Raw genomic sequence first — 448,342 nt, forward strand, 5'->3', positions numbered from 1 at the left:
AGCGGTATCGAACACACCTTCACAGTCAAGTCGAGTGAATCGGACTTCAGATGCTCGAGCAGTATCACGGTCGCCGAACTCCCCGTGCTGGCTAACAGGTTCTGTGGTCTTGCTAAGGAATTGGCAGGCCCGCTCGGCCCTGGCTCGCGCGTTTCAATCACGGGGCGGGGCTGGCGATGGGGCGTGTTTGCGGGCAATGTCAGACGGATCGATTGAGCCTCGGCCGCCTTCATGAAAAATTGAAGCAATCAGGCGTTGATCCGCACGCCGCCGCCAGATGGAGAGAGAACGTCCATGCGACATTTGACTTACGCGACCGCGTCACTTCTCGCTCTCCTCAGCCTGTCGGCCTGCTCCCAGTCATCCTCGTCGTCGCCTCCACGTCCCTCGACATCGGAGGCGACCGCAGCGGCGCTTCGCGGCGGAAACCCGACCGACGAGCGCGCCTGCGAACAGGCCGTCGTCAAGCAGACCAACAACCCCGACATTGCGACGCTGAGCTCAGAGATGTCGCAGGCCAACACGCAAGTCATCATCGGCGTCGGCCCCGAGCGCGCCAAGTGGCGCTGCCTCGTCTCCCGCGGCAAGGTCGCCGAGGTGATGTCGTTGACCGACGAAGGTGCGATGTAGGTAGGCGATCCGTGGACGGAAGCCACATCGCGCCCGGCGGGCAGTTCGCCCTGCCTCGCTCGGTCGCGCTTCCCCGGATCGACAATAACCGAACGTTGCGACGATATTGATGCACAATCGAAAACAGCTTATGTCTTGAGATGCCGGATGGTGAGGGACGTCTTGGTCCGCAATCGCACGGTTGCCGCCCACCGACCTGCCCCATATCCGGAACATCCCATGGACGCACCTGAGCCTGCGAAAGAGCCACTCTTCACCAAGCTTCTGCGTTATGTCGTCGTAACCTGCTTCTTGCTCTTTGCACTCCCTATGCTTGGCGCGTTTGTCGGATACCTCTATATCCCCTCACCTGAATGGATGGAGTTGACCCGGACAGCCGCTCTGATCGGCGGCGCCTGTGGCTCCGCGCTGATCCTGTTGGCGGTCGCGACCAGCCCGGACTCCATGAATTATGCCTACGCCGATCCAAAGACAGCCTTGTTTGTCGCCATAGTGCCGTTCCTCGGCTTCGCGATGGGGTACATCATCGTAACGATGGGCGTTCCGATGGCCGGCGCATTGGTCGCGGGCAACCACGTCGAGCGCATCTACACCGTCGCCTCGATGGCCCGTTCCAAAAAATGCTGGAACTCCATCGAACTCATCGAGCCGCCGTTTCAGGCAGATCAACTCTGCGGGTACTCGTCCGAACTTCGAGACAGTCTTTGGCCCCGTGATCGGGTGGCGATCAGCGGACGCGGCTGGAAATGGGGCCTCATCGCCAGCGACGTCAGGAAGATCAAATGAGCCTCAGCTCTGCTTTGCGATGACCCGCGCCGCGACCGGCTGATCGATGCCCTTTAGCGTCAGCAGCCGCGTCGCCGCTCCTGACGCCAGCTCCCCGGCCTGGCCCGCCGTTTCGGTCGAGACGATAATCTCGCCCGCCTCGGCCTGGGATTCGAGCCTAGAGGCCAGGTTGACCGTGCCGCCGATCGCGGTGAAATCGCTGCGGAATGTCGAGAACTCGCCGATCTCGACCTCGCCCGAATGAATGCCGACGCCGACCCCGAGCGGCCGTTCGCCGAGGTCGTCGAGGTCGAGGCGGCCGAGTGCATCGGCGCAGAGACGCTGGATATCGCGTGCTGCCATGATCGCCGCTTGCGCATGGTCTTTCCGGATGATCGGAAAGTTGAAGATCGCCATCAGCCCGTCGCCCATCTGCTTGTTGACGATGCCGTCATGCGCCCAGATCGCCTGGGCGCAGCGATCCTGGAACAGGCTGACGATCTGGCTCAAGCGCACCCGCTCGATCCGCTCCGAAAGATGTGTGAACCCGCGGATGTCGGCAAACAGGATTGTGGCACTTGCCGCAACGTGACTCTGCTTCTTTACGTAACGGAAGGAGCGCTCGCAGATCGTACAGATGTTCGGGTTCATCTTGCTGCGGGTAATACCGAAGGCACGGAACGGCAGCGCCAAGGGCCCGCGGATCGGGATCGGCACATGCATCTGGTCCCAGCATCCCCGGCAGATGCGGGCATCATGGCTGGCGGCAGGCTGAATGGAAGAGGCGTCTGTCATGGTGCGCATCTGCTCCGGCTCGCATGACCCGATGGCGTCAGCGAAGCTTCGGACATTTGCAGCACTTTAGCAACGGCTGGATCGACGCCGGGGGAACGTTCCGTGCCGCCCGGCCGTCACGCGGCAAACAGGTTCTCCGCCATGAAATCGACGAAGGCACGCACCTTTGGCGAAAGATAGCGATTGGTCGGCCAAAGCACGCGGAACGTGCCGGTTTCGCGAAGGTAATCTTCCAGCAGCGAGACCAGCTTGCCTTCCGCCAGTTCAGGCGACACGGCAAAGGGCGGCAGGCAGGTGATGCCGAAGGAGCGCTCCGCAAGAAAGATCAAGGGGTCGAGCGTACTCGCCACCGTGGTCACAGGCAGGTCCAGCTTCACCTCACGCCCGTCACGAACGATCGGCCAGGGTTCAAGGCGGCCGGAATTGGCGTAGCGGTGATGAAGGCAGCGGTGCCCAAGCAGGTCCTCCGGCACCTCCGGCCGCCCATGAGCCGCGAGATATTCCGGCGAAGCGACGATCCGGTGCCGGAACGTCCCGAGCTTGCGGCTCATCAGGCGTGTATCCTTCACGTCGCCGGTGCGGATGACCGCATCGAAGCCCTCCTCGATCACATCGACCAGCCGATCGGTGAAATCGAGATCAAGATTGATCAGCGGATAGGCGCGCATGAAGTCCGATATGGTCGGCATCAGCAGCATGCCGGCGAGCGGCAGGCTGACGCGCAATTGCCCGCGCGGCGTCGCATGCGAGCGTGACAGTTGCGCCTGGGCCGTTTCGAATTCGGACTGGATGCGGCGGCAGGTGTCGAGAAAGAAGCTGCCGTCCTCGGTCAGCGCCATGCTTCTCGTCGACCGGTTGAAGAGGCGCACGCCCATCTCGTCTTCGAGCCGCGCGATCGCCTTGCCGACGGCCGAACCTGAAAGCCCTAGGCGATGCCCGGCGGCCACGAAGCTGCCCGCCTCTGCCACCTGAATGAAAATGCTGAGCGTTCCGAGCTTGTCCATCGCGCCCCGATTACGGAATTATTTTCCGAAGTGATGAGAATACGCGCTCGTTTATCCGCTATTTCTCTCCCGATATCCAGATGCCGTCGCGGTCGATACGCCGCGGCGTTTAAATGGAGAGAAGCATGACAACGATCCCTACCCCCACTTTCTCGGCGTCCCCCGTTCCGACGACCTTCGTCGTCAACGTCATCCACGCCCATCCCGGCAAGCAGGAAGAAGCCTTCGCCGTCATCCAGGACGTCGTGCACTACGTTGCCGAACGGAAGGAAGGTTTTCTGTGGAGCACGCTGTCGAAGAGCACCGACGGCGAGACCGTCGTCAATGTCGAGGCGATCCAGGGCACCGGAAATGTCGATGAGTTCTTCTCCGATCCGGTGTTCGCGGAGAAGTTCCGCAAGCTGGACGAAGTCTCCCGCAGCGAGTTTCACATCTATACGGTCGGCGATCTCGTGCTGCCGAAGCGCTGAGCCGCAGCCTGATCGCCACGCCCTGCGCCTTCACGCGAAGACGCAGGGACTCTTTCGCCCCTGTCATCCCGCCTTCTTCACCGGCGGGATGAGCCACGACCCGTCGAGAATGGAAGGCGGGCTGTCGTCGGGCCAATAGAGCCGCATCATCAGGATGAACTTGCCCTTCGGTGCCGGCAACCAGTTGTTTTCCTTGTCCTTGCCGGGTGATTCATTCTGGATGTAGATCTGCGTCGAACCGTCGGCATTGGCCTTGGGGCTGACGCGGGCGCTGATCGAATAGCGGTTGAGCGGATTGTCGACGAAGAAATAGTTCTCGTCGTACATGGTGATCGACCAGAAGCCGCGCACCGGCGGCAATTGCCCCTTGGGGAAGGTGACGACGTATTTGTTGGAGCCGTGATAGGCGCGGGAAACCAGGCCGTCCCTGGACTTCAGCGACGTCGGATAGATCGCATCCTGCGGACGATTGGCGCCAAGCCCGATCGCCGTGATCAGCGCCCGCTGCAGATAGTTGGTGCCGTAGATGCCGGTCTTGGTGGTGAAGCCCCAGCCGTTGACGTTCTGGATGTCACCATCGCTGAACTTGAAGTGCAGCATGATGCGATGGAACGCCATGACGGGGATGCGCGAGACGAAGGCGGCATCGAGCTTGCTCTTGTCGAAGTCCTGGCCCGGCACGATGCCGATTTCGGCAAATTTGGCGATCGCCTCGCCATCCGCCGCCGTCGGCGGGTTGGTCTTCATCAACTCGCAAAGAAGCGTGAAATATTCGACCGCATCCATGCGATTGACCTGCTCGCGCACCGCCGTCTTCATGTCGATCGACGGATCGACCTTGCCGACCGGCGGCGTCCAGTCCTTGCCATAGGCGCTGAGCGGACAAAGCTTGCACTCGTCCTGAAGTGCATGCACCGCCGCATAGTCCTCCAGCGTGCCATCGCAATAGATGCGCCCGAGGATCCAGACGATGCCGGTTGACGATTTGTATTCGGTCACGCCGTCGGGAAGGCTTCCCTGCCAGCCCGGCCCGGTAATGGCATAGGCCTGCGCCCCGCCGCCGGTCGTGCGCTTGCCTGGCACCTGAAACACCGTCGTCCAGCCGTCGAGCATCGGAAACAGGAAGAAGCGATCCTTCATGTCGGGGATCGACAGCACCCACGGCTCCTTGCCCACATCGACGAAGGCTGTCGTGTACAGCGTATCGGCATTCGGCGCGGTGACATCCTTGAAGGATGCGTTCGGATATTCACGCAGCTTGATGACGTGGCCCATCGGCCCCTTGCTGCCTTCGGGCTTGGCCACATTGGTCACCACCCGGCGGGTCATTTCCGTCGTCACCAGTGGGTAGCCGTAGATATAGGCTTCCACCGCCAGCCAGAAATCATCGGCAGCCTCGACCGGATCGAAAAGCGGCGATTCCAGCGCGTTCGCAGGTAAGAACGATGCTGATGCAAGCAGGCCGGCGCCGCCCAAAGCGACGGCGCGACGGGTCATGTCCATGTTTGCCTCCCCCTTTTTCTTTGGCGGGAGGAAGTTAGCATATACTAATAAGTACGACCAGACATTGTGTTCGGCCTGTCCTCGCGTGACCGCCCGAAGCGGGAGCATCGCCATTTTTCGGTGGCCCCGGCCACACCAGCAAATCTGCAACACCGCGTCGGAGTTGTCAGGCGGCGCTTGACGCCCTTCCTGTGGCGTCCTTAGATTTCACGAGCACCCTCGCCTGCCGTGGGTTGCGCGATCCGCAAGAAGCTCAAGTCTGGAGGCCCCGATGCGCCGAGTCACTTCTCAAGAAACCCAGATCCGAATTTTTGAGAAGCTGATGGGATATGCGCACATTGAATCTGGGCATCCTCGCCCACGTGGATGCAGGCAAGACTAGCCTTACGGAAAGACTCCTTTTTGACACCGGCGCGATCGACAGGCTCGGCAGCGTCGATAGCGGCAATACCCAGACCGACAGCCTTGAACTCGAACGGCAGCGTGGCATCACCATTGCCGCCTCCGTCGTGTCGTTCAGGCTTGGCGATCTGGTCGTAAACCTCATCGACACCCCCGGGCATCCGGACTTCATCGCCGAGGTCGAGCGCGTGCTGCAAGCGCTCGATGCCGCCGTCGTGGTCGTCTCGGCGGTGGAAGGCGTGCAGGCGCAGACCCGCGTGCTGGTGCGCGCCCTGCGCCGCCTCGGCGTCCCCTTCCTGTTCTTCGTCAACAAGATCGATCGCCTGGGGGCGCGTCCCGCCGAAGTGGTCGAAGAGATCGCCAGCCAACTCTCGGTCCGCCCCGTCATCATGTCGGCGGCGGTCGAGGCCGGCAGCCGACACGCGAGAGCCGAGCCGATCGACTTTGCGCAGGAACCGCATTTTTCGGCACTTTCGGAGGCGCTTGCCGCCAATGATGAAGCCTTGCTCGACGATTATGTGCTGGCACCGCAGCGTCTGACTGTCGAGCGGCTGCGGAAGGCCTTGGCGACGCAGCTTGCCGAAGGCCTTCTGCACCCGGTCTATTGCGGCATCGCCATGACCGGCGTCGGCGTGCCGGGCCTGATCACCGCGATCGAGACGCTGTTGCCGGCGAAGGCACCCGCCCCGGATGCGCCGGTCGAAGGCCGGATCTTCAAGATCGAGCGCGGCTGGGGCGGTGAAAAGCTCGCCTTTCTCAACCTGACGTCCGGCACCGTCGCCACGCGCGACTATCTCGTCCTTTCCGGCGGCGCGGCGAAGGTGACCAGCATCCAGCTCTTCGACCAGGGTCGGCTGGAAAAGGTGGACCAGGTGACAGCCGGCCGCATCGCCAAGGTGGGCGGGCTTGCCCATGCCCGCATCGGTGATTGGGTCGGCGTCGACGGAAGGCGTGCCGCGACGTTTCACTTCGCCCCGCCGACGCTCGAAACCCTCGTGCGGCCGAGGCGCCCTTCGGACAACACGGCGCTGTGGCTTGCCCTTCAGCAACTGGCCGAACAGGACCCGTTCATCAACCTGCGCACCAGCGACGATGCCAGCGAGATGTTCGTTTCGCTCTATGGCGAGGTGCAGAAGGAGGTGATCGAGGCCACCCTGTCGGCCGATTTCGGGCTGGAGGCGCATTTCGAGGAAAGCACGGTCATCTGCGTCGAACGGCCCCTTGGCAACGGAACCGGCATCGAGATCATCTTCCGCGAGCCGAACCCCTTCCTTGCGACCGTCGGCCTCAGGATCGAACCGCGGCCGGCGGCAGCGGGCAACAGTTTTGCCCTGGAGGTTGATGTCGGCCAGATGCCCGCAAGCTTCTACCGGGCGGTCGAAGAGGCCGTCGCCGAGACGCTGAAGGCCGGGCTCTTCGGCTGGCAGGTGATCGATTGCCACGTCGCCATGACAGCGGCGCGCCAGACCTCGCCGGCCAGCACCGCCGTCGATTTTCGCCGGCTGACGCCGCTGGTGCTCGCCGAGGCGTTGTCTTCGGCCGGCACGGTCGTCTGCGAGCCGATCGACAGCTTCCGCCTTGAAGCGCCCGCGTCCGTCCTGACGGCCATCCACACGCTGCTCGCCAGGTCAGGCGCGTCGACGACGGATTCGATCATCGAAGGCGGCGTCGCCCGGCTTGCCGGAACGATCGCATCGGCCAACGTCCAGGGCGTCCAGCGGCAGTTGCCGGGGCTCACCAGCGGCGCGGGCGTGCTCGAAAACAGTTTCGATCACTACGCGCCAATCGCAGGCACGCAGCCTTCCCGGCCCCGGTTGGGCGCGAACCCGTTCGATCGGGCCAATTATCTCCGGAGCCTGCGATAACATAAGAACACCGCGCGCCTCTTCAGACGCGCGGTGCCACCATGCTCTTGCTTGATGATTGTACCTGGCTGGCAGCGGCGCAAAATGCTGCCGCCTGCCAAGCCGATTAGAACGCCAGGCGATTGCTCGACCAGACCGGGCCGAGGCGCTCTTCTTCCTTGAGCGTCGTCGAACCGTAGGAGAAGCGCAGGCCACCGAAAAGGGTGCTGGTGTCGCCGGAAACCGAAGCGCTCAGCCCTGAAAGCTCTTCGTTGGTGTATTTGTAGCCGGCAAAGAACGTGACGGGGAAAGCGTCCAGCCGGTAGTTGGCCGTCAGCTTGACGCTGCGCAGGTCGTAATCCAGGTCGTTTTCGCTCATGCGATGCAGCGAGCCGTCGACGTCGAAGCGCAGGTTGTCGGTCGCGTAGATGCGCGCGCCGAGCGAGCCCATGTAATGATCGGCATCGATGTCGTCGAAGTCTTCCACACTCGCCTGGCCGTAGCCGATCGCGCCATGCAGCGTCCAGGTATCAAGGAAGTAGGCCGCTTCGACGCCACCCATGTAATCGTTGAGGTCGAGGCCGATGCCCGGGTCGAGGCGTGCGCCTTGCACGAAGACGCCTGCCGCAAAGAGATCATTGCGGTAGTAGCCGTGCAGCGCGCCGTCATAGCTGTTCGTGTCGATATCCTCAAAGGAGGCACGCGTGTAGCCGAGATCGACCTGCAGGTTGAAGCCGGCGCCGGCGTCGAAGTTCACCGCACCGCGCAAGTCCCATGCATCCGCATCGATGTCGCCGGGCGAGTCCACGGCCGCGCCGTAGGACGTCTCGACGTAGCCGACGATGCCGCCCGACGCCTGCTCCACCGGCACCTCATAGGCGTCCTGCGGCCCCACCAACGGACCATCGATATCGGCAGCCGCCGCGATCGAAACACTTGAAAGAAGAAAAATGACGAAACTGCTCGTCCTGACCATTGCCCCACTCCGGTTCAAACCCCGGAAATAAGGTAAACGAACACGGTTAATACAATCTCTACGAGAAATATTTAACGCGATCGACGTATGCGAATAGCCGGTGATCGCCATATTACTGTGCATAATCGGCGCGATTGCAGATACAGCCGCACGCTTCCCTCTCTCAGAGCGGGAAAGAGAAGTATGAGAGGCTTAACCAGTCCTCCAATGGCGAGCGTCAAAGAGAGCGGTCGCTTATCGGGTAGCTTGGCAAGACACAACAAAGACCCCATAATTTTGCTCTACAGCGGTCGCTGCCACATCACAGTTTCGGCCTTCGCCAGTTACAATAGTGGCACTACCATGCGCACCCGGCGTCACCTGAAAGGTCTTATCACGATATCCAACGGTCGCTTTTAGCTCGTCGCCCGATCCCGATATCATGTCCAGTGTGAGGTGCAGGTCAGTTCCCGCAAACAAGTGGCTTCCGCCCTGCGATATCCTCACCACTTGGGGCGAACGGTTATTCTCTTCAATGATGCGATTAACGTTGTCGAGCTCGGATTGAAGGCGGGCGATAGTGTCGTTCGCCTCCGCGAATTTTTTATCCGCTATCGCTAGCGCGGCCTTCGAAGCGGCGTTGGCTTTATCCGCTGCGGTAGTTGCATCCGCCACATTCTTGCGTGCGGTTTCAAGCCGCTTTTCGACTTCCTCAAGTTTCGTTGCAGGAACCGTCTTCCCAGTAACTAGCTCAATAAGCGGCAGCGCGGCATTTCCGGCGAAAAACCCACCCACCGCCGCAATGATCGCCAGGATAATCTGTAAGCTCTTCGTCGAATTGTTTTCAGTCGTCATTGCGGAACCCTGCGTAGCAAATATTGACGAGACTCACTTCATAACCCGCCATTCTTGCTAAATCGTAAGTCTTCACAATCCTTTAGCATCTACGGAAGCATCCTAGGGCGGAGTCCTACTCCCGCCCTAGCGCCACAAGGTAATTGGTGCCGTTTGCCCTCACCCCTTGGCGATCTTCTCGCGCAGGCGCTCGTCCTGGGCGGCGATCTCCGGCGTCACCAAGTCGCCGAAATCTTCCATCTCGAAGACCGGGCGGATTTCGATTTCGCTCGGGCCCGGCATCGGGTTCGGGCAGCGCTTCACCCAGGCGATTGCCTCGGCCATGTCCTTGACGGTCCAGATCCAGAAGCCGGCGACCAGTTCCTTGGTCTCGGCAAAGGGGCCATCGATGACCATGCGGTCGGCGCCGTCGAAGGCGACGCGGGCGCCACGCGACGAGGGATGCAGCCCCTCGCCCGCCTGCATGATGCCGGCATTGACCAGTTCCTCGTTGTACTTGCCCATGGCTTCCAGCAGCTCGGTCGAGGGCATGTTGCCCGCTTCGCTGTCCTTGGTCGCCTTTACAAAAACCACTACGCGCATTGTCCATTCTCCTCTGTCACGCCAGTCCCGGTCCTCGTGACCTCTGGGGGTGCCGGCGTGGTGAAACCCAAATAGTGAGAGCAAGCTGCGGGCGAAAGACCCGCGCGGATTTTTTTCCTATCCCGCTCCGGTGGAGGAAGCCAGATTGCCTCCCTGCCTAAATGACGAACGGGAAATGGCGGCGCCGACAGCGGTGTCGAATTTTTTCCGAAAAAAGATTGGCGCGGGGAAATGAAGAGAGAAAAGCGCTGTTCGACAAGACCATCGCCGCAGATCCGAATGTGCGCCGTTGGCTCAAGAACCCCCAAGCCACTCCCCTCATCTGGCGGCTTGGCACGAGGCCGGCCCCCACCCACCCTCATCTCTGTGCTCGTCACAGGAATCCAGCAGCCGTGCGTCGGCACGGCGGGAAGTACGGTCCAGGAATGAAGGACGCACTGCCCAAGAACCGTAAAAAAGAGGGCCACACCGCACCGGCATGGCCCTGGAGAATTCAATGCGGCTCAGGCGGGCCGGCGCGTCTTACTGCGCCTGCATATGCAGATCCGCCATCGCCTGCCTCAGATCATCGATCGGCGTCTGATTGGCCATCTTCTTGCCCTCCAGTTCCGGCGGCATCTTCCAGCCTGGATCGATGCCTTCCATGTTGGGCAGCTCGTGGGCGATGCCCTTATGGCAATCGATGCAGGTGGCCTTGCCCGAGAGCAGATAGCGGGTGTGGATCTCGGCCGCCCGCTGCGTCTGCTTCTGCAGGTCCATGGCGACGGAGGAATGGCAGTTGCGGCATTCCAGGCTGTCATTGGCCTTCATGCGCGCCCATTCGTGCTGCGCCAGTTCCAGCCGCTTCTCGAGGAATTTCGGCCTGGTATTGATCGTGCCGAAGATCTTGCCCCAGACTTCCTTCGAAGCCTGCATCTTGCGGGCGATCTTGTCGGTCCATTCATGCGGCACGTGGCAGTCCGGGCAACTGGCGCGCACGCCCGAGCGGTTGGAGAAGTGGATGGTGCGCGTCAGCTCCTGATAGACGTTGTCGTGCATCTCATGGCACGAGGTGCAGAACTTTTCGGTGTTGGTGAGTTCCAGCGCCGTGTTGAATGCACCCCAGAACATGACGCCGCCGATGAAGCCGCCGAGCGTGAGGAAGCCAAGGCCGAGCGTGCCGGCCGGCGTCTTCATGATGCCCCAGGCCCAAAGGATGATTTTCCTGATCCATGCGATCATGTCGTCACTCGCTTCCGGCCGGCTTGAAGCCCAGTTCGCTCATGTCCTTGAAATTGCTCGGCACCAGCGGGCTGGTATCGGCCTGCGGCACGTGGCAGGCGGTGCAGAAGTAACGCCGGGGCGAAACGTCGGCGATCATCTGCCCGTCGCGCGTCATGTAGTGGGTGACGCTGATCATCGGCGCACCCGAATCCTGCGTGAACTCGCGCTTGTGACAGGACAGGCACCGGTTGGCATTGACCGAAAGCTCGTAGCCCTCGATCGAATGCGGAATGACCGGCGGCTGATCGGGATAGGCGCGCATCTTGCGCTTGTCGTCGACCACCCATTTCGGCAGCGGTGCCGCCGCTTCCGTCGCCATCTGCGGCGTCGGCCCTTCGAGCTGCGGCACCAGTTTTTCCGCCACTTGGGCGACGGCCGCCGTCGTGACGAACATCAGAAGGCCAGCCGCAAGGGCCATCCATGCGGGCCGTTTGGCAACGGCCCGAACCAGCCGTGACCACCCTAGAGGGTGACGGGAAGAATCTTGACCGCGCATTTTTTGAAATCCGTCTGTTTGGAGATGGGATCGGTGGCGTCGAGCGTAACCTTGTTGATCAGCTGGCTGGCGTCGAACCAGGGAACGAAGACGACGCCGGGCGGCATGCGGTTGCGGCCGCGGATGTCGACGCGCGAGCGGATCTCGCCGCGGCGCGAGACGATGCGCACTTCCATGCCCTGGTTGATGCCGCGCTTGCGGGCATCCTCCGCGTTCATGAAGACGCGCGCGCCCGGAAACGCCTTGTAGAGTTCCGGCACCCGCATGGTCATCGAGCCCGAGTGCCAGTGTTCCAGCACGCGGCCGGTCACCAGCCAGGTATCGTATTCGTCGTCGGGGGATTCGGCCGGCGGCTCGTAGGGCACCGCAAGGATGATCGCCTTGCCGTCCTTGTTGCCATAGAACTTCACGCCCTCGCCCGGCTTCACATAGGGGTCGAAGCCCTCGCGGTAGCGCCAGCGCGTCTCCTGGCCGTTGACCACAGGCCAGCGCAGCCCGCGCACCTCGTGATAGGTGTCGTAGGGCGCCAGATCATGACCATGGCCGCGTCCGAAAGTGGCATATTCCTCGAACAGCCCCTTCTGGATGTAGAAGCCGAAATCCTTGGCTTCGTTGTTGTCGTATTCGGCGCTGACATCGGTCAGCGGGAAACGATCGACTTCCCCGTTCTTGAACAGAACCTCGAACAGCGTCTTGCCGCGATATTCGGGGCTGGCGTCGAGGATCTCCTTCGGCCACACCTCGTCGGTGGTGAAGCGCTTGGAAAACTCCACCATCTGCCAGAGGTCCGAGCGCGCCTCGCCGCCCGCTTGCACCAGCTGGTGCCAGACATGGGTGCGACGCTCGGCATTGCCGTAGGCCCCTTCCTTCTCCACCCACATGGCGGCGGGCAGGATCAGGTCGGCGCTCATCGCCGTGATTGTCGGATAGGCATCGGAAACGACGATGAAATTGTCCGGGTTGCGATAACCCTGCCAGGTCTCGTTGGCGGTGTTCGGCCCCGCCTGGACGTTGTTGTTGACCTGCACCCAGTAGAAATTGAGCTTGCCGTCCTTCAGCATCCGGTCCTGCTGCACGGCGTGGTAGCCGGGCTTTTCCGGAATGATACCGTGCGGAATGCGCCAGATTTCTTCGGCGTGCTTGCGGTGCTCGGGATTGGTCACCACCATGTCGGCAGGCAGGCGATGGGCGAAGGTGCCGACCTCGCGCGCCGTGCCGCAGGCAGACGGCTGCCCGGTCAGCGAGAACGGGCTGTTGCCGGGCTCGGAGATCTTTCCGGTCAGAAGATGCAGATTGTAGACCATCTGGTTGGCCCACACACCGCGCACATGCTGGTTGAAGCCCATGGTCCAGAGCGACATGACCTTGCGGCTCGGGTCGGCATAAAGCTCGGCCAGCTGCTCCAGGAACTCCGGATCGACGCCGGTCATCTCGGCGGTCTTCTTCAGCGTATATTCGGAAACGAACTCCTTGAACGCCTCGAAATCCATCGGCTCGGTCTTGCCGGGGTCCTTGGAGTTGGCGGCATTCACCTCGACCGGGTTGTCGGGACGGAGACCATAGCCGATGTCGGTGACCCCGCGAGCAAACTTCGTGTGCTTGTTGACGAAGTCCTCGTTGACCTTGCCGGTCGTGATGATGTGGTTGGCGATGTAGTTGAGGATGACGAGGTCGGTGCCTGGCTTGAAGACGATCGGGATATCGGCCAGGTCCATGCTGCGATGGGTGAAGGTCGAAAGTACCGCGACGCGCACATGCGGCTGGCCGAGACGCCGGTCGGCGACTCGGGTCCAGAGGATCGGGTGCATCTCCGCCATGTTCGAGCCCCAGAGCACGAAGGCATCGGCGTTCTCGAAGTCGTCGTAGCAGCCCATCGGCTCGTCCATGCCGAAGGTGCGCATGAAGGCGACGGCGGCGGACGCCATGCAGTGGCGGGCATTGGGATCGAGATTGTTGGAGCGGAAACCCGCCCGCATCAGCTTGGTCGCCGCATAGCCCTCGAAGATCGTCCATTGACCGGAGCCGAACATGCCGACGGCCGTCGGGCCTTTCTCCTTCAGCACCTTCTTTGCCTGCTCGGCCATGACGTTGAAGGCCTCGTCCCAGCTGACGGGCTCGAACTCGCCGTCCTTGGCGTAAGTGCCGCCGCGCTTCCTCAAGAGCGGCGTCGTCAGGCGGTCGTTGCCGTACATGATCTTGGAAAGGAAATAGCCCTTGATGCAGTTGAGACCGCGGTTGACCTCGGCCTGCATGTCGCCGTGGGTGGCGACAACCTGGCCTTCCTTCACGCCCACCATCACGCCGCAGCCCGTGCCGCAGAAGCGACACGGCGCCTTGGACCACTTGATTTCCAGCGCGTTGACGCCGCCCGGCACCGGCTGTGCGGCGGCAGGCAGCGCAATGCCGGCCGTGGCGGCGGCGATGCCGGCCGCATGGGCCTTCAGAATGTCACGCCGCGTCAGTTCTCCGCTCATGGCTCCTGCCCTTCCTCTTCCATTTCCACATGCTCGAAAACCATGTTGGCCGAGATCACCCCGTCGAGCAGCGAGATCTGAGTCAGCCGCTCGCCGAGCGCGCCCGTGCTTCTGCCTTCGATGACGACGACGATCTTGCCGCCGCCATGGCCATGGATTTCGACGTTTTCCATTCCCGCGAGCGTCGCCAGGATCGCTTCGGTGCTCTGCGGCATCGTGGCGACCACGGCGCTCGAAATGTGATAGGGCGTACCCGCCTTTGCCGCTGCGGCCTCAGACATGCGCCACCTCCACTTCCAATGCCTTCACTGCAATCGCCCTCACCGGGCAGCCACTGAGGCAGGCGCCGCAGCCGGTGCATCGGTCTTCGTTGATCTCAGGCAGAAACGGCCCGCCGATACGCGGGCGAAAACGGATCGCCTGCTCCGGACAGCTTTCGCCGCAGGACTGGCAGGCAATGTATCGGCGCGCGAGACAGGTATCGGTGACCGCGGCGACATGCGGGAAACGGCGCACGGCCTTCTCGGTGAATACCGGCTCGGGACAGGCTTCCTCGCAGGCACCACAGAAGGTGCATTCGCCGCCCGAAAGGTCGACGAAGGGAAGACCGTCAGAAAGACGGATTATGGCGGTGGGACATCGCTCCGCACAGGCGCCGCAACCGGTGCAGGCGGCAAGGCTGAGTTCCGAAACGCCCGGCGGGCGGATGCGGACGGGCTTTGCGGCAGCGCGGCCGGTAAAAAGTTCACGGCGTGAGAGAGGTTCGACCTTCATGGCTCGACCTCAATGCCCGGGCGGGCCCGGCGGGCCAAAGATGATCTGCAGCATCCAGACAAGGAAACCATAGCCGCCGACGATACCAACGGCGACGATCGGCCAGATGCCGAAGGCGAGCACGAAGAAGGTAATCAGCTCCGCGCGTCGCGAGCGCGGCGGCTTTTCGATCGGCTGTGCCTGAACGACTTCCGGCATTCCTGCGTCCCCCAACACAATCCAAGGTAAGATGCGCCACCGGAAATAAAAATCAATCCCGTGACCGTCCGATGACAGCTTTTCACCGAGCCTCAGAGTAAATGCCGAACAGAAGGGGTCATTGATCTGTGTCAAATTGACAGAAAACTGGTACCGGAATTCCCGAGAAATTCTCACGCGTCGTTCCGGCATAACTTGCGGACGCCAATCAGTTTTTGCGAATATCGATATATTTCTAGAAATACATCGCCTCATGCCCGCTCGGCCGAACCGGCCGGACATGCGGATACGGGACCAATCCTGCCGGCGGCGAGCGCAACCTGCCCCGACGGCAGAACCCGAGGCAACAGCCTTGCAACCCTGGGCTTTGCAGCCTACTTCTTGGCGCATGACACAGCTGATCGAAATCGGAACCGCGCGCGTGCTGCAATGCGCTGTCGATGGCCCCCTGCTTGCGGCACCGGGCGACGCCAATGATTTTCTTGGCGACGGCTGGGCGCATGAGGCCGACTTGCTGGCAGTCCCGGTCGAACGGCTGGGTCCCCATTTCCTCGATCTTTCGACCCGCGTCGCCGGCGAGGTGTTCCAGAAATTCGTCAACTACCGCATGCGGCTCGCCATCGTCGGCGATATCAGCACCAGGCTCGAAGCCAGCAAGGCGCTGACCGATTTCGTGCGCGAAACGAACAAGGGTGATTCGATCTGGTTCGTGCCGGATTTCGAAACGCTTCGCGCCCGGCTCGAGCGTTTGCCGACCGCCTGAACGCGGTAGTGTCTGACGATCAGTGCGGATCGATGGGGAGACCTCTCACAATGCGCCCATCCGCAGCGAGCACTGGAAATCGCCCCGCGGTCACGCTGACGACCGATCGACTCGCGCTGCGCCCGACAACGCCCGCCGATGCGCAGCGCGCCTTTGAGATCCAGTCGGATTGGGACGTCACGCGCATGCTACGCATGGCGCAGTTTCCACCCGATCCCGACGACATGACCGGCTGGTTCGGTGAGCACCGGCAGGAATGGATCGCCGGCACGGCCTTTCGATTTGCCATCGAGCGCAGAGGCCGCATGATCGGCCTGGTCGATCTCGACGAGATCGACGGCGAAGAAGGCGAACTCGGCTACTGGCTGGAGAAGCCAAGCTGGGGCCAGGGCTATGCCTTCGAGGCCGCGCAGGCGGTGGTGTCCTTCGCCTTCGAGCAGCTCGGGCTCGCGAGGCTGAAAACAGGCCACGCGGCCGACAATCCGGCCTCCGGCAAGGTGCTGCTCAAGCTCGGCTTTCGCCCGCAACAGGCCATGCGGAAGGCCTCCCGCTCGAGGGGCGAAGAGATCCTCCACCAGAGCTACAGCCTCGCGTCCGAGGCGTGGCGCAATCGGTCGGGTGCCGATCGCTGAGCGGCGCCGCGTCGGCCCCGCCCGTCTCTTGCGGGATCATCACTCTCCCGCTGGCTCCGCGGCGACGGCCCGTTGTGCGCGCCTGAACGCCCTGCCCGCAACGGCGATCGCCAGCGCGGTCACGGTCAACAGCCCAGCCACAGCAAAGGTCACCTGCATGCCCCTGGCGACCAAGGCTGGCGCCGCCCCGGCCATGTCGCTTGCCGCCACGGCTGAGGCAAAGACCGCGCCCATGACCGATGCGCCGGTGACGAGGCCGAGATTGCGCGAAAGGTTGAGCAGGCCGGAAACGACGCCGCGCCGGTCCGCGCTCACATCCGCCATGACCGCCGTGTTGTTGGCCGCCTGGAACAGCTGGTAGCCGGGCGTCAAAAGCGCGATCGCCGCGACATAACCGGCAACGCCAAAAAGCCCCGGCAGCAGCACAAGCGCCGCGCAGCCCGCAACCATCGCGGCAAGACCGATCGTGACTACGAAGCCCGCGCCCAGGCGATCGACGATACGGCCGGCGACCACGCCACCGAAGGCCGAGATGACGGGACCGACCGACAGGACGAGCCCGACCATCGCCGCATCGAGCCCCAGCCCGCGCGACAGATAGAACGGCCCGACCACCAGCGTCGCCATCATCACGGTCGAGACCAGCGCATTGGTCGAAAGCCCGCGGCTGAAAACCGGATCACGCAACATCGCCGGCCGGATCAGCGGCGAGGCTACCTTGGTCTCGACCCGCAGGAACAGTGCAAGACCTAAAACGGCGGCCGAAAGCAGCGCGACATTGAGCATGCCAAAACTGCCGCGTCCCACCGTCATCGCCAATGCATAGGCGCCCAGCGAAAGCGCAAGCAGCAAGGTGCCGGCGACATCGAATCGTGAGCGCTCCCTGCCCTCAAGGCCTCGGTCTACCGGCAGATGCCGACGGGCGAGAAGGAAAGCGACGAGCCCCAACGGCACGTTGACGAGAAAGATCGCCCGCCAACCGGGCCCGGCAATCAGCGCGCCGCCAAGCGACGGCCCGAGCGCTGTGCCGATGGCCGACATGGTGCCGAGCAAGCCCATGGCGCTGCCGGTCTTCTCCTTCGCCACCGTCTCGCCGACAAACGCCATGGTCAGCGCCATCATGATCGCAGCCCCGATGCCCTGCATCGCTCGCGCCGCGACGAGCAGCGGGAAAGCGGGCGTCAGGCCGCAAAGCACCGAGGCTGCGATAAAGAGCGCGATGCCGGCAAGCAGAAGCCGCCGCCGTCCGACGATATCGCCAAGCCGCCCGACGCTGACGATCAGCGTGGTGATGGCAAGCAGATAGGCAAGCACCACCCATTGCACCGCCTGGAACGAGACACCAAAAGCGTCCGCCAGCGCCGGAAGCGCCACATTGGCGCTGCTGGTGCCAAGCGAGGAGAGCAGCATCGACAGCGACAGGCTGGTGAGCACGCAGCGAACCGAGGCGGTGGCGGGAGCGTTTGCAGTCTTCGTCGCGCTCATCGACCACCTCCCGCGCGCGAGGTTTCGCGCCGATCTTTTGCAGCACGGGAAATCGCGGGGAAACAAGGCGATAGCGCGCTTTCATGATTCAAGATATGCGGCAACGACTTCCGATCAGACAGGGAAATCGGGGCGGGCATCAGTGGGCATGGGATCATCGAAAAACCCTCCAAGGTCAGTTCTCCGAAAAATTAGACCTCGGCTTCATGTGGCGGAAGACGCAGCATTTGCACTTCATTCGTGCGTTTGACGCCACATCATGAGCCAACTGTGTTATGGATGGGCATGACCAGACCGGATCTCAACCTGCTCGTGACCCTCGACGTGCTGCTTGCGGAAGGCAGCGTCGCCCGCGCCGCCAGGCGCCTGCGGCTCAGCCCCTCGGCCATGAGCCGGGCGCTGGCAAGGCTGCGCGAGGCGACCGGCGATCCGCTGCTGGTGCGCGCCGGCCGCGGCCTCGTTCCGACGCCGAGGGCGCTGGAGCTGCGCACGCTCACCGGCCCGATCGTCGAAGCGGCCGAAGCCTGCCTTCGCCCGGCCGAGAGCCTGGACCTGAAGACGCTTTCCCGCACCTTCACGCTCAGGAACCGCGAGGGTTTCGTCGAGAATTTCGGCGCCGCGCTGATTGCCCGTGTGGCAAGCGAAGCACCTAGTGTACGCCTGCGCTTCGTGCAGAAGCTCGACCGGGAAAGCAGCCCGCTTCGCGAAGGAACCGTCGATCTCGAAACTGCCGTTGTCGGCGACATGACGGGCCCGGAGCTTCGCGCCCAGGCCCTCTTCCACGACCGTTTCGTCGCCGTGGTCCGCCCGGGCCATCCGCTGACATCCGGCGAAGTGACGCCCGCCCGCTACGCCGAAGGCCACCACATCCATGTCTCGCGCCGCGGCAACGACGTCGGCCCGATCGACACTGCCCTCGAGGCCCTCGGCCTTAGCCGCAAGATCACCGCTTCCGTCGGCAGCTTCTCCGAGGCCCTGGTGCTTGTCCGCGCCACCGACCTCGTCGCCAGCGTGCCCGAGCGCTACACCGGAAGCCTGCGCGAAAACCTCGTCAGCTTCCCTTTGCCCGTCGCCCTGCCCGAAATCACCATCTCGTTGCTCTGGCACCCCCGCCTCGACGCCGACCCGGCGCACCGCTGGTTGCGGGCCTGCGTGCGGGAGGTCTGCACCGTGTGACGCGCCGCGCGGCAAGAGGCTAGGCCCCGAGCGCATACCGATGCGCCCCCAAGGACCTACGGTTGCCTGCAACAGGCCATCGGGGTATCAGCCCAATCCCGGCCGCAAATGCGCCGCCTCGCCAGCGCACCTCAAACCCGCACACAGGAGAACGCGATGTTCGACCACGTCAAATTCGGTGTCCGCGACTATGCGGCAAGCCTCGACTTCTACCTGAAGACGCTCGAACCGCTCGGCGTTTCGGTGGTCGATCATGGCGCGCATGGCGTGGAGATGAGTACGGACGGCAAGTCGTCGCTGTGCCTCTACCAGACCGAGGAAACGCCGGCGCACCTTCACCTCGCCTTCATGGCCACGACCCGTGAGCAGGTCGACGCCTTCTACAGCGCAGCCCTTGCGGCCGGCGGCAGGGACAACGGCGCGCCGGGCCTGCGCCCGCGCTACCACGCCAACTATTACGCCGCCTTCGTTTTCGATCCGGATGGCCACAACATCGAGGCTGTCTGCCACGAGCCTGAGGCCTGATCCGACCAAGATCGCGGCAAGGAGCCGCCATCGATGCCCGGCAAACGAGCTGGGCCTTGATGGCGACAGGCTGAAGCCTACGTGGCGTTGCGCCCCCGCTTCAGGGCGGACGGCGCGACGCTCAAAACCAATAGCGTCTCATCCGCGCCAGGAATTCGACCGTCGTCACGGGAAAGCCTGAGTCACTGCCGATGACGGAATCGATGCCGCAACGGGGACAGATCGCCGTTGTGTCATCGTCGATCCATTCGTTGATCTCGGCCGCCGGAAAGATCTCGCAACAATAGAAGCATCCGCAGGACGGGCTCGCTTCGATTTCGGCTCGATGGTTGGCGCAATGCTTGTGCGCCTGGATGACGATTTCGTCCATCCGTCATCATTGGCGCATGTATCAAGGGTTGTCCAGCGAGCGCGACACGCGCCTCCATCGCTCATGCGCCTTTCGAGACGGAATTCCGGGCCACCGCCGGCGCTGCCTCGTACCAGTCCCTGGACCTGTTCACGATCCAGACGACCGACAGCATCACCGGCACCTCGATGAGCACCCCGACGACGGTCGCGAGCGCGGCGCCCGACTGGATGCCGAACAGGCTGATGGCGGCGGCAACGGGCGGAAGAGCCAGCCGATGAACAACCATGCCAGCAGGGCCATCGAGAATGGCTTGATCGCCCAGTTGATGAAGAGCGTCACGCCGATGCCGCGCCAGTGGCGCCCCAGCTCGCACAGCGACCGGAAGTCGATCTTCATCAGCATCGGGCCACGGTGGCAATGGATCGCGGACATCCCTGCCCGAACTACTTGCCGACCTCGATCACGAGCGGGTAGCCCTCGTCATCCCACTCCAGAAATCCGCCGGCGAAATAGTAGACGCGGGTGTAGCCCCAGGCGATCGCCTTGGCGGACGCATAGGCGGCATGGGTGCAGTTTCGGCCCTGACAATAGAAGGCGACCTCGTCTGCCTTTCCCACCACCTTGGCGAGGCTTTCCTTCGATAGCGCGGTCAGCAGCGACAGATTGACGGCCTTGGGGAGATGGCCAATGTCATAGGTGAGCGGCGCCCGCACATCGATGAAGGTGACGCCGCGCGCAAGCAGCGCTTTCACTTCCGCAACGTCGACCTTTATCGTTCGCTCGACGCTGAGCTCGCCCTTCGTCAGCGTCATGAACTTGGCATAGTCGTCGAAGGCAAGGTCCGTGCCGGCCCCTTCCGGCAATCCGGCCTTGCGAAGTCCCTCCTGCAACCGCGCGATATAGGGCCGGTGGTAGCTGAAGGCGCTGCCATACCAGTCATAGGCGCTTTCCTGGACGGTGAGCGGATCTCCCAGCGAGGACGTCGCCAGTTTGTTGTACTGGTCGACCAGCCTCTGAATGTCGCCCGTGCGGCCGAGATGTCCATAGCTCGAAGTCAGCGTGGCGTAATCCCCCAAGAGTTCGGAGCTTTTCTCGAGCACCCGCTCGTAAGTGGCGGCGGCCTCGTCGTATTTGCCTTGAGAAAACAGCGAGACGGCGAGCATGCGCAGCGTTGCCCGCGTCGGGTGAGGATCGAACCGCATCGCCAGGCGCGCCTCCTGTTCCGCCTCCGTCGCGCGTCCTGTCGCGTTGAGGATCCGCGCCATGCCGACATGGTTGTCGGGATCGTTGGGTGCTAGCGTCATCGCTCGGTCGATGGCGGCGAAGGCTTCGTCGTAACGCCCCTGCTGCGCAAGCACCTGCGCCGAGACGGCATAGGCAAGCGGCGTCGGCCTCTCCATCGCCTTTGCGAGATTTCTGGCGAGGTTCCTGGACGCGGCCTCCCTGCGGGAATAATCCCAGGAGAGGGTGCTCGCCCGCCAGTTTGCCGCCGCCAGCGACGCGTAGGCGCGGCTATAGTGCGGGTCGAGCACGATCGCCTTCTGGAAAAATGCGGAAGCTGCGACCGTTTCCGCTTCGCTGTCGCGGCGAAGATGCTCCCAGCCGCGCAACAGGGTATCGTAGGCCTTCGGGTTCGTCGTTTCCGGCACCGCCGCCACGTTCTTTTCGGCACTCGTCAGCTTCACGGAGAGCGTCGAGACGATCTGTCCGATCACCTTGTCCTGCAGCCCGAACACGCCGCTCATTTCCCCATCATAGCGCTCGGCCCACAGGTGGTGCCCGTCGATCGCGTCGATCAATTGGGCATTGACCCGAACCTGGTTTCCCTCCCGACGGACGCTCCCTTCGAGGATATAGTGGACGCCCAGTTCCGCCCCCACCTGCTGCGCCTTGGTGGGCTTGCCCTTGTAGGCAAAGGTCGAGTTGCGCGCGATGACGAAGATGCCCGACAGTTTCGACAGTTCGGTGATCAGGTCGTCGGTCATGCCGTCGGCGAAGTAGCTTTGCGCTGAATCGGAGCTGAGATTTTCGAAAGGCAGCACCGCGATCGAGGGCGTCTGCGGCAGCGGCAAGGCGCTCCGCGCAACGGACGCGGGCTCGACGCTCTCGCGCCTCTGCACCAGCCACGTCGCCGCAAGGCCGGTCGCAACGATCACGGCCAGCGCAGCCGCAATGCGCCAGCCGCGAAGGGTCTCGAAGGTGAAGCGCCGATTTTTGAGATCTCCGTCGAACTGCACCCGGTAGACGCGGACGGGCCGCTGGATGTTCTTCACGTGATGCTCGCCAATGAACTCCAGCGGCAGTTCGAACTTGCCCTGCAGGTGGTCGAAGGCGGTGCCGGAGACGAACAGGCCCCCTGGCTCGCACATCTGCTCGAGGCGGGCTGCGACGTTGACGCCGTCGCCGAGCAGATCATCCCCCTCGACGACGACATCGCCGAGGTTGATGCCCATGCGCAGCAGCAGCCGATGCTCGCGCGGGATATCCGCCTGGCGCGCCGCAACCCTGTTTTGCGACGCGACCGCACAGGCGACGGCATCGACGACGGAGCCGAACTCGACGATCGCACCGTCGCCCATCAGTTTGACGATGCGGCCGTGGTAGTCCTGCATGAGGGGATCGAAGATGTCGCAACGCCACGCCTTGATGGCTGCGAGCGTACGGGCCTCGTCGGCCTCCATCAGCCGCGAGTAGCCGACAACGTCGACGGCAAGAATGGCCACCAGCCGCCGTTCTGCGCGAACTGCTTCCATAGCCACCTCTCCCGACGGTGCAGCAGGCTCCGCAATTGCGTTGTCAGGGGCGGAAACGCATCCTCCTCGCCTCCGGATCCGTGCTTGCGTCCACGCGCAGGCCTTGAGCGCGCGGGCCCGCTTTTCACCCCGCCCCCGCCTTCACCAGCCCCTCGCGCAGATGCTGCAGGTCCTCCTCCTGCGCATAGTGCATGGTCGCCAGAAAGGTCTCGATCTCGAAGCTCGGCGCCAGCGCCTTGACCTTGCCGATATGCGCGCCCGCCGCAATCGCATCACCGCGCCAGCCGTGGCAGGCGGCGACGAAGGCGTGCTGGGTCTCGTCCATCGAGGTCAGGTGCATGAAGGCCTCGATCGCCTCGCCATATCGGCGCGCGGCGAAATGCGCCTTGCCGAGGTGGCTCCAGAAGCGTTCCGGGTGGTGCGGGTTGAGGCGCATCGCCTTCAGGATCCATTCCGCTCCCTCCTCCGGCCGGCCGAGCCAGGTCAAGAGTTCGCCCTGCTGCACCACGACGAGGTCGTAATTGGGGTTGAGGAACAGCGCCCGCTCCTGGTGATAGCGCGCCGTCGTCAGTTCGTTGGTGTTGACGTTGACGGCGGCAAGGATGCGATGCACGTCGGCGTCGTTGTCGTCGAGCGCAAGCGCCCGTTCGAGCTCGGCGTTGACCTCGGCCCAGGTCGCCTCCTTGTCGGCACACCAGCCGTAGACCCAGGATTGCCCGAGGATGCAGGCCCGCCAGGCATGCGCGTGGGCATAGCCGGGATCGAGCGAAACGGCACGGTCGATCAACGCCTGCGCCTGCCTGTTGTCGTCGGCACTGCTGCGGTGATGCAGCACCTTGGCGGCAAGCGCACATTCATAGGCGGCCATGTTGGCCGGCTTGGTGCGCGAAAGCTGGTCGCGCTGGGCGGCCTCCAGCCGACCGGGCACGGTCGCGGCGATCGCCGCCGTCACCTCGTCCTGAATGGCGAAGATGTCGTCGAGCTGCCGGTCGTATTTGTCGGCCCAGATGTGTGCGTCGTTGACCGCGTCGATCAACTGGACGGTGACGCGCACCCGCTCGCCGATCTTGCGCACGCTGCCTTCCACCAGATATTGCGCCCCGAGGCTGGCGGCCACCTCGCGCACGTTGACCGACTGGTTCTTGTAGACGAAGGAGGAGTTGCGCGAGATGACGAAGAGCTCATGCCTTCGCGAAAGCTCGGTGATGATGTCCTCGGTCAGCCCGTCGGCGAAGAACTCCTGGTCGGGATCGCCGCTCATATTGTCGAAGGGCAAGACGACGATCGTCGGTTTGCAGACGCCCTTTTTCGCTTCGCTCCCCCCCGTCGAGGCCGGAAGGTCCAGCCCCTCGAGACCGACGCGGTAGAGGCGCACCGGCCGGCTGATGTTCTTCAGCGTCTTCTCTCCGAGATCTTCGATCGGCAATTCCAGCCGGTCGGCCACTTGTGTTGCCACTGCTGCCGTCACGCAGATGCCACCGACCTCGGCCAGCTGCTCGGCGCGCGCGGCGATGTTGACGCCGTCGCCGAAGATGTCGTCGTCCTCGAAGATGATGTCGCCGAGATTGATGCCGATGCGGAATTCGATCCGCCGGTCCTCCGGCACATCGGAGTTCCGCCTCTTCATGCGCTGCTGGATCTCGACCGCGCATTTGACCGCATCGGTCACGCTCTGGAATTCCACCAGCAGCCCGTCGCCGGTGGTCTTGATCAGCCGCCCCTTGTTTTTGGCGATCGCGGGATCGATGAGCTCGATGCGGTGGGTGCGGAGCCGCGCAAGCGTGCCCGCTTCGTCGGCCTCCATCAGCCTGGAGTAGCCGGCCATATCGGCCGCCAGCACTGCGGCTAATCTCTGCTCCATGGGCTTGCCAAACACGTTGAAAAGCGGCCCGTTCCGGATTTCCGGACCTAAGAGATATCCGATCCGATATTATCGCAGCCTGAAACGATCTCCTACCTAAATTAGCAAATGCAAAAAACCAAAAGGGGGCGCACATGCGCCGGCGCTCGGCAGCGGGCGGTCCCGCAGGCCTTGGCGCATTCCTGCTTGACAATACTTGCCTTAGGCAACTAATTATCTGATCAAGGCAAACTCATGAAGGCATCCCATGTCTCCGCAGCAAATCGATGACCGCGCCCAGACGGTGCGGCACTTCAACCGCTTTTACACCCGACTGATGGGCCTGCTGCACGAGCATCTGCTCGCCAGCGCCTTCTCGCTGACCGAAGTCCGCATTCTCTATGAGTTGGCGCATCGCTCCGGTCTGACGGCGAGCGACCTCTGCCGCGAACTCGGCCTCGATGCGGGATATCTCAGCCGCGTCATTACCGGCTTCGAGAAGAAGGGGCTGATCGAAAAGACCCGTTCGCCGGCCGACGGCCGGGTCACGCAACTCGAGCTGACGGACGCGGGGCGCGTGATCTTCCAGCCCCTGGAGGATGCATCACAGCGCGAAGTCGTCGCCATGCTGGAGAAGCTTTCGGTGCCGGAACAGAAGCAGCTGGTGGGCGCCATGGGCGAGATCGAAAGCCTGCTTGCCGAGGAGCGTACGCCGGGCTTCATCCTGCGCGATCCGCAGCCGGGCGACATGGGCTGGGTGATCCACCGGCAGGGCGCGCTCTATGCGCAGGAATATGGCTGGACCACCGCGTTCGAAGCGCTAGTCGCCGAGATCGTCGTCAAATACATGCACGACTACGATCCGAAGTCGGATCGATGCTGGATCGCCGAAAAAGGCGGCAAGGTCGTCGGCTCGGTATTTCTCGTCCGCCACGATGAAACGACGGCGAAGCTGCGCATGCTCTATGTCGAGCCCACCGCCCGGGGCCTCGGCATCGGCCGTCGGCTGGTCGAGGAATGCATGCGCCACGCCCGCCTTCTGGGCTACCACCGCATGATCCTGTGGACCAATGCCGGCCTCGACGCCGCCCGCCACATCTACGAGAAGGCCGGCTTCGCGCTGATCGAGGAAGAACAACACCACAGCTTCGGCAAGGATCTCACCGGCCAGATTTTCGCGCGGGACCTGTAGGAACGGTCCGCCGGTCACGCCCCCCGACCAGGTCGGGTTTCGGCACCAGGCTTATCGAATTCTCCGTGAGAAGCGAATTGGGCGCGCGCGTGGAACTGAACTATGCACCAAAGGGTTTGGCAGTAGAGATCGCTACGCCCCTGTCACCGGTCTCCAAAGACAGAGACTGGTTTCATGTCCAAGTCCGTGCTTCTCGTCGAGGATGAGTTCCTGATCGCCATGGACCTCGAGCTGCTGCTGGAAAGGCACGGCTGGCATGTCTTGGGACCCGCCGCGACGGTAAAGCAGGCCCTGCAGCTCTTGCGAAGCGCCGAGCCGGCGGTGGCCATTCTGGACGTTACCCTGAAAGACGGCACCGTGACGCCGGTGGCGGAGGCGCTTCGGGCGCAGAGCGTGCCCTTCGTGCTTGCCAGCGCCTATGAAAAGCCGGAGCAGGTCGGCGGAGAGGTTCTGGCGGGGGCAGTCAATGTCGGCAAGCCGGCGGATACGCGGGCGTTGCTGAGCGCTCTGGAGCAGGCGATGCAAACGTGATGCTTGCGCAGTCCGCGCCTGCCTTTGGCCGATAGCCCTCCAACCGCGAAGAAACGTCGATCCACCGCGGCGGCCACTGGAAAGGCCCGGGAGCCGACACGAGGTGCCGCGCTAGTGTTTTCACTCGGTAGCGGACGCCAGTTGCCGGCCGGTCGATACGCCGGTGACGAGGCTGAACGCCCCATCGCCGAGACGATAAAATCCATCCTGCGGCACCGGCAACTCCAGCATTTCCCGCCTGGAGAGGCCGGCATAGACGCCGCGCAGCAACCGGCCGAACAGCCCATGGGAAATCGCGACCGTCGGCCGCCGGATATCCGCAAGCCAGCTTTCCGCCCGCGCACAGGCGGCATCGAAACTCTCCCCATCCGGCGAACGGAAATACCAGTCGAAGACATCGGAACCATCGAGTTTGCCCGGATACTCCATGTCGATCTCGAACTTGGTCATGCCATCCCAGCAGCCGACCGAAACCTCCATCAACCGCGCATCCTCGCGGCTCGCAAGCGGCAGCACCCGCTGCACCCTTTCGGCGGTTTCGCGGGTCCGTCCGAGCGGGCTGACATGCATCTCGAACGACGGCACCTCATCACCAATCTCGGCGCGAAGGAGGTTGGCGACAGCATCTGCCTGCTCGGCGCCAAGCCTCGTCAGCGGCGAATCCAGCTGTCCCTGGAACCGACCGAGCGTGTTCCAGACGGTTTCGCCATGGCGGAGAAGATAGATCAAGAGCTGGCCTTCCTTCGAAATTTGTGGCTATCGGTCGCTGACGTTCGAACCGGTGTTCGGACCTGCCTTGCGCCGCAAGACCAGGGTCTCACCGCAGCGCTTACCGTCATCTTCAGCGCGACAGGTCCCAAAACTCCACCTGATCGCGTTGGCCGAAGGCCACTTCGATGGCAACTGCCCCCGCAGACTTAGGCTGCTCGATCACACACAGCACATAGTAGGACACATTCGGAAGCGGATTGTGCTCCGGTTCATCGTGTCGGGAGCAAGTCACGTAGCGCATCCGGTCGACTTCCCCACGTTCCGCGAGGTGCTTTCTCAAACGAGCCTTGGCCTGATCTTCCGGACTTTCGTGTGATTGCAGCGTTTCGCCGTAGATGTACACGGCAGCGATCAGGACTGCGAATGTGGCTGCGAAGGCCTTCAACATCGCTTTGCCGGATGGATTTGTCATGTCCTGGCATCAACCAAAACCCGAACTCCCTGCCATTCGCTCTGTCTGGAACCCAGGCATCTAGATCAGGTCGCGGAGAGGTTGTCGAGATTTGAGCTTGCTTACTCATCGGGCGATCCGGCTCGTTCGGGGGCCACACCTCTCGCATCATGCGAAGGATCGCCTTCAATTGGCGCCACAATCAAGGGATTGGTGTCGCCACAGCAAAGCTGCAGGGCAGCGGTTCGAGACATCAGAATTTGCCTTCGTTTTTCAGCATGCTTCCCCTTCAATCCACCGGATCCAAGATATCCGGCGTATCGTTCTTCGGCGAGCCGACCTTGCTGCCGATCTTCCACATCGTCATGAGCTCAGGCGGAAACGGCTTCATCAGGTCAGGGGCTTCCGGCTCCGGCGAAAGCCAGCGCTCGTAGTCGTCGGGATGCAGGATGACAGGCATGCGGTCGTGGATGTCGGCCATCATCGCGTTGGCGTCGGTGGTGACGATCGCAAACGTGCGGATATCCTCGTCGGTATCGGGGTTCCGCCAGCTCTCCCAGATGCCGGCAAGGCAGAACGGCTCGCCCGTTTTCATGGCGATTGCATAGGGCTGCTTGTCCTTGCCGGTCCCATGAATGTCCTTCCATTCGAAGAAGCCGTCGATCGGCACCAGGCAGCGCCGGCGCTGGTAGGACGAGCGGAACTTGCTGGCGATCGTGTCGGAACGCACGTTGACGAGCGGCCTGCCCGCTTTCGGGTCCTTGGTCCAGCTCGGGATCAGGCCCCAGCGGGCCGAGACGAAGACCGGACCGAAGAGATCGGGATCGCGGATCACGTCGCGGATGATGATCGGATAGGTGAGCGTCGGCGCTCCGTTATAGCGCGGAAACTGGTTGGCGATCGTCTCGACGCCGCCACGCTCGGCAAAGCCGAAGGCGCGCAGCAACCCCTCCAGATTGGTCTTCAGATAGACGCGTCCGCACATGGTGGCTCCTTCCGCCCGCGGCTGCATGCATAGCTATGGCTCCGCCGGAATGCGTCAACACCGTCACTTTGCAAGTACGGCATTTGCAAGCGCTACGGCATCTTCTCCACGTCGGGCAGCTTCCAGCTTTTCTCGAACAGCGGCTTTTCCGGGCCGTAGAGCCTGAAAAGCAGTTCGAACTTGCGGGCGGGGTCGACGGGCACGAAGTTCGCCTCCTTGCCCGCAGGCGCCTTGGCGCCGAAATAGACGTCGACCGAGCCGTCGGCATTTTTCTTCACCCCCTCGCCGATCGAGGCGACGCTCGCCTTGTCCATGTTGCGGATCAGCGCATGGGTCTCGCGGTCGTAGGCGGTCACCGACCAGTACTGCTCGACCGGCGCATCCTTCGGCACGACGAGGCGGTAGTTAGCGCCGCCGTCGAACGGATTGCCGTCCTTGTCCTTGTTGGCCATCAGGTAGAACTGCGCCGTGCCCAGCCGCTTGATGCCGGTGAAGCCGAGCGTATAGGTCACGCCTCGGGCATCGACCGGATAGAGACCGGGATCGGCATAGGCCTCCGAGGCGGCCTTCACCATGTCCGGCAGCCCGGCGGGGAACCAGCGGATGCCCTCGTTGATGACAGGAAAGCCGGCGTCATACCGCGCCGAAAGCTCGGCTCTGGCTTCGGCCGCCGCCTTGTCGAGCAGCGCCTTGGTTTCGGCGCTTGGCTGGAAGGGCTTGCCCTTCTCGATGCCGAGCGTCTTCAGCTGGTCGATCATCGCCCGGTCGCGCTCGAGCCACGGCTCGGTCTGGACGACCCGGTTCAGATTGTCGAAGAAGCTGGCGTCGAAGCGGATGGTGCTGTCGAACAGCACGTCATAGGCGTCGATAAAGACCGTTTCCGGCGGCTTGTCGGTCACCGGCATCGGGTAGATCTTGATCTTCTTGCCATAGGCGACCGACTTTTCGATATCGGCGTCGGCATGGCTCTTCAGGTTGGAACGCAGCAGAGCAAATCCGGTGAAGGTGTCCGAGCGAAGCGGAATGAAGCCCTCCGGCACCTCGCCCATGTAATCCGGCGGCAGGATCAGGTACTTGCCGCCCTTGCCCTCGTCGGCGCCATGCGGGCCGGCATCTTCGAGCGGCATCTGCCAGGCGTTGACGATGTTGCCGGCGATCGATCCGCCCTCGGCCGGTGGGATCTCGATGACGATGGGCCTGTCCTTCACGTTCCAGAAGGACATGAAATAGATCGAATCCGGGTTCGGCGTCAGCGTCTGGTTCTTCCAGTTGACCGGGCGAGACCAGTAGACGACTTCGTTGACCCTGGCCTTCGTCGTCGAAAGCATCGTCTGCAGCATCAGGTCGGCATTGACCGCCGGCATGCCCCAGATCACCGCCTCCGTCGCCCGGCGGGCGATCGCGCGGTCCCGGAGTTCGGCCGGCAACATATCCTGCGCCGCGACGTTCGTCGCGCCGGCCAGAAGCACCACGCCTGTGAGTATAAATCGCAGCATGCCGAATCTCCCTCATACGCCGCGGCCGGCGGCCTTGAAATCTCTCGACCGCCGCTGCCTCGCAAACTCCATTGCGGGCCACCAATGCGAAATTTAGTGCGAATGCATGCCGAGCAGTAGACCCGTTGCGTGCGACGCGCGGAAGTACGTTACGGTTACAGCCGCAAACACAGACGGCGACGATCGGCCGGCGCATCACCGCATCCTCATCTCCCCTTGAAAAGCACCGCGTCACTTGACATCGAGCCGAAATAGGTAGATCGGTCTACCTAATAGATTGGAGAAGGCGATGAGCGACAAGGCACCGGCACGCGAGCGGCTTTTGAAGGCGGCAGCCGAACTGTTCTACCGGGATGGGGTCGGTGCCACGGGCATCGATGCGATCACCGCGCATGCGGGCGTCGCCAAGATGAGCCTCTACAACAACTTCTCGTCCAAGACCGATCTGGTGAACGCCTATATCGAGGCGCGCCACCGGGAATGGCAGGAGCTTTACCGCGAGCGCCTGGCCCATGCGGCAACGCCGAGAGACCGTGTGCTGGCGATCTTCGACAGCTATGTCGACCACGCTGAAATGGCCTATTCCTGGGGCTTCCGCGGCTGCGGCCTCCTGAATGCCGCAGCCGAGCTTTCGGTCGGCGATCCCGCCCGCAGCATCGTCGCCTCGCAGAAGGACGAGGTGGAAACGCTCTTCAAGCAATATCTCGCCGAGATGAAGCCCGACGCGGGTGCCGCCATCGACGAGACGGCGGAGCACCTCTCCTTCCTGCTCGAAGGCGCGATGTCGCGTGCCGGGCTCGACGGACATGACGCCCGGCTGAAGACCGCGCGCCGGATCGCCATCTCGATCATGGACCAGCTATGACCTCCCGAAATTCCGCTTCTCTCGTCGGCTTTGCCTGCGTGCTCACCGCCTCCGCGCTCTGGGGCACGACCGGCACCACCGCCACCTTTGCTTCAGGGGTCAGCCCGCTTGGCATCGGCGCCGTCGCCATGGGTCTTGGCGGCCTGCTCTTGGCGCTGACGGCGCTGCATTCGATCGTCAAAAGCAGGGCGAAGATCGCCGCGCAGTGGCCGATGCTGATCCTCGGCTCGCTCTCGGTCGCGATCTATCCGCTCGCCTTCTACTCTTCCATGCATCTCGCCGGCGTCGCCATCGGCACCGTCATCTCCATCGGCTCGGCGCCGCTCGCCGCTTCGCTGATCGAGCGCATCTTCGACGGTCAGAAGCTCACCACTCGCTGGTTGCTCGGTGCCGCCGCCGGCCTTGGCGGCGCCGTGCTTCTCACCTTTTCGGAAAGCCACGGCAGCGCCGGTGCTGCCGACGCGACGGCCGTCCTCTACGGCATCCTGCTCGGCCTCGTCTCCGGCCTGCTCTACGCGCTCTATTCCTGGGTAGCGCGGCGGCTGATGCAGGCGGGCATTCCGCCGCGTGCCGCCATGGGCTCGATCTTCGGTGTCGGCGGCACTCTGCTGTTGCCGGTGCTCGCCTTCACCGGCGCGCCGCTTTTAGCGTCGTGGACCAATGTCGCCGTCGGTATCTACATGGCGCTCGTGCCGGTGCTGGTCGCTTACGTGCTTTTCGCCTATGGCCTCGCCCGCGTGTCGGCCACCATGGCGACCACGCTGTCGCTGCTTGAACCGGTCATCGCCGCCGTGCTGGCCGTCGTCATCGTCGGCGAGCGCCTGCCGGCCGAGGGCTGGGCGGGCATCGGGCTGATCGTCGGCTCGCTCTTCATCCTCACCCTGCCGATGCCGGGCCGGCGCCGCCGCGCCGAACGCCCGCGATCCGCCGCCGCCATCGACGCGGCCCTCCCCAGCCGCTAGAGCCGGAACCCTTGATATGAGCGACGTCGCTGCGCTGCCTTCCCGCCGGCCAAACCGGATGTGGGCCGTCGTCATCCTGATCCTGCTCGAGGCCGCGCTGGTGATCTCCTGGAGCGCCGGCTTCGTCGGCATCCGCTTCGCCATTGATCACGCGCCGCTCTTCCTGATCCTCTTCTGGCGCAGCCTCGTCTCCGGTCTCATACTGCTGCCCTTCGCCCTGACGGTCGGGCCAAAGATCCGGTTGCAGGACGCCGTGCCGCAGATGCTCTTCGGCGCGCTTGCCATGTCCGGCTATCTCGCGGGCTTTGCGCTGGCGATCTCCTATGGCGTGCCCACTGGCCTCGTGGCGCTGATCACCGACATGCTGCCGCTTGCCGTCGCCATCCTCTCCTGGCCGGTCCTCGGCCAGGCCTTGACCGCCCGCCAATGGCTCGGCTCCTTCATCGGGCTGACCGGTGTCTTGATCGCCTCCGGCTGGTCGCTCGATATCGGCAACGTTCCGCTCTGGGCCTATGGCCTGCCCATTCTCGGCACCCTGTCGCTGGCGCTGGCGACCCTGCTGCAGAAGCGCAGCCCGGCGGGCGCCATGCCGGTGCATCAAAGCCTCTCGATCCAGTGCCTGTCGGCGGCAGCGATCTTCGCGCTCTTTGCCTGGCATGAGGGCAGCGTTCTGCCGGTGCTCGATCCGGGCTTTGTCGGCGGTATCCTCTGGCTGGTCTTCGTCGCCACCTTCGGCGCCTGGAGCCTCTATTATCTGGCGCTGAAAAAATCCTCGCCCGCCCGCGTCACCGCCATCCTCTATTTGAGCCCGCCCGTGACGATGATCTGGGCCTTTATCATGTTCGGCGAGCCCCTCTCCTGGGCCATGGCGGCCGGCCTAGTCGTCTCGCTCATCGGCATCGTCATCGTCGCGAGGGCAAGGCAGCCGGCCCGGGGGCAAAGTCCGGAGCACGTGTAGGAAAGCCATCCACTGACCGCTTGCATCTTGTGGTGGTGTCTGCGACAGCTTCGCCCAAACCACCGGGAGACAGCGGCCATGAGCTTTTCCGAAGTCAAACCACGTCACGTGCTCTGCCTGCTCGGCGGAGAACGCCCCTTCTCCGACCTTTGCGAGATGATCCAGTCGGCGATCGAGAGTCTCGCGCCAGGCTTCGAGATCGACGACACCTTTTCCGAGGACGCCCCGGACGACCGAATGCCGATGTCCTTCGAGGTCTGCCGGGATCGCGTCAAGAAGGGTGCCTGGACCGAAGCGGACGAAGAGGCCGTCAGCGACCATCGCTCGGTCATCTATGTGCTCGGCCCGCCGATGACGGCAGACGATGCGGTCAAACATTCAGCCATCGCACTTCGGCTGGTCGCCCACACCCTCGATAACGGCATCGTCGCCGCCAAGGGCGAGAGCGCCGGCGTCGCCCACGGCGTTGAGAGGTGGAAAGAGCTTGCTCGCGACGCCGAAGGCCAAACAGGCGCTGCACTTGCCCGCCCCTGCCGCCTCGCCTTTGCCAAGCGGCCGATCGGCACCGACGAACATCTCTACAGCATCGGCTTCCATCTGGTCGGGATACCCGAAGTCTACGCGCCGAAAACCCTCTCCGACGACGAACTGGCCTTGAGCGCGTTGATCGACACCGTTGCCGACGAAGTCTTCAGCGACGGCGTCGAGACGGTGCTGAAGCACCGCGGCGCCCAATTGCTGCCCGTCGACGCCTATGACGAGGACGAGTTCAAGTACAATCCCTTTGGGGCCATCCATCTGGCGTCATAGATTCGAACCGCCCCAGCAATGAAGGTACTTATGCCAGCGTCAGATCGCGAGAAACGACTGCTCCTCAGCGTGCAACGCGCCTTGCTCGGAACAGTCCCGCCGACGATATCGGCCGTAACGTGCGGCTGGAACAACGACAATATCGTCCTCGAGTTCTTAGTAGACTCAGCTTTTGACGATGAAGATCGAGAACGTTGTGAAGTTGTTGCAACTGAGGTGGTCGCGGATTTCAGCTATGAAACGATAACGTCTGTCTTCACGGTACAAGCTTCCGGCGGACCGAAGACCCCAGTCGAAGAGCGGTGGTGGGCATACCGGCGATCTTAGCCGAATGCGCTGACAACAGGAGTGGCACCTCGTCAGGCAAGCCTCTGTCGCTTGGCACTTTTAGGCGTGAGCTAGAGGTACCGCTTGCATCGTACTTCGATTCGTAATAATTGAAGTTACATGAAAAAAGACAGCCGCCTTTCCTCCGTCCTGCACGCGCTCCTGCACATGGCCGAGCGCGGCGAGCCCTTGACCTCGGACGAGCTTGCCATGTGCATGCGCACCAATCCGGTGGTCGTACGCCGCACCATGGGTTTCCTGCGCGATGCCGGCATCGTTTCCTCCGCCCGCGGCCATGCGGGCGGCTGGGCGATCACTGCCGATCTCAAGACCGTGACGCTCAGGCAGTTGCACGAAACACTCGGCGAACCCGCGATCTTTGCCATCGGCAACCGGCAGGAAATGCCGGAATGCCTCGTCGAACAGGCGGTCAACGCCGCCCTCGATACCGCCTTTGCGGAGGCCGAGGCGCTGCTGCTCGACCGGTTCGCCCACGTGACCCTTGCCGACCTCGCCGAGGACTTTGCCCGGCGGCACCGGCTCCGATCGCACTGACAGCAGCCGATCGATCCGTCCTGACGTGATCGATCCCGACACATCCGATTACACCGGGACCGCATAAGCGGTTTCCGGCCGGAATCCTATTGCCCAAAGCCCGGGTCGAGACACTGGTTCAAGAAACCGGTGGGCTGGCCTGCGCCCAACCGAAAGGAAGACCCATGCAACAGGACGTCATCATCATCGGCGGCAGTTATGCCGGCATGGCCGCCGCCCTCCAGCTTCTGCGCGCCCGCCGGCGCGTGACGATCATCGACGAGGGCATTCGCCGCAACCGTTTCGCCAGCCATTCCCATGGCTTCCTCGGCCAGGACGGCATCGACCCGTCAGAGATTGCCGCAACCGCGCGGGCGCAGCTCTCCAAATACCCCACGCTCACCTGGATCGACGGCCGTGCCGAGAAAGCCAGCGGCAAGCAGGATGCCTTCTTCGTTACCACCGCTGACGGCGCCTCCTTCGAAGGCCGGCGCCTGCTCTTTGCAACCGGCGTCAAGGACGGCCTGCCGCAGATCGAGGGGCTGACCGAGCGCTGGGGCAAGAGCGCCTTCCATTGCCCCTATTGCCACGGCTACGAGCTGAACCAGGGCGAGATCGCCGTCATCGCGGCAAGCCCCATGTCGATCCACCAGGCGCAGCTCATTCCGGAATGGGGCAAGGTGACCTTCTTCACCAATGGCGCCATCACTCTCGACGCCGAAGGCCGTGCCGATCTCGTCAGGCGCGGCGTAACCATCGACGAAACCCCGGTCGCGCGGCTCGAAGGCCATGCCGACGTGGTGCTGACGGATGGCCGCCGCCTGCCCTTCGCAGGCCTTTTCGTCGCCACCCGCACCACGCCCTCATGCGACATCGCCGAGCGCTTCGGCTGCGAGATCGAGGAGACCCCGATGGGCCTGCAGATCCGGGCGACGGCCGCCAAGGAAACCACCATTCCCGGCGCCTATGCCTGCGGCGACGTCGGCCGCGTTCCCCACTCCGTCTCGCTTGCCGTCGGCGACGGCGCCTGGGCCGGCGCGCAACTGCACCGCTCGCTGGTGTTCGGATAGAAGGCACACCGAGCAAGGACGCTGGCATGAAGGAATACCGGACGGACGCAACCGCTTTGCGCCGTTCGGCTTCCAGCCTTGCCAAATCGACGGCCTCTGTGCTTCGTTCGCTGCAAACGCGAGTTGGAGCCGCCATCGATGCCCATTGCCCTCACCTGCTTTCAGGGTCGCGCCGGCGATCACAACGACCTCGGCATTCCCGGCGCGAAGTCCGTTGCCGCCCATCTAGCCCGAAAACTCGGCCTCGAAACGGTCACGGTCGGAGATCCGGAACCAGCGCTGAACGGCCACTGGGCGGTCGAGCTCGAAGCCGCGATGCCGGCTCTGAAGCGCATGCGAGATCGCTTCGATGTGATCTACGCCGAGGGATCGTTTTCGCTGGCAGCGACCAGCCGCTGTGCCGTCTCGCTCGCAACCCTGCCTGCCCTTGCGAGGCACCACGGCAATGCGGTCGTCGTCTGGTTCGACGCCCATGGCGACCTCAATACGCCCGAGGCCAGCAGCACCGGCTATCTCGGCGGGCTGGCGCTGTCCGGGCCCTGCGGCCTCTGGCAGTCCGGTCTGGGCGGCGGGCTTTCCATCGAAAATATCGTGCTCGTCGGCCAGCGCGACCTCGATCCCTTCGAGGCCGAACTCATCGAGGCGAAGCGCATTCCGCATATTCGTCCCGGTGCCAATCTCCCGCAAAGGCTGGCCGAAGCCGTCGCCGGCCGACCGGTCTATATCCACCTCGACTGCGACGTGCTGAACCCCGGTATCGTGCCCACCGACTACCAGCATGAAAACGGGCTGTCGCTCGATGACCTGCGTGCAGCCTGTGCGGTCCTTGCCAGGAGCGAAGTCGTCGGGCTTGAAATCGCCGAGTTTCAGAATGTTTGGGAGGAAGGCGGCGATCCGGTTTCGCCGGAACCTCTGATCGAGGCGCTGGAACCGCTTTTGCAGAAGCTGCGCCGCTGACCCGACCAGAGCCTGCCGGCAGGTTTGCCTAACCGCAGGGGGCTCAGCCGACCAATCCATCGCCGGACCCCGCATTGCGCTAGGTCGGTTTGGGCGTAGCATGGATATCCCGCTCGCCTTCGGTATCGGCTACCATGAAGCTCGGATCGATCCTTCTTGCCTACGTCTGCCTTTTCTGCGGGAGTGCTTCCGCCGAACCGCTCCGGGTCGATCTCGAGCTGGTGCTCGCCGTCGACGTTTCCTATTCCATGGAACTCGACGAGCAGCGGCTGCAGCGGCAGGGCTATGTCGCGGCCTTCCTGGAGCCCGCCCTCATCGAGGCGATCGAGAATGGTCCCGTCGGCCGCATCGCCGTCACCTATGTCGAATGGGGCGGCTCGGCGGTGCAGGTCACGCCCTGGACGCTGATCGACGGCCGCGGCACGGCCTCGCAATATTCCGAGCTGCTGCGGCGGCAGCCGATCCGGCGGATCGCCTTCACCTCGATCTCCAACACGCTGGTCTTCACCCGACGGCTGTTCGACTACAGCCCCTTTGAGGGCAGCCGCCGCGTCATCGACATCTCGGGCGACGGTCCCAACAATTCCGGCGTCCCCGCCCCTGTCGCCCGCAATTCCACCGTTGCCCGCGGCATCACCATCGACGGCCTGCCGATCATGCTGAAGACGCACGCCGCCTCGGACTCCGCCGCGATCCCCGATCTCGACGCCTATTACCGCGAATGCGTGATCGGCGGCGACGGCGCCTTTCTGGTGGAGGTGACGGACAGCGGCGAGTTCGCCCGCGCCATCCTGCGCAAGCTGATCATCGAAATCTCCGGCCTGGAGATAAGCCGCCTGTCGCCCGAAACGGTGCGCGCAGCCCGGTTCGGTGAGGGCTACAATTGCTTCATCGGCGAAGAAATGCAGGAGCGGATGATCGGGCGGTAGGGCAGGTCTGCCGCCCCATCCACAGCCGACAACGAAGAAGCCGTTGACTCTAATTAGGCGCCTTATTATCTGTCGCCTTATGACAATGCTGGAACAAAAACACCGGGCCATGTTGCAGGAAGCCGAGCGTCGTGCGGTCGCCGAGACCGGCAACATGCGCGCCTGCTTCGAACTGCTGGCGCTGTCAGGCGCGATCGACCGGGATTGCGCCACAAGACTGGCGCCCCACCGGCTTTCGGAAGGCAAGTTCGTTATCCTCTTCCTGCTCAACGATCAACCCGAGGGCCTGTCACCGCATGAGCTTGCCGATCGCGCCGGCGTGACGCGCGCCACCATCACCGGGCTCCTCGACGGCCTGGAGCGCGATCGCTTCGTCGAGCGCCGCTCGGGCCTTAATGACCGGCGCAAGATCGCGGTAATGCTCACCGAAACCGGCCGCAGGACTGCCCGCGATCTGCTGGGCGAACACAGCGCCTGGATCGCCTCGCTGTTTGCCGGTTTCAGCGCCGATGAACACCAGACGTTCCACCGGCTGCTCAAGCGCATCTGGCAAAATCTGGAGACCGGCGCCACGCCCAAGAACACGCCGGAAACACAGACGTGAGCGAGAGCAAGACCAAGAAACGCGGCGCCAGCGGCATTGGCGCCGAGCGCCTGGCGCAGCTGAACGCCGGAGCGCAAGCCACCACCTTGACCGAATGCCTCGCGGTCGACTTCGCAGCGCTGATGGGCAACATCGTGCCCGGCATCGACGACGATGCTCTTGCCGAGATGACATCGGCCACCGCGACCGGCATCTCCCGGCGCATGCCGCTTGCCGCCCGGCTGATCGGAGAGCGCCTCGGCCCCTCGACTTTCGAGACGCTCAAGCAGCATTCCTCGGACACGGTGCGCGGCTGGGCCTGTTTCATGGTGGCGGCCGGAGAAAACATGACCCTCGCCGAGCGGCTGGCCGCGATCCGGCCGCTGGCCGACGATAGCCATTTTGGTGTTCGCGAATGGGCCTGGATCGCCGTTCGCCCGCATCTCGCGGCCGATCTGGATCAAGCGATCGCCCTGCTGGCGGCAGAGTGGACATCAGATCCATCCGAGCGCATCCGCCGTTTCGCCTCGGAATCCATCCGCCCGCGCGGCGTCTGGTGCGCCCATCTCTCAGTGCTCAAGAAAGAACCCGAACGCGCGCTGCCCGTGCTCGAGCCGTTGCGCGCCGATCCCTCGCCTTACGTGCAGGATTCGGTCGGCAACTGGCTGAACGATGCGGCCAAGGATCGGCCCGAGTGGGTCCAGGCGCTGGCGGCACGCTGGTCCGCCGAAAGCTCAGGACCCGCGACATCGCGCATCTGTCGCCGCGCGCTTCGATCCATCCCCACCAGATCCAGTTCCGGAAACGCTTGAGAGCGCCCGGAATGGCATAACCTCAGACTGACAACAAGAAAGCAGACTATGCCTCACTACCTGACCGAACTTTACAGCGCCAAGCCGGCGTGGCTCGCCCTTCCCCGTCAGGGGCGCCAGCAGTTCCTTGCCGCGATCGGCTCCGCCATGCCGGGCCTGTCGGCGCTCGGCGTCGAGCTCATCACCTTCGGCAAGGTCGACCAGTCGAAGCTGCATGCGGCATCGCAGACCTTCTTCGCCGTCTGGCGCTGCCCGGACGCGACAGCACTCGAAGCCCTCGTCGCCGGCATCGCCCAATCCGGCTGGCACGAATATTTCGACACGATCAACGCCGCCGGCCGCGGCACCGACCTTGCCGGCCACCTCGCCGAGCTCGGCGCGGCCGCCTGAGCCCCCACGCTATCCAGCCCCTCAGGTCACGATCGGCTTGGGGGGCTGTAGAAAACGATCTCCGGATCGTTCTCGTCGAGATTGTCGATGTAGCCGCTCGGCCGGAACCCGGCCTTGACCAACAGGTCCTGCATCGGACGGTTCGACATGTTGGTCGAGCTGAAGAGTTTCGCGCCCGACAACATGGATTGAAAGTGGGCGATCAGCTTCCCAGCCAGACCACGCCGGCGCCAGGACGTCCCCACCATCAGCATTTCGATGAAGGCCTGGCCAAAGAAGTGGTGGGTCAGCACGCCATAGGCGGCAGCCTCCCCCTCGATCTCGATGAGATGGCAGCAGCCCTGCTGGATCCAGTCGGCAATGTCGGCGCGTCGCTTCAGATCGTCGGCCGCAACGCTGTCGATCGCGCAAAGCGCCGGATGGTCGTCCTTGACCGCAGGTCGAATTCGCATGGTTCAGCTCCCGGCAGATTTGGCGGGAAACTAGGATGTGGTGTGGCTGGGCGCAATCGCGAAAGCGCTATCTCAACTGCCCCTCTCACGGCGGCAAGACGAAGTCGCGATCGGACCTCACGGCGACGGCGCGGCGCCTGAAAGTCCCCGCCGCGTCCACTGAAAATCCACGACGTCTGCCGTTATGTACCGGATCGCTCACTGCCCGAGCCCGATGTTCTTCGCCGGGTATTTCTTGAAGGTGGCGGCATGCGCCTTCATCTCGGCCAGCATCGAGGCGAGGAAGGCGTTCATTCGGTGGCCGACGGGATATTCCTCCTTTGGATCGATGTAGAGATTGAACAGCCAGGGCGCGAGGCCGACGTCGCTCACCGTCGTCATGTCGATGTTCAGCCACTGGGCCTTGGTTTCCACCACCTTCACGTGGATCTTGTACTCGTACATGCGCATCGCCATCAGGTTCTGCTCGTTCCAGACGAACACCTTCTCGCGGTTCGAACGGCCGTCATTGGCAAGCAGGAACGAGGTCTGGTCGATGCCGTCGATGTAGCGGTCGACCGGCACCTTGTCTCTGATGCCGCCAAGGCTCAGCGACGTGTTGAAGAGGTCCATCAGGTCGAAGAGCTCGTCGCTTTCGCGGCCGGGCTTGATCATGCCCTTCCAGTAGGCGATCGCCGGGATGCGGATGCCGCCCTCCCAGGCCGATCCCTTGGCGCCGCGAAACGGCGTATAGCCGCTGTCCGGCCAGCTATCGAGCTGCGGGCCGTTGTCGGAGGTGACGAAGATGAAGGTATTGTCGAGGACGCCGGCCTGATCGAGCGCATCGACGATCTCGCCGATATAGGCATCCACCTCCACCACGTCGTCCTTGTAGGGGTACTTGCTGCCGCTCTTGCCTTCGAAGGCCTTGGAGGCGAAATTGTCGGCGTGCACTTTCATGAAGCAGTGTTCGAGGAAGAACGGCGCCGTTCCCGACGCAAGCTCCTTGATCTTCTTCACCGTGAATTCCTTGAGCATCCGATCGCCTTCGGCCATCTTCTCGATGCTGTCGATCTCTTCGACCTTCTTGACTGGCCCGCCCTTTACCGCCTGTACCAGCGCCGTGCTCGATCCGGTCTTCCTCAGCATCGCCAGCCGCTCGGGGTTCAGCACCAGATCGGGGTAACGCCGCTTGTCGACCCCTTGGGTGATTTCCTTCTCGGCCTCGTAGAAGCCATAGAACTCGTCAAACCCGACCTCGTGCGGCCGCATGCCTTCGCTTTCGCCCACATGCCACTTGCCCGAGAGCACGGTCTTGTACCCTGCCCCACCAAGCAGCGTCGGCAGGGAAATCTCGTCGGCCCACGGGTTCTTGGTGATCTTGTCGCCGGCAAGGATCGGCCGCGTCAGGCCGGTGCGAACCGGCAACCGGCCCGTCAGGATCGCCGAGCGCGTCGGGGTGCAGGTGGGTTGCGAATAGGCCGAAGTGAGCCTCAGGCCCTCGCGCGCCAACCTGTCCATGTTGGGTGTCGCAGCGCCGATCGCCGCTCCACCGCCATAGGCGCCGGGGTCGCCATAGCCCATGTCATCAACCACGAGCCAGACGATGTTCGGCCTCTTGCCCAGCCTGGCATAAAGCGTATCGAGCTTCTGTTGCGCCGCGGACTGCTGGTCGGCATGGATCAGCGCTGGCTCCTGCGCCTCGCTCGTGCGTATGGCCTGAGTCATCACCGATTGTGCCGGCGCCACTGTCGGCAACGCCACCAGGATCGCCGTGTGTAGGGCAAGGGCACGCAGACTCCGCAGGCACATCGCACGCTCCTTTTTTGCGATCGAACGCAAGGAATTACGCAAGGGATGCCGCCGGACCTTGACCCGCGACAAGAGGTGGCGGCCTTTTTACAAGCCGCCGGCGCTTTGCGTCCCGCCGCCAGCGGTCGCCGGCGGCGGAGTCTTTCCGCTCTTTACCGCGGCGCCAGGCTTTCCAGTTCGCCCAGCCGCTTCATCGCTGCCTGCTGCGCCAGCCAGCCATAGTTGATGCCGCTGGCGTTCAGCGTGCTGCCGGCCTGGTACGGATAATCGTTGAAGTCGGCGAAGAACTCCTTGATCTTGCCCTGGATCGGCACCAGCAGCCACATGTTGCGGGCGAGGAACTCGATCGCCCCGCCGCCGTCTTCCATGCCGCGCTCGTAGGGGTCCATGCGCAGGTTGGCGATGACGGCCCAGCTCGGCACCTCACGGGTGGCGGTGGCGATGTTGCCGTGGCTCGCCTGGGCGAAGCTCAGCTTCCAGTCGTTCCAGCGGATAGCGTTGAGGTTGCCGCCCTGGTCGAAGTAGTAGACCGAGTCACGCGGCGGCTCCTTCGCCTCGCCCTTCAACAGCCCCGTCAGGTCGTAGCCGTCGAGATGCACCTTGAAGGTCTTCGACGTGCCCTTGAAGCCCTTCTTCATCTCTTCCTTGACGTCGGCGATGCCGGCGGCGGTCGCAAAGGTCGGCAGCCAGTCCATCAGCGTCACCGGGTCGTTGATCTGCGTGCCCGGCTTTACCACGCCCGGCCAACGCACCATCATCGGAATGCGGAAGCCGCCTTCCCAGGTCGTGCCTTTCTCGCCGTGGAACATCGTCTGCGCGCCGTCCGGCCACAGCGCCAGTTCCGCGCCGTTGTCGGTGGTGTAGAGCACGATGGTGTTCTCGGCGATGCCGAGATCGTCGAGCTGTTTCAGGAGCTGGCCGACGTGACCGTCATGCTCCACCATGCCGTCGGCATGGATGCCCTTGCCGGTCTTGCCGAGCGAGTCCGGCTTCAGGTGGGTGAAGACATGCATGCGGGTCGAGTTGAACCAGCAGAAGAACGGTTTGTCGGCCTTCACCTGCCGGTCGATGTAATCCTTGGCAGCCGTCAGGAATTCCTCGTCGATCGTTTCCATGCGCTTCGTGTTGAGCGCGCCGGTGTCCTCGATCTTGCCGTCGGCGCTCGACTTGATGACGCCGCGCGGGCCGAACTTCTTCTTGAACTCCGGATCCTTGGGATAGAAATAGCCTTCCGGCTCTTCCTCGGCGTTGAGGTGGTAGAGGTTGCCGAAGAACTCGTCGAAGCCGTGTGCGGTCGGCAGATGCTCGTCGCGGTCGCCGAGGTGGTTCTTGCCGAACTGGCCGGTCGAATAGCCCTTGGTCTTCAACACGTCGGCGATTGTCGGCATCCAGTCCTGGATGCCGTGCGGGTCGCCCGGCATGCCGATCGTCAAGAGCCCGGTGCGGAAAGGCTCCTGGCCGAGGATGAAGGAGGCGCGGCCCGCCGTACAACTGTTCTGGCCGTAGCTGTCGGTAAAGATCGCGCCTTCGGCGGCGATACGGTCGATGTTGGGCGTGCGATAGCCCATCAGCCCCATCGTGTAGGCGCTGATCTGCGGAATGCCGATATCGTCGCCGAAGATGACGAGGATGTTTGGCGGCTTGCCGCTCGCCGAAGAAGAGGATTGCGCCTTGGCCGGGCTTACCGAAGCAGCGCCTGCCACCAGCGACGCGGCTGCAAAAATTGTTCCACTGAGAAGGAGGTCGCGGCGGCTGACATCCGTTACCCCATTCTCGGCCATCGCTGGCGCAGCCTTGTTATCGTCATGCATGCTCATCGTACTCTCCTAGTTAAGGCGATCGGAAATGCACTGCTGTCGAGGACCGGGCGGATGATGCGCGTGCGGGGGTGGGTGTCCAAGTACGTAACAGTTACGACGTGCCGGCTCGCAACCGTTACTGAGACGCGCGACGCGGGCAATCCGTTGCAAGGCCGGGTAGAACAGCACTGGCAAAACTCACCCAGCGTAACCTCTGACAGATTGACGCAATCGCCCCTTTGGCCTCTGGCGCGACGCCCCCGCATGCCTATATGCAAGACGCCAAAGATAAGGGCCTGGGCCTGAGACATGGGCATTGAGACAGGGACATCGGGATGGACGACAACGACTTGCAGGGCCGCGCCGCTCATGTCGCAGCAATCCGCGAACGAGCGGAAGCCGAGATGAAGGCGATCGGCATCGATGCGGCCTTCATCGATCGTCTCGTCGAGACCTTCTACGCCCGCGTGCTCGCCCATCCCGATCTCGGCCCCGTCTTCGACGCCAGGCTTTCCGGCCGCTGGCCGGAGCACATGGACAAGATGAAGAGCTTCTGGTCGGCCGTCGCCTTCCGCAACGGCGCCTATGGCGGCAAGCCGGTGCAGGCGCATGTCGGCGTCGCCAACATGACGCCGGATCTCTTTCCGAAATGGCTTGATCTCTTTTCCACGACGCTCGACGACATCGCCCCGAACGGCGAGGCCAAGGCCTGGTTCATGGCCACGGCCGAACGCATCGCCCGCAGCCTGACGCTTTCGCTGTTCTACAATCCGGCGATGGACGATCCGGCGCTGAAGCGCGGGTAATTGCCGCGGCCTTTACGCCCGATGCCGAAGACGGGCGTCAGGGTCAGGAACAGCGCAGCCGTGCTCGCCGGCAGGCGCTTGAGGCCGATCAGGTAGAGCCAGAAGGCAAGCGCGTACTGGACGATGCCGGAGATCAGGGCGAGCGTCAGCATGCCCGCCTCCGCGGCGGCAAGGTCCTTGCCGATCGCCTGAGGCCTGACCCAGGCGAACAGGAAGAGCAATCAGACAACACGACCTGCCCCCTTGGGTCAGAGCGAGCGGCCTGCAAACAAAATGTCCTCGGCCTCGTCGACCGACATCGCAAAGACCCGCTTGCCCAGTTCGAAGCTGAAGCCGCCCCGGGCAAAGGCGGAGAGCTCCTTGGCCGTACGCTTCTCGTCGAGCGCCGCCTTGCGGAACGGCCCGAAGGCGCGCTTTCGCGCCAAGACGACGGCCGCATAGAGATCGTCGGCTTCCGCCACCGCCGCAGCGACGGCGTCCCGCGCGACGCCCTTTTCCGACAGCTTCTGGGCGATCGCCCGCTTCGACTTGCCACCGCGCATGGCCGAGCGGGTCTTGATCTCGGCATAAGCTTTGTCGTTGAGCGCGCCATTGTCATAGGCAAAGGTCACGGCCGCAGCCGCCAGCAGCTCCACCTGGTTCACGCTGATATCCTCGAACTTCTCCCGCGCCTTGCGCGAGATGGCGTCGAAGAGCTGCTTTTCCGTCAGCATCTGCCGCGCCAGCCGATAGGCCGCTGAATTGCGCGCCCAGGCATACATGCGCGCCGTCGGTTGATCGGATTGCGCTTGATCGTCGATGAGGTCCAAGCCTGCCCTGCCCTCGAAGTGAACCATTGATGGCACCAGTCGATCCGCGTGATCGGATAGACGTCGCCCCAAGATGCGAAATGACCTGACTCTCCGCGACAAGGCAATTGCGCACCCGAGCCCACGACATGTTTTCCCGGCCTTGTTCCGCCGGCATGAGGGCGGCAGGCGCCCATCAAGAGAGGCGCGCCGGAGGTAACCGCAGCAGGGCCTGCGCGGATCTTTTGATCCGCCGGCCGAGCGTTCCCGTCGTGATGCCCGAGCAAAGGCACCGGAAAGCGTGATGTCTATTCGAACTTCTCGGTGCTGTCGGCCTTGCCCTTCACCCAGTAGCCGGAGGCTTTCAGCCAGCTGAGCGGCAAGCCGCGCTCCTCGACGAGATGGGTGCGGATCGCCCGGGTGACTGCGGCTTCGGCCGCGATCCAGACGAAGGTGCCGGGCTCGAGCGCCACTTGACGCACGACGGCAAGCAGCGCTGCCGGATCGTGCGCTTGATCGAGCGGGCGATAGGCCCAATGGGTGGTGAGCGCCGCCTTGGTGCGGAATTTCTGCCGCTCGTCCAGCCCGGTGACCGCGACGACGCTAGTGATCTGATGCCCCGCCGGCGTCTCCTCGATCCGCCGCCCGATCGCCGGCAGCGCCGTCTCGTCGCCGATCAGCAGCCATCGCGTGAAATCTCCAGACACGACCGCCGAACCACGCGGCCCGCCGATCTCGAGCTTGTCACCCACGGAGGCCGCCATTGCCCAGGCGGTCACGGGGCCCGCCTCGTGCAACGCGAAATCGAGCGCCAGAACGCGCGCGTCTGTGTCGTAGCGCCGTGGCGTATAGTCCCGGCGCTCTTCGGTGCCGTTTGCGCCGGGCACGGAGATCTTGATGTGGTCATCCGCCCCGAGGCTGACGAAGTCGGCGAGATCCTCACCGGAAAGCGTGATCCGGAGCATGCCCGGCGTCACCCGCTCGATGCCGGAAACGACGAGCGAGCGGCGCTTCAGCTCATGGCGAACACGCTCGATGCGCGGCGTCGGGAGATGGGAATAGTTGGGAGAATTGTCCATTTGCATCCTTTGGAGGGCCTCGAAAAGCTCGATCCGCAGGACACAGTCGCGCAGATCGAAGCCGCTTCTGGCCGTTCGATCATACGCGTTGAGTGACGTTAACGCTTACGTGGCCGGGGGTGCCCGGTCATGTCACGTTCTAACTATCGGAAGGCCCCGCTTCGATCAATGCGTCATCTTGACTAAAACACGAAGGTTTTACCAGCCAAAAGAAAAACGCGCCCGCAGGAGCAAGCGCGTTTCTCAAAATGAGGAAGGTCTGACGAAGCCTTAAGCTGCCAGAGCCGCAACTTCGCCACGGATGAGGTCGCCGAGCCGGCGGATGCCCTCGTCGATCATCTGATCGTTGGCGCAGGAGAAGGAAACGCGCAGGGTGTTTTCGCCCGAGCCATCGGCAAAGAAGGCGCGACCGGGAACGAAGGCGACCTTGGCGGTCTCGATCGATTTTGCAAGCAGTGCGGCGCCGTCCATGCCCTTTGGCAGCGTCACCCAGACGAACATCCCGCCTTCCGGCTTCGTCCAGGACACGCCCTCGGGCATGTACTTTTCAAGCGCTGCGAGCATGGCGTTGCGGCGCTGCTTGTAGACCCGGTGGATCTTCGCCACCTGCTCATCGAAGCCGCGCTCGGCAACGGTGCAGATCGCCATCTGGTTGATTGTCGAGGAATGCAGATCGGCTGCCTGCTTCAAGAGCACGAGCTTGCGGATCACCTTTTCCGAGGCGCAGACCCAGCCGACGCGAAGGCCGGGAGCGAGCGTCTTCGAGAACGAGCCGCAATAGATCGTGCGGGTGTTGTTGATGTCGCCCTTCTTGGCGATTTCGAGCGCCAGGATCGGCGGCACCGGCTCGCCGTCATAGCGCAGCGACTGGTAGGCCGCGTCTTCGATGACGGCAATGTCGAGCTCTTCGGCGAGCGTCAGCACGCGCTCGCGGCCGGCCCGGTCGACGGTCTCGCCGGTTGGGTTGGCGAAGTCGGCCGAGAGATAGGCAAACTTGACGCGGCCGCCCGCCTCGCCCGCCGCCTGACGGTAGGCTTCCGGCGTGCGGTTGCCGTTGGGGTTCAGCTGGTCGTAGGTCGGCTCATAGGCGTTGAAGGCCTGCAGCGCGCCGAGATAGGTCGGCCAGGTGACAAGTGCGGTATCGTTCGGCGACAGGAACAGCTTGCCGAGATAGTCGAGGCCCTGCTGCGAACCGGACGTGATGAAGATGTTGTCGGCGCCGGCGGGAATGCCGAGATCGGCCATCTGCTTGGCAAGCCATTCGCGCAGCGGCTTGTAGCCTTCGCTGACCGAATACTGCAGGGCGGCACTCACGGCCGGGCCGGAAAAGATCTCCGCATAGGCGTCCTTGAATTCCGCATCCGGAAACAGCGCGGGATCGGGAATGCCGCCGGCAAACGAGATGATGTCGGGGCGATCGAGCAGCTTCAACAGTTCGCGGATTTCCGAAGCGCGCATCCGGTTCGAGCGCGTCGCGAAGATATGTTCCCAATCCAGCATGGGGTGTTTCCTCAGAGATTATAAGCGGAAAGCGGTTCTCCGCTTCCTCCCGCGTCATTCTAGAGCGCCGTGCGTTCGCATGAACGCTCAAAGCACGCTCTGGTTTTTTGTTTAGAGCATCTTTCCGCTTCGGGCGATCCCCCTGGAAGGAAGGATGCTCTGGACGGTGAAGCGACAGGACCATGACGACCAATTTATGTCAATATTATTGACCTAATTCCGAGCGCTTTTCGGGCTTTTGGGGCTCCGCGCACGCTACGTCCAGGACCTGACGTTACGTCAGCTTGAGCCGAATGCCACGCGCCATGAGGTAAAGCAAGCCATCTGCTCAACCGCTACGCTCGCGCCGCTTGGCCCCAATCGCACAGACGCCCGTCGTCCGCTTGTCCTTGCGCCGGCAGCGGCACCCGGCGCCTGATAACCCAAAGTGGCAAATTGCCGGAGAAGGAGGCGAAGCGTAAAATTTCTCCCCTCAATTCGACCGGAGGGACTAGGCCATGAGCAGACTGTTTATCCTGTCGGCTGGCGCCGCCCTGGCGCTGGCACAAGCGGCGTCGGCGGCACCCGCAGCGCCGGAGACGCAACCCCTCAAGATCGCCAAGGAGTGCAGCCAGTTCACCGGCGACACCCCGAGCTTCTGCACCATTACGGAATCGAACCTCGAAGCGATCCCGGCTGGCAGCAAAATCCTCTACTATGGACCGGTGGTTGCCAATCCCCTCTTCTCCAGCAGCACCGCCGTCATCGCTGTCGGAAACGGCGACTCGGCGCTCGGATACTGCGTCGTCTACGATACGGCCAAGCCGCCGCTCGGCACCTGTGCGTTCCACGCCGGCAGCGGCACGCTCGCTGGCTTCCAGGCGATCGTGAAGGTCACGGTTGACGACAAGCAGATCTGGCACTGGGACGGAGACTACGTGCTCGGCACGACCCAGGCGGCCAAGTGAGACGGTAGGCATTGCCGGCTCCAGACCCGGCCAATCGACACGACGCGGCAGAAGACCTAGGCACTCTGCCATCAAGCAACGTCTTTCAAGTGCTGTCCCCGCCCAGCGGGGACAGCACCGCCTTACGTTTTGACCGCCGGCGCGCCGGCGTTGCCTGCAAACAGGAGGCGGAAGCCGAGCCCCAGCATGACGGCGCCGGTAAAACGCTGCTGCCAGACGAGCAGCCGCGGAAAACGATAAAGCGCCTGCCCGACCGTTCCCGAAGCAAGCGCTACCGAACCGAGCGAAAGGATGCCGGCAAGCTTCTGCACGATGCCGAGCACGGCAAGCTGCAGCCAAACGGGGCCGGCGGTCGGGTCCACGAACTGCGGCAGGAAGGCGAACATGAAGAGCAGCGACTTCGGGTTCGTCAGGCTGTTGATCGTTCCCTCGCGGACCGCGCGCCAGTCCGACACCTCGGTCGCCGCCAGCCGCTTGCTTTCGGCCGCATCGCCGAAACTCGACCAGACCATGCGCGCGCCGAGATAGAGCATGTAGGCGGCCCCCACCCACTGCAGAAGCATGAGCCCGGCGGGATAGGCCTTCAGCAGCGAGGCGACGCCGAGGACCAGCAGGCCTACCTGCACGACGCCGGCGACGAAGATCATGCCGACCACCGTCAGCAGCGCCACCCGGCGCCCCTGCCCGATCCCGCGGGCGAGCGCCAGCATCATGTCCGGACCGGGCGTGATCTCCAGAACGAAGAGTGCAGCAACGAAGGTCAGGAGAATGGGGAGATCGGCCATTGAAGGTTCCGGCTGAGGACAACTGCCACATGCTTATCCGGAAGCGTCAGGCCTGTCGATCAGCCCGCTTTAACCGCAGCATGCCGATATTTTTTGCTCCGCCTGCCGCCATCTTCGTCTAATCTGCTCTCGGGCTTCGAACGGAGAAAAACGACCCATGGCGAAACGCTGACGGAACGGATTTCGCAGCCCAAGGCAATCGCCCTTCCCACGCCGGCGCCAACGCCCAGAAAGCATCGATGACAAAACCCGACGACGACACCCTCGCCTTCTATCGCGACAATGCCGCCACCTATGCGGCGCGCGAACGCAAGCCGCCGGCAGCCCGTCTCGCGGCCTTCATGGCCCGTCTCGCCCCCGGCGCCTCCGTGCTCGATCTCGGCTGCGGCGGCGGGCATGACAGCCTTGTTCTGCTGGACCATGGCTTCGACGTCAGCGCCTGCGACGGTTCGGCGGAACTGGCGCGGGAAGCCGAAGTGCGCATCGGCCGCAAGGTCGAGGTCATCACGTTTCAGGAGATCGTTTGGGAAGGACGGTTTGACGGCATCTGGGCCGAGGCCTCGCTCCTGCATGTGCCGCGCACGGAGCTTGCCGACGTGCTCACACGCATTCGCCGGACGCTGAAGCCGGGCGGTCTTCTGCAGGCGAGTTTCAAGGCCGGCGAGACGGAAGGCCACGACCGCTTCGGCCGCTACTTCAACTACCCCTCAGCCGACTGGCTGCGCGCCTGCTTCGAAGACGCCGGCTGGCCCGAGCCTGACATCAGCGAGGCCGATGGAAGCGGCTATGACGGCGAACCGACCCGCTGGTTGCATGTCTCGGCAAGGCGCACGGCTTGAGCCGGTTCAGCGCTACGACCGTAAAGCCATGCAGATCGAAGTGCACGACGCCACGTGTTGTCGCGGTTCAGCGACGGCAAGCTTGAAGCGCCCGCGCGCCATTGCGGAACCCCTCCGGGTCGTCCACGGACCCCGTTTTGCTTCCCCGCGCCCTCAGGCCTCGCGGCTGAAGTAACTCAGGATCAGAAGCGTGCAGATCGCCGCAACGATCAAGGCGTCGAAAAGTGCAAAGTGCTCGAAGAACGAGAGCATGGCATGTCCTCCTTCCAACTAAACCTATGAGAGCACATATTTTCCAAACTTGGAAGAAGTTCTGGAAAATATACTGACCAAACAACGCAATTCTCCAAAATACTATTTGCACTGCAGCATTATTTATTTGCACCGCACAAAGCTTAATCCCATGAAAATTATCGGTGACAGTGCCGCGATAGCTCATCGATACAGCCGTCGATAGGCCGTCAACGACGCGCCATTTCGCCCCTTTGCCACCACGACAATGTTAATTGACGGCGCTACCGGAAGGTGCAGATATTAGAAATATCGAATAAAAGATCCGCCGTCCGGTCGGGTCGCATTTCCAGGGGGTGCGCATGTCTGAACTGCAAGCGAACAACGCCCGTGCAAACGCATGCGGCGGCAAGACGGCTGAGGCGGATCCGGAAGCCGGCCTGACCCGGCGCGACATTCTCATGAGCAGTGCGGCGATCGCCGTTGCCGCCGGGCTGCCGGCGAGCCTTGCGGCTCTTGCCCCGAATGCGGCACAAGCAGCCGGCGCGACGGCGCCGAACATCGTCTACATCATCGCCGACGATCTCGGCTGGGGCGATGTCGGCTTCCGCGGCTCGGACATCAGCACACCCAATCTCGACAGGCTGGCGGCGAGCGGCGTAACCTTCGACCAGTTCTACACCCAGCCGATGTGCACGCCGACGCGCGCAGCCTTCCTCACCGGCCGCTACCCGCTGCGCTATGGCCTGCAGACGGGCGTGATCCCCTCGCCCGGCTCCTACGGGCTGGCGCTCGACGAATACCTGCTTTCCCAGGTCATGAAGGATGCCGGCTACAGAACCGCGCTGGTCGGCAAGTGGCATCTCGGCCATGCCAAGCCGGAATATTGGCCCAAGCAGCGCGGCTTCGACACCTTCTATGGCGCGCTGGTCGGCGAGATCGACCACTTCAAGCACGCCTCCCATGGGGTGAAGGACTGGTATCGTGGCAACAGGCCGCTCGAGGAGACCGGCTTCGACAACACGCTGATCGGCGACGAGGCAGCCCGGGTGGTCGAAAGCCACGATCCCGCAAGCCCGCTCTTCCTCTACCTCGCCTTCACGGCGCCGCACACGCCCTTCCAGGCGCCCGATGACTATCTCGAGCGCTACAAGCACATCGCCGACAAGAACCGCCGTGCCTATGCGGCGATGATCTCCGTGCTCGACGACGGTATCGGCAAGCTGCTGGCGTCGCTCGAAAAACGCGGCATGCGCGACAACACGATGATCGTCTTTCACAGCGACAATGGCGGTGTGACGAGTTCGCTCTTTGCCGGCGACAGCAAGGTGAGCGGCGGGCTGCCGGCCGACAACGGCCCCTATCGCGACGGCAAGGGCACACTCTACGAGGGCGGCACCCGCGTGGTCGCGCTTGCCAACTGGCCGAAGAAGATCAAGCCCGGCAGGGTCGCAGGCATGGTCCATGTGGTCGACATGTATCCGACGCTGGCAGCGATCGTCGGCGCGACGCTCGACAAGAACCAGCCGCTCGACGGCATCAACCTCTGGCCCTCTTTGAGCGAGGGCAAGCCGACGCCGCGCACCGAGGTCGTCTACAACGTCGACCCCATGGGCGGCGCCGTGCGCCGGGACAACTGGAAGCTCGTCTGGAAGGCGACGTTGCCGCAAAAGGTCGAACTCTTCGATCTTGGCGCCGACCCGTCCGAGGCACACGATGTTTCGGCCGATTACGCCGACCGCGTGCGCGACTTCCAGGACTGGATCACCAGTCTCTCGGTCGAGATGGACCAGCCGCTGCTGCTGATGGACGCGGCGCGCCTGACCTTCTACGCAGCGCCCGTCGTTGCCGATCCTTCGACGCTGTTCAATATTGGTGATTGACGGCCGGCAGCATGGCCGCGGCCGGGTTGTCTGCTAGACCGGCGTGACCGACTTCACGCTGCCGGCGGTGTCGACGATGCAGGTGAACTTGCGGCCGGCGGCGTCGAGGTCGACGCTGTAGGAGGCGGCATCGAGCGCCCGTGAACTGGTCGGCAAGACCTTGGCGCTGTCGACCTGGGCAGCACCGGCGGCCGCATGGGCACACAGAAGCTGCAGATCAGCCGGCGCCGTCTGCAGGCTGGTGCGCGCCATATCCTCGGGCTTGGGCGCGGACTGGCAACCGCTGATCGCGGCCGTGGCCGCCAGCGCCAGAACAAGGCCTTTCATACGCAATATCCCCTCGCTCACCACGTATCCTCCCCTTCGCATCTTCTGTCCCTGTTCCTTCGCGCGATCGGCCACGCGTGTCCCCGGCGGCCGATCGGTTCTTTCCTGGCGCCCGCAAGGTGCCTGCGCCGACGCGCCGCTCTCAAGCGACCCGTCTTGCCTATACTGCCTCAAACGCCCTTGTAGAGCGCTGCCCCCTGCATCAGCACGATCACCTTGGCGCCGATCTCGATGCGCGAATGCAGATCGATGACGTCGTCATTGTTCATGCGGATGCAGCCGGAGGAAACGTCGAGCCCGATCGTCCAGGGCTCCACCGTGCCGTGGATGCGGTAGATCGTGTCCTGGTCGCCCTCGTAGAGATAGAGCGCGCGGGCGCCGAGCGGATTGTCCGGCCCGCCGGGCATGCCGGCCGCCCATTTCGCCGCATTCGGGTCGCGCGCCACCATCTCGGCCGGCGGCGTCCAGGTCGGCCATTCGGCCGTGCGCCCGACGCGCACGATGCCGGCCCAGCCGAAGCCCTCCCGCCCGACGCCGATGCCGTAGCGGATCGCCTGGCCGCCGGGTTGCACCAGGTAGAGGAAGTGCTGATTGCCGTCGATGATGATCGTGCCCGGCTGTTCCGCCGTTCGGAAGGTCACCACCTGGCGGCGGAACGCCTCTGGCAGCTGATTGTTGCGGGCGAAATACTGCCGCGCTTTCTTCTTGTCGTAGTTCACCCACTTCTTGGTGCGGGCGTCGTAGATCTGGGTCTGCGCCCAGGCGGCGAGCGGCCCGAGCGTAAGGGCGGCGGCAAGCACCGCGACACCGAGCCTGCGCCGCGTCCACAGGGGCCGGTCCGTGCCGGCAAGGCGATTGTCGTCAGAACGTCCGCTCATGGCTTGGCCCACCCGTCGATGCGCGCCGCATTGTCTTCGGCCCATTTCTTCGCGTAGTCGGCCGGCGCCTGCCGCTCGACCTCCAGCGCGTAGCTCATCTTCGTCACTTCCTCCGGCGAGAAATCCACCTTCTCCAGGAACTTCGCGACATCGGGGTGTTTCTTGCCGAAGGCAGTGGCATAGGCAATCTGGAAATGTGCCGCTTGCCAGGCGGTCGAGGCACTGGATTTCGACACCCAGAGCGGGTCGCTCGGCGGCAAGATCTTCCACTTGGCGGCATCGTGCGGCGGCTCTTCGAGCCGTGCGATCGGGTGCAGCTCGAACACGTGATGCGGCGCGTAGCAGTAGAACACCATCGGCCTCTCCGTCGCGACGGCCGCATCGACGGCAGCCATCGCCACCTCCTCTTCCGCCTCGAACAGCGTCAGCGTCTTGTCGTAGCCGTAGCCGGCCGCCCGCGCCCGCTCGATGCCGGTCGAAAGCCAGGTGGCGGCGCCGATCCACATCTCGCCCTTGCCGTCGCCGTCGGTGTCGAGGACCTTGGTCTTTTCGGGGTCGCTGAGATCGGCGGCCGACTTGATCGTCTTGGCCGCTTCCGGCGTGGCGCAAAGGCCCTGCCAGGCCGGCACGCTGCGTTCGGTCAGCTGGCCGACCCCCTTTTCGGTCACGTATTTGCGCACGACGTCTTCGAAGTTCGGTCGCCAGACCTCAGGCTGAATGTCGACCGTGCCCGCCTCGAAACCGACGAAGGCATTGAGCGTGCCGAGTTCCTTGACCTCGGCATCGAGCCCGAATTTCTTGGCGATGCCCACTTTCAGGATATTGGCCGTCGCCTGGCCCGACGGCCAGTTCGGCATGGCGATCACCAGATCGGCGGCAGTGGCAGGCAGCGCCACGGATGCGGCCAGCATGGCAGCCAGCACCGCTGGCAGAAACCTCGACTTTTCCTTCACAATCCCCTCCGGCCTCGAGCAATCGATGCGAATGACGTCGTGAATGCGTATGTCGTGCTCAAGCGACGCTGAAACGCGTCGCAACTCTGCAGGTTTCCCTTGATCGCGAGCCCCTGCAGCTCTTCAGAATGCCATGGCGACCTGGCGAGACGCACGGGCGCCGTTGGCGAATGCGAAGCTTATCAATGCCTTGGGCCTTTGGCCCTGCTCTTCCCGTGCCGTATCCGGCATCTTCGTTCGTTGGCCGGCAGGATGCATAGAACCGTGGGCTTCGTCAACGTATCAGCGATACCACACGTTGCACGAACACGTCTGCCGATCGTCTATCACGCGCCAATGCCACGGGAGACCTCGGAGACAGTGCGGTCACAATTTCGTTGCTGCGGTAGGGCTCTCCAACGCACGAAGGTTGCCTTGGAGGGGATGAGGCGGGCCGCACCCCCGGCCCGCCCGCCCGCGAACGGCAGGGCATGATCGCCCCGCACGTCCCGCTTTATTCCCTCAGGCGGCCCGCGCGTCGGTCGCGCGGCGACGGTCACCCATGCCGCCCGTTGCCGCTGCCGTGCCCGCCTCGCGCCGCTCGGCACGGCGGTTGAGCTGGAAGCGGTTGACCAGTTCCGTCAGCCGCTGCGCGCCTTCGGCCAGCCGGACGCTGACGTCGGCGGTGCGCTCCACCATGCCCGCATTCTTCTGCGTCATGACGTCGATGTCGTTGACCGCAGCGTTGATTTCGCCGAGGCCCGCCGTCTGCTCGGTCGCAGCCGTCGCGATCGCTGCGATCCGCGTGTCGATCGCCGCGACGAAGTCCTCGATTTCCTTCAGCGCGCTGCCGGTATCGCCGACGAGGCGCACGCCTTCGGCGACTTCGGCGACCGAATTCTGGATCAGCGCCTTGATCTCTTTGGCGGCCTTGGCCGAGCGCTGGGCGAGCTCGCGCACCTCCGAGGCAACGACCGCGAAGCCCTTGCCGGCATCGCCGGCGCGCGCCGCCTCGACACCGGCGTTGAGCGCCAAAAGGTTGGTCTGGAAAGCGATCTCGTCGATCACGCCGATGATCTGGCTGATCTCCTCGGAGGCCGCCTTGATGCGTTGCATCGCCGTCACCGCATCGCGCACGACGCCGGAAGAGCTGTGCGCCGATTGCCGCGCATTCTGCACCAGTGCGCGGGTCTGCTGGGTATTCTCGGTCGAGGTGCGCACCGTCGCCGTCGCCTGTTCCAGCGCCGCCGAGGTCTGCTCCAAGGCTGCCGCCTGCTGGCGCGTGCGGTCGGCAAGATGCTCGGCGGCATCCTTCATCTCGTGGCTGTTGCTGTTGAGGTCACGGGTCTGGCTGAGCACGGCCGACAGCGTTTCCTGGAACATGCCGATCGAGGTGTTGAAGTCGCGCCGAAGGATTTCGAGCTCACCGACGAAGGGCTCGTCCAGCGTCATGCGGATGTTGCACTCGGCTAGGCGGCCGAGCCCGGCGCCGATCTCCTGGACCGCAAGCACGCGGTCGGAAACGTCGACGGCGAATTTCACCACCTTCGACACGCGACCGGCATCGTCGAGGATCGGATTGTAGGACGCCTGGATGAAGACCGTCTTGCCACCCTTGCCGATACGCTTGAACTGGTCGGTGACGAAGCGCCCGGCCGCAAGATCGCGCCAGAAGTCGGCATAGGCGGGCGAATGGACATCGTCCGGCTCGCAGAACATGGAATGGTGCCGGCCGACGATCTCGGGAAGCGCGTAGCCCATGGCCGAAAGGAAGTTTTCGTTGGCGGTGATGATCTCGCCCGAAGGCGTGAATTCGATGATCGCCTGGGCCCGCGACAGGGCGTCGATCTTGCCCTGATCGTCGGTGCTCTTTGCCTTCGACGCGGTGATGTCCGTCGCGAACTTCACCACCTTGTAGGGCTTGCGGCCGCGAAACACCGGATTATAGGAGGCCTCGATCCAGATCTCCCGCCCGCCCTTACCGATGCGCCGGTACTGCTGGCTGTCATATTCGCCGCGGGCAAGGCGTGCCCAAAAGTCGGCATAGGCAGCGGACGCCGCCTCCTCCGGCTGCACGAACATGCGGTGATGCCGGCCGACAATCTCGTGGAGATCGTAACCCATCGCGCGGCAGAAATTCCCGTTGGCGGTCAGGATCGTGCCGGAAAGATCGAATTCGATGATCGCCTGCGACCGGTTGATCGCATCGAGCATGGCTTTGGCATCGGACGAAAAAAGAAACGGCAGGCCAGTCATGAGGGCGGGACCTATAGCTAACAAATCGAAAAGGGATACATGCGAATTGTAGCTATTCGTATGATAAATTTCTTAAGCGATTCTTTTCGCGCCCCCTAGAATTGCCCTGCTTTTGCTCTCATGCGGCCTCGGTCCCGATCGTGCGCCGCGCTCTCAAATCGTGCAAAGCGAAATGGCCGGCCAGCAGCCAGATCAAAACTTCCAGCGCAAAGGTCCAGTGCAAGAGGAAGTTCAGGTACCAGGGTTTGTAGACCGCCTGCACATGCACAAGGTTCACCCTGAGATCCACAAAAGGAAAGAACCAGCGGATATCAGCCGCGACAGAATCCATCACCAGATGCAGGAGCACGCTCGAAAGCCCGACACCGACAAGGACGAGCTGTTTGCGCCGCCCGGTGGCGATGAGAACAAGCGCAACCGTCGCCGCCAGCACCAGCCAGAAGATCGGCGTGTGCACCCAGTAGTCGTGATGCGGCGTGCGGCGCTGGTCGATCAGGTAGAAATAGGCGAGATCGAAATCCGGCAGGACGGAACAGACAAGCCCGACCCCGAAGATGGCGCGGGCCTGCGACGGGTTGCGGCGCGCAAACGGGCGGCACAGCAGATACCCGGCCGGCAGATGTGCAATGAACAAGCAGGTTTCCTCCCGAAGCGCGGCGATACCCGCGCCCAACCGGCGCAGTCTTGACGCGAACGCCGGAGAATTGCAACCGAACTTGTCGCTTTGATGGCTTCCACCCACAGGCATCGCTGCCAGCGGACGTTACCAGTTGCCCGGATCTGCCGTGTGGTCGACGCTCGCGAATTCGTCCGCCTTGTCGCGCTCGAGCGTCAGCCTGGTGATGTTCTTCGCCTCGTCGGTGATGGCGTAGGAAAGCGGCGCCGGCTCGCGGGTCAGATACTGGTACATCAAAAGGGCCGCCTCCTCGGCGCTATCGGCCTCGAATTCCTTGGCGACGCTGACGAAGAACCTTTGCATGGCCTGCCCCTGCCCGTTTGACTGCGCTGAACGCCTGGATATGACATCTGGATATGACATGGAGCGCTCGCGCCGGGCGTCAATGCGTCGCCCGCCTGTCGGCCGTATTCCAGGCGGCAGGCCGGACGTTCGGCGTCCCTCAAAAACTTCCGGCGAGAGCGGCGGCAGCCAGCAGCCCGCCGGTCAGGATATTCGCCAGAAACAGTCGATAGCTGATTTCGGGGCGATCGAGGTCGAAGCGCCAGGCCTGCCACGCCAGATGGGCCGCGATCACCACCATGCCGATGGCATACAGGCTCGACATGCCGAGCATCCAGCCGCCAACAGACCAGGCGGCCAGCGTCAGGCCGTAGAACAGGGCGATACAGGCCTTGCCGCGAGAGCCGAACAGGATCGCCGTCGACTTGAGACCGAGACGCGTGTCGTCTCGCACATCGACATAGGCGTAGGCCGTATCATAGCCGATCTGCCACGCAACGGCGCCGGCCCACATCAGCACAGCGCCCGCCGGAACATGGCCGGCAACCTGCGACCAGGCCATCAGCATGCCCCAGTTGAAGGCAGCACCCAAGACCGCTTGCGGCCAATGGGTGAACCTCTTGCAGAAGGGGTAGAGGAACACGAGCGGCACGACGCACACCGCAAGCACACGGGTCGCGGGGCTCAAGAAGACAAGGAGCGAAGCGGCGAGCGCAAGTTGCGCAATCAGGAAGACAACGGCCCGGGACATACCGATCTCACCATTTGCAAGCGGACGAAACCGCGTGCGCTCGACATGCCCGTCGAAATTGCGGTCGGCCATGTCATTGATGGTGGAGCCGGCACTGCGCATCAGAAATGCGCCGAGCGTGAAAACCAGAATATCCCGGATCTCGGGAAGGCCATGCGCCGCCTGGAAAAGCGCCGCCCAACAGGGAAAGAGCGTCAGCCAGATACCGACCGGCCTGTCGAGCCGCGCAAGACGGGTATAGGGCCGCACCGCCCGCGGCAACCGGCGATCCACCCAGTCGCCGCGGTGAATGTCTGTCAGGTCGGGGCGGCTTGCTGCGGTCATGGGGCGGGTCATCCAGTCAGCGTGCGGCGCGCTCCGGCGGCGGCCGCAAACAGCGGCACTATAGGCGCGGGCGTGCTCAGATAAAGGAGGGATTCTGTCGCAGAGGAAGCAGGCTTCCGGCGCGGGGTTCGCCGCTCCGGCAACCACGGGTCGTGGGAATGGAAGCTAAACGGCCTATCCGCCGCCCCCCCAGAGGCGGGGAAAAGGAAACGCGGAAGGCACGCCAACGTCGCTTCTCCCCGCATGCGGGGAGAAGGCGCCGGCAGGCGGGTGAGGGTCAGCTCCCTCACCGCGAGATGAGGGGCAGCCCCCTCGTCGCGGAATGCGGATAAACCCTCACCCCCAGCAACGAAGGACGAACCCTTAACGCGGGCGCTTCCGCGCCCTGACGAAACGTCAGCCCCGCCTCAGCCCTTCGGCTGCGGCACGATGCGGATATAGGGCTTCGGCGCGCGCCAGCCCTCCGGATAGACCTTGCGGGCATCCTCATCCGTGACGGAGCCGGCGATGATCACGTCGTCGCCCTGCTGCCAGTTCACCGGCGTTGCCACCTTGTGCTTGGCCGTCAGCTGCAGCGAGTCGATGACACGCAGCACCTCGTCGAAGTTGCGGCCTGTCGTCATCGGATAGATGAGGATCAACTTGATCTTCTTGTCCGGGCCGACGACGAAGACGTTGCGCACCGTCTGGTTGTCAGCGGGCGTGCGCTTGGTCGGATCGCCGGAAACCGGCGCCGGCAGCATGCCGTAGAGCTTCGAGACGGTGTAGTCGACATCGGCGATCATCGGGAAGTTCGGCGCATGGCCCTGTGTCTCCTCGATATCGGCGGCCCAGCCGGCATGGCGGTCGAGCGGATCGACCGAAAGGCCGATGATCTTGACGCCGCGCCGGTCGAATTCCGGCTTGATGCGCGCCATGTAGCCGAGCTCGGTGGTGCAGACGGGCGTAAAGTCCTTCGGGTGCGAAAACAGCACCGCCCAGGAGTCGCCGATCCAGTCGTGAAACCGGATCGTGCCGTCGGTTGTCCCGACCTCGAAGTCCGGTGCGAGGTCATTGATTGCAAGCGTCACGATACCCTCCAGTTGTGTATGCACCGCGCCCATCCGGAGCGGTGGCAGCGCTTAGATTTTTGGCAACGCGGCGTCCGAAAAGGCGCTCAAAAAGCCCGCTGTATTCCTCTGGCTTTTTCCAACACGTGTTTTCCGACGGAAATCGGCCGGAGAGAAATCCATTTAGAAAAACAAAATATTACAGTGGCCTCCGCCCTGGCATTCAGACGCTTGGCGCCGTCGCGCGAGGCTCAGTGTGCCACTTTTGCCGGTTAAGGCAACTGGAAAGACGGGCGTCGCCAACGGCCCGGTCGAGCCCCGGGAAAATGCCCGCAACGGGGGCCCGGCCGCTGCCCGCCGGAAGCGTCCCTTGCAACCTTCGTCAGGCGAGCAACTTCGCCGCCCAGGCCGAAACATCATCGCCGCTGCTCACGTCCGGCCGCACGATCCCGTCGATCATGAAGGTCGGGGAGACGTGGATGCCGTTCTGGCGGGCGTACCGGCAATGCCATTTGATCTCCCGATCGAGATCGGGGATCGCAAAGGCCGCCTTCAGTTGCACGCCGCTATAACCTTCCAGTCGCTCGATGATCGTGTTGGGGGTCACGTCCATGTTGGGCCCGCCGGCGTGGTGGGTGAACTCGAACTCCTCCCGATGCGCAGCGACGGCCGCGATGACGGTCTTTGCGGTCTCCTTGCCGCCCGCCAGCGTCGAGGCCGCAAGAATACAGCGAACGACGACGCCGGAATACATGTGCCAGGGCTGCGACTGCAGCCGGATCTTGATGGTGATCCTGTCCGCGCCGGCGCGGGCGAGAAGGGCATCGAGCTTGCCGAATGCCTTGGCCGAGTAAGGATCCGTCGGTTCCAGAAAGACCTCGAAGAGGTGCCGACCGGTGCCCCAGGTGAGTGGATCGGCGTGCCAAGGTGCGTCTGTCATGTGATGTCCCCTTCTTCAAGCCGACTGGTCTGTTCGATGAACGTCGAGAGCCATGCGTGCGGTCTGCAAGGCTTCGACGAAATGGCGGGCACCAGGACGGCGGTCCGGGTAAAGCTCACGTCGCCTGCAGCAGCGCGCCGTAGGTCGCCAGATCGACATTGCCGCCGCTCAGGACGATGCCGACGCGCTTGCCGGCGCAGGCAAGCACCCCCTCGAGCACGGCGGCCGCCGCAAGGCAGCCGGTCGGCTCGACCACGATCTTCATGCGCTCGCCGAAGAAACGCATGGTTTCGACCAGCTGTGCGTCGCTCACCGTGACGATGTCGGCGACCGCGCGCTGGATGATCGGAAAATTGTGGGCGCCGATGCTGGGGGTGAGCGCGCCGTCGGCGATCGACTTCGGGATGGCGATTTCGACGATCCGGCCCTGGCGCAGCGACTGCTGGCCGTCATTGCCGGCCTCGGGCTCGACGCCGACGATGGTCGCGCCGGGCGAGCGCTCCCTGGCGGCGAGCGCGGTGCCGCCAAGCAGCCCGCCGCCGCCGAGCGGCGTGACGATCAGGTCGAGCTCACCCACCTCCTCGATCAGTTCGAGAATTGCCGTCCCCTGGCCCGCGATCACGTCCGCATGGTCGAAGGGAGGGATCAGCACGGCGCCGCGCTCGGCCGCCAACCGGGCGCTGATGGCCGAGCGGTCTTCCTTGTAGCGGTCGTAGAACACGACGTCGGCGCCATAGCCGCGCGTTGCCGCCACCTTCATGTCGGGCGCATCGGCGGGCATGACGATCGTCGCTGCGACGCCCTGCAGGCGCGCGGCATAGGCGATCGCCTGGGCATGATTGCCGGAGGAAAAGGCGACGACGCCCTGCCTCGATCCCTTTTCCCTGAGCGCGGCGATGGCGTTATAGGCGCCGCGGAACTTGAAGGCGCCGCCGCGCTGGAAGTTTTCCGCCTTGAAGAACAGCCGGGCGCCGGTGGCGGCATCGGCCGTGCGCGAGGTCAGGACCGGCGTTCGGTGCGCGATCCCGGCGATCCGGTTTCGGGCCATCTGCACGTCGTCGAATGTCGGAATGCGCAATGCCTCGTCCGCCGCTGAAACTGCCATCGAGTCTCTCCCCTGAGCCTGCTTTCCGGAGGCTAGTAAAGACCGCCATGCAAGGCAAGGACGTCAGCCGTGTCCCCCATTTTTGGACGCCTGCCCATCTTGGTGCGGGACCGTGCGGTAATGGTCGACAGCGAAGCTGAAGAGCACTTTGAGCATGAAGAGGCCTGACACCGCCATCATCGCCGGCGTCAGACCGGGCAGAAGCGGCAGGCCGGCAAGGCCAATCGCAGTGAGCAGCCCGCCGACGAAGGTCTGCGCCTCCCGCCCCGCCAGCCGGTTGACGAGCGCGGCCGCTGCGATCGTATAGGCCCAGACGACAACCGCGGCCGCGATCCCGCTGCCAAGAAGCAGCGCGACGAGGACGATGTGGAAATGGATGGCGATGAAGATCCAGCGGTTGCGCGGCCGGGCTGCGTAGAAATCATTGGTCGACGGCGTGAAATTGGCGACGCAGCCCGCGGCGATGTCGAGCACGAGAACAAGCGCCAGCGCCGCCCGCCACCAGGCAAGATCGGCAAGCATCGACCCCGCAGACAGCGCGAAGACGACGGCAACGCCGGCTCCGAACAGGAGTATGGCGGCGAGATAGGCGAGTGGTTGCTCTTCACCGAAAACGTCGTGCAGGTGGGGATGGATGCGAAGAGATCTCATGGAGGTCGCCTGGGCAAACGCGGAATGGCCGCCACTATGAAGGGACGTTGGCCGGGCGCAAGCGGCTAACCGTAACGTGCCGCCGGGATGCCCAGCCGCGCACGGGCTCCGCTCCGCCCGCTCCCGACCTAAGACGGCTTCGCCTCCGCCTTCTCGTCGCCCCAGGACCGCAACACCTGCGCAAGTGCTGCCACGCCCTTGCCGATCTCGGCCGCCTCGAGGCTCGCATAGCCCATGACGATGCCGGCCCGGTCCGGCCGATGGCCGGCATCACCTGCCGCATAGAGCGGCGAAACCGGATAGAGGCCGACGCCAGCCGCCCGCGCTCGCGCGATCAGCGCGTCTTCCTGCGCCTTTTCCAACTGCTCGAACCAGACGACCACGTGCAGGCCGGCATCGGCGCCGGATATGGTCACCGCGTCGCCGAGCTCCGCCTTGAGCGCCGTCAACAGGGCCTCCCGCCGGCGGCCATTGTTGCGCCGGCTGCGGCGGATGTGGCGCTCATAGGCGCCGCTTGCAATCATCGCCGCCAGTGCTTCCTGCTCGAGGCTTGGCGAATGGCGGTCGATCAGTTGTTTGGCGGCGGCAAAGGCCGGGACAAGCGGCGGCGGCACGACGAGATAGCCGAGCCGGAGCATCGGCGAGAGGCTCTTGGAAATCGTGCCGAGATAAAGCACGTTTTCCGCCTGCCCCATGGTCTGGAGCGGCGGGATCGGCCGGATGTCGTATCGATATTCGCCGTCGTAATCATCTTCGAGCACATAGGCCCCGGTTCGCCTGGACCAGGCCAGAAGCGCCTGCCGCCGCCGGGCCGAAAGCACGCTGCCGAGCGGGAACTGATGCGAGGGCGTGACATAGGCGAGCCTGGCATCCTCCAATTGTTCGAGGATGTCGGTCCTCAGCCCTTCCGCGTCGACGGCGACGGGAACCACCGCGGCGCCGGCGGCAGCAAAGACCCGGCGCGCCATCACATAGCCCGGATCCTCCATCGCCACCCGGTCGCCAGCATCGACGAGCACGCGCGCCGCAAGGTCCAGCCCCTGCTGCGAGCCGTTGACGACGACGATCTGATCCGGATCGCAACTGAGCCCTCGCGCGCGCCAGAGATAGGCCTGCAGGGCCATGCGCAGGGCAGACGAGCCGGCGGGGTGATCATAGGCAAGCCGCAGCCTTCGCCGGCGGAGCGCCGCGTTGACCGACTGCCGCCACGCCTCCTCCGGAAAATCCGCGGCCGACAGGTCGCCGTAACGAAAGTCGGCAATCAGCCGAGCAGAAACCGGCGGCATCCAGATCGGCCCGTCGCAAAGGGCAGCCCCCAGGCGTGACAGGCGAACCGCCGCCGCACCCTTGTCCCGATGCTTCTGGCTCGCTGGACGCCCGGGCGCGGCCACCGAGCCGGGACCCTGCCGGGCCGCAAGCAACGCGACCCGCGAGCGCGCGCCCTGCCGGCTTTCCAGATACCCCTCGGACAGAAGCTGCTCATAGGCGGCCGTCACCGTCGTGCGCGAAACGCCAAGCTCGGCGGCGAGCGCCCGCGTCGACGGCAGCAGCGCCTCGGCGCCATAGGTGCCGTCAAGGACCTGTGCCTTCAGCGCCTCATAGATCCGCCGGGCGGTCCCGACCGTCGCCTCTTCTTTCATCGTCACAAACTGGCCCACGTATTTATACGGAAACTGGATATTCTTGGCCGTCCAGTTTGCCTCTATGACGGGACGAGCACAAGGAGCGAGATCATGTACACACCGCCTGCCTTCAAGGAAGAAACGCTGAGCGTGTTGCACGACATCATCGAGGCGGCTTCGCTTTCGACCCTCGTCACCGCCACGGCCGATGGTCTGCTTGCGACCCCGCTGCCGCTGCTGCTTGATCGCAACGAGGGGCCGAACGGCACGCTCTACGGCCACGTCGCCCGCGCCAACCCGCAAGGAACGACACCGGTCATCGGCGCGGCTATGGCGACCTTCATGGGGCCGGACGCCTATGTCACGCCCTCCTGGTATGCCTCCAAGCGCGAACACGGCAAGGTCGTGCCGACCTGGAACTATGTCGCCGTGCACGCCTATGGCGCGGCCGAATTCTTCACCGACGAGGACCGGCTGCTCGACATCGTCACGCGGCTGACCAACCGGCATGAGGCCGGACGAGCCGAGCCCTGGCAGGTCAGCGACGCGCCCGCCGCCTTCGTCAAGGCGCAGCTTCGCGGCATCATCGGCCTCAGGCTGCCGATCGAGCGTCTCGACGGCAAGCGCAAGATGAGCCAGAACCGCAGTGCCGAGGACCGCACCGGCGTCGCGGCAGGACTTGCCGCCAGCGCCCGCCGCGAGGATCGCCTTGTCGCTGAGGAAATACCGGTCTGACCACGGACGAACGGACCGCCGGCGGCTGACCCGCCGGCCCGAGCACTTGTGATTTTCCTTCAACTTTCCCGCGCAAGCCCTTACAACGACTCCCGCAAGAGGCCACGCAGCAGCAGACGAGGTATAACCGCATGCCATCGCTCGACATTCTCCTTACCTTCTTCGTCACCACGGCGATCTTCGCCTATATCCCGGGCCCGGCCATGCTCTACGCCGCCGCGCAAACCGTGGCGCGCGGCCGCTCTGCCGGAATGATGGCCTCGCTCGGCATTCATCTCGGCTGTTACGTGCACGTCATTGCCGCAGCTGCCGGCCTTTCGATCCTGTTTCATGCGGTGCCGACGCTGTATCTGGCAGTGAAGCTTGCCGGGGCCGCCTATCTCGTCTGGCTCGGCTTCACGCTGATGCGTACCAAGGCGACGGGCGACGGCAGCCTGCCCCTGACCGAGGCGAAATCGGCGCGCCGCGCCTTCTTCGAGAGCATCACTGTCGAAGTACTGAACCCGAAGACCGCGATCTTCTTCGTCGCCTTCCTGCCGCAGTTCACCGATGCGTCTGCCGCCTTCCCGATCTGGGTGCAGTTCCTGCTGCTCGGTGCCCTCGCCAATCTGATGTTCTCCTCGGCCGATATTGTGTGCGTGTTCCTCGCCGGCGCCGTCGTCTCACGGATGCGCCGCTCCGGCAGGGCGCAGCGCCTGATGCAGCGCGCCGGCGGCACAGTGCTGATCGGGCTTGGCGCCCACCTCGCCTGGCAGCGGACCTGATGCCCGTCCGTTGAGCCGGCGCAGCGCCAGCCGATTGGCGCTGGCCGACTGGTGCTGCGCCGAGCGGCTCGCCGGTTGCACCGGCGCAAGTTGCCGCTATCATGCCCTTGAGGGCCATCGAGGGATACGCGCATGGGAGAAGGCGGCCAGGGAATTCGCACCACCGGCGCGGATGTGCTTGTCGATACGCTGCTTGCAAACGGCGTCGACGTCTGCTTCGCCAATCCCGGCACCTCGGAAATGCACTTCGTCGCGGCACTCGACCGCAAGCCGGAGCTGCGCTGCATCCTCGGCCTCAGCGAAGGCCTCGTGACCGGCGCCGCCGATGGCTATGCGCGCATGGCCGGGCGCCCGGCAGCGACCCTTCTGCACACCGGCCCTGGCCTTTCCAACGGCCTTGCCAACCTGCACAACGCCCGCCGCGCCCGGGCGGCTGTCGTCAACATCGTTGGCGACCACGCCTCCCATCACCTCCCGCTCGACGCACCGCTGACGACCGACATCGAGAGCTTGGCCGCGCCGATGTCGAACTGGGTCCGGCGCGTGAAGGATCCGGCTGATGTCGGCCCCACCGTTGCCGCCGCCGTTCAGGCCGCGCTGACGCCGCCGGGTGTCGCCACCATGATCCTGCCCGCCGACGCCGCCTGGGGAACGCTTGACCTTGCCACCGCGCCACAAAAGGCGCCCATCGAAGCGCCGCGGCCGGCCAGCGCCGAGACGGTGCGCGAAGTGGCCCGCCTGATACGTTCGAATCCTCAAGGGGTCGCCATGGTCGTCAGCGGCGCTGCGGCGCAGGCCGATGGCCTTGCCGTTGCCGGGCGGATCGCGGCTGCGTGCGGCATCCAGCTTTTCAACGAGGTTCTGGTCGCCCACACCCAGCGCGGCCGCGGACGGGTCGCGCCGGCGCGCATCCCCTACCCGATCGACATGGCGCTCGCCACGCTCAAGGACGTCCGCGTTCTCATCCTTGTCGGCGCGCCGGAGCCAGTCGCCTTCTTCGCCTATCCCGGCATGCCGGGCCGGCTGGTGCCGGAGGGCTGCACGGTCGCAACCCTTGCCCGCCATGGCGAAGACCTGAAGGCGACGCTGGAGGCGCTTGGTGACGAACTCGGCGTCAGCCCGACCGGGCCGCTGCCGACGGCAGGCACCCCCACCGACACCGGCGAGCCCTCGGGCCCGCTCACCGAAGACGCGATCGCCGTCATCGTCGCGCACAAGGTGCCGGAGGACGCAATCGTCTGCGACGAAGGGGTCACCTCGGCGCGGCGCTTCTTCGCCCTGTCCGCCTTCTCCGCGCCGCACGACCTCATCATGCAGACCGGCGGCGCGATCGGCGACGGTATCCCGCTTGCGACCGGCGCGGCCATCGCCTGCCCCGATCGGAAAGTGATCTGCCTGCAGGCCGACGGCAGCGCCATGTACAACATTCAAGGCTTGTGGACCCAGGCGCGCGAAAACCTCGACATCGTCACCGTCATCTTCTCCAACCGCACCTATGCCATCCTGCATGCCGAGATGCGCAATGTCGGCGTCGGGGAGATCGGCATCAATGCGCGGCAGATGCTGAACCTCGACAACCCCGCGCTCGACTGGGTGTCGCTTGCCCGCGGCCTTGGCGTCGAAGCTGCCGTTGCCACTTCCTGCGAGGCCTTCGCCGCGCTCTTTTCCGCAGCGCTGTCGCGGCGCGGACCGTTCCTGATCGCGGCGCGCCTGGCGTGAGTTTCGGCGCCGTTTTCGCAGTCCTTGGGACGGCGATTGGCGAGCAGCCGCGGTACCCCGGATCGCCCGGAAAAGGGCCGCCCAGCACCCGATAATCACAGGGTAACATATTGATATAAATAGTCTTTTTACAAAGATTCGGGCGCAAACTTGCGCCTGCGGACTTCTCGCTTATATTAGCGACGCCCTAGGTTCGCACTCATCTGCCTTGAGTCGCATTTCAGTTTTGGGCCCCCTTCAACCGGCAGCGTTCTTTGCCGGTGGACCAACGAAGGAGACACTTCATGTCCTTTAAGAAAGACCTAACCAAGGCTCCAGGCGCATCTCTGTCCCGCGTCAAAATCGGAGCCGCCATCAAGCGTTCGCGTGAAACCGCCGGTTATTCGGTTGACGATCTGTCGGTCACGACAGGCCTGACGGAAATTGAAATATCCAAGATCGAGCTCGGCGCCGATACCGATCCCGCCAAGCTGCAGCGCATCGCCGCCGCACTGCAGGTCTCGCCGCAGACCTTCACCTGAAAAGCGGGGGCGGTGCGCGACAGATACGCGTACCGCCGCCTGACCTCCCCTGCCACGGCTGTCTGGCGTGTTTCCTTTACCCCGTAGCCGATTAAAGGACAAAAGCATGCAGGATTTCAAAGTTCTGCAGCGACCTTCGCCCGTCTGACAAGACGCCCGGCGCTGTCGGGCGCGATGCGGAAGGCCAAGCCAGACTTCTCCCGACAGCAATCACGCAAATGCACCGCCTCCAAAGCGGTCGCGCTGTCGGCTGACCCATGCGCCATATTCAGTCTCCATCGGCAGGGACCGAGCGTTCAATAGAAAGAAAAATAGCGGCACGAAAACCCGCATTTTCAGGCCTTTGACAAGGCTTATACAAGGACGGGAAAATAGATAATTTAATATTTTCATTGAGTTTCAAAAAGTATCGTCTATATATCAACTCATCGAATATTGCTTGTGACCTTTGACACAGCGCTTATGCGCGGCCAGATCTCCTCTCAAATATCGATCACCGCCAGAGAAATATTTTCTGGCAAACTCCACGATTGAAAGGAAATCGTCATGGCTTCGGGCACTGTAAAGTGGTTCAACAGCACCAAGGGCTTCGGCTTTATTCAACCGGATGACGGCAGCACCGACGTGTTTGTCCATATCTCCGCAGTAGAACGCGCTGGTCTGCGCTCGCTCGCCGACGGTCAGAAGGTGACCTTCGACGTCGTCGCCGACCGCAAGTCGGGCAAGAGCTCGGCCGACAATCTGCGCGCCGAATAATTTGTCATTCGCCCTTCTCTGACCACGGATGTACTGGCAGGAAAGGCTTGAATGACGGGAAGAGGTCGGGGAACAACCCGGCCTTTTTGCATCTTTGGCCCCTTCACTTCCGATATGGAGCTCGTCATGAGCCGCACGGCCTGCGAGATCGGCGACAGGGTCAAACTGAGGGCATCCGCCACACAGTCGGCCTTGGTCAGCCCCTTCGGCGTCATCGTCGGCCTTTTGCCCACGGAAGATCGCGGCGAGCCCCGCTTTCGCGTACGGGTCGACGGTGAGACATTTGAACGCTCGGTCCTTGCGACCGACATCGAACACGCCGAGACCGCCACACCGGACCCCGCTCAGGCGGAAGCTACCGGCCCCTGGCTCAAGAAACTGAGCGCCAAGCGCGGCAGATAGGCGCATGCGCCTCGCCCGCGCTGCAATCGACAACAGGAGAACATGTTTTGCAGGTACTCGTTAGAGACAACAACATCGACCAGGCTTTGCGCATTCTGAAGAAGAAGATGCAGCGCGAAGGGCTTTTCCGCGAGTTCAAGGCCCGCAGCAGCTATGAAAAGCCGTCGGAAAAGCGCGTGCGGGAAAAGGCGGAAGCCGTCCGACGCCAGCGCAAGCTGGCGCGCAAGAAGCTGCAGCGCGAAGGCCTGCTGCCCAGCCCCAAGAAGGCGGCGCGCACGCGCTGACCCCTCTGGGTCGGCAGCACCCGCCCGTTTCAGGAGACAGGTCATGACGCCCAACGCTAACGCAGCATTCAAGCCGGCCAAGACCTCCGCGAGCGACAAGGCGGCCGCAACCGATCATACGGCGAGAGCCATCGTTGCGGCTGAAAAGATCGCCCGCGACAAGAAGACCGAAAAGCTCAAGGCGCAACGCCTTGAGCGCGCCGCCGCCGAACCGGCCGCGGAGGTGTCCGCAAGCAAGCCGACCCGGAAATCGCGCCGGTCCTGACTGACACAGAAACACACACCCTCCTGGCCGCCGGCAACGGGCGTCACCCTGAGGTCATCCCAGCACGGTCCACCCGAGACGGAAAGACGCTCCGGGGGTAGAATTCCTGGAAGAGCGCCTTGCGCGCTCGCACGCATGCGCCACGCAAACGACAGTTCCCATCAACAGGAGGGGCCTATGTCATCCGCAGAGCAGCATCCACTGATTCCCTCGGACCTTGCCATGCTCGACGGCGTGCTGCGGCGCGCGGGCTTTCGCCAACATGTCGACCTTGATGACCAGGAAAGCCTCCGTCTTGCCGCCGTCTTTCTGATCGGCAGGTTCCAGGCGGGCGTTATCACCGCCGATGCCCTGCTTTGCGAGCTTCAGGGCCGGAGCGGGCAGCGCACTCCGCGTCAGATTGAAACCGCAAATCTCGAACAGTGGGAGAACGATGGCGGCGCGCCGCAAAGGCGCAGCGCCGTTACCCGCTACACCGGCGCCCGACGCCTCCCCTGGCCGGAGGCCATGCCGCCCCGGGACCTTGCCTCGTTTGCTCGCAAAGGCCCCAAATCGGGATGAGGCTTGTGTGCTGGAACGCAAAAGGGTGCCGCCAAGGGGATCTTCCTTGTGCCGGACACTTTTGAGGCGCATGGTTTGACGATCGACACGGGCCGACTTGGCTTATCGCGGTGTGAGGGGCTCTCGAGCCGCCATATCCTCCTTTATCGACAGCAGCGCATGCGCGCGTTCGCGCCAAGGCGAGCCGCCGTCTGGCCAATTTCGCGGGCTGGGTAGCCATTGTCGTCACTGCCGAATTGCGGGCACCGCATTTCGCTCGAACGAACGGCGACGAGCCGCCGCTTACTCACGATTGGACGAACCCATGTTCCACACGCTGACACACAGACTTCGCCGATACGACTATACCCTGGCGGCAATCAAGGCGTCACTCGTCCTGTCCCTGCTCTTCGTCGCGTTCGTGACGCTAAGCGGCCTCTTGTGGTGACGTCCGCCGCAAATCCATGATGTTCCGTGAGATGACACGCAGCCATCCGCGACGGAGTGCTTCCCCATATTGCGCCGACGTGGCGATCGGGGGCAAATTGCCTCACGATTCTCCCTGAGCTCCGTCACACCGGGGCACCCATCGGCATCGCGCCCGCAACGGAACATCTCATGCCACTTCACCTCGAAACTCCGCTGATCGAATCCCTGCCGCTGGGGCTTGCCTCGGGCCGCTCAATCTTTCTGAAGATGGACGCGCTGCAGCCACCGGGTTCGTTCAAGATCCGCGGCGTCGGCGCTGCCTGCGAGCACCACGCGCGCGCCGGCAAGCGGCGCTTCGTCTCCTCCTCCGGCGGCAATGCCGGCATGGCGGTCGCCTATGCCGGGCGCATGCTTTCGATCCCTGTATCCGTCTTCGTTCCCGAAACGACGACCGAGCGCGCGAAGGGCCTGATCCGCCAGCAGGGCGCCGACGTCATCGTGCACGGCGCCGCCTGGGATGAGGCGAATGCCGCCGCCCTCGCCTCCCTCGATGCCGACACCGCCTTCATCCATCCCTTCGACGACCCGCTGCTGTGGACCGGTCACGCGACGATGATCGACGAGGTCGCGCGATCCGGCCTCGCCTTCGATGCCGTGGTGCTGTCGGTCGGCGGCGGCGGACTGTTTGCCGGCGTTGCCGAGGGGCTCGCGCGCAACGGGCTTGACCACGTGCCGATCCTTGCCGTCGAGACCGAAGGCACCGCTTCGCTGGCCGCCTCGATGGACGCGGGCACGCTGACGGAACTCCCCTCCGTCAGCGGCATCGCAACGTCGCTCGCCGCCCGCAAGGTCAGCGAGCGCGCCTTCGAGCTGAGCCAGACGCGCCCGGTCGAGAGCGTCGTCGTCAGCGACACGGACGCCGCGCAAGCCTGCATCCGCTTCCTCGACGACCACCGCGTGCTGGTCGAGCCCGCCTGCGGCGCCGCCCTCGCCGTCGCCTACGCCCACGCCGACCGGCTGGCGCGCTTCGAGCGCATCCTGATGATCGTCTGCGGCGGTGCGACGACGACGGTCGAAAGGCTGCAGGCCTGGCAGGAGTTTTGAACCAAGCGCCCGGCCTCCCGGCCATTGATATCAGGTTGATCTGGAAATCACCTCTGCGCGAACTTATGTCCTGTACGAAACCACAGCGTGTTCCGGCTCGCGGCAGGGAAGGCAGATGCTTGATACGTTCATTCGCCATGCGACGACCACCCTCCGGGTTCTCTGGTGGATGACGATCGTCGGCACGGCGACCACTTTCGGCACCCTTTACGGCTGGCAGGGTTACGGCTTGGACGGCGCAATCGGCTTCGGTCTGGTTGGTTTCACCGCTGGCGCGGCCTTTGCCGCCCTGTTCCCCGAAATCTGTCTTGAGCTGTTCGGAAGGGTCTTTCTGGGCGTCTTTCGGCTTCTCTGGGATTAGTCTGACCCAATTCCAGGAAAAGCGTGAAGCTATCCGGGAGATGTATGCCAAACGAAAAAAGCCGGAGCATGCGCCCCGGCTTTCTCATTCAACCGTTCGATAAGGCTTAGTTCTTCGCCTTGTCGACCAGCTTGTTCTTGCCGATCCAGGGCATCATGCCGCGAAGCTTGGCGCCGACTTCTTCGATCTGGTGGCTGTCGTTGACGCGGCGGATGCCCTTGAAGCGAGCCGCACCCGACTTGTATTCCTGCATCCACTCGGAGGTGAACTTGCCGGTCTGGATGTCCTTGAGGACGCGCTTCATTTCGGCCTTGGTTTCTTCGGTGATAATGCGCGGACCCGTGACGTATTCGCCCCACTCGGCCGTGTTCGAGATCGAGTAGTTCATGTTGGCGATGCCGCCTTCATAGATCAGGTCGACGATCAGCTTTACTTCGTGCAGGCACTCGAAATAGGCCATTTCCGGGGCGTAGCCGCCTTCGACCAGCGTTTCGAAGCCGGCGCGGATGAGCTCGACGAGACCACCGCACAGAACGACCTGTTCGCCGAAGAGGTCGGTTTCGCACTCTTCCTTGAAGTTGGTCTCGATGATGCCCGAACGGCCGCCGCCGACGCCGCAGGCGTAGGAGAGAGCGAGGTCAAGGGCGTTGCCCGAAGCGTCCTGGTGAACGGCAACGAGGCAGGGAACGCCGCCGCCCTTCTGGTATTCGCCGCGAACCGTGTGGCCCGGGCCCTTCGGCGCGATCATGACGACGTCGAGCGAAGCCTTCGGCTCGATCAGGCCGAAGTGAACGTTGAGGCCGTGGGCGAAAGCGATCGCAGCGCCGTCACGGATGTTGCCGGCGATTTCGGCCTTGTAGATTTCGGCCTGGAGTTCGTCCGGGGTCGCCATCATGATGAGGTCGGCCCACTTGGCGGCTTCTGCTACCGAGAGAACCTGGAGACCGTCGGCCTCGACCTTGGCAGCCGTTGCCGAACCCGGCTTCAGAGCGATGCGGATTTCCTTGGCGCCGGAATCCTTGAGGTTCAGCGCATGGGCGCGGCCCTGGCTGCCGTAGCCGACGATGGCGACCTTCTTCGACTTGATCAGGTTGATATCGGCATCACGATCGTAATAGACGCGCATTGTTGTGGTCCTTCCCGTTGTTTGTCAGTTGCTTCCGCTGCATTACCCGGGAGCTCCGGGCCCTGCAGCAATTCCTGGTGTCGCAGCGACCTTTACGCTTCTTTCGAAGCGCGACGCTGTGACTTTTCTTTGCCGCAGCGACCTTTACGCTTCTTTCGAAGCGCGGCGCTGCGGGCCGTTACCTTTTCGTGCCGTAAAGCGAAAGGAAGGCGGATACCGCCTGCTCCGCCTTGCGGCCAAAACTTTGTCTCATCTCGCCGGCCTCTTCGCCGAGCAGCATCTTCAGATGCCAGTCGGAGACGATCAGCCCATAAAGCGCGCCATAGGCCTCGTCGGCATCGTCGAACGTCAAGAGGCCTGCCTTGCGGCCGGCTTCGAGCAGCGCTGCGGCCCGGCGGCCGATCTGCCGACGCCCGCGTTCCTGCAGCATGTGGCCGAGCTTGGAGCCGTCGCGGCTCGCCTGGCCGATCGCCAGACGGTTGAGCGCCAGCGACACGTCACCGGCGAGAACCTCAAGCAGATCCTTGGCAAAAACGATCAGATGCCGCTGCAGGCTCTCGGCATCGAGCGCGCGGGCGGCAACGTCCTGCGTGCGCACCTTGCTCGCCTGGAAGCCGATCATCGCCGAAATCAGCCCGTCACGATCGCCGAACCACTTGTAGAGGCTTTCCTTGGAGCAATTGGCAGCACGCGCGATTCCGGCCGTCGTCAGCGCCTTTTCGCCGCCGTCGACGAGAAGTCGCAATGCCTGCTCGAGAACGGCGCCCTGACGTTCCGTCAGCCCCTCCCCGGCATTCGCCTCCCTCATCGCCACAGTCATCTGTACGCTGCCTCGCCCTCGATCAGTACCGTACGGTACGGTTCGCAGTGTTCTAGTGAAGCCTCTCCAGAGCGTCAAGACGATTCTTGCAAAGGGGCGAAATTTCGACGGTGACGGCGCAGAAGCAGCGCCATAGGGTGCGAACCGACGGAATGGAGGTCGACCTGCCCTCGTCAGACGCAGGTGTTTGATCGTGGCGCGGTCGACCACGCGATCGATGGAATGGAGTCCAACGCATGCAGCAGCCGGCCCTCGGTATCCTGATTGGAGGAAGCTCGCATGTCGGGAAGTCGACACTCGCCAGGGCTCTCGCAAGTTCGCTCGGGCGGGAGCTGATCTCGACGGACGATCTGGGGCGCCATCCCGGCAGGCCCTGGCCGTCGGTCCGTCCTCAGGTCGCCGAGTATTATGCAAGCCTGACCGACGAGACCATCCATTGGTTCCTGAAAGTGCACCACGAAAACATGTGGCCGCGCATCCGCCAGATCATCGAAAGCCGCCTGGAACACGCTCAACCCTTCGTGCTTGAAGGTGCCGCGCTCCGGCCGGAATATATGGCTCAATTCGAACAAGAGGACATCCTCCCCCTGTTTCTCTACGCGGATGACGCTTTCCTGCGCCGGCGCATGCTGGAAGAATCTCGGCGCGCAGATGTGGACGGGACGAAGGCCGCGATCATCGACAAGTTCATCGAGCGCTCGATCCGCGAAAACAGAGAGATGCTGGAGGCTGCCGGAGCCGTCGACATCCGGTGTATCGATGGCGCGGCGCCCGGCGCGCTCGACGCCTTGGTGAAAGAGTTTTCGGCGGCCTGATCACCGAGGTCGGCCAACCGAACGTTACATGCGCCGCACCGGCTCCATTCCAAGAAGCTCCAGACATTTCCCGATGACCCTTGCGACCAGCCTGCATGTGGCAAGCCGACCCAACGGATCGTCTGCCTTCAGCACCGGGCAATCCGCGTAGAAGCGGCTGAACGCATCTGCCACCTGGTAGGCCCGGTCGGCGATCTCGAAGGATTCGAGCTGTTGCGCCGCCTGCGAAAGCGCATGCGGATACCAGAGACATTCCATCAGCACGGCCCGCTCGGACGGATGGCTGATCGAGACCATCTCGGCTGGAACCATGCCCGCCTCCTCGGCCTTGTCCAGGATCGATGAGATCCGGGCGTAGGCATATTGAAGATACGGACCCGTCCGCCCCTCGAAGGAGGTCATCCTGTCGATGTCAAAAACATAACCTGTGTTTCGCGGCGTGGAGAGGTCGGTAAACTTCAGGGCGCCGAGACCGACGGCCGTGGCCGCCTCGCCTTCAGTCACCTTTTCCGACGACTTGGCAAGCGCCAGATCGATCATGTCGCCGAGCGAGGCGGCCGACCCGTCGCGGGTCTTGAAGGGCTTGCCGTCGCTGCCACGAACGGTGCCGAAGGTCGCGTGCCGCAGTTCGACGCCATCGGCATAACCTGCCGTCCGCGCCGCCGAAAACACGCTGGCAATATGCAGCGCCTGCCGGTCGTCGGTGCAATAGACGATCTGCTCTGCACCGAGATCGCGCACCCGCTGGCGCAGCGTCGCGAGATCCGTCGTGCCGTAAAGCGCAGCGCCGTCGCTCTTCTGAAGAAGCAGAGGTGGTGCATTGTCTGGAAGTCCGTCACCGGCGACATCGATGACAAGAGCACCGTCGCTCTCCCGAGCGAGCTTGCGGGCAACGAGGTCGGCAAGCATGGGCACGACTTCTGCATGCGCATCGCTTTCCCCTTTGAACAGGTCGAAATGCGCCCCTAGCACTTGTGCTGTAGCCGAGATCGCGACCAGGGAAATGGCCCGCATGCGCCCCCAGGCCGCGGTCAGGAGTGGATCTCCGTCCTGCAGTCTCGTGGTCAGCATCCGCGCCCGCGCAAGCGACGTCTCGTCCTGGCAGGCCGCATTGCCCGACCTGTAGAGAATGCCAAGTTCATCGACGGTCATGGCATCGAATGCGCGGGGATCGATGAAGGGCGCGGGGTCGCCGGCTTTCCATCCGGCGGCCAGGGCCGCACCTAACAGAAGCTTGCCCATCTGCAGGCCCCAGTCGCCGAGATGGATATCGGACAGCACGTCGTGGCCGATCTCAAGCAGGATGCGCCGCAGGCTTTCGCCGATGACGAAGGAACGCAGGTGCCCGACATGCAACGCCTTGGCGACGTTGGGTCCGCCGAAATCGATGATGGTGCGCAGCGGCTGCACCTTCTCGGCGGCAAGCGACCCATCGGCCAGCATCGCCGTCGCCTCCGCGGCAACCGCCGCATCCGTCAGCCGGACGTTGATGAAACCCGGCCCGGCGACGGACACCTCCGCGAATTCTTCGCCGCGCGCCGTCTCGGCAACCTCAGCGGCAAGTTCGCGCGGATTCCGGCCGGCGGATTTTGCCAACCGCATCATGTCGTTGCATTGGAGATCGCCGAACTCGGGCCGTGTCGACCGGGCGATGGAGGGTTCGGCGTTAAGGCCGTTCAGTTCATAGGCGCGAGCAAGGGCTGCGAGTGCTGCCGATTTGACGGACATGGATCATTTCCTGAAATTGCATGAAAAGGAGCGCAAAAGCGTTGAGAGCTTCAGCGTCGTCGTTCTGCAATTTTCGGAACCATGTTCATGGCAAACCTCGAGATTGGAGCCCTTCAATAGTCCGTTCGGTGACCGCTGGCAATGTTATGATCGGCTGCGCCGTCACTACGTTGGTGTGGCTCAGAAGGCCCCCTCTTCCGCCTGACGGCACCCACTCGCCCGACAAGGCCCGCCCGATTTCCCGCTAATCGCGGACTTCGTTCGCAGTGCCGGCAGCATGGCACGTCACCTATATCCCCGCCCGCGGGGAGAGCGTTATTCCTCGGGTTAAACCCGATGAGCGGGGCAATGCCTCTGGACACGCGAACACCGCGCCTCAACCAACACCTACTTCCACCCCCGAACCGCCTCTTCGATGAAAGCCGCGACCGCCGCCACGCTCGGCACGCGCGCCCGTTCCGGGTGCATCATCAGATAGACCGGGCGCTCGGCGGCCGCCCCCGGTTCGTCCACCGCCTCGAAACGCGGATCGCGTGAGGCCGAAACCTCCGGCAGCATCAGTTCGGCACCGAGCGAAAGGGCCGCCTCCATCAGGATCTCCAGCTTGTCGGCCGTCAGCGCCACGCGGGCATACGGCCTCAGCCGGTCAAGCGCCTGCATCTCCGGCACATGGGCGAGTGCCGGGCCGTAGCGCACGACCGGGCATGGGCCTTCGCCCTGCCCCCTCGGCCGGAACAGGCGGAAACGCAGCGTGCCGAGGCTCTTCACCCGCACGCTGTCTTCGCCGGTGCTCGCCATGCGGATGGCGATGTCGGCCTCGCGCCGCTCGATGCTCAGCATCTGGTTGTCGGCAACGAGATCGAGGGTGAGGCCCGGATGGCGCTGTTCGAGGCGGGCAAGCGCCGGCGCCAGGATGGCGCTCAAGACGAAGCCGATGCTGGTCACCCGTACCTGGCCCTGCAGTTCCGCCGTGCGCCGCAGCAGCGTCGCCAGCGACAGCGACGCCTCCTCCGAGATCGTCCGAAGCCGCTCGACGACGGGGGAAAGCACCGGCGTCGGCGTCAGCCGGCCGTCGATGCGGTCGAAGAGCGCCGCCCCCACCCGCCGCTCCAGCGCCGCAAGCCGGCGCGACACCGTGGTCTGGTCGACACCAAGCGAGCGCGCCGCCTGGCTGAGCGTCGCACCGCGCACCAGATGATCGAGCAGTTCGAGATCCGCCCATCCCCCTGCATTCATGCAGATAGTCCTCCGAAAAATTCGGATCACTCTGCGCCAACGCAGCCGCTAAGATCAAGCCCATAGACCGACCGCTTCGACGAACCAACGCCAGGGCTACGGCCCCGAAACCACCGCCCGGCCAGGGCTGCCTTCCACCGCCCCCCCTGCGCCGTCCGCACAAACAAGGAGCCTTCCCATGTCCGATTCCGCGCCCGCAGCAACCCTTTTCACACTTGCCGGCGTCACGCTCGCCCCGCCGCCGCTTGGCGAAGCGACGCTGGTGCTGATCGACTACCAGAACGAATATCTGGCCGGCCCCGTGCGCCTGGTCGAGCCGGAAGCGGCGATCGAAAAGGCGCGGCAGTTGCTGGTCGCCGCTCGCGCCGCCGGCGCGAAGATCATCCACGTCGCTCATAAGGGGGCCGCCGGCGGCATGTTCGACCGGGGGGCGCACCGCGGCGCGATCGTCGATGCGCTGACGCCAATCGCCGGCGAAGCGGTGGTCGAGAAGATCCGGCCCAACGGCTTTTCGGACACCAACCTTGCCGAAATCATTGGCCCGGCCGGCACGCCGGTGATCTTCGCCGGCTTCATGACCCACAATTGCGTGTCGTCGACGGCCCGCGCCGCCAAGGATCTCGGCTACGGCATCACCATCGCAGCCGATGCCTGCACCACACGCGACCTGCCATCGGCAAGCGGCACCATCTCCGCCCGTGCCCTGCATGAGGCCGAACTTGCCGGCCTTGCCGACCACCACGGCGCGGTCGTCAATGTCGCCGCGCTGATTGCGGCACGCAGCTGAGAGACCCGTCGTTCCCTTCGAAAACGGGCGTCCGCAGCTGCGGGCGCCTTTCTCTTGCCATGCAGATGGCGAAGATTACGAAAATATAATGATCTCAATGCTTTTCGCCGGGTCCATTCGCTTCTATTTTTGAACCTATCCATTTTGGCATCGGCGATGCCGGTTAGGCGCAAGCGATGAACAAGACAGCCAAGACGGCGCGAGCCGACACCACGCCCCGAGACGATGCGGCGCCCAACGTCACCTTCATTCCCGGTGCGGTGAAGACGGTGAAGCGCAGGCGCCGCTCGCGAGCCTGGCTGTGGCTGCCCGTCATCCTCGCCGTCGCCGGCGCCGGCTATTACGGCTGGACGCGCTATGGAGAGAACCCGGCCTCGACCGCAATGGTGACCGAGGTGGTTGCGCGCGGCGACATCGAAAACAGCGTCACCGCTGTCGGTACGCTCGACGCGGTCAATTCCGTCGATGCCGGCGCCCAGGTCTCCGGCCAGTTGAAGGCGCTGCATGTGGCGATCGGCGACACGGTCACGCAAGACCAGCTCGTCGCCGAGATCGATCCGGCCACCATCGAGAACCGCATCGAGATCGACCAGGCGGAGCTCGCCAACCTTCAGGCCCAGCTCATTTCCAAGAGGGCGCAGCTCGTCCTCAAGCAGGCCAATATCGATCGCCAGCGCAATCTCGTCGAAACCAGGAGCGTGGCGCAATCGACGCTCGACCAGGCGATTGCCGATCTCGCCGCCGCCGAGGCCGACGTCAACGCCATCGAGGCGCAGATCCGCAAGCAACAGGCGACCCTTGCCGGCGACAAGGTCGATCTCGGCTACACCAAGATCTACGCGCCGATCTCGGGCACCATCGTCGCCAACCCGGCCAAGGCCGGCCAGACGCTGAACGCCAACCAGACGACGCCGACCATCGTCACCATCGCTGACCTCTCGACCATGACCGTCAAGGCGCAGGTGTCGGAAGCAGACGTCACCCGGCTGAAGGTCGGCATGGATGCCTATTTCACCCTGCTCGGCCAGCCCGGCAAACATTTTGCCGGCAAGCTTCGCCAGATCCAGCCGATGCCGGACACGGCCAACAACGTCGTGCTCTATTACGCACTGTTCGACGTGCCCAATCCCGAAGGCGAACTGATGATGTCGATGAGCGCCCAGGTGTTCTTCGTGCAAGCCGCCGCCAAGGACGTATTGATCGTGCCGAGCGGCGCCTTGAGCCATCCGGCCAAGGGTACGGGAGATGCAACGGGTGAGAGCAACGGCCGACGCGACGGCCAGAGAAACGGAACCGGAAGCGGGCCCCGCAAGGCGCAGGTGACCGTGGTTACGGCTTCCGGCGCGCTCGAAACCCGCGACGTCGAAATCGGCATTCGCAACCGCGTCAGCGCCGAGATCAGAAGCGGCCTCCAGGAGGGCGAGAAGGTGGTCGTCAGCACCGGATCGACAGGGAGCGGCAACGCCCGCGACAACCGAAACCAGCGTGGCATGCGCATGCCGCCGATGTTCTGATCCAAGCTCGATAGTGGCCATGACCCCGCTTCTCTCACTCAGGCACGTCAGCAAGACCTATTTCAACGGCGACCTCGCCGTCGAGGTTCTGCACGGCCTGTCGCTCGATATCGAGGCGGGCGAGTTCGTGGCGATCGTCGGCCAGTCGGGTTCCGGCAAGTCGACGCTGATGAACATACTCGGCTGCCTCGACCAGCCGACCGGCGGCGACTACCTGATCGATGGCGAGAGCGTCGCTACCCTCGACAGTGACGAGCTCGCGGCCCTTCGCCGCCGCACCTTCGGCTTCGTCTTCCAAAGCTACAACCTCATCCCGACAGCAAGCGCCAAGGAAAATGTCGAGGTACCGGCCGTCTACGCCGGCATGTCCGCCCGCGACCGGCACGACCGCGCCGAGGCGCTGCTTGAAGCGCTGAAGCTCGGCGAGCGCCTCGACCACCGGCCGGGCCAGCTGTCGGGCGGCCAGCAGCAACGCGTCTCCATCGCCCGCGCGCTGATGAACGGCGGCCGGGTGATCCTGGCCGACGAGCCGACCGGCGCGCTCGACAGCCAGAGCGGCTCCGACGTGATGGCGCTGTTGCGCGACATGAACGAGCAGGGCCACACGGTCATCGTCATCACCCACTCGCGCGAGGTCGCCGAACAGGCCGACCGGCTGATCGAGATCCATGACGGCCGCATCGTCGCCGACCGCGCCAAGAAAGCCCGCGTCAACGCCGAAGGGGCGGCCGCCCTCGCCCGCCATGTCAGCGAAGGCTCGGCCGCGATCGCCGACGTCACCGAAGCGGTGAAGATGGCGTTCCGGGCGCTGAAGGCCAATCTGTTCCGCACCATCCTGACCCTGCTCGGCATCGTCATCGGCGTCGGCTCGGTGGTCGCGATGCTCGCGATCGGTACCGGCGCGCAGGATTCCGTTTTGAGCCGCATCTCGTCGATGGGCTCGGATCTGCTGGTGGTGCGGCCGAGCATGGCGAATTTCCGCGGCAGCGCGGGCGGCAGCAACGTGACGCTGGTGCCCGCGGACGCGGACGCGATCCTGGAGGTGCCGAATGTCGCCTTCGCCGTGCCGGAGATGACGAGCTCCGTCACGCTTCGCCGCGGCAATGTCGACTATCAGACCACCGCCAACGGCACCGTACCGCAGTTTACCACCGCCAAATCCTGGAAGATGGCCAAGGGCGAGTTCATCAACCAGAATGACATGGACACCTACGCACCTGTGGCCGTACTCGGCCAGACGGTCGTGAAAACGCTTTTCCCCGACGGCGACAACCCGATCGGGCAATATGTGCTGGTCAACAAGATCCCCTTCCAGGTGATCGGCGTGATGGCGGAAATGGGCGCCACCTCCTTCGGCAACGACCAGGACGACGTGGTGCTGGTGCCGCTTTCGACCGGCAGCATCCGCCTCTTCGGCCAGCGCAACATCCGCACCATCACCGTTCAGGTGAAGGACGGTTCGGCGATCGACATCACGCAGCAGACGATCCAGGCGCTGCTCGACCAGCGCCACAAGCGCCAGGACACGCAGATCACCAACATGTCCTCCGTGCGCGAGGCCTTCACCGAGACCTCGAACACGCTGAAACTGTTCCTCGCCTCGGTCGCCGCGATCTCGCTGCTCGTTGGCGGCATCGGGGTCATGAACATCATGCTCGTCTCGGTCAGCGAGCGCACGCGAGAGATCGGCGTGCGCATGGCGACCGGCGCCCGCCAGCGCGATATCCTGCTGCAGTTCATCATCGAGGCGCTGGTCGTCTCGGCGATCGGCGGCACGCTCGGTGTGGCGCTCGGGCTCGGCACCGGCGCGCTTGCCGGCCAGTTCGGCATGCCCGTTTCCTTCACCTTCGGCCCGGTCGCGCTCGCCTTTGCCTGCGCCTTCCTGACCGGCCTCGTCTTCGGCTTCCTGCCCGCCCGCAACGCCTCGCGCCTGCAGCCGGCGGTGGCGCTGAGCGCGGATTAGGCAAAAGCCACGCTCCTGCCCGCCAGACGATAGACAAGTGTCGCGACACGACCCAAGATGGCAGGCATTGCATGCTTGGGGGATGATTCGCGATGTGGACGGCGTTTGCTGTTTTTTACTGCCTGTTGGCGACGTTCGGCGTCCTGCTTGGCGGCTACATCATGGCGGGCCGGTCAGTGCCGATGTCGACTATCGGCCTTGGCCTGGCTTCCGTGGCCTTCGTGATGGCGTTCGCCACCATCCCGGCCGGAAGCGACGTGGGCGTCACGAACCTCATCTGGCTGGTGCTCGGCCTGGCTCTCAACTATTTCAGCTGGCTCGGCGTCTGGCGCTATGGACGGCGCATGGCGCAGCAACCGGCGCAAGCGCGGTAGAGGCAAGCGTTGCGGGATCTATTCCAGGCTGGTGCGGATCCTGCGGCAAAACCCCGTTCCTTCTGAGGACGGACGAAGCATGCTGGTTGGGAGATAGGCGTCGCGATGTGGAAGGCGTTTGCAGTTCTCTATGGGCTGCTTTTCATTTTCATGCTGTCATCGGCTTTCGTCACGCTACCCCCTGAAATCGCGGTGCAGCTGTCGTCCGCCGACCGAGCCCTGTTCTATGCGGGCCTGGCCGTGGAATTTGCTGCCATGATAGGCGTCTTTGCCTATGCCTTCGGCCTGAGGGTCCCGCCCTTGTCATTTTGGCGGCCATTCAGCTGGGTTCTCGCCTGCTGGTGTCTCTACACGTTGATGGCCGATGCCTGGGATCTCGTCACGCTCATTTCCAGCCCCCAGCCCGGAGACGAAGGCCTGCTGTCGGCCTCCCTCGGTTTGCTGTTCCTGCTCCTTCTCAGCTATTTCGGCTGGCTCGGCGTCTGGCGCTATGGCCGCCGCATAGAGCAGCAGCCGGCCGCCATGGGCTGACAGCGGAACGTCAGCGCGCCAAGCACTCCGGTGAAAGAATGAGAGAGCGGGCGGCATGCAGGCCGTTTGAGGCGTAAGGCCTTGCGACAACCTCGCCCGCCGAACGATAGACAAGGCGCCCATCACCGCCGAAGCTGCCACCAACGCAGATACAGGATGATTCGCGATGTGGAAGGCATTTGCAATTTTCTACGTGCTCAGCCTTGCTTTCGGCCTGGTCATAGGCGCGACGCTGCTCCTGAGCTTTTGGGACGAGATGGCATACGGGATCAAGATCCTCGGCGGCGTCAGCCTGGTCATGGCGCTGGCAACGGCGATCGGTCTCGTCGCTTACGCCTTTAATCTGCAGGTCCCGCCGTTCGGGTTCTGGCGGCCCTACAGCTGGCTGCTCGGCATCCTTCTCGGCGGCCTGTCGCTGATCAGCGTCGTGCGATTTGCCGGTCAGTTCGAAGGCGGTGACGACCTCACCACTCTGCTCTGGCTTTGCCTGTCGCTTCTCGTCAACTATTTCAGCTGGCTCGGGATCTGGCGTTACGGCCGCCGGGTGAAGGCGATCGCGGGCTAGCCCGAGCGAACCGGGCTATAGCCCTTCGTCACGACAGGAAAGACATGCTCAACCTCGTCCTCTACAGCGACCAGATCGTCCCCGCCTGCTCGGCGATCGACCTCAGGCTTGTGGAGATGATGGCGGCAGGCGGCGCTGGAAAACGCATCGCCTATGTCGCCTCCGGTCCGGAACCGGACCGCGGCTTCTTCCTTGCCGGGCAGGGCTATTACGGCAGGCTGGGTCTCGATCTCGCGCTGTTCTTCGATCTCGACGAACCGCATTCGGCAGACGACATTGCAGGGCTCTTCGCCTCAGACGCCATTCACCTTGCAGGCGGTCACACCGGCGGCTTTCTCGAACGGCTGAAGCGAAGCGGCATGCTCGGGCCGCTTCGCGACTGGGCACAGTCCGGCGGCATCCTCATCGGCGTCAGCGCCGGCGCCATTCTCATGGCGCCGACGATCGCGACCGATGCGCTCTTCATCGGTGAACGGCCCGAGGACATCGAGGACGGCGCTGCACTCGATCTCACGCCCTTCGAGTTCTTCCCGCACCTGAGCGACGACAAGAGCTACCTGCCCGCTCTCTTGCGCTACAGCCTGTCGACGCCGCGACCGATCCTTGCCTGCAACGACGGCGACGGCATCGTCGTTGCAGACGGGCGGATCGAGTGTCTTGGAGATCCTCTATGGATCTCGGCGGGAGCCGCGCGAGCACCGGCGGAAAGCATGCTTCAAGGCTTCATGCCGATGCAGATTTGATGACGGACCTGCAGACTATCATCCTGAAGAGCCCGCTCTTGGCTCCGATCCTCGATCGCTGGGACCGGATTGCCCTGCCCGATGGCTGGCTGGCGGCCGGCGCGATAGCGCAGACCGTCTGGAACCATGCCTTCGACCTGCCGCCGACGCACGGCATCAGCGATATCGACATCGTCTATTTCGACGGTGACGACCTCTCGCAAGAGGCGGAGGCCACGCATGCGAAGCGGATCGAAGGCCTGTTTGCGGATCTACCCGTGCGGATCGACGTCAAGAACGAGGCACGCGTTCACCTCTGGTACGAGGACAAGTTCGGCACGCCGATCAGGCCCTATCTATCGACGCGAGACGCGATCGCTACATTTCCGACGACTGCAACCGCCGTCGGACTTCGCCCGTCCCGGGGCGGACTGGAGACCTGCGCCCCTTTCGGCCTTGAGGACCTGCTCGCACCGATCGTGCGCGCCAACAAGAGCCAGATCACCCGCGCCATCTACGAGCGCAAAGTGGAACGGTGGCGCGCCCTTTGGCCGGGCCTTGCGATCGAAAGGTGGGACGTGAGGCCGGCTTGAGACGAGACGCTCCTGTCACTGGCGCCCCACCAGTTGTGGTCGGGAACAGTGCGCGGGCCGAAACCGCTACATCGCGCCCGCCCGTGCGGAGTCCGCATGCGGAACGACGACGGCCCCTTCGCGCGCCGGAACCGGCGCAACCTTGCGCCTTCCAAGCTGAGCTTCCGCCTCCGTCAGGCCGATATCGGCCAGATGCTCAGCATCCAGTTCGCGCAGTTGCTGCAATTGCCAGTACCGCGAGCGCGGCGAAGCAACGAGATAAAAACCGAGTTCCCGAATCATGTCGAACATCCATGTTTCTTTTCCAACCATGGAAACAGTCTGCGCCTCGACATCTCCTAAAAGAAGCTTAGCATTCCTATTCCACGCATAAGAGAAACTTTGACAATAAGAGAAACCTGGGCATGAGTGCTCTCAACCTCGATTATCTCAAAACCTTCGCGCTGGTCGCCGAACTCGGCAGCTTCTCGGCCGCCGCCGAGCGCTTGGGCCTGACCCAGCCGGCGGTCAGCCTGCAGGTGCGGGTGCTGGAGAAGCAGCTCGGCGTGCGCCTGGTCGAGCGGGTCGGCCGCAGGGCGCGGCCGAGTGCGGCCGGCGAGGAGCTGCTGGCCCATGCCGGCAGCATCGAGGCTGCCACCAGCCGGGCGATCGAGGCCGTCGCCCGCCACGCCAAAGGCGTTCTCGGGCGCGTCCGGCTCGGCACCGGCGCCACCCCGTGCGCCTTCCTGCTGCCGCCGCTTCTGGCCGACCTCAAGCGCCGCTTTCCCGATCTCGACATCACCGTGACAACCGGCAACAGCGCCGACATCGTGCGCGCTGTCGACGAGAACCTCATCGACATCGGCCTCGTCAGCCTGCCCGTTTCAGGCCGCATCTTCGACATTACGCCGCTCTTCGACGAGCGCTTCGTGGCGATTGCGCCGCTCGGAACTGCCCTGCCCGATACCGTCACGCCCGCGATCCTGGCTGAACGGCCGCTGATCCTCTACGAGCCCGGCGCCAACACGCGAAGGATCACCGACGAATGGCTGGCCACCACAGGCACGACCGTCAAGCCGGTGATGGCGCTCGGCAGCGTCGACGCGATCAAGGAGATGGTCGCCGTCGGCCTCGGCTCAGCCCTCGTTCCGGAAATCGCCCTTCGCCCCGGCGACCGGGAACGGCTGGTGGTGCGGCCCGTCACCCCAACGCTCTTCCGCCGCTTCGCCCTGGTGCTTCGAAGCGACAAGCGGCTGGACCGGGCGCTGCGCGAAACGCTGGCCGCGCTGAAGACAACGGCGACTGGACTAGATACGCCCGAGGGCCGGACGCAGGGCCGCCAAAGGCGCCGCAGCGACGACGGGCGGGCTGTCGAAGCATGCCAGAGCCTTTACGATGTAGGTCTTGACCTCATCGCTTAGTTTTGGTTTGGCCATTGATCTGTCAAAGTGCAGTCAAAGGAGCAAGCAGTGACGAAGTACGATCCCGACAGATTGAAACTCCGCATCCAGGGACGCGGCCTGAACACATGGAACTGGCAGCTACTGCTTGATGGCAAGCAGCTCATAAAATCCGGAACCATCTCGGGCTCAAGACGCAATGCCGAAGTCGCGGCTGAGGCAGTCATGCGCGATATGTCAACTGCGCCGGATAAAGACTAAGCGAATAGAAGCTGGCAGGTGCCGCAGGCATGGGCGATCTGCACTCTGGCGATCTCGGGTTTCTGGTTGGCTGTATCGACCATGGCCCGGACGCCGGCAGCATCTGCACCATTATGTCTGACCACGCCGGCGAACGCCTCGGACGTCGTGTGCACGGATGACGAAGACTGGGCGGCCGGGTTGTGGCCGCGATAGTCGGTCAGTGCCGCCTCCGCGGCGATCAGCCGGAAGGCGTCAGGCTTCGCCACCATCGACCAGAGCCGCCTCTTCATGCAGGCCGTGCCGTTGCATTCTCCGTGCCGACGCTGAAGTCGAGGTCCGTCTCGATCCGCGCCGCGCTGCAATGGCGGCTGCCGCCATAGGTCCTCAGCATCCCTTCTTCGCTGCCCTCGTTGTCGGCCCGGACTATGCCACCGGGGCGATTGAGAATCTGCGCCGTCACAATCACCGATCGGAAATCGGGTGGGCGCTGATGCCCGCCGGCAGTAGTCAGGGCGCATCAATCAAGAGAAGGGAAAAGTCCATGACCATGCTGCAAGACAAGATCGTGATCGTCACCGGCGCCTCCTCCGGCATCGGCCGTGCGGTCGCCAGGCTCTTTGCCGCCGAGGGTGCGAAGATCGTCGCCAACGCCCGCGGCGAAGAGCAGCTTGACGCCGTCGTCGAAGCGATCCGCGAGGACGGCGGCGAAGCGATCGCGGTTGGCGGCGACGTCACCGCGGAAGAAACCCATATCCGGCTGGTGGAAGCGGCGCTCAAGCATTTCGGCGGCCTCGACATCGCCGTCAACAATGCCGGCGCGGTCAACGTCATGAAGCCGGTCGCCGAGATCACGTTCAAGGAATGGCAGCAATCGCTTGCCACCAACCTCACCTCCGCCTTCCTCGGCGCCCGCCACCAGATCCCGGCAATGCTCGCGCGTGACGGCGGCTCGCTGGTCTTCACCTCCACCTTCGTCGGCACCAGCGTCGGTATTCCCGGCATGGCCGCCTATGGCGCGGCAAAGGCCGGCCTGATGGGCCTCGTCAAGGGCATCACTGCCGACTATGGCGCAAAGGGCATCCGCGCCAATGCGCTCCTGCCCGGCGGCGTCGACACGCCGGCGGCCGGCAGCAAGGAAAACAAGGAATGGGCGGCCGGCCTGCACGCGATGAAGCGCATCGCCCAGCCGGAAGAAATCGCCCAGGCCGCCCTCTTCCTCTCAGGCCCGATGGCAAGTTTCGTCTCCGGTGCGGCGCTCTTTGCCGATGGAGGGAACGCTGCAGTGAAGTAACGGCAGCTCAAGCGCCGGGGGCAGATTTCTAGTCATGCTCCCGGTCAACCGGCTTTTCCGGTCCAGATAAGACGACGCCTGTCAGGATGGTATAGCCGGAAAACGCCGGGTTGTGTCACACCAGAAACAATCATTGCGAGCGTTGCCAAATTGCAAGATCTTCGGCTTTGCAAAAAATCGGGATTCATCGAAGACGAGAGTTGAGCTTCGCTCAGCAAGCGCAGGGTTTCGCAAATGGCCTTCATCCCCTTCAAGGGTGCAAAAATCGCATTGCTCTTTCAGGGGCTTTTGATTGCCTACCAGCGTGATCAGAAGCCGGAAATCCCCTTCCCCGGCATGTGGGATCTTCCGGGGGCGGACGAGAAGATGATGAGAGCCCGGTCGAGTGCGCAATCAGGGAGACCCGCGAGGAGTTCGATATCGCGGTCGATCCGGCGTGGATCGTGTGGACGCGGTATTATCCGGCGCAGAATACGATCGCCCCTGGAAGTTACTTCCTTGTTGGCAAGCTCGAAGAGGGTTTCGGGCCTGTAAGGTTTGGCGACGAGGGCCAGCAGTGGGCAATGATGTCGATCGCTGACTTCCTGAAACACCCTGAAGTCGTCGAGAGTTTGAAGAGTAGATTGCGCGATTATCTCGTCGAAAACACTTGATCGGGATCCCGTCGGGACCGCCGGCCCGCCAGCGCCTGTCGTTTCGGGTCGTCCCCCGTGGTTCGGTGTCTTCTCACACCGGTATCTCCGTCGTCTCCTTGCCGGTACGGATCACGAAGGCGGTGTAGTAGCGCGCGACATTGGTTTCCTCGCGAAACAGCCGCTCGGTCAGCGCGTCGAGCTCGTCCATGTCTTTCAGCCGCAGCATCAAAATGGCGTCGGTCTCGCCGCTGACGCTGTAGGCCTGGATCACTGCCGGCTCCTTTTCCGCCATGTCGAGGAAGCGGCGGATATATTGCTCGCCGTGGCGCTCGAGCTCGACTGTGATGATCGCCTTCATGGTGCGACCAGCCTTTGCCGGATTAAGCACCGCGACGATCCGGTCGATGACGCCGGTCTCGTGTAGCCGCCTGATGCGACGCAGGCAACTCGATGGCGAAAGGCCAACCTCTTCCGCAAGCTCGGCATTGGTGCGAGAGGCATCCACCTGCAAGAGCCTCAAGAGCTTGCTGTCGATCTTGTCCATCCCCGTCCGTCCCCCTGTTGCGGTCATTTGCAATTTTATTGCACAAAGGTGCATATTTTGACCACAACTGCGAACGGCCTGGCGTTAGTCCTTGGACAACATCCCAAGGAGAGACCGCCATGACCGTCCTGATCATCCTCTACCGCAAGACACTTGCCACCCTCGAAGTCTACTTCGATCTGGTGCGCATCATCGTGCCCGTCACCATCGTCACCCATGTGCTGCAGGAACTCGGCGTGATCCGCGCGGTCGCACCCGCCTTTGAGCCGGTCATGACGGTGATCGGCCTGCCGCCCGAGTTTGCCTTCGCGTGGCTCACCGGCCTGCTCGTCGGCATCTGGGGCGCCGTCGTCGTGGTCTTCGCGCTGGTGCCGGTCTCGGAGCTGACGACTGCCGACATGACGGTGTTTTCAGCGCTGATGCTGGTGGCGCATGCCATCCCGATCGAACAGCGCATCATCCAGAAGGCGGGCCCAAGCTTCCTCGTCACCGCCGCGATAAGGATCGGCGGCGGCCTCATCTTCGCAGCCCTCCTGCATCAGCTCTTCGCCGTCACCGGATGGCTTGCAACCCCGCTCGCCCCCACCTGGATCCCGGCCAACGAGGGCTCCGGCTGGGTCGCCTTCGCCTTCGGCACGCTGAAGACGCTTCTGACCATGCTCGTCGTGCTGCTCGCGCTCAGTTGGACGATCGAGATCCTCAAGCTCGTCGGCATCCTCGCATGGCTGAACCGGGGCATGGCGCCGCTCTTTCGCCTTGCGGGCGTCAAGACCGAGACCGTGCCCTTTGCCGCCGTCGGCGTCCTGCTTGGCATTTCCTATGGTGGCGCGCTTCTGATCCGCGAGGCGCGCGAGGCCAAGGTCGAGCCGCGCCAGGTGTTCCTCGCCTGCGTCTTCATGGGCTTTGGCCATAGCCTCATCGAGGACACGCTGGTGGTCGTGGCGCTGGGGGCGGATTTCACCAGCGTCTTCTTCGGCCGGCTGGTCTTTGCCATCGTCGCCACGGCCATCGTCGCCAGGGCGATCGCCGCAGCACCCGACGCCGTGTTCTTCGGGTCGTTCTTCCGCAAGGACGGCGGCGAGCCTGCCTTGTCGGAGGCTTGAAGCCTGCTATCGAGGCGCGGCGGACCTACTCCGCCGCGATTTCTGCCACTGATGCCGGCCCCGCCATCCGCCCGAAGGCGGCACGGTAGGCGGCGGGTGTCGTCGAAAGCTGCTGGCGGAAGTGATGACGCAGCGTCTGGGTGGAGCCGAAGCCGGAGGCTTCCGCCACCTGCTCCATGCCGAGCGCGGTCTCCTCCAGCAATTGCCGGGCGCGCGACAGCCGCTCGGACAAAAGCCAGCGCGCCGGCGTCGTGCCGGTCGCCGCCTCGAAGCGGCGCAGGAAGGTGCGCTCGCTCATGCCCGCAGCCTTTGCCAGCGCCGCAATCGAAAAGTCCTCACCGAGCCGTTCGCGCATACGGTCAAGCAGCGGCCCGAGCCGGGCGCTCTCATGAACGTCGGGCACCGCCCGCTCGATGAACTGCGCCTGGCCGCCGTCGCGATGCGGCGGCACGACGAGACGGCGGGCGACGCGGTTGGCCGCCTCGCTGCCGAAATCGCGGCGGATCAGGTGCAGGCAGAGATCGATGCCGGCCGCACTGCCAGCCGAGGTCAGAACCTCGCCGCCATCGACATAGAGCACATCCGGCACCACCTCGATGTCTGGATAAAGCGCTTTCAGCTTGTCGGTATAGCGCCAGTGGGTCGTCGCCCGCCGGCTCGATAGCAGCCCGGCAGCCGCCAGCACGAAGACGCCGGAGCAGATGGAAAGCACGCGCGCGCCCCGCGCGCAAGCGTCCCTCAGCGCCTGGCACACCACCTCGGGCACGGGCTGATCGGCGCCGCGCCAGCCGGGCACGATGATCGTGCCGGCCTGGCCCAAAAGCTCGATGCCGCCGTCGGCGACAAAGCGAACGCCGCCGGTCGCCCTAAGCTCACCCGGATCGACCGAGGCGACGGCAAAACGGTACCAGCCCTGGCCCATTTCCGGCCGCGGCAGGCCGAACATCTCGACGGCGACGCCGAACTCGAAGGTACAGAGCCCGTCATAGGCGAGCGCCACGACGAGCGGGTTTGTGAGTGGTGCGGCAACGGAAAACGACTTTGGCATGATCTTGAGCATATATGGCAATGTTGCCAACTGCCAGCCCTGATCCAGTGCTGCTACACATATCCTCGTCAACGCGCACCGAGCCAAGGAGAACCCCGATGAGCACCGTCACCGAAATTCCCGCCGCATCGCCTGAGATCGCCATTGCCCATTTTGCCGGGCGGCTCAGTGTCGAGACCGATTGCTCCGACGTCGCCCAGGCGCTGAAGAGCGGCGAGCAGGACTTCGTGCTGCTGCACGTCGTCGGCTCGGATGCGGCCTATGCGCGCCGCCACGTGCCGGGCGCGATCCACCTGCCCCACCGGCAGATCACTGCGGAGCGTTTGGCCGAATGGCCGGCCGATACCCTCTTCGTCGCCTATTGCGCCGGCCCCCATTGCAACGGCGCCGACCAGGCCGCACTCAAGCTCGCCAGGCTCGGCCGGCCGGTGAAGATCATGATCGGCGGCATCACCGGCTGGGAAGACGAAGGCCTCGCCTTTGCGACCGGCGCGACCCCCGGCGAAGCGCAGGCTCTGCTCGCCGCTTAAGCCGGCGCCAAACGCCCTTTGCAGCGCCGCACGCCTTGCCGGATGCGCGGCACTGCAGCATTTTGGATCGCGATCGATTTCAGCCTGAAATCGATCGCGATTGCGGCAAATGATGCGGTAAGTTCGGCCTTCCACCGGCCCTCGGTAACCCGCCCCGGCCAGCTAACCCCTTTGCACGAGATATCGCGATGCCCGCGTCACCCGTTATCGTCCGCCCATTTGAACGAGATGACGTCGCCTGCGTGCTGCGGCTGATGCGCGGCCTTGCAGTCTTCGAAGCTTATATTGACGCGTTCCGCGTGACCGAGATCGATCTGATCGAGCATGGGCTTGGCGACAACCCACGCTTTGGCGTGCTGGTCGCGGAGTTTGGCAGCCGTGTCATTGGCATCGCTGTGCATTACGTCATCCCCTGGACCTACGATCTGAAGCCGACGCTGGTGCTGAAGGAACTTTTCGTCGATGAAACAGCACGTTCCCTGGGAGCCGGCGCGGCGCTGATCGACGCCTTGAAACGTCATGCCGCAGCGATCGGCGCACCGCGCATCGAATGGTCGGTGCTTGCGAGCAACGAAAATGCCAAGCGCTTCTACCTGCGCCAGGGCGCGATACACGATGCGATATGGGAGCCCTGGACGCTGCCGATCGGGACCGACGAGACCTAAAAGGGAGTGTGGGGGATTTGTCTTTGTCCATGCGGGCTACCGTCAGGAAAATCCTGACCCGATTGGGTGAAAAAGCTGGGGATTTTCCCGTAACCCAAATTGACTATTAAAATCCCCTTAAAATCCATTGCTTTCAGATCACGCTTTTGCCACACTGTACTTGCGATTGCGCCCCAGAAGTATGCAATCCCCGGAAGAGTATGCATGCTTGTGGTTATATTGCAGTGCAGTTGCTTTATTAATTTTATTGCGCGCTTGAGCCTCCGTCCCCACGGGGGCTCAATCATTTTTGGACACCCCTTTTCCCTCCGTGACGGCCCGGCGCTCTCGGGGCCTTCCAGAGAAGGAGGCAAGGCATAGACGCAACGGAAGATAGCGCCGCATAGATCGCTCCCGCAAACATTGCGGCCTTTCAGGTGGGAAGCTGTCCGTTGAATTCCACGCCCTTGAAACCATCGATCCCGGCAAGATCGACGATGCAGCCGAGGCGATCTTGCCGGGCGAAGATGCGCTGTCTCGCATCGCAATTCGACGGCACACGCGACCGCTTCAACCGCGAGGACCCCGCGCGGGCTTTGGCGCTGGAGGATTGGCCCCGTTGGCAAGGACGGGGTTCAACGTTTGCAGGCCGATCGGACGAGGCTGAAGGAAGCGGTGGCCCGCCTGCAGGGGAATGTCTGCAGGCGGCAGGCGCCGGCCGGGATCGGAAACCCCGGCCGCGTGTCTTCGTGCTTAATGCCCGCCGAGCACCAGCGTCTGCACCGGCAGCATCAGCGCCTGAATGCGCAGGATCGCCGCATGCACGAGGCCAACGGCATCGACACCGTGCAGATAGGCCCACTGCAGCGTGCTGATCCCCGGCTTGTCCAGTTCGTCGTGGTTGCTGGTGTAGGCATTGGCGATGCAACTGCTGCCGGGCGGAACGTCGTCGAGCACGCCGGGATAAAGCGGCTCCATGACCACGGTCAGCGTGCCGGGTTGCGAGATCTGCGTAACGTCGATCAGCTGGTCGCTGGCGCGCACCTGGCCGGAGGCAATCACGTCCTGCACCTCTGTGACGACGAGCGGAATGATGGTGAACGGCTTGCCGACGCAGGTCGCCTCGCCGATCATGCCGGGCTTCATCACCTGAGCCTCGATCTGCCCGAAGCCGGCCACCAGCCGGGCCCGGCCCGCGTCTTCCGGCACGAGCACGCCCGCTGGCCTCAGCAGCGGGTTGACGATTTCGCCGACCCGAAGCGTGAACTGCTGCAGCGTGCCGGACACGCCGGCGCGCACGGTGGTCTTGGTAATATCGACCTCCGCCTGCTTCAGCGCCGCTTCGGCGCTGGCCTTCTGCGACGGCAGCAGCGATTGCAGCTTCGTCTCCAGCGTCTGCTTGTTGGAAAGCACAGCGGTCAGCGCGCCCTTGCGCCCTTCGAGAAGCACCTGCTTGCGCTCGATTTCGCGGCGGGCAACGACGTTCGGGTTGAGCCGGTTAAGCTCCACCTGTGTGTTGTATTCGTCCTCGGCCTGCTTCACGTCGGCCTGTGCCTGGACGATCGCGCCATCAGCGGCAACAAGCTCGGTGCGACCGACAGCCAATTCGGCGTCAACCTCGGCGATCTGGCGGCGGGCGACTTCGGCGGCCGCTTCCTCCTCCGAACTGTCGAGCTTGAACAGCGGCTGGCCGGCCTTCACCTTCTCAAAGCGCGTGGCATAGATCTCGGTGACGCGCCCGTTGGTCTCCGGCAGCACGGCGACCGTACGGAAAGCCGCGGTTACGTTCTTCGTCGACGGGTGGAAGTAGAAAATCAGCGTGATCAGGGAGATGGTCAGAACGATGCAGGCGGTAATACCCCAGCGCAGCTCGAACCAGACCGAATAGATAGTGATCTCGCGCCCGATGCGTTTTCCCTGGCCGTAACGGCGGAAGAGATAGTCGGGCAGGATGGTCAGCATCGAGCAAAGGATAAACTCGAACATGGCTTATGCCTTCCCTTCCGTCGATGGCTGAGCGGGCGATGCGTGGCCGTGGCCGGGCAACGCGTGCGGCTGTGGGTGGCTTGCTGCAGGCTCGGCCTCCACGTCCCTCGCCTCCGGCACGGTCGGCTGGTCCACCTTGCCGGCAATCCGCTCCAGCGAACCGGCGATCGATGAAAGCGGCGAGGAGAAATCGGGAAGGTCGATCAAGGCCAAAAGCAGAGCTGCGCCCCACAGGAGGTTGTTATGGGTGAGCAGCGACAGGAGCGCCAGGACCGCCACCAGCTCCAGCTGGATCTTGTTGGTCTTGTGCGCCATGACCTCCGGCAGCGAATGCAGCCTGAGATAGAGTGTTCCGAGCGCGAAAATCGCCACGATCAGAAAAACGGCAACCGCGTTCAAAAGCCAGTCGGACTGGCCCGGGGCTGTAATAAAGCCCGGCAGGTGATGGATGGCTGCAGGATGGATGGCTTCGGACATTACGCCTCCGCAAATCGGACTGGACCACGAGAATCGAACATTAGCACCCCTCAAAAAAAACGAAATAGAAGCTTGCACTTCAGCCGCAACTTGACCTTGCGGCAACACGCGCCCTATCAATCGACGCGCCGGCACTTCGAAGCGCCGCCGGTTTCGAGCAGGATCGAAAGGCACATGCTGTTCCCGCGGTAACGGCACCGGATGCCCACTCGCCCTAACGCGCGCAGACGCCCGCGCCCCTTTCGCGGCGCGTGCCGGCACAAGTACAGCCAGAAGGAGAGACCGCCATGGCCCAGAACATCTATGATCGTCAGGAGTTTTTCGAGGGCTACAGCCAGCTCGGGCGCTCGGTGCATGGTCTTGCCGGGGCCGCGGAATGGCCGGCGATTCGCGCGCTCCTACCGGATCTTTCCGGAAGCCGCGTCGTCGATCTCGGCTGCGGCTATGGCTGGTTTTCGCGCCACGCCCGCGAGGCCGGTGCCGCCCATGTGCTCGGGCTCGATCTCTCCGAGAAGATGATCGCCCGCGCCAAGGCCGACACATCAGATCCAGCAATCGACTACAAGATTGCCGATCTCGACCAGCTCGACCTGCCCGAAACGAGCTTCGACTTCGCCTACAGCTCGCTGGCCTTCCACTATATCGAGGATTTCGGCCGGCTGGTCGCGACCATCCACAAGGCGCTGGTACCCGGCGCCCATTTCGTGTTCACCATCGAGCACCCGATCTACATGGCCCCGCACAATCCCGGCTGGCGCATCACCGATGGCGAGCGCACCTGGCCCGTTGATCACTACTCAGCCGAAGGCCCGCGCACGACGAACTGGCTGGCCAAGGGCGTGATCAAGCACCACCGCACCATCGGCACGACGCTGAACACGCTGATTGGCGCAGGCTTCGCCATCCGCCACGTCGAGGAATGGCGGCCGACGCAAGAGCAGATCGCCGAGATCCCGGCTCTGGCCGAAGAGATGGACCGGCCGATGATCCTGATCGTGAAGGTGCAGAAGTAAGCGACGACGACGGCCGTTACATTGGCCGCCTCTCGCCATTACCCCTTCTCCTTCAGCGTCTCCTTCTGGGTGATCAGCCGGGCACTGTGCTGTCCGCTCAGATACGTCCAGAACCAGCTCCAGGCGACGGCGAAGCGGCTGCGCGTGCCGATCAGGAAGTAGATGTGGGCGATGCCCCAGATCCACCAGGCAAGCGCGCCCTTGAGCTTGAAGCGGCCGAAATCGATGATCGCCGCGCGCCGACCGATGGTGGCAAGGCTGCCCTGGTGGCGATAGCGGAAGTCTCCGGGCGGCTTGTCGCCTGAAAGCCGCGCGCGGATGACGTCGGCCACATAGGCGCCCTGCTGCTTGGCGGCCGGCGCAATGCCCGGCACCGGCTTGCCGCCGTCATAGGTGACGGCAGCCGTGTCGCCGATGACGAAAACGTCGGGATGGCCGGGAGCCGTGAGGTCAGCACCGACGATCGCCCGGCCGGCGCGGTCGGCCGGGATATCCAGCCAGCGGGCAGCGGGCGAGGCCTGCACACCGGCGGCCCAGACGAGCGTACGGCTGCCGACGAACTGGTCGCCGATGACAACGCCCTCTTCCGTGCAGGATGTCACGGGTGTACCGGTGCGAACCTCGACGCCGAGCCGCTCCAGCTCCTTGACCGCATAGGCCGAAAGATCCTCGCTGAAGGCGGCGAGAATGCGCGGCCCCGCTTCCACCAGGATCACACGGGCCTGCCGCGTGTCGATGCGGCGAAATTCGTCGGGAAGCGTGCGGTGCGCCATCTCGGCGATGATGCCGGCAAGCTCGACGCCGGTCGGGCCGGCACCGATGACGGTGAAGGTCAGGAGGGCGGCACGGAGATCAGGATCCTCTTCGAGCTCGGCGCGCTCGAAGGCGAGCAGCACCCGCCGCCGGATCGTCGTCGCGTCTTCCAGCGTCTTCAAGCCGGGGGCAAAGGGCTCCCATTCGTCATGGCCGAAATAGGCATGCGTCGCCCCGGTCGCCAGCACCAGCGTGTCGTAGCCGATCCGCTTGCCGTCCCTGAGCACCACGGCCTTTCCGGCTTCGTCGACATCGCTCACCTCGCCAAGCAGCGTCGTCACCTCCGGCCGGTCGCGCCAGAGGCTGCGGATCGGCCAGGCGATTTCAGAGGTCGCGATCAGCGTTGTTGCCACCTGGTAGAGCAAGGGCTGGAAGAGATGATGGTTGCGCCGGTCGATGAGGGTGATCCTCACCGGCGCGCCGGCAAGCCCCTTGACGAGTTGCAATCCGCCAAACCCGCCGCCGACAACGACCACGTGATGCCTGTCCTGCATGTTCTTTCCAGTCGGCTTTGCGACCGGCCTTCCGTTGGACATGCCACAACATTGGGGTTGTGACCGCCAAGGACAAGCGCAACCACCTCATGTCACCCTTGCAAAAAGTCAAGAACAGCCCGCAACCGTCAGCGCTCGTTCGGCGCGAGATGCCGGATCCGCGCTACATGCGCCGCAATATCCTTAGCCGTAAACGGTGAATGGCGACGTACGTCGCTGGCGGGATCAAAGCCGAGACCCAACCGCTTTTCCGGGCGAAAGGACTGCTGGGGCCGGATCGGCCTTGGCGCAAATCCGCCGCCGCAGGTCGGGCAGACATTGTGAAGCACCGTTTCCACGCAGCTTGCGCAATAGGTGCATTCGTAAGAGCAGATGCGCGCGTCCGCGGACGCCGGCGGCAGGTCGCGGTCGCACAGTTCGCAGTTCGGTCTGAGTTCAAGCATGGTCGGCTCCATCGGTTGCGGATGATGTCCCCGCTTGCTCCCATGAAAAGCCTTTGGCATAAATGACAATATGCCCTCGTTTTATGCCAACCCCGAGAATGCCGCGCGGACCGTCGCGATCGTGCTCTTCGATCGCACCAAGCTGATCGATGTGACCGGCCCGCTGCAGGTCTTCAACGACACCCGCACCGCGTCGGGCTCCCGGGCCTATTCCATCGCGCTGGTCTCTGAGTTCGGCGGCCCGGTCGCAACGGACACAGGCGTTGCGCTCGATACCCGTCCGTTCTCCGATTGCACCGCGCCCGACACCCTGCTCGTCTCGGGCGGGCAAAGCGCGCTCGAAGCGGCGAATTCGGAAGGGCTGCAAGCATTCCTGGCGGCCATGGCCGGCCGATGTCGGCGCCTCGGCTCCATCTGCCTCGGCGCCTTCATTCTCGCGCGCGGCGGCCATCTTGATGGGCGGCGCGCAACGACCCATTGGGAAGATTGCGCCCAGCTGCAGCAGGATTTCCCAGATATCGACGTGCGCGAGGATTCGATCTACGAGCAGGATCGCGGCATCTGGACCTCCGCCGGCGTGACCGCCGGCATCGACATGGCGCTTGCGATGGTCGAAGAGGACCTCGGCCGCAGCGAGGCCCTGCGGCTCGCGCGCTCCCTGGTGCTCTACGTCAAGCGCACGGGCGGCCAGCGCCAGTTCAGCGCCGCCCTGCACCAGCAGATGACGAGCCGAGGCGACCGCTTCGATGCGCTGGTGGCCGAGATCCGCTCCGATCTTGCAGCCGACCTCTCCGTGCCGCGGCTTGCGGACATGGCGCGCATGAGCGAACGGAGTTTCTCCCGCCTGTTCACGCAGGAGGTCGGGACAAGCCCGGCGCAGTTCGTCGAGGAATTGCGGGTCGATGCGGCCTGCGAGGCGCTCCAGCGCGGGGACGTGCCCGTCTCGCAAGCGTCGTTTCTCTTCGGCTTCGGAAACGCCGAGCGCATGCGCCGCGCCTTTCAGCGCCGCAAGGGCATCGCGCCCTCGGACTATGCGGCCCGCTTCGGCCCGCCCTGACGGACGAAACCCGGAGGGGAAGCTTAAGAGGACGGAGACGCGACGGCGAAGGTGATGTCTTCCACCGCATCCGTGAGCACGATCTCGTCACCGAGCGACCATTCGGCCGCGCGTGCGGCGAGACGCGCAGGCACCATCGGCGAGCGGCCAGGCCCGGGCGGCACGTCATAGGTGGCGTGTGCGTCATTGGCGAGGATCACGGTGAAGTCCTTAGCCATGGCCGTGCGGGCTGTCGCCGCCAGGCACATTTCCGAAAGCATGCCGCAGATCGCGATCGTCTCGACCTTGCGCGCCCGGAGCTGGTCTTCGAGATCGGTGCCGTCGAAGCCGTCGTCGTTCCGTTTGCGCACCACCACCTCGCCTGACTTGGCGGCAAAGAACAACTGCCAGCCATCGGTCTCCGGTTCGTCGACGGCGCCCTTGGGCCCATCGTTCTGCAGGAAGATCACCGGCACGCCGGCCGAACGCGCCTTCTGCAGAAGCAGGCCAACTGCCCGTTGCAGATCGACATGGCCGGGCACGGCTTCAGGCCCGGAAATAAAGGCCCGCTGCACATCGACAATCACCAGCGCATCGGCAACGTCGCCACCGACCGCCTTGCTCACAGCGTCATTCGTCATTTCGCCTCACACCGCATAATCGACCGGCACCGCCGTGCCGCTCTTCAGGATTTCCATCGAGATCGAGGCGGAGACGTCGAAGAGTTCGACCTTGCGCACGATCTGCTTGTAGACCACGTCGTAGTGCTCGACACGCGGCAGCACGACCTTGACGATATAGTCATGATTTCCCGTCAAACGATGGGCCTCGACGATTTCGGGGATATCGCTGATCGCCCGGCGGAAGGTTTCGATCCATTCGTCCGAGTGGTGCGCCGTCTTGATCAGGGCAAACACGGTCGTCGGCACGCCCATGCGCTCGCGGTCGAGCACGACGATGCGCCTGGCGATGTAACCCGCCTCCTCCAGCCGCTGGATGCGGCGCGAACAGGCTGAAAGCGACAGGTTCACCCGCTCCGCCAATTCGCCGACGGCCACACTCGCATCCTGCTGCAGCAGCGCCAGCAGCTTCCTGTCTCTATCGTCGAGCACGCCGATCCCTCCCATGATCAGAAATTCATACGCTACATAATTGCACATTCACTCCAACATGCGCAAACCATTCGCGCGCATGGCCGCTTTTGCTCCCATCAAAGCGAACCATTGCCGCCGACCCTGCGGCATAGTTCAGCCCATCAAACGACGGTCACCACGGACGGCGGCGGTAGCGGACAGAGAGGAATGGTTATGCGCAAGATCGGTCTTATCGGCGGCATGAGCTTCGAAAGCTCGGCGGTCTACTATCGCATGGTCAACGAGGCCGTTCGCGACCACCTGGGCGGGCTGCATTCGGCCGAGGTGCTTTTGCATTCCGTCGACTTCCAGTCGATCGTCGACCTGCAGAAGGCCGGCCGCTGGGAAGACGCTGCCAAGCGGCTTGCCGATGTCGCCCAGGGCCTCGAAGCGGCCGGTGCGGACTGCGTGCTGATCTGCACCAACACCATGCACCTGATCGCCGATCAGGTTCAGGCAGCAATCGACATCCCCCTCATCAACATCATCGACGAGACGGCAGCGCGCCTGAAGGCCGCAGGCAGCCGCCGGCCGCTGCTGCTTGCCACCCGCTACACCATGGAGCACGGCTTTTATGCCGAGCGCATGAGAAGCCACGGCATCGACATCCTGGTGCCGGATGCGGACGGCCGCACCCTCGTGCACGATGTCATCTTCGACGAACTTTGCGCCGGCAAGGTGCTGCGCTCGTCCCGCCGGGCGCTGATCGAATTGATCGACAAGGCCGAAGCGGAAGGCGCGGACGCCGTCATCCTCGGCTGCACCGAAATCTGTCTGACCCTCGACCCGAGAGCCTTGCCGCTGCCGGGCTTCGATTCCACCGCGATCCACGCGGAAGCTGCCGTCGAATTCGCACTGGATGGGGTTTGCCTCAAGCGGGCCGCGTAGCTAGCCGAGGGCTAGGCTAGGCTGCCCAATCGCGCCACATCGATCAGCCGCCACAAAGACGGCTATCGGCGGCGCGCAAGCGGCTGCAGGAAGACGCGCTCATAGCTCACGAACGGCGGATCGTCGGCGTAAAGCGCGTTCGCTGCCATCCCATCGGGATCCGCGGCCACATCGCTGCGATAGCGCAGATACGCCGCCTCGTCCGCAAAGGTGAAGAGCGCGACGGCGATGTCGCCGGCTCCATCTTCGCCCACCCCCGGAAAACTGGCGCCAACGCCCTCAGGTTTTTCGCGCGGCACGAAATAGCCGTGATGCGTCCCGCCATGCCGCTCGATCAGCGTCATCCAGGTTTGCGCATAGGCCTCGAATTCCGCCAGGCGGCCCGGTTTCAGCCGGTAGCGGATCTCGCAAGTGACTGTTGCTTGCACCATGGCGGACCGATCTCCTGTCATCCGGTCTTCGCGGTCGACGATCGCGTCGACGAAGCGCGTCTTCTCAGCGGTGTAGCGATCGCCGTCATATCGATAGGCCTCGGCGAGGCGTGCCTTCAGCTCCGCGTAGGCCAAGGCGGTGTCCGCATGGCTGCGCAGATGGTCGCGGAAGACAAGACGCCGTCGATGGGTCTCGTTGTCCGGCGGGCAGAGATAGACGCGCCGCTTCGGCTCGACCCCCTGCAGCATAAAGGCCCAGACATCGTCGTCGTACCGGTTGCCGCGTGCCTGATAGCCGGCCGCAACGAGAAGCGCGCTGGCAGCCGCAATGTCGGGCAGCCCCCTCAAGGTCACATCGATATCGATGACGGCCTTTGCCGCCATGCCGGGAACGGCCGTGCTGCCGATATGATCGACGGCGATGACCAGCGCATCCAGGATGCGCCTGAGATCCTGCGCGATCTCCAGGTAGCGCTGCGGCCAGTTGGGATCATAGGCAACGATTTCCACCCGCGTCGCCATTCAAAGCCCCGCCTCGTTGTCGATGCCGCCCTCTCCCGGACGCGGCCCGCGAAGGCCGATACAATTGCCCCAGGGGTCGCGCACCTGGCACATCCACAGCCCCTCCTGGATCGCCATCGGCCCGCGATAGAGATGCGCGCCGAGCGCCTCGAAATGGGCGAGCGCCCGATCGAGGTCCGCGACCGCCCAGTAGACGACGGAACCGGCAGCACCGCTCGCCACCTTCTCGTCGGCCTGGACGATCTCGAGATCGATGGTGCCGATCCGCAGATAGGAAAAATCAAAGGCGGCAAGAAACCGATGTTCAGCGTCAGGAAATGCGCGCTGATACCAGGCAAGACCCGCCTGCGTATCGGCCACATGCACCAGAATGGCCGCCACGCCGTCCGCCATCACCCCCTCCATCCGCCATCCGGATCGCCTTGATACAGGATTCGCGGCCGTCTCAGGTGGAAATCGCCGGAGCGGCCGCTTGGCCGCGCTCGTCCGCGCCGCCCCGCACCGCCTGCCAATCGCATTCGGCAAGCCCCGCCGGCTTGAACGGGTCGATCAGCGTGCCCGAGACGATCGAGGCGAGCAGCCCCTGCATCGGCGGGGTGCGCGCAACTGTGGCTACCAGCCTGTCGCGCAGCCAGGCGAGAGCCGTCGAGTCCGACTGGTAGAAGGGCGTGAAGAGAAGCGACAGCAGCTGGAACAGCGCGACGTGGTTGCGGCGTGCGGCGGCATAGGCAGCAAGTGCGGCATCGAGATCGCCAGCCGTCTCCAGCGCATGCGAAAGTGCTGCGACGTCGAGCAGCGCCATATTCGCCCCCTGCCCGAGCTGCGGGCTCGTCGAATGGGCGCTGTCGCCGACAAAGGCGATGCGGCCGGAGACCGGCGGGCGCATGGTGCGGTGCGCATAGCGCGCCAGCGTCAGTTGCTCCCAGTCACTGATCTGATCCAGCAACGGCGCACAATCCGGCCAGTAATCGAGAATGCGCGCCTTCCAGCGATCGAGCCCGGCCTGCCGTATCACGTCTGCGTCCGATACCTTGAGGCTCCAGAAGAAGGCGACGCGGTCGCGCTCGCCCATCCGCGCGCGGCCCGCCGGCAGGATGCCGATCATCACCTTCGCCCGGTCGTAGCGCTGCACCAAAGCGTGCGCATCATGATTGAGGCCGTCGCTGTCGAGCGTCGCCCAGAAGGCGCCATAGGCAAGCTCGCGCACCTTGGGCGCGGCGGTCGAACCGGCTGCCAGCGTCGAGCGTGCGCCGCTTGCATCGATCACCAGATCATAGGCGCCCGCCTCATGGCCTTGCGCATCCAGCAACACGGCCTTGCCGCCAGCCATGCGAACCTTGGTCAGCGTGACGCCGGTCTTGACCGGCAGCCCGGCCGCGGCCACGGCATCGTGAAGCGTATTGAAGAGGGCCGCGCGCTGCACCGCCAGCCCGAAGCGCCCACCGGCGAGCGCATCATAGCGCACGTCGAGCACGGTGCGCCCGGATTTGGCATCGGCGCCATAGAGCCGGTCGATCCGGCTGCCGAGGACCAGCATCGGCTGCAACAGGCCGAGTGTGTTCAGGACCGTCAGCCCCGTCGGCTGCAGCATCAGCCCGGAACCGACAGGTGAAGCTGCGTCGAACCGCTCGCGGATCTCCACCCGATGACCGCGCCGCGACAGCATCAGTGCCGCTGCCAGCCCCGCCGGGCCGGCGCCCGCTATGCCGATATGAAGTGTCTTCATGGTTCCCCGAGGTGACGCAGATGATCGGCGAAACTATAGGGAAAATCAAAGTGCTAGGGCAAGGTCACGCCACCGGGACACGACGTCGCGCGTGGCGCTTGACGTTGCGTCATGCTGCAAAGAAGTGGCCGCCCCTCATCCGGCCTGCCGGCCATGCTCTCCCCGCAGGCGGGCGAAGTGGCACCCGCTCGTTTCATCGTCGCTCCCGCCAGTTGTGTCACCGTGGCAACGATCGGCGCGCCTTCGGTCTCATCTGACGGCTGCCCCACTCGGCAACGCTCCGACCGGGCGCGTCCCCTCTCCCCGTCTGCGGGGAGAGGGTTAGGGTGAGGGGCAAGCCCCACGAAACGATCACCGGACACGAAAATAGCAGGCGCGCCACAGCGCAACCAACCCGCGACTAAGGGGCATCATCGCCGCTACGAAACGCCCTACCCCTGCGCGTCATACACCTCGCGCGCGGCCCGAATGGCGCCGTGGTTTTCCACAGACCAGTCGACGAAGTGCTTGAGCAGGCCGAGCAGCGAGCGCCCGAGATCGGTCAGCGCATATTCGACGCTCGGCGGCTGTGTGGGGTAGACGGTGCGGTGGATGTAGCCGTCGCGCTGCAGGTCCCGCAGCGTCTGGGTCAACATGCGCTGGGAGATGTCGGGGATCAGCCGGCGGAGCTGCGAGAAGCGCAAGGGGCCGTCGGCGAGCGACAGGATCATCAGCGAGTTCCACTTGCCGCCGATATTGTCCATGACGTCGCGGACCGGGCAGTTTTCCATATCCATCGGCACGCCGCAGACGATCGCCACGCGCTTGCCCTTCATGTCCCCGGTCGGCTTGTTCATCGGCGGTACCCTTTTTGTAACCACAGCAGAAAAAACTGCCTCCTTTACAGCCCTACTGCGATTACGCGATAAGAGCAAGTCTCAAAAAGAGACCATGTGCCGAAGCGTCTCCCAGGCAACGGCAGGAAGAGCCGGCGAGGCCTGCGCCGCGGCGTTCTGCGCGCGTTTCCGTCTCGGCCAAAACAGAAAAGGTAAAGACCATGTCCGATACATTGCTCGTCACCGGCGCAACCGGCCAACTCGGCAAGCTCGTGCTCGACCAGTTGCTTGCGTCCGGCATCGCACCGGCCCGGATCATCGCCACCAGCCGCGATACGGCGAAGCTCGCCGATTATATCGCCGGGGGTGTTCAGGCCCGCGTCGCCGATTTCGACGATCCCGCTTCGCTCGACCAGGCCTTTGCCGGCGCCGACCGGATCCTGATTATCTCGACCGACGCGCTGGACCAGCCCGGCAAGCGGCTGAAGCAGCATCTGGCCGCCGTTGCGGCTGCGGAGAAGGCCGGCGCCAAGCACATCGTCTACACCTCGATGCCGAGCCCGGAAACCTCGGTCATTCCCTTCGCACCCGATCATCTCGGCACTGAAAACGCCATCAAGGCGACCGGCATTCCCTATACGATCCTGCGCAACGGCTGGTACATGGAGAACCTGTTCATGGCCCTGCCGCATGCCCTTGAGACCGGGCAATGGTATTCTTCTTCGGGCGAAGGCCGCCTCGCCCACATCGCCCGCGGTGATGCCGCCAAGGCCGCAGCCGCAGCCCTTGCCGCCTCCACAAGCGAGAGCCACACCTATACGCTGACGGGCGGCGAGCTGCGCTCGACGGACGAGATCGCAGCCCTCGTCGCCAAGGCGACCGGCAAGTCCCTCAACGTCGTGCACATCTCCGACGAGGCGCTCGCAGGCGGCCTGAAGAGCGCCGGCCTGCCGGACTTCCTGATCCCGATCGTCGTTTCCTTCGACGCCAACACCCGCGGGGGTCACATCGACATGGTGACGGGCGATGTCACCGCGCTGACCGGCGCGACGCCGGTGACGCTCGCCGCCTTTCTCGAAGCGAGCAAGGCGCGACTTGCCAGCTAAGCGGTAAGCCAGGCAGCGGGAGCCCGGCCGTTTGCGTCGGGCTCTCGAAACGACCTTTGCCATGCTGTCGGCACCGGGAGGGCACGTGCTGCCCGCCCTGCCGGCCAGACAATCTTCGCCATGGTCGTCACCGCCATTTGTTCTTGCTTTGTTCACTTTTTCGCTCTATGAATTCTCCTGGCTTCACCGCTTAAAAAAGGGGAAATCATGAGCGTTTATCTGACCGTCGGTGCATTGGATTCCGCCAGATCCAATGCCTTCTACGATGCCACCCTGGCGACGATCGGCTGGAAGGCGCACACGGACTTTCCGGACTGGCGCGCCTATTCCGAAGGCGGAACCGGCAATGGTCCCGTGCTGTGGGTCTGCAAGCCCTTCAACAATGAACCGGCAAGCGCTGGAAATGGTTCGATGGTCGGCTTCATGGTCCAGTCCCGTCAGGACGTCGATGCCTTCTACCAGGCAGGCATGGCCAATGGCGGAACGGATGAGGGCGCCCCCAACCCGCGGCCGCATTATGGGCCGCACTGGTACGCGGCCTACATGCGCGATCCCTCCGGAAACAAGATTTCCGTCGTCTATAACGGTTAGCCCATCGCTGCCTTGGCCGGGCACGATAACCGGGCATCCGAAGCACCGCGCTCGCCGGCATGGGAAGGCTGATGCCTGGCACGCGGGCTTGGCAGCTTTTGCCGTCGCCTACCGGAAGGCCTCCACCGGCGAAGCATCGGCCCTCAGCGCAAGCTCGGCCAGAACGAGCGCACCGACGCCGGCGAGAAAGAAGCCGGCCGAAAGGTTAAGTGTCGTGCCATCGTAGAAGGCGCCCACCGCGATCGAAAACACCGTCGCCACGAGGCTGGAGCCGGAGGCGATCAGCGATGCACCGAGCCCGGCCACCTGCCCGAGCGAACGCATGGCCATGGCGTTGAGATTGCCGAACAGCACGCCGACCGCAAAGAAGGCGGCAAAGCCGAGCACCAGCAGCATCGCAAGCGGCGGCCGCCCGCCCCAATAGAGCGATGCCGCAAGCATCGCCAGCCCTGCCGTGGCCAGGCCCACAAAACCCCGGCGCGCCATCGCCTCCGCGCCGAAGCGCTGCACGAGCTTGGCATTGAGGAACGAGGCAAGCCCGATGCCGGTCGCCAGCATGGCAAAATAGAGCGGGAAGGTCTCACCGATCCCGTAGGCGTCGAAGAAGAGGTCGGCGGCCGTGCTCAGATAGAGAAGCTGCGCGCCGAAGACGAGCCCGGTCGCGACGATCAGCAACGTCACCCGCCGATGCGACAGGATGCGCCGCCCGTTCGATACGAGCAGCCCCAGGCGAAAGGGAATGCGTTTGTCGGCCGGCAGTGTTTCCGGCTGCCGCATCACCAGCCACAGGCCGAGAACGCCAGCCGCCGCGAGATAGACGGCAAATATGCTGCGCCAGCCGGCTACAGTGATGATCCCCTGCGCCAGTGTCGGCGCAAGCATCGGCACCAGAATGAACAGCGTGAACATGAACGACATGACGCGGGCCATCGCGTCACCCTCGAACTGGTCGCGGATCATCGCCCTCGTCGCGATCTTCGGCCCGGAGACGCCGACACCCTGAAGAAACCGGCCGAGGATGACCATTTCGAGCGAGTTCGCCACCATGGCGATGACCGTTCCGAGCGCATAGACGCCAAGGCCCAGGACCAGCGCCCTCTTCCGCCCCATCGCATCGGAAAGCGGCCCGAGCAGCAGTTCGCCGAACGCCATGCCGAGAATGAACAGCGAAATCACATGCTGGGTGGAAAGCGGCGGCGCGACGCCGACGTCGGCGCCGATCTGGCGCAGACCCGGCAACAGTGCGTCGATGCTGATCGAGGTCAGCGATGTCAGAAGCGCATAGAGAACGATGCGCTCGCGAAAACTGGTCTGAATGATCATGGGCCGGAGATGGGCGAGAGGACGGGCTTACTCTATAGCAGCCCCCGTTGCAGATTGCATTGCGTTCGCGCCTGCGTAGCCCTGAGTATTTTCAGGATGTTACGGCGTCTCATTTGCCAGATGCGCGGCATCCGCCAAGCGGACGACGGCGCGATTCCTGAAAAAATCATCCTCGCGCAGATGAGTGATGCTTCCGGATTTCGCCGGGAAGCTCAAGAAACCGGCGGCCTCGATCGGAACCTTCATCCAGGCCGCCATCACCAGCGTCAGCGTGAAGCCGTGGGTGACGATGATCTGCGTCGGACAGGGCCTGGCGACGATCGCCTCGACGCAAGGGTAGACCCGAAGCGCCACGTCGCGGCGGGTTTCCGCGCCGTCGATACCGCAATCATGATCCAGCCGATTGTCGTCCGGCGCCGCGGTATAGCGCGCGTCGAGCCAGGCCTGCGGCCTGCCGCCGGCCACGCCATAGCTGATTTCGCGAAGAGCGGCGGTTTCCGTCACGGGCGCGGCAAGGCGCGCGGCGATCGCCGCCGCCGTTTCAGCAGTGCGCAAAAGGTCGGAGCTGAAGATCTCGACCTGCCTCCCGCCGACAAGGGTCGCAAGACGCTCGGCCGTGGCCGCCGCATCCTTTCGGCCGCGCTCGCTCAGGCCGGTATCGTACCAGCCGCCCACCCTGCCCTCGGCATGGTGGACGGATTGCGTGTGGGTGACGACGAAGAGTTCCTTCATGGCGAAGGCGCCTCAGACCTCCTGCCCGCAGGCGCGACGGAAACGGCGCACGGTCTCGGCCATGCCGTATTCCAGCGCATCGGCGGTCAGGCCGTGGCCGATCGACACTTCGGCAAGGTTCGGAATGTGCCTGGCAAGCAGTGGCAGGTTGGCGACCGTCAGGTCGTGGCCGGCATTGACGTCGAGACCGAGCTCGGCCGCCAGCGCCGCCGTGCGGCCAAGCTCGCCGGCGATCTTCTCGGCCTTTTCCGGATCGTCATAGCAGCCGCCATAGGGGCCGGTGTAGAGTTCGATGCGGTCCGCACCCGTTTCCTTGGCGATGCGCAGCGCCTCCATGTCCTCGTCGCCATCGGCAAACAGCGAAACGCGAAAACCCTTCTTCTTCAGCCGGCCGACCACATGGCCGAGCAGATTGTGGTTCTTGCGGAAATCCCAGCCGTGGTCGGAGGTCGCCTGCGCCGGATCGTCGGGCACCAGCGTCACCTGTTCCGGCCGGTGCGCTTCGACGAGACCGAGGAACTCCTCGTTCGGGTAGCCTTCCATGTTGAATTCCGTCTCCGGGAATGCGCCGTCGATCAGGTCGCGGATCGGCTGCAGGTCGGAAAAGCGGACATGGCGCTGATCCGGCCGGGGATGCACCGTCAGGCCGGCGGCGCCGGCTTCGAGCGCAATGCGCCCGAGTGCGGTGACGGAGGGCCAGGGTAGATCGCGCCGGTTGCGAAGCATTGCGACGGCATTCAGATTCACGGACAGTTTTGCAGGCATGTCTGAACTTTCCAGAGGCGGGGCCGCTCACGGCCCGATGCGGGCAATGTGGATGCAATGTTCTACTGCATATTTAACGAAAGCAGAAACGGTTTGAGGTCGGGATTATGCAGCAATTCCAAGGAGTACCAATGCAATATCCGCGTCAATGGCGCGCAGTGCGTTTGCCCGCCTTGTCTTGATCAAATCTTGACAATCGATCTCTCTAATATGCAGGAAAGCTCAACCACCGGAACGAAACCTTCGGGCCGCCGGCACGCCGGCACCGGGCGAGCGAGCAACGCTACGATCTGTCACAGGGATTGAGGACGCAATTTTTACGTTTATTTCAGAAAAAACTCAAATTTGGCGTCTATCACCCCTGACAACCACTTCTTTTGGCCTTAAATTTCCGAATCAGATCGAATGGCCCTGGCCTACGCCGCGATCGCCTTCATAGATTTTTAGATCACATGACCCTGGAGCAAGCACCGATGACGACGGTCGAAAGACCCTGCGATGAGACGATACGGCGGACGCTCCGTCGCATCCTCGAAAGCAAGGCTTTCGCGCGCTCCGAGCGCTTGCGGGCGTTCCTCGCCTATGTCGTCGAAAAGGAGATGATCGGCGAGGGCCATCAGCTCAAGGGGTACTCGATCGCCATCGACGTCTTCGACCGGCCACAGGCCTTCAACGCCGACAGCGACCCGCTGGTGCGCGTGCATGCCGGCAAGCTGCGCAAGCTGCTCAAGGCCTTCTACGAGGGCGACGGCGCCGACGAGGAATGGCGCATTGCCATTCCCAAGGGAACCTACGTTCCGGAATACCGCCACGCGCGGACGGAAGTCGCCGAAACTGCCGCCCCCGCGCCGCGTCAGCCGAAGCCGGCCAAGCGGCGCTTTGCCGGGCATCGCCCCGCCTGGCCGCCGGCCCCGCTCTCCTCGCCGCTCTCCGTTCTGAGCGTCCTGCCGCTGTTGCTCTTTGCACCGATGCCGTCGCAGGAAATGACGCTGGACCTCGACGCCCAGGCCAAGCTCTTCAACGCCCGCCACGCAACCGAGCGGGTGCTGCCCGCCGTTACCGTGAAGCTCAGCGGCGCCGAAAACAGCGATGCGAAGGCCTTCGCCACGGCGCTGCGGCTTGCCGCCCAGCGCCACAAGACGCTGGCGCGCGCCACCGATGGCGACACCGGCCGCCCCGTTTCGCGCAACTCCGCCCTCTCCTTCACCGTGCAGGTGACCTGGTACGACGCACCGGCCCAGGGCATTCGCGTCACCCTCTCCCATGACGGCGAGAACGTGCCGATGCGCCAGGACTTCATCACCTGGAAGCGGCTCGAGACCGAGCCTGACCTGCTTTTCGAGAGCATGTCGCTCGCCGCCGAACTGTTTTCGCTCGATGGCGAGATCTATAATCACGCCCGCGAAGAGCAGATCGAAAGCCCGCTGATGGGCTGCATGGCCGCCACCCAGCGCTATCGCAAGCACCTCACCCGCGACACCTTCGAGACCGCCTGGTCCTGCCAGCAGAAACTCTCGCCGCTGCGCGGCGACGAGCCGCTGTTCATCCTCAGCGCCAACAGCCCGCTCAAGGTCATCGGACACTGAGCCTGCCCGGCGGGGCGGGCAAAGTCCGGTCCGCATGAAGCGGCTGCGACCCCCGGTCCGCCACATTCGCCTGCCATACTGGGACTGGTCATATTAGCGATTCGCGTATACGGTACACGCATGCGTTGGGAATGGGTGCCTGGGTGCTCGTCAGGCAAGCATCGATGTCCTGAGTAAACCGTGCCTGGTGCGCGGAGGTGCCCCAACCGAGCAGCAGGTATTGTCGTTGACGATCAACGAGTGCCTCACCGCGCGGATCCGTCCGCACCTTTGAGACCCGACGATCGCCACCGCTTCCGGACGCGGATTGCGCGCGCCCCTGGGTCGGTCTCGATTCAGGAAATTGCAGAAACAGCGCGTCGAAAGACGCGCAGGCTGTAGACCGGGGACCTTCGACATGCCGCGAGACCACTGGAAATTCGAGGGCGTGCTGGCCGCGCCCGATCGTGTCGGCTTTCTGCCCGACCTGCCGCTTCCCCACCACGACCCCACGACGCCTCTGGCGATCGCCGACATGGCCGACGCTTTCGGCGTCACCCATCGCACGCTGCACTTCTACGAGGAAAAGGGGCTCCTGACCGCCGCCCGCATGGGGCCGATGCGGGTCTACAACGAAGATCACATTCGCCGCATGGCCGTCATCAACGCCTGCCGCGAGATCGACATGCCGATCTCGACCATCCTGGAACTGCTGACCGGACTTGCGGGCACCGAGGAGCAGGCCGAAGCCGACAAGCTGTTTCGCGACGCCCTGCTTGCCCGACGGCGTGAGCTTGCCGCCCAGCAGGCAAACCTGCGCCGGCAGATGCAGCGCATCACCGAGCTGCTCGAAACCACCGACGGAGGCGAAGCCACCGATGAGGACGGCCATGTCCATCTCTCGCCGATCGAAAGCGAGTGCCTGACCTTCATGGCCGACGGCTATCCGGCGGCGCGCATCGCCGGCCTGATGGACATGGACGTGGCAGCAGCGCTTACCCTTGAAGCCGGCATCATCCGCAAGTTCGGCGCTAACAACCGCTTCCAGGCGATCGCCAAGGCGGTGCTTTCAGGCATGATCTCGCCGGAATAGCGAGGACACGGCAGCCTCCCCCGATGCCTTGCCGTCCGCATCCTCGTGCGTGAAGAGGACGAGGTCGCGTTGCGCCTCGCCTCGGTCACGACGCTCTGCTGCAGCCCCTGCCCGCAGGCCTGCCACAGTAATACGCGCCGAACAGTTTGCAGGTCCACGCGGCACAATTCTCTTGAACGGCAGACATTGCGGTGTCGCCATTATCCCGCACGTGTTACGAGGGCGCCTGAACAAATACGGACGAGAGACCCCGATGCTTCCCTGGATAGAGCTGGACCGCGCAACCATTCCCGGTGACGGCGACGAGCTGCGCCTGAAGCAGCGCGGGCAGGAATTCTCGATCATGCTCGGCTCGAACGAGCTGATGAACAGCCGGTTGAGCGGCTCGGAGGAAGCGCTGGCGACACTCGCCCATGAGCGCATCGCCGGCGGCAAGAACCTGAGCATGCTGATCGGCGGCCTGGGCATGGGCTTTACCTTGCGCGCGGCCCTTGCCGTGCTGCCAGGCGATGCCCGCGTGACCGTCGCCGAACTGGTTCCGGCCGTCGTCGACTGGGCGCGCGGCCCCATGGCCGAGCTGCACAAGGGCACGCTCGACGATCCCCGCGTCGATATCCATGTCGGCGATGTCGGCGCACTGATCCGCTCGAAGAAGGCCGCCTACGACGCCATCCTGCTCGATGTCGACAATGGCCCGGATGGCCTGACGCGCCCCTCCAACGACAGCCTCTACAGCCACACCGGCCTTCGCGCCGCTCAAGCCGCCCTTCGGGCTGGCGGCGTGCTTTCCGTCTGGTCGTCAGCACCCGACAGCGCCTTCACCCGCCGCCTGCGCGAAGTCGGCTTTGCGGCCGACGAGGTGAACGTGCGCGCCAACGGCAAACGCGGCGGCGCCCGCCATATGATCTGGATGGCAACGAAGCGGTAACAGCTCAAGACGGGCTGCACCTCAGATCTTGCGGAAGGCGCGGCTCGATATCGAGATCGGATTGCCTGATGGGTCCTTCGCATTGGCGAACTGATAGCCATCGGCCTGATGGATGGCCCCGAATACCAGCCCTTCCTGAGCGCACCCTCCGCTGAAGGCTTCGACATCCCTGACATCGAATACCAGCTTGATGAGGGATTGGCCTTTCCGCTGCCCCTTGGCCGCCGGATGGACCATCAGGCTGGCGCCACCGTCTTGCGGGATCAGCTCGACGATACGGTCGCCCGCCTCGCGCGATGTCTGGAAGCCGAAGTGTTTTTCGTAGAAGCGAACCGTCGCTTCCACGTCATGGGCGTAGAGAATGATCCTGTTGATCGGCAACGGCGTCCCTTCCCTCAGGTCGCGCCCGGCTCAATCACTCAACGAACGATGGTCAGCCGCTCCGCAGCGCGAGTAATCGCGGTATAGAGCCAGCGCTCGCGGGTATCGCGGAAGGCCCAGCTTTCGTCGAACAGCACGACATTGTTCCACTGCGAGCCCTGCGCCTTGTGCACCGTCAGCGCGTAGCCGTAGTCGAACTCGTCGTAGCGCTTGCGCGTCGTCCAGGGGATCTCGCCCTCGACATCCTCGAAGGCCGCCTTCAACAGCTTGATCTTGGCGGCACCCCGATCCATGTCGTCGTCTTCGGGACGGATCATCAGGTTGATGCCCGGCTTCACCGTCTCCTTCGAAGAGCTCATCACCTGCCACAGCGAGCCGTTGAGCAGGCCCTTGGCCGGGTCGTTCCGGAGGCACACGAGCTTGTCGCCGGATTGCGGATACTCGCTGGTGAAGCCTTTCAGTTCGCGCAGGCGCTGGTTGTAGCGCCGGCGGGTCTTGTTGGTGCCGACCAGCACCTGGTCGGCTTCGAGCACCAGTTCCTGGTTCACCTGAGAGCGACCGATCACATGCGTGGTGCCATAGTCGCCATGCATGATCTCCTTGCCTTCGCGCACCTGCATGGCGAGCTGGATGATCGGATTGTCGCGCGCCTGGCGGTGAATGTCCGTCAGCAGGTAGTCCGGCTCCTGATTGGTGAAATAGCCGCCGCCCGTAACCGGCGGCAGCTGGCCGGGGTCGCCAAGCACCAGGATCGGCGTGCCGAAGCTCATCAGGTCCTTGCCGAGTGCCTCGTCCACCATCGAGCATTCGTCGACGATGATCAGCGCCGCCTTGGCGACCGGGCTCTGGCGGTTGATCGCAAACATCGGCGCGATCGAGGTCTTGCCGGTTTCCTCGTCGGAAACCTCCTCTTCGCCGCGCGGCCGGTAGATCAGCGAGTGAATGGTCTTGGCGTTGCTCGCGCCCTTGGAGCGCAGCACCTGCGCCGCCTTGCCGGTAAAGGCGGCAAACAGCACGTCGCCATCGACATGCTCGGCAAAATGCCGGGCCAGCGTCGTCTTGCCGGTACCGGCATAGCCGAACAGCCTAAAGAGCGGCGAGCGGCCCTCTTTCAGCCATTGCGAAACGGCCTTCAGGGCCTCGTCCTGTTGCGGTGCGAATTGCATGAGGCTGAGTGTCAGGATTCGGGCCGCACACGCAAGCCCGGAATTGCGGCCCCACCGGAGGACCAGGAGCCGCCAGCTTCGCGAGCGTCACCGCCGCGCGCAAAATTACCTCGTAAAATCAAGGCCGCGCCTCGTCACCGCTCTTTCCGGCGCGGCTTACGCCCGGCCGAATCTGTTCACGTTTTTTTCTCATTTCGCCTCCTGCCCGCACGGTGCTCGCATTGCCCGCTGGCAATCCTGTGGCACTTTCTTGCTCTGCCCCTTGAACGCAACGCCGCATTGTTGCTAACGAGCGTGACGTGATGGCGCCCGCGCTTCTGCTGGCGAAGACCATCGCTCAAAGCCCGTCAAGGCCGGCCCCGGTGGCCGTTCCCGCCTTTCCGGGCCATGCCGGAGAGTGCCCGTGAAAACCGACAAGCCAGCTGCGCCGCCCACCCCGGACAAGGTCGGCATCGGACGGTTCGCGCCCTGGCTGCAATGGAGCCTGCTGCTTGCGGTCTCCATCGTCCTTGCCTCGTTTTTCGAATTCATCGGCCTTCCGGCCGGGCTGCTCATGGGCCCGATGCTGGCCGCCGTGCTCGTCGGCATGAATGGTGGCACGATACGCCTGCCGCGCCAGCTGTTCTTCTGCGTGCAGTTCATCCTGGCAATGATGATTGCCGGTGCCATGACGCCGGGCATGCTCGCCACCTTCTCCGGCAACTGGCCGCTGTTTCTCGCCGTCATCCTCTCGGTCATCGCCGTCAGCACGCTCTGCGGCTGGGTCATCACCCGCATGCGCATCCTGCCGGGCACAACCGCGATCTGGGGATCGTCGGCAGGCGCCGCCTCGACCATGCTGCTGATGGCTGACGCCTATGGGGCCGATGCACGCCTCGTCGCCTTCATGCAGTATCTGCGCGTGATCTTCGTCGCCAGCACCGCGACCGTGGTCGCGCATATGTGGGTCACCGGCGCCGAAGCCGAGCAGACCACCCACTGGTTCGCACCGATCGACGGCCTGCTTTTCCTCGAGACAATCGCGGTCGGGCTTGGCGCAGCGCTCGCCGGCCGCTTCCTGCGCGTGCCCGCCGGTGCCTTCCTGCTGCCCTTCCTTCTCGGCGCCGTGCTGAACGTCTCAGGCGTCATGACCACCGCGCTGCCGCAATGGCTGCTGGCGATCTGTTTTGCCATGCTCGGCTGGAACATCGGCCTCGGCTTCACCCGCCAGATCCTCATCCATGCCCGCCGCGCGCTGGTGCCGACGATCATCTCGATCGTCGTGCTGATCTCGTTCTCCGGCCTGCTTGCCCTGCTTTTGATCAAGGTGGTCGGCATCGATCCGCTGACCGCCTATCTCGCCACCAGCCCCGGCGGCCTCGACTCGATCGCCGTCATTGCCGCCTCGAGCAATGTCGACCTCTCCTTCGTCATGGCCCTGCAGACCGCCCGCCTGCTGATCATCACCATGATCGGGCCGGCGCTCGCCCGCTTCGTCGCCGACCGGGCTTGACGATGTTGGCCCGGCACGTTTCCAATGCGCTGCCGGGAGAACGCTCGTGAAGACGCTCAGAATCTATGGACCTCCGGAAGCCGCGCTTCCCTTCGACCTGCGCGACATCCTGCAGCGCCTCGCACCCCGCACACTGAGAGCGTCGTGGAGAGTTTCCGCCGTCGACGCAGGTTATCAATGGTTCGATGCCACCGGCCCCGGCGGCGACGTTCTGGAGAGTTGGGCCCAGTCCGGGAGCATGATCGAGGGCCGGCACCTGGCCGCCGCTGTGCAAGACGTTCTCCAGATCATCTGGGGAGAGTTTACCGGTTTCCTGCCCGGCACCCCGAACAGCCCCTGGATCGTCATTCGCGCCATCGACAGCACGTTTTACGAAATCACCACGGACGACGAGACGGTTCTCCAACGGGTGGAGACCGGTTTCCAGGGCGCTCGCCGTTCTGATGCCCCGTGGAAACCGGCCGACTAGCACCATCGGCCGCTCCCTCACGAAAGCGTCTGCAATCCTCAGGCGCTTTCCGCCGATCGCGCAGCGAAGCGCGCCATCACGGTGGAGACCGCCTCCTTGGTGAGCCGCACGCGCGGCAGTTCGGCCGATTGTTCATGGACCAGCAACCAGAGATCCGGGGCCAATGGCGGCGCCTCCGGCAGCAGCGGCGTGAATCCTGCCGCCTCGGCCGCAAAGGCAGGAAGCACGGCAAAGCCGAGCCCGTTTTTCACCGCCGCCATCTGCGCGCCGAGCGAGGAGAAGCGCATCGCCGGCTGCAGGCCGGGGCATAGGGTTTCCAGCCAGGCGACCATAATCAGGTAGCTCAGCTCCTCGCTCCAGCCGACCAGCCGGTGGCGGTAGAGGTCGGCAGGTGCGCTCGGCATGCCGTGACGCGCGATGTAGCCAGGCATCGCATAAAGGCCGAAGGCGAGTTGGCCGAGCCTGCGCTGGCGATAGTTGCCCTGCTGCGGCCGCACCAGGCGCAGAACGATGTCGGCCTCTTCGCCGGCAAGCCGCACCGGGCGCACGCTCGAATGCATCTCCAGGCGGATTTCCGGATGCTCCAGCAGGAAACCGACGAGGCCCGGCAACAGGACCTCCTGTCCCAACAGTTCAGGCACGTCGATGCGCACCGGGCCGGCAAGGTCGTTGTCCTTCTCCCGCGCCGTCCGCTCGAAGACCCGCATCTGCGCCTCGGCCCGCTCGGCCGGCGCCAAAAGCGCCTCGCCCGCCGGCGTCAGGTCGTAACCGTCGCGGTGCGGCCGGAAAAGCCTGACCTGCAACGCCGCCTCCAGCACCTCGATCCGGCGTGACACGGTCGATGCGCTGACACCAAGCCTGACGGAGGCCGCAGTCAGCGAGCGCGCATTGGCAACGGCCAGAAAGAATTTGAGATCGTTCCAGTCCATATTGTTTTCCATTTTTGGAAATCAGAATTGCGGAATGGTTTCTCGACCGAAGCCAGGAAATCAAGCAGTTTCTTCTGAAACCCGGAGAGAAACCAGCATGACGCCCAACATCGATACCGTTCGATTTTCCGAATTTGGCGAGCCGTCGGTGCTCGCCTTCAAGGCCGAGACGCTGGGCGAGCCCGGGCGCGGCGAAATCCAGATCCGCCATCTCGCCATCGGCGTGAACTACATCGACATTTATCACCGCCGGGGTTCGGCACCCCTGCCCCTGCCGAGCGGGATCGGCGTCGAAGGCGTCGGCGTGATCACCGCGCTTGGCGAAGGCGTCGAAGGCTTTTCGATTGGCGCACGCGTCGCCTATGTGGGCGGCCCGCCCGGCGCTTATGCCACCCACCGCAACCTGCCCGCCGCCCGGGCGCTGGCGCTGCCGGAGGAACTGGACAGCCGAGAGGTCGCAGCCCTCGTCTTCAAGGGACTGACCGTCGAATACCTGATCCGTCGCTGCATCGAGGTGAAGCCCGGCGACACGGTGCTCTTCCATGCGGCGGCCGGCGGTGTCGGCTCGATTGCCTGCCAGTGGCTGAGCCACATCGGCGCGACTGTCATCGGCACCGTCAGCTCCACAGAGAAAGCCGAAATCGCCCGGGCCAATGGCTGCCATCATGTCATCCTCTACAGCCAGGAGGATTTCCGGGTCCGCGTCGGCGAAATCACCGGCGGCAAGGGTGTCGGCGTCGTCTATGATTCCGTTGGCGCCGACACCTTCGCCAGGTCGCTCGACTGCCTGCGCCCGCGCGGCACGCTGGTTTCCTTCGGCGCCTCCTCCGGTCCGGTTCCCCCGCTCGACGTCGCCTCGCTCTCGGCCAAGGGCTCGCTCTATGTCACTCGTCCCTCGATCGCCCACTACACTGCCGAGCGAGGCGAGTACGAAGCGGCGGCGCGAGAGTTGTTCGGCGCCATGCAGGCAGGTGTCGTTCGTGCCCCAGCCATCACCACCTATCCGCTTCACGACGCCCGCAGGGCTCACGAAGACCTGGAGGCCCGGCGGACGACCGGATCCGTGGTCCTGCTGCCCTGAACGGCTGTCGCCTCCAACTGGTCAGCGCCCTATTCCCCCTTTCGTCGGCCGCGCGATGAACGTCGCGTGGCCGGATGCGTCCTGTGGCCGACCTGCAAGAACCGAACCGAAACTTCCGCCAGTTCTCCGGGAATAAATCCTGTGCTTGCCGTGTCTTACGGTTGGATCTGCACCATGCGGCTCCCGCGGAAACGGGACGAGGAGGCTTTTCGCCCGTTTCCGGACAGGAAAACCATCTTGAGGAAGGACAACTGCCATGAGAACGTTTCCACTGACGATCGCCATGCTGCTTGCGGCCAGCGTTACGGCTTTCGCCGCGCCGCCGGTCAAGGAAGTCGAGACCGCCAAGGGCAAGGTGCTGGCCGGAGAAAACGGCATGACGCTCTACACCTACAAGGACGATCATGGCGGCGTGTCCATGTGCTACGATGATTGCGCCAAGAACTGGCCGCCCTTCTTCGCGGAAGCCAGCGCCAAGGCAGATGGTGCCTATACGGTCGTCGAGCGCAAGGACGGCAAGAAGCAATGGGCCAAGGACGGTATGCCGCTCTACTTCTTCATCAAGGACAAGAAGATGGGTGACATGACCGGCGACGGCATGAAGAAGGGCGAATGGAATGTCGCCAAGCCGTAACGGCGGCAACGAGGATGCGGGGGCACCCCCCGCCTCCGACCGGTTCGAAGAGGATGTGCTGGCCCTGGTGCCGGCACTGCGGCGCTATGCCCGCAGCCTGGTGCGCTCGGACCCGGATAGCGAGGACCTGTTGCAGGATTGCGTGGAGAAGGTGCTTTCGCGCCGCGCGCAGTGGCGCGGCGTGAACCTGCGCGCCTGGGCCTTCACCATCATGACCAATCTCGGCCGCAACCGGCACCGCTATGTGGCGATGCACCCGCAGGTGGCGCTGGACGAGGACCTGGGCCTTGAGGCCGAGACCCACGAGAGCGACCCGCTGGAGCGCTCGCGGCTCGAACGGGCGCTGAACGGGCTTTCCACGGAGAACCGCTCGGTGCTGATGCTCGTGGTGATCGAAGGATACCGCTACCAGGACGTGGCCGAGATGATGGCCATACCGATCGGCACCGTGATGTCGCGCCTGTCGCGCGCGCGGCGCCAGCTTGCAGAAGCCATGAAGGACGACAATGTGATCAGCATGCGGAGACCGAAATGACGGAAGGCCACAACACCGTCTCCGAAGACGACCTGCACGCCTATGTCGACGGCGCCCTTGGCCCGCGCGAGCGGTTGCGGATCGAGCAATGGCTCGAGCAAAACCCCACGCAGGCCGAAGAGGTCCGGCAATGGCGGGCGCAGGCGGTCGAGTTGCGCGCGCTCTTTGCCGGCTATGCCCGCAGCGACGCCGATGACCGGGCTCTGCTTCTGAGCAACGGCAGCGAACGCCCGCAACCGGATCCCGGCAAGGACACCCGATCGTTTGCCAGCATCGCCCGCGCCGTCGCCGCCGGCCTGGTGCTCTTTGCGGCCGGCGGCCTCACCGGCCTTTACGCGCCCTCCTTGCTCGCACCCGAGCAAAGCCCCCGGCCGACGCAGACGGCCGACAGCCTGCCGCGCCAAGCGCAATCGGCCTTCCTGGTCTATGCCAGCGAAGTGCGCCATGCCGTCGAGGTCGGCGCCGACGACCAGACCCATCTCGCGACCTGGCTTGGCAAGCGCCTCGATCATCCGCTCTCGATCCCTGATCTCTCCTCGCTCGGCTTCTCGCTGGTCGGCGGCCGGCTGCTGCCGGTCAACGGCAAGGCAGGCGCGATGTTCATGTATGAGGATGGCACCGGCCGACGGCTGACGGTGCTGCTCGGCCGCAACGACGACAACCGCGAAACCAGCTTCCGCATCGACGAGAACGACGGCGTCGAGACCTTCTACTGGATCGACGGCCCGCTCGGCTACGCCGTCACCGGCGAGGTGCCGCGCGATCTGCTGCAGCAGGTGGCGGATGAATGCTACCGGCAGTTCGAAAAGAGCGAGGCGACGAAGAGCTGAGGGGGAACCCGGCCAACGCCGATCAGGCTTTGTCGGCAAGGTATTTCAAAGAGTTACAGTCGAGCCCGCACATTCGTCTCACCCTGCGTGACCCGAGACGCCCTGCGCTCAAAATCGCCGGGACGCTCACAATTTTCGGGATGCATCAGGTGCCGGCGCCCTTCGCCACGAGATAGGCCGAGAACATGTCGGCCATCGCATCCGCATAGGCCTCGATCTCCGCATCGCTGCGCGCCGTTCCCGAAAAATCCTTCCCCACCGTCGTCATCGTCGTCATGATCAGGTCACCGGCAAGTTCCCTGAGGTCGGTGGGTGCGTTCGGAAGAAGCTCGATCATGAACTGGTCGATGAGCGGATCGTTGGCCTCCTTGGCTTCCCGGGCTTCGGGCGCATCGCGATAAAGGGGTGCCGCGTCGCCCAGGGCAACCCGAACGGCCGCTTCCTCGCATTCCGAGCGCAGGAAGGCGTGAACCAGCGACCGCAGCCGATCGAGCGGCGACCGCGACCCGTCACTGAGGATCGTCGCCAGCAGCCCCGACGTCTGCCGCCATTCGTCGCTTTGCAGGCGGAACAGGATCGCGCCCTTGTTGGGAAAATACTGGTACAGCGACCCGACGCTGACGCCCGCCCGTTCCGCGACGCGGGCAGTGGTAAATCGCTGCGCTCCCTCCTCCTCCAAAACCTGAACAGCAGCCTGGAGAATGGCCTTCACCAGCTCGTTCGAACGCGCCTGCTTGGGCGCTTTTCGTGAAGAAATACGGGCACTTGATCTGTTGGCCATTGGCACCGTCCGCAATGCGATTAGCGAATGCGACGAATTATTCGTATTTTCCTCGTGAACGCAAGCCCATCGAAAACGAAGGAACATCCGATGACCACGCTCACCAGCCAGCCTCTCAAGGGCCTTCTCGACCGCCTGTTCGACGAGGCCGATGCCGCGACCAGCCCCGCAGTCGCGCAACTGCCCGCAAGCGAACGCGAACGATTGCTGCACAGCAAGACCGAATATCTGCAGCTCTACGGGCTCTTGAAGGATCTGTGGCTTCCGGTTTCGCGTGAGACCGGCAACCTCCTCTACATGCTCGCCTGCGCGAGCCGCGCCCGCCGGATCATCGAGTTCGGAACGTCCTTCGGCATTTCGACGCTCTTTCTCGCAGCGGCGCTGCGCGACAACGGCGGCGGCGAGCTGATCACCAGCGAATTCGAACCGGCGAAGGTGGCGCGGGCCGGACAGAACCTCACCGCAGCCGGTCTCGAGGATCTCGTCGAGATCCGGCAGGGTGACGCGCTGACGACTTTCACCGACCTTCCCGACGCGATCGATCTGGTGCTGCTCGACGGGGCAAAACCGATCTATCTCGACGTCTTCAAGCTGATCGAGCCTCGCCTGCGTCCAGGCGCCCTGATCATCGCCGACGACGCCGACAGTTGCCCGGAATATCTCGACTACATCCGTTCGGCCCCCGGCACCTACCTGTCGACACCGTTTGCCGAGGACATCGAAGTGACGATGCGCCTCGCCTGATCGGCGCCATCGTTTCGGTTGAGCGCCGGCGCTTACGCCCACGCAAGGGCACCACATCAAGGAGAACTGCAATGCATGTATTCGTAACGGGCGCGACCGGCTGGGTCGGGTCGGCCGTGGTCAAGGACCTGATCGCGGCGGGGCACAGGGTGTCCGGCCTGGCACGCTCCAGGGAAAAGGCCGCAACCCTCGCCGCAACCGGGGCTTCGGTCGTCGAAGGCGGGCTTGAGTCCGCGGCGGTCCTGCAGCGGGCCGCAGGGCAAGCCGATGCCGTCATTCACACGGCCTTCAGGCATGACTTCGTCCATGGCCCGCTCGACCAGGACTTTTCCAGTTTCCTGGAAAGTGCGGCCGAGGATCAGCGCGTCATCGCGCTTCTGGGTGAGGGTCTCGCCGGATCGGATCGGCCGCTACTCGTAACCTCGGGTCTCGCCGGGCTGCCGCTCGGTGCCACGGAAACCGATCGGCCCAATGCCGCCGTGCCGCGCAAATCCGAAGCCGCTGCCCGTGCCCTTGCCGAGCGCGGCGTTCGGGCGGCAACGGTCCGGCTCGCGCCTTCGGTTCACGGCCTGGGTGACTATGGCTTCGTCCCGATCCTCGTGCGTCTTGCGCGCCAGACGGGCGTTTCGGCGTATCTGGATGATGGCGCCAATTGCTGGTCGGGCGTCTACCGGGATGATGCAGCACGGGTCTATCGGCTTGCGCTCGAAAGCGGCTCGAGCGAGAGCGTCTACCACGCTGTGGCGGACGAAAAGATCCCGTTCCGACAGATCGCCGAGATCATCGGCCGAAATCTCGGCCTGCCGGTCGAAGCCCGCCCGCGCGCGCATTTCGGCTGGTTTGCCGGCATGGCCGGCGGCAACATGGCCGCGTCCAGCGCCCGGACGCGAGCCTTGCTCGGGTGGAAACCTGTTGGGCCTGACCTGCTCACCGATCTGGATCAGGCAACCTACTACGGCACCAGACAAACACGTCCCTGCCGATGACATCTCGGCAGTTCCCGCGCCTCGACAGTGTCCGTGCACCACTGCAGCCACCGAATGCCACATATTCCAAACTGCTTGTTTACGGTTGCAGGGAGCGTAATCTCAATCCATCCAGTCTGGGCCAGAGCGTGGCAACTTTGGCCCTGTGGCCGGCTAGAGAGCAACTATGGGGGTCTGGGCAATGTTCACGCTTCTCGCTGTCGTCGCGCGGGTAGAATTGGCACGCGCCTTTTTTATCCTTTCCGCCCTAGGCCTTGCAGGCCTTTCGCCCGGCAACTCTCGGGCCCAGGAGCAGACACCCGGCTACCGCGCCTGGACTGGCGATTTCGACGGCATGCAGCAACGCCGCCTGATCCGCATTCTCGTTCCCTTCAGCAAGACGATCTACTTCATCGACCGCGGCGAGCAATTGGGCACAGCGGTGGAGACCGGCAATGCGCTCGCAGAGGAACTCAACAAGGACCAGAAAAAGGAGATCGACAGGATCAAGGTCGTCTATGTGCCAACCAGCCGGGATCTGTTGCTTCCGGCCCTTGTCGAGGGTCGCGGCGACATCGTTGCCGCCAACCTGACGATCACGCCCTCGCGCAAGGAGGTCGTCGACTTTACCGATCCGCTGGCAACGGGCGTCAACGAAATACTAGTGACGGGTCCGTCGGCCCAGTCGATCGCAACGCTTGACGACCTCGGCGGAAAGACGGTGTTCGCGCGGCAGAGCAGCAGCTACTTCGAACACCTCGGCGCGCTGAACGCCCGCCTGAAGGCATCCGGCAATACCGGGATCGATATCCGGCCGATCGACGAAAACCTGGAAGACGAGGACCTGATGGAGATGGTCAATGCTGGCCTTCTTCCCTGGTGCGTCGTCGATGATCACAAGGCGCGCATATGGGCAACCGTGTTCGATCGCGTCGTTCTGCATGAGGATATCGCCATTGCTGCGGAAGGCGAGATCGCTTGGGCCATCCGCAGGGACAGCCCGAAGCTCGCGGCCACCTTGAATGCCTTCATCAAGACCCACAAGGTCGGTACCGCCTTCGGCAACGTTCTGAAGAAGCGCTATTACCAGAGCGAGAAGATGGTGCGTGCCGCCTACGAGCGCTCCGAGCTTGAAAAGTATCGCACCCTGCGTGGCTTCTTCGAGACACACGCCACCACCTACGACTTCAACATGCTGCTGCTTGCCGCGCAGGGCTATCAGGAATCGCAACTCGACCAGAGCAAGCGCAGCCCGCGCGGCGCCGTTGGCATCATGCAATTGCTGCCGACAACGGCCGCCGACAAGTCGGTCGGCATTAACGGCGTAGAAAAGGATCCGAACCGCAACATCGAAGCCGGCGCCAAATACATGCGCTATCTGATCACCACCTATCTCAATGAGCCGGGCCTCGATCCCGTCAACCGGACATTGCTTGCTTTCGCCGCCTACAATGCCGGCCCCGGAAACCTGCGCAAGATCCGCCGTATCACCAATGAAATGGGGCTCGATCCGAACATCTGGTTCGGCAATGTCGAGAACGGGGCGGCGAAGGTGATCGGCCGCGAGACCGTGCAGTATGTCGGCAACATCTACAAATATTATGTCGCCTACTCACTCTTCACCGATCTGGAAGCTCGCAGGGCCGAGAGCGCCGCACAGTCACCGCAATGATGCGATGCCTTTGCAGCGCACCGAGTTGCCATATGATGGAACCGGCAGGCCGCCTCACCGCAGCGGATCGTTCTCGATCACGATCGGTTGCCCATGCGGCGTTGCCTCCGCCGCGCGCTGCCAGCTCAGCGTCAGGTCTTCCAGTTCTCGACCGGAGGCGAGCGAAAGCTCCGTGACGAGGCGCGAGAGTGCGGCCACCCAGCAGTCGTAGTAGTCGCTGGCATCGGCCTTGCGGCCGGGTTTGTAAAGTTCGGCCGAAAGCGCTTCTGCCCATTCGGGCCAGGAGAACACACCCTTTTCGTGCAGGCGCACGGTCATGGCGAAGGCGTTCGCCTGCCAGGGCTCGGCAAAGACCGGATCGCCCTCCGGTGACTTCGGCAGTTCGGCCGAGGCAATCAGCGGCGATGTCACCTTACACGTGCTCAAGATAGCTCTCCCAGGCATCGATCGAGACGGTCAGCGTCGGGTCGGCGCCCTCGCCCCAGATCTCCGGCCCATCGAAAACGACCGTGTAGACCCATTGTGGATTTTCGCCGCGGCCATGGGCGTTGTCGTCAGGAAAGACGAAAGAGCCCTGCACCGCCTCGACCCGGCCGAGCTTGGCACGGGCATAGCGTGGCAGGCGCGTATGGGTCTCCGGATTGAAGTTTTTCGTGCGCACACGGTCGCCGGCGGCAAAGCGTGGGCGCGCCTCGACCGGACGATCGCAGGGGCCGCCTTTGGCGAGCACTCCCGCCACCATGTCGGCCTTCAGCACCCGTTTCGGCGCCGCACCCTGTTCCAGCCTGTGGCCGCCATCGAGTTCGGCCTGGGTCACGAATCCGTGGCGCTTCAACAGCGTTTCGAGCGCCCGCGTCCAGATCTCGTAATAGCTCGCCGAGAGATAGGTCGCCGGGGCCAAGTTTTCGCGCGCATGCCGGCTTTCGTCGATCGTCCAGGCGCCAAAGGCGCCGCAGGAAAGCGTGACGCCGAGCGCCCGCTTTTCCCACTCCGCATGGAAGTAGGGCTCGTCCTTTTCAGGCGCCACCGGGCCCAGGCCGTGGGCGCCGCCGAGATCGTGTGGACCGTTCATCGAAGCGCCTCCGCAGAAAGTGCCAGGCCCGTGCCGATCATCGCGTCGCGGGTGACGAGGGCAGCAAGCTCGTCCTCGCTGAACCCTTCCGTCCCTGCCGGGCGCTCGGGGATCACGAGATAACGCAGTTCCGCCGTCGAGTCCCAAACGCGAATGCGCGTCGTCTCGGGAAGCGTCAGGCCGAATTCCTGGAGCACACCGCGCGGATCGATGACGGCGCGCGAACGATAGGGCGGCGCCTTGTACCAGACCGGCGGCAGACCGAGCACCGACCACGGGTAACAGGAACAGAGCGTGCAGACGACGAGGTTATGGGTTTCGGGCGTGTTGAACACGGCGCGCATATGCTCGCCCTGCCGGCCGGTATAACTGAGGCTGGCGATCGCTTCCGTCGCATCGCTCTTCAGCCACTCGGCAAATTCCGGATCCACCCAGGCCTTGGCGACCACACGCGCGCCGTTGCGCGGACCGATCTTCGTCTCATAGGTCTCGACGATCGCATCGATCGCCGCCGGGTCGATCAACCCCTTCTCTGTCAGCACCGTCTCCAGCGCCTTCACCCGCGCTTCCATGTCGGTGAAATGGTTGTCGTGGTGATGGTCGTGATCGTGATGATCGTGGCCATGATGGTGTTCGGACATTGCCTGGCTCCTCGCAACGCCGTGCCATCACAGGCACAAAGATGGCGCTGCCTCCTCATAAAGTCGTAGCGCATAAACCCCGGATTCGAAATCGATTTCAACGCCCGCGGGTACCCGCAATTGTCACCATAACAAGTCTGGTCCGATGCGGTTCGGACCAGGCCACCGAGCAAGCCGGCTGTCGCTGCCGGCGATCATTTGCCACGCAGCTCCGAATGTATCATGTCCGCCATCTAGGCATGCTCGCACTGTCGGTCGCCTATCTCGCCTCCGCTACCCTCATCGAACCCCAACTTTGGGCCGATCCGCTCGGGCCGCTCGTCAAGGTGCTGCCGTCGCTGCTTCTCACGCTGGCGACGCTGACCATACTGGATGAACGCTGATGATGCTCGAAGTTCTGCTGCGCCTTGCCCATGTTATCGGTGCCGCGGTGCTCTTCGGCACCGGCGCTGGTATCGCCTTCTTCATGCTGATGGCCAGGCGCACGCGCGATGCCCGGCTGATCGCGCACGTCGCCGCAACGGTGGTCGTCGCCGACACGGTCTTCACCGCGACAGCGGTGCTGCTCCAGCCGATCACCGGCTACCTGCTCGCGACGAGCATCGGCTGGTCGCTGACGGAAGGATGGATCGCGCTGTCGCTGATCCTCTATGTCGTCACCGGCGTCTTCTGGCTGCCGGTCGTTTGGATCCAGTTGCGGCTGCGCGATCTCGCCCGGCTTGCAACGGCCAACGGTGCGCCGCTACCGCCGGAGTTCGACCGGCTCTATGCGATCTGGTTTGCCTGCGGCTTCCCGGCCTTCTTCGCCGTCACCGGCATCTTCTGGCTGATGCTGATGAAACCACAATTCGCACTATTTTAGCATCGGCCAGAGGCTGATGACGAGAAGCACCGCCATGGTGATGTTGAACCATTTCAGCCGCGAGGGTTCCGAGAGCCATTGGCGCAGCGCCGAACCGAAGCCCGCCCAGGTGGAAACGCTCGGCACATTGACGAGCGCAAAGACGACGCCGACGACGAGCACGCTGAAGAGGTAGCTTTCGCTGCTGGTATAGGTCGCCATCGCTGACACCGCCATGACCCACGCCTTGGGATTGACCCATTGGAAGGCGGCAGCCCCGATGAAGGTCATCGGCTGTGCGCTGGCCTTGCCTTCGGACAGCGAACGCGAGGTGCCGATCTTCCAGGCGATCCAGATGAGATAGGCACCGCCTGCGAACTTCAGCGCCGTGTAAACGACCGGCACGGAATGGAGCAGCGCACCGAGGCCGAAACCGACGGCGATGAGCAGCAGGAAGAAGCCGGCGCCGATGCCCAGCATATGCGGGATGGTGCGCACGAAACCGAAATTCACGCCCGACGCGAACAGCATCATGTTGTTCGGCCCCGGCGTGATCGAAGTGGTGAATGCGAACAAAAACAGCGCCAGCAGCGTATCGGCCTGCATGGTTTCCTCCCGGTCAATTGGGTCAGCATAATTGACCTATTAGCCGGCATCAGCCGCGAACTTGTCATGGTGACAAGTTTCCCCTCGCCGATAAATCGCCAAAAAACCGTTATAATACAGCAATTTGGCTACAACGTTCGTACGACTTTGGACCTAGGGCAGCGCTAGGGTATCCGCCTGGGCCCTGCGTCCCTCAGACCCCGTTATGTCGTGCCGGGCCCCGGTGGGATGGGCCTCGCGGAATCTTACTTGAGGCCATCAGGGTCCCTACACGCCTCTCGGGCTCCGGCTCAACGGTAGATGGTCGGAGCAAGGAAGCGACCAGTCGGGTCGATTGAGCGGCCTGCCGAGAGGCCTCGGTTGATGGGGGGCATGCGATGACAACGCCCCCAAGCCCGTCGTTGTCCAGCCTCAGCCGTGTGTGTACTCTCGCTGTCATACACGTGGGTAGGAGGCCACAATGAGGAGGACGATTATTGCCGCTCTCGCCACTTTCGTGTTCACGGCCCCAGCCATGGCGCGATCAGAGGAGAGGCAGTCTATGACAACGCCATCCTTCACCGAATGTCAGAAGGTGCAGCAGGAGGTCATGCGTCTCGTCACAGGTGGAAGGGACTGGAAGCTGGTGCCGTGGGACGGTGGCGCAGTCGCTCTATTTCTCCAAATCGACGGCACAATCGCCATCACATGCAGCAGCGACGGCACAGCCGAAATCTACGCGACGGGCGTCGCTACCAATGCGTTTCCGGGATTTGTTCGCGCCTTTGAACTCCTAAAGTAACAGTGTCCTTGGTCTTGGTGCGCACCGCTTTCAGCATCCGTACATTCATGTGACCGGTCGCCGCCTCGCCTGTGCAAGAACGGTGGTCGGCCTCAGCCCCACTTCATCTCGCCCTTGGCGACCTTGGCGCCGAGCTCGAGCGTCGAGACGCCGGGTAGATCCGGATAGCGCTTTGTCATCGCTGCGATCAGCTCGCCGCTGTCCTTGGCGGCGGCCGCCGCTTCGTTGAAGGCTGCGAGATAATCGCGGGTGAAGCGGATGGCCTCGACGCCCTCCGGCCCGCCCGCGCTCTTGTGCGCCGGCACGACGATCGCGGGCTTGCGCGCCGCCATGGCATCGAGCGCCTCGATCCATTTCTGCCGCCCTTCCGCCGTCGCCTCGTCGGCCACCCAGACATGCGAGCCGGAATAGACGAGCACGCCACCGAAAATCGCCTGCAGTTCCGGCACGAAGAGATAGCGCCGGTCCATCATCCCCTCGATCGTGACGATCTCGATCGTGCTGCCTTCGAGCGTCAACGCGGTGCGGTCGTCAGGCGTCGGCATCACCACATCGGCGAGCGTCTGCGGGCCATTGTCCTTCAACTGCGGCCCCCAGGTTTCAAGCTTTCCTTCAACATTGGCCTTGATCGCCTCGACGGTTGCCGAAGCGGCGATGACCTTCGCATCCGGAAAGGCTTCGACGATCGGCTTGAGGCTGAAATAGAAATCCGGGTCGTTGCAGCTGACATAGATGGTCGTCAGCCGCTTGCCCGTTGCCTTGATCGCCTCGGCCACCGCCCGGCCGTCGGAAAACGTGAAGCCGCCATCGATCAGGATCGCCTCGCTCTTTCCGGTCAGCAGCACCGGTGTACGGTTGAAGCCGGCATCATCCGCCTGGAAATAGCGCCATTCGAGCGCTGCGGCCGCATTGGCAAAGCGGCCACCGACCGGCTGAATGAGGATGGCGGCGCCGGCCGCCGCTGCCGTCTTGAGTGCGGTCCGCCGGGTCAACTGGATCTGCATGGGGTCTCCTTGGGCTTTTGTCGTGCCCGGCAGGATGACGGCACGGGCGCTCTTGAAAAAGCCCGGCAGTCCGAACAGACTGTCTGACAACTTCAGACAATCGCGAAGAATTTCGAATGACTGTAAACTTAAATCGCCTCTCGCATTTTGTTGCCGTAGTCGAGTGCGGCTCTTTCACCGCGGCTGCCGAGCGGCTCGGGCTTGCCAAAGCCGCCGTCAGCCATCAGGTCGCCCAGCTCGAAAAGGAGCTGGGCACCACCCTGCTCGTGCGCACCACACGGCGGCTAAGCCCGACCGCTACCGGCCAGCGCTTCTACGAGCGCTGCGCGCTGATCCTGCGCGATGCCGATGAGGCCGTCGGCGCGGTCTCGGCTGAAACCGAGATCCCGAGCGGCACGCTGACGCTGACGGCGCCGCTCGACTATGGCGCCAAGGTCGTAACCAACGCCGTCGCCGCCTATCTCGCGGCCTATCCCGCCATGCGGGTGGAGCTGAGCTTCAACGACACGGTTCTCGACATGATCGAGAACCGCCTCGATCTCGCCATTCGCGCCGGCTGGCTGGTGGATTCCAGCGAACGGGCAAAACGCATCGGCACGTTTCAGCAGCACCTCATCGCTGCGCCCGCCTATGCCGCAAAGCTCGGGGACATCACGCGCCCCAATCAATTGATGGAGGCAGACTGGATCGCCAACGGCGCGCTGAAGGCGCCGCTGGAATGGACCTTCACGCATGCTTCCGGCAACGGGGCGGCAATCCACGGCAAGGCGCTGGTGACCGCCGACAGCACCGATTCCGCCCACTGCTGCGCTGTCGCCGGCATCGGGCTTGCCGTGCTGCCGGACTATCAGGTGCGAACCGACATCGCCGAAGGCCGGCTGGTGCGGTTGCTTTCCGACTGGTCGCTGCCCTCGGGCGGTATCCATGTCGTCTATCCACCCTCCCATTTCCGCCCGGCGCGCGTGCGCGCCTTCGTCGAGATCCTGCAGCGCATGGAAAAAGAGCGCGGGCGGCTTGCCGGATGAAGGCTCGAAAGACCGGCGGGATGCGCTAGATTGCCCGCTACCCGCCGATTTCCTGAAAGCGTTTCCGCTTTTACGGATAGCAACAGGGCGCACGTCAAAGTGCTACAGCGTGAGAGGCGCATCTTGAAAGCTGCGGCCGCTGTGGGCAATTTCGGCCGCGAGGAGAACAGCATGCATGATCCGATCCCGACGACGACACTTCCCGACGGCCGCTCGATCCCGGTTCTCGGCCAAGGCACCTGGCGCATGGGCGACAGCGCAGCACGCAAGACCGATGAGGTGAAGAGCCTGCAACTCGGCCTCGATCTCGGCCTGACGCTGATCGACACGGCCGAAATGTATGGCAACGGCGCCTCGGAGCGCGTGGTCGGCGAAGCGGTGCGCGGGCGCCGCGACAAGGCCTTCATCGTCAGCAAGGTGCTGCCGTCCAACGCCAGCCGCATTGGCACCGAGGCCGCCTGCGCGCGCAGCCTGAAGCATCTCGGCGTCGACCATATCGATCTCTACCTCCTGCACTGGCGCGGCGGCTACCCGCTGGCGGAAACGGTTGCCGCCTTCGAGGCGTTGAAGAAATCAGGCAAGATCGGCGCCTGGGGCGTCTCGAACTTCGATGTCGACGACATGGAGGAGCTGCTGGACGTGCCGGATGGCAAAAACGTCGCCGTCAACCAGGTGCTCTACAACCTGTCACGCCGCGGCATCGAATACGACCTTTTGCCCTGGTGCCAGAGCCAAGGCATCGCCATCATGGCCTATTCTCCGCTCGACGAAGGTCGGCTCTTGCGCCACCCCGATCTCATTCACATCGCCAAGGCGCATCAGGCGACGCCCTCCCAGATCGCCCTTGCCTTCCTCAAGACCCGCCCCGGCGTCATCTCGATCCCCAAGACCGGTTCGGCCGACCGCCTCCGCGAAAACCGCGACGCAATGGACATCCACCTGACCGCCGAAGACCTCGCCGCCCTCGACCACGCCTTCCCGCCGCCGAAGCGCAAGCGGTCGCTGGAGATGATTTGAGAGAAGCGTCGCGATAACGTTGACCGCGCCCTCAGCCGCTCGGCCCGACTGCGCGCCGGACGCGCAGTCGGTGCAACATCGATGACGGTTCAATCAAACGCCCTCGCTGCTGTTCGGCGACATCCGCTATCGGTCAGACAAGCAACATTCCGCCGTCGACGTGGAGTTCGATGCCGTTGACGAAGCGACCGGCATCCGAAGCGAGGAAGAGTGCCGCACTGGCAAGCTCCCCGGACGTGCCCAGCCGTCCGGCCGGGATCGTCTCGGCCATGTGCTCGAGAAAGGGTCCGCGTTCAGCCTCGGAGATTCCGAGCTTTCCAAGGATTTCCGTGTCCGTCGGCCCCGGGCTGAGAACATTCACGCGAATGCGGCGCGACTTGAACTCGATCGCCCAGTTGCGCGCGAACGCCGCTGCGGCAGCTTTGGAACCGGCATAGACGCTATGGTTCGGGAGAACCTTGGTCGCCGCCAGCGAACTGGTGATGATGATGCTCCCGCCCTCGTTCATGATGGGAGCGATGGCTTGAACGCCGAAGAAGACACCCTTTGTGTTGATGGAAAAATGCCGGTCATAGGCTTCTTCGGAGATTGCCTCGGTCGGTTTGAGGTCGATCACGCCCGCGTTGGCAAGGTAGATATCGACCGCGCCAAATCGTTCCGCAACTGTGCCCGCGACCGCCCGATGATGGGCGAGATCAGCCACGTCACCCTGGATGCCGATCGCGCCGAAGCCGATTTCCTGAACGGCTTGGTCTAGAAGGTCCTGGCGTCGAGCCGTGATGATGACCTGGGCGCCTTCTTCGGCAAAGAGCTTGGCGGTCGCCTTTCCGATGCCGCTGTTGCCGCCAGTAATGACGGCGACCTTTCCTTGAAGTGTTTTCATTTTCGTCTCCATGTTAGGTGTCATGGAGATAGAGATGCCTTGGACGGCGCATTAGCGGGTTCATGAGCACATGACATGTGCCTGCGAGGTGTAGATGCCTAATCTGCTGAACGAGACGCCTGGCTTGATCGCGTTCGTCAGGACCGTGGAGAGCGGTTCGTTCAGCGCTGCGGCCAAGATCCTGAGGACATCGCCGTCTGCCGTCTCGAGGAGCGTCGGAAGGTTGGAGACCTTGGTCAGGGCCCGCCTGTTCCTGAGGTCAACGCGAGCATTGGTTCTAACCTTCGAAGGGCAATCCTTGTTCGACAAGGTTGCTCCTCTCCTGCGCCAGCTTGATACGTCGGACGAGGTCGCCAGCCGTGAGGACACGCTCGCCGGCAGAATTCGGTTCAGCATGCCAAGCGATCTTGCCCGCTACTTCTTGACCCCGATATTTCGAGATTTCGCATCGGCCTTCCCCGCCATCAAGCTGGAGGTGGGGCTCGCAGACCGGCAAGTTGATTTGATCCGGGAGGATTACGACGTGGCCTTCCGCGTGGGCGGCACTGGCCAAGGCGAACTGCGCGTACGAAAGCTAGCGAATGTCAACATGGTGATCGTCGCGTCTCCGGCTTACCTCGAAAAACACGGCAAGCCGCGTTCAGTAGACGAGGCCTCGGCTCTTCCCTTCGCCCGGTACATCGTGCGTGGTCATCCGAGCCCGATGGTCTTTGCGGGCGGCAAGCAGTTTTCACCGCAGGGCCGCGTGGATTGCGATACCGGGCAGGCACTGCGGGCAGCGGCACTCCACGGTCTGGGGGCGGCACTGCTCATGAAGTGTGTGGTTCAGGACGAGTTGAACGACGGCCGGCTGATCGATATCTCCACTGAACTGGACCTGCCGCCGCAGCCTCTCAACGTGGTGCACGCCTTCGGCTCGATGATACCGCTTCGCGTTCGGCGATTTTGCGATTTCATCGCCGACCAAACCAAGAGCATTCCGGGTCTGTGACAGCCTAAGACCAGTGGACTTGCGGTGAAATGGAAATACGCATTCACTCGCTCCGATAGGCCGTTGGCAACCTGCCCGTCCCTGAGAGAAAGGGAGCGAGGGACCATCCTCACGAAACGTCGGCCTCCTGCGCGCTGCGGTTTATCGCAAAGAACCGCCACTGCAAGCGTCGATTACGCAGTGACGCCCGCAATCTCCACCACCACCTTGCCCTTGGCGCGGCCGGATTCCAGATAGGCGAAGGCTTCGGCGACATCGTTCAGTGCAAACACGCGGTCGATCACCGGCCTGACCGTCCCGGCGTCGATGAGGCCTGCGAGTTCGGCAAGCTCGGCACCATCAGGATGCATGAAGAGGTAGCGGTAGGAGACTCCGTGTTTCCGGGCGACGGCGCGTATCTTATAGGACGCAAGCCAGAACAGCGCCCTGAGGAACAGACCGCGGCCGAGATCCTTTCGCGCGGTTTCGGGCTCGGGCATGCCGGCGATGGAAACCACCTTGCCGCCGCGCTTGACGACGCCGAAGGATTTCAGGAGCGTCTCGCCGCCCAGCAGATCGAAGGCGCCGTCCATGTCGCGCAAGCGCTCCTCGAAGCGCTCCTTCGTGTAGTCGATCACCACGTCGGCGCCGAGCGCTTCGACCAGCGCGCGGCCGCGGGGCGATGCGGTCGTCGTGACCTCCGCGCCCAGCCATTTCGCCAGCTGAATGGCGAAGGTACCGACACCGCCGGCGCCACCGGGGATGAAGATCCGGCTGCCCCGCCCCACATGAAGCTCGTCGCGCAGCGCCTGCAAGGCGGTAAGGCCGGCAAGCGGCACGCCGGCTGCCGTGTTGAAGTCGATCGATGCAGGCATCTTCGCCAGGAATTGTTCGGGCACGACGGCATACTCAGCAAGGCCCCCCATGGTGTCTTTGGGCATGCGCGCAAAGACCCGGTCGCCCGGCGCAAACGACGCGACGCCTTCTCCCAGTTCCTCGACGACGCCTGAGAGTTCGTTGCCCATGACGACAGGCAAGGGATAGCGCTGGACGACTTTCAGCATGCCGTCGCGCGTCTTGTAGTCGACCGGATTGAGGCCGGCGGCATGCACTCGGACAAGCACCTCGCCGCGCGCTGCGCGTGGGCGCCGCACGTCGCGCAACTCCGCGGCATCGGAACCACGATATCTCGTAAGGACCAAGGCCTTCATCTTGGTAGAATTCATCGGGCACCTGCGATCGTGAGAAATCTTCTGAGGGAATACTCGGCGAGAAATGCCGTGCGAAGTCAACCACGCGCGTGACGTCTGGCGGCTTCGGTCGCAAGCGCGTGCACGGATCATCCGGCCGGCCGGGAGGTTTCGGCTGCAACTGCGGCGGCCCCTCATCCTGCCTGCCGGCCACCTTCTCCCCGCAAGCAGGGAGAAGGAAACGTGCAGCGGGCGCCCGGTTCCCTTGAACCGCGAGCGCTTAGCATCTTCAGCAGAAGCGTGCCTTTGATGGACGGTCATCATGAAGGAGGAAAGAAGCGGCTCGCTCGGTGCGAGCGCCCCTCTCCCCGCCTGCGGGGAGAGGGGCAGCCTCCGCACAAAGTGCGAGGGGCAATCCCGCTCGGAAAATCTCGCGCGCAAGAATGCACGCGAGCCCCTCACCTCGGCAAAATCACATGCCCTGCGGGCCGCGGTTCATCGCTGCGATGCCGGTGCGGCAGACCTCGATGAGGCCGAGCGGCTTCATGATGGCGATGAACTGCTCGATCTTCGACGGCTTACCGGTGATTTCGAAGACGAAGTGATCGATGTTGGCGTCGATGACCGAGGCGCGGAAGGCGTCGGCAAGGCGCAGAGCCTCGACGCGGTGGTCGCCCGAGCCGTGTACCTTGACGAGCGCCAGTTCGCGCTCGATCGGCCGGTCGTGGCCCAGGCTGGCGGCGCGCACGGTCAGGTCGACGACGCGGTGGACCGGAACCAGCCGTTCCAGCTGGTTCTTGATCTGGTCGAGCACGTGCGGCGTGCCGCGCGTCACGATGGTGATGCGCGACAGGTGCGCCTCGTGTTCCGTTTCCGAAACCGTGAGGCTCTCGATGTTGTAGCCGCGGCCGGAGAACAGGCCGATGACGCGGGCAAGGACGCCCGGTTCGTTGTCGACGAGAACCGAAAGCGTGTGGGTTTCGGCGACTTCGGTCTCCTTGGCGATGAAGTAGGCGGAGCCGGTCGGTTGAAGGTGTGCGTTCATGTGAGTGGTTCCTCTACCTATCTCAGACCAGCTGACGGCCCTTGGCGTCGATCGCGTTGGCGACCGCTTCGTCCGTGGCTTCGTCGGGCAACAGCATCTCGTTGTGGGCCTTGCCCGAGGGGATCATCGGGAAGCAGTTGGCGAGGTTGGCGACGCGGCAATCGAAGATAACCGGCGCCGGCGTGTCGATCATCTTGCGGATCGCTGCGTCGAGCTCGCTCGGCTTGTCGCAACGGATGCCGACGCCGCCATAGGCTTCCGCCAGCTTGACGAAGTCAGGCATCGCTTCGGTGTAGGAATGCGACAGGCGGTTGCCGTGAAGCAGCTGCTGCCACTGGCGCACCATGCCCATGTACTGGTTGTTGAGGATGAAGATCTTGACCGGCAGCCCGTACTGGACCGCGCAGGACATTTCCTGGATGCACATCTGGATCGAGGCGTCACCGGCGATGTCGACGACGAGGCTATTCGGATGCGCGACCTGCACGCCGATCGCCGCGGGGAAGCCGTAGCCCATGGTGCCGAGGCCGCCCGAGGTCATCCAGCGGTTCGGCTGTTCGAAGCCGAAGAACTGGGCTGCCCACATCTGATGCTGGCCGACTTCCGTGGTGATGTAGGTGTCGCGGTCCTTGCTCAGCTCATAGAGCCGCTGAATCGCATATTGCGGCATGATGACGTCGTCGTTCGGCGCATAGGCGAGCGAATTGCGGGCGCGCCACTTGGTGATCATCTCCCACCAGTCCGAGAGACGTGCCTTGTCGGTCGACTTGGAAGCGGCGCGCCAGAGGCGAACCATGTCTTCCAGAACCGTGCCGACATCGCCGAGGATCGGCACGTCGACGCGGACGTTCTTGTTGATCGACGACGGGTCGATGTCGATGTGGATCTTCTTGGAGTTCGGCGAGAACGCGTTGAGGCGGCCGGTGATGCGGTCGTCGAAGCGGGCGCCGATGCAGATCATGACGTCGCAGTCATGCATCGCCATGTTGGCCTCATAGGTGCCGTGCATGCCGAGCATGCCGAGCCAGGCCTTGCCGGAGGCCGGATAGGCGCCAAGCCCCATCAGCGTCGAGGTGATCGGGAAACCGGTGAGCTCGACCAATTCGCGCAGCAGATGCGAGGCTTCGGGGCCGGAGTTGATGACGCCGCCGCCGGAATAGATGATCGGCTGGCGCGCATTGCGCATCAGTTCGACCGCTTCCTCGATCTTCTTCAGATCGCCCTGCTTCTTCGGCTGGTAGCTCTTCTGGGTCGGGACGGCAGACGGCGGCGTGTAGGTGCCGGTCGCAAACTGGACGTCCTTCGGGATATCGACAACGACCGGGCCCGGACGGCCGGACTGGGCGACGCGGAAGGCCTCATGGATGATGCGGGCGAGATCGTTGACGTCGCGAACCAGCCAGTTGTGCTTGGTGCAAGGCCGGGTGATGCCGATCGTGTCGCATTCCTGGAAGGCGTCCGAGCCGATCAGCGAGGTCGGAACCTGGCCGGAGATGCAGACGAGCGGGATCGAATCCATCAGCGCGTCCTGCAGCGGCGTCACCGCATTGGTAGCACCTGGGCCGGAGGTGACCAGCATGACGCCGACCTTGCCGGTGGAGCGGGCATAGCCTTCGGCCATGTGGCCGGCGCCCTGCTCGTGGCGAACGAGGATGTGCTGGATATCGTCCTGCTGGTGGATTTCGTCGTAGATCGGAAGCACGGCGCCACCGGGATAGCCGAAGATATGCTCGACGCCATTGTCCTTCAGTGCCTGGAGAACGATCTCCGCGCCTGTCATCTGGTTTTCTGTACCGCTCATTGACTTGCTTCCGTCCCTTTTCCCAGTTGGGTGCTTAGCTTGTTTGAAGGCATAAAAAAAGGCCCCGTCAGGAGCCTCGTTCAGCGCATGGGTGGCTACCGCCGGATGGTTACACCATCCTGCCCATGCGCCGTCCCACCACAAGAATAACCGCAAAATTTTTCATGGGCCGAGTTGATAAACACAAATGCCTGAGGCGTCAACGGCTTTTCATTACACGATCCGGCGCTTTCTCGGAACATTGTTGCGCAAACCGTCCGAGAAAGCTGCGCGAACAGGCCCATAGCGACCACGGCAAGGCACCGCTTGTCTCATGACGCGCAAGGGTCATCGGCCCCTGGCTTGACGGCGATGCGGCTTGGCGCTACCTCCCTTTCCGGGCTTCAGATCCCCGCCGCTCGCAGGCTTCCAGTCTCGGTGAAATCTGACTTCTGACGATACCTCTCGCCCCGATCGCATTTCGTGTGGCAGGCAATGCGAGCCCCTCCTCTTCCCAATCGAAATGCGAGAACAGGAGCGCGGGATGTCCAAGGACAACTCCAAGCCGAATGCCTACTTGACCGCGCCGCTCGGCGCGACCTTCTTGAAAACGGCGCTGCCGATCATCTTCGTCATGAGCATGAACGGGCTGTTGACGGTGGCCGATGCCATCATGCTCGGCATCTATGTCGGCGCCGAAGCCGTCGGCGCCGTGACCACGGTGTTTCCGATCTTCATTCTCACCGTGGCGCTGGCCACCCTCGTCGTCAGCGGCATGGCGAGCCTGCTTGCCCGCCATCTCGGCGCCGGCCGCTTTGCTGAAGCCCGCGGCGTCTTCGCCGGCGCCCACATGCTGGCGCTGATGATCGCTGTTGCACTGATCGCGCTGTTCGCAGCCGTTGGCGACCGCCTGGTGCTGACGCTCACCAATGGTCCGGGGCCGCTCGCCGGCATGGCCGAGCGCTATATCGCGATCATCATCTTTGGCGCGCCCGTCCAGTTCCTGCTGGCAGTGCAATCGGATGCGCTCCGATGCGAGGGACGCGCCGGGCTGATGGCCGGCCTCAGCCTGCTGGTCTCGGTCGCAAACCTTGCCCTCAACTATGTGCTGATCGCGCTGCTGGACATGGGTGTCGCGGGGTCCGCGACCGGCACCGTGCTGGCGCAGCTCCTCGCGCTCGGCCTCATCGCCCTCTTCCGCCTGTTCGGACGCACGGAACTGCGGCTCTCCGCCCTCCTCCGGCATAATCCGCTGACGGGATGGAGCCGCATGATCGCGCTGGGCAGCCCCCAGAGCCTCGGCTTCATCGGCATGGCGCTGGTGTCGGTGACGATCATGGCGGCGCTGCAGAAGACGGCGGCCGAAAACTACGCCACCACGGTCGCCGCCTACGGCATCCTTCGCGCTGCTGCCGCTCTTGGGCCTGAGCCAGGCGATGCAGGCGATCGTCGGCAACAATGTCGGCGCCGGCCTCGCGGACCGGGCAGAAAGGATGCTGCGGCTTGGCATGCTTGTGGCGTTCTTCTACTGCCTCGCCGTCGAGGTGCTGCTCCTCGGCTTTGCCAGGCCGATTGGCGCGACCTTCGTCGACAACGATGCGGTCATCGCCGACGTCGCGCGCATCATGCCGGTGATGGTCGCGATGTACGTCTTCTCCGGACCGCTGATCATGCTCGGCAGCTATTTCCAGGCGATCGGCGATGCGCGCCGGGCGGCGATCCTGGGGCTTGCCAGGCCCTATCTCTTCACCATGCCGCTGGTCGCACTCTTCGCGTCGAGCTTTGGCGAACCCGGCATCTGGTTCGCCATGCCGACTGCAGACGCGCTGCTTCTCGCGGTCGCGCTGCTGGTGTTGTGGCAGGCCTCGCGCCAACGACCCGCAACGGCTCCGTCAGGCTGATCTGCGCGCGACGCGCCGGCTCTCCGGCGCGTCGCAGTCCCTATCGCTAGAACCGCGAGAACCCGACAAGCGACGGCATGATGGAACCGCGGCCATCGTTGATGAACGGCGCCAGCCCCGCGGCCACCTCTTTGCTCGGATTGCCATAGACCTCGAGCCGCTCCACCGAGCAGTGCGCGGAGACGTCGTTGATGTGTGCATCCGACATTTGCCAGTGCCGGAGCACGTCCTCAGAATTGCGGTAGAGCTGGATGCTCACCGCCTGCATCTCTTTCTCGTCGATGAACGTCTGCACCATCAACTGCGGCGCATGCTCTTCGACGAAGGCGATCGCGCTGCGCACCGCCTCGCGGAACGGTTCGAGATGGCCGGGAGTAATCCTCATCAGATTTCGGAAAAGCAGTTGCTCGGTCATGCATCCTCCATGTCGCGTATTGTTGGCTCCTCGGGCCGGATCCGAGCCGGAGATGGCGTTCGGGCGAACGCCGATGGAGAGGTTTGTAAGAGCTCAAGCATGATTGAGGTCAAGCGGCAGATACCAGAGCAATTTTGGAGGTCGGCCGCGTCCGCATGCACCGGCCATTAACATTTGCCGTGGCAAATTAGCTTGGCTGCATGATGCAGCTTAAAAACAAAGGCAATGAGATGCTTGACCTTTCCGTGCTCACACCTCTCCTCCTCAGTTTCGGCGCGATCTACCTGTTCTTCCGCTGGGTCGTGTTCGATATGAACGCCCCGAAATAGACCCCCGCGCTCCAAGCCTGCCTCCGTGAGAGGCCTGCGATCCCTGCCGGAGCGCACGGAGGCACCCCCTATTCATCGACAAGCCTGGCGACGAGATCACCGAGCAGGCGCTCGAGCTCGGCGTCATGCCCCTTGTTCAGCGCTTCCAGCCCCACCACCTGGCGCATGATCTGCACGCCGGCGACGAGCGACATCAGCAGCGCCGCGCGCTGACCTGCATCCGGGCCTGAAAGCGCCTCAGTGACGTTCTTCTGGTGGTGGCTTTCGACCACCTGTCGCGCGATATCGACCGCACGCTCGTTGGAGATCGAGCGGAGCATGATGAGGAAGCCGTCGAGCGCGGTTGCCTCCGGCTCCGTCACCTTCAAAAGCGCGCTTGCGATGCGCGCTGCCCGGTCCGGTGCGCTGAGCGTCTCCGGCGTGGCGATGATCGGCCGTTGGTTGGCGGTCGAAAGCACTTCGGCAAAGAGCCCCTCCTTTGAACCGAAATAGCGGTTGATCAGCATCGCCGTAACCCCGGCCCCTTCAGCGATCTCGCGCACACCGGCGCCTTCATATCCCGAGGCGATGAAGGCGGAGCGTGCGGACTCAAGAATTGCGGCGCGCGTGGCGTTCGCGTCGCGGCGGCGCCCGTCCTTTTCGGCAGGCCGCTTTTCTGCGCCCCCTTTTTCAGCAGCCCCCTTTTTGGCAGGCATGGCCCCTCCTTAGTATACACCTGTAGACATGATCATGAATCGGAAGTATACAGACGTAGACTTGCCGCTGCAACGCGCCTTGCAAGACAGCCTTCATTCCATCCACGGAGCCTCACGTGACCAGCATTTGCGCCTATGGCGACAGCCTGCATTTCTTCCGCTCCTGGCTCGCAGATCCACTGCGCGTCGCCTCGGTCACGCCGTCCTCCCGGTCGCTTGCCCGGTTGATCACGCGCGAGATCGACCCTCGCTATGGCCCGGTGCTCGAACTCGGTCCCGGCACCGGTGTCTTCACGCGCGCGTTGATCGAGCGGGGCGTGCGCGAGGAAGACCTTGTGCTAGTCGAATCCGGCCCTGACTTTGCTGCCGTCCTGAAGGCGCGTTTCCCGGCCTCCACCATTCTTTCGATCGACGCGGCGCGGCTTGCCGATGGTCATTCCGAAATTCCCGCAGGCATCGGCGCTGCGGTCAGCGGCCTGCCGTTGCTCTCCATGCCCACCCGCAAGGTTATGGCAATCCTTTCCGGTATTTTCCTGCACATGCGGCCGGGTGGCCACCTCTACCAGTTCACCTACGGTCCGCGTTGCCCCATCCCGCGGCCGCTGCTCGACCGGCTCGGCCTTCGCGCCCGGCGCATCGGCGGCACCATCAGAAACTTCCCGCCCGCCTCCGTCTACCGGATCAGCCGGCGCAAGCCCTTCGCGGCCATGCACAGGACCTGCGACTGACGCAACGAAAGAAGATGAAAACCGATGAATGAATGTGTTCTTGTCACCGGCGGCACCGGCTTCGTCGCCCGCTGGTGCATCGTCTCTCTGCTCGAAGCCGGATACCACGTTCGCGCCACCTTGCGCGATCTCGCAACGGCAGAGTCCGTCAGGCGCTCGATCGCCGCCGTCAGCGACGCGACAGACCAACTGTCCTTCGCCAGGGCCGATCTGACCGGAGATGACGGCTGGGCCGAGGCGATGGAGGGCTGCACCTATGTCCTGCACGTCGCTTCGCCGCTCGGCGGCATTCCCGGCGGCGGTCGCGACGCCTATGTTATGCCGGCCCGCGAAGGCACGCTGCGGGTGCTTTCCGCCGCCGTCGATGCCGGCGTCCGGCGTGTGGTGATGACTTCGGCGGCCGCCACGACCCGGCCGCCGCTGGACTCAGGCCTTGCCAGCGACGAGACGCGCTGGGCCGACCCCGACGACCCGCAATTCGACAATTACCGGGTCTCCAAGATCCTCGCCGAACGTGCCGCCTGGAAGTTCATGGAGGGCAAGGCGACGGAGTTCGCCACGGTGCTGCCCGGCGCCGTCTTCGGTCCGGTGCTTTCGAGCGAAAATCTCGGCTCGGTGAAGATCATCGGGGGCCTCGTTGGCGGCCGGCCGCGGTTCCTGCCGCGCCTCGGTTTCTGGGTGGTGGACGTACGCGATCTCGCCGACCTGCACGTCACCGCCATGACCGCGCCTGAGGCCGCAGGCGAACGCTTTCTCGCCGCCGGCGACTTCCAATGGATGGAGGAGATCGCCGCCACGCTGCGCCTGGGCCTCGGCGTCGATGGCCGCAAGGTGCCGACGCGACGGCTGCCGACCGCGCTCGTGCGGCTGCTGGCCCCGCTCAGCGCCGATTTGAAGCCGCTGGCCCCGCTGCTCGGTCGCAAGTTTGCGCTGTCATCCGACAAAGCCCGGCGCCTGCTTGGCTTTGCGCCGAGGCCCGTGAACGCCACCATCCTCGACTGCGCCCGCAGCCTGATTGCGGCCGGCGGGCGCTGATTTCAGCCGACCGCAGGGCTACACCTGCGGCGGCAGCAGGAACAGCGTCATGGCGAAGATCACGTAGACGGTGAGCGCCAGCACGCCCATGTACCAGGCAGACCGCCCGCCGTTGGAAAGCAGCGTCGCGGCCATGGTCGCGACCAGCATCATCACGATCGCCCCCGGCCAGAACTGCAGGTCCATCGGCTGCGGCCCGAGCACGTAGCTCAGAAGCACCAGCAGCGGCGCGACGAAGAGCGCAATCTGCACGGCGCTGCCGAGCGCTATGCCGACGCTCAGGTCCAGCCGATCCTTGCGCGCAGCGGAGAAAGCCGTCGCCATCTCGGCCGCAGCACCGACGAGCGCGACGACGACGAAGCCGACGAAGGCCGGCGTCATGCCAAGCTCTTCGGCCGCGACCTGCACCGAGCCGACGAAAACTTCGCTGACGAGCGCCACAAGAACGGTCACCACCAGCAGCACGATGATGCCCGTCGCCAGCGGCCAGTGCGGTTCATCACCGCCATGCTCAGAGGTGGCCGAGACGAACAGCTCGCGATGGGTCTTCAGCGAAAACAGCATCCAGAGCCCATAGGTGATGATGAGAAGGACGGAGAGGCCGGCGCTCAGCTGTTGGGTGAAAGCCGTCTGCGGCTGGCCGTCGGCAGCACCGATCAGCGAAGGCACGAGTACGGCGATCGTCGCCATGAACAGGAGGCTCGCCAGAAAGCGCGCATTCACCCGGTTGAACTCCTGCAGGTGAAACTTGAGCCCGCCGAGCAGAAACGAACCACCCAGCATGAACAGCGTGTTGGTGACGATCGCGCCGGCGATCGAGGCCTTGACCAGCAGATACTGGCCGGCAGCAAGCGCCATCAGGGCGATGACGAGCTCGGTCAGGTTGCCGAGCGTTGCATTCAAGAGCGCGCCGACCGTGTCGCCGGTGCGGGCCGCAACCGCCTCCGTCGCCTGGCTCAGGAGCGCCGCCAGCGGCACGATCGCCGCCACCGACAGCAGGAAGAGCAGCGTATGGGCGTCCGGCCAGATGTGCTCGCCGGCGATCGCGATCGGCACGAAGACGATCAGCCAGAGTATGGGTGTCCGACGAAAATAGGCAATTGCATCGCTCATGGCTTCCCCTCGCCCGCTTCCCGCTCGCCCTTCGAGCGTCCGTGGCCGGCAACGCCCCTGACGGTCACCCGAACGGACGTGCCTGGCCTATGGTTGAATTATCCCGCGTCCTCTCGCGTTCTGCATTGACTTTCATCAAGTCGAAGCGTGCCCAGCCCAGTCTCAGACCCGCTGGATCAGCGCCCGCCCGATCGGCTTTTCCGGCTCGCCGCTCAAGACAAGCGACGTCGTCACGGCGCCATAGCGCGCGATCGTGTCGACGATCGTTTCAAGCTCGCCCGGCGTCGGCACCAGCACCTTGAGAAGGAAACAGTCCTCGCCGGTCAGCCGCAGCACCTCGATCACCTGCGGCATCTCGGAAAACTGCTTGAGGCAGGCACGGATATGTTCGTGCGTCGTCTTCAGGCGGATCACCGCCATCATGCCAAGCCCGAGGCGTGCCGCATCGATGCGTGCGCCATAACCGGAAATGATGCCGCGCTCCTCCAGCCGCTTGACCCGCTCCGAGGTCGCCGGCTGCGACAGACCGATACGCCGCCCGAGCTCCGAGATCGCGATGCGTCCGTCTTCCTGCAATACCTCGATGATCGCGATATCGGTCGGGTCGAGGACAGAACGGTCAACCGCCATGTTTCACCTTTAATCCATCGGCAAACGGCCGCACTTTCCGATGATTGCGCATTCAGATGGTCAAGGGAAGCTGGCAGTCTCCCCCATATTCAAGATGAGAGGACGACATGAACGATATCATCATCCTGCCCGGCATCGGCGGTTCCGGCGAAGCGCACTGGCAAACCCGATGGGAGTATGCAGACCCTCACATGCGCCGTTTCCAACCCGGCGATTGGGATCGTCCGCAGCTTGCCGACTGGATCCAGGCGCTCGACAGCGCCATTGCCTCAGCAAGCGAGCCACCGCTTCTCGTCGCCCACAGCCTTGCCTGTCTGCTCGTCGCCCATTGGCATGCGGTCCGCACCCGTCCGATCGCCGGCGCTTTTCTCGTGGCGCTTCCCGATCCGACGTCTGCGGCCTTCCCGGCGGAGGCTGCCAGCTTCGCCAAGGTCCCGACGGAACGCTTCCGTTTTCCCTCCCTTATCGTCGCGAGTTCCAACGACCCCTTCGGCACCATCGGCTACGCGCAGATGCGGGCGGCGCAATGGGGCAGCCGGTTCGCCGAAGCCGGCGCCGTCGGCCATATCGACGGCAAGAGCGGGTTGAGCGACTGGCCGGAAGGTCGGGCGCTGTTCCGGTCGTTTGCTCAGGGCATCAAACCATCGGAGGGCTGAGGCGTCACACAGTCCGGCCAACGTCGGCGAGCTTTCCCGACAGTTTGCTCAGGGAGAGCGCACAATCTTGCACGTTATGCGCTAATCACGCCAAGTGGCGCCACAACCGCGCGCCAGGAACCACGCATGAAGCCGACCGTGTCACTGACGCCATATTATCGCTACTTCGCCCTCGTTTGCCTGGCGTTGACAGGAGTCTGCGTGACCGGGATGTTCGCCTACGAGACCCTTGTTGGCCCGATACCGAAGGGAACTGCATTCGGCGTCTGGTTTGCGCAGACATTGTCATCGGCTACCGCCACAGCCAGCCGTTTCGTGCAAAGGCATCGCCGATGCCCGACGGAAGAAGAGAAAGCGAAACTGGCCCGCGTCTCCTTGGGCTTAGCCACGGCAATTAGCATTCTGCCGGGTGTTGCAATTGCTGCTTGGGTCTACGTCATAGCGTTTGTATTCGGCGACCCAGGCTATGAGATCGCCTACTACGTCAACCGGCAGCAGTTCGTCTCCCTGCTGATGTCTCTGGACATGGTTCTCTGTCTCGTGATCGCAGGCGGTATGGCCCTTCTCCTGACCGTCTCGTACTTCATGATGCGCTGGCAGTACGGTAGCTCGGCGAGGAGGATGGCCGGCCGGCTATCGCTCTGACAGGGAACTAAATCGGAGTGCGCAAGTCGCCATGCCGCTGCCCGTGCCCCGCGTGCTCGAGCGTGCAACATCTCGAAACCACTTATTAAATCCCCTTGGCTAACATGAAGCGCCGTATTGCCGGGGTTTCTCGCGTTGCTGAACAATGAACTTCATTCCTCGATCCGTGCCGGAGAGCAGGATCGCCGTGACGGCCTGAAGCCCGGCAACCGGTTCCTCGGACGGGTGGTTGCCTGCAACGGCGCGCGCGCGACGATCGCTGCGATCGCAGAGAGCGGCGAGACGTCGCTGACCGAACTCTGGTCCGTCGGCCGGCTGATTTCCATTTCCGTCGGCAGGAACCGCGTGGTGGCGCTGGTCTATTCGATGCAGACCACCTCCAGCGAATGGGGCGAAGAGACCAACAACACCTTCCGCATCGAAGTCGAACTGATGGGCGAGGTCCATAGGGGGCCCGACGGTCGTGAAGAGTTTTCCGCCGGTATCAGCCAATATCCCTATCTCGGCGCCATCGCCCACCGCATCCGCGCCGCCGACCTTGCGCGCATCTACGATTCCGGCCGCAACGACAGCTGCATCATCGGCAAGCTGACCCAGGACGAGAGCCTCGACGCAACCATTCACGTGCCCTCGATGCTCGCCAAGCATTTCGCCATCGTCGGCACGACCGGCGTCGGCAAGTCGACCGCGGTCACGCTGCTGCTCAACAAGGCGATCATTGCCGATCCGAAGCTGCGCGTGCTGATCCTCGACCCGCACAACGAATTTGCCGCCGCCTTCCCCGACCTTGCCGTCGTCATCGACACCGATACGCTCGACTTGCCCTTCTGGTTCTTCCGACTGGAGGAGTTCGCAGAGGTGATCTTCCGCGGCCGCCCGGCGCCGCCGGACGAGCTCGACATGCTGCGCGACATCATCCCCGAGGCGAAGAAGGCCTTCCGCGGCGGCGGCGACGCCGGCATCGTGCGGCGCCAGACGGAAAAGAGCTCGATCACCGCCGACACGCCGGTGCCTTACCGCATCGCCGACCTCTTGGCGCTGATCGACGAGCGCATCGGCCGGCTCGAAGGGCGCAACGACAAGCCGCATCTGCGCTCGCTCAAGGTCAAGATCGTCTCGGCGATCAACGATCCGCGCTATCATTTCATGTTCTCGTCGAACACGATCACCGACACGATCCAGGATACGATCGCCCGGGTTTTCCGCATTCCAGGCGACGGCCGGCCGATCGCCACCTTCCAGCTGGCCGGCATCCCCTCGGAAGTCGTTAATTCCGTCGCCTCGGTGCTTTGCCGCATGGCGTTTGAAATCGGGCTCTGGAGCAATGGCGGCATCCATATGCTGGTCGTCTGCGAAGAGGCGCACCGCTATGTGCCCGCCGATCCGTCGCTCGGCTTCCTTCCGACGCGGCAGGCGATCGCCCGCATCGCCAAGGAAGGCCGCAAATACGGCGTCTCGCTCGGCATCATCACCCAGCGCCCCGGCGAACTCGATCCGACGATCCTGTCGCAGTGCTCGACGGTCTTTGCCATGCGGCTTGCCAACGACCGTGACCAGGACATCATCCGCTCGGCCATTCCGAACTCGTCGACATCGACGACCAGCTTCATTTCCTCGATCGGCAATGGCGAGGCAATCGCATTCGGCGAGGCGGTGGCCGTGCCGATGCGCATGCGCTTTTCTCGCATCGCCGAGGAGCGCCTGCCTCGCGCCCACGGGATCATCGACCGGATCGACGAGGACCATCCGCCGACCGTTGACCTGCGCGCGATCGTCAGCCGCATGCGCGCCATCAACGGGCCGGATATTTCGAACTTCCAGCAGAGCTACATGGCGGCGCAGACCGTGAGCGAAGAGCAGCGCTGGGAGACCGAACTGGGCGCCACGGCAGAAGCCGAGCCGCAACCGGGCCTCAGCGAGCCGCAGGTCGAGATCGAGCCCTATCGTCCGGACATGCTTCCGCGCGCGCCTGCCCCCGTCAATCCGGAGCTGGAGCGCTTCAATCAGATCCGCCAGCAGCTCTTGAACGAGCCATCCCCGGCCGATCAGGCCCAACGCCGTTCGCAACCGGCTGACCCGGCGTCGGGCGAGCGGCCGCGCCAGGGGTCGCTGCGCGAAAGCCTGTTGAAGCGGCCCCTCGGCAGCATCATCCGCAAGACCTAGGCAGCGAACGCGTAAAACTGCGGGCGCCCCATTTGACAACCAGAGATGTAAAAGCGTTTCGTCCAGACATGCGCTGCGGGCGGCAGTGCGTGAACAACTCTGGAGGGGAATAGCGGCTCGCTGGGTGGTCGCACGCGTCCTCGCGACCGAAGGTCCTCCAGGGGCCGCTCCATATTAATGCGATTGCCATGCGTTGGCCCGCCCCAATGCGGCCGTGGCTCCTGGCACCCGAACAGAACGGTACAAGCGGCGTTGCCCGATGGCGTCGCAGACCGATAGAATAGAAGTTTCAAGCGCTTCGACATCTGATCGCGCACGCCTTTCGGTGGCAGCGGAGAAAAGACCTTGCCAGAGAACGACTACGATGCCTTTGCGGCAGCCTATGATGCCGACAACGAGAACAACGCCTGGAACGCCTATTACGAGCGGCCGGCGACTTTGGCACTCGCCGGCGACGTCGCCGGGCTTCGGGTGCTCGACGCCGGTTGCGGCGGCGGAGCGCACGCGGCAGCGCTCATCGAGCGCGGCGCCACGGTGACCGGCATTGATCGCAGCGCCGGTCTTCTGGACATCGCCCGTCGACGCCTCGACGGGCGTGCGCAATTGCTGATGGCCGATCTGGGCGAACCCTTGCCGTTCGACGACGGTGCCTTCGACCTCATCGTGGCATCCCTCGTCATGCACTATCTGGAGGACTGGTCGCTCCCGCTTTCCGAATTCAACCGGGTTCTGCAGAAGGGCGGCCGCCTGGTTTTCTCAACGCACCATCCGTTCATGGATCATTCCCTTTCCGGTCACGACAACTATTTCGAGACCTATCGCTTCGACGATACCTGGGAACGGGGCGGCAGGACCATCCACATGCGCTTCTGGCACCGCCCGCTGCACGCCATGTTCGATGCGCTCAAATCAGCCGGATTTGCCACCGAGACGGTGAGCGAACCGGAGCCCGATCCGCGTGCCAGCACGCTCTTTCCGGACGCCTACAGGAGCCTGACGACCAAACCGCGCTTCCTCTTCTTCTCGGCCGTGAAAGCGTGAGCGCGACAGCCTTCTCGACGTTTTGAAGGGCCGAGCAGGAGGCAGGAGGAAGTCATATCCCGAGGATTTGCTCGTGCGCGCCCGTTGCGCCCCAGCGGACGATTTCGGCGAGGATCGGCAACAGCGCCCGCCCATGTTCGGTCAGGCTGTACTCCACCTTGCGCGGCACCACGGGATAGTCCCGGCGACTGATCAGGCCCCGTTCTTCCAGTTCCCGCAGTTCGCGGCTGAGAATACGCGGGGTGATCGGCTTACCGAGCCCGCCACGAAGCAGCGACCGTCCGATTTCGCCATAGCGGTGCGTCCCGCCTTCGAGCACGCAGAGGATGTGCAGCTTGTAGCGCCCGCCGACGATCTGGTTGAAGGCGATGGCGGGGCAGAGCCGGATATGGCTCATGTCGAGACCGGTCAGGCTGGACACTTTCGGCCCGACACCTCGGTCCGATGCCGCGCTTGTTCCGTCATGTCGGCGCCCCCCCGTACTATCCTTTTTGTCCGTATTTACGATATCGTACCAGAGAGTTAGCGTGCTTTCAGCAAACAATGCGGGAGGAAAGCACGATGGCTGACATGGCGCAGGCACACGCGACAGTAAAGTTCGAGACGGCTTTCGGAGCGCGACCATGAGCATGGAGATGACCGTGCTGGCGCTCGGCTGCATCTTCGGCATCATCCAGGTTTTTGTCGCGGCGCAACTCCAGACGCGCCAGAACGGACTGGCCTGGTCGCTCTCTTCGCGCGAAGCGGCCGGGCCGCCGCCAACGCCCCTCGTCGGACGGCTGAAACGCGCGCAGGCAAACTTCCTCGAGACTTTTCCCTTCGCCGCGTCCGCGCTGCTTGCGGTCGAAGTCACCGGCGCAAACAACACGACGACGGAACTCGGTGCGATCGTCTGGCTTTCGGCACGGCTCGCCTTTTGGCTCGCCTATGCGATCGGCATTCCCGTGCTGCGCTCGGCCCTGTTTGCGACCAGCATCATCGGGATCGGACTGGCGCTGTGGCCGCTGCTGGCGTGACTGGTGTGAGCCGATCAAGCGTAGGCACAAGCAAGCAAATCACCCCCTGAGGTCAGGGTAATCCCACGATGGCGCCAGACGGCGGCGTGCCGCTTTCACCGCTTCGGCGTAGTCTTCGCGAAAGGGTGCGACCAACTGCTTTTGAAGGTCTGCCAGCACTGCGAGCAGCACCGCGCATTCGGCCGTGCTTTCGAAACAGGAGGCGTCCGGCGTTGGAACTGTGTTCTCCTCGCTCCAACGCGACAGAAGTTCAAAGAGCACCAGGGCTTCATCGGGAGACAGACGGATTTCCGCGCTGTCAGGAGACGTTTTCTGCTCGTCTGTCATGATCGGGACATGGCATGCGCCGCCCGAACCTGCGGGGCCGCCCCGCTCACAGCAAGGCATCAGCGCCTATCCTGCAAGGGAACTTTGCCGCGGGCCGACCGTTGTCGTGGCGACATCCTGGGGTAGGATCAGTCAGCCGGTTTTGTTGACACCGACGACAACGGGAGCGCGCCATGGTTACAAGCATCACGCCCTTTCTGATGTTCCAGGATGGCGTCGCCGACGACGCCATGGCCTTCTACGTCTCACTGTTCCCGAATGCCGAGGTGCTGGAAGTCGAGCGCTATGGACCGGATGAGCAAGGTCCCGAAGGCAGCGTCAAGGTGGCGCTTTTCCGGCTCGGCGCGCAGCGGGTCAAGTGCATCGACAGCCCGGTCCGGCACGCCTTCGATTTCACCCCGTCGTTCTCCTTCTTCGTGGAATGCCAGAGCGAGGATGAGATCATCACGCTTTATGGCATGCTCGCCGAAGGCGGGGCAGTGCTGATGCCACTCGACAATTACGGCTTCAGCCAGCGCTTCAGCTGGGTCACCGACCGCTTCGGCGTGTCCTGGCAGCTGAACCTCGCCGCCTGATCCGCAGCAACGGCGCTCGTCAAAGCACCTCCTCGGCGCTCGAAATGCGCTGCCAGCTGTCGTCGAGCTGGTTACGGAACCAGGTCATCTGCCGCTTGGCATATTGTCGCGTCGCCGCAGCGCCCATCTCGATCACTTCGGCCTCATCGAGTTCGCCCTTCAGAAGGGCTGCGATCTGGCTGACGCCGATCGCCTTCATGATGGGCATTTCCGACGGCAGCTCGAGCGCAAGCAGCGCCCGCGCTTCGTCGATCGCGCCGCCGGCAAGCATCAACTGGAAGCGACGGTTGATGCGGTCGTGCAGGAGCTTTCGCTCCGGCAGCACGACATATTTTGTAGCCCGGTCCGGGTCGACGATCATGGGTCCGGTCTGCTGTTGGAAGAAGCGGATCGGCTTGCCGGTGGCCTCCACCACTTCGAGCGCCCGCACGATCCGCTGGCCGTCACCGGGCTTCAGTGTCACCGCCGTTTCCGGATCCCTGGCTTCGAGGTCGCGATGCAGCGCCTCCGCCCCTTCCGCCTTCAGCCGCTCGCGCAGCCTTTCCCGGATCGCCGCCGGGATCTCCGGCATGTCCGAGAGACCACCGGTCAGCGCCTTGAAATAGAGCCCGGTGCCGCCGACAAAAACCGGCAAGCGTCCCTCGCCCTTTAGCTGAGCGACCAATGCCTGCGCTTCGCGCGCCCAGGCACCGGTGGAATAGGCGAATGCCGCCGGCACATGGCCGTAAAGACAGTGCCCGATGCCGCCCATGTCGGCCTCGTCCGGCCGCGCCGTCAACAGCCGCAGCGTGTCATAGACCTGCATGCTGTCGGCATTGACGACCACGCCGCCGTGTCGGCGCGCCAGTTCGACGGCAAGCGCGGACTTGCCGCTGGCGGTCGGCCCGGTTATCAGGATCGCGTCGCTCTCGGTATCAAGGTTGTTGTCCATGGCTCTCGTTGCCACGCTTATCGCCAATCCGTCAAATCCTGTTCTGACGCCAGCACTGGCGGAAGCAGCCGCTGACGCCGTCAAGGCATCCGGCCTCTATTGGCTCGCCGATGGCATCGCCTGCGATATCGCGCTGACCGACGGCACCGATCCGGATGCCGCCGAAACCCTGCTGCGCGGCGCGATCGGCGATGCACCGGTCGATGTCGCCGTGCAAGACGCCGAGAGCCGCCGCAAGAAGCTGCTCATCGCCGACATGGACTCGACCATGATCGGCCAGGAATGCATCGACGAACTCGCCGCCGAAGTCGGCCTGAAAGACAAGGTGGCGGCGATCACCGCCCGCGCCATGAACGGCGAGATCGCCTTCGAGCCGGCGCTGATCGAACGCGTAGGACTTCTGAAGGGCCTGCCACTTGGCGTCGTCGACGAGGTCATCGCCAAGCGCATCACGCTGACGCCGGGCGGAAAACAACTGATCGCGACGATGAAGAGCAAGGGTCACTATACCGCGCTCGTCTCCGGGGGGTTCACCGTCTTTACCGGCCCGATCGCCGAGATGCTCGGCTTTGACGAGAACCGCGCCAATACGCTGCTCGCCGAAGACGGCATCCTGACCGGCGAAGTCGCCAATCCCATCCTCGGCAAGCAGGCCAAGGTCGATTCGCTGATCGAGATCGCCGACCGCCTCGGCATCTCGACGGACGATGCCCTTGCCGTCGGCGACGGCGCCAACGATCTCGGCATGATCCAGCTTGCCGGCACCGGCGTGGCGCTGCATGCCAAGCCCGTCGTTGCCGAGCAGGCCAAGGTCCGCATCGACCACGGCGACCTCACCGCCCTTCTCTATCTGCAGGGCTATCGCAAGACGGATTTCGCCGGATGATCATTGCCGAGACTGAGCGGCTGCGCATCCGCGCCTGGAAGGAAAGCGATCGCGATCTCTTCTTCGCGATCAACAGCGATCCCAAGGTGATGGAATTCTTTCCCTTCCGCCGCAGCCGCGCGGAATCAGACGCGCTGTTCGATCGCGTCGGCAAGGGCATCGCCGAAACCGGCTTCGGCTTCTTCGCCGTGGCGCTCAAGGCCGACGACAAGCCAATCGGCTTCTGCGGCCTCGCGCTCACGGATTTGGAGCCGCACCTGCCCAAAGGAACGGTCGAAATCGGCTGGCGACTGGCCCCGCCCTGCTGGGGCAAGGGCTACGTCACCGAAGCGGCCAACGCCCTGCTGCGCTACGGCTTCGAGGAAAAGGGCTTGAGCGAGGTCGTCTCCTTCGCGGTTCCCGCCAACACCCGCTCGACCGCTGTCATGCAACGGATCGGCATGCACCGCGACCCAAGCCGCGACTTCGACCACCCCCGCGTCCCAATCGATCAGCCGACCCTGGTTCGGCATGTGCTCTATGCGATCAGCGCCGAGGAATGGCGCGTGCATCGTTCAAAGGCCGGGAAATAAGCTGCCGCTTCGTGGGTTGCCCTCTCTGTCTGCCGGACATCTCTCTCCGCAGACGGGAAGAGAGACGCCAGCCGCACTGGCACTACCCAACCACCTCTGAAGAATGGCGGGCGTTCGCCATATCTTTCCTTCTCCCCGCGTGCGGAGAGACGGTGCCGGCAGGCGGATGAGGGGCAAGCGCTCGCCCTGAGGATAAGGGCCGCCTCACCGCTTTCGCCCCGCCCCCGGGTAGCTCCGTTCGATCCAGTCGACAAAGGCCCTGGCCGCCTCCGACAGCGCCTCGAAGCGCCGCGCCACAATAAAGAACGCGCCATAGGGCACAGAGGCGTCGAACGGCTGGATCAGCCGGCCGGCGGCGATGTCGTCGCGGGCATGGTCGCGGTCGATGAGGCCGACGCCGCTGCCGCGCAGCGTCGCCTGCAGCACCATCGAGCCATCGGCGAAGATCGCGCCGCGTGCAAGCTTCACCGGCGCGGTGCCGGCCGCCGCAAACCATTGTTCCCAGAGTTGCCGGTTATCCTCATGCAACAATGGATGCTGCAACAGGTCTTCGGGTCGGTCGAGCGGTCGCCCGGCGCCGGCAAGCGCAGGCGTGATCACCGGGACCATCTCCACCTCGGCAAGGGGCCGCGCCTCCACCCGCGACCAGGCGCGGGCGGTCAAGCTGTGGCGGATGGCGATATCGGCCTCGCCGCTTCGAAACTCGGCGAGCCGCGACTCCGCATCGATCACCAGATCGATCTCCGGATGCGCCTCCTGAAATTCCTGCAAATGCGGCACCAGCCAGCAGCCGGCAAAGGATGGTTCGGCGCTGACCTTCAGCGTCTGCGACAACCGCCGCCCCGAGAGCGCGTCGAGGCTTTCGCCCACCATGTCGAAGGCAGATGTCAGCGTGCCGAGCAGCGCCTGACCATCGGCCGTCAACCGCACACCGCGGTGGAGCCTCTCAAACAGCGGCCGGCCGATCAGCTCTTCGAGCTCGCGCACCTGCCGGCTGATGGCCGCCTGCGAGACGAAAAGCTCCGATGCAGCCAGTGTGAAACTCTCCAGTCGCCCGGCCGCCTCGAAACTCCGCAACGCTGTCAGGGGCAGTCGGCCGCGCTTCATGCATAACCTCAAGTTATCCGAAGGCGACTGTAAACTCGTTTGAGGGGTGCCGGCAAGTGGAGTGAAATGCTTGCAAGAAAGGAGGTGCGGCAATGCATACGATTATCGAAATTCTGTTCGAAGCCCTCAGGCTGATGACCTTCCAGCCGGCGCGCAAGCCGTCCCCGCACCCCAGGCAAGCGAGCGAGGACTGCTGAAAGAAGGGCACCTCACCACTTCTCGAATGCCCTTCACCCTAACCCTTCCCCCGCAAGCGGGGAGAAGGTCGCGGCAGCGGGATGAAGGGCCGTGTCTGTGCCCATCATGAGCACGCTGCGGCCCGTCGGCCGGACCGCAGCCTTGAATCAAAACCTGAGCATGTGGATTCAGCCTCTCAGCTCCAGGGGCGATAGCACTGAAAAGATTCAGACAATCGGCGTCGACCGAAAGCGGCGCTGCGGCATCGATCCGATGCCGCAGCCGCAACTGCCGAAAGGCGCGATGCGCCCTACTCCACCCGAACGGTGACGAAGCGCAATTCGCCGGACTTGTTGGAGATCAGAAGGGCGGCGTGGCGACGGCCGCTGGATTTCAGCTCCTCGACCCGGTCGGCCACGTCGGCGGGCGTCTCCATCGCCTCCTGACCGACCTCGACGATGACGTCGCCCGCCTCTACGCGCCGCTCTGCCGCGACCGAATTCGGCGCGACCTCGGTGATGACAACGCCGTCCACGTCTTCGGCAATGCCGTATTTCTTGCGCGCCTCTTCGTTGAGCGTCGCAAGCTTCATGCCGAGCACGACGTCGGTCGCTGGAAGCGGCGCAGCCTCCGGCTTGTCAGCCTTCGACCCCTCGTCGCCGGTTGCCGCGTCGGCACTTGCAAGCGCGCCATCCTCGAGGCGTCCGAGCGTCACCTTGACTGTCTGTTCCTTGCCGTCGCGGATCACCACGACATCGACCGCCTTACCGACGGGGCTTTCGGCGACCACGCGCTTCAGGTCGCGCACCTCGCCGACATCATGGCCGTCGAATTTGACGATGACGTCGCCGGCCTTGATCTCGCCGTGCGTGATCGGCCCGCCTTCGATGATGCCAGAGACGAGCGCGCCGCGCGGCGCGTCCATCTTCAGGCTCTCGGCGATATCGTCGTTCACAGGCTGGACGCGCACGCCGAGCCAGCCGCGACGCGTCTCGCCGAAGTCCTTGAGCTGAAGTACCACATTGGCGGCAAGTTCGGTCGGCACGGAGAAGCCGATGCCGATCGAGCCGCCCGTTGGCGAGATGATCGCCGTGTTGATGCCGATCACTTCGCCGGCCATATTGAACAGCGGCCCGCCGGAATTGCCGCGGTTGATCGCAGCGTCCGTCTGGATGAAATTGTCATAGGGGCCGGCGTTGATGTTTCGGCCGCGCGCCGAGATGATGCCGACCGAAACGGAACCGCCAAGGCCGAACGGGTTGCCGATCGCCATCACCCAGTCGCCGATGCGCATCTTGCGCGAATCCCCGAAAGGCACGGCCTTCAGCGGCGCCTTCGGCTCGACCTTCAGCAGCGCGAGATCGGTCTGTGTGTCTTTGCCGACGAGCTTCGCCTTCAGCTTGCTGCCATTGGCGAAGTTGATCTCGATGTCGTCGGCGCCCTCGATCACGTGGTTGTTGGTGACGATGTAGCCAGAGGGATCGATGACGAAGCCGGAGCCGAGCGATTCGACCGTGCGCTGGCGGTTACCGCCCTGATTGCCCTGGCCCTTGAAGAATTCGTCGAAATAGCGCTGGTAGGGCGAGCCCTCCGGCACCTGCGGCGCCGGCGCATCATCGTCGTTCTTGACCTTCTGCGAAGTCGCGATGTTGACGACGGCATCCAGCAGTCCGGCGGCCAGATCGGCGACGGAGGCCGGGCCATTGCTCGGCGGCCGGATCGCCGTGTTCTGGGCGAGTGCGGTGCTGCTGAAGGCAAGCGCGCCTGCGAGCGCCAGAACGCCGAGGGAGGCGCCAAGCGAGTGTACTCGGGATTTTGATCGCGTGGACAATTCGCTTCAGCTCCTCTGGCTGTGTGCGGTGACACCGGCACACCATAGCACTTTGATTCTTCGCATAATTCCGCCTCGACCGAAACCGTCGGCCGGGCTTATGCGGCAGATTTGACAAACGCAAGCCGCAAGACCGCGACGTCCGACTTTCCTCTGAAGATAAGGCGGAATTCGGAAGGGTCCAAACACGATTTCCTGATCCTTGCGCGCACGGGTGCGAAAGGACGGGCGTTCCCGGCCGAGCCTTTAGGTCGAGGCCGGGCGTGGCTGATCAGGTGGTGAGCTCGTGGCCGTGGTCTTTCAGCGCCTGGACCGCCTTGTCGAGATCGGAGCCGGCAACGAAGATGTAGTCGGTGCTGAAGGTCGAATTGGCAAAGACGCCGACGCCGGCATCCGAAAGCGGCCGGAGCACCGAGGCGAGCACGCCAGGCACGTCAAAGGCAAAATGCTGCTCGACGCGGAAGCAGCGCCAGCCGAGCGAACTCTGGACGCTGGACGGCACGCGGGCGGCCCGGCAGACCAGTGTCATCTCCTCGCGCGAGCTCGACACGGTCCAGAAGCCCGGCCCCGGCAGCCATTCCGGCATGCTGGAGCCGATATTAAGGCGGGTGATGGCGTATTCGGCATCGACCAGCCGGATCAGCAGTTTATGTGGCATTTCGCATTATCCTCGAAGCAACCATACAAGTCCGACCCCGGCAGCCACGCAAACGAGCCCCGCCAGTCGAAGCTGATGTTCGGGGACATACGGCAAACGCTTCGCCATTTCCACCAAAACCAAAGGGGCCAGTGCGTACACCAGCCCCTCGATGATCAGGAAAAAAGCGAATCCTGTCAGAAAGTCTGACATCGCCCGCCTAGTTTCCGGTCGCTGCTTGAGGTGCCGCGGCCGGCGGAGTGCCTTCCGAGTTATTGAAGTAACGGAAGAATTCCGAATGCGGCGAAAGCACCAGCGTCGTGTCCGGGCTACCGATCGACTGCGTGTAAGCGGTCATGGAGCGATAGAACTCGAAGAACTTCGGATCGCGCGCAAAGGCGTCGGCAAAGGTCCTTGTGCGTTCGGCTTCGCCTTCACCGCGCAGGATTTCCGAATCGCGCTGGGCCTCGGCCACGATTTCGACGACCTGACGGTCGGCAATCGCGCGGCGGCGCTGGCCTTCTTCGTTACCGCGGGCGCGGATCAGTTCCGCTTCCGCCAGACGCTCGGCCTTCATGCGGTCGTAGGTCTGTTGCGAGACCTCCTGCGTCAGGTCGGTGCGACGGATACGGACGTCCTCGATGTTGAGGCCGAGCGACTCCGCGTCGGTTTTGAGGTCGGCGCGCACTTCGCGCATCATCGACGCACGCTCGTCCGAAAGGGCAGCCTCGAAGCCACGCAGACCGTAGACACGGCGCAGCGACGCGTCGAGACGGGTCCTGAGACGCGATTCCGCCGAGTCGCGATCGCCCGAGACCGTCTCGCGGAAGCGGCGGGGATCGGAGATCTTGTAGACGACGAAGGCATCAACTTCATAGAACTTGCCGCCCGAGACCTGGACACGGATGTTGTCGAGGTCGAAGCGCAGTGCCTGGTCTTCGACGTACTGGACGCGGTCGGCATCCATGAAGGCGAAGGGCAGCTTGAAGTAGAGGCCCGGCTGGCTCTTGACGTCCTTGATCTGACCGAAGCGAACGACGATCGCCTGCTGGCGCTCGTTGACGACGAAGACCGAGGAATAGATGCCGACGAAGACGACGGCGAGCAGGATCAGGATAACGGAGGTACGATTGTTGATCACTGGCCTGCTCCCGAAACTGCTGCGGCGCCCGACGTCGTCGGACGACCGATTTCATTCAGCGGCAGATATGGCAGTACGCCCTGCCCGTTCTTCTCGTCGATGATGACCTTCTTCGACTTGCCGAGAACGCCCTGCATGGTTTCGAGATAGAGACGCTTGCGGGTAACGTCAGGCGCCTTGGAGTACTCGTCATAGACGGAGATGAAGCGCTGCGCCTCACCCTGTGCTTCCTTGACGACACGGTCCTTGTAGGCGGCCGCCTCTTCGCGGATCTGCGCACCCTGACCGCGTGCCTTACCGAGCACCTGGTTGGCATACTGGTTGGCTTCTTCGACGAAGCGGTCCTCGTCCTGTTCGGCGCGCTGCACTTCGTCGAACGCATCGGCCACTTCGCGCGGCGGTGCGGCGTCCTCGATGGCGACCGTGTTGACGGAAACGCCGGTGCCGTAGGTGTCCATCGTTGCCTGAATCGTGCTCTTCACGTCCGCGGCGATCGCCTGACGGTTGTCACGGAAGATGTCCTGCGCCGGACGGCGACCGACGACTTCGCGCATCGCGCTTTCGGCCACCTGCTGCAGCGTGTCGGACGGGTTCTCGACGTTGAAGAGGTAAGCCTTCGGATCGGTGACCGAGTAAAGAACCGAGAACTGGACGTTGACGATGTTCTGGTCGCCGGTGAGCATCAGGCCGGAATTCGACTGGCCGCTCGAGCGCCCGCCGATGTTCTGCTGCTGCTCGGTGATCTTGACGAATTCGACGGTCTCGAATGGCCAGAAATGATAGTGCAGGCCAGGCATCGAGATCTCGTCCTTCGGCTTGCCGAAGCGCATCTCGACGCCGCGCTCGTCCGGCTGCACCGTGTAGATCGAATTGATCAGGACAAAACCGACGATCAGCAGGCCGATAATGGCGAAGACGCCACCATTGAAGCCGCCGGGAACGACGTTCTTGAGCTGGTCCTGGCCACGGCGAATGATCTCTTCCAGATCCGGAGGGCCGCCCTTGCCGCCACGCGGCCGGTTTGGCCCCTGGCCCCAGGGACCCCCCTGATTGCCGCCGCCACCGCCGCCGCCCCATGGGCCACCGCCGCCGCCATTCTGATTGCTCCAGGGCATCAAAACCTCTCTTTTGAATACTTCCCACGCTGAACGGCCGCGCCACCGCACGGTCGTTCATGATGTGAAACCGTTATAGGTATCACCCGCACCGCTTTCAACGCGATAGACCCGAGTTCACCGTAAATGGTTCAAAATAGTTGACGATCCGCCGCGTCAGGCTGTCGCACGCCGCTTAAAGGTGACGAAATGCATGGCGTGGCTGTCCTTTTCACCCTGCGGCAGGTCCTCTTCGAAGACCTTCTCGAAAATGCCGGGATCGATGTCGGGGAAGCGCGTGTCGCCATCCACGGTCGCCTGCACCTCGGTCACATGCAAGATATCGGCACGCACGATCGACTGGCGGTAGATCTCGCCGCCACCGATCACGCAGATCTCGTCCACGCCCGCGGCCTCCGCCTCTCGGCCGGCAAGCGCTATGGCCGCATCGAGCGACGGGACGACGCTTGCCCCTTCCGCCACAAAATCCGCGTTGCGGGTGATGACGATGTTGGCGCGGCCGGGAAGCGGACGCCCGAGCGACGCCCAGGTCTTGCGCCCCATGATCACGGGCTTGCCGATCGTCAGCGCCTTGAAGCGCTTGAGATCGGTCGAAAGCCGCCAGGGCAGATCGCCGTCACGGCCGATGACGCCGTTTGCGGCAACGGCGACGACGATCGATATCTTCGGGTGGGTGGTCTTCGTTTCAGTCATGGAACCCGTTCGGTTTGCTGTCGATTTCTCTGGCGCGGTCATAGGCTGCCCGGTCCGTTACCACGCGGATGTAGCGATCGACGACCGTGCTTTCCGGCAGGATCTTGCGCATCCACTGCAGCGCGCTTGCCAAAAGCAGATCGGCGGCACTCATCGTTTCGCCGAGCAGATAGGTCCGTCGGGTGAGCACGTCGATCACATGGGCGCACATTTCGCTGTAGAGCCGCGCCTGCGCCGGGTTGTTGATGGTCGCGCCGGAAATGTGGGCAAGCGCCGTCGGCTCGATCACCCCCGCGTAATAGGCAAGCCAGGAGAGATAGGCGCCACGCTCCTTGTGGCCGGGCGGCCGGCCGAGGCTGCAATCGGGATAAAGGTCGGTGAGATACTGCACGACGGCAGCCGACTCCCAGATCACCGCGCCATTATGGATGAGCGCCGGCACCTGCTTGTGCGGATGCGGGTTGTTGTCGTCGGGCTCGCCCGAGCCGTCCCAGCGGCGGATCGAGACGTAGCGGATCTCGTATTCCGCGCCCAGCTCCTCAAGCAGCCAGACGATGCGCGAGGATCGCGACAGCGGCGCATGAACGAGTGTGAGCATCGATACCTCCCTTGGACGACAGCCCTCCCCGGCCGCCCCTCACCTTGGATTGCCGGCCCCTGCGCGTGCGAGCGACGGAAGCTCCTGCCCTGCCCGAAGGGTGGCGCGGCATCGGCATCGAGAAGAATTCAGAATGCGGACCGGCCACCCGCAGCATCAGGATATGTCAGACGGCGATCGGCGCCTTGATGGATGAATTGGCTTCGTAGCCGACGAGCGTAAAGTCTTCGAAACGGAAGGAAAAGAGATCTTTCACGTCTGGATTGATTTCCATCCGCGGCAGCGCCTTCGGCGTGCGGGTGAGCTGCAGCCGGGCCTGTTCGAAATGGTTGTGGTAGATGTGCGCGTCGCCAAGCGTGTGCACGAAATCACCCGGCTTCAGGCCCGTCACCTGCGCCACCATCATCGTCAAGAGCGCATAGGAAGCGATGTTGAAGGGCACGCCGAGGAAGATGTCGGCCGAGCGCTGGTAGAGCTGGCAGGAGAGCTTGCCGTCGGAGACGTAGAACTGGAAAAGGCAATGGCAGGGCGGCAGCGCCATCTCGTCGACGAGCGCCGGGTTCCAGGCCGAGACGATATGGCGGCGGGAATTCGGGTTGGTCTTCAGGCTTTCGACGAGGCCGGCAATCTGGTCGATATGGCGCCCGTCCGGCGCCGGCCAGGAGCGCCACTGGTAGCCATAGACCGGGCCGAGGTCGCCGTTCTCGTCTGCCCATTCGTCCCAGATGGTGACGCCGTTTTCCTTGAGATAGCGGATATTGGTGTCGCCCTTCAAAAACCACAGCAGTTCATGGATGATGGAGCGCAGGTGCAGCTTCTTGGTCGTCAGCACCGGGAAGCCCTCGGAGAGGTCGAACCGCATCTGGTGGCCGAAGACTGAGCGCGTGCCCGTTCCCGTCCGGTCGCCGCGGTCGGATCCGTTGGTCATCACATGGTCGAGAAGGTCGAGATATTGCTGCATGGTCTGGCGCCGCCGATTCGTACTTTCGCTAAATTTAGGACGAAGCCGGCGGCGAACCAATGACCACGGGACGATTATCCCGGATAATTCGGCGGGGAGCTACAAGGTCTGTAGCTTGCCGAGGTTCTTGGCCACCAGATAATAGAAGGTGACGCGCGATTTCGACCGGTCCGCCGACATCGCCTTGACGGTGGCGTCGATCGCGCCGTCCGCATCGGCGCCGCTGATGCCGAGCTTCTTCTCGCACCATTTCTCCTTGACCCGCTCGAGCTCCTTCGGATCCGACGCCGAAACGAGCGAGGAATCCCGGTTGCGAAGCGCAATGCCAAGGTGACGCACGATCTTGTTCACGATCGCTTCGTCGGCGCCGCTGTCGTATTTCTGCACATCTGCGAGGTAGTCCGTCATGAGGCCTCCAGCTTGCTTTGCTTTTCGAAACTGCGGCCGGAGATTGCCGGCCGCATGGCAGCAGCGGGAGTTTTTCATGGATGCCGGTCAAGTCAAGGCGGTTCGGCACCGGGCAGTCCGGGAGAAAGTCATATATCCGACACATCCCCCTTTTCTTGGGGCCCGGAAAGACCTATATGAACTCTGCCGTCTTCGGGCGGCTATGGCAATAAACGGGCGATGAAATAAACCCATTGGACCCGGGGGCGGTACCCGGCGCCTCCACCAAAAACCGATCAGAATCGATCGGCTTTTGATGGGGGCGAAATAGGATCGACAAGGGCGTAAAGATCGACTTTTTGCTCGGCATTGTACCACCGTTATCGGGCTAAACTTATAGTTGCAAACGACAACTATGCTGAAGCACGTCTCGCTGCTTAATCGCGGTGCGACACTTCAAATCAAGTCCTTCCGGGTAGCACCGTAAGGCGGGGTCCGAAGGCACCTGGCAACAGAAGCCTTCACCTTCTCCCCCGCTTCGAAATGGTCTATAGATGCTTGAATAATTGACTCGTCTGCTTCAGACGGGCAATGAAAAGCCGACGGCTTGACCTCCAAGCCGACAGCAGACAGTAGATTGAGTTCGAGGAAAGACGGGACGCTCATGGGCCAGGACCACATCCGCTACGACATTCTGGCACAGGACGCACTGCGCAGCGTCATCCGAAAGGTCCTGACGGAGGTTGCCACCACCGGTCACTTGCCGGGAGAGCATCACTTCTTCATCACCTTTCTGACCGGCGCGCCGGGCGTGCGCATCTCGCAGCACCTGAAAGCCAAGTATCCCGAACAGATGACCATCGTGGTCCAGCACCAGTTCTGGGAGCTGAAAGTCACCGAAATCGGCTTCGAAATCGGCCTCTCCTTCTCCGACACGCCCGAACGGCTGGTGATCCCGTTCAACGCCATCCGTGGCTTCTACGACCCGTCGGTCAATTTCGAACTGGAGTTCGACGTGGCGGCCGGCGAGGAAGAAGAACAGGAATCGGCGGAGATCACCGCCTATCCCGTTCCGGAAGACAATGCCGAGACCTCGGCCAAGGACGACAAGCCCACCGAGCCGAAGAATGGCGGCGGCTCCGTCGTCTCGCTCGATTCCTTCCGCAAGAAGAACTGATCCGAGGAGCCGCGGCTCATGACCGGAGACGTCGTCAATCTGCGCCAGTTCCGCAAGCGTCGCGAGCGCACGGAAAAGGACAAGCAGGCCGAGCAGAACCGCATCTCCTTCGGCCGCACCAAGGCCGAGAAATCCCTGACGAAAGCGCTGAACGACAAGGCGGAGACCCGCCTTGACCAGGGCCGCATCGAGCGCCCTGCCGAAGGCGACGTCGACAAGGACTGAGCCCGCAAAAGCGATTCCGGAGCAAGGACTTGCGGCAGCTTCCGGACTCGAAATGCCAATTCCTTGAATCAGTCTCTAAGGCCGGGCGATGATCCGTAAGCATTCCGCAACGCTCCACGGCCACCGCACCAGCTTCTCGCTCGAAGACGCCTTCTGGCAGGAGCTGAAGACGATCGCCGAAACGCGGGCGGTGCCGCTTGCCCAGCTGATCGCCGAAATCGACGACCAGCGCACGCCCGACAGCAACCTCTCCTCGGCACTGCGCGTCCATGTGCTCGAATGGCTGAAATCGCAACGCTCGACGCACTTGCCCGACGAGACCTGAGCTCCCGCCGTCGATGGCCAGCACGGCCAGAATTCGCGGCCAGAATTCGCCCAAGGCCTGTCACGTCAAAGGGCTAGTCGCGAGACATTGAGCCCTTGTTCTCACGCGCCGTTGCCGCACGAGCGCTGTACAGTGTCGGGCGACAGGCATTGGCGGATCCAAGACAACTGTGTGGCCGATGCAACAGCGCGCGGCATTTGACATGCCCCGCTTCGCCGTTTCCGGCCAAAACAGTTGTATTCGAATAAACTTATATAACAATACCCACATCGGGAGGCGGCGACTTTCCGCTGCCCTTGTGTTCGAGAGTCTGTAGTGCGCAATTCCAGACGGGCCCGTCTCTCGTTTCAGGGATTGTCTCAAGCGGGAGGCGTTTCATGAGTATCCCTACACGACTGGGCCTAACGGCCTGCCTTGGCCTTTTCTTCGCCCTGCCGACCCACGCGGCCGACATCACGCCGCTGATGGCGCCCGCGGCCCCCGTGGAAGAAACCGAGAGCGGCTGGCAATTCACCTTCGCGCCTTATTTCTGGATGGCGGGCCTCTCGGGCGACACGGCGCAATTCGGGCTCCCGACCGTTCACATCGACTCCAGCTTCAGCGACATCTGGAGCAATCTCGACTTCGCCGCCATGGCCACCGTCGAAGCGCGCAAGGACCGCTTCAGCGTCTTTGGTGACTTGATCTATACGAAGCTCTCCGGCGACGGCAAAGCGCGCGGCGTCTTCACCGATACGGTCGATGTGGAATCGGAGACCTTCGCCGGCCTCATCGGCGTCGGTTACACCGTCTTTGAGGATCAGAACTCGCATCTCGACGTGGTCGGCGGCGCCAGGATCTGGTCGGTCAACACCACCATATCCTTTCAGGGCGGCCCGCTCGACGGTATCAGCCGCGATGACCGCAAGACTTGGGTCGACGGCATGGTGGGCGTGCGCGGCAACTACTTCTTCACCCCGGAGATCTACCTGACCGGCTGGGGCCTGGTCGGCGCCGGCGGCGCCGACATCGACTGGGACGTCGGCCTTGGCCTCGGCTACCGTTTCAACGACACGATCTCGGCGATCGCCGGTTATCGTGCGCTGGGCGTCAACTACGACAATGACGGCTTCATCTTCGACGTGGTCCAGCAAGGTCCAATCCTCGGACTGTCCATCCGCTTCTGAAGGCAAGGCGCGCCTGGACACCGGCAAGCGATCCGCCGCCGGCCCAACGGCCGGTGGCAAGACGCGTCCGTCGTTATCGCACCAGCCGGATCGCGCCGGGGTTGTTGATCGTGGTGTTGGCCAGCACCGCCTTGCAATCCAGCTTGAAGCTGCTGTTGCCGATCATGGTGATTTCCTGGGCGACGATGCGCACGCATTCACCGCCGGTCGATCCGTTGCCGGCATACTGGATCTCGCGCGACGCCGGCATGTAGATGATGCCGGCGAGCGACGAGGCGCTGTTGCCGTTGATGGTGGCGCTGGCCGTGTTGTTGCGCCCGGCGACGATCGAGAAGCCGGCCCAGTCGCCGGTCGTCGGCGCGCTGACCTGGAAGGTCGCCCCGCCGTGAATGTCGAGCTGGGCGCCGTTCAGGAGGAAGAAGGTTACCCCTTCGGCGCTCACCACCGACTGGCTGGTGAACTTCAGGCTACCGCCGTCGATGATGTAGTTGCCGGGTCTCAGAAGAACCTTGCCCTTGATTTCGAGATCGCCATAGGTGCCAGGCTTCAGCTCGACGCGGTAGGTGTCGGGCGCGTTGTTCGGCGTCTTGCCGGTGCCGTTGCAGTCGCCGTTGCCGCCACCGCCGCCGACGAAATTCTGCCCGCAGCCAGCAAGGCTCACCCAGCCTGCCGTGGTCGGCATTTTCTTCGACCGGAAGGGGTCGGCAATTGGCGTCACCTCCTCTACCGCCTTGCCACAGGCAAGCTGCAAGTTGGCGAGCGTCGCGGACACCTTGCCGGCGGCGTAGAGACACTCGGCCTTGAGCGTGGCCGAGCCGCTGAGGTAGATCGACTGCGCGTCGGTCGAGTTCGACGTGATCGTACAGCCGGATGTGTCGACGCTCGCCCCGCCGCTGACCTCGAAGGCCCGGCTCGCCGTCGGGTGCAGCGCCAGAATGCAGGCCTCTCTCCCGGGCATGCGCGCGGCAACACTTTCCCGGTCGATCGTATAGGGCTGCAGCCCGAAGAAGAGCGGATTGTATTTCAACGCGTAGGCCGCGGTCGCCGTGGTCTCGACGCCGGCGGCGCCGAAGGCGATCTGCACCGGCGTGGCCGCCACCGCCACACCGCTCTCCGGGCCGAGCTGATCGACGATCTCCGGCTGGCCGAAATTCGCAAAGAAGACGTTGTTGGCGAGATCCCTGGCACTGGCCTCGGTCTCGCCCTCGCCGTAGGATTTGACCGCCGAGAAGGCAGCGGCATCGAGCGCCGTCTGCATCTTCGCGGCCTCGAGATTGATCCGCGCCAGGTTGATGGCGATCGACGCGGCACTCAACAACGGCACCGCTATCAGCGCGGTCAGAACGGTAAAGTTGCCGCGTTCGTCCGCAAAGATACGGGCGGCTCTCTTCCTCAAATTGTAGCGCATCTCTGATCGTTGCCCCCTCAGCAGACGGCGACGCGCCGCTCGGGTCAATCCGGAGCGATCGACGTCGTCCTTCCCATGCGCCGATTAAAGACGCGGCCCGCAAGCCGCACCCCCTGCCCCATCCAACGCAAATTGCTAATTTAGTGATCAATAGTGGAGGATGTGCTTCAGAATTCGTTAAAACTCTGCCGATCCCGTTCGCGCGCCACGATGCGCCGGAAACCAAGAGAATGCCCACCCGATAAAGGCATGTTCAAAATCTGAAGCCAGAGCATGTCGCGCAAAAGCGCGCAGCGGTCTTGGGATAACGACATGCGAAAAATCAAAAGCGCAGAGAGCGAAGCTGAAAGATCGCGACGCGCTTCAGGGCGCACAAGCCAAGGATGGGATCATGGCCGGATGCGAAGCACATCTCCGGCCCAGAAAGCCAGGGAGCGTCGTGCTCCGGCATAGTCACCGGCTACTGTACGGTAACGTCGGGCAGGACGTCGAAGTTGAGCCTCTGTCCGGGAGGGGTGCCGGTGGCACCGTCCGGTACGGTCTGGGGGGTCGGTCCCGTCTGCGGGATCGGCTGGCCCTGTCCGGCGCTGCGCGCTGCCTCTGCCGCCCGACGCGCGGCTTCCGCCTGTCGTTCCGCTTCGGCCTTGCGTTCGGCCTCTGCTCGCGCATCTGCTTCCGCCTTGAGGCGGGCGGCCTCGGCAGCGCCGGCTGCGCGCCGGCGTTCCTCGGCAACGGCGCGTTTGCGCTCCAGTTCTCTTGCCTCCGCCCGCGCCTTGTAAAGCGCAAGTTCGCGGCGCAGACGCTGCTTCTCCAGCACGTTCGCCTGCAGGATCTCGACCCGCCGGCGCTCGCGCTCGAAGGCGCGAAGCGACAGGAAGTTCGCGAGATCGGCAACGTTGAGATCGACGCCCGGTGCTTCCAGCAGGCCGGCATAGCCGATGCGCACACGCGGCTCGGCACCGGCAAGCGCCTCGTCACCCGGCCGGAAGGTCAGATCGATGCCGGCGTCGATCCGGCCCGCCGCAAGGTCCAGCGAAGCCTCGCCGGTCATCGCGGCATTGCCGTCGCCAGCCGTCACGTTCTGCGCCCGGAGCACCCCGCCGGCGATGCTGAAGGGTGCCTTGACGACGCCGACCAGCGATTGACCCGAGAAGATTGTCGCCTCCGCCGCACTTCTGATCGCGTCCGCCGAGATCTGCGTCTTCAGCGCATCGGCTGCCGCGATCAGCTGCGGCAGAGCTGCGCTGTTGATGCCGGCGAGCGTCATGCCGTTGAAGGTTGTGGTACCCGAACCGCTTGCCGAATGCGCCATCGCCTCGGGCGTCGCACCCGATGCCTCAAGTGCTACCGAAAGATCGAAAGTCCCGGTCGCGACCGGCGTGCCCGCATGGGCCCAGCCCGCCTGGGCCAGGTCGCCGCCCTTGACGTCCAGGCGCGAGCGCAGGAAGCCCGAGCCGTTGGCATTGCCGATCTGCACCCGCCCGGCGAGCTTGCCGCCCAGCCAGTCGCCGGCCGCATCGGTCAGCGCGACCTCGTCGCCCTTCCATTCCATCTTGCCGGCAAAGCTCGTGACCGCGCCATAGACGCCCGGCCAGAATTTCTGCGCCTGCACGTCCAGCGCCACGTTGAGCCCGGTCCAGGCAGGCTGCGCCAGAGCCCCCTTCGAGAAGGCCCCGTTCGTATCCTCGATCGGTCCGAGGACGCCCTCGCCGAGCCAGGCGAGATCGAGCGTGTCGAGCGTCAGCTGTCCGCTGGCCGCCCCCGGTGCCTTGCGGTCGATCGTCAGATTGCCGGTAAAGCCGTTGTGGTCGGCCTTGCCCTCGACAGTGGTCAGCGCAATTGTTTCGGGCGTTGTCGCGATATCGGCAGAGACGGTCAGCGGCAGGCCGCTGCCCATCTGCGGCAAGGCCACGCCCTGGAGCAGAAGATAGGGCTCCAGGTCCTGGGTCTGCAGCGTCACCTTCGCCTGACCTTCGAGGAAATGATCGCGGGAAAGATCGACGCTGCCCTTGGCGGCGAGCGACGTCTTCTCGGTCGTAAAGGTCACCGTGCCGTTCGCCGTCGGTCCGTCGGTGCTTTGCAGCTTGACGGAGAGAATGCCGTTGGCATCCGCATCGAAGGGCAAGGGATCGAAACCCGTCTGGCCGAGCAGAAGCCGCGTCTCCGGATTTTCGAGCGTCGCTTCCAAAAGCATGGCCTTGCCGGTCAGCGCCTGCGCCATGTCGGGCGCCTGGTAGCTGGCGGCGATCTTGGTACCGTTCGCGGTCCCGAAGATGCCGAAGGTCGCGGGCGCGTTGCCTTCCTTGTTGCCGGCCGTCAGCGTCACGTCGAAGGCCGTGTCGCTGTAATAGGGACCGGCCTTGATCAACTGCCGGAGCGCTGGATGATTGACCGCGTGGCGGCCGATCATTTCCAGAAACGGCGTCAGGTTCTTGGCGGCAAGCTTCATCTTGGCCGAGACGACGGGCTTTTCGAGGTCGCCGCTGGCCCGGCCGGAAAAGGCGAGCTGTGCGCCGGCGAGCGAGCCGATCGCCACGCGTTCGGCCTGGAGCTGGCCGTTCTTCAGCGTCAGCACCGCCTGCACGTCCTGCGCTTGCTCGCCGAAGGCGGAAAACTCGTCAGCCGAAAGATCGGCGGCAATCGCATGCTGCAGCAAGGTATCGGTGGAAGCGTCGCCCGCCACGAGCCCGGTCAGCGCCTGCAAGGCTTCGAAGTCGATGCGGTTACCCTTCAGCTGCAGCGAGAGGTTCGGTTGCTGGTCGGCGAAGGACTGTCGCTCCAGCCGCCCCTTGAGGCTCGCCTCGTCGGCCGCCACTTCGAGGTTCTCGAACTGCTGCAATGTATCGGTGAGGTTCACCTTGGCGGAAAAGCCGGCGGTCCTCAGCTTGCGGATCGCCGGATCGACCGAGCCCGCCAGCCAGTTGGCAAGGCCGGAAGGCTGGTTGGAGGCCAGCAGAAGGTCGCCGCGGAAAGTGCGCTGTCCCTTGAGGTTCAGCCGCCCCTTGGCTTCGAGCTGCGTGCGCCCCGGCAGCAGCGCCACGACATTGTCGATCACCCAGCCGGCGCCATCGGGCTGTACGTCGATCCGCACGTCGCGGACCGTCGTATCGCCGACGACGATCGCCGGCAGCTTCAGGCTGGCGCGGCCGGGCACCTGCGGGATGGGAATTTCGGCGGCGATCGCCAGCATGGCTTCGAGCCGCTGGCGCATCGAGATCGCCGGATCGCGGCCGGTCTTGTTGTTGCGGCTCGGGCCGATGCGGCTGACGTCGATCTGCTGGCCGTCGGCGATCAGCAGGAACTTCTGGTCCTTGCCGGTATCGAGCGTTGCCTCGCCGGTGACCACATAGGGATCATCCGACGGGCCGATTTCGAAGCGATATTCCGGGACGCGGATGCTCTCGTTGGTCAGCTGGAAGTTGCCGTTTATGCGCAGCGGCGCCCGCCCATCCGCATCCTTCGTCTCGGCCTGCGGGCGGTTCTCCGTCAGCGTGAAGCGGCCGCTATAGACCGGCCTGAAATCGACGATGCGCAGCGAACCGTCGGTCTCGACGCCGAAGGGACGCTTGTCGGGCGTTACCCGCGCCTTCAGGCTGAGCGTACCCGCCTCGTCCACTTCGTTGCTGGTAAAGGAGAAACTGCCGGCTTCGCCATCGAGCGCGGCGCGCCCCTCAACCTTCCAGGGCCCGGCGAGCGTGCGGGCCGAAATGTCTGCGGCAAGTCCGCTCACGCGGCGGGTGCGGCCGGTCTGCTCGTCGACGAATTCGACCTGGCCATTGGTGATCTCGACGTTTTCAAGCACGACGGTCTTGGCCGGGATCGAGGCCCGGCGGCCCCTCGCCCAGTCGAGCGTACCGTCGGGCAACAGGCGCACCTTGGCCCGCGGACGATCGAGCTTCATGTCGAAGATCAATGCCTCGCCGCTCAGGAACGGCGCAAGCTCGGCGCTCATCGAGAACTGCGCCACCTGGATCAGCGGGTCGCCGTCCTCGGCGGCGCCGACGCGCACGTCGTTGAGCGTCACGGTTGGGAATGGGATCAGCCGCGCATCGACGCTGCCATGTACGACGACGGGCTTGCCCATGATGCGGCTTGCCTCGCGCTCGAACTCCTTGCGGAAACCCGTCCAGTCGATGAACCACGGGGCGATCAGCGCCGCAAAGAGCGCAACGACCACAAGTCCACCGACGGCAAGAAGAATTCGCGAAAGCACCGTGCCTATATTCCCATTCCGTTCATCGGCGCATCCGCGCCGCAAATCGATTTAAGCGCCAGAAACCGGCGCCCGGCTGCAGCGGCGCTGATGGCGCCGTAGCATCCTTGATTTGCCGCATAATTCCCTAGGGGTCGATTCCGACTTTGAGAATTATGCAGTATCACACTTTGTCGCCGGCGCATTGTCCCAAAAAACGGCCCGTCGCGCGTCTCACCTCAAGCGAAAATCTTGCCCGGGTTGAAGATATTGTCCGGATCAAGCGAGCGCTTGATCTGGCGCATCAGATCGAGCGCGTCGCCGAGTTCGGCCTCAAGGAACGGCATCTTGCCCTGGCCGATGCCGTGCTCGCCGGTGCAGGTGCCGTCCATGGCGAGCGCCCGCGCGTTCAGCCGCTCGACAAAGGCCTCGGCGCGCACAACGTCAGCCGGATCCTTGTCGTCAAACAGCAAGCCGACATGAAAGTTTCCGTCGCCGGCATGGCCGACGATCGGCGCCGTCAGCCCGTGGGCGGCGCTATCTTCCTGCGTTGCCGCCACGCATTCCGCCAGCCGCGAGATCGGGACGCAGACATCGGTCGACAGGATCGCCGCGCCCGGGATCAGGCTTTTTTGCGCCCAATAGGCATTGTGCCGCGCCTTCCAGAGCCGCGCCCGCTCCTCCGGATTGGTGGTCCAGAGGAAGTCGCTGGCGCCGAACTCCGAAGCGATCTCGCCAAACTGGCGCGCCTGTAATTCGACACTCTCGGGGCTGCCGTGGAATTCGACGAAGAGCGTCGGCGTCTCCTGATAGGAAAGGCCGGAATAGCCGTTGCAGGCCTTCATCTGCAGCGCATCGAGCAGTTCGATGCGCGCGACCGGAATGCCCGACTGGATGGTGAGGATCACCGCATTGCAGGCGTCCTCGATCGTCGGGAACGGGCAGACGCCGCCGGAAATGACCTCCGGAATACCCTGCAGCCTGAGCGTGATCGAGGTGATGATGCCGAGCGTGCCTTCGGCGCCAACGAAAAGCCGCGTCAGGTCGTAGCCGGCAGAGGACTTGCGCGCCCGATGCGCCGTGCGGATCTCGCGCCCGTCAGCGGTCACCACCGTCAGCGCCAGCACATTGTCTTTCATCGTGCCGTAGCGCACCGCATTGGTGCCCGACGCCCGCGTCGAGGCCATGCCGCCGATCGAGGCGTTGGCGCCGGGATCAATCGGGAAGAACAGGCCGGTGTCGCGCAGGTAGGTGTTGAGCTCCTCGCGGGTGATGCCCGGCTCGACGCGGCAGTCGAGGTCCTCGGCATTGACCTCGAGCACCTTGTTCATACGCGAGAGATCGACCGAGATGCCGCCATGGGGGGCGTTGATATGCCCTTCGAGCGAGGAGCCGGTGCCGAACGGGATCAGCGGCACCTTGTGTCGCGCGGCGATCTGGACGATCGCGCGCACGTCCCCGGCGCTTTCGGCAAACAGCACGCCGTCGGGAAGCTGTGCCGGAATATAGGTGGTGGTGTGAGCATGCTGGGCGCGGATCGCCTCGCCCGTCTGGAACCGGTCGCCGAAGCGGGCGGAAAGGTCCGCCTTCGCCGCCGCAATCCCCGCCTCGTTTCTCGCGCCAGCCCTGATCGCCTTCAATGCCACGGAAAACGCCCTTCCTCTTGCATTCGCCACGCTGCCTTTTCGATGTTCGGGAAGCGCAGTCATTTCAAGGCGCTACTGTGCAAATCGGAATCACTTTGTCCAGACGCTCGCGCACTTCCCGGTCACAGTAGCGCAGGAAAACGCCTGACGTGAGACCGGAGTGTCACAAGACTGTATGACAGCGTGGAAAACACCAACGCTGAAAAGCCGACACGATATGTCCCCGTTTGCCGAAATGTCATCTCCACACCGCGCCGCGCGGTGATCCGCTCGGGAAGTCCTTGCGTATAAATGCCGAGCGGAAGGACGTGTGACGTGCTTGGAGAGATCGGCAGAAAGCGACTGATGATGCGGTTGCCGCACTTGAGGGGCAGCATCGCGTCGGCATCGTCAGATTGCATGATTGAGCTGTTCTGCAGTTATGAACTCGCGGTCAACATGCGGGACGCACTCGTGTTGGGCGGCGGCCGCCCGGATCTCGCTGACGAGTACCGGCAGATCTGCCTCGAACTCGAAGAAGAGGTGGAGGTCGTGCTCTGCGCGACGGCGCTGGCCGTGCGGCGTGACGGCACATAGGGCGGGCCGGTAGACAGAGGGCCTTGCAAACGGCAAGCCGCGTCGCACCACATTTGCTGCTGGCAAAAGTCACGCCTCAGACCGACCAAACTCCGGTACTGCTACGTATGAGAGCGAAACGGCAGAAAACACCTGCCGTTTCGTGAGCCTTGGATTATGATGGAGGCGTGAAGGAAGGAGAGGCAAATGCTGGGTCTAACCGCTTTGCTCACCGCGTCGGTTTTCTTCGGCGCCGCCATCTACATCACCTGGGCAGAACAGCCCGCACGGTTGCATCTCGATGATCGCGCCGCACTCGTGCAGTGGGTGCCGTCCTATCGGCGCGGCTTCGAGATGCAGGCGACGCTCGCGCTCGTCTCGGGCCTGTTCGGCGCCGGTGCCTGGGGACAGACCGGCCATGTGCTGTGGGGGCTGGGGGCCGCGATCATCATCCTGAACTGGCCCTATACGCTGCTCTTCGTGATGCCGGTCAACCGCCAGCTGGAGGCAGTCCGGCCGGACGACGCCGGCCCGGAAAGCCGAGATCTCCTCGGTCTCTGGGGCAGGCTTCACGCCGGGCGCAGCGCGCTCGGCGGGCTGGCGGCAGCGATCTTTCTCGTTGCCGCCGGGCTAGAATAATAAGCCGTCGCGCGACGGCCGTTCCGGCTAGCGCACCTCCAGCGCTGCCGCCGCGTCCATTTCCTCGTGCAGCTTGCGCTCCTCGTCCGCATGCGGCTTGGTGAAGCGCGCGATCACCAGATAGGCGACCGGCGTCAGGTAGAGGGTGACGATCACCGCAAGACCAAGACCGCCGACGAGCACCCAGCCCAGCGCGATGCGCGCCTCGGCGCCCGCGCCGCTGGCAAGCACCAGCGGCACCGCGCCGACGATGGTGGCGATCATCGTCATCATGACAGGGCGCAGGCGGATGTTGGCGGCATTCTCAATCGCCGAGCGCACGTCCTGGCCGCGGTCGCGCAGCTGGTTGGCGAATTCGACGATGAGGATGCCGTTCTTCGCCATGATACCGACAAGCATCACGAGGCCGATCTGGCTGTAGATGTTGAGCGTGTTGCCGGTCATGATCATCGCAAAGACCGCGCAGGCAAGCCCCAGCGGCACCGTCGACATGATGATCAGGCCGCTGACGAAGCTTTCGAACTGGGCCGCCAGCACCAGGAAGATGATGACGAGCGCGAAGCCGAAGGTGACGAAGAGGCCGTTGGCGTTTTCGTTGAGCGTTGCGGCTTCGGCAAGCGGCATGATCCGTGAGCCCGGCGGCAGAAGCGGCTCTGCCATCTGCTCGACCATGGTCAGTGCCTCGCCGAGCGCCAGATCGGACTTGAGGCCGGCCGAAAGCGAAACGGCGCGAAGCTGCGATTCCCGCGACAGCTGCGGCGCCACCGCCATCTCCTCGACGCTGGCGATCGTCGACATCGGCACGATCTTGCCGTCACCGGCCTTGAGGAAAATGTTCTGCAGATCGGTCGGGTCGTTGACCGGGTTGGTCGAGGACAGAAGCTTCACCGGATAGGATTCGCCGTCGACATAGACGTCGACGACGCTGTTGCCGTCGAGCATGGCCTGCAGCGCCCAGGCAAGGCCGCCGATATCGACACCCATGTCGGAGGCGCGCTCGCGGTCGATGGTGATCGAAAGCTGCGCCTGGTTGGCCTCGTAGTTGAGGCGGACGTTTTCGAAGCGGCCGGTGTCTTCCATCTGGCGCACCAGCTTTGCCGCCGCATCACCGAGCTTGTTGTAGTCGTTGCCGACGAGCGCCACCTGCAGGCCGCTGCCGGCGCCGCGAATGCCGAGACTGTTCGGCTGCATCGCAAAGACGCGAACCGAAGGAATGCGCCCGGTCACCTTGTTGATGTCGGTGACGATCTCCTGCTGGGTGCGGTCACGCTTGTCCCAGGGAGCGAGCGTCAGCACCATGAAGCCGCTGTTGACCGAACCGCCCTGCCCGGAGATCGAGAAGATGTTGTCGATCTCGCCGGATTTCACCAACGGCTGCAAACCGTCCTCGATGCGGCGCATCTGTGCCTGGGCGTATTCGAGCGAAACGCCCTGCGGCGCGTTGATGCGCATCATGATCTGCGAGCGGTCCTCCGTCGGCGTCAGCTCCGATTTCAGCGTCAGGAAGCCGGCAGCCCCCATGGCGGTGAAGAAGCCCGCGACGACGAAGACGATCAGCGGCGAGTTGAGGCAGGCGCGCAGCGTCACCCGGTAGAACCCGGCCGCCCGCGCACCGAACCGCGCCATCGGCCCCGGCACCGTATGCGTATCCTTCGTCAGCATGCGCGAGGCGAGCATCGGGCAAAGCGTCAGCGACACGAAGGAGGACAGGAGGATCGCGAAGGCAAGCACGAAGCCGAACTCGCGGAAGAGACCGCCGGTCTGGCCCGGAAGGAACGAGAGCGGCACAAAGACGGCGGCAAGCGTCGCGGTCGTCGCCAGCACCGCGAAGAACACTTCGAGCGTGCCGTGAACGGCCGCCGCGCGTGGTCCAAGCCCCTCGGCGCGCCTTCGCACGATGTTTTCGAGCACCACGATGGCGTCGTCGACGACAAGCCCGGTCGCAAGCACGATCGCGAGCAGCGTCAGGATGTTGATCGAGAAGCCCGCGAGATAGATCGCCGCCACCGTGCCGATCAGCGCGATCGGCATCGAGATCGTCGGGATCAGCGTCGCCCGCCAGTCGAGCAGGAACATGTAGATGACCAGCGTCACAATGAAGACCGCAACGATCAGCGCGATTTCCACCTCGTGGATAGCGCCGTTGATGAAGACGGCGTCATCGCTGGTAATGCGGAGCTGCGTACCCTCGGGCAGGATCTGCGTCTGGATCGTCTCGACGACCTTGCGCACGCCCTCGGAGATATCGACGGTGTTGGACTGCGCCTGGCGCACGATGCCAAGGCCGATGCCCTGGCGGCCGTTGGAGCGCAGCGCCGTCGTGCCGGTGTCGGGACCGAGCGTGACGGTCGCCACATCGCGCAGGCGCACATTGTTGACGAGGATCAGGTTTTCGAACTGCTCCGGCGTCTGCAGGTCGGCGGTGGCGCGTACCGAGATGTCCTGGCTGGCGCTCGTCAGCTTGCCGGCTGGCACGTCATAGGAGGCATTGGCAAGCGCAGTGCGCAGGTTTGCGACCGTCACGCCGCGCCCGGCGAGCTTCGCCTGGTCGAGGTCGATGCGGAAGATCTTCTCCTGGTCGCCATAGACGGCAACGTCGGCCACGCCTTCAACGGCGGCGAGCCGGTCGCTGATCTCGTTTTCGACGAGCAGCGTCATGTCTTCCATCGACATCGTATCGGAGGTCAGCGCCAGCCGCATGATCGGCTGGCTGTCGGCATCGGCTTTCACGATGCTCGGCTCGTCGACATTGTCGGGAAGCTGGTTGCGCACCCGGCCGAGCGCGTCGCGAATGTCGTTGGAAGCCTGGCCGATATCGGTCGTGTCGGAGAACTGCAGCGTCACGCGGCTGCGGCCGAAGGACGAGGTCGAGGAAATGTCGCGGATGCCCTGCACGCGCGACACGGCCCCTTCGACCACCGAGGTCACCTCGCGGTCCATGGTCTCGGGTGCGGCGCCATCGAGCGTTGTCGTCACCGAGATGACCGGCTGGTCGACCTGCGGCAGCTCGCGGATCTCGATGCCGTTCCAGGCCGCAAGGCCGGCAACGACGATCAGCGTATTGACCACCAGCGCGAAGATCGGCCGGCGGATGAAGAGCGCGGTAAAGCCGGTCTTGCCGCGTTCGCGGGCCGACATCTGGCCGCCGGCGCTGCCTTGGCCGGCACCATGGCCGCTTGCCTGACTGTCGCCGCCGCTCACTTGGTTTCCTCCGCAACCTTCTGCGGTTCCTGCTTGTTCTCGCGGCCGGCGATGCGCACGGCGCCGCCGTCGCGCAGGCGCTGCACGCCTTCGGTGACGATCTCGTCGCCTTGCGACAGTGCGGCGTCCACCAGCACCTTGTCCGGGTTGCGCTGAATGATCTTCACCGGCACCTTCTCGCTCTTGTCGCTGGAGACGCGCCAGATATAGGAGCCTTCCGAACTCCACTGGATCGCCAGCGGATCGACCGTCGGATAGGTGTCGCCGTCAAAGGCCACGGTGACCGAGAAGGACATGCCCGCCCTCAGCTTGTCGTCGGGGTTTTCAAGCCGTGCGCGCACGCGCAGCGTCCGGCTCGCCTGATCGAGGCGGTTGTCGATCGCGTGGATCGCACCGTCGAGCTGGTTGCCCGGCTGGGCGATGGCGAAGGCGGTGACGGGCTGGCCGACGAAGATCTTGTTGGCGAAGCGCTCGGGCACCCAGAAATCGACGAGGATTTCCGAGCGGTCGTCGACGACGGCAATCGGCGTCGTGGTCGTGACGTAGTCGCCGACATTGACGGTGATGATGCCGACGACGCCCTTCGACGGCGCCACGATGTCGCGGCGCTTGAGGTCGAGCTCTGCGGTCTTCAGCGCCAGTTCGGCGGTCTGCATGGCGATTTCGGCGTCACGCACGTCCACGGCTGTTACCGCGCGGGCGGTGCTCAGGTTGCGGTAACGCTCGACCTTTTCGCGTGCGCTGTCACGTGTCAGCCTCGCCTGGTCGGCAGCAATCTTCTGGTCGTCGCTGTCGAGCTTGGCAATGACCTGACCCTGCGACACCTTTTCGCCGGAGCGCACGAGGATTTCGGTGAGGTTGCCGGTTGCCGTCGGCGTCACGGTGACGGAATGGATCGCCTCGCCGTTGCCGATCGCGTTCAGCCGGTCGTTGACAACAGACGTGCCCGAAGGCCGGACCATGACGAGAATGGCGTTGTTGCCGCCCTGCCCGCGGCCATTGCCGCGTTCGCCGCCCTCGCCGCCACCGGCGCCGGGCTTGGACAAGGCATCAATCAGCGGATGCGAAACACCAATCGCCGCCAGCGTTTCACCAGCACCAGGCACAAAACGCACCCAGACGGCTGCGCCCACGAGAAGCACAGCGGCGCTCACCGCAAGCTGTTTCCAAACCCGCATTCAAGTCTCCGAATTAAACATAAAACACGCCCCAGCGCGGCGCGGCCGGCGGTTCGTTCCGATTGTGCGCGGAGTATCCCTGTTCGCGCGTGTCGGGGCAACGACAGAATACCATCATTACGCAATTGTAATAAAAGCGAATTTGTTGGCGGGATGATGACGCACGGGGGCTTCGCTCGACGCCTCGCAGCTTTGTCCAGAAATTCACTAGAGAATTACCGTTTACAGCCGCCGACACTGCGCTATCCTGCAACCGCCGGCAGCGTGTTTCGGCCGGCTTTGCGCCTGTCTTCAGGCCTCTTGGGGGAGAGAAGTCGATGTGCGATGCCTGTGTCATGGAAACGGTGAAAGAGCGCATGCTCTCGCGCCGCAGCTTCTTCAAAGCCGCCGCGGTCGGAACCGCGGGTCTTGCCGCCGCAAGCGTGGGCGCGGCCCCGCCGGCGCTGGCGCAGGGGCATTCAAGCGTCACCGACCTGACCCACGAGTTGCACGAAGATTTCCCGACCTTCTTCGGCCAGCAGCAGTTCTTCCGCGAGGAGAAGTTCAACTACGCCAAAGACAAGTTCAACATGTTCGAGCTCCGGGTGAACGAACACACCGGCACCCATGTCGACGCGCCCCTGCACTTCTCCGCCGATGGCCTCTCGGTCGCCGAACTGCCCGTCGACAAGCTGGTGGTGCCGCTGGTGATTGTCGATATCAGAAAGAAGGCTGAGGCCGATGCCGATGCGCAGGTGACGCCCGACGACCTCAAGGCCTGGGTCGCCGCCAATGGCGAGATCCCGGAAAACGCCTGCGTCGCCATGCTGTCGGGCTGGGGCGCGCATCTGGGCACGGACAAGTTCCGCAATGCCGATGGCGGCGGCAAGCTGCATTTCCCCGGCTTCCACGTCGAGGCGGCCAAATATCTGATCGAGGAAAGCAAGGCGGCTGGTATCGCCGTCGATACGCTGTCGCTCGACCATGGCCCCTCGCCCGATTTCGCCACGCATTATGCCTGGCTGCCGGAGGGTCGCTGGGGGCTGGAGGCAGCAGCCAATCTCGACAAGCTGCCGGTCAAGGGCGCAACCCTCATCCTCGGCGCACCGAAGCACCGCGGCGGCACCGGCGGCCCGGCCCGCGTCTTCGCGCTGGCCTAGGCCCCCGGCCTATAGAGCACAACCAGGTTTTGGCTGAAGCGAGCCTGACGAGAGCAAGGTCGTTTACGCTTCGACGGCAACCACATGTTCCCGATCGTCGACCAGTTCCGCACTGGCTGCGTCACCATGGATCATGGTGCGCCAACGCTACGCCGATTGCGGGAAGGTCAACGGCTACGCCTGACGCGCCAAAGCACCCTACCCTCCAACGACTTCGCTGATCTGCACGATGGGCGCGATGTCCGTATAGTTGGCGACGTCCGCGGCAATCTCGGCGCGGTGGGGACCTAACGCCTCCTGGAATGTCTCGAGGCTCGGCGAGTAGACGTGGCACGCCGCGACGAACCCCGGCGCGCTTCCAGGCTCGCGACCCGCAAGGCCCTTATCGATCTCGTAGCGCAGGCAGGCATCGCCGAGCCGTTCCTGGATCAGTGGCATGTGGCGGGTGCGGTAGTAGTCGTGATCGAACTTCGAGCCGCCATCGGCCGGATAGTAGACGCTCATCTTGATCATGGTCGGGCTCCTGCCTGAACGCCGCTCCGAGCGTTCGAAGCTTCTTCTAGGTCACCGACCTGTAGAGCACAACCAGGTTTTGGCTGAAGCGAGTTTGACGAGAGCAAGGTCGTTTTCGCTGTGCTTGTCGAAGCCGGTGACGACGGCACGGAAGTGCCTGAGTGCTGACGAAGCGTTCGACGAGGTTGCGATAGCGACAGAGGAAGGTGCTGACGGACGGGCATCGTTTGTGGGCGGCAACGATGCCGCGGGGTTGATCGAGCGCGGCAAAGGAAGGCGCTTGTTTGCGGGCAAAAGTCTTCGGGAGTATCTTGGGCAGCGGTACGGACAATGGCGGGGGTCGTCATGGGGCCGCATGCATTTTGCCTGACATTCGCACTCGTCTCCATGGGCCTGCTTCTTGCGGGGTGTCAGACCGTGACTGTCCAGGCGGACGACAAGACCGGCCCGACCACGAAACTCGAAATCACCGGCATCCTGGATGACCATGGCAATCCCGACCCGGTCTTCAACGACAGCAGCTGCTGCAACCGCCGCCGAAGTGTTCCCGATCTGGCGCCCCTGACGATTGCAGCTTCGGCCGAGGACCCCGAAAGCGGTGTGCGCGACATTGCCGTCTGGATCTGGGCCATCAAGCGGTGCCGCTACGACGACAGCACGGCAGATTTTCAGATCACGCAATCGACCGTGGCCGCTGCAGGCACGGCTTCGGGGACGTACCCACCCGGCAGTTCCGCGCCGCTCAGCCGCAGCTCGACGGCAACCGTTCGCATGGCCGACACGCCCTATGGCGCCTGCAACCCCAAGACCGTCACTGACGCCAGTGGCCAGACGCGCGTGGTTGCCGCGCAGCCGACGGGCTTTTGCGGCCGCAGGGTCTTCATCGTCACGCAGAACGGCAACGCCTATCAGGGCTCGAGCAAGGGCGTGCTGTTTACGACCGGGCCCTTCGGCACGAACAATCAGCCCTGCAGCGAAATCCCCAACTGAACGCATCGGCGACGGCTTCCCCAAAACGCAGCGCTGGCAATCGCCGCGACGTCGGCTATCGTCACCGCTTCAGGCGACCGGCCGGCCCGCACACAACCGCCGAGAACAACAGCGAAGGAGCCCCATGAGCACCGTATCCCCGCCTCAGAACCCGGAAGCCGATCCGCGTGTCAAAGCCGTGTTCGACGACATTCGCACCACCCGAAAATCCGACTTCATCAACAATATGTGGCTGTGGCTCGCCTTCGATCCGGAGCTCCTGGAACAGACCTGGCGCGACGTGAAGACGGTGATGGCAACGCCCTCGGCGCTCGATCCGCTGGTCAAGGAGATGCTCTATATCGCCGTCTCCGTCACCAATGGCTGCGGCTACTGCGCCCATTCCCATACGGCGGCGGCAAGGGCGAAAGGCATGACCGACGCCGAGCATGCGGACCTGCTCAGGGTAATCTCGCTTGCCGCCCGCACCAACCAGTTGGCGACGGCGCTGCAGGTGCCTGTGGATACCGCCTTCGACAAGACAAAAGATTAGTCCGCGCGACCAAGAATAAGCGGTCTCGAAATCGCCTGTCTTTCCACAGGCTTGGTGCGGCTGGCGCAGAAAACGGAATAAAAGAAGAACATCCTTTCTGGCCTTTCCCCACCGAATCACTACATTGAGCCGCATGATGAGTGGTTTCGACGATATTCCCTTCTTCGACGAGGAGCCGGCGCCGCGCAAGCAGCAGCCCGCCCCCGCAGGTATTCCGGCAACGGGCGGCATCGCCGCGCGCGCCATGGCGGCGCGCGATCGCGCCCAGCCGCGCCCGGACTATCTCTCCGGCCTCAACCCGGAACAGTCCGAAGCGGTCGAGACGCTCGATGGCCCCGTGCTCGTGCTTGCCGGCGCCGGCACCGGCAAGACCCGGGTGCTGACGACCCGCATCGCCCATATCCTTTCGACCAACCGCGCCTTTCCCTCGCAGATCCTGGCGGTGACCTTCACCAACAAGGCGGCGCGCGAGATGAAGGAGCGCATCGGCGTGCTCGTCGGCCATGCGGTCGAAGGCATGCCCTGGCTCGGCACCTTCCACTCGATCGGCGTCAAGCTTTTGCGCCGCCACGCCGAGCTCGTCGGCCTGCGTTCCGATTTCACCATTCTCGACACCGATGACGTGGTGCGGCTGATCAAGCAGCTCATCCAGGCCGAAGGCATCGACGACAAGCGCTGGCCGGCCAAGCAGTTTGCCGGCATGATCGACGGCTGGAAGAACAAGGGCCTCGATCCCGCCCAGATCCCCGAGGGAGACGCCCGCGCCTTTGCCAACGGCAAGGGTCGCGAACTCTATGCTGCCTACCAGAACCGGCTGTTGACGCTGAACGCCTGCGACTTCGGCGATCTTCTTTTGCACCCGATCCGCATCTTCCGCATGCATGCGGATGTGCTGAAGGACTATCACGACAAGTTCCGCTACATTCTCGTCGACGAGTACCAGGACACCAACACGGCGCAGTACATGTGGCTGCGGCTGCTTGCCCAGCGCCCCAAGGGCGTACCGCAGAACGTCTGCTGCGTGGGCGACGACGACCAGTCGATCTATGGCTGGCGCGGCGCGGAAGTGGACAATATCCTGCGCTTCGAAAAGGATTTCCCGGGCGCCAAGGTGATCAAGCTTGAGCGCAACTACCGCTCGACCGAGCACATTCTGGGCGCTGCCGGTCACCTGATCGCCCACAACGAGGGCCGCCTCGGCAAGACACTCTTTACCGACCGCACCGATCCGGATGATGAGAAGGTGCAGGTGCACGCCGCCTGGGATTCCGAAGAGGAAGCCCGCGCCGTCGGCGAAGAGATCGAGCAGTTGCAGCGCAAGAGCCACAAGCTCAACGACATGGCGATCCTTGTGCGCGCCTCGTTCCAGATGCGCGAGTTCGAAGACCGCTTCGTCACGCTCGGCCTCAACTACCGCGTCATCGGCGGCCCGCGCTTCTACGAGCGCCTCGAAATCCGCGATGCCATGGCCTATTTCCGCCTCGTCTGCCAGCCGGCCGACGATCTGGCCTTCGAGCGCATCGTCAACACGCCGAAGCGCGGTCTTGGCGACACCACCGTGCGCACGCTGCACGACTATGCCCGCGCCCGCGACATCCCGATGCTGGCGGCTGCCTCCGAGATCATCGAGACCGACGAGCTGAAGCCGAAGGCGCGCAAGGCACTGTTCGACGTCGTCACCGATTTCCGCCGCTGGCAGAGCCTGCTTGAAACGACCGTACACACCGAGCTTGCCGAGCAGATCCTCGACGAGAGCGGCTATACGGCCATGTGGCAGAACGACAAGACGGCGGAAGCCCCCGGACGGTTGGAAAACCTGAAGGAACTCATCCGCTCGATGGAAGCCTTCGAGAGCCTGCGCGGCTTCCTCGAACACGTCGCTCTGGTCATGGATGCCGAGCAGAACGAGAACCTCGATGCCGTCTCGATCATGACGCTGCACTCGGCCAAGGGCCTGGAGTTCGATACTGTCTTCCTGCCCGGCTGGGAGGAAGGCCTGTTCCCGCACCAGCGCGCGCTTGATGAAGGCGGCCGCTCCGGCCTTGAGGAAGAACGGCGCCTCGCCTATGTCGGCATCACCCGCGCCAAGCATCGCTGCCACATCTGGTTCGTCTCCAACCGCCGCATCCACGGCCTCTGGCAGTCGACCATGCCGTCACGCTTCCTCGAAGAGCTGCCGCTCGCCCATGTGGACGTGGCCGAGAATGAACAATCCTATGGCGGCTATGGTCGCGGCGGCTACGGCCAGTCGCGCTTCGACAAGGCTGATCCCTTCCAGAACAACTACTCCACGCCCGGCTGGAAGCGCGCCCAGCAGCACCGCTCCGACGCCACCCGCGACAACTGGGGCACCCGCTCCGGCCACGCGGTCGAGCGCATCGGCTACGGCGAAAGCGGCCCGCGCGGCCGCACGATCGACGGCGAGCTGGTGGCGAAATCGACGGCCACCGAACCCTCGCGTTTCTCGGTCGGCGACCGCGTCTTCCACATGAAGTTCGGCAACGGCAACATCGCCGCCATCGAAGGCAACAAGCTCACCATCGACTTCGACCGCGCCGGCCAGAAGCGGGTGCTGGATGGATTTGTGGAGAAGGCGTGAGGAGGTCGAAGCCCTCCTCACGTGCACTCCCTATGGACTGCACAACCATCGATCTCATGGCGCCAACCGGCGAAGTGCAATAATATTGCGGGCACAATTCTCGCGTTTGAACGAAACCATGTACCGATCTCCCTCGACGCAAAGTGGGTGGAGACATGTCCTGGACGAGCGCTGTTCGCAGCCTGCTGGAGCTGGGCGCCGCAAATGTTGCGGAGGGTGACCGTGAAGGCATCCTCGTCGCGAATGTCGCGGCCTCTGTGATCGTCGTCACCACCACGAGCTTTGCCCTCATCTACGCACTCTATGGCGAGCCGAGCCTCATTCCCCTCGTCTATGCCAATCTCGCGCTAGCCGTCGCGGCAGCCATGACGCCGCTTTTTCATCGCTTCGGCCGCGTCGCGTCAGGGCTTTGGGAATTCGGTATCTGCGTGGTGGTCCTCGTCTGGATCGCCTCCTATGTCGGTCGGGACTCCGGCGTCCTGCTGACGCTGCTCGGCGTGACGCCGGTCGCCTTCGCGATCCTCGGGTTTCAAAACATCGCGCTGGTCACGGTCCTCAGCGCCATGGCTGCGATCACGGTCATCGCCGCATCCATCGCGTTTCCTCAGGCGCGGGCGGGTGTCTATGACGACACCCGTTTCCTGCAACTCCTCCATTCGTCGTCGATCATCACCCTCACCCTCATGTGCTTCGCAACGATCTACTATGCCTTCCAGATGGCGAGAGAGGCGCAGGGGCGGCTCGCCCGCCTGATGACGTCGATCATGCCGGACGAGATCGTGGCGCGCCTGCTGAGGAACGAGCGTGAAACGATCATCGACGAATTCGAGCATGCGACTGTTGTCCTGATCGACATCGTCCAGTTCGTGGCCCTGTCAAACGGCCTGGGGCCGGAACGGACGGTCAACCTGCTCAACGAGCTCTTCAGCGAGTTCGATCGCCTGGCCGCAGCAACCGGTGTCGAAAAGATCAAGACCATCGGCGATGCCTATCTTGCGGTGGCGGGCGTGCCCGCCCGGCACCCCACGCCCGAGAAGGCGGCGGCAGTGTTCGGCTTCGGCGCCATCGCCGCGGCCCGCGAGATCGGCGAACGCCATGGCGTCGTCCTCAAGCTGCGCGCTGGCATGGCCTCGGGATCGGTAACGGCTGGCGTGCTTGGGCGAGCGAAATACGCCTATGATATCTGGGGTGCACCCGTGAACCTTGCCGCGCGCCTGGAAGCGATCGGCAAGCCCGGCTGCATCACCACCACCGCAGAAATCAGGCAGCGACTAGGCGAGTCTTTCTTGTTCATTTGCTCCGGCCGCGAGGACATCAAGGGCTTCGGCCCGACTGAGATCTGGACCACGCGGATGCTGGATCCCGATGCATGTGCCCCTGGCATCCGCGCACACACGGCGACGTGAGCAGCCGAAAGGAGAGCCCTCAGACCGCCTTGCGATAAACGAGAAACCCCGACTTCTCCGCCACCTTGTCGTAAAGCGTCATCGCCGTCTCATTGGTCTCGTGCGTCATCCAGTAGACGCGTGGCGCGCCGACGGCACGTGCCGCCTCATAGACGCCCTCAATCAACGCTCGTCCAACGCCCTTGCCGCGGGCTTCCGCATTGGTGAACAGGTCCTGTAGGTAGCAGTTCGGCTGGATCATCGTCGTGCTGCGGTGGAAGAGGTAGTGCGTAAGCGCGATCAGCCGCCCTTCGCTCTCCGCCACCAGCGCATGCACCGGCTCGTAGGCGTCGAAGAAGCGCGACCAGGTCATGGCGGTGATCGCCGGGTCCAGCGCGGTTTCGCCCGAGCGACCGTAGAAGGCGTTGTAGCCGTCCCAGAGCGGCAGCCATTGTTCGTAGTCGGTCCGGGCTATCGGGCGGATGTGAAGCTTGTCGGTCATTTGTCGGTCCTGTGATCGATTGGATGGAGCGGCACTGCGGCCCCTAGCGTTTGGTCATCGCGGCGGTGATTGCCTGAACGTCGGTCATGATCGCATCGCCCATGAAGGCGATGTTTTCCATCGCGCGCTCGCCGGCCTCGTGGTGGCCTGCCCCGCAGGCGTCGCGCACGACGACGGGCACCAGGCCGAGATCGGTCGCATGACGCACGGTCGGGTCGATGCCGATTTCCGTGGCGATACCGCAGATGGCGAAGGAAGTAAGCCCGAGGTCGCGCAGGATCATGGCGAGCGGCGTGCCCTCGAAGGCGGAAAACGTGATCTTGTCGAGGATCGCCTCGTCGTCACGGGGCGCAAGTTCGGGCACCAGCTCGAAGCCCGGCGTGCCGCGCAGAAACCAGGGGTGAACCGCATCCGGATCGTCTGTCCGCTGCCAGGCCATCGCCTGGCGTAGCTGGAAGGCGCCCATCAGCGGCCTCGGCATCGACAGATGCCGGAGAAATATCACCGGAAACCCGCCGGCCCGCGCAGCGTCCAGCACCTTCAGCACCTTGGAAAGCACCGCCGGGCCGTTCTTGACCTGATTGGTAATCCCCACCTGCATGTCGTAGACGATGAGCGCCATCCGCTCCGGTCGGCAGAAATCCTCAAGCGTCTTTCCGATTTCCAGTTTCGCGGCCATGACATCTCCTCCGGGCGCCTCCTCCGGCGCCCTCTCCCGGCAACATCGCGCGCCGGGAATGTGGCGCGGGAGAAGGAGGCTTGCAAGACGGTTTCGGCCGCCTCGCACAACTATTCGGATGCCTGGCGGAAATCGCGGCAACCGGAGCCGAGCTTGCCCGGAACATGAATCAATCGCGCTCGTTGCGCAGCCGCGCCTTCTCCATCAGCGCCAGCACCTCTTCGTCCGCCGTCTGTTCGAAATTGCGGTAGTACAGGCCGACGGCACGGAACGCGAAAGGCGTGGCGAGGCAGACGATGCGATCGACCTGGCTGCGCAGTTCGGTAAGTTCGCTTTTCGGCGCCACCGGAACGGCAAGCACGAGGCGCCCCGCCCCCATTCGCCGCAGCGCCTTGATCGCCGCCCGCACGGTGCCGCCGGTGGCGATGCCGTCATCGACGAGGATTACATCACGGCCCCGGGGCGACGCCGGCGCGCGGTCGCCGAAATAGAGCGTGCGGCGGCGCAGGATCTCGGCGCGCTGGCGCTCCGTTTCGGCCTCCAGATAGCCTTTCGGCGGACGGACCAGCCGGATCGCCCGACGGTTGAGCACCAGTTCCGGCTCCTCGCCATCGACCAGAGCGCCCAGACCGAATTCCTCATGCCCAGGCGCGCCGATCTTGCGCACGATCAGGATTTCCAGCGGCGCCGCAATATGGACGGCGATTTCATAGGCGACCGGAACGCCTCCGCGCGGCAGCGCCATGACGAGCGGATCGTCAAGCCCCTCGTCTTCGACCGCGCGCGCCAGCTGGCGCCCGGCATCCGCCCTGTCCTCGAAGAGCCACGTTGCCGTGAACATGTCGCCTCTCCCGGTTCGTCCTCCTGCGTGAGTATCGGGCCCTGAAAACAAGGGGCGCGCATGCCTGGCCCGAGGCTCGGATCGCCCCGCCCGAAGGGCCTCACCCCGGGGCTGCGGGCGGTACCGTTCATGCACGCCTCTTCGCCTGCCGGCGTGCCGCCCCACGGTTGATCGGGCGCCGCTGTGAACAACCGTGCCAATCCCGACCAATCGCTAAAATTGCAATGGATTTCGCCGGGTTTCGTTAAGGCGCCATCGCTACCAATTGGCGTCACATATCTGGCTGAGACGCAAGCCGCCTTTGTTGATTTTAGCACGACAGGCCGTTTCGAAATGAGCTTTCTCCCTGCCATATCGATCATCGCTCTTCTGGCGATGCTCCCGGTGCTGATTTCCCTGCGGGCCTCCATGGTCGAGGGGGGCACAGATTTTGCAGCCGCCTGCGCCATCGCAGCGGCGGCAACGCTGCTTCTGATGCTATCCGAGATCCCGGCGCTGCGGCCGTTGTCGCTGATCGGCATCGTCTTTCTCATTGGCGCCTGTCTTTTCGTGCTCTCGGGCTTTCACCGGGCGCTAGGTGTCCTCCGGCCGATGTCGACGCCGCTGGTCGCTGCCGCCTCGATTTCGGCCGTGGTGGTGCTGATTGCCGCCTTCGGCCCGCACAGCGCGACATTGCACGCACTGTCGGCCGTCGGCATCGCCGCCGCCTTCGTGCTGATCATCGCCGTCTGTTCGCAGCACCGGCGCGCAGCGCCCGGGCCGATCGAGCGCCTCTGCGTCATCGGCTGCGCCGCCATCGGCTGTTCCGCCCTGATTGCGGTCACGATTTTCTCGCCGATCGCCCACGGGACCGCCGAAACCCCGCTTGCGTCAGCCAGCTGGGACTTCGCCTGCGTCGTGCTTAGATATTTCTACCTGCCTGTGCTGTTCCTTGGCGTGATCCTGATGATCCAGAACCGAGTGATCACGGACCTCAAGAGCGCCATTGCCCGCGACGAGCTGACGGGCGCCCTGTCGCGCCGCGCGCTGCTCGACCTCGGACAGCGGGCGCTGGCAGTGGGTTTTGCGCGCCAGAGACCCGTCACCTTCCTGCTGCTCGATCTCGATTATTTCAAGCAGATCAACGACCGCTACGGCCATGCGGTCGGCGACACGGCGCTCGGCCACTTCGCCGGCACGGTCGCCGCCTGTCTCGGCGGGCGCGGCACACTCGGGCGCATCGGCGGCGAAGAGTTCGGCATCGTCCTGCCCAATCACTCGGAAGATGCCGCCTTTGCGGTGGCCGAGGAGATCGGCCGCACGGTGCGCGATACGCCGATCGGCCGCTTCGACCGCCCGATCCGGCTGACAGTGAGCATTGGCCTTGCCGAGGCCGAGTCCGGCGATACGATCAGCGACATCATGATCCGCGCCGACATGGCGCTCTACGACGCCAAAGCCGACGGCCGCGACCGCTGCACCATCGCCGGCCGCTTCCAGCCCGAGGCCAGCGCACGGGCTCTTGCCGCCGCCGCCGCGCAAATGCGCGCTGCCGACCACCGAAACCTCGAGCCGCAGCTTCTTCGCGGCACCGGTTGAGCCGGCACGCCTTGTAAAGCCAATTCCCGAACCTATGTGAACCTGGCTGCCCGAGCGCATGCCTTCCCGGGGATTGCCTCGGCAAAAACATGCGTCAATTCAAAATGCTACGGCGACCTTGCGTGAGACGTCAGGCGCTGCAGGAGGACATCCATGTCGCGTTCGCTTCGTGCGCTCTTTTTTGCCGGCCTTGCCATAGCCGCCACAGCCCTGCCCGCTCGCGCCGAAACAGTCGGCGAAGTCGGGGTCGACTGGCTCGGCAACGACATCATGATCGATGCCGTGAGCGACCCGAAGATCAAGGGTGTGACCTGCCACGTGACCTATTTCGACCGCAGCGTCATCGACCGGCTGAAGAACGGTAACTGGTTCGAGGATCCGTCGAACAATTCGATCGCCTGCCGGCAGACCGGCCCGATCGAAATCGGCGACATCGATCTTTCCAAGGAAGGCGAGGAAGTGTTTCGCGCCGGCTTGTCGCTCGTCTGGAAGAACCTGCTCGTCACACGGATCTACGACAGAAGGAACGATACGCTGATCTATCTGGCGCATTCGCGCGAATTGACGGATGGCTCTGCCAAGATGTCGATCACCACCATTCCGCTCTACGGCCAGACGGTCAATTGGCAGAACGGCAAGCCGCAGTAGGAGCGGTCCCTGCCGCCGGCATCGGCGTGCAAGGCGATCGGTCAAAGGTTGAAAGCGCCCGCCGCTTTGCGGGCGCTTCCGAAACCTCTTCGGTGCGAAACAGGGAGAAGTCTGGGAGCAACCCGTTCCGCTTTTGTAAGCACCTGACGTTCCGTGCGTTCACACGAACCTACGTGAACTCCCTGGCGCATTCATGCCAAATCGAATTTCCGCTTTCAACGTTTCCACTTCAACGCGGGATGATCTAGTAGGCCGTCGGCGGAACGATGCCCTGGTAGTAGTCGCCATCACCGCCCTGGTATCCGCCATAGGGGTTGCGATCACGGTAGACCGGCGTCGGCGCCGGCGCCGACATTCTGTTGATGCTGCCCGTCGACATCGTGTCAACCGAAGCGCTCGGCCGCTTCATTGGCGTCATCATCTTGTGTGTGTTCTGCGTTCCGGGAGGATTGTTGACGTCGATGCCCTGGTAATAGCTGTCGGCCAAGGCCGGTCCGGCGATGACCATCGTAACGGAGAGCACGGCGGCGAGTTTCCTGAGAGAGATTGTCATAGGTTCAACTCCTGTTGACGGGACCAGGCACCCGGCCTCCGTTCGGGCACCCGGCAACACCGGTAAAGTAGTACAAGTAACCCGCCCAGCCACTTGACGTTTTGTCACAATGGCATCGCCCAAGCGTGAAGTTCATTGCCGAAGTTTAACTTGACCGTATCGTTCCAGTACGTGCGGAAACGGTCTGAAAACACGCCGAAACGCAAGAAAGCCCCGGCGCCGATGCACCGGGGCTTTCTCAGATAAGGAACAAGCTTGCGTCAGGCGGCCTGGGCCAACTCGTCGGCAATGACGGTATCGAGGTTGAGGAAGCAGACCATGGTCTTTTCCAAAGCGACGATGCCGCGGCAGAAGGCGCGCTGCGCTTCCGGGATGATCTCCGGCGCCGGCTGCAGCGCCTCGCTCTTGATCGTCATCATGTCCGAGACCTGCTCGACCAAGAGGCCAACGAGCTTGCCGGCGATGTCGGTGACGATGATCGCCGAGCGCTCGGACGGCTCGGTCATCTTCATGCCGAGGCGGGCCGCCATGTCGATGACCGGGATCACCGCGCCGCGCAGGTTGATGAGGCCGAGCACGTAGGGCGGCGTATGCGGCATCGGCGTTACCGGCGCCCAGCCGCGGATTTCGCGGATCGCCATGATATCGATGCAGAATTCCTGGTCGCCGAGGTGGAACGACACGATTTCGAGATAGGCGCCGGACTGCTTGATTGCATTGCTCATGTTCAGAATTCTTCCCAGTTTTCACCGGAGGCCGTCGTCGACGGCACCGAGCCCGGTTTGTTGCCGAATGCGCCCGCAAGCTTGCCCATCAGGGCCTTGGCGGGAGATGGAGTTGGAAACGAGGCCATTTTGGCAGCGCCGATCTTGCGCAGCGGCACCGCTTCGCTGGTGCCCTTGGCTGCCGGCCGCTGAACGGCTGAAACCGAAGGTGTTTTCGTCTGCACCGGCGCAGCGGTCCTCGCCGCGGGCGTCACAGGCGCCGGCGCCGCCGTCGGCATGGCGCGCTGCATCGTGTGCCCTTCGCGGAACTGGCCGACGAGGTCCGTCAGGCGTTCGGCGTCCTGCGCCAGCGTGTGGCTGGAGGCATTGGTCTGCTCGACCATGGCGGCGTTCTGCTGCGTCATCTGGTCGAGTTGGCCGACGGCCGTGCTGATCTCGTTAAGACCCGTCGACTGTTCGCGCGCCGCCATCACGATCGCGGTCATCAGTTCGTTGATGCGCGCGACATCGGTGCCGATCCGCCCGAGCGCCTCGCCGGTCGCCTGCACCAGCTTGACACCGGTGCCGACCTCGCTGCCGGAGCGGCTGACGAGCGCCTTGATGTCCTTGGCGGCACCGGCGGCGCGCTGCGCCAGCTCGCGCACTTCCTGCGCCACGACCGCAAAGCCCTTGCCGGCTTCGCCCGCGCGCGCCGCCTCGACGCCGGCATTGAGCGCCAGAAGGTTGGTCTGGAAGGCGATCTCGTCGATGACGTTGATGATCTTGCCGATTTCGTTCGAGGCACCCTCGATGCGGGCCATGGCGGCGATCGCCTGGCCGACGATGCGGCCGGACTCCTCGGCATTGGTGCGGGTCTGGTCGACCATCTGGCTCGCCTCTTCGGCGCGCTGGGTCGCGGTGCGGACCGTCACGGTGATTTCGTCGAGGGCTGCCGAGGTCTGCTCCAGCGAAGCGGCTTGCCGCTCGGTGCGGCGCGCCAGGTCGTCGGCCGCCGTGCGCATTTGCCGCCCGTTGGATTCGATCGAAAGCGCATTGTCCTTGACGCTCGAAAGCACCACGCGCAGCCGCTCGACCGTCTGGTTGAAGTTCTGCCGGAGCTGGTCGAGATTGCCGTCGAACGGTCGGTCGATGGCAACGGCAAGGTCACCCTCGGCAAGCTGGGTCAGCGCGCGGCCGAGATTGTCGATCGCCGCCTGGATGCGGCGCACCGCCTCCTCGCGTTCCTGCTGCTGCTGTTCGCGTTCCTTCTCGATCTCGCGGCGGCTGTGGGCAGCACTCTGTTCGAGAGACTGCTTTTCGATTGCCGACAGGCGGAAGAGGTCGACGGAGCGCGCCATGGCGCCGATTTCGTCGCCGCGGTCGAGCGCTTCCAGCTTGGTCGAAAGTTCGCCCTTCTGGATCCGCTGCATGCCATCGCGCAGGGAGAGAATGCCGCGCCTGAGCGTGCTGCCATGGAACCAGAGCAGATAAAGCAGCGTCGCCATGGCGATGAGGCCGGAGGCGAGCTGAAGCTGGAACGCCTCGTCGGAGGTGGCGCGCGCCTCGGCAACGCGCGTCTGAACCAGCGTCGCTGCCGCTTCGGAGAGGCTGGCGAGCGCCGTGGCGACCCGTTCGCCGGCGCCATCGATGGCATCGTCGATCTTGCCGAAGTCGTCGGCCGAAGCCTTGCCTTCGATCAGTGCCTTCAGGTCCGTTCCTATTGCCTGGCGCAGTTCCGCCACATCGGCGTCAAAGGTCGAAAGCGCATCGCTGCGGCCGATGAGGCCGGCAAGCGCCTTGATATCGGTCGATTTCGTCTCAAGCAGTTTCAGGATCTCGGCGATGCTGGCGGCGCGCGCCGGCTGGATCGCGCCCTCCTCGCGGTCGATGATGCTGTCCATCGCATTGAGCACGAGATTGGTGGTCGCAAGCCGGACCTCCTCGACCGTGGTCAGCCCGTTCTGCGCGGCGAGCGCGCCCTGCAGGGCATCGTTCGCCTGCCGGCCCTCGTACCAGGCGACCCCGAGCACGGAGCCAAAACCGACGAAAGCGGCACCGGCAAGCGTTGCCAGCCGCTGGCTTACGGAAAGATTGCGCTTCAATGGGGAAGATGCGGCGGTCATAGACATTCCATGCTCACGGACCCGGCGCGGGCCGGATCCTCCGTTAGGATCGATGCGGAAAACCGGGCTCGATCAAACCGGATGACCTCATGTCATGTCGGAGCACAACGCTCCCCCGCGCTGGAAAAACACTGTCAAACAGACCTTAAACATTCGCTAAGGCGCCCCGCCGATCCCCAGGGAAAACGCCTTATTTTCGAGATCGCGCATATTTACTGCAAGCGCCGGTTTTCCCGGCATTTGAGGGCACAATCCATCAGCACGCCGGGTGCCGGTTTTGACACCGATCTCGTGACAGGCCCAGACACCCACGGTCGGCCGGCAGCGCGCCCGCTTCCCCTTGCCGCCCGAACTGTTATGATGACGCCATGAACACGAAGACCGAGCGCTCGATCCGCCTTCCTCTCGTCGCAACCCTTGCGGCCGCGATCGCCGTCGTGCTGCTGCTTGCCTTCCGCGGCTGGATGGAAAACGGCGCCGAGATGTTCCTGGCACTCGCCCAGTCCGGCCTTTCCTGGTGTTTTTAGCGCGGCCACGCTTCTAAGTTTTGCCCCTTACCCTAGCCCTCTCCCTGCTTGCGGGAAGAAGGGACGAGAGCGAGCGAAACGTCGCCGTGCGGTTCTTCTGCGGTGGGTGTTGGCGCACTGAGGCTCATTGTCGAAGCGGGAGGTGGCCGTGCGGTCCCTTCTCCCCGTCACGACGGAAGGTCGCGGCAGCGGGATGAGTGGCAGCCGCCCGACAAAATGCTCACCCCGCTGTCACAACCTGCGGCAATTGTCCCATTTGCGCGGGGTCCGTGAAGGCGGTATCAAGGGCCGATCAACCGGACACGGCCGTCCTCGGCCCCAACAAATCGGTAGCACGCATGAAAACCATCCGCATCGTCCTTTGGGCCGCCGTCGTCGTCATGGCGGGTATCCTGGGCTGGCTGACCTATGAAATGACCCAGTCGAAACAGCAGGCCGCCTCCGGCCCCTTCGGCGTTCCCTTCACGCTGGTTGCCCAGGACGGCAAGGAAATCACCGAGAAGGCCTTCACCGGCAAGCCGACCGCGCTCTTCTTCGGCTTTACCCATTGCCCCGAGGTCTGCCCGACGACACTGTTCGAACTGAACGGCTGGCTGGAAAAGGTCGACCCCGACGGCAACAAGCTGCAGGCCTATTTCATCACCGTCGATCCCGAGCGCGACACGCCGGAAATCCTCGGCCAGTACGTCTCCAACGTCTCCAAGCGCATCACCGGCATTTCCGGCCCGGCCGACAAGGTCATGGAGATGGTCAAGGGCTTCCGCGTCTACGCCAAGAAGGTTCCGGTCGATGCCGCAAAGCCCGACGGCGACTACACCATGGACCACACCGCATCGGTGTTCCTGCTCGACGCCAACGGCAAGTTCTCCGGCACCATCGCCTACGAGGAAAACCCGGAGACGGCGGTAAAGAAGCTGGAAAACCTCACCAAGGGCTGAGCCCTCGATCGTGACCGCGAAGATGCAAGCGCCGGCCCCGTCCGGCGCTTTGCCTTTGTGGGGCAATCGTGATAGCGCACAGCACACGATTGCCGACGCTTGGCGCACCCTTCCACGGTTTGATGCGGGCGGCGGATTTCCCAGCCGAAGGACGGACCCTTGAGCGAGATCAGACTTTTCGTCACCACCACCGAAAAGCAGGCGGAAGCCGTGCTCGACCGCATGAGCGAGGTCTTCGGCGAAGAAGACTATGCCATCGGCACGACTGAGGTCGACGAGAAGCGCGACATCTGGGAAGCCTCGATCTACATGATGACCGTCGACGAGGAGAGCGTGAACGAACGCCTCACTGAAGCGCTCACGCAAGACTTCGGCCATCTTCCGATCGAGCGCGAAGTGCTGCCCGATATCGACTGGATCGCCAAGTCGCTTGAGGGTCTGGCGCCGGTTCGCGCCGGCCGCTTCGTCGTTCACGGCTCGCATGACCGCGACAAGGTCAAGACCGGCGAGATCGCGATTGAGATCGATGCCGGCCAGGCCTTCGGCACCGGCCACCACGGCACCACAGCCGGCTGCCTCGAAGTGCTCGCCTCGGTCGCTCGCACCCGCACCGTGCGCAACGTGCTCGATCTCGGCACCGGCAGCGGCGTGCTGGCGATCGCCGCCTGGAAACTGATGCACGTACCGGTCCTTGCCACCGACATCGACCCGATCGCCACCCGCGTCGCCGAAGAAAACGCCCGGGTCAACGGCGTCGTTACCGGCATGACCTTTGCGACCGCCCCTGGCTTTCATTCGACGGCCTTCAGCACCAACGGCCCCTTCGATCTGATCATCGCCAACATCCTCGCCCGCCCCTTGATGAAGATGGCGCCGCAGCTCGTCGCCAACCTCGCCCCCGGCGGCTCGGTCATTCTCTCGGGCATTCTCGCCGAACAGCGCTGGAAAGTGCTCGCCCATTACAACGGCCAGCACCTGCGCCACGTGCGCACCATCTGGCGCAACGGCTGGGTGACGATTCATCTGGAGAAGTAAGCCGCTTCACACGGAGGTGACACATCGACGGCAGACTTCAATGAGAAGCTGCCGACACCGAGGTGCGCGGCCTACCCCCTTGCCGGACCGGAGGACGGAGCGATAAGCGCTCCTGCTTTGCGGAAGCCACTCAGCCAAAGTTCCGCATCTTCAGGCAAGGCGCACATCTTCGCCGTGTTTCGCGCATAGACTTCCGTGTCAAACGCTTGCGGCATTGCGTGCATTATGGCTGCCGCCTCCTCGGCTCGGCCAAGCTGGGCCAGACACGCCGCCTGGTTCAGCCTGAAGAAGATCGGCGGATCGATAAGGCTTCCGTAGGCTGCCAGCGCCGCATCGAACCGGCGCACCAGATAGTGGCAATCGCCCAGACTGGAGAGGAACGCCGGCGGCAGGAGCGGCTCGAACTTGCAGCCCCGTTCGACAAGAGCCAACCCTTCTTCGTGTAGCCCCGCATAGGAAACGATCATGCCTCGGGCAACGAGACCGTTGATATCGCGCGGGCTCATCGAGATCGCGATGCCCGAGTAGCGCATGGCGTCGTCAACTCTCCCGACCAACAGCAAGCAGGCGGCAACGGTGGAAAGCACGAATGGATCGTTCTTGTCGGCAGCGATTGCTCGCGCTGCGAACTCCTGGCACTCGGCCTCAAGCTTGGCATCCGTCGCCGCGTTCGGCTCGCTGAACCGCCAATAGGCATAAAGCAGCGCCAGCGAGGCGAGTGCGGGCGCATAGGCCGGGTCGAGGACAATCGCCTGCTGCATGTGTTCGCGCGCACCCGGTTCGTCTCCATTGCGCCAGGCGACCCCTGCCCGCAGCCACGATGTATAGGCAGAGATGTTCGTCTTGGCGCTCCTGGCACGAACGACACCCGCAACCTCTTGCAGATTGAAGAACAGCCGCGCGACGATCGCCTCCACGATTTCATCCTGAACCGCAAAGATGTCGGCCATTTCGCGATCGAACCGCTCGGCAAAGACGTGTGCACCGGTCTGTGCTTCGATCAATTGCACCGAGGCGCGCAGGCGCTGGCCGGCCAGCCGGACACTGCCTTCAAGCACGAAGTCTGCGCCGAGTTCTTGCCCCACGTTCGCCGCGTTTACCGATTGCCCCCTGTAACTCGAGGTGGTGTTTCTGGCGACGACAGAGAGATTTCGGAATCGGCTCAACTCGGTGATCATGTCCTCGGTAATGCCGTCGGCGAAGTAGTCCTGGTCCGCATTACCCGACATGTTTGTGAAGGGAAGAACCGCGATGGTGGTAAATTCCTTGCCGCGGGAAGGCGGCACCCCCGCGAGCGGACGTGCCGTTTCCATCCCGAAGGTCCGGACGGGTGCCGCAATGTTCTTGAGCTGCACCAGTCCGAGATCCTTCATCACGACGGGGATCTTGCCTTGAATCTCATTGTGAACCTTTTCCGACATGCAGAGGCCACCGGGCTCGGCCAACGCCTCCAGCCGGGCGGCGATGTTGACGCCTTCGCCATAGATGTCGGAGCCCTCGCCGATCACATCGCCCATGTTGATGCCGATGCGGAGCAAGATCTGGCGAGATTCGGAAACGCCGGCATTCGCCTCCTTCATCTTTCGCTGGAGTTCAATGGCCGCCTCAGCGGCGTCCACCGCGCTGGCGAACTCAACCAGTACACCGTCACCCATCAATTTGACGATGCGTCCTCCGTGCGCCTTAACAACGGGATCGAGCACGTGGTTTCGTCGTTGCTTCAACGTTTCGTACGTTCCGGCCTCGTCGGCTTCCATCAGGCGGGAGTAGCCGACCACGTCGGCAACGAGGATCGCAACCAAGCGACGGTGGATGGGCTTCTCGACCACGCTCCCAGCTCTCCTCCGAGTGATGCACCCCGTTCGGAAATCGAACGTCTCCCACAATATCGGATTATGACGTACAGCTAAATCACCCCGCCGCACGCACGCGAATGCGGCGCGTCAGCCGCAAGGCAAAGTGGGAAAAACGAAAAGGCCGCCTCGTCCATCATGACGGGCGGCCTTTCGAAACTAAGGCGATGCCAGAGGCATCGCCTGCTGGTTGGCTTGTGGCCAACCATGCCCGCGAGCCTGAGGAGGAGGAGTGCTCGAGCGGGCGTCTACCGTTCCGAAGCTGACCACCCTTGAGGGAGGAGGAGAACAGAGTGACCAACTATTCTCGGAACCGCAGCTTTTTGAACCACCGGATGTTCGTCCGTGTTCGTTGAGGCGGCTTATAAACTATTATTCCGATAGAGAAAGAGTTTTCTGAGCATGGGTGCCATGCGCTGAGCGCATATGTATGGTAAATGAGCAATTGCCCTCCTATCAGGGTGCAACCGCAGCGTTGCGCGGGCCGGGGATCAGGCCACCCTGCAGGATATCGCCTCTTTCCCGGCAAGGGCGATTTCCGCTAACATAGCCCATCTTTTCCCGCGGTTTGCCGCTCAATCTACCGGAATTCCCTCATGTTTCAGTCATTTGAAGTCACCTCCACGCCGCAGTTCGGCAAGGAGCGCACCGAAGCCCTGCGCGCGTCCTTCGCAGCCCTCGGCATCGACGGCTTTCTCGTGCCGCGCGCCGACGAGTTCCAGGGCGAGTATGTGCCGGCCTCCTCCGAGCGCCTGTCCTGGCTCACCGGCTTTACCGGCTCGGCCGGCGTCGCCCTCATCACGCAGCGTGAAGCGGTCGTCTTCGTCGATGGCCGCTACGTCACGCAATTGAAGGAGCAGGTCGACGGCTCCGTCTTTACCGGCGGCGACCTCATCGGCGAGCCGCCGCATCTCTGGTTGGAAAACCATGGAGCCAAGGGCTTCAAGCTCGGCATCGATCCCTGGGTCCACACCGGCGCCGAAGTGCGCCGGCTGGAAAAGGCGCTCGCCGCCCTCGGCGGTTCGCTCGTCTTCCTCGATCACAACCCGCTCGACAGGATCTGGACGAACCGTCCGGCTGCCCCGCTCGGCAAGGTGACGATTCAGCCGATCGAACATGCGGGCACGCTTGCCAAGGACAAGATCGCGACGATCGCAGCCGGCCTTTCCAAGACGGGCGCCGAAGCCGTCGTGCTGACCGACCCCTCCTCCGTCGCCTGGACATTCAACATCCGCGGGTCCGACGTGCCTCACACGCCGCATCCGCTGGCCCGCGCCATCATCCATGCCGACGGCCGCGCCGAACTTTTCCTCGACAAGCGCAAGACCGGCATCGAGCAGGAGGCCTACCTCACCCAGATCGCCGACATCGTCGCACCGTCAACCTTCGACGACCGTCTGCGGGCTCTCGGCACCGCCGGCGCCTCCGTCATGATCGATCCCGATCTCGCCTCCTTCGCCATTTCCGAACTGATCCGCGCCAAGGGCGGCAAGGTCGTCGAAGCGGTCGATCCCGCCCGCCTGCCCCGCGCCCAGAAGAACACGGCCGAGATCGAAGGCTCGAGCCGCGCCCATCTGCAGGATGGTGCGGCCATGGTCGAGTTCCTCGCCTGGCTCGACAGCCAACAGCCCGGCACAGTCACCGAGATCGGTGCCACCAACCAGCTAGAAGCTGCCCGCGCCACCGTCGGCGAGCGCATGCAGAACCCGCTGAAGGACATCTCCTTCGACACGATCTCCGGCGCCGGCGCGCACGCGGCGATCATGCACTACCGCGTCACCACGGCCACCGACCAGGCAATCGAAGCGGGCACCATGTTCCTGATCGATTCCGGCGCGCAGTATATCAACGGCACCACCGACATCACCCGCACGGTCGCCGTCGGCGCCGTGCCTGAAGAGCAGAAACGCTTCTTCACCCTGGTGCTAAAGGGCATGATTGCGATAAGCACGGCGCGCTTCCCCAAGGGCTCGCGCGGCGTGGATCTCGACCCCTTGGCGCGCATCGCGCTCTGGAAGGCGGGCGCCGACTATGCCCACGGCACCGGCCACGGCGTCGGCTCCTATCTCTCGGTGCATGAAGGCCCGCAGCGCATCGCCCGTCTTTCGACGCAGGAACTGCTGGCCGGCATGATCCTTTCCAACGAGCCCGGCTACTACCGCCCCGGCGCCTTCGGCATCCGCATCGAGAACCTCATCGTGGTGCAGCCGGCAACGATGGTTGATGGCGGCGACCTGCCGATGCTCGGCTTCGACACGATCACCTACTGCCCGATCGATCGCCGCCTGGTGCTGCCGGCGCTTCTGACCGACGAGGAACTCGCCTGGCTCAACGCCTATCACGCCGAGACGCGCGAAAAGCTGATGCCGCTGCTGGCCAGCGACGAGACGCGCGCCTGGCTGAAGGCCGCAACGGAAGCGCTGTCACGCTGAGTCATGCTCTCTGCTGGGCTCCTGCTGTCGCGGGAGCCCATAAAACGAGCCGTCGCGCAGCCGATAGCGTGCTGCGCCCTCACCCGCCGGACCTTGGTCTCCGGACGTCCTGGTCTCTCGTTCAGATGCCGAGAAGCTTCTTCGCTTCGCCAAGCGTTGCCTCCGAGGCGGCGTGGTCGCCAGCCTGGTGCTGTGCCTCACCCTTGGTGCGCAATTCCTTGACCTTGGCCATGTCGGCATCGGACAAGGAAGCGGTCTGCATGGCCGCATCGATCGCCTTCATCATGGTCGGGCATTGATTGGCAAAGGCCGTTGCCGGCGCAAGCGCCAGCAAAAGGGCAATAGAGATCCTGGTCAACATGGTCGCTCCTCCACTGCCGGGAGGCTTCATGCTGCGGTGACGTCGTACGCCACCTAACGAGGGGGGATATGTCCTGCCTCTCCGGCAACGGCAGAGATGATAGTCCAGGATGCGCGCGCCGCCAATCGAAACGGCGCAACACATCCGTCCACGGCTTCGCACACCACCGCGGACGGGCGTCCTACATCACCAGATGCCGGATCACCATGACCACCACCCAGCCGATGACGAGCATGCGCAGTGTTGAGAGATTCAGCCCAAGCGCGATGGCAAAGGCGACGAACATGGCGATCGTCACGTCGAGCCCGCCATAGACGAAGGCCGGCGCCACCAGCGTCGTCAGAACGGCTGCGGGAACGGCGTTGAGCGCCGCCTCCAGCCGCGGCGGGATCTCTTTCATCTGGGTGATCAGGATATAGCCGCCGACACGCGTCAGGAAGGTCGCAACGGCCGCCGCGATGATCAGGTAGATGAGGTTCAGGTGTTGCGGATCCATGTTCACGCCTCCTTCTCGACACCCGTCGGTGCCACTGCCCGCTCGCTTGGCGGCAGACAGGCGGCAAGAATGATGCCGGCTAGTGCTCCGATGCTGACATGCCATGGTGAGCCGACGAAATGCATGCCGGCGACGGATGCAAGCCCCGAGACGATGACGATCGGCAGGAACCGGTCACGCTTGCGGAAGCCCATGACGAGACCCATGAAATAGACCGGCAGCAGGACATCAAGGCCGATCGCCTTGGGGTCACCGATCATCTGTCCGAAGATCGCGCCGACCAGCGTGTTGATGATCCACGGGATGTAGATCACGAGACCGAAGCCGAGATACCAGGCAAAGGTGATCGGCAAGCCGCGCTCGCCACGCTTTTCGGTCTCGGCATATTGCGGATCGACCAGCAGGAAGAAGGCGAGGAACTTCTGCCCGAAGGTGAAGTGCCGGACATATTTGGCAATCGAGGCCGAATAGAGCACGTGGCGGAAGTTGACCGCAAAGACGGAGAGCACCACCAGCCAGGGCTGGACGTGGTTGCCGAAGAGCTCGATGCCGACCATCTGGCTGGCGCCGGCATAGACGGTCGCGCTCATGAACACCGCATCGGCAATGGTGAAGCCATTGTCGACCGCAAGCGCCCCGAACAGCGCACCGAAGGGCGATGCTGCCAGCATGATGGGAAAGCCGCCGCGGACCCCTTCCCAGAATTCATCTTTTTTCATGGAAACCTCCGCCGGCCGAGGCGATGACGCGCCACGCGGCCGGTGCCGGACTGATAGGCGCTTGCGCCCCCGGCAACAATTCAAATGCGCTGATACAATGATTGAATTTTATGATGCCTCGGCGAACGAGGCTTGAACAAAAGGCGCACCGATCAGGAAAACGATGCGCTTTATCGCTTGGAATAAGCTCCGGCGCGGGCCAGCCGCCCCTTACTTCTTGACCTGGAACGTATGCTCGATGCCGGGGAACGTGCGCGCCTTCACCTCGTTCGCATACTCCTCGGCCGCCTTCGAGATCGCCGGCGCCAACTCGGCGAAATGCTTGACGAAGCGCGGCTTGAAGTCGTTGAAGAGGCCGAGCATGTCGTCGGAGACGAGGATCTGGCCGTCGCAGGCAGGCGATGCGCCGATGCCGATCGTCGGCGAGCGCAACTCGGCCGCGAGCTCGCGGGCCACCGGCTCGACCGTGCCCTCGATGACGATGCCAAACGCTCCGGCATCGTCGATCGCCTTGGCGTCGCGGCGGATCTTTGCCACTTCCTTGTCGTTGCGGCCAACCGAGCGGTAGCCGCCGGTCGTGTTGACGAGCTGCGGCATCAGGCCGACATGGCCGAGCACCGGAATGCCGCGGCTGACGAGAAACTCGACCGTCTCGGCCATCTCCGCCCCGCCCTCGAGCTTCACTGCGCTGCAGCCGGTTTCCTTGAGGATACGCGCCGCACTGCGGAACGCCTGCTCCTTCGATTCCTGGTAGGAGCCGAAGGGCATGTCGATGACGACGCAGGCCTGCTGCGAGCCGCGCATGACCGCCTGGCCATGGGCGATCATCATTTCCAGCGTCACGCCGACGGTCGTGTCGAGGCCATAGAGCACCATGCCGACGGAATCGCCGACCAGCAGAAAGTCCACATGCGGATCGAGCAGCCGCGCAATCGGCGTCGTATAGGCCGTGAGGCTGACGATCGGGCGCTCGCCCTTCAGCGCTTCGATGTTGGCGGGACTGAGCCGGCGCTTGGCGGTCTGCACGCTCATGTCAGGCAACCTTTGCAAATGATGCGGATTTCGGGGCGATCACGCGATTGTCGAGCAGCTTCGTTGTGCCGAAGCGGACGAAGAGCAGAAGCAGCACCGGCCGGTCGCCGATCGTTTCGATCGTCTCCAGCGTTTCGGGATCGCGCACCGCCACGACCTCAGGCTTCGCCAAGGGCTCGCTCGCCAGAAACTCGGTCACGGCCTTTTCGAGTGCGGCGACATCGCTGACGCCGGAGGCGACGAGGTGCTGCGCCTCATCCAACGCCTTCGGCACGATCGCCGCGGCACGCCGCTCTTCGGCCGTCAGGTAGACATTGCGCGACGAGCAGGCGAGCCCGTCGGCCTCGCGCACCGTCGGCACGCCGATGACGGTCACCGGCTGGGCGAGATCGTCCACCATGCGGCGGATGATCTGCAGCTGCTGGAAATCCTTCTCGCCGAAATAGGCGCGATCGGGCCCAACGATGTTGAAGAGCTTGGTGACGACGGTGGCAACACCGGCGAAATGACCGGGGCGCACGGCGCCCTCGAGCTCGCTGCCAAGCGTCGGCACGTCAACCACCGTTTCCATCGGTCGCGGATACATGTCGGCAACACCCGGCGCAAACAGATAGTCGACGCTGCCCGCTTCGAGCATCGCCTGGTCGCGGGCGAGATCGCGCGGATACTTGGAAAGATCCTCGTTGGCGCCGAACTGCAGCGGATTGACGAAGATGCTGGCGACGACGACGTCGTTTTCCTCGCGGGCCCGGCGCATCAGCTCCATATGGCCGACATGCAGGTAGCCCATGGTCGGCACGAAGCCGACCGTCTTGCCTGCGCGTCTATGCTCGGCAAGCGCTGCACGCAGCTCGGCGATGGTGGTGAAAGTCTTCATCTCCGGACCCTCCAATCCGCGCCGGCGCCCTGCCCTTTGGGATGCTGGCGCGCTGCCTTCGCAGATGGCCGCGACCTGCTCCGCGAAAAGGCATTTGCATAAAATTCGGCTGCAATCCTCTATCTTGTGCAGCGCAAAAAAACAATCGGATTGATGACAGCTTGGTGACGCTCAGCCGCGCTTGACTTCCACCGGCAGCCTGTCACGGTTGGCGATCGATGCCACCTGCAACCCACGCTGGAGAGCAAGATGAAACCCTGCCTGCGCCTTCTCGGCGTTCTCGTCCCGACGCTTGCCTTCGCCGCTGCGGCCGAAGCAAAAATCCCGCTGGTCAACGCCACCTGCCCCGGCAAGATCGAGGTCCATGCCGACGAAGGCGGCCCGATCTACATCAACGGCAAGGAAGCCAAGCTCAAGGTGTTCAACGAGAACTACTACGAAGCGCACGGCGCCGGCGTCACCATCTCGCTCAGCATCAATCCCGACGGCTCGCCGAGCGTGTCCTACACCGGCAAGGGCGGCGCCAACGGCGTGTGCACGGTGAAGTGACAATAACATCGAGCAGCGGCGCGCGCCCTTGGGGCCGCTCGCAGCCGCTAGCACCGTCGATCCTATTTGCAGCATCGAAGCAGGTCTCGCTCCGCTTGAAGACCTGTAGTTGCACCCCACATCAGCCCGGCTCAAAAAATCTTTGAGCCGGTGTCGGGATCGTCGACCGGCATTCGTCCTTAGAGCAACTCCAGGAAAAGTGCGCCGCGGTTTTCCGTCCGGAGTTGCGTCAATCAAAGAGTTGGATCGCTTCGCGGTTTCGCCGAAACAACGAAGTGATCAGATCCGTAAAACACGAAATCCATTCCAAGGAGCATTTCATGCGCATGATTTTCGTAAACCTGCCGGTCAAGGATCTGAAGGCCTCGCGCGCGTTCTTCGCCGCCCTCGGCTTCACCTTCAACGAGCAGTTCTCCGACGACACCGCCGCCTGCACGGTGATCTCGGACAATATTTTCGTCATGCTTCTGACCGAGCCGAAGTTCCGCGACTTCATCACCGGCGAGATCAGCGACGCCCGGAAAGGAACCGAGGTCATTACCGCCCTTTCCGCGTCCAGCCGCGCTGAATGCGACGACATGCTCGCCAAGGCGCTCGCTGCCGGCGCCAAGCCCTGGAAGCCGGCTCTCGACTACGGCTTCATGTACGGCATTTCCTTCCAGGACCTCGACGGTCACGTCTGGGAATTCATGTGGATGGACCAGGAAGCCGCCCAGCAGCAGGCCTCCTGATCTCGCGCAGTGCCCCGAACTTTGCGCCTGCCGCCAAAAGCGGCGGGCGTTTTTGTGTGATGGAATGATCGCAGTGCCTGCCAAAGCTTTCGGTCGGCGCCCGATTTGAGAAGAAAGCGACCGGTGAATCCGATAGTTGGGACGGGATACGAATGGCGAGCGACGCGCAGCTTCGCTTGCAAGCATTGAGAATGAGGAACCCCATGTCCACGATGGTCGAAGCCAAGCATTGGTCCAAGGTCGAGCTCTTGCATGAGACAGTGCGCAACCCGAACATTCACGTGCGCGGCAGCAACAGCTACCACAGCAACGCCTGGACCGGATCCTTCGAGGAAAGTGTCGTTCGCTACCTCTATGGCGACGACTACAGCCTCAGGGCCTGGGAACCGCAATGGCCAATCGATCAACTGCTGATCGGCGACTATGTCGCGATTGGCGCCGAGGCGGTGATCCTCATGGGCGGCAACCACACCCATCGCACCGATTGGGTGAGCCTCTATCCCTTCCTCGATGTGATCGGCGAAGCCTATGTCGGCAAGGGCGACACCGTCATCGGCGACGGCGCCTGGATCGGCATGCGCGCCATGATCATGCCGGGTGTGACGCTCGGCGAAGGCGCCGTCGTCGCATCGGGCGCCATCGTGACGAAGGACGTTGCGCCCTACACCATCGTTGCGGGGAACCCTGCCCGCCCCGTGGGCCAGCGTTTCCCCGCGACCGATGTCGCGACGCTGATTGCGCTCGGCATCTACCAGTGGGAACGATCGAAGTTCGACGCGTTGCGCCGTTTCATCTGCGCCGACGATATTGCCGCCCTGAAAGCCGCCTCCGAAGAGTACGACAGCAGGCAGGCGTAACGACGCTCTGCCGATTGCATGCAACCGGCGGGGATTACCCGCCGATCAGCGCCAGCCACTCGTCCTCGTCCATGGTCGCGACGCCGAGTTCGCGGGCCTTGTCGAGCTTGGAGCCGGCACCCGGTCCGGCAACGACGATGTCGGTCTTCTTCGACACGGAACCTGCCACCTTGGCGCCGAGGCTTTCGGCCTTGGCCTTGGCTTCATCGCGCGTCATCTTTTCGAGCGAACCGGTGAAGACGACAGTCTTGCCGGCGACCGGGCTGTTTGAGGCAACCGGTGCTTCCGCTGCCTCCGGCGTCACCTCCAACAACAGCCGGGTGACGACTTCGAGGTTGCGCGGCTCCTTGTAGAACTCGACGATGGCACGGGCGACCACCTCGCCGATGCCGTCGATGCTGTTGAGTTCATTCCAGGCGTCGCCCGTAAACGTCGACGCGTCGCGCATCGCCTCGCCGAAGTGCTCGTAGGTGCCATAGGAACGCGCCAACAGCTTTGCCGTCGTCTCGCCCACATGGCGAATGCCGAGCGCATAGATGAAACGCTGCAGCGCGATCGAACGGCGCGTATTGATGGCGTCGTAAAGCTTGCGCACGCTGACGCGGCCGAAGCCGTCGATGTTTTCGAGCTTGGTGAGCGACGCCTCCTGGCGTTTCTCCAGCGTGAAGATATCCGGCGCCGTGCGGATCATCAGCGTCGGGTCTTCGCTTTCGAAGAAGAACTCGATCTGCTTCGAACCGAGGCCCTCGATGTCGTAGGCGTTGCGCGAGACGAAGTGCTTCAGGTGCTCGACGGCCTGCGCGCGGCAGACGAAACCGCCGGTGCAGCGGCGCACCGCATCTACTTTGCCGGTCTTCTCGTTGATGTCGCGCACCGCATGGCTGCCGCAGACCGGGCATGTGGTCGGGAAGCGATAGGGCTCGCTCCCCGCCTTGCGCTCGTCCATGACCACGTCGACGATCTGTGGAATGACGTCGCCGGCGCGCTGGACGATCACCATGTCGCCGATGCGGATGTCGCGGCCCTCGCGGATCGCCTCGCCCGAATTACCGAGACCCTTGATGTAATCCTCGTTGTGCAGCGTCGCGTTGGTGACGACGACGCCACCGACCGTGATCGGCTCAAGGCGTGCCACCGGCGTCAGCGCGCCGGTACGGCCGACCTGGATGTCGATCGCCGTCAGCCGGGTGAAGGCCTGCTCGGCAGGAAACTTGTGCGCGGTTGCCCAGCGCGGCGAGCGCGAACGGAAGCCGAGGCGGGCCTGCAGGTCGAGCCGGTCGACCTTGTAGACGACGCCGTCGATATCGTAGTCGAGATCCGGCCGTTCGCGCTCGATGTGGTGGTAATGCTCCAGCAGCGCGTCGGCCGAGGAGAGCCGCTGCATCAGCGGGTTAACCGGGAAGCCCCAGCTCTTGAACACCTCGACCATGCCCATCTGCGTGTCGGCGGGCATTTCAGAGATCTCGCCCCAGGCATAGGCAAAGAAACGCAGCTTGCGGCTCGCCGTCACCTTGGCGTCGAGCTGGCGCAGCGAGCCCGAAGCGGTGTTGCGCGGGTTGACATAGAGCGGCTTGCCGAGCGCCGCCATCTCGGCGTTGAGCGCGGCAAAGTCCGATTTCGCCATATAGATTTCGCCGCGCACCTCGACGACATCGGGCGCACCTGCCGGCAGCGTCTGCGGGATCATGCCGATGGTGCGGATATTGGCGGTGACGTTTTCGCCAGTCGTGCCGTCGCCGCGGGTCGCGGCCGTTACCAGCCGGCGGTTCTCATAGCGCAGCGACATGGAGAGCCCGTCGATCTTCGGCTCGGCGGTAAAGGCGATGGAGTTGTCCGGCAGTTGGCCGAGGAAACGATAGACCGAGGCGACGAAATCGCGCGCGTCCTCGTCGGAAAACGTGTTGTCAAGCGACAGCATCGGCCGGGCGTGCACGACCGGCTGGAAGGTGACGGAGGGTGCAGCACCCACCTTCTTCGAGGGGCTGTCGTCGCGGATGAGTACCGGAAAGCGCTGCTCGATCGCGTCGTTGCGCCGCTTCAGCGCGTCATAGTCCGCATCCGAAATCTCCGGCGCGTCCTGGCCATGATAAAGCGCGTCATGGCGCGCAAGCTCGGCCGCGAGAAAGGCAAGCTCTTCGGCCGCTTCCGTTTCGTTGAGATTCTCGACGGGTTTCAATTCTTGGGACATGCGCGACGACTCCGGATTCGAAGTCGTTTTGTAGAGCAACTGATGGGAAAGAAAAGACCGTCCGGCGCCGTCGGCTCACGCGCCAGTGGCATTGACGGCCCCCGGCGCGAGCCCGACAAGCGGCCTGACATCCAGTTCGCACCAGCGTTCATAGCGCCTCTGATAACGGCAGCGGATGGCCTCGAGATCCTTTTTCTGGACACCACGCTTGCAGTAGATCCATTTGCCTTCCGCCTGGCCACGCATCACCCGGCTCACCGGCTGCAGACCGAACATCTTCAGGATCGCGGCCCCGCCCTTGTCCCAGCCGATGCTGTAGATGTCGATGCCGTCGGGCGGGAACGTGTGGTGTTCGAGGATCGCCGAAACCGTCGCCCAGACGAGAATGCCGTTCTGCCTGCGGCGCTCGGCGCGCATGGAATCGAGCAGGAAGCTCATATTGAGGATGGTCGCGAGATAGACCACCTTCGCCTTTCGCGCCTGCGGATGGGCAAGCAGCCCGCTCGCCAGCAGGTTGCCAAAGGCATAATGCCCCTGCAGGAACAGTTTGAAGTGGTTCTTCTCGAAGGCGTAGTAGTCGATGAAGCCGAAGATGTTGCCGTCGAGGTCCTGCAGGCAGATCAGGCTGTAGGGGTCGGAATGGAACGCTCTCATATCCTCTTCGGGATCGATCGCGCCGCTGCGAAACACATCCTGTGCCTTGCGGACCACCTCATAGGCAACCGCCGTCGGCGCCGGGACGCGGACAAGATAGGAACGGTCCCCGTGCGCACAGGGCGCCACAAGCGCCAACGGCGTGACTTCGTCCGCGTTCGGCGGCTGAGGATCGGCCTCCTCCTCCGCCAGCCCGACCTGCGAGGCGTGTCGCAGCCTTGCGACGAGAGTTGCTGCAGTCACGGCGATGGCAACGCACGCGAACACCCCGAAGCCGCCCAGTTCCTGGTTCGCTTCCTTTATCGTCAGGATAAGGCCGGCATAGGCGAGCGCGATGAGCAGGATCAGTTCCGGATGCGCACGCATCTGCGCAAACCGGATCTCCAGTCTATGCTCGAGTTTCTCCCACATGCCCGAAGTGCCCCAACCGCAGAGGAAATAGAACACGGGTGCAGCGGCGCAACAATTCAACCAAAAGGCTTAGGAAGCCCAAGGCCGTGGGTTCAGATGAACACTCTGAGGACATCGCATCCCTCAGCCGCCAATGTTCCACTTGGCGCCAGGATGATCTAGCCGTTGCCGGAAAGCAGGCGAGCGGCAGCCGCCCTCGCCTCTTCGGTGATCGAGGCGCCGGCAAGCATGCGGGCGATTTCCTCGGTGCGCGCCTTGTCGTCCATGCGGGCGACACGGGTGGAAATCATCTCGGCCTTCTCGGTCGAAGGACCCTTGGAGATCAGAAGATGCGTTGCCGCACGGGCTGCGACCTGCGGCGCGTGGGTGACGGAGAGCACCTGCACCGTTGCCGAAAGGCGCTTCAGCCGCTGGCCGATGGCATCGGCCACCGCACCGCCGACACCGGTGTCGATTTCATCAAAGACGAGCGTCGGCGCCGAGCCGCGATCGGCAAGCGCCACCTTCAACGCCAGCAGGAAGCGCGAAAGTTCGCCGCCGGAAGCCACCTTCATGATCGGGCCCGGCCGCGTGCCGGGGTTGGTCTGGACGTGGAACTCGACGAGGTCGATACCGTCGACCGTCGGCAGCGACGGATCGCTTTGCACCTCGACCATGAAGCGTGCCCGCTCGAGCTTCAACGCCGGCAGCTCGGCCATGACAGCGTCGGAAAGGGCGGTCGCGGTATGGCGACGCTTTTCGGAGAGCGAGCGCGCCGAAGCGTCGAACGCCACCCGCGCCACGCCGACTTGTGCATCGAGCTGCTTCAGCTTTTCCTCGCCGGCATCGAGATCGGCGAGATCGGAAATCATGCGAACGGCGAGTGCCGGCAGTTCCGTGACCGGAACCGAATATTTGCGGCTGGCGGCGCGCAGCGCGAACAGCCGCTCCTCCACCCGCTCCAGTTCCTTCGGATCGAACTCCGTGTTGCGCAACGCCCGCTCGACCGACATCTGCGCGTCCGAAAGCTGGTTGAGCGCACCGTCGAGCAACTCGACCGTTTCTTCAAGCAGGCCCGGCGCCTCCTGGCTCTTGCGCTCGAGACGGCGCACGAGCGAGGCGATCAGCGGAACCGGCGAAGCGTTGCCGTTCAGGAACTCCGAGGCCTCGTTGATGTCGCCGGCGATGCGCTCGGCCTTCATCATCCGCGCCCGGTTCTCGGCAAGCTCCTCCTCTTCGCCGTCGCGGGGGCTGAGCTTCTCCAGTTCTTCGACCGAAGACCGAAGATAGTCCACCTCGCGCGCGGCCGCCTCGACCCGCTCGCGGTGCTTCTTCAGGCCGCGCTCGGCATCCTTCCAGGCGCGATAGAGTTCGCTCACATGTGCCGCTTCTTCGGCGGTGCCACCGAAGGCGTCGAGAAGCGTGCGATGCGCATCGATATCGACGAGCGCGCGGTCGTCGTGCTGTCCGTGAATTTCGACCAGCGTCTGGCCAAGCTGGCGCATCAGCTGGACGCTGATCGGCTGGTCGTTGACATAGGCCTTGGTGCGGCCGTCGGCCGACTGCACGCGACGAAAGATCAGGTCGCCGTCGTCGTCGATGCCGTTTTCCCTGAGCATCAGCCGCGCCGAATGCCCCATCGGCACGTCGAAGACCGCCGTCACCTGCCCCTTGTCGGAACCGTGGCGAACGAGCGAGCCATCGCCGCGCCCGCCAAGGGCGAGCGACAGGCTGTCGAGAAGGATGGACTTGCCGGCCCCGGTTTCACCGGTCAGCACCGAGAGCCCGGCGTCGAAATTGAGATCGAGCCGTTCAATCAGGACGATATCGCGGATCGAAAGCTGGGCAAGCATCCGGGGTTATATCTTCCTTGAAGGGCGCCGATAGATATCAGGCGCCGACGAGTTTCTTGGCGGCGCGCGAAATCCAGGAGTTGCCGCTTTCACGCGGCTCAAGGCCACCCGACTGCAGCAGCTTGAAGCTATCGTTGTACCACTGGCTGTCCGGGTAGTTGTGACCGAGAACGGCGGCAGCGGTCTGCGCCTCTTGGGTCACGCCCATCGCGAAATAGGCTTCCGTCAGGCGCGCCAGCGCTTCTTCAACCTGGTTGGTGTTCGGATACTGCTCGACGACGACGCGGAAACGCGACACGGCGGCAAGGTATTCCTTGCGCTCGAGATAGTAGCGGCCGACCTGCATCTCCTTGCCGGCCAGCTGGTCGCGGGCAAAGCGGATCTTCGACTTGGCGTCGTCGACATATTCGGAGTCCGGGTAGCGGTCTACGACCGCCTGCATGGCTTCGATCGCCTTGAAGGCCGGCTTCTGGTCCTGCGTCACCGCCGGGATCTGCTTGGTATAGGCGAGACCCTGGATGTACTGCGCATAGGCCGCGTCTTCCGACTGCGGATAAAGATTGAGGTAGCGGCCGGTGGCGTTGATCGCCTCCTGGTACTGACCGTTACGGTAAGAAACGAAGGCGTTCATGACCAGCGCCTTGCGGGCATATTCCGAGAACGGATGCTGGCGGTCGAGCGCTTCGAACTTGCGCGCCGCCTCCGTCGTCTTGCCGGCATTGAGGTTGGCGAGGCCCTGATTGTAGAGCACTTCCGGCGGATCGGTTTCGGCCGTCAGCTTGGTGATGTCGATATCGGGATCGTTCTGGCAGGCGGTAATCAGGGCGCTGCCGGCAACGGCCGCGACAATGACGGCGGCGACGCGCGCTGACTTTTTCAAATCCACAGAAACTGCAAGAACCATCGGATATTCCCGTTCCATTCTGCGGGCATGGACCCCGCCAGACATGCGCTTTTAGAGCAAGTTACCTTGAGACCGCAACGTCATGATCGGTGATTCATGCAAATTTGTGGCAGCTCTATCATGAAAATGCCGGCCTTTCGGCCGGCGACTGGAGGAGATGATGACTTTTCTTGTTATGCGGACCAGGGCGCGAAGCCCGGAGCTGCCACTGCAACCATATCGCGCGCGCGGGTACGCTGGCGCGGGGTTGCCGTTTCGACGACTTCGTAGGCCGTCGGGTCGCTGAGAAGTGCCTTCAGCGCGTTGGCGTTCATCTTGTGGCCGCCGCGGTACGAGCGGTAGCAGCCGATGAACGGCGCGCCGGCGAGCGAGAGGTCGCCAACCGCATCGAGCGTCTTGTGGCGCACGAATTCGTCGGTGTAGCGCAGGCCCTCGACGTTGATCACCGTGTTGTCGTCGGAAATGACGACGGAGTTTTCGAGCGAGGAGCCGAGCGCAAAGCCAGCCGCCCAGAGGCGTTCGACATCGCGCATGAAGCCGAAGGTGCGGGCACGCGACAGCTCGCGCTTGAAGACCGAAGGCGTCATGTCGCCCTTCCAGGCCTGGCGGCCGATCAGCGGGCAATCGAAATCGATCTCGACCTCGAAGCGCATGCCGTCATAGGGCGTGAACTCCGACCAGGAGGCACCCGATTCGATGCGCACCGGCTTGACGATGCGGATGTAGCGACGCTTGACCGCAAGGGCGCGAACGCCCACCTGCTCGATCGCGTCGATGAAGGGTTCGGAGCTGCCGTCCATGATCGGCATTTCGGCGCCGTGCACTTCGACCGTGAGGTTGTCTAGGCCGAGCGCGTAGATCGCCGCCATCACATGCTCGATCGTGGCGATCGAAGTCGCCGGCGACATGCCGAGAACGGTGCAGAGATCGGTGTTGCCGACCTGCGAGGAAACCGCCTTGTATTCGCTGACCCGGCCGTTGGAGAGAACGCGCTGGAAAACGATGCCCGCATCGGCTTCGGCCGGATGGAAGGTGATCGACACTTCCGCACCGGAGTGAACGCCAATTCCCTTGAGCGTTACCGGGCTTGCAATCGTCGTCTGAAACCCGAGCAATTCGATTCCCATTCTCGTCACTTTCAATACCTGTGGCCAATGGCCAAAACCTGCTGGTGGACGCAACGATCTTCAGGGCACAAGAAAGATGCCCGAGAGTCCCGGCTCAACGACCGGTCCTCTGCGTTTCGAACAGACAGCGCTTGATCGAATCGCATGCGTCCCCAATTCCGAGTCTGAAAATAGGAGTTTGGAGGCACCATTCCAAATCACTGTTCGTTTCGCTTTGTTACGCATTTGCGACGGTCCGTAACATCGAATCAAACACCTGAAATAATGAACAAAATGCAAAAATGCCCGGGCAGTTGCCCGGGCATTCGGCAAGGTGAAGGAACGGGCCTTCCAATCAGTTCGATTGACGGCGCAGGAACGCCGGGATTTCGAGCTGATCATCTTCTTGCGGGCGCGCCTGCGGCGAAGCGCGACCGTGATCGTCAAGCTGGCCGCGGCGCGGCGCATAGAGGCTCGCTTCCGGCGAGAGCGGCCGGCGCTGCTGGGAAGCAGCGGTCGGGGCGGAAGCCGTCATGTCGGCGGCTGCCGGGGTCTGTTCGCGGTCACGCAGGCCGAGCGAGCTGGTGATGCGGTTGAGCAGACCCATCGGGCCGCGCTCTTCCTGCATCGGGGCAGCCGGCTGTGCGCGGCGGTCCATCTCTGCCTTTACGACCGGCGGAAAGTCTTCGACCTTCGGCATGCGAACCTGTTCCGGCTGCTGGCGCATGACCGGAGCGACGGGCTCCTGGCGCATGATCGGCTGCGGCTGGGGCTGAACCGGCTGCATCTGCGGCTGCGGCTGGCGCATGACCGGAGCGGCCTCTACCGGTGCAGCACCGGCGAAGAGCTTGCTCTGGGGACGAAAGTTGTCGTCGTGCATCGGCTGCTGAACCGGGGCCTGGGCCTGCACCTGGGCAGCCCGGGTCGCGATGTCGAGCTCGCGCTCCATTTCGGCTTCGCGGATGGCGGCTGCGATCTGGTCGGCGGTTGCCTGCTGCTGCATCGGCTGCTGAACCGGCTGGGCGACCGGCTGCTGCATCACCGGCTGGTGAACCGGGGCCGGCTGGTGCTGGGCAACCGGCTGCGGCTGCTGGGCCGGAACGGCGGCGGACGGGCGGACGACCGGCTTTGCTGCTACCGGACGAAAGTCGGCGGAACGACCCGCCACCTCCGCGGCCGTGCGGTCGATGCCGGTGGCAACGACCGAGACGCGGATGAGGCCTTCGAGGTCTTCGTCGAACGTCGCGCCGAGGATGATGTTGGCATCCGGGTCGACTTCTTCGCGAATACGGGTAGCCGCTTCGTCGAGTTCGAACAGGGTGAGGTCGCGGCCGCCGGTGATCGAGATCAGGAGGCCCTGGGCGCCCTTCATCGAGGTTTCGTCGAGCAGCGGGTTGGCGATCGCGGCTTCGGCGGCGGCCAGTGCGCGGCCTTCGCCCGAAGCTTCGCCGGTGCCCATCATGGCGCGGCCCATTTCGCGCATCACCGAGCGGACGTCGGCGAAGTCGAGGTTGATGAGGCCTTCCTTGACCATGAGGTCGGTGATGCAGGCAACGCCCGAATAGAGAACCTGGTCGGCCATAGCAAACGCGTCCGCAAAGGTCGTGCGGTCGTTGGCGATGCGGAAGAGGTTCTGGTTCGGGATGACGATCAGGGTGTCGACCGACTTCTGCAGTTCGGCGATGCCCTGGTCGGCGAGCCGCATGCGGCGCGCGCCTTCGAAATGGAACGGCTTGGTGACGACGCCGACCGTCAGGATGCCCTTGTTGCGGGCGGCCTGTGCGACGATCGGGGCTGCACCGGTGCCGGTGCCGCCGCCCATGCCGGCGGTGACGAAGCACATGTGGGTGCCGTTGAGGTGATCGATGATCTCATCGATGCACTCTTCGGCGGCCGCGCGGCCGACTTCCGGCTGCGAACCGGCGCCGAGACCTTCGGTGACGGCGACGCCCATCTGGATGATGCGCTCGGCCTTGGTCATGGTGAGTGCCTGGGCATCCGTGTTGGCCACGACGAAATCGACGCCCTGGAGGCCTGCGGTGATCATGTTGTTGACAGCATTGCCGCCGCCGCCACCTACACCAAAGACGGTGATGCGGGGCTTCAGCTCCGTGATATCCGGCTTCTGCAAGTTGATAGTCATAGTCCCGTTCCTTCTGGTTTCTGGCCGCCTTGCCGAGCCGGCCAAATCTTTCAAAGTCCTAGTTTGTCTTCACCCGGCCCCGTCCCTGTCGGAGCCGGCCGTCACTCAAAAGCTCTCTTTCAGCCACTGGCCCATGCGGGCGATGCGGCCGTTGCCGGCGCCGAGCGCCGAGAACATGCCGCCGTGGGAGGCATGGGTCTCGAGGTCGGCGACCTGCGGATAGATCATCAGGCCGACCGCCGTGGAGAAGGCCGGGCCCTTGGCAGCGGCCGGCAGCCCGGAAACTCCGAGCGGACGGCCAATGCGAACATTGCGGGCGAGGATGCGGCGAGCCGCTTCCGGCAGGCCAGTCAGCTGGCTGGCGCCGCCCGTCAGAACGATTCGCTTGCCGACGATCGGGCTGAAGCCCGAGCGCTGGATGCGATCGCGGATGAGTTCCAGCGTCTCTTCGATGCGCGCGCGCACGATGCGCGACACAAGTGCGCGCGGCACATGCGTCGGCTGATCGCGGTCGTCCTCGCCGATCGGCGGAACCGATACGATGTCGCGTTCGTCGGCGCTGTTGGGCAGAGCCGACCCGTGCACGACCTTCAGCCGTTCGGCATCCTCGATGCGGGTCGAAAGACCGCGCGCCAGATCCGTCGTCACGTGATGGCCGCCGAGGCTGACAGCGTCAGCGTGAACCAGCTTGCCTTCGGCAAAGACCGAGATCGTCGTCGTGCCGCCACCCATGTCGATCGCCGCACAGCCGAGCTCGACCTCGTCGTCGACGAGAGCGGCAAGACCGCTGGCATAGGGGGTCGCCACCATGCCCTCGACCGAAAGGTGGGCGCGGTTGACGCAGAGTTCGAGGTTCTTGAGCGCTGCCCGTTCGGCCGTCAGCACATGCATGTCGACGCCGAGAACGTCGCCGAACATGGCGAGCGGATCGCGGATGCCGCGCTCGCCGTCGAGCGAGAAGCCCGTCGGCAGCGAGTGCAGGATGGCGCGATCGGAGCGCAGCGACTGCTGGCCGGCGGCGGAGAGAACCTTGCGCAGATCATTGGCGTCGACTTCCTGGCCGCCGAGATCGATCGTCGCCGTATAGACGTCGCTCTGCAGCCGGCCGGCCGAAACGTTGACAATCAGGCTGTCTATGGTGAGGCCGGCCATGCGCTCGGCCGCATCCACGGCGAGCCGGACGACGCTCTCGACGGCATCGAGGTCGGCGACGACGCCGTTCTTGACGCCGCGGGACTTCTGGTGGCCGATGCCGATGATTTCGACGCTATGCGTACGGTTGGGCAGGATCTGGCTTTCGGCGCGCGGCGTCAGCCGGCCGATCATGCAGACCACCTTGGTCGAACCGATATCCAGCACCGAGACGACATGAGACCGCTTCGAGGAAAGCGGCTTCAGGCGCGGCAGGCCAAAGCTGGAGGAACCGAATAGACTCATATGCGGCCTTCTTTCTTCTTTTCGGTCTCCTGCGCCTTCAGCATCTTGTCCCTCGCCTTCAAGGCAACTTCGCGCCGGGTCACTGCGTCCGGCGTCAACTGAACTGTTGTTCTGTCTTCGAGCCTCAGATCCACGGCAGCGATATCGCGCTCGAGGAGCTGGTGCTGGCTTTCCATGTCGGAGAGCACCTTCATCGCCCGGGCGACGTCGTGCTCCGGCAGCTTGACGACGATGCCGTTGTCGAGGCGCAGGTCCCAGCGGCGGCCGGCCACGCGCACGAAGGCCTTCACGCGCGAGCGGATCTCCGGCCAGCGGGAGAACTCGTCGTAGAAATCGGCAGCCGCCGTTTCGGCGTCACGGCCGACGAAGAGCGGCAGAGCGGCAAACTTGTTGTCGCGCAAGGGCGCGATCACGCTGCCGCTGCGCTCGATCAGCGAAAGGTCCGATCCGTGCTGCCAGATGCCGAAGGCCTTGCGCTCGGTGAGGCTAACCTCGATCGTGCCGGGATAGATCTTGCGAACGGTGACGCCCTGCACCCAGGGCATTTCCGCAATCAGCTTGCGCGCTTCGGCGATATCGAGCGCCACCAGCGACGTCGTGCCGTCGAGGCCAAGCTGCTGGAGAATGTCGATTTCCGAGGTCTGGTCGTTGCCGGAAACCTTGACGTCTTCGATCGCGAAGCCTGCGGCCGTGGTCGAGGCCTGCGCGAAATTCTGCGTATGGCCGCCGAGCGACATGCCGTAAAAGCCGGTGGCGGCGAAAAAGGCGATCGCCGACAGCGTGCCGGTATAGGCGGGAAAGCGGATGCGGCCAGCGCCGAGGCTGACGAAGAAACGCACAACGCGACGAAGCGGACGCGGCAGTACGCGCGCGCCATCCACATCGACGGCGGCGGCGCCATCGAGGTGACGAACCCTCTTGCCCCTTTTGCCCCTCAACGCAAACACGACGCGTCCTCCACCATCCAACTCAAAAACTCACCGAAGCTGTAGCCGGCATGCGCGGCCATCTCGGGCACCAGGGAGGTCGGTGTCATGCCGGGCTGGGTGTTGATCTCCAGCCAGATCAGCTCGCCCTCGGCGGAGGAACTGTCATCGAAACGAAAGTCGGATCGGCTGACGCCCCGGCAACCGATTGCCTGATGCGCCTTCAGAGCGAGTGTTTGTATTTTTTGGTAAATATTTGGTGAAATCTGTGCCGGAATGACGTGACGCGAACCACCTTTTACGTATTTGGAATCATAATCGTAGAAGGCATGGCCCTGCGGGATGATTTCGGTGACGCCGAGCGCCTTGTCGCCCATGACACCACAGGTCAGTTCGCGGCCGGCGACATAACGCTCGACCATGATTCGGTCGCCGTAACGCCATTCGCTCGATGTCACCACCTGCGGCGGATGCGACTGATCTTCCTTGACGATGACGACACCGAAGCTGGAGCCTTCGGAAACCGGCTTGACCACGTAAGGCGGCTTCATCGGGTGCTTCGGACCAAAGGCATGGCGATCCATGACCTGCGCATCGGCAACTGGAATGCCCGAAGCAGCCGCAACGTGCTTGGCCTGCGCCTTGTCCATGGCGAGCGCCGAGGCAAGTACGCCGGAATGGGTGTAGGGGATCTCAAGATATTCGAGGATGCCCTGGATCGTGCCGTCCTCGCCGAACGGTCCATGAAGGGCGTTGAAGGCAACGTCGGGTCGCAGCGCGGCCAGCGTCTCTGCGACATTGCGATCGACGTCGATCCGGGTGACGCGATAGCCGGCAGCCTCCAGGGCATCCGCACAGGCAGCCCCGGACGACAGGCTAACCGGTCGCTCCGAAGAAAATCCGCCCATCAGGACAGCCACATGCTTGCCGTTCATTCAAACCCCCAGACAATACGCCACTATCGCAAGGTTTCCTTGCGTCTGGCTGGCTCCCGCCCTCGCGAGTCAGCTGCGCCATTGGGGTCACTAGAACGTCATTAAGGTTAACGAACCGTTTACTTTCGTTAACCCCGGTCAGGAAATGAAACGCCGCCTGCAGGCGCAAGCGCATGTGGAACAAGGCATTTTAGCGAGAGATCAAAGGGTTGCGGAGTAATCTTGAATCTAATGCATAAACAGAAGAAAAAATGAAAAAACCCGCCGCATCCAGGGCGGCGGGTCTATGCGTGACGGCATCCGAATTGGATCAGTCGTCATCACCGACGATCTTCCAGACGATGCCGGCGATCACCGCGCCGACGATCGGCGCCACCCAGAACAGCCACAATTGCGCGATCGCCCAATCGCCGACGAAGAGCGCCTGCCCCGTCGAGCGGGCCGGATTGACCGACGTGTTCGTCACCGGGATCGAGACCAAATGGATCAAGGTCAGCGCCAGGCCGATGGCGATCGGCGCAAAGCCCGCGGGCACTCGGCCATGGGTGGAGCCGAGAATGATGAACAGGAAGAAGGCGGTCAGCACCACCTCGGCAGCCAGCGCCGCCGTCAGCGAGTAGCCGCCCGGCGAATGCGCGCCGTAACCGTTGGCAGCGAAGCCACCGAGCTGGAAATCCCCCTTGCCGCTGGCGATCAGATAGATAACCGCCGCCGCGGCGATGGCACCCAGCACCTGGGCGATGACATAGCCGACAAGTTTGTGCGCGGGGAACTTGCCCGCAACCAGCAACCCCACCGAGACGGCCGGATTGAAATGCCCGCCGGAAATGCCGCCGACCGCATAGGCCATGGTCAGCACCGTCAGACCAAAAGCAAAGGAGACGCCGAGATAACCAATACCGACCTCAGGAAGGGCAGCCGCCAGCACGGCGCTGCCGCAACCGCCGAAAACGAGCCAGAATGTACCGAGAAATTCCGCAGAAAGCCTTTTGAACATGCATTCGCTCCTGAAAAACGAAGCCGATCGCTTCGCCGTCGAGAGTTTGCCACAATTTGATTCTCGTCAATCCGGGTTGTCCAGCCAAGCGAAGCTCCCGCAAAACGTGAAAATCTGCCTACGGCAAAGCAGTTGAGGCGCAAGCGAAAAGGCCGTCCCGCGCCGCGACCCCAGGGCGGAGCGCCGACAGAATATTGATGCGTATGACGCCGATATCGTTCGCACTTCTTACGATATCAGGGTTTCGTCATGTCGAAACTTGCGTTAAGACGCCCGCACCCGCCTCCCAAGACGGTCTTACATCCATAGGAACAATGATAATGACAGACGCGACAACCTCCCTGTCGCCGAAGGACAATGCGTCAAAGCACGCGGCAGTGAACTCCCCTGCCCGGGTGCTGTTCGCGAGCCTCGTCGGCACGACCATCGAATTCTTCGACTTCTACGTTTACGCCACCGCCGCCGTTCTGGTGTTCCCGCACCTGTTCTTCCCGGGCTCGGACCCGACCTCGGCAATGCTGCAATCCTTCGCGACCTTCTCGATCGCTTTTTTCGCCCGCCCCTTCGGGGCCGTGATCTTCGGCCATTTCGGCGACAAGGTCGGCCGCAAGGCGACGCTGGTGGCGGCGCTGATGACCATGGGCATCTCCACGGTCGTCATCGGCCTTCTGCCGACCTATGCCACGATCGGCGTCGCAGCTCCGCTGCTGCTCGCACTTTGCCGTTTCGGCCAGGGTCTCGGCCTTGGCGGCGAATGGGGTGGCGCAGTGCTGCTTGCCACCGAGAATGCGCCTGAGGGCAAGCGCAGCTGGTACGCCATGTTCCCGCAGCTCGGCGCGCCGATCGGCTTCATCCTGTCGGCCGGCACCTTCCTGATCCTCGGCGAAGTGATGAGCAACGAAGCCTTCCTCGCCTGGGGCTGGCGCGTGCCGTTCATCGCCAGCATCCTGCTCGTCGCCGTCGGCCTTTATGTCCGCCTGAAGATCACCGAAACGCCAGAGTTCCAGAAGGCCGTCGACAAGCACGAGCGCGTGCAGGTGCCGATCGCCGAGATCTTCCGTTTCCACAAGCGCAGCCTGGTGCTCGGCACTTTCGTGGCGCTTGCGACCTTCGTGCTGTTCTACCTGATGACCGTCTTCTCGCTCTCCTGGGGCACGGCGAAGCTCGGCTATTCGCGTGAGCAGTTCCTGGTTGTGCAGATGACCGGCGTCGTCTTCTTCGGCCTGATGATCCCGGTTGCCGGTATCCTCTCGGACCGCTACGGCCGTCGCCTGATCTTGATCATCACCACCATCGGCATCGGCGTCTTCGGCCTGTTCATGGCCCCGCTTCTTGCCGGCGGCCTTGGCGGCGCCTTCCTGTTCTCGATCATCGGCCTCGGCCTCATGGGCCTCACCTACGGCCCGATCGGCGCAGCGCTGGCAGCCCCCTTCCCGACCTCGGTGCGCTACACCGGCGCGTCCATGACCTTCAACCTCGCCGGCATCTTCGGCGCGTCGCTGGCGCCGTACATCGCCACCTGGCTCGCCACCAACTACAGCCTCGATTACGTCGGCTACTACCTGCTGGCCGCCGCCGCCATCACGCTTCTGTGCCTGGTGCTGTCGACGGAAGACGAGGTTTCGGCCTGATCACGACTGGCCGCGCCTAGCGCGGCCGATCACAACGAAGAAGGGCCGCAGCGGCAACGCAGCGGCCCTTTCGCTTAGCGGGTGCTGTTTGCGAAGCCTCCGAAGCCAAACCGATGACGATCGCAGCAGGCAATGGCCCGGCGCCAGCAAAGCGCGGGTGGCTCGGTTCACTCCATGAGGTCCGGATCGTCGGCGCAGTCGCCGGTCATGGCGCAGCTAGAGCCGACCTGCCGCGTGGACTTGGGAAGACGCGCAATCAACTCGCAGCGATGCATCGATTCCGCGAAAATATTGTCGACCTCCGTGCCGTCGATCATGACAACGCCGTTTCGGATGGCTGGGTGAGTGCCGTTCGCGATCGTCATCGCGACGATGCGGATGGCAGCGTTGGCGTAGTGGCACGGCCCCATTGAGAGTGCGATCTGCTGCCAACCGGGCGTCGCGTTCGCCTGCTCCGGCTGCTCATAGAACTTTGCCAGGATGTCGAGGAAATCGCCGTCTTTCATCCGGATCTTTTCGGCCAGCTTCGCAAGCTCGATCTGGTCGCCTGATTTTACGAGATCGGCAACCCTGGCTTCGAGACGCTGGGCGTCAGCACCGTCACCGAGCGAGGCGACGGCAGCTTGCAGACGCACCTCATCCATAGCCTTGACGGGCGCAAAGAACGCAAGATTGGCCAATAGGGCTGAAACGGCGAGCAACCTCGCATACGACAGTCTTTGCAAGCAACGCACTCGAGCTTTCTCCTCGACCGTGATTGAATCCGCGACCCGGCACTCTGCAAAGGCGCTGGCAGCCGCTTGCCACCCGCCGGAAAAACAAGAGGCCGCAGCGCTTCCGCCACGGCCTTTCAGATCACGTCTCGCAACCGAGCCTTACGCGATGCCGCGGCCGAGGAACTCCTTGATCTCGTAGCCCGGCATGAAGTTGCCGATGCGCTTGATCTCCCATTCGAGCCGGACGCCGGAATGTTCGAGCACGCGCTGGCGCACGGTTTCGCCGAGATATTCGAGCTCGTAGCCGGTCGCCTGGCCGGTGTTGATCATGAAGTTGCAGTGCAGCGGCGACATCTGCGCGCTGCCGATCATCATGCCGCGGCAGCCGGCCTCGTCGATCAGCTTCCAGGCCGAGTGGCCCTCCGGGTTCTTGAAGGTCGAGCCACCGGTCTTTTCGCGGATCGGCTGCACCGTTTCGCGATGCTGGCGCACGGCATCCATGTCGGTGCGGATCTTGTTCTTGTCCTCGGCGTAGCCTTCGAACACCGCGTGGGTGAAGATGAGGTCCTTCGCCGCCGCCGAATGGCGGTAGGCATAGCCCATGTCGGCATTCGACAGCACATGCTGGTTGCCCTGACGGTCGACCGCGTGCACCTCGACGACCCGCTCGCGGGTCTCGGCACCATTGGCGCCGGCGTTCATGCGCAGCGCGCCGCCGAGCGAGCCGGGAATGCCGTAGTAGAAGTAGAAGCCGCCAATGCCGTGATCGAGCGCCATGGCCGCGATGTTCTTGTCCGGGCAGATCGCGCCGGCCTTGATGCGGTTTTCGCCGACCAGCTCCAGATCGCCAAAACCCTTGGCCGACAGCCGGATGACGACGCCGGGAATGCCGCCGTCGCGCACCAGCAGGTTCGAGCCGACGCCGACAACCATGACCGGCACTTCAGCCGGGACCAGCTTCAGGAAGGTGATGAGATCGTCGGTGTCGTGCGGCTGGAACATCAGCTCGGCAAGACCGCCGGCGCGGAACCAGGTGACACGATCCATCGGCGCATCCGGCGTGATACGGCCGCGCACAGCGCTGACGCCACTTCCGAGCGATTCCAGTAGTTTCTGACCGTTGACCTGTTTCATGCTCAATTTCCTGAAATATCCGCGAGTTCCTTAGGCAGGGCAGCCGCCCAGTAGGTGATGCTGCCAGCCCCCAAGAGAACCACAAAATCGCCGGGCTGTGCAATCTTGCTGACAACCGGCGCGATTGCCTCCGGACCGGAGACGTAACGGGCGTCGCGATGGCCACCCGCCTTGATGCGATCGACCAGTTCCTCGGCCGTTGCGCCCGGAATGAGGTCTTCGCCGGCCGCATAGACAGGCGCGATCAGGATCGTGTCGGCATCGTTGAAGCAGGCCGAGAAATCTTCAAACAGGCTCGAAAGGCGCGAGTAGCGGTGCGGCTGGTGCACGGCGATGATTCGGCCCTGGCAGGCCTCGCGTGCGGCGCGCAACACCGCCTTGATCTCGACCGGATGGTGGCCGTAGTCGTCATAGACGCGCACGCCGTTCGTCTCGCCGGTCAGCGTGAAACGGCGCTTGACGCCGCTGAAGGAGGCAAGCCCCTTGGCGATCGCTTCCGGGCTGACGCCGAGGCGCTGCGCAACGGCGATCGCCGCGGTCGCATTGGACACGTTGTGGCGGCCGGGCATCGGCAGGCGCAGGTCCTTCATCGGGATCACCTGGCCGGTGCGCCGGCGGCGGATCTCGATGTCGAAGACGGAGGTGGCGCCGTCCATGCGGATGTTGTGGAAGCGCACGTCGGCCTGCGGGTTCTCGCCGTAGGTCACGACCTTGCGGTCCTCGATCTTGCCGACCATGGTCTGCACTTCCGGATGGTCGAGGCAGAGCACGCCGAAACCGTAGAAGGGCACGTTCTCGACGAACTGGCGGAACGCGGCGCGCACGGCATCGAAATTGCCGTAGTGGTCGAGATGTTCCGGGTCGATATTGGTGACGATGGCAACGTCAGCCGGCAGCTTCAGGAAGGTGCCGTCGGATTCGTCGGCCTCAACCACCATCCACTCGCCCTCGCCCATTCGGGCGTTGGTGCCATAGGCATTGATGATGCCGCCGTTGATGACGGTCGGGTCGAGCCCGCCGGCCTCGAGCAGCGCTGCGACCATCGAGGTCGTGGTCGTCTTGCCATGCGTGCCGCCGATCGCGATCGCATTGCGGAAGCGCATGAGCTCGGCCAGCATCTCGGCGCGGCGCACGACGGGAAGGAACTTCTCGCGCGCGGCGATCAGTTCCGGATTGTCCTTCTTGATCGCGGTCGAAACGACGATCACCTCGGCTTCGCCAAGGTTTTCCGCCTTGTGGCCGACGAAGACCTCGATGCCCTTGGCGCGCAGGCGCTGCACATTGGCACTGTCGGACTGGTCGGAACCCTGGACCTTGTGTCCGAGATTGTGCAGCACCTCGGCGATGCCGCTCATGCCGATGCCGCCGATACCGATGAAATGGACCAGCCCGATGGTTTTCGGCATTTTCATGAGCGTGTTTCCCTGAATTTCTCGACTGTCAAACCGCTGGCAATAGCCTCTACGAGGGATGCAAGCAAGCTTGCTGCGTCCGGCTTGCCGGTTTCCCGGGCATTTGCCGCCATCTCCGCGAGCGATTGCGGCTTGCCGATCGCATCATTGAGGATGCCGGCGAGACGGTCGGCGGTGAGTTCGGCCTGCGCGATCACGCGTGCGCCACCCTTGGCGGCAAGGGCGGCCGCATTGGCCGCCTGGTCGTGATCGAGCGCATAGGGATAGGGCACGAGGATCGCCGGCCGGCCGATGACCGCAAGCTCCGATACCGTCGAGGCGCCGGAGCGGCAAATGACGAGCTGAGCGCCGGCGATGCGCTCGGCCATATCGGTGAAGAACGGCGAGACCTCGGCGGGCACACCGAGCTTCTCATAGGTGGCGATCACGCCGTCCCTGTCTTCCGGCCGGGCCTGCTGCGTGACCTTGAATCGCTGGCGAACCTCGTCGTCGAGACGGCAGATCGCCTGCGGTACTGCCTTGGAAAAATACTGTGCGCCCTGGCTGCCGCCGAAGACGACGAGATGGAATGGCGCGTCGCCGACAGCCGACGCATAGGGCGTGTTGGCGGCGGCTAGCACCGCCGGGCGAACAGGGTTGCCCGTCGTCACGGTTTTCGCGGCAAAGGCGCCCGTGCCCTCCGGAAGGAAGCCACCGGCGATCGCCTTGACGCGCGAGGCCAGCGCCTTGTTGGCGCGTCCCATGACCGCGTTCTGCTCGTGGATGATCGACGGCACACCCATGCCGGTTGCCGCCAAGAGCGGCGGCACGGTCGGGTAGCCACCGAAGCCGACGACGGCCTTGGGCTTCAGCCGGGCAATCAGCTTTCGCGCCGCGCGCATGCCGCTCCACAGCGTCCAGAGCGATTTGACGACGCTGACCGGGTTCTTCGAGCCGATTGTCGCCGAAGGCACGACATGAACCTCGTCGGCCGGGAACTTGCCGGCATAACGTTCGGCGCGGCTATCGGTGACCAGATGCACCGAATAGCCCATGGCCTTCAGCTCGTGGGCCAGCGCTTCTGCCGGAAAGAGATGGCCGCCGGTACCGCCGGCGGCAAGCAGGATGATGCCTTTAGTCATATTTTACTCCGCCGGCACGCCAATGCCGGACCGAAACAGGCTGCGCTCCACGGCGCGCTTCTCCGGGCGGTGACGGGTCAAGGCCAGGATGAAGCCGGCAGTGACGCAGATCGCCACCATGGACGAGCCACCATAGGAGATCAGCGGCAGGGTCATGCCCTTGGCCGGAAGCAGTTCGAGGTTCACGCCGATGTTGATCATCGACTGGATGCCGATCTGAAGCACCAGGCCGGCAACGGCGAACCGGTTGAAGTCGTTGCGTTCGCGGAAGGCATGGTTGAGGCCGCGCATCACCAGGAAGGCGAAGATCAGCACGATGACCATGCAGAAGACGATGCCGAATTCCTCGGCGGCAACGGAAAAGACGAAGTCGGTATGGCTGTCCGGGATGATGCGCTTGACGATGCCTTCGCCCGGGCCCCGGCCGAACCAGTCGCCGCGGATGATCGCCTCGCGGGCGGTATCCATCTGGAAGGTGTCGCCTTCGCCCGTCAGGAACTTGTCGATACGCGCGGCCACGTGCGGCAGCAACGTATAGGCGACGAAGAAGCCGCCGAGGGCCGCACCGCCGAGCAGGATGATCCAGAGCCAGGGCATGCCGGCCATGAAGAACATGCCGCCCCAGACGGCGGTGGTCAGGATCGTCTGGCCGAGGTCGGGCTGGGCGACCAGCAGGGCCGCGACGATGCCGAAGAGCAGGATGGCAAAGAGATTACCGGGGATTTCCGGCTGGCGCGCATGTTCGGAAAACAGCCAGGCACAGACGACGACGAAGGCCGGTTTCATGAACTCCGACGGCTGGATCGAAATCCCACCGAGCGAAATCCAGCGCATCGAGCCCTTCACCTCTTCGCCGATGAAGAGTACCAGCACCATCATGCCGAGCGAACCGGCAAGAAGCAGAATCGCCGCGCGCCGGACCTGGCGCGGCGAGAGGAAGGAAATCCCCACCATCACCACCAGCGACGGCAGAAGGAAGAGTGCGTGGCGCCGGACGAAGTGGAAGCTGTCGAGGCCGATGCGCTCGGCGACGGCAGGGCTTGCGGCGAAGGACAGCATGAAGCCGACGCCCATCAACAGGATGAAGGTCGCCAGAAAGAACCTGTCGATCGTCCAGAACCAGTCGGCCACGGGGCCACGTTCGGCTCGGCTTACCATCTTGTCAGTCCCCTTCTCCGGCGCCCACCGCGCCCACGTCCGAAATCCCGCACCACCTTCCGCATCGACCGGCACGCATGCGCGCCGGCCGAGGGATCAAATCAGCATCGTCACGCCTTCGATCGCGCGCACATGTCCGACGAAGGCATCACCGCGTACCTCGAAGTTCTTATACTGGTCGAAGCTTGCGCAAGCCGGTGAGAGCATCACCGCCGAGCCGCCCGTCTCGTCCCTGCCGGCATCGGCCGCGGCATGCGCTACCGCCTGCTCCAGCGTGCCCGAGATCTCATAGGGTACGGCTTCGCCGAGCGTCGCGGCGAAAGCCGGTGCGGCCTCGCCGATCAGATAGGCCTTGGCGATCTTCGGGAAGAAGGGTGCAAGCGTCGTGATGCCCCCTTCCTTCGGCAGACCGCCGGCGATCCAGTAGATGCGGTCATAGCTCGAAAGCGCCGGCGCCGCCGCATCCGCATTGGTCGCCTTGCTGTCGTTGACGAAGACCACCGTACCCTTGCGGCCGACCGGCTGCATGCGGTGCTTGAGACCGGGGAAGCTCTTCAGGCCTGCGTGGATTTCCGCCGCGCTGACGCCGACCGCAAGGCAGGCCGCGATGGCCGCGGCTGCGTTCTGGGCGTTGTGACCGCCGCGCAGCGTCTGGATGCCGTCGAGATCGACGAACAGGCCGGAAGTGCCACCTTCAGCCTTCAGGATGCGCGAGCCCTCGGCATAGAGGCCGCTTGCCAGCACATGGCGACGGGAAATCCGCACGGTCCTGGTGCCGGCGCGCTCGACGCGATCGGCGATCAGCGCCGAGAAGCTGTCGTCGACACCGACGATTGCCGTGCCGCTACCGGCGACCAGCCGTTCCTTGATGTCGGCGTAATGCTGCATCGTGCCGTGGCGATCGAGATGATCGGGCGTCAGGTTGAGCAGAATGCCTGCCGTCGGGTTCAGCGTCGGCGCCAGATCGATCTGGTAGGACGAGCACTCGACCACGTAGAAGCGCCCGGCCTTCGGAGGATCAAGCGTCAGCACCGCGGTGCCGATATTGCCGCCGAGCTGCGTGTCTCGGCCGCTTTCTTTGAGGATATGTGCGATCAGCGCCGTCGTCGTCGATTTGCCGTTGGTGCCGGTTATCGCGATGAAGGCGCAATCGGGCGCATGCGCCCGGCGTTCGCGCACGAAAAGTTCGACGTCGCCGATGATCTCGACACCAGCCGCATGGGCAAGATCCACGGTCCAGTGCGGCTTGGGATGCGTAAGCGGCACGCCGGGCGAAAGCACGAAGGCGGCAAAGGCCGCCCAGTCGACGGTGCGCAGGTCCGCCGTCGGCACGCCTGCGGCCGAAGCCTTGGCGACGCTATCCGGGTTGTCGTCCCATGCGGTAACCTCGGCACCACCGGCGACGAGCGCCTGCGCGGTCGCAAGGCCCGAACCGCCGAGGCCGAAGAGAGCGACTTTCCTGCCCTTGAAGGAAGTGACCGGGATCATCGTCCGCTCACCGCAGCTTGAGGGTGGAGAGGCCAACCATCGCCAGGATGACGGCGATGATCCAGAATCGGATCACGACCTGGCTCTCGGTCCAGCCCTTCTTTTCGAAGTGGTGGTGGATCGGCGCCATCAGGAAGACGCGGCGGCCGGTGCGCTTGAACCAGAAGACCTGGATGATGACCGACAGCGTCTCCATGACGAAGAGGCCGCCGATGATGATCATGACGATCTCGTGCTTGACGGCAACGGCTACGGTGCCAATCAGGCCGCCAAGCGCCAGCGACCCGGTGTCGCCCATGAAGATTGCGGCCGGCGGTGCGTTGAACCAGAGGAAGCCGAGGCCGGCGCCGATGACAGCGCCGAGGATGACGGCAAGCTCGCCTGTACCGGGCACGAAATGGATCTGCAGATAGTTGGCGAAGACGGCGTTACCAGCGAGATAGGCAATCAGGCCGAAGGCGGCAGCGGCGATCATCACAGGCACGATCGCAAGACCGTCGAGACCGTCGGTCAGATTCACGGCATTGCCGGCGCCGACGATGACGAAGCCACCGAACAGCACGAAGAAATAGCCGAGATTGACGATCAGGTCCTTGAAGAAGGGGAAAGTGACGGAGGAGCCGAAAGTGGAGCCGGACGGACCGCCCGAAAGCGAGGCCTGCATCATGAAGAACACGGCGATCGCCGCGATGACGAACTCGATGCCGAGGCGTGCCTTGCCGGAAAAACCCTTGTCCGACTGCTTCGTAACCTTGAGGTAATCATCGTAGAAGCCAATGGCGCCGAAGCCGAGCGTGACGAGCAGCGTCGAGACCACGTAGACGCTCGACAGATCGGCCCACAGCAGCGACGAGACGACGATGCCGGCCAGGATCATCAGGCCGCCCATGGTCGGCGTGCCGGCCTTCTTGAAATGCGTCTGCGGTCCGTCGGCGCGGATCGGCTGGCCCTTGCCCTGGCGGATGCGCAGGGAGGCGATCATCGCGGGCCCGAAGAGGAAGACGATCATGGCCGACGTGAAGAGCGCCGCGCCGGTGCGGAACGTGATGTAGCGAAAAAGATTGAAAAACTGAAAGTGGTCCGCCAGTTCCACAAGCCAAATGAGCATAAGGGACCTTTCCCCAAAGGTTTCCTGCACAATGATGCAGCAGTTTAAAGTGTTACAGCGAAGCTTTCCCGCCCCGGGAGACGCGGCGCCGTAGTATTTCGAAACACGTCCAACAGAATCATCTGAAAAACGATACGCGCTTGCATGCGAAAGTGTTAGGGCGCGCCGCCTAACCTCAAACTGTATCCACCGCGCCATCATGGGCGGTTCCGCCGGCTTTTATTACGCCGGCTACCCCTCGGCTTCGGTTCCCTCGGCCCCGTATTCCTCGGCTTGCGTCTCCGGATAGCTCTCGATCAGCGCCTGCACGATCTTGGCGCAACCGGTCCCCTTGGACGACTTGACCATGACAACGTCGCCCGGCGCGACAGCGGCCAGCGCATAGGCTTTGAGGTCCTCAACGCTCTCGCGATAGATCACCGAAACTTCGGGCGGAAGCGCGTCGCGCAGGTGCGCCATCAGCGGTCCGGCGAGCCAGACATCGGTAATACCGGCTTCGATGAGCGGACGGGCAAGGGCCGCATGCACCTCGGCCGCGTGTTCGCCCATTTCGAGCATGTCGCCGAGCACGGCGACACGACGGCCGCCGACCGGCGGCTCGCTGTCGCGCAGCAGCGAAATTGCCGCCCGCATCGAGCTCGGATTGGCGTTGTAACTCTCGTCGATCAGCTTCAGCGTACCGCCGCCGATCGAAAGCGTGTGGCGCCGGCCCCTGCCCGTTTCGGCCTGCATGGTTGCGAGCGCCGAAGCCGCATAGTCGAGATCGCCGCCAGCAAGCTTCACCGCTGCGAGAACCGCAACGGCATTCTCGGCGATGTGGCGCCCGGGAGCACCGATCGCGACTTCCAACGTGCGACCGCCGATGCCGGCCCAGAGAATGGAACCCTCCGCACCGCCGCTGAATTCAACCAGCCGGAATTCGGCCTTCGGGTTGGCGCCGAAGGAATGGATGTGGCTGACGCCGGCAACTGCCGCGGCGTCTTCGAGCAGCTTGTACTGCGGGCTGTCGTGAATGATCAGCGCGTGGCCGCCATTGACGACGCCTTCGAAGATCTCGGCCTTGGCTTCGGCGATCTGGTCGAGGCTCTCGAAATTGCCAAGATGGGCGGCAGCGATGCTAGTGACGATGGCCACATGCGGGCGCACCATGGCGGTCAGCGGCCGGATCTCGCCCGGATGGTTCATGCCGATTTCGAAGACGCCGAAATCGGTTGCCTCGGGCATGCGCGCAAGCGTCAGCGGCACACCCCAGTGATTGTTGAAGGAGGCGACCGACGCATGTACGCGGCCCTGCGGCTGAAGCACGTGGCGCAGCATCTCCTTGGTGGTCGTCTTGCCGACCGAACCGGTGACGGCGATGATCTTGGCGGCACTGCGGTCGCGCGCCGCACAGCCGAGCCGGATCATCGCTTCGAGCACGTCGTCGACGACGATCATCGGCGCATTCAGCCGTCCGAGCGCCGGCAGCTTGCCTTCGCTGACGACCAGCACCGCGGCGCCATTGGCGAGCGCGATACCCGCATAGTCGTGGCCATCCACGCGATCACCCTTGATCGCGAAGAAGGCTTCGCCCTTGCCGATCGAGCGGCTGTCGATGGAGATCCCCGAGATGCCTTCAGGCAGATTGCCGACCGGCCGGCCATTCATGGCGGCCAGGAGATCGCTGCTTGTCCAGAGCCAGTTCAAATCACAAGCCTCCCAATGCCTTGCGGACCTCCGCGTGATCCGAGAAGGGCAACGTGACGGAGCCGATCGTCTGCCCCTCCTCGTGCCCCTTGCCGGCGACGATCAGCGTGTCGCCGGTCTTCAGCATGCCGACCGCCGTGCGGATCGCCGTGGCGCGGTCGCCGATTTCGATGGCGCCCCTGGCCGCCGCCATGATTTCGGCGCGGATCACATCGGGCACTTCCGAGCGCGGATTGTCGTCGGTCACGATCGTCACGTCGGCAAGCCGGGTGGCGATCTCGCCCATGATCGGGCGCTTACCCTTGTCGCGGTCGCCGCCGCAGCCGAACACCACGACGACGCGGCCGGTCGTGAACGGCCGCACCGAGGCGAGCACGTTTTCCAGCGCATCCGGCTTGTGGGCGTAATCGACATAGGCGAGCGCGCCGTCCCTGGTCTGGCCGACCAGTTCAAGACGACCGGAGGCCCCCTGCAGCTTTTCAAGCGCGGAGAAGGCAGCCTTGGCGCTGATGCCGGTGGACATGGCAAGGCCGGCCGCCACGAGCGCATTGGCCACCTGGAAGTCGCCGGCAAGCGGAATGTGGATTTCGAAGATGTCGTCGCCGACATGCACTTCGGCCGACTGCTTGTGGCGGAAGTGCTCGACCCGCTTCAGCGAAATGTAATCGCCCTTGCGGCCGACCGTTCGCACGTCGAGCTTGGCCTTGCGGGCAGCGGCGATGGCCTGGTCCGACCACTGGTCGTCGGCAAAAATCACCGCGGGCGCGCCCTTCGGCAACAGCGCCTGGAACAGCCGCATCTTGGAGGCCATGTAGTGCTCCACCGTCGGGTGGTAGTCCATGTGATCGCGGCCGAGATTGGTGAAGGCGGCAGCCGACAGGCGCACGCCGTCGAGCCGGCTCTGGTCGAGGCCGTGGCTGGAGGCCTCCATCGCCGCATGGGTGACGCCGGCATCGGCAAGTTCGGCGAGCAGCTTGTGCAGCGACACCGGATCGGGCGTCGTCAGCGAGCCGTAATCGTTACGCCCGGGTGCGACGACGCCGGTCGTGCCGATCATCGCGGCTGCAAGACCGGAATGCGCCCAGACCTGGCGGGTGAAGGAGGCGACCGAGGTCTTGCCGGCGGTACCGGTGACGGCGACCATGGTTTCCGGCTGGCGGCCATAGAAGGCAGCGGCAGCGCGGGCGAGAAAGGCGCGAGGTTCGGAAAGCTTCAGGACCGGCGCTGCCGAAGTGTCCACATCTGAACCAGCTTCGGTGACGACGGCGACCGCGCCGCGCTTCAGGGCATCGGCGACATAGGCGCTGCCATTGGCCTTGCTGCCGGAAACGGCGACGAAGAGATCCCCTGGCTGAACCTGCCGGCTATCGGCCGTCAGTCCGGCAACGTCGATATCGGCGGCAGCGCCGCTCAGTTGCGCCGAAAGTTCCGGGAAGCTCGATCCCGCCAGGTCTTTGATCTTCATGAACGCACGTCTCGCATCGATTTCGATCCGCAAGAATCGCGAATCGTCCGCTTTCTCATTTCATGTCTAATAAGACACAAGCAAGGCAGAACCGTCTTCTCCAAACTTTGGTTCGACACCGAGCAGCGGCGCAGAGCGGCTGATGATGTCGCGAACCATGGGAGCCGCGTTCGAGCCTGCGGTGCGCCCGCCACCCTCGCCGGTCTTCGGCGCGTCGATGAAGGTCAGCACGATGTATTTCGGGTTATCGATCGGGAAGGCCGCGAGGAAGGCGTTGAAGTTCTGGTCGCTGGCATAGCGGCCGTTGACCACCTTGTCGGCCGTGCCGGTCTTGCCGCCGACGTTGAAGCCCGGCACCAGTGCGCGCTTGCCGGAGCCTGCAATGCCGTTCCAGCGAAGCAGGAAGCGCATGTCGTCGCTGGTGCTCTTCTTGACCACCGGTGTGGAGACGGCGTCGGCCTGCTCCTCGGTGCGCGGCAGGAAGGTCGGTTCGATCAGCTTGCCGCCGTTGACGAGTGCAGCACCCGCGACCGCCGTCTGCAGCGGCGTCGTCGAGACGCCGTGACCGAAGGAGATGGTGACCGAGTTGATCTTCTTCCATTCGCGCGGCTGCGTCGGGGATTTCACTTCCGGCAGTTCGGTCGGCAGCTTCGAAAGCAGGCCGAGGCGCGTCAGGAATTCCTTGTGGCCGGGAATGCCGACGAGATCGGCAATCTTCGCGGTGCCGATGTTCGACGAATACTGGAAGATTTCCGGGACAGTCAGCACGCGGCGCTTGCCGTGGAAGTCCTTGATGGTGAAGCCGCCGATACGGATCGGCGCCGAGGCGTCAAAGCTGTCGTTGAGCGTCACCTTGCCGGAATCGAGGCCCATGGCGATGGTGAAGGTCTTGAAGGTGGAGCCCATTTCGAACGTGCCGTTCGACATGCGGTTCATCCAGCCCTCTTCCGCCCCTTCGGCCGGTTTGTTCGGGTCGTAGTCGGGAACGGACGCCATTGCCAGCACTTCGCCAGTATGCACGTCGAGCACGACGGCGCCGGCGGCGAGCGCCTGGTAGTTCTTCATGCCGGCGTCGATGACGTCGCGCACGATGTTCTGCACGCGCACGTCGATCGAAAGCTTCACCGGCTCGAGCTTGGCGTCGCTGGTCATGCCGATCGCGGCAAGGTCGGCCAGCCCCTGGCTGTCGATGTAGCGCTCCATGCCGGCAACGCCGCGGTTGTCGATGTTGACGTGGCCGAGGATGTGTGCGGCGGTGTGGCCGCCGGGATAGAAGCGGCGCTTTTCCGGGCGGAAGCCGACGCCGGGAATGCCGAGCGCCAGGATCTCCGACTGCTGCTTCGGGGTCAGCTGCCGGCGCAGCCACTGGAAGCGCGATTTCGACTTCAGCTTGTTGTAGATTTCGCGGGCGTTGATGTCGGGCAGCACCGTCGACAGCCGCTCGACCGCTTCGTCGGCATCGACGATCTTGTGCGGCTCGGCATAGAGCGAGACGGTGCGGATGTCGGTCGCGAGGATCTCGCCGTTGCGGTCGAGAATGTCGGGGCGCGACGCCATCAGGTTGTCGGCCCGGCCGATGCTGGAAACGGTTTCGGGTGCCGCCATGCCGTATTGCACCAGGCGGCCGCCGATGACGGCATAGACGATGCCGAAGCTGGCGATCACGATGGCGACGCGGTTCTTCGCCTGGTTCGTGGTCTTCTTGCGCGTCCCCTGGAAGGTGACGTTGACGCCGCTTTCAGCCGGTCGGTTGTTGCCGCCCGCCGAGAAGTGCGCCTTGCTTTTCAACACCATGATGCGGGAGAGAAACGACATCAGCGCGCCACCGAGCCAGTTGCGATCTTATCGGTCTTTTCGATGATGGCAGCGATGCCATCCTTGGCCGACTTGTCCTCGGGCACGGGCAGATCGGCCTTCAGCATCGGCAGTTCCTGCGGCTGGGCGAGCTGTGTCGAGGGGGTCGGCACGAGTTGCAGGTCGGCTCCGAAGGCACCGACGAGGCGCTCCAGGCGGTTCGGTTGGGTCAGAAGCGCCCAGTCGGCCCGCAGCAGATCGATCGTGTCTTCCTCGAGCTTGATCGCCACGTCGAGCTTGCGGACTTCCTCAAGCTTGTTTTCAGCGCGGTGCTTGATCGTATAGGTCACCGTGGCCGCGGCCGTCATGACGACGATCAGAACGATATCGAACGTTCGAAGCATGTCTTGTCAGCCCCCCAGCCGTGCAAGGCTTGCCAGTTCCGGCAGATTGAAAATGGACAGATCGTTTCCCGGCGACGCAGCTTGCGTGCGGATACCGGCGCGAAGCTTGGCAGAGCGGGCGCGCGGATTGAGGGACGCTTCTTCCTCGCTGGCTGCCACCATAGGCTTGCCAACTGGCGTGAAGGTTGCGGCACGCGCGGACACCATCGGCAGGTGACGCGAGCCGCTGGCCTTGCCGGAGCGGTCCTGGAAGAAGGCCTTGACGATGCGGTCTTCGAGCGAATGGAAGGTGACGACGACAAGACGGCCGCCGGGCTTCAGCGCTCGCTCGGCCGCAAACAGCGCCTCTGCCAGTTCGCCGAGCTCGTCGTTGACGAAGATGCGCAGCGCCTGGAAGACGCGGGTGGCGGGATGGATCTTGTCCTTGGCCTTGCGCGGCGTCACCACCTCGATCAGACCGGCAAGATCGCGGGTCGTTTCGAAGGGCTGCTCGGCCCGGCGCTTCTCGATCGCACGCGCGATGCGGCCGGCCTGCTTCTCTTCACCGAGAAAGCCGAAGATGCGGATGAGATCAGAGACCTTGGCGCGATTGACGACATCGGCCGCCGAAACGCCCGAAGCCGACATGCGCATGTCGAGCGGCCCCTTCTTCTGGAAGGAGAAGCCTCGCTCGGCCTCGTCGATCTGCATGGAGGAAACGCCGATATCGAGCACGACGCCATCGAGCCCGCCTTCGGGCGCATGGGCAGCAAGATCGGAGAACTGTGCATGAACGAGCTTCAGCCGACCGCCCCACTCGGCGACCTGCGCCTGCCCTGCGGCAATCGCCGTCGGGTCGCGATCGAGCGCGATCACGTCGGCACCGGCCTTGAGGATTGCGGAGCTGTAGCCACCGGCACCGAAGGTGCCATCGAGGATGACCTTGCCGGGCGCAGGCTCGAGAGCAGCAAGCACCTCGGGCAAGAGAACGGGAATGTGACGAACCGGTCCGCCTTCGGCTTCAGAAACACCTCCGCCTTGATCCGTCACCATTCCCTCTCTCCATTCTATTCTGGACGCAACCCCCGTGACTTGCGCCCTTCCCGGGCCGCCGCCTGCGCCTTTTGAAAGGCCTGCGGCTCCCAGAGCTGAAAATAATCGCCCCGCCCGACGAACATCACGTCGGTCGAGATGCCGGTGAAGTCGCGGATAAAATCCGTCATCATCAACCGGCCTTCCGGATCGAGCTTCACAAAGACGCCACCCCCGTGAACCAGCAGCGACATCTCGTTGGCTTCCGGAGAAAATGGATCCTCGGCCGCCATCTGCCTCTCGAACCGATCCAGGAGCTCCGGCCCGCCGACGCTGATCGCCGGAAAGACGAAATCCTGAAAACAGTATAGCTCCCGAACGCCCCCATCCGACAGCACGGAGCGAAACGCCGAGGGAACAGAGACCCGCCCCTTCGCATCGATCCGATTGGTGGCATGTGACAAGAAGCGGTTCATAACGCGAAACGGCCGCCCAAGACTGACGGGCCACGATCATCGACCCGCGAGAACACGTCACTCCGCACGCAAGACAGCCCCGCCGAACAGTGGAATGTCCGACCACCCTCCGAAGCCGGAAGGCATTGGAATCTTGCGATATTGGGCCGCGAAGCAGCCCCTGCGCAGTGCCATTATGGGATATCATGGGACCATATGGGCGTCAATGGGAATGGATCACAAACAGCCGTCGGGCTGATCAAATATTGATAGGTTGTTAAGTTTAACGAAGGGTTACGAAGAGACCCCCACCGTGCGGGAATGCGACGGTCGAACGGCTTCAAATCGTTGAAAAATCAGAATGTGAGAAAAAGCGCAGACACACCGTTGTGCAGAGGCCCTTGCGCGTCATCGCAAGAGAAGAATGCACGGCGGCAACGACAAAACCGCCTAAACCTGCACCGCTGCCAGCCGCAAAAATGGCATGCGGATCAGCCCGATTTGCAAGGCGCGATCCGCGCGCGCTGAACCGTTCGGCCCGCATTGAGAGAGAGAGAGAGAGAGAAAATCGCCAGTTGGCCTGTAAGCCGGGTTCTGTATGGCCCCGCCACCCGAAGGCAACGGAACGTGGCAGCCATTCATCTGGGACTACGTTTGCACGCAGCCTCTTGCAACCCACCCGGATGACTGGCCCGGAAACAGGCTGGGCGCTTGCGCGTCCGCGTCATCCCTATTCGGTCTTGCTCCCGGTGGGGTTTGCCGTGCCGTCCATGTCGCCATGTCCGCGGTGGGCTCTTACCCCACCCTTTCACCCTTACTCCGCAAGCGGAGCGGTTTGCTTTCTGTGGCACTTTCCCTGAGGTCACCCTCGCCGGACGTTATCCGGCACCGTGCTTCCGTGGAGCCCGGACTTTCCTCCCCCCGCGGCCTTTCGGCACTTGCGGAGAGCGGCTGCCCGGCCAACTGGCAGGCGCTCCTTAACGCAAGCCCCCGCCCGGCGCCAGAAAAAACGGCAGTGTTTTTCAAGCTGCCAACAGGGCAGATCGGTCGAGACCGGGTGGATGCCGCCGCACCTAGCGAAAGGCGACCGCGAAGTCGGCGTCGTATTCGGGCTCATCGATCCGGCCATTTTGCACAAGGACAGCGCCGAGCCTGCCGATCTCGTCGGAGCTTTTTGCCGCCTGGCCGTTGCCGCCGGTGACGATGGCGATGCGGTCGCCCTCGGCAAAGCCGATATAGGGCAGCCCGTCGCGGGTAAACGAGGTGACACAGGGTGAAAAGCGGGTGGAGACCGGCCGGAAATCAGGCATCACCTCGGCCAGCAGCCGACGCAGATGCTCGGCCGCTGCCGCACCGCCCGGTCCGCGGAACCAGTGCCGTATCGCCGGCTCGTCACCCAGGATCCTGTCGGTCGGATCGCCGCCGATCTTGATGTAGGTCCTGCCGTCGGCATAGCCGACCGGCGGCAGCAGGTAGTAGCTCTTCTCCTGCTCGGGTGCTGCACCGATCAGCGAGGGCATGCCCTCGAAGTCAGGCAGCTCGCTCGCCGCCACCTCCGCGAACAGCACCGTGCGAGCCTTGACCGTCAAGTCGATCGGCCGCGGCAGCAGTTTGTCGGACAGGGAAAATCCGCCGGCCGCAACGATGACCCGGCCCGCTTCCAGGCGCATGCCCGAGACCGTCGTGACGACAACGCGATCGTCCGCTTCGGAGACGGCGCCGACCTCGTCGCGCACGATCCGTGCGCCGGCCTTCTCGGCACAGATGACCTGCGCCGCAACGAGCGCGCGTGGATTGATGTAGCCGGCGCCAAGTCGCTCATAAACGCCGGCCGTGCCCTCGGGAAAACGGAACCAGGGAAAGCGCCGCGACAGCGCCTCGCTGTCATAGAGCGGCGCTTCGACGCCGAGCGCATCCCGCGCCTTTTCCACCTGCTCGATATAGTCGTAGCTCGAGCCCGGCGCTGGCCCCGCCATCAGGCAGCCGACCTCGTGATAAAACCGGATGCCGCTTTCGCGTTCGATCTCGTCGTAGCGCTCGATCGAGCGACGGGCGAGACGCGCCCAGACGGGGTCGTCGTCGATCGTGCGGGTGATGCGGGCATTGTCGTAGTGGCTGGAAAAGACGCCGGAATGACTGGCCCAGTCGGTCGGCTCGTCAGGACCGACGAGCGCGACGCCAGCACCCGAGAGCGCAAGGTGCCGGGCAGCCGCAGCGCCCATCATGCCCTTGCCGACGACAATGAAATCAAAGCTTTCCGACATGCTCATCCCCGCTCCGCTGACACGGAAGGAGGTAGCATATCGGTGCTGATAGGGCACCACCACTCAAGGATTTAATTGGTGCGCCGGAACGCGAGACCTGTCCGGCTGGAGCATCCGCCATTGCCGCATGGCCGGCGGACGATGCTCTCTCGTCGCGTGGGCAAATGGATCACCCACGCCTGTCAGGCACTAGAGCATTCCGCCCTCAGGTGGAAACACCGAGGCGGCCAGATGCTCTAGAATAGGGATGCCAAGGCGCCCCTCGTGCGTTCGCTGGAACCCACTGCGTTCTAGTCGATGATGTCCTGGACCTTGCCGCAATAGCGCTTGGAAACCGGGTTCATGCGCTTGGCGCCATGGCCGGCATTGTACTTGAGGATCGTGCCGCAGGTGGTGCCGCCCGAAAGCTCATGCGCCATGGCGAGATACTTCATGCCGAACTTGATGTTGGTTTCCGGGTCGTAGAGACCCTTGGAGGAGCCCGAATAGCCCATCATGCGCGCCGTGGCGGGCTTGATCTGCATCAGGCCGATCTCGCCGGCGCTGCCGCGTGCCTTCGGATTGAAGTTGCTTTCGACCTTGACGACCGCATGCGCCAGATCGACGGGAACGCCGTACTGCTTCGCATAGCTCTTGATCAGGGCCGTATACTGAACGTTCTGCGGAAGGTCCGGTTTCGGGAAGCCTGTGGTCCGGGTGACGGTCGGGATGGAAGAGGTCTTGATGGTCTTGTCGACATTCCCCGCATACGACGTACCCATCCCGGCGAAGAACATGCCAAGGCATGCCGCCACCGCAGCAACAGACGATATTCTCATGTAGTTTGAATTCTCCGGTCTGGGGATTGGACCGAAGCGCACCCCGCTTCGAGCCTCACGTCCCGATCGTTTCATTCACAGGACGTGAGCGTTGCGCCCCGAAGTTCCTGCAGTTTCAATGAGCGGGAAATGAACGGCGCATCATGGTAAACATGTGGCAAAGCTAAAAAAACATGCCACGAACATCCGGAAAACAGGCTTCGGGACGAAAAATTCTTCCGCGTCAGGCGACAAATTGCGGCAGCCCGGAAAGCAGGCGATGGAGCGTATCGAGGGTTGAGATGTCGGCGATGCCGTCTACCCTCTGTTGCCGGAAATGCCTTTGGAACGCGGCGACGGCGCCCTCGGTTTTTTCGCAGAAATCACCAGTCACTTCAATGCCGTAGCCATAGAGCGACAGCATCGACTGGATGGCCTCTACCGGCTGACCGCGGTCGCCGCGCTGAAAGAAGCGCCCGCCGCCGATCGGAGCCGGCTCAACCCAGTGCCCGACCCCTTCGCGGTGAAGAACATGCCAGGGAAATTTTTCTCCCGGATCAACCTTGCGAATGGGGGCGATATCGCTGTGCGCCAGCACCCTTTCCGGGGCGATCGACCACCGCTGGCCACAGTCCCGACACAATTCGACGACCGCATCGATCTGCTTCTTCGGGAAATCCGGCAACCCGCCGGGGTGGCCCGGGTTGGCGATCTCGATACCGATCGAACAGGAGTTGATGTCGGTCTCGCCCTTCCAGTAGCTCTTGCCCGCGTGCCAGGCACGCAGCGTCTCAGGCACGAGCTGGTCGACGCGTCCGTCCTCATGAACGAAATAATGGCTGGAAACCTGGCTCTCTTCGCGACAAAGCCATTCGAGCGCCGAAGCGCCCGTTGCCATGCCGGTGTAGTGCAGCACGATCATATCCGGTGCCCGCCTGTCGGCGCGGTCGCCAAAATTGGGCGACGGCATGAAGCGAGCCCCCGGATAGTCGCAGTATTTCGAAGTCATGCAGCTCGGCGTTCTTTCTCGATCGCCTCATAGGCGGCGTTCAGCGCCGCCATGCGATCATTGGCGATCGCGTGGAATTCTTGCGGTACGCCGCGCGCCACCAGCATATCCGGGTGGTTCTCGGAAACCAGTACACGGTAGCGCTTGCGGATGTCGGCGAAATCATCCTTACGCGAAACGCCGAGCACCTGATAGGGGTCGCGACCGTCTCCGTGCACATGGCGGGCCATGATGAGCTCGAAATGCGCCTCGTCCATGCCGAAGATCTCGGCGACCCGCACCAGGAACGCCAGTTCGCGCTCATGAACTGCACCGTCGGACTTGGCGATGTGGAACAGGCCGTCGACGATATCCTCGAGGATCGGGCAGTTTTCTTCGCAGGACGAACACAGCGACGCCATCTTCTCCGCATAGGCCTCGTAGCCGGCGACGTCCTGGCGCGCCAGATTATAGAGACGCGCGACGTTCTGCGCCTGGTCGGGCGGGAACTGGAAGATGTCGCGGAAGGCGGCGACCTCGGCCTCGCTGACGATGCCGTCGGCCTTGGCCATCTTGGCCGAAAGCGCGATCATCGCGACGGAGAAGGCAACCTTGCGCCGTGTCTCCGGGTCGCCCTCAAACAGGGTACGCACGGCCTCGACCACACCGGCAAGCGCATTGCCGGTGGCGGTAACGATTTTGAGGAGGCTGTCCCAGAATGACATGCGAGAATCCCTGTCTCTCCAGCGTATAGCATGGACTTGTGTGGTGGCAAATTGCAAGCGGTGGGATGGTCCGAACCACGAGGATGACGAATTTGTGATGGCACCTCACTATTGTCAATCCATCGATTGGAACTTGCGACAGCTGGTAGACGGAAAGCTGTTCCCTTGGGAACAACCTAGCGATCCGAAGCGGCGAATTTATGCCGAAAAACACGCCAAATGCACCGGCCGCGAAGGCCGCGCCGCCCGATTGCGCTCCTCCGGCTGCGACAATCGGCGCGACACCGAGCCCGCCCCGCGTTTCCGACGGCGCCCGGCGGCCGTTCTCGCGCAGCCTCGACACAACATCCACAGGCCCGTCATTTAAATTCCATCTGATTTGCGCTATGGAGGCCGCACCCATCGCATGCCAAAGTCCCGAGGAGGAAACATGGCCAAGAAAAAAGTCGCAATGCTGACGGCCGGCGGGCTCGCGCCCTGTCTGTCATCGGCCGTTGGAGGACTGATCGAGCGCTATACGGACGTAGCACCCGAATATGAGCTGGTCGCATATCGCTCGGGCTACCAGGGCGTACTCCTTGGAGACCAGATCGAAATTACGCGCGACATGCGCGAAAAGGCCCATATCCTGCATCGCCATGGCGGCTCGCCGATCGGCAACAGCCGCGTCAAGCTCACCAACGCCGCCGACTGCGTCAAGCGCGGCCTGGTCAAGGAAGGCGAAAACCCGCTGCGTGTCGCAGCCGAGCGCCTTGCCAAGGACGGCATTTCGATCCTGCACACCATCGGCGGCGACGACACCAACACGACCGCTGCCGACCTTGCCGCCTATCTCGGCGCCAACGGCTACGACCTGACCGTGGTCGGCCTGCCGAAGACCGTCGACAACGACGTCGTTCCGATCCGCCAGACGCTCGGCGCCTGGACGGCTGCCGAATACGGCGCCCGCTTCTTCGACAATGTCAGCAACGAACAGAGTGCCGCCCCGCGCACGCTCGTCGTCCATGAAGTCATGGGCCGCCATAGCGGCTGGCTGACGGCAGCCACCGCCCGCTCCTATATCCAGATGACCGACGACAAGGAATTCGTCGACGGCTTCATGATGAACCGCCAGATGAAGAACATCGACGGCCTCTATCTGCCTGAGATGAAGTTCGACCTGCAGGGCGAAGCCGATCGCCTGCGCAAGGTTATGGACCGCACCGGCTTCGTGACGCTGTTCGTCAGCGAAGGCGCCTGCCTCGACGCCATCGTCGCCGAGCGGGAAGCAGCCGGCGAGACCATCAAGCGCGATGCCTTCGGCCACGTGAAGATCGACACGATCAATGTCGGCAACTGGTTCTCCAAGCAGTTCGCAGCCCTTCTCGGCGCCGAACGCTCGATGGTGCAGAAATCTGGCTACTACGCCCGCTCGGCCCCGGCCAACGGCGACGACCTGCGCCTGATCCAGGGCATGGTCGACCTTGCCGTCGAAAGCGCCCTCAACAAAGTCTCGGGCGTCACCGGTCACGACGAAGACCTGGGCGGCAAGCTGCGCACCATCGAATTCCCGCGCATCAAGGGCGGCAAGCAGTTCGATACCTCCACCAGGTGGTTCGGCGAGGTGATGGATGTCATCGGCCAGAAGTGGAAGGCCCAGAAGCACTGACCGACACTTGCCGGCGGGTGGGTATGCCACCCGCCGACAACGCTTGATTAGACGTTGACGGCTCCGCGTTTCCGTGGCTGGCTCGGCGAATTGATTGCCGAACACCACCTTTAGCGCGGAGCTTTTTCATGTCGTTCGAACACTGGTTTGCCTTTGCCGCGGCCTCGGCCGTGCTGCTCGCCATCCCCGGCCCCACCATTCTCCTCGTCATTTCCTACGCGCTCGGCCATGGCCGCAAGACGGCGGGCGCGACGGTCGCCGGCGTGGCGCTCGGCGATTTCACCGCCATGACCGCCTCCATGCTCGGCCTCGGCGCCCTGCTTGCCACCTCTGCCGCCATCTTCACCGTCTTGAAATGGGTGGGCGCTGCCTATCTTATCTGGCTCGGCATCAAGCTCTGGCGCGCGCCGGTGGCCGCCGGCGGCGACGCCGACCTCGATACCACGTCGACGGAACGCCCGCTTCGCATCTTCTTTCATACCTATGCGGTGACTGCGCTCAACCCGAAGAGCATCGTCTTCTTCGTCGCCTTCCTGCCGCAGTTCCTCGATCTCAGTCAGCCGCTCTTTACCCAGATGGCGATTTTCGAGCTGACGTTCCTCACGCTCGCGATCCTCAATGCCAGCCTCTATGCAGCCCTTGCGACCGCCGCCCGCAGCACGATTTCCAAGCCGAATGTGCGGCGGATCGTCAACCGCGCCGGCGGCTCCATGCTGATCGGCGCCGGGCTTTTGACGGCCACGATGAAGCGGGCCACGGCCTGAAATTCGACCCCACGCTTGCCGCCGCCAGCCTCATAGGTTAATGGAGATTCACGCTTGGCGGCTGGCAACCGCTGATTTGCAGGGGCTACGGGGCCCAGAAGCACGAAAGTGACAGAATGGCGAATTACCGTATTTCCCTTTCCAAACAGACGTTTGGCGTGGCAGCTTTGTTGTCGGCGACCATCGTCTCGGGATGCTCAACGGTAGAGCACACGTCGCTGGCAGACCTCACGGCCGTGCAGACGGTTACGCCCCTCGCAAAGCCCGGCACCGAAATGACCGCCTATGCACTGCCGACGCCCGACGGCGCCGCCACCGCAACGAGCGCGGCCTTGACAGCTCAGACCGCTGGCGTCGCCGCCACCTATCCGGTCGCGACCGATCTGGCACAGGGTGCAGAAGCAGCACCCGCACTGGTCGCGGTCCCCGCGGCCAAGCCGGGCGACACCATGGCGCTTGCCATGGTTGCCCCGACGACGCAGACCGGCGCCAGCGCGGCGATTGCCGCTGCGGAAGCCCCCTCGCCCGCCGACTCCACTCAGGTGGCATCCGCCGCCCTCTCGCCGGCGGCAACCAAGACCGCTCGCGTCCAGGACCTGCCGGTCTCGACGCTCGCAGTTGCAGCCGCGATGGAATCGGACTTCGACACCGGCGAACCGGTCGGCCTCGAAACGCTGGTCGCCAACCGCATGATCGTTCCGACCGAGCGCCCGAAGACCGGCGTCATCGGCTCGACGGTGGCCGCAGTCGCCAACGTCATCCCGGATTCGATGAAGTTCACCAAGACGCCGACGAGCTCGCGTCCCGAACTCGACAAGATGATCAAGTACTATGCCGATCTCAACGGCATTCCGGTGGAACTGGTGCACCGCGTCGTCAAGCGCGAGAGCAACTACAATCCGCGCGCCTACAGCAAGGGCAATTACGGCCTGATGCAGATCCGCTACAACACCGCCAAGGGTCTCGGCTATGACGGTCCGGCGGAAGGTCTGTTCGACGCCGAAACCAACCTCAAATACGCGACCAAGTATCTGCATGGCGCCTGGATGGTGGCCGACAACCAGCATGACAGCGCAGTAAAGCTCTATGCCAGCGGCTATTACTATCACGCCAAGCGCAAGGGCCTGCTCGAAGAACTCGGCATGAAGTAAGCCGGCCACCCGGCTGGCCCGAAGCGAAGCTGCTTCTCGATGGTTCAGGAATCCCCTTACGAGGCGCTCAATCGAGCGCCTCTATTATTTTGGCGTTGAGCTTCTGCACGTCATAGCCGAGCCGCGAAGGCGTAAGCCCCAGTCGCACGACCGCCAGCTTCAGCGAAGGCACCAGCATGATCGCCTGGCCGTCATGCCCGAGCATCCAGAAGGCATCTGCCGGGAAACTGCCCGTTCCCGCCCGCGCGCCGTTTTCCTCCAGCCATACCTGGCCCTGGCCGTATTTGCCGCCCGATGCCTTGGTCGGCGTGCGCATGAAGGCGACATAGTCCTTCGGTAGCATCGCCCTCCCCTTCCAGACACCGTCCTGCAGCAGGAGCTGCGCGAACCGCGCCCAGTCCTGCGTCGTCGCATACATGTAGGAGGAACCGACGAAGGTGCCGCTCTCGTCCGTCTCCAGGACGGCGCTTGTCATGCCGAGCGGCGCAAACAAAGCGTCATAGGGAAAGGCAAGCGCTGTCGCCGGATCGTCGAAGGTGCGCATCCAGATCCGCGACAGCAGCGTGCTGGTGCCGCTGGAATAGCTGAAGTTTGTGCCGGGCTTTGCACCCAACGTCCGCGTCGCGGCAAAACCCGCCATGTCCCTTTCCAGATAGAGCATGCGCGTCACGTCGGTGACGGCGCCATAATTCTCGTTGAAGGCAAGCCCGCTCTGCATCCCCATCAGGTCCGCAAGCGTGATGCCCGCCCGCTCGTCCCCGGCCCATTCCGGCAGCAGGTCGCCCTGCGACACGTCCATGCGCCCTTCTGCAATCCTGAGGCCAATCAGCGCCGCCGTCACCGACTTGGTCATCGACCAGCCGAGCAACGGCGTCGAACGGTCGAAACCCTGGCCATAGGTTTCCGCCACCAGTTGGCCGTCGTGGATCACGGCGATCGCCCGCATGCCCGGCCCGGCGAGGTCAGCGTCCTCGACGAGCTTCTGCAAGGACGGCTCGATCACGGCCCCCTCGCCTTCGGGCCAGGCCACACCCGGCACGGGCGCTGAAGCGGCGGTTTTCGTTTCGATCGGTGCCAGAGCCGCGGCATCGCCGTCCGGCAGGCTGGCGCAGCCGGCACCCGGACGATAGGCCGCGTAACCCGGTGCGGCAAAACCGAGGATGCGCGCCGTCACCAGCTGTTTCTCTTTGTCGACACCGACGCGCACCAGCTTGAGCAAGGGATGGCCGGGGGCCTGCACGTCGTCGGCGAGCACAGCCTGGGCATCGCGCTCGGCGATGAAGACGTTGGAACAGACGATTTTCGCCGCATAGCCGTCGCCGACCTTCAGCAGTTCCGGCGGCGCCAGCGCAAGCCAACCGAACAGACCGACGACGATGAGCGCCAGCACGGCACCCGAAATCTTCAACAAACGTCCCATGCGATCCTCCGGCCTGATGCGCAAAGAGAACCAGCATTTTGCTGCAAGGGAAAGCCCGGCCGCCTCAACTTTTCATATTGGAAAAACGCACAAGCAGTCGAAAAAAGTGCAGCGCTTCGAGCTCTCGCTCACGCACTCGCAGAGAGGCGCGCCTCTCCCGCTTCGCCGTCGCCGACGAGCACCGACACGTCGGCCATAACAGGCGAAACCCAGGGACCGCGGATCTCGGCAGCGCCACAGGCCCGCGCGCAATCCGCCTCGCTCTCCTTCTCGACACCGCTGACGGCGATCGAAAGCCGCAGCACCTGTCCGGTCTTGATCAGGCAGGCGAGCAACGCCACGCTGCGTTCGCTGCCATGTGCGGCCCGCACGGCGGCGAGATCGACGGTCACCTGGTCGGGCTGCACGTCGGAGATCTGGTTCAGGGGCAGCGACGAAGCGGAGCCGCCGCCAAGCGCGACGCGAACGCCGAGCGCGCGCAGCCCCCGCAAGTTTTCGGTGACGATGACGAGATCGTCCGTCGAGACGCCCTCGGCGACCTCGATCGTCAGGCGTTCCGGCGAAAGGCCAGCATCCGAAAGGCACCGCTCCACCTGCGTGACGAAATCGCGGTCGCGCAGTTGCGAGACGAAGGGCGCAATCGTCAGCCCTTTCGGGAAAGACCAGCCGGCCGCCTGCCTGCAGGCGGACTGAAGCGCCCAGGCGGCAAGCGCCAGCGTAGTCGCGCTCTGCTCCGGCGGCTCGAACGTTTCCGCGCCGATGACGCCGAGATGCGGATGCCGCCAGCGCAGCAGCGCCTGGAACCCACCGATGGAGCCGCTTTCGATGCCGAGGATCGGCAGGAATGCGAGAAAGAACTCCTCTGCCTCGAAACCACGCGTAAGATCGCGCTCGGCTTCCGCCCGCTGCCGCACGGCATGGCTCAGGGTTTCCGAGTGGAAGGCATGACTGTTGCCGCTGATCGCCTTGGCTTCGTAAAGCGCCAGGTCCGCCCTTTTCAACACGTCGGATGTCGATTTGTCCGACCGCTCGATGAAGGCGATGCCGATGCTGCAGCCTGAAGCGATGCGCGTTTCCCCGAGATCGAACGGCGCTTCGAACAGCTTTTCCACCCGCGTTGCGAGCATTTCCGCATCGGCCTGAGACGGCGCGCACGCGGCCGCAAGCACGAACTCGTCACCGCCGAGGCGGTAGACCGTCGCCTCGCCGGCAAAGGCACGCCTGAGCCGGGCGCCGAACAGAGCCAGCAACCGGTCGCCGGCGTCATGTCCCAGCGTGTCGTTGATCACCTTGAAGCGATCGAGATCGAGAAGAAGCAAGGCGTTGCGCGCAAACGCGGCACCTTCTGCGCTGAGTGCCTGGCTGATATCGGCCTCGAGCGCAGCGCGGTTTGCAAGCCCAGTCAGCTTGTCGCGATGGACTTCGTTGCGCAGGCGACGCTCGGCGCGCCGCGCGGCACGCAGCTCCAGCTCAAGCCGGCGCGAGTAGCGCCAGCGATAGAAGGAGCCGCCGAGGATGAAAGGCATGGCGCCGGCCGCCATAACGGCAGGGACGTCCCAATGCGGCGCCATCTGGTCGGGAAGAGCGGTTCCGCTGGCAAGCCACGCCACAGAAACCAGAGCCCCCAATGCCGCGCCGGCAGCCGCAAATCGCTGCTCGGGCTTCGGCAGAAACGTACCTAACATCATGTCGACGCCCCCCGTATGTAAGGCGGTGCTAGCACGTCAGGGTTTAATGAATTCTTATGGGTGAAAAATTGTAGATTTGCATTCCGGAGACCGCCCCGGCCCTGTGAGAAAGCCCGTCATCAAAGTGTAGCCGAGTCACTTTAGAAGCGCCTAAGTTTCAACTGGATGACCGTCTGAGATGAATGAAATCGCTTCCGACGTTGGCTTTGGCAGAAAAAATCCGAAGCTGAAAAACGCCCTGCTCCAGCACAAGACCCTCTCCCTCGCAGGCTTCTCGGAACGTCTGTTCGGCCTGCTCTTTTCGGGCCTCGTCTATCCGCAGATCTGGGAAGATCCGATCGTCGACATGGAGGCGATGCAACTGACCCCGGAAAGCCGGATCGTCACCATCGGCTCCGGCGGCTGCAACATGCTGACCTATCTGTCGGCCGGCCCACGGAAAATAGACGTCGTCGACCTCAACCCGCACCATATCGCGCTCAACCGCCTGAAGCTCGCAGCCTTCCGCCATCTGCCGAGCCACAAGGATGTCACGCGCTTCCTGGCGATCCAGGGCACGACGACCAACGTCCAGGCTTTCGATCTTTTCCTCGCGCCGAAGCTTGATACAGCGACGCGCAGCTACTGGACCCGCCGCGACATGACCGGTCGCCGGCGTATCGGCGTCTTTGGCCGCAATATCTACCGCACCGGTCTGCTCGGCCGCTTCATTGCCGCCAGCCACCTGCTTGCCCGCCTGCACGGCGTCAATCCGGAGGACTTCGTCCAGGCGCGCTCCATGCGCGAACAGCGGCAGTTCTTCGACGAGCGCCTGGCGCCTCTCTTCGATCGTCCCGTCATCCGCTGGATCACCGGGCGCAAGAGCTCCCTCTTCGGCCTCGGCATTCCGCCGCAGCAGTTCGACGAGCTCGCAAGCCTGAGTGCCGAAAAGTCGCTCGCCGCCGTTCTGCGCCATCGCCTGGAAAAGCTCACCTGTCACTTCCCGCTGCGCGAAAACTACTTCGCCTGGCAGGCCTTCGGCCGCCGCTACCCGCTGCCGCATGAAGGCGACCTGCCGCCCTATCTCGACGCCGGCGCCTATGAGGCGATCCGCAACAATGCCGAGCGCGTCGAGGTACATCACGCAAGCTTCACCGAGCTTCTCGCCGGCAAATCCGCCGGCTCGGTCGACCGCTATATCCTGCTCGACGCGCAGGACTGGATGACCGACCAGCAGCTGAACGACCTCTGGACCGAGATCACCCGCACGGCGGATGAGGGCGCAGTCGTGATCTTCCGCACTGCGGCGGAAGACAGCATCCTGCCCGGCCGTGTCTCCTCGGCCCTGCTCGACCAGTGGCACTACGATGCCGAAACCTCACTACGGCTCGGCGCCGAAGACCGCTCCGCCATCTATGGCGGCTTCCACATCTACCGCAGGAAGGGCTGAGACGTGCAACAGGCCGGGATCTCCCACGCGCGGCGCATGGACCATATGTACCGCTATCAGCGGCACTTCTACGATCTCACGCGGAAGTACTACCTCTTCGGCCGCGACACGCTGATCCGCGACATGAACCCGGCCTCCGGTGCCTCGGTGCTTGAGGTCGGCTGCGGCACCGGCCGCAATCTGGCGCTGATCGGCCGCTGTTTCCCGTCGGCCCGCCTGTTCGGGCTCGACATATCCCAGGAAATGCTGATCTCGGCCGGCGCGAAGCTCAACCGTGGCGGCAACAGGCGCGCCACGCTGCATGTCGCTGACGCAACGGACTTCGACCCGGCGATCTTCGGCGAAAGGGGTTTCGATCACATCGTCATCTCCTACTCGCTGTCGATGATCCCCGACTGGCAGAAGGCGATCGACGCGGCGATCGCAGCGCTTAATCCGGGCGGCTCGCTGCACATTGCCGATTTCGGCCAGCAGGAACGCCTGCCGACGAGCTTCCGCCGGGCGCTGCACGGCTGGCTCAACCGCTTCCACGTGACGCCGCGCGAGCGGCTGTTCGACGTGTTACGCGAGAAAGCCCGCGAAAATGGCGCCGATCTCGAGCGGCGCACGATCGGCCGCGGCTATGCCTGGCTCGCCGTCTATCACCGCCCTTCCGTGGCGATCGCCGCCTGAGCGGCAGGCGGTTTACACAAAGGTTTTGCATCCCGCCTGAGGGCAGCCATTCCGGCAAGCGCCGAAACCGCCTGGTTTTCGGCGCTTTTGCGCTTTTCTGCCGTCCGCAATTCCCGCTTGAGCTAACTCAATTTTTACGATGATATGGTGAAAATGGGGTTCACGCCTCACTGGGGAAATCACCGACAGGAAGCCATCGTGTGAGGCAGGATCATCGATCGTCTCTAGACAGGAAAATCATGCGCCGGCTTCTCCTGGCTCTCTTGCCGCTTGCCACCCTTCTTTCCGGCTGCTCGTCGACGGACTATGACCTGATGCAGACGGCATCGATCCCGCCGCGCTTCCACGATACGGACCCGCAGAACTTCGGCGACCGGACCCCGCAGCACCACAATATCCACGGCATCGACGTTTCGAAATGGAATGGCGATATCGACTGGATGAAGGTGAAGAACTCGGGCGTCTCCTTCGCCTTCATCAAGGCGACGGAAGGCAAGGACCGGGTCGATACCCGCTTTCCCGAATACTGGCAGAAGGCACGGGCCGCCGGCATCCCTTATGCGCCCTATCACTTCTACTATTTCTGCTCGACCGCCGACGACCAGGCCGATTGGTTCATCGCCAACGTGCCGAAGAGCGCGGTCTATCTGCCGCCGGTTCTCGACGTCGAGTGGAACGGCGAATCGAAGACCTGCCGCCATCGCCCGACGCCGGACGAAGTGCGCGTCGAGATGAAGCGCTTCATGGACCGGCTCGAAGCCCATTACGGCAAGCGCCCGATCATCTACACCTCGGTCGACTTCCACCGCGACAATCTCGTCGACCAGTTCAAGGAACATCACTTCTGGGTGCGCTCGGTCGCCAAGCATCCGGGTGAGGTCTACGTCGAGCGCCGCTGGGCGTTCTGGCAATATACCAGCACCGGGGTCATCCCCGGCATCGACGGCGCCACCGATATCAATGTCTTCGCCGGCTCGGCGAAAAACTGGAAGAACTGGGTCGCCGCGGTCTCGCAGCCGAAGCAGAACTGACATTCCTGCCGACAGGTGCGGCAGGAAGACCCATTTTCTTCTTTCGGTCATAATGCTCTGAGAGAGCAACGACAGATTTCGCAGCGATTTGATTGCCCGTGGTGGTGCAAGGCGCCCCACGGCAAAGAAAGGAATTTCATGATGACCCGCACAGCCCGGCGCGCGCTTGCCTCCGTCGCTCTTCTGGCGCTGACCGCCTCGGCCGCCGCCGCCCAGACCGCAGCCTCGACAGGCGCGAAGACGGCATCCCCGGCCGTTGCCTGCGGTGGCGATCTCGCAACCTTCCTTCAGGGCGTGAAGGCCGAAGCGGTCGCCAAGGGCGTTCCGGCCGATGTCGCTGACCGGGCGCTCGCCGGTGCCGCCATCAATGAAAAGGTGCTCAGCCGCGACCGCACCCAGGGCGTCTTCAAGCAGACCTTCACCGAATTCTCCAAACGCACCGTCAGCAAGTCGCGCCTCGATATCGGCCAGCAGAAGATGAAGGAATATGCTGACGTCTTTGCTCGCGCAGAGAACGAATTCGGCGTGCCGGCCCCGGTCATCACCGCCTTCTGGGCGATGGAGACCGACTTCGGCGCCGTCCAGGGCGACTTCAACACCCGCGACGCGCTGGTGACGCTGTCCCACGACTGCCGCCGTCCAGAGATGTTCCGCCCGCAGCTGATCGCGGCGATCGAGATGGTCCAGCACGGCGACCTCGACCCGGCGACGACGACAGGCGCCTGGGCCGGCGAGATCGGCCAGGTGCAGATGCTGCCGGAAGACATCATCGCCTATGGCGTCGATGGCGACGGCGACGGCCACGTCAACCTGAAGAAGAGCTCGCCCGACGCGATCCTGACCGCCGCCAAGTTCATCCAGAGCCTCGGCTACAAGGCTGGCCAGCCGGTAATCCAGGAAGTCAGCGTTCCCGAGCAACTCCCCTGGGAAAAGACCGGCCTGCAGCCGGGCATGAAGGCCAGCGACTGGTTCGCGCTCGGCGTCAAGCCGCGCAACGGCGACACCGCCTTCGGCAACCTCGAAGCCTCGCTGGTGCTGCCGCAGGGCCGCAAGGGCGTGGCCTTCCTCACCTACCCCAACTTCAACGTCTATCTCGAATGGAACCAGTCGTTCATCTACACAACGTCTGCCGCCTATTTCGCGACCCGTCTCGGCGGCGCGCCGACCTATGAAGGCGGCAATCCGGAACCGGGCCTCGACGACACCGGCATGAAGGCACTGCAGAGCAAGCTGCAGACGCTCGGCCACGATGTCGGCAAGATCGACGGCATCCTCGGCTCCGGCACCCGCGCGGCACTCCAGAAGGAGCAGCTCCGCCTCGGCCGTCCGGCCGACGGCTGGGCGACGCTCGAACTCCTGAACGCGCTTTAAGCCCGAACCGCCGTTTCAAAACCATGACCCCGGAGATCGGATCGATCTCCGGGGTTTTTTCATGCCACAACGGCCGACCGGATCCCGGTTGATGAGAGCCCACCGGCTCGCCCCCACGCATGCCGCCCTCATCATCGCCGCAAGAACCGGGTGGTTCCGCCGGGCGTGCCGGGTTATGTATCCTGTGTCGGAGCACAACCGATCCGGGAGCGGTAACCAGGCGCTTGCGCCATGGCGTCCACCCGGCGGAGGGAGACTGACGCCACCACGCAATCAGCACGGATAGGCATCACCATGAATGCGCGAAGCACCGTCGATGGCAATCAGATGAGCGCCGGGACCTGGGCGCTGCTTGCCCTGCTCGGCCTGATCTGGGGCGGATCGTTCTTCTTCGCCCGCGTTGCCGTCGCCCATGTGCCGCCCTTCACGCTGGTGTTCCTGCGTTTGGGCCTGGCAGCCCTGGCGCTGCATATCTACATCCGCGGCCGCTTCGGCATGTACGAGGCGCTTGCCGGCCGCTGGCGCGAATTCGCGCTGATGGGGCTGATCAACAACGCCATTCCACACGCCTTCATCTTCCTTGGACAAACCCACATCGGCGCCGGACTGGCGGCGATCCTCAACGCCACGACCCCGGTCTGGACCGTGATCATCGCCAACATGGCGACCGAGGACGAGAAGCTGAGTTCCGCCAAGATCGCCGGCTGTCTGCTCGGGCTCGCCGGCACCGTCGTCCTGATCGGGCCGAGCGCCGTTGCCGGTCTCTTCGGCACCACAAGCAGCGTGCCGCTCTGGGCGCTGCTGCTGCCGGTGCTTGCCGCCATCAGCTATGGTTTTGCGGCGACCTACGGCAAACGCTTCCGCGATCTCGCGCCTCCCGTGACGGCCGCAGGCCAGCTGACCGCCTCGACGCTGATCGCGCTGCCGGTGGCCGCCTTTACCGACACGCCCTGGCTGCTGCCGATGCCGCCCGTCGAGGTGATCCTGTCGATCCTCGGCCTGGCGCTGGTTTCGACGGCCTATGCCTACATCCTTTTTTTCCGCATCATGCGCGCGGCCGGCGCCACCAATGCCTCACTGGTCACCCTGCTGGTGCCGCCAAGCGCGATCCTGCTCGGCTACCTCTTTCTCGGCGAGACGCTGCAGGCGGCCGATTTTGCCGGCATGGTGCTGATCGCCCTTGGCCTCGCCGTGCTCGACGGTCGAATCCTGCGTTTCAGGCGGGTCGCCTGACATCTGATCGTGGTCGGTTACAGGAAAAGCCCACACACCTTGAGTGCTTCGCACCGCGTGAAAAAGACATGGTTTGCGGGGGAATCGACGGCCGATTTTCGTCCCGCTCCGGGCCACTCACGCACGGTAACAAACGTTTATATTAACCTTGCTGAAGCGATTGTGAAAAAAATGTGGCAGCCTGGAAACTTAAATAAAATCAGAACTATAGGCCTGTGAATAAGGCAGCGCCGGCTCACGCATTTCGCACTGCAGCACAAGTTTCCCTTTAACGTGTCGTGATTTCGCCCTATGTTTTAACGCGTTAACGCAGGGAGGGTCTTCCATGGGCCTTACACATTCGCTGAATGTCATCATGATCAGTGCAGCGTTCGTATTCGTGGCCACGATGCTCTTCATCTGAGGAGCGGCCGCTGAGAGTCCAAACCGAATAGGGACTTAAATTTCCGGGAAACCATTTTGCAGCACCAAGCCAGTTAGACCGCCAAGAGAGCATAAGGTCTAGACGCTGCGACAAACGAGAAAGCGCCTGAAGATCGATCTTCGGGCGCTTTCCTTTTTGGTGGATGCTGTAGCGATCGGGACGCTTGCTGCGACCGCAGCCGAAGAGACCCCAAACGGCATGGAGCCATACCAAAGCGCGGCGGCGACCTCTGTCTGCCAGGACACGCGGCGCGTTCGCAGCCATTCGGAAGTTCAACATGGCGAAGCGCACCTTGCCCGTCGCAAGGTGCGAGCGAAGGTCAGGCGGCCGCGCCGGCCGCCACCATCCGCGGTGCATCGATCGCGCCCACCGCTTCCACAGAGACCCGCTCGAAACCGACGAGATCCAGCACGGCTGTCACCAGCGGCGTGCGGTTCATCGAATAGATATGGAAATCGCGTACGCCGCGCCGGGCGAGATCGACGATCTGCTCGGCGGCGATGTGGGTCGCCTCCTTGAAGCGCTCGACCGGCTGGTCCTCGAGATGCACGAGCCGCGTGACGATCGCCTCCGGCACGGTGGCGCCACAGAGGCCAGCGAATTTCTGCACCTGCGCCAGATTGTTGATCGGCAGGATGCCCGGCACGATCGGGATGTTGACGCCAGCGCGCCGCACTCGTTCCAGGTAGCGCTCGAAATCATTGTTGTCGAAGAAGAATTGGGTCAGGGCCCGGGTTGCGCCCGCATCGACCTTGCGCTTCAGCATGTCGATGTCAGCGGCGACGTCAGGGCTTTCCGGGTGCTTCTCCGGATAGGAGGAGACGGAAATCTCGATGTCGTCCCCGCGCGCACGGATCGCCCGCACGAGGTCGGTGCTGCTGGCGTAACCCTCGGGATGTGGCTGGTAAGTGCTGCCGATGCCGCCCTGGGGATCGCCGCGCAGCGCCACGAAGTGGCGGACGCCAAAGCTGAGATACTCGTCGATCACGGCATCGACCTCCGCCTTCGGCGCGCCGACGCAGGTCAGGTGCGCAGCGGTATTTGCAAAGCCGCTTTCCGCGATCAAGCGCCTGACCGTCGTCAGCGAACGCGCCTTGGTCGAGCCGCCGGCGCCGTAGGTGACGGTGATGAAGGCCGGACCGAAGACCGAAAGGTCGTCTGCCGTCTGGAAGAGCTGCGCTTCCATCTCGTCGGTCTTGGGCGGGAAATATTCGAAGGAGAGCCGGAGATTGCCGCGTTCGGCCGGGTAAAGCGTCTGTGCCGTCATTATTATACTCCCCCCGCCTGGACACGCGGCCGCGGCGTTTCATTCTCGTTCACGGCCCGCCGATCACGCGCGAGCCAGATCGTCACCGTCAATTTTCCATCATTCGCCCCCTCAGGCGAAAGATCCGTGGTCTTCTCGAGCACAAGGCCAGCCTTCGCCAGCCAATCGGCCATCGCCTGGTGCGAGAAGCCGAGGCGCGCATGGGCGTGCTCGTCGCGCAGATGCTCAAGTCCGTGCGGCGCGAAGTCGATGATGACCAGCCGTCCACCCGGCATCAGCATGCGCGCGGCTTCCGCGATCGCGGCTTCTGGCTCTTCGAGGAAATGCAGCACCTGGTGAATGGTGACGAGGTCGAAGGTCTGGCCGTCGAGCGGCAGGTTGAAGATGTCCCCATGGCGGATCGACGCCTTGGTGATGCCGGCGCGATCGAGATTGGAGCGCGCCACCGCAAGCATGTCGCGGCTGGCGTCGACACCGATACCGCGCCGATAGAGGCCCTCGAACAGCTGCAGGATGCGGCCTGTGCCGGTGCCGAGATCGAGCAGGCTTTCGACCGGCTCGTCGCCCACCATTTCGCGCAGCTTCGCCTCGACGTCACGCTCGCTGACATGCAGGCGGCGAAGCTCGTCCCAGCCGGCGGCGTTGCGGCTGAAATAGGCCTGCGCCTTCTCCGAGCGCGCCTTCTTCAAGGTGGTGAGCCGGGCTGCATCCCGCGCCAACACCGCGTCGTCGACGGAGGCGGAAGCCAGCATCGCCCGCACGAGCCCGACCCGGGCACCGTCCTGACGGAGGCGGAAATAGGCCCAGGCGCCCTCCTGGTAGCGGTCGATCAGCTCGACCTCCGCCAGCAGCTTCAGATGCCTGGAAATGCGTGGCTGCGATTGACCGAGAATTTCGGTAAGATCGGTGACGGTCAGATCGCCGGCGGCGAGAAGCGCAACGAGGCGCATGCGGGTCGGCTCGCCCGCTGCCTTCAGCACGTCCACCAACGCATCCAGACCCAGTTCTCTCTGCAGAGCCATAGCGATCCCCATCAACACATAAAGATATGTTTATGTGATTTGCGGTGGTGACGCAAGCGGATTTGCGCGGAGGGGCCAAACAATGGCGCCGGCGGAACAGATGCTTGTGTATGGACGCCATGCGCCACAAACGACACCTCGGGCGGCACGTCTGAAGGCCTGCACAGGCCGTCTAATAGGCCGGCTTCACGACCCGAATGAGGGCAGCCCCACCCAACCGTGACAAACCCGGCGCCCTTCCCGGTGTTGGGACGCCAACCTATCCGCGTCTCTGCCGCCCGAGGTACGCGTCATCCGCCAGCCCATCTCGCCGCAGCGATGGACAAACCTGCAAACGCCCGTTCGCGCCCGCCATCGGGACGGCAACCGCAGAGCTGATCGCTACGCCGACCCCTGGAGCGTCCCGCACGTTCATCCCCCGCGCGGGCACAGCGATAAACAGACCCTGGCGCGCAACCGAGCGACAGCTGGGGTTCGCCTCAGGTCAGGAGACAAAGGAAAACGGGCGAAGCCTGCGCCTCGCCCGTTCCTAGAACAAATGTTGCAGCGCCCGCTTCAACGGACGCAGCAAGGTCCAGCGCCACGATATGGCGGCGGCTGAAATCAGCGCGTCAGGCGCTTGTAGGTGACGCGCTTCGGGTTGACCGAGTCCGGGCCGAGGCGGCGGATCTTGTCCTTCTCGTAGTCTTCGAAGTTGCCTTCGAACCACTCGACCTGGCTGTCGCCTTCAAAAGCGAGGATGTGCGTTGCCAGGCGGTCGAGGAACATGCGGTCGTGGCTGATGATAACGGCGCAACCGGCGAAGTTTTCGAGCGCGATTTCGAGCGCTGCCAGCGTCTCGGTGTCGAGGTCGTTGGTCGGTTCGTCGAGCAGCAGCACGTTGCCGCCGTTCTTCAGCATCTTGGCGAGGTGAACGCGGTTGCGCTGACCGCCCGAGAGGTTGCCGACCTTCTGCTGCTGGTCGCCGCCCTTGAAGTTGAAGGTCGAGCAATAGGCGCGCGAGTTCATCTCGTGCTTGCCGAGCTTGATGACTTCAGCACCGCCGGAGATTTCTTCCCAGACGGTCTTGTTGCCGTCGAGCGCGTCGCGGCTCTGGTCGACATAGCCGAGGTGCACGGTATCACCGATGCGGATCGAGCCGCTGTCGGGCTGTTCCTGGCCGGTGATCATACGGAAGAGCGTCGTCTTACCGGCGCCGTTCGGGCCGATGATGCCAACGATGCCGCCCGGCGGCAGCTTCAGCGACAGGCCGTCGATCAGAAGGCGATCGCCATAGCCCTTGGTGACGCCTTCCATCTCGATGACCACCTGGCCGAGACGTTCGCCGACCGGGATGATGATCTGCGCGTCGCCGGGACGCTGGTTTTCCGCCGCGTTGACCAGTTCGTCATAGGAGCGGATACGCGCCTTAGACTTGGCCTGACGAGCCTTGGGGCTGGATGCGATCCATTCCTGTTCGCGAGCGATCGCCTTCTGGCGGGACGCCTCTTCGCGACCTTCCTGCTGCATGCGCTTGGCCTTCGCAACCAGGTAGGCCGAGTAGTTGCCCTCGTAGGGGATGCTGCGGCCGCGGTCGAGCTCGAGGATCCAGCCGGTGACGTTGTCGAGGAAGTAACGGTCGTGGGTGATCATCAGCACGGCGCCCGGATACTCGCGCAGGTGCTTTTCGAGCCAGGCGATCGTCTCGGCGTCGAGGTGGTTGGTCGGTTCGTCGAGGAGCAGCAGGTCCGGCTGCGAGAGCAGCAGCTTGCAGAGCGCGACACGACGCTTTTCACCGCCCGACAGGTTGGTGACTTCCGCGTCGCCCGGCGGGCAGCGCAGCGCTTCCATGGCCATTTCGACCTGACTTTCCAGATCCCAGAGGTTCTGGCTGTCGATGATATCCTGGAGCTTGGCGCCCTCTTCCGCCGTCTCGTCGGAATAGTTCATCATCAGTTCGTTGTAGCGGTCGACGATCGCCTTCTTCTTGGCGACGCCTTCCATGGCGTTTTCAAGCACCGTCTTCGTCGGATCGAGCTGCGGCTCCTGCGGCAGGTATCCGACGGTCGCACCTTCGGCCACCCAGGCCTCGCCGGTGAATTCCTTGTCGAGGCCGGCCATGATGCGCAGAACCGTCGACTTACCGGCACCGTTCGGGCCGAGGATACCGATCTTGGCATCCGGGTAGAACGACAGATGAACGTTCTCGAGAACCTTCTTCGCGCCGTAGGACTTATTAAGTCCGGCCATATGGTAGATGAACTGACGTGCCATGAGGGAATGCTCCGCAGGGATAAGGAAATTTGCCCGCTATGTAGGCGAATTATAGGAAGGGGGCAATGATCAAAGGCATCCGCCCCCGCCCTATCCCAAAACGAACATCCCCATCGGAACGCCCGGCAGGCTCTCCCGGAAGGCGCCTAAAGCCGGCGCGGTCAAGGCCGCACCATAAGGCGCTGCCATGGCCGACCGGGCGAAACGCCCTACCCGCGACCGGCAGTATCGGCGATACCCTTGGCGCATTTGAACTCGGTCGTGCCTGCGGCCTGGATCAGCGGCCCGAGGCTCGCAGCCTTCATGACATCGCCCGTGAGCCCGATCGTCAGCCCGGTGATGATGCTGCGGCCCTGCACGTTCTGGCAGCGCATGCGCACCCGGTCGCCGGCTCCAGCGCCAAAACTCTGGTCGAAGGCCTGCTTGATCGCCGCCTCATCGAGTTCCGCACCCACACGCTGGCGGAAAAGTGCCCCGACCGCCGAGCGGTTGAGCTCTTCCAGCATGCGTAGCTGCACCGAGAAATAGTCGTCGACCGAGCCGCTCTGGCAGGTGCCGCTTCGCAGCCACTGGTGCCGGTCGAGACCGGACTGCACGCCGGGCATGGCGATAAGCAGCCGCGCCGCGGTGTCGTCGGCCATGGCAAGCTTCGGCAGCTCCAGCCAGCTGCCCTTGCGGTCGGTTGCCCGCGCTTCTGCCGCGACCCCGCAATAGCTCTTGCGCAGCGGCCACAGGCCATGCAGCGAGAGGTTGGTGGCATCGAAGCGTTCCGCCGTCTGGCTCTCGCATTCCTTGCGTTGCGGCCGCGTCTCGCAGAAACCGGGCTGCCAGCTGACCGCCAGTACGTAGTCGGTGCGGCTGGTTGAACTCGCCGGCGGAGCACCCTTGGATGCGTCTTCACCGGCAGCAAAGGCGCCGGAACCAAGCAACAGCGTCAGCGCTGCCAGGATGCCCGCCACAGAACCTGATATCGCTTTACAAAAACGGACCATGATATCCTCCCGCAAAAACAAAACGGGAACAAATATCGCCCAAAACGGGAAAATTGCAACCCCTAATGTAATGCACCGTCAAATCGCTTGTGACCTCATGTGCAACGATCAACAAGCGGCGATTGCCTTTGCCACGCAAATCGATTTGAAATCTCAAAGGTCTGTCGATTGCTTCCGGGAGTAGAGATGTTCGGGCAGGTGAAGACGCATCAGAGCCCGACCGGTGCCAGCTTGAGCTGGCGGCATTTTCCGGCAACCACAGAAGCCCGCGGCATCCTTCTCGTCAGCCATGGCCTTGCCGAGCATTCCGGCCGATATGCCCGCTTTGCCGAGGCGATGGCCGGCCACGGCTTCCATGTCTATGCCCACGACCATCGCGGCCACGGCGCGACGCAGGCGCCTGACGCCCAGCTTGGGATGTTCGCAAGCCGCGACGGCCTCGACAAGATATTCGCGGACATCCGGGCAGTGCGGGAGATTGCGACCACCGCCCATCCGGGCTTGCCGGTCATCCTCTTCGGCCATTCCATGGGTGGACTGATCGCGCTCAATGCCGCCGAAACCGATCCCGGCCTCTACGATGCGCTTGCCGTCTGGAACTCCAACTTCCGGCCGGGCCTTGCCGGCCGTGGCGGACAGGTGATCCTGAAGATCGAAAAGGCGCTCAAAGGGTCTGACGTGCCGAGCCCGCTTCTGACCAAGCTCACCTTCGGCATGTGGGGCGGCGCCATCAAGGATCGCAAGACCGATCTCGACTGGCTGTCGCGCGACGATGCCGAGGTCGCCAAATACGCCGCCGACCCGCTCTGCGGCTTCGATGCGACGGTCTCGCTCTGGCTCGATCTTTTCCGCCTGTCCTTCGATGGCGCCCGGCCCGACCGGCTGGCGCGGCTCCGGAAAAACCTGCCCATTCATCTCGTCGGCGGCAGCGCTGACCCGTCGACCGAGATGGGCAACGCCGTCCGCTGGCTTGGCACGAAGATGAAAGCCGCCGGTCTCAGCGACGTTAGCGTCACCGTCTATGACGGCATGCGCCACGAAACACTGAACGAACTCGGCCGGGACGAGGCGACGGCCGACTTTGCCGCCTGGTGCCTGCGCGCCGTCGCAGGGCGGCGCTGACCGGAAATATCATGGCCGACATGTCGCTTCCCAAGATCGCCGCCGACCACAACCGCATCTCCTTCGGGCTGACGCTGATGGTGATCTCGGTGCTTCTGTCGCCGCTGATCGACATCTTCGCCAAGCTCGCGATCGCCACCGTTCCCTCGGCCGAAATCACCGCCGTGCGCTTTCTGCTGCAGGTCGTCTTCATCCTGCCGATCGTGCTCTTCCGCGGCAGCCTGTTTGATCTCACCTGGAAGAAGACCGGGCTGCACGCATTGCGCGGCGGTCTGCTGGTTGTGACCATGCTCTCCTTCATTACCACGCTGAAGGTTATGGAAGTCGCCGACGCGATCGCGATCTTCTTCGTCGAGCCGATCATCCTCACGATCCTCGGCAGCATCTTCCTGAAGGAGACGATCGGCTGGCGGCGCTACACCGCCTGCGGTGTCGGCTTCTTCGGCGCGCTACTCGTCATCCAGCCGAGCATGCAGGAGGTCGGCTGGATCGCCCTTCTGCCTGTTGTGGCCGCCTTCGGTCTTGCCGTTTTCCTGCTCGTCACCCGCATGGTCGCGCAAAATGAGGACCCCTGGTCGATGCAGTTTCACGCCGGCGTCTGGGGCGCGCTCTTCTGTCTCGTGCTGCTTTATTTCGGCGAAGGCACCGGTTCCGGCATCTTCGATCCGGTCTGGCCGGAAGGGTACACCTGGTATTACCTGCTCGGCGTCGGCATCACCGCCACCATTTCAGGCGTGCTCGGGGTCTATGCCTATCGCGCCGCCCCGGCCTCGGTGCTGGCGCCGCTGCAATATCTCGAAATCGTTTCGGCCACGATCTTCGGCTGGCTCGTCTTCGGCGACCTGCCCGACGCGCTGAAGTGGCTCGGAATCGCCATCATCATCGGCTCCGGCCTCTACATCATCTGGCGCGAGCGCCGCGTGCACAAGGACACGAGCGTCGCTCCGGTGTCGCCAGCCATCTGACAACAAAGCCATCTGAAAACAAAAGAAAGACCATCGGGAGGAATATCATGAAAACTGGAGGTCAGCTCATCGTTGACGCGCTCGTCGCCAACGGGGTGAAGCGCATCGCCTGCGTGCCGGGTGAAAGCTATCTCGCCGTGCTCGACGCGCTTTACGACACCAACATCGACGTGCTCGTCTGCCGCCAGGAAGGCGGGGCCGCGATGATGGCGGATGCCTGGGGGCGGCTGACCGGCGAGCCCGGCATCTGCATGGTGACCCGCGGCCCTGGCGCGACCAACGCTTCCGCCGGCCTCCATGTCGCCAAGCAGGATTCGATCCCGATGATCCTCTTCATCGGCCAGGTGCAGAGCGAAGCGCGCGAGCGCGAGGCCTTCCAGGAGATCGAATACCGCCGCGCCTTCACCGAGGTCGCCAAATGGGTGGGCGAGATCGACGATCCCGCCCGCATTCCGGAATTCGTCACCCGCGCCTTCGCGGTCGCCACGTCCGGCCGCCCCGGCCCTGTCGTGCTGACGCTCCCCGAGGACATGCTGACCCGCAGCGCCGAGGCGCCCGCCGCCAAACCCTACCAGCCGGTCGAGGGTCATCCAGGTCCGGCGCAGATGAAGCGGCTCGGCGAAATGCTGAGCAACGCCAAGCGCCCGATCGCCGTCCTCGGCGGCACTCGCTGGACAGCGGAAAGCGTTGCTGAATTCCAGCGCTTTGCTGAACGCTGGAAGCTGCCGGTCGGCTGCTCCTTCCGTCGCCAGATGCTGTTTGATCACCTGCACCCGATGTACGCCGGCGACGTCGGCATCGGCATCAACCCCGCTCTGGCAAAAGAGGTCAAGGAAGCGGATCTCATCCTGCTTATCGGCGGCCGCTTCTCGGAAATGCCCTCGTCCGGCTACACGCTGATGGACAGCCCCTACCCGCACCAGACGCTGGTGCATGTGCATCCTGACAGTTCCGAGCTCGGCCGTGTTTACAGGCCGGAGCTGGCAATTGCCGCCAGCCCGCGCGACTTCGTCGCCGCGCTCGAAAGCCTTGCACCGCCGAGCGAACCGAGCTGGTCCGCACGCACCGAGACCATGCACGCCGCCTATCTCAAGTGGTCGACCCCGCCGGAAACCGGCCCGGGCGCGGTGCAGATGGGCCCGATCATGAACTGGATCGAGGCGAACGTGCCGGAGGATACGATCTTCACCAACGGCGCCGGCAACTACGCCACCTGGGTGCATCGCTTCCACCGCTTCCGCCGCTACGCCACCCAGGCAGCCCCGGCTTCGGGCTCAATGGGTTACGGCCTGCCGGCGGCGGTCGCCGCCAAGCAGCTGCATCCGGATCGCGAAGTCATCTGCTTTGCCGGGGATGGCTGCTTCCTGATGCACGGCCAGGAATTCGCAACCGCCGTGCGCTACCGCCTGCCGATCATCACCGTCGTCGTCAACAACGGTATCTACGGCACGATCCGCATGCACCAGGAGCGCGACTATCCCGGCCGCGTCAGCGCCACCGATCTCACCAACCCGGATTTCGCAGCCCTTGCCCGCGCCTATGGCGGCCACGGCGAGACGGTGGAGCGGACGGAAGAGTTTGCCGACGCCTTCCTCAGGGCGCGCGCCAGCGGCAAGCCGGCGATCATCGAGATCAAGCTCGATCCCGAAGCGATCACCCCGACGCGCACGCTAAGCGAGATCAGGGCGGGCTGAGCAAGTCTTGTTCGTGAAGGGTTCAATCACGGCGCAGACGCGCCGTGGCTGGATTCCTGTGACAAGCACAGGAATGAGGGCGATGGAGCATTTGCGATGGGGGCCTTCTTCCCACGCGCCCGCGCTTCTGTGCCTGCGAGCGCGCGGGCGAAGCGACGCTTCTCAGGGCGTCGTGCGCCAATTGAACGCCGATCGGCCACCATTATACCTCCTTCATTCCTGTGCTTGTCACAGGAATCCAGCAGCGCCGCCTCGGCGGCGCGGGGAACGATCACGCCCGCTAACTGCCTGCGAGATACGTCCAGCCGCTTACTCCAGCCATTCCGTCGAAAACGCACCGGCTTCATGCAGGTCGGTTGTCTCCAGGCGCCCCGGCCCGAGGTTCTCGAACTTGTGCGGCACATTGGCCGGCGCCACGACGATCTGACCGGCCTCGGCATCGATGATGCGGTCGCCGACGGTGAAGCGGGCGCGGCCGACGCGGACGATGAAGGTTTCCGGATAGGGATGGCGGTGCAATTTCGGCCCGTACCCGATCTCGTCGGTGGAAACGAAGATCACCGAAAGGCCTGCGCCATAGGCGCCGCCCTCGAATTCGCCCTTCCAGGCGTCGGGCTCATCCGCCCATTGCTCCCGCGAAATGAGATGCGCTTCGGCCATGCCGATCCTCCACTGTCAGATGGAACGATGCGGCCGAGCGCGAGAGTTTGGATTTTGCGTGGCTCAGCCGCGGATATGCTGGGTCTGCTGGTAGACGGCCGTCGAGCGCGCGCCGGAACGGCAATAGCCGAGCATCGGCCGCTGGAACTCGTCGAGCGCGTCGACCATGCTCTTCACGGCGTCGGCGGTCACGCCCATCGGGCCGACGGGAATGTGCTTGGTTTCGATGCCGAGTTCTTCGGCACGGGCAGCGATGGAATCAAAGGTCGGCTGGTCCGGCGCCTCGAAGTCCGGGCGGTGGCAGACGATGGACTTGAAGCCGAGCGCCTTGATCTGGTCGAGGTCCTCGACCGCGATCTGGCCGGTAACCGAGTATTCGTCGTTGATCTGGCGGATGTCCATGGTCGTCTTCCTTGAGGCAAATTTCCCGGCCTCTGATGTAGGCGCAGCCTTATCTCCCGTCAATTCAAAAGCCGCATCGTCAAGGCGCAGGATCAGACGACCGAAAAGGCGATGGCGTAGCTGCGCGCCTCGCCCGGCTGAAGCGGTGTCAGTTCCCCGGCCGCAGCCAACTCCGGCCGTTTGGCGATCCGGTGCGATACCGGCTCGATGCTGATCACGTTGGCCTCGCCGCGCTGGCAGCGCCACATCTGCAGGAAGGGCAAAGTATCGGCCCGGAACCGCACTTTCAGATTTCGGCCGCCGAGCCCCGCGAGATCCGCAAGCGTGACCTCCGACCAGCCATCGGAACCGACGGCCGCCGGCAGGCAGAAATGTGCGCTCTCGCCGGTGCCGAAGCGCCAGGCGCTCTCCCCGCCTGCAAGCGAAGCGCTGACGATGCGGGTCTCGTCCCCAAGCAACCGGCCGCCAATGTTGAGGTGATACATCATGACAGGCGGAAAGGCGGTGACGCCGGAATTGACGACGCGATCTTCGAGCACCACTTCGTGCCGCGCGGCATCGATTCGCCAGCGCCGCTCGACCCGCGCCCGCCCGCCATCGGCGAGCGCCACCTCGATCGTCGCCGTGCACTCGGCCCCGTCGCTCGCCATCTCCGTGTGGCTGACGGCTGTTCCGGCCAGTGACCCGTGCAGCGGATAGCATGCGCCTTCCGCGCCACCTTCGATCGCCTCGGGATGGCGGATATGGTCTGGACCGCAGGTAAAGAGAAAACCGGCCAGCGCCCGGTCGATCCTCGGGTCCCCATCCGACGGGATCGCAGCACCCGGCGACAGGTCGACGCCGTCGACGACGAAGGCGGCGATATCGAGCGCGGAGAGCCGGTCGAACAGCACATGATTCTCTTGAAAATCCTGAGGTTCTTCGAGCGTCTTCAGCATGTTCTCTTCCTCAAATCGGCCGCAGAATCACTGCAATCACAAAGAGATGATAGCTGAGGAGAGACGCATTTCAGCGGTTGAAGGCCGGGATTGCGCCGCCTAGATAGAATTTAACTGCTTGTTCATGATGAATTCATTTTTTTCACATTAACGTCGAAATCGAAATGTATCGCGCCACATTCACCACAATGAAAACAGGTTCTCTCGTGACGTCAGCGACCCGCACAGGCCTCTCGCTCCTCGCCGCAGTCGGCTTTCTTGCCGTGGATCTGACGGCCGCCTTCGCGCAGGACTATCGCGGCTACAATCGCTATGGCGACGATGTCATGCTGGTCACGCCCGACGGCGAAATCCTCGATTATGTACCCCGCTCCGACGAAGTGCAGACCATGCGCGACAGCCGTGGCCGCACGCTTCTGATCGACAGCTGGGGCAATGTGGTCGCAACCGTGGTGCCCAATAATCGCGGCCGCCAACGCGACTACGGCGGCAACCGCCAGGGCGATTACGGCGGCTATCGCCGTCAGGGTGACGTGGATATCTATTCCAACCGACGCTACCGGGAAACCGAGCGCGGCTACGGCTATTCCGAGCCCGGCGACGTCACCGGCTCCGTTCCCGACTACCGCGACGTCGTTCCGCCGTCGACCGACGGCAACGAACTGCCAAACAGCCTGCCCGGCCTGATCGACGGCACCCAGGAGGCTTCCGTCGATCCGAACGACGGCAACCCAATGCGCCAGTCGATGCCGCCGGCGATCTCGGTCAAGTCGAAGTCGCGCGCCGAGATCACAGCACTTCAGGTCTTCCTCGACCGCGAAGGTTTTTCACCAGGCGTGATCGACGGCAAGATGGGCTCGAACGTCACCAAGGCGATCGAAGCCTTTCAGCAGTCGACCGGCGAAACGCTCGATCCCAACAACACCGACGACATTCTCGAGCGGCTGCGGATGAACGGCGGCATGCCGATCACCAGCTACACGATCACGGCCGCCGACGCCGCCGGCCCCTATGTCGCGTCGATCCCCGAGGATTACGCGCACAAAGCGATGCTGCCGCACATGTCCTTCACCTCGACGACGGAAATGCTCGGCGAGAAGTTCCACATGGACGAGGCCTATCTGCGCGAGTTGAACCCGGGCGTCGATTTCACCATTCCAGGCACGATCATCAAGGTGATCAACCCCGGTGCCAACAAGACCGGCAAGGTCGCCCGCATCCTCGCCGACAAGGCGCGCAAGCAGGTGCTCGCCTATGACGACGCCGGCAAGCTGATTGCCGCCTATCCGGCAACGATCGGCTCGTCCGACACGCCGTCTCCGTCAGGCACGGTCAATGTCGAGCGCATCGCGCTCAATCCGGGCTACACATACAATCCGAAGATCAACTTCAAGCAGGGCAACAACGACAAGATTTTGACCCTGCAGCCGGGCCCGAACGGTCCCGTCGGCACGGTCTGGATCGCGCTCTCGAAGCCCACCTACGGCATTCACGGCACGCCGGAACCCTCGAAGATCGGCAAGACCCAGAGCCATGGCTGCGTGCGCCTGACCAACTGGGACGCGACCGAGCTTGCCAAGATGGTGAGCACGGGCGTCACGGTCGAGTTCGTCGACTGAGCGAAGCCGGCCGCCCGTTAACCGAACCGTTGTTTTTTTGGCATTTTTCTTGAGGCTTCCCCCAATTGGGTGAGTGACTTCGCGCCTGCAGCATAGATGATGGAGTTGCCTGGCCGACCATCCACGACGAGGCACTCTTTTTTAAATTTCTTTGCGCCGACCCGTCGGCTAAATCGTTTCAGACCTATCCATTTACGAAGACCGCAGCTGCCGACGACCCAGCTGCGGTTTTTTTTCGAGCGCCGGGTGCAAAAGCCCTCCCGCCGCTCTCCCCGTCCATCATGACTTCATGAAACATTGTCATGAGAATTTTTCCGGCAATCGGCTATCACCGGATATCTCAACGACAATGGCCGACCTGCGGCCGCACTTGAAGGATGGCCTGAATGGCGACGGAGCGCACCCTGCCCAACCTCTGGCATGCGACGGCACCGGCCGCCCCTGAGACCAGGCCGCTCAGCCAGGACCTGACGACCGATGTGGCGATCATAGGCGGCGGCTTTACCGGCCTCTCGGCAGCGCTGCACCTGGCCGAAAAAGGCGTGAAGGCAACGGTCATCGAAGCCAAGATGATCGGCTTTGGCGGCTCCGGCCGCAATGTCGGCCTCGTCAATGCCGGCATGTGGGTGAAGCCCGACGACCTGATCTCTACCCTCGGCCCCGAGGCCGGCAACCGGCTGCTGACCGAACTCGGCGACGGCCCGTCACAGGTCTATGCGCTCGTCGAGAAGCACGGCATGCCTTGCGAGGCGGTGCGCAACGGTACGCTGCACATGGCCGTCGGCAGCGAGGGCGTCACCGAGATCAAGGACCGCGAAGCGCAGTGGCAGAAGCGCGGCGCGCCGGTCGAGGCGCTTTCGGCCGAGCGGGCGCACGCGCTCACCGGCGCTGAAGGTTTTTCCGGCGCCCTGCTCGACCGCCGCGCCGGCACCATCCAGCCGCTCGCCTATGCCCGCGGGCTCGCCCGCGCTGCCCTTGCCGCCGGTGCCGAGATCTACACCGACACGCCGCTGACCGGTGCGGAGCACCAGGGCGACAGCTGGGTATTGAAGGCCGGCAACAACACGGTCCGCGCGAAACAGGTGATCCTCGCCACCAATGCCTATGGCGGCCTCTTCGCCGAGAGCCCCTGGCAGGCCCATACGCAGGAACTGACGATCCTGCCCTATTTCCAGTTCGCCACCAATCCGCTGCCGGACGCCGTCGCCAAGCGCATCCTGCCGGAGCGCCAGGGCACTTGGGACACCGGCCTCGTCATGACCTCCTTCCGCATGGACCAGCAGAACCGGCTGATCTTCGGCTCGATCGGCCGGCTCGACGCGATCGCTGAAGGCACGCACCGCGCCTTTGCCGCCCGCTCGCTGCGCAAGCTCTTCCCCTTCATCGGCGATTTCCGGTTTGAGTACTGGTGGGACGGCCGCATCGGCATGACCACCAACAACCTGCCGGCCATGCACACGCTCGCCCCCAACGTCGTTTCCGTCAGCGGCTACAACGGCCGCGGCATCGCGCCGGGCACCGTCTTCGGCCGCGCACTCGCCAGCCACGTCACCGGCGAAACCTCGGCGATCCCGCTCGCCGAAACGCCCGTGACCCCGGACACCTGGCGCGGCGTGAAGTCCGCCTTCTACCACGCAGGCGCCCAGGCCAAGCACTTCATCGACCGTCGGTTCTGAGGTAGCGCACGGTGCGGACCGTTCATTTCGGTTCGCGACCATGCCATGCGGTTTCGCCACGGGGTGAAATGCGCGCCAGCCGGACTGCGCCGGCCCATGCTGACCTATCTTGAATGTTGAAACCCTGAGGTGTAGCGTCCGCCGCGGGTGCCCCTCCAAACCTGCTGCCGGGTTGAAGGGCCGCGGAACTTTACTCGACGACCATGTTCATCAACGTCGAAGCGTAATCGGCAGACTTCGACCAGGAGCATCGGATCGTCTCATGCTGCACCCGCAGGTCAGGTTCTCGCCGTCCAATATCGCCGCCCTGAAGAAGTCCCTCCGGGATCGTTACCCGCACATCAAGTCATCCCACCTGGACGAGGCAATCGCCGCGTCGTTCGGCTTCAAATCCCATGCGGCATTGCGCCCGGCGCTGCTTCAGGTCGGCAACCACGCCCGGCTGATCGTCATCACCGATCATATGTTGCTTCTGCTTCGGCTGGAGGAACTGGGATACCGAGATATCGACGCCGGAGACTTGCGCCACCTGATGTGGGACATAAAATTCCCCGACCACTGGTACGATCAGCACCTTGAAAAGGCCGTGACGAAACGCAGACGGCCGACAGCGGCCAATTCGCAATAGCGCAGCCAGCGACCATCGGTGGCCCGTGCACGGTAGAGACCGTCGATGGCAAAGCCCAAAAACCGCTTGCGATTTGAAATCAGTCGGCTTAGCGTTGACCGATTGCACGTCGCAAGCAGACCCGTGCGAACGGGCCATTCGAGACAAGGAACTGGCCATGGCTAAGCTCGTGTTCGGAATGAACCAGTCGCTGGACGGCTACGTCGACCACATGGAGTTTGCGCCAAGTCCCACGCTCTTCCGCCATTTCATCAAGGAGGCCGAACAGCAGACGGGCAGCCTGTACGGTCGCCGGATCTATGAGATCATGCGCTACTGGGACGACGAGCATCCGGAATGGGATGCGGACAGACAGGCCTTCGCAGCCGCGTGGCGAAAGCAGCCGAAATGGGTCGTCTCGCGCTCCTCGGCGTCCGTCGGCCCCAATGCCCGGCTCGTCGACGGTGATATTGCGGGCGCCGTGCGCAAGCTGAAGGCCGAGCACGACGGCGAGATCGAAGTGGCAGGCCCCGTCCTCGCGCACAGCCTCACCGAACTGGGCTTGATCGACGAGTACCGGATCTACCTGCACCCGGTCGTCCTTGGTCACGGCAACCCCTATTTCGCCGGCCCCCGCCCGCGGCTCCGCCTGATCGCTCATGATCGGATCGGCGAGGACGTGGTGCGGCTGGTCTACGTTCCCGCTTAGTCGCCGGACTTGCCGGTCCCGTCAGCGAGCGGCTCTGTGCTTCGCGCTAACGGCGTGAAATCCGCATTCGACCCGGTTCGTTTCAGCTGCGACCTTGGCTTTCAAGCCAGATGAGCGCTCCGCGAACTGCGGCTCCGGCAAGTTGGTGCTGCCTTTGCTCTCACTCGGAGCGTCTCCAGCGATACGACCAACCGTCGATCCTCTCCTCGGTGGCCTTCAGCAACAAGGCGTCAGGCAGGAACTGGCCACGCACCAGGCCAATCTTTTCGAGAACACGGCAGCTGGTCTCATGTGCAGCCGCGCATATGGTATGAACCTCGGATAGGGGTGACTGCTGCTTGACCCAATGCATAATCGCAAGACCGGCTTCCGTCGCCAGCCCCCGTCCCCAATAGGCCGGACCGATGCCATAGTGAATTTCCGCACGGTCCCCATCCACAAACATGAGGAAGAGGCCCATCGGCCGCTGGTCGCTGCGGTCGATGATGCTCCAGATGAAGCGGTCACCATCCGCCCAGTTGCTTTCTCCCCACGCATGGATGACCGCCTCGGTGCTGGATTGCGCGGGATGAGCGCCGCGCGGCAAAAATCGTGCTGCCATGTTGTTGCCGGTGTATTCCGTAAACACGGACGCTGCGTGTTCAGAGCGGGCTGCACGCAGGTGAAGGCGGCTTGTCGTTAGTTCAACGGGCGGCGTGATCAACTTCAGGTGTCCGGGCGGGGCAGAGCGCGCGGACATCTTAATTCCATCGGGACAAAGAGCGAAAGCCACCATCGATCGCTTCCGGCGTAGAAAGTCCCTGGCCGCGCGGTGAAGCTGCCCCCAACTTCACTGCGCCGCGATCAGCAAAGCAAAACGTCTCGGATCATCCCTGACCCGAGGCGTTGTCTCTCGAACGGAAGGCGCGATTACGCCGCTGCGCGGTAACCCGAGCCGGCGCTGACCTGCACCTGACCCGACGTGCGGAACGCCCGCAGACGCGTGGCGATGTGCTCGGCCTCTCCCGTCAATGCCTGGCTTGCGGCGTTCGCCTGCTCGACCATGGCGGCGTTCTGCTGCGTGATCTGGTCCATCTGGGTAATCGCGGTGTTGACCTCCTGCAGGCCGGTTGCCTGTTCGGCGGTGCTGGCGCGGATGGCGCCGAAGACGGAGCTGACTTCGACGACCTGGGCGACGATCTGCTGCAGCGACTGCGCCACCTGATTGACCGAATTGACGCCGTCGTCCACCTGGCCGCGCGACTTGGCGATCAGGCCCTGGATGTCCTTGGCCGCTTCGGCGCAACGCTGGGCCAGCGCCCGGACTTCGGAGGCGACAACCGCAAAGCCCCTGCCCGCCTCGCCGGCTCGGGCCGCTTCGATGCCGGCGTTCAGCGCCAGGAGGTTGGTCTGGAAGGCGATCTCGTCGATGACGTCGACGATCCGCGCGATGCTGGCGGAAGACGTCTGGATCTCCTGCATCACCTCGATCGCGTGGCTGACGATCTCGCCGCTCTGTTCGGCATTGGCGCGGGCGGCAATCACGGTCGAATTCGCCTGGTTGGCGCCTTCGGCCGTCTGCTTGACCGTGCGCGTCACCTGCTCGACGGCAGCGGCCGTCTCTTCAAGGTTGGCCGCCTGCCGTTCCGTGCGCCGGGCCAGATCGTCGGCAGCCGCCGCAATCTCCTTGGCGCTCGTGTGGATCTGGCTGGCGCCGGCCTCGATTCCGCCGATGGCGCGCGCAAGCTCGCCGATCGCGTGGTTGAAATTTTCCCCAAGCTCCTGATAGGCAACCGGCAGGTCCGCACCGATGCGCGCCGTCAAGTCGCCATCGGCGATCTTCTTCAGCGCCGCGCCGAAGGTCTTGCTGATCAGCGCGCGTTCGGCAGCCAGCACTTCTTCCTGCACCGCACGTTGCTTGGTGACGTCGGAGGCGTCCATGTAGACGGAGATCGACAGATCCATGTCGAGGAAGACGCCCTTGATCAGGCTCGACAGCATCGCGCCCATGTCCTCGGCCGAGGTCCCCTTGCGCGAGAACAGGCCGGCCTTCGGCCAGTGCGCCTTGACGATTTCGGTGATCAGATGCTCGGCGATCAGCGCGTAGCCGCCGATGTACCAGCGCGGCTCGAGCCCGATGCGGGCGTGCACCAGGCCGATGGTGCGAACCTTGGCGCTGTAATCCTCGTTGAAATTGGCATCGACGATATTGGCCCAGTGGCCGACCTGAGCGCCCTTGGCGCGGTCGATATGAGCGTCGGAGGAGAAGAAGCGCTTGGTCTCGGGCGTCGTCTTGACCTTGACGTAGAACTTGTCGAGCGCGGGTTTAAGTTCCTTCTCGAGGATCGGCTTCAGCGCCTTCAGGCTCGTCTTGGCGGCGTCATCGAGCGCCATGAAATTCAGACGACCGGCAACGTCTTGCGTGCCGGCAGCGGCGTGTTCCGTTTTCATGCGCGAACTTCCCTGCATGCTCATTTCTGGATCATGGAGACAGGATCTGGGGCGCTGCAGCGTCTGAGATCATGGCCGCAATCATGGCGGCTGGTTGCCCTGTTCAGTCGATCGCAGGGGCAAGCTGTGTCCTGGGCCACTGATAGAAGCGCAGGGTAAAGGAAGCCTTACGCGAAACAGCTATTTCGCGAGGCCTGAAATACAACTCAACCGGAACTGACGAATATCAATTCCGGTTGATACGCAATAAACGGCGGAACGGCAAAGGATCAGGCGGCGTTTCGCGAAGCCCAGGACGGCATGCGCGCAGCCCAGGAGCGGCGCGTCTTGACCGGCATCAGCGCCTGCACTTCCTTGGCGAGGGCTGCTGCGTTTTCGCGCGCCTTGTCGAGATTGCTGACGCGGTTCGGATCCATCGTCTGCAGCGTGCCGCCAAAATCGAAGATCTCGCGATAGGCGGCGCGCTCGACGATCGGCGTGTCGAGAACCGAGACGCCGCGCTCGGCGAGCATCGCCTTGATCGTCTGCAGCGCACGCGTGGTGACCAGCGAATTGACGCGGGTGAGCACCACAGAATGGTTGATGCGCAGGCCCGAACGGTCCTGGATCTGGCGGATCAGCTCAAGAATTTGAGCCGCACCCTTGGCATCCATGGCGCAGCCCTGCACCGGGATCAGCACCTGGTCAGAGATGGCGAGTGCAAGTGCTACGATCTGGTCCTTGGCGCCCGCGAGATCGATGACGATATAATCCGCTTCGTCCTTCGCCTCGCGGATATGACATTCGAGCGAGCCGGGCGTGATGTGCGAAATGACGGTGAGGTTGGCGATATGGCCGGAAGCCTCCGCCCAGCTGGTGATCCAGCGCTGCGGATCGGCATCGAGGACGACTACCCGGTGCCCCTGCCGCGCCAGTTCCGTCGACAGGATCAGCGCCGCGGTCGTCTTGCCCGCACCACCCTTTGCATTGGCGAAAGTGATGACCGCCATGATATTCCCCATTCTATGCCTGTATCGCGCTGAACCGGACGGCCACAGCCGGTGGTTCGCTTCTTAACGAAACCTTACAGAATTTGGTTAACGAAACGGTAACGCCGGCACGTCAAACCTGACAGTCGGCCTTAAGGCTGCGTGCCAGAGACACTGCTATGGTGATGAAAATGCTGGAGTTCTGGCCTCAGACCGGCAAAACTGCCGGTTCGCTCACGTGCTGTGATCGATAGCACATCGACGAGAACGGCCCGTGCCGCACCGCCTCGCCTGTCGGGCTGAGCAGGGTCAGCACGTCATTCGCAAACGCCTGGGCGTTGGCCTGCGCCTTGGCAAGGTTGCTGACCTTCGCGGGGTCGAGAGAGGAAAGCGTGTCGCCCCGCTCAAAGAGCTCGCGGAAGGCCGTACGCTCCACCAGCGGGGTATCGACGAGCCGGATCCGGTTCTCCGAAAGCAGCAGCTTGACCCGGCGCATCGCCCGCGTCGTCACGATCGGGTTGACCCGGGTCAGCAGAACCGCGTGGTTGATGTTGGCGCGCGCGTTGTTCTCGATGTGGCGGATCAGGTCCAGCACCTGGATGGCGCCGCGCGCATCCATCACACAGCCCTGCACCGGGATCAGCGTCAGGTCCGAAAGACCGATCGCCAGCGCCACCAGCACGTCGGCCGCCCCGGAGAGATCGATGATCACATGCTCGACCTGACCGCGCAGCCGCCGGAGATGATCGCTGAGCGTGGTTGTCGCTACACCTGAGAGAACGAAGAGATTGCCATCGTTGCGGCCGTGGCGGAACCAGTCGGTCATGCAGGCGAGTGGATCGCAATCAAGAACCGCAACGCGATCGCCGCGCCGGGCGAATTCGCAGGCAAGCAGCAAGGCTGCCGTTGTCTTGCCGGCTCCCCCCTTCGCATTCGCGAGGGATACAATCGCCATCGGTCGACCCTAACTCAACGCAGGCCCGGATTTTCGCGGGCCGATACATACGCACACCCTAATGCAAGCGTTCCAGACCGCGGTAAACAAAGCGTAAAGAAAACGCTCCGCGAGCCCGAAACGTGACAGTTCGATGACGATTAGGTGACAGATCCGCCGCAATGGCAAGTGGTATTTTTGGGCTAACTAAACCGATAGGCCCGACGCCTTCGCCTGGGGGCAAACGCGTCGGGAATTGGTCAGATGCACTCGCGGAAGAGCTTCTTCGCGGCGTCGAGCGTCAACTCGACCGGGTTGCCGCCGGCCGTCGGGTCGACGATCGCCATCTCCGACATTTCGTCGATCCGGTCGGTGCCAACGCCGAGGGCTGCGAGCTTGTCCGGAACGCCGAGTTCCTCGCGCAACTTCAGCACGTAGTCGTAGAAGCCGTCGAAGCCCCCGGAAATGCCGAGATAGGCGGCAGCGCGCACTATTCTGTCCTCGATCGCCGGACGGTTGAAACGCAGCACCGGCGGCATCACGACCGCATTGGTCATGCCGTGGTGGGTGTTGTAGATCGCGCCCACCGGATGCGACAGCGAGTGGATGGCGCCAAGGCCCTTCTGGAACGCGACGGCACCCATGGCGGCCGCACTCATCATGTTGGCGCGCGCCTCGATGTCGGTGCCGTCCTTGTAGGCGCGCGGCAGGTATTCCTTCACCAGCCGCATGCCTTCAAGCGCAATGCCCGCAGACATCGGGTGATAGAAGGGCGAGGAATAGGCTTCCAGGCAATGGGCAAAGGCGTCCATGCCGGTGCCCGCCGTGATCACCTTGGGCATGCCGACCGTCAGTTCCGGGTCGCAGATCGTGACTGCCGGTAGGAACTTCGGATGGAAGATCACCTTTTTCACATGGCTTGCCGAATTGGTGATTACGCTGGCTCGGCCGACTTCAGAGCCGGTGCCGGCGGTGGTGGGCACTGCAATGATCGGTGCAATGCCTTCGACACTCGCCCGCGTCCACCAGTCACCGATATCCTCGAAGTCCCAGACCGGGCGGCTCTGCCCGGCCATGAAGGCGACGCACTTGCCGAGGTCGAGGCCAGAGCCGCCGCCGAAGGCGACGACGCCGTCATGGCCTCCATCCTTGAACGCCTTCACGCCGGCGGCGAGATTGATGTCGTTCGGGTTCGGATCGACGTCGGCAAAGATCGCGCGGCCGAGGCCGGCGGCCTCGAGGATATCGAGCGCATTTTGCGTAATCGCCATCGGCGCGAGGCCCCGATCGGTAATCAGCAGCGGCTTCTTCATGCCGACCGCCTTGCAATGGTCGGCAAGCTCCTTGATCCGGCCGGCACCGAACTTGATGGACGTCGGATAGCTCCAGTTGGCGGTGATGGTCATGCGGTGACTTTCTTCAGATGATAGGATTTCGGACGGGTGAGGTTCTGGAAGCCGATGACCGAAAGCGAGCCGCCGCGGCCGGTTTCCTTGACGCCGGTCCAGCAGAGCGCCGGGTCGAGATAGTCGGCGCGGTTCATGAACACCGTGCCAGTCTCGATGTCGGCGCCGATGCGCGCGGCACGCTCGGCATCCCCGGTCCAGAGCGATGCGGTAAGGCCATACTGGCTATCGTTCATCAACTCGATCGCCTGGCTGTCGCTCTTCACCTTCATGATGCCGACGGCAGGGCCGAAGGTCTCTTCGCGCATGAAGGCCATGGAGTGGTCGACATTTACGAGGATCTGCGGCGCGAGATAGGCGCCGCCGTCGTCGGCAGGGAAAAGCTTCGGGTCGATCAGAGCCTTGGCGCCCTTGGCAACGGCGTCGGCGATCTGCTCGCGCACGGTGGCGGCAAAACGCTTGTTGGCCATCGGCCCCAGCGTCGTTTCCGGATCGAGCGGATTGCCGAGCTTGTAGTTGGAAACCCAGGCGACCGACTTCTCGACGAAGGCGTCGTAGAGCTTTTCGTGCACGTAGATGCGCTCGATGCCGCAGCAGCATTGGCCGGAATTGTAGGTGGCGCCGTCCATCAGCGTATCGACGGCCGCGTCGAGATCCGCGTCTTCCATGACGTAGCCCGGATCCTTGCCGCCGAGTTCGAGACCGAGACCGGTAAAGGTACCGGCCGCCGCCCGTTCGATCGAACGCCCGCCTTCGACCGAACCGGTGAAGTTGACGAAGTCGAAGCTCCTGGCCGCAATCAGCGCCGCGGTTGTTTCGTGGTCGAGGAAGATGTTCTGGAAGACGTCGGCGGGAACGCCAGCCTCGACGAAGGCGCGCACCATGCGCTCGCCGACGAGGATCGTCTGGCTCGCATGTTTGATGATGACCGTGTTGCCGGCCATCAGCGCCGGCGCGACCGTGTTGATCGCGGTCATGTACGGGTAATTCCAGGGCGCCACGACGAAGACGACACCGTGCGGCTCGCGGGCGATGCGGCGCTCGAAGCGGTCGCTCTCCTCGATCACCAGCGGCTTCAGCGCATCGGCGGCGATGGTCGCGACATAGTTCGAGCGCTCGTTGAAGCCCTTGAATTCGCCGCCATAGCGCACCGGCCGGCCCATCTGCCAGGCAAGCTCCGGCACCACTTCGTCGACCATCTCGTTGAGGCGCGCGACACCGGCCAGAACCAGATTGACGCGCTCGTCGAGCGGACGGCGCGCCCAGGCCTTCTGCGCCTGGCGGGCGCGGGAAACCACCTGCTTTGCCATGTCCAGCGGCATCGCCGGGCGTTCTGCGTAGACCTCGCCGTTCACCGGCGAAATGCACTTGATCATGCTCATGATCGTCTTCCTGCTTTCATTGCGAATGATGCGATGGCCGCTCCGGTCAGGAACGGCCATCCTTGTGAATGAATATGTCGCGGGTCAGGCCCGTTCGAAACCGCGCGCGACCTCCCAGTCGGTGACGCGGCGATCATATTCTTCCTGCTCCCAGCGCCCTGCCCGCGCATAGTGCTCGATGACCTCGTCGCCGAAGGCGGCGCGCAGCATCTTCGATTCCGTCAGCGCGGCCGTCGCATCGCGAAGCGTGCGCGGGATCTCGCGCACGTCCTTGCCGCCATAGGCATCGCCAACGAAGGGCGCTTCCAGTTCCATCTTGTTTTCGATACCGGAAATGCCCGCCGCGATCAAAGCGGCGAAAGCGAGATAGGGATTGAGATCGGAGCCGCCGACGCGGCATTCGATACGGATCGCCTTGGTGTCTTCGCCGCAGAGACGATAGCCGGCCGTGCGATTGTCCTTGCTCCAGACCGCCTTGGTCGGCGCGAAGGTACCGGCCATGAAGCGCTTGTATGAGTTGATGTAGGGGGCGAGGAAATAGGTGATCTCGCTCGCATGGGTGAGAAGCCCGGCCACGTAATGGCGCATCATCTCGGACATGCCGTATTTGCCGCTCTCGTCGTAGAACTTCGACGACTTGCCGTCCGCGCTCCAGAGCGACTGGTGGATATGCGAGGACGAACCGGCGGCCGCATAGTTCCACTTGGCGAGGAAGGTGATGGCCTTGCCGCGCGACCAGGCGATTTCCTTGCAACCGTTCTTGATGATCGCATGCCGGTCGGCCATCGTCAGCGCGTCGGCATAGCGTACGTTGATCTCTTCCTGGCCGGCCGACGCCTCACCCTTGGAATTCTCGACCGGAATGTCTGCACCCTGGAGACCGTTGCGGATCGCCCGCATCACGTCCTCTTCCTTGGTCGTCTGGAAGATGTGGTAGTCCTCGTTGTAGCCGCTGACGAGCTGCAGGTCGCGATAGCCGGACTGGCGGGCGTCGTCATAGGACTGGTCGAAGAGGAAGAATTCGAGCTCGCTCGCCATATAGGCCTTGAGGCCCATCTTCTCGAGACGCGCCACCTGCTTCTTCAGGATCGCCCGCGGCGAATGCGGCACTTCCTCATGGGTGTGATGGTCGAGCATGTCGCAGAGAACCAGCGCCGTGCCTTCGAGCCAGGGGATGCGGCGAAGCGTCGAAAGGTCCGGCTTCATCGTATAGTCGCCGTAGCCTTTTTCCCAGCTTGTCGCCTTGTAGCCGGGAACGGTCTCCATCTCCATGTCGGTCGCCAGCAGGTAGTTGCAGCTATGCGTTTCCTTCCAGGCGCCATCGACGAAGAACTGCGCGTGGAAGCGCTTGCCCATCAGCCGGCCTTGCATGTCGACCTGGCAGGCGAGCACCGTATCGATGCGGCCGGCGGCGACGTCTTCCTTCAACTCGTCAAACGTATAGCTCATCAACTTCCATCCCATGTTTTGTCACGCGGCCGTTCCCTTGAGGTCACGATATTTTTTGGCCGCGTGAACGTGATCAGCTCGAATTTTCTGGCGCGGAGTGCGGGCCGGAAGCCGCGCACATTGTTTTCGATTTCGTCCGGCCCCAAAGAAAAGGCGGAAGTCGCGGTCGCGCTTCCGCCCTTTTGTCGTTGATCAGATCTGGCCGACGGCCTTCTCTGCAGCGGCGATCTCTGCCTGACGGCGTGCCACTTCGTCACCGATCGGCGGGCCGCGGAAGCGGCGGCTCTCGAAGCCGAACCAGACAGCGCCGGTCAGCACCAGGAAGCCCACGGTGATGTAGAGTGCCCAGTCGTTCGGCGGCTGCACGCCGAGGATGAAGATCAGCACCATGGCGATGATCGAGAGCACCGCGAACAGCTTGAACATGCTCTCACCGAGGTTCCACGGACCCATCTTGTCCCACTTCGAGGTTCCCCAGGCGAAGAGGCCGAGGGTGATCGGGATCGCGAAGGAGAAGAACAGGAAGATGACCGTGCACGAAACGACGATGGTGTAGACCGGCGTCTCGCCGATCGAGACCAGCGACGAGCCCCAGACGAACAGGACCGACAGGATCGAGCCGATCCAGATCGCGGCAACCGGCGTGCGGTAGGTCGGGCTCACCTTGGCAAGCGCCTTGGAGGCCGGCAGGCCGCCGTCACGCGAAAACGCGAAGATCATGCGCGACACCGAGGTCACCGTTGCCAGGCCGCACAGCCACTGGCTGACGAGGATGGCGAGATAGAGGATGTCCTTGATGATTGGGTGCACCTGCGCATCCATCGCCCAGAAGAACACGTTCCAGCCCTGCTTGGCGGCTTCGTCCATGTTCGGGATCATCAGCACGAACGAGCACAGCATGATGTAGCCGAAAAGCGCCGACCAGAGCACCGACGAGACCATGCCACGCGGCACCGAATGGGCGGCTTTGACCGTCTCTTCGGAGGTGTGCGCCGAAGCGTCATAGCCGGTGATCGTGTAGATCGGCAGGAGCAGGCCGAGCAGGAACACCCAGGTGCCCGAGGTCTGGGGCCACACGTTGCCGCCGGCTTCACCGGAGTAGTTGGAGAAGGTGAAGAGACGGGCGATGTCGTAGCTGTCGGCTGCGACCAGGCACACGAGCGCCAGCAGGATCGATGTCGCGAAGATCAGGTAGCCCGAAAAGTCGGTGAGCTTGGCTGTCAGCCCGATGCCCATGTGGTTTACCAGCGCCTGCCCGCCGGTGATGATGGCGAGGAAGACGATGCGCGTCAGAGTCGTATCGGCGAGGCCGAAATAGGGCGTGCCGAAGGAACCCATGAAGAAATAATAGGTGCCGACGTTGATCGCACCGAGAACGGTGACGAGACCGAGCAGGTTGAACCATGCTGTCAGCCAGCCGGTGAAGCGGTTGCCGAGGATCGAACCCCAGTGATAGAGGCCACCCGCAGTCGGATAGGCCGAGCTGATCTGTGCCATGGCAACGGCGAAAACCAAGGAGATGAAGCAGCCAAGCGGCCAACCGATGCCGATCGCGGCGCCCCCCGCGCCGGCGGTCGCCTGGGCGAGCGAGTTGATGCCGCCCGAAAGAATGCAGATGATCGAGAACGACACCGCGAAGTTCGAGAACTGGCTCATGCGCCGCTCGAGCTCCTGGGCATAGCCCATCGAGTGCAGGACGCTCATGTCCTGCTTTTTGTCTGAATCACTGTAGTCCGACATTTTTCTTCCCCTGATTTCTTCAGACCACACCGCCCCATTGCGGCAGGGTCCCATCAACCACCTGCCCCGGCTGGCCGGAACAGGACCGCGGCAACGCCGCTCCCCAGGGTCTTTTATTGTGCTGAAACAGCCGCAGCGCCTTTGCGCAGCAGCCCTTCCAGGTAATCGGCCATGACCCTTTGGCCGATGTCATTGCGAATGAGATCGTTGCGGATCTCGATCATCACATTCGGCAGCCCGTTGTGGACGCCATATTCGATCAGGCTATGGGTAACGCCGTCGGCCGGCCCATAGGGCTCGTTGCGCCGGATGTCGTAGGCAACCTGCCCCTTGGTGGCGGTCGCGAGCATATGGTCGGCAAGCCGGCTGTCGGCATCGTGAAGAACGCCGACTTCGACGGCGCGCGGCTTGCCGAAATAGACGGGCGTGAAACTGTGCATCGTCACGAGAACAGGCGGGCGTCCCGCTGCCTTGCGATCGGATACCAACCGGGCGACGGCATCGTGGAACGGCCGATAGATCTCGTCGACCCGCGCCTGGCGCTCGTCGGCCGACATCGTCCGGTTTCCCGGGATCTCGTAGACCTCGCTGACAGCAGGCATCGCCGCGTCCGCTTCCGGCGGGCGGTTGCAGTCATAGGCAAGGCGGGAGAAGCGCTGGTAGATCAGGGACCCGTCGAGCTTTGTTGCGAGCAGCTTGGCAACCGCAAGCGCACCCGGGTCCCAGGCAATATGACTTTCGAGCGCCTGCTCGCTGAGGCCAAGCGTGCCCAGCCGTTCGGGAACGAGGCGCGAGGCATGCTCGCAGACGAGCACAATATCGCCTTTGCCTGCGGCGTTCTCGATCGCAACCGGATCGCCATCTGCTTCGGTCAAAAGTCGCGTCAACACCGGCATCCCCTCTTGCCCCGTTAGACGTTCGTTAATGAAAAGAATTCTTCAGAGGATGACGCATGTCAATCAAAATCTGAAACGATCTCTTCAAAATTGCGATTGACTCCAATTGTGACAGCGATGTTTAATCTGTCACAAACCGGCTTAAGATCGGTTCAGGGGAGACAATTTGAGCAGCAAGGCGACGTCCACCACCGTGTCGGATGTGATCAACGCCCACTTCACCGTGCTGACCCGCGCGGAGAAGCAATTGGCAGAGACGCTTCTCGACAATTATCCCGTTTCGGGACTCGGTTCGATCACCACGGTTGCCGAGAACGCCGGCGTTTCGACACCGACGGTCGCCCGCATGGTGCAGAAGCTCGGTTTCCGCGGTTTTCCGGATTTCCAGGCAAGGCTGCATCAGGAATTGGAAGCGACGATTTCCAATCCGATCACCAAGCACGACCGCTGGGCTGCCAATGCGCCCGGCACCCACACGCTCAACCGCTTTGCCGACGCGATCACCAGCAATCTGCGCGAGACGCTGACCCAGATCGAGCCGCAGGAGTTCGATCAGGCGGCTGCGCTGATCGCTGACCGCAAGCGCAGCATCTATCTGCTCGGCGGCCGCATCACCCGCTCGCTCGCCGATTATCTCTTCACCCACCTTCAGGTCATTCGGCCGGGGGTCACCGAAATCGCCACCAATGCCAGCGCCTGGCCGCACTATGTGCTCGACATGCGCCAGGGCGACGTACTGATTCTCTTCGACATTCGCCGCTACGAGCAGGAGATGGTGACGCTTGCCAAATCCGCCAGCGAGCGGGGTGTCGAGATCATCCTTTTTACCGATCGCTGGAGTTCACCGGTCGCCAAGTCCGCCTCAAGGGTGTTTCGCTCGCAGATCGAGGTGCCGTCCGCCTGGGACAGCTCCGTCGTCATCCTGTTCTTGATCGAGGCTCTGATCGAGGCCGTTCAGAGTTCGAACTGGGACGAAACCCGGGATCGGATGAAGACGCTTGAGGGCCTGTTCGATTCCACCCGCATCTTTCGCAAACCGGTCTAGGAGAATTCGCCGACACGTTCACAGGATTTCATGCAGTTATGCGACAGTGGCCCGCCGAAGCCAAAAAAGAAATGTTCTTCCAACGACATACGCGGCGCTAACGGATAAACCCCCTGTCACATTACTTTCATCGCATCTCTTTAACAGCTTCGCCGAAATCGACTGAAACCCCACGAATTTGACTAAACCCATAAGGAGAACTCCAGTGATTTCAAAAACCCAACGCCTGCTTTCGCTCTCCACCGCCATTTTCCTGGCGACGACGGCAATCGCCGCTGCCGAACCGAGCGCCGAGCTCATCGAAGCCGCCAAGAAGGAAGGCATGCTGACGACCGTCGCCCTGCCCCACGACTGGTGCGGCTACGGCGACGTCATCGCTTCCTTCAAGGCCAAGTATCCGGAAATCCAGGTCAACGAACTGAACCCGGACGCAGGCTCGGCCGACGAAGTCGAAGCCGTCAAGGCCAACAAGGACAACAAGGGCCCGCAGGCTCCTGACGTCGTCGACGTCGGTCTCGCCTTCGGCCCGCAGATGAAGGCCGAAGGCCTGCTGCAGCCCTACAAGGTCTCCACCTGGGACGAGATCCCGGACAGCGTCAAGGACGCCGAAGGCTACTGGTACGGCGACTACTACGGCGTCATGTCCTTCCTCGTGAACAAGGACCTCGTCCAGAACGCACCGAAGGACTGGGCTGATCTGCTGAAGCCGGAATATGCCGGCCAGGTTGCTCTCGCCGGTGACCCCCGCGCCTCGAACCAGGCGATCCTCGGCGTTCTCGCCGCTGGCCTCGCCAAGGGTGCAAAGTCCGGCAAGGAAGCTGGTGAAGCTGGTCTCGGCTACTTCGCCGAACTGAACAAGGCCGGCAACTTCGTTCCGGTTATCGGCAAGTCGGGCACGCTCGCACAGGGCTCGACCCCGATCGTCGTTGCCTGGGACTACAACGCGCTCGGCTGGGCAAAGACGCTCAACGGCAATCCGCCGACCGAAGTCGTCGTTCCGGCCAGCGGCGTTCTCGCCGGCGTCTACGTTCAGGGCATCTCCGCCTACGCGCCGCACCCGAACGCAGCGAAGCTGTGGATGGAGCACCTCTACTCCGACGAAGGTCAGCTCGGCTGGCTCAAGGGCTTCTGCCACCCGACCCGCTTCAACGCCATGGTCAAGGCCGGCAAGGTTCCGCAGGAGCTGATCGACGCCCTGCCGCCGGCAGCCGCTTACGAGAAGGCCTACTTCCCGACGCTCGAAGAAGTCGACGCCAACAAGGCTGCCGTCACCGGCGGCTGGGATTCCGTCGTCGGCGCGAACGTTCAGTAAGCCTTTCCACAGACATGTCGCCCCGACCGGTTTTCCGGTCGGGGCGCATAGGTTATTCGTAAGAAATTCAAGTCCTTGGAGCGAGATCCGGTAGCCGTGCGCGGCTTCCTCGGTTTCCCGCTTCTTGCTTGCAACAATCGATAACGCCCGCGTGGAAAACGCGGCTTCAGGGGCGCGAACGGAATGTCATCTGCTAAACCCGACGCCAGCCCGCCGGCGCGTCGCCTACCGCTTCACTGGCTGGGCATTCTTCCCTTTGCCGCCTTCGTGACGCTGTTCCTGCTTTTGCCGACGATGAAGATCGTGGTCGGCGCGTTTCAGACGCCCGATGGCAGCTTCACGCTCGACAACATCCGCGGCCTGTTCACGCCCTCGATTCTGGCTGCCTACTGGATCTCCATCAAGATCAGCATCGCCTCGGCGCTTCTCGGCTGCCTGATCGGCTTTGCCATGGCGTCCGCCATCGTCTTCGGCGGCTTGCCGAAGGGGATCCGCGGACCGCTTCTGACCTTCTCGGGCGTCGCCTCCAACTTCGCCGGCGTGCCGCTCGCCTTTGCCTTTCTCGCGACGCTTGGACCTGTCGGCATCGTCACCGTCTTCCTGCGCTCGAACTTCGGGCTCGACCTCCGGATGCTCGGCTTCAACCTGCTGTCCTTCTGGGGGCTGACGGTCACCTATCTGTTCTTCCAGATCCCGCTGATGATCCTGATCATCACGCCGGCACTCGACGGCCTGAAGCGCGAATGGCGCGAGGCCGCCGAGATCCTCGGCGCCACCGGCCTGCAATACTGGCGCATGGTCGCCTTCCCGATCCTGCTTCCGTCGCTGCTCGGCACGCTGGCGCTGCTTTTCGCCAATGCCTTCGGCGCCGTTGCGACCGCGATCGCACTCACCGGCTCGTCGCTCTCGATCGTGCCGATCCTGCTCTTTGCTCAGATCCGCGGCGACGTGCTCGGCAACCCGCATCTCGGTTACGCGCTCGCCTTCGGCATGATCGTCGTCACCGGTATCGCCAACGCGATCTACATCTGGCTGCGCAGCCGCAGCGAAAGGTGGCTGAAATGAAGAAGATCTGGGCCTGGGGAGCCCTCGTTTTCGGCCTCCTCTATTTCACCCTGCCGCTCATCGGCATGACCAACTTCTCCTTGAAGATGCGCCGCGGCGAATACTCCTTCGACGCTTACCAGAAGGTCTTCGCCGACCCACGCTTCCAGGAGACCTTCACCTATTCGGTGCTACAGGCCTTGTTCACGATCCTCTTCGGTGTTCTGCTCGTCGTGCCGACAGCCTACTGGGTCCGCCTCAAGCTGCCGCGGCTGCGCCCCGTCATCGAGTTCATCACGCTGCTGCCGCTGGTCATCCCAGCGATCGTCATCGTCTTCGGGTACATCCGGCTCTACAACACCTCGAGCTGGCTGCCGTTGACGGGCTCGCTCACCGGCACCAACATCCTCCTGATGTTCGGCTATGCGACGCTTGCGCTACCCTACATGTACCGCGCAGTCGACACGGGCCTTCGCACCATCGACGTCGCCACCTTGACCGAGGCCGCCCAAAGCCTCGGCGCCGGATGGACGACGATCCTTGCCAAGATCATTCTGCCGAACGTGCTCGTCGCCGTGCTCTCGGGCGCCTTCCTGACCTTTGCCATCGTCATCGGCGAGTTCACCATGGCGGCCTTGCTCAATCGCCCGGCTTTCGGCCCCTACATGCAGCTCCTGGGCGCCAACCGCGCCTATGAACCGGCCGCACTCGCCGTCATTGCATTCGGCATCACCTGGGGCTGCCTCGGCCTCATCCAGCTCGTCTCGCGCTTTCAAAAAAGCGCGCCTCCTAAGGCCTGAGGACCGCACCCATGAGTTTCCTGTCACTCACCAGCATCAAGAAGTCCTTCGGCCCGGTTCACGTCGTGCACGATTTCAACATGGACATCGAAAAGGGCGAGTTCGTCTCGTTCCTCGGGCCATCGGGCTGCGGCAAGACCACGGTCCTGCGCATGATCGCCGGCTTCGAAAGCCCGACCAGCGGCAAGATCGTCATCAACGGCCGCGACCAGAACTCGCTGAAGCCCAACCAGCGCAACATCGGCATGGTGTTCCAGGCCTATGCGCTGTTTCCCAACATGAACGTGCATGACAACGTCGCCTTCGGCCTCAAGGTCGCAGGTACAGACAAGTCGGAGATCGACGCGAGGGTGAAGCAGATGCTCGGGCTGATCAAGCTCGAGCACCTGGCGGACCGCTTCCCCTACCAGCTCTCCGGTGGTCAGCAGCAGCGCGTTGCGCTTGCCCGCGCCATTGCGGTCAAGCCGCAGGTGCTGCTGCTCGACGAGCCGCTGTCGGCGCTCGACGCCAAGATCCGCGTGTCGCTGCGCGAGGAAATCCGGCAGATCCAGCAACAGCTCGGCATCACCACCGTGTTCGTGACCCATGACCAGGAAGAAGCGCTGTCGATCTCCGATCGCATCGTCGTCATGAATGCCGGCCGCGCCGACCAGATCGGCACCCCCTTCGAGATCTACAACACGCCGTCAACGCGTTTCGTCGCCTCCTTCGTCGGCACGCTCAGCATCATCGAAGGCAAGGTCGCGGACCCGGCCGCGGGTGCCGTCACGATCGGCAACCAGCAGATCGCGCTGAAGGATCCGATTGCCGGCATGAAGGGCGGCGACAGCATTTCGCTGGCGCTTCGTCCCGAAGCGGGCTCGATCGCCGAGGGCGCCACGGGCGACACGTCGCTTGCGGGCGAGGTCGTCTCGACGAGCTTCCTCGGCTCGGTCATCCGCACGCGCCTTCGCGTCGGCGGCGACGTCATCTCCTTCGACATGTTCAACAATCCGGGTGTGGCCCCGCCGGTTTCCGGCGACAACGTCACGCTGCGCTTTGCCGCCAAGGACCTGCTAGTCATTCGCGAATAGTGCTAGCTAAGATGGCGCAGCGTAGTGCTGCGCCATCCGTCGGCCACGAACGAGGATGTGATTATGGCCAAGGCCGAGCCGAGTGCCTTCGTCAGGCATATCCAGGATGAACTCTCCGATCTCGGGCCCGTCCAGATCGACTGCTTCTTCGGCGGCTGGGCCTACCTCGTCGCCGACAAGCGTTTTGCCGTCAGCATCAAGGACCGCCTCTATTTTCGCGTCGACCAGGCGCTGAAGCAGGCACTGGTGGCCGAGAGCTGCCAGCCCTTCACCTATCAGAAAGCCGGAAAGACGGTCGTCGTGCACCGCTTCTACGAAGCCCCGATCGACTGCCTCGACGATCGCGATGCCCTCCTCCATTGGGCCAGACGGGCACTTTCTGCCGAAGACGACGAACTGCGCGCATAACGCCTCACCAAATCCCGAACGCCTTGCCACACATAAACAGTAATGCGATGACGAAGACACACGTGATGGGATACCGGCCAATCGCGGATGCCTCAACAACCCAAAGCTTTAGCTTGAGATGCTCATTGTCGGGTTTCTTCGGGAGTTTTGCCAATCGGAGCGCCTTTGCTGTCACCAAAAGAAAAATTGATGAAGGCTGCTTCTGCTTCGCAGTAACTATGAATCGTCTTGGGTGCGCAAGAGGTTTCTGGCTCGTCATCCCCAGATGAGGGAGCGTTGAAATCTCACGCCTGTTATTCAAGCTTTCCACAGGTGATGCAGCCACCACCGACAGTCAAACAACCCTGCAGATCACCTCGGCTTAGCTAGTACGAAACTGCCGGAAGGAGAATGAGTTTTTCGAGCACCCACCGGACAAGCAAAATTCTGTCGTGATTTCCGGCATTTTCGTCGCACCGTGCGTTTGACCGCGCGCGGTCGCGCTATATAGTCGCGTTGTTCTCAGGGCGGGGCGAAATTCCCCACCGGCGGTAGCGGCCGAAAGGCCGAAGCCCGCGAGCGCCTCAGGGTTTTACCCTGGGGGTCAGCAGATCCGGTCAGATTCCGGAGCCGACGGTCACAGTCCGGATGGAAGAGAGCAAGCAGCAACGTGGGTCCCCGCGACGGGACCTCGCGCGCATGCATGTTCGCCCGACGGGATCATTGGAAAACGCCAAACCCTGAAAGGCTTGAGACCATGACCATTCTTTCCCACCCCGCCGCCAAGATCGCGATCGTTCGTGCCCGCTGGCATGCCGATATCGTCGACCGCTGCGTCGATGCCTTCGTCACGCAATGGACGAAGCTTGGCGGCTCGGCAGCCGACGTCGAGATCTTCGACGTACCCGGCGCGCTCGAAATCCCGCTGCATGCGCAGACGCTGGCCAAGACCGGCCGCTATGCCGCGATCCTCGGCACCGCCTTCGTCGTCGACGGCGGCATCTACCGCCACGATTTCGTCGCCGGCACCGTGCTCGACGGCATGATGCGCGTGCAACTCGACACCAATGTGCCGGTGCTTTCCGCCGTACTGACGCCGCACAATTTCCAGGAAAGCGAACCGCTGATCGCCTTCTTCCGCGAGCACTTCGTTATCAAGGGTACGGAGGCGGCCAACGCCTGCGCCCAGATCCTCGACGCCCGCGCCAAGCTGGCGCTCGTCAACGCCTGATCCGCGAGATGCGGTTGAGGTAGGCTCGCCCCTCATCCGCCCGGTGAGGGGAATGCCCCTCATCCGGCCTGCCGGCCACCTTCTCCCCGCGGGCGGGGAGAAGGACACAAGCGGCACCCTTGTCGCGCAAACTCTTTCCCCGGGGCTACCGAGAACGGCCTTCCACCCGGGTCCATCACAAACTCCGAGGCGGTTCTCGTTCCCTCTCCCCGCCTGCGGGGAGAAGGCTCGCGTGAGGGGGCAGCGGCAGGGGCGAACAGCGCCGAACGCTGCGCTTGAATCAACCTCTGAACCACCTGAATCGGCTCACCAGCTTGAGCCGGCAACGCACTGTTTCGACTCGCAAAATCAATGCGCGGCCTCGTTCTTGCGCAGGCTGCGATCCAGTGCCGCCACGCGGTGCCGGTGCCCCGCCACCTCGTAGCCGACGATGGTGACGACGGGCGCGAGCATCAGGATGATCAGGCACTTGGCCATGTCGAGCCCGGCCATGGCCGCGACCACTGACGCGGCCAGCACCACTGCCGTGCCCGCGAGCAGCCAGAGATGCAACCGCTCCACCTGCTGCATAAGATAGGCGTACATCGCATAGAGCAGCCCGATGTAGCACGCGACGGGCACCGCAACGGTCAGCACCGTTGCGACCGAGCCGATATGCGCCTTGTGCTCGATGTAATAGGCCGCCACATGCAGGCCGGCGCCAGTCGCGACAATCGAGGCGAAGATCGGCATGTGGCCGTAGCCCCAGACGAAGGAGCGTTTTTGACGGTGCCGGTGCAGGATCTCGGCGCTCGGCAGCAGAAAATAGATCCACCACATGCCGAAGGTGAGCCCCGTACCGGCGAGGCAGACGAGCGCGACATCGAGGTTCCAGCCCTGCCCTTCGACCACGGCGGAGATTGAGGCGACCGTGCCGACCACCCCTTCCCCAAGCGCGATGATCGCGAGCAGCCCGTAGCGCTCGGCGATGTGATGGGCATGCCAGGGCGTTCCGCCGTAGCGCATCTCGGCGACATAGGGGCCGACCATCTCGATCGCCGTCAGCCCCACGACCATGACGAAGGTCACCAGCAGCGAGAAATCGAAGAAGATCAGAACGACCCAGCCGAGCTGGGCGAGGCTGATTGCTTTGACATAGGCCATGCAGGCATCCCGTCGTGCCGGGTTCTGCCGGCTGGCGCGCAGCCATTGGAAGAGCATTGCCACCCGCATGACGACATAGCCGAGCACCATGATGCCGTTGTCGAGATGCTCACCCTTGTCGATCGATTCGAACATCGGCGGCAGGCCGATCGCAAGGATCAGCACGCCGAGCATCTGCACCATGGTGACGATGCGGAAGACCCAGTCGTCCGTGTCGTAGGCGGAGGCAAACCAGCTGAAATTGATCCAGGCCCAGCAGATGGAGAAGGTCGCAAGCGCGAAGCCGAAGAGGCCGGAAAAGAAGTGCCCTTCGGCCAGGAAATGAGCAAGCTGCGAAGCCGCCAGGCTAAAGGCGATGACGAAGGTCAGGTCGAACAAGAGTTCGAGCGTCGTCGCCGTCCTGTGATGTTCATGCGTGTCGCGACCGCTCATGCGCGCCACATGGTGGTGCGCGCTTTGATGCGGCTCGGTCGGGGTGGTTTCACTCATGCGGCTACGCCCTTCAATTGACGATCCGCAAGAATATTCAAATATTTGCAGAAGCTTCGTCAAGGCGAAGCGGGAGACCGGACATGAAAACGCCCGGCATCGCTGCCGGGCGCGTCGTCACGATGCCTGAGGGAGGATCAACGGCATCGCGAGATAAGGTAGGCCTTGAACCGGGAACCGGATGCAGACGGCAAGCCGCCCGCCCCTTTCCTCAACCGGCTCTTGCGGCATCCAGGCGATTGATCGCCTCGACATTGCCGGCCGAAGAGCCGTTCGGGTCGAACTCGGACGCGAGCCAGGTGTCGACGATCGACTTTGCAAGCTCCGGACCGATGACGCGGGCGCCCATGGTGATGATCTGGGCGTTGTTCGACTTGGCGGCCCGCTCGGCCGAATAGGTGTCGTGCGTCAGCGCCGCGCGGATGCCCGGCACCTTGTTGGCCGAGATGCATACACCGATGCCGGTACCGCAGAACAGGATGCCGCGGTCATGCTTGCCCTCGACAACCTGCTGCGCCAGGTTCTGTGCGAGGTCCGCATAGAAGCCGGACTGGCTGAGATCCACGACTTCCACGTCGCTGCGGCCACCGAGATGGGCGGCAATGACATCCAGCAGGGGCTTGCCGGCGCTGTCGGCTCCGATTGCAATCTTCATGATTGTTCCTTTCCTTCTTCTTGAGCTGCAACGGCTGGGGGCTCAGATCGCCTTGGCGACACGCTGCAGAATGTCGAGATAGCCAGTGACGTCCCAGGCGGAGCGGCCGATGAAGAGGCCGTCGATATGCGCCTGGGTGATCAGTTCTTCGCAATTGCCGGGATTGACGCTGCCGCCGTAGAGCACCGGCACGCGACGGCCGAGGGCGGCTTCCGCCACCTCTGCGATGCGCTTGTGGCGCTCGTCGGCATAGTCAGCCGTCGCCGGAATGCCGTTGACGCCGATTGCCCAGACCGGCTCGTAGGCCAGCAGGATCGTCGCCTTCTTCGCCGCGCCTTCGAGAAGTGCCAGCGCGCCTTCGACCTGGCGCTTCAGCACCTGATCCGCCTCGCCCGCTTCGCGCTCGGAAAGCGTCTCGCCGATGCAGATCAGCGGCGCCAGACCATGGCGCACGGCGGCTGCCGTCTTCAGGCCGAGGGTGCGGTCAGTCTCGCCGAAATGCTCGCGCCGCTCGCTGTGGCCGAGCTCGACCACATCGAGGTTGCAATCCGCAAGCATCGGCGGCGACACCTCGCCGGTCCAGGCGCCGGCATCGTCCCAATGCATGTTCTGCGCGCCGACCTTGACGCTGGTGCCGGAAAGTCGCGCCTTGACCTCACGCACCGCCGTGAACGGCGGAATGACAAAGCGCTGGATCCGCTCGTCCCGTGATGCGTCGGCAGCCGCCAGGCCGTCGGCAAAGACCATCGCCTCGGCAAGCGTCTTGTTCATCTTCCAGCTGGTGCCGACCCAAAGGCCTGACTTGCTCATGCTTTCTCCTTGAGATTGTCGATCCTGACCAGCCGGATGCCTGCCTCTTCGAGCGGTGCAGCATGTTCGGCCGAAACTTCAGCGCCGGTCAGCACCGCGTCGAAAGAATCGAGCCCGGTCAGGAAATGGAGCGCAGAGCGCCCGAATTTGTCGTGGTCCACTAAGAGGTATTTGCGCTTGGCCGCCTTCACCATCAGGCGCTTGGCCTGCACCACCTCCTGGTCCTGGTGGAAGGCCGTGGTGCCTTCGATGGCAGAACTGGAAAGAAAGGCGATATCGACGCGCAGCGACCGCAGCGCCTCGTCGGTGACGATGCCGAAGAAGCCGTTGAACTTCTTGTTGTATTGGCCGCCGAGCGCGATGACGGTGATGCCCGCAGCACCCGAGAGGCTGGTGATCACGCCGAGATTGTTGGTGATGACCGTCAGCGGCCGGATGTCGCGGATGCAATCGGCGATCGCGCCGGTGGTCGAACTGTCGTCGATGAGGATGCTCTGCCCCGGCTCGATCAGGCTCGCCGCATGTTCGGCGATCCGCCGCTTTTCGGAGATGGCGATCTTCTCGCGGTAGCGGAAATCGCTTTCGAATTGCGGGCTCGACTGGATCGAGGCGCCGCCATGGACCTTGCGCAAGAGGCCCGCCTGCTCGAGGTCGTCGAGGTCGCGATGCACTGTCATCTTGCTGACGCCGAAGCGCAATGAGAGGTCTTCGACGGAGGCCGTTCCGGCCTCCATCAGCACATCCATGATCGCCTGTCGCCTGTCTTCCGGCTTCATCGTCTCGGTCCCGATCACGCGCAGCCTCGACCACGCTCACCGTGAGAAGATAACACCTATTTGTGATATTTCAATTTGCACAACGTGATTTTGTGATCTTTCAGTGTGATTTTCCTGTGCGATTGAAGCCCGTATCGATATGCGGCTCCCAGAATTCGACCGACTCCCGGATCATCTCGACGACGTTGTGGTCCGTCGGCTCGCGTTCGCGGAAGGAAAGCTCCAGGCAGATCTCGTTGTCGGTGCCGCCACCGGCCTTGACTGCGCCGATCAGCTTCTCCGGCGTGATGCGGCCGTCGCGGTTGTAGGCGGCGGTGAACGGCCAATGGCCGCCCTTGTTCATCGAGGATTGCTTGATGTGGATGATCGGCGAGCGCTCAGGGAAAGCCGCCGCCCAGGCATAGGGATCGATGTCGTCGGGGTTGTCGGAGGTGACGTCGCCGTGGTCGATATCGACCATCATCTTCATCGGGATCGGCAAATGGGCTTCGGCGAGCCGCCGGTCGAGCGCACGGCATTCCTCGATCGTGTGGCCGAACTCGCGCCCGACCGACATCGGCTCCCAGAAGACATAGGAGAGCCCCGCCGCCTTGCCGTGCTCGGCAACTTCGCGCCAGCAGTCGATGGCGATCCGCATCATCGCCTCGCGCCGCGACGGGTCGTCGTAATCGCGAAGCGTGAAGATCGCGAACTGCGTGCCCATGCCCGAGGCGCCAAGTTCGGCGGAGATATCGGCGAAGGTCTTGAACCAGTCGACATAGTAGCGCCTGACATCCGGGTCCGGATGGCCGAAATGATTGAGCCGACCATAGGGGCCGGTCATGCCGGAGGTGATCTTCACGCCGGTACGGTCGAGCGCCCGACGAAACTGCCTGACGGTCTTGGCGATCGTTGCCGCCGGCCAGCCGGGATTGACGAACTCGTGGGTGAGCTGGACGTAGCCGATGCGGATCTTCTCGGCGATCGTGTCGATCAGGTCGTCAGGCTCGGCGAAGCGGTTGACCAGCGGATTGGTGTTGAGCGACAGCGTGAAGGCCACGACCTTACTCCCGGCTACCAGAGAAATTTCGGAAGGATGAAATCGGGGTTGGCGCCGTGTTCGGCAAAGAGCTTGCGGCGCTCCGCGTCCGAGGCGCGCTCCAGGATCCCCGTCGTCACCAGTATCGAGTGAAGTCCCGCGCTCGCGGCACCGGCAATGTCATGCTCGATGCTGTCGCCGATCGCGCAGACACGCGCCGGATTCGGATGGCCGAGGAATTCCAGCGCGGCTGCATAGATGTCGGCAAAGGGCTTGCCGATCCAGCGCACACCGCCGCCAAGCTCTTCGTAGAGCTCGGCGATACGCCCGGCGCCGAAGGCGGTACCTTCCTTGGTCAGCATCACCTTGTCCGGATTGGTGCACAGGCAGGGCACGCCGCGTCTGGCGGCCGGCGCCAAAAGCGCCTCGTAGTGGGAAAGCGGATGGACATCGCCCTCGCTCGCGGCGAGCAGCACGAAATCGGCATCGGCACCACTGGTCGTGCGTTCGAGGTCTAACCCCGTCAGCGGCGAGAGGTCACCGTCGCGACTGATCACCAGGCACTTGCGCCGCCCACCGGTGGCACCCTCGCCCTCCCGCCTGAGAATCTGCCAGGCGACCTCGCCCGAGGTCAGGAACCAATCCCAGCTCCCCGCGACGAAACCGAGATCGACGAGGCGACGGTCGTTTTCCGCCGAGCGCTTGCCGGAATTCGAGAGGATGATGATGCGCTTTCCCGCATCCTTCAGCTTGACCAGCGTTTCGGCCGCACCCGGATAGGGCCCGCGGCCATCGCGCAGCACGCCGAACTGATCGATCAGGAAGGCGTCGTAGCGATCGGCAATCTCGCCAAGTCTCGCTATCGCAGTCGTTTGAGCAAACGTCACAGCACACCAGCCTTTCTGGCACCGGCCAGCGCCAGCCGTGCCGTGCCGGCCGCCGCCTCCTCGGACAGGACGGGCAGGAACGGCACGCCGAGCTTGCGCGCCCGGATCGCGCTCCAGGCCGCGTTCTTGGCGCCGCCGCCGACACTGCGAAGCGATCGGAGCCCCGGTCCGCCAAGCGACGCCAGCCGCTGATAGGCGAGGCTCTCGACGCCGGCGATGCCCTCGAAGATTGCCTTGAGGAAGGTCGCGTCATCGGCCGGCCGCGGGCTCATGCGCGGGGCGAAATCCGGATCGGCGATTGGGAAGCGCTCGCCGGGCTTCACCAGCGGATAATAGTCGAGCCCGGTGTCGACGGCCGGATCGATCCCGGCCGAAAGTGCAACGATCCGCTCCGGCGAGAAATGCTCGGCCAGCACCACCCCGCCCGTATTGGACGCCCCGCCGGCGAGCCACATCTCGCCGATGCGGTGACTGTAGAGCCCGTATTCCGGCGCAAAAAGCGGACGGTCGGACAGCATCTTCACCGTCAGCGTCGTGCCGAGCGCGCTGACGCCGTCGCCCGGTCGATCGGCGCCAGTGGCGAGAAACGAGGCGCATCCGTCCGTGGTACCGGCAACGACCACCACCTCACTTGAAAGCCCGAAGGCTTCGGCCGCTTCCGGCGAGATCGTCGCGATCGGCGCACCAGCCGGCAGCACATCCGGCAGCAGTTCGACGCGGGCGCCGGTCTTTTCCATCCAATCGGGCCAGGACCGCGACACGGGATCGTAGCCGGTCTTCAGCGCATTGTTCTCGTCGGAGACATCGTAGAGCCCGGTGAAATGCCCGGCCAGCCAATCGGCCTGATGGATCACCCGGAACACGTCCGGCATAGTCTGGAAAGCGAGAAGCTTGGCAAGGCCGGATGTCGCGCCATGGGCCGCACTTTCGCGCGGCGCATGGGCAGAGACCGCATCGAGCGGTGCGCGGTCGGCAACCGGGTCGTTGTACATCATAGGCGTTGCCAACGGCGCGCCCGCATGATCGACCGGCAGCATCGTGCCCGATGTACCGTCGATCGAAAGTGCAACGACCTTCTGCCTGTCGGTACCCCCAAGCGCTTCTTCGAGCGCCGCCTGCACGGCCTTCCACCAGCCGATCGGATCGCGGTGATCCGCAGAAAAAACCGAGAGCTTCGCTGCACCCGATGCCACGATCGTGCCATCCGCCACCATCGCGACCGCACGGGCGCCCGAGGTGCCAAGGTCGATGCCGACGACCAGCTTGCGATTGTCGCCGCTCATTGCAGCACCTGTCCGGCGCGATTGAGCTGCTGGCGGTATTTCTCGGCGTCCCAGCCGAGAAGCTCGGCGTTCTCCGCCTCGGTCAGGTAGCGAAGCCGTGCGTCCGCCGGAATGCGTGCCGTCACGTCGGCAAGGCACCGCGCCATGGCGAAGGCACCGGCAGAAATCTCCTTCTGCACGAGCACGCCCTTGCCCGGGAAGAGCAGCAAGGGTGGCAGGCTGTCGCCGCTCGCACGCCGCTTCGTCTCGATCGAAAGCGCGGTCTCGCCGGGCGCGGCGACCGCCACCCCCTTGCCGAGGAAGATGACGTGATCCGGATAAAGGCTGCCGCCGGCAGCAAGCCGGCAACTGTCGAGATCGGCGGCGACCGAATGCAAGGCAATGTCCTCCGGCAGCCGGTAATCGCTGTCGACCGCAAGCCGACCGAGCGACGCGAGATCGGCGGCCAGCGCCTGCCGACGCGTGTCGGTCAGGCGGCGGGTAATGTCGGTGAGCAGGATCGCCGCGTCGACCACGGTTTCAGCGGCGACGACCAGGCCGTGATTGCCGAGGATCAGAACCGACGTGTTGTCCTGCATGCGCTCAGCGATCGCTCTTGCAAGCGGCAGGCCCGGGCGGGCATAGGGCACGAAAACATGGGGGTAGCCGGCAAGCCGCTCAGCAGTGATCGCCGCACCGTTGGTCTGCACCGCCGTCGCGATCGTCTCGACGCAGTGCACATGCACCACCACCTTCTGCGGCATCAGCGCATGCACGGTGGTTTCGATCGAGGGGCGCAGGCCCGAAGGGTTGCGCTCGGTTATCACGAAATCCTGCGCCTTCTCGGTTGCCGGGTCGTTCGCTTCCAACGCATTGAGCAAGGGCTCGAGCGCCACCGGCACCATGACGTCGCGCTGGCGCGCATGCGCCAGCCACAGGCCCGAGGCCTTGATCCAGAGCGTACCGCCCTCCTTGATCGAGGTATTGCCGCCCGCCCCCTGCACCAGCAGCGGATCCGCCCCGACGCGGGCCGAAAGATCGAGAAGCGCTTCGAATTCCAGACTTCGCATCCGTTCTCCTTCAGGCCGCGGCCTGCTGGCGGTCCAGCCAATGAGTAAAGGCCTGCCGCTCGGCCGGCGTCATGTGCAGGCCATGCTTGGTGCGCCGGTCGAGAATGTCGTCCGCCGTCAGCGCCCATTCGTTTTCGATGAGGAAACGCGCCTCGCGCTCGCGAAAGAGCGAACCGAAAGCCGGGCCGAGATCATCAAGCGATGTAGCGCCGGCAAGCAGCGCATGCGTGCGGGTGCCATAGAGCCGCGCATAGTGTTTGGCGAGATCCGATGGCAACCAGCGATAGCGCGCCTTCAACTCACCCAGGAACAGATCGAAATCGGCCGCCGCCATGTCGCCGCCCGGCAGATGCGCCTTCGCCGTCCAGGCCGGCCCCATCTTGGGGAAAAACGGCTTCAGCCGCTCCAGCGCATGTTCGGAAAGCTTGCGGAAAGTGGTGATCTTGCCACCGAAGACCGAGAGCAACGGCGCCTGGTTGTCAGTCGCATCGACCTCGAAAATATAGTCACGGGTGACGGCCGAGGGGTTTTCGGCATTGTCGTCATAGAGCGGTCGTACGCCGGAGAAGCTGTAGACGATATCGTCCGACGTCAGCTGCTGCTTGAAGTAGCGGTTCACCGATTTCAAGAGATAGGCGATCTCGTTGCCGTCGGCGGTCACGTCCTCCGGACGGCCTTCGTAGGGGATATCCGTCGTGCCGATCAGCGCCAGGTCGTCCTGGTAGGGATTGATGAAGATGACCCGCTTGTCCGGGTTCTGCACCAGATAGGCCTGCCGCCCCTCCCAGAATTTCGGCACGACGATGTGGCTGCCCTTGACGAGGCGCACGCTGCGGGTGGAGTTAAGGCCCCCGATCCGGCCGATGACGTCGTTGACCCACGGACCGGCGGTGTTGACGACACAGCGCGCCCTCGCCTCGGTCTTGGCGCCGGTGCGCGTGTCGGTCATCTCGATAAACCAGAGCCCGTCCCGCCTTCGGATCGCGCTGCAGGCGGTCCGGGTCAACACCCGGGCGCCACGAGCGGTGGCATCGAGAGCGTTGAGCACCACGAGGCGCGCGTCATCGACCCAACAGTCGGAATATTCGAACGCTTTGCGATAATCGCGCTTGATCGGCGCGCCCTCGGGCGCCGTCGCAAGGTTGAGGCTGCGGGTGCCCGGCAGGCGTTTGCGCCCGCCGAGATGGTCGTAGAGGAACAGCCCGAGCCGGACGAGCCAGGCCGGGCGGTCCTGAGGGTTATGCGGCAGCACGAAGCGCATCGGCCAGATGATGTGCGGCGCAGACTCCAAAAGCACCTCGCGCTCGATCAGCGCCTCGCGCACCAGCCGGAACTCGTAATATTCGAGATAACGCAGGCCGCCATGCACCAGCTTGCCGGAGCGCGAGCTGGTGCCCTGCGCCAGGTCGTCCTTTTCGCACAACAGCACCGAGAGCCCGCGCCCGGCCGCATCGCGCGCGATGCCCGCACCATTGACGCCGCCGCCGACGACGAACAGATCGTATATTCCGGTCTCGGAACTCACTATCGTTGCTCCTGTCATCAGCACGGATTGACCGGCGGCAGACCGGCGATGTAGCGGCGGACTTCCTCGGCCGCCATTTCGGCGGCGAAGGTGACGGTGCGTACCGAGGCGCCGGCAATATGCGGCGTCAGCGTCACATTCGCCAGTTGCAGCAGTGGCCAGTCTTTCGGCACCGGCTCGATCGCGAAGGTTTCGAGCATCGCCGCCGACAGATGGCCGCTCACCAGGTTCTCATAAAGGGCGTCGTAGTCGCAGAGCGGACCGCGCGCCGTGTTCACGAAGATCGCGCCCGGCCTCATCCTGGCGAAGGTCTCGGCGTTCATCATGTTGCGTGTCTCCTCCGTGACGCGCGGATGCAAGGTCACGACATCGGAACGGGAGAGAAGCGTGTCGAGCGACACCTGCTCGACGCCGGCGTTCAGATCATCGGCCGAGAGCTGTACATAGGGATCGTGCACCAGCACCTTGGTGCCGAAGGCGCGCAAAAGGCGCACCACCTTGGTGCCGATATTGCCGTAGCCGATGACGCCGACGGTCATTTCGCAGAGCTCGCGACCGGTGCGATCGGCGCGGTAGAGATCGCCCCGCCACTCGCCCTTGCGCAAGGCTTCGTGGCCGGTGCGGATCAGCCGCGTTTCGGCGAGAATGGCACCAAGCGTGAACTCGGCAACGGCGTTGGCATTGCGGCCGGGCGTGTTGACGACGCGAACGCCGGCATCGCGTGCGGCCCCCATGTCGATGTTGACAGGACCGCCGCGCGAGACGGCAACGAGCCTCAAGCCGGGCAGTGCCTGAAGCATTCCGCGCGACAGCGGCGCCAGCTGCGTCACCAGGATCTCGGCGTCACCGATGAAGTCGATAATGTCCTCCGGCTTGCCTAGATATTCCTTGAGCCCGTCCATGCCCTCGACGGCATAGCCGTGCTCCATCGGCACATCCGGCCAGGGCAGTTCGAGCGTGCGGATGTCATGGCCGTTGCCGGTCGCCTCGACGATCTTGTCGCGAAACACGTCCGGCAGCATGAACCGGTCGCCGATAATGGCTATCTTCTTCATTTCGATGTTTCCTGTTGAGTTCCCGCGGCCGCACCTTGGGAGAGTGCGTGCCAGACGGGCCTGAGCGCTGTGCGCGACTGCTGGTAGGTGGGAAAGAGTTCGTTGTAGCGGCGGGCAAGCGCCGGATCGGCGGCCTCCGCGGGGCGCTGATAGGGCGTCACCCAATCGCCGAGGCAATCGGCCATCGAGGGATAGATGCCGAGCGAGACGGCGGCGATCATCGCGGCACCGGCAGCACCGGCCTCTTCCCGCTCGCTCGTCTGGACGCTGGCGCCAAGGGCAGCACCGAGGATGCGGCGGAGCGAGGCGCTGCGGGCAGCTCCCCCCGTCAGCCGGATGCGGCCTGGAAGCGGCCCCATCTCGGCGTAGCAATCGCGCGCCGCCATGGCGAGCCCGTCGAACACCGCCTTTACCATGTCGGGAAAGCCGTGGGTGATCGACAGCCCGACGAAGGACGCCCGCGCCGTTGCGTCGACGAAGGGGCCACGCTCGCCGGCTTCCGAGATATAGGGCTGGAAGATCAATGGCGTGTCCTTGGCATCGGCCAGCCAGCCGTCGACAAGAGCGAGCAACTCGCTCTTGGATTTCTCGACCCCCATGCCCTTCAAGAGGCCTGAGGCCAGCGAGAGGATCCAGTCGATATTGAGCGTCGCGGCCATGTTCGACTGCATCTGCGCATAGGCGCCGGGGATCGGCATGCACATGGTGTAGCCGGTCAAGTCCCGGTTCAGCCGCACATCGTCGGCGCCATTGGCGAGCCGCATGTGCATGCCGGTCGAGCCGATGATCGAGCAGCCGGTATCAGTGCCCGGATCGTAGAGCCCGGCGCCAAGGGCTGTGCAGACGACATCGACGTAGCCGAGCACGATGGGCGTGCCCTCGGTGAGCCCGGTGATCCCGGCCGCTTCCGCCGAAAGCGGATGATGGGTCGCCGCTCCGTCGACGATCTCGGGCAGCACATGCTTCAGCTTTTCAAGGCCGAGAAAGCGGATGACATCGTCGCTGTAGCTGCGGCTGCGGAAATTGCCGAAACTGAAATTCGCCTCGGAGGGATCGGTGGCGCGTTTGCCCGTCAGCTTGAAATAGAGCCAGTCCTTGCAATGAAAGGTGGTGGCGACGCCTGAGAGCATCTCGGGCGCATGGTCGCGCATCCAGCGAAGCTGCGGCCCCTGCTGGCAGGCGGCAAGGCCAGAGCCGGTGCTTTCGAAGCGGGCGATATCGCCGCTGTCGGCGCGCAGCCGCTCGACGGTCTCGCCGGCGCGCGCGTCGAGCCACAGCCAGCCCTTGCCGACCGGCACGCCGGCCTTGTCGATCATCCATGTGCCGTCGCCCTGACCGGTCACTGCGATCGCGGCGACACGGCCGGCGAGGTTCTCGATCTTGTCGGAGAGCTGCTTCAGCGTCGTTGCCGCGTCGGCCCAGGTGCGGTCGAGATCCTGCACGCTGCCGGCGCGGCCGACCGGCTCATAGGCGTTCGGCAAGGCGGCCATGGCCAGCTGCCGGCCGGCGAGATCGAAGGCCACCGACTTGATGACCGACGTTCCCGCATCGATGCCGATGAGGATGTCCCGCATCAGGCGAGCTCCTGTCCATGGCTGATCGCCCGGCCGCTTTCCCCGTCGAAGACATGCAGGCTCGACGGATCGAGATGAATGCCGATCGGCTGACCGACATCGAGTTGCGTGCGGTCGTGCTCGACCAGCACCATGGTGCCGCCGGCAAAATCCGCGGCAATATGGGTCTGGTCGCCGAGCCACTGGTTGACGGCAACGCGGCCGGTGACGCCGTCGGCGCTGCGGCGCACCGAATAGGGTCGGATGCCGAGCACCACCTTCTGCCGCTTGATGAGTTCGTCGCGCACCGCATGCGAAAAGTCCGAGGCCGCATATTCGAGCCGGACGCCGTCCTTGAGGCCGAAGGCCATCCTGCTTTCGGAACCGGTGACGCTCGCCTCAAACACGTTCATCGGCGGCTCGCCGACGAAAGTGCCGGTGAAGAGATTGGCCGGCCGTTCCTTGATCTTCTGCGGCGTGTCGAACTGCTGCAGCACGCCGCCTTCCATCACGGCGATGCGGTCAGCAAGCGCGTTCGCCTCGGTCTGGTCGTGGGTGACGAGGATCGCCGTCAGACCGCGCTCCTTGATGAAATGCTTGATGCGGCCGCGCAAAAGCGCCCGCAGCTGCGGCTCCAATTGCCCCATCGGCTCGTCGAGCAGATGCAGGCTGGCATCGCGGATCAGCGCCCGGCCGAGCGAGGCGCGCTGTTGCTGGCCGCCGGAAATCGAGCTCGGGTAGCGGCCGAGAATGTCCTCGATCTCAAGCAGCTTGGCGATGCCAGCCACCTTCTCGTCGACAACAGCTTGCGAGAGCTTCGAGGCTTTCAGCGCGAAGGCGATGTTTTCGCGCACCGTCAGCGGCGGGTAGAGCGAATAGCCTTCGAACGCCATGGCGACGTTGCGGCGGACCGGCGGCAGGGTCTGGACCTCTTTGCCTGCAAGCGAGATCGTTCCGCGCGAGACCGCCTCGAAGCCGGCGATCATGCGCAAGGTCGAAGTCTTGCCGCATCCGGAGGAGCCGAGCAAAGCGATGATCTCGCCCTTTCGCACATCCATGTTCAGCTTCTTCACGGCATGCACGCCGAAGTCGACGGGGCCGTAGAACTTGTCGACGTCCTTGATCAAAAGAGCGGTGTCGGTCATGCCGCTTCTCCATTGCGCTTGGCTGCAAGGTCGGCGCGCGGCAAAAGAGCGCCGCTCGTCTTGTCGAAGAGAAAGGCCTGCGCGCCATTGACGGCAATATGGGCAGGTCCGGCGGTCGGACCAGGCGTGCCGGCCGGACGCGACACCAGGATTTCGCGGCCGCGTGCCGTCAGCGCCAGCGTCACGGTCTTTTCGTTGAGCGGCGTTTCCGCCTCGACCGTCACAGGAATGGCGCCAGGTGCTGCCGCATCGACGAAACTGATCGCCTCCGGCCTGAGCCCGATAACGCACGGACTGCCGACGACATCGGCGCCATAGTCGCCGAGCCGCACCCGTACATTCGAGAGCTCGACGAAGACGTCTCCGCCGCTGCGCTGCGGCGTGACATCCAGCAGGTTGATCGTCGGATCGCCGAAGAGCCGTGCGATCTCGATGTCGGCGGGCGCGTTGTAGATCTCTTGCGGCGTGCCGATCTGGCGGATTCGGCCTGAGGCCATGACCGCGATCCGGTCGCCGAGCGCCATCGCCTCCTTGTAGTCTTGGGTGACGTAGACGACGGTGGCGCCTTGCGCTGCGAGCAGTCGCGGCAGTTCCAGCCGCATCTCGAAGCGGAGCTTCGCGTCGACGTTGCGCAAGGGATCATCGAGGAGAAGCAGCGGCGGCGAGCCGACAAGCGCACGGGCAAGTGCCGTGCGCTGCTTCTGACCGTTCGACAGTGCCTTCGGGTGATGCGTCAGCACATGGTCGATCTTTAAGAGCTTGGCGACCTTCTGCACGCCTGCCGCTATTTTCTCCTTCGACGATCGCGTCGCCGTCAGCGGGCTTGCAATGTTGTCGAAGGCACTCATGTGCGGGAAGAGCGCGAAGTTCTGGAAGGCCATGCCGACGCCGCGATGTTCGGCATCGACATCGGTCATGTCCTCGCCGCCGATCAGCACCCTGCCCTCGTCCGGCTCAATAACGCCGGCCACCAGGCGGAGCAGCACGGTCTTGCCGGCGCCGGAGGGGCCGAAGAGCACCAGCCGCTCGCCATCGGCGACATCGAGCGTAAGATCGTCGAGAACCGTGTGGCTCTTGTAGCGCTTGACGATGTTTTGCAGTTGCAACGTGGTCATGAGTTACCCTTTCACCGCGCCGAGCGACAGGCCTTCGACAAGGTAGCGCTGGGCGTAGAGTGCAAGTGCGAGCGTCGGCGTGACGGAAAGCACGATGGCCGCCGCGATCTGCCCGTATTGGATGCCCGATGAGGTGATGAAGGCAAGGGCACCGACCGTCACCGGCTGCTTGTCGGCGGACGCCAGCACCAGCGCGAAGACGAAGTTGTTCCAGGCGAAGATGAAGGCGAGCAGGCCGGCAGCGGCAATGCCGGGACCGGCAAGCGGCAACGCGATCTTGCGGAAGGTCGCAAACCAGGAATGGCCGGCGATGCGATAGGCATATTCGACGTCGGCCGAAATGTCCTCGAAGTAGCCGCGCACGATCCAGAGAATCAGCGGCAGGCAGATCAGCTGGTAGACCCAGATCAGGCCGAAGTAAGTGTTGGAGAGCCCGAGCCACTGGAAGTACTGCGTCAGCGGCAGAAGCACCAGCAGCGGCGGCGCGAAGCGGAAAGACAGCAGCGTGAACGCGATGTCTTCCGATCCTTTGAACTTGTGGCGGGCAAAGGCATAGGCCGCGGGCACGCCGAGCACCAGCGCCACGGCGACGGAGGCGACCGACAGGAAGATCGAGTTGCCGAGATTGCGCATGAAGGCGATGTCGAGCGTTCCGGCCGCCGTCTGCAGCTTGCCGGTGATCAGCGCCGCATAGTTGGAAAGCGTCGGCGAAAACACGACCGATGGCGGGATCGCGAGGATCGTCTCGTTCGTCTGGAACGACATCAGGAAGATCCAGAAGATCGGGAACATGAAGAAGACGACGACGAGCGTGAGGGCGAGACCGCGCAAGGTCCGTTCGAGCGGAGACATGGTTTCCATTGGTCCCTCCTTTACGCTTCGCCGCGTGCGCGTTCGCGCAGCCGCAGCCAGTTCTTGATGAAGACGTTGGACAGCGTGTAGGTGATCGCCCACAGGATGATCAGCAGTGCCGCCGACCGGCCGACATTGGTCGACTGGAAGAAGTTGAGATAGGCCTCGACCTGGAAGACGGTGAGCGTGTTGCCGGGCCCGCCCTGGGTCATCGCATAGATGATGTCGAACTGCTGGATACTGTCGAGCAACCGGAACAGCGTTGCCGTCAGGATGTAAGGTGTGAGCATCGGAAGCGTGATGCGGAAGAAGACGAAGCTGCGCGGCACGCCATCAAGGGCCGCCGCCTCGAAGGGCTGCGTCGGCAGCGAGCGCAGGCCCGCAAGCAGCAGGATCATGATGAAGGGCGTATAGACCCAGATGTCGACGAGCACGACGGTGAGCAGCGCTGTGTCCGGCGAGGACGCCCAGCGGAAATCATGCAGTCCGATCAGGCTTGCGAGATAGCTGAGGATACCGAAGCTCGGATTGGTCATCAGCTTCCACATCAAGGCGGCCAGCGCCGGCGCGATCATCAGCGGCAAAAGCAGCATGATCGAGATGAAGTTGTTGACCGCGGAGCGCCGCTGCAGAAGCAGCGCGATGCCGAGACCGAGCAGCAGTTCCAGCGTCACGGTGAGGCCGGCATAGAGCAGCGACACTTTCAGCGTGTTCCAGAAGGCCGGGTCGGTGAAGAAGTTGAGGTAGTTTTCGCCCCAGTTGAACTGGCGCGCCCAGGGCTGGCTCAACCGGTAGCGCTGGAAGGAGTAGATGACCGCCGTGAAGAACGGGATGAGGATGCCGATGCAGACCAGCAGCGCCGGCAGGCTCAGCACATAGGGAAGCATCTTCCTGCTGATCCTGAAACCGGAGGCTGGTCTCTTGAGGGTTTCTGTTGAAGCCATGTCGAGCTCCGTTCCTGACGTCTTTAAAGAGCACGCGGCACGCGGCAGCCTTCAGGCGCCGCGCCAGTTCCTCGGCATCTCAGGTTGATTTCGGCGCGACCTCAAACCGGTCGCAACAGGCCGGTCGAGCCGGCATCTCGGGATCCCCGGCGCGTGCTGGCGCCGGGGATCGCTTGGGAGGCCTATCAGCCGAGACCCGCCTCTTGGAGCTGGCGGTTGATGCTTTCCACGAGCTGGTCGAGACCTTCATCGACCGGCACCTGCTTGGCGACCATCTTCTGCAGCGTCGACGCCCATTCGGTGGTCACGTCGAAGAACAGCGGCTGCGGCGTGAACTTGATGGAGGCGCCGGCGGCCGAGGCGTCGAACATTTCGACATAACCCGGATACTTGCCGTTCAGCTTTTCGCGGAAGATCTCGTCCTTCCAGATCGACTGGCGAACCGGATCGACGAAGTCCATCTTGGTGGCGCCGAACAGCGCATGCTCCGGACCGGAAGCCCATTGCAGGAAGTACCAGGTGGCGTCCTTGTCCTTAGAGAAGTTGGACATGGCAAGCGACCAGATCCAGATGTTCGGCGTCGAGGCGGTCGCTTCGGGGTTGGCGGCAAAGGCGGCATAGCCGAGCTTGCCGGCCATCTTGTTGTCGCCACCGTTCATGAAGTAGCCGAGGCAATCGGCGTCAAAGATCATCGCCGAAGCGCCGGCGCCAAGGTCGGTGCCGACCTGATACCAGGTGTAAGTCGACCAGTCCTTCGGACCACTTTCCTGGATCATCTGCACGAACTTGGCGTGGTAGGCCTTGGATTCCGCCGTGCCCATCGCCGCTGACAGCTTGCCGTCGGCCGAGACGTTCAGGTCCTTCTGGTTGAAGTTGGCATAACCCGACAGGAAGCCCGGATGGATCGTCGCCCAGGAGCGCGAACCGCGAACGCCGATGCCGTAGATGCCACCGATGTCCTTCTGCAGCTTGGCCGCAACCGTGATCATGTCGTCGAGGTTCTTCGGCAGCTCGACGCCGGCCTTGTCGAACATCTCGCGGTTATAGGTGATGTTGTTCTGCTCGAACGCCCACGGAATGCACCACTGCTTGGCGTCTTCCGAGCCGAGCGCCCCGCCCGGCTGGCCGTTCCAGGCGCAGGAATTCTTCACGCCTGCGAGGAAATCGTCCCAGTTGTAGTTGGGGTTGGTCTTGGCCGGATCCTTGATCCATTCGTTGAGGTCGGCGATCCAGCCGGCCGGTCCATAGGTCCAGGTCATGTAGGCGCCGGTCATGAAGGCATCGTATTCTGCCGAGCCCGAAGACAACGCCGCCGTCACCTTGTCGAAATAGACGTCTTCCGGAAACACGTCATAGGTAACGTCGATGCCGGTCAGGTCCTTGAAGGCCTGCAGGTTGGCGATCATCGCATCGGCGTAAGGGTGCTTGTTCAAAAGCAGCTTCAGCTTCTTGCCCGAATGCGCCTTCCAGTCGAAATCGGCGGCGAGCGCCTGCGTCGACATCATGTTGAACAACGTGCCGGCCGTGCCGGCTGCCAGGCCTGCAGCCCCCAATCCCTTGAGCATGCCGCGGCGGTCCACCTCCCCACGCAGGAATGCGCTGATGAGGTCCTTCTCCTTCTCGTACATTCGTCTTCTCCTCCGTTGCGGGTATGATTGCGACTGCCGGCTACCCCACCGGTATTCCTCCCGTTAAGGCCCGGATGGCAGATCCTCCCTGCCCTCCGCATGCCTCGAATGTGTCAGCGCCTCATGCGCCGTCGGCGGCCAGCGCCCTCGCAGTCCTCTCGTCGGTAATGAGACCGCTCAATTGCCCGCTGGCGAGCACCGCCCGGATGGCCGGAACCTTGATCTTGCCGCCGGCAACAGCGACCGTGCGGCGGTTCTTCAGGTCCTCGCGGCTGAGCGTAAACGTGCGGTCGGAAAGCGTCGTCTCGACCGGCTTGCCGTCGCGGTCGAAGAAGTGGCCGAGCAACTCTCCCATCGCCCCGCCCTTCTGGATGTCCTCGATCTCGCTGGTCTCGATCATGCCGGTCGAAACCAGCGACGCCTCGCGCTCGACGGTGCCAATGCCGACCATCAGGAGATCGGCTGTCTTGGCGAGATCGAAGACTTCGCGCACGCCGCGCTGGCTGAAGAGCACGTCGCGATCCTCGACCGTGTTGGCGAAGAACGGCACTGGCATGACATAGGCCTCTGCCCCCGTGCGCTCGGCGAGCCGGTGGATCACGTCATGCGGGTTGGCGGAGAACTTGCGGGTAAGCCCGCCGAGCAGCGACACAAAGCGGGTGTTGCCGCTGGCGATCCGCGGCAGATACTCGACGCAAGCGGCAAGCGTGCGGCCATGGCCGACTCCGACCAGCGCCGTCTCGCCACGCTCGATCTCACGCTTCAGGAACTGTGCGCCGGAAATGCCAAGCGCCTTCAGCGGCAGGTCATCGGCGTCGAAGTCCGGCACCACTTCGCAATAGTCGAGGCCGTAGCGCGCCGAAAGCGCCTGTTCGAGCTCCACGCATTCGGAGACTTCGCCGTCGATATAGACCTTCACCAGGCCCTCCTGGTTGGCCTTCATGATCAGCCGGTGGGCCTTGAGCGAGGTGAGCCCCAGGCGCTTGGCGACCTCCGCCTGGGTCAGGCCGCCGGCATAGTGCAGCCACGCCGCCCGTGTCGCCATGCTGGTTTCGTCATCACGAATGCCCGTCCCGCCAATCGTCATTGTCTCCACCCGGCTCTTGTTGCGTTGCATGATATTTTTTGCACCGCGTGATATTTTTATCCGTTAATGAAAGAAATTTCATGGCGTGAAATTTTTGTCAATAGCGTTTGACAAATGAGCGATCACGTTTGCGAAGAGACGGTTGAGCAGTTGCGGCGGCTGCACGCAAGGGCAGCGGTCGCAGGCAAGCGCCAGACGGCGTAGGCTCGTCAAAAGCGGAAAAGGGGCAACGCAGGCGGAAGATCTAACCGCCGATCAGCGGTGCAAGGATCGCAGGATTATTGCCCGAGATTTCTCAGATAAAGCGACAGAAGCTGTGTCTGCGAGGAGATGCCGAGCTTGCGATAGACGTTGCGGCGATGAACCTTCACCGTGCCGGTGGAGATGCCGAGCCTGAGGCCGATCGATTCTGACGAATGGCCCTGCAGCACCAGTTCGATGATCGAGGCTTCGCGGTCCGTCAGATTGAGATGCTGCCAGACGCCGTCGGCCGGCGGGTGCGTCGCCTTGCGCCTGCTGCGCCCGGTTTTCGCCAGCGCCGCATCGAACCGGCGGCCGAGATCGGCCCAGTGATGGCGCACCAGGCCGGAGACCAGCGGCTCCACCTTTTTCAACAGCGCGAACTCCGTCGCGCTGAAAGTCCCCGTCGCCTCGCGCCGCATCAGCGAAAGCACGACGGTGATCTGCTCGTCGATCGGCACGAAGAAGCCGACCTCTTCGGCAAGCCCCGTCTGCACATAATAGGTGCGATAATATTCCGAGGAGAAGAACCGGTCGGGCGCCAGCTCCCGCATCCGCCAGACGCCGGGCTCACTCTTGATCGCCGCGTGGTAGAACGGGTCGAGCAGGTACGGTCCAGCCTGATAGAGGCTGACGAAGAGCACGTGATCCTTGGCGTTGAAGGTGCTGTAGAGGTCGATCGGCCGTTCCTTGCCGCGATAGGCAAAGACAACCACGTAGTCGAAGGTCATCAGCGTCGACATCAGCCTCCGATAGGTAGAGCCGACGGCATCGTCGTCCATCGCGGCACCCGCCACCAGCGGCGCCATGACCTGGAAAAGTCCTTCGAGATCGACGCTCAAACCGCCCTCCCGGCCGGTGTTTCCTGCTCTGGGGTATACTCCTCACACAGAGCAATCTGCGTTGAAATACCTCTCTCGGGGTATATACCGGCAGGGCACGCGGTGACTAGGCTGTGTGTCAATGACGGTGGAGTGCCAGGATGCAAGATCCTGGCGACATCCGATAACAACCGCAGGGAACAGACGTGACATCCGCTTCGACGAACGACATCGAGTTCCGTTCGGTCGCCAAACGTTATGGCGCCGTGACGGCCGTTTCCGACATCAATCTTCAGGTGCCGCGCGGCGCCTTCATGGCGCTTCTCGGACCATCGGGTTGCGGCAAGACCACGTGTCTGCGCATGATCGGCGGCTTCGAGCAGCCGAGCGAAGGCACGGTCTTCATCAGCGGCGAGCCGATGAACGGCGTTGCCGCCTATCGCCGCCCGGTCAACATGGTGTTCCAGCACTATGCGCTGTTCCCCCATCTCGACGTCGAGCAGAACGTCTCCTACGGGCTGAAGCAGATGCGGCCGCGCATCGCCGGCGCCGAGATTTCTCGCCGCGCCCAGGAGGCGCTGGAGATGGTACGGCTCGGCGGTTTCGGCAAGCGCCGCATCCACGAAATGTCCGGCGGCCAGCAGCAGCGCGTGGCGCTCGCCCGCGCCATCGTCAACAAGCCGAAGGTGCTGCTGCTCGACGAGCCCCTCGCCGCCCTCGACAAGAAGCTGCGCACCGCCATGCAGATCGAGCTGCAGACGCTGCAGCGCGAGCTTGGCATCACCTTCGTGCTCGTCACCCACGACCAGGAGGAAGCGCTGTCGATGAGCGATTTCGTCTGCGTCATGAATGCCGGCCGCATCGTCCAGGTCGGCCCGCCGCAGGAAATCTACGACAGACCCGCGAGCCTCTTCGTCGCCGATTTCGTCGGCAAGACCAACCGCATCTCGGCGACCGTCGACGGCAACGCCTCGATCGAGCTCGCCAACGGCACGCGTTTTGCCGCCCCCGCAGTCAACGGCACACGGGGGGCGGCCATGGTGGCACTCCGGCCCGAGGCGATCCGCCTGACGCGCAACGGCGCGGCGACCGCCGAGACATTGGCCGGCACCGTCACCCACCGGATCTTCCTGGGGTCAGCGGTCGAATATTCCGTCGCGGTCGACGGTCTCGGCGACTTCCTCGTGACGGCCGACCGCCGCACGCTCGGCGACAGCGAACTGGTCGAGCCCGGCGAAAAGGTCGGCCTCGCCTTCGATCCGAACGCGCTTCACGTCTTTCCAGCCTGACATCGCCCGGCTTCCGAAGCCGGTTCTGCCGCCTACGCATGAACGTCAAACGATAAAGGGAACAGCGTCATGAGCAAATGGTACAGAGAAAATGCCCCTATCACCGCCGACCAGCTCGCGGACGAACTGATGCGCCTGAAGCGCGGCTCGGTCACGCGCCGCCACTTCCTCGGCGTCACCGGCCTCGGTCTTGCGACCGCCGTGCTGGCGCGCCAGCCCGGCCTCTTCAATTCCACCGCCTTTGCCGGCGACCTCGGCACACAGATGTCGATCGCCACCTGGCCGAACTACCATGATCCGGCGACCTTCGAAGCCTTCCAGGCGGCCACCGGCGTTGCCGTCGAGGTCAACGTCTTCGGCTCCAACGAAGAGATGCTGGCGAAACTCCAGGCCGGCGGCACCGGCTGGGACCTCTTCGTTCCCACCAACTACACGATCTCGACCTATGTGAAGCTTGGCCTCATCGACGAACTCGATCTTTCCAAGCTTGCGAACTACGACGCGTCGACCGAGACGGCGCGCTTCACCAACGAAGGCATCGTCGACGGCAAGACCTATGCCGTGCCGAAGAACTGGGGCACGACCGGCATCGCGGTCAACTCGGCGAAGATCAAGAAGCCGGTGACGAGCTGGAAGGAATTCTTCGAGATCGCCATGACCGAAGGCGACGGCCGCGCCATGGTGCACGATTACCAGCTCACCACCATCGGCAACGCGCTGGTGTCGCTCGGCTATTCCTTCAACTCGATCAAGCCGGACGAACTCGCCAAGGCCGAGGAACTGCTGATCAAGGTGAAGCCGCACCTCTACGCCATCAACAGCGACTACCAGCCGTCGATGCGCGCGACCGATGCCTGGATGACCATGTGCTGGACCAATGACGGCGCCCAGCTCAACCGCGACATGCCGGAAATCCTGTTCACGCTCGGCAAGGACGGCGGCGAGATCTGGTCGGACTTCTACGCGATCCCGAAGAGTGCCGCCAACAAGGCCGCCGGCTACGCGCTGCTCAACTATCTGATGGCGCCGGAAAACGCCATGAAGGAGCACATCGCCAACGGCGCACCGACCACCGACAGCCGCGTCATGAAGCTGCTGCCGGTCGACGTCACCTCCAACAAGATCGTCTATCCGGACGAGGCCGCGCTGACGCCGCTCGAATTCGGCGCCGCCGTGACCCTCACCGACCCCGGCCGCGCCGAGCTGATGGCGCGTTTCAAGTCGGCTTGATCTGGCATGTGACTGCCCCTCATCCGCCTGCCGGCACCTTCTCCCCGCAAGCGGGGAGAAGGAACAAGCGGCAAGCTCCCTGCCCTCCTGCTTCTGCCGGAAGAAAGGGACCGGGCGGGTACCACGAATCCCCTTCCCCCCACCTGCGGGGAGAAGGTGCCGGCAGGCGGATGAGGGGCCTTTCCCTCCCGCTCGCATCGAAGTGCTGATGAAACGCGAACGGAAGAATTTATGACCGCGGCAACGAACACGAAGAGAAACCTGGTGACGGCGGCGCTGGTGGCGCCGGCGGCGGCCTGGCTGATGATCTTCCTCGTGCTGCCCTTCATCGCCATGCTGGTCTTCGCCTTCGGCGAACGCGCACCGGAAGGCGGCTATCAGGCAGCCTTCACCTTTGCCCAATTCGCCAACCTGCCGACACGGGCGGCCGCCTTCTGGAACACGCTGATCCTCGCGCCGGTCGGCGCGCTCGCCTGCCTGCTGATCGCCTATCCGGTCGCCTATTATCTGGCGGTCAAGGCGAACCCGCGCTACCGGCTGATCCTCGTGTCGCTCGTCGTCGTGCCCTTCTGGACGAGCCTGCTCGTGCGCACCTATGCCTGGATGTACATTCTTGGCTCGCGCGGGATCCCCAATCTGCTCTCGATGATCGGCATCGAGGACGTGAGGATGTTGAACACGCCGGGCGCCGTGCTTCTCGGCATCGTCTACGGCTACCTGCCGCTGATGATCATGCCCATTTACGTGAGCCTCGAAAAACTCGATCGCCGCCTGCTCGAGGCCTCCGCCGACCTCGGCGGGAGGCCGGTGTCGACCTTCTTCGGTGTCACCCTGCCGCTCTCCTTGCCCGGTGTCATGACCGGAGTCGCGCTGGTGACGATCCTGCTGCTCGGCGAGTACCTGATCCCGCAGCTGCTCGGCGGCGGCAAAGTGTTCTTCATCGGCAATGCGCTAGTCGATCTCTTCCTTCAATCGCGAAACTGGCCGTTCGGCTCCGCGATCGCCGTCACGCTGGTTGCCGTCGTCGTCGTGATCCTGATGGTGGCAATGCGCATTGCCTTCCGCGTCGCCGGCACAAGACAGGTGGATCTCGTCTGATGCGCGCCTTCATCTCCTCCGTCTACCTCTTCCTCTACGCCCCGATCGCGCTCGTCGTCCTGTTCTCCTTCAATGCCGGGCGCAATGCGAGCGAGTTCACCGGGTTTTCGACCGCCTGGTACGGCAAGGCGCTTGGAAATACCTTCCTGGTTTCGGCGCTGCAGAACAGCCTGCTGATCGCCTTTACCAGCGCCACGCTCGCCGCAATCTTCGGCACCATGGCAGCCCTTGGCATGGAGCGGATGGCGCCGCGCAACCGGGCGATCTTCGATGCGCTGTTTGCAGCGGCCATCGTCGTTCCCGGCGTCGTCATCGGTATTGCGACGCTGGTCGCCCTCGTTGCCGTCTTCTCCTTCGTCAACCCGGCGCTGGCGACGATCTGGCCCGGCGACCAGCCGCCGCAGCTCGGCCTTGGCTACGGCTCGATCATCGCCGCTCACGGCCTGTTTTCCATGGCGCTGGTGACGATGATCGTTAAGGCCCGCATCGCGAGCCTCGGCCGCGATATCGTCGAGGCATCGAGCGACCTTTACGCGACGCCGCTCACCACCTTCCGGCTGATCGTGCTGCCGCAAATCCTGCCCTCGATCCTCGCGGGCTTTCTTCTGGCCTTCACCTTCTCCTTCGACGATTTCATCATCGCCTTCTTCGTCGCGGGCTCGAAGACCACGCTGCCGATCTACGTCTTCGCCTCGATCCGCCGCGGCGTGACGCCCGAGATCAACGCGATCGCGACGCTGGTGCTCGTCGCCTCGCTGCTTCTGATCCTGACCGCCCGCATCCTGATGCGGGAAAAGAAAACGAAATCCGGGGAGTGAAACCATGATCCTGAAAGACCGGGTCGCGATCGTGACCGGAGCGGGCTCCGGGATCGGTCAGGCGGGTGCGGCCATCATGGCGCGCGAAGGCGCCCATGTCGTCGTCATCGACCGCAGCCTTTCGGCCGCGGCAACCGCCGTCGAGGCAATCGCCGCCAAAGGCGGCAGCGCCGAGGCGCTCGCCATCGACGTGACGGATGACGCGGCCCTTTCTGACGGCATCGCCGATATCCTCTATCGCCACGGCCGCATCGACATTCTGCACAACCACGCCGGCGCCCAGGTCGCGGGGGACCTGGAAGAGGTCGAGGTCGCCGGCTTCGATCGCTCCTGGAACCTCAATGTCCGCGCCCATTTCATGGCAGCGCGGCTGGTCATGCCGTCGATGCGCGCCGCCGGCCGCGGCGTCATCCTCAACACCTCCTCATCCTCGGGCGTGCTCTACGACCGCGAGATGATCGCCTACACGACCACCAAACACGCCGTCATCGCCATGACCAAACAGATGGCCGGCGACTACGCCCGCCACGGCATTCGCGTCAACGCGCTCTGCCCCGGCTGGGTCGACACCCCCTTCAACGAACCGTTCATCGCGCAAATGGGCGGCCGCGGCGCAATCGAATCCTATATCCGCGAAAAGGTTCCGCTCGGCCGCTGGGCCAGCGTCGAGGAGATCGCCGAGTCGATCCTCTTCCTCGTTTCCGACCGCTCCTCCTACATGACCGGCCAGATCCTCGTTGTGGATGGCGGCGAGACGGTGGTGTGATGAACAGAGAGTGCGGTAACATCCCGTCATGGTGAAGTGCCGCGGCGGAAAATCCGACACTGAAGACGTGAGCGCCGGAAGGCCCACGCCGTGAGGCGGTCCCAATGCTCGCAATCACGAGGAAGCTATGATGGCAAGGCATGAGCCGGTTCAAGAATGGGCGCAGATGTGCCGCGTGTTGCATCACTTCGGCGTCATGAAGGATTACAGCGCAGCGGAATGCTACCGCATCGCCAAGGAACTGAAAAAGCTGGTCGCTGAAGGCAAGGTGGTGAAGATCAGTCGCGGGCGCTATCGCTTCCTGCCACCAGTCGACGACAGAAATGGTGAGGAATGACGGCGGCAAGTGAGGAGCCCGCTACGCCCCAGGAACAATCCCCCGGCAGGCCCAGGCAACCGCCGCAAAGGACCGCGGCCCATCGGGCTGGCCAGCCTGGTAGGCGGCCCTGACCGCCGCATCGATCTTCGCCCGCTGACCAGAATCCAGCGCACCGATGTATTTGCCGAGCGGTCCTTCGCCCGCCGCGATCGGCTGCCAGAAATCCTCGAACGACTGATAGTCCATGCGGATCATCAGTGACGTCTGCTCGACCCTTTCAAGACCGTGCGCCGCAAAGTTCTGCATCATTTCCCCGGGCCGCATCATCGGCTGGAAGCAGTAGCGGCTGCGCACCTGATCGGCTTTTTCATCGAGCATCGCCGCCACATCGAGCACCATGCGCATGCCCGGCATGCCGCCGTAATGATCCCAGACGACCGCGGAAACCACGCCGCCCGGCCGGGTCACCCGGCGCATCTCGGCGACCGCCTTTCCCGATTCCGGCACGAAATGCAGCACCAGCAGCGCCATCGCCCGGTCGAAGGATGCATCGGCAAAGGGCAGCGCGCAGGCGTCGGCCTGCTGGACTTTGATCCGCGGATCTGAACTCGCCCGGATCGTCGCTTCGACGAAAACAGGCGAAAAGTCGATTGCAACGATCTCGCTGACATCGGCCGCGCGCGGTAAGGCAAAGGTAAGGCTACCCGTGCCGCAACCGACATCCAGCACCCGCTCACCGTCGGCAACACCCGCAAAGTCGATGAACGGCGGCGCAAGCTGCCGGCTCCACCGGCCCATCAACTGTTCGTAGCCGGCAGCACTCTGCACATTGAAGCTCGATGTCATGATCGCCTCCGGGCAGTGAGGCGTGCATTGTAACGTGCGGCAGGCGCGACACCAAGAGACCGGCTCACCGCTCGACCGCCGTCAGCAGCAACGGTGGGAGTAACGGTCGTCAGATCGCCTGCAAAGTCAGGAACGTTGAGGCGTCTGAAGCGGGTTGCTCGGGATTTGCTGCAACAATTCCGCCAATCGTTCCTGCCAATGTGGGTTGCGCTGTCTTAGCGGCTCTAGAGCATCGCCTGACGCGTTCTCCATTTCGCTCATCAACGCGCGCGATGATCGAGCCTCTGCAAGACGCCCAGTAGCCGCATAACAGCAGGCCAGCGTTTCTTGGACCGGCCGCCATGCAGGGCGCACTTTTTGGGCCTTCACGGCAGCAGCGAGCGCGTTCGTTCCGTCGCCTGCAAACAGGTGGGCGAGCGCCAGAAAATTCAGCCAGACGAAGTTCTGCGGGTCATTGGCGTTCAACATGAGACCGTGTTCCAGTGACGCTATGGCACCGGACACGTTCCCCCTGAACAGCTCCGCCATCCCCAGGACAAGGTGGCCAAGGGCGAAACTCGGGCTGATCTCGATCGCCCTTTCGGCGGCAAGGACCGCCTGCTCGGGCGCATTCGCGTACGCGCTGCAGATCGCCAGCGCATAGTGTGTGTACGGGTTCTTTTCGTCGAGCCGAACGGCTGCCAAGGCGGCGTCCAAACCCTCTCTGATGTCATCGGAAGGAAGCTCGCTCCATCCATAGGCGACGATGCCTGCGCTCACGCGACCAAGCCAGAGATGCGCTTCGGCAAGCTCGGGATCAAGCCGACACGCCTCCCTGAATAGCTCTCGCGCCATCAAGTGGGTCTGCTGGCCAACCTGGTGAAAGTACCAGGTCCCCTGCCGCACGATCTCCCACGCCGACAAATTTCCCGTGTGCCGCGCCGGCGAGGGGAATGATGCCGTCTTCAACAGTTCTGGTTCAATCGCACCTGCAACTCTCTCTGCGATGGCGTCTTGAACTGCGAATGCCTCTTCCATTTCCAGGTCATACCGTTCGGCCCAGACCTGGCTGGCCGAGGTGGTCTCGACCAGTTGCGTGGAGACCCGAAGACGGCCGCCGGAGCGGCGCACGCTTCCTTCGAGCACGTAATCGACATCCAGGTCTCGGCCCACCTGCTTGGCGCTCACCGACTTGTGCTTGTAGACGAAACTTGAATTGCGCCCGATGACCCGAAACCACCGAAATCTCGTAAGCGCGGTGATCACATCTTCGGTGATGCCATCGACCAGATACGACTGTTGCTTGTCACTGCTCAGATTTGCAAACGGTAGGACCACGATCGATGGTCTGCCCGGGTTCGCGGGCGAACCTGGCAATTCCGGCGACGCATCAGCGGCAGCCGGATGCAGGCTATTCACCCGGGCGGCAAAACGATAGCCCGCACGCGGCACGGTGGCGATCCATTCGTTCCCCTCCGGTTGAGGGCCCAGCATCTTGCGCAAGGCAGCGATCTGAACCGAGAGATTGCTCTCCTCGACGACAGCCGCGGGCCAGGCTGCCTCCATCAGCGCGGACTTGCTCACGACCTGCATCGACGCTCGCACCAGCGCGTGCAGCAGCAACAAGCCCTTATGGCCAATTGCGACCCGCCGCCCTTCACGCGTCAGTGCGCCGCGCTCCATGTCGAGGATGAATGTCCCGAACGCGAAAAGTTGCGGCTCGACACTATCGGCCACGACGTCTTCGGAAGAATTCGGAACTTTTCGCCCTCCCATTCAGGACTCCAGCCGGTCTTCTTGCGATCCTTTGCGCAGGTCGACCAGACTATCACAGAGGAGACCGAAAAATGACGATTTCAGAAGAACGAACCGACGCGCGTCCCGGCTTCTCGCGGGGCAAGGCCCTCGTATCCAAAGGGGACGCAGGTTACCGGGCTGAACAGGGGCCCGATTACCTGCCCGGCGTTAGTGCAGAGTCGGTTGGCTCCACCGCACTGTGGCTCGGTATCGCTACGATACCGCCTGGAAAGCGTACCAAGGCGCATGTGCATGAGCGCCACGAAACTGCCTTCTACATGTTGAGCGGCGAAGAGCTGGAACTATGGAGTGGCGATGAACTCCAGCACCGGGATGTGATGCACCCAGGAGACTATCTGTACATCCCCGCCAACGTGTTGCACGTGGCCGTTAATCGAGCTGCCCAACCAGCCGTATTTATCGGGGCGCGCAACGAGCCAACCGCGCAGGAGAGCGTTGTTCTTTATCCTGAAATGGATTCCAGAGTGCCGTGACAGGTGCAAAACTGCTTATGGCAAAGCCGCCGCCAGGTCCTTACACCTTCACAGGTCCTTACACCTTCACATGCCCGATGCCCTTGGCGGCGATCTCCTCAAGGCTCTCGTCATAGCCGGCATCCGCATAGCGGATGACGCCAAGCGAGGTGTCGTTGGTGAGGGCATAGTCGAGGCGCTCGTCGGCCTCGACCGTGCCGTCGGCAACAACGGTCACGCCGCAGCTCGTCATGTAGCCGGCATAACCGCCACCACCGGAATGGACGACCACGAGATCGGCCATGGAGGAGCAGAGCAGCATGGCGTCGAGTAGCGGCCAGTCGGCGATCGCGTCCGAGCCGTCCTTCATCCGCTCGGTCATGATGTTCGGATGCGCCATGGCGCCGGCATCGAGATGGTCGCGGGAAAACGCGATCGGGCCTTTGAGTTCGCCAGATGCCACCAGTTCGTTGACGCGCCGCGCCAGCGCCGTGCGTTCGCCGTGGCCGAGCCAGGCGATGCGGGCCGGCAGGCCCTCGAAGGGAATATGCTGGCGCGCCAGCCTGATCCAGTTGGTGACGATGCGGTTGTGCGGAAACATGTCGAGCAGCAGATCGTCGATCCGGGCGATGTCGCTCTCCTCGCCGGAAAGCGCCATCCAGCGGAAGGGGCCGATGGCGCGGGCAAAGAGCGGACGCAGATAGGCCTCGGTGAAGATCGGGATGTCGAAGGCATTGGCAACGCCGCCCTCGCGCGCCTGGGTGCGGATGAGGTTGCCGTTGTCGAAGACTTCCGCGCCCTTCTGCTGGAAGTCGAGCATCGCCTTGACGTGCTCGACGATCGAGGCGCGGCTCGCCGCCATCAATTGCCCCTGGCCGTCGTCGCGCAGCGATTTCACCTGGTCGAGGCTCATGCCCTTCGGCACATAGCCGTAGACGAGATCATGCGCTGACGTCTGGTCGGTGACGACGTCGGGCACGATGCCACGCCGGGCGATCTCCGGATAGATCTCAGCCGCATTGCCGACGAGGCCGACGGAGAGCGCCCGCTTGTCCTTCACTGCCGCGTCGATCATCGAGAGCGCCGTATCGAGATCGGGCGCGATCTCCTGCAGATAGCCGATCTCCCGGCGCTTCTTCGCCCGCTCCGCGTCGATATCGACACAGAGGATCGCCGCCCCCGCCATCCGGCCGGCAAGCGGCTGGGCGCCGCCCATGCCGCCAAGCCCCGCCGTCAGCACGAAACGCCCGGAGAGATCGCCGCCGAAACGGCGTTCGGCGATGCGCATGAAGATCTCGTAGGTGCCCTGGATCACGCCCTGGCTGCCGATATATTGCCAGGCGCCGGCCGTCAGCCCGCCCCAGCAGATCAACCCTTTTCGCTGCAAATCATAGAACACCTCGGCCTTCGCCCATTGGCCGACAATGTTGCAATTGGCCATGATGACGAGCGGCGCCTTGGCGTGGGTCTTCAAGAGCCCCACCGGCTTGCCGGACTGGATGACGAGCGTCTGGTCCTCGTCCATTTCGATGAGCGTCTTGACGATAGCCCGGTGCGCCGGCCAGTTGCGCGCCGCCTTGCCAAGTGCTGCATAGACGACCAGATTGTCAGGATCCTCGCCGACCGAAAGCACGTTTTCCAGGAGCCGCAGCAGCGCTTCCTGCCGCCAGCCCTTGGCGCGCAGCTCCGGTCCACCGGGGATGGGAAAACCAGGATGACGGGGATTGGCCTTGGGCATCGTCTCGTTCCTCTTTGTCTTGTCGGCGGGGTGGTTGCCCCACGCATTCATGGCGACGGGAGGTCGCTGCCTCTCGTTTATGGCGGGGGCAGATCCCTGCTCCCTTGCATTCGTGGCACGCGCAAGTCGCCGCCTCTCATGCTTGTGGCGACGGGTGGTGACGGCCCGACACGCACTGGCGAGAGCGGCCAATGAGGCTCGCCGCCGAGGCAGCGAACCTCATTCACTTCGGCGGCAGCGTCTCGACGAACGCGATCGCCCCATCCAGCAACCGCCGGCGCAGCGCATCATCGCCATAGGCATCCGCCCCTGCGCGCACCCAGCCATGCATCGCCCGTCCGTTCATCACCATCAGCTCGATATCGGGCAGATCAAGCGCCCAGCCGTCATTGCCCTTGCCGAGGCGCACGAGCAGAGAGCCCTCGCGCGCGCCAAGAAGCAGGTTGCCTTGAAGCAGATAGGCCCAGCCGCCGAACATGGCCTTTTCCGAAAGCCCGGCGCGGTCACCGAGCTCTTCGCGGATTAGTTCCTCTAGCCCTGCATCGCGCGCCATCACCCTGCTCCCGTCAGCTACGGCCGGAAAGCGCGTAGCGGGCAAGCTCGATGCCCATTGCCTTCTCGACCGACGGATAGACAGTCGGGTCGAGCACGCTGGAGGACAGCGGGATCACCGTCTTCGGCACATGCAGCACGAAGATCCTCATGCCCACCTGCAGCTGGCCGACACTCAAAGGCTCGCCCTCCCGCGACAGCGTGGTGATGACGTCGGGGAAGGTCGCAAGCCGCGTGCCTTCCGCAGAGTCAACCGCCATATACTCGTTCATCACGTGCAATACCGTTGAGTCAGCGCCCTTCCCCAGCGTCACCGTGCCGATGTCGAAGGCTTCCTTGGTATAGACGACCGATTTGTCGGTGATCGTGCCCTCGGCGAGGATCGCGCCATTGGTCGTCTTGACGATCGCGTCGATCACTGCGCTGCCGCCCTTGGCTTCCGCCGCGATGATCGCCTCGCCGAGCGCCAGCGCCAGCGAGATGCCGCCCAGCGCCGCATTGGCTTTCACATAGGATGCCCTGACCGGATTGCGGCAGGAGGCAATGAAGCCGCCGGACATGTCGGAGGCGGTGCGCAAGACCGGCGAGACCTTGGCCGTGGCGCCGCGCACGACCAGCTCGATATAGCGGTTCTCGTCGCGATTGCCGCCGACCGCCGTCTGGATCATCGGCTCGGGCGAACCGGCAAGGCCGATCGAGCCCATGTCACCGGTCGGATGCGCGCGGATGTCGCCGACCGCGTCCACCACCTTGGTGCCGAGGATCGCCGACGGCAGCCAGCCGTTCAGCGTCGAGGACTTGCCGTTCTGGCCGATGATGAGCCCCGAGAGCTTCTCGCCGAGCGCCTCCTGCAACAGCTCCACGGCCTTGACGTAATCGACCCCACGCATCTCCCAGGGCGTGGTCGAGGCCGGTGCACCGATCGCGGCGGCCGTAGCCACCCAGTCCTGTGCCTCGAGTTCGTCGATCGAGACGAGCTCGGGTTTGCCGATCGAGACCGCTGCATAGCCGAGCATACGACCATGATCCGCCCAGCCGCCGCCCCCGGCGGCATAGACGGAACCGCCCTTGACCGCTGCCTCGACATCCTTTTCCTTCAGTATCCGGCCCATCTCACACCTTCTCCTGCAATTTCTTGTCGAGTCGCTTCACCGCATCGAAGAGAACGGCCGCGCCGAGCGCGATATCGTCGTTTTCGGCCCATTCCTCCGGCGCATGCGAGCGCCCGCCGAGGCAGGGAATGAAGATCATCGCCGAACGGGTGATGCGTCCCATCCAGGCGGTGTCGTGACCGGCGCCGGAGGCCATGCGCCGATGCTTGGCGCCGATCGCATCGCAGCTTTCTTCGAGCGTTGAAAGCAGGAGCGGATCGCCCGGCGTCGGGTGGTTGTCCGAGATCACATTGGCGGGCGGGATCGTCACGGCCGACGCCTCGGCGACACCCTGGCAAAGGGAGCCGAGCGTTGCCAGGAACCGCTCCATTTGCGGCCGCAGCTCGGCACGCGCATCGATCAGCAGCCGGACGCGAGACGGCACCACATTGGCTGCATTCGGCTCGATCGAGAATTCACCGACCGTCGCGGTGAAATGCCCGTCGCCGTGAGAAAATTCCGTCGCCAGCCGCTCGATCTCCAGCACCAGATGCGAGGCGGCAACCAGCGCATCGCGCCGGTGCCCCATCGGAGTCGTACCGGCATGGTCCGCCTGGCCCTCGACGATGATCTCGATGCGGGTGATGCCCGAGATGGCGGTAACCACCCCGACATCGAGCCGCCCAGTCTCCAGTATGGGCCCCTGTTCAATGTGCAGTTCGAGGAAGGCCTTGATGTCGGAGCGTTTCGAGCCGGAAAGCCTGGAGGGGTCACCGCCCACCTCGACGATACCCTGCCTGAGGCTCAGATCCCCTTGCGTGCGGCTGAGCCACCCATCGGGCAGCACGCCCGCCATGCCGCGGCTGCCGACGCAGGAAACGCCGAAGATCGACACTTCCTCGGCCAGGAAATCAACGATCTCCAGATCGTGGTCGAGGTCGATGCCGTTGTCGGAAAGCGCGCGCGCCACTTCGAGCGCCGCCGCCACGCCGGCGATGCCATCGAAGCGGCCGCCATCCGGCACCGTGTCGGAATGGGAGCCGAGCAGGATGGTGCCGAGCGCCGACTTTTTCCCCTTGCGCCGGCCGATCAGGTTGCCGGCGGCGTCGATGCGGGTTTCAAGCCCGGCCGCGCGAAAACGCCGGTCGAGAAAGGCCCGGCCCTCGAGGAACAGCGGCGTGAAGGCGCGGCGTGTGTAGGGCCGGTCCGGCTCGGTGATACCTGCCAGGCCGTTGATGATGCCGGCAATGCGGCTGGCATTGACGGGCAGATTGGCCGGAACTTTGTGGGCGGTCTTGCTCATCACATTTCCTAAATCTCGATGCGGGATGCGGGCGGAAAACCGCACGCACTTTTCCGCATCCCGCTTTACAGAGCCAAAGTGGCGAGCGGCCGGACAAACTGTCCCGCGCCTGGCTCGGCCAAAACCTGGCGACCATCGAAGGCAAGCCTGCCCCGCAGATAGGTCGCTGAAACGCGCCAGGGCAGTCGAATGCCATTATAGGGCGACCAGCCGACGACGTTGTGACCGCTCTCGGCCGCATCATAGACATAGGGCTCCGGCGTCATGACGATGATGTCGGCATCCTTTCCAGGTTCCAGCGCACCCTTCTGATGATCAAGACGGAAATGCCTGGCCGGGTTCAGCGTCATCAGCTCGGCTGCGCGCGTCAAGGGAATGCCGCGCTCCAGCGCGCCCTTGACGAAGAGCGGCACCATGACTTCGAGCCCCGGCACGCCGGATGCGTTCGCCAGCATGTCCGGATTGGTCTTGCGATCCTCAGACCAGCTGACGTGATCGGTCGAGACCATCGTCACCGTGCCGTCGGCCACGTGCCGCCAGAGCTTTTCCACCTCGGCGCGCGGCCGGATCGGCGGGTTGATCTTGGCCTTGCCGCCGAGACGGCGAACATCGTTTTCTTCGTCGAGCGTCAGGTAGTGGATGCAGCACTCGATCGTCGCTTTGTAGCCCTGGGCGCGATAGGCGGCGGCAATCTCATAGCCGCGCCCGAGCGAGCAGTGCACCACATGCGCCGGGCAGCCGGTGGCGGCACCCGTCTCGTAGATCTGGTTGGTGGCGAGCAGTTCCGTCAGCGGCGGGCGCGACAGCCCATGGGCGCGGTAGTCGGTGATGCCAGCCGCCTTGACCTTGTCGATCGCGGCACGCACCGCCTCGTCATCCTCGTTGTGGACGCCGGCTGAAAGCCCGGTCGGCGCGATCGCCCGGAAGCAGTCTTCGAGAAGGGCTGCCGGAATGCGGGGAAAGCGCTTTGGATCGGTGCCGAAGGTCGAGAACTTGAAGGCGGCGACACCCGCCTCCACCATCTCGCCGATGCGCGCCGGTCCCTCCTCCGGGTCCACGGTGCCATAGAGCGCGAAGTCGACGCGCGCCTGCGGTCCCGCATGGTCGATCTTGCGGCGAAGGGCTTCGGCAGAGCAGACGAGATTGCCCTCGTCATAGGGCATGTCGACAATGGTGGTCACACCTCCGGCCGCCGCCGAACGGGTCGACCAGATGAAATCTTCCTGGTTCTTCTGCGACAGCGAATGCACCTGCGCGTCGACGGCTCCGGGCAGGATCAGCGCGTTGCCGAGATCATGCCGCTCCCGCGCGGCCGGTGCAGCCCCTTGCCCGACATGCACCACCTTGCCGTCGCGCACCGCCACGTGGCCGCCCTCGACGATCCTTTCGGGGAGAACAACGGTGCCTTTCAGAACGAGATCGAAATCGGACATGCTGCTCTCCCAATCGGATTATTTGTCGAGCGCGAAGAAGTCATCGAATTCCGGCATCGGCGCCAGAGCGACGAAGGAGCGCAACAGGTCGTGGCAGGTGAACGCATCCTGCAGCGCCTCGATCTCCTTCGAGAGCGGCCGGTCTTTGAGATACATGGGGCTGACCGAACGGGTCTGGTCATAGGCGCGCTTGACGATCCCCTGCGGCTGGTCGCCGACGAGATCGATCGCCTGGGCCGAAAGCATCGCCTCGATCGCGGCGAGCTGGCGCAGATCGCGCACCTGGGTTTCCATGCGCTCGACGATCAGCGGCAGGAAGGTCGCCTCTTCTTCGAGACCGCCGGCAACCACGATCGACTGCGCCGAAAGCGGCACGGCGAGCGACTGCACGCGCATATAGAGTTCGACCGCAAGCTTCATCAGCGGCCCGAGCCCGGTCGCGACTTCCCCCGGCGCCACCAGATTGACCGAGAGATTGCGGCGTCCGCCGTTCGACAGCAGGATACAGCGGTTCAAAACGTTGCGCGCCGCATGGGAAAAGGCGATCTGCGCCGCCTCGATATAGAGCGTCGTCGTCAGCGGCAGCGATGCGCCGGAGGAATGGACCTGGCCGCCGATGACAACAGGGTTGTCGTCGGAGAGATAGGTCTGCTCCACCAGCCGGCCGGCGGCGACCAGCAGCGTATCGACGACCGCGCCGAAGACCTGGGCGGTCATGCGCAGGCTCAAGGGATCGTGGATCGCCGTCGGTAACGGCCAGTCGGAAATGCCGGACTGGCCATAGAGCCAGGAGCCGACCAGCGCCTCGCCGCGGGTCGAGAGCGTCGCGGCCACCCGCCACGGGTCGGCGGAGGCACCAAGCGCCTGAGACGACATGACGCCGGTGACGAGCAACACGCGGATCGCGGCCGCCGCCTCGCGCAGCACGTTTACGGCCGCTGAAAAGGAAATGGCGTTGACGCTGAGAGCCGCCAGTGCATCGCGCGGCTGCATGACGAACGGCTTGAGACCCGCCTCGGCAAGCGCCGTATCGGCCGAAACGAGGCGCCCCTGGTAATAGGCCTCGCCGACACCGGTCAGCACCGAGGCGATCTGGCCCATCAGCCCGATATCGGCGCAGCCCATGGAGCCGTGGCGGCGCACCGCCGGAATGATGTCGTGCTCGCTGAGTGCCAGAAACGCCCGGATCAAGTCCGGGCTGCAGCCGGTGTGGCCCCGCATCGCGGTGTTCACGCGGATGGCGATCGCCATGCGTACGATTGCCGGCGCAAAGAATTCGCCGGTGCCGAAATGGTGGGCTCTGACCAGCGCATTGTTGAATTCGGCGAGATCGTCGGCGGTCCAGAGCCGGTCCTTCATCGAGCCGACGCCGGTGTTGGAGCCGTAGACGGGAAGCCCCATCGCGACACGTTCGGCAACCACCTTGTGGGCGGCGGCCACCCGTTCCATGCCGCCGTCGTCGGCCACCGGTCGCGCCCTTCCCGCCCCGATATCCTCGAGCGTCGCGAAGTCCAGCGGTTTCCCGCAGAGAACGGTGGTTTTGACCTGATACAGCATGCCGATAAATATCCTTCCGCGCCGAGCGCGCTTCGGTCTCGAAACGGTGCGCGGATGCTCTGATGTCTCGCACCCGACGCTCGAAAACGCCGGGGTGCTTCATGCATGCTATGCGCTTATCGCGCATCCATGCTATATCCCAAATCCGGAACGGGTGATGCATATTTCAGAACGCACCTGGTGAAGGTGCCACGTCCGGGGTCATTGGAATGGATATGGCGACGATCGCTTTGGTCGATGCGGTGCTTCGCGAAGGTGGCGTTCGCCGCGCCGCAACTCTCTGCGGCCGGGCGCCGTCGAGCGTGAGCGCCGCGGTCAAGCGCTTCGAGCAGGCGATCTCCATGCCGCTTTTCCGTCGGGAAGAAACAGCGCTGGTGGTGACGCTCGAAGCGCGCGCGCGCGCCGTCGACGTCGAAGAGGCAACCGGCAAGATCACCGCCATCCTGGAAGGCGTCGGACGGGAGACGACCGCCCCCGTGCCGCCGATCGGCCTCGTCGCGCTCGACCGCTTCGTGCGCATCGCCCGCTCCGGCAGCATCCGTGCCACGGCAAAGGCGCTCGGCCTCGGCCAGCCGCAACTGACGCGGCAGATGGCGGATCTCGAACGCCATCTCGGCACCAGGCTGTTCGAACGCTCCCATGGCGGGGTCCTCTGTACGCCAACCGCGGAGCGGATCATTCCGCTCGGCGAGGCCCTGCTCGATATCTGGGCGCGGCTGACGCACGCCTCTGCCGACCGCTTTCGCCGCGACGTCGCCACCTGGCGGCTCGGCGCCGTCATGCCGCTTGGTCCGGAAAGCGAGATCGCCCGCATGCTGGCGGCCCTGACGGCGAACTGGCACCGCGCCCGCCCGCGCCAACCACTATTCATTTCCAGCACCACGGCCGACGAACTGCTCGTCGGCCTTCGCAGCCGACGGTTCGATGCCGCGCTGCTCGATGTCGCCGAGATCCCGGCCGACTGCGACGGCCGGCTGGTGTCGCAGACGCCGCTGGTGCTGGCGGGGCCAGCCTCCGCCCTTTCGGAACTGGGCGGCAACCTGCCCCGGCTGCTCGCCGCCTGCCCGATCGCGGTGCCGAGCGTCCGGAGCGGCCTTCGCCGCGAGGCCGCGCGCTTCCTCGACGACACGCTTGATGAAGCCGAACGGCGGCGCATCACCCTCGTCGAGGTCGATTCCATCCCCGTCATCATCAACCTCGTTCGCCAGCACGGCTATCTCTCGGTGCTGCCGCAATCCTCGCTCGCCCGCGTGCATCGCCCGCCAGCCATGATCCGGCTCGGCCCCGCCTATCGGCAGTCGCTGACACTCGTCTGGCCGCGCGGCGCCTTCGCCGCCGAGATCGGCGAGTTGATGATTTCGATGATGAAGATGAGCACCGAGACGAGATCGCCGGCGGAATCAGTTCCTGATCATCGGCCGCCAAACGCCTGAAACGACTCTGAAATTCCCGCTTGAATCGATACTTGAAGCGCGCGCTCAGCTCTTCAGCTTCAGCCGCCTGCGCGTTTCGCTCGGGCTTTCGCGGTAGTGCGCCCTGTAGCTGCGCGAGAAGGAAGACGACGAGTTGAAGCCGGAGATCGCGGCAATGTCGGCAAATTCCATCCGCGTCTCGATCACCTTGCGCCGCGCCGCATTGAGACGAAGCGCCAGGTAGTGCTCGTGCGGCGCAACGCCCATCGTGTCGCGAAAGAGATCTTGCAGATGCCGGGTGCTGACGCCGATGCGGCGGGCGAGCCTGGCGAGCGTCAAGGGCGCTTCCACCGTTTCCTCCATCAGCTTGACGGCGGCACCGACGCGTGGATCGAGGATGCGCATGTTGCCGATCGTCGGCATCTGCAGGAGATCGCCCCGGGTGCGCTCCTGCTCGTAGATGAAGAGGCGGGAGACTTCGAGTGCCAGCGAATAGCCATGCGCCCGGCGGATCAGCTCCAGCATCAGGTCGAGCGTCGGCAGCGAGCCACCGGTCGTGATGCGCTTGCCGTCGATGACGAAGCGCTCGCGCACCATCGTCACCTGCGGGTAGGCGGCGGTGAAATCCTCGAAATCCTCCCAGTGGGTCGTCGCCTTGAAATTGTCGAGCAGGCTGGTCTCGGCAAGCAGCCAGGAGCCGGATTCGATGCCGGCCATCAGCTCGCGGTGCCGCGCGGTCTGCGAGAGCAGCATCTTTAGCTGCGAAGTGGCGCTGCGCTGCCAGTTGTAGCTCGAGAGGATGAAAAGCGGCGACGTCTCGCGCTGCGGCCGGAAGATACCGGAGACCGGAATGGGGATGCCGCTCTTCGTTTCGATCGGCGCACCGTCGGGGCTGTAGATCGTCCAGTCGTAGAGCGGGCGGCCAGCAATGCGGTTGGCGGCACGCATCGGCTCGATGACCGAGGCAACGAGGATCAGATTGGTCTCCGGCAGCACCAGGACATCGACGTGCTGCACCTGCGAAACGTTCTGATCCATGCCCAAACTTCTCCACTCTGTCGCCGATAATGTATAGAATGAAGCCGATAATGAAAAGCAACGCGGTCTTTCTTGGCTCGTAATGGGCGCAATAAAAGGGAGACAGCAATGCCGCTCAGCATGAACCGCGAGGTATTCATCACCTGTGCCGTCACCGGCTCGGGAGACACCGTTTCAAAGTCCAGCCACGTGCCGATCACGCCGAAACAAATCGCCGAAGCGGCGGTCGAGGCGGCCAAGGCCGGCGCTGCCGTGGTCCACTGCCACGTCCGCGATCCGGAGACCGGCGCGCCGGCCCGCAGGCTCGATCTCTACAGGGAAGTGACTGACCGTATCCGCTCTGCCGATGTCGACATGGTGCTGAACCTGACCGCCGGCATGGGCGGGGACCTGATCTTCGGCAACGTCGAAAGCCCGCTCCCGCTTAGCGAGAAAGGCACCGACATGGCCGGTGCCACCGAGCGCGTCGCCCACGTGGCCGAATGTCTGCCGGAAATCTGCACGCTCGACTGTGGCACCATGAACTTTTCGCTCGGCGACTACGTCATGACCAACACGCCGTCGATGCTGCGCGAAATGGCCCGCCAGATGACCGCCCTTGGCGTGCGTCCGGAGATCGAAGCCTTCGACACCGGCCACCTCTGGTTTGCCAAGCAGCTGGTCGAGGAAGGCCTGATCGAGGATCCGGTGCTGATCCAGCTCTGCATGGGCATTCCGTGGGGCGCGCCCGACGACCTCAACACCTTCATGGCCATGGTCAACAACGTGCCCGCCAACTGGACCTTCTCGGCCTTCTCCATCGGCCGCAACGCGCTCGCTTATCCGGCCGCAGCCATCCTTGCAGGCGGCAACGTCCGCGTCGGCCTCGAAGACAACCTCTATATCGGCAAGGGCCAGCTCGCGACCAACGGCCAGCTCGTCGAAAAGGCGGTCGGCGTCATCGAGGGCATGGGCGCCAAGATCATCGGACCGAAAGAGGTCCGCGAGAAACTGAAGCTGACGAAGCGCTGAGCAAGGACTGGACACCATGAGCTTTATCACCAAAGCAGCCTGTGTCGGCGGCGGCGTCATCGGCGGCGCCTGGGTGGCGCGCTTTGCGCTTGCCGGCATCGACGTCAAAATCTTCGACCCGCATCCGGAAGCCGAGCGCATCATCGGCGAAGTCATGGCCAATGCCGAGCGCGCCTATGCCATGCTCACCATGGCGCCGTTGCCGCCGAAGGGAAAACTCACCTTCTGCAAGAGCATCGAGGAAGCGGTCGAAGGTGCTGACTGGATTCAGGAAAGCGTGCCGGAGCGGCTGGAACTGAAGCGCGGCGTGATCACCAAGATCGATGCCGCCGCAAGGCCCGATGCGCTGATCGGGTCCTCCACCTCAGGCCTTTTGCCCTCCGACCTGCAGTCCGAGATGCACCACCCCGAGCGCATGTTCGTGGCGCATCCCTACAACCCCGTCTACCTCTTGCCGCTCGTCGAGCTCGTCGGCGGCAAGAAGACGTCGAAGGCGACGATCGAGCGCGCCATGCAGGGCGTCGAGCAGATCGGCATGAAGGGCGTCGTCATCGCCAAGGAGATCGAGGCCTTCGTCGGCGACCGCCTGCTCGAGGCGCTCTGGCGCGAGGCGCTCTGGCTGATCCAGGACGACATCTGCGATACCGAAACGCTCGACAACGTCATGCGTTATTCCTTCGGCATGCGCTGGGCGCAAATGGGCCTGTTCGAGACCTACCGCATCGCCGGCGGCGAGGCCGGCATGCGCCACTTCCTCGCCCAGTTCGGCCCCTGCCTGAAATGGCCCTGGACGAAGTTCACCGACGTCGTCGACCTCGACGATGCGTTGGTCGAAAAGATCGGCGCCCAGTCGGACGCGCAGGCCGCCGGTCGCTCGATCCGCGAGCTCGAACGCATCCGCGACGAAAACCTCGTCGGCATCATGCATGCGCTGAAATCCGGTAACGGCGGCGAAGGCTGGGGTGCGGGCAAGCTGCTTGCCGATTTCGAGGCCAAGCTCTGGGCCAACGCCCGGAAGCCGGAAGCCGACCTCGGCGACGTCAAGCCGCTGCGCATCCTCGACACCAAGGTCAGCGCCGCCTGGGTCGATTACAACGGCCACATGACCGAGCACCGTTATCTCCAGGTCTTCGGCGACACCTCCGACGGCGTGCTGCGCCTGATCGGCGTCGACCTCGACTATGTCCGCGACGGTCACAGCTACTACACGGTCGAGACCCATATCCGAAACCTTGGCGAAGCCAAGCTCGGCGAGGCGCTCTACTCGACCTGCCAGGTCCTGTCGTCGGACGAAAAGCGTCTTCACATCTTTTCGACGATCTACAACGCCGCAACCAACGAGGCCGTCGCCACCGCCGAACAGATGATGCTGCATGTCGACAGCAAGGCCGGCAAGGCGGTCGCGGCACCCGAAGCGGTGCTGAGCAAGCTCCGCGCGATCACTGAAGCCCATGCGCAACTGCCGACGCCCGTTGGTGCCGGACGCTTCGTCGGCCAGAAGCGCGCCTGACCGCAACAGCGGCAGGCCAGCAACAACAGGCAGCTTCGCCTTCCGGCGGAGCCGCAAACCGCAGCCGAAGGACGCTTGAGGAGGCGGCCATCGTTTGCGGCACCGACGTCAGCGGCGCGAAAACGAGGGGAACAACACAATGAATTTCGCACTGACCGAAGAACAGCAGATGATCGTCGATACGGTCAGGAGCTTCGTCGAAACGGAAATCTATCCGCATGAGGACGAGGTCGAGCGCACCGGCGTAGTGCCGCGCGAACTCGGTCAGGAGATCGCCCGCAAATGCAAGGAGATCGGCTTCTTCGGCTGTAATTTCCCGGAGGAAGTCGGCGGCGCCGGTCTCGATCACACCTCCTTCACCCTGGTCGAGCGCGAGCTTGGCCGCGGCTCCATGGGCCTGACCGTCTTCTTCGGTCGCCCCTCTGGCATCCTGATGGCCTGCAACGCCGAGCAGCGCGAAAAGTACCTGCTGCCGGCCGTCAAAGGTGACAAGTTCGATGCGCTTGCGATGACCGAGCCGGACGCCGGCTCGGACGTGCGCGGCATGAAGTGCTTTGCCCGCAAGGACGGCGACGACTGGATCGTCAACGGCACGAAGCATTTCATCAGCCACGCCGACATCGCCGATTTCGTCATCGTCTTCATCGCGACCGGCGAAGAGGATACGCCGCGCGGCCCGAAGAAGAAGATCACCTGCTTTCTCGTCGATCGCGGCACGCCCGGCTTCGAGATCCGCAAGGGCTACAATTCCGTGTCGCACCGCGGCTACAACAACTGTGTCCTGACCTTCGACGATTGCCGCCTGCCCTCTGCCCAGATCCTCGGCGAGGTGCACAAGGGTTTCGACGTCGCCAACGACTGGCTGTTCGCCACCCGCCTGACGGTGGCGGCGACTTCGGTCGGCCGTGCCCGTCGCGCCTTCGACTATGCGCTGAATTACGCCGCCGAACGCAAGCAGTTCGGCAAGCCGATCGGTGCCAACCAGGGCGTCTCCTTCAAGCTCGCCGACATGATCACCGAGATCGACGCCGCCGACCTCCTGACCCTTTCGGCCGCCTGGCGGCTCGATAACGGCCTGCCCTCGAACCGCGAGATTGCGTCCGCCAAGGTTTTTGCCACCGAGATGCTCGCCCGCGTCACCGACGAGGCGATCCAGATCTTCGGCGGCATGGGCCTGATGGACGACCTGCCGCTCGCCCGCTTCTGGCGCGACGCTCGCGTCGAACGCATCTGGGACGGCACGTCTGAAATCCAGCGCCACATCATCAGCCGCGACCTGCTGCGGCCGCTGGGAGCGTGATCGGCCGATGATACGCTCCCTCGACCGCCTCATCCGCCCGCGCACCATCGCCGTCTTCGGCGGCAAGGAAGCCCGGCGTGTCATCGAGCAATGCGACAAGATGGGCTTTACCGGTGAGATCTGGCCGGTGCACCCGCGCGAAGCCGAAATCCTCGGCCGCAAGTGCTATCGCTCGGTGGCAGAACTGCCAGGCGCACCGGATGCCTCCTTCGTCGGCGTCAACCGGCAGCTGACGATCGATATCATCCGCGATCTTGCGAGCCGCGGCGCCGGCGGCGCCGTCTGCTACGCCTCCGGCTTTCGCGAGGCGGCAAGCGAGCTTGACGACGGCAACGACATGCAGGAGGCGCTGGTGGCGGCTGCCGGCGACATGCCGATCGTCGGGCCGAATTGCTACGGCTTCATCAACATGCTCGATGGCGCCCTGCTCTGGCCGGACCAGCACGGCATGCAACGCGTCGAAAAGGGCGTCGCGATCCTGACGCAGTCCTCCAACATCGCCTGCAACATTTCGATGCAGACGCGCGGCCTGCCGCTTGCCTATGTGATGACCGCCGGCAACCAGGCGCAGACGGGTCTGTCCGACATCGCCTGCGCCGTGCTCGAAGACCCGCGCGTCACCGCCGTCGGCCTGCATATCGAGGGTTTCGACAGCGTTGCTGCCCTCGAGCGGCTGGCGACGCGCGCGCGCGAACTCGGCAAACCGGTCGTGACGCTGAAGGTCGGCAAGTCGGAAGCGGCCCAGCTTGCGACGGTGTCGCACACCGCATCGCTTGCCGGCAACGACCGCGTCTCCTCGGCGCTTCTTGCCCGCCTCGGCATCGGCCGCGTCGACACGTTGCCGGCGCTCTTGGAAACGCTGAAGCTGCTGCATGTGGCAGGCCCACTTGAGAGCAACGACATCTCCTCGATGAGCTGCTCCGGCGGCGAGGCCTCGCTGATGGCAGATGCCGGCGAGCGCTACCGGGTCAATTACCGGCCCTTGCGCGACGAACAGAAGAAGCCGCTGAAGGATGCGCTCGGCGAGATGGTGACGATCGCCAACCCGCTCGACTACCACACCTTCGTCTGGGGCAACCGCAAGAAGCAGACCACCGCCTTTACCGCCATGATGAAGGGCGGCTACGCGATCAATCTGCTCGTGCTCGACTTCCCGCGCCTTGACCGCTGCGATCCCGCCGACTGGGAAACCACCTGCCATGCGGTGATCGACGCGGCCCGGGCAACGGGTGCCCGCGCCGGCATCGTCGCCAGCCTTGGCGAAAACATGCCGGAAGCCACCGCCCTCTTCCTGATGAAGGCGGGCGTCGTACCCTTCTTCGGCATCGAGGAGGCACTGGCAGCCATCGAGACGGCCGCCGACATCGGAGCCGCCTGGGCCAAACCCGCCCCGCCCCGCCTGCACGATGGCGGTGTCGCCGCTGCCGGTGAAGCCATCACGCTCAGCGAACACGAGGCCAAGGTGGAGCTTGCTGCCGCCGGCCTGACCGTGCCGAAGGGCAAGACCGCAGCAACCGCCGAAGAAGCTGCAGACGCTGCCGAAGCGCTCGGTTTCCCGGTCGTGCTGAAAGGCCTCGGCGTCGCCCACAAGACCGAAGCGGGTGCCGTGAAGCTCAACCTTGCGAGCCGCGCGGACGTCCTTTCGGCGGCCAAGGCCATGGCCGCCGTCACCTCCAGGTACCTTGTCGAGAAGATGGTGGCGAAACCGGTCGCCGAGCTCATCATCGGCGCTATGCGCGACCCCGTCGCCGGCCCGGTTTTGACGATCGGTGCCGGCGGCATCCTCGTGGAACTGCTCGATGATTCCGCCATCCTGACGCTGCCGACGACGCCGGAAGCGATCAGGGAAGCAATCGGCGGGCTGAAGATCTGCAAGCTGCTCGACGGCTATCGCGGCGCGCCTGCCGCCGATTACGCCGCTTTAACCGCGGCTGTCGCGGCAGCGGCATCCTATGTCGTTGCAAACGCTTCGAAACTCGAAGAACTGGATATCAATCCATTGATGGTGTTGCCGAACGGTCAGGGTGCCGTTGCCGCCGACGCTCTCATTCGCCGGAGGAACTGACCCTCATGACCGGACCTATCCTCACACGCCGCGAAGGCGGTATTCTGGAAGTCACGATCGACCGGCCGAAGGCGAACGCCATCGACCTGAAAACCAGCCGGGTCATGGGCGAGATCTTCCGCGACTTCCGCGACGACGACAGCTTACGTGTCGCGATCATCACCGGCGCCGGTGAAAAATTCTTCTGTCCGGGATGGGACCTGAAGGCTGCTGCCGACGGTGACGCGGTCGATGGTGACTATGGCGTCGGCGGCTTCGGCGGCATGCAGGAACTGCGCGATCTCAACAAGCCGATCATCGCCGCGATCAACGGCATCTGCTGCGGCGGTGGCCTCGAGATCGCGCTTTCGACCGACCTGATCCTTGCCGCCGAACACGCGACCTTCGCGTTGCCCGAAATCCGCTCCGGCACCGTTGCCGATGCTGCCTCGATCAAGCTGCCGAAGCGCATCCCCTATCACATCGCCATGGACATGCTTCTGACCGGCCGCTGGCTCGACGTGCAGGAAGCCCACCGCTGGGGCTTCGTCAACGAGATCCTGCCGGCGGGCAAACTGATGGAGCGCGCCTGGGAGCTCGCCCGCCTGCTCGAAAGCGGCCCGCCGCTGGTCTATGCGGCGATCAAGGAAGTGGTCCGCGCCGCCGAGGGCGAAGCCTTCCAGACGACCATGAACAAGATCACCCAGCGGCAGTTCAAAACCGTCGATATTCTCTATTCGAGCGAAGACCAGCTGGAGGGTGCGCGCGCCTTCGCGGAGAAGCGCGACCCCGTGTGGAAGGGTCGCTGAGACCGAACGAGAGCGCGTGCGGTTTCCGCCCGCAACCCGCTTCGAACAGCACCGCCAACCCTTGGCGGCGTAGGCAACAGAGCCGGATGACCGGCACCGGAACGTGACGAGACGCGCGGGCAACATCGCGTGCCATTAAACACGTGTCCATAAGCCAGGCTTATGGAAATAAATTGTAATTTAGGGCGTTACAACAAGAGTTCCAGCGATTACGCTTATCGATCTGAACGAAGGACGCCCGGCCAGAAGGAAGGAGAGATAAGAACCCGGAAGAAAACAAGCGGCCCTCCGGCCCAGTCCGAAGCCATCGATACAATGGCTGTACGCAGCAATCTCTACCAACCACAACGAACGGCGAATGCCGACGAGAAAAGGGAACAGGGGAATGAGCGATTACAAGGATTACCTCACACGACAGGTCATGCTCGGCAAGATGAACCGGCGCGAGTTTTTGGGCCGCGCGGCAGCAGCCGGCATTCTCGCCTCGACGGCCGGCACTTTGTTTGCCACCAGCGCTGCAGCGCAGGAGCCGAAGCGCGGCGGTCACCTGAAACTCGGTCTCGAAGGCGCTGCCGCCACCGACTCGAAGGACCCGGCCAAGGCGCTGTCGCAATTCATGTTCGTCGTCGGCCGCAACTGGGGCGACATGCTCGTCGAAAGCCACCCAACGACCGGCGCGCCGGTGCCGGCACTCGCCGAATCCTGGGAGCCCTCGACCGACGCGTCGACCTGGACCTTTACCATCCGCAAGGGCGTAAAATTCCACGACGGCAAGGAGCTGACGCTCGACGACGTCATCAAGACGCTGCAGCGCCACACCGACGAAAAGTCTGAATCCGGCGCGCTCGGCGTGATGAAGTCGATCAAGGAAATCAAGGCCGACGGCGACAAGCTGGTGCTCGTGCTGACCGAAGGCAATGCCGACCTGCCGCTGCTTCTGACCGACTATCACCTCATCATCCAGCCGGGCGGCGGCATCGACAAGCCGGACGCAATGATCGGCACCGGCCCCTTCAAGGTGACGAGCTTCGAAGCCGGCGTTCGTGCCACCTTCGAGAAGAATGCCGACGACTGGCGCACCGACCGCGGCTATGTGGACTCGGTCGAGCTGATCGCCATGAACGACGCCACGGCCCGCATCGCCGCGCTTTCCTCCGGCCAGGTGCACTACATCAACCGCGTCGATCCGAAGACGGTCAACCTTCTGAAGAAGGCGCCGACGGTCGAGATCCTGAACACGTCCGGCCGCGGCCATTACGTGTTCATCATGCATTGCAACACAGCACCCTTCGACAACAACGACCTGCGCATGGCGCTGAAGTATTCGATGGACCGCGAGACCATGGTCCAGCGCATCCTCGGCGGTTACGGCAAGGTCGGCAACGACTTCCCGATCAACGACACCTACGCCCTCTTCCCCGAAGGCATCGAGCAGCGTGCCTATGATCCGGACAAGGCGGCCTTCCACTACAAGAAATCCGGCCACAGCGGTCCGGTACTGCTGCGCACCTCCGACGTCGCCTTCCCGGGTGCTGTCGATGCAGCGGTGCTCTACCAGGAAAGCGCCAAGAAGGCGGGCATCGAGATCGAGGTCAAGCGCGAGCCGGGCGACGGCTACTGGACCAACGTCTGGAACGTGCAGCCCTTCTCCACCTCCTACTGGGGCGGCCGTCCGACCCAGGACCAGATGTACTCCACCGCCTATCTTTCGACCGCCGACTGGAACGACACCCGCTTCAAGCGTCCGGATTTCGACAAGATCCTGCTCGAGGCCCGCTCGGAACTCGACGAGGCCAAGCGCAAGGACATGTACCGCACCATGGCCATGATGGTGCGTGACGAAGGCGGCCTGATCCTGCCGATGTTCAACGACTTCGTGAACGCCTCCACCAAGCAGGTGAAAGGCTACGTGCATGACATCGGCAACGACATGTCGAACGGCTATGTCGCAACCCGGGTATGGCTGGACGCATGATGATGGAAAGCGGACCGCTCACTGGTCCGGTTCCGACGGATGGAACCGCGGGTGCAACACACCCGCGGTCTGCCGAACTTTCCGGAGTACCAGCAAAACCCAACCCTGCCGCCAATCCCTCGAATGGTGAAATCGGCGGCACCTTCTGGCGGCGCTTCACCTTCCGCCGCCCGCTCGCGGCGCTGATCCTGCAGCGCCTCGGCTTGAGCGTCGGCCTTCTGTTCGCCGTATCGCTGATGATCTTCGGCGGCATCGAGGCGCTTCCCGGCGACTTCGCCACCACCTATCTCGGCCAGTCGGCAACGCCGCAGGCGGTCGAAAACATCCGCAAGGATCTCGGCCTCGACCGGCCCTGGACCGAACGCTACGTCTCCTGGCTCGGCGGCGCTGTCCAAGGCGATTTCGGCACCTCCTGGGCGAGCAAGAACTCGGTCGGCGAGCAGATTTCCAAGCGCCTCGGCAACTCGCTGTTCCTTGCCTTCTTCGCAGCCCTCGTCTCCGTACCGCTCGCCGTCGGCCTCGGCATGCTGGCGGTGCAGTTCCGCAACCGGCTGCCCGACAAGATCATCAACGTCGTCTCGCTCGCGGCGATCTCGCTGCCCGAGTTCTTCGTCGGCTATCTCCTGATCATGTTCTTCGCCGTCAAATACGGCGTCGCGACCTTCCCCGCGACCGTCTATGACAGCATGAGCTTCACCGAACGTCTCTCGGCGATCGCGCTTCCCGTCGCGACCCTCGTTCTCGTCGTTCTCGCCCACATGATGCGCATGACCCGCGCGGCGATCCTCAACGTCATGTCGTCGGCCTATGTCGAGACGGCGGAACTGAAGGGCCTCGGCATGTTCCGCATCATCGCGCGTCACGCCGCCCCCAATGCGGTGGCGCCGGTCATCAACGTCATTGCGCTCAACCTGGCCTATCTCGTGGTCGGCGTCGTCGTGGTCGAAGTGGTCTTCGTCTATCCGGGCATGGGCCAATATATGGTGGATGCGGTGACCGTGCGCGACATGCCGGTCGTTCAGGCCTGCGGTCTGATCTTTGCCGCCTTCTACATCTTCCTGAACATGGCGGCCGATATTCTCGCGATCATCGCCAACCCGAGACTGAGGCATCCGCGATGAACCTGAGATCCATCCCCTTCAGCGCCTGGATCGGCATCGCCGGCATCGCGATTGCGATCTTCTGCGCCCTCTTTGCGCCTGTCATCGCCCCCTTCGGTGAACGCGACGTAGTCGGCGACGTCTGGCTTCCGGCCGGCGGCGACTTCCTGCTCGGCACCGACAATCTCGGCCGCGACCTGCTGTCGCGTCTGATCTATGGCGCCCGCACCACCATCTTCGTGGCATTTGCGGCAACCGTGCTTTCCTTCTCGCTCGGCATGATCCTGAGCTTCACCGCCGCTGTTGTCGGTGGTTTCACGGACCAGCTGTTTTCCCGCTTCAACGACCTGATGATGGCGATTCCGACGCTCATTTTCGCCCTCGTCGTTCTCGCCGTCCTGCCGCAGCATCTGTGGATCCTGATCCTGGTGATGGCGGTGCTCGACAGTACCCGCGTCTTCCGCATCGGCCGTGCCGTGGCGCTCGATGTCGCCGTCATGGAGTTCGTCGAGGCGGCAAGGCTGCGTGGCGAAGGTTCGCTCTGGATCATCTTCCGCGAGATCCTGCCGAACACGCTGTCGCCGCTCTTGGCCGAATTCGGCCTGCGCTTCGCCTTCTCGATCCTGTTCCTCTCCACCCTCTCCTTCCTCGGCCTCGGCATCCAGCCGCCGGCAGCCGACTGGGGCGGCATGGTCAAGGACAACAAGGACGGCATCATCTTCGGCATTTCGGCAGCGCTCATCCCCGGTGCTGCGATCGCGACGCTCGCGATCTGCGTCAACCTCGTGGTCGACTGGCTGATGAAGAGAACCTCGAGCCTCAAGGGAGGACGCGGCGATGCCTGAGATGCTCTCCGTCAAGAACTTGAAGATCGAAGCGACCAGCTACCCGCCGGGCGAACCGCCGAAGGTCGTCACCCTCGTCGAGGGCGTCTCCTTCGACGTTCAGAAGGGCAAGGTGCTCGGCCTCATCGGCGAGTCCGGCGCCGGCAAGTCGACCATCGGCCTCTCGGCGCTCGCCTATGGCCGCGGCGGCGTGCGCATCACCGGCGGTCAGGTCCTGCTCGACGGCAAGGACATCCTGACGCTCGACAAGAACGGCATCCGCTCGATCCGCGGTGCCCGCGTCTGCTACGTCGCGCAATCGGCAGCGGCCGCCTTCAATCCGGCGCATCGGCTTGGCGACCAGGTGATCGAGGCGTCGCTCCGCCACGGCATCATGAGCCGCGAGGAGGCTAAGAAGCGGGCGCTCTATCTCTTCCGCGTGCTGGGCCTGCCCAATCCGGAAACCTTTGGCGAGCGTTATCCGCACCAGGTCTCCGGCGGCCAGTTGCAGCGCGCGATGACCGCCATGGCGCTCTGCCCCAACCCGGAACTGATCGTCTTCGACGAGCCGACGACCGCGCTCGACGTCACCACCCAGATCGACGTGCTCGCCGCGATCAAGCATGCGATCGAGGAGACGCACACGGCAGCCCTCTACATCACCCACGACCTCGCCGTCGTCGCCCAGATCTCCGACGACATCATGGTGCTGCGCCATGGCAAGACGGTGGAATACGGCTCGACGAAGCAGATCATCGAAGAGCCGCGCGAGGATTACACCCGGGCACTCGTCAGCGTCCGCCAGACGAAACGCGAGGAAGCCGCCGACCAGACCGGGACGCAGTTGAAGATCGAGCATATCAGCGCCGGCTATGCCAACGGCTTCAAGGTGCTGCATGATGTCTCGATGCATCTGCCGAAAGGCCAGACACTGGCGATCGTCGGCGAAAGCGGCTCGGGCAAGTCCACCCTTGCCCGCGTCATCACCGGGCTTTTGCCGCCGACCGAGGGGCGCATCACCTTCGAGGGCAAGGAGCTGCCGCGGGCGCTGAAAGGCCGCAGCAACGACGAGCTCCGCCGCATCCAGATGATCTACCAGATGGCCGATACGGCGATGAACCCGCGCCAGACGGTGCGAGACATCGTCGGTCGACCGCTCTCCTTCTACTTCGGCATGCACGGCCAGAAGAAGACGGAGCGGGTCAAGGAACTGCTCGACCAGATCGAAATGGGAACGCGTTTCCTCGATCGTTATCCGGCCGAACTTTCGGGCGGCCAGAAGCAGCGCGTGGCGATCGCAAGGGCGCTCGCCGCCAAGCCGGAGCTGATCCTCTGCGACGAGCCCACCTCGGCACTCGATCCGCTTGTGGCCGAAGGCATCCTGAATCTGCTTCTGAAGCTTCAGGAGGAAACCGCTGTTTCCTATGTCTTTATCACCCACGACATCGCCATCGTGCGGGCGATCGCCGACAGCGTCGCGGTCATGCATCGCGGCCGCCTCGTGCGCTTCGGGCCGAAGTCGAAGGTGCTGTCGCCACCCTTCGACGACTACACGGACCTGCTGTTGAAGTCGGTTCCGGAGATGGAAATCGGCTGGCTGGAGCGGGTGCTGAAGACACGCCGCATGGAAAGCGCCGGCAACTGAAAAACGAGACGGCGGCACGATCGCGTGCCGCCGCCTCATGCCTTCGTCAGGCAAGCTCAGCGTTGCCAGAAGGCCTTGCTCGTCTCTGCGCGAACCTCAGCCCTCGTCATCCCGATATCCTTGAGCCGCTCCGGATATTGATCCGCCATGAGCTGAAGTTGCTCGCGGACGCGAACGCGGTCCTCCCAGACGACAAGGATCCGGAAGGGATCGTGGCGGCCGAGGCTGTCGGCCAGATGCTTGGCCGGCTGGTTGAGATCAAGCCGGACGGCGTGATAGAAATCGGACATTCCCGAAAGCAGGCTGCTCATCGCCGTTCCCACCTCTTCTTGCCCCTCAGGGCGTTGAAACACTGTCGGAACTCTAGGCCCGTGGAACGCGTCCCACATCGCGCAGCTGCTGTGTTTTCCTCTCCTGCATTTGTAGTATTTTGACTGCAGCACCGCGCGCCCCGTTGGACGCGCAAGAGGCACTGTGGCACCTTGCCGTATGTCGCCATTGAAAACGGCCCGGTCAGATGGCAGGAAGCAGCCATGAACCGTATCCCGACACCACAGGCCGCCACCGAAGCCTTGTCAGACCGCGAGCGCGCCGTGGCCGAGCGTTTTGCCGCCGGCCTGACCTATCGCGAAATCGGCGAGGCGCTGTTTATCGCGCCGTCGACGGTGCGCACGCATCTGGCGACGATCTACGGCAAGCTCGGCGTTCGCAACAAGATCGAGCTTGCCGCCTCGGTCGCGCAGATGGTGGCCGGCAGGACGGCGAGCGAGGCGGTCGCGCCATTGCGCGACGCCGAGCCCGCCTCGCCGACGCTCGCGGTCTTTCCCATTGAAAGCCTCAATCCAGAGGAGCGCTGGCGCCGTTTCGCCGACGGGCTGTCATCCGACATCTGCGTCGATCTCGCGCGCTTCGCCGATCTGCCCGTGATCGCCTTCCACACAATGAAGCTGCTCGGCAACCGGCCGGAAAGCTTCGAAGACCACGTCCAGGCGGTCGGCGCGACCTATGCCATCACCGGGCAGCTGCGCGCGGACGACCGGCGGGTCCGCCTGACGATCCAGCTTTCCGATACCCGCACCGGCATGACGCTCTGGAGCGAGCGCTACGAGCGCTCGATGGAAGACGTGCTGACGCTGCAGGACAGCCTCACCGAAAGCGTCATCAACGTGCTCGCCGGCTGCTTCGGCACGCTGGCCGCCATCGGCCGCAAGGCGAGCCGGCAAAAGCCGCCGGGCAGCCTGCAAGCCTATGACTACTTCCTGCTGGGCGTCGAACAGCACAATCGCTTCAGCCCGGATGGCAACGCCGCCGCCATGCAATTGCTGACGCGCTCGATCGAGCTCGATCCGGGGCGGGCGCGCGCCTGGACCGAACTTGCCTATGCCCATTCCATCCAGGCGGCGAACGGCTTCGGCGACGACCTCGAAAGCGCAAGAAAGAACTGGCGCAGCGCCGCCGAGGAGGCGCTGCGGCTCGATCCGACGGATCCGGCCGGCCATACCTGTATCGGCGATTTCAAAGCCTGCATCGGTGATCTGGCGGGTGCCGCCGAGGCCCATGCCCGGGCGCTCGAATATGGCAGAAACAACGCCGATACGCTGGCGCTGCTCGCGGGAGCCAAGGCCCTGATCGTCGGCGATCCCGCCGACGGGATTCCCTTCATCGAGCGCGCCCTCTCGCTCAACCCGCTCGGCCCGCCCTGGTACCACGGCATGTTCGCGCGCGTTCTCTTCGTCGTCGGGCGCTATCGCGCGTGCTTGTCCGCGCTTGAAAAGAGTTCGCAGGAATCGCCGAACACACTGATGTTCCAGGCGATGGCACACGCGTACCTTGGCGAGATGGAGGAAGCGGCAGAGGTCGTATCGCGGCTGCAAGCCCAGTTCCCGTCGTTCACGGTCGAGGGCTTCATTGCCGGCTATCCCATCTCCAATCCGCCGGCGCTTTCGGCCGTTCGGGAGGGTGCCCGGTTGGCCAGGCTCGTCTGACGATAGCTGTCACTTCTGCCGGCAATCGACGTAGCCCACCCTCTGCGCCGCCTCGCCTTCGAAGGTCACCGTCGCTTCGCCCTTGGCCGAGCAGTCGCCCTTTTCGCCGCTGCCGGCGCGGAAGTGCACCACCGGCTGGCCTTCGACCATGATGCTCGGCACCACCTCGTAGAGTTCCGGCGGGCAATTGGCGACATCGGAAAGCCTGAGCGCCGGCTGCCCGCCGATCATCACGCTGGACGCCCCCGAAAGCGCACAGGACGGGATCGGCGCCCGTGCCTCCTCGGCCTTTGCCGGTGACATCGGCAATGCGAAGCAAAGGCAGGCGATAGCGGCCAAAGCAGATTTCATGATCCCCTCCTCGATCGGTGCGTTCGGCGAAACCTACCACATGGCGACGCCGCCTCAATATTCGGTCGGCACGGTCAAGAGCTCGGCATCGGGCGTATCGAGGAAGGCTCGCACCGTCTGCGGCAGGTGCCGCGAGCCGAAGGACAGCACGCCGCAGCGTGAGAGCATCTGCCGCAGATCCGGCTGCGCCCCGAGCGAGCGCCAGATCATCCGGGACGCGTAAGGCAGGTTTTCCTTGCGCCAGGAGACCCCCATGGTGGTGCCGCGCAGATAGACCCGCTGATGCACTTCGAACGGCAGAAGGATGGTCTGCGCCAGCATCGGCTCGCGCCCGATGCTGCGCTCGGCGATGAAGATGCGGTTTCGCCAGAGAGTGACGAGGCCGACATATTTTGAGAACTGCTGGATCTCGTTTGCGGGATCGCGGATGCGCTCGATCGATTTCACCCGGATCGAGCCTGCCTCCTCGTAGATCCGCGCGCAGGAGCAGACGACCAGCCCCGGCCAGGAGAGCGACACGTGATAGGTCTGGTAGTAGCCGACATGGCGCCGGAGGCCCGCGATGTCGCCCGGGAAACCCTCAAGCAGCAGGCCGGCATCCGAGCGGTCCCGATCGGGGCGCGTCATGCGCGCCTCGAACTGTTTGGCCGGCAACGCGAAGTCTTCGGCCGAAAGCCCGAAGAAGCGGGCAATGCGCGCCACATTGTGCGCCGATGGCCGCGCCTCGCCACCGATGTAGCGGTTGAACTGCTGGCGGTTAATGCCGATTTCGCGGCAGATCTGCGAGATCGACCGTCGCGTCGCACAGGCAAACTTGAGATTGGCGGCGAAGATGTCGATGTCCTGCACGGTGCTTTTCGAACCCCATTCAACGCGCTTCCAATCCCTGTCGAACAGGAAGCATTCAGGTAGCGTAAAAGAGCGTAAAGAAGCGTCAAGTCGCGAAATTGTGTGCCGGTCGGCAAACGCTAGGTTTTCCCTAACAAGCATCACTCCAAAGGGAACCCTAGAATGACCGAATTCACGAAGCGTCCTGACGGCCTCCTTATCCCCGCGAGCCTTGCCTCGACCGGCCTCAGCCGGCGCGGCTTCCTGGCCGGCACGGCAGCATTGGGCCTTGCGGCCGGTTTCGGCGGCGCGCTCGCCGCCACGGACGCAAGGGCTCAGGAGCCGAAGCGTGGCGGCCATCTGAAGCTCGGTCTCAAGGGCGGCGCCACGACGGACTCGCTCGACCCGGCCGCCTATAGCGGTTCCGTTTCCTTCGTCATCGGTCACCTCTGGGGTGATACGCTGGTCGAATCCGACCCGAAGACCGGCGCGCCCCTGCCGGCGCTTGCCGAATCTTGGGAACCCTCGGCCGATGCGTCCGAGTGGACCTTCAAGATCCGCGGCGACGTGAGCTTCCACGACGGCAGCAAGCTGACCGTTGCCGACGTCGTCGCCACGCTGAAGCGCCATGCGGACGAAGGCTCGAAGTCCGGCGCGCTCGGGCTGATGCGCTCGATCAAGACGATCGAGGAGAAGGCAGGCAGCCTGGTGCTGACGCTCACCGAAGGCAATGCCGACCTGCCGCTGCTTCTGACCGACTATCACCTGATCATCCAGCCGAAGGGCGGCGTCGACAATCCGGCCTCGCCTGTTGGTACCGGCCCCTACAAGCTTGCAAGCTACGAGGCAGGCCTGCGCGCCACCTTCGAGAAGAACGCCGATGACTGGCGCTCGGACCGCGGCTTCGTCGACAGTGTCGAGATCATCGTGATGAACGACACGACGGCGCGCATCGCAGCACTTTCTTCCGGCCAGGTCCACTTCATCAACAACATCGACCCGAAGACCGTGCCGCTCCTGAAGCGCGCCCCGCGCGTCGAGATCCTCAGGACCTCCGGCAAGGGCTTCTACAGCTTCCTGATGCATTGCGACACCGCGCCCTTCGACAACAACGATCTGAGGCTGGCGCTGAAATATGCGGTCGATCGACAGGCGATCCTCGACCGGGTGCTCGGCGGCTTCGGCACGCTCGGCAACGACTATCCCGTCAACGGCAACTATGCGCTGGCACCCGAAGGCATCGAGCAGCGCGCCTATGACCCGGACAAGGCGGCCTTCCACTTCAAGAAGTCCGGCCATGACCGGCCGATCCTGCTGCGCACCTCCGACGCCGCCTTCCCGGGTGCTGCCGACGCCGCGGTGCTCTTCCAGGAAAGCGCCAAGAAGGCGGGCATCGAGATCGAAGTGCGCCGCGAGCCGGAAGACGGCTACTGGACCAATGTCTGGAACGTGCAGCCCTTCTGCGCCTCCTATTGGGGCGGCCGGCCGACGCAGGATTCGCGCTACTCGACCTCCTATCTCTCGACCGCCGAATGGAACGACACCCGCTTCAAGCGCGAGGATTTCGACAAGCTCCTGCTGCAGGCCCGCTCCGAGCTCGACGAGGCCAAGCGCAAGGAAATGTACCGCACCATGGCGATGACGGTGCGCGACGAAGGCGGCCTGATCCTGCCCGTCTTCAACGATTACGTGAACGCCGCCTCGGCTTCGCTCAAGGGCTTCGTCGACGACATCGGCAACGATCTCTCGAACGGCTACGTCGGCAGCCGCGTCTGGTTCGACAGCTGAGCCATTGCGACGAATGCCGGACGCGGGCTCGCGTCCGGCATTTCCCGAGAAAACAAAGAGATCGTTAGAACCACATGTCAGAGCGCGAATTCACAGTCATCGAAAACGAATGGATCCGGCTGAAGGACGGCACCGAGCTTGCCGCCCGCATCTGGATGCCGGCCGGCACGGAGGCCGATCCGGTTCCGGCCGTGCTCGAATACCTGCCCTACCGCAAGCAGGGCGGCACGAGCCTGCGTGACGAATCCACCTATCCCGTGTTTGCCGCCGCCGGCATTGCCGGCGTGCGCGTCGACATCAGAGGCTCCGGCGAAAGCGAAGGCGTGATCGACGGCGAATATACGCCGCGCGAGCTTTCCGACGGTTGCGAGATCGTCGAATGGATCGCCGCCCAGCCCTGGTCAAACGGCAAGGTCGGCATGATGGGCATCTCCTGGGGCGGCTTCAACTGCCTGCAGGTCGCGGCCTTGAAGCCGCCGGCGCTGAAAGCCGTCATCTCCATCGCCTCGACCGTCGACCGCTACAACGACGACATCCACTACAAGAACGGCTGCCACCTCTCCGCCCAGCTGTCCTGGGCGGCGACCATGCTCGGCTACCAGTCGCGCTCGCCGGATCCCGCCATCGTCGGCGACCGTTGGAAGCAGATGTGGATGGAGCGGCTGGAGAAGGAGCCCTTCTTCATGGAGGAATGGCTGGAGCACCAGCGTCGCGACGAATTCTGGCAGCACGGATCGATCTGCGAAGATTTCGACAGGGTTGGGATCCCCGCGCTGGTCATCGCCGGCTGGGCCGACGGCTACCGCAACACGCCCTTGAAGGCGGTCGAAGGCCTTGGGGACAAGGCCAAGGCGCTGATCGGCCCCTGGGTGCACAAGTACCCGCATTTCGCCTTTCCGAAGCCGCGCGCCGATTTCCACGGCGAGGCGATCCGCTGGTGGAACCGCTGGCTGCGCGACGAGGAAAACGGCGCCGAGAACGGGCCACAGGTGCGCGCCTATATTCTCGACGGGCCCCGCCCGTCGCTCCGGCGTGACAGCGATCCCGGCCGCTGGGTGGCGAAGGACGCCTGGGCAACGCCGGAAATGCATCTCTTCGGCATCTCCCATGACGGCCGGCTGACGCCGTCGGCCGGCGGCACCGGCATCGGCGAGGTCTACCTGAAATCGCCGCTCGATACCGGCACGGCATCCGGCGAGTATTTCACGCTGAAGCCCGATGCCGAAATGGCCGGCGACCAGCGCATCGACGATGCCGGCTCGCTCACCTTCGAGACGGCACCGCTACTGGAAGCCGCCGACTATCTCGGCCAGCCAACGCTGACCGTCGACGTCACCTGCCAGGAGCCGACCGCCAATCTCGCCGTGCGCCTCGTCGACGTGCATCCTGACGGTACCGCCACCCGCGTCGCCTTCGGCGTGCTCAACCTTTCGCATCGCGACGGCAACGCCCAGCCGCGCGCCATGGAGCCCGGGCGCAAGACGCGCATCACGCTTACGCTCGATGCCTGCGGCTACCGCTTCCGCGCGGGAAATCGCATCCGGGTGTCGCTCTCGACCTCCTATTGGCCGCTGATCCTTCCCACCCCGACCGATCCGGGCCTTTCGATCGACACAGCAAGCCTCTCGCTCGCCCTTCCCCTGCTCGGCGCCCACAGGGAGATCAACGTGCCCGAGCCGGAGAACCCCGACCCGCTGCCAAAGTATCGCGAGCTGACGCGCGGTATTTCGAGCCGCACCGTCGAGCGCGACATGACCCACGGCATGACCCATTACCGTATCTACGAGGACACCGGGCTTTCAGAACATCCGGATACGGGCCTTGCCACCCAGGATATCCGCGACGAGACCTGGTCGATCGCACCGGACGACCCCTCGTCGATGATCGGAACCTCGACCTGGACCTGTGTTGCCAAGCGCGAGGGCTGGTCTGTGCGTACCGTCTCGACCTCGACGCTCCACTGCACGAAAAGCGAGTGGATCACCGAGGCGGAGGTCGTCGCCTATGAGGGCGAGACACGGATTTTCGAGAAGCATTTCAAGAAGCGCATCCCCCGCGACTTCATGTGAAGGGCACGGGCGGCCGGTTCCAACGCGCTGCCCCGCCCCCGCATTGACATCTCACACAAGTCATTGTACCAATCGGTAAAGAGTTTACTGATTGGTACAACCATGCGCCATTTCTTCTCGCGTCATCAGCCTCCCGTTCATATCAACCGCGGCTTGATTGCCGGCATCGGCGGCCTCGTCGCCATCGCCGCCGTCGGCGCCCTCACAGGCCTTGTCGGCCACCCCATGTTGATGGCGCCCTTCGGCGCCAGCTGCGTGCTGATCTTTTCCGTCACGGCGAGCCCGCTGTCGCAGCCGGCCAACGTCGTCGGCGGCCACTTCGTTGCCACCCTCGTCGGCCTGATCCTCAGAACCGTCTTTCCGAATGAATGGTGGGCGGTCGCCATCGCCGTCGGCGCGGCGATCGCGCTGATGGCGGCATTGCGCATCACCCATCCGCCGGCAGGCGCCAACCCGCTCGTCGTCTTCGCCGCCGATCCCGGCTTCGAATTCCTGCTCTTCCCGGTGCTGACCGGCTCGCTTATTCTCGTCGCCGTTGGCGCGCTGTTCCACCGTTTCGCCAAGGTCGAGTATCCGCTGGTGAGGAAGCCCGCATGAGCCGCGTCGTCGCTGAGCGAAAGGACGTGATCGCCATGCTTGCGGAAATCTTCCGCGAGCACGGTTATGACGGCACCAGCCTCAGCCTGATCACCGAGAAGACCGGGCTTGGCAAAGGCAGCCTCTACCACTTCTTCCCCGGCGGGAAGGAGGAGATGGCAGAGGCCGTGCTTGGCGATATCGCCGCCTGGTTCCGCACGCACATCTTCGAGCCACTACGCAATGCGGAAGACCCGGCCGCAGCGCTGGACGCGATGTTTGCCGCCGTCGACGGCTACTTCCGCCAAGGCAGACGCCTCTGCCTGATGGGGGTGATCGCCACGAGCGGCGCACACGACCGCTTCGCCCGCGAACTCAACCGCTATTTCTCCGATTGGCGTGCCGGTCTATCCGCAACGCTTGAACGCGCCGGCACACCGGCCGCCGAGTGCGACGGCGTTGCCGAGGAAATCGTCGGCGGCATCCAGGGCGCGCTGATCCTTGCCCGAAGCCTCGAGGACCCCGGCGCCTTCGTCCGGGTGCTGGCCCGCCTCAAGGCGCGCCTGCCCGTATCATCGTAAAAGCAAGCGACCACCCTTCCTCCCCCGCCCAAATTGACAAAAATCAGATCGCGGCTTGAGCCTGCCTTGACAATTGCCTTTTCGCACGGATATTAACCGCGAAGTTAAATAACTCTACGGTTAAAGACTGGGCGTATGGGGCGCCCAGAGGAGGAGGATTCATGACAGCGGCGACCGCAAACGCAGCACGCAAGGATATCAGCCTGGAAATCGTGCGCGACTTCGAGGCGCCGATAAACCTCGTCTTCAAGGTCTGGTCGACGCCGGAGCACCTGTTGCGCTGGTGGGGACCGCAGGACTTCACGCCGCATTCGATCAACATGGACTTCCGTCCGGGCGGGGCCTGGCGCGCCTGCATCCGCTCGCCCGAAGGCCAGGACTATTGGATGAGCGGCATCTTTCGCGAAGTGCGCGAGCCCGAGAAGCTGGTCTTCACCTTCGCCTGGGACGAAGACGGCGAGCCCGGCAGCGACACGCTGATCACCGTTTCCTTCGCCGATATCGGCGCCAAGACGCGGCTCACCTTCCAGCAAACACCATTCGAGACCGTCGAAGAGCGCGACTCGCACCAGGATGGCTGGGGCGAGTGCCTCGAGCGGCTCAGGGATTACGTCGACCATGTCTGAGATTTCGAACCTTGAAACCGAAAACGCACCCGGTCCGAAGGCGACCCGGCGCGAATGGATCGGGCTCGCCGTGCTGGCGCTGCCCTGCATGCTCTATTCCATGGACCTGACGGTGCTGAACCTCGCGGTCCCGCAGCTTGCCGAACAGCTCAAGCCCTCGGCCGCCCAGCTTCTCTGGATCATCGATATCTACGGCTTCATGGTCGCAGGCTCGCTGATCACCATGGGCACGCTCGGCGACCGCATCGGCCGCCGGCGCCTGCTGATGATCGGCTCGGTCGCCTTTGGCCTGGCGTCGATCTTCGCCGCCTTTGCCTGGAATGCCGAGACGCTGATCATCGCGCGCGCGGTGCTTGGTGTCGCGGCAGCAACGCTTGCGCCCTCCACGCTCTCGCTCATCCGCAACATGTTCCTCGACGACCGCCAGCGCACGTTTGCGATCGGGGTGTGGATCGCCAGCTTCTCGGCCGGCGGCGCCATCGGCCCCGTGGTCGGCGGGCTGATGCTGTCGCAGTTCTGGTGGGGCTCGGTCTTCCTGCTCGCCGTGCCGGTCATGGTGCTGATCCTCATCCTCGGGCCGATCCTCCTGCCGGAATTCCGCGATCCCGAGGCCGGCCGGATCGATCTCGTCAGCGCCGCCCAGTCGCTCGTCGCCGTGCTTTCGGTGATCTACGGCATGAAGCACATCGCCGAGGCCGGGTTCGATACGATCGCAGTCTTCTTGATCCTGCTCGGCATCGTCGTCGCGATCCTGTTTGCGCGGCGCCAGCTTCGTCTCGCCGATCCGCTGATCGACCTCGCGCTGTTCAGGACGCCGGCCTTCAGCGCCGCCCTTGGTGTCAATATCCTCGGTCTCTTCGTCGGCTTCGGCGCTTTCCTGTTCGTGGCGCAGTACCTGCAGCTGGTGCTCGGGCTCACGCCCTTCGTCGCCGGTCTCTGGTCGGTGCCGACGGGTGTGGCGATGATCGTCGCCTCGATGACCGTGCCGATGCTTGCCACCCGTTTTGCCGCCTCCAACCTGATTGCAGCGGGCTTCGTGCTGACGGCGATCGGCTTTGCCATCTGCACCCAGGTCGGCACCACAAGCAGCCCGCTTCTCGTCACCACAGGCCTCGTTGTGCTCTGCCTCGGTTTTGCCCCGGTCGGCACGCTGACGACGGATATGATCGTTGGCTCTGCCCCGCCGGAGCGCGCCGGCGCCGCCTCGGCGATCTCGGAGACCAGCTTCGAGTTCGGCGGCGCGCTCGGCATTGCCGTGCTCGGCAGCCTGCTGACCTCCGCCTATCGCGGCCGCATGGACCAGCTGGTGGTCACCGGCCTGCCGGAGGAAACCGTTGCCGCCGCCCGGCAGACGCTCGGCGGAGCGGTCGCGGTGGCTGCCGACCTGCCACCTGCAGAAGCCGAACGGCTGCTGACGGCGGCGCGCGACGTCTTCACTCAGTCCTTCGCCTTCACCGCCTCGATCTGCGTGCTGCTATCGCTCGGCACCGCACTCATCGCCTTCCTGCTCCTGCGCAAGGCCAGCGATGACGGTGACGGCAAGGCGCAGGTGGCCGCCGATCAGCCGGCGCCTTCGGGCAACGCCGGTTAACGGTGCCCGGCGCCAGGCGCCGGGCCGGAAACGCAAAGTGGCGCAAATCTCAAGCGGCGCCGGCCATATGGCCGGCGGGCGATGATCTGCGTCCAATCCCAGGGAGGAAACCGATGAAGAAGCTCTATCGCGGCAGCTGCCATTGCGGCGCCATCGCCTTCGAATGCCAGCTTGATCTCGCCGAGGGCATCCGCCGCTGCAACTGCTCCTTCTGCGCCAAGACACGGATGCAGAAGGCATTTGCGCTGCGCGAAGAATTCGAGATCACGTCAAGCAAGGACCGGCTGACGAGCTACCGGGCCGACAATTCGAGCTGGATCGAAGGCGACGTCGATCATTATTTTTGCAGCCGCTGCGGTGTCCGGCCCTTCTCGCGCGGCTACCACAAGGATTTCATCGGCCATTTCTACGCGGTCAATGTCGCCTGCCTCGATGGCGTCAGCGACGTGGAACTCGCCGAGGCGCCGATCATCTACGAAAACGGCCGCGATGACGACCACTTCAACGCGCCCGCCGACACACGCTTCATGTGAGCGCACACGGCCAGTCAGGCGACGGTCAGCGCCCGGAGCGCATCGAGCGCTCGCTCGGCATCCGCTTCCGGCACGAAGATGTGGTCATGGTAATAGGCGGCAATCACATTGGCGCTGATGCCCTCGCGCGTCAGCGCTGCCGAAACGGCCGCCGTCAGCCCCACGGCCTCGAGCGCCGAATGCACGTTGAGCGTGATGCGGCGAAGCAGCGGACCATAGGCGAGCCCGGCCTCGTCAGCGGCCGCGCGGGTAACGACCAGGGTCAGCCCCTCGTCCTCGCGATAGGTGGCAAGCGCCTCCAGCGCCTGGTAGCGCGCCTGATCCTGATAGGCGACGGTACAATAGACGTAGGTCTGCGGAAACAGCACCGGGTTCATCGTCGAAAGCAGTTTCGCGAGATCCGTTTCTCCGGCCATGTCATCGTCCCTCGTTCTCGGCGCCTCGTGCTTGCCCACTGGTATCGGATCGTCACGTTGGCGTGAAGCACGCGATCGCGATTTGACCGTTGCCAATCCCATGAAAACATGAGGTCATCGAACGCCGGCGCTGGAGCCGGGCGACGGGAGGACGCGATGGCGCGCAGCAAGTCGGTACAAACCTCTGACAGATCCCTCACAAGACTGACCGCGGTCTTCGCCGCGTTGCTGGCGTTTTCGCCCATCGCCGCCGCCCAGGAGCCGGCCGTCGTCATCCCGCCGCCGTCACTCGACGAGAAGTCATCCGCTTCGACCGAAATCGCCGTCTTTGCCGGCGGCTGTTTCTGGGGCGTGCAGGGCGTCTTCCAGCACCTTAAGGGCGTGAAGAAAGCGGTCTCCGGCTATTCCGGCGGCACCGCGGCAACCGCCGACTACGAAACCGTGAGCGGCGGCAAGACCGGCCATGCGGAGGCGGTGGAAGTGACCTTCGATCCGCGCGACGTCACCTATGGCCGGCTGCTGCAGGTGTTCTTCTCCGTCGCCCACAATCCGACCCAACTCAACTATCAGGGGCCGGATCACGGCCCACAGTATCGATCGGCGCTCTTTACCATCACCGATGAACAGAAGCGGATCGCCGATGCCTATATAGCCCAGCTCGGCAAATCAGCCGCCTTCCCGGCAAGGATCGTCACGCAGGTTTCGCCCTTCAAGGGCTTCTACGCTGCCGAGGACTATCATCAGGATTTCCTGACGCGAAACCCGACGCACCCCTATATCGTCTACAACGACCTGCCGAAGATCGAGAACTTGAGAACCCTGTTCCCCGAGGCCTTCCAGGCAAATCCGGTGCTGGTGTTCAAGCCGAAGAGCTAGGCCCGCTTCACAAACGGACACAGCAGGTCGTCAACGCGTTCCGACAAGGACCGCCACGCCTTCCGCCAGCCGGCGAAAGCCTTCGCGCGCGCCCTCGCTCATGTGCCGCGCCCTCAGCCACGCATGGATCATCTGCGGCTCCTCGCGGAAGGTGACGTTCACGCCCGCCATGGCAAGCCGCGCCGCATAAATGCGGGCATCGTCGCGCAAGGGGTCAAAGAAGGCGCCGGTTACATAGCTCGGCGGCAGGCCCGAGAGATCCGTTTCCGCCAGCGGTGCGGCGAAGGGATTGCCCATCGGCGCTTTCAGGATGTCCCGATAATAGCCGACATCGGCCGTCGTCAGTCCCGGCGCCTCGGCCATCTCCTCATAGGAACCCGACACGAGATCGCCGCCAAGGCCGGGATAGATCAGCACCTGGCCAACGATGCCGGAAAGCCTTTCCGCCCGTGCCTTGAGAACGATGCCAGCCGTGAGATTGCCGCCGGCGCTGTCGCCGGCCACGACGACCGGGCGGCCGTCGGACAGGAGGTGTTGCAGCACGGCGTAGCTGTCGTCGAAAGCAGCCGGCCAGACATGCTCCGGCGCGAGCCGATAATCGACCGAGACCAGCTCGGCCTGAGCGAAATCCGCAAGCTCGGCGCAGATCGCATCATGGCTGTCGAGTGAACCGACGACGAAGCCGCCGCCATGGATGTAATAGATGCGCGTTTCGCTCGAGACCTTGGCCGGCCGGTAGCGCCGGGTCGGGATACGGCCGTCGACGAGTTCATCCATGCGCGTCAGCCCGGCCGGGCTCGGCGCATCGAATTCGGCGCAGAGCGCGTCATACCATTTGCGCTGCTGTTCGATCGAGGCATCGACCGCGTCGGCGGGATAGAAGTCCTCGCAGCGGCGATGAAAGGCGAGGATCCCCTCCTCCGTCGGCATCGGCCGCTTGGTCACCTGATCCACGTCGTCCTCCCTGCAATCCCGAAGTCGCCTGCAGCTTAGCACCGGCGTTCCGGCTCTCTGTCCGAAAACCGACATGACGGGAAAAAATCGGCGGTCGATCCGGTTGCATCGGCCACCCGCTTGCCAGCCCTGCCTCGCACCTATTAACTCTCGCCATGGCCTTCACTTTCAGACAGTTGCAATATTTCGTCGCCGTTGCCGAACAGGGGTCGATCACCCGTGCGGCGCAGAACCTGTCGATCTCGCAATCCTCGATCACCGAGGCGATCAAGGAGCTGGAAGGCGATCTCGGCGTCGAGCTCTTCGACCGGCATCCGCGCGGCCTGTCGATCACCCACAACGGCCACCAGTTCCTGCGCCACGCCACCAAGATCCTCTCCAATGTCTCCGACGCCCGGCGCAGCTTTTCCGACAGCCGCGAGGAAACCGGCGGCAAGCTCAATCTCGGCGTCACTTCGCTGGTTGCCGGCTACGTGCTTTCCGATCTGCTCGCCCGCTATCGCCGCGCCTGCCCCGGCGTGGAAGTCAGTGCCATCGAGGACAACGGCTCCTATCTCGAACATCTGCTGATCGGCGGCGAGCTCGATGTCGCCGTCATGGTCATATCCAACCTGCGCGACCGCATGGCGCTGCAGGCGGAGATTTTGGAGACCTCGCCCTATCGCCTGTGGCTGCCGATCGGACATCCCTTGGTCAGCGCCGACATCATCTCCGTCAGCGATATCGCCAAGGAACCGCTGATCATGCTGACAGTGGACGAAATCGAGGAGAACACCGGCAAGCTTTTGTCCGCACTTGGCGCCCGCCCCCATGTCGCCTTCCGCACCCGCTCGGTCGAAGCGGTGCGCAGCCTGGTGGCGACAGGCGCCGGCATCGCGCTTTTGCCTGACCTCGTCTACCGCCCCTGGTCGCTGGAAGGCGACCGCATCGAGAGCCGCGACGTGTCGGGCGCGCTTCCCGTCGTGCAGGTCGGCATGGTCTGGCGCAAGGGCTCCGGCCTGCCACAATCGGCGCGCGATTTCGTCGGTATCGCCGAAGCGCTGAGAAGCGCCAGACCGCGCTAATTCACTAAATTTATTAGTCTTCTCCCGACACTGGCCACACCTTTGGCGTGCCGGCGGGTGATCGATATCGGAAAAGCCGAAAGCGACATTCTGTTTAATGAATTTGCGAATACGGTGAAATGAAGGCACGCTTCATCCTGGGAACGAAGCCGCAAAACGCGGCTCAAAACTGGGAGAATTCAGATGAAGCAGATGCTCAAATCCTGCACGGCATTGACCCTGTCGCTCGGCCTTGTCGCCCCGGCCTTCGCGCAGGAGCCGCTGAAGGAACTCGGCAAGGGCGAAGGCGAACTCTCCATCGTCGCCTGGGCCGGCTACATCGAGCGCGGCGAGACCGACAAGGCCTATGACTGGGTCACGGATTTCGAAAAGCAGACCGGCTGCAAGGTCTCGGTCAAGACCGCCGCCACCTCGGACGAAATGGTGGCGCTGATGAACGAAGGCGGCTTCGACCTTGTCACCGCCTCGGGCGACGCCTCGCTGCGCCTCGTCGCCGGCAAGCGCGTCCAGCCGATCAACACCGATCTCATCCCGAGCTGGAAGACCATCGACGAGCGCATGCAGAACGCGCCCTGGTACACAGTCAATGGCGTCCACTACGGCACGCCCTACGTCTGGGGCCCGAACGTGCTGATGTACAACAAGGACGCCTTCAAGGGCGAAGCGCCGAAGAGCTGGAACGTCGTCTTCGAGGAAATGAACCTGCCCGACGGCAAGTCCAACAAGGGCCGCGTCCAGGCCTATGACGGCCCGATCCATGTGGCCGACGCTGCCAACTACCTGATGAAGCACAAGCCGGAACTCGGCATCAAGGACCCCTACGAACTCAATGAAGACCAGTACAAGGCAGCGCTCGAGCTGCTGCGCGGCCAGCGCAAGATCGTCGGCCGCTACTGGCACGACGCGATGATCCAGATCGACGACTTCAAGAACGAAGGCGTCGTCGCCTCCGGCTCCTGGCCGTTCCAGGTCAACCTGATGGAAGCCGAGAAGCTGCCGATCGCCTCGACCATTCCGGAAGAAGGCGTGACCGGATGGGCCGACACCACCATGCTGCACGCCGACAGCCAGCATCCGAACTGCGCCTATATGTGGATGGAGCACTCGCTGTCGCCGAAGGTCCAGGGCGACGTCTCCGCCTGGTTCGGCGCCAACCCGTCTGTCGGTGCGGCCTGCAAGGGCAACGAACTCTTGACCGACGCCGGCTGCAAGACCAACGGCTACGAGGACTTCGACAAGGTCAAGTTCTGGAAGACGCCGGTGACGAAGTGTGAAAGCCAGGGCGAATGCGTGCCCTATCACCGCTGGGTCTCCGACTATATCGGCGTGATCGGCGGCCGCTAAGCCGTCAGACCTATCGCAAGCATTTGCCCCTCACCCTGACCCTCTCCCCTCACGCGGGGAGAGGGAACGCCCTCGGCCAAACCGTAGGGCGTGAACTTGAGGCAAGACGCCCGCCGCACGTCCCCTTCGCCCCGCCTGCGGGGAGAAGACGCCGGCAGGGCGGATGAGGGGCCACATTTCCCGGAGCCATACAATGACCACCGCCGTTCTCTTCGACAATGTTTCCCGCCACTTCGGCGCCGTGCGCGCCGTTGATGGCGTGAACCTCGAGATTGCCGAGGGCGAGTTCTTCGCCATGCTCGGCCCCTCAGGCTCCGGCAAGACCACCTGCCTGCGCCTGATGGCCGGCTTCGAGCAGCCGACCGGCGGCCATATCGAGATCTTCGGCGAAACGGCGGAGGGCGTGCCGCCCTATCGCCGCAGCGTCAACACCGTCTTCCAGGACTACGCGCTCTTCCCGCACCTCTCGATCCTCGACAACGTCGCCTATGGGCTGATGGTCAAGGGTGTCGGCCGCGAGGAGCGGCGCAAGGCGGCCGAGGACGCACTCGCCATGGTCAAGCTGCCGGGCTATGGCACCCGCCGTCCCGGGCAACTCTCCGGCGGCCAGCGCCAGCGCGTGGCGCTCGCCCGGGCACTTGTCAACAAGCCCAAGGTGTTGCTCCTCGACGAGCCGCTCGGCGCGCTCGATCTGAAGCTGCGCGAGCAGATGCAGGAGGAACTGAAGAGCCTGCAGAAGTCGCTCGGCATCACCTTCGTCTTCGTCACCCACGACCAGGGCGAGGCGCTGTCGATGGCCGACCGCATCGCCGTCTTCAACGATGGCCGCATCCAGCAGCTTGGCAGCCCGGAAGACGTCTACAAGCAGCCGAAGACGCGGTTTGTCGCAGATTTCGTCGGCTCGTCCAACGTGCTGCCGCAAAAGCTCTGCCAGCGGCTCGGGCTGAAGGCACCCTTTGCGAGCCTACGTCCCGAAGCGATCGTCCTCGCCCAGCCGGTAGATGGCGCGCTCAGCCTCTCGGGCACCGTCTCGGCCCATAGCTTCCTCGGTGCCGTCAACCGTGTCGTCGTCGATGTCGATGGCGCCCGCGTCGCGGTCGCCAGCCCCGCAGCGCTCGCCGTGCCCGCGCTCGGCAGCCCCGTCACCATCAGCTTTGCCGCAAACGAGCTGCACCCGATGGAGGACGCATGACCGCCTTTGCCGAACCCCTCGTTCTGCCTGAACGCCGAGGCCCCGCCGGCCGCCTGTCGGACTTCTTCTGGAAGCACCCGCATCTGCTTCTGTTGATCATGCTCGCCCCGCCGCTGCTCTGGCTCGGCGTCGTTTATCTCGGCTCGCTGTTTGCGCTTCTGCTCCAGAGCTTCTTCTCGATCGACGATTTCTCGGGCCTGATCAACTACGAGTTCACGCTCGCGACCTATCGCCAACTGCTCAGCGAAACCAATCTCGACATTATCCTGCGCACCGTGCTGATGGCGGCGACCGTCACCGTCGCTTCCGCCGTCATCGCCTTCCCGATCGCCTATTACGCCGCGCGCTACGCACAGGGGAAATGGAAGGTGCTCTTCTATCTCGGCGTGATGCTGCCGCTCTGGTCGAGCTATCTGGTCAAGATCTATGCCTGGAAGCTGATTTTGGCCAAGGAGGGCATCCTCACCTGGTTCTTCGAAAAGCTGCATCTCATGTGGCTGCTCGACGGCTGGCTGTCGCTACCCGTGGTCGGCGGCAACTCGCTCTCGGTCAGCTACACCGGCACCTTCATCGTCTTCGTCTATGTCTGGCTGCCCTTCATGATCCTGCCGATCCAGGCAGCGCTGGAGCGCGTGCCCGGCAACCTGATCGAGGCCTCCTCCGATCTCGGCGGCACGCCGGCCCAGACCTTCCGCTACGTGCTCTTTCCGCTGGCCCTTCCCGGCATCGTCGCCGGCTCGATCTTCACCTTCTCGCTGACGCTCGGCGACTACATCATCCCGCAGATCGTCGGCTCGTCGCGCCTCTTCATTGGCCAGGCCGTCTATGCCCAGCAGGGCACGGCCGGCAACATCCCGCTGGCCGCCGCATTCACGGTCGTCCCGATCGTCATCATGGGCGCGTACCTCTTCGTCGCCAAACGCATGGGAGCCTTCGATGCGCTCTGAACGAAACCGCTCACCGATGGGCCTGAAGATTGCGGCCGCCGCCGGCCTCGCCTTCCTGCACCTGCCGATCCTCCTGATCTTCCTCTATGCCTTCACGACGGAGGAAAAGAGCTATCAGTTCCCGCCGCCGGGGCTGACGACGCAGTGGTTCGCCGTTGCCTGGAACCGGCCCGACGTCTGGGCGGCGCTGACGCTTTCGGTCAAGGTCGCCTCAATCGCAACCGCGGTCGCGCTGGTGCTCGGCACGCTCTGCGCCGCAGCCGTCAGCCAGACGCGCTTCTTCGGCCGCGAGACGGTCTCGCTGCTCGTCATCCTGCCGATCGCGTTGCCCGGCATCATCACCGGCATTGCGCTGCGCTCCGCCTTCTCGATGGCCGATATTCCGTTTTCCTTCTGGACCATCGTGCTCGGCCACGCGACCTTCTGCATCGTCGTCGTATACAACAATGCGGTCGCGCGCTTCCGGCGGATTTCCGGCTCGCTGATCGAGGCCTCGATGGACCTTGGCGCCGACGGCTTCCAGACCTTCCGCTACATCATCCTGCCCAACATCGGCACGGCTTTGCTTGCCGGCGGCATGCTCGCCTTCGCGCTCTCCTTCGACGAGGTGATCGTCACCACCTTCACTGCCGGCCAGCAGTCCACGCTGCCGATCTGGATGCTCGAAGAGCTGATCCGCCCGCGCCAGCGCCCGGTGACCAATGTGGTTGCCATGGTCGTGGTGCTCGTCACCTTCCTGCCGATCCTCGGCGCCTACTACCTCACCCGCGACGGCGACCAGATCGCCGGCGCCGGCAAATAACTCGACTATCAAGGGAGAACAGACATGGACACCCAACTGCTGATCGGATCGCGCTTCGAGGCCGGCACCGAGGCCGACGAACACATCCTGAACCCGCGGACGGGCGGCAAGATCGTCGATCTGCCGGAAGCCTCGCATGCCCAGGTCGAGGCGGCCGTCGACGCCGCTGAAAGCGCCTTCACCAGCTGGTCGCAGACGACACCGGCCGAACGCTCCAACTATCTCTTGAAGATCGCCGATGCGATCGAGAAGGATGCGGACGGCTTTGCAGCCCTCGAGGCGCTCAACTGCGGCAAGCCGATCAATGCGGTCAAGAACGACGAACTGCCCGCTATCGTCGACTGCTGGCGTTTCTTTGCCGGCGCCGTGCGCAACCTGCACGCCCCGACCGCAGGCGAGTACCTGCCCGGCCACACCTCGATGATCCGCCGCGATCCGATCGGCATCGTCGGCTCGATCGCGCCGTGGAACTATCCGCTGATGATGATGGCCTGGAAGCTGGCGCCGGCGATCGCCGGCGGCAACACCGTCGTCTTCAAGCCATCCGAACAGACGCCGCTGACGGCGCTGAAGCTGGCCCGCGTGCTCGCCGACATCCTGCCGGAAGGCGTGGTCAATGTTGTCAGCGGCCGCGGGGAAACCGTCGGCAACGCGCTGATCAACCACCCGAAGATCTCGATGGTCTCGATCACCGGCGATATCGCTACCGGCAAGAAAGTGCTGGCGGCGGCCGCCAAGACCGTGAAACGCACCCATCTGGAGCTCGGCGGCAAGGCCCCGGTCATCGTCTATGACGACGCCGACCTCGAAGCGGTCGTCAACGGCATCCGCACCTTCGGCTATTACAATGCCGGCCAGGACTGCACCGCCGCCTGCCGCATCTATGCCGAAGCCGGTATCTACGAGAAGCTGGTCGCCGACCTCACCTCGGCGGTCTCGACCATCCGCTACAACCTCGCCGACGACACCGAAAACGAGATCGGCCCGCTGATCTCGCGCCGCCAGCGCGATCGCGTTGCGAGCTTCGTCGAGCGCGCCGCCGACCAGAAGCACATCGAGATCACCACCGGCGGTGCCGCCGGCAGCTCGGACGGCTTCTTCTTCCAGCCGACGGTTGTGGCCGGCGCCACGCAGGAAGACGAGATCGTGCGCCGCGAAGTCTTCGGCCCCGTCGTCTCCGTCACCCGCTTCACCGGCAAGGACGATGCCGTCGCCTGGGCCAACGACAGCGACTATGGCCTCGCCTCCTCCGTCTGGACCAAGGACATTTCCCGGGCGATGAAGGCCGCCTCCCGCCTGCAATACGGCTGCACCTGGATCAACACCCACTTCATGCTGACCAACGAGATGCCGCATGGCGGCGTCAAGCAGTCGGGCTACGGCAAGGACATGTCGGTCTACGCGCTCGAGGACTACACCGCCGTTCGCCACATCATGATCAACCACGGCTGAGGCTCACCGCCCGGGCGCGGAGAATGCATGCAAACGAAATAAACGGGAGGAGTTTGCGATGTACCGTCGTCAATTGCTTGTTGCCGCTGGAGCCCTCGGCCTCAGCGCCCTCGTGCTCACGCCGGCGGCGTTTGCCGCCGACGCGGCGCCGGATGTGGTCGCGGCCTATGTCGCGGCCTGGAATGCCCATGACTCGAGCAAGGCCGCATCCTACTTCGCCGATGACGTCACCTATTACGACGCGTCGGTCGGCAAGCCGGTCACCGGCAAGGATGCCGCCAAGACCGGCGTCATCGACAATTTCCTGAACGCGGTGCCTGATGCCGTCTGGACCATGAAGGGTGATCCGATCGCTAGCGGCGACAAGGTCTCCTTCGAATGGGAGTTCTCCGGCACCAATTCGGGCGCCTGGGCCGACGGCACGGCCGCGACCAACAAGAGCTTCAAGTTCACCGGCGCCTCGGTCTTCACCGTCAAGGATGGCAAGATCGCCGCCCAGAACGACTATTACGACGCGCTCGGCTTTTACAAGCAGCTCGGTCTGATGCAGTAGACGAGCCGAGCGGCGGTTTCGCCGCTTCGATGGCCGCAGGCTTCGGCTTCCGGCCGTCGTCTCTTGGCTTCAAATCATGAATACAAAACTCATAAATGACTTGCACCGGAAAAAATCTTGAGTAACACGATCACCTTATGAGTTTCTGACCACGCTCAGAAGGTATCGCATGCTTGCAGGACGGCGTTCTTCCAAGGCTCCATTCCCGATCGGGCTTACCCGCGCGCGGGTGACGTCTTGACGGCGGCCGTGTCCGAACCGGTCGTCGCGACAGGCGGCCCCAAGGCGCTGTCGGCCGCCTTTGCCGGCACCCATGCCTGGTGCAATGAGAAGATGGTGCTCTCGGACGAGCTTTCCGACGGCATGGCGCTGCCGGACTTCTTTGCCTCCGGCGCCTTCGACCGCGCGCTCGATATCTACACGGAGAAATCCGGCGCCAGCGACCGCCGTGCCGTCGCCTCCATGTGGTCGCTCTACTATTTTTCGAGCCTCACCATTCCCTATCTCGTCGCGCGCGTGCTTGACGATCAGGTGCTGCCCGTCGCCTTCGATCAGATGAAGGTGGCGCTCGCCGAGGATGGCCTGCCGCGAACCTTCGGTGTCGCCACACCGGGCGACTGGCAGAAAGCGGACGATAGCGACGTTTTCGCCACGCTTGCCCCCCTGATGCAGGGGCATCTGCGTGAGGTCGTCAGCTATCTCAAGTCCGTCGGCGGCATCGCCCCGAAGCTCGCCTGGAACAATGCGCTCGTCTATATCGACTATGCGCTGCGCGCCTCCGGCATCGAGCCGCTGAACGCGCAGGCCGACGCGCTGATCGGCAGCAAGTCCCTGCCGGACGGCACACCCAATCCCTTCTTCGATTGCCTGCGGCACGAGGAGGAAGATGGCGCCCGTGTCTGCCGGCGCAAGATCTGCTGCCTGCGCTATCTGCTGCCCGGCGTCCCGAGCTGCGGCAGCCTCTGCGCCCTCCCAAGCCAAAGGAACCAATAGGTTTTGTCTTCCCGCTTCCTCTTCCCGGCCGCCCTGCGGCTGACGCTCGTTTTCATCACCGCCCTGCTCTTTGCTGTCTCCGCCCGCGCCGAAAGCAACTGGCCGATGACCGTCACCGATGCGGTCGGCCGCGAGGTGACGATACCGGCAAAGCCGAAGGCGATCCTGCTTGGAAGCGGCTTCAATCTCGTCGCCCTGTCGCTCATCCATCCCGATCCCGTCAGCCTGCTTGCGGCCTGGTCCGGCGACATGAAGACCGACAACCCCGAGATCTACGAGAGCTTCCGGCGTAAGTTTCCTGATATCGCCGACGTGCCGCAGATCGACGATGGCACCGGCCCGGGCCTCTCCTTCGAGACGCTGCTGACGGTGAAGGCCGATCTCGCGCTGCTCAATAACTGGCAATCCGACACCGAGTCCGGCAGGCGCGCCATCGAGTATCTGACCGGCATCGGCGTGCCCGTGTTGGTGGTCGATTTCAACAACGACGCGCTGACCGGCACGCCGCGCATGATGCGTCTGCTCGGCCGCATCCTCGAACGGGACGAACAGGCAGAAGCTTTCGCCCGGTTCTACGAGGACAAGCTCAAGCTGATCCGCGACCGCATCGCCGCCAAGCCGGAACCGCGCCCGCTGGTGCTGATGGACGCCTTCCCCCAACCCGACCGCTGTTGCTGGGCCTATGGCACCGGCGGTCTCGGCGAATTCCTGACGGTGGCCGGCGGCCGCAACTTTGCCGAAGGCGTGCTGCCGCGGCCGGGCGGGACCGTCAACGCCGAGGCGATCATGGCCGCCAATCCGGAAATCTATATCGCCACCTCCTCGCCCGGCGGCAAATACGGCACGCTCTCGATCGGCCCCGGCGTCAGCGAAGATGAAGCGCGCGAGACGCTGGCCCGCACCATCGAGGCGCCGGCGCTGAAGACCATCCGCGCCGTCGAGGAAAAGCGCGTGCACGGTCTCTGGAACTTCTTCAATGCGATCCCGCTCAACATCGTCGCCGCCGAAGCCTTCGCCACCTGGATCCGGCCGGATCTGTTCGGCGATCTCGACCCCCAGAAGAGCCTTGCCGAGATCAACGCCCGCTTCGCCGCGGTGCCCTTCGAGGGCACCTACTGGGTGGACCTGACACCCGCCAGATAGGGCGACGTCCTGCACACGCGAGCGCGGACCCACACGGTATCGTCACGCGTGTTCACCAATTCGTCAGGGTGCTTCCTTTCGTCCGACGCCCCGGCGTGTTGCCAGTCGGCGCCCACCCTATATAAAGGCCAGGCGGTGTAGCGCGCCGTTCCAAAAGGCGAGCGTCGCTGTAACACGTTGATCGGCTGCACGATTTCTCTGTTGCGTCGATTCCGGACCAAGGAATGATGCGGGGTTGAGGAGGATCTTGATGCTATGGTTGATCGCGTTACCGCTGGGTCTTGTCGTCGTGTATCTGGCAGCGCGCTTCAGCCGCTTTCGTCATTGGGCCGAACCGATCCTCTCCGTCGCCGTGGCGCTCGGCCTGCTCGTCGCCTTCATCATCTGGTTTGCCGACCGCGACGGTCGCACGCCGGCCGCGCCGCCGCCCGTTGAGACGACCCAACCGGCCGGCCTCACGGCCGCCGACGTTGCCCTCGAAGGCCTGACCTTCGAACAGAGCCAGCCGGAGAGAAGCTTCCGGCTGCGCGGCACGGTGACGAACAAAGGGCCGCAACTGCTCGAATATTTCCGCCTCGCGGTAACGCTCGAAAACTGCCCTGACGGCAATTGCGAGACGATCGGCAACGACACCGCACTCATCCTCGCCCGCGTGCCGGCGGGCCAGAGCCGTTCGTTCGAAACCTTCCTCACCTTCCCCAACCGCGAGGGCGAAAGCCTGACGGCGCCGAAATGGACGACCGAGATCCAGGAAGTCCGCGGCGCCAACCGGTAGTCGGCGGCGCGGGAGCGGAAGCACCTGAACGGTAGCCCCGTCTGCCCGCGCCCGACCGTCAAGCCGCTGCCGGTCGCTGCAACGCCTCGACGAGCTTCGCCGTCGACAACACCTCGGCAAATTCCGCCCGCAAGGTCGCCACGTGGGCGCGGTGGATTTCCCGCGCCGAGATCACTCCGCCTTCGCCGTCCGGCTGGTCGAAACAATCGCAGGCATCCTCGACGAGGATCATGCGGTAGCCGAGATTGGCGCCGACGCGCACCGAGGTCGAGACGCACATGTCGGTAGAAATGCCGAAGGCGACGACCGTCTCGACGCCGAGACGACGCAGGCGCAAGTCGAGGTCGGTACCGATAAAGGCGGCGTTGACGCCCTTGGTGACGAGTGCCTCGTCTCCCATCGGTCCGAAGCCCGGCCGGAAGCCGTTGCCGGGCGCGCCGAGGGAAAGCGTCGAGCCGGGCATGACGCTGTCGTGGCGCACGTGAATGACTGGTCGACCGCTTGCCCGCCAGGCGGCAAGAAGCGCAAGGCCGTTGCTGTCGACCGCCTCATTCCAGCGACGCGGCCAGGGGGCGCTGTCAAAGGCCTGCTGCATGTCGATCGGCAGCAGCACGGCGTTGTCGGGGACACTCATTTTGGGCATGGCAAGGCTCCTTGGTTGTAGGGAGACGCTATCTTGCCTATCGTCCGATTTCACTGGACATGATGACGCCTGACCGGACATATGTCCGGAAATGGCGACAAGGAGGCGACGTTTTGACGGAAATCGATGAAAAGGATCGCCTGCTCTTGGCGGCTCTCAGACAGGATTCGCGCCAGAGCCTGGTGGCACTGGCCCGCCACAGCGGCCTTTCGCGCAGCGCGGCCCATGACCGGCTGCGACGGCTGGAATCCAAGGGCGTGATTGCCGGCTACACCATCCGCCTCGGCATCGAAGACCAGAGCCCGACCGTCAAATCGCTGATCGCGATCACTTTCCAGCCCGGCAAGAACTGCGACCATATCGTGCCGCATCTCTCGGCCATGCCGCCCATCGTCACCTGCTGGTCGCTCGCCGGCGCCACCGACCTGATGGTGCTGGTCGAGTGCGCCTCCAACGGCGATCTCGACACCATCCGCCGCCAGATATCGATCATCCCGGGCGTCGCGACGGTGCAGACGCATGTGGCGCTGAGGACGCATTTCAACCGGCGGGACTAGGCAAACGAAATGCGTCGCCGGCACACTTGCACCGGCGACGCGATTTGCCTGCAGCTTGCCGCTCAGGCCGGCCGGCTGATCTCGTCGAGATACCAGTTGATGTAGCGCAGCTCGTTCTGCTCCATCGGCGCGATTGGGCCTGGCACGAAGTAGTGCGAACGCACGCCGCGCGACGTGTGCTCGATGATCGCCTTGTCCTCGTCGGTCGTCACCTTCCAGAGCCAGGTGAGCTTTTCCAGATCGTAGTCGCGCCCCTCCTCGGCCTTGCCGTCGACGAGCCAGATCAGCTCCATCTCCGAGGTTTCGGCCGTCTTCGGGATGAAGCGGTAGATCATGCCGTGGTCCGGATAGCAGACGAGGAAGGTGGTGCCACCCAGATGGATCGAGGTGACGCCGCCGTCGAAATCGGTGAAGCGGCCCATCAGCGTGCTCAGCGCCTGCCCGTCCTTGCTGCCGGTCTGGACGCCATCATAGAGCGCGTAGCGGAAGGCATGAATGGTCTCCTTGCCGCCGGTGGAATTCTGCCAGTGATTGCCGGAGGCGACCTCGATGCCGAGCGCGCAGGTGCGCGCCTCCATCCTGGCGTTCAGTTCCTCGATCAGGTGCAGCGGCTGTTCCAGCGCATGGGTTTCGGAATATTCCGGATGCGCCGGCCCGCAATGGTAGCACTCGACATAGTTTTCGACCGCAAGCTTCCAGTTGGCGTCGATCGCATAGCTCTGACGATGGGCGATCTTCGCCGATCCCCAGCCATACTGCCCGCAGGTCGCATGCAGCAGGCGCTCGACCTCGGAGAAATCAAGCGGCTCGGCGGCAAAGGAGATGAAGATCAGTCCTTCGACGACACGCACGTTGAGCTTCTTCAGGCCGTGGTCCTCGCGTTTGAAGTCCTTGGGCATCAGCCGCGCCGCCTTCAGCGCGCCATCATTGCCATAGGTCCAGGCATGGTAGGGACAGACGAAGGCACGGGCATTGCCCTTGTCCTTGGTGCAGACCTCGGCCCCGCGATGACGGCAGACATTGAGCATCGCATGGATCTCGCCGCTTGCCGTACGGGTGACGATCACCTGCTCGGAGGCCATGCGGAAGACCTCGAAATCATTGGCGTTGGGGATCGCGCTTTCATGGGCGACGCAATGCCAGTGACGCCGAAAAACCCGCTCTAGGTCCCGTTCATAGATCTCCGGGTCGAGGTAGAAGGCGCGGGCAAGCCCATGGCCCGGACGATGGCCGGCGACCAGCTGATCGATGCGGTCGCCCGCAACTGTCGTATCCTTAAGCTCCGATGCGAGCATGGACTGAACTCCAGAAAGAAGACCGGAAACCCGCGATCCGGCACGCGTATTTTCGTTGTGCCTCGAAGGGCCCCTCATCCGCGCGGTGAGGGGCTGTCTCAAGCGCCAGGCACGCCACCCAACGCCTGCCTACATCCGCACCCGCTCCGCCCGCGGGTCGTACATCGGCTTCAACGACGCCTCCGCCTTCACCCGCGTTCCGGCGATCTCGATCTCGAAGCTTGATCCGAGCACGTCCTCTGCGCTCTCGCCTTCCGAGGGCACGTAGCCGAGGCCGATGGCGCCGCCGAGGTGGTGGCCGTAATTGCCTGACGTGATCGTGCCGACGATCTTGCCGTCGCGAACGATCGCCTCGTTGTGGAAGAGCAGCGGCTCGGGATCTGCGAGCCGAAACTGCACCAGCCGGCGCGAAAGCCCGCGATTGTGCTTGGCAAGCACCGCCTCGCGGCCGATGAAATCGCCCTTGTCGGCCTTGACCGCAAAGCCGAGCCCGGCTTCGAGCACATGATCTTCGTCGGTGATGTCGTGGCCGAAATGGCGGAAGGCCTTTTCGATGCGGCAGCTATCCAGTGTGTGGATGCCGCAGAGCTTGAGGCCCAGGTCCTGCCCCGCCGCCTCCAGCGCCTCGAACACATGCGCCGTCTGGTCGGTCGAGACATAGAGCTCCCAGCCGAGCTCGCCGACATAGGTGACGCGGTGGGCGCGGGCGAGGCCCATGCCGACCTCGATCTCGCGCGCCGTGCCGAACGGATGCCCCGCGTTGGAAAAATCGTTCGGGCTCACCTTCTGCATGAGCTCACGCGCCTTCGGCCCCATGACGCAGAGCACGCTTTCGCCAGCGCCGACATCAGTGATCACCACGAACTCGTCCGTCAGATGCTTGCGCAGCCAGGCGAGGTCGCGCTGGAGCGTGGCACCGGGCACGACCAGCAGGAAGGCGGTTTCCGACAGCCGCGTCACCGTCAGGTCGCTCTCGATGCCGCCGCGGGCGTTGAGCATCTGGGTATAGACGATCCGGCCGGGCTCGACGTTCATCTCGTTGGCGCAGAGCCGCTGCAGGAAGGAAAGCGCATCGCGCCCTTCGACCCGGATCTTGCCGAAGGAGGTCATGTCGAACAGGCCGACGCCGTTTCGCACCGCAAGATGCTCGTCCCTCTGGTTCTCGAACCAGTTCTGCCGCTTCCATGAATAGCGGTACTCGCGCTCCTGGCCTTCCTTCGCAAACCAGTTGGCGCGTTCCCATCCGGCGACTTCACCGAAGACAGCGCCGCGGGCTTTCAGATGCTCGTGCAGCGGCGAACGGCGCACCCCGCGCGCGGTCGCCATCTGGCGATAGGGGAAATGGTCGGCGTAGAGCAGGCCGAGCGTTTCCGAGACGCGGTCTTTCAAATACGCGCGGTTCTTCTGGAACGGCTGCGCCCGGCGGATGTCCACCTCCCAGAGATCGAAGGGCGGCTCGCCGTCGTTCATCCATTGGGCGAGCGCCATGCCGGCGCCGCCCGAGGAAACGATGCCGATCGAATTGTAGCCGGCCGCGACCCAGTATCCCTTCACCTCAGGCGCTTCGCCGAGATAGTAGCGGTCGTCGGGCGTAAAGCTTTCCGGGCCGTTGAAGAAGGTATGGATCCCAGCCGTTTCCAGCATCGGCATGCGGTTGACCGCCATTTCGAGGATCGGCGCGAAGTGATCGAAATCGTCCGGCAACTGGTCGAAGCAGAAATCCTCGCGGATGCCGTCCATTCCCCAGGGCTTGGCCTTGAGCTCGAAGGCCCCGATCAGCATCTTGCCGGCATCTTCCTTGTAGTAGGTGCACTCGTCCGGCACGCGCAGAACCGGCAGGCGCTTCAGCTCCGGGATCGCCTCGGTGACGATGTAGAAATGCTCGCAGGCGTGCAGCGGCACCGTGACGCCGGATTGCCGCGCAAACTCCCTGCCCCACATGCCAGCGCAGTTGACGACATGATCGGTCTCGATCGTGTAGCTCTCGCCGTTCTGCTCGCAGGTGACGCCGGTGACCCGGCCGTCCTTCATCAGGACGGAGGTCACCTTGACACCCTCGATGATCGTCGCGCCGTTCTGGCGGGCACCCTTGGCGAGCGCCATGGCGATATTGGCCGGGTCGCACTGGCCATCGAGCGGCAGATGCACCGCCGCCTTCACATCCGAGGTGTTGAGGTGCGGATACATCGCCTTCACTTCGTCAGGCGTGATCTCGCGCACGTCGACATTGAAGGCACGCGCCAGCGACGCCTGGCGATAGATCTCCTCCTTGCGCTCCTCCGTCAGTGCCACGGTGATCGAGCCGTTCTGGCGCATGCCGGTGGAAATGCCGGTTTCGGCCTCGAGCTTGACGTAGAGGTCGGCCGAGTATTTCGCGAGCCGCGTCATGTTCTGCGAGGCGCGAAGCTGACCGATCAGACCGGCCGCATGCCAAGTGGTACCGGAGGTCAGCTGCTTGCGCTCAAGCAGCACCACATCTGTCCAGCCGAGCTTGGCGAGGTGATAGGCGACGGAACAGCCGGAGACGCCGCCACCGATGATGACTGCGCGGGCTTTCGAGGGAATGGGCTTACTCATGCGCGCAGTCTTTCATTGGAGGGATCCCAGAGCGGTTGGTCCGCCTCGACCGTCGCCTTGAAGCGATCGCCGAAGATCTCGACCTCGATTTCCTTGCCGGGCACGGCAAGGTCGGCGCGCAGCATGCCGAGCGCGATCGACTTGCCGACGCGGTAGCCCCAGTTGCCCGAGGTCGTCTCGCCGACAACCTGGCCGTCGGACCAGAGCGTCGACATGTAAGGCGCGTCGCAGCCGTCGGCGGCGACGGTCAGCGTCACGAAGCGTTTGGAAACGCCCTGCTGCTTCTCCCGCTCCAGCGCCGCCTTGCCATTGAAGCCGGGCTTGCCCCAGTCGACGAAGCGCTCCAGCCCACCCTGCAGGATGGTGTAGTCGGTCGACAGATCGCCCTTCCAGGCGCGGTAGCCCTTCTCGATGCGCAGACTGTCGAGCGCTTCCATGCCGAAGGGTTTGAGGCCATGCTTCTGACCGGCCGCCCAGACGGCGTCGAAGATGGCGGCCGTATCCTCGACCTTGGTATGGATCTCCCAACCGAGTTCGCCGGCGAAGGAGACGCGCACGAGCTGGCAATAGCGCCCGGCGATCTGCGCCGTCTGGTGCGTGAGCCAGCCCTTGGCGAGATCCGCTTCGCTGACCTCGGCGAGGATCGCGCGCGACTTCGGCCCGGTCAGGATCTGGCAGGAGAAGGACTTGGTGACGTCGTCGATGGTGAAGGCGGCGTCGGCCGGCCGGTGCTTCATCAGCCATTCGAAATCGTGCCACTGCGCGGTTGCGGCGGTGATGAGGAAGAAGAAGTCTTCGTCGAGCATCATCACCGACATCTCGGTAACGATCCGGCCCTTGTCGTCGGCGAAATAGGCCAGGCCGATGCGCCCAGGCTTCGGCACGCGGCCTGTGATGAGGCCGGAGAGCCATGCGGTCGCGCCCTCACCCTTTACCCGGAAGCGCGAGAAGCCCGGCAGGTCGAGAATGCCGGCGGCATCGCGCACGGCCAGGCACTCTTCTTCGATGCGCTTGGCCCAAGGCCCTTCGCGGCCCCAGGTCTGCGTCGCCTCTTCCGAGGTGTCATCGCCTGGTTTGGCGTACCACATCGCACGCTCCCAGCCGTTATAGGGCTTGAACTGGGCGCCGAGTGCGGCGATGCGATCGTGGATCGGCGATAACTTCTTGCCGCGCCCGGCTGGCCAGTAATGCTTCGGAAAGTGCATCGCGTATTCGTGGCCGTAGATCTCCATGCCCTTGGCGATACAATAATCCTGGTCGGTGTAGTCGGTGTAGCGGCGCGGATCGCAGGACCACATGTCCCACTCGGTCTGGCCCTCGGTGATCCATTCGGCGAGCACCTTGCCGGCGCCACCCGCCTGGCAGATACCGAAAGTGAAGACGCAGGCTTCGAAGGCGTTCGGCACGCCCGGCATCGGGCCGATCAGCGGATTACCGTCGGGTGCATAGGGGATCGGGCCGTTTATGATGCGCGAAAGACCGGCCGTGCCGAGGATCGGCACGCGCTCCACGGCGTCGTTCAGGTACCATTCCAGCCGGTCGAGATCGTCCGGGAAGAGCTGGAACGAAAAGTCTTCCGGCATGGGGTCGTCGGGCGTTACCCAGTGGGCGCGACAGTTGCGCTCGTAGGGGCCGAGGTTCATGCCGTTCTTCTCCTGGCGGAGATAGTAGGAGCTGTCGACGTCACGAAGCAGCGGCAGCTTGTGGCCCGCCTCCTTCGACCAGGCGGCAAGCTCCGGGATCTCGTCGAACAGGATATACTGATGGCTCATCACCATCATCGGCACGTCACGGCCGAACATTTTGCCGACTTCGCGGGCATAATAGCCGGCGGCGTTGACGACGTATTCGCAGCGGATCTCGCCCTGCGGCGTCGAGATGACCCATTCGTCGTTTTCGCGGCGCGCGCCCGTGACCGGACAGAAGCGGATGATCTTGGCGCCCATGTCGCGCGCACCCTTGGCGAGCGCCTGGGTCAGCTGCGCCGGGTCGATGTCGCCGTCATAGGGATCGTAGAGCGCGCCGGTCAGCTCGTGGGTTTGGAGGAAGGGATAGCGGGCGCGCATCTCGTCGGGCGACAGGATATCGAGATCCATGCCCTGGTAGCGCCCCATGCCGACGACGCGTTTGAACTCCTGCAGCCGCTCCTTGGAGTGGCCGAGCCGGATCGAGCCGGTGACGTGATAGTTCATCGGATAGTCGACGAGCGCGCCGAGGTCACGATAGAGCGACGCCGAATAGCGCTGCATGTTCATGATCGACCAGGAGGACGAGAAAGTCGGCACGTTGCCGGCGGCATGCCAGGTGGAGCCCGCCGTCAGCTCGTTCTTTTCCAGAAGCACGCAGTCGGTCCAGCCGGCCTTGGCAAGGTGGTAAAGCGAGGAAGCCCCAATCGCTCCCCCACCGATGATCACGACGCGTGCGTGCGACGGCAAATTCGACATTAACTGTTCCCTCGTTTTGGCGAATTCTTGCCGGTGAAGCCGGGCGCCATCAAGCAACGGAAACAGGCTTTATTGATCGATGTTTTCGATTAGATTGGAGCGATTGCAGCGGGAGAGAACGGCATGCAGGTGGAGCTGATCGAAACCTTCCTGGACCTGATGGAGAGCCGCTCCTTCAACCGCACCGCCGAGCGCCTGAATCTTACCCAGTCGACCGTCTCACATCGGGTGAAGGCACTGGAGGCGCAGTTCAACCGCAAGCTCTTTACCCGCAACAAGGGCGGCACCGTGCCGACGGCCGCCGGCCTGCGCTTTCTAGATTACGCAAAAGCCCTGCAAAACCAATGGCATGAGGCCACACGCGCGGTCACCAACGCCGGCGCGCTGGAGCGCTCCATGCGGCTTGGTGTCCAGCATGATCTGGCGGAAGCCTTTGCCGGGGAATGGATGGCGACGATCCGCCGGGAGCTGCCCGGCATCGAGATCTATATGGAGGCGGACTACTCCAACCAGATGAACCGCGATCTCGGCGCTGGCGACCTGGATCTGGCGATCCTCTACACGCCCCACTACCTGCCCGATCTTTATTACGAAAGGATCGGCGATCTGCATTACGTGATGGTGAGCACGGAGGCGCAGATGCTCGCCGAGATCCGCTCCGAGAGCTACATCCGCTCAAGCTATTCGCCAGGCTTCGATCGCGCCCACCGGCTGGCGCTGCCGCATCTCTCCGCAGCGCTGCTTGCTGCCGGCCAGAACATGGCGATCACCCGGCTGCTTCGCACACTCGGCGGATCGGCCTACGTGACGGCAGCGACGGCCGAGCGGCTGGCGGACGATGGATTTGCCGCGCGCGTTCAGGACGCGCCCGTCATCCCGCAAACGGTCTATGCCGCCACCAGCCTGCGTACCCGCCACGCCCACCAGCACCGCAAGATCATCGCCGCCATGGCCGATCTGCTCGCGACGCTGCCGGTGCCGAATTCGGAAGCGGGCTAGGCCATGCGCCGCTGGATCAGCCGCTGGAGAAACATCAGGATCGAAACGATCGCGAGATAGTAGACCAGCGCTGCCGAATACCACTCGACGAAGCGGAAGCTGGAGGCGATCGCGTCGTTGACGACCGCCATGATCTCGCGCATCGAGATTACATAGGCGAGCGAGGTCAGCTTGATCAGGTTGATGAATTCGTTGACCAGCACCGGCATGACGATCCTGAGCGCCTGCGGGAGGACCACCAGAAAGAAGGTCTGCCAGCGATTGAGCCCAAGCGCGCGGGCGGCGTCCGTCTGCCCCTGGCCGATCGCCGCAAGCGCCCCGCGCATCGCCTCCGCCATGTAGGCGGCCGTCACCAGCGTAAACGCGATGAAGGCGGCGACGAAGGGCGTGTACCAGGGCGCCCGCGTCAGCCCCGGAAAAAGCTGCGGTGCGCCGTTCCAGACGATCAGGAGCACGAGGATCAGCGGCGCCGAGCGAAACAACCAGACATAGACCTGCGCCGCTGTGCGCCTGACCGCCGCCATCGAATTGAGCGCGACGGCCAGCGGCAGGCAGAGCAGGAACGACGCCGCCTGCACCAGGATCGACAGCAGGATGGCGATGCCCGCCCCCTGCAACATGACGGGCATGGTCAGGGCATCGAAAAACAGTTTCGTATCGAAGTTCATGCCCCGCCTCCTTTCGCTCAGGAGTCGTAGTCGACGTCGAACAGAGCCGGATCGAGCCCGTACTTCCTGGCGAGATCGCCGAAGAAGCCCTTCGCCTTCAAGGCCCTCAACCCTGCCTTCACCGCGGCTGCATCGCCACCGTCACGGCGGCTGTAGATGCCGTATTTGAAATCCGAGGCCCAGATATAGGGGAGCGTGAGCGCGCCGTCGGAACGCGACGCGCGATAGGCGCCCTCCGCCTCTTCCGTCACGGTCGCATCGACGCGGCCGACGAGCACCTGCTGGTAGGCGGCCTGCTGGGTCGGGTATTCCTGCACATCGACCGGCGGCAGCCCCTTGGCCGCGAGCGCCTCGTTTAAGGGCCCGATCCGCTCTTCCTTGTAGTAGGCGCCGGCTTCGAGCGCGATGACCTTGCCGCTGAGATCCTCCGGCGCCTTGATCGTATCGCTGCCCGCTTTGGTGACCATGGCGGTCGCCGATTTCATGTAGGGCACGCCGTCATAGGTTTCGCGCCGCTTGGCGTTGATGTAGATGCCGCTGACGATGACGTCGCAGCGCCCTGCCCCGAGCGTCGGCAAGAGGCCGGCGAATTCGGTGACAGTGTAGTTCACCTTCGCATTCCATTGCGCGGCCAACGCTTCGGCGATCTCGATGTCGATGCCGGTCGGCTTCGCATCGGCCGGATGTTCCTTGAAGGAAAGCGGCGGAAAGGCCGCGGTGGTGCACACGCCAACCTCTCCATCGGCGGCGAAAGCCGGCGGCTCGGCCTGTGCGGCGCCGGCCGTAAGCACGGCGGCTGCAAGAAGGGTTGCGCAGGATGCCAGTCTGATCATCTTCATTCCCCTCATTGTGCTGGTGAAACGCGGCCGACGATGTCGCCATAGGTCTGGCTGTCGAAGGCAGGAAGGATGAGCGGATCCACAAAGCCGTCGCGCCGCGCCGTCAGCACGTATTGCATCATCGACGCATTGTCCGGCATCTCGAAAACCTGGACGAAGTCATAGGTCCCGAGCGTGGCATAGAAGGCGACCGAGCGGCCGCCGAGCGCTGCGACCCGATCCTCGCTCACCTTGCGCCGGCTGCCACTATCGGCAAGCTCGGCCAGTCCCTTCGAGGTCAGTCGCATCAGCGAGATGTATCTTTGCATGGGGCATCATTCCGTTGAACGGTTGGCAAAAGGCTTTGGAAATGTGAGGACCGCGCCTGGAGCAATTCCAGGAGAAGCGTGAAGCGGCTTTTCGTCCGGAATTACGCGGTGCCAGAGGGCTAGCGGGCGGCGGCCTTGGCCAGTCCGGCAATTACGGCATCACTGGTCGAGACCGTCCCGAAGATGCCGTTCTCGATCGAGATCATGTTGATCGCCGCCTCATGCGCCCACTGCTCGCCGCTGGCGCAGCAGTCCGAAATCGTCAGGCACTGGAAATTGCGGTCGCAGGCTTCGCGCAGCGTCGTATGCACGCAAACGTCAGTGGTGCAGCCGGTAAAGAGCATGTGGGTGATGCCCTGGGATCTCAAGACATGCTCGAGATCCGTATAGGTGAAGGAACTGTTGCAGGTCTTGTCGATGATGACGTCGGTGTCGGCGACATCGAGTTCCGGGAGCAACTGGAAGCCGGGGCTGGAACGCAAAAGCACCTGCGTGTTCTCAAGTCCGGAGCGCTTGCGCCGCCATTTCTCGTAAGGCGTCATGTCGGCGAGATCGGCGCGGTAGCCCTGGCGCGTGTGGATGATCAGGCAGCCGGCTTGCCGTGCCGCCGCAATCACCCGGTTGACCGCGGGCACGATCGCGGCCAGCGGCGCCGGATCGTAGCCCATCGAGGCGAAGTAACCGTTGGGCGAGCAGAAGTCGATCTGCAGATCGATCACCATCAGCGCCGTCTGCGCCGGAACCAGCTTTCCATCATAAGGAAAATCAAACGGTTGTGCCTCGATCATCGTAGTCCTCCCTCTCTCCGGTCAGATTCATAGGAGCAAAAATCGATTGGGAATAGCGATTTTTTATGCTTGATATTGTGCAGTCTGGCTAAACGATTTCACGCCGTGAGGGGCGCGATCAGAGCGGGAGGGCTCACGTGAAGGCGTTGCATTTCCTGCCCTATATCCGGGCGTTCGAGGCGGTCGCGCGCATCGGTTCCGTGCGCCAGGCGGCGGATGAGCTGGGCTTGAGTCCCGGCGCCGTGTCGCTGCAGCTGCGCCGGCTTTCGGAGACGACCGGCCTGACGCTGCTTGAAAAATCCGGCCGTAACATCAAGCTCACGGCCGCCGGCCGCGAGTTCGCGCAGACGGTTTCCCACGCGATCGGCAACCTTGCCGCCGCCGTCGAGGACGGCACCGACCGACGGCTCGAAAGCCACCAGCGCAAGCTGACGGTCGGCCTGCCCCCGGCGCTCGCGATTGCATGGATGGCCGGCCTCCTCGTACAGTTCGCGGGTGCGCGCGGCGTCACCGATCTTTCGATGCGCAATTGCATCCGCGCCAGCGACGTCGTCTGGGACGATGTCGATCTCGCCGTCGTCTACGACAATCCGCCCTTCGACGGCCTGTGGTGGCAGGCAGTCAGCGACGTGAAGCTCAGGACGGTCTGCTCGCCGCTCCTCTTCCCCCGGCTCGAAGGCCCGCTGCGCGAGCGGAAGCTGCGCGACGTCACGCTGCTGCATGAGGATGACGGCCGGGAATGGACGCGCTGGTCGGCCGCATCGCGCATTTCGCTCGAAGGCAGCCGGAGCGTGCGGGTGCAATCGGTCGCGATCGCCGTCGCCTCGGCGCTACAGGGCCAGGGCATCGCGCTCGTCTCCGACGTGCTGACACGCTCCTATCTCTACGAAGGACGCCTGATCCAGCCCTTCCCGACGGCGATACCGGCCTCGGCCGGCTACTATCTGCTCTGCCCGACGGAAAAGGCGGAGGAGCCGCTGATCCAGGCCTTCGCCAACCAGATCGCCGCGCACCTGCGTGGCGAGCGGTCCGGCGACAAGCAGGCTCAGTAGCGACCCTTGAGCAGCGCCTTCAGCCGCTCGGCATCCGCCTCGCTGACATCAGCCGGTGCCATCACCTGCATCCACGCGTCGATATAGTGCTCCGGCGCATAGACATGGCCGTAGCCGATCGGCGAGGTCGTCGCGAGCGCCATGTCGGCAAGCAACTGGAACATGGTGACGACGGGGAACCATCTGAGCGCAGGAGAGACGTCGGCACCGCGCGGCGCCTTCATCCAGTCGGGCTCGCGGTAGAAGGAATATGGATCGAAGAAGGTGATCGGGTCACTGGCATATTGCAGATAGACGATGCGGACATTGCCCCAGGTCGCGCCCGGGATGTTCAGCGCATTCTCCTGATTGGTGAAACGGATCACCGAGCCGTCGCGATAAAGCGGCCGCCACTCCGGCGAGCCCGGATTGCGGTTTCGGGTGATCTGCAGCCAGGTCTTGGTCGGGAACGGCGAGCCGACCCAGAGCGCGCCCTGGAACGGATCGCTGATGATATCGAAGGGATCGACCGAGCCTTGCGAGTTCATCGAGCCGAGGCTGAGGCCATATAGATAGAGCTTCGGCCTTCTGTCCTTCGGCAACGTCGTCCAGTAGCCATAGACCGCATCGAAGAGCGCATCGGCCGTCTCCGCGCCATATTCCGGCTCGACCAGCAGCGACAGCCAGCTCGTGAGATAGGAATACTGCACAGCGACGCTGGCGACATCGCCCTTCATCAGATATTCGAGCGAATCGAGGCCGGGCGGATCGATCCAGCCGGTGCCGGTCGGCACCACGATCAGAAGGTTCGTGCGCTCGAAGCCGCCGACGCGCTTCAATTCCTCCAGCGCGAGCTTCGCCCGCTCCTTGGCGGTCTCGGCCGAATTGAGGCCGGCATAGACGCGCAATGGCTCTTTTGCCTCTCCGCCGAAGAAGCCGCCGATGTCCTTCGCCGCCGGACCGGAAGCGATGAACTGGCGCCCCTGGCGGCCGAGTTCGTCCCACGTCATCAGCGACGCGTTGCTGCCGGTCTTCAACGGATCGGTCGGCGGCGCGACATCCGGATCGATCAGCGCGTCCAACCGCTGGAACGAGCTGTCGGCCGCATGCAGCGCGAAGCGGAAGATGACGCCGTCAACGGCGGACCAGAACAGCGCAACGGCGGCAACGACGGCCGCGACCTTTGCCAGCGGCCGGGTCAACACATGCTCGAAGCGGCGGGTCAGAAACCGGAAGGTCAAGCGGAACAGGCGCGCGATGAGCACGATGGCGACAAACACGAGTGCCGCGATCAGCCCGAGCTTGAACGGCTCAGCACTTTCGACCGGGTCGAGCCCCATGATCTGCCGCACCGTGTTCTGCCAGTAGGCGGCGCGCCAGAGGAAGGCGAGCGCAACCGCGGTGCAGCCGAGCGCCGCTAGCACCTTCACCGTAAGGCCTGTGCGGCCGTGGATCTCCGGCAGGTCGAGCAAGGACCACAGCCAACGCAACAGTACGCCGATCGCATAGCCGGCGGAAAGCGACAGGCCCGAAATCACCGCCTGCACCACATAGGGCCGCGGGATGAGGCTCGGCGTCAGCGACATGGCAAAGAAGAAGACGCCGACGATGAGCCCCGTGGTCGAGAACGATGCCAGCAGCGTCGAGAGAAAACGCGGCATCGGCAACCTCGACAGCGGCGTCTGTTGAAGATGGTCCATGGCGTCGGGTCCCCACTGATGCTGGCACGGTCACCGGAACAACTGCGGGCTGTTCCGGCGCCGGCAATGTCGCTTCCCCGGCGTGTCCAGTCAATCGCCACAACCGCAAGACACCCTGACGCGAACCGGTCGACGGGCACTTCGGCCCCTAAACCCGGGTGACCTCGACCGGCGTCTTCATGATGATTTCACGGTGCGGGAACGGGATCGAGATACCCGCCGCCTTGAACGCATCCCAGAGCGCCATCAGCACCTGCCCGCGAATGTTGGTGAGCCCGTTGCTCGGATCGGAAATCCAGAACCTCAGCTTGAAATCGAGCGACGAGGCGCCGAAACCCGTCATCCAGCACACCGGCTGCGCGTAGCTGCTCGCCACCCGCGGAAGCGATGCGGCGGTCTCGATGGCGATGCGCGCCACCTCGTGCGGGTCGCTGTCATAGGAGGTGCCGAAATCGACCTCGATGCGGACGAAGTCGCTGGAGAACGACCAGTTCACCACCTGCTGCGAAATGAAGTCCTCATTTGGAATGAGGTATTCCTTGCCGTCCCGGGTGATGACGGAGACGAAGCGGGAGCGCAGGTCGCGCACGGACCCGAAGGTATCGCCGAGCGTGATCGTGTCGCCCGGCTTGATGGATTTGTCGAGCAGGATGATGATACCGGAGATGAAGTTGGAAACCACCTTCTGCAGACCGAAACCGATGCCGACACCGACCGCCCCGGAAAAAACCGTCAGCGCCGTCAGGTCGATGCCGGTGGCCGATAGCGCGATTGCGCCGGCAAAGCCAATCAGCGCAATCTTGACCAGCTTGCTGATCAGCACCTTGAAGGAGGGTGTCAGGTCCGCTGACCGCTGGATCCAGTGCGACGAGACATTGCCGATCAAAACGGCAAGCCAGATCAGCGCGGCGGAGAGCACGATGGCTTTCAGGACGAGCAGCAGCGACAGGCGAACCGCACCGAGATTGATGGCAACGCCATCAAGTGTCGTCAGGATCACCCGGTCGAGCCCGACCGCATAGAGCGCAAAATAGATCCAGCCGACGACGGCGGTGACGCGCGCCAGCATCTGGTTGCGTATGATGCGTGTGAGCACCGAGATGACGAACCACGCCGCCGTCAGCGTCAGCGCGGTCGCCACCAGCCAGCGATAGGACGGCCAGCCAAAGCGCAGGATCATGCCGTCGGCGATCCAGAGCCAGACGATCAGAAACAGCCACCGCAGCCGCCGCATGAAGGCGATGATGACCCGCAAGAGATCCGGATTGCCCTTGATCAGACGGGCTCGGGCTTCGACCCGCGGCTCTATTCGCTTCGCCAGTGCGCCGCAGACCAGGTAGCCGGCGACGATGATGGCGAGCTGATAATAGGTCCACTCGTTCAAAAAGACCGTCTGCAGCCAGGAAGCGGCGGCATCGAGCGCTGTTGCGAAATCCATCGTCTCTCTCCGAGAGAGCAAGGCGCCCGCCGAGCGTGTGGGACGCCCTCCTAACTCGAATCTAGGGCATCCCTGATGGTTTCAAAGCCGGATGGACGATTATCGAACCGCTTCAGAGGCTTATGGAGGGGTTGGCGCTAGACTCGCCGCTCCTTGATCGTGTTCATCACGAAACTCGTCTCGATCGAGGCGACGCATTTGAGCCTTGCGATCTTCTCCTTGATGAAACGCTCGTACTGATCGAGGCCGGCGCTCATCACCTTCAGCACGTAGTCGCGCGAGCCGGTCACCAGATGGCATTCGAGCACCTCGTCCCAGCCGCGCACCGCCTCTTCGAACATGACGATCTCGTCTTCGTGCTGGCGGCTGAGCGTGACGGTCGCAATCGCCGTCATCGTCCAGCCGTCGACTGCGGGATCGACCAAAGCCGTATAGCCGCGGATGACCCCGGTCTCCTCCAGCCGCCGTAGCCGACGCAGACAGGGCGACGCCGAGAGCCCCACCCGCTCGGCGAGCTCGTTGTTGGTCAGGCGGGCATCCGCCACCAGTTCCTTCAAAATCCTGCGATCCGTCTCGTCGGCAATTTTCTGCGCCATATCTTCTCAACTCAGCCAAATCTTTGCGCAACTCAAGGCGATCCCGCCGGAAATAGCAAGGATCGGTCCAAGCATCTGATATAATTTGCCTGTCAGTCGAGTCCGCTTCGCTTGAGGAGACAAGCCATGACCGCACCGCATCCCTCCAAAACCCACATCGGAAACCACAAGCTGCATCCTGAAACGCAGATGCTGAACTATGGCTACGATCCGGAACTGTCGGAGGGCGCGGTCAAACCTCCGGTCTTTCTGACCTCCACCTTCGTCTTCCGCTCCGCCGAAGAGGGCCGCGACTTCTTCGACTTTGTCTCCGGCCGGAAGGAACCGCCGGCGGGTGTCGGCGCCGGCCTCGTCTATTCGCGCTTCAACCACCCGAACAGCGAGATCGTCGAAGACCGTCTCGCCGTCTACGAGCGCACCGAAAGCTGCGCACTGTTCTCGTCGGGCATGTCGGCGATCGCCACGACGCTGCTCGCCTTCGTCAAGCCGGGCGACGCGGTGCTGCACAGCCAGCCGCTCTATGGCGGCACCGAGACGCTGCTTGCCCGCACCTTCCTCAATCTCGGCGTTTCCGCCGTCGGTTTTGCCGATGGCGTGAACGAGGCGGCCGTCAGCGCCGCCGCAGAAGAGGCGATGGCCAAGGGCCGGGTCTCGGTGATCCTGATCGAGACGCCGGCGAACCCGACCAATAGTCTCGTCGACGTCGCCATGATCCGCCGCGTTGCCGATGCGATCGGCAGGAAGCAGGGCCATACCCCGATCGTCGCCTGCGACAACACGCTGCTTGGGCCCGTCTTCCAGCGGCCGATCGAGCACGGCGCCGACATCTCGCTCTATTCGCTGACCAAGTATGTCGGTGGTCACTCCGACCTGATCGCCGGCGCCGCGCTCGGCTCCAAGGCGGTGATGAAGCAGGTGAAGGCGCTACGCGGTGCGATCGGCACGCAGCTCGATCCGCATTCCTGCTGGATGCTCGGCCGTTCGCTCGAAACGCTGGCGGTGCGCATGCAGAAGGCCGACGACAATGCCCGCATCGTCGCCGAATTCCTGCACGACCACCCGAAGGTCGAGCGTATCCACTACCTGCCCTTCCACGGCGAGGACACGCCGGTCGGCCGCACTTTCAAGACGCAGTGCACCGGCGCTGGCTCGACCTTCTCCTTCGATATCGCTGGCGGCCAGGAGGCGGCCTTCCGCTTCCTCAATGCGCTGCAGATCTTCAAGCTCGCCGTCAGCCTCGGCGGCACGGAATCGCTCGCCAGCCACCCGGCAGCGATGACCCATTCCGGCGTGCCGATCGAGGTGCGCCACCGCATCGGCGTGCTGGAATCGACCATCCGCCTGTCGATCGGTATCGAGCATCCCGACGACCTCGTGGCCGATCTTTCAAACGCGCTGTCGCTCGCCTGATGCAAGAGGCCGCCGGTCCAACCGGCGGCGTCCTTCGCGAGTTTGCAAGGACGCAATTCCGGACGGAAAACCGCTGCGCACTTTTCCTGGAATTCGCTCGCTTGGCTGGCGCAATTCCGGACGGAAAACCGCTGCGCACTTTTCCTGGAATTGCTCAGTGCGCCAGGATGTTGACGATATTGCCGAACGGGTCGCGCATGTAGAAACGGCGCACGCCCCAGGGCTCGTTGGTGATGTCGTAGACGATCTCGACACCGGCGGCCTTGGCTCGCTGATAGGCCCGGTCGACATCGTCCACCTCGATCGAAAGCACCGGCACCGGCGTATCGTTGCCGCCCTCGCTGGCGATGCTCACCTGTGGCATCGCGGCCTTGCCCTCGGCGGCAAAGGTCAGGATCCAGCCGTGATCCATCACCACGTCGAGTTCCAGCAGGTCGCCGTAGAAGGCGCGCGCCACTTGCGGGTCCGGGGCGTAGAGGTTTGAGACGATACGCTTGACTGTCATGGAATTCTGCTCCCTTCGACGCGCCGCAACGCGGCAGCATCGACGCCTACTGGTTGTTCGGCTGATAACGATACAGCCCATACTGCCCGCCAACGGCAGCCGATTGAAAGCGGAAATCGCCTCGCTTCAGAATGAAGCCGCCGCATGTTCCGATGGCGCCTTCGGGTTTGCTCCGGCAAGCGCCACCCGCACAAGCGTCGCCGCAGCCTTGCCCGCCACCTCCATGTAGTTTGGATCCCGGTGCAGCAGCACGACCGCGAAACTGCCGTCGAGCAGCAGCAGGATCTGCTTTGCCAGCACGGCCGGCTCGGCGACACCGGCTTCGGTAAAGGTCTCGGCAATCCAGTCCTCGAACTTCTTCTTGTGGGCGGCACCGATGCGGATCGCCGGATGACCGGGCATGTTGGCAAGCTCGGCGGAGGTGCGCAGGAAGCCACAGCCCTTCCATTTCGGATGGCGCGCCGCCCGCGCCAGGTTGACGAAGATCGCCTCGACCTTGTCGGCAATGTCCCCGTCGCCCGCGTCGAACCACTTGCGGAAGAGTTTCAGATTGGGCTGGTCGCGGCCTTCGAGATAGGCGGCGATCAGCTCGTCCTTGCTGTCGAAATGATAGTAGAGCGTGCGTTTGGTCACGCCCGCGGCTTCCGCCACCGCATCGACGCTGACGGCGCGGATGCCCTCGGCATAAAACAGCTTTTCCGCCGCTGCGACGATCAGGTCCCGGGTCGATTTCTCTGCTTTCGCCATCTCTCGTGTATACCGACTAGTGAATATACATGGCATCTTCCCTCACCTAGCCTCTCCCCGTCAACACCTGCCGGAGAGCAACCATGTCGAACACCGTGCTGATGCAGATTTCCGAGGGCATCGCCCTCCTCACTCTCAACCGCCCAGAGAAACTCAACGCGCTGAACTACGAGCTGATCGACCGGCTCATGAGCCTTCTCGACCAGATCGAAGCGAACGACGCGGTCGGCGCCGTGATCATCACCGGCGCCGGCGACCGCGCCTTTTCCGCCGGCGGCGACATTCATGAGTTCTCGGAAAGCGTGGCCAAGGGCGTAAACCCGGCCGTGCGCGATTTCGTCCGTCGCGGCCAGGGCCTGACGGCCCGGCTCGAAGCCTTCCCGAAACCGGTCATCGCCGCCGTCAACGGGCTTGCCTATGGCGGCGGCTGCGAGATCACCGAAGCGGTGCATCTCGCTGTTGCCAGCGACCGGGCGCGTTTTGCCAAACCGGAAATCAAGCTCGGCATGCCGCCGACCTTCGGCGGCACCCAGCGCCTGCCGCGGCTCGCCGGCCGCAAGCGCGCTCTTGAACTGCTGCTGACAGGTGAGGATTTCTTGGCCGATCGCGCGCTGGAGCTGGGGCTCGTCAACCACGTCGTCGCTCATGAGGAACTGATGTCGGCCGCCCGTGACCTGGCAAAACGCATCATGGGCCACTCCCCGCTTGCAGTGCGCTCGATCATCACCGCCGTCACCCGCGGCCTCAACATGTCGATCGCCGAGGGGCTGCTGGTCGAAAGCGAACAGTTTGCCCAGATGGTGCCGACCGACGATCTTGCCGATGCGCTTGCCGCCTGGAAGGGGCGGCGCCTCCACGACGACCCACCGCGGCCTGGTCTCTTTTCGCGATTCTTTTAAATTCAACCGAACGGTTGACAATTAGGTCGAGCGAGAGGATATTCAACAATATGGTTGAATATCAGAACGCACATCTCGATGCCGTGTTTCACGCGCTTTCGGACCCGACGCGGCGCGCCATGCTCCAGGACCTTTCGCAGGGCGAAAGACTGGTGGGCGAGCTTGCGGCGCCGTTCTCGATCTCGCTGGCCGCGGCATCGAAGCACATCAAGGTGCTGGAAGGAGCAGGTCTGGTGCGCCGCGAAGTGAAAGGTCGCACGCATGTGTGCCGGCTCGATGCCGCGCCGATGCATGCAGGCATGGAATGGATGCGCCACTACGAAGCCTTCTGGCGCACCCGCATCGACGCACTCGAGGCGCTGCTTCTCGCCGAAGACGCCACAATCCAAACTGATCCGGAGGAAAAGCCATGACTTCGTCTGCCACAGCCTTTGCCGGCGCCGACTACGGCCGTGTCGTCGCACCGGACGCGGTGCGCATCGAGCGCCTGCTTCCCGGCCCGATCGAGCGGGTCTGGTCCTATCTGACGGAGGAAAGCAAGCGCCGGCTCTGGATGGCGTCCGGAACGATCGGATCGAAGGAAGGGGCCGAGGTCGAGCACGTCTTCCGCCATTCGGAACTGACGACGGAGGACGATCGGCCACCGCAGAAATACGCCGAGCACGCCGGCGAGGTGCGCAATTACGGCCACGTGCTCGCCTGGGAGCCGCCACGACTACTGGCCTATACCTGGAACGAAGAGACCGGCACCCCGTCGGAGGTCCGCTTCGAGCTCAGCCCCCGCGGGGACAAGGTGCTGCTCGTCGTCACCCATAAGCGCATCGCCGACCGCGCGGTCATGACCAGCTTCTCCGCCGGCTGGCACGTGCACCTCGACATTTTGCGCGCTCTGCTCGAAGGCGAAAAGCCGGCAGCCTTCTGGAGCAAGTTTGCCGACCTTGAAGCGCAATACGACGCGCGTATTCCGAAGCCCTGACGGCGGGATGGGCTTGAAGGTCAGGACGCGTGCAGGCGCCGGCAAGGATCGACTTGCCGGCGCTTTTCGTCAGGCTCGGGCGAAACCGAGAACGAAAAACGCCAGCGCGCCGATCGAGGCCCATGTGCGCACGTGGTTCCACCAGACCCAATCGGTCAGATAGCGCTCACGCCAGAGATCGGTCGCCGCCTGACCGGGGGCTGCCGCGGCGAGTGCGTCATTCATCGGCACGTTGAAGACAATGGTCACCAGCAGCACGCCAACGACATAGGCAATGCCACCGGCGGCAAGCCACCACCTGCCCTCGCCCCCCGAGATGAAGGCGACGACGACGAGCGCCAGGGCGAGCAGCGCCGTGCCCATGAAGGCGCTGAGGAAGATCGGGTTCTGGATCACGACATTGATGGCGTTCATCGCGGCGATCCCCTGCTCCGGCGGCAGCCGCGACAGGGCCTGCATGATGCAAACCGAGAAGATGAAGAACAGCCCGGCCATCAGGCCGGAACCGATCGCGGCGGCAAACGCCAGAGCGGGGATCAGCGGGATCATGCGGCAAGACTCCAAACACCAGTTGCTGCGGTTTCCCGGGCGTAATCGGCAAAGTCGCGCGGACGCCGCCCAAGCACGCGCTCGACATCGGACGTCATGCTGGAATTGCGTCCGTCGAGCACCGAGGTGAAGAGATAGCGGATGAGTTCGACATAGTCATCCGGCACGCCGTCCGCCTTGAGATGCGCTGCGAAGTCGGAAACCGGAATGGCCTGATAAGAGATCCGACGGTTGGCGGCCGCGGCGATCTCGGCGACGGCCTGGGCAAAGGTCATCAGGCGCGGGCCGGTCAAGGCATAGACCTTGCCGATATGCGCATCGTCCAGAAGGGCCTCAACCGCCACGTCGGCAATGTCGTCGCAACTGACGAAGGGCTCGGTGACCTCGTCCACCGGCAGGAAGACCGAACCACTCACCACGCCGTCGGCCAGGAAACCTTCGTCGAAATTCTCGAAGAACCAGCTGCCCCGGATGACCGTCCAGTCGGCGCCGGAGGCCTGCAGCGCACGCTCGGAGGCTTCCGCCTCGTCCTCGCCGCGGCCCGACAGGAGCACCAACCGTTTGATGCCGGAGCGAACGGCAAGGCTCGAAAACTTGGCGATGACGTCGGCGGCGCCCGGCACCGCCAGATCGGGCTGGTAGCAGACATAGATGCGATCGACATTTTCAAGGGCGGGCGTCCAGGTCGCCTCATCCGTCCAATCGAAGGAAGGCGACGCCGAACGGGCGCCGATGCGGACCGCTATGCCCCGCTCCCGAAGGCGATCGGCCACCCGCCGCCCCGTCTTGCCGGTACCGCCCAAAACCAGTGTGACTTTCTGAGACATCGTTTCCTCCTGAGGTTCCACCAACAAACATGAGCATCTCTCACATTTGCAAATGTGATAAATCCTCGTATTTTAGGAGTCAAGTCAAAATGTGAGCATTACTCATGATTCCCGATGCAAGTCCCGCCACGCTTCCCGCTGACGACGAGCCTGCGCTGCGCCGGACGCCGAGCCAGAAGCGCAGCCGCGAGCGCGTCGAGCAGATCCTTGCCTGCGCGACGGCGCTCATCCAGGAGAAGGGCAGCGACGCCATGCGCATGAGCGAAGTCGCTGAAAAGGCGGGGATTTCGATCGGCTCGCTGTATCAGTACTTTCCCGACAAGGCGGCAATCGTGCGCACGCTGGCCGAGCGCTACAATGCGGTCTGCAACGAGTGCATCGCGGCCGAACTGGCCAAGGTCACGTCGATAGCCGAACTGCGCGACGCCTTCTCGCTGCTGTTCGACATCTACTACGACATGTTCCTCGCCGAGCCGGTCATGCGCGACATCTGGTCGGCGATGCAGGCCGACAAGGCGCTGCGCGAGATCGATCTTGCGCAAAGCCGCGCCGGCGGAAAGCTGCTTGCCGATGTCTGGGCCCGGCTTGTGCCGGAGACACCGCGCGAAGAGATCGACAGCGCCGCCTTCCTGATCATGCATCTCGGCGACTGCACCATGCGACTTGCAGTCTCGGTCGACCGGGCCGAGGGTGACCAGATCGTCGAAGCCTACAAACGCATGACCATCAAGGATTTTGTCGCGGATGGACCGCGCGGCGGCGCGCACTCAATTGACAACTCCATGACACAATCCTAATCATCTGGGATCGATTGGTTCCCGGGACGCGAACGTGTTTCGGGAGTAAACGGGAATGTGACGGATGGACCCAAGCTGGGCATTCAAATCACGGCCGACCCCGCGACTGTAGAGCGACGTCGATCCACCGTTCCGGAGCGATCCGGAAGAAGCCACTGGCAAGACCGCGAGAGGGCGGCCGAGCTGGGAAGGCGAGGCAGATCGAGGGCATCGAGCCCAACGCCGTGAGCCAGGAAACCTGCCACTCGATACGGGCATAGGGCCCAACCGGGAATTTCCCGATGCCATCACGGAGGTTGTCATGGCTACGTCTACCATTTCGAGCACCCCGCTCTCCCTCAGCGATCGTCTGACCGCTGGCGTCATCGCGCTCTTCATCGGCGCATTCCTCGTCTTTGGCGCCGGCCTTGCCAACTCGGCAGTGCTGCACGACACGGCGCACGACACCCGCCACTCCTACGGCTTCCCCTGCCACTGACCGATGCGCCGGAACGTGAACAACGTTCCGCATCGAACAATCTGCGGACCTGAACGCATCCGGCCCGAGCCGGATGGAGGCCTGCGCGCATCCCGGTTTTTCCGGCGCGCGAAGGCCATCCGCAGCATAGGGAAAATGGGAAGGCTCAAGGACCACGCCACAGGGCGTGGCTTTTGTCGTTATCGAGGGATTTCAAGATGATTGTCAGAACGCTTCTGGCCGCGATCGTGGCTGGATTGATTGCCGGTGTCTTCATGACCGGCGCCCAGGAACTGCGCGTCACACCGCTGATCCTGCATGCAGAAGAATTCGAAGGCGAGGCACCGGCCGCTACCGAACAGCCCGCCGCCCAGCCGGGTGCGGCACAGCCGGCCGCAGAAAACCACGACCAGCATTCGTCGCTCAAAGCCGTGTCGCCGTTCGGCGCTTTCCTCGACGCTTTGTCGCCGATCACCCCGGCCTATGCCCATGAGGGCGAGCATGAGGAAGGCGGCATCATGTTCGGCATGAGCCGCTTCTCCGGCACGCTGATGGCGAACCTCGTCACAGGTTCCGGCTTCGGTCTGCTGCTCGCCGGCGTCAGCCTGGTGATCGGCTACCCGATCACGCTCAGGAACGGCGCGCTGTGGGGCGCCTGCGGCTGGCTTGCCGTGCACATGCTGCCGGCGATCGGTCTGCCGCCGGAACTGCCGGGCTTTCCGGCAGCCGAACTCGGCGACCGCCAGACCTGGTGGCTGGTGACAGTGGCGCTCTCCGCCGTCGGCCTCTATCTCGTCGTCCTGCGCGAGGAGATCGTCTCCAAGGTCGCAGGCCTGGTGCTGATCGCAGCACCCCATGTCTACGGTGCGCCGCAGCCGCTCGATATCACCAGCAACGTTCCGGCCGTGCTCGGCGCCGAGTTTGCGGTTGCCGCACTCGCCACCACGCTTGCCTTCTGGATCGTGCTCGGCGTCGTCTCCGGCTTCATCAACGAGCGCTTCGTCAAGGCACAGTGATCACTGATCACAGATCGTCAGCAAAGCGACGGCGGGGTTCAGGTCCCGCCGTTTTGCATGAGATGCGCCGCCAGCCGCGCGCGGCGATCTTCCGGCTCCAGCAGCACGCAAGTGTCGCAGAAGCTGCCCCCTTCCGTCTTGAAGTAGAGACAGCAGCCGCAACGGATCCGATACTGGCGCGACAGCTGAGCGCCGCTTGCCGGATCGAGAGCCGCGATCTGCTCGTAGCAGAGCTCCTCTGAGTAGAGCCGCGAACCCGGTCGTTTGACGATCGCCAGCGCCTCGGCCATGCCGCGCGCCTCGTCGCCGATCGCGCGGCCGATTTCCAGGAACGCGCCGGCCAGGGCATCGGCCGCGACCCGCCATTGCGCCCCGCTCGACAGCCCTGCTCGCGCTTTCAGAACCGCAACGACGGGTGCCAGATGGGCGATGAAGCCCTGTTCGAATGCGCTGGCGCCTTCGCCACCCTGGCGCTCCTTGGCCGGCGGATGCAGGCGAAAATGATAGCGCTTGCCCGCGATTTCGACGCCACGGTGAAGCCGCGTCCAATCCTCGAAACGAATGCCGGCCACCTCCGCCTGCAACCCGGCGCCGAGATGGAACGCGCCAAGGACCACGCTCAGCTGGCGGCTATAGAAGGCGATCAGATGCGCCGCCCGGATCCGGTCGGTCATGCCGACCCCGAAGAAATCCTGATAGGCGAGCCCCGCCTCAAGGCCAGCGCTGCCCGCAGCCCAGAAGTCGCCCGGCGCGCTGAAATCACTGGCCGCCGGCCCGAGCGAGACGGCAGCCTCGGGAAACTGGGTACGCAGATGGTCGGCGACGGCCAGCGCCTGCGGCGCAAACGCCGCGGTCTCCGCTGTCGGCCGATGGTCGTTCAAGCGCATGCCGTCTCCGTCGTCCATTCTCATCCTCTGGCGCGGGATGCGGGCGGATTACCACACGCGCCTTCCCCCTCCTGCAGCCAGCCACCGTCGAAGCCCGCCCGTTCAAGGCCGAGGCGGATCGCCGGCATGCTGCGCATCAGCGCCCAGCTAAGGCCGCTTTGCCAGTTCTCGATCATCATGACAACGAGGCCCTGGTCAAGACCGACGACCCGCGCATCGATCCAGCCCTCCGGGCCTGCGCCGGCGGCCAGGCTCGGGTTGAAGCCGCCGGGAAAGCGCCCTTCGCTCAGAAGTCCCGGATAACTGTCTGCCATATGCACGAGGGAGGCCTGCGCCGCGTCCGGCTCGAACGGCAGGCAGGCGAGCGGCGCCCAGGGCACGAGCGTGCCGTCATCAAGGCCGTAGGGTGCGCCGCGGTTCACATAGCCGAAAAGCCGCTGCTGGCGCCCATCCGCAAGCCGCAGCCGGCCGCGCGGCGCATGGCAGGCGCTCAGGCCCCACAGGTCCTCGCCATATCCGGCGAAACCGCCGGGATTGGAGCGCGCATGGTCCCGCTGCAAGGCGATGGCGCGTCGGGTATTCTCGAAATAGTCCGTCCCCCGCTCCCGCATCGGCCGGTCGGAAAGCCCGCGCAGATCGAGCCAGGCCTGCGGAAAGAGATGGATGAAGAGTGGCGCCGCATGCAGATGCGGCCGGCCGTCGACGGGAATCCAGTCATGGCCCTCGGCAAAGGCCGCATAGTGCTCCGGTTCGATCGAATGGTCGGGCGCGCCGAGTGCCAGCACATAGAGCAGCAGCGCTTCGCTGTAACCCCGCCAGCGATGCTTCAAGAACCGCCCCGGCGGCCGCCAGCCCATCGTCAGCGTGTCGCCCCGATTGAGCGCCCAGCGCCAGTCCACCCGCGCATAGAGCCGATCGGCAAGCGCGCGGATCTCGCATTCGTCCGCATCCCTACCGGAAAAATATGCAGAGGCGGTCAGGCAGCCGGCGATCAGCAGCGCCGTATCGACGGTCGAAAGCTCGCTCTGCCAGGTGCGCTCGCCGGTCCGCATGTCGAGGAAGTGATGGTAGAAGCCGCGATAGCCGGTCGCCTGCCGGTGGCGGGACTGCGGGCTTTGGACAAGGAAGCGCAGCGTCGTCGCCACCCGCCGCGCCGCATCGCTGCGCGAAAGCCAGCCGCGCTCGACGCCGATCGGATAGCAGGAAAGGCCGAAGCCGGTCGCAGCGATGCTCGCCGGCGCGCCCGGCAACGCGGTGTCGGCGATCAGTCCGGTGACCGGATCCGAATGTTCGAGGAAATACCCGAACGCCGTCTGCTGCAATCGATCGATCTGAAATCGCTCAGTATTTTCCGTACGCTGCGGCATTTCGCCTTTCCTGTCCGACATCCGGCCTCATGCAGGACCCGGCAAAATCACTCTTTAGTGAAGGCCAACTACACCCAAACGGTCGCCGAAATCCAATCTTGTGTTACAGTCTTCTAATCTGACCGCGCGCAATGACTGGTTGAAGCGATGTTGAGCGTGTTGGCGTTACTCCTTTCATTGAGTGGTGGCCCGAGCCCATCGACCGCCGAGGCGACGAATGTCGACGTCGAACTGATCCTGGCGGTCGACATGTCCGGCTCGATGGATCTCGACGAGGCCCGCATCCAGCGGGCCGGCTATGTCGAGGCACTCCGGCATCGCGACTTCCTTGATGCGGTCGAAAGCGGCCAGCTGGGCAAGATCGCCATCGGCTATTTCGAATGGGCCGGAACGGTGAACGAGTCCTCCGTTGTCGCCTGGAAGGTCATCGACAATGCCGCCGACGCCGACGCCTTCGCCAAGCTGATCGAAGCGCGGCCGGTCGGCACACGCCGCGGCACCTCCATCTCCAACGCCATTACCTATGGCACGGCGCTGATCGATTCCAACGCGTTCAGCGGCGTGCGAAGGGTCATCGACATCTCCGGCGACGGGCCGAACAACATCGGCCCGCCGGTGCTTCCAGCCCGCGAGATCGCGATCACGCGCGGCATCACCATCAACGGGCTTGCTATCCTCATTCGCCCGTCGGTTTCGACCGGCCCGCTTGACCAATATTATGCCGAATGTGTCATCGGCGGCCCCGGCTCCTTCGTGCTGCCGGTTCACGAGCCCGAAGATTTCTCCATCGCGATCCGCCAGAAACTGGTGCTCGAAGTCAGCGGCCTGCCACCACCGCCGACCATACGCTATGTCGATGCCTTCCCGGCGCCCGATTGCCTGATCGGCGAGAAATTGCGACCGGGCTTCCTCGACCGGGTCTATCCGGAGCTCGACAAGTAGCCTCGCTCGACCTGACGATGCCCCGCAACCTTTGCGCGTCAGATTGTCGTTTCCCTTCGCTTCGTCCGACGATAAGATGGTGCGTTGCTTCGCGGATCGATTCATGTCCTTGACCACCATGCCCCATCAGGCCGAACTGGCCACAGACCCGACCACCGACACCGGCAGTCAGCACATCCGCGATACATTGCGCGATGCGATCGTCGAGCGGCGGCTTGCGCCTGGCACGAAGCTTTCGGAAAGCGACGTCGGCGAACTGTTCAACGTCAGCCGAACGCTGGTGCGCGCCGCCCTGCAGGCGCTGTCCTATGAGGGCCTCGTCAACGTCGAGAAGAACCGCGGCGCCTTCGTTGCGCACCCTTCGATCGACGAGGCGCGCCAGATCTTTGCGACCCGCCGGCTGATCGAGCCCGGCGTCGTGCGCGCTGCCGCCGCCCAGATCGGCAAGGCGGAGCTTTCCGAACTCAGGCGCATGCTGGCAGCCGAGCGCGAACTGACCGAACAGCGCGGTCAATCGGCCCGTCGTGCGGAAATCAAGGCATCGGGCGATTTCCACCTGGCGCTTGCCGACCTCTCGGGCAACACCATTCTGCGCCGCTTCATGGACGAGCTCGTCGCCCGCTCCTCGCTGGTCATCGCGCTTTACGGACAATCGACCGTTTCGAGCTGCGGCCACAGCGAACACGACGAGATCGTCAACGCGATCGAGCGTGGCGACATCGACGCGGCCGCGCGGCTGATGGTCCACCACATCGACCATATCGAAGCCGACCTCGACCTGCGCGTTCTGAAGTCGACCGACCTCAAGGCAGCGCTGGAACTCTAGTGCCGCCAGCTGCGCCTGGATTTTCAAAGCTTTTCAACACCGGTCCGAGCTCGATGGAGCTCCCCGCCGCACCTCCCTTCGTCCGCCGTCGGCAAAAGCGACGCAACCAAAAGATCAGGTTCGCAAAGCCGGAGAGAACCCGCCTGCCGTCAGCGCGAATAAAATCGGTCGACAACATGGAACCATCCCGCTGCTCTCGCGTTGCCCTCTCGCTCGAAAAGACTGTGAACGAGGAATGCAATGAGCGAGAAACTCTTTCCCACTCCCATCCCCCTGAAACTTTCGGCACGACGGCAGACCGTGGTCAGAACGGTGTTCGAAGCCGTGGAACTGCTCAGGCAGTGGCCGGGCCGTCGTGGCCGGGAATATCGCGCAGCCCTCAGACGCTGCCTGGATGCGCTGGATGGATTGACGAGTACGGACCGGGCGAGCCGCTGCTTTGCCGCAGCCGCCCGGGAATCGGGCCTGTTGCTGGCCTGATCCGGGCGACCGGGATGATCCGGAACCGCAAAGGTGATCCGGGATATCAAGGGCTCGGAGTTTGAAGCTTTCACGATGCGCCGAAGGACGATCGGCGCATCGCCCCGACCGAAAGCACCTCAGCTGCGATCAGCAAGATTTCATGCCACGCGCGGCGATCAGTCGGCGAGTTCGGCCGCTTCCTTCGGTCCACGGTCGGCAAGCGCCTTGAGCGCCGCCTTGTCGAGCCGCCAGTCCGGCGCGCCGTAACCGAGCGGCCACTTGTACGGCTCCTTGTCGTTGAAGAAGACGACGGTCGTCAGAAGCGGGAAGGCCTGGCGGTAGGTCTGCTGATCCAGGATTTCGGCATACCATGCACGCTTGTAATCGGCCGAGCCGGAGACCCCGAGTTCGGCAACGATCACGGGCTTGCCGTAACGCGAAACGCGCTGGTACTTTTCCTTGAGCGCTTCGCCGAAGCGACGCTCGCGGCCCCAATAGTCGACGTCCATCTTCTGCAGGCCCCAGACCGGGATGCCGATCGCATCGACGACATCGTCGCCCGGATAATAGGCCGCGAGATTGCGATGGCCCTTCGGCGACCAGACGTAGCGGGCGGCCGGCGCGAGTTCCCGGCACTTGCTGACGAAGTAGCGGAACGCCGTCTTGTAGCCTTCGCTGTCGCGCCGCGCCCAGGGATAGCGCTCGCCGGGCTCTTCCATCTCATGGCCCCAGCGAATGTAGACCGGCCCGCGGAAGTCGGCGGCGCGCGTGCAAATATCGGTAATCTCGCGATCGAAGCGGCCATTGCCGATATCGGCAAACAGCCGGTTGCCGCCGGCGCGCCAGTCGGCGGCATGGGTATAGGGCTCGACCGAAAGCATCAGCGCCCGCCCCTGTCGCGCGGCATTTGCGAACTTCCGTTTCAGCTGCGCCCGATCCGGCTTCTGCCAGTAGACGAAGACATGCTCGAGTGTCAGCGCGTCGCTGGATGCGACCGCATCATGCGGATCGTAAACACCGATTTCGACCGTGCGTGTTTCCCGCTCCCTTGCCTCAGGCGTGATGGCGGCGGTCGTCAGCGACCGATCAATACCGTCTACGGGATCCTGCGCGCGGCCCGGCGTGACTCCGGCAACCGCCAGAAGCGCCAGCGCGCCAGCACCGAGGACCGATCTTGGGACAGCAATAGGCAACGATTTTCTCCGGCGTGCCACATCTGGCACCGCATAAAACCAGACATGGCTTGCTGCGCGCTGGAAGCCGGTGCGATCGCGAGGCCGTGGGCGTCATGCCCGGATGGCAAAAAGGCCGCCGCCAAGGCTGGCAACCGCCCCGTCTCCATGATCGATTGCGCCTGCCTTCCCGAACGCGACAGACTGTTAGAGCGAGGCTCTGAGGAAACAGTGTGACGTGCGCCCGAAGCCGCTCGGCGAGCAGATATAGGGGGCGCGGCCGAGGTAGGTTGCCGTGCGCCTGCGCGTCGGTGCCGGCTCGACGATGTCTTCATCCGCCTCGGCGATCTTCAGCTGCTTCTCTTCCTTGCGGACCTTGATCGAAGGGCTCGCATAGGCACTCGAATGGCCCGATGCAAACAGCGGCGTTTCGCTGACGACCGTCGACGAGCAGCCGGCGGACAGAAGCAGGAGGCTTAGAACTGATGTCGTCGGTACGAGAAACTTGAAACCCGAAACGGCGGTGCGGCCTACGCCGGCACATGCGGTTTTGATTCGCATAAACGTCCTTTCGAATAGCGGTCCAGCCGCCTGGGGCTTCCTTTGGGCGAAAAGGCGGCGATCTTCAACCCCCTTTTTCATTATTCATTGCTTAAATTAACAATTCCTTTCTTAGAGATTCCGCCATGGTTGTGCCGCCGCTTTCGCCCTGCGCTGGCGAACATCGACGCCTTGCGGACGGCGGACGCAGGCATCGGCGCGGGCTATGAGCGAAACAATACGGAAAAGCAAAGGCTTGCCGGGTTCCCTGTATCACGGCATCGGCGAACGGCGACCCGTCTCTGCCGCTTCCGCGCCACCACGCCCGGTGGCAATATCCGGCCGATGCTACGGCTGATGTCCCCGGACAAAAAATCGACCCCAGCCACCGGTTCTCCGCTGGAATCCGGACGGCGGCGGCTGGCGGGGACGACGGGCCGCTGCCATTCGCTATTTTTAGCTATCGCGCATTTACGGATCCTTGACCTCTGACGGCCACCTTGGAGCGAGGCGCAACATGTTTGAGCGTATGCGCCCACTCCAAAACTGCCCGCCTCCCGCGGGCATTTTTTTTGCGCGCACGGTAGCCCTGCGAGCACCAGCCGCCCGGTATTCCCAGAGACGACACCTTCCCCCGCGCGCCGCTTCAACCCGCCCCATCCTCGGCGCCCATTGCACGGGCTGAGGCCTTCCAACGTCTGGTCTTGCCTTGCCGATGGGACATGCGAACTGCGCGCCGGCCAGCCGCGATCGGCTGTTCGCCAGCGCGTTTACCACACTGCGAAAGTCCCATTGCGAGAATTTAAGGAGTTGTTAATAATAGAAAGCGGAGAGCGAGGGGCAATCCAAATTGGATCAAGATACAGGTGCCGACATCGTCGGAGCCGCCGGCATCGCTGGCGCGCGCATAACCATCATTGTTTCTGCACTCGGCGCCGGCGGCACCGAGCACGTCGTCAGTCTCGTTGCCAGCCACTGGGCCCGCCTCGGCTGCACCGTCACGGTGATTACGCTCGAAGCGCCGACCTCCGAACCCTATTACAGGCTCGATCCGCGCGTCACCATCGAGCGGCTCGACGTGCCGGTTCAGAAGGCTGGCAAGCTGCGGGCCGCCTGGCTGGTGGCAAGGCGGCTCTACCGACTGCGCTCGACGATCAGCCGCACCCGTCCCGACTTCGTGCTGAGCTTCCTGACGCGCACGAACGTGCTGACGCTGCTCGCAACGCGAGGCCTCAGGCTCCCGGTGATCGTGTCCGAGCGCAACAACCCGGCGGCGCAGCCCTTCGGCCCCTTCTGGAAATGGCTGCAGCTTCGTCTCTACCCGCGCGCCTTTGCGCTGGTGACGATGACCAAGGGCGCGCTGGACTATTTCCCGCCGAATGTTCGCCGCTCCAGCCGGGTGATCGCCAATGCGATCAATCTGCCCGACGGCTGGCAAAAGAAGCGCGGCAACAATGTGCTCACCGCCGTCGGGCGCCTGACTGAGCAAAAGGGCTTCGATCTGCTGCTCGAAGCCTTCGCCAAGGCGGCCAGCGACCACCCCGAATGGAAGCTCGTCATCTGGGGCGAAGGCGAGGCGAGAAAAGCGCTGGAAGCCCAGCGCAACGCGCTCGGATTGGCCGACCGGGTGGAAATGCCCGGCGTCACCGCGAAACCCGGCCTCTGGGTCGAAACCGCCGACCTCTTCGTCCTGTCATCCCGCTACGAAGGCTGGGGCATCGCCCTGCTTGAAGCGATGGCCGCAGGCCTCCCCGTCGTCTCCTTCGCCTGCGAATGGGGCCCGACCGACATGATTGCCAACGGCGACGACGGCATTCTCGTCGAAAACGGCGACATCAACGCCCTGGCCGAAGCCCTCTCCAACCTGATGGGCGACGAGACCCTGCGCGCCCGTCTCGCGGCCAACGCCGAAGCCAATGTCCGACGCTACGACGCCGAACATATCCTCTCCCAATGGGACGCCGTGGCGCTCTCGGCACTGGAAAACTCGAGCACCCCGAGGGCCACGATGAAGCCCCGGGCCATCCCCGCTTCCGGCTAAGGATCTGGCCGCGTTGGCGGAGACAACTGCGAACGTGGCCTCGGAAAGGGTATGTCCTGTCAAAGCGGTCGCGACAGGCGAGCGCTTTGTAGACCAATGCTGGTCAGCGTGCCGCCATAGTTGAAGACCCGGTAGATGCCGGCGCCGAAGCTGCCGCCGGAGGAGACGGAAACGTTGAGCGTGCCGTCGAGCACCAGGTTGCCACCGACATCGACAAGATCGTTGAGCGCGCCACCGGCGACATTGGCCTGGCCGAATTCGAAATCGACGATGGAAGCGGCAGCGAGCGACAGATTGCCATTGATCGTCAACGTTCCCGGGCTGTTGCCGAGCGCCAGCGTGCCGCGTCGTTCACGACGACGCTGCCGCCGATCGTGCCGTTGCCGCCGAGCACGGCGCCAGAACCAACCGTCGTCAGTCCGGTTGCAATCGACTGGTTGCCGTTGACCAGCAGCTTGCCGGCATCGACGTTCGTGGCACCCGAATAGCTGTTGCGCCGGAGAGGATCGTCGCTCACGATCCTTGCATGAGGTGACGTGCAATCTGCACCAGCGCTGCATCGCTGCCGTCTGACCCCTTTGTTCGTTTTCCCGCCTCCAGCCAGCAGACGTTCATGACCGCCAGAATGTCGTCGTCCGATTGGACCACGCCTGCCGCGTCAAAGTCTCTTCGAATGATCGCAAGAATGTCGCTGCGTTCGACGTCCAGCGCCGCCATCGCAAGACCATCCGAGTAGGTCTTGGCATTTTCGCCGGCAAGGGCCAGTTTCTCCGCCGCCCAAAAGCCAACCAGCTTGTTGCGACGTACGATTCGCACCATTTCCGCGCCCGGACCAGCCATCGAAATTCTCCATTGCTGCCTGGCCGGCCATCCTAGCAGAAACCACGAGGAAGAGGGTTGGATTATCCGACGTTGGCGGAACATGCCGTGCGCAATTTCGCGTCGTGCAAAGTCGCTGGAAGTGTCCCCAACCTGCGCGCACATCAAATCTGGGCAAAAATCAGCCAGAAAACCTAGAAAATTCAATGTTCGCAAGTGATTGGTGGGCCCGGAGGGACTCGAACCCCCAACCAAGCGGTTATGAGCCGCCGGCTCTAACCATTGAGCTACAGGCCCACTCTGGATCCGCTCCTGTCCTTAAACCGTAACGGTCCAGGGATAAGACACGGGGCAGCAACTTTAAGTGCTACGGTGGCCTTTGCGCTTCTGAACGAGGCGTGGCACCGTCGTGATCCAGGCCCGCGAACCAATGGCAGTTTGCGGGTGGCCAAGGCTCTAGCGGAAAACCTTTTTGCGGACAAGCCATTGCCGCAATGCTCACACAATCGATAGCCAAGAAGACGCTTGGGACGGAACAACCGGAGAGACATTGAAGATGATTTCCACACGCACTGCCCGCACGCTTTCGATCGCCGCCTTCGCCGCAGCTTTTGCTGGCGTTGCCGCCGCTCAGGCGCAGGAGACGGACAAGGACAAGGCCACCATCGTCGTTGCCGGCGAAGGCCGCGCGACGACCGCGCCGGACATGGCAGTCCTGCAGCTGAGCGTCGTCAAGGATGGCAAGACCGCGCGTGAAGCGCTGGACGCCAACAACAAGACCATGGCCGAAGTGCTGAAGGCGCTGAAGGACGGCGGCATTGCCGATCGCGACCTGCAGACGAGCGGCTTCATGCTCAACCCGCAATACAGCTACCCGACCAACACCGACGGCAGCAACCGCGCGCCGGAGTTGATCGGCTACCAGGTGACGAACGGCGTCAGCGTCCGCGTTCGCGATCTCGCCAAGCTCGGCGAAGTGATCGACAAGTCGGTTTCGCTCGGCGTCAACCAGGGTGGCGGCGTACAGTTCACCAACGACAAGCCGGAAGCCGTGATCACCGAAGCGCGCAAGGCAGCCGTTGCCGATGCCGTTGAGAAGGCCAAGGTGCTGGCCGAAGCGGCCGGCGTCTCGGTCGGCAAGATCGTCAACATCTCCGAGCAGGGCTTCCGCCCCGAGCCGGTGCCGATGATGCGCGCCGGCATGGCCAAGGAATATGCCGCCGACGCCGTTCCGGTCGCAACCGGCGAAAACAGCTACAACGTGACGGTCAACGTGACCTTCGAAATCAAGCAGTAAGGCTTGTCAGCAACGCCCGCGGCCAAGCGCGGGCGTTCAACGATCGAACGCCCCTGGTGCCAAGGATCGGTGCCGGGGGCTTTTCTTTTGGGCGCTGGTGATCGCGATGCACTCGACTAAGACTGGGCCCGGCGCTGAACGCCGTCCGACCTCCAGGCTTAAATTTGCCGGCACCTGCTTTGACATCGCTTCCCGCGCGCGATTTGCTGCCGTCCCTCGCCCTGCGGCATCGCCCGCGACCGCTCCGCGATCTCCGCCTGGCGTCGCCCTCGCCTTCACGTCCTCGTCATCCTCGCCGCTAAAGCGGACCTCCAGCCACATCGCATGGATCGTTGGTCCCGAGTGTTCGGTCGAGGAGATCCTTGGCAGGTGTTCCGGGCGATGGCTGACACATGGGCTGGATCCGGTCTGAAGAAGATCAGCCGATGCCTAGGCCGCAGATGTCCGCGATGGAATTGCGCCGCGCGTTCATTCGTCTGGCAATGCTAGAGGGCAAACCGGCCGGAGCCTTGCCGTCGGTTCGGCAACTACGGTGCCTGACACGACGATCGCCCGAGCGGACGATTCGCACGTGTGGACCGCGCTGTCGGCCTGATCCACTTCGCTTCGTTCACGCGTCCCGACCAGGGCTGCGCGCAACCGGCGCCCCTTGGTCGCTGCGGCGTCAAACAAAAAGCCCCCCATGCCTTGGCATGAGGGGCCATTCTTCCGCCGGCCGGGGGAGACGAGGCGGGAAGATTGCTTAGGTGTTACCAACGGCCGATCGTCGGGCAGCCGCGGGCGTTCGCAAACACGATCGTCTGGCGTTGGCCGTGGCGACGGCCTTCGACGACGACGCGGCGCGAAGAGACGTCGGCGACATAGGCGCGGCGGAGTCCACGATCGCGGGCCTTGTCGACGGCCATCCAGGGCGCGCAACGGCCGCGGCGGTCACGGTCCCAGTGGCGGTCACGGCCGCGACCCCAGTCGCGCTCGTCACCGTAGCCGCCGTCGTAGTCGCGATACTGGACATCGACGCCACCGCGCGGGCCGAAACCGAATTCGATCGATTCCGCCGAAGCGGTGGAGGCGGCACCCAGCAGGCCGGTAAGTCCGATGACGGCGGCGGCAGCGGCGTTAAAAAGGCGGTTCTTCATAAGATCTCTCCAAGCTTGAAGGGTTCGAGGGGCAATCACCGTCCCAAGCGATTGATCAGAGAATAGGGTCGCCAAGCTGAACGACAGCGGAACCCGATGTTCATGGGACGTTCAGATTGCCAGAACGTGATGACCACACGCGCGTGGAGGAGACTTTCGTGCAAGTCACAGTCGATAAGGCATTGCTTATAAACAAGTATTTCGAAGGGCTTTGACCGCGGCCAAGGCGCTGGGACGCGCCTTCGCCTGCGCTTGGACAAGCGGCGAATCAGCCGCCGTCATCGGCGTGCCAGAGGTGATTCGCGCCCGTATTTTCCCGATCAAGACATGATCGGTCATCCGGCGGTCAGTAAGAAAACTTGAAAATGAAGGGGCGCGACCGTCAGGAGCGGTCGGCTACGCGTCGCTCAGCCGGCAAGCGCCCGCTCAAAGACGCGAATATTGCGATAATGGCTGAGGCGGGTGATGGCGCCGTCCTCGATCTCGAAGACGAGCACGCTGGGAATGGAGTAGCTCTGGCCAGTCGCAGGGGGAAAGCCTTCCATGGTCTCGCGGTAGGTGCCCCGTACCGTCAAATCGGCGGCCACGCGCTGGCCGAAGGCATCGCGCATCAGTACCACGTCTCCGAACTGCTCGTCGAATCGGCGCAGATAGTTCATCAGCCAGGCGCGCAAGGGGCCGACGCCGACGGTGCGTTGACCGGTCAGCGAATCGAGTTCGATGTCCTCATGCACGAGCCGCGCCAGCGCCTCGAATTCCCGCTGGTTCAGCGCCTCGATAAAGCCGCTGGCAATCGTCTGTGCATCGGTCATTCCGGTTCCTCCCTAGCCTCGAAGGCCGGTTCCCAAGCCCTTGCTCTCGCCCCTTTATCTAGAACCCTTGCGCCGCCGTTCAATCGTCGGCGCCGGCCAATCAGGCGGAAAGATGCAGGACGATCTCGCGGCGATGCGGGCGGTCGCGATGCTCGAAGAGGTAGAGCCCCTGCCAGGTGCCGGTGAGCATCCGGCCACCACTGACGGGAATGCCGAGCGATACCGGCGTCAACGCCGCCTTGATATGTGCCGGCATATCGTCGGGGCCTTCCTGGGTGTGCACGATCCAGCGCATGGAGGGATCCGAGGACGGCGGCACGAGGCGGCGGAAAAAGGCGTCCAGATCGCGCTTCACGTCCGGGTCGGCGTTTTCCTGGATGAGAAGCGAACAGGAGGTGTGCCGCACGAAGACCGTGAGCAGCCCCTCGCCTGCCGCGTTGGCGCGCACGAAGGCCGCCGCCTCGTCGGTAAATTCATAGAGCCCCTGGCCATGGGTGGCGATGGTGATGCGCGTTTGCGGCATGAAGGCCTCCGGCAGGCGGTCGCATCCGCCCGAGAGGCGGTGCGACCCGTTGATATGCCCAATGCTTTTATCCCCGGACCGTTCCCGGTCCAAGGCGATCTGCCGCAATCCGTCGCGGTGGCGTGCCTACATCTCCAGGAAGGTCTCGAAGCCGCCATAGATCATGCGCTTGCCGTCGAACACCTGCTTCCAGGCATCGCCCTGCAGCCGCGGATCGGCCATGACCTTGGCAACGATCGCGTCGCGCTCGGCGCGGGATTTGTAGGTGATCCAGGAGAACACCACCGTCTCATCGTCCTTGGCCTGCACCGAGCGGGGAAAGGACGTCACTTCGCCATAGGGCGCGTCATCCGCCAGGCATTCGGTGTAGGCGAGCGCGCCGTGCTCCATCCACACCGCACCCGCCGCCTTCGCCATCGCCTTGTAGGCCTCGATATTCGCCTTCGGCACGGCAACGATAAAGCCATCCACATAGGTCATCGACATAGTCTCCTCTGTTCGTTCTACGAGCATAGGACGCAGGACGGCCAAGAGTTCCGACATCGGGACGGAATTTTCTTTCAAGTGCGGCGCTGCTTTTGTCGGAACCGCGCTTCCCCGTTCGTCCTTGGCCGGTAGCATCCAAATCGGGAGACACCCATGCAGAAGATCACGCCGTTTCTCTGGTTCGACGATCAGCTGGAGGACGCCATCGCTTTCTACACCGCCATTTTCCGCAACAGCCGCATCACCGACGTGAAGCGGGGCCCCGACGGCAGGGCCTTTACCGCATCCTTCGAGCTCGAGGGGCAGCACTTCATGGGGCTCAACGGCGGGCCGCATTTCAAGTTCAGCGAGGCCGTGTCGTTCTTCCTGCGCTGCACCGACCAGGCGGAAGTCGACTACTTCTGGGAAAGGCTCTTGGACGGCGGCACGCCGCAGCATTGCGGCTGGCTGAAGGACAGGTTCGGCCTTTCCTGGCAGATCATCCCGGACGCCCTGATGCGTCACCTCGGCGATCCTGATCCGGCGCGTGCGGCCCGCGCCCAGCAGGCGATGATGGGCATGGTGAAGATCGATGTCGCGGAACTTGATCGCGCAGCCGCTGGTTAAGCGGAAGAACGGTCCCCTGGCGCCGGCTCAACCGGGCTGCGGCGTCAGCTGCCGCAGCCTCTGAGCTGCTTGCTGTAGACCTGGGCCATGCCGGCCGCCCGCTTGGCGCCGTTCTTGGCCGTATCGCTCCAGTTGCCTCGGGAATAGCCGCCGTGGCCATGGTAATAGGCGATGTAGAGCCTGTAGGCGTCGTTGAGGGCGATGCCGTTCCGCTGGGCACTTTCGCGATGGTACCAGGCGATGAAGCGAATCGCGTCGCCGAAGTCCGAACGCCGCGCTGCCCAGCGGCCGGTCTCGCTCTGATAGCGCGCCCAGGTGCCGTCGAGCGCCTGGGAATAGCCGTAAGCCGTCGAAGCGCGCGTCCAGGGGATGAAGCCGAAAAGCTTGGTGCGTGGCGGACGGGCATTATGGCGGAAGCCGGATTCGGTGTAGATCGTCGCCATCAGGATCGGCACGGGCACGCCGTATTCACGCTGGGCGCTATAGGCTTCCCGGCGCCAATTGTTGAAAAGGCCATCTTGCTGCTCGAAAACCGCGCAGGCATTCCGGGTGTCTCTCGGCACCGTTCCGCAGCCGGCAAGCAACAGGAGGACGACGACAAATACGCAACGCATCGCAGAACCTCTTGCTTCCCGCAGCACGGCTTGCGCGCAAGGCAATGCCGCGGGAAAAATGCTCGAACACCACGGGCCGCCCGTCGGGGCCGCGGCGCTCCAGAGATTGATAAAACGTAAACCTTAAGGATCTCTTTTGATTCAAAGGAGAACCATCGAAGGCCCGGCCATTGAACTTTCGCCACCGGAGGTTTTACGATCCACGGGAGACATGCCGCGCCAGCCATTGGGCGCAAAGGAGCGTATCGATGAAAATATCCGCCTTGATGGTGCTCGCCTTCACCGGCTTGTTCGCCGCGACTGGCCTCGCACGCGCCGACGAATGCGCCGATGCGAGCGACCAGGCGACGATGAATGCCTGCGCCGACAAGGCGCTGAAGGCCTCCGACGCCGAACTGAACGCCCTTTACAAGCAAATCCAGGGACGCCTGAAGGACGATGCCGACAAGACGAAGCTGCTGGTTGCCGCGCAAAGGGCCTGGATCGCCTATCGCGATGCCGAATGCGATTTCGCAAGCTCGGGCGTTGCCGGCGGCTCCGCCCAGCCGATGATCACGCTTGAATGCCGCGACGATCGCACACAGAAGCGCGTCGCCGACTTCAAGACCTATCTGAGCTGTGAGGAGGGCGATCTCAGTTGCGTCCTGCCGCCGGCAAACTGATCCGGAAAAGAGCGACGGTCACGGCGCTCGTAGCGGCGCTTCTCTGCCACGCCGGCAGCAACGCCGGGGCGGCAGATATCGACGCGCTTTATCAAAGTGACGCGATCGTCACGGGCACGGGTGAAGCCAACCGTGCGATCGGTTTTCGCGACTGCCTGCGTGAAGTGCTCGTCAAACTATCCGGCGATCCGACGATCACAGAGGCGCCCCGGTTTGCTGCAGCGGAGGCCAAGGCCGGCAGCTTCGTCTCGACCTTCTCCTACCGCGATCGCCTCGAAGGCATCCCGATCCATGACGAACAGGGCACGCACGACCGCCCGCATGACCTCACCTGCCGGTATCAGCCAGCAACGCTGGACCCGCTTCTCGCAGAACTCGGCCGCAAGCCATGGCTCTCCCCTCGCCCGGCGATCGCCGTATGGCTGGCGGTCAAGGACCAGAAGCGCCGCTTCGTGCTGACACGCGACAGCAGTGAAAGTCCCTATATGGCGGATTCGCTTGAGGCAGCTGCAAAGCCGCTGGCGCTTTCGACCGTGCTGCCGGATGCGGCGACCGTAACCGCCCGGAAACCCGCGCTCGACACCCTGCCGCAAGCGGATCCGGCGCAGCTCTTTTCACCCGTGACACAATCCGACGGCGACGTGCGGCTCATCGGCACGCTCGTCTGGTCCGACGCCGCCCGTGGCTGGATCGCCCAATGGCAGATGGACGCGGGCGGCAAGCGTTACCGTTGGCAGTTGAGCGGCATCAGCTTTGACGACGCCTTTCGCAACGCCATGCGCGGCGCGGCCCGCATCCTCTCGGGAAACGGCGCGCCGTGAACGACGCATCTGGCGTTGTGGCCGCGATTATCCTCACGGCCGCAACACCGGCTGTTCATCCAAGCGAGGCAATCAGTTCGCGATAGGCAGCCTCAGGGAAGGCTTTCAGCGTCGTCGAGCGCACATTGCCGGCCATGCCAAGCGTGAGCGCGAAGCGTGCGGCCACCGCATCGTCAGGCGCTTCGACGATGGCCACCATGTCGTAGTCACCCATGGTCAGGAAGAAATGCTTGAAGGAGCCGCCCATCTCGCCGAGCACATTCCGTGCGAGGTCGAGCCTCTTCGGGGAATCACGCACATTCTTGACGCCCTGCTCGGTCCAGTTGAGGAGCATGACATACGTCGTCATCTGACACCTCCACGGGGGCACGCTTCACGCCCGCGGTGCGATTGCTCCCGCGTACAAGACGGGGTGCCCCAGATTACTGCGAAGGGGCGACTATACTCCCCGGCGAAAGCGCCCACAATAAATCGCATGGGTGAGGCGGAAACGAAAAAGCCGGGCACGTGGCCCGGCTTTCGATCTTTCCATGTACCCGACTTTAGCTGTCGAGGAAGCTTCTGAGCTTCCTGGAGCGGCTCGGATGCTTGAGCTTGCGGAGCGCCTTCGCCTCGATCTGACGGATACGTTCGCGGGTAACCGAGAACTGCTGGCCGACTTCTTCGAGCGTGTGGTCGGTGTTCATGCCGATGCCGAAGCGCATGCGCAGAACGCGCTCTTCGCGCGGCGTCAGCGAGGCGAGAACGCGGGTGGTTGTCTCGCGCAGGTTCGCCTGGATGGCGGCGTCGATCGGCAGCAGTGCGTTCTTGTCCTCGATGAAATCGCCGAGGTGCGAATCCTCTTCGTCACCGACAGGCGTTTCGAGCGAGATCGGCTCCTTGGCGATCTTCAGGACCTTGCGGACCTTTTCGAGCGGCATGGCGAGCTTTTCGGCCAGTTCTTCCGGCGTCGGCTCGCGGCCGATCTCGTGCAGCATCTGGCGCGAGGTGCGGACGATCTTGTTGATCGTTTCGATCATGTGCACCGGGATGCGGATCGTGCGGGCCTGGTCGGCGATCGACCGGGTGATCGCCTGACGGATCCACCAGGTGGCATAGGTCGAGAACTTGTAACCGCGGCGGTATTCGAACTTGTCGACCGCCTTCATCAGGCCGATGTTGCCTTCCTGGATGAGATCGAGGAACTGCAGGCCGCGGTTGGTGTACTTCTTGGCGATGGAGATGACGAGGCGCAGGTTCGCTTCGACCATTTCCTTCTTGGCGATACGCGCTTCGCGCTCGCCCTTCTGCACCATGGATACGATACGGCGGAACTCGGCGATCGAGATGCCGGTTTCCGTGGCCAGATTCTGGATCTCCTGGCGGATGTCGCGGATCGTCTGGTTTTCGCTCTTGGCGAATTCCTTCCAGCCCTTGCCGGCCAGGTTGCTGATCGACTTCATCCAGTTCGGATCAAGTTCGGCGCCCGAATACTGCTCCAGGAACGAGTCGCGCTTGACGCCGTAGGATTCTGCAAGACGCAGCAGACGGCCTTCGTTCTGCATCAGGCGCTTGGAGATGTCGTAGAGCTGCTCGACCAGGCTGTCGACGCGGTTCTGGTTGAGCGACAGCGACTTGACCGCCTTGATCAGCTCGTCCTTGAGTTCCTTGTAGCGGCGCTCCTGGGCGGGCGACAGCGTGCCGGTGGCAGCAAGGCGGGCTTCCACCTGCTGGTCCTGCAGCTTGCGCAGCTTCTTGTAGGTCTCCGCGATGATGTCGAGGGTTTCCATGACCTGCGGGCGCAGTTCCGCTTCCATCGCGGCGAGCGAGAGGTTCGACTCGTCGTCGTCTTCCTCTTCCTCCTCGGCCGGCATGACATCGCCGCCGACATTGGTGATGTCGTCGTCGTTGGCAGGCGAGCGAACCTTGCGGGTCTTTTCCTTTTCCTCGGCAGCCTTGCGGTCGGCCTCGATCTTTTCCGGGCTCTGGAACTGCGGAGCAGCCTTGGCCTCGGGACCGGAATAGGTGGTCTCGAGATCGATGATCTCGCGCAGAAGCGTCTGGCCTTCGTTCAGTTCGTCGCGCCAGATAATCAGCGCCTGGAAGGTCAGCGGGCTCTCACAGAGACCGGCGATCATTGTCTCGCGGCCAGCCTCGATGCGCTTGGCAATCGCGATTTCGCCTTCGCGCGACAGAAGCTCGACCGAACCCATTTCGCGCAGGTACATGCGAACCGGGTCGTCAGTGCGATCGGTCGGTTCCTTCTTCTTGCTGGTCGCAAGCGAAGTACCGCTGGAAGGGGCCAGTTCGCCGCCTTCGCTTTCGTTATCGTCGTCGCTGGCCTCATCGTCGCCGCCGCCAGCAGCTTCTTCGGCTTCCTCGTCCTCGATCACGTTGATGCCCATGTCGGACAGCATCGCCATCGTGTCTTCGATCTGTTCGGAGGTGACTTCCTCGGACGGAAGGACGGAGTTCAACTCGTCCATCGTCACGTAGCCGCGCTTCTTGGCAGCCTTGATCATCTTCTTGACAGCGTCATCGGAAAGATCGAGAAGCGGGCCGTCCGGAGCGCCTTCGCGTTCTACGTCAGCTTCTTCGTTTTCTTTGACTTTGGTTGCCATTTAGTTCGTCGCTTTCCTTGTCGCAACCGGCGTGAGCCCGGTGCCAATGCCGCTCGAAGGTCCGGGTGCGCCGCGCACCCGCCACCGAATCATTTCCCCTGACGTAACGGGATGATGTTTAATTCCTGTTTAACCACGAGTGTACTCGTGGCAAAGCGGACAAGCTCCGACAGTCCTGCCACTGAAACGTCTCTGGCATGATTCCCTAACCGCCGTGTCATCTCGCCATTTCTTATTCGGAAATGGTGATTCCCAGAATTTTCGATCCCGTCAAGCATTTCCGCTGAAAAACCGGATGATTCGGTAAAAATCACCGTTCCTGTCGCTTTTTGGGGTTTATCAGCTTCCGCTGAAGATGTAGGCGCTGCCCGCCAAAAGACAAGGGTAGCAACAATTTAATCGGCAAGGTCTCGTTGTGCCATATGCGCACGCGCAACCAGGACTGCATTTTTCGGTCCGGTGCTAAACCGATCGGCCGTCGTATTTGACGACTTTCACCGCCTCGATATCGAACTCCGGCAGGCAGCGTAGGTTGATCGCCGCCATCTTCCCACGCGGCCCGTCGCCCTCACCGAATGGCGCGATTCCGCAGGCGTCGCAGAACCGGTGCTGGATCACATGCTTGTTGAAGACATAGGTCGAGAGGTCCTCTTCCGGCGTCGTCAGCGTCAGCTTGTCGCGGGCAACGAAGGCGAGCAGTCCGCCGCGACGACGGCAGAGCGAGCAATTGCAGTCGATCGCTTCGCCAAATTCCCCTTCCACCTCGAAGGCGATCTTGCCGCAATGACAGCTTCCCTCATAACGCATGCATGCATCTCCTCTACTTCCCGGTGCGACGACGTCTCCACTGCCATCAAGATAGAGCCTCCCTGCCCTCAAGCAAGCGCAGGCGGCAGCCAGGCATGTGCACGCAAAACGATTCCCGAAGGAGCCCATTGGCGAGGAAAAATCGCAAGATTATTCCGGCTTTTTGCTTGCGCTTGACCTGATCGCGCAGGACCTTCGCACCGAAACGGAGGCTCGAATGCTCATCAAGGAAACCGACGCCATGCGGGCGTTATCGATCGGTCGGCGGCTCACCATTCCAGACGTCAAGACGGAAAGCGCCATGCTGGCGCCTCTCATCGAGGCGGAGATGGAACGTGCAGGCATGATGCCCGCAGGTCCCTGGATCTTCATCGCGAACGATCTACCGAAAAACGCCAAGACGCCGTTCGACTGGCGCATCTGCCGCCCGGTCACGGGCGGCAAGGATTATCGCGGCGCGCTCGATCTGATCGAACTGGAGCCGATCATGGTGGCGTCCACGCTGCACCAGGGTCCGATGCGCAGCCTTTTCACCCAGGGCTACGCGCCGCTGGTCGCAAAGATCGAGATGTCCAGGCACAATTTCTCCGGCGAGAGCCGCGAGATTTACCACCGCTGGGCGGGCCAGGGCGCCCGCTATCACGAGATCGAGATCCAGTTCGGCCTCGCCAACTGAACCGCCGACCCTCACGGGGTACGCCGGCCCTTGCGGCCCTACCAGTCCATGACGACCTTTCCGGAATTGCCGGAGCGCATGGCCTGAAAGCCGTCGCGGAACTCGTCGATCTTGATGCGGTGGGTGATGACGGGGGCAAGGTCGAGCCCGCCCTGCACGAAGGCGATCATCTTGTACCAGGTCTCGAACATCTCGCGGCCATAGATGCCCTTGAGATTGAGCATCTTGAAGATCACCTTGTTCCAGTCGATCTCGAAGCCGGCCGGCGCAATGCCGAGAATGGCGATCTTGCCGCCATTGTTCATCTTGTCGATCATGTCGCGGAAGGCAGGGGCCGCACCGGACATTTCCAGCCCGACGTCAAAACCTTCGGTCATGCCGATCGCCTTCATCACGTCGGCAAGGTTTTCCTTCGAGGCATCGACGACATGGTCGATGCCGACGCTTTTCGCGAGCGCCAGCCGCGTCGGGTTGATGTCGGTGATCACCACCTTGCGCGCGCCCGAACGCTTGGCGACCAGCGCCCCCATGATGCCGATCGGCCCGGCGCCGGTCACCAGCACGTCCTCGCCGACGAGATCGAAGGAGAGTGCTGTGTGCACGGCATTGCCGAACGGATCGAAGATCGCCGCGATCTCGTCGGGCACATCCTCCGGGATCGGCACGACGTTATACTCCGGCAGGCAGACGAACTCGCCGAACGAGCCCGGCCGGTTGACGCCGACGCCGAGCGTGTTGCGGCACAGATGCCCGCGGCCGGCCCGGCAGTTGCGGCACTTGCCGCAGACGATGTGGCCCTCGCCCGAGACCCGCTCGCCAACATGGTACTTGGTGACGGCCGAGCCGACCTCGGCGATCTCGCCCATGAACTCGTGACCAACGACCATCGGCACCGGAATGGTTTTTTGCGCCCACTGGTCCCAGTTCCAGATGTGCACGTCGGTGCCGCAGATCGCCGATTTCTTCACCTTGATCAGCACGTCGTTCGGGCCGATCTCCGGCACCGGCACGCGCTCCATCCAGAGGCCCTCTTCCGGCTTCGACTTCACCAGCGCCTTCATCATGTTCGTCATCAGTCTCTCCCTCAGATCACGCCGAGGTCGCGGCCGACCTCTTCGAAGGCGGCGATTGCCCGCCGGACGTCCGCTTCACTATGCGCTGCCGACATCTGCGTGCGGATGCGCGCCTGGCCCTTCGGCACCACCGGGAAGGAGAAGCCGATGACATAGACGCCCTTCTTCAGCATGCGCGCCGCCATCTCCTGGGCGAGTGCGGCATCACCGAGCATCACCGGGATGATCGGGTGGCCCTCACCGGCCAGCGTGAAGCCGAGCTTGGTCATCTCGGTGCGGAACAGCGCCGCATTGGCATAGAGCCGTTCGCGCAAGGCATCGCCGTTGTCGATCAGGTCGAAGACTTTGAGCGAGGCGGCGGCAATGACCGGCGCCAGGGTGTTGGAAAACAGATAAGGGCGCGAGCGCTGCCTGAGCCAGTCGACGACTTCGGCCTTGGCCGAGGTGTAGCCGCCCGAGGCGCCGCCGAGCGCCTTGCCGAGCGTGCCGGTGATGATGTCGATGCGGCCCTCGACGCCGCAATGCTCGGCCGAGCCGCGGCCGTTCTTCCCGACGAAGCCGACCGCATGGCTGTCGTCGACCATGACCATGGCGCCATATTTGTCGGCGAGATCGCAGACGCCCTTAAGATTGGCGATGATGCCGTCCATCGAGAACACGCCATCGGTGGCGATCAGCTTGAAGCGGCTGCCCTCGGCCTTCTTCAGTTCCTCCTCCAGCGCCGCCATGTCGTTGTTGGCGTAGCGGAAGCGCCTGGCCTTCGACAGCCGCACGCCGTCGATGATCGAGGCGTGGTTGAGCGCGTCGGAGATGATCGCATCCTCTTCGCCGAGCAGCGTTTCGAACAGGCCGCCATTGGCGTCGAAACAGGAGGAATAGAGGATCGTGTCTTCCAGGCCGAGGAAGGACGAAATGCGTGCCTCCAGCTGTTTATGCTCCTCCTGCGTGCCGCAGATGAAGCGCACCGAGGCCATGCCGTAACCGTAGCGGTCGAGCGCCTGTTTGCCGGCCTCGGCCAGCTCTTCACTGTCGGCAAGGCCGAGATAGTTGTTGGCGCAGAAGTTGAGCACCCGCTCGCCCGAGGCGACCTTGATCTCACCCGCCTGCTTCGAGGTGATCACACGCTCCGACTTGTACAACCCGGCCGTCTTCAGGCCCTCGAGTTCTGAACGGAGATGGGTGAGGAAGGCTGAAGTCATGGCGCTCTCGCTTCAAGAAAACATCGCATGCCTGACGAGTATCATGACGGCTTTTGACTTGCAGCAAAATCCGGCGCTCGGCCGAATCCAGCGTAAAAACGACAGGCCATTTCAAGGCGCGATGGCGGGCCGGACATATTATGTCGCAAAGCGCTTCGCCACAGCCATTTTCCGACGACGGAGACGCGGGGCCCACCGCCATCACCCGTCGAGATACCCGTCGATGACCGCCAGAAATGCCTCGCCGTAGCGTTCGCGTTTGCTTTCGCCGATACCGGGAATGTCGAGCAGTTCATCGAGGTCGCGCGGGCGTTCCTTGGCAAGCGCAATCAAGGTCGCATCGGGGAAGACGACATAGGGCGGGACGTTCAGATCCTTGGCGATCGAGAAGCGCTCGGCGCGCAGCAGTTCGAAAAGTTCGAGATCGGACCCGGCCAGATCGGCCCGTTCGCGCTGCGATCCCGACTTGGCGCCGCGCGCCGCCTTGCCAGAGGTCGGGCGGTCCTTGCGGAAAAACACCTGGCGCTCGCGCTTGAACACCGCACGCGCCTCCGCCTCGAGCTTCATCGCGCCGAAGGCAGCGTGGTCGACGCTGATCAGGCCCGCCGCCAGCAATTGCCGGAAGACCGATTGCCAGGTGCGAGCCGGCAGGTCCTTGCCGACGCCGAAGACGGGCATGTCGACATGGCCGAAGCGCTCGGTCTTCTCGTTGACCGTGCCCATGAGCACATCGACCACATGGCCGGTGCCGAAGCGCTCGCCGGTGCGATAGACCGCGGCCAGCGCCTTGATCGCCGCTTCCGTCCCGTCCCAGGTCTCGACCGGCTTCAGGCAGGTGTCGCAATGGCCGCAACGGCCGGGATGGGCCTCGCCGAAATGCGCAAGGATCGCCTGGCGGCGGCAGCCGGCCGTCTCGCAGATCGCCAAGAGCGCATTGAGCTTGCCGCGCTCGATGCGCTTGATGTCATCCGCCGCTCCACCCTCGTCGATCATGCGGCGGCGCTGCAGCACATCGGCCATGCCATAGGCCATCCAGACCTCAGAGGGCTGCCCGTCACGACCGGCGCGGCCGGTCTCCTGGTAATAGGCCTCCACCGATCCCGGCAGGTCGAGATGGGCGACATAACGCACGTCGGGCTTGTCGATGCCCATGCCGAAAGCGACGGTCGCAACGAGGCAAAGGCTCTCTTCTTTCAGGAAGGCGTCCTGATGCCTGTCGCGGAGCGTGCGGTCCATGCCGGCATGATAGGGCAGCGCCCGGATGCCTTGCGCGTTCAGCCATTCGGCCGTGTCCTCGACCTTGGCGCGCGACAGGCAATAGACGATGCCGGAGGCCCCTTTGAAGCGGGAGAGAAAGCGCAGCAATTGCTGGCGCGGCTGGTCGCGCTCGACGATTTCATAGGCGATGTTCGGCCGGTCGAAGCTGGTGGTAAACACCTCGGCATTGCTGAGCGCCAGCCGCTCGACGATGTCGTCGCGGGTGTGCGGATCGGCGGTGGCGGTGAGCGCGATGCGCGGCACGCCGGGATAGCGCTCGGCTAGCAATCCGAGCGCGCGGTACTCGGGGCGGAAATCATGGCCCCATTGCGAAACGCAGTGCGCCTCGTCGATGGCAAAAAGCGCGATTCGGGCATTGCCTATGAGATCGGCGAAGCCGTCGGTGACGGTCCGCTCCGGCGTCACATAGAGAAGGTCGAGCGTTCCGTCGTGGATCTGGCGCCTGACCGCAATCGCCTCCTCGCGCGTTAGCGACGAATTCAGCGCAGCCGCATTGACGCCAAGCTGTTTCAGCGCCTCCACCTGATCGCGCATCAGCGCGATCAGCGGCGAGACGACGACACCCAATCCGGGCCGGCAGAGCGCCGGAATCTGGAAGCAGAGCGACTTGCCGGCGCCAGTCGGAAAGAGAACGACGGCATCGCCGCCAGCGGTCACATGCTCGACCACTGCCTGCTGCTTGCCGCGAAAGGCGGAATAGCCATAGACGCGTTTCAGCACGTCGAGCGGTGCCTGGCCGGCTTCGTCGAAGAGCTTGCTGGCAGCGCTTCTTGAGGGCGTCGCCCTTTCGACGAACTCCATCACATCTCCTTCGGGAATCAGCTTAGGCCATCATGGCCAGATGCGCAGGCAATGCCATAGCCCTTGCCGCAACTGAAGAGACAAGGGCTGTTTTTCCCCGCAGGCCCTGCTGCGCTTCACCGGGGATTGCCCCGACAGCTTGACCTTGATAACGCATCGGTACTTTAGTGGCGCGCAGAAATCGGGACGTGATTATGGCAAATATTCTAGCGGCGAGCGGCGGCGTCAAGCAGATCATCTGCATCAACTGGGGTACGAAGTACGGCGCACCGTTCATCAACCGGCTCTACGCCATGGTGGCGCGCAACATCACCCCGCCCTTCACCTTCACCTGCTTTACCGACAATCGCGACGGCCTGCGTCCGGAAATCCTGTGCGAGGATTTGCCGCCGCTGGACATCGGCGAAATGCCCAAGAACACGCCCGGCATCTGGCAGAAGTCGCGGCTGTGGGGGCCGAAGCTCGGCAATCTCAAAGGCCCCGTCCTGTTCCTGGACCTCGACCTGGTTATCGTCGGATCGCTCGATGGTTTCTTCGAGGAGGGAGAACCGGACGACGTCATCCTCGCCCGCAACCAGACGACGCCGTTCGAGCGCCTCGGCCAGACCTCGCTGTTTCGCTATCCAGTCGGCAAGCTGGTGCCGTTGCAGGAGAAGTTCCGCGCCGACCCGCAAGGCATTGCCGACGAATACCGTTTCGAGCAGCGCTTCGTCACGCGCAATGCGCCGGGCGGGACCAAACTTTTCCCCCGCCGCTGGGTCCTGCATTTCCGGCAGGACTGCCGCCGGCCGTTCCCGCTCAACTTTTTCCTGGCACCCCGACTGCCCAAGGACGCGCGCGTCGTGCTGTTCCCGCGCAACCTCCTGCCGCAGCATGCGATCGAAGGCCGCTTCGGCAAGAAGGACAAGGTCTCCACCCCGCTTGGCCATATCCTCGGGCTGTTTGCATCCGACCGTTACGAGAAGAATGCGTTTCGCTATCTCCGGCACTACCTTCGCCCATCGCCATGGGTGGCCGATCATTGGCGCGAATAGTCTAGACTTCGCCGAGAACAGGCCTGCTTTCGCTGCGGGGAAAACCCAGCAGCTAGCGCGCCGCCGGCCCCTTCACGCGGCCTGAAAGCACGCCGAAGCCCTCGATGATCGCTTCCTGGTTTTCAAGCCGCGTCACTTCGTGCTGCACTTCCTGAAGCGTGCGCAAAAGCTGTGGCACGGCTTCGAGGTCGCCCTCCTCGGTCGCATGGGCCAGTTCGCGTTCGAGCTCGCGCACCTGCCAGTGCAATGCCTTCGAGCGCTGGTGCAGTGCCAGCGCCTGCAGATATCCTTCGCGGGCGTCCTCGGGCGCGGCCGCCGTTGTCGCGGTCCAGAGCCGCGCATAGCGGATCTGCTGGTCGATCGCGGTAATCAGCGCACCAAAACCCTCCGCCTGCAATTGTTCGAGCAGATCCTCGCGGTTCAACCGCGGCCCCTGCGCAGCCGCAGCGTTCAGCACCGCCGCCCAGCAGCGCTGCAGCTCGCGGTGGTCGAACTCGATCGTCGAGATCTCGTCATATTCGTCGAACAGCAATTGCGGGTGGTTGACGATGGTGAGTGCCAGAACGCTCTCTCTCAGAAGCGGCGCCACCTGCTGTCCGCTGACCAGTGTCGAGCGCGCCAGCCGGTCGGAGATTGCCGTCGGCCCGCTCGCATTCGGCCCCCGTGGCTGACCGGCACCGCGTGCTCCGCCGCCACCGCCTTGGCGACCGCCGCGTTCAAACGGACGCCGCTCGCCCCGCCCTGCCCCTGAGGATTGCAGGAAGGCGTGAAGCCGGTCGCGCATGTCCTGGCCATAGTGCCGGCGCACGCTTTCGTCGGCGATCACGGATGTCACCTGCTTCAGCCGTGCTTCGAGCTCGGCGCGCTTTTCCGGCGTGTCGAAAGCGCCGCCCTGGACCTCGCGCTGCCAGACCATCTCGGCGAGCGAACGGGCGTTGGCGAGCACCTTGTCGAAGGGTCCACGGCCCTCCTGACGCACGAGGTCGTCGGGATCCTTGCCGTCGGGGAGCATGGCGAAACGGACCGAACGGCCGGGCTTCAGATGCGGCAGCGCCAGGTCGACGCCGCGGTTTGCGGCACGAATGCCCGCCCCATCGCCGTCGAAGCAGAGCACCGGCTGCGACGTCATCTTCCACAAGAGATCGAGCTGGTTTTCGGTGAGCGCCGTGCCGAGCGGCGCAACGGCGTTTTCGACGCCCGCCTGATGCAGCGCGATCACGTCCATGTAGCCTTCGACGGCGATGATCGTTCCGGCCGCATCGTCCTGCCCGACGTCACGTGCGGCTCCTTGCGAAGCACGGCGCGCGCGGGCGAAATTGTAGAGCACGTTGCCCTTGTGGAAGAGCTCGGTCTCGTTCGAGTTCAGATACTTGGCCGGCGCGTCCGGCGACATGGCGCGGCCGCCAAACGCGATGACCTTCTCGCGCGACGACAGGATCGGGAACATGATGCGGTCGCGGAACCGGTCGTAGGAAACCGGCACGTCCGGCCCGTGCACAACGAGGCCGCAGGCCTCGATCTGTTCCTTGCCGACGCCCTTGCCGGCGAGATGTTCCTTGAGCGCGTTGCGGCTGTCGGGCGCGTAGCCCAAACGAAAGGTCTCGATCGTGCGCCCCGTCAGCCCGCGCTCGCGCAGATAGGCGCGCGCCTTGGCGCCGTTGGCCGTCTGGAGTTGGTCCTCGAAGTACGCGGTCGCCAGCTCCATCACGTCGAGCAGGCTTGTACGTTCCTTCTCCCGGCGCTCTGCCTGCGGATCCGGTTGCGGCATGGCAACGCCCGCCATGTCGGCAATCTGCTGCACGGCTTCGGGAAAGCTCAGGCCTTCGAGATCGGTGAGAAAGCGGAAGTGGTCACCCGAGACACCGCAGCCGAAGCAATGGTAGCGGCCCTTGCGGTCCTCGCAGTGGAAGCTCGGCGACTTCTCGCCGTGAAAGGGGCAGCAGGCCCAATAGTCGCCGCGCGAGACGTTGGTCTTGCGCCGGTCCCAGCTAACGCGCTTGGCAATCACGTCCGAAATCGGAACGCGATCGCGTATCTCGTCAAGAAAGGACTGTGAAAAGCGCATGGATACCTCTGGTCGATCCTCCATATAGGCGGCATGGCCGGCGGGCGCTACAACAGTGATCCTGCTTGCACGCTATTCACAGGAGCGAAACGGGAATCGCACGCCGGACGCCCAATCAAAAGTTGTGTATGAATATTTTCTGAAGACCAAAAGTAGCACTTGACACCCCTTTGACGAAAAGGATCAATTCGCCGTCTCGAATTGGATCACTTGCCATGGCCATTTCCGTCAAAGTGCTCGCCTCCAGTCCGGCTTTCTTCGGCGCGGTGCTGAGCTATGCGCGCGGCATGGTGGAGATGTATGCGGCAAACCCGCGGCTCGCCTCGATCTTTGCCTCGCAGCAGCGCTGGCTGATGGCCCAATCCGGGCTTGCACTTTATCACGACCGCGATCCGGATGATCCCTCGAGCGGCCTCTACAGCGGCCGTTTCATCAACTATGCCGTCATGCACGGGATAGCCAGCCGCAACACCGCGGCATCCTTCGTGCAGGAAATGGTTACCTACCGCTTCGCCCGCTACATCACGGTGCAGCCAGACAAGCGCAGCCGGCCGCTGGAGCCTACCGAGGCAGCACTCGACTATGTCTGGAAATGGATGCAGTCCCATCTGGCCATCCTCGACGCCTTCGATGGCCAGTCGCGGCTGGCACGGCTAAGCGAAGAGCAGGCCCAGTTCGGCCGGCTGCAGGCCGCCGTCGCCCACGCGCTTGTCGGCAACGACACGGTCCGTCGTCCAGGCCCGACCTTCGACCTCTTCACCTGGGTCAATTCCGGGGGCGTGGTGATGGACGATCTCTTTTCCCGCATCGGCGCCTTCGACCCCGAGGCAGAGCGCCTCGCCATCGGGCCGGTTTCGCCGAACGATCTCAGCGAACGCTTCATCATCTCCAAGACCCACCTCAAGCGGATCTTCGACAAGGCAGCCCTTTTGGGCAATATGGGGTGGGAGCGGTCGCCCGGACGCGGCGCGGTCTGGCTGTCCAAAGCCTTCATCCGTGAATACTGGGATTATCAGGCGGAGAAGTTCGCGCTCATCGATCGCGCATTCGAAGCGACGTTTCCGGCGAAAGCCGAGGTGGCGGCGCCCGTCTTATCGCAACGGGCGGCGGCACTGACTTGAGCGGAACTACTTGAGCAGTTCCTTCACCAGGCCGGAGGCCTTGGCGAAGTCCATCTGCCCGGGATAGCGCTCCTTGAGCACGTTCATGCACTTGCCCATATCACGCAGGCCATGTGCGCCGGTTTCGGCGATGACCGAGGCGCAGAGTTCCTTCACCTTTGCCTCCGGAAGCTGGGCCGGCAGGAACTGGTTGATGATGACGATTTCCTCACGCTCCTGCGCGGCAAGCTCCGGCCGGCCGGCGTCGTCGTAAATACGAGCCGATTCTTCGCGCTGCTTGATCATCTTGGCGAGGATCTGCAGGATGTCGTCATCGCTGACCGGGTCCTTGCCGAGGCCCCGATTGGCAATGTCCCGATCCTTGATCGCCGCCTGGATCAGCCGCACGGTCGAGGTACGCCGTGCGTCCTTGGCTTTGAGGGCTTCCTTCAGTGCGTTAGCGAACAGGTCGCGCATGTCCATACTCCATGTCAAAACCGGCCCGCGGTGCTCTGCCCGGAACCGGTTCGAAACCATCATTGTTGTCGTCGTCTTAAACCAGTGTAACAGGCGCAATCAAACGGAATACGCAACCGCTTGAATTATAAGGAATTTTATTTCCCGACAATTCACAGCGGCCGGTTGACCCGGCTAAGCGCTTTGGGTATTTTCCCGCACCTGCACAACATCGGCATGAGAGCACTTTTCCGCGGGGTTTCCGCGCGTCCATGCCTGAGCAAAGAAATGGCGATCGACTGCCGGGCTTTCAAGCCCCCGCGCTCCACGCCGCAACGGGATAGGAACGATGACCGCGACACCCGCATGGACCACTGAAAAACCAACCGCACTGCTCGTTCTGGCCGACGGCACCGTGATCGAGGGCAAGGGCATCGGCGCGACCGGCAAAGTGCAGGCGGAGGTCTGCTTCAACACGGCGCTGACGGGCTACCAGGAAATTCTGACGGACCCCTCCTATCTCGGCCAGATCGTCACCTTCACCTTCCCGCACATCGGCAACATTGGCGCCAATGACGAAGACATCGAAGACCTGACGCCGGCAGCACGCCACGGCGCGGTCGGCGTCATCTTCAAGGCCGACATCACCGAGCCGTCCAACTACCGCGCCGCCAAGCACCTCGACGCCTGGCTGAAGGCCCGCGGCATCATCGGCCTTTGCGGCATCGACACCCGCGCGCTCACCGCCTGGATCCGCGAAAACGGCATGCCGAACGCCGTCATCGCCCACGACCCCTCGGGCGTCTTCGATATCGAGACGCTGAAGAAGGAAGCCAAGGCCTGGAGCGGCCTCGAAGGCCTCGACCTTGCCAAGGTCGCGACCTCCGGCCAGTCGTCGCGCTGGGACGAGCAGCCCTGGGTCTGGAACGAAGGTTATTCGACGCTCGGCGAAACCGATGCCGCCTACCATATCGTCGCGCTCGACTACGGCGTGAAGCGCAACATCCTGCGCCTCTTTGCCGGCCTCAACGCCCGCGTCACGGTCATGCCGGCCACGACCAGCGCCGACGAAGTGCTGGCGCAGAAGCCGGATGGCATCTTCCTGTCGAACGGCCCCGGCGACCCGGCAGCAACCGGAAAATACGCCGTGCCGGTCATCCAGGACCTGCTCAAGACCGACATCCCGGTCTTCGGCATCTGCCTCGGCCACCAGATGCTGGCGCTGGCACTCGGCGGCAAGACCGAAAAGATGCACCAGGGCCACCACGGCGCCAACCATCCGGTCAAGGACCACACCACCGGCAAGGTCGAGATCGTCTCGATGAACCACGGCTTCGCGGTGGATTCGAAGTCGCTGCCGCAAGGCGTTGATGAGACTCACATTTCGCTCTTCGACGGCACCAATTGCGGCCTGCGCGTCGCCGGCAAGCCGGTGTTCTCGGTCCAGCACCACCCGGAAGCCTCCCCCGGCCCGCAGGACAGCCACTATCTCTTCCGCCGCTTCATGAACCTCGTGCGCGAGAAGAAGGGCGAACCGGCGCTCGCAGAGCGCTAAGCGACCGACCGAGACAAGCTTCGAAGGCCCGCTCCTAGCGGGCCTTTTCTTTTCGAGCATGCGCCTTCGCTGCCGCCCAGCCTCACTCTCCTGGCAGATGCGTGACGATGAAGTCGACGACGGCGCGAACCGACGGCAGTTGCCCGCGCCGATGCGGCATCAACAGCGTCGTCGTCACGCTGCCTGCCTCCCAATCGGCAAGCACACGCACAAGACTTCCAGCCTCGATTGCAGCCCGACAGATCTTTCTCGGTAGCGCGGTGATGCCAAGACCGGAGACGGCGGCCTCGAGCAACACGTTGGATTCGTCTGCGAGGAACCGCGGCATGGGGCGCACCCTGACGACCACGCCCGCGTCGTTGCGCATCGTCCATCCCTCCGAGGTCAGGGAGGCCAGCAGCCCGTCGTGGCGCGAAAGGTCGCTCGGTTCGCGCGGGTGCCCGCGATTTTCCAGGTAGGCGGGCGCTGCCACGAGCAGGATGGCATCGTTTGCCACCCGCCGCTGCACCATGCCGGAATCAGGCAGCGGTGCGAAGTGATCGCGCACCGCGATGTCGAAGCCCTCCTGCACCACATCGACGAAACGGTCCGTCGCGTGCAGCATCACCCGCATCTTGGGATAGGCCTGCGCCAGCGGCGGCAGCAGCCCCGCCAGCATCATCTGAGCCGTCGGCACAGAGGCGGTGATCCTCACCGTTCCGCTCGGTTCGGCAAGGCGCCCCTTGACGATGGCTTCGGCCGCCTCCGCCTCTATCAACATCGCCGAGGCATGCCGGTAGAAATCCTCGCCTATCTCCGTCACGGTGAAGCGACGCGAAGTTCGGTTGATCAGCCGGACGCCAAGCGTCTTTTCCAGCTCGGCCACGCGCTTGCTCAGCGTCGATTTCGGCACGTTCAGCGCCCGCGCCGCCGGCGCGAACCCCTTGTGATCGACCACATGGGCAAAGACGATGAAGTCGTTGAGATTGCGCATCGCGGGCCTCCAATGTCTACAAGCGTGGACGATACATCCACGTTTGCCCATCTTACGCAATATCGTCCACGAAATTATCTCTTCCTCATCGAAGCCTGATATCGAAGGAAACGACAATGGGTATCTATCAAGACAAGAAAGCCGTCGTCATCGGCGGCACGCATGGCATGGGTCTGGCGACGGTCGAGCGGCTCGTCGACGGCGGCGCCGAGGTGCTTCTGACCGGAAACAACGAAGAGAACCTCGCCCGGATCCAGCAGCGCTTCGGCGACCGCGTTCATGCGGTAAAGTCAGATATCGCCGATCTCGGCGAGATCGCTGTACTCGGGGCGACGGTCGGGCAGAAGCTGGGTTCGATCGATCTCCTGCACGTCAACGCCGGCACATCGCTGCTCGAGCCATTCGACCAGGTGACGGAGGCCTCCTACGATCGCCAGTTCACCATCAACACCAAGGGTGCCTTTTTCACCGTCCAGCGGCTGGCGCCTCTGATCCGCGGCGGCGGCTCGATCGTCTTTACCTCGTCGGTTGCTGATGTCGGCGGCCATCCGGGAATGGCGGTCTATAGCGGCAGCAAGGCGGCGCTGATCTCGTTTGCCTCCGTCTTTGCCGCCGAGCTTCTGCCGCGCGGCATAAGGGTCAACTCGGTCAGCCCCGGCTTCATCGATACGCCGACCAAGGGCGTGGCGGGCGTCACCGACGCCGAACGTGCCGAGTTCAAGACGCTCGGCGATGCGATCACCCCGATGGGCCGCAACGGCACGGCGGACGAAGTCGCCCGCGCCGTGCTGTTCCTCGCCTTCGATGCCACCTTCACCACCGGCGCACGCCTCACCGTCGACGGTGGCCTCGGCCAGCAATTGTCGCCGGCGGCCTGAAGCGGGCCAGAGCGGGGAACCAGGAGCGGAGAATCACGATGTCCAAATCCATCGCCATCATCGGCCTCGGCGCCATGGGCACGGCACTTGCCAAAACCCTCATCGACGCGGGCAACACCGCCACCGTCTGGAACCGTACGTCCGCGCGGGCCGACGCGCTGGTTGCCCGCGGCGCTCGCCGGGCAGCAACGGTCACCGAAGCCATTGCGGCCAGCGATATCCTCATCCTATGCCTCACCGACTACGCCGCCGTCGAAACGACGCTGGCAGATGTCGGCCCCATGCTCGCAGGCAAGACCGTCATCAACCTCACCAACGGTCGCCCGGATGAAGTCCGGGCGGTCGCGGCCCGCGTTGAAGCGTACGGCGCACGCTATCTCGACGGAGGAATCATGGCGACGCCGCCGATGATCGGCACACCGGATGCCTTCATTCTCTATAGTGGCAGCGCCGATGCTTTCGAAAAAACCAGGGAGCAATTGGCCGCCTTCGGCCAGAGCCACTATCTCGGCGAGGATCCTGTTCTCGCCGCGGTCAGCGACCTCGCCTTGCTGTCGGCGATGTACGGTCTCTTCGGCGGCTATCTGCACGCAACCGCGCTCGCCGGCAGCGTCGGCTTCACCGCGAAGCAGTTCCTGCCGCTGGTCGAGCCCTGGCTTGCCGCGATGATGACGGCGCTGCCTGATTATGCCGAACGGATCGACAGCGGCGACCACGGCCGCGACGTGATGTCGAACCTCTCAATGCAATCGGTGGCGATCACCAACATCGTTGCCGCAAGCCGCAGCCTGGGCATCGATCCGGCCTTCATGGAGCCGATCGAAAGGCTGGCAAAAAAGCGCCTCGCCGCCGGCTTTGGCAGCGACGAGGCCTCCGGCCTCATCGAGGCGATGCGCGGCAAATAGAGGGCGGCCCCAGCGGTCCGGATGCAAGCGCACGCCGATGATGCTCGCCAACGCGCCGCAAGCAAACAACAAGCAGATGGCCCGCGGTCGAAACGCCGCGGGCCATCTGCTTGTTGTTGACCCTCGGCCACCCTTCGCGCATCCTCACCGCAACTGGAGGTGACGATGATTACAGGTCCACAGTGCCGCGCCGCCAGGGCGCTGATCGAAATTTCGCGCGAAATGCTTTCAAGCTTTTCCGGCGTCGACGAGGAGACGATCCTCAAGTTCGAGCGCAAGCTGGAGAAACCCGGCGACGCCGTGATCCTCTCGTTGAAGCATGCGCTCGAAAATGCCGGCGCGGTGTTTCTGCCGGAGGGCGAACGCGGCATCGGCGTACGGCTGAAGTTCACCCGCTCCGAGGCCCGCCGCCTCTCGATCCTCGAAAGCGAGGGTGGCATCGTTGGCGACGACGAGGTTCCCGGCGCCTGAGAATGAAACCTGATTTCAAGGCCTTAGCCGGCCGACTTGAATCAGTATGGCCAACGGTTGAATCGCTTTACGAACGAAAAAACCCGCCGTTGCCGGCGGGTTCTTTTTTTGAAAGACGGTCGCCCGCGCTTACTTGCAGGCGGCGCAGAAGCGCTGGATGCGGCGGCAGGCTTCCTCGAGCTGGGCTTCCGAGGTCGCATAGGAGATGCGGAAGTTCGGGCCGAGGCCGAAGGCCGAACCGTGGACGACGGCGACGCCTTCGGATTCCAGCAGTTCCGACACGAAGTCTTCGTCCGTCTCGATGACCTTGCCCGACGGCGCGGTCTTGCCGATCAGGCCGGCGCAGGACGGATAGACGTAGAAGGCGCCTTCGGGCGTCGGGCACGAAATGCCCTTGGCCTGGTTCAGCATCGACACGACGAGATCGCGGCGGCCTTCGAAGATCTTCTTGTTTTCGGGAATGAAGTCCTGCGTGCCGTTCAACGCCTCGACGGCCGCCCACTGGGCGATCGAGGTGGCGCCCGAGGTCTGCTGGCCCTGGATCATGTCCATGGCCTTGATCAGCTGCAGCGGGCCGGCGGCGTAGCCGATGCGCCAGCCGGTCATGGCATAGGCCTTGGAGACGCCGTTCATCGTCAGCGTGCGGTCATAGAGACCGGGCTCGACCTCGACCGGGGTCGCGAACTTGAAGTCGCCATAGGTCAGGTGCTCGTACATGTCGTCGGTGAGGATCCAGACATGCGGGTGCTTCATCAGCACGTCGGTCAGCGCCTTCAGCTCGGCATGGCTGTAGGCGGCACCCGACGGGTTGGACGGCGAGTTGAAGATGAACCACTTGGTCTTCGGCGTGATCGCCTTGTCCAGATCTTCGGCCTTGAGCTTGAAGTTGTTTTCCTGCTTGGTCGAAACCGTCACCGGCGTGCCGCCGCACAGCGCCACCATCTCCGGGTAGGAAACCCAGTAGGGCGCCGGGATGACGACTTCATCGCCAGCGTTCAGCGTCGCCATGAAGGCGTTGAAAAGAATCTGCTTTCCGCCGGTGCCGACGATCGTCTGGGCGGCGGTGTAGTCGAGTTTGTTCTCGCGCTTGAACTTCTTGGCGATCGCTTCGCGCAGTTCCGGGATGCCGGAGACCGGCGTGTACTTCGTCTCGCCGCGATTGATCGCGTCGATGGCGGCCTTCTTGATATTGTCGGGCGTGTCGAAGTCCGGCTCACCGGCGCCAAGGCCGATGACATCGCGGCCTTTCGCTTTCAGCTCACGGGCTTTCTGCGAAACGGCGATGGTGGCGGAAGGCTTTACACGGGAAAGGGCATCGGCAAGGAAGGCCATGGGTGAAGGTCCTGATCGTTTCGAGACGAGGTGATCGCTACGGAACGAAAAGGCAGGCTCCATAGCGGTTAGGTCTATGTCGAAAGACGCCCGGTCTTGCAAGCGCCGGATAGGCAAAAACGCCGGAAACGCGGGCAAAAAGCGTCACCATGACAAAGTTTCATGAATGCGATCAGCATCGTCGATCGGAGGTCGCGACACCGAGCGATGCATCACCGTCCGTCGAGCGCCGACAAAACGGATTGTGGCACCCGTTCGAACGGCCACGAAACGTAACGGCCAGAAACGGTTGGTGATCGCGATTTATTCAAAAAAATCAGCGCAATCCCGCAATTTTTCAAATGCCATAATTTAGCCACCACAACTGTCGCGGAACGCCGCAATTCCGTCCAGCAACAGCCGGTTTCCGGGCTTTTCCTTCGATGATCCGAACACATTCGCATTACGGGGGTTATGCAATGTTTCTCGACGACGAAATCGCTTCCATGAAGACACGGCAGAGCGAAGCGCGCTGGGGCATGTACCTGGCGCTCGCAGCCCTTGCCGCCTGCATCCTGATGTTCATCGGCCTGATGACCCAGGCGACCGCGCAAACTGCTGATGCCAAGCCGCGGCAGCTGGCGGGCTACGTTCGCCCCAACGACATCGGCACCGGCGCCCTGCTCTTTCCGTCGAAGGAGCCGGGCTATTTCGTCGAGGCGCCGCGCCTTGCGACCGACGTTCAGATCGACGTCAACGGCCCGATCATGCGCACCCGCGTCACCCAGCGCTTCGAGAACCCGAGCAAGGGCTGGGTTGAGGGCACCTATGTCTTTCCCCTGCCCGAGGATTCGGCCGTCGACACGCTGAAGATGCAGATCGGCGACCGCTTCATCGAGGGTGAGATCAAGGCGCGTGAGGCGGCCAGGGAGATTTACGAGCAGGCAAAGGCCGAGGGCAAGAAGGCAGCGCTGCTCGAACAGCAGCGCCCGAACATCTTCACCAACCAGGTCGCCAATATCGGTCCCGGCGAAACGGTCGTCGTGCAGATCGAGTACCAGAGCGCGGTCCGCCAATCGAACGGCCTCTATTCGCTGCGTTTCCCCATGGTCGTGGCGCCGCGCTACAACCCGCAGCCGATCGTTCAGACCGTCGATCTCGACAGCCGCACCGGCTATGCCGTCAGCGACCCGGTCCCCAACCGCGAGAAGATCGAAGCGCCGGTCCTCGACCCCAAAGAGAACGCCAGGATCAATCCCGTCGCACTGACGGTGAACCTCAAGGCCGGCTTCCCGCTCGGCGAAGTGAAATCAGGCTACCACGACGTCGATATCGCCAATCTTGACGATCTCAGCCGCCGCGTGACGCTGAAGGGCGACAGCGTGCCGGCCGACCGCGACTTCGAGCTCAGCTGGAAGGCGATCGAGGGCAAGAGCCCCTATGCCGGCCTGTTCCGCGAGACGGTCGGCGGCAAGACCTATCTGCTCTCGTTTGTCACGCCGCCGGCAGCAGCAAACGAGGCCGGCGCCAAGCCGGTCAAGCGCGAGATCGTCTTCGTCATCGACAATTCCGGCTCCATGGCCGGCCCGTCGATGGAGCAAGCCAAGGAGAGCCTGGCGCTCGCGATCTCCAGACTGAAGCCCGAGGACCGTTTCAACGTCATCCGCTTCGACGACACCATGTCGGTGCACTTTCCCAAGCTGGTCGAAGCGACACCGGACAAGCGGGAGGACGCAATCGCCTATGTGCGCAGCCTGACAGCCGATGGCGGCACCGAGATGCTGCCAGCGCTGGAAGCGGCCCTCCGCACGCAAGGACCGGTCCAGCCCGGCGCGCTTCGCCAGGTGGTCTTCCTGACCGACGGCGCGATCGGCAACGAGACGCAGCTTTTCGAGGAGATCCAGAAGAACCGCGGCGAGGCTCGCGTCTTCACCGTCGGCATCGGCTCTGCTCCGAACAGCCACTTCATGACCAAGGCGGCCGAATATGGCCGCGGCACCTTCACGCTGATCGGCTCGGAGAGCGAGGTCGCCGCGCGCATGGGCGAGCTTTTCACCAAGCTCGAGAGCCCCGCAATGACCGATATCGCCGCGAGCTTCGAGGGCGCCTCGGCGAGCGACATCACCCCCAACCCGATGCCCGATCTTTATCGCGGCGAGCCTGTGGTGCTGACGGCCGAACTCGACGGCACCGCACCCGAAGGCAAGCTGCAGATCCTCGGCAAGGCCGGCGACCAACCCTGGCGGGTGGAGATGGACATCGCCAAGGCCTCGACCGGCAAAGGCATCGCCAAGCTCTGGGCGCGCCGCAAGATCGACGACCTCGAGGCGAGCGCGTCGACGATCGCCGACCCGGCGACCCTCGACAAGCGGATCGAGACGGTGGCACTTGCCCACCATCTGGTCTCCCGCGTGACCAGCCTCGTTGCCGTCGACGCGACGCCGTCGCGGCCCGCCAGCGAGAACCTGAGCGAAACGAAGCTGCCGCTCAATCTCCCCGCCGGCTGGGACTTCGGAAAGGTCTTCGGCGAAGCCCCTGTCGAGACTGTCCCCGGCAGAGTCGACGAACGTGACGCCGCGCTCGAAAGCCGAACCAAGCTTGCGATGGTCACGGCCGACCGCATGCTGGCCGCACCGACGGCGCGGGCGGCAGGTCTGCTCGCGGAAGCCAACAACCAGGTCGCCCTGCCGCAGACGGCAACGGAGGCCGACAAGCAGATCCTGATCGGCCTGATGCTGCTCGTCTTCGCGCTGCTTGCCGGCACGACCTTTGTCTACTGGCGGGCGCCGATCGCCGCCGTCGTGCTTGCCGGAGTGCGCCGCCGTGGCCGCTGACAAGGATCAGTCCGAGCCACGGCCGGGCTTTCTCGCCCGCCTCTCGGCGGTCGAAACGATCGTGCTCGCGATCATCTCGCTCATTGCCCTTGCCGGTCTGCTTCTGATCGGCAAGGGCTTCTACATGAAGGCCAAGGCCGAGGTCTCGCAGCTGCTTCTGAAGCGTACCTTCGAGGCGCAACTGCACGGCAACCCGGATGGCAAGCCCTGGCCCTGGGCCGATTTCCAGACGGCCGCGGAAATCTCGGCGCCTCGGATCAACCGCTCGGTGATCGTGCTCCAAGGCGCAAGCGGCGAAGCGCTGGCCTTCGGGCCCGCCTGGTTGACGACGACGCCACTGCCCGGCGACGAAGGTACCTCGGTCATCGCCGCCCATCGCGACACGCATTTTCGCTGGCTGAAGGACGTCAACCCCGGCGACCTTCTGGTGCTGACCCGCAAGGACGGCCGCCGCTTCCTGTTTAGGGCCGGCGAAAGCCGGGTTGCCCGCTGGGACGAAAGCGGCATCAACGCGTCCGCCAGCGGCCACCATCTGGCGCTCGCCACCTGCTGGCCCTTCGACGCGATCGAGCAGGGACCGATGCGCTACATCGTCGATGCAGAACTCATCGGCGAACAGCGTCCGGTACCGCTGACGACGGGCTCGATCTCGAAATAAACCGCTTTTGATCGGATGTGACTTGAACCGCTCCGTCGATCGCCCCAGCTTGCCTGCTGAACGAGTCGGTGTGGGAGAAACGGAATGCGGCATACGGGCGCTGGAACATCGGGACGGGCGGGCAAACGGTCGCGTGCGGTCGGAATCCTGGCCGTGTCCGTTGCGCTGGCAACGTTTGCTCCTCCGAGCGCCGGGGCACAGGATGCCCGCGAGTTTCCGAGCGAGCACGGTACCGTGCGTGTCGAGACGCTCGCGACCGGGCTTGAACACCCCTGGTCCGTCGAGGCACTCCCCGATGGCGGCCTGATCGTCAGCGAGCGGCCGGGTCGGCTGCGGATCCTGCGCGACGGCAAGCTCTCGAAACCGCTGACGGGCGTGCCCGAGGTCGCCGAGCGTGGCCAGGGCGGCCTGCTCGACATCGCGCTCGATCCCCGTTTTGCAGAAACCCGGACGCTCTACTTGACGATGGCCGCCAACGGCAAAGGCGGTTACGGCACCGTCGTCCTACGGGCAAAGCTCGCCGCCGACGGAACCGGGCTTACCGACGTCAAGGAGCTCTTCCGGATGAGCAAGTTTACCGGCAAGGGCCAGCATTTCGGCTCACGCATCGCAATCGCTCCCGATGGCAGCCTTTTCTTCGGCATCGGCGATCGCGGCGAAGGCGACCGGGCGCAGGACCCGCGCGATCATGCCGGCGCCATCCTGCATATCAATGCCGACGGAAGCGTTCCCGGATCGAACCCTTATCGCGGCGGCACCGGCGGCCTGCCGGAGATCTGGTCGAAGGGCCACCGCAATCCTCAAGGGATCGCCTTCGATCCGAAGGACGGCACGCTTCTGACGGTCGAGCACGGCGCGCGCGGCGGCGACGAGATCAACAATCCGAAGCCCGGCCACAATTACGGCTGGCCCGTCATTACCTACGGCAAGGACTATTCCGGCGCCGAGATCGGCGAAGGCACGGCGAAAGAAGGCCTCGATCAGCCGCTCTTCTATTGGGATCCCTCGATCGCGCCTGGCGCGCTTGCCGTCTATCGCGGCGAGATGTTTCCCGAATGGGATGGCGATCTTCTGGTGGCGGCGCTGAAGTACCAGTTGCTCGCCCGGCTCGAACGCGACGACAGCGGCGCGATCGGCTCCGAGGAGCGGCTGTTCGACGGCGAATTCGGCCGCATCCGGGACGTCGTCGTGGCACCCGACGGCGCCTTGCTGATGGTGACGGACGAGGAAGACGGCGCCGTGCTCAGGGTCTCCCGGGCGGCGACGCAATAGCCGGCGCGCCGCACGTTCACGATAGCCGATCGCGAACCTCGCGCCGGAACATGAATTTCAGCCCGGACCAGACGGCATCGACCGCGCAAACCTTCACGTCGACAAAGCCGAGCGGCAGGAAGATTTCGCGCAAAACGTCCTCGGTCAGTGTCGTCGGCCGCTTCGACGCCTTCTTCGGCCAGGAGACCCACAGCATGCCGTCCGGCTTCAATCTCGCAGCCAGCTTCGGCGCGAGCTCTTCCAAAACCGATCGCTCCGTTTCGAACACATGCGCATAGTCAATGTCGCGCGCGGCCACGGTGCCGATCTCGGTCTCGCTGGCCCGAAAGCCGGAAAAACCGCTGATCGCATCGAGCCCGGCTGGAACCCCGAGAAGCAGGGCCCGCTGCCCGTCTTTCAGCCCCAGCTTGCGCCCGAGCGGCGTGCCTGAATAGCCGGCATCGCTCATGGTCGCCGATCTCCGATGGGTGATAGGAGCTGAGCCCCCTCCTCGGCGCCCTCTCCCGGCACCGTGTCTCCGGCCGTTTCCATCGACAACAACTCCGCCCAACCGTGGCGACGATGAGCCTTGCCCGGCGAAAACGCAACTGCTAGACGCGCCTGTCCGAGGAGAGAACGACATGTCGCGCATTCAGGCCAATCTGCTGCTTTTGATTTCAGGCGCCATCTGGGGCGCCGGCTTCGTTGCACAGTCGACGGCGATGGATGCGATCAGCCCGCTGTGGTTCATCGCGCTTCGTTTTGCGATCGCGACACTGGTCGCCATGCCCTTGGCCATCATCGAAACGAAACGCGCGGCCGAACCGATCAAGCTGACGACCGTGCGCAATTTCATCTTCATCGGCCTGGCGCTCTTTGCCGGCGCCGTGACGCAGCAATTCGGCCTGCTCGACACCAGCGTCACCAATTCCGGCTTCCTCACCGGTCTCTACGTCGTCTTCGTCCCGGTCTTGACGGTGATCTTCTTGCGCCGCAAGCCGCATTGGGTGATCTGGCCGGGGGCGTTGATGGCGCTGTTCGGCATTTTCCTCTTGAGCGGCGGCACGCTGTCGACGCTGACGGGTGGCGACTACCTGACCGTGGTCTGCGCCCTGTTCTGGGCGGTACAACTGCTGCTCATCGGCCTGTTTGCCCCAAGCAGCGGCCGGCCGATGCTGCTGTCGATGACGCAGTTCGCCGTCTGCGCCGTGCTCGGCTTCGCCCTCGCCGTCACGACCGAGCCCCTGAGCTTCGCTGCCATAGAGGGCGCGCTCTTCGAGATCCTCTATGCCGGCATCTTTTCGAGCGGCCTTGCCTTCATTCTTCAGGTCGTCGGGCAGCGCTACACCACGGCGCCGCAGGCTGCGATCTTCCTGTCGAGCGAAGCACTCTTTGCCGCCCTCTTCGGCGTTCTCCTGCTTGGCGAAGTCATCACCCCGATCGGTTATGCCGGCTGCGCCATCATCTTTGCCGCCATGCTGACGGTGGAGATCGTGCCTGAACTGACGAAGGGCCGCCGCGCCGCAGCACCTGCCTGAGGGCTCCTCAAGAAACTATAGGCACGCCACCGCCAAGACGCTGGACTGAGGCTTTACTTGCTGTTGTTCAGGCAATAGGCCCGTTGCTTCGCAACGAAGGCGTAGCTTTGCCCTGCGTTTTCGACCCGGCCCGAGAGCTCTAGATTTTCTGCAAGAAATCTACGTAAGAAACCGCCGACGTGAGAAGCCTCAAACATATCAGGGAGTTGCCGACGGCACGCATCCCAAGCGATTGGCCTGCTTTACGCGCCGCGCACGAGAAATCGGCGAAAACCACTCAATTTTGCAGCAATTGTTTTCAAAAAGCTGTGATTTCAACAGCTTGCGATATATTTTGCGCAGCGCCCCACAAAGCCGCAAATGACCGATTTTTGAGCAATGACAAGACGCAATACCAATCCCGAAAAGTTTTGCTTGCCAATTCAAAATAAACCCATCAATCTTACTTTCGTTCGGGCAATCTGCGAACATGGGAAGATCTTGAAATAAAAGCGGGCCGGAGACGCAAAAACTCCGGGCGGCCAGACCGATGGGAAGCAGAGATGCGGCCCTTCCAATGGCTGGCTGCGGTAACCAGGACCCTTTCCTCAAACGTCGAGAACTGCCTGCCAACGCCCATCCGGGCACATTGCAATGCTACCCGTCCGTCAAACGGGTGGAGAGAAAAGGACCTGACGCATGGCCGAAACTGGCACTGTAAAATTCTTCAACACCGACAAGGGCTTTGGTTTCATCAAGCCTGACAACGGTGGTGCAGATATCTTCGTACACATTTCCGCGGTCCAGGCTTCCGGCCTGACCGGTCTGACGGAAAACCAGAAGGTAAGCTTCGACACCGAACCGGATCGCCGCGGCAAAGGCCCGAAGGCGGTCAACCTGCAGATCGCCGGCTAACGCCGTTATCTGCTGACAGATTCCAGTTGAAGCCCGGCATTCTTGCCGGGTTTTTTTGTTCAGGCTCGGTTCAGTTTGGCCGCGTTAACCTTCCTCCATCATGAAGGCCGGGTTGATCCGGTCCATGCGAAGGATTGAAGCCAAATGAACAAGTTCATCAAAGCCGCCGTTCTCTCGATCGCCGCAGCCGCTATGGTCATCCCGACCTTTGGCGCCGCCGAGGCAGGCGGCAGGCATCACCACAATAATGACGATGCATGGGCAGCTGGTGCAGCAGGTCTCGTTGCCGGCGCTCTGATCGGCGGCGCGATCGCTTCGCAGCCGCGTTACAACGGCGGCTACAACGAGCGCGTCTACATCGATCCGGAACCGGAATACGACTATTACGAGCCGCGTCCGGCCTACCGCCCTCGCCCGGTCTACCAGGCACGCCCTGTCGTCGTCGACAGCTATGGTGGCGGTTACCGCTCGCTCGAGCCCTGGACCCCGTCCTGGTACCGTTACTGCGCGCAGCGTTACCGCTCGTTCAACCCGGATAGCGGCACCTTCCGCGGCTACGACGGCCGCAGCTACTTCTGCACCGCCGGCTAATCAGGTTCGGCGTAAGAATCGAAAAGCCCATGTCTTGATAGAGACATGGGCTTTTTTCGTGAGCGTGTGTGGTGGCTCAGAGCCCGCGCAGATAAGGATTGGTGCGGCGCTCCTCGCCGATCTGACCACCCGGGCCATGTCCGCAGATGAAGCCGACGCTATCGCCGAGCGGCAGGATCTTGTCGCGGATCGAATCGAGCAATTGCTGGTGATTGCCGCCGGGCAGGTCCGTGCGGCCGATCGAGCCGTGGAAGAGCACGTCGCCGACATGGGCGAAGTTCTGCGCCCGGTTGAAATAGACGACGTGTCCCGGCGCATGGCCCGGGCAATGCAGGACTTCGAAGACATGGTCGCCGAAGGAGACCGTGTCGCCTTCTTCGAGCCAGCGATCGGGAATGACGTTCTGAACCTTCATCGCCAGACCGAAGCGCTCCGCCTGGCTTTCGAGCCTTTCGAGCAGCGGCAGGTCGTCCTTGTGCGGACCGATGATTTCGAGCCCGAGGGCGTCCTTCAGTTCCTTGGCGCCGCCGGCATGGTCGATATGGCCGTGGGTGATCCAGATCGCCTTCAGCGTGATGCCGTTTTCGCGGATGGTCTGCAGGATGAGATCGACGTCGCCGCCGGGATCGACGATCACGCCTTCCTTGGTCTCGCTGTCGAACAGCACGGTGCAGTTCTGCTCGAAATGGGTAACCGGGATGATGCCCGCCTGTAACATGCGCGTGTGCCTCTCTAGAGCATGTCGCGCAAAAATTTGGGAGCGGTATTGCGATAACGACATGCGACAAATCCAGAACCTAAAGCGTAGGAAGCGAATCTGGAAGATCGCAACGCGCTCTAGGATCTCGTCATCTTCCTATAGCGGCAATTGGCGGCGGTGACAGCGCCAATCAGCGAAGCGAGGCTATTTGCGGTGCAGACAGCTGCTGGGGTGCCGGCCACTGCACGGTGGTCATCAGCAGCGCCGAAATCGCGATCTCCGCGGCGACGACGATCCGAACGACCGGCTTCAGGCTGCGCGCGGCGACGTTGTTCTGATTCGGCTGAGCATTCTGCATTTTGTCCCTCTCCCGTTGCCTGTTCTCCTGGCGTGTCCTGCCCTCGGCAACGGCTGGAGAATGTCACAGCGTCACATTTCGTGACGTTCCCGGGGGAACATCCGCGCGCTTGCTGGCGTTTGGCCCTCGTCAATATAAGGAGAAACACGATGGTGAAGCTTACCCGCCCCCTGTTGCGAGCCGCTGCGGCCGCGGGTTTGGTGTTGGCGATCGGTACGCCGTCCGCCTTTGCAGCCATGACCGCGACCACGGTGACGGACCTTAACATCCGCACAGGTCCGGGCCCTCAATATCCGACAGTCGGCCTTGCGACCCGCGGTAGCACCGCGGTTATCGACGGCTGCATCGAAGGCAGCAAGTGGTGCCGCATTGACGTCGGCGGCGTGCGCGGCTGGGTCTATTCCCAGTATCTGACGACGGATCTTGGCGGTTCTGCCGTCGTGGTCCAGGAGCGCCGGTCCGACCTGGCCATTCCGGCCGTCACCTACGAAGTGCAGCCCAATGACCCCGTGATCGTCAGCAGCGGCGACGAATTGATCGGCCCGGTCGAACAGATCGACCCGATCGTGCCGCCGGAAAATGTGCGGACCTACGTCACGTCCAACCCCGGCGAGACCGTCTATCTCGATGGTGAAGTCGTCGTCGGTGCCGAACTGCCACAGACCGTGGCCGTTCAACGCGTTCCCGACTACAGCTACGACTATGTCAGCATCAACGGCCAGCCCGTTCTGGTCGAGCCGGCAACGCGACGCATCGTCTACGTCTATCGCTAACAATCGAGACCCCCGGCAATCGTTCGGTTGCCGGGGGTTCCCGACGTGCCTGCATTACCCTCCCTCGCTCTCCCGACGGCACGAATCATGCGCGGCAAGGTCATTCCCTCCAGCCGCCCCCGCCGCCGGCTTCGTTTTCCCGCTTTGCCTGTAAGAGGTTGCCTCTGCCTAAAATCGAGCCATTTCAATTGGCTACGAAGCGGGCGCCGCAACGTCATTTCACTCAAATTGACAATAATCCGGAATAGGCTTCAACCTATTGATGCCGGCTCATCGGCTTTTAGTGGCGCGTCCACGACGAGCCACGACACGGAGGGATCAATGGAAGCATTAATGCCTATCATTACCCAATTGATCGCGGGGGCCGCCGGCGGGAACGCGGCCAGCGCAGTGTTGAAGCAGCAGGCATTCGGTGTCGTCGCACGGACCATCGTCGGCGCCATTGGAGGCCTTGGCGGCGGGTTCCTCATTCAGATGCTCGGCGGAGAAGCAGCCGCGACCGGTCTCGCCATGCAAGCCATCGGCGGCCTTGTCGGCGGCGGCGTACTGAGCGGAATCGTCGGGCAATTCTTGGGGAAGACCGCCTAATTCTGCGATCATATCCGTAGCAAGACAAAAGGCGGCCCGGGGGCCGCCTTTTCTGCTTTCGAGAGCATTCCGGATGCCGTTACTCGGCTGCCGCGGCAACCGGATAGACTTCCTTCATGTAGTCGTTCATCAGCGTTTCGCAGATCGTCGCCGGCGTGAAGCGGTAAGGACCGATTTCGGAAACCGGCGTCACTTCGGCGGCCGAGCCGGTGAGGAAGCATTCGCTGAAACCGGACAGTTCCTCCGGCATGATCGCCCGCTCGACCACTTCATAGCCGCGGCGCTTGGCAAGCTCGATCACCGTGCGACGGGTGATGCCGTCGAGGAAGCAATCCGGCACCGGCGTGTGGATGACGCCGTCCTTGACGAAGAAGATGTTGGCACCGGTCGCTTCGGCCACGCGGCCGCGGTAATCCAGCATCATCGCGTCCGCATAGCCCTTGGCCTCGGCCGCATGCTTGGAGATGGTGCAGATCATGTAGAGGCCGGCGGCTTTCGACTTCGAAGGTGCCGTCTGCGGATCCGGGCGGCGATATTCTGCGATATCGAGCCGGATGCCCTTGAGCTTTTCGGCCGGGTTGAAATAGCTGCCCCACTGCCAGATGGCGATGGCGACGTTGATGCGGTTGTTCTGCGCCGAAACGCCCATGCTCTCGCTGCCGCGCCAGGCGATCGGCCGCACATAGGCCTCGGAGAAGCCCTGACGCTTCAGAAGCTCGACGCTGGCTGCGTCCAGTTCTTCCACCGAATAAGGGATCTTGAAGCCGAGGATTTCGGCGGACTGATGCAGGCGCTGGTTGTGCTCGGTCAGCTTGAAGATGCGCCCGCCATAGGCGCGCTCGCCCTCAAAGACCGCGCTGGCATAGTGCAGGCCGTGGGTCAGCACGTGAATCTTGGCATCCTTCCACGCGACGAACTCGCCGTTGAACCAGATCTGTCCGTCCAACTGATCAAAAGGAACCGCTGCCATGGTGTCATCCTCCGGCGCATGCGCGCCATTCTTAGTTGATTATCGCCCTGCTTTCAGTCTATCGGCAAACTGATTGAGGGAAAATTCAATTTCGTGATTTTGGATTTGCGATCGGAACGGCACGGCATATCCTTTCAGATGTTGCCAACGCCAAATGTCTCGCTTACCGAGCATGGACGCTAATGCTATGGTAAAAATATGTCAACAAAGCTGACATATTTTTTCGAATGTTTCGCAAGTTGCAATCAGGCTGAAAGGAAATGACCGCGTGGCCGGCCAATCCAAAGAGAACACCCGGTATCTGAACGATGCCGCCGCCGATGACGATACGATCGATTTCGAGATCATCGAGCTGCTCTTCTTCGCCTATCGCGACTTCACCTCCGACCCGGATGCGATCCTGGAAAAGAGCGGCTTCGGACGGGCGCACCACCGCGTCGTGCACTTTGTCGACCGCGAGCCGGGCATGACAGTCGCCGACCTCCTGGACACGCTGAAGATTACCAAGCAGAGCCTTGCCCGGGTGCTGAAGCAACTGATCGACTCCGGGTATATTCGCCAGGAAACCGGCCCTGAAGACCGGCGCCAGCGGATGCTCTACACGACGGAAGAAGGCCAGGCACTGGCGCGTGCGCTTGCCGAGCCACAGTCCCGCCGCATAGCCGATGCATTGGCAAGAACCGGTCCGGGCGCGCGCGAAACGGTCAAGCGCTTTCTCGCCGGGATGAAGAACAACGCCGCAGACTGACGCCCGCCGTAGCGCGGGTCTGACCTGCAACTTGGGAAGCGTGGAATGACGACAAAAGCGACTGTCTCGGACGATGCGGCTCACCTTCTGGTCGTTGACGACGACCGGCGCATCCGCGATCTGCTCAACCGCTACCTGGTCGAACAGGGTTTTCGCGTGACGACCGCGTCCGATGCGGACGAAGCCCGACGCAAGCTCGTCGGCCTCGACTTCGACCTTCTGATCGTCGACGTGATGATGCCCGGCGAAAGCGGCATTTCGCTCACCCAGAGCCTCAGGCAAATCAAGACCGTGCCGATCCTGATGTTGACGGCGCTGGCGGAATCCAACTCCCGCATCGAGGGTCTCGAGGCCGGCGCCGACGATTATCTGTCGAAGCCCTTCGACCCGCGCGAACTGGTGCTGCGCATCAACAACATCCTGCGCCGCAACCAGCCGGCCCAGGCCCCCAAGGTCGACCAGGTGATCTTCGGTCCCTACACCTTCTCGGTGGTGCGCAAGGAGCTGCGTCGTGGCGCCGATCACATCCGCCTGACGGACCGCGAGCAGGAGATCATGACACTCTTTTCGCAACGTGCCGGCGAAACCATCCCGCGCCACGAGTTGATCGGCGACGATGCCGAAGTCGGCGAGCGCACGATCGACGTGCAGATCAACCGCCTGCGCCGCAAGATCGAGGACGACCCGTCCAACCCCGTCTGGCTGCAGACGGTGCGCGGCATCGGCTACCGGCTGAGCGTGGACTGAAATGGCAGCCTTTCCGATGAGCGCGGCAAACCATGGCAAGCTTTGACGGCATAGAGCACGGCGCATCCGGGGCGAACGACAATGCCTGGAGGCGGTTCACCCGCTGGCTGCGCCGTCGCCTGCCCATGGGGCTTTACGCCCGCTCGCTGCTGATCGTCATCATTCCCATGGTGCTTCTGCAGTCGGTGGTCGCCTTCATCTTCATGGAGCGCCACTGGCAGCTGGTGACGCAGCGCCTGTCGGCCGCCGTCACCGGGGACATTGCCGCGATCGTCGATCTTATCGACACCTTCCCTGCCGACCGCGACATCTCCGAGATCATCCGCATCGCCCGCGATCAGCTCGATCTCAGCATCTCCGTGGACCCGCCCGGCGAACTGCCGCCGCCGCGCCCCAGCCCCTTCTTCGAAATCCTCGACCAGATCCTCGGCGAAGAGATTTCCAACCAGGTCCGCCGCCCCTTCTGGATCGATACGGTCGGCAACTCCAAGCTCGTCGAGATCCGCATCAAGCTCGATGACGGCCGCATCCTGCGCGTCTATGCCCGGCGCAACCAGGCCTACGCTTCCAACACCCACATCTTCCTCGTCTGGATGGTGGCGGCCTCGCTGGTGCTGCTGACGATCGCGGTGCTCTTCCTGCGCGGCCAGATCCGCCCGATCCTGGCCTTGACCAAGGCGGCCGAAAGCTTCGGCAAGGGCCAGAAGATCGACGACTTCGCGCCGCGCGGCGCCGATGAAATCCGCCGCGCCGGCCTCGCCTTCATCCAGATGCGCGAGCGCATCGAACGCCAGATCGAGCAGCGCACCGCGATGCTGACTGGCGTCAGCCACGATCTTCGAACCATCCTCACCCGCTTCAAGCTGCAGCTGGCGCTTGCCGGCAACAACCCCGATCTCGAAGGCCTGAACCAGGACGTCGATGACATGCAGAACATGCTGGAAGGCTATCTGGCCTTCGCCCGCAGCGAAGCGGAGGAGGACGTCGGCCAGCTGAAACTCAGCGACCTGATGACCCGGCTCGCCGCTGAAGCCGAACTGCTCGGCAAGACCCTGACCACATCCATCGAGGGGGAAGACGATATCCGCGTGCGGCCAAACGCCTTCACCCGTCTCGTCGCCAACATCGCCTCGAACGCCTACCGCTACGCCAACACTGTCAAGATCGATGCGCGCCACAGTGCCAAGTGGCTCACCATCACCGTCGACGATGACGGCCCAGGTATTCCCGAACGTTCGCGCGAGGATGTGTTCAAGCCGTTCTTCCGCCTCGACGAAGCCCGCAATCTCGACAGTTCCGGCACCGGCCTCGGGCTGGCGATCGCCCGCGATATCGCCCGCAGCCACGGGGGCAACGTCACGCTTGGCGACAGCCCGCTCGGCGGCCTCAGGGCAACGGTGCGCGTCCCGGCTTGACGTTCCCGCGCGGGCGGGCCACTTCTGGCCACGAATGGGCTAAGGGGAACGGGCCATGGTAGACGCCATCGATTGGGCTGACTGGGAGCGACGGCTGGCCGAACTCTGGGCAACCTTCGACCCGACAGATAGCGACGCCTTTATCGCCCGCATCGATGCCCTTGCCGCCGAACTGCCGGCAGGACATGCCATCGGATTGTTCGAAAGAGCCTCGGCGCAGGATTCGACCGGCCATGAGATGAAGGCGGAGCCGCTCTACCGGCAGGCGCTGGAAAACGGTCTTCAGGGAATTCGCCGCCGACGGGCCACCATCCAGCTCGCCAGCACCCTGCGCAATCTCGGCCGCGCCAAAGAAGGTGTCGCCCTGCTTACCGCCGAGCGGGACAAGCCATCGGACGAACTCGACGATGCGGTCGTCGCCTTCCTGGCGCTCTGCCTCGTCGATACCGGCCAGGCGCAACAGGCGGCCGCACTCGCGCTCGGCAGCCTGTCACGGCACCTCCCCCGCTACAACCGCTCACTCAAGCGCTACGCCGAGATGCTGTTGCCGGAGAGTTGAGCGTGTCAGCGCTGGTAGATCGACGTCAGGCCGCGTCGTTCGTTGAAACGGTGCCAGGCGTCGATACGGCGCGGATGACGGGCGCGCATGACATCGAGCGGCGCGAGCAGCCGGCCGCCGCGGCCAAGGGCGGCATCGAGGATTTCGATGATGCGACGGTTCGGCCAGGGCTTGCGGGTGATCGCCAAGAGCGCCCGGAAGGCTTCGTCCTCTCGCCCCGCGCCGAGTTGATGCGCAATCAGACCATAGGCAAAGGCCGTCGAGCGGCTGACGCCGGCATGGCAATGCACGAGAATGCGGCTCTCAGCATGCTCGGCCGCCGGGCGCATCGCCTCGAAAACTTCGAGCACCAGATCCGGGAAATGCTGGGTGGCGGTCGGGTTTTCCTGGTCGCGCATGCGCACGACCCGGTGGCTGGCGTCCGCAATCACGGGCACGTTGGCATCCGGCAATTCGGGATCGAGCAGCGACAGCACATGACTTGCGCGCCAGTCGCGCGCGGCATCGGCGGCGCGCCAAAGGCAGGACACCTTGACGCGCTCGGGGATCACTTCGAAAGCAATGTTCATGGGGATCACATCAATTTCTTGCCGTTGGGGACCGGCCGTTCGGTGGCAGCCAGCACGATCGCACCGGCCTCGTCTGCAAAGCCCAGCGTCAGCACTTCAGAGCGCACAGGTCCGATCTGGCGCGGCGGAAAATTGACAACGCCCAGCACCTGCCGCCCGACGAGATCCTCCGGACGATAATGCACCGTGATTTGCGCTGATGACTTTTTTATGCCGATTTCCGGGCCGAAATCGATTTTCAGCTTGATGGCCGGCTTGCGCGCTTCCGGAAACGGTTCGGCCTCGACGATGGTGCCCACGCGAATGTCCACGCGCTCGAAATCAGCAAATTCAATAGTTTCAGCCATCGTCATTCCCTATGTGAAATCTTATCCGAGGAGGTGGATTAAAGCATCGGGCGAGATTTCGGAAGCACGGCGGCCTCGGCGGGCTCCCCGCGAAATCTGGCCTCCTCCCATGGGCGACGCGCGAACTGCTCGGCAAGGAAATCGATGAAAACACGCACGCGTGGCGGCAAGAATCGCCGGTGCGGATAGACGACCGTGATCGGCTCTGCCTCGGCATAGTTGCTGCCGGTCAGAAGCGGCACGAGCAATCCCGCCTTGATATCTCCGCCCACGAGCAGTTCGGAAAGGCGCACGATGCCGATGCCTGCGAGCGCAAGCCGTCGGAGCGCTTCGGTGCTGTTGGCTTCGACGGAGCCACGAACACGGATCGCACGCCGGCCGTTGCCATCCTGAAATTCCCAAACGTTGAGACGGCCGCGGGCGGTGATGGCAAGGCAGACATGCCGCTGCAGGTCGTCAGGCGTTTGCGGCGCGCCGTGCCGCTCGAGATAGGCGGGTGCAGCGCAGATGACGCGACGGTTTGGTGCGAGCCGCCGCGTCACAAGCGTGCTGTCGCTTTGCTCCGCGACCCGCAGCGCAACATCCGCCTCACCGTTCATGAGGTCGACGACCGCGTCGCTGAAATCGAGTTCCAGGTCGATCTCCGGAAACCGTTCGATGAAATCAGGCAGCATGGGCACGATCAGGCGATGACCGAAGGCGCTGGGCAGGCTCACCCGCAACCGCCCGCGCGGCACCGCCCCCGGTTGGATCGCAACCTCCGCATCTTCCATGTCGCCGAGGATGCGGCGGCTCGATTCCGCATAGGCACTGCCTTCGCTCGTCAGGCTGATGCTGCGCGTCGATCGCTGCAGCAGGCGCACGCCAAGGCGCGCCTCCAGCCGGCCGACGATCTTGCTGACCGCCGATGGCGTCATGCGCAACCGCCGCGCCGCCGCCGAGAAATCTCCCTCCTCGACGACAGCGAGAAACACCGCCATGGCTTCCTGTCGATCCATCCATCTATTCCATTTCGTCACAGATAAACGGAATTTAACATGGATTATCGCCGCGAGCGACAGGCTGTAGCTTGACCGGAACTCAGACAGCGAAGCTTGAGGAGTAACGGAAATGGGCAAGCAGCCGAGCAGCAGTCTGCCGATGAGTTATGAGCTGCATTCCTGGGCTCGGCGTCAACGCAGCATCGCGATCGGCGAGCTCTGCCGCCGCGCGATCGGCACAATCTGGAGAAGTCTCGTCAATCGCCAGCCAAGCCGCGATCATGGGGCCTGCGCCGGCGCTTCCCCGGCGCGAAACCCTTAGGCCAGGCGCCATGCCGGCCCAACATGGGGCCAGCCGAATTCAATATTCAGCCTGCGAGTTCTTCCGCGCGCTTGCGCGCCGCAGCGATCGCCTTGTCAAACAGCGGCTGCATGCCGTCGTCGGCCATCAGCACGGACAGTGCCGCAGCCGTCGTGCCGCCGGGCGAGGTCACGTTCTGGCGCAGCCGCGCGGCTTCGTCAGGCGACTGGTGCAAAAGTTCGCCAGCCCCAGCGACGGTTTCCCGCGCGAGCCGCATGGCGAGGTCCGCTTCAAGGCCGGCCTTGCGGCCCGCCTCGGCCATGCATTCGACGAGGTAGAAGACATAGGCCGGACCGCTGCCCGAAACGGCGGTGACGGCATCGATCTCGGCTTCGGTGCGGACCCATTCGACCGGACCGCTGACCTTCAGGAGATCACGAACCTGAGCGCGCTGCTGATCGCTGACGCGGGCATTGGCAAAGGCGCCGGTGACACCGCGGCCGATCATGGCCGGGGTATTCGGCATGGCGCGCACGGTCGCCGCGGCACCGAGATGGGCTTCGATGAAGGAAAGCGTCTTGCCGGCAGCAACCGAAACGATGACGGTATCCGGGCCGACGAGAGATTTCAGCGGCGGCAAGACGGCGTCCATCACCTGCGGCTTGACCGCAAGGAAGATCACACCCGCCTGGACACCCAACGGTACCGAGATCGCATGCGTCACGCCGTTGTCGGAGATCAGTTGCGCCATGGCCGGCGGCGGGCCGGGATCGACGACGAGAACGTTCGCGCCTTTAACGCCGCTCTTCAGCCAGCCCGAAAGCATGGCGCCGCCCATATTGCCGGCGCCGACGAGCACGATGGGACCGGAAGCGGCGTTCGTCATGATCAGGCTTCTCCAACCGTTTCGAACAGGACGGCATCGACGGCGCGCTGCGCGTCCATGCCGGACCAGACGACGAATTGAAACGCCTGATAATAGGATTCGCAAGCGTCGAGTGCGCTCGAAAGCAGAACTTCGACCTGCTGGTTGGTGGGCTCGGCGCCGCCGGCGAGCAGCAGCGACTGGCGGAAGATCACCACTTCCTCCTGGCGCCACAGATCGAAGTGGCCCATCAGCACCTGCCCATTGATATGGGAGAGCAGACGGATGACTTCGTTGACCCGGCTTTCCGACACCTTGATGTCGAAGGCACAGGCCAGGTGCAGCGCCTCGAATTCCTCCATCCAGGAGAAGGAAACGTGGTAGTCCGCCCACTTGCCTTCGACCGTCATGGCGATTTCGTCTTCGCCGGATCGTTCGAACGACCAGTCGTTATTGGCAGCCACGAACTCGATCATATCGACCGGGTTGGATTGGCGCTCGACTTCCATTTCCAAAAGGCTCATGCATCACCCTGCATAGGTGTGGCACGGGCATGCGTCATCACGCTCACAAGACGCAACGCCGCAAACCCAACACCGATTACAAACACGTATGATTGCTGAACTCACATCCATCCTGGCTGACTTACCCTGCCCGGAGCTTACGTGGTTCGTTTCGAATCATCATTTAAAATCAGTGTATAATGGCGGAGTCAGGCTGCCAGCCCCTCGGCCCAAAAATAGCCGTGAACAATCGCGTCCACGTTGTCATGTGAATGAAGCGGTTGAGCTTAACTGACTCTGCCATAAGGGTTTTTTGGCAGTGTCCACAGGTGGAAAACTTTTCAGGTTTTATTAACCACCCATCATGCCGTTTCAGACCTATGCGGCTGAACCACAGCAAAACGCCCGCAGATGAGGTCCGCGGGCGAAGTAAAAACGCTGAAATGCCGTTATTTCAAGGGAATCGCGTTACTTGCCCGTATCGACGAGACGCGCTTCGAGAGCCTCAATACGGGCCAGAAGCGCATCGTTTTCCTCGCGCGCCTTGATGGCCATTTCCTTGACCATTTCGAACTCTTCGCGCTTGACGACGTCGAGCGAATTCAGCGCCCGCTCCGCCTGCGCCCGGAAGGCCGTTTCAACCTCGCGGCGCACGCCTTGAGCGGCGCCGGCAGCATCGGTCATCAGCTTGGCAAAGTCATCCAGGATGCGGTTGGTGCCTGTGCTCATCGTCGCGATCTCCATATCAGCCATCGCCTCTAAAGGCGCGATGCGGTCCATGGGTTTCAGGTAGGGTCACCGGCCGCGCGATGCAAGAAAAATCACGCGCGCCATCACGGCTCCCTTCACGACCCTGTGTCCGGGGCGCGCATTGCCGCCCTTGACCGAGGTGAAATCGCTCGCCATGGTCCGCCGAAACAACCGGCCCGGCACGAGAACAATAAATTGGAAACATTAGCGACCCGCCTCGCCATCCTCCCCTTCCCCGAAATCGACCCCATTATCGTCCAGATCGGCCCGCTGGCCATCCACTGGTACGGGCTCGCCTATGTGGCGGGCATTCTCCTCGGCTGGTTCTACGCCCGGCGCCTGGCGATGAACGCCTCGCTCTGGCGGGACGACAAGCCGGCCATCACGCTGCAGCAGCTCGACGACTTCCTGCTGTGGGCCGCCGGCGGCATCGTGCTCGGCGGCCGCATCGGCTACATTCTCTTCTACGATCTCGGCTCAGTGCTCGCCAATCCGATCCGCGCGCTGGAAATCTGGAACGGCGGCATGTCGTTCCACGGCGGCTTCCTCGGCACGACACTCGCCATGATCCTGTTTGCGCGCAAGAACAAGATCGCCATCTGGAGCCTGTTCGACATCGTCGCCGCCGTCGTCCCGATCGGCCTGTTCTTCGGTCGTATCGCCAACTTCATCAACGGCGAACTCTGGGGCCGCCTCTCGTCGATGCCCTGGGCGATCGTATTCCCGACCGGCGGTCCGTTCGCCCGCCACCCGAGCCAGCTCTACGAGGCCGCCCTTGAAGGTATCGTCCTGCTCTCCGCCCTCGCCTGGTTCATCTATCGTCGTCACGCGTTGAAATCCCCGGGGCTCGTCACCGGCATCTTCGTGCTCGGCTATGCCCTGAGCCGCATTTTCGTCGAATTCTTCCGCGAACCGGACGCGCAGATCGGCTATCTTGTCGGTGGCTGGCTGACCATGGGCATGCTTTTGTCGCTGCCAATGGCGCTCGCCGGCATCTGGGCCATTGCCCGGGCGCGGCGCGCAGCCGCCTGAGAGCGGATGGGGCAAGGGCGCGCGGCTATTCCGGCCGCCGCCCCGCGAATTGGACGAAGGCATGACGACACCACTTGCGGACAAGATCAAGGCGCTGATCAAGACCCACGGGCCGATCAGCGTCACCGATTATTTCTCGCTTTGCCTGGCGGATCCGGAGCACGGCTACTACCGTGTGCACGAGCCCTTCGGCAAGGAAGGCGACTTCACCACGGCGCCGGAGATCAGCCAGCTCTTCGGCGAGATGATCGGCATCTTCCTCGTCCATGCCTGGCAGCAGCACGGCAAGCCTGAGGGTGCCGTGATTGCTGAAATCGGCCCCGGCCGCGGCACGATGATGGCCGACATGCTGCGCGTCGTGCGCCGCCTGGCACCCGATCTCTATGCTTCCGCCGGCGTGCATCTCGTCGAAACCAGCGAACGGCTGCGCAAGGTGCAGTCGGAAACGCTCGCCGCCCATGGTCACAAGGTCGAATGGCACACGAGCTTCGAGACCCTGCCCGAAGGTTTCCTCCTGCTTGCCGCCAACGAGCTTTTCGACGCCATTCCGATCCGGCAGTTCGTGCGCACGGCGCAAGGCTTCCGCGAGCGCATGGTCGGGCTTGATGCCACGGACGAACTGACCTTCGCCGCCGGCGTTGCCGGCATCGATCCCGAGCTTCTTCCGACGCCGGCGCAGGGTGTTGCCGAAGGCACGATCTTCGAGATTGCTCCCGCCCGCGACGCTGTCATGTCGGCCCTCTGCGAACGGTTGAAGATCAGCGGCGGCACCGCCGTGATCATCGACTATGGCCATATGGCCACCGGCTATGGCGATACGCTGCAGGCCGTGCGCGATCACGAATACGATCCGCCGCTCGCCAGCCCCGGCCGCGCCGATCTCACCAGCCACGTCGATTTCGAGCAACTCGCCCGCCGCGCCAAGACGGACGATGTGCAGATCAACGGTCTTGCCCACCAGGGCGATTTTTTGGTCGGCCTCGGTCTTCTGGAACGCGCCGCGGCCCTTGGCCGCGACAAGGATGCGCTGACGCAGGAAACCATCCGCCAGGACGTCGAGAGGCTTGCCGGCGCAGGCGCCGGAAAGATGGGCGAACTGTTCAAGGTCCTGGCCGTCAGCAGCCCGCCGGTGCCGCTCTCGCCGTTCCGCAAACCGAAGGCTTGAACCTCCATCCGACGGCACCCCTGCCGTTCGGGAATTGACAGCCCTGCCGTCGCGGGTCAACATCGCGCCGGCAAATCAAGAGCCAGTCGCCGGGCGGAGCGCGCCCCCAAACCCATTGATTTTCCTGATAAAGCAAAGGCGAATATACCAATGCAGCATGACGCCGCGCTCTCTCCTGTGCAAAGCTCGCTTTTCAGCGAGAAGGCCGGACCGGCAATCGCCCATGGTTATTTCACCCGAACGGGCGGCGTTTCCGAAGGGATCTATCGCGGCCTCAATGTCGGGCTTGGCTCCAAGGACGAGCGTACCCATGTCAACGAGAACCGCGCCCGCGTCGCCCGCTGGTTCGGCGCCTCGCCAGAGCGCCTGGCGACCGTGCACCAGGTCCATTCCCCAGACGCCGTGGTGGTCGACGAAAGCTACGACGGCGCCCGCCCCGAGGCCGATGCGCTGGTGACGGCAACGCCGGGCATCGTGCTCGGCGTGCTCTCGGCCGATTGCGGCCCCATCCTCTTTGCCGATGCCGAAGCCAACGTCATCGGTGCCGCGCATGCCGGCTGGAAGGGCGCGCTCGGCGGCGTGCTCGAAAGCACCATCGACACGATGGTTTCGCTCGGCGCGCAGCGCGAGCGCATCGTCGCCTGCCTCGGCCCGTCGATCAGCCGTCGGAACTATGAGGTCGGCTCCGAGTTCGTAGAACGCTTCGTCGCGGCGAACGAAAGCTACGCCACGTTCTTCCGGCCTTCGGAGCGCGACGGCCATGCCATGTTCGACCTGCCAGGGCTGACGATCAAACGGCTGGTCGAAGCGGGCGTTGCCGCCGAGAATCTCGACATCTGTACCTATGCCGACGAGGAGCGTTTCTTCTCCTATCGGCGCACGACCCACAGGCAGGAACCGGACTACGGCCGACAGATTTCCGCCATTTGCATACGAGGGACCTGACATGGCGCTTCACTTTGCCCAGGAAGAATATGCAAGCCGTCTCGAGCGGCTGACGGAGAAGATGCGCGAGGAGAAGCTGGACGCGGTGCTGCTTTTCGCCCAGGAGAGCATGTACTGGCTGACCGGCTACGACACCTTCGGCTACTGCTTCTTCCAGACGCTGGTCGTCAAGAAGGACGGCTCGATGGTGCTTTTGACGCGCTCGGCCGACCTCCGCCAGGCCCGTCATACATCGAACATCGAGCGCATCGAGATCTGGGTCGACCGGGCCAATGCCGACCCGACCATGGATCTCAAGAATCTCTTGAGCGAACTCGACCTGCTCGGCTGCCGCATCGGCATCGAATACGACACCCACGGCATGACCGGCCGCGCCGCACGGCTGATCGACCGGCAGCTACAGACCTTTGGCGAGCTGATCGATGCCTCGCACCTGGTCGGCCGCCTGCGCCTGATCAAGAGCGAGGCGGAAATCGCCCATGTCGAAAAGGCCGCAAGCCTTGCCGACGACGCGCTCGATGCCGCCCTGCCCCTCATTCGTCCTGGCGGCAACGAGGCCGACATTCTGGCCGCGATGCAGGGAACGATCCTTGCCGGCGGCGGCGACTATCCGGCCAACGAGTTCATCATCGGCTCCGGCGCCGATGCGCTGCTCTGCCGCTACAAGTCCGGGCGGCGCCTGCTCGACAGCCAGGACCAGCTTACGCTGGAATGGGCCGGCGTCAGTGCCCACTATCATGCGGCGATGATGCGCACCGTCGTCATCGGCGAGCCGACCAATCGCCATCGCGAACTCTACAGCGCCTGCCGCGAAACCATCCAGGCGATCGAGATGGTGCTTCGCCCCGGCAACACCTTCGGCACCGTCTTCGACGTGCACGCCAGGATCATGGACGAACGCGGTCTTGCCCGCCACCGTCTGAACGCCTGCGGCTATTCGCTCGGCGCCCGCTTCTCCCCCTCCTGGATGGAGCAGCAGATGTTCCACCTCGGCAATCCCCAGGAGATCGAGCCGAACATGTCGCTGTTCGTGCACATGATCATTATGGATTCCGACAGCGGCACCGCCATGACGCTTGGCCAGACCTACCTCACCACGACAGACACGCCGCGCGCGCTGTCGCGTTACGGCCTGGACTTCATTTCTGCTTAGGGAAATCCGCCTAGACTTGCGTTCGTAATGGCAGACGACAGGAGACGTTTCAGGAAACTGCCGCGAAGAAACGGACGGACGGTTTGAACATGCGAAAGCTCACCACGCCCATCGTAGCTCTTGGCCTCGCCATTGCGCTCGCCGCCTGCAACAGCACCGAGATGCTGACGCCACAGGTTGACGTCGGCGGGGGAACTTTCCGCTCGCCGCCGGTGACGCAATCCGACCTCGACGCCATGTCGACGCAGACGGCGATGGCGCCGGTGCAGCGTGAATCCGTCAGCCAGACCACCGCCTATTCGCCTCAGTCGGCTCCGTCGAACACACCGACGGCCTATGCCACCGGCGACGCGACCTATACCGATCCGGCCGGCACCTTCGAGGGACAGGCAAGCCGGCTTGCCGCCGGTTCCGAGCCCGTCCAGAACACGATCGAGAGCCGCCAGGCACCGGTGGAACAGGCGCCAATACAGCACACGCCCGTTCAGCAGGCGGCGGCCGCGGCCGAAGAAATCCAGAGCCAGCCAACCGTCGCCGCATTGCCGAAGGCAAGTGCTGCCGCGAGCGGCACGATCCGCTTCCTGCCGATCATCGGCGCACCGGTCCAGGCGGTGACACCGCTTTCCAAACAACTCGGTGCCGACGCTCGCGCCCGCGGCCTGACGATCAAGGGCTCGGCGGACGCCAGCAGCGAGCATATCCTCAAAGGCTATTTCTCGGCGCTGAAGGACGGCGACAAGACGACGGTCGTTTATGTCTGGGACGTGCTCGACGGCAGCGGCAACCGCCTGCACCGCATCCAAGGACAGGATCAGGTTCCCGGCGGCGGCACGGATTTGTGGAGTGGCGTTCCGGACACAACCATGCAGGGAATTGCGACGAAAACCATCGACGCCTATCTCGAATGGCGGCAATCTCAAGCCGGTTGACACAAAGTTTTTAGGATATTGGCCTTCGCGGCGCAGCATTCCCCTTGCATTCAAGTTCAGTCTCGCTAAAAAGCGGCCGATCAGCTCTGAACGGCGGCCATCCGCAAAGAATGACCGCGATTGGAATGGCTCTCGGAATCTGCGCGGAAAACACCGCTGCCGGAAAAGTACCGGACGGTGACCGCGCCAGCTCAAGGCGGTCCGTCAATGAAGGTTTTCGCAGGTAATTCGAACCGGCTTCTGGCCGAAGCGATCTGCAACTATCTCAACCTGCCTCTCGGCAAAGCGACGGTACGCCGTTTCGCCGATCAGGAAATCTTCGTCGAGATCGGCGAAAACGTACGCGGCGAGGATGTCTTCATCATCCAGTCGACCTCGTTTCCCACCAACGATCACCTGATGGAACTGCTCATCATGATCGACGCGGTGCGCCGCTCCTCCGCTCGCCGCATCACTGCCGTGCTTCCCTATTTCGGCTATGCCCGCCAGGACCGCAAACCCGGTCCGCGCACGCCGATCTCAGCCAAGCTGGTCTCCAACCTGATCACCGAAGCCGGTGCCGACCGCGTGCTGACGCTCGATCTTCATGCCGGCCAGATCCAGGGCTTCTTCGACATCCCGACCGACAACCTCTATGCGATCCCGATCCTGGCGCGCGACGTCAAGGAAAACTACGACCTGAAGAACGTCATGGTCGTTTCGCCGGACGTCGGCGGCGTGGTACGCGCCCGTGCGCTTGCCAAGCGTCTCGACTGTCTGCTGGCGATCGTCGACAAGCGCCGCGACCGTCCGGGTGAATCCGAAGTCATGAACGTCATCGGCGACGTGAAGGGCAAGGACTGCCTGCTGATCGACGACATCGTCGATTCCGGCGGCACGCTCTGCAACGCGGCCGAGGCGCTTTTGAAGAACGGCGCGACCAGCGTCACCGCCTACATCACCCATGGCGTTCTCTCCGGCGGCGCGGTTGCCCGCGTTACCTCGTCGATGCTGAAGGAACTGGTCATCACCGACTCGATCCAGCCGACGACCGCCGTCCAGTCAGCCCACAACATCCGCGTCATCTCGACCGCGGGCCTGCTCGGCGAAGCCATCAGCCGCACGAGCCAGGAAGAGTCGGTATCGAGCCTCTTCGACTGAGGTCGTCCGGAACGCCCGAATTTCCAAATCGCCGGCGCCATACGCGCCGGCGTTTTTCGTTGCGGGACGCGGTTACTCCCCGAACGCCTGGGCCAGCGGCTGGTCGACGAGATTGTCGATGAACCAGTTGGGATAGACAGGCGCCGGCACGGTCTCGGCATCGAGCGCCGAGATCTCCGGCGCCGTCAGAGCGAGATCGGCGGCGCCAAGATTGTCCTTCAACTGGTGGGGCTTGGAAGCGCCGAGCAGCACACTGGTCACCGCCCTCTTCGAAAGCAGCCAGGCGATCGCCACCTGGGCGACACTCGCCCGATGTTCGCCGGCGATGCCGCGCATGCGCTCCACCAGCTTGAAGCCCTGCTCCTTGTCGAAGGGCAGGATGTCGAAGCCGGAATAGCGGTTGTCCGGATCGCCGAGATTGTCGCGGGTGTACTTGCCCGAAAGGAAACCCGAGGCGAGTGGGCTCCACACCGTCAGCCCCAGCCCATAGCGCTGCATCATCGGAATGACGTCACGCTCGACGTCGCGGCCGAGCAGCGAATAGTGCATCTGGCCATGGGTGAAAGGTGCCAGTCCGTTGGCCTTCTGGATTTCGAGGGCCGCTGCCACCTTCCAGGCCGACCAGTTGGAAAAGCCGATATAGCGTACCTTGCCGGAGCGCACGACCGCGTCGAGCGCTGCGAGCGTTTCCTCAAGCGGCGTATGCGGGTCTTCCTTGTGGACGATATAGGTGTCGATCCAGTCGGTTGCGAGCCGCTTCAGGCTCTCGTCAACCGACCAGAGAATGTGACGGCGCGACAGACCGGCCTGGTTGAGCGACGTGCCGGTGCGGAAACCGACCTTGGTGGCGATCACCACCTCGTCGCGACGTGATTTGAGCGCCGCACCCAGGATCCGCTCCGATTGGCCGGAGGCATAGGCGTCGGCGGTGTCGAAGAAATTGATGCCGGCATCGAGCGCCTGCCCGACGAGGGCGTCGGCAGCTTCGGCATCGGTCTTGTAGACCGCGCCGAGGCTGCGGTCGCCGGCAGTAAACGTCATCGCCCCGAAGGCGAGGCGCGAAACCACCAGACCGGTATTTCCAAGCGTCGTATATTGCATGTCGATCTCCATCCTCTGAAAGACAGGTTGCCGTTGGACAGATCATGCCGGAGTGGATTGCCGTGAAAAACCACAGCTCTCTTGATAGGCTTGGAAGAATTGCTTCATAATCAACGGATGGCGAACGACCCTTTCAACGGACTGAGAGAGTTTCTGGCGGTGGCAGAGGCAAAGAGCTTCACCGCAGCAGCGGCGACGCTCGGCGTCACGCCCAATGCCGTCAGCCAGACGATCAGGGCGCTCGAAGCCCGTCTCGGCCTCCAGCTTTTCGTGCGCACCACCCGGCGCGTTGCTCTGACCGAGGCGGGCCTCGCCTTCCTGAAGCGCGTACGTCCCGCCGCCACCGAGATCGCCGACGCCTATGAGTTGCTCGGCGATTTTCGCGACCGGCCGATGGGCAATCTCCGGCTGACCGTGCCGCGCATGGCCATCCCGCTGGTGCTGACGCCCCTCCTGCCGCGGTTTCGCCAGGCCTATCCGGACGTTTCCGTCGAAGTCTCCATCGAAGATGCGGCCGTCGATATCACTGAACACGGCTTCGATGCCGGTATGCGCATCGGCGAAGCGGTCGAGCGCGACATGATTGCCGTGCGGCTGACGCCTGACATCACGTGGGCCGTGGTCGGCTCGCCCTCCTATTTCGTCAAGCACGGGCGGCCGTCGACACCCGAGGACGTGACGCGCCACGAAGCCGTCCGCTATCGTTATCCGGGATCCGGCACGATCTACCGCTGGGAGTTCGAGCGCGAGGGGCACGACGTCTCGGTCGATGCTCCGGGCGCCCTCACCGTCAATGATTTTCAGATGCTCATGGAGATGGCGGAGGCCGGCACCGGGCTTGCCTATCTGCCGGATCTTTCGGTGCGCGACGCCGTTGCGAGCGGCCGCCTCGAACGGGTGCTCGAAGCCTATCTGCCGACGTCGCCAGGTCTGTTTATCTATTTCCCCGCCAAGGCCCAGACACAGCCAAAACTGCGGGCCTTTCTGGACCTGGCGGCAAAAGTCATGCGGGAGCGGACATAGTTCCGCAGCTCACCGTCCACGGAAAACCACGGCACAGGCCTCGCCGCCGCCAAAGAGTCGGGAGCGCGTCAGGAAACGTCTCTCCCGTCCGTTGTCGAGCGAAAACATGCCGCCCCTGCCGGGCACCACGTCGATGATCAGTTGCGTGTGTTTCCACACTTCGAACTGGCTGGCGCTGATATAGACAGGCACGCCGCCGATCTCGCCGAGCTTCACGTCATTGTCGCCGACGATGTAGTCATCGGCCGGATAACACATGGGCGACGAGCCGTCGCAGCAGCCACCGGACTGGTGAAACAGGATATCGGGGTGATCCCGCCGGATTTCGGCGATGAAGCCGAGCGCCGCATCGGTTGCAAGCACGCGGGGTTCGCCGATCCCGCTGGATCCTATGAGTTCAGTGGACATTCGCGAGCCTCACTGTTCGAGAGCATTCTGCAAAAAGCCGGCTGAGGCGCGGGTGGAGAGCACGCCTCAGCCGTTGATCGAGCGAGAGGGAAAGGAGGAGAACACCCTCCCTCCCGCTCCTGTCGCCTTCCCCAGGCGGCGGGGAAGGCAGATCCGATCAGAAGAAGCCGAGCGCCTTGGGGCTGTAGCTCACCAGCATGTTCTTGGTCTGCTGGTAGTGATCGAGCATCATCTTGTGCGTCTCGCGGCCGATGCCGGACTGCTTGTAGCCGCCGAAGGCCGCATGCGCCGGATAGGCGTGATAGCAATTGGTCCACACACGCCCGGCCTGGATCTCGCGGCCGAAGCGGTAGCAGCGATTGGCATCGCGGCTCCACACACCGGCTCCGAGGCCATAGAGCGTGTCGTTGGCGATCTCCAGCGCTTCGGCCTCGGTCTTGAAGGTGGTGACCGAAACGACAGGCCCGAAGATCTCCTCCTGGAACACGCGCATCTTGTTGTGCCCGCGGAAAACGGTCGGCTTGACGTAGAAGCCTTCCGACAGCTCGCCTTCGAGCACGTTGCGGCCGCCGCCGGTCAGCACCTCGGCGCCTTCCTGTTTGCCGATATCGATGTAGGATAGGATCTTTTCGAGCTGTTCGCTCGACGCCTGCGCGCCGATCATCGTGGCGCTGTCGAGCGGATTGCCCTGGCGGATCGCCTCGACGCGCTTTACCGCCCGTTCCATGAAGCGGTCATAGATGCTCTCCTGCACCAGTGCGCGGCTCGGGCAGGTGCAGACCTCACCCTGGTTCAGCGCGAACATGGCAAAGCCTTCGAGCGCCTTGTCGAAGTAGTCGTCGTCTTCGGCGAGCACATCGGCGAAGAAGATGTTCGGCGACTTGCCGCCGAGCTCCAGCGTCACCGGAATAAGGTTCTGGCTGGCATATTGCATGATCAGCCGCCCGGTCGTCGTCTCGCCGGTAAAGGCGATCTTGGCGATGCGTGGGCTGGTGGCGAGCGGCTTGCCGGCTTCGAGACCGAAACCATTGACGATGTTGAGCACGCCGGCCGGAAGGAGATCGCCGATCAGCTCCGCCCAGACGAGGATCGACGCCGGTGTCTGCTCGGCCGGTTTCAGCACGACGCAGTTGCCGGCCGCAAGTGCCGGCGCCAGCTTCCAGGCGGCCATCAGGATCGGGAAGTTCCAGGGGATGATCTGACCGACGACGCCGAGCGGCTCGTGGAAGTGATAGGCGACCGTGTCATGGTCAATCTCGCCGATCGAACCTTCCTGGGCGCGGATGCAGGCGGCGAAATAGCGGAAATGGTCGATGGCCAGCGGAATGTCGGCGGCCATGGTCTCGCGGATCGGCTTGCCGTTGTCGAAGGTCTCGGCCCGTGCCAGCAGTTCGAGATTGTCCTCCATCCGGCCGGCGATCTTCATCAGGATGTTGGAACGCTCGGCGGCCGAGGTGCGGCCCCATTTCTCGCGGACGGCATGGGCAGCATCGAGCGCCAACTCGATATCGGCGGCATCCGAGCGCGCCACCTGGCAAAGCACA

General features: G+C 63.7%; 444 protein-coding genes, 1 tRNA gene, 2 other RNA genes, 7 pseudogenes and 2 riboswitches (2 of these 456 cut by a window edge). Of the genes and pseudogenes, 213 read left to right on the forward strand and 241 right to left on the reverse strand.

Features of this window, described 5'->3' with window-relative positions; all coding sequences use genetic code 11:
* The 3 genes from IB263_RS09135 to IB263_RS09145 all read left to right on the forward strand — a co-directional run.
* A protein-coding gene (locus tag IB263_RS09135; protein ID WP_113553148.1) for a hypothetical protein crosses the window boundary here: on the forward strand, positions 1–216 show its end. It extends 348 nt beyond the left edge of the window; the window shows 216 of its 564 coding nt (coding positions 349–564); its start codon lies off the left edge, out of view; the stop codon is at positions 214–216.
* Positions 217–294: 78 nt separating this feature from the next.
* Positions 295–630, forward strand: a complete 336-nt coding sequence (locus tag IB263_RS09140) for a hypothetical protein (protein ID WP_060516077.1) — start codon at positions 295–297, stop codon at positions 628–630.
* A 219-nt stretch (positions 631–849) separates the two neighbouring features.
* Entirely contained in the window at positions 850–1,416 is a 567-nt protein-coding gene (locus tag IB263_RS09145; RefSeq protein WP_060516076.1) for a hypothetical protein, read from the forward strand.
* A gap of 3 nt (positions 1,417–1,419) precedes the next feature.
* Here IB263_RS09145 and IB263_RS09150 read toward each other — a convergent pair whose 3' ends face one another.
* Both IB263_RS09150 and IB263_RS09155 read right to left on the reverse strand, forming a co-directional pair.
* Positions 1,420–2,190, reverse strand: a complete 771-nt coding sequence (locus IB263_RS09150; RefSeq protein ID WP_060516188.1) for an adenylate/guanylate cyclase domain-containing protein — start codon at positions 2,188–2,190, stop codon at positions 1,420–1,422.
* Positions 2,191–2,306: 116 nt separating this feature from the next.
* A complete protein-coding gene (locus tag IB263_RS09155; protein WP_060516075.1) occupies positions 2,307–3,194 on the reverse strand; it encodes a LysR family transcriptional regulator in 888 nt (295 codons plus the stop codon).
* A 125-nt stretch (positions 3,195–3,319) separates the two neighbouring features.
* On the opposite strand from IB263_RS09155, the gene IB263_RS09160 reads away from it, so the two are divergent.
* The gene (locus IB263_RS09160; protein ID WP_034793159.1) at positions 3,320–3,664 is read left to right on the forward strand and encodes an antibiotic biosynthesis monooxygenase; all 345 of its coding nucleotides are present in this window, start codon (positions 3,320–3,322) and stop codon (positions 3,662–3,664) included.
* A 63-nt stretch (positions 3,665–3,727) separates the two neighbouring features.
* Here IB263_RS09160 and IB263_RS09165 read toward each other — a convergent pair whose 3' ends face one another.
* Entirely contained in the window at positions 3,728–5,167 is a 1,440-nt protein-coding gene (locus IB263_RS09165; RefSeq protein WP_192438354.1) for a DUF1254 domain-containing protein, read from the reverse strand.
* Between the two features lie 329 nt (positions 5,168–5,496).
* Here IB263_RS09165 and IB263_RS09170 point away from each other — a divergent pair, with 329 nt between their 5' ends.
* On the forward strand, positions 5,497–7,434 hold the full coding sequence (locus tag IB263_RS09170) for a translation factor GTPase family protein (RefSeq protein WP_192438357.1): 1,938 nt from the start codon (positions 5,497–5,499) through the stop codon (positions 7,432–7,434).
* Positions 7,435–7,540: 106 nt separating this feature from the next.
* Here the strand turns inward: IB263_RS09170 and IB263_RS09175 are convergent, their stop codons facing one another.
* The 9 genes from IB263_RS09175 to napE all read right to left on the reverse strand — a co-directional run bounded on the left by IB263_RS09175 (position 7,541) and on the right by napE (position 15,010).
* Positions 7,541–8,389: a hypothetical protein gene (locus IB263_RS09175; protein ID WP_192438360.1), complete on the reverse strand. Its 849-nt coding sequence runs from the start codon at positions 8,387–8,389 to the stop codon at positions 7,541–7,543.
* Between the two features lie 234 nt (positions 8,390–8,623).
* The gene (locus IB263_RS09180) at positions 8,624–9,223 is read right to left on the reverse strand and encodes a hypothetical protein (protein WP_034793147.1); all 600 of its coding nucleotides are present in this window, start codon (positions 9,221–9,223) and stop codon (positions 8,624–8,626) included.
* A 159-nt stretch (positions 9,224–9,382) separates the two neighbouring features.
* A complete protein-coding gene (locus tag IB263_RS09185; RefSeq protein ID WP_034793144.1) occupies positions 9,383–9,805 on the reverse strand; it encodes a YciI family protein in 423 nt (140 codons plus the stop codon).
* A gap of 522 nt (positions 9,806–10,327) precedes the next feature.
* The gene (locus IB263_RS09190; protein WP_034793141.1) at positions 10,328–11,026 is read right to left on the reverse strand and encodes a NapC/NirT family cytochrome c; all 699 of its coding nucleotides are present in this window, start codon (positions 11,024–11,026) and stop codon (positions 10,328–10,330) included.
* Between the two features lie 4 nt (positions 11,027–11,030).
* Positions 11,031–11,486 (reverse strand): nitrate reductase cytochrome c-type subunit, encoded by a 456-nt coding sequence (locus IB263_RS09195; RefSeq protein ID WP_089043553.1) that lies wholly within the window; start codon positions 11,484–11,486, stop codon positions 11,031–11,033.
* A gap of 44 nt (positions 11,487–11,530) precedes the next feature.
* Entirely contained in the window at positions 11,531–14,038 is a 2,508-nt protein-coding gene (napA, locus tag IB263_RS09200; RefSeq protein WP_060516070.1) for a periplasmic nitrate reductase subunit alpha, read from the reverse strand.
* Positions 14,035–14,319 (reverse strand): chaperone NapD, encoded by a 285-nt coding sequence (locus IB263_RS09205; RefSeq protein WP_034793133.1) that lies wholly within the window; start codon positions 14,317–14,319, stop codon positions 14,035–14,037. The genes napA and IB263_RS09205 overlap by 4 nt, the downstream gene beginning before the upstream one ends.
* A complete protein-coding gene (napF, locus tag IB263_RS09210) occupies positions 14,312–14,812 on the reverse strand; it encodes a ferredoxin-type protein NapF (RefSeq protein ID WP_192438363.1) in 501 nt (166 codons plus the stop codon). Before napF ends, IB263_RS09205 begins: the two co-directional genes overlap by 8 nt.
* Positions 14,813–14,821: 9 nt before the next feature.
* Positions 14,822–15,010, reverse strand: a complete 189-nt coding sequence (gene napE, locus IB263_RS09215; RefSeq protein ID WP_034793129.1) for a periplasmic nitrate reductase, NapE protein — start codon at positions 15,008–15,010, stop codon at positions 14,822–14,824.
* 388 nt (positions 15,011–15,398) lie between these two features.
* Here napE and IB263_RS09220 point away from each other — a divergent pair, with 388 nt between their 5' ends.
* Together IB263_RS09220 and IB263_RS09225 are read left to right on the forward strand one after the other, a co-directional pair.
* Positions 15,399–15,773, forward strand: a complete 375-nt coding sequence (locus IB263_RS09220; protein WP_034793127.1) for a DUF4180 domain-containing protein — start codon at positions 15,399–15,401, stop codon at positions 15,771–15,773.
* A 50-nt stretch (positions 15,774–15,823) separates the two neighbouring features.
* Positions 15,824–16,405, forward strand: a complete 582-nt coding sequence (locus tag IB263_RS09225; RefSeq protein WP_192438366.1) for a GNAT family N-acetyltransferase — start codon at positions 15,824–15,826, stop codon at positions 16,403–16,405.
* A gap of 39 nt (positions 16,406–16,444) precedes the next feature.
* On the opposite strand, the gene IB263_RS09230 is transcribed toward IB263_RS09225, so the two are convergent.
* Positions 16,445–17,890, reverse strand: coding sequence for an MFS transporter (locus IB263_RS09230; protein WP_192438369.1), 1,446 nt, complete (start codon positions 17,888–17,890; stop codon positions 16,445–16,447).
* A gap of 285 nt (positions 17,891–18,175) precedes the next feature.
* Between IB263_RS09230 and IB263_RS09235 the strand changes: the two genes are divergently transcribed.
* Together IB263_RS09235 and IB263_RS09240 are read left to right on the forward strand one after the other, a co-directional pair.
* Positions 18,176–19,066 (forward strand): LysR family transcriptional regulator, encoded by an 891-nt coding sequence (locus tag IB263_RS09235; RefSeq protein ID WP_192438371.1) that lies wholly within the window; start codon positions 18,176–18,178, stop codon positions 19,064–19,066.
* A gap of 156 nt (positions 19,067–19,222) precedes the next feature.
* Positions 19,223–19,591, forward strand: coding sequence for a VOC family protein (locus tag IB263_RS09240; protein ID WP_089043548.1), 369 nt, complete (start codon positions 19,223–19,225; stop codon positions 19,589–19,591).
* Between the two features lie 121 nt (positions 19,592–19,712).
* Here the strand turns inward: IB263_RS09240 and IB263_RS09245 are convergent, their stop codons facing one another.
* The 5 genes and pseudogenes from IB263_RS09245 to IB263_RS09260 all read right to left on the reverse strand — a co-directional run bounded on the left by IB263_RS09245 (position 19,713) and on the right by IB263_RS09260 (position 24,557).
* Positions 19,713–19,961, reverse strand: coding sequence for a cytoplasmic protein (locus IB263_RS09245; protein ID WP_192438388.1), 249 nt, complete (start codon positions 19,959–19,961; stop codon positions 19,713–19,715).
* Positions 19,962–20,022: 61 nt separating this feature from the next.
* Positions 20,023–20,229 carry a hypothetical protein gene (locus tag IB263_RS34670; RefSeq protein WP_371814091.1) on the reverse strand — a complete coding sequence of 69 codons (207 nt, stop codon included), beginning with the start codon at positions 20,227–20,229 and terminating at the stop codon, positions 20,023–20,025.
* Positions 20,190–20,348: pseudogene (locus IB263_RS34675) on the reverse strand (arsenical-resistance protein); the annotation flags it as partial. The pseudogene IB263_RS34675 and the gene IB263_RS34670, both read right to left, overlap by 40 nt.
* Before the next feature lie 38 nt (positions 20,349–20,386).
* Entirely contained in the window at positions 20,387–22,696 is a 2,310-nt protein-coding gene (locus tag IB263_RS09255; RefSeq protein WP_192438389.1) for a rhodanese-like domain-containing protein, read from the reverse strand.
* A gap of 124 nt (positions 22,697–22,820) precedes the next feature.
* Positions 22,821–24,557, reverse strand: a complete 1,737-nt coding sequence (locus tag IB263_RS09260; protein WP_060516063.1) for an adenylate/guanylate cyclase domain-containing protein — start codon at positions 24,555–24,557, stop codon at positions 22,821–22,823.
* A gap of 247 nt (positions 24,558–24,804) precedes the next feature.
* On the opposite strand from IB263_RS09260, the gene IB263_RS09265 reads away from it, so the two are divergent.
* Positions 24,805–25,728, forward strand: coding sequence for a bifunctional helix-turn-helix transcriptional regulator/GNAT family N-acetyltransferase (locus tag IB263_RS09265; protein WP_192438390.1), 924 nt, complete (start codon positions 24,805–24,807; stop codon positions 25,726–25,728).
* Between the two features lie 174 nt (positions 25,729–25,902).
* Positions 25,903–26,259, forward strand: a complete 357-nt coding sequence (locus IB263_RS09270; RefSeq protein WP_060516061.1) for a response regulator — start codon at positions 25,903–25,905, stop codon at positions 26,257–26,259.
* Positions 26,260–26,379: 120 nt separating this feature from the next.
* Here IB263_RS09270 and IB263_RS09275 read toward each other — a convergent pair whose 3' ends face one another.
* The 4 genes from IB263_RS09275 to IB263_RS09290 all read right to left on the reverse strand — a co-directional run bounded on the left by IB263_RS09275 (position 26,380) and on the right by IB263_RS09290 (position 29,902).
* Entirely contained in the window at positions 26,380–26,988 is a 609-nt protein-coding gene (locus tag IB263_RS09275) for a histidine phosphatase family protein (protein ID WP_112975901.1), read from the reverse strand.
* 112 nt (positions 26,989–27,100) lie between these two features.
* Complete coding sequence (locus tag IB263_RS09280) at positions 27,101–27,442, reverse strand: hypothetical protein (protein ID WP_060516059.1); 342 nt, start codon at positions 27,440–27,442, stop codon at positions 27,101–27,103.
* Between the two features lie 268 nt (positions 27,443–27,710).
* Positions 27,711–28,406: an SOS response-associated peptidase gene (locus IB263_RS09285; RefSeq protein ID WP_089043543.1), complete on the reverse strand. Its 696-nt coding sequence runs from the start codon at positions 28,404–28,406 to the stop codon at positions 27,711–27,713.
* Between the two features lie 92 nt (positions 28,407–28,498).
* Positions 28,499–29,902 carry a DUF1254 domain-containing protein gene (locus IB263_RS09290; RefSeq protein WP_192438391.1) on the reverse strand — a complete coding sequence of 468 codons (1,404 nt, stop codon included), beginning with the start codon at positions 29,900–29,902 and terminating at the stop codon, positions 28,499–28,501.
* 289 nt (positions 29,903–30,191) lie between these two features.
* On the opposite strand from IB263_RS09290, the gene IB263_RS09295 reads away from it, so the two are divergent.
* From IB263_RS09295 to IB263_RS09345, 11 genes are all read left to right on the forward strand, one after another.
* On the forward strand, positions 30,192–30,767 hold the full coding sequence (locus IB263_RS09295; protein ID WP_192438392.1) for a TetR/AcrR family transcriptional regulator: 576 nt from the start codon (positions 30,192–30,194) through the stop codon (positions 30,765–30,767).
* Positions 30,764–31,729, forward strand: coding sequence for a DMT family transporter (locus tag IB263_RS09300; protein ID WP_110818652.1), 966 nt, complete (start codon positions 30,764–30,766; stop codon positions 31,727–31,729). The genes IB263_RS09295 and IB263_RS09300 overlap by 4 nt, the downstream gene beginning before the upstream one ends.
* 16 nt (positions 31,730–31,745) lie before the next feature.
* A complete protein-coding gene (locus IB263_RS09305; RefSeq protein ID WP_192438393.1) occupies positions 31,746–32,687 on the forward strand; it encodes a DMT family transporter in 942 nt (313 codons plus the stop codon).
* 78 nt (positions 32,688–32,765) lie between these two features.
* Positions 32,766–33,497, forward strand: coding sequence for a hypothetical protein (locus IB263_RS09310; protein WP_192438394.1), 732 nt, complete (start codon positions 32,766–32,768; stop codon positions 33,495–33,497).
* 447 nt (positions 33,498–33,944) lie between these two features.
* The gene (locus IB263_RS09315) at positions 33,945–34,379 is read left to right on the forward strand and encodes an Rrf2 family transcriptional regulator (RefSeq protein ID WP_034793085.1); all 435 of its coding nucleotides are present in this window, start codon (positions 33,945–33,947) and stop codon (positions 34,377–34,379) included.
* A gap of 164 nt (positions 34,380–34,543) precedes the next feature.
* The gene (locus tag IB263_RS09320; protein WP_034793082.1) at positions 34,544–35,428 is read left to right on the forward strand and encodes an NAD(P)/FAD-dependent oxidoreductase; all 885 of its coding nucleotides are present in this window, start codon (positions 34,544–34,546) and stop codon (positions 35,426–35,428) included.
* 138 nt (positions 35,429–35,566) lie between these two features.
* Positions 35,567–36,385 carry an arginase family protein gene (locus IB263_RS09325; protein ID WP_192438395.1) on the forward strand — a complete coding sequence of 273 codons (819 nt, stop codon included), beginning with the start codon at positions 35,567–35,569 and terminating at the stop codon, positions 36,383–36,385.
* Between the two features lie 134 nt (positions 36,386–36,519).
* Positions 36,520–37,314, forward strand: a complete 795-nt coding sequence (locus tag IB263_RS09330; RefSeq protein ID WP_192438396.1) for a DUF1194 domain-containing protein — start codon at positions 36,520–36,522, stop codon at positions 37,312–37,314.
* Between the two features lie 79 nt (positions 37,315–37,393).
* Positions 37,394–37,918: a MarR family winged helix-turn-helix transcriptional regulator gene (locus tag IB263_RS09335; RefSeq protein ID WP_034793072.1), complete on the forward strand. Its 525-nt coding sequence runs from the start codon at positions 37,394–37,396 to the stop codon at positions 37,916–37,918.
* The gene (locus IB263_RS09340; protein WP_192438397.1) at positions 37,915–38,709 is read left to right on the forward strand and encodes a DNA alkylation repair protein; all 795 of its coding nucleotides are present in this window, start codon (positions 37,915–37,917) and stop codon (positions 38,707–38,709) included. The genes IB263_RS09335 and IB263_RS09340 overlap by 4 nt, the downstream gene beginning before the upstream one ends.
* A 48-nt stretch (positions 38,710–38,757) precedes the next feature.
* Positions 38,758–39,099, forward strand: a complete 342-nt coding sequence (locus IB263_RS09345; protein WP_034793040.1) for a DUF6616 family protein — start codon at positions 38,758–38,760, stop codon at positions 39,097–39,099.
* Between the two features lie 26 nt (positions 39,100–39,125).
* Here IB263_RS09345 and IB263_RS09350 read toward each other — a convergent pair whose 3' ends face one another.
* From IB263_RS09350 to IB263_RS09360, 3 genes are all read right to left on the reverse strand, one after another.
* Entirely contained in the window at positions 39,126–39,551 is a 426-nt protein-coding gene (locus IB263_RS09350; protein WP_192438398.1) for a GNAT family N-acetyltransferase, read from the reverse strand.
* A 198-nt stretch (positions 39,552–39,749) separates the two neighbouring features.
* Positions 39,750–41,342 (reverse strand): arylsulfatase, encoded by a 1,593-nt coding sequence (locus IB263_RS09355; RefSeq protein ID WP_192438399.1) that lies wholly within the window; start codon positions 41,340–41,342, stop codon positions 39,750–39,752.
* Positions 41,343–41,494: 152 nt separating this feature from the next.
* The gene (locus tag IB263_RS09360; protein ID WP_034793006.1) at positions 41,495–43,159 is read right to left on the reverse strand and encodes an arylsulfatase; all 1,665 of its coding nucleotides are present in this window, start codon (positions 43,157–43,159) and stop codon (positions 41,495–41,497) included.
* Between the two features lie 317 nt (positions 43,160–43,476).
* Here IB263_RS09360 and IB263_RS09365 point away from each other — a divergent pair, with 317 nt between their 5' ends.
* A complete protein-coding gene (locus IB263_RS09365) occupies positions 43,477–43,947 on the forward strand; it encodes a group III truncated hemoglobin (RefSeq protein WP_060516046.1) in 471 nt (156 codons plus the stop codon).
* On the opposite strand, the gene IB263_RS09370 is transcribed toward IB263_RS09365, so the two are convergent.
* The 4 genes from IB263_RS09370 to IB263_RS09385 all read right to left on the reverse strand — a co-directional run bounded on the left by IB263_RS09370 (position 43,905) and on the right by IB263_RS09385 (position 47,314).
* On the reverse strand, positions 43,905–44,168 hold the full coding sequence (locus IB263_RS09370; protein ID WP_089043532.1) for an EamA family transporter: 264 nt from the start codon (positions 44,166–44,168) through the stop codon (positions 43,905–43,907). The genes IB263_RS09365 and IB263_RS09370 overlap by 43 nt on opposite strands.
* Before the next feature lie 27 nt (positions 44,169–44,195).
* Complete coding sequence (gene recX, locus IB263_RS09375) at positions 44,196–44,783, reverse strand: recombination regulator RecX (RefSeq protein ID WP_089043531.1); 588 nt, start codon at positions 44,781–44,783, stop codon at positions 44,196–44,198.
* Positions 44,784–45,043: 260 nt separating this feature from the next.
* Positions 45,044–45,814, reverse strand: coding sequence for a siderophore-interacting protein (locus IB263_RS09380; RefSeq protein ID WP_192438400.1), 771 nt, complete (start codon positions 45,812–45,814; stop codon positions 45,044–45,046).
* A 270-nt stretch (positions 45,815–46,084) separates the two neighbouring features.
* Positions 46,085–47,314: a PLP-dependent aminotransferase family protein gene (locus IB263_RS09385; RefSeq protein WP_034792987.1), complete on the reverse strand. Its 1,230-nt coding sequence runs from the start codon at positions 47,312–47,314 to the stop codon at positions 46,085–46,087.
* A 497-nt stretch (positions 47,315–47,811) separates the two neighbouring features.
* Between IB263_RS09385 and IB263_RS09390 the strand changes: the two genes are divergently transcribed.
* Complete coding sequence (locus IB263_RS09390) at positions 47,812–48,261, forward strand: hypothetical protein (protein ID WP_060605298.1); 450 nt, start codon at positions 47,812–47,814, stop codon at positions 48,259–48,261.
* Positions 48,262–48,383: 122 nt separating this feature from the next.
* On the opposite strand, the gene IB263_RS09395 is transcribed toward IB263_RS09390, so the two are convergent.
* Positions 48,384–49,046: a LysE family translocator gene (locus IB263_RS09395; protein WP_192438401.1), complete on the reverse strand. Its 663-nt coding sequence runs from the start codon at positions 49,044–49,046 to the stop codon at positions 48,384–48,386.
* 239 nt (positions 49,047–49,285) lie between these two features.
* On the opposite strand from IB263_RS09395, the gene IB263_RS09400 reads away from it, so the two are divergent.
* Positions 49,286–49,885 (forward strand): bifunctional 2-polyprenyl-6-hydroxyphenol methylase/3-demethylubiquinol 3-O-methyltransferase UbiG, encoded by a 600-nt coding sequence (locus tag IB263_RS09400; protein ID WP_192438402.1) that lies wholly within the window; start codon positions 49,286–49,288, stop codon positions 49,883–49,885.
* Positions 49,886–50,478: 593 nt separating this feature from the next.
* Entirely contained in the window at positions 50,479–51,999 is a 1,521-nt protein-coding gene (locus IB263_RS09405; protein ID WP_192438403.1) for an arylsulfatase, read from the forward strand.
* 33 nt (positions 52,000–52,032) lie between these two features.
* On the opposite strand, the gene IB263_RS09410 is transcribed toward IB263_RS09405, so the two are convergent.
* The 12 genes from IB263_RS09410 to IB263_RS09465 form a co-directional block, all read right to left on the reverse strand.
* On the reverse strand, positions 52,033–52,326 hold the full coding sequence (locus tag IB263_RS09410) for a hypothetical protein (RefSeq protein WP_226020593.1): 294 nt from the start codon (positions 52,324–52,326) through the stop codon (positions 52,033–52,035).
* A 170-nt stretch (positions 52,327–52,496) separates the two neighbouring features.
* Positions 52,497–53,204: a L,D-transpeptidase gene (locus tag IB263_RS09415; protein WP_051659263.1), complete on the reverse strand. Its 708-nt coding sequence runs from the start codon at positions 53,202–53,204 to the stop codon at positions 52,497–52,499.
* Positions 53,201–54,115: a glycine betaine ABC transporter substrate-binding protein gene (locus IB263_RS09420; protein WP_034793684.1), complete on the reverse strand. Its 915-nt coding sequence runs from the start codon at positions 54,113–54,115 to the stop codon at positions 53,201–53,203. The genes IB263_RS09415 and IB263_RS09420 overlap by 4 nt, the downstream gene beginning before the upstream one ends.
* Before the next feature lie 543 nt (positions 54,116–54,658).
* Positions 54,659–56,392, reverse strand: a complete 1,734-nt coding sequence (locus IB263_RS09425) for a PAS domain-containing methyl-accepting chemotaxis protein (protein WP_192438404.1) — start codon at positions 56,390–56,392, stop codon at positions 54,659–54,661.
* 118 nt (positions 56,393–56,510) lie between these two features.
* Positions 56,511–57,026: a metal-dependent hydrolase gene (locus tag IB263_RS09430; RefSeq protein WP_060582795.1), complete on the reverse strand. Its 516-nt coding sequence runs from the start codon at positions 57,024–57,026 to the stop codon at positions 56,511–56,513.
* Positions 57,027–57,155: 129 nt separating this feature from the next.
* Positions 57,156–57,371 carry a hypothetical protein gene (locus IB263_RS09435; RefSeq protein ID WP_060516039.1) on the reverse strand — a complete coding sequence of 72 codons (216 nt, stop codon included), beginning with the start codon at positions 57,369–57,371 and terminating at the stop codon, positions 57,156–57,158.
* 139 nt (positions 57,372–57,510) lie between these two features.
* Positions 57,511–58,425 carry a 4-hydroxybenzoate octaprenyltransferase gene (ubiA, locus tag IB263_RS09440; RefSeq protein WP_192438405.1) on the reverse strand — a complete coding sequence of 305 codons (915 nt, stop codon included), beginning with the start codon at positions 58,423–58,425 and terminating at the stop codon, positions 57,511–57,513.
* A gap of 407 nt (positions 58,426–58,832) precedes the next feature.
* Positions 58,833–59,495 carry a peroxiredoxin gene (locus tag IB263_RS09445; protein ID WP_034793680.1) on the reverse strand — a complete coding sequence of 221 codons (663 nt, stop codon included), beginning with the start codon at positions 59,493–59,495 and terminating at the stop codon, positions 58,833–58,835.
* 361 nt (positions 59,496–59,856) lie between these two features.
* Entirely contained in the window at positions 59,857–60,414 is a 558-nt protein-coding gene (locus IB263_RS09450; protein ID WP_113553065.1) for a thioredoxin, read from the reverse strand.
* Between the two features lie 115 nt (positions 60,415–60,529).
* The gene (locus tag IB263_RS09455; protein ID WP_034792973.1) at positions 60,530–61,519 is read right to left on the reverse strand and encodes a threo-3-hydroxy-L-aspartate ammonia-lyase; all 990 of its coding nucleotides are present in this window, start codon (positions 61,517–61,519) and stop codon (positions 60,530–60,532) included.
* A gap of 63 nt (positions 61,520–61,582) precedes the next feature.
* The gene (locus IB263_RS09460; RefSeq protein WP_127889171.1) at positions 61,583–62,170 is read right to left on the reverse strand and encodes a hypothetical protein; all 588 of its coding nucleotides are present in this window, start codon (positions 62,168–62,170) and stop codon (positions 61,583–61,585) included.
* A 128-nt stretch (positions 62,171–62,298) separates the two neighbouring features.
* Entirely contained in the window at positions 62,299–63,810 is a 1,512-nt protein-coding gene (locus IB263_RS09465) for a PLP-dependent aminotransferase family protein (RefSeq protein ID WP_089043635.1), read from the reverse strand.
* Between the two features lie 93 nt (positions 63,811–63,903).
* Between IB263_RS09465 and IB263_RS09470 the strand changes: the two genes are divergently transcribed.
* From IB263_RS09470 to IB263_RS09520, 11 genes are all read left to right on the forward strand, one after another.
* Positions 63,904–64,527 (forward strand): FMN-binding negative transcriptional regulator, encoded by a 624-nt coding sequence (locus IB263_RS09470; protein WP_089043521.1) that lies wholly within the window; start codon positions 63,904–63,906, stop codon positions 64,525–64,527.
* Between the two features lie 131 nt (positions 64,528–64,658).
* On the forward strand, positions 64,659–65,291 hold the full coding sequence (locus IB263_RS09475; protein ID WP_060516033.1) for a LysE family translocator: 633 nt from the start codon (positions 64,659–64,661) through the stop codon (positions 65,289–65,291).
* 132 nt (positions 65,292–65,423) lie between these two features.
* On the forward strand, positions 65,424–67,010 hold the full coding sequence (locus IB263_RS09480; protein ID WP_192438406.1) for an acetolactate synthase large subunit: 1,587 nt from the start codon (positions 65,424–65,426) through the stop codon (positions 67,008–67,010).
* 284 nt (positions 67,011–67,294) lie between these two features.
* The gene (locus IB263_RS09485; RefSeq protein ID WP_034792964.1) at positions 67,295–67,531 is read left to right on the forward strand and encodes a helix-turn-helix domain-containing protein; all 237 of its coding nucleotides are present in this window, start codon (positions 67,295–67,297) and stop codon (positions 67,529–67,531) included.
* A gap of 546 nt (positions 67,532–68,077) precedes the next feature.
* Positions 68,078–68,287, forward strand: a complete 210-nt coding sequence (locus tag IB263_RS09490; protein WP_034792962.1) for a cold-shock protein — start codon at positions 68,078–68,080, stop codon at positions 68,285–68,287.
* A gap of 126 nt (positions 68,288–68,413) precedes the next feature.
* On the forward strand, positions 68,414–68,689 hold the full coding sequence (locus IB263_RS09495) for a hypothetical protein (protein ID WP_034792960.1): 276 nt from the start codon (positions 68,414–68,416) through the stop codon (positions 68,687–68,689).
* Positions 68,690–68,736: 47 nt separating this feature from the next.
* On the forward strand, positions 68,737–68,973 hold the full coding sequence (gene rpsU, locus IB263_RS09500; protein WP_034792958.1) for a 30S ribosomal protein S21: 237 nt from the start codon (positions 68,737–68,739) through the stop codon (positions 68,971–68,973).
* A 43-nt stretch (positions 68,974–69,016) separates the two neighbouring features.
* Positions 69,017–69,238, forward strand: a complete 222-nt coding sequence (locus IB263_RS09505) for a hypothetical protein (RefSeq protein ID WP_060516031.1) — start codon at positions 69,017–69,019, stop codon at positions 69,236–69,238.
* A 177-nt stretch (positions 69,239–69,415) separates the two neighbouring features.
* A complete protein-coding gene (locus IB263_RS09510; protein ID WP_192438407.1) occupies positions 69,416–69,799 on the forward strand; it encodes a hypothetical protein in 384 nt (127 codons plus the stop codon).
* A gap of 597 nt (positions 69,800–70,396) precedes the next feature.
* Positions 70,397–71,311, forward strand: a complete 915-nt coding sequence (locus IB263_RS09515; protein ID WP_060516029.1) for a pyridoxal-phosphate dependent enzyme — start codon at positions 70,397–70,399, stop codon at positions 71,309–71,311.
* 115 nt (positions 71,312–71,426) lie between these two features.
* Positions 71,427–71,672, forward strand: coding sequence for a hypothetical protein (locus IB263_RS09520; RefSeq protein ID WP_034792901.1), 246 nt, complete (start codon positions 71,427–71,429; stop codon positions 71,670–71,672).
* A 106-nt stretch (positions 71,673–71,778) separates the two neighbouring features.
* Here IB263_RS09520 and ilvC read toward each other — a convergent pair whose 3' ends face one another.
* Together ilvC and IB263_RS09530 are read right to left on the reverse strand one after the other, a co-directional pair.
* The gene (ilvC, locus tag IB263_RS09525) at positions 71,779–72,798 is read right to left on the reverse strand and encodes a ketol-acid reductoisomerase (RefSeq protein ID WP_034792899.1); all 1,020 of its coding nucleotides are present in this window, start codon (positions 72,796–72,798) and stop codon (positions 71,779–71,781) included.
* 178 nt (positions 72,799–72,976) lie between these two features.
* On the reverse strand, positions 72,977–73,618 hold the full coding sequence (locus IB263_RS09530) for a TetR/AcrR family transcriptional regulator C-terminal domain-containing protein (protein ID WP_112974880.1): 642 nt from the start codon (positions 73,616–73,618) through the stop codon (positions 72,977–72,979).
* Between the two features lie 236 nt (positions 73,619–73,854).
* Here IB263_RS09530 and IB263_RS09535 point away from each other — a divergent pair, with 236 nt between their 5' ends.
* The gene (locus IB263_RS09535; RefSeq protein WP_192438408.1) at positions 73,855–74,433 is read left to right on the forward strand and encodes an AAA family ATPase; all 579 of its coding nucleotides are present in this window, start codon (positions 73,855–73,857) and stop codon (positions 74,431–74,433) included.
* A gap of 24 nt (positions 74,434–74,457) precedes the next feature.
* Here the strand turns inward: IB263_RS09535 and argS are convergent, their stop codons facing one another.
* Positions 74,458–76,161, reverse strand: coding sequence for an arginine--tRNA ligase (gene argS, locus IB263_RS09540; protein ID WP_192438409.1), 1,704 nt, complete (start codon positions 76,159–76,161; stop codon positions 74,458–74,460).
* 387 nt (positions 76,162–76,548) lie between these two features.
* Complete coding sequence (locus tag IB263_RS09545; RefSeq protein WP_192438410.1) at positions 76,549–77,397, reverse strand: LysR family transcriptional regulator; 849 nt, start codon at positions 77,395–77,397, stop codon at positions 76,549–76,551.
* Positions 77,398–77,575: 178 nt separating this feature from the next.
* Between IB263_RS09545 and IB263_RS09550 the strand changes: the two genes are divergently transcribed.
* From IB263_RS09550 to IB263_RS09585, 8 genes are all read left to right on the forward strand, one after another.
* The gene (locus tag IB263_RS09550; RefSeq protein ID WP_060516024.1) at positions 77,576–78,184 is read left to right on the forward strand and encodes a cysteine hydrolase family protein; all 609 of its coding nucleotides are present in this window, start codon (positions 77,576–77,578) and stop codon (positions 78,182–78,184) included.
* A 176-nt stretch (positions 78,185–78,360) separates the two neighbouring features.
* A complete protein-coding gene (locus IB263_RS09555) occupies positions 78,361–79,698 on the forward strand; it encodes an efflux RND transporter periplasmic adaptor subunit (protein WP_192438411.1) in 1,338 nt (445 codons plus the stop codon).
* A gap of 19 nt (positions 79,699–79,717) precedes the next feature.
* Positions 79,718–81,661: a MacB family efflux pump subunit gene (locus IB263_RS09560; RefSeq protein ID WP_192438412.1), complete on the forward strand. Its 1,944-nt coding sequence runs from the start codon at positions 79,718–79,720 to the stop codon at positions 81,659–81,661.
* 92 nt (positions 81,662–81,753) lie between these two features.
* Positions 81,754–82,035 carry a hypothetical protein gene (locus IB263_RS09565; RefSeq protein WP_192438413.1) on the forward strand — a complete coding sequence of 94 codons (282 nt, stop codon included), beginning with the start codon at positions 81,754–81,756 and terminating at the stop codon, positions 82,033–82,035.
* Between the two features lie 105 nt (positions 82,036–82,140).
* Positions 82,141–82,566: a hypothetical protein gene (locus tag IB263_RS09570; protein WP_090294226.1), complete on the forward strand. Its 426-nt coding sequence runs from the start codon at positions 82,141–82,143 to the stop codon at positions 82,564–82,566.
* A gap of 166 nt (positions 82,567–82,732) precedes the next feature.
* Positions 82,733–83,131, forward strand: a complete 399-nt coding sequence (locus tag IB263_RS09575; RefSeq protein ID WP_034792862.1) for a hypothetical protein — start codon at positions 82,733–82,735, stop codon at positions 83,129–83,131.
* A gap of 44 nt (positions 83,132–83,175) precedes the next feature.
* Entirely contained in the window at positions 83,176–83,874 is a 699-nt protein-coding gene (locus tag IB263_RS09580) for a Type 1 glutamine amidotransferase-like domain-containing protein (RefSeq protein WP_192438414.1), read from the forward strand.
* A complete protein-coding gene (locus IB263_RS09585) occupies positions 83,874–84,446 on the forward strand; it encodes a nucleotidyltransferase family protein (RefSeq protein WP_060516017.1) in 573 nt (190 codons plus the stop codon). Before IB263_RS09580 ends, IB263_RS09585 begins: the two co-directional genes overlap by 1 nt.
* 66 nt (positions 84,447–84,512) lie before the next feature.
* Here the strand turns inward: IB263_RS09585 and IB263_RS09590 are convergent, their stop codons facing one another.
* Positions 84,513–84,737, reverse strand: coding sequence for a DUF1127 domain-containing protein (locus IB263_RS09590; protein WP_060516016.1), 225 nt, complete (start codon positions 84,735–84,737; stop codon positions 84,513–84,515).
* A gap of 113 nt (positions 84,738–84,850) precedes the next feature.
* Between IB263_RS09590 and IB263_RS09595 the strand changes: the two are divergent.
* A pseudogene (locus IB263_RS09595) lies at positions 84,851–85,711 on the forward strand (LysR family transcriptional regulator); the annotation flags it as partial.
* A 60-nt stretch (positions 85,712–85,771) separates the two neighbouring features.
* On the opposite strand, the pseudogene IB263_RS34060 reads toward IB263_RS09595, so the two are convergent.
* Positions 85,772–85,861, reverse strand: a pseudogene (locus IB263_RS34060) (DUF2280 domain-containing protein); the annotation flags it as partial.
* Between the two features lie 33 nt (positions 85,862–85,894).
* Here IB263_RS34060 and IB263_RS09600 point away from each other — a divergent pair.
* Complete coding sequence (locus IB263_RS09600; RefSeq protein ID WP_034792850.1) at positions 85,895–86,086, forward strand: hypothetical protein; 192 nt, start codon at positions 85,895–85,897, stop codon at positions 86,084–86,086.
* Here IB263_RS09600 and IB263_RS09605 read toward each other — a convergent pair.
* Positions 86,083–86,358, reverse strand: a complete 276-nt coding sequence (locus tag IB263_RS09605) for a hypothetical protein (RefSeq protein ID WP_060516015.1) — start codon at positions 86,356–86,358, stop codon at positions 86,083–86,085. The two genes, IB263_RS09600 and IB263_RS09605, sit on opposite strands and share 4 nt — an antisense overlap.
* A 251-nt stretch (positions 86,359–86,609) precedes the next feature.
* Here IB263_RS09605 and IB263_RS09610 point away from each other — a divergent pair, with 251 nt between their 5' ends.
* The gene (locus IB263_RS09610) at positions 86,610–87,359 is read left to right on the forward strand and encodes an SDR family oxidoreductase (RefSeq protein WP_034792821.1); all 750 of its coding nucleotides are present in this window, start codon (positions 86,610–86,612) and stop codon (positions 87,357–87,359) included.
* A gap of 338 nt (positions 87,360–87,697) precedes the next feature.
* Positions 87,698–88,012 carry an NUDIX domain-containing protein gene (locus IB263_RS09615; protein ID WP_200949856.1) on the forward strand — a complete coding sequence of 105 codons (315 nt, stop codon included), beginning with the start codon at positions 87,698–87,700 and terminating at the stop codon, positions 88,010–88,012.
* 73 nt (positions 88,013–88,085) lie between these two features.
* Here IB263_RS09615 and IB263_RS09620 read toward each other — a convergent pair whose 3' ends face one another.
* Positions 88,086–88,538, reverse strand: coding sequence for an Lrp/AsnC family transcriptional regulator (locus IB263_RS09620; RefSeq protein WP_034792802.1), 453 nt, complete (start codon positions 88,536–88,538; stop codon positions 88,086–88,088).
* A 119-nt stretch (positions 88,539–88,657) separates the two neighbouring features.
* Here IB263_RS09620 and IB263_RS09625 point away from each other — a divergent pair, with 119 nt between their 5' ends.
* Complete coding sequence (locus tag IB263_RS09625) at positions 88,658–89,641, forward strand: nucleoside recognition domain-containing protein (RefSeq protein ID WP_060516013.1); 984 nt, start codon at positions 88,658–88,660, stop codon at positions 89,639–89,641.
* Positions 89,642–89,666: 25 nt separating this feature from the next.
* On the opposite strand, the gene ftrA is transcribed toward IB263_RS09625, so the two are convergent.
* Complete coding sequence (ftrA, locus tag IB263_RS09630; protein ID WP_134886381.1) at positions 89,667–90,701, reverse strand: transcriptional regulator FtrA; 1,035 nt, start codon at positions 90,699–90,701, stop codon at positions 89,667–89,669.
* 86 nt (positions 90,702–90,787) lie between these two features.
* Between ftrA and IB263_RS09635 the strand changes: the two genes are divergently transcribed.
* The gene (locus IB263_RS09635; RefSeq protein WP_060582746.1) at positions 90,788–91,219 is read left to right on the forward strand and encodes a rhodanese-like domain-containing protein; all 432 of its coding nucleotides are present in this window, start codon (positions 90,788–90,790) and stop codon (positions 91,217–91,219) included.
* Between the two features lie 242 nt (positions 91,220–91,461).
* Entirely contained in the window at positions 91,462–91,884 is a 423-nt protein-coding gene (locus IB263_RS09640; protein WP_180316460.1) for a GNAT family N-acetyltransferase, read from the forward strand.
* A gap of 732 nt (positions 91,885–92,616) precedes the next feature.
* Here the strand turns inward: IB263_RS09640 and IB263_RS09645 are convergent.
* Together IB263_RS09645 and IB263_RS09650 are read right to left on the reverse strand one after the other, a co-directional pair.
* Positions 92,617–93,849 carry an HlyD family secretion protein gene (locus IB263_RS09645; RefSeq protein WP_034792791.1) on the reverse strand — a complete coding sequence of 411 codons (1,233 nt, stop codon included), beginning with the start codon at positions 93,847–93,849 and terminating at the stop codon, positions 92,617–92,619.
* Positions 93,850–93,852: 3 nt separating this feature from the next.
* The gene (locus IB263_RS09650; RefSeq protein WP_051659258.1) at positions 93,853–94,326 is read right to left on the reverse strand and encodes a hypothetical protein; all 474 of its coding nucleotides are present in this window, start codon (positions 94,324–94,326) and stop codon (positions 93,853–93,855) included.
* Positions 94,327–94,613: 287 nt separating this feature from the next.
* Between IB263_RS09650 and IB263_RS09655 the strand changes: the two genes are divergently transcribed.
* Positions 94,614–95,339, forward strand: a complete 726-nt coding sequence (locus IB263_RS09655; protein ID WP_060516012.1) for a bifunctional 2-polyprenyl-6-hydroxyphenol methylase/3-demethylubiquinol 3-O-methyltransferase UbiG — start codon at positions 94,614–94,616, stop codon at positions 95,337–95,339.
* A 38-nt stretch (positions 95,340–95,377) separates the two neighbouring features.
* On the opposite strand, the gene IB263_RS09660 is transcribed toward IB263_RS09655, so the two are convergent.
* Together IB263_RS09660 and IB263_RS09665 are read right to left on the reverse strand one after the other, a co-directional pair.
* Entirely contained in the window at positions 95,378–96,646 is a 1,269-nt protein-coding gene (locus IB263_RS09660) for an NAD(P)/FAD-dependent oxidoreductase (protein WP_060516011.1), read from the reverse strand.
* Between the two features lie 128 nt (positions 96,647–96,774).
* Positions 96,775–97,089 (reverse strand): DUF1272 domain-containing protein, encoded by a 315-nt coding sequence (locus tag IB263_RS09665; RefSeq protein WP_060516178.1) that lies wholly within the window; start codon positions 97,087–97,089, stop codon positions 96,775–96,777.
* A 70-nt stretch (positions 97,090–97,159) separates the two neighbouring features.
* Between IB263_RS09665 and IB263_RS09670 the strand changes: the two genes are divergently transcribed.
* Positions 97,160–98,146 carry a GlxA family transcriptional regulator gene (locus IB263_RS09670; RefSeq protein ID WP_192438415.1) on the forward strand — a complete coding sequence of 329 codons (987 nt, stop codon included), beginning with the start codon at positions 97,160–97,162 and terminating at the stop codon, positions 98,144–98,146.
* A 23-nt stretch (positions 98,147–98,169) separates the two neighbouring features.
* Here the strand turns inward: IB263_RS09670 and IB263_RS09675 are convergent, their stop codons facing one another.
* Together IB263_RS09675 and IB263_RS09680 are read right to left on the reverse strand one after the other, a co-directional pair.
* Positions 98,170–98,766 carry an isochorismatase family protein gene (locus IB263_RS09675; protein WP_060582741.1) on the reverse strand — a complete coding sequence of 199 codons (597 nt, stop codon included), beginning with the start codon at positions 98,764–98,766 and terminating at the stop codon, positions 98,170–98,172.
* A 6-nt stretch (positions 98,767–98,772) separates the two neighbouring features.
* Positions 98,773–99,237, reverse strand: coding sequence for an Lrp/AsnC family transcriptional regulator (locus IB263_RS09680; protein ID WP_043622517.1), 465 nt, complete (start codon positions 99,235–99,237; stop codon positions 98,773–98,775).
* 189 nt (positions 99,238–99,426) lie between these two features.
* On the opposite strand from IB263_RS09680, the gene IB263_RS09685 reads away from it, so the two are divergent.
* Positions 99,427–100,146, forward strand: a complete 720-nt coding sequence (locus IB263_RS09685) for an aspartate/glutamate racemase family protein (protein WP_090294241.1) — start codon at positions 99,427–99,429, stop codon at positions 100,144–100,146.
* Positions 100,147–100,208: 62 nt separating this feature from the next.
* Here IB263_RS09685 and IB263_RS34680 read toward each other — a convergent pair whose 3' ends face one another.
* From IB263_RS34680 to IB263_RS09705, 4 genes are all read right to left on the reverse strand, one after another.
* A complete protein-coding gene (locus tag IB263_RS34680; protein WP_192438416.1) occupies positions 100,209–101,099 on the reverse strand; it encodes a GrpB family protein in 891 nt (296 codons plus the stop codon).
* The gene (locus IB263_RS09695) at positions 101,100–101,492 is read right to left on the reverse strand and encodes a glyoxalase/bleomycin resistance/dioxygenase family protein (protein WP_192438417.1); all 393 of its coding nucleotides are present in this window, start codon (positions 101,490–101,492) and stop codon (positions 101,100–101,102) included.
* A 52-nt stretch (positions 101,493–101,544) separates the two neighbouring features.
* Complete coding sequence (locus IB263_RS09700) at positions 101,545–102,825, reverse strand: NAD(P)/FAD-dependent oxidoreductase (protein WP_192438418.1); 1,281 nt, start codon at positions 102,823–102,825, stop codon at positions 101,545–101,547.
* Positions 102,826–103,256: 431 nt separating this feature from the next.
* Positions 103,257–103,661, reverse strand: a complete 405-nt coding sequence (locus tag IB263_RS09705) for a helix-turn-helix domain-containing protein (protein ID WP_034792759.1) — start codon at positions 103,659–103,661, stop codon at positions 103,257–103,259.
* A 200-nt stretch (positions 103,662–103,861) separates the two neighbouring features.
* Here IB263_RS09705 and IB263_RS09710 point away from each other — a divergent pair, with 200 nt between their 5' ends.
* Both IB263_RS09710 and IB263_RS09715 read left to right on the forward strand, forming a co-directional pair.
* Positions 103,862–104,746 carry an SDR family oxidoreductase gene (locus tag IB263_RS09710; RefSeq protein ID WP_192438419.1) on the forward strand — a complete coding sequence of 295 codons (885 nt, stop codon included), beginning with the start codon at positions 103,862–103,864 and terminating at the stop codon, positions 104,744–104,746.
* Positions 104,747–104,953: 207 nt separating this feature from the next.
* Positions 104,954–105,337: a VOC family protein gene (locus IB263_RS09715; protein WP_034792755.1), complete on the forward strand. Its 384-nt coding sequence runs from the start codon at positions 104,954–104,956 to the stop codon at positions 105,335–105,337.
* Between the two features lie 108 nt (positions 105,338–105,445).
* Here the strand turns inward: IB263_RS09715 and IB263_RS09720 are convergent, their stop codons facing one another.
* The 3 genes from IB263_RS09720 to IB263_RS09730 all read right to left on the reverse strand — a co-directional run bounded on the left by IB263_RS09720 (position 105,446) and on the right by IB263_RS09730 (position 108,157).
* Entirely contained in the window at positions 105,446–106,660 is a 1,215-nt protein-coding gene (locus tag IB263_RS09720) for a multidrug effflux MFS transporter (protein ID WP_113506262.1), read from the reverse strand.
* 99 nt (positions 106,661–106,759) lie between these two features.
* Entirely contained in the window at positions 106,760–107,392 is a 633-nt protein-coding gene (locus IB263_RS09725; RefSeq protein WP_113189364.1) for a histidine phosphatase family protein, read from the reverse strand.
* A gap of 12 nt (positions 107,393–107,404) precedes the next feature.
* Positions 107,405–108,157 carry a pyridoxine 5'-phosphate synthase gene (locus IB263_RS09730; protein WP_034792749.1) on the reverse strand — a complete coding sequence of 251 codons (753 nt, stop codon included), beginning with the start codon at positions 108,155–108,157 and terminating at the stop codon, positions 107,405–107,407.
* Positions 108,158–108,630: 473 nt separating this feature from the next.
* On the opposite strand from IB263_RS09730, the gene IB263_RS09735 reads away from it, so the two are divergent.
* The 3 genes from IB263_RS09735 (at position 108,631) to IB263_RS09745 (ending at position 111,743) form a co-directional block, all read left to right on the forward strand.
* Positions 108,631–109,743: a hypothetical protein gene (locus IB263_RS09735; protein WP_060516001.1), complete on the forward strand. Its 1,113-nt coding sequence runs from the start codon at positions 108,631–108,633 to the stop codon at positions 109,741–109,743.
* Between the two features lie 397 nt (positions 109,744–110,140).
* Positions 110,141–110,815 (forward strand): MerR family transcriptional regulator, encoded by a 675-nt coding sequence (locus IB263_RS09740; protein WP_034792747.1) that lies wholly within the window; start codon positions 110,141–110,143, stop codon positions 110,813–110,815.
* Between the two features lie 253 nt (positions 110,816–111,068).
* Positions 111,069–111,743 carry a hypothetical protein gene (locus tag IB263_RS09745; protein ID WP_034792746.1) on the forward strand — a complete coding sequence of 225 codons (675 nt, stop codon included), beginning with the start codon at positions 111,069–111,071 and terminating at the stop codon, positions 111,741–111,743.
* A 21-nt stretch (positions 111,744–111,764) separates the two neighbouring features.
* On the opposite strand, the gene IB263_RS09750 is transcribed toward IB263_RS09745, so the two are convergent.
* A complete protein-coding gene (locus tag IB263_RS09750) occupies positions 111,765–112,124 on the reverse strand; it encodes a VOC family protein (RefSeq protein WP_192438420.1) in 360 nt (119 codons plus the stop codon).
* Between the two features lie 38 nt (positions 112,125–112,162).
* The gene (locus IB263_RS09755) at positions 112,163–113,290 is read right to left on the reverse strand and encodes an ATP-dependent RecD-like DNA helicase (RefSeq protein WP_034792744.1); all 1,128 of its coding nucleotides are present in this window, start codon (positions 113,288–113,290) and stop codon (positions 112,163–112,165) included.
* A gap of 451 nt (positions 113,291–113,741) precedes the next feature.
* Here IB263_RS09755 and IB263_RS09760 point away from each other — a divergent pair, with 451 nt between their 5' ends.
* Both IB263_RS09760 and IB263_RS09765 read left to right on the forward strand, forming a co-directional pair.
* Positions 113,742–114,782 carry an AbrB family transcriptional regulator gene (locus IB263_RS09760; RefSeq protein ID WP_371273166.1) on the forward strand — a complete coding sequence of 347 codons (1,041 nt, stop codon included), beginning with the start codon at positions 113,742–113,744 and terminating at the stop codon, positions 114,780–114,782.
* A gap of 46 nt (positions 114,783–114,828) precedes the next feature.
* A complete protein-coding gene (locus IB263_RS09765; RefSeq protein WP_090294255.1) occupies positions 114,829–115,251 on the forward strand; it encodes a hypothetical protein in 423 nt (140 codons plus the stop codon).
* Positions 115,252–115,289: 38 nt separating this feature from the next.
* Here the strand turns inward: IB263_RS09765 and IB263_RS09770 are convergent, their stop codons facing one another.
* A complete protein-coding gene (locus IB263_RS09770; protein ID WP_090294257.1) occupies positions 115,290–116,180 on the reverse strand; it encodes a LysR family transcriptional regulator in 891 nt (296 codons plus the stop codon).
* A 97-nt stretch (positions 116,181–116,277) separates the two neighbouring features.
* On the opposite strand from IB263_RS09770, the gene IB263_RS09775 reads away from it, so the two are divergent.
* From IB263_RS09775 to IB263_RS09790, 4 genes are all read left to right on the forward strand, one after another.
* A complete protein-coding gene (locus IB263_RS09775) occupies positions 116,278–117,261 on the forward strand; it encodes a quinone oxidoreductase (protein WP_090294258.1) in 984 nt (327 codons plus the stop codon).
* A 256-nt stretch (positions 117,262–117,517) separates the two neighbouring features.
* Entirely contained in the window at positions 117,518–117,895 is a 378-nt protein-coding gene (locus tag IB263_RS09780; protein ID WP_034792736.1) for a lipoprotein, read from the forward strand.
* Positions 117,879–118,430: an RNA polymerase sigma factor gene (locus tag IB263_RS09785; protein WP_090294260.1), complete on the forward strand. Its 552-nt coding sequence runs from the start codon at positions 117,879–117,881 to the stop codon at positions 118,428–118,430. Before IB263_RS09780 ends, IB263_RS09785 begins: the two co-directional genes overlap by 17 nt.
* The gene (locus tag IB263_RS09790; RefSeq protein WP_090294262.1) at positions 118,427–119,260 is read left to right on the forward strand and encodes an anti-sigma factor; all 834 of its coding nucleotides are present in this window, start codon (positions 118,427–118,429) and stop codon (positions 119,258–119,260) included. Before IB263_RS09785 ends, IB263_RS09790 begins: the two co-directional genes overlap by 4 nt.
* A gap of 145 nt (positions 119,261–119,405) precedes the next feature.
* Here IB263_RS09790 and IB263_RS09795 read toward each other — a convergent pair whose 3' ends face one another.
* On the reverse strand, positions 119,406–120,041 hold the full coding sequence (locus tag IB263_RS09795; RefSeq protein WP_112771060.1) for a TetR family transcriptional regulator: 636 nt from the start codon (positions 120,039–120,041) through the stop codon (positions 119,406–119,408).
* A gap of 90 nt (positions 120,042–120,131) precedes the next feature.
* On the opposite strand from IB263_RS09795, the gene IB263_RS09800 reads away from it, so the two are divergent.
* The 3 genes from IB263_RS09800 (at position 120,132) to IB263_RS09810 (ending at position 123,422) form a co-directional block, all read left to right on the forward strand.
* A complete protein-coding gene (locus tag IB263_RS09800) occupies positions 120,132–120,785 on the forward strand; it encodes an O-methyltransferase (protein WP_192438421.1) in 654 nt (217 codons plus the stop codon).
* A 71-nt stretch (positions 120,786–120,856) separates the two neighbouring features.
* A complete protein-coding gene (locus IB263_RS09805; RefSeq protein ID WP_192438422.1) occupies positions 120,857–121,771 on the forward strand; it encodes an SDR family oxidoreductase in 915 nt (304 codons plus the stop codon).
* Between the two features lie 181 nt (positions 121,772–121,952).
* Positions 121,953–123,422, forward strand: a complete 1,470-nt coding sequence (locus IB263_RS09810; protein WP_192438423.1) for a lytic transglycosylase F — start codon at positions 121,953–121,955, stop codon at positions 123,420–123,422.
* A gap of 54 nt (positions 123,423–123,476) precedes the next feature.
* On the opposite strand, the gene IB263_RS09815 is transcribed toward IB263_RS09810, so the two are convergent.
* The 3 genes from IB263_RS09815 to nthA are packed head-to-tail and all read right to left on the reverse strand — an operon-like array spanning position 123,477 to position 125,135.
* Positions 123,477–123,866 carry a nitrile hydratase accessory protein gene (locus IB263_RS09815; protein WP_090294265.1) on the reverse strand — a complete coding sequence of 130 codons (390 nt, stop codon included), beginning with the start codon at positions 123,864–123,866 and terminating at the stop codon, positions 123,477–123,479.
* A complete protein-coding gene (nthB, locus tag IB263_RS09820; RefSeq protein WP_192438424.1) occupies positions 123,835–124,494 on the reverse strand; it encodes a nitrile hydratase subunit beta in 660 nt (219 codons plus the stop codon). The genes IB263_RS09815 and nthB overlap by 32 nt, the downstream gene beginning before the upstream one ends.
* Complete coding sequence (nthA, locus tag IB263_RS09825) at positions 124,491–125,135, reverse strand: nitrile hydratase subunit alpha (RefSeq protein WP_192438425.1); 645 nt, start codon at positions 125,133–125,135, stop codon at positions 124,491–124,493. The genes nthB and nthA overlap by 4 nt, the downstream gene beginning before the upstream one ends.
* Positions 125,136–125,371: 236 nt before the next feature.
* Between nthA and IB263_RS34065 the strand changes: the two are divergent.
* Both IB263_RS34065 and IB263_RS09835 read left to right on the forward strand, forming a co-directional pair.
* Positions 125,372–125,518 (forward strand): annotated as a pseudogene (locus IB263_RS34065) (DoxX-like family protein); the annotation flags it as partial.
* 2 nt (positions 125,519–125,520) lie between these two features.
* Positions 125,521–125,997, forward strand: a complete 477-nt coding sequence (locus IB263_RS09835) for a DUF2269 domain-containing protein (protein ID WP_192438583.1) — start codon at positions 125,521–125,523, stop codon at positions 125,995–125,997.
* On the opposite strand, the gene IB263_RS09840 is transcribed toward IB263_RS09835, so the two are convergent.
* Complete coding sequence (locus tag IB263_RS09840) at positions 125,989–126,582, reverse strand: LysE family translocator (protein ID WP_034792716.1); 594 nt, start codon at positions 126,580–126,582, stop codon at positions 125,989–125,991. The two genes, IB263_RS09835 and IB263_RS09840, sit on opposite strands and share 9 nt — an antisense overlap.
* 541 nt (positions 126,583–127,123) lie before the next feature.
* On the opposite strand from IB263_RS09840, the gene IB263_RS09845 reads away from it, so the two are divergent.
* A complete protein-coding gene (locus IB263_RS09845; protein ID WP_127889203.1) occupies positions 127,124–127,363 on the forward strand; it encodes a hypothetical protein in 240 nt (79 codons plus the stop codon).
* Positions 127,364–127,455: 92 nt separating this feature from the next.
* On the opposite strand, the gene IB263_RS09850 is transcribed toward IB263_RS09845, so the two are convergent.
* The gene (locus tag IB263_RS09850; protein WP_192438427.1) at positions 127,456–128,367 is read right to left on the reverse strand and encodes an MBL fold metallo-hydrolase; all 912 of its coding nucleotides are present in this window, start codon (positions 128,365–128,367) and stop codon (positions 127,456–127,458) included.
* A 116-nt stretch (positions 128,368–128,483) separates the two neighbouring features.
* Between IB263_RS09850 and IB263_RS09855 the strand changes: the two genes are divergently transcribed.
* Positions 128,484–129,392 carry a LysR family transcriptional regulator gene (locus tag IB263_RS09855; protein WP_192438428.1) on the forward strand — a complete coding sequence of 303 codons (909 nt, stop codon included), beginning with the start codon at positions 128,484–128,486 and terminating at the stop codon, positions 129,390–129,392.
* A 171-nt stretch (positions 129,393–129,563) separates the two neighbouring features.
* The gene (locus IB263_RS09860) at positions 129,564–130,409 is read left to right on the forward strand and encodes an aldo/keto reductase (RefSeq protein ID WP_192438429.1); all 846 of its coding nucleotides are present in this window, start codon (positions 129,564–129,566) and stop codon (positions 130,407–130,409) included.
* 133 nt (positions 130,410–130,542) lie between these two features.
* Here IB263_RS09860 and IB263_RS09865 read toward each other — a convergent pair whose 3' ends face one another.
* Positions 130,543–131,292 (reverse strand): glucose 1-dehydrogenase, encoded by a 750-nt coding sequence (locus tag IB263_RS09865; protein WP_060605423.1) that lies wholly within the window; start codon positions 131,290–131,292, stop codon positions 130,543–130,545.
* A 94-nt stretch (positions 131,293–131,386) separates the two neighbouring features.
* Here IB263_RS09865 and IB263_RS09870 point away from each other — a divergent pair, with 94 nt between their 5' ends.
* Entirely contained in the window at positions 131,387–132,283 is an 897-nt protein-coding gene (locus IB263_RS09870) for a LysR family transcriptional regulator (protein ID WP_192438430.1), read from the forward strand.
* Between the two features lie 173 nt (positions 132,284–132,456).
* Here the strand turns inward: IB263_RS09870 and IB263_RS09875 are convergent, their stop codons facing one another.
* From IB263_RS09875 to IB263_RS09885, 3 genes are all read right to left on the reverse strand, one after another.
* The gene (locus IB263_RS09875) at positions 132,457–133,488 is read right to left on the reverse strand and encodes an NADP-dependent oxidoreductase (protein WP_234798700.1); all 1,032 of its coding nucleotides are present in this window, start codon (positions 133,486–133,488) and stop codon (positions 132,457–132,459) included.
* 436 nt (positions 133,489–133,924) lie between these two features.
* Positions 133,925–134,497, reverse strand: coding sequence for an acetolactate synthase small subunit (gene ilvN, locus IB263_RS09880; protein ID WP_034792687.1), 573 nt, complete (start codon positions 134,495–134,497; stop codon positions 133,925–133,927).
* Between the two features lie 22 nt (positions 134,498–134,519).
* Positions 134,520–136,298, reverse strand: coding sequence for an acetolactate synthase 3 large subunit (locus IB263_RS09885; RefSeq protein ID WP_034792684.1), 1,779 nt, complete (start codon positions 136,296–136,298; stop codon positions 134,520–134,522).
* A 652-nt stretch (positions 136,299–136,950) separates the two neighbouring features.
* Between IB263_RS09885 and IB263_RS34070 the strand changes: the two are divergent.
* Positions 136,951–137,325 (forward strand): annotated as a pseudogene (locus IB263_RS34070) (MATE family efflux transporter); the annotation flags it as partial.
* Between the two features lie 388 nt (positions 137,326–137,713).
* A complete protein-coding gene (locus IB263_RS34075; RefSeq protein WP_246810989.1) occupies positions 137,714–138,178 on the forward strand; it encodes an MATE family efflux transporter in 465 nt (154 codons plus the stop codon).
* Positions 138,179–138,224: 46 nt separating this feature from the next.
* Here IB263_RS34075 and IB263_RS09895 read toward each other — a convergent pair whose 3' ends face one another.
* Both IB263_RS09895 and IB263_RS09900 read right to left on the reverse strand, forming a co-directional pair.
* Positions 138,225–138,593, reverse strand: a complete 369-nt coding sequence (locus IB263_RS09895; RefSeq protein WP_034792678.1) for a hypothetical protein — start codon at positions 138,591–138,593, stop codon at positions 138,225–138,227.
* Positions 138,594–138,990: 397 nt separating this feature from the next.
* Entirely contained in the window at positions 138,991–139,617 is a 627-nt protein-coding gene (locus tag IB263_RS09900; RefSeq protein WP_063979478.1) for a TetR/AcrR family transcriptional regulator, read from the reverse strand.
* A gap of 116 nt (positions 139,618–139,733) precedes the next feature.
* Here IB263_RS09900 and IB263_RS09905 point away from each other — a divergent pair, with 116 nt between their 5' ends.
* Both IB263_RS09905 and IB263_RS09910 read left to right on the forward strand, forming a co-directional pair.
* Positions 139,734–140,345, forward strand: coding sequence for a class I SAM-dependent methyltransferase (locus IB263_RS09905; protein WP_090294282.1), 612 nt, complete (start codon positions 139,734–139,736; stop codon positions 140,343–140,345).
* Between the two features lie 24 nt (positions 140,346–140,369).
* Entirely contained in the window at positions 140,370–141,380 is a 1,011-nt protein-coding gene (locus IB263_RS09910) for an NAD-dependent epimerase/dehydratase family protein (protein ID WP_192438431.1), read from the forward strand.
* A gap of 18 nt (positions 141,381–141,398) precedes the next feature.
* On the opposite strand, the gene cax is transcribed toward IB263_RS09910, so the two are convergent.
* The gene (cax, locus tag IB263_RS09915) at positions 141,399–142,493 is read right to left on the reverse strand and encodes a calcium/proton exchanger (RefSeq protein WP_034792668.1); all 1,095 of its coding nucleotides are present in this window, start codon (positions 142,491–142,493) and stop codon (positions 141,399–141,401) included.
* A 162-nt stretch (positions 142,494–142,655) separates the two neighbouring features.
* Complete coding sequence (locus IB263_RS09920; protein ID WP_112985277.1) at positions 142,656–143,123, reverse strand: Lrp/AsnC family transcriptional regulator; 468 nt, start codon at positions 143,121–143,123, stop codon at positions 142,656–142,658.
* A 107-nt stretch (positions 143,124–143,230) separates the two neighbouring features.
* Between IB263_RS09920 and IB263_RS09925 the strand changes: the two genes are divergently transcribed.
* The 4 genes from IB263_RS09925 to IB263_RS09940 all read left to right on the forward strand — a co-directional run bounded on the left by IB263_RS09925 (position 143,231) and on the right by IB263_RS09940 (position 147,628).
* Positions 143,231–143,779, forward strand: a complete 549-nt coding sequence (locus IB263_RS09925; protein WP_192438432.1) for an alpha/beta hydrolase — start codon at positions 143,231–143,233, stop codon at positions 143,777–143,779.
* Between the two features lie 126 nt (positions 143,780–143,905).
* Positions 143,906–144,424, forward strand: coding sequence for an ABZJ_00895 family protein (locus IB263_RS09930; protein ID WP_192438433.1), 519 nt, complete (start codon positions 143,906–143,908; stop codon positions 144,422–144,424).
* A 135-nt stretch (positions 144,425–144,559) separates the two neighbouring features.
* On the forward strand, positions 144,560–146,587 hold the full coding sequence (locus tag IB263_RS09935) for an ATP-binding protein (protein WP_112771199.1): 2,028 nt from the start codon (positions 144,560–144,562) through the stop codon (positions 146,585–146,587).
* A gap of 345 nt (positions 146,588–146,932) precedes the next feature.
* Positions 146,933–147,628: a class I SAM-dependent methyltransferase gene (locus tag IB263_RS09940; RefSeq protein ID WP_112771078.1), complete on the forward strand. Its 696-nt coding sequence runs from the start codon at positions 146,933–146,935 to the stop codon at positions 147,626–147,628.
* 52 nt (positions 147,629–147,680) lie between these two features.
* Here IB263_RS09940 and IB263_RS09945 read toward each other — a convergent pair whose 3' ends face one another.
* The gene (locus IB263_RS09945; RefSeq protein ID WP_371814071.1) at positions 147,681–148,049 is read right to left on the reverse strand and encodes a winged helix-turn-helix transcriptional regulator; all 369 of its coding nucleotides are present in this window, start codon (positions 148,047–148,049) and stop codon (positions 147,681–147,683) included.
* Positions 148,050–148,251: 202 nt separating this feature from the next.
* On the opposite strand from IB263_RS09945, the gene IB263_RS09950 reads away from it, so the two are divergent.
* Positions 148,252–148,644, forward strand: a complete 393-nt coding sequence (locus IB263_RS09950; protein ID WP_192438434.1) for an MAPEG family protein — start codon at positions 148,252–148,254, stop codon at positions 148,642–148,644.
* Between the two features lie 39 nt (positions 148,645–148,683).
* On the opposite strand, the gene IB263_RS09955 is transcribed toward IB263_RS09950, so the two are convergent.
* Entirely contained in the window at positions 148,684–148,971 is a 288-nt protein-coding gene (locus tag IB263_RS09955; RefSeq protein WP_060582720.1) for a hypothetical protein, read from the reverse strand.
* 173 nt (positions 148,972–149,144) lie between these two features.
* On the opposite strand from IB263_RS09955, the gene IB263_RS09960 reads away from it, so the two are divergent.
* Positions 149,145–149,546, forward strand: coding sequence for a VOC family protein (locus tag IB263_RS09960; RefSeq protein ID WP_192438435.1), 402 nt, complete (start codon positions 149,145–149,147; stop codon positions 149,544–149,546).
* A 19-nt stretch (positions 149,547–149,565) separates the two neighbouring features.
* Here the strand turns inward: IB263_RS09960 and miaA are convergent, their stop codons facing one another.
* Positions 149,566–150,477: a tRNA (adenosine(37)-N6)-dimethylallyltransferase MiaA gene (gene miaA, locus IB263_RS09965; protein WP_192438436.1), complete on the reverse strand. Its 912-nt coding sequence runs from the start codon at positions 150,475–150,477 to the stop codon at positions 149,566–149,568.
* On the opposite strand from miaA, the gene serB reads away from it, so the two are divergent.
* Together serB and IB263_RS09975 are read left to right on the forward strand one after the other, a co-directional pair.
* Positions 150,476–151,363: a phosphoserine phosphatase SerB gene (gene serB / locus IB263_RS09970; RefSeq protein WP_192438437.1), complete on the forward strand. Its 888-nt coding sequence runs from the start codon at positions 150,476–150,478 to the stop codon at positions 151,361–151,363. The two genes, miaA and serB, sit on opposite strands and share 2 nt — an antisense overlap.
* The gene (locus tag IB263_RS09975) at positions 151,360–151,935 is read left to right on the forward strand and encodes a GNAT family N-acetyltransferase (RefSeq protein ID WP_192438438.1); all 576 of its coding nucleotides are present in this window, start codon (positions 151,360–151,362) and stop codon (positions 151,933–151,935) included. The genes serB and IB263_RS09975 overlap by 4 nt, the downstream gene beginning before the upstream one ends.
* 204 nt (positions 151,936–152,139) lie before the next feature.
* Here the strand turns inward: IB263_RS09975 and IB263_RS09980 are convergent, their stop codons facing one another.
* From IB263_RS09980 to IB263_RS10025, 10 genes are all read right to left on the reverse strand, one after another.
* Positions 152,140–153,042, reverse strand: a complete 903-nt coding sequence (locus IB263_RS09980) for a LysR substrate-binding domain-containing protein (RefSeq protein WP_192438439.1) — start codon at positions 153,040–153,042, stop codon at positions 152,140–152,142.
* Between the two features lie 487 nt (positions 153,043–153,529).
* Positions 153,530–155,050: a DegQ family serine endoprotease gene (locus IB263_RS09985; protein WP_051659253.1), complete on the reverse strand. Its 1,521-nt coding sequence runs from the start codon at positions 155,048–155,050 to the stop codon at positions 153,530–153,532.
* A gap of 271 nt (positions 155,051–155,321) precedes the next feature.
* Positions 155,322–155,708: an ACT domain-containing protein gene (locus IB263_RS09990; RefSeq protein ID WP_034792627.1), complete on the reverse strand. Its 387-nt coding sequence runs from the start codon at positions 155,706–155,708 to the stop codon at positions 155,322–155,324.
* Positions 155,709–155,714: 6 nt separating this feature from the next.
* The gene (locus tag IB263_RS09995) at positions 155,715–155,900 is read right to left on the reverse strand and encodes a DUF2065 domain-containing protein (RefSeq protein ID WP_034792618.1); all 186 of its coding nucleotides are present in this window, start codon (positions 155,898–155,900) and stop codon (positions 155,715–155,717) included.
* Positions 155,901–155,907: 7 nt separating this feature from the next.
* Positions 155,908–156,828, reverse strand: a complete 921-nt coding sequence (hflC, locus tag IB263_RS10000) for a protease modulator HflC (RefSeq protein WP_060515963.1) — start codon at positions 156,826–156,828, stop codon at positions 155,908–155,910.
* Entirely contained in the window at positions 156,825–157,943 is a 1,119-nt protein-coding gene (gene hflK, locus IB263_RS10005) for an FtsH protease activity modulator HflK (protein WP_034792611.1), read from the reverse strand. Before hflK ends, hflC begins: the two co-directional genes overlap by 4 nt.
* Positions 157,944–158,099: 156 nt before the next feature.
* Positions 158,100–158,636 carry a dihydrofolate reductase gene (locus IB263_RS10010; protein ID WP_192438440.1) on the reverse strand — a complete coding sequence of 179 codons (537 nt, stop codon included), beginning with the start codon at positions 158,634–158,636 and terminating at the stop codon, positions 158,100–158,102.
* Positions 158,629–159,234 (reverse strand): glutathione S-transferase, encoded by a 606-nt coding sequence (locus IB263_RS10015; protein ID WP_060515961.1) that lies wholly within the window; start codon positions 159,232–159,234, stop codon positions 158,629–158,631. The genes IB263_RS10010 and IB263_RS10015 overlap by 8 nt, the downstream gene beginning before the upstream one ends.
* 166 nt (positions 159,235–159,400) lie before the next feature.
* A complete protein-coding gene (locus tag IB263_RS10020; protein WP_192438441.1) occupies positions 159,401–160,195 on the reverse strand; it encodes a thymidylate synthase in 795 nt (264 codons plus the stop codon).
* Between the two features lie 99 nt (positions 160,196–160,294).
* Positions 160,295–160,603: a DUF2853 family protein gene (locus IB263_RS10025; RefSeq protein ID WP_060515959.1), complete on the reverse strand. Its 309-nt coding sequence runs from the start codon at positions 160,601–160,603 to the stop codon at positions 160,295–160,297.
* Positions 160,604–160,749: 146 nt separating this feature from the next.
* Here IB263_RS10025 and ssrA point away from each other — a divergent pair.
* From ssrA to IB263_RS10050, 5 genes are all read left to right on the forward strand, one after another.
* Positions 160,750–161,108, forward strand: a transfer-messenger RNA (tmRNA) gene (ssrA, locus tag IB263_RS10030).
* A gap of 138 nt (positions 161,109–161,246) precedes the next feature.
* Positions 161,247–161,759, forward strand: coding sequence for an SspB family protein (locus IB263_RS10035; protein WP_090294299.1), 513 nt, complete (start codon positions 161,247–161,249; stop codon positions 161,757–161,759).
* Positions 161,760–161,777: 18 nt separating this feature from the next.
* Complete coding sequence (locus IB263_RS10040; RefSeq protein WP_034792596.1) at positions 161,778–161,984, forward strand: DUF4169 family protein; 207 nt, start codon at positions 161,778–161,780, stop codon at positions 161,982–161,984.
* Positions 161,985–162,072: 88 nt separating this feature from the next.
* Positions 162,073–162,309 (forward strand): ribbon-helix-helix domain-containing protein, encoded by a 237-nt coding sequence (locus tag IB263_RS10045; protein ID WP_192438442.1) that lies wholly within the window; start codon positions 162,073–162,075, stop codon positions 162,307–162,309.
* A 377-nt stretch (positions 162,310–162,686) separates the two neighbouring features.
* On the forward strand, positions 162,687–163,475 hold the full coding sequence (locus IB263_RS10050) for a hypothetical protein (protein ID WP_192438443.1): 789 nt from the start codon (positions 162,687–162,689) through the stop codon (positions 163,473–163,475).
* Between the two features lie 73 nt (positions 163,476–163,548).
* Here the strand turns inward: IB263_RS10050 and IB263_RS10055 are convergent, their stop codons facing one another.
* From IB263_RS10055 to IB263_RS10065, 3 genes are all read right to left on the reverse strand, one after another.
* Complete coding sequence (locus IB263_RS10055) at positions 163,549–164,883, reverse strand: TadE/TadG family type IV pilus assembly protein (RefSeq protein ID WP_060515958.1); 1,335 nt, start codon at positions 164,881–164,883, stop codon at positions 163,549–163,551.
* Positions 164,884–165,343: 460 nt separating this feature from the next.
* The gene (locus IB263_RS10060; RefSeq protein WP_371813590.1) at positions 165,344–169,060 is read right to left on the reverse strand and encodes an AsmA-like C-terminal region-containing protein; all 3,717 of its coding nucleotides are present in this window, start codon (positions 169,058–169,060) and stop codon (positions 165,344–165,346) included.
* Positions 169,061–169,314: 254 nt separating this feature from the next.
* Positions 169,315–170,721 (reverse strand): FAD-linked oxidase C-terminal domain-containing protein, encoded by a 1,407-nt coding sequence (locus IB263_RS10065; RefSeq protein ID WP_192370989.1) that lies wholly within the window; start codon positions 170,719–170,721, stop codon positions 169,315–169,317.
* Positions 170,722–171,036: 315 nt separating this feature from the next.
* Here IB263_RS10065 and IB263_RS10070 point away from each other — a divergent pair, with 315 nt between their 5' ends.
* Together IB263_RS10070 and IB263_RS10075 are read left to right on the forward strand one after the other, a co-directional pair.
* Positions 171,037–171,297 (forward strand): hypothetical protein, encoded by a 261-nt coding sequence (locus IB263_RS10070; protein WP_060515956.1) that lies wholly within the window; start codon positions 171,037–171,039, stop codon positions 171,295–171,297.
* Between the two features lie 186 nt (positions 171,298–171,483).
* Positions 171,484–171,915: a DUF1772 domain-containing protein gene (locus IB263_RS10075; RefSeq protein ID WP_034792578.1), complete on the forward strand. Its 432-nt coding sequence runs from the start codon at positions 171,484–171,486 to the stop codon at positions 171,913–171,915.
* A 27-nt stretch (positions 171,916–171,942) separates the two neighbouring features.
* Here the strand turns inward: IB263_RS10075 and IB263_RS10080 are convergent, their stop codons facing one another.
* Together IB263_RS10080 and IB263_RS10085 are read right to left on the reverse strand one after the other, a co-directional pair.
* A complete protein-coding gene (locus IB263_RS10080; protein ID WP_060516170.1) occupies positions 171,943–175,053 on the reverse strand; it encodes an efflux RND transporter permease subunit in 3,111 nt (1,036 codons plus the stop codon).
* Positions 175,054–175,112: 59 nt separating this feature from the next.
* On the reverse strand, positions 175,113–176,294 hold the full coding sequence (locus IB263_RS10085) for an efflux RND transporter periplasmic adaptor subunit (protein WP_034792575.1): 1,182 nt from the start codon (positions 176,292–176,294) through the stop codon (positions 175,113–175,115).
* 317 nt (positions 176,295–176,611) lie between these two features.
* Here IB263_RS10085 and IB263_RS10090 point away from each other — a divergent pair, with 317 nt between their 5' ends.
* A complete protein-coding gene (locus IB263_RS10090; RefSeq protein WP_034792573.1) occupies positions 176,612–177,433 on the forward strand; it encodes a cyclase family protein in 822 nt (273 codons plus the stop codon).
* Positions 177,434–177,631: 198 nt separating this feature from the next.
* Here the strand turns inward: IB263_RS10090 and IB263_RS10095 are convergent, their stop codons facing one another.
* The gene (locus IB263_RS10095) at positions 177,632–177,946 is read right to left on the reverse strand and encodes an EthD family reductase (protein ID WP_034792570.1); all 315 of its coding nucleotides are present in this window, start codon (positions 177,944–177,946) and stop codon (positions 177,632–177,634) included.
* Positions 177,947–178,291: 345 nt separating this feature from the next.
* Here IB263_RS10095 and IB263_RS10100 point away from each other — a divergent pair, with 345 nt between their 5' ends.
* From IB263_RS10100 to IB263_RS10115, 4 genes are all read left to right on the forward strand, one after another.
* The gene (locus IB263_RS10100; protein ID WP_060515953.1) at positions 178,292–178,936 is read left to right on the forward strand and encodes a hypothetical protein; all 645 of its coding nucleotides are present in this window, start codon (positions 178,292–178,294) and stop codon (positions 178,934–178,936) included.
* Positions 178,937–179,060: 124 nt separating this feature from the next.
* Positions 179,061–179,468, forward strand: coding sequence for a carboxymuconolactone decarboxylase family protein (locus tag IB263_RS10105; RefSeq protein ID WP_060515952.1), 408 nt, complete (start codon positions 179,061–179,063; stop codon positions 179,466–179,468).
* A 133-nt stretch (positions 179,469–179,601) separates the two neighbouring features.
* Complete coding sequence (locus IB263_RS10110; RefSeq protein WP_034792560.1) at positions 179,602–182,067, forward strand: ATP-dependent helicase; 2,466 nt, start codon at positions 179,602–179,604, stop codon at positions 182,065–182,067.
* Between the two features lie 155 nt (positions 182,068–182,222).
* A complete protein-coding gene (locus tag IB263_RS10115) occupies positions 182,223–183,473 on the forward strand; it encodes an adenylate/guanylate cyclase domain-containing protein (RefSeq protein WP_192438444.1) in 1,251 nt (416 codons plus the stop codon).
* A 19-nt stretch (positions 183,474–183,492) separates the two neighbouring features.
* Here the strand turns inward: IB263_RS10115 and IB263_RS10120 are convergent, their stop codons facing one another.
* The 3 genes from IB263_RS10120 to IB263_RS10130 all read right to left on the reverse strand — a co-directional run bounded on the left by IB263_RS10120 (position 183,493) and on the right by IB263_RS10130 (position 185,474).
* Entirely contained in the window at positions 183,493–183,954 is a 462-nt protein-coding gene (locus tag IB263_RS10120) for a GNAT family N-acetyltransferase (RefSeq protein ID WP_192438445.1), read from the reverse strand.
* 43 nt (positions 183,955–183,997) lie between these two features.
* Entirely contained in the window at positions 183,998–184,633 is a 636-nt protein-coding gene (locus IB263_RS10125) for a cysteine hydrolase family protein (RefSeq protein ID WP_060582706.1), read from the reverse strand.
* Between the two features lie 169 nt (positions 184,634–184,802).
* On the reverse strand, positions 184,803–185,474 hold the full coding sequence (locus IB263_RS10130) for a phosphoribosyltransferase (protein WP_112985299.1): 672 nt from the start codon (positions 185,472–185,474) through the stop codon (positions 184,803–184,805).
* 333 nt (positions 185,475–185,807) lie between these two features.
* Here IB263_RS10130 and IB263_RS10135 point away from each other — a divergent pair, with 333 nt between their 5' ends.
* The gene (locus IB263_RS10135; protein WP_192438446.1) at positions 185,808–187,052 is read left to right on the forward strand and encodes a diguanylate cyclase; all 1,245 of its coding nucleotides are present in this window, start codon (positions 185,808–185,810) and stop codon (positions 187,050–187,052) included.
* 153 nt (positions 187,053–187,205) lie between these two features.
* Positions 187,206–187,700 carry a CreA family protein gene (locus tag IB263_RS10140; protein WP_034792543.1) on the forward strand — a complete coding sequence of 165 codons (495 nt, stop codon included), beginning with the start codon at positions 187,206–187,208 and terminating at the stop codon, positions 187,698–187,700.
* A gap of 244 nt (positions 187,701–187,944) precedes the next feature.
* Here the strand turns inward: IB263_RS10140 and IB263_RS10145 are convergent, their stop codons facing one another.
* From IB263_RS10145 to IB263_RS10155, 3 genes are all read right to left on the reverse strand, one after another.
* On the reverse strand, positions 187,945–188,253 hold the full coding sequence (locus tag IB263_RS10145; protein ID WP_034792540.1) for a hypothetical protein: 309 nt from the start codon (positions 188,251–188,253) through the stop codon (positions 187,945–187,947).
* Between the two features lie 260 nt (positions 188,254–188,513).
* Complete coding sequence (locus IB263_RS10150; protein WP_034792537.1) at positions 188,514–188,978, reverse strand: chemotaxis protein CheW; 465 nt, start codon at positions 188,976–188,978, stop codon at positions 188,514–188,516.
* A 2-nt stretch (positions 188,979–188,980) separates the two neighbouring features.
* Positions 188,981–191,080 carry a methyl-accepting chemotaxis protein gene (locus IB263_RS10155; protein WP_246810990.1) on the reverse strand — a complete coding sequence of 700 codons (2,100 nt, stop codon included), beginning with the start codon at positions 191,078–191,080 and terminating at the stop codon, positions 188,981–188,983.
* 368 nt (positions 191,081–191,448) lie between these two features.
* On the opposite strand from IB263_RS10155, the gene IB263_RS10160 reads away from it, so the two are divergent.
* The 3 genes from IB263_RS10160 (at position 191,449) to IB263_RS10170 (ending at position 193,580) form a co-directional block, all read left to right on the forward strand.
* Complete coding sequence (locus tag IB263_RS10160) at positions 191,449–191,607, forward strand: hypothetical protein (RefSeq protein WP_034792531.1); 159 nt, start codon at positions 191,449–191,451, stop codon at positions 191,605–191,607.
* A gap of 338 nt (positions 191,608–191,945) precedes the next feature.
* A complete protein-coding gene (locus IB263_RS10165; protein WP_112985301.1) occupies positions 191,946–192,545 on the forward strand; it encodes an SCO family protein in 600 nt (199 codons plus the stop codon).
* Positions 192,546–192,704: 159 nt separating this feature from the next.
* Positions 192,705–193,580, forward strand: coding sequence for a 50S ribosomal protein L11 methyltransferase (locus IB263_RS10170; protein WP_192438448.1), 876 nt, complete (start codon positions 192,705–192,707; stop codon positions 193,578–193,580).
* 71 nt (positions 193,581–193,651) lie between these two features.
* Here IB263_RS10170 and IB263_RS10175 read toward each other — a convergent pair whose 3' ends face one another.
* On the reverse strand, positions 193,652–195,409 hold the full coding sequence (locus IB263_RS10175) for an adenylate/guanylate cyclase domain-containing protein (RefSeq protein ID WP_192438449.1): 1,758 nt from the start codon (positions 195,407–195,409) through the stop codon (positions 193,652–193,654).
* A 620-nt stretch (positions 195,410–196,029) separates the two neighbouring features.
* Here IB263_RS10175 and IB263_RS10180 point away from each other — a divergent pair.
* A complete protein-coding gene (locus IB263_RS10180) occupies positions 196,030–197,865 on the forward strand; it encodes an aminopeptidase P family protein (RefSeq protein ID WP_192438450.1) in 1,836 nt (611 codons plus the stop codon).
* 121 nt (positions 197,866–197,986) lie between these two features.
* On the opposite strand, the gene IB263_RS10185 is transcribed toward IB263_RS10180, so the two are convergent.
* The 5 genes from IB263_RS10185 to panC all read right to left on the reverse strand — a co-directional run bounded on the left by IB263_RS10185 (position 197,987) and on the right by panC (position 201,350).
* On the reverse strand, positions 197,987–198,226 hold the full coding sequence (locus tag IB263_RS10185) for a hypothetical protein (protein ID WP_034792522.1): 240 nt from the start codon (positions 198,224–198,226) through the stop codon (positions 197,987–197,989).
* Positions 198,227–198,407: 181 nt separating this feature from the next.
* Positions 198,408–198,722, reverse strand: a complete 315-nt coding sequence (locus IB263_RS10190) for an AzlD family protein (protein ID WP_034792520.1) — start codon at positions 198,720–198,722, stop codon at positions 198,408–198,410.
* A gap of 2 nt (positions 198,723–198,724) precedes the next feature.
* Positions 198,725–199,441 (reverse strand): AzlC family ABC transporter permease, encoded by a 717-nt coding sequence (locus tag IB263_RS10195; protein WP_034792518.1) that lies wholly within the window; start codon positions 199,439–199,441, stop codon positions 198,725–198,727.
* 210 nt (positions 199,442–199,651) lie between these two features.
* Entirely contained in the window at positions 199,652–200,473 is an 822-nt protein-coding gene (gene panB / locus IB263_RS10200) for a 3-methyl-2-oxobutanoate hydroxymethyltransferase (protein WP_192438451.1), read from the reverse strand.
* A 1-nt stretch (position 200,474) separates the two neighbouring features.
* On the reverse strand, positions 200,475–201,350 hold the full coding sequence (gene panC, locus IB263_RS10205) for a pantoate--beta-alanine ligase (RefSeq protein WP_192438452.1): 876 nt from the start codon (positions 201,348–201,350) through the stop codon (positions 200,475–200,477).
* A 249-nt stretch (positions 201,351–201,599) separates the two neighbouring features.
* On the opposite strand from panC, the gene IB263_RS10210 reads away from it, so the two are divergent.
* From IB263_RS10210 to IB263_RS10220, 3 genes are all read left to right on the forward strand, one after another.
* A complete protein-coding gene (locus IB263_RS10210) occupies positions 201,600–201,899 on the forward strand; it encodes a hypothetical protein (RefSeq protein ID WP_060515939.1) in 300 nt (99 codons plus the stop codon).
* 320 nt (positions 201,900–202,219) lie between these two features.
* Entirely contained in the window at positions 202,220–202,630 is a 411-nt protein-coding gene (locus IB263_RS10215; protein WP_060515938.1) for a VOC family protein, read from the forward strand.
* Between the two features lie 203 nt (positions 202,631–202,833).
* On the forward strand, positions 202,834–203,487 hold the full coding sequence (locus IB263_RS10220; protein WP_246810991.1) for a CatB-related O-acetyltransferase: 654 nt from the start codon (positions 202,834–202,836) through the stop codon (positions 203,485–203,487).
* Positions 203,488–203,521: 34 nt separating this feature from the next.
* Here IB263_RS10220 and ligA read toward each other — a convergent pair whose 3' ends face one another.
* The 10 genes from ligA to aqpZ form a co-directional block, all read right to left on the reverse strand.
* Positions 203,522–205,675, reverse strand: coding sequence for an NAD-dependent DNA ligase LigA (ligA, locus tag IB263_RS10225; RefSeq protein WP_034793601.1), 2,154 nt, complete (start codon positions 205,673–205,675; stop codon positions 203,522–203,524).
* A 75-nt stretch (positions 205,676–205,750) separates the two neighbouring features.
* Positions 205,751–206,740: a hypothetical protein gene (locus IB263_RS10230; protein ID WP_192438453.1), complete on the reverse strand. Its 990-nt coding sequence runs from the start codon at positions 206,738–206,740 to the stop codon at positions 205,751–205,753.
* Between the two features lie 158 nt (positions 206,741–206,898).
* Positions 206,899–208,572 carry a DNA repair protein RecN gene (recN, locus tag IB263_RS10235; RefSeq protein WP_192438454.1) on the reverse strand — a complete coding sequence of 558 codons (1,674 nt, stop codon included), beginning with the start codon at positions 208,570–208,572 and terminating at the stop codon, positions 206,899–206,901.
* A 37-nt stretch (positions 208,573–208,609) separates the two neighbouring features.
* Complete coding sequence (locus IB263_RS10240) at positions 208,610–209,476, reverse strand: outer membrane protein assembly factor BamD (protein WP_034792504.1); 867 nt, start codon at positions 209,474–209,476, stop codon at positions 208,610–208,612.
* Positions 209,477–209,649: 173 nt separating this feature from the next.
* Positions 209,650–210,603, reverse strand: a complete 954-nt coding sequence (gene lpxC / locus IB263_RS10245; protein WP_034792502.1) for a UDP-3-O-acyl-N-acetylglucosamine deacetylase — start codon at positions 210,601–210,603, stop codon at positions 209,650–209,652.
* Positions 210,604–210,937: 334 nt separating this feature from the next.
* Complete coding sequence (ftsZ, locus tag IB263_RS10250) at positions 210,938–212,725, reverse strand: cell division protein FtsZ (RefSeq protein WP_034792500.1); 1,788 nt, start codon at positions 212,723–212,725, stop codon at positions 210,938–210,940.
* A gap of 105 nt (positions 212,726–212,830) precedes the next feature.
* Complete coding sequence (gene ftsA / locus IB263_RS10255) at positions 212,831–214,162, reverse strand: cell division protein FtsA (protein ID WP_034792498.1); 1,332 nt, start codon at positions 214,160–214,162, stop codon at positions 212,831–212,833.
* A complete protein-coding gene (gene ftsQ, locus IB263_RS10260; protein ID WP_060605507.1) occupies positions 214,159–215,109 on the reverse strand; it encodes a cell division protein FtsQ in 951 nt (316 codons plus the stop codon). Before ftsQ ends, ftsA begins: the two co-directional genes overlap by 4 nt.
* Positions 215,097–216,023 carry a D-alanine--D-alanine ligase gene (locus IB263_RS10265; RefSeq protein ID WP_034792494.1) on the reverse strand — a complete coding sequence of 309 codons (927 nt, stop codon included), beginning with the start codon at positions 216,021–216,023 and terminating at the stop codon, positions 215,097–215,099. Before IB263_RS10265 ends, ftsQ begins: the two co-directional genes overlap by 13 nt.
* A gap of 310 nt (positions 216,024–216,333) precedes the next feature.
* Positions 216,334–217,020, reverse strand: a complete 687-nt coding sequence (aqpZ, locus tag IB263_RS10270; protein ID WP_192438455.1) for an aquaporin Z — start codon at positions 217,018–217,020, stop codon at positions 216,334–216,336.
* A gap of 320 nt (positions 217,021–217,340) precedes the next feature.
* Here aqpZ and IB263_RS10275 point away from each other — a divergent pair, with 320 nt between their 5' ends.
* Complete coding sequence (locus tag IB263_RS10275) at positions 217,341–218,651, forward strand: MFS transporter (RefSeq protein WP_060515931.1); 1,311 nt, start codon at positions 217,341–217,343, stop codon at positions 218,649–218,651.
* 167 nt (positions 218,652–218,818) lie between these two features.
* Here the strand turns inward: IB263_RS10275 and IB263_RS10280 are convergent, their stop codons facing one another.
* The 18 genes from IB263_RS10280 to IB263_RS10365 form a co-directional block, all read right to left on the reverse strand.
* Positions 218,819–219,376, reverse strand: a complete 558-nt coding sequence (locus IB263_RS10280) for a hypothetical protein (protein ID WP_156400683.1) — start codon at positions 219,374–219,376, stop codon at positions 218,819–218,821.
* 150 nt (positions 219,377–219,526) lie between these two features.
* Positions 219,527–220,501 (reverse strand): UDP-N-acetylmuramate dehydrogenase, encoded by a 975-nt coding sequence (murB, locus tag IB263_RS10285; RefSeq protein WP_034792458.1) that lies wholly within the window; start codon positions 220,499–220,501, stop codon positions 219,527–219,529.
* Between the two features lie 2 nt (positions 220,502–220,503).
* Positions 220,504–221,913, reverse strand: a complete 1,410-nt coding sequence (gene murC / locus IB263_RS10290) for a UDP-N-acetylmuramate--L-alanine ligase (RefSeq protein ID WP_060515929.1) — start codon at positions 221,911–221,913, stop codon at positions 220,504–220,506.
* Positions 221,910–223,034, reverse strand: a complete 1,125-nt coding sequence (gene murG / locus IB263_RS10295) for an undecaprenyldiphospho-muramoylpentapeptide beta-N-acetylglucosaminyltransferase (protein ID WP_060515928.1) — start codon at positions 223,032–223,034, stop codon at positions 221,910–221,912. The genes murC and murG overlap by 4 nt, the downstream gene beginning before the upstream one ends.
* Before the next feature lie 3 nt (positions 223,035–223,037).
* On the reverse strand, positions 223,038–224,192 hold the full coding sequence (gene ftsW / locus IB263_RS10300) for a putative lipid II flippase FtsW (RefSeq protein ID WP_034792447.1): 1,155 nt from the start codon (positions 224,190–224,192) through the stop codon (positions 223,038–223,040).
* A 96-nt stretch (positions 224,193–224,288) separates the two neighbouring features.
* Entirely contained in the window at positions 224,289–225,680 is a 1,392-nt protein-coding gene (murD, locus tag IB263_RS10305; RefSeq protein ID WP_192438456.1) for a UDP-N-acetylmuramoyl-L-alanine--D-glutamate ligase, read from the reverse strand.
* 7 nt (positions 225,681–225,687) lie between these two features.
* The gene (mraY, locus tag IB263_RS10310) at positions 225,688–226,788 is read right to left on the reverse strand and encodes a phospho-N-acetylmuramoyl-pentapeptide-transferase (protein ID WP_034792441.1); all 1,101 of its coding nucleotides are present in this window, start codon (positions 226,786–226,788) and stop codon (positions 225,688–225,690) included.
* Between the two features lie 231 nt (positions 226,789–227,019).
* Positions 227,020–228,474 carry a UDP-N-acetylmuramoylalanyl-D-glutamyl-2,6-diaminopimelate--D-alanyl-D-alanine ligase gene (locus IB263_RS10315; protein WP_060605521.1) on the reverse strand — a complete coding sequence of 485 codons (1,455 nt, stop codon included), beginning with the start codon at positions 228,472–228,474 and terminating at the stop codon, positions 227,020–227,022.
* A 1-nt stretch (position 228,475) separates the two neighbouring features.
* Positions 228,476–229,939 carry a UDP-N-acetylmuramoyl-L-alanyl-D-glutamate--2,6-diaminopimelate ligase gene (locus IB263_RS10320; protein ID WP_192438457.1) on the reverse strand — a complete coding sequence of 488 codons (1,464 nt, stop codon included), beginning with the start codon at positions 229,937–229,939 and terminating at the stop codon, positions 228,476–228,478.
* 66 nt (positions 229,940–230,005) lie between these two features.
* The gene (locus IB263_RS10325) at positions 230,006–231,754 is read right to left on the reverse strand and encodes a penicillin-binding protein 2 (protein ID WP_060582686.1); all 1,749 of its coding nucleotides are present in this window, start codon (positions 231,752–231,754) and stop codon (positions 230,006–230,008) included.
* Positions 231,754–232,137, reverse strand: coding sequence for a hypothetical protein (locus tag IB263_RS10330; RefSeq protein WP_034792423.1), 384 nt, complete (start codon positions 232,135–232,137; stop codon positions 231,754–231,756). Before IB263_RS10330 ends, IB263_RS10325 begins: the two co-directional genes overlap by 1 nt.
* Positions 232,138–232,143: 6 nt before the next feature.
* Positions 232,144–233,169, reverse strand: coding sequence for a 16S rRNA (cytosine(1402)-N(4))-methyltransferase RsmH (gene rsmH, locus IB263_RS10335; RefSeq protein WP_060515925.1), 1,026 nt, complete (start codon positions 233,167–233,169; stop codon positions 232,144–232,146).
* Between the two features lie 14 nt (positions 233,170–233,183).
* Positions 233,184–233,624 carry a division/cell wall cluster transcriptional repressor MraZ gene (gene mraZ, locus IB263_RS10340; protein WP_060515924.1) on the reverse strand — a complete coding sequence of 147 codons (441 nt, stop codon included), beginning with the start codon at positions 233,622–233,624 and terminating at the stop codon, positions 233,184–233,186.
* Between the two features lie 546 nt (positions 233,625–234,170).
* Positions 234,171–234,570: RNase P RNA component class A (rnpB, locus tag IB263_RS10345), an RNA gene on the reverse strand.
* A gap of 106 nt (positions 234,571–234,676) precedes the next feature.
* Positions 234,677–235,867 (reverse strand): FAD-binding oxidoreductase, encoded by a 1,191-nt coding sequence (locus tag IB263_RS10350; RefSeq protein WP_192438458.1) that lies wholly within the window; start codon positions 235,865–235,867, stop codon positions 234,677–234,679.
* 290 nt (positions 235,868–236,157) lie between these two features.
* Positions 236,158–236,685 (reverse strand): lytic transglycosylase domain-containing protein, encoded by a 528-nt coding sequence (locus IB263_RS10355; RefSeq protein WP_034792405.1) that lies wholly within the window; start codon positions 236,683–236,685, stop codon positions 236,158–236,160.
* Between the two features lie 223 nt (positions 236,686–236,908).
* Positions 236,909–237,673, reverse strand: coding sequence for an N-acetylmuramoyl-L-alanine amidase (locus tag IB263_RS10360; protein WP_192438459.1), 765 nt, complete (start codon positions 237,671–237,673; stop codon positions 236,909–236,911).
* Positions 237,670–238,377 (reverse strand): DnaJ family molecular chaperone, encoded by a 708-nt coding sequence (locus IB263_RS10365; protein ID WP_034792391.1) that lies wholly within the window; start codon positions 238,375–238,377, stop codon positions 237,670–237,672. Before IB263_RS10365 ends, IB263_RS10360 begins: the two co-directional genes overlap by 4 nt.
* Before the next feature lie 430 nt (positions 238,378–238,807).
* Between IB263_RS10365 and IB263_RS10370 the strand changes: the two genes are divergently transcribed.
* The 3 genes from IB263_RS10370 to IB263_RS10380 all read left to right on the forward strand — a co-directional run bounded on the left by IB263_RS10370 (position 238,808) and on the right by IB263_RS10380 (position 241,940).
* Entirely contained in the window at positions 238,808–240,025 is a 1,218-nt protein-coding gene (locus IB263_RS10370) for a pyrophosphate--fructose-6-phosphate 1-phosphotransferase (protein ID WP_192438460.1), read from the forward strand.
* Positions 240,026–240,153: 128 nt separating this feature from the next.
* On the forward strand, positions 240,154–240,789 hold the full coding sequence (locus tag IB263_RS10375) for a LysE family translocator (protein ID WP_113504182.1): 636 nt from the start codon (positions 240,154–240,156) through the stop codon (positions 240,787–240,789).
* A gap of 116 nt (positions 240,790–240,905) precedes the next feature.
* Complete coding sequence (locus tag IB263_RS10380; protein ID WP_034792386.1) at positions 240,906–241,940, forward strand: lytic transglycosylase domain-containing protein; 1,035 nt, start codon at positions 240,906–240,908, stop codon at positions 241,938–241,940.
* Positions 241,941–242,007: 67 nt separating this feature from the next.
* Here IB263_RS10380 and IB263_RS10385 read toward each other — a convergent pair whose 3' ends face one another.
* Positions 242,008–243,360, reverse strand: a complete 1,353-nt coding sequence (locus IB263_RS10385) for a serine hydrolase (protein WP_192438461.1) — start codon at positions 243,358–243,360, stop codon at positions 242,008–242,010.
* Positions 243,361–243,488: 128 nt separating this feature from the next.
* Positions 243,489–245,048 (reverse strand): EAL domain-containing protein, encoded by a 1,560-nt coding sequence (locus tag IB263_RS10390; protein ID WP_082566227.1) that lies wholly within the window; start codon positions 245,046–245,048, stop codon positions 243,489–243,491.
* Positions 245,049–245,226: 178 nt separating this feature from the next.
* Here IB263_RS10390 and IB263_RS10395 point away from each other — a divergent pair, with 178 nt between their 5' ends.
* From IB263_RS10395 to IB263_RS10415, 5 genes are all read left to right on the forward strand, one after another.
* Positions 245,227–246,477: a DUF3419 family protein gene (locus IB263_RS10395; RefSeq protein ID WP_113294029.1), complete on the forward strand. Its 1,251-nt coding sequence runs from the start codon at positions 245,227–245,229 to the stop codon at positions 246,475–246,477.
* A gap of 36 nt (positions 246,478–246,513) precedes the next feature.
* Positions 246,514–247,149: a class I SAM-dependent methyltransferase gene (locus tag IB263_RS10400; protein WP_089043434.1), complete on the forward strand. Its 636-nt coding sequence runs from the start codon at positions 246,514–246,516 to the stop codon at positions 247,147–247,149.
* Between the two features lie 239 nt (positions 247,150–247,388).
* Positions 247,389–248,180, forward strand: a complete 792-nt coding sequence (locus IB263_RS10405; protein WP_034792376.1) for a GH25 family lysozyme — start codon at positions 247,389–247,391, stop codon at positions 248,178–248,180.
* Between the two features lie 141 nt (positions 248,181–248,321).
* Positions 248,322–249,551: a lytic murein transglycosylase gene (locus IB263_RS10410; protein ID WP_060516164.1), complete on the forward strand. Its 1,230-nt coding sequence runs from the start codon at positions 248,322–248,324 to the stop codon at positions 249,549–249,551.
* Between the two features lie 294 nt (positions 249,552–249,845).
* On the forward strand, positions 249,846–250,784 hold the full coding sequence (locus tag IB263_RS10415) for a DMT family transporter (RefSeq protein WP_060515915.1): 939 nt from the start codon (positions 249,846–249,848) through the stop codon (positions 250,782–250,784).
* 743 nt (positions 250,785–251,527) lie between these two features.
* Here the strand turns inward: IB263_RS10415 and metF are convergent.
* From metF to IB263_RS10435, 4 genes are all read right to left on the reverse strand, one after another.
* Positions 251,528–252,475 carry a methylenetetrahydrofolate reductase [NAD(P)H] gene (gene metF / locus IB263_RS10420; protein ID WP_090294321.1) on the reverse strand — a complete coding sequence of 316 codons (948 nt, stop codon included), beginning with the start codon at positions 252,473–252,475 and terminating at the stop codon, positions 251,528–251,530.
* Between the two features lie 2 nt (positions 252,476–252,477).
* Positions 252,478–253,497 (reverse strand): metalloregulator ArsR/SmtB family transcription factor, encoded by a 1,020-nt coding sequence (locus IB263_RS10425; RefSeq protein WP_034792368.1) that lies wholly within the window; start codon positions 253,495–253,497, stop codon positions 252,478–252,480.
* A 603-nt stretch (positions 253,498–254,100) separates the two neighbouring features.
* Entirely contained in the window at positions 254,101–255,750 is a 1,650-nt protein-coding gene (gene ettA / locus IB263_RS10430) for an energy-dependent translational throttle protein EttA (protein WP_034792366.1), read from the reverse strand.
* Between the two features lie 209 nt (positions 255,751–255,959).
* Positions 255,960–256,742, reverse strand: coding sequence for a ribonuclease T2 (locus IB263_RS10435; protein ID WP_192438462.1), 783 nt, complete (start codon positions 256,740–256,742; stop codon positions 255,960–255,962).
* A 186-nt stretch (positions 256,743–256,928) separates the two neighbouring features.
* Between IB263_RS10435 and IB263_RS10440 the strand changes: the two genes are divergently transcribed.
* From IB263_RS10440 to IB263_RS10450, 3 genes are read left to right on the forward strand one after another with little or no spacing between them, the layout of a single operon-like run.
* The gene (locus IB263_RS10440; RefSeq protein ID WP_060528750.1) at positions 256,929–257,864 is read left to right on the forward strand and encodes an alpha/beta fold hydrolase; all 936 of its coding nucleotides are present in this window, start codon (positions 256,929–256,931) and stop codon (positions 257,862–257,864) included.
* 11 nt (positions 257,865–257,875) lie between these two features.
* On the forward strand, positions 257,876–258,829 hold the full coding sequence (locus tag IB263_RS10445; protein WP_089043430.1) for a DMT family transporter: 954 nt from the start codon (positions 257,876–257,878) through the stop codon (positions 258,827–258,829).
* Positions 258,830–258,876: 47 nt separating this feature from the next.
* Entirely contained in the window at positions 258,877–260,523 is a 1,647-nt protein-coding gene (locus tag IB263_RS10450; RefSeq protein ID WP_192438463.1) for a thiamine pyrophosphate-binding protein, read from the forward strand.
* A gap of 309 nt (positions 260,524–260,832) precedes the next feature.
* On the opposite strand, the gene IB263_RS10455 is transcribed toward IB263_RS10450, so the two are convergent.
* The 3 genes from IB263_RS10455 to IB263_RS10465 form a co-directional block, all read right to left on the reverse strand.
* Positions 260,833–261,183: a cupin domain-containing protein gene (locus IB263_RS10455; RefSeq protein WP_060515907.1), complete on the reverse strand. Its 351-nt coding sequence runs from the start codon at positions 261,181–261,183 to the stop codon at positions 260,833–260,835.
* Between the two features lie 63 nt (positions 261,184–261,246).
* Positions 261,247–261,585, reverse strand: a complete 339-nt coding sequence (locus tag IB263_RS10460) for a TIGR01244 family sulfur transferase (protein ID WP_034792356.1) — start codon at positions 261,583–261,585, stop codon at positions 261,247–261,249.
* 92 nt (positions 261,586–261,677) lie between these two features.
* Positions 261,678–262,523 carry a DUF4432 family protein gene (locus IB263_RS10465; RefSeq protein ID WP_060582666.1) on the reverse strand — a complete coding sequence of 282 codons (846 nt, stop codon included), beginning with the start codon at positions 262,521–262,523 and terminating at the stop codon, positions 261,678–261,680.
* Positions 262,524–262,687: 164 nt separating this feature from the next.
* Here IB263_RS10465 and IB263_RS10470 point away from each other — a divergent pair, with 164 nt between their 5' ends.
* The 4 genes from IB263_RS10470 to IB263_RS10485 all read left to right on the forward strand — a co-directional run bounded on the left by IB263_RS10470 (position 262,688) and on the right by IB263_RS10485 (position 267,134).
* Positions 262,688–264,142, forward strand: coding sequence for a L,D-transpeptidase (locus tag IB263_RS10470; RefSeq protein WP_034792355.1), 1,455 nt, complete (start codon positions 262,688–262,690; stop codon positions 264,140–264,142).
* A gap of 386 nt (positions 264,143–264,528) precedes the next feature.
* Entirely contained in the window at positions 264,529–265,818 is a 1,290-nt protein-coding gene (locus tag IB263_RS10475; RefSeq protein WP_060582663.1) for an FAD-binding oxidoreductase, read from the forward strand.
* A gap of 262 nt (positions 265,819–266,080) precedes the next feature.
* On the forward strand, positions 266,081–266,446 hold the full coding sequence (locus IB263_RS10480) for a hypothetical protein (protein ID WP_060515904.1): 366 nt from the start codon (positions 266,081–266,083) through the stop codon (positions 266,444–266,446).
* Positions 266,447–266,603: 157 nt separating this feature from the next.
* Entirely contained in the window at positions 266,604–267,134 is a 531-nt protein-coding gene (locus IB263_RS10485) for a dihydrofolate reductase family protein (protein WP_060582662.1), read from the forward strand.
* A gap of 160 nt (positions 267,135–267,294) precedes the next feature.
* Here IB263_RS10485 and IB263_RS10490 read toward each other — a convergent pair whose 3' ends face one another.
* The 9 genes from IB263_RS10490 to IB263_RS10530 form a co-directional block, all read right to left on the reverse strand.
* Complete coding sequence (locus tag IB263_RS10490) at positions 267,295–267,909, reverse strand: GNAT family N-acetyltransferase (protein WP_234852534.1); 615 nt, start codon at positions 267,907–267,909, stop codon at positions 267,295–267,297.
* A 134-nt stretch (positions 267,910–268,043) separates the two neighbouring features.
* Entirely contained in the window at positions 268,044–269,564 is a 1,521-nt protein-coding gene (locus tag IB263_RS10495; RefSeq protein WP_060582660.1) for a globin-coupled sensor protein, read from the reverse strand.
* 269 nt (positions 269,565–269,833) lie between these two features.
* The gene (locus IB263_RS10500) at positions 269,834–270,553 is read right to left on the reverse strand and encodes a ParA family protein (protein WP_034792347.1); all 720 of its coding nucleotides are present in this window, start codon (positions 270,551–270,553) and stop codon (positions 269,834–269,836) included.
* Between the two features lie 187 nt (positions 270,554–270,740).
* Positions 270,741–271,487 (reverse strand): ParA family protein, encoded by a 747-nt coding sequence (locus tag IB263_RS10505; RefSeq protein WP_063891130.1) that lies wholly within the window; start codon positions 271,485–271,487, stop codon positions 270,741–270,743.
* Positions 271,488–271,726: 239 nt separating this feature from the next.
* Positions 271,727–272,872: an iron-containing alcohol dehydrogenase gene (locus IB263_RS10510; protein WP_060515901.1), complete on the reverse strand. Its 1,146-nt coding sequence runs from the start codon at positions 272,870–272,872 to the stop codon at positions 271,727–271,729.
* Complete coding sequence (locus IB263_RS10515) at positions 272,869–274,254, reverse strand: aldehyde dehydrogenase family protein (protein ID WP_192438464.1); 1,386 nt, start codon at positions 274,252–274,254, stop codon at positions 272,869–272,871. The genes IB263_RS10510 and IB263_RS10515 overlap by 4 nt, the downstream gene beginning before the upstream one ends.
* Positions 274,255–274,338: 84 nt before the next feature.
* Positions 274,339–275,703, reverse strand: coding sequence for a glutamine synthetase family protein (locus IB263_RS10520; protein WP_034792288.1), 1,365 nt, complete (start codon positions 275,701–275,703; stop codon positions 274,339–274,341).
* Between the two features lie 192 nt (positions 275,704–275,895).
* On the reverse strand, positions 275,896–277,443 hold the full coding sequence (locus IB263_RS10525; protein ID WP_034792285.1) for an amino acid permease: 1,548 nt from the start codon (positions 277,441–277,443) through the stop codon (positions 275,896–275,898).
* A gap of 113 nt (positions 277,444–277,556) precedes the next feature.
* Entirely contained in the window at positions 277,557–278,330 is a 774-nt protein-coding gene (locus IB263_RS10530; RefSeq protein WP_192438585.1) for an N-formylglutamate amidohydrolase, read from the reverse strand.
* A 175-nt stretch (positions 278,331–278,505) separates the two neighbouring features.
* Here IB263_RS10530 and IB263_RS10535 point away from each other — a divergent pair, with 175 nt between their 5' ends.
* The 7 genes from IB263_RS10535 to IB263_RS10565 all read left to right on the forward strand — a co-directional run bounded on the left by IB263_RS10535 (position 278,506) and on the right by IB263_RS10565 (position 285,231).
* On the forward strand, positions 278,506–279,384 hold the full coding sequence (locus tag IB263_RS10535) for a MurR/RpiR family transcriptional regulator (RefSeq protein WP_192438465.1): 879 nt from the start codon (positions 278,506–278,508) through the stop codon (positions 279,382–279,384).
* Between the two features lie 205 nt (positions 279,385–279,589).
* On the forward strand, positions 279,590–280,696 hold the full coding sequence (locus IB263_RS10540) for an ABC transporter substrate-binding protein (RefSeq protein ID WP_034792275.1): 1,107 nt from the start codon (positions 279,590–279,592) through the stop codon (positions 280,694–280,696).
* A 183-nt stretch (positions 280,697–280,879) separates the two neighbouring features.
* Positions 280,880–281,761 carry an ABC transporter permease subunit gene (locus IB263_RS10545; protein WP_034792273.1) on the forward strand — a complete coding sequence of 294 codons (882 nt, stop codon included), beginning with the start codon at positions 280,880–280,882 and terminating at the stop codon, positions 281,759–281,761.
* A complete protein-coding gene (locus tag IB263_RS10550) occupies positions 281,758–282,540 on the forward strand; it encodes an ABC transporter permease (RefSeq protein ID WP_034792271.1) in 783 nt (260 codons plus the stop codon). The genes IB263_RS10545 and IB263_RS10550 overlap by 4 nt, the downstream gene beginning before the upstream one ends.
* 11 nt (positions 282,541–282,551) lie before the next feature.
* Positions 282,552–283,613 carry an ABC transporter ATP-binding protein gene (locus IB263_RS10555; protein ID WP_034792269.1) on the forward strand — a complete coding sequence of 354 codons (1,062 nt, stop codon included), beginning with the start codon at positions 282,552–282,554 and terminating at the stop codon, positions 283,611–283,613.
* 63 nt (positions 283,614–283,676) lie between these two features.
* The gene (locus tag IB263_RS10560; RefSeq protein ID WP_113294014.1) at positions 283,677–284,021 is read left to right on the forward strand and encodes a TfoX/Sxy family protein; all 345 of its coding nucleotides are present in this window, start codon (positions 283,677–283,679) and stop codon (positions 284,019–284,021) included.
* Between the two features lie 493 nt (positions 284,022–284,514).
* A riboswitch (FMN riboswitch) is annotated at positions 284,515–284,664 on the forward strand.
* Positions 284,665–284,757: 93 nt separating this feature from the next.
* A complete protein-coding gene (locus tag IB263_RS10565; RefSeq protein WP_192438466.1) occupies positions 284,758–285,231 on the forward strand; it encodes a 6,7-dimethyl-8-ribityllumazine synthase in 474 nt (157 codons plus the stop codon).
* A 348-nt stretch (positions 285,232–285,579) separates the two neighbouring features.
* Here the strand turns inward: IB263_RS10565 and IB263_RS10570 are convergent, their stop codons facing one another.
* The 18 genes from IB263_RS10570 to IB263_RS10655 all read right to left on the reverse strand — a co-directional run bounded on the left by IB263_RS10570 (position 285,580) and on the right by IB263_RS10655 (position 305,267).
* A complete protein-coding gene (locus IB263_RS10570; RefSeq protein WP_192438467.1) occupies positions 285,580–286,863 on the reverse strand; it encodes a low temperature requirement protein A in 1,284 nt (427 codons plus the stop codon).
* Between the two features lie 211 nt (positions 286,864–287,074).
* Positions 287,075–287,518: an RpiB/LacA/LacB family sugar-phosphate isomerase gene (locus tag IB263_RS10575; RefSeq protein ID WP_034792218.1), complete on the reverse strand. Its 444-nt coding sequence runs from the start codon at positions 287,516–287,518 to the stop codon at positions 287,075–287,077.
* 42 nt (positions 287,519–287,560) lie between these two features.
* Complete coding sequence (locus IB263_RS10580; RefSeq protein ID WP_192438468.1) at positions 287,561–288,328, reverse strand: triose-phosphate isomerase; 768 nt, start codon at positions 288,326–288,328, stop codon at positions 287,561–287,563.
* Positions 288,325–289,104, reverse strand: a complete 780-nt coding sequence (locus tag IB263_RS10585) for a DeoR/GlpR family DNA-binding transcription regulator (RefSeq protein WP_060516162.1) — start codon at positions 289,102–289,104, stop codon at positions 288,325–288,327. The genes IB263_RS10580 and IB263_RS10585 overlap by 4 nt, the downstream gene beginning before the upstream one ends.
* A 100-nt stretch (positions 289,105–289,204) precedes the next feature.
* Positions 289,205–290,143 carry a TIM barrel protein gene (locus IB263_RS10590; protein WP_192438469.1) on the reverse strand — a complete coding sequence of 313 codons (939 nt, stop codon included), beginning with the start codon at positions 290,141–290,143 and terminating at the stop codon, positions 289,205–289,207.
* Between the two features lie 14 nt (positions 290,144–290,157).
* Entirely contained in the window at positions 290,158–291,009 is an 852-nt protein-coding gene (locus tag IB263_RS10595; RefSeq protein WP_210338233.1) for a TIGR01459 family HAD-type hydrolase, read from the reverse strand.
* The gene (locus tag IB263_RS10600; RefSeq protein WP_192438470.1) at positions 291,006–292,292 is read right to left on the reverse strand and encodes an FGGY-family carbohydrate kinase; all 1,287 of its coding nucleotides are present in this window, start codon (positions 292,290–292,292) and stop codon (positions 291,006–291,008) included. The genes IB263_RS10595 and IB263_RS10600 overlap by 4 nt, the downstream gene beginning before the upstream one ends.
* On the reverse strand, positions 292,289–293,341 hold the full coding sequence (locus tag IB263_RS10605; protein ID WP_192438471.1) for a class II aldolase/adducin family protein: 1,053 nt from the start codon (positions 293,339–293,341) through the stop codon (positions 292,289–292,291). Before IB263_RS10605 ends, IB263_RS10600 begins: the two co-directional genes overlap by 4 nt.
* 10 nt (positions 293,342–293,351) lie before the next feature.
* Positions 293,352–294,884: a glycerol-3-phosphate dehydrogenase gene (locus IB263_RS10610; protein WP_192438472.1), complete on the reverse strand. Its 1,533-nt coding sequence runs from the start codon at positions 294,882–294,884 to the stop codon at positions 293,352–293,354.
* On the reverse strand, positions 294,884–295,921 hold the full coding sequence (locus IB263_RS10615) for a 2-hydroxyacid dehydrogenase (RefSeq protein WP_113188345.1): 1,038 nt from the start codon (positions 295,919–295,921) through the stop codon (positions 294,884–294,886). Before IB263_RS10615 ends, IB263_RS10610 begins: the two co-directional genes overlap by 1 nt.
* Complete coding sequence (locus IB263_RS10620) at positions 295,918–297,495, reverse strand: FGGY-family carbohydrate kinase (RefSeq protein ID WP_192438473.1); 1,578 nt, start codon at positions 297,493–297,495, stop codon at positions 295,918–295,920. The genes IB263_RS10615 and IB263_RS10620 overlap by 4 nt, the downstream gene beginning before the upstream one ends.
* Complete coding sequence (locus IB263_RS10625; RefSeq protein ID WP_192438474.1) at positions 297,495–298,619, reverse strand: ABC transporter ATP-binding protein; 1,125 nt, start codon at positions 298,617–298,619, stop codon at positions 297,495–297,497. The genes IB263_RS10620 and IB263_RS10625 overlap by 1 nt, the downstream gene beginning before the upstream one ends.
* Positions 298,616–299,734, reverse strand: coding sequence for an ABC transporter ATP-binding protein (locus IB263_RS10630; protein WP_192438475.1), 1,119 nt, complete (start codon positions 299,732–299,734; stop codon positions 298,616–298,618). The genes IB263_RS10625 and IB263_RS10630 overlap by 4 nt, the downstream gene beginning before the upstream one ends.
* Positions 299,735–299,737: 3 nt before the next feature.
* A complete protein-coding gene (locus IB263_RS10635; protein WP_192438476.1) occupies positions 299,738–300,595 on the reverse strand; it encodes a carbohydrate ABC transporter permease in 858 nt (285 codons plus the stop codon).
* A gap of 11 nt (positions 300,596–300,606) precedes the next feature.
* Positions 300,607–301,530: a carbohydrate ABC transporter permease gene (locus IB263_RS10640; RefSeq protein ID WP_034792195.1), complete on the reverse strand. Its 924-nt coding sequence runs from the start codon at positions 301,528–301,530 to the stop codon at positions 300,607–300,609.
* Positions 301,531–301,715: 185 nt separating this feature from the next.
* On the reverse strand, positions 301,716–303,158 hold the full coding sequence (locus IB263_RS10645; protein WP_034792193.1) for an extracellular solute-binding protein: 1,443 nt from the start codon (positions 303,156–303,158) through the stop codon (positions 301,716–301,718).
* Between the two features lie 121 nt (positions 303,159–303,279).
* Entirely contained in the window at positions 303,280–304,245 is a 966-nt protein-coding gene (locus tag IB263_RS10650; protein WP_060516159.1) for a sugar-binding transcriptional regulator, read from the reverse strand.
* A gap of 278 nt (positions 304,246–304,523) precedes the next feature.
* Positions 304,524–305,267: a LuxR C-terminal-related transcriptional regulator gene (locus IB263_RS10655; RefSeq protein ID WP_164475044.1), complete on the reverse strand. Its 744-nt coding sequence runs from the start codon at positions 305,265–305,267 to the stop codon at positions 304,524–304,526.
* 245 nt (positions 305,268–305,512) lie between these two features.
* Between IB263_RS10655 and IB263_RS10660 the strand changes: the two genes are divergently transcribed.
* The 6 genes from IB263_RS10660 (at position 305,513) to IB263_RS10685 (ending at position 310,844) form a co-directional block, all read left to right on the forward strand.
* Positions 305,513–306,595, forward strand: coding sequence for an ABC transporter ATP-binding protein (locus tag IB263_RS10660; RefSeq protein ID WP_113188341.1), 1,083 nt, complete (start codon positions 305,513–305,515; stop codon positions 306,593–306,595).
* 69 nt (positions 306,596–306,664) lie between these two features.
* Positions 306,665–307,825 (forward strand): spermidine/putrescine ABC transporter substrate-binding protein, encoded by a 1,161-nt coding sequence (locus IB263_RS10665; RefSeq protein WP_029742636.1) that lies wholly within the window; start codon positions 306,665–306,667, stop codon positions 307,823–307,825.
* 231 nt (positions 307,826–308,056) lie between these two features.
* Positions 308,057–308,923 (forward strand): ABC transporter permease, encoded by an 867-nt coding sequence (locus IB263_RS10670; RefSeq protein WP_029742635.1) that lies wholly within the window; start codon positions 308,057–308,059, stop codon positions 308,921–308,923.
* Positions 308,923–309,741, forward strand: coding sequence for an ABC transporter permease (locus tag IB263_RS10675; protein ID WP_029742634.1), 819 nt, complete (start codon positions 308,923–308,925; stop codon positions 309,739–309,741). The genes IB263_RS10670 and IB263_RS10675 overlap by 1 nt, the downstream gene beginning before the upstream one ends.
* Positions 309,742–309,745: 4 nt before the next feature.
* Positions 309,746–310,507 (forward strand): SDR family NAD(P)-dependent oxidoreductase, encoded by a 762-nt coding sequence (locus IB263_RS10680; protein WP_029742633.1) that lies wholly within the window; start codon positions 309,746–309,748, stop codon positions 310,505–310,507.
* A gap of 127 nt (positions 310,508–310,634) precedes the next feature.
* Positions 310,635–310,844 carry a hypothetical protein gene (locus IB263_RS10685; protein ID WP_060582628.1) on the forward strand — a complete coding sequence of 70 codons (210 nt, stop codon included), beginning with the start codon at positions 310,635–310,637 and terminating at the stop codon, positions 310,842–310,844.
* Positions 310,845–310,865: 21 nt separating this feature from the next.
* On the opposite strand, the gene IB263_RS10690 is transcribed toward IB263_RS10685, so the two are convergent.
* Positions 310,866–311,672, reverse strand: a complete 807-nt coding sequence (locus tag IB263_RS10690; protein WP_029742631.1) for a class I SAM-dependent methyltransferase — start codon at positions 311,670–311,672, stop codon at positions 310,866–310,868.
* 126 nt (positions 311,673–311,798) lie between these two features.
* Positions 311,799–313,427 (reverse strand): winged helix-turn-helix domain-containing protein, encoded by a 1,629-nt coding sequence (locus IB263_RS10695; protein ID WP_029742630.1) that lies wholly within the window; start codon positions 313,425–313,427, stop codon positions 311,799–311,801.
* 71 nt (positions 313,428–313,498) lie between these two features.
* Between IB263_RS10695 and IB263_RS10700 the strand changes: the two genes are divergently transcribed.
* Positions 313,499–313,942 (forward strand): cupin domain-containing protein, encoded by a 444-nt coding sequence (locus tag IB263_RS10700; RefSeq protein ID WP_029742629.1) that lies wholly within the window; start codon positions 313,499–313,501, stop codon positions 313,940–313,942.
* A 58-nt stretch (positions 313,943–314,000) separates the two neighbouring features.
* On the opposite strand, the gene IB263_RS10705 is transcribed toward IB263_RS10700, so the two are convergent.
* The 6 genes from IB263_RS10705 to IB263_RS10730 all read right to left on the reverse strand — a co-directional run bounded on the left by IB263_RS10705 (position 314,001) and on the right by IB263_RS10730 (position 321,595).
* Entirely contained in the window at positions 314,001–315,659 is a 1,659-nt protein-coding gene (locus tag IB263_RS10705) for a urocanate hydratase (RefSeq protein ID WP_029742628.1), read from the reverse strand.
* A gap of 223 nt (positions 315,660–315,882) precedes the next feature.
* The gene (locus tag IB263_RS10710) at positions 315,883–316,212 is read right to left on the reverse strand and encodes a TfoX/Sxy family protein (protein WP_029742627.1); all 330 of its coding nucleotides are present in this window, start codon (positions 316,210–316,212) and stop codon (positions 315,883–315,885) included.
* A 13-nt stretch (positions 316,213–316,225) separates the two neighbouring features.
* Entirely contained in the window at positions 316,226–317,323 is a 1,098-nt protein-coding gene (locus IB263_RS10715) for a DUF917 domain-containing protein (RefSeq protein WP_029742626.1), read from the reverse strand.
* 1 nt (position 317,324) lies between these two features.
* On the reverse strand, positions 317,325–318,605 hold the full coding sequence (locus IB263_RS10720; protein ID WP_029742625.1) for a Zn-dependent hydrolase: 1,281 nt from the start codon (positions 318,603–318,605) through the stop codon (positions 317,325–317,327).
* A gap of 65 nt (positions 318,606–318,670) precedes the next feature.
* Positions 318,671–320,038, reverse strand: a complete 1,368-nt coding sequence (locus IB263_RS10725) for a dihydroorotase family protein (protein WP_029742624.1) — start codon at positions 320,036–320,038, stop codon at positions 318,671–318,673.
* 18 nt (positions 320,039–320,056) lie between these two features.
* Positions 320,057–321,595 carry an aromatic amino acid ammonia-lyase gene (locus tag IB263_RS10730; RefSeq protein WP_029742623.1) on the reverse strand — a complete coding sequence of 513 codons (1,539 nt, stop codon included), beginning with the start codon at positions 321,593–321,595 and terminating at the stop codon, positions 320,057–320,059.
* A 215-nt stretch (positions 321,596–321,810) separates the two neighbouring features.
* Between IB263_RS10730 and IB263_RS10735 the strand changes: the two genes are divergently transcribed.
* Entirely contained in the window at positions 321,811–323,028 is a 1,218-nt protein-coding gene (locus IB263_RS10735) for a LysR family transcriptional regulator (RefSeq protein WP_029742621.1), read from the forward strand.
* A gap of 45 nt (positions 323,029–323,073) precedes the next feature.
* Here IB263_RS10735 and IB263_RS10740 read toward each other — a convergent pair.
* Positions 323,074–324,185, reverse strand: a pseudogene (locus IB263_RS10740) (GlxA family transcriptional regulator).
* On the opposite strand from IB263_RS10740, the gene IB263_RS10745 reads away from it, so the two are divergent.
* From IB263_RS10745 to IB263_RS10785, 9 genes are all read left to right on the forward strand, one after another.
* A complete protein-coding gene (locus IB263_RS10745; RefSeq protein ID WP_029742619.1) occupies positions 324,154–325,056 on the forward strand; it encodes a 3-keto-5-aminohexanoate cleavage protein in 903 nt (300 codons plus the stop codon). The pseudogene IB263_RS10740 and the gene IB263_RS10745 overlap by 32 nt on opposite strands.
* Before the next feature lie 16 nt (positions 325,057–325,072).
* A complete protein-coding gene (locus tag IB263_RS10750) occupies positions 325,073–326,566 on the forward strand; it encodes a carnitine 3-dehydrogenase (protein WP_029742618.1) in 1,494 nt (497 codons plus the stop codon).
* 139 nt (positions 326,567–326,705) lie between these two features.
* Positions 326,706–327,866, forward strand: coding sequence for an acyl-CoA dehydrogenase family protein (locus IB263_RS10755; protein WP_029742617.1), 1,161 nt, complete (start codon positions 326,706–326,708; stop codon positions 327,864–327,866).
* A gap of 7 nt (positions 327,867–327,873) precedes the next feature.
* A complete protein-coding gene (locus tag IB263_RS10760) occupies positions 327,874–329,931 on the forward strand; it encodes an acetate--CoA ligase family protein (protein ID WP_029742616.1) in 2,058 nt (685 codons plus the stop codon).
* A gap of 5 nt (positions 329,932–329,936) precedes the next feature.
* Entirely contained in the window at positions 329,937–330,719 is a 783-nt protein-coding gene (locus IB263_RS10765) for a carnitinyl-CoA dehydratase (RefSeq protein ID WP_029742615.1), read from the forward strand.
* Between the two features lie 385 nt (positions 330,720–331,104).
* A complete protein-coding gene (locus IB263_RS10770) occupies positions 331,105–332,694 on the forward strand; it encodes an ABC transporter substrate-binding protein (RefSeq protein WP_029742614.1) in 1,590 nt (529 codons plus the stop codon).
* The gene (locus tag IB263_RS10775; RefSeq protein WP_029742613.1) at positions 332,679–333,815 is read left to right on the forward strand and encodes an ABC transporter permease; all 1,137 of its coding nucleotides are present in this window, start codon (positions 332,679–332,681) and stop codon (positions 333,813–333,815) included. The genes IB263_RS10770 and IB263_RS10775 overlap by 16 nt, the downstream gene beginning before the upstream one ends.
* Entirely contained in the window at positions 333,812–334,639 is an 828-nt protein-coding gene (locus IB263_RS10780; RefSeq protein WP_029742612.1) for an ABC transporter permease, read from the forward strand. Before IB263_RS10775 ends, IB263_RS10780 begins: the two co-directional genes overlap by 4 nt.
* A complete protein-coding gene (locus tag IB263_RS10785) occupies positions 334,632–336,263 on the forward strand; it encodes an ABC transporter ATP-binding protein (RefSeq protein ID WP_029742611.1) in 1,632 nt (543 codons plus the stop codon). The genes IB263_RS10780 and IB263_RS10785 overlap by 8 nt, the downstream gene beginning before the upstream one ends.
* Before the next feature lie 56 nt (positions 336,264–336,319).
* On the opposite strand, the gene IB263_RS10790 is transcribed toward IB263_RS10785, so the two are convergent.
* A complete protein-coding gene (locus IB263_RS10790; protein WP_029742610.1) occupies positions 336,320–336,574 on the reverse strand; it encodes a DUF1127 domain-containing protein in 255 nt (84 codons plus the stop codon).
* Positions 336,575–336,796: 222 nt separating this feature from the next.
* Here IB263_RS10790 and IB263_RS10795 point away from each other — a divergent pair, with 222 nt between their 5' ends.
* Entirely contained in the window at positions 336,797–338,248 is a 1,452-nt protein-coding gene (locus tag IB263_RS10795) for a LuxR C-terminal-related transcriptional regulator (RefSeq protein WP_029742609.1), read from the forward strand.
* Between the two features lie 9 nt (positions 338,249–338,257).
* Here IB263_RS10795 and IB263_RS10800 read toward each other — a convergent pair whose 3' ends face one another.
* Positions 338,258–338,599 (reverse strand): PAAR domain-containing protein, encoded by a 342-nt coding sequence (locus tag IB263_RS10800; RefSeq protein WP_029742608.1) that lies wholly within the window; start codon positions 338,597–338,599, stop codon positions 338,258–338,260.
* 54 nt (positions 338,600–338,653) lie between these two features.
* Complete coding sequence (locus IB263_RS10805) at positions 338,654–339,448, reverse strand: helix-turn-helix transcriptional regulator (RefSeq protein ID WP_029742607.1); 795 nt, start codon at positions 339,446–339,448, stop codon at positions 338,654–338,656.
* Positions 339,449–339,610: 162 nt separating this feature from the next.
* On the opposite strand from IB263_RS10805, the gene IB263_RS10810 reads away from it, so the two are divergent.
* The 7 genes from IB263_RS10810 to IB263_RS10840 all read left to right on the forward strand — a co-directional run bounded on the left by IB263_RS10810 (position 339,611) and on the right by IB263_RS10840 (position 347,191).
* A complete protein-coding gene (locus tag IB263_RS10810; protein WP_029742606.1) occupies positions 339,611–341,215 on the forward strand; it encodes an ABC transporter substrate-binding protein in 1,605 nt (534 codons plus the stop codon).
* A 74-nt stretch (positions 341,216–341,289) separates the two neighbouring features.
* Complete coding sequence (locus IB263_RS10815) at positions 341,290–343,284, forward strand: CocE/NonD family hydrolase (protein WP_029742605.1); 1,995 nt, start codon at positions 341,290–341,292, stop codon at positions 343,282–343,284.
* Between the two features lie 102 nt (positions 343,285–343,386).
* Complete coding sequence (locus IB263_RS10820) at positions 343,387–343,881, forward strand: HPP family protein (protein ID WP_029742604.1); 495 nt, start codon at positions 343,387–343,389, stop codon at positions 343,879–343,881.
* Positions 343,878–344,441 (forward strand): TetR/AcrR family transcriptional regulator, encoded by a 564-nt coding sequence (locus IB263_RS10825; RefSeq protein WP_029742603.1) that lies wholly within the window; start codon positions 343,878–343,880, stop codon positions 344,439–344,441. Before IB263_RS10820 ends, IB263_RS10825 begins: the two co-directional genes overlap by 4 nt.
* Before the next feature lie 161 nt (positions 344,442–344,602).
* On the forward strand, positions 344,603–345,067 hold the full coding sequence (locus IB263_RS10830) for an SRPBCC domain-containing protein (protein WP_029742602.1): 465 nt from the start codon (positions 344,603–344,605) through the stop codon (positions 345,065–345,067).
* Positions 345,060–346,658, forward strand: coding sequence for an MFS transporter (locus IB263_RS10835; protein WP_049810956.1), 1,599 nt, complete (start codon positions 345,060–345,062; stop codon positions 346,656–346,658). The genes IB263_RS10830 and IB263_RS10835 overlap by 8 nt, the downstream gene beginning before the upstream one ends.
* A 113-nt stretch (positions 346,659–346,771) precedes the next feature.
* Positions 346,772–347,191, forward strand: coding sequence for a GFA family protein (locus IB263_RS10840; protein ID WP_029742600.1), 420 nt, complete (start codon positions 346,772–346,774; stop codon positions 347,189–347,191).
* A gap of 14 nt (positions 347,192–347,205) precedes the next feature.
* Here the strand turns inward: IB263_RS10840 and IB263_RS10845 are convergent, their stop codons facing one another.
* Positions 347,206–347,607 (reverse strand): ACT domain-containing protein, encoded by a 402-nt coding sequence (locus IB263_RS10845; RefSeq protein WP_029742599.1) that lies wholly within the window; start codon positions 347,605–347,607, stop codon positions 347,206–347,208.
* A gap of 156 nt (positions 347,608–347,763) precedes the next feature.
* On the opposite strand from IB263_RS10845, the gene msrA reads away from it, so the two are divergent.
* Complete coding sequence (gene msrA, locus IB263_RS10850; protein WP_029742598.1) at positions 347,764–348,483, forward strand: peptide-methionine (S)-S-oxide reductase MsrA; 720 nt, start codon at positions 347,764–347,766, stop codon at positions 348,481–348,483.
* Between the two features lie 30 nt (positions 348,484–348,513).
* Here msrA and IB263_RS10855 read toward each other — a convergent pair whose 3' ends face one another.
* The gene (locus tag IB263_RS10855) at positions 348,514–349,413 is read right to left on the reverse strand and encodes an alpha/beta hydrolase (protein ID WP_113135695.1); all 900 of its coding nucleotides are present in this window, start codon (positions 349,411–349,413) and stop codon (positions 348,514–348,516) included.
* 179 nt (positions 349,414–349,592) lie between these two features.
* On the opposite strand from IB263_RS10855, the gene IB263_RS10860 reads away from it, so the two are divergent.
* The 10 genes from IB263_RS10860 (at position 349,593) to IB263_RS10905 (ending at position 359,702) form a co-directional block, all read left to right on the forward strand.
* Positions 349,593–350,501 carry a LysR family transcriptional regulator gene (locus IB263_RS10860; protein WP_029742595.1) on the forward strand — a complete coding sequence of 303 codons (909 nt, stop codon included), beginning with the start codon at positions 349,593–349,595 and terminating at the stop codon, positions 350,499–350,501.
* Positions 350,502–350,684: 183 nt separating this feature from the next.
* Positions 350,685–351,845, forward strand: coding sequence for an ABC transporter substrate-binding protein (locus tag IB263_RS10865; protein ID WP_029742594.1), 1,161 nt, complete (start codon positions 350,685–350,687; stop codon positions 351,843–351,845).
* 193 nt (positions 351,846–352,038) lie between these two features.
* Complete coding sequence (locus IB263_RS10870) at positions 352,039–353,037, forward strand: ABC transporter ATP-binding protein (protein WP_029742593.1); 999 nt, start codon at positions 352,039–352,041, stop codon at positions 353,035–353,037.
* Positions 353,034–353,984 (forward strand): ABC transporter permease, encoded by a 951-nt coding sequence (locus IB263_RS10875; RefSeq protein ID WP_060515874.1) that lies wholly within the window; start codon positions 353,034–353,036, stop codon positions 353,982–353,984. Before IB263_RS10870 ends, IB263_RS10875 begins: the two co-directional genes overlap by 4 nt.
* Positions 353,974–354,786 carry an ABC transporter permease gene (locus tag IB263_RS10880; RefSeq protein ID WP_034792091.1) on the forward strand — a complete coding sequence of 271 codons (813 nt, stop codon included), beginning with the start codon at positions 353,974–353,976 and terminating at the stop codon, positions 354,784–354,786. Before IB263_RS10875 ends, IB263_RS10880 begins: the two co-directional genes overlap by 11 nt.
* Positions 354,787–354,810: 24 nt before the next feature.
* On the forward strand, positions 354,811–356,238 hold the full coding sequence (locus IB263_RS10885) for a gamma-aminobutyraldehyde dehydrogenase (protein WP_034792090.1): 1,428 nt from the start codon (positions 354,811–354,813) through the stop codon (positions 356,236–356,238).
* A gap of 58 nt (positions 356,239–356,296) precedes the next feature.
* A complete protein-coding gene (locus IB263_RS10890; RefSeq protein ID WP_060515873.1) occupies positions 356,297–356,791 on the forward strand; it encodes an ester cyclase in 495 nt (164 codons plus the stop codon).
* Positions 356,792–357,124: 333 nt separating this feature from the next.
* Positions 357,125–357,784, forward strand: coding sequence for a siderophore-iron reductase FhuF (gene fhuF / locus IB263_RS10895; RefSeq protein WP_112771210.1), 660 nt, complete (start codon positions 357,125–357,127; stop codon positions 357,782–357,784).
* A 33-nt stretch (positions 357,785–357,817) separates the two neighbouring features.
* Positions 357,818–358,927 carry an ABC transporter substrate-binding protein gene (locus tag IB263_RS10900; RefSeq protein WP_246811012.1) on the forward strand — a complete coding sequence of 370 codons (1,110 nt, stop codon included), beginning with the start codon at positions 357,818–357,820 and terminating at the stop codon, positions 358,925–358,927.
* Positions 358,928–359,177: 250 nt separating this feature from the next.
* Positions 359,178–359,702 (forward strand): hypothetical protein, encoded by a 525-nt coding sequence (locus tag IB263_RS10905; RefSeq protein ID WP_060515871.1) that lies wholly within the window; start codon positions 359,178–359,180, stop codon positions 359,700–359,702.
* Positions 359,703–359,760: 58 nt separating this feature from the next.
* Here the strand turns inward: IB263_RS10905 and IB263_RS10910 are convergent, their stop codons facing one another.
* Positions 359,761–360,345, reverse strand: coding sequence for a cysteine hydrolase family protein (locus IB263_RS10910; protein ID WP_060582606.1), 585 nt, complete (start codon positions 360,343–360,345; stop codon positions 359,761–359,763).
* 113 nt (positions 360,346–360,458) lie between these two features.
* Here IB263_RS10910 and IB263_RS10915 point away from each other — a divergent pair, with 113 nt between their 5' ends.
* Complete coding sequence (locus IB263_RS10915) at positions 360,459–360,902, forward strand: Lrp/AsnC family transcriptional regulator (RefSeq protein WP_226020607.1); 444 nt, start codon at positions 360,459–360,461, stop codon at positions 360,900–360,902.
* A gap of 62 nt (positions 360,903–360,964) precedes the next feature.
* Here the strand turns inward: IB263_RS10915 and IB263_RS10920 are convergent, their stop codons facing one another.
* The 3 genes from IB263_RS10920 to IB263_RS10930 all read right to left on the reverse strand — a co-directional run bounded on the left by IB263_RS10920 (position 360,965) and on the right by IB263_RS10930 (position 367,218).
* The gene (locus tag IB263_RS10920; RefSeq protein WP_060582605.1) at positions 360,965–362,197 is read right to left on the reverse strand and encodes an aromatic ring-hydroxylating dioxygenase subunit alpha; all 1,233 of its coding nucleotides are present in this window, start codon (positions 362,195–362,197) and stop codon (positions 360,965–360,967) included.
* A 129-nt stretch (positions 362,198–362,326) separates the two neighbouring features.
* Positions 362,327–364,774: an FAD-dependent oxidoreductase gene (locus tag IB263_RS10925; RefSeq protein ID WP_192438478.1), complete on the reverse strand. Its 2,448-nt coding sequence runs from the start codon at positions 364,772–364,774 to the stop codon at positions 362,327–362,329.
* Positions 364,771–367,218 (reverse strand): FAD-dependent oxidoreductase, encoded by a 2,448-nt coding sequence (locus tag IB263_RS10930; protein WP_192438479.1) that lies wholly within the window; start codon positions 367,216–367,218, stop codon positions 364,771–364,773. Before IB263_RS10930 ends, IB263_RS10925 begins: the two co-directional genes overlap by 4 nt.
* A gap of 123 nt (positions 367,219–367,341) precedes the next feature.
* Between IB263_RS10930 and IB263_RS10935 the strand changes: the two genes are divergently transcribed.
* Complete coding sequence (locus IB263_RS10935; RefSeq protein WP_134888002.1) at positions 367,342–368,217, forward strand: LysR family transcriptional regulator; 876 nt, start codon at positions 367,342–367,344, stop codon at positions 368,215–368,217.
* Here the strand turns inward: IB263_RS10935 and IB263_RS10940 are convergent.
* The 4 genes from IB263_RS10940 to IB263_RS10955 all read right to left on the reverse strand — a co-directional run bounded on the left by IB263_RS10940 (position 368,214) and on the right by IB263_RS10955 (position 370,820).
* Entirely contained in the window at positions 368,214–368,885 is a 672-nt protein-coding gene (locus IB263_RS10940) for an amino acid ABC transporter permease (protein ID WP_034792072.1), read from the reverse strand. The two genes, IB263_RS10935 and IB263_RS10940, sit on opposite strands and share 4 nt — an antisense overlap.
* Positions 368,886–368,902: 17 nt before the next feature.
* Entirely contained in the window at positions 368,903–369,718 is an 816-nt protein-coding gene (locus tag IB263_RS10945; protein WP_180316606.1) for a transporter substrate-binding domain-containing protein, read from the reverse strand.
* A gap of 11 nt (positions 369,719–369,729) precedes the next feature.
* Complete coding sequence (locus tag IB263_RS10950) at positions 369,730–370,032, reverse strand: GYD domain-containing protein (protein ID WP_034792064.1); 303 nt, start codon at positions 370,030–370,032, stop codon at positions 369,730–369,732.
* Positions 370,033–370,151: 119 nt separating this feature from the next.
* A complete protein-coding gene (locus tag IB263_RS10955) occupies positions 370,152–370,820 on the reverse strand; it encodes a cysteine hydrolase family protein (RefSeq protein WP_089043394.1) in 669 nt (222 codons plus the stop codon).
* 137 nt (positions 370,821–370,957) lie between these two features.
* On the opposite strand from IB263_RS10955, the gene IB263_RS10960 reads away from it, so the two are divergent.
* Positions 370,958–371,872 (forward strand): LysR substrate-binding domain-containing protein, encoded by a 915-nt coding sequence (locus IB263_RS10960; protein ID WP_060605667.1) that lies wholly within the window; start codon positions 370,958–370,960, stop codon positions 371,870–371,872.
* Here IB263_RS10960 and IB263_RS10965 read toward each other — a convergent pair.
* The 3 genes from IB263_RS10965 to IB263_RS10975 all read right to left on the reverse strand — a co-directional run bounded on the left by IB263_RS10965 (position 371,866) and on the right by IB263_RS10975 (position 375,585).
* Positions 371,866–373,551 (reverse strand): alpha/beta-hydrolase family protein, encoded by a 1,686-nt coding sequence (locus IB263_RS10965; protein ID WP_192438480.1) that lies wholly within the window; start codon positions 373,549–373,551, stop codon positions 371,866–371,868. The genes IB263_RS10960 and IB263_RS10965 overlap by 7 nt on opposite strands.
* A 148-nt stretch (positions 373,552–373,699) precedes the next feature.
* Positions 373,700–374,989, reverse strand: coding sequence for a mechanosensitive ion channel family protein (locus IB263_RS10970; RefSeq protein ID WP_060515860.1), 1,290 nt, complete (start codon positions 374,987–374,989; stop codon positions 373,700–373,702).
* Positions 374,990–375,126: 137 nt separating this feature from the next.
* Positions 375,127–375,585: an Lrp/AsnC family transcriptional regulator gene (locus tag IB263_RS10975; protein WP_034792047.1), complete on the reverse strand. Its 459-nt coding sequence runs from the start codon at positions 375,583–375,585 to the stop codon at positions 375,127–375,129.
* A gap of 126 nt (positions 375,586–375,711) precedes the next feature.
* Here IB263_RS10975 and IB263_RS10980 point away from each other — a divergent pair, with 126 nt between their 5' ends.
* Complete coding sequence (locus IB263_RS10980; RefSeq protein ID WP_034792023.1) at positions 375,712–376,995, forward strand: cystathionine gamma-synthase family protein; 1,284 nt, start codon at positions 375,712–375,714, stop codon at positions 376,993–376,995.
* A 154-nt stretch (positions 376,996–377,149) separates the two neighbouring features.
* Here IB263_RS10980 and IB263_RS10985 read toward each other — a convergent pair whose 3' ends face one another.
* Together IB263_RS10985 and IB263_RS10990 are read right to left on the reverse strand one after the other, a co-directional pair.
* Positions 377,150–377,500 carry a VOC family protein gene (locus IB263_RS10985; protein ID WP_034792008.1) on the reverse strand — a complete coding sequence of 117 codons (351 nt, stop codon included), beginning with the start codon at positions 377,498–377,500 and terminating at the stop codon, positions 377,150–377,152.
* 126 nt (positions 377,501–377,626) lie between these two features.
* On the reverse strand, positions 377,627–378,247 hold the full coding sequence (locus tag IB263_RS10990) for a TetR/AcrR family transcriptional regulator (RefSeq protein WP_192438481.1): 621 nt from the start codon (positions 378,245–378,247) through the stop codon (positions 377,627–377,629).
* An 83-nt stretch (positions 378,248–378,330) separates the two neighbouring features.
* Between IB263_RS10990 and IB263_RS10995 the strand changes: the two genes are divergently transcribed.
* The 3 genes from IB263_RS10995 to IB263_RS11005 are packed head-to-tail and all read left to right on the forward strand — an operon-like array spanning position 378,331 to position 380,122.
* Complete coding sequence (locus IB263_RS10995) at positions 378,331–379,146, forward strand: crotonase/enoyl-CoA hydratase family protein (RefSeq protein ID WP_192438482.1); 816 nt, start codon at positions 378,331–378,333, stop codon at positions 379,144–379,146.
* 50 nt (positions 379,147–379,196) lie between these two features.
* A complete protein-coding gene (locus IB263_RS11000) occupies positions 379,197–379,559 on the forward strand; it encodes a helix-turn-helix transcriptional regulator (protein ID WP_034791974.1) in 363 nt (120 codons plus the stop codon).
* Positions 379,556–380,122 carry an SRPBCC family protein gene (locus IB263_RS11005; RefSeq protein ID WP_090294387.1) on the forward strand — a complete coding sequence of 189 codons (567 nt, stop codon included), beginning with the start codon at positions 379,556–379,558 and terminating at the stop codon, positions 380,120–380,122. The genes IB263_RS11000 and IB263_RS11005 overlap by 4 nt, the downstream gene beginning before the upstream one ends.
* 69 nt (positions 380,123–380,191) lie before the next feature.
* Here the strand turns inward: IB263_RS11005 and IB263_RS11010 are convergent, their stop codons facing one another.
* Together IB263_RS11010 and IB263_RS11015 are read right to left on the reverse strand one after the other, a co-directional pair.
* Positions 380,192–380,671: a DUF1772 domain-containing protein gene (locus IB263_RS11010; protein WP_034791970.1), complete on the reverse strand. Its 480-nt coding sequence runs from the start codon at positions 380,669–380,671 to the stop codon at positions 380,192–380,194.
* A complete protein-coding gene (locus IB263_RS11015) occupies positions 380,668–381,498 on the reverse strand; it encodes an NAD(P)H-binding protein (RefSeq protein ID WP_192438483.1) in 831 nt (276 codons plus the stop codon). Before IB263_RS11015 ends, IB263_RS11010 begins: the two co-directional genes overlap by 4 nt.
* Positions 381,499–381,602: 104 nt before the next feature.
* On the opposite strand from IB263_RS11015, the gene IB263_RS11020 reads away from it, so the two are divergent.
* The 3 genes from IB263_RS11020 (at position 381,603) to IB263_RS11030 (ending at position 383,768) form a co-directional block, all read left to right on the forward strand.
* Positions 381,603–382,295: a TetR/AcrR family transcriptional regulator gene (locus IB263_RS11020; protein ID WP_060515856.1), complete on the forward strand. Its 693-nt coding sequence runs from the start codon at positions 381,603–381,605 to the stop codon at positions 382,293–382,295.
* A riboswitch (cobalamin riboswitch) is annotated at positions 382,294–382,556 on the forward strand. It overlaps the preceding gene by 2 nt.
* A 40-nt stretch (positions 382,557–382,596) precedes the next feature.
* Positions 382,597–382,773: a CbtB-domain containing protein gene (locus IB263_RS11025; RefSeq protein WP_034791966.1), complete on the forward strand. Its 177-nt coding sequence runs from the start codon at positions 382,597–382,599 to the stop codon at positions 382,771–382,773.
* A 197-nt stretch (positions 382,774–382,970) separates the two neighbouring features.
* On the forward strand, positions 382,971–383,768 hold the full coding sequence (locus IB263_RS11030) for a CbtA family protein (RefSeq protein ID WP_110818702.1): 798 nt from the start codon (positions 382,971–382,973) through the stop codon (positions 383,766–383,768).
* Positions 383,769–383,806: 38 nt separating this feature from the next.
* Here IB263_RS11030 and IB263_RS11035 read toward each other — a convergent pair whose 3' ends face one another.
* Positions 383,807–384,673, reverse strand: coding sequence for a ferric iron reductase (locus tag IB263_RS11035; RefSeq protein WP_246810993.1), 867 nt, complete (start codon positions 384,671–384,673; stop codon positions 383,807–383,809).
* Positions 384,674–384,675: 2 nt separating this feature from the next.
* Positions 384,676–386,022 carry a glucoamylase family protein gene (locus tag IB263_RS11040; RefSeq protein WP_192438484.1) on the reverse strand — a complete coding sequence of 449 codons (1,347 nt, stop codon included), beginning with the start codon at positions 386,020–386,022 and terminating at the stop codon, positions 384,676–384,678.
* A 147-nt stretch (positions 386,023–386,169) separates the two neighbouring features.
* Between IB263_RS11040 and IB263_RS11045 the strand changes: the two genes are divergently transcribed.
* The 3 genes from IB263_RS11045 (at position 386,170) to IB263_RS11055 (ending at position 388,270) form a co-directional block, all read left to right on the forward strand.
* Positions 386,170–386,964, forward strand: coding sequence for a DUF1194 domain-containing protein (locus IB263_RS11045; protein WP_034791962.1), 795 nt, complete (start codon positions 386,170–386,172; stop codon positions 386,962–386,964).
* Between the two features lie 118 nt (positions 386,965–387,082).
* Positions 387,083–387,790, forward strand: a complete 708-nt coding sequence (locus tag IB263_RS11050) for a GntR family transcriptional regulator (protein ID WP_192438588.1) — start codon at positions 387,083–387,085, stop codon at positions 387,788–387,790.
* Positions 387,791–388,030: 240 nt separating this feature from the next.
* The gene (locus IB263_RS11055; RefSeq protein WP_034791960.1) at positions 388,031–388,270 is read left to right on the forward strand and encodes a DUF982 domain-containing protein; all 240 of its coding nucleotides are present in this window, start codon (positions 388,031–388,033) and stop codon (positions 388,268–388,270) included.
* Between the two features lie 158 nt (positions 388,271–388,428).
* Here the strand turns inward: IB263_RS11055 and IB263_RS11060 are convergent, their stop codons facing one another.
* A complete protein-coding gene (locus IB263_RS11060) occupies positions 388,429–389,445 on the reverse strand; it encodes a glycoside hydrolase family 26 protein (protein ID WP_192438485.1) in 1,017 nt (338 codons plus the stop codon).
* A gap of 186 nt (positions 389,446–389,631) precedes the next feature.
* Entirely contained in the window at positions 389,632–389,985 is a 354-nt protein-coding gene (locus IB263_RS11065) for a hypothetical protein (RefSeq protein ID WP_034791958.1), read from the reverse strand.
* A 42-nt stretch (positions 389,986–390,027) separates the two neighbouring features.
* On the opposite strand from IB263_RS11065, the gene IB263_RS11070 reads away from it, so the two are divergent.
* Together IB263_RS11070 and IB263_RS11075 are read left to right on the forward strand one after the other, a co-directional pair.
* On the forward strand, positions 390,028–390,456 hold the full coding sequence (locus tag IB263_RS11070; protein ID WP_162732993.1) for a hypothetical protein: 429 nt from the start codon (positions 390,028–390,030) through the stop codon (positions 390,454–390,456).
* A gap of 358 nt (positions 390,457–390,814) precedes the next feature.
* On the forward strand, positions 390,815–392,005 hold the full coding sequence (locus IB263_RS11075; RefSeq protein WP_192438486.1) for a glycosyltransferase family 4 protein: 1,191 nt from the start codon (positions 390,815–390,817) through the stop codon (positions 392,003–392,005).
* Positions 392,006–392,079: 74 nt separating this feature from the next.
* On the opposite strand, the pseudogene IB263_RS34685 reads toward IB263_RS11075, so the two are convergent.
* From IB263_RS34685 to IB263_RS11095, 3 genes and pseudogenes are all read right to left on the reverse strand, one after another.
* Positions 392,080–392,498, reverse strand: a pseudogene (locus IB263_RS34685) (hypothetical protein); the annotation flags it as partial.
* Between the two features lie 20 nt (positions 392,499–392,518).
* On the reverse strand, positions 392,519–392,845 hold the full coding sequence (locus IB263_RS11090) for an ATPase inhibitor subunit zeta (RefSeq protein WP_060515850.1): 327 nt from the start codon (positions 392,843–392,845) through the stop codon (positions 392,519–392,521).
* A gap of 200 nt (positions 392,846–393,045) precedes the next feature.
* A tRNA-Ile gene (locus IB263_RS11095) sits at positions 393,046–393,121 on the reverse strand.
* Between the two features lie 259 nt (positions 393,122–393,380).
* Here IB263_RS11095 and IB263_RS11100 point away from each other — a divergent pair.
* Positions 393,381–394,121, forward strand: coding sequence for an SIMPL domain-containing protein (locus IB263_RS11100; RefSeq protein WP_034803426.1), 741 nt, complete (start codon positions 393,381–393,383; stop codon positions 394,119–394,121).
* A gap of 749 nt (positions 394,122–394,870) precedes the next feature.
* Here IB263_RS11100 and IB263_RS11105 read toward each other — a convergent pair.
* The 4 genes from IB263_RS11105 to IB263_RS11120 all read right to left on the reverse strand — a co-directional run bounded on the left by IB263_RS11105 (position 394,871) and on the right by IB263_RS11120 (position 397,072).
* Positions 394,871–395,257, reverse strand: coding sequence for a hypothetical protein (locus tag IB263_RS11105; protein ID WP_034803430.1), 387 nt, complete (start codon positions 395,255–395,257; stop codon positions 394,871–394,873).
* Between the two features lie 407 nt (positions 395,258–395,664).
* On the reverse strand, positions 395,665–396,069 hold the full coding sequence (locus tag IB263_RS11110; RefSeq protein WP_192438487.1) for a ketosteroid isomerase-related protein: 405 nt from the start codon (positions 396,067–396,069) through the stop codon (positions 395,665–395,667).
* Between the two features lie 100 nt (positions 396,070–396,169).
* A complete protein-coding gene (locus IB263_RS11115) occupies positions 396,170–396,592 on the reverse strand; it encodes a secondary thiamine-phosphate synthase enzyme YjbQ (protein WP_034803443.1) in 423 nt (140 codons plus the stop codon).
* A 126-nt stretch (positions 396,593–396,718) separates the two neighbouring features.
* A complete protein-coding gene (locus IB263_RS11120) occupies positions 396,719–397,072 on the reverse strand; it encodes a DUF1428 domain-containing protein (RefSeq protein WP_034803445.1) in 354 nt (117 codons plus the stop codon).
* Positions 397,073–397,231: 159 nt separating this feature from the next.
* Here IB263_RS11120 and IB263_RS11125 point away from each other — a divergent pair, with 159 nt between their 5' ends.
* Entirely contained in the window at positions 397,232–397,684 is a 453-nt protein-coding gene (locus IB263_RS11125) for a VOC family protein (protein WP_192438488.1), read from the forward strand.
* A gap of 44 nt (positions 397,685–397,728) precedes the next feature.
* Here the strand turns inward: IB263_RS11125 and IB263_RS11130 are convergent, their stop codons facing one another.
* Positions 397,729–398,298, reverse strand: a complete 570-nt coding sequence (locus IB263_RS11130) for a membrane protein (protein WP_034803436.1) — start codon at positions 398,296–398,298, stop codon at positions 397,729–397,731.
* A 248-nt stretch (positions 398,299–398,546) separates the two neighbouring features.
* Between IB263_RS11130 and IB263_RS11135 the strand changes: the two genes are divergently transcribed.
* Positions 398,547–398,960, forward strand: coding sequence for a lysozyme inhibitor LprI family protein (locus IB263_RS11135; RefSeq protein WP_082566223.1), 414 nt, complete (start codon positions 398,547–398,549; stop codon positions 398,958–398,960).
* Positions 398,936–399,781: a DUF2066 domain-containing protein gene (locus IB263_RS11140; RefSeq protein ID WP_192438489.1), complete on the forward strand. Its 846-nt coding sequence runs from the start codon at positions 398,936–398,938 to the stop codon at positions 399,779–399,781. The genes IB263_RS11135 and IB263_RS11140 overlap by 25 nt, the downstream gene beginning before the upstream one ends.
* A gap of 55 nt (positions 399,782–399,836) precedes the next feature.
* On the opposite strand, the gene IB263_RS11145 is transcribed toward IB263_RS11140, so the two are convergent.
* From IB263_RS11145 to IB263_RS11155, 3 genes are all read right to left on the reverse strand, one after another.
* A complete protein-coding gene (locus IB263_RS11145) occupies positions 399,837–400,130 on the reverse strand; it encodes a GYD domain-containing protein (protein WP_034803438.1) in 294 nt (97 codons plus the stop codon).
* A gap of 193 nt (positions 400,131–400,323) precedes the next feature.
* A complete protein-coding gene (rpoD, locus tag IB263_RS11150; RefSeq protein ID WP_034803439.1) occupies positions 400,324–402,381 on the reverse strand; it encodes an RNA polymerase sigma factor RpoD in 2,058 nt (685 codons plus the stop codon).
* A 462-nt stretch (positions 402,382–402,843) separates the two neighbouring features.
* Positions 402,844–403,188 carry a GFA family protein gene (locus IB263_RS11155; protein WP_192438490.1) on the reverse strand — a complete coding sequence of 115 codons (345 nt, stop codon included), beginning with the start codon at positions 403,186–403,188 and terminating at the stop codon, positions 402,844–402,846.
* A gap of 217 nt (positions 403,189–403,405) precedes the next feature.
* On the opposite strand from IB263_RS11155, the gene IB263_RS11160 reads away from it, so the two are divergent.
* Positions 403,406–403,864 carry a hypothetical protein gene (locus IB263_RS11160; RefSeq protein WP_112977231.1) on the forward strand — a complete coding sequence of 153 codons (459 nt, stop codon included), beginning with the start codon at positions 403,406–403,408 and terminating at the stop codon, positions 403,862–403,864.
* Positions 403,865–403,902: 38 nt separating this feature from the next.
* Here IB263_RS11160 and tdh read toward each other — a convergent pair whose 3' ends face one another.
* The 3 genes from tdh to recQ form a co-directional block, all read right to left on the reverse strand.
* Positions 403,903–404,937 carry an L-threonine 3-dehydrogenase gene (tdh, locus tag IB263_RS11165; RefSeq protein WP_060611193.1) on the reverse strand — a complete coding sequence of 345 codons (1,035 nt, stop codon included), beginning with the start codon at positions 404,935–404,937 and terminating at the stop codon, positions 403,903–403,905.
* A gap of 11 nt (positions 404,938–404,948) precedes the next feature.
* Positions 404,949–406,136 (reverse strand): glycine C-acetyltransferase, encoded by a 1,188-nt coding sequence (locus IB263_RS11170; RefSeq protein WP_192438491.1) that lies wholly within the window; start codon positions 406,134–406,136, stop codon positions 404,949–404,951.
* A gap of 201 nt (positions 406,137–406,337) precedes the next feature.
* Positions 406,338–408,215, reverse strand: a complete 1,878-nt coding sequence (gene recQ, locus IB263_RS11175) for a DNA helicase RecQ (RefSeq protein WP_060606797.1) — start codon at positions 408,213–408,215, stop codon at positions 406,338–406,340.
* A gap of 194 nt (positions 408,216–408,409) precedes the next feature.
* On the opposite strand from recQ, the gene IB263_RS11180 reads away from it, so the two are divergent.
* Positions 408,410–409,249, forward strand: coding sequence for a glycosyl transferase (locus tag IB263_RS11180; RefSeq protein WP_210338234.1), 840 nt, complete (start codon positions 408,410–408,412; stop codon positions 409,247–409,249).
* A gap of 52 nt (positions 409,250–409,301) precedes the next feature.
* On the opposite strand, the gene dnaG is transcribed toward IB263_RS11180, so the two are convergent.
* Complete coding sequence (dnaG, locus tag IB263_RS11185; RefSeq protein ID WP_060518677.1) at positions 409,302–411,314, reverse strand: DNA primase; 2,013 nt, start codon at positions 411,312–411,314, stop codon at positions 409,302–409,304.
* A gap of 215 nt (positions 411,315–411,529) precedes the next feature.
* On the opposite strand from dnaG, the gene IB263_RS11190 reads away from it, so the two are divergent.
* Positions 411,530–412,435, forward strand: a complete 906-nt coding sequence (locus IB263_RS11190) for a hypothetical protein (protein WP_246810994.1) — start codon at positions 411,530–411,532, stop codon at positions 412,433–412,435.
* Between the two features lie 6 nt (positions 412,436–412,441).
* Here the strand turns inward: IB263_RS11190 and IB263_RS11195 are convergent, their stop codons facing one another.
* Positions 412,442–412,891 carry a GatB/YqeY domain-containing protein gene (locus IB263_RS11195; RefSeq protein WP_034789028.1) on the reverse strand — a complete coding sequence of 150 codons (450 nt, stop codon included), beginning with the start codon at positions 412,889–412,891 and terminating at the stop codon, positions 412,442–412,444.
* A gap of 328 nt (positions 412,892–413,219) precedes the next feature.
* On the opposite strand from IB263_RS11195, the gene carA reads away from it, so the two are divergent.
* Positions 413,220–414,425, forward strand: a complete 1,206-nt coding sequence (gene carA, locus IB263_RS11200; protein ID WP_034788670.1) for a glutamine-hydrolyzing carbamoyl-phosphate synthase small subunit — start codon at positions 413,220–413,222, stop codon at positions 414,423–414,425.
* 82 nt (positions 414,426–414,507) lie between these two features.
* Here carA and IB263_RS11205 read toward each other — a convergent pair whose 3' ends face one another.
* Positions 414,508–415,398 (reverse strand): LysR substrate-binding domain-containing protein, encoded by an 891-nt coding sequence (locus tag IB263_RS11205; protein ID WP_060606786.1) that lies wholly within the window; start codon positions 415,396–415,398, stop codon positions 414,508–414,510.
* Positions 415,399–415,514: 116 nt separating this feature from the next.
* Here IB263_RS11205 and IB263_RS11210 point away from each other — a divergent pair, with 116 nt between their 5' ends.
* From IB263_RS11210 to IB263_RS11220, 3 genes are all read left to right on the forward strand, one after another.
* Positions 415,515–416,276, forward strand: coding sequence for an SDR family oxidoreductase (locus IB263_RS11210; RefSeq protein ID WP_192438492.1), 762 nt, complete (start codon positions 415,515–415,517; stop codon positions 416,274–416,276).
* A gap of 38 nt (positions 416,277–416,314) precedes the next feature.
* Positions 416,315–417,181, forward strand: coding sequence for an NAD(P)-dependent oxidoreductase (locus tag IB263_RS11215; RefSeq protein WP_192438493.1), 867 nt, complete (start codon positions 416,315–416,317; stop codon positions 417,179–417,181).
* Positions 417,182–417,346: 165 nt separating this feature from the next.
* Complete coding sequence (locus tag IB263_RS11220) at positions 417,347–417,652, forward strand: hypothetical protein (RefSeq protein WP_060518687.1); 306 nt, start codon at positions 417,347–417,349, stop codon at positions 417,650–417,652.
* Between the two features lie 129 nt (positions 417,653–417,781).
* Here the strand turns inward: IB263_RS11220 and IB263_RS11225 are convergent, their stop codons facing one another.
* On the reverse strand, positions 417,782–418,984 hold the full coding sequence (locus IB263_RS11225; protein WP_112772253.1) for a pyridoxal phosphate-dependent aminotransferase: 1,203 nt from the start codon (positions 418,982–418,984) through the stop codon (positions 417,782–417,784).
* Between the two features lie 458 nt (positions 418,985–419,442).
* On the opposite strand from IB263_RS11225, the gene IB263_RS11230 reads away from it, so the two are divergent.
* The 3 genes from IB263_RS11230 to IB263_RS11240 all read left to right on the forward strand — a co-directional run bounded on the left by IB263_RS11230 (position 419,443) and on the right by IB263_RS11240 (position 423,727).
* Entirely contained in the window at positions 419,443–421,797 is a 2,355-nt protein-coding gene (locus tag IB263_RS11230) for a marine proteobacterial sortase target protein (RefSeq protein WP_192438494.1), read from the forward strand.
* On the forward strand, positions 421,787–422,455 hold the full coding sequence (locus IB263_RS11235) for a class GN sortase (RefSeq protein ID WP_371814079.1): 669 nt from the start codon (positions 421,787–421,789) through the stop codon (positions 422,453–422,455). Before IB263_RS11230 ends, IB263_RS11235 begins: the two co-directional genes overlap by 11 nt.
* A gap of 84 nt (positions 422,456–422,539) precedes the next feature.
* The gene (locus tag IB263_RS11240; RefSeq protein WP_112975076.1) at positions 422,540–423,727 is read left to right on the forward strand and encodes a PQQ-dependent sugar dehydrogenase; all 1,188 of its coding nucleotides are present in this window, start codon (positions 422,540–422,542) and stop codon (positions 423,725–423,727) included.
* Positions 423,728–423,743: 16 nt separating this feature from the next.
* Here IB263_RS11240 and IB263_RS11245 read toward each other — a convergent pair whose 3' ends face one another.
* Positions 423,744–424,175 (reverse strand): hypothetical protein, encoded by a 432-nt coding sequence (locus tag IB263_RS11245; protein ID WP_192438495.1) that lies wholly within the window; start codon positions 424,173–424,175, stop codon positions 423,744–423,746.
* 172 nt (positions 424,176–424,347) lie between these two features.
* Between IB263_RS11245 and IB263_RS11250 the strand changes: the two genes are divergently transcribed.
* Positions 424,348–425,244, forward strand: a complete 897-nt coding sequence (locus tag IB263_RS11250; RefSeq protein WP_192438496.1) for a DMT family transporter — start codon at positions 424,348–424,350, stop codon at positions 425,242–425,244.
* Between the two features lie 198 nt (positions 425,245–425,442).
* Here IB263_RS11250 and IB263_RS11255 read toward each other — a convergent pair whose 3' ends face one another.
* Positions 425,443–425,715, reverse strand: a complete 273-nt coding sequence (locus IB263_RS11255) for a hypothetical protein (RefSeq protein ID WP_127889314.1) — start codon at positions 425,713–425,715, stop codon at positions 425,443–425,445.
* A gap of 207 nt (positions 425,716–425,922) precedes the next feature.
* On the opposite strand from IB263_RS11255, the gene IB263_RS11260 reads away from it, so the two are divergent.
* Positions 425,923–426,138 carry a cold-shock protein gene (locus tag IB263_RS11260; protein ID WP_034788690.1) on the forward strand — a complete coding sequence of 72 codons (216 nt, stop codon included), beginning with the start codon at positions 425,923–425,925 and terminating at the stop codon, positions 426,136–426,138.
* A gap of 144 nt (positions 426,139–426,282) precedes the next feature.
* Positions 426,283–426,729, forward strand: coding sequence for a BA14K family protein (locus tag IB263_RS11265; RefSeq protein ID WP_034788692.1), 447 nt, complete (start codon positions 426,283–426,285; stop codon positions 426,727–426,729).
* Between the two features lie 76 nt (positions 426,730–426,805).
* Here the strand turns inward: IB263_RS11265 and IB263_RS11270 are convergent, their stop codons facing one another.
* Positions 426,806–427,447, reverse strand: a complete 642-nt coding sequence (locus IB263_RS11270; protein ID WP_060581775.1) for an MBL fold metallo-hydrolase — start codon at positions 427,445–427,447, stop codon at positions 426,806–426,808.
* A gap of 172 nt (positions 427,448–427,619) precedes the next feature.
* Positions 427,620–427,787 carry a hypothetical protein gene (locus tag IB263_RS11275; protein WP_192357202.1) on the reverse strand — a complete coding sequence of 56 codons (168 nt, stop codon included), beginning with the start codon at positions 427,785–427,787 and terminating at the stop codon, positions 427,620–427,622.
* Positions 427,788–427,936: 149 nt separating this feature from the next.
* Between IB263_RS11275 and IB263_RS11280 the strand changes: the two genes are divergently transcribed.
* Both IB263_RS11280 and IB263_RS11285 read left to right on the forward strand, forming a co-directional pair.
* Positions 427,937–428,560, forward strand: coding sequence for a DUF1236 domain-containing protein (locus IB263_RS11280; protein ID WP_090298497.1), 624 nt, complete (start codon positions 427,937–427,939; stop codon positions 428,558–428,560).
* A gap of 321 nt (positions 428,561–428,881) precedes the next feature.
* On the forward strand, positions 428,882–429,148 hold the full coding sequence (locus IB263_RS11285) for a hypothetical protein (RefSeq protein ID WP_034788698.1): 267 nt from the start codon (positions 428,882–428,884) through the stop codon (positions 429,146–429,148).
* 79 nt (positions 429,149–429,227) lie between these two features.
* Here the strand turns inward: IB263_RS11285 and IB263_RS11290 are convergent, their stop codons facing one another.
* A complete protein-coding gene (locus IB263_RS11290; protein ID WP_034788707.1) occupies positions 429,228–430,118 on the reverse strand; it encodes a branched-chain amino acid aminotransferase in 891 nt (296 codons plus the stop codon).
* 268 nt (positions 430,119–430,386) lie between these two features.
* Here IB263_RS11290 and IB263_RS11295 point away from each other — a divergent pair, with 268 nt between their 5' ends.
* From IB263_RS11295 to IB263_RS11310, 4 genes are read left to right on the forward strand one after another with little or no spacing between them, the layout of a single operon-like run.
* Positions 430,387–430,866 (forward strand): MarR family winged helix-turn-helix transcriptional regulator, encoded by a 480-nt coding sequence (locus tag IB263_RS11295; RefSeq protein WP_034788710.1) that lies wholly within the window; start codon positions 430,387–430,389, stop codon positions 430,864–430,866.
* Positions 430,867–430,911: 45 nt separating this feature from the next.
* On the forward strand, positions 430,912–431,613 hold the full coding sequence (locus IB263_RS11300) for a response regulator (RefSeq protein WP_043618070.1): 702 nt from the start codon (positions 430,912–430,914) through the stop codon (positions 431,611–431,613).
* Positions 431,614–431,645: 32 nt separating this feature from the next.
* Positions 431,646–433,028 carry an ATP-binding protein gene (locus IB263_RS11305; protein WP_034788716.1) on the forward strand — a complete coding sequence of 461 codons (1,383 nt, stop codon included), beginning with the start codon at positions 431,646–431,648 and terminating at the stop codon, positions 433,026–433,028.
* Positions 433,029–433,083: 55 nt separating this feature from the next.
* A complete protein-coding gene (locus IB263_RS11310; protein ID WP_060518705.1) occupies positions 433,084–433,587 on the forward strand; it encodes a tetratricopeptide repeat protein in 504 nt (167 codons plus the stop codon).
* A gap of 5 nt (positions 433,588–433,592) precedes the next feature.
* On the opposite strand, the gene IB263_RS11315 is transcribed toward IB263_RS11310, so the two are convergent.
* From IB263_RS11315 to IB263_RS11340, 6 genes are all read right to left on the reverse strand, one after another.
* Complete coding sequence (locus tag IB263_RS11315; protein ID WP_034788722.1) at positions 433,593–434,156, reverse strand: protein-tyrosine phosphatase family protein; 564 nt, start codon at positions 434,154–434,156, stop codon at positions 433,593–433,595.
* A gap of 5 nt (positions 434,157–434,161) precedes the next feature.
* Positions 434,162–434,503 carry a tRNA-binding protein gene (locus IB263_RS11320; RefSeq protein ID WP_034789031.1) on the reverse strand — a complete coding sequence of 114 codons (342 nt, stop codon included), beginning with the start codon at positions 434,501–434,503 and terminating at the stop codon, positions 434,162–434,164.
* 38 nt (positions 434,504–434,541) lie between these two features.
* Entirely contained in the window at positions 434,542–435,501 is a 960-nt protein-coding gene (locus tag IB263_RS11325) for a LysR family transcriptional regulator (protein ID WP_060518707.1), read from the reverse strand.
* Positions 435,502–435,851: 350 nt separating this feature from the next.
* Positions 435,852–436,670, reverse strand: coding sequence for a pyrroline-5-carboxylate reductase (gene proC, locus IB263_RS11330; protein ID WP_192438497.1), 819 nt, complete (start codon positions 436,668–436,670; stop codon positions 435,852–435,854).
* Between the two features lie 2 nt (positions 436,671–436,672).
* Entirely contained in the window at positions 436,673–437,173 is a 501-nt protein-coding gene (locus IB263_RS11335; RefSeq protein ID WP_034788736.1) for a YbjN domain-containing protein, read from the reverse strand.
* A 447-nt stretch (positions 437,174–437,620) separates the two neighbouring features.
* Entirely contained in the window at positions 437,621–437,881 is a 261-nt protein-coding gene (locus tag IB263_RS11340; RefSeq protein ID WP_034789034.1) for an accessory factor UbiK family protein, read from the reverse strand.
* Positions 437,882–438,097: 216 nt separating this feature from the next.
* Here IB263_RS11340 and lgt point away from each other — a divergent pair, with 216 nt between their 5' ends.
* The 6 genes from lgt (at position 438,098) to IB263_RS11370 (ending at position 444,266) form a co-directional block, all read left to right on the forward strand.
* A complete protein-coding gene (lgt, locus tag IB263_RS11345; RefSeq protein WP_192438498.1) occupies positions 438,098–438,934 on the forward strand; it encodes a prolipoprotein diacylglyceryl transferase in 837 nt (278 codons plus the stop codon).
* A gap of 61 nt (positions 438,935–438,995) precedes the next feature.
* Complete coding sequence (locus IB263_RS11350) at positions 438,996–440,099, forward strand: class I SAM-dependent methyltransferase (protein ID WP_034789036.1); 1,104 nt, start codon at positions 438,996–438,998, stop codon at positions 440,097–440,099.
* Between the two features lie 150 nt (positions 440,100–440,249).
* The gene (gene pgeF / locus IB263_RS11355; protein WP_034788741.1) at positions 440,250–441,044 is read left to right on the forward strand and encodes a peptidoglycan editing factor PgeF; all 795 of its coding nucleotides are present in this window, start codon (positions 440,250–440,252) and stop codon (positions 441,042–441,044) included.
* A 1-nt stretch (position 441,045) separates the two neighbouring features.
* Positions 441,046–442,197 carry a Xaa-Pro peptidase family protein gene (locus IB263_RS11360; RefSeq protein WP_034788744.1) on the forward strand — a complete coding sequence of 384 codons (1,152 nt, stop codon included), beginning with the start codon at positions 441,046–441,048 and terminating at the stop codon, positions 442,195–442,197.
* 89 nt (positions 442,198–442,286) lie between these two features.
* Positions 442,287–443,126 (forward strand): hypothetical protein, encoded by an 840-nt coding sequence (locus IB263_RS11365; protein WP_112975128.1) that lies wholly within the window; start codon positions 442,287–442,289, stop codon positions 443,124–443,126.
* 207 nt (positions 443,127–443,333) lie between these two features.
* Positions 443,334–444,266 (forward strand): ribose-phosphate pyrophosphokinase, encoded by a 933-nt coding sequence (locus IB263_RS11370; protein ID WP_034788749.1) that lies wholly within the window; start codon positions 443,334–443,336, stop codon positions 444,264–444,266.
* 72 nt (positions 444,267–444,338) lie between these two features.
* Here the strand turns inward: IB263_RS11370 and IB263_RS11375 are convergent, their stop codons facing one another.
* A complete protein-coding gene (locus IB263_RS11375; RefSeq protein WP_192438499.1) occupies positions 444,339–445,367 on the reverse strand; it encodes an aldo/keto reductase in 1,029 nt (342 codons plus the stop codon).
* Positions 445,368–445,484: 117 nt separating this feature from the next.
* Between IB263_RS11375 and IB263_RS11380 the strand changes: the two genes are divergently transcribed.
* Positions 445,485–446,390: a LysR family transcriptional regulator gene (locus IB263_RS11380; protein ID WP_192438500.1), complete on the forward strand. Its 906-nt coding sequence runs from the start codon at positions 445,485–445,487 to the stop codon at positions 446,388–446,390.
* Positions 446,391–446,399: 9 nt separating this feature from the next.
* Here the strand turns inward: IB263_RS11380 and IB263_RS11385 are convergent, their stop codons facing one another.
* Together IB263_RS11385 and adh are read right to left on the reverse strand one after the other, a co-directional pair.
* Complete coding sequence (locus IB263_RS11385) at positions 446,400–446,798, reverse strand: DUF779 domain-containing protein (RefSeq protein WP_060581759.1); 399 nt, start codon at positions 446,796–446,798, stop codon at positions 446,400–446,402.
* Positions 446,799–446,955: 157 nt separating this feature from the next.
* Positions 446,956–448,342, reverse strand: the 3' portion of a protein-coding gene (gene adh / locus IB263_RS11390) for an aldehyde dehydrogenase (RefSeq protein ID WP_034788758.1). Its footprint extends 122 nt past the window's final position; only the last 1,387 of its 1,509 coding nucleotides appear in the window; its start codon lies beyond the right edge, outside the window — the gene reads right to left on this strand; its stop codon occupies positions 446,956–446,958.

The organism is Ensifer sp. ENS03 (assembly GCF_014852035.1).
GTDB classification, from domain to species: domain Bacteria; phylum Pseudomonadota; class Alphaproteobacteria; order Rhizobiales; family Rhizobiaceae; genus Ensifer; species Ensifer adhaerens.

Coding starts and splice junctions, on each gene's coding strand:
- IB263_RS10320 (WP_192438457.1), bottom strand. CDS start 229,939: ATGAAGATCAAAGACCTGGCGGGATCGAGCTTCCCGGAACTTTCGGCG.
- napF (WP_192438363.1), bottom strand. CDS start 14,812: ATGAAGGTCGAACCTCTCTCACGCCGTGAACTTTTTACCGGCCGCGCT.
- IB263_RS10795 (WP_029742609.1), top strand. CDS start 336,797: ATGAACCGTATCCCGACACCACAGGCCGCCACCGAAGCCTTGTCAGAC.
- IB263_RS10405 (WP_034792376.1), top strand. CDS start 247,389: ATGCGCCGGCTTCTCCTGGCTCTCTTGCCGCTTGCCACCCTTCTTTCC.
- IB263_RS10035 (WP_090294299.1), top strand. CDS start 161,247: ATGGGCCAGGACCACATCCGCTACGACATTCTGGCACAGGACGCACTG.
- IB263_RS10230 (WP_192438453.1), bottom strand. CDS start 206,740: ATGTGGGAGAAACTCGAGCATAGACTGGAGATCCGGTTTGCGCAGATG.
- IB263_RS11255 (WP_127889314.1), bottom strand. CDS start 425,715: ATGTTCGCAGATTGCCCGAACGAAAGTAAGATTGATGGGTTTATTTTG.
- IB263_RS09920 (WP_112985277.1), bottom strand. CDS start 143,123: ATGGCGGTTGACCGTTCTGTCCTCGACCCGACCGATATCGCGATCATC.
- IB263_RS09385 (WP_034792987.1), bottom strand. CDS start 47,314: ATGCTGGATTGGGAACATATCTTCGCGACGCGCTCGAACCGGATGCGC.
- IB263_RS09555 (WP_192438411.1), top strand. CDS start 78,361: ATGAACAAGACAGCCAAGACGGCGCGAGCCGACACCACGCCCCGAGAC.
- IB263_RS10395 (WP_113294029.1), top strand. CDS start 245,227: ATGAATGAAATCGCTTCCGACGTTGGCTTTGGCAGAAAAAATCCGAAG.
- IB263_RS10445 (WP_089043430.1), top strand. CDS start 257,876: ATGGCCGACATGTCGCTTCCCAAGATCGCCGCCGACCACAACCGCATC.
- IB263_RS10890 (WP_060515873.1), top strand. CDS start 356,297: ATGTACCGTCGTCAATTGCTTGTTGCCGCTGGAGCCCTCGGCCTCAGC.
- IB263_RS09610 (WP_034792821.1), top strand. CDS start 86,610: ATGACCATGCTGCAAGACAAGATCGTGATCGTCACCGGCGCCTCCTCC.
- IB263_RS10560 (WP_113294014.1), top strand. CDS start 283,677: ATGGCCAAGGCCGAGCCGAGTGCCTTCGTCAGGCATATCCAGGATGAA.
- IB263_RS10330 (WP_034792423.1), bottom strand. CDS start 232,137: ATGCTTCGAACGTTCGATATCGTTCTGATCGTCGTCATGACGGCCGCG.
- IB263_RS09300 (WP_110818652.1), top strand. CDS start 30,764: ATGACCTCCCGAAATTCCGCTTCTCTCGTCGGCTTTGCCTGCGTGCTC.
- rpoD (WP_034803439.1), bottom strand. CDS start 402,381: ATGGCAACCAAAGTCAAAGAAAACGAAGAAGCTGACGTAGAACGCGAA.
- IB263_RS10570 (WP_192438467.1), bottom strand. CDS start 286,863: ATGAGTGAAACCACCCCGACCGAGCCGCATCAAAGCGCGCACCACCAT.
- IB263_RS11245 (WP_192438495.1), bottom strand. CDS start 424,175: ATGAGCGATGCCGGCTATTCAGGCACGCCGCTCGGGCGCAAGCTGGGG.
- IB263_RS10385 (WP_192438461.1), bottom strand. CDS start 243,360: ATGGGACGTTTGTTGAAGATTTCGGGTGCCGTGCTGGCGCTCATCGTC.
- IB263_RS10780 (WP_029742612.1), top strand. CDS start 333,812: ATGAACCTGAGATCCATCCCCTTCAGCGCCTGGATCGGCATCGCCGGC.
- IB263_RS10460 (WP_034792356.1), bottom strand. CDS start 261,585: ATGGACATCCGCCAGATCAACGACGAATACTCGGTTACCGGCCAGATC.
- IB263_RS09205 (WP_034793133.1), bottom strand. CDS start 14,319: ATGTCTGAGGCCGCAGCGGCAAAGGCGGGTACGCCCTATCACATTTCG.
- IB263_RS10415 (WP_060515915.1), top strand. CDS start 249,846: ATGAATGCGCGAAGCACCGTCGATGGCAATCAGATGAGCGCCGGGACC.
- IB263_RS11320 (WP_034789031.1), bottom strand. CDS start 434,503: ATGGCTGAAACTATTGAATTTGCTGATTTCGAGCGCGTGGACATTCGC.
- ftsZ (WP_034792500.1), bottom strand. CDS start 212,725: ATGACTATCAACTTGCAGAAGCCGGATATCACGGAGCTGAAGCCCCGC.
- IB263_RS09185 (WP_034793144.1), bottom strand. CDS start 9,805: ATGCGCGTAGTGGTTTTTGTAAAGGCGACCAAGGACAGCGAAGCGGGC.
- IB263_RS09360 (WP_034793006.1), bottom strand. CDS start 43,159: ATGAGCATGCATGACGATAACAAGGCTGCGCCAGCGATGGCCGAGAAT.
- IB263_RS10565 (WP_192438466.1), top strand. CDS start 284,758: ATGACCATTCTTTCCCACCCCGCCGCCAAGATCGCGATCGTTCGTGCC.
- IB263_RS09660 (WP_060516011.1), bottom strand. CDS start 96,646: ATGCAGGACAGGCATCACGTGGTCGTTGTCGGCGGCGGGTTTGGCGGA.
- IB263_RS09720 (WP_113506262.1), bottom strand. CDS start 106,660: ATGATCATTCAGACCAGTTTTCGCGAGCGCATCGTTCTCTATGCGCTT.
- IB263_RS09520 (WP_034792901.1), top strand. CDS start 71,427: ATGCTTGATACGTTCATTCGCCATGCGACGACCACCCTCCGGGTTCTC.
- IB263_RS11215 (WP_192438493.1), top strand. CDS start 416,315: ATGTCCAAATCCATCGCCATCATCGGCCTCGGCGCCATGGGCACGGCA.
- IB263_RS34670 (WP_371814091.1), bottom strand. CDS start 20,229: ATGGTTGTTCATCGGCTGGCTCTTCCGCCCGTTGCCGCCGCCATCAGC.
- IB263_RS09925 (WP_192438432.1), top strand. CDS start 143,231: ATGAACGATATCATCATCCTGCCCGGCATCGGCGGTTCCGGCGAAGCG.
- ligA (WP_034793601.1), bottom strand. CDS start 205,675: ATGTCCCAAGAATTGAAACCCGTCGAGAATCTCAACGAAACGGAAGCG.
- IB263_RS10350 (WP_192438458.1), bottom strand. CDS start 235,867: ATGTCGGAAAGCTTTGATTTCATTGTCGTCGGCAAGGGCATGATGGGC.
- IB263_RS10725 (WP_029742624.1), bottom strand. CDS start 320,038: ATGTCCGATTTCGATCTCGTTCTGAAAGGCACCGTTGTTCTCCCCGAA.
- IB263_RS09285 (WP_089043543.1), bottom strand. CDS start 28,406: ATGTGCGGACGCGTCTATCTGAAGACCAATCTGGAGGGGTTGCTGCGC.
- IB263_RS10875 (WP_060515874.1), top strand. CDS start 353,034: ATGACCGCCTTTGCCGAACCCCTCGTTCTGCCTGAACGCCGAGGCCCC.
- IB263_RS11160 (WP_112977231.1), top strand. CDS start 403,406: ATGCTCATCAAGGAAACCGACGCCATGCGGGCGTTATCGATCGGTCGG.
- IB263_RS09365 (WP_060516046.1), top strand. CDS start 43,477: ATGGACGACAACGACTTGCAGGGCCGCGCCGCTCATGTCGCAGCAATC.
- IB263_RS10870 (WP_029742593.1), top strand. CDS start 352,039: ATGACCACCGCCGTTCTCTTCGACAATGTTTCCCGCCACTTCGGCGCC.
- IB263_RS10690 (WP_029742631.1), bottom strand. CDS start 311,672: ATGACATCGAGCTTCAATGTGCAGAGTGCTGCCGGCTACGAACAGTTG.
- cax (WP_034792668.1), bottom strand. CDS start 142,493: ATGAGCGATGCAATTGCCTATTTTCGTCGGACACCCATACTCTGGCTG.
- IB263_RS10845 (WP_029742599.1), bottom strand. CDS start 347,607: ATGGCCGGAGAAACGGATCTCGCGAAACTGCTTTCGACGATGAACCCG.
- carA (WP_034788670.1), top strand. CDS start 413,220: ATGACCGCGACACCCGCATGGACCACTGAAAAACCAACCGCACTGCTC.
- IB263_RS09465 (WP_089043635.1), bottom strand. CDS start 63,810: ATGAAAGAAGAGGCGACGGTCGGGACCGCCCGGCGGATCTATGAGGCG.
- dnaG (WP_060518677.1), bottom strand. CDS start 411,314: ATGCGCTTTTCACAGTCCTTTCTTGACGAGATACGCGATCGCGTTCCG.
- IB263_RS34680 (WP_192438416.1), bottom strand. CDS start 101,099: ATGGCGACGCGGGTGGAAATCGTTGCCTATGATCCCAACTGGCCGCAG.
- IB263_RS10640 (WP_034792195.1), bottom strand. CDS start 301,530: ATGGCTTCAACAGAAACCCTCAAGAGACCAGCCTCCGGTTTCAGGATC.
- IB263_RS10185 (WP_034792522.1), bottom strand. CDS start 198,226: ATGTTGACCAGGATCTCTATTGCCCTTTTGCTGGCGCTTGCGCCGGCA.
- IB263_RS09190 (WP_034793141.1), bottom strand. CDS start 11,026: ATGATCGCATGGATCAGGAAAATCATCCTTTGGGCCTGGGGCATCATG.
- IB263_RS10510 (WP_060515901.1), bottom strand. CDS start 272,872: ATGACCATCACCGCCAACTGGAGCTATCCGACGTCCATCAAGTTCGGT.
- ftsW (WP_034792447.1), bottom strand. CDS start 224,192: ATGGTAAGCCGAGCCGAACGTGGCCCCGTGGCCGACTGGTTCTGGACG.
- IB263_RS11065 (WP_034791958.1), bottom strand. CDS start 389,985: ATGCGAATCAAAACCGCATGTGCCGGCGTAGGCCGCACCGCCGTTTCG.
- IB263_RS10325 (WP_060582686.1), bottom strand. CDS start 231,754: ATGTCGTTTCTCTCCCGCATCATGGTGTTGAAAAGCAAGGCGCACTTC.
- rsmH (WP_060515925.1), bottom strand. CDS start 233,169: ATGGTGACGGATCAAGGCGGAGGTGTTTCTGAAGCCGAAGGCGGACCG.
- IB263_RS09170 (WP_192438357.1), top strand. CDS start 5,497: ATGCGCACATTGAATCTGGGCATCCTCGCCCACGTGGATGCAGGCAAG.
- IB263_RS10700 (WP_029742629.1), top strand. CDS start 313,499: ATGACGATTTCAGAAGAACGAACCGACGCGCGTCCCGGCTTCTCGCGG.
- IB263_RS11195 (WP_034789028.1), bottom strand. CDS start 412,891: ATGCGCGACCTGTTCGCTAACGCACTGAAGGAAGCCCTCAAAGCCAAG.
- IB263_RS10775 (WP_029742613.1), top strand. CDS start 332,679: ATGGCTGGACGCATGATGATGGAAAGCGGACCGCTCACTGGTCCGGTT.
- IB263_RS10600 (WP_192438470.1), bottom strand. CDS start 292,292: ATGAGCGGCGACAATCGCAAGCTGGTCGTCGGCATCGACCTTGGCACC.
- IB263_RS09330 (WP_192438396.1), top strand. CDS start 36,520: ATGAAGCTCGGATCGATCCTTCTTGCCTACGTCTGCCTTTTCTGCGGG.
- IB263_RS10485 (WP_060582662.1), top strand. CDS start 266,604: ATGGCTAAGCTCGTGTTCGGAATGAACCAGTCGCTGGACGGCTACGTC.
- pgeF (WP_034788741.1), top strand. CDS start 440,250: ATGCAGCATGACGCCGCGCTCTCTCCTGTGCAAAGCTCGCTTTTCAGC.
- IB263_RS10730 (WP_029742623.1), bottom strand. CDS start 321,595: ATGCTGTATCAGGTCAAAACCACCGTTCTCTGCGGGAAACCGCTGGAC.
- IB263_RS10215 (WP_060515938.1), top strand. CDS start 202,220: ATGCGCATGATTTTCGTAAACCTGCCGGTCAAGGATCTGAAGGCCTCG.
- IB263_RS11180 (WP_210338234.1), top strand. CDS start 408,410: ATGGCAAATATTCTAGCGGCGAGCGGCGGCGTCAAGCAGATCATCTGC.
- IB263_RS09265 (WP_192438390.1), top strand. CDS start 24,805: ATGTCTCCGCAGCAAATCGATGACCGCGCCCAGACGGTGCGGCACTTC.
- IB263_RS10645 (WP_034792193.1), bottom strand. CDS start 303,158: ATGTACGAGAAGGAGAAGGACCTCATCAGCGCATTCCTGCGTGGGGAG.
- IB263_RS11205 (WP_060606786.1), bottom strand. CDS start 415,398: ATGCGCAATCTCAACGACTTCATCGTCTTTGCCCATGTGGTCGATCAC.
- IB263_RS10505 (WP_063891130.1), bottom strand. CDS start 271,487: ATGGCGATTGTATCCCTCGCGAATGCGAAGGGGGGAGCCGGCAAGACA.
- IB263_RS09530 (WP_112974880.1), bottom strand. CDS start 73,618: ATGACTGTGGCGATGAGGGAGGCGAATGCCGGGGAGGGGCTGACGGAA.
- IB263_RS10670 (WP_029742635.1), top strand. CDS start 308,057: ATGACCGCGGCAACGAACACGAAGAGAAACCTGGTGACGGCGGCGCTG.
- IB263_RS09560 (WP_192438412.1), top strand. CDS start 79,718: ATGACCCCGCTTCTCTCACTCAGGCACGTCAGCAAGACCTATTTCAAC.
- hflK (WP_034792611.1), bottom strand. CDS start 157,943: ATGCCCTGGAGCAATCAGAATGGCGGCGGCGGTGGCCCATGGGGCGGC.
- IB263_RS10695 (WP_029742630.1), bottom strand. CDS start 313,427: ATGGGAGGGCGAAAAGTTCCGAATTCTTCCGAAGACGTCGTGGCCGAT.
- IB263_RS09165 (WP_192438354.1), bottom strand. CDS start 5,167: ATGGACATGACCCGTCGCGCCGTCGCTTTGGGCGGCGCCGGCCTGCTT.
- IB263_RS10100 (WP_060515953.1), top strand. CDS start 178,292: ATGGGGCCGCATGCATTTTGCCTGACATTCGCACTCGTCTCCATGGGC.
- IB263_RS10110 (WP_034792560.1), top strand. CDS start 179,602: ATGATGAGTGGTTTCGACGATATTCCCTTCTTCGACGAGGAGCCGGCG.
- IB263_RS10160 (WP_034792531.1), top strand. CDS start 191,449: ATGAACACGAAGACCGAGCGCTCGATCCGCCTTCCTCTCGTCGCAACC.
- IB263_RS10115 (WP_192438444.1), top strand. CDS start 182,223: ATGTCCTGGACGAGCGCTGTTCGCAGCCTGCTGGAGCTGGGCGCCGCA.
- IB263_RS09900 (WP_063979478.1), bottom strand. CDS start 139,617: ATGCCTGCCAAAAAGGGGGCTGCTGAAAAAGGGGGCGCAGAAAAGCGG.
- IB263_RS10085 (WP_034792575.1), bottom strand. CDS start 176,294: ATGCGGGTTTGGAAACAGCTTGCGGTGAGCGCCGCTGTGCTTCTCGTG.
- IB263_RS09635 (WP_060582746.1), top strand. CDS start 90,788: ATGAGCACCGTCACCGAAATTCCCGCCGCATCGCCTGAGATCGCCATT.
- IB263_RS09910 (WP_192438431.1), top strand. CDS start 140,370: ATGAATGAATGTGTTCTTGTCACCGGCGGCACCGGCTTCGTCGCCCGC.
- IB263_RS10125 (WP_060582706.1), bottom strand. CDS start 184,633: ATGGCCGCGAAACTGGAAATCGGAAAGACGCTTGAGGATTTCTGCCGA.
- IB263_RS09575 (WP_034792862.1), top strand. CDS start 82,733: ATGTGGAAGGCATTTGCAATTTTCTACGTGCTCAGCCTTGCTTTCGGC.
- IB263_RS09435 (WP_060516039.1), bottom strand. CDS start 57,371: ATGCAAAGGTTCTTCGTCAGCGTCGCCAAGGAATTCGAGGCCGATAGC.
- murC (WP_060515929.1), bottom strand. CDS start 221,913: ATGAAAATGCCGAAAACCATCGGGCTGGTCCATTTCATCGGTATCGGC.
- IB263_RS10180 (WP_192438450.1), top strand. CDS start 196,030: ATGTTTCAGTCATTTGAAGTCACCTCCACGCCGCAGTTCGGCAAGGAG.
- IB263_RS09700 (WP_192438418.1), bottom strand. CDS start 102,825: ATGAAGACACTTCATATCGGCATAGCGGGCGCCGGCCCGGCGGGGCTG.
- IB263_RS10135 (WP_192438446.1), top strand. CDS start 185,808: ATGAGCTTTCTCCCTGCCATATCGATCATCGCTCTTCTGGCGATGCTC.
- IB263_RS10760 (WP_029742616.1), top strand. CDS start 327,874: ATGATACGCTCCCTCGACCGCCTCATCCGCCCGCGCACCATCGCCGTC.
- IB263_RS10665 (WP_029742636.1), top strand. CDS start 306,665: ATGAGCAAATGGTACAGAGAAAATGCCCCTATCACCGCCGACCAGCTC.
- IB263_RS11130 (WP_034803436.1), bottom strand. CDS start 398,298: ATGCGTTGCGTATTTGTCGTCGTCCTCCTGTTGCTTGCCGGCTGCGGA.
- IB263_RS09400 (WP_192438402.1), top strand. CDS start 49,286: ATGACAAAACCCGACGACGACACCCTCGCCTTCTATCGCGACAATGCC.
- IB263_RS11110 (WP_192438487.1), bottom strand. CDS start 396,069: ATGACCGATGCACAGACGATTGCCAGCGGCTTTATCGAGGCGCTGAAC.
- IB263_RS10195 (WP_034792518.1), bottom strand. CDS start 199,441: ATGAAAAAAGATGAATTCTGGGAAGGGGTCCGCGGCGGCTTTCCCATC.
- IB263_RS09410 (WP_226020593.1), bottom strand. CDS start 52,326: ATGAAAGGCCTTGTTCTGGCGCTGGCGGCCACGGCCGCGATCAGCGGT.
- IB263_RS10835 (WP_049810956.1), top strand. CDS start 345,060: ATGTCTGAGATTTCGAACCTTGAAACCGAAAACGCACCCGGTCCGAAG.
- IB263_RS11275 (WP_192357202.1), bottom strand. CDS start 427,787: ATGCAGAATGCTCAGCCGAATCAGAACAACGTCGCCGCGCGCAGCCTG.
- IB263_RS09740 (WP_034792747.1), top strand. CDS start 110,141: ATGCCGCGAGACCACTGGAAATTCGAGGGCGTGCTGGCCGCGCCCGAT.
- IB263_RS09290 (WP_192438391.1), bottom strand. CDS start 29,902: ATGCTGCGATTTATACTCACAGGCGTGGTGCTTCTGGCCGGCGCGACG.
- IB263_RS09470 (WP_089043521.1), top strand. CDS start 63,904: ATGTACACACCGCCTGCCTTCAAGGAAGAAACGCTGAGCGTGTTGCAC.
- IB263_RS11315 (WP_034788722.1), bottom strand. CDS start 434,156: ATGAACATTGCTTTCGAAGTGATCCCCGAGCGCGTCAAGGTGTCCTGC.
- IB263_RS10655 (WP_164475044.1), bottom strand. CDS start 305,267: ATGGACGACGATGCCGTCGGCTCTACCTATCGGAGGCTGATGTCGACG.
- IB263_RS10025 (WP_060515959.1), bottom strand. CDS start 160,603: ATGACGGACTACCTCGCAGATGTGCAGAAATACGACAGCGGCGCCGAC.
- IB263_RS10675 (WP_029742634.1), top strand. CDS start 308,923: ATGCGCGCCTTCATCTCCTCCGTCTACCTCTTCCTCTACGCCCCGATC.
- IB263_RS09845 (WP_127889203.1), top strand. CDS start 127,124: ATGACAACGCCATCCTTCACCGAATGTCAGAAGGTGCAGCAGGAGGTC.
- IB263_RS09735 (WP_060516001.1), top strand. CDS start 108,631: ATGACGACGGTCGAAAGACCCTGCGATGAGACGATACGGCGGACGCTC.
- IB263_RS11360 (WP_034788744.1), top strand. CDS start 441,046: ATGGCGCTTCACTTTGCCCAGGAAGAATATGCAAGCCGTCTCGAGCGG.
- IB263_RS10770 (WP_029742614.1), top strand. CDS start 331,105: ATGAGCGATTACAAGGATTACCTCACACGACAGGTCATGCTCGGCAAG.
- IB263_RS09450 (WP_113553065.1), bottom strand. CDS start 60,414: ATGACAGACGCACCTTGGCACGCCGATCCACTCACCTGGGGCACCGGT.
- IB263_RS11030 (WP_110818702.1), top strand. CDS start 382,971: ATGATTGTCAGAACGCTTCTGGCCGCGATCGTGGCTGGATTGATTGCC.
- IB263_RS10440 (WP_060528750.1), top strand. CDS start 256,929: ATGTTCGGGCAGGTGAAGACGCATCAGAGCCCGACCGGTGCCAGCTTG.
- IB263_RS09980 (WP_192438439.1), bottom strand. CDS start 153,042: ATGAAGCGCGGCCGACTGCCCCTGACAGCGTTGCGGAGTTTCGAGGCG.
- IB263_RS10720 (WP_029742625.1), bottom strand. CDS start 318,605: ATGAGCAAGACCGCCCACAAAGTTCCGGCCAATCTGCCCGTCAATGCC.
- IB263_RS10575 (WP_034792218.1), bottom strand. CDS start 287,518: ATGAAGATTGCAATCGGAGCCGACAGCGCCGGCAAGCCCCTGCTGGAT.
- IB263_RS10860 (WP_029742595.1), top strand. CDS start 349,593: ATGGCCTTCACTTTCAGACAGTTGCAATATTTCGTCGCCGTTGCCGAA.
- IB263_RS11240 (WP_112975076.1), top strand. CDS start 422,540: ATGCGGCATACGGGCGCTGGAACATCGGGACGGGCGGGCAAACGGTCG.
- napE (WP_034793129.1), bottom strand. CDS start 15,010: ATGCCGGAAGTCGTTCAGGCACAGCCGATCGAAAAGCCGCCGCGCTCG.
- IB263_RS09155 (WP_060516075.1), bottom strand. CDS start 3,194: ATGGACAAGCTCGGAACGCTCAGCATTTTCATTCAGGTGGCAGAGGCG.
- IB263_RS10800 (WP_029742608.1), bottom strand. CDS start 338,599: ATGAAATCTGCTTTGGCCGCTATCGCCTGCCTTTGCTTCGCATTGCCG.
- IB263_RS09320 (WP_034793082.1), top strand. CDS start 34,544: ATGCAACAGGACGTCATCATCATCGGCGGCAGTTATGCCGGCATGGCC.
- IB263_RS09545 (WP_192438410.1), bottom strand. CDS start 77,397: ATGAATGCAGGGGGATGGGCGGATCTCGAACTGCTCGATCATCTGGTG.
- IB263_RS11105 (WP_034803430.1), bottom strand. CDS start 395,257: ATGAAGAACCGCCTTTTTAACGCCGCTGCCGCCGCCGTCATCGGACTT.
- IB263_RS10490 (WP_234852534.1), bottom strand. CDS start 267,909: ATGGTGGCTTTCGCTCTTTGTCCCGATGGAATTAAGATGTCCGCGCGC.
- mraY (WP_034792441.1), bottom strand. CDS start 226,788: ATGCTCATTTGGCTTGTGGAACTGGCGGACCACTTTCAGTTTTTCAAT.
- IB263_RS09695 (WP_192438417.1), bottom strand. CDS start 101,492: ATGGCGGACGGCGTGGCGGCCATTCTGGTGCATGTGGCCGATACGCAG.
- IB263_RS11055 (WP_034791960.1), top strand. CDS start 388,031: ATGAGCGAGAAACTCTTTCCCACTCCCATCCCCCTGAAACTTTCGGCA.
- IB263_RS10990 (WP_192438481.1), bottom strand. CDS start 378,247: ATGGCGAAAGCAGAGAAATCGACCCGGGACCTGATCGTCGCAGCGGCG.
- IB263_RS10475 (WP_060582663.1), top strand. CDS start 264,529: ATGGCGACGGAGCGCACCCTGCCCAACCTCTGGCATGCGACGGCACCG.
- IB263_RS09140 (WP_060516077.1), top strand. CDS start 295: ATGCGACATTTGACTTACGCGACCGCGTCACTTCTCGCTCTCCTCAGC.
- IB263_RS10410 (WP_060516164.1), top strand. CDS start 248,322: ATGACCCGCACAGCCCGGCGCGCGCTTGCCTCCGTCGCTCTTCTGGCG.
- IB263_RS11230 (WP_192438494.1), top strand. CDS start 419,443: ATGTTTCTCGACGACGAAATCGCTTCCATGAAGACACGGCAGAGCGAA.
- IB263_RS09950 (WP_192438434.1), top strand. CDS start 148,252: ATGAGCATGGAGATGACCGTGCTGGCGCTCGGCTGCATCTTCGGCATC.
- IB263_RS09855 (WP_192438428.1), top strand. CDS start 128,484: ATGACTGTAAACTTAAATCGCCTCTCGCATTTTGTTGCCGTAGTCGAG.
- IB263_RS09480 (WP_192438406.1), top strand. CDS start 65,424: ATGGGAGAAGGCGGCCAGGGAATTCGCACCACCGGCGCGGATGTGCTT.
- IB263_RS10935 (WP_134888002.1), top strand. CDS start 367,342: ATGCAGGTGGAGCTGATCGAAACCTTCCTGGACCTGATGGAGAGCCGC.
- IB263_RS09380 (WP_192438400.1), bottom strand. CDS start 45,814: ATGGACAATTCTCCCAACTATTCCCATCTCCCGACGCCGCGCATCGAG.
- IB263_RS09975 (WP_192438438.1), top strand. CDS start 151,360: ATGATCATTGCCGAGACTGAGCGGCTGCGCATCCGCGCCTGGAAGGAA.
- IB263_RS09705 (WP_034792759.1), bottom strand. CDS start 103,661: ATGAACAAGCCGACCGGGGACATGAAGGGCAAGCGCGTGGCGATCGTC.
- IB263_RS10910 (WP_060582606.1), bottom strand. CDS start 360,345: ATGCCCAAAATGAGTGTCCCCGACAACGCCGTGCTGCTGCCGATCGAC.
- IB263_RS11170 (WP_192438491.1), bottom strand. CDS start 406,136: ATGACTTCAGCCTTCCTCACCCATCTCCGTTCAGAACTCGAGGGCCTG.
- IB263_RS10790 (WP_029742610.1), bottom strand. CDS start 336,574: ATGAGCAGCCTGCTTTCGGGAATGTCCGATTTCTATCACGCCGTCCGG.
- IB263_RS10985 (WP_034792008.1), bottom strand. CDS start 377,500: ATGACAGTCAAGCGTATCGTCTCAAACCTCTACGCCCCGGACCCGCAA.
- IB263_RS11350 (WP_034789036.1), top strand. CDS start 438,996: ATGACGACACCACTTGCGGACAAGATCAAGGCGCTGATCAAGACCCAC.
- IB263_RS10105 (WP_060515952.1), top strand. CDS start 179,061: ATGAGCACCGTATCCCCGCCTCAGAACCCGGAAGCCGATCCGCGTGTC.
- IB263_RS10945 (WP_180316606.1), bottom strand. CDS start 369,718: ATGATCAGACTGGCATCCTGCGCAACCCTTCTTGCAGCCGCCGTGCTT.
- IB263_RS11035 (WP_246810993.1), bottom strand. CDS start 384,673: ATGGACGACGGAGACGGCATGCGCTTGAACGACCATCGGCCGACAGCG.
- IB263_RS09160 (WP_034793159.1), top strand. CDS start 3,320: ATGACAACGATCCCTACCCCCACTTTCTCGGCGTCCCCCGTTCCGACG.
- IB263_RS09255 (WP_192438389.1), bottom strand. CDS start 22,696: ATGGAAGCAGTTCGCGCAGAACGGCGGCTGGTGGCCATTCTTGCCGTC.
- IB263_RS09180 (WP_034793147.1), bottom strand. CDS start 9,223: ATGACGACTGAAAACAATTCGACGAAGAGCTTACAGATTATCCTGGCG.
- IB263_RS09225 (WP_192438366.1), top strand. CDS start 15,824: ATGCGCCCATCCGCAGCGAGCACTGGAAATCGCCCCGCGGTCACGCTG.
- IB263_RS10210 (WP_060515939.1), top strand. CDS start 201,600: ATGAAACCCTGCCTGCGCCTTCTCGGCGTTCTCGTCCCGACGCTTGCC.
- IB263_RS10680 (WP_029742633.1), top strand. CDS start 309,746: ATGATCCTGAAAGACCGGGTCGCGATCGTGACCGGAGCGGGCTCCGGG.
- IB263_RS10400 (WP_089043434.1), top strand. CDS start 246,514: ATGGACCATATGTACCGCTATCAGCGGCACTTCTACGATCTCACGCGG.
- msrA (WP_029742598.1), top strand. CDS start 347,764: ATGGCGCGCAGCAAGTCGGTACAAACCTCTGACAGATCCCTCACAAGA.
- IB263_RS11115 (WP_034803443.1), bottom strand. CDS start 396,592: ATGCCGCAAACGCGCATCACCATCGCCACCCATGGCCAGGGGCTCTAT.
- IB263_RS09715 (WP_034792755.1), top strand. CDS start 104,954: ATGAGCGTTTATCTGACCGTCGGTGCATTGGATTCCGCCAGATCCAAT.
- IB263_RS11270 (WP_060581775.1), bottom strand. CDS start 427,447: ATGTTACAGGCGGGCATCATCCCGGTTACCCATTTCGAGCAGAACTGC.
- IB263_RS11375 (WP_192438499.1), bottom strand. CDS start 445,367: ATGCAATATACGACGCTTGGAAATACCGGTCTGGTGGTTTCGCGCCTC.
- IB263_RS09930 (WP_192438433.1), top strand. CDS start 143,906: ATGAAGCCGACCGTGTCACTGACGCCATATTATCGCTACTTCGCCCTC.
- IB263_RS10630 (WP_192438475.1), bottom strand. CDS start 299,734: ATGACCACGTTGCAACTGCAAAACATCGTCAAGCGCTACAAGAGCCAC.
- IB263_RS09995 (WP_034792618.1), bottom strand. CDS start 155,900: ATGTCAGACTTTCTGACAGGATTCGCTTTTTTCCTGATCATCGAGGGG.
- IB263_RS10810 (WP_029742606.1), top strand. CDS start 339,611: ATGACCGAATTCACGAAGCGTCCTGACGGCCTCCTTATCCCCGCGAGC.
- IB263_RS09780 (WP_034792736.1), top strand. CDS start 117,518: ATGAGAACGTTTCCACTGACGATCGCCATGCTGCTTGCGGCCAGCGTT.
- IB263_RS11210 (WP_192438492.1), top strand. CDS start 415,515: ATGGGTATCTATCAAGACAAGAAAGCCGTCGTCATCGGCGGCACGCAT.
- IB263_RS11125 (WP_192438488.1), top strand. CDS start 397,232: ATGCAGAAGATCACGCCGTTTCTCTGGTTCGACGATCAGCTGGAGGAC.
- IB263_RS09955 (WP_060582720.1), bottom strand. CDS start 148,971: ATGACAGACGAGCAGAAAACGTCTCCTGACAGCGCGGAAATCCGTCTG.
- IB263_RS10275 (WP_060515931.1), top strand. CDS start 217,341: ATGACAGACGCGACAACCTCCCTGTCGCCGAAGGACAATGCGTCAAAG.
- IB263_RS11040 (WP_192438484.1), bottom strand. CDS start 386,022: ATGCCGCAGCGTACGGAAAATACTGAGCGATTTCAGATCGATCGATTG.
- IB263_RS09395 (WP_192438401.1), bottom strand. CDS start 49,046: ATGGCCGATCTCCCCATTCTCCTGACCTTCGTTGCTGCACTCTTCGTT.
- IB263_RS09885 (WP_034792684.1), bottom strand. CDS start 136,298: ATGAGCGGTACAGAAAACCAGATGACAGGCGCGGAGATCGTTCTCCAG.
- IB263_RS09280 (WP_060516059.1), bottom strand. CDS start 27,442: ATGACAAATCCATCCGGCAAAGCGATGTTGAAGGCCTTCGCAGCCACA.
- IB263_RS09230 (WP_192438369.1), bottom strand. CDS start 17,890: ATGAGCGCGACGAAGACTGCAAACGCTCCCGCCACCGCCTCGGTTCGC.
- IB263_RS10635 (WP_192438476.1), bottom strand. CDS start 300,595: ATGGAAACCATGTCTCCGCTCGAACGGACCTTGCGCGGTCTCGCCCTC.
- IB263_RS09805 (WP_192438422.1), top strand. CDS start 120,857: ATGCATGTATTCGTAACGGGCGCGACCGGCTGGGTCGGGTCGGCCGTG.
- IB263_RS10880 (WP_034792091.1), top strand. CDS start 353,974: ATGCGCTCTGAACGAAACCGCTCACCGATGGGCCTGAAGATTGCGGCC.
- IB263_RS09870 (WP_192438430.1), top strand. CDS start 131,387: ATGCCTAATCTGCTGAACGAGACGCCTGGCTTGATCGCGTTCGTCAGG.
- IB263_RS10380 (WP_034792386.1), top strand. CDS start 240,906: ATGGCGAATTACCGTATTTCCCTTTCCAAACAGACGTTTGGCGTGGCA.
- IB263_RS09670 (WP_192438415.1), top strand. CDS start 97,160: ATGCCCTCGTTTTATGCCAACCCCGAGAATGCCGCGCGGACCGTCGCG.
- nthB (WP_192438424.1), bottom strand. CDS start 124,494: ATGAACGGTCCACACGATCTCGGCGGCGCCCACGGCCTGGGCCCGGTG.
- proC (WP_192438497.1), bottom strand. CDS start 436,670: ATGACGAACGCCGCTTCCGGTCCCATCGTGCTCGTCGGCGCCGGCAAT.
- IB263_RS09485 (WP_034792964.1), top strand. CDS start 67,295: ATGTCCTTTAAGAAAGACCTAACCAAGGCTCCAGGCGCATCTCTGTCC.
- IB263_RS09835 (WP_192438583.1), top strand. CDS start 125,521: ATGCTCGAAGTTCTGCTGCGCCTTGCCCATGTTATCGGTGCCGCGGTG.
- IB263_RS11050 (WP_192438588.1), top strand. CDS start 387,083: ATGCCCCATCAGGCCGAACTGGCCACAGACCCGACCACCGACACCGGC.
- IB263_RS10580 (WP_192438468.1), bottom strand. CDS start 288,328: ATGAGCAAGTCAGGCCTTTGGGTCGGCACCAGCTGGAAGATGAACAAG.
- IB263_RS11380 (WP_192438500.1), top strand. CDS start 445,485: ATGGCGAACGACCCTTTCAACGGACTGAGAGAGTTTCTGGCGGTGGCA.
- IB263_RS10265 (WP_034792494.1), bottom strand. CDS start 216,023: ATGAACGGCAAGCATGTGGCTGTCCTGATGGGCGGATTTTCTTCGGAG.
- IB263_RS11260 (WP_034788690.1), top strand. CDS start 425,923: ATGGCCGAAACTGGCACTGTAAAATTCTTCAACACCGACAAGGGCTTT.
- IB263_RS10755 (WP_029742617.1), top strand. CDS start 326,706: ATGAATTTCGCACTGACCGAAGAACAGCAGATGATCGTCGATACGGTC.
- miaA (WP_192438436.1), bottom strand. CDS start 150,477: ATGGACAACAACCTTGATACCGAGAGCGACGCGATCCTGATAACCGGG.
- fhuF (WP_112771210.1), top strand. CDS start 357,125: ATGGTGCTCTCGGACGAGCTTTCCGACGGCATGGCGCTGCCGGACTTC.
- IB263_RS10825 (WP_029742603.1), top strand. CDS start 343,878: ATGAGCCGCGTCGTCGCTGAGCGAAAGGACGTGATCGCCATGCTTGCG.
- IB263_RS10020 (WP_192438441.1), bottom strand. CDS start 160,195: ATGCAGCAATATCTCGACCTTCTCGACCATGTGATGACCAACGGATCC.
- IB263_RS10450 (WP_192438463.1), top strand. CDS start 258,877: ATGAAAACTGGAGGTCAGCTCATCGTTGACGCGCTCGTCGCCAACGGG.
- IB263_RS09220 (WP_034793127.1), top strand. CDS start 15,399: ATGACACAGCTGATCGAAATCGGAACCGCGCGCGTGCTGCAATGCGCT.
- IB263_RS11285 (WP_034788698.1), top strand. CDS start 428,882: ATGGAAGCATTAATGCCTATCATTACCCAATTGATCGCGGGGGCCGCC.
- IB263_RS09990 (WP_034792627.1), bottom strand. CDS start 155,708: ATGCCACATAAACTGCTGATCCGGCTGGTCGATGCCGAATACGCCATC.
- IB263_RS09475 (WP_060516033.1), top strand. CDS start 64,659: ATGCCATCGCTCGACATTCTCCTTACCTTCTTCGTCACCACGGCGATC.
- IB263_RS10465 (WP_060582666.1), bottom strand. CDS start 262,523: ATGCTGAAGACGCTCGAAGAACCTCAGGATTTTCAAGAGAATCATGTG.
- IB263_RS09335 (WP_034793072.1), top strand. CDS start 37,394: ATGACAATGCTGGAACAAAAACACCGGGCCATGTTGCAGGAAGCCGAG.
- murB (WP_034792458.1), bottom strand. CDS start 220,501: ATGAAACAGGTCAACGGTCAGAAACTACTGGAATCGCTCGGAAGTGGC.
- IB263_RS09425 (WP_192438404.1), bottom strand. CDS start 56,392: ATGACTGGCCTGCCGTTTCTTTTTTCGTCCGATGCCAAAGCCATGCTC.
- IB263_RS10190 (WP_034792520.1), bottom strand. CDS start 198,722: ATGGATCCGCAACACCTGAACCTCATCTACCTGATCATCGCGGCGGCC.
- IB263_RS09490 (WP_034792962.1), top strand. CDS start 68,078: ATGGCTTCGGGCACTGTAAAGTGGTTCAACAGCACCAAGGGCTTCGGC.
- IB263_RS11385 (WP_060581759.1), bottom strand. CDS start 446,798: ATGTCCACTGAACTCATAGGATCCAGCGGGATCGGCGAACCCCGCGTG.
- IB263_RS10140 (WP_034792543.1), top strand. CDS start 187,206: ATGTCGCGTTCGCTTCGTGCGCTCTTTTTTGCCGGCCTTGCCATAGCC.
- IB263_RS09895 (WP_034792678.1), bottom strand. CDS start 138,593: ATGACCGAGCAACTGCTTTTCCGAAATCTGATGAGGATTACTCCCGGC.
- napA (WP_060516070.1), bottom strand. CDS start 14,038: ATGAGCGGAGAACTGACGCGGCGTGACATTCTGAAGGCCCATGCGGCC.
- IB263_RS11090 (WP_060515850.1), bottom strand. CDS start 392,845: ATGGCTGGTCCGGGCGCGGAAATGGTGCGAATCGTACGTCGCAACAAG.
- IB263_RS11015 (WP_192438483.1), bottom strand. CDS start 381,498: ATGTCTCAGAAAGTCACACTGGTTTTGGGCGGTACCGGCAAGACGGGG.
- IB263_RS10930 (WP_192438479.1), bottom strand. CDS start 367,218: ATGTCGAATTTGCCGTCGCACGCACGCGTCGTGATCATCGGTGGGGGA.
- IB263_RS09745 (WP_034792746.1), top strand. CDS start 111,069: ATGCTTCCCTGGATAGAGCTGGACCGCGCAACCATTCCCGGTGACGGC.
- recQ (WP_060606797.1), bottom strand. CDS start 408,215: ATGGAGTTCGTCGAAAGGGCGACGCCCTCAAGAAGCGCTGCCAGCAAG.
- IB263_RS10885 (WP_034792090.1), top strand. CDS start 354,811: ATGGACACCCAACTGCTGATCGGATCGCGCTTCGAGGCCGGCACCGAG.
- IB263_RS09460 (WP_127889171.1), bottom strand. CDS start 62,170: ATGAGATCTCTTCGCATCCATCCCCACCTGCACGACGTTTTCGGTGAA.
- tdh (WP_060611193.1), bottom strand. CDS start 404,937: ATGACGAACATGATGAAGGCGCTGGTGAAGTCGAAGCCGGAAGAGGGC.
- IB263_RS11370 (WP_034788749.1), top strand. CDS start 443,334: ATGAAGGTTTTCGCAGGTAATTCGAACCGGCTTCTGGCCGAAGCGATC.
- IB263_RS11290 (WP_034788707.1), bottom strand. CDS start 430,118: ATGGCAGCGGTTCCTTTTGATCAGTTGGACGGACAGATCTGGTTCAAC.
- IB263_RS09785 (WP_090294260.1), top strand. CDS start 117,879: ATGTCGCCAAGCCGTAACGGCGGCAACGAGGATGCGGGGGCACCCCCC.
- IB263_RS09875 (WP_234798700.1), bottom strand. CDS start 133,488: ATGAATTCTACCAAGATGAAGGCCTTGGTCCTTACGAGATATCGTGGT.
- IB263_RS09295 (WP_192438392.1), top strand. CDS start 30,192: ATGAGCGACAAGGCACCGGCACGCGAGCGGCTTTTGAAGGCGGCAGCC.
- IB263_RS09960 (WP_192438435.1), top strand. CDS start 149,145: ATGGTTACAAGCATCACGCCCTTTCTGATGTTCCAGGATGGCGTCGCC.
- murG (WP_060515928.1), bottom strand. CDS start 223,034: ATGACTAAAGGCATCATCCTGCTTGCCGCCGGCGGTACCGGCGGCCAT.
- IB263_RS10470 (WP_034792355.1), top strand. CDS start 262,688: ATGTATCGCGCCACATTCACCACAATGAAAACAGGTTCTCTCGTGACG.
- IB263_RS10095 (WP_034792570.1), bottom strand. CDS start 177,946: ATGATCAAGATGAGCGTCTACTATCCGGCCGATGGCGGCTCGAAGTTC.
- IB263_RS11025 (WP_034791966.1), top strand. CDS start 382,597: ATGGCTACGTCTACCATTTCGAGCACCCCGCTCTCCCTCAGCGATCGT.
- IB263_RS10970 (WP_060515860.1), bottom strand. CDS start 374,989: ATGGATTTCGCAACAGCGCTCGATGCCGCCGCTTCCTGGCTGCAGACG.
- IB263_RS10830 (WP_029742602.1), top strand. CDS start 344,603: ATGACAGCGGCGACCGCAAACGCAGCACGCAAGGATATCAGCCTGGAA.
- IB263_RS09810 (WP_192438423.1), top strand. CDS start 121,953: ATGTTCACGCTTCTCGCTGTCGTCGCGCGGGTAGAATTGGCACGCGCC.
- IB263_RS09355 (WP_192438399.1), bottom strand. CDS start 41,342: ATGTGCCTGCGGAGTCTGCGTGCCCTTGCCCTACACACGGCGATCCTG.
- ilvN (WP_034792687.1), bottom strand. CDS start 134,497: ATGAACGCACACCTTCAACCGACCGGCTCCGCCTACTTCATCGCCAAG.
- IB263_RS09775 (WP_090294258.1), top strand. CDS start 116,278: ATGACGCCCAACATCGATACCGTTCGATTTTCCGAATTTGGCGAGCCG.
- IB263_RS10435 (WP_192438462.1), bottom strand. CDS start 256,742: ATGGTCCGTTTTTGTAAAGCGATATCAGGTTCTGTGGCGGGCATCCTG.
- IB263_RS09580 (WP_192438414.1), top strand. CDS start 83,176: ATGCTCAACCTCGTCCTCTACAGCGACCAGATCGTCCCCGCCTGCTCG.
- IB263_RS10735 (WP_029742621.1), top strand. CDS start 321,811: ATGGCGACGATCGCTTTGGTCGATGCGGTGCTTCGCGAAGGTGGCGTT.
- IB263_RS10965 (WP_192438480.1), bottom strand. CDS start 373,551: ATGGACCATCTTCAACAGACGCCGCTGTCGAGGTTGCCGATGCCGCGT.
- IB263_RS11045 (WP_034791962.1), top strand. CDS start 386,170: ATGTTGAGCGTGTTGGCGTTACTCCTTTCATTGAGTGGTGGCCCGAGC.
- IB263_RS09815 (WP_090294265.1), bottom strand. CDS start 123,866: ATGCCTGGGAGAGCTATCTTGAGCACGTGTAAGGTGACATCGCCGCTG.
- IB263_RS10480 (WP_060515904.1), top strand. CDS start 266,081: ATGCTGCACCCGCAGGTCAGGTTCTCGCCGTCCAATATCGCCGCCCTG.
- IB263_RS10050 (WP_192438443.1), top strand. CDS start 162,687: ATGAGTATCCCTACACGACTGGGCCTAACGGCCTGCCTTGGCCTTTTC.
- IB263_RS11190 (WP_246810994.1), top strand. CDS start 411,530: ATGGCCATTTCCGTCAAAGTGCTCGCCTCCAGTCCGGCTTTCTTCGGC.
- ftrA (WP_134886381.1), bottom strand. CDS start 90,701: ATGCTCAAGATCATGCCAAAGTCGTTTTCCGTTGCCGCACCACTCACA.
- ilvC (WP_034792899.1), bottom strand. CDS start 72,798: ATGCGCGTCTATTACGATCGTGATGCCGATATCAACCTGATCAAGTCG.
- IB263_RS10240 (WP_034792504.1), bottom strand. CDS start 209,476: ATGGTTCTTGCAGTTTCTGTGGATTTGAAAAAGTCAGCGCGCGTCGCC.
- IB263_RS11120 (WP_034803445.1), bottom strand. CDS start 397,072: ATGACCTATGTGGATGGCTTTATCGTTGCCGTGCCGAAGGCGAATATC.
- IB263_RS10525 (WP_034792285.1), bottom strand. CDS start 277,443: ATGTCGGACTACAGTGATTCAGACAAAAAGCAGGACATGAGCGTCCTG.
- ettA (WP_034792366.1), bottom strand. CDS start 255,750: ATGGCACGTCAGTTCATCTACCATATGGCCGGACTTAATAAGTCCTAC.
- IB263_RS09510 (WP_192438407.1), top strand. CDS start 69,416: ATGTCATCCGCAGAGCAGCATCCACTGATTCCCTCGGACCTTGCCATG.
- IB263_RS09570 (WP_090294226.1), top strand. CDS start 82,141: ATGTGGAAGGCGTTTGCAGTTCTCTATGGGCTGCTTTTCATTTTCATG.
- IB263_RS10995 (WP_192438482.1), top strand. CDS start 378,331: ATGTCGAACACCGTGCTGATGCAGATTTCCGAGGGCATCGCCCTCCTC.
- IB263_RS11005 (WP_090294387.1), top strand. CDS start 379,556: ATGACTTCGTCTGCCACAGCCTTTGCCGGCGCCGACTACGGCCGTGTC.
- IB263_RS09605 (WP_060516015.1), bottom strand. CDS start 86,358: ATGAAGAGGCGGCTCTGGTCGATGGTGGCGAAGCCTGACGCCTTCCGG.
- lpxC (WP_034792502.1), bottom strand. CDS start 210,603: ATGGGAATCGAATTGCTCGGGTTTCAGACGACGATTGCAAGCCCGGTA.
- IB263_RS10620 (WP_192438473.1), bottom strand. CDS start 297,495: ATGCGGGACATCCTCATCGGCATCGATGCGGGAACGTCGGTCATCAAG.
- IB263_RS09850 (WP_192438427.1), bottom strand. CDS start 128,367: ATGCAGATCCAGTTGACCCGGCGGACCGCACTCAAGACGGCAGCGGCG.
- panC (WP_192438452.1), bottom strand. CDS start 201,350: ATGAAGACTTTCACCACCATCGCCGAGCTGCGTGCAGCGCTTGCCGAG.
- IB263_RS09535 (WP_192438408.1), top strand. CDS start 73,855: ATGCAGCAGCCGGCCCTCGGTATCCTGATTGGAGGAAGCTCGCATGTC.
- IB263_RS11000 (WP_034791974.1), top strand. CDS start 379,197: ATGGTTGAATATCAGAACGCACATCTCGATGCCGTGTTTCACGCGCTT.
- IB263_RS11335 (WP_034788736.1), bottom strand. CDS start 437,173: ATGAGCCTTTTGGAAATGGAAGTCGAGCGCCAATCCAACCCGGTCGAT.
- IB263_RS11100 (WP_034803426.1), top strand. CDS start 393,381: ATGATTTCCACACGCACTGCCCGCACGCTTTCGATCGCCGCCTTCGCC.
- IB263_RS09270 (WP_060516061.1), top strand. CDS start 25,903: ATGTCCAAGTCCGTGCTTCTCGTCGAGGATGAGTTCCTGATCGCCATG.
- IB263_RS11220 (WP_060518687.1), top strand. CDS start 417,347: ATGATTACAGGTCCACAGTGCCGCGCCGCCAGGGCGCTGATCGAAATT.
- IB263_RS10545 (WP_034792273.1), top strand. CDS start 280,880: ATGTCATCTGCTAAACCCGACGCCAGCCCGCCGGCGCGTCGCCTACCG.
- IB263_RS09865 (WP_060605423.1), bottom strand. CDS start 131,292: ATGAAAACACTTCAAGGAAAGGTCGCCGTCATTACTGGCGGCAACAGC.
- IB263_RS09235 (WP_192438371.1), top strand. CDS start 18,176: ATGACCAGACCGGATCTCAACCTGCTCGTGACCCTCGACGTGCTGCTT.
- IB263_RS09420 (WP_034793684.1), bottom strand. CDS start 54,115: ATGCTGGCCGCATCCGTGGCGCTGCCTGCCACTGCCGCCGATCTGGTG.
- IB263_RS09495 (WP_034792960.1), top strand. CDS start 68,414: ATGAGCCGCACGGCCTGCGAGATCGGCGACAGGGTCAAACTGAGGGCA.
- IB263_RS10090 (WP_034792573.1), top strand. CDS start 176,612: ATGTGCGATGCCTGTGTCATGGAAACGGTGAAAGAGCGCATGCTCTCG.
- IB263_RS10650 (WP_060516159.1), bottom strand. CDS start 304,245: ATGACGATTGGCGGGACGGGCATTCGTGATGACGAAACCAGCATGGCG.
- IB263_RS10715 (WP_029742626.1), bottom strand. CDS start 317,323: ATGGGCCGGATACTGAAGGAAAAGGATGTCGAGGCAGCGGTCAAGGGC.
- IB263_RS09730 (WP_034792749.1), bottom strand. CDS start 108,157: ATGCCTGCAAAACTGTCCGTGAATCTGAATGCCGTCGCAATGCTTCGC.
- IB263_RS10455 (WP_060515907.1), bottom strand. CDS start 261,183: ATGGCCGAAGCGCATCTCATTTCGCGGGAGCAATGGGCGGATGAGCCC.
- ubiA (WP_192438405.1), bottom strand. CDS start 58,425: ATGACCGCAGCAAGCCGCCCCGACCTGACAGACATTCACCGCGGCGAC.
- IB263_RS09550 (WP_060516024.1), top strand. CDS start 77,576: ATGTCCGATTCCGCGCCCGCAGCAACCCTTTTCACACTTGCCGGCGTC.
- IB263_RS09405 (WP_192438403.1), top strand. CDS start 50,479: ATGTCTGAACTGCAAGCGAACAACGCCCGTGCAAACGCATGCGGCGGC.
- IB263_RS09195 (WP_089043553.1), bottom strand. CDS start 11,486: ATGGCCCTTGCGGCTGGCCTTCTGATGTTCGTCACGACGGCGGCCGTC.
- IB263_RS10370 (WP_192438460.1), top strand. CDS start 238,808: ATGGCCAAGAAAAAAGTCGCAATGCTGACGGCCGGCGGGCTCGCGCCC.
- IB263_RS10925 (WP_192438478.1), bottom strand. CDS start 364,774: ATGAGTAAGCCCATTCCCTCGAAAGCCCGCGCAGTCATCATCGGTGGC.
- IB263_RS10550 (WP_034792271.1), top strand. CDS start 281,758: ATGAAGAAGATCTGGGCCTGGGGAGCCCTCGTTTTCGGCCTCCTCTAT.
- IB263_RS09795 (WP_112771060.1), bottom strand. CDS start 120,041: ATGGCCAACAGATCAAGTGCCCGTATTTCTTCACGAAAAGCGCCCAAG.
- IB263_RS09790 (WP_090294262.1), top strand. CDS start 118,427: ATGACGGAAGGCCACAACACCGTCTCCGAAGACGACCTGCACGCCTAT.
- IB263_RS09645 (WP_034792791.1), bottom strand. CDS start 93,849: ATGTTCGAGTTTATCCTTTGCTCGATGCTGACCATCCTGCCCGACTAT.
- IB263_RS34075 (WP_246810989.1), top strand. CDS start 137,714: ATGCAGGCGATCGTCGGCAACAATGTCGGCGCCGGCCTCGCGGACCGG.
- IB263_RS09665 (WP_060516178.1), bottom strand. CDS start 97,089: ATGCTTGAACTCAGACCGAACTGCGAACTGTGCGACCGCGACCTGCCG.
- IB263_RS11340 (WP_034789034.1), bottom strand. CDS start 437,881: ATGAGCACAGGCACCAACCGCATCCTGGATGACTTTGCCAAGCTGATG.
- IB263_RS09650 (WP_051659258.1), bottom strand. CDS start 94,326: ATGTCCGAAGCCATCCATCCTGCAGCCATCCATCACCTGCCGGGCTTT.
- IB263_RS11325 (WP_060518707.1), bottom strand. CDS start 435,501: ATGGATCGACAGGAAGCCATGGCGGTGTTTCTCGCTGTCGTCGAGGAG.
- IB263_RS09710 (WP_192438419.1), top strand. CDS start 103,862: ATGTCCGATACATTGCTCGTCACCGGCGCAACCGGCCAACTCGGCAAG.
- IB263_RS10150 (WP_034792537.1), bottom strand. CDS start 188,978: ATGAGCAATGCAATCAAGCAGTCCGGCGCCTATCTCGAAATCGTGTCG.
- IB263_RS10920 (WP_060582605.1), bottom strand. CDS start 362,197: ATGCTCGCATCGGAGCTTAAGGATACGACAGTTGCGGGCGACCGCATC.
- IB263_RS09245 (WP_192438388.1), bottom strand. CDS start 19,961: ATGGACGAAATCGTCATCCAGGCGCACAAGCATTGCGCCAACCATCGA.
- IB263_RS09860 (WP_192438429.1), top strand. CDS start 129,564: ATGCATGATCCGATCCCGACGACGACACTTCCCGACGGCCGCTCGATC.
- IB263_RS10865 (WP_029742594.1), top strand. CDS start 350,685: ATGAAGCAGATGCTCAAATCCTGCACGGCATTGACCCTGTCGCTCGGC.
- IB263_RS09625 (WP_060516013.1), top strand. CDS start 88,658: ATGACCGTCCTGATCATCCTCTACCGCAAGACACTTGCCACCCTCGAA.
- IB263_RS10585 (WP_060516162.1), bottom strand. CDS start 289,104: ATGAAGCCGGAAGACAGGCGACAGGCGATCATGGATGTGCTGATGGAG.
- IB263_RS10120 (WP_192438445.1), bottom strand. CDS start 183,954: ATGACCGACAAGCTTCACATCCGCCCGATAGCCCGGACCGACTACGAA.
- IB263_RS11300 (WP_043618070.1), top strand. CDS start 430,912: ATGACGACAAAAGCGACTGTCTCGGACGATGCGGCTCACCTTCTGGTC.
- IB263_RS10750 (WP_029742618.1), top strand. CDS start 325,073: ATGAGCTTTATCACCAAAGCAGCCTGTGTCGGCGGCGGCGTCATCGGC.
- IB263_RS09175 (WP_192438360.1), bottom strand. CDS start 8,389: ATGGTCAGGACGAGCAGTTTCGTCATTTTTCTTCTTTCAAGTGTTTCG.
- mraZ (WP_060515924.1), bottom strand. CDS start 233,624: ATGAACCGCTTCTTGTCACATGCCACCAATCGGATCGATGCGAAGGGG.
- IB263_RS10425 (WP_034792368.1), bottom strand. CDS start 253,497: ATGGCTCTGCAGAGAGAACTGGGTCTGGATGCGTTGGTGGACGTGCTG.
- IB263_RS11310 (WP_060518705.1), top strand. CDS start 433,084: ATGGTAGACGCCATCGATTGGGCTGACTGGGAGCGACGGCTGGCCGAA.
- recX (WP_089043531.1), bottom strand. CDS start 44,783: ATGGTTCACTTCGAGGGCAGGGCAGGCTTGGACCTCATCGACGATCAA.
- IB263_RS10145 (WP_034792540.1), bottom strand. CDS start 188,253: ATGACAATCTCTCTCAGGAAACTCGCCGCCGTGCTCTCCGTTACGATG.
- IB263_RS11135 (WP_082566223.1), top strand. CDS start 398,547: ATGAAAATATCCGCCTTGATGGTGCTCGCCTTCACCGGCTTGTTCGCC.
- IB263_RS10010 (WP_192438440.1), bottom strand. CDS start 158,636: ATGACTGAAACGAAGACCACCCACCCGAAGATATCGATCGTCGTCGCC.
- IB263_RS10955 (WP_089043394.1), bottom strand. CDS start 370,820: ATGATCGAGGCACAACCGTTTGATTTTCCTTATGATGGAAAGCTGGTT.
- IB263_RS10220 (WP_246810991.1), top strand. CDS start 202,834: ATGTCCACGATGGTCGAAGCCAAGCATTGGTCCAAGGTCGAGCTCTTG.
- IB263_RS11020 (WP_060515856.1), top strand. CDS start 381,603: ATGATTCCCGATGCAAGTCCCGCCACGCTTCCCGCTGACGACGAGCCT.
- argS (WP_192438409.1), bottom strand. CDS start 76,161: ATGTCCGTCAAATCGGCAGCACTCGCAGCCCTTGCTCGCGCCTATGAA.
- IB263_RS10365 (WP_034792391.1), bottom strand. CDS start 238,377: ATGTCATTCTGGGACAGCCTCCTCAAAATCGTTACCGCCACCGGCAAT.
- IB263_RS10815 (WP_029742605.1), top strand. CDS start 341,290: ATGTCAGAGCGCGAATTCACAGTCATCGAAAACGAATGGATCCGGCTG.
- IB263_RS09770 (WP_090294257.1), bottom strand. CDS start 116,180: ATGGACTGGAACGATCTCAAATTCTTTCTGGCCGTTGCCAATGCGCGC.
- IB263_RS10940 (WP_034792072.1), bottom strand. CDS start 368,885: ATGAACTTCGATACGAAACTGTTTTTCGATGCCCTGACCATGCCCGTC.
- IB263_RS09590 (WP_060516016.1), bottom strand. CDS start 84,737: ATGTTCGACATGATTCGGGAACTCGGTTTTTATCTCGTTGCTTCGCCG.
- IB263_RS11225 (WP_112772253.1), bottom strand. CDS start 418,984: ATGGCCTTCCTTGCCGATGCCCTTTCCCGTGTAAAGCCTTCCGCCACC.
- IB263_RS09515 (WP_060516029.1), top strand. CDS start 70,397: ATGCCACTTCACCTCGAAACTCCGCTGATCGAATCCCTGCCGCTGGGG.
- IB263_RS10045 (WP_192438442.1), top strand. CDS start 162,073: ATGATCCGTAAGCATTCCGCAACGCTCCACGGCCACCGCACCAGCTTC.
- panB (WP_192438451.1), bottom strand. CDS start 200,473: ATGAGCGTGCAGACCGCCAAGCGCCGGCTCAGTCCCGCCAACATCGAA.
- IB263_RS09325 (WP_192438395.1), top strand. CDS start 35,567: ATGCCCATTGCCCTCACCTGCTTTCAGGGTCGCGCCGGCGATCACAAC.
- IB263_RS11250 (WP_192438496.1), top strand. CDS start 424,348: ATGTCGCGCATTCAGGCCAATCTGCTGCTTTTGATTTCAGGCGCCATC.
- IB263_RS10605 (WP_192438471.1), bottom strand. CDS start 293,341: ATGCGAAGTCTGGAATTCGAAGCGCTTCTCGATCTTTCGGCCCGCGTC.
- IB263_RS10130 (WP_112985299.1), bottom strand. CDS start 185,474: ATGTTCACGGCAACGTGGCTCTTCGAGGACAGGGCGGATGCCGGGCGC.
- IB263_RS09455 (WP_034792973.1), bottom strand. CDS start 61,519: ATGGCAGTTTCAGCGGCGGACGAGGCATTGCGCATTCCGACATTCGAC.
- IB263_RS10040 (WP_034792596.1), top strand. CDS start 161,778: ATGACCGGAGACGTCGTCAATCTGCGCCAGTTCCGCAAGCGTCGCGAG.
- IB263_RS09685 (WP_090294241.1), top strand. CDS start 99,427: ATGGTTATGCGCAAGATCGGTCTTATCGGCGGCATGAGCTTCGAAAGC.
- IB263_RS10710 (WP_029742627.1), bottom strand. CDS start 316,212: ATGGCGCGCGATGCAGGGCTAGAGGAACTAATCCGCGAAGAGCTCGGT.
- IB263_RS11010 (WP_034791970.1), bottom strand. CDS start 380,671: ATGATCCCGCTGATCCCCGCTCTGGCGTTTGCCGCCGCGATCGGTTCC.
- IB263_RS09755 (WP_034792744.1), bottom strand. CDS start 113,290: ATGCAATTCGCACCGCAACAGGACGAGGCCCTGAAGGCCGTTTCGCAA.
- IB263_RS09145 (WP_060516076.1), top strand. CDS start 850: ATGGACGCACCTGAGCCTGCGAAAGAGCCACTCTTCACCAAGCTTCTG.
- IB263_RS09415 (WP_051659263.1), bottom strand. CDS start 53,204: ATGAGCGGACGTTCTGACGACAATCGCCTTGCCGGCACGGACCGGCCC.
- IB263_RS11280 (WP_090298497.1), top strand. CDS start 427,937: ATGGTGAAGCTTACCCGCCCCCTGTTGCGAGCCGCTGCGGCCGCGGGT.
- nthA (WP_192438425.1), bottom strand. CDS start 125,135: ATGTCCGAACACCATCATGGCCACGATCATCACGATCACGACCATCAC.
- IB263_RS11265 (WP_034788692.1), top strand. CDS start 426,283: ATGAACAAGTTCATCAAAGCCGCCGTTCTCTCGATCGCCGCAGCCGCT.
- IB263_RS09315 (WP_034793085.1), top strand. CDS start 33,945: ATGAAAAAAGACAGCCGCCTTTCCTCCGTCCTGCACGCGCTCCTGCAC.
- IB263_RS09585 (WP_060516017.1), top strand. CDS start 83,874: ATGACGGACCTGCAGACTATCATCCTGAAGAGCCCGCTCTTGGCTCCG.
- IB263_RS10355 (WP_034792405.1), bottom strand. CDS start 236,685: ATGAGAATATCGTCTGTTGCTGCGGTGGCGGCATGCCTTGGCATGTTC.
- IB263_RS09240 (WP_089043548.1), top strand. CDS start 19,223: ATGTTCGACCACGTCAAATTCGGTGTCCGCGACTATGCGGCAAGCCTC.
- IB263_RS09350 (WP_192438398.1), bottom strand. CDS start 39,551: ATGCGAATTCGACCTGCGGTCAAGGACGACCATCCGGCGCTTTGCGCG.
- IB263_RS10840 (WP_029742600.1), top strand. CDS start 346,772: ATGAAGAAGCTCTATCGCGGCAGCTGCCATTGCGGCGCCATCGCCTTC.
- IB263_RS10520 (WP_034792288.1), bottom strand. CDS start 275,703: ATGAGCTATACGTTTGACGAGTTGAAGGAAGACGTCGCCGCCGGCCGC.
- ftsA (WP_034792498.1), bottom strand. CDS start 214,162: ATGAGTCTATTCGGTTCCTCCAGCTTTGGCCTGCCGCGCCTGAAGCCG.
- IB263_RS10950 (WP_034792064.1), bottom strand. CDS start 370,032: ATGCAAAGATACATCTCGCTGATGCGACTGACCTCGAAGGGACTGGCC.
- IB263_RS10855 (WP_113135695.1), bottom strand. CDS start 349,413: ATGCCGACGGAGGAGGGGATCCTCGCCTTTCATCGCCGCTGCGAGGAC.
- IB263_RS09565 (WP_192438413.1), top strand. CDS start 81,754: ATGTGGACGGCGTTTGCTGTTTTTTACTGCCTGTTGGCGACGTTCGGC.
- IB263_RS10515 (WP_192438464.1), bottom strand. CDS start 274,254: ATGAGCATGATCAAGTGCATTTCGCCGGTGAACGGCGAGGTCTACGCA.
- IB263_RS10500 (WP_034792347.1), bottom strand. CDS start 270,553: ATGGCGGTCATCACTTTCGCCAATGCAAAGGGTGGTGCGGGCAAGACG.
- IB263_RS09800 (WP_192438421.1), top strand. CDS start 120,132: ATGACCACGCTCACCAGCCAGCCTCTCAAGGGCCTTCTCGACCGCCTG.
- IB263_RS10015 (WP_060515961.1), bottom strand. CDS start 159,234: ATGCTCACACTCGTTCATGCGCCGCTGTCGCGATCCTCGCGCATCGTC.
- IB263_RS09655 (WP_060516012.1), top strand. CDS start 94,614: ATGGCCCAGAACATCTATGATCGTCAGGAGTTTTTCGAGGGCTACAGC.
- IB263_RS09150 (WP_060516188.1), bottom strand. CDS start 2,190: ATGACAGACGCCTCTTCCATTCAGCCTGCCGCCAGCCATGATGCCCGC.
- IB263_RS10625 (WP_192438474.1), bottom strand. CDS start 298,619: ATGACCGACACCGCTCTTTTGATCAAGGACGTCGACAAGTTCTACGGC.
- IB263_RS10495 (WP_060582660.1), bottom strand. CDS start 269,564: ATGAAAACGGAACACGCCGCTGCCGGCACGCAAGACGTTGCCGGTCGT.
- IB263_RS10555 (WP_034792269.1), top strand. CDS start 282,552: ATGAGTTTCCTGTCACTCACCAGCATCAAGAAGTCCTTCGGCCCGGTT.
- IB263_RS10390 (WP_082566227.1), bottom strand. CDS start 245,048: ATGATGTTAGGTACGTTTCTGCCGAAGCCCGAGCAGCGATTTGCGGCT.
- IB263_RS09725 (WP_113189364.1), bottom strand. CDS start 107,392: ATGAAGGAACTCTTCGTCGTCACCCACACGCAATCCGTCCACCATGCC.
- IB263_RS09675 (WP_060582741.1), bottom strand. CDS start 98,766: ATGACGAATGACGCTGTGAGCAAGGCGGTCGGTGGCGACGTTGCCGAT.
- IB263_RS10785 (WP_029742611.1), top strand. CDS start 334,632: ATGCCTGAGATGCTCTCCGTCAAGAACTTGAAGATCGAAGCGACCAGC.
- IB263_RS10975 (WP_034792047.1), bottom strand. CDS start 375,585: ATGGCGCAGAAAATTGCCGACGAGACGGATCGCAGGATTTTGAAGGAA.
- IB263_RS10360 (WP_192438459.1), bottom strand. CDS start 237,673: ATGACTTCGAAATACTGCGACTATCCGGGGGCTCGCTTCATGCCGTCG.
- IB263_RS10705 (WP_029742628.1), bottom strand. CDS start 315,659: ATGCCCAAGGCCAATCCCCGTCATCCTGGTTTTCCCATCCCCGGTGGA.
- IB263_RS11365 (WP_112975128.1), top strand. CDS start 442,287: ATGCGAAAGCTCACCACGCCCATCGTAGCTCTTGGCCTCGCCATTGCG.
- IB263_RS09310 (WP_192438394.1), top strand. CDS start 32,766: ATGAGCTTTTCCGAAGTCAAACCACGTCACGTGCTCTGCCTGCTCGGC.
- IB263_RS09620 (WP_034792802.1), bottom strand. CDS start 88,538: ATGGACAAGATCGACAGCAAGCTCTTGAGGCTCTTGCAGGTGGATGCC.
- IB263_RS10745 (WP_029742619.1), top strand. CDS start 324,154: ATGCCGCTCAGCATGAACCGCGAGGTATTCATCACCTGTGCCGTCACC.
- IB263_RS10980 (WP_034792023.1), top strand. CDS start 375,712: ATGACCGCACCGCATCCCTCCAAAACCCACATCGGAAACCACAAGCTG.
- serB (WP_192438437.1), top strand. CDS start 150,476: ATGGCTCTCGTTGCCACGCTTATCGCCAATCCGTCAAATCCTGTTCTG.
- IB263_RS10765 (WP_029742615.1), top strand. CDS start 329,937: ATGACCGGACCTATCCTCACACGCCGCGAAGGCGGTATTCTGGAAGTC.
- IB263_RS09345 (WP_034793040.1), top strand. CDS start 38,758: ATGCCTCACTACCTGACCGAACTTTACAGCGCCAAGCCGGCGTGGCTC.
- IB263_RS10610 (WP_192438472.1), bottom strand. CDS start 294,884: ATGACAGGAGCAACGATAGTGAGTTCCGAGACCGGAATATACGATCTG.
- IB263_RS11305 (WP_034788716.1), top strand. CDS start 431,646: ATGGCAAGCTTTGACGGCATAGAGCACGGCGCATCCGGGGCGAACGAC.
- murD (WP_192438456.1), bottom strand. CDS start 225,680: ATGATCCCGGTCACTTCCTTCAAGGGCAGGAAAGTCGCTCTCTTCGGC.
- IB263_RS10075 (WP_034792578.1), top strand. CDS start 171,484: ATGCTGGGTCTAACCGCTTTGCTCACCGCGTCGGTTTTCTTCGGCGCC.
- IB263_RS09505 (WP_060516031.1), top strand. CDS start 69,017: ATGACGCCCAACGCTAACGCAGCATTCAAGCCGGCCAAGACCTCCGCG.
- IB263_RS10375 (WP_113504182.1), top strand. CDS start 240,154: ATGTCGTTCGAACACTGGTTTGCCTTTGCCGCGGCCTCGGCCGTGCTG.
- IB263_RS10155 (WP_246810990.1), bottom strand. CDS start 191,080: ATGACCGCCGCATCTTCCCCATTGAAGCGCAATCTTTCCGTAAGCCAG.
- recN (WP_192438454.1), bottom strand. CDS start 208,572: ATGCTTGCCCAGCTTTCGATCCGCGATATCGTCCTGATTGAACGGCTC.
- IB263_RS11145 (WP_034803438.1), bottom strand. CDS start 400,130: ATGACGACGTATGTCATGCTCCTCAACTGGACCGAGCAGGGCGTCAAG.
- metF (WP_090294321.1), bottom strand. CDS start 252,475: ATGACGGCACAGACGCTTTACCCGGCCGAACGCGGCAATCTCCGGCTC.
- IB263_RS10685 (WP_060582628.1), top strand. CDS start 310,635: ATGATGGCAAGGCATGAGCCGGTTCAAGAATGGGCGCAGATGTGCCGC.
- IB263_RS11155 (WP_192438490.1), bottom strand. CDS start 403,188: ATGCGTTATGAGGGAAGCTGTCATTGCGGCAAGATCGCCTTCGAGGTG.
- IB263_RS10615 (WP_113188345.1), bottom strand. CDS start 295,921: ATGAAGAAGATAGCCATTATCGGCGACCGGTTCATGCTGCCGGACGTG.
- IB263_RS10905 (WP_060515871.1), top strand. CDS start 359,178: ATGCTATGGTTGATCGCGTTACCGCTGGGTCTTGTCGTCGTGTATCTG.
- IB263_RS09840 (WP_034792716.1), bottom strand. CDS start 126,582: ATGCAGGCCGATACGCTGCTGGCGCTGTTTTTGTTCGCATTCACCACT.
- IB263_RS10820 (WP_029742604.1), top strand. CDS start 343,387: ATGCGCCATTTCTTCTCGCGTCATCAGCCTCCCGTTCATATCAACCGC.
- IB263_RS10165 (WP_112985301.1), top strand. CDS start 191,946: ATGAAAACCATCCGCATCGTCCTTTGGGCCGCCGTCGTCGTCATGGCG.
- IB263_RS09305 (WP_192438393.1), top strand. CDS start 31,746: ATGAGCGACGTCGCTGCGCTGCCTTCCCGCCGGCCAAACCGGATGTGG.
- IB263_RS09390 (WP_060605298.1), top strand. CDS start 47,812: ATGAGCAGACTGTTTATCCTGTCGGCTGGCGCCGCCCTGGCGCTGGCA.
- aqpZ (WP_192438455.1), bottom strand. CDS start 217,020: ATGTTCAAAAGGCTTTCTGCGGAATTTCTCGGTACATTCTGGCTCGTT.
- IB263_RS10055 (WP_060515958.1), bottom strand. CDS start 164,883: ATGCGCTACAATTTGAGGAAGAGAGCCGCCCGTATCTTTGCGGACGAA.
- IB263_RS10080 (WP_060516170.1), bottom strand. CDS start 175,053: ATGTCGGCCCGCGAACGCGGCAAGACCGGCTTTACCGCGCTCTTCATC.
- IB263_RS09260 (WP_060516063.1), bottom strand. CDS start 24,557: ATGGAGCAGAGATTAGCCGCAGTGCTGGCGGCCGATATGGCCGGCTAC.